The 455,514-nt window shown below is 60.8% G+C and carries 434 protein-coding genes, 1 other RNA gene and 1 pseudogene (2 of these 436 only partly in view); 187 read left to right on the forward strand and 249 right to left on the reverse strand.

Annotated elements, in window-relative coordinates; all coding sequences use genetic code 11:
- The 5 genes in view from AC07VV_RS09105 to pilG are tightly spaced (at most 60 nt apart) and all read right to left on the reverse strand, a layout consistent with a single transcriptional unit that may run on beyond the window.
- Positions 1-3,956: the 5' portion of an Hpt domain-containing protein gene (locus tag AC07VV_RS09105; RefSeq protein WP_495036049.1), read on the reverse strand. Its footprint begins 1,960 nt before the window's first position; the window shows 3,956 of its 5,916 coding nt (coding positions 1-3,956); its start codon is at positions 3,954-3,956; the stop codon falls past the left edge of the window.
- Positions 3,957-3,978: 22 nt separating this feature from the next.
- Positions 3,979-6,039 (reverse strand): methyl-accepting chemotaxis protein, encoded by a 2,061-nt coding sequence (locus AC07VV_RS09110; protein WP_096817628.1) that lies wholly within the window; start codon positions 6,037-6,039, stop codon positions 3,979-3,981.
- Between the two features lie 13 nt (positions 6,040-6,052).
- Positions 6,053-6,592 carry a chemotaxis protein CheW gene (locus AC07VV_RS09115; RefSeq protein WP_085731577.1) on the reverse strand — a complete coding sequence of 180 codons (540 nt, stop codon included), beginning with the start codon at positions 6,590-6,592 and terminating at the stop codon, positions 6,053-6,055.
- A gap of 10 nt (positions 6,593-6,602) precedes the next feature.
- Entirely contained in the window at positions 6,603-6,968 is a 366-nt protein-coding gene (gene pilH / locus AC07VV_RS09120; protein WP_007953328.1) for a twitching motility response regulator PilH, read from the reverse strand.
- Positions 6,969-7,028: 60 nt separating this feature from the next.
- Positions 7,029-7,433 (reverse strand): twitching motility response regulator PilG, encoded by a 405-nt coding sequence (pilG, locus tag AC07VV_RS09125; protein WP_096817626.1) that lies wholly within the window; start codon positions 7,431-7,433, stop codon positions 7,029-7,031.
- Between the two features lie 225 nt (positions 7,434-7,658).
- Between pilG and gshB the strand changes: the two genes are divergently transcribed.
- From gshB to AC07VV_RS09160, 7 genes are all read left to right on the forward strand, one after another.
- Positions 7,659-8,609, forward strand: coding sequence for a glutathione synthase (gene gshB, locus AC07VV_RS09130; protein WP_495036050.1), 951 nt, complete (start codon positions 7,659-7,661; stop codon positions 8,607-8,609).
- A gap of 107 nt (positions 8,610-8,716) precedes the next feature.
- Positions 8,717-9,616, forward strand: a complete 900-nt coding sequence (locus AC07VV_RS09135; RefSeq protein WP_273539168.1) for an energy transducer TonB — start codon at positions 8,717-8,719, stop codon at positions 9,614-9,616.
- 59 nt (positions 9,617-9,675) lie between these two features.
- Positions 9,676-10,248, forward strand: a complete 573-nt coding sequence (locus AC07VV_RS09140) for a YqgE/AlgH family protein (RefSeq protein WP_096817620.1) — start codon at positions 9,676-9,678, stop codon at positions 10,246-10,248.
- The gene (gene ruvX, locus AC07VV_RS09145; protein WP_096817618.1) at positions 10,248-10,685 is read left to right on the forward strand and encodes a Holliday junction resolvase RuvX; all 438 of its coding nucleotides are present in this window, start codon (positions 10,248-10,250) and stop codon (positions 10,683-10,685) included. Before AC07VV_RS09140 ends, ruvX begins: the two co-directional genes overlap by 1 nt.
- An 81-nt stretch (positions 10,686-10,766) precedes the next feature.
- Entirely contained in the window at positions 10,767-11,270 is a 504-nt protein-coding gene (pyrR, locus tag AC07VV_RS09150) for a bifunctional pyr operon transcriptional regulator/uracil phosphoribosyltransferase PyrR (RefSeq protein WP_096817616.1), read from the forward strand.
- Positions 11,271-11,297: 27 nt separating this feature from the next.
- Positions 11,298-12,302: an aspartate carbamoyltransferase catalytic subunit gene (locus AC07VV_RS09155; protein WP_095164512.1), complete on the forward strand. Its 1,005-nt coding sequence runs from the start codon at positions 11,298-11,300 to the stop codon at positions 12,300-12,302.
- Positions 12,299-13,570, forward strand: a complete 1,272-nt coding sequence (locus tag AC07VV_RS09160) for a dihydroorotase (protein ID WP_495036051.1) — start codon at positions 12,299-12,301, stop codon at positions 13,568-13,570. Before AC07VV_RS09155 ends, AC07VV_RS09160 begins: the two co-directional genes overlap by 4 nt.
- Positions 13,571-13,607: 37 nt before the next feature.
- Here the strand turns inward: AC07VV_RS09160 and AC07VV_RS09165 are convergent, their stop codons facing one another.
- A complete protein-coding gene (locus AC07VV_RS09165) occupies positions 13,608-14,042 on the reverse strand; it encodes an NINE protein (protein WP_493070119.1) in 435 nt (144 codons plus the stop codon).
- A gap of 248 nt (positions 14,043-14,290) precedes the next feature.
- On the opposite strand from AC07VV_RS09165, the gene AC07VV_RS09170 reads away from it, so the two are divergent.
- A complete protein-coding gene (locus tag AC07VV_RS09170; protein WP_096817610.1) occupies positions 14,291-14,914 on the forward strand; it encodes a C40 family peptidase in 624 nt (207 codons plus the stop codon).
- Between the two features lie 51 nt (positions 14,915-14,965).
- On the opposite strand, the gene AC07VV_RS09175 is transcribed toward AC07VV_RS09170, so the two are convergent.
- Complete coding sequence (locus AC07VV_RS09175; RefSeq protein WP_114886090.1) at positions 14,966-16,000, reverse strand: type IV pilus twitching motility protein PilT; 1,035 nt, start codon at positions 15,998-16,000, stop codon at positions 14,966-14,968.
- A gap of 56 nt (positions 16,001-16,056) precedes the next feature.
- Here AC07VV_RS09175 and AC07VV_RS09180 point away from each other — a divergent pair, with 56 nt between their 5' ends.
- From AC07VV_RS09180 to AC07VV_RS09230, 11 genes are all read left to right on the forward strand, one after another.
- On the forward strand, positions 16,057-16,743 hold the full coding sequence (locus tag AC07VV_RS09180) for a YggS family pyridoxal phosphate-dependent enzyme (protein WP_495036052.1): 687 nt from the start codon (positions 16,057-16,059) through the stop codon (positions 16,741-16,743).
- Positions 16,744-16,766: 23 nt separating this feature from the next.
- Positions 16,767-17,585: a pyrroline-5-carboxylate reductase gene (proC, locus tag AC07VV_RS09185; RefSeq protein ID WP_495036053.1), complete on the forward strand. Its 819-nt coding sequence runs from the start codon at positions 16,767-16,769 to the stop codon at positions 17,583-17,585.
- Between the two features lie 10 nt (positions 17,586-17,595).
- A complete protein-coding gene (locus AC07VV_RS09190) occupies positions 17,596-18,186 on the forward strand; it encodes a YggT family protein (protein ID WP_096817605.1) in 591 nt (196 codons plus the stop codon).
- Positions 18,183-18,473, forward strand: coding sequence for a DUF167 domain-containing protein (locus tag AC07VV_RS09195; RefSeq protein WP_495036054.1), 291 nt, complete (start codon positions 18,183-18,185; stop codon positions 18,471-18,473). Before AC07VV_RS09190 ends, AC07VV_RS09195 begins: the two co-directional genes overlap by 4 nt.
- 193 nt (positions 18,474-18,666) lie before the next feature.
- Positions 18,667-19,806 carry a homoserine O-succinyltransferase MetX gene (metX, locus tag AC07VV_RS09200; protein ID WP_249483537.1) on the forward strand — a complete coding sequence of 380 codons (1,140 nt, stop codon included), beginning with the start codon at positions 18,667-18,669 and terminating at the stop codon, positions 19,804-19,806.
- Between the two features lie 7 nt (positions 19,807-19,813).
- Positions 19,814-20,434, forward strand: coding sequence for a methionine biosynthesis protein MetW (metW, locus tag AC07VV_RS09205; RefSeq protein ID WP_096817600.1), 621 nt, complete (start codon positions 19,814-19,816; stop codon positions 20,432-20,434).
- Positions 20,435-20,460: 26 nt separating this feature from the next.
- On the forward strand, positions 20,461-20,895 hold the full coding sequence (locus tag AC07VV_RS09210) for a DUF4426 domain-containing protein (RefSeq protein WP_249483539.1): 435 nt from the start codon (positions 20,461-20,463) through the stop codon (positions 20,893-20,895).
- Positions 20,892-21,488 (forward strand): RdgB/HAM1 family non-canonical purine NTP pyrophosphatase, encoded by a 597-nt coding sequence (rdgB, locus tag AC07VV_RS09215; protein WP_495036055.1) that lies wholly within the window; start codon positions 20,892-20,894, stop codon positions 21,486-21,488. The genes AC07VV_RS09210 and rdgB overlap by 4 nt, the downstream gene beginning before the upstream one ends.
- Positions 21,485-22,690, forward strand: coding sequence for a radical SAM family heme chaperone HemW (gene hemW / locus AC07VV_RS09220; protein ID WP_495036056.1), 1,206 nt, complete (start codon positions 21,485-21,487; stop codon positions 22,688-22,690). Before rdgB ends, hemW begins: the two co-directional genes overlap by 4 nt.
- A gap of 20 nt (positions 22,691-22,710) precedes the next feature.
- Positions 22,711-23,034: a DUF3392 domain-containing protein gene (locus AC07VV_RS09225; RefSeq protein ID WP_102619691.1), complete on the forward strand. Its 324-nt coding sequence runs from the start codon at positions 22,711-22,713 to the stop codon at positions 23,032-23,034.
- An 18-nt stretch (positions 23,035-23,052) separates the two neighbouring features.
- Positions 23,053-23,601: an RNA 2'-phosphotransferase gene (locus AC07VV_RS09230; RefSeq protein WP_495036057.1), complete on the forward strand. Its 549-nt coding sequence runs from the start codon at positions 23,053-23,055 to the stop codon at positions 23,599-23,601.
- Positions 23,602-23,664: 63 nt separating this feature from the next.
- Here the strand turns inward: AC07VV_RS09230 and trmB are convergent, their stop codons facing one another.
- The 4 genes from trmB to AC07VV_RS09250 all read right to left on the reverse strand — a co-directional run bounded on the left by trmB (position 23,665) and on the right by AC07VV_RS09250 (position 25,907).
- Positions 23,665-24,390 (reverse strand): tRNA (guanosine(46)-N7)-methyltransferase TrmB, encoded by a 726-nt coding sequence (gene trmB / locus AC07VV_RS09235; protein WP_085646976.1) that lies wholly within the window; start codon positions 24,388-24,390, stop codon positions 23,665-23,667.
- A gap of 9 nt (positions 24,391-24,399) precedes the next feature.
- Complete coding sequence (locus AC07VV_RS09240; RefSeq protein WP_085731561.1) at positions 24,400-25,194, reverse strand: thiazole synthase; 795 nt, start codon at positions 25,192-25,194, stop codon at positions 24,400-24,402.
- Between the two features lie 60 nt (positions 25,195-25,254).
- Complete coding sequence (gene thiS, locus AC07VV_RS09245) at positions 25,255-25,455, reverse strand: sulfur carrier protein ThiS (RefSeq protein ID WP_167394879.1); 201 nt, start codon at positions 25,453-25,455, stop codon at positions 25,255-25,257.
- A gap of 71 nt (positions 25,456-25,526) precedes the next feature.
- Positions 25,527-25,907 (reverse strand): DUF423 domain-containing protein, encoded by a 381-nt coding sequence (locus AC07VV_RS09250; protein ID WP_495036058.1) that lies wholly within the window; start codon positions 25,905-25,907, stop codon positions 25,527-25,529.
- A 74-nt stretch (positions 25,908-25,981) separates the two neighbouring features.
- Here AC07VV_RS09250 and mtgA point away from each other — a divergent pair, with 74 nt between their 5' ends.
- Positions 25,982-26,704 carry a monofunctional biosynthetic peptidoglycan transglycosylase gene (mtgA, locus tag AC07VV_RS09255; protein WP_495036059.1) on the forward strand — a complete coding sequence of 241 codons (723 nt, stop codon included), beginning with the start codon at positions 25,982-25,984 and terminating at the stop codon, positions 26,702-26,704.
- Between the two features lie 70 nt (positions 26,705-26,774).
- Here mtgA and rpoH read toward each other — a convergent pair whose 3' ends face one another.
- The 4 genes from rpoH to ftsY all read right to left on the reverse strand — a co-directional run bounded on the left by rpoH (position 26,775) and on the right by ftsY (position 31,021).
- Positions 26,775-27,629: an RNA polymerase sigma factor RpoH gene (rpoH, locus tag AC07VV_RS09260; protein ID WP_003229146.1), complete on the reverse strand. Its 855-nt coding sequence runs from the start codon at positions 27,627-27,629 to the stop codon at positions 26,775-26,777.
- A 115-nt stretch (positions 27,630-27,744) separates the two neighbouring features.
- Positions 27,745-28,770, reverse strand: a complete 1,026-nt coding sequence (gene ftsX / locus AC07VV_RS09265; RefSeq protein ID WP_096817585.1) for a permease-like cell division protein FtsX — start codon at positions 28,768-28,770, stop codon at positions 27,745-27,747.
- The gene (gene ftsE, locus AC07VV_RS09270; protein ID WP_008065082.1) at positions 28,767-29,438 is read right to left on the reverse strand and encodes a cell division ATP-binding protein FtsE; all 672 of its coding nucleotides are present in this window, start codon (positions 29,436-29,438) and stop codon (positions 28,767-28,769) included. The genes ftsX and ftsE overlap by 4 nt, the downstream gene beginning before the upstream one ends.
- On the reverse strand, positions 29,435-31,021 hold the full coding sequence (gene ftsY, locus AC07VV_RS09275; protein WP_495036060.1) for a signal recognition particle-docking protein FtsY: 1,587 nt from the start codon (positions 31,019-31,021) through the stop codon (positions 29,435-29,437). Before ftsY ends, ftsE begins: the two co-directional genes overlap by 4 nt.
- Here ftsY and AC07VV_RS09280 point away from each other — a divergent pair.
- From AC07VV_RS09280 to AC07VV_RS09305, 6 genes are all read left to right on the forward strand, one after another.
- Entirely contained in the window at positions 31,020-31,214 is a 195-nt protein-coding gene (locus AC07VV_RS09280; RefSeq protein WP_096817581.1) for a hypothetical protein, read from the forward strand. The two genes, ftsY and AC07VV_RS09280, sit on opposite strands and share 2 nt — an antisense overlap.
- 151 nt (positions 31,215-31,365) lie before the next feature.
- Positions 31,366-32,721 (forward strand): M16 family metallopeptidase, encoded by a 1,356-nt coding sequence (locus tag AC07VV_RS09285; protein WP_495036061.1) that lies wholly within the window; start codon positions 31,366-31,368, stop codon positions 32,719-32,721.
- Positions 32,714-34,204 (forward strand): M16 family metallopeptidase, encoded by a 1,491-nt coding sequence (locus AC07VV_RS09290; protein ID WP_495036062.1) that lies wholly within the window; start codon positions 32,714-32,716, stop codon positions 34,202-34,204. Before AC07VV_RS09285 ends, AC07VV_RS09290 begins: the two co-directional genes overlap by 8 nt.
- Positions 34,204-34,812 (forward strand): 16S rRNA (guanine(966)-N(2))-methyltransferase RsmD, encoded by a 609-nt coding sequence (gene rsmD / locus AC07VV_RS09295; RefSeq protein ID WP_096817575.1) that lies wholly within the window; start codon positions 34,204-34,206, stop codon positions 34,810-34,812. Before AC07VV_RS09290 ends, rsmD begins: the two co-directional genes overlap by 1 nt.
- 63 nt (positions 34,813-34,875) lie before the next feature.
- Positions 34,876-35,874: a hydrolase gene (locus tag AC07VV_RS09300; protein ID WP_495036063.1), complete on the forward strand. Its 999-nt coding sequence runs from the start codon at positions 34,876-34,878 to the stop codon at positions 35,872-35,874.
- 4 nt (positions 35,875-35,878) lie between these two features.
- Positions 35,879-36,709 carry an AraC family ligand binding domain-containing protein gene (locus AC07VV_RS09305; RefSeq protein WP_495036064.1) on the forward strand — a complete coding sequence of 277 codons (831 nt, stop codon included), beginning with the start codon at positions 35,879-35,881 and terminating at the stop codon, positions 36,707-36,709.
- A 6-nt stretch (positions 36,710-36,715) separates the two neighbouring features.
- Here AC07VV_RS09305 and AC07VV_RS09310 read toward each other — a convergent pair whose 3' ends face one another.
- Positions 36,716-37,570: a sulfurtransferase gene (locus AC07VV_RS09310; RefSeq protein WP_495036065.1), complete on the reverse strand. Its 855-nt coding sequence runs from the start codon at positions 37,568-37,570 to the stop codon at positions 36,716-36,718.
- Positions 37,571-37,597: 27 nt separating this feature from the next.
- On the reverse strand, positions 37,598-38,269 hold the full coding sequence (locus AC07VV_RS09315; RefSeq protein ID WP_495036066.1) for a TetR/AcrR family transcriptional regulator: 672 nt from the start codon (positions 38,267-38,269) through the stop codon (positions 37,598-37,600).
- Between the two features lie 146 nt (positions 38,270-38,415).
- Between AC07VV_RS09315 and AC07VV_RS09320 the strand changes: the two genes are divergently transcribed.
- From AC07VV_RS09320 to AC07VV_RS09340, 5 genes are all read left to right on the forward strand, one after another.
- Complete coding sequence (locus AC07VV_RS09320; RefSeq protein ID WP_495036067.1) at positions 38,416-39,846, forward strand: coniferyl aldehyde dehydrogenase; 1,431 nt, start codon at positions 38,416-38,418, stop codon at positions 39,844-39,846.
- Between the two features lie 24 nt (positions 39,847-39,870).
- Positions 39,871-40,416: a twin-arginine translocation pathway signal protein gene (locus tag AC07VV_RS09325; protein WP_495036068.1), complete on the forward strand. Its 546-nt coding sequence runs from the start codon at positions 39,871-39,873 to the stop codon at positions 40,414-40,416.
- A 41-nt stretch (positions 40,417-40,457) separates the two neighbouring features.
- Positions 40,458-42,053, forward strand: a complete 1,596-nt coding sequence (locus AC07VV_RS09330) for a GMC family oxidoreductase (RefSeq protein ID WP_493065681.1) — start codon at positions 40,458-40,460, stop codon at positions 42,051-42,053.
- A 115-nt stretch (positions 42,054-42,168) separates the two neighbouring features.
- Entirely contained in the window at positions 42,169-42,648 is a 480-nt protein-coding gene (gene coaD / locus AC07VV_RS09335) for a pantetheine-phosphate adenylyltransferase (protein WP_003229157.1), read from the forward strand.
- Positions 42,649-42,750: 102 nt separating this feature from the next.
- Positions 42,751-43,002: a YfhL family 4Fe-4S dicluster ferredoxin gene (locus tag AC07VV_RS09340; RefSeq protein WP_003195146.1), complete on the forward strand. Its 252-nt coding sequence runs from the start codon at positions 42,751-42,753 to the stop codon at positions 43,000-43,002.
- Positions 43,003-43,040: 38 nt separating this feature from the next.
- Here the strand turns inward: AC07VV_RS09340 and AC07VV_RS09345 are convergent, their stop codons facing one another.
- The 3 genes from AC07VV_RS09345 to AC07VV_RS09355 form a co-directional block, all read right to left on the reverse strand.
- Entirely contained in the window at positions 43,041-43,364 is a 324-nt protein-coding gene (locus AC07VV_RS09345; RefSeq protein ID WP_102619681.1) for a multidrug transporter, read from the reverse strand.
- Between the two features lie 69 nt (positions 43,365-43,433).
- Positions 43,434-44,246, reverse strand: a complete 813-nt coding sequence (gene mutM, locus AC07VV_RS09350) for a bifunctional DNA-formamidopyrimidine glycosylase/DNA-(apurinic or apyrimidinic site) lyase (protein WP_192559222.1) — start codon at positions 44,244-44,246, stop codon at positions 43,434-43,436.
- 25 nt (positions 44,247-44,271) lie between these two features.
- A complete protein-coding gene (locus tag AC07VV_RS09355) occupies positions 44,272-45,084 on the reverse strand; it encodes an HDOD domain-containing protein (protein WP_173861305.1) in 813 nt (270 codons plus the stop codon).
- Positions 45,085-45,350: 266 nt separating this feature from the next.
- On the opposite strand from AC07VV_RS09355, the gene AC07VV_RS09360 reads away from it, so the two are divergent.
- The 5 genes from AC07VV_RS09360 to ilvD all read left to right on the forward strand — a co-directional run bounded on the left by AC07VV_RS09360 (position 45,351) and on the right by ilvD (position 52,335).
- On the forward strand, positions 45,351-46,547 hold the full coding sequence (locus AC07VV_RS09360) for a class I SAM-dependent rRNA methyltransferase (protein ID WP_096817544.1): 1,197 nt from the start codon (positions 45,351-45,353) through the stop codon (positions 46,545-46,547).
- Positions 46,548-46,986: 439 nt separating this feature from the next.
- Entirely contained in the window at positions 46,987-48,060 is a 1,074-nt protein-coding gene (locus tag AC07VV_RS09365; RefSeq protein WP_495036069.1) for a SagB family peptide dehydrogenase, read from the forward strand.
- On the forward strand, positions 48,057-49,013 hold the full coding sequence (locus tag AC07VV_RS09370; RefSeq protein ID WP_495036070.1) for a diiron oxygenase: 957 nt from the start codon (positions 48,057-48,059) through the stop codon (positions 49,011-49,013). Before AC07VV_RS09365 ends, AC07VV_RS09370 begins: the two co-directional genes overlap by 4 nt.
- Complete coding sequence (locus AC07VV_RS09375; RefSeq protein WP_495036071.1) at positions 49,006-50,238, forward strand: multidrug effflux MFS transporter; 1,233 nt, start codon at positions 49,006-49,008, stop codon at positions 50,236-50,238. Before AC07VV_RS09370 ends, AC07VV_RS09375 begins: the two co-directional genes overlap by 8 nt.
- A gap of 255 nt (positions 50,239-50,493) precedes the next feature.
- The gene (ilvD, locus tag AC07VV_RS09380; protein WP_096817537.1) at positions 50,494-52,335 is read left to right on the forward strand and encodes a dihydroxy-acid dehydratase; all 1,842 of its coding nucleotides are present in this window, start codon (positions 50,494-50,496) and stop codon (positions 52,333-52,335) included.
- Between the two features lie 61 nt (positions 52,336-52,396).
- Here the strand turns inward: ilvD and AC07VV_RS09385 are convergent, their stop codons facing one another.
- Entirely contained in the window at positions 52,397-53,458 is a 1,062-nt protein-coding gene (locus AC07VV_RS09385) for an HAD family hydrolase (protein WP_096817534.1), read from the reverse strand.
- Positions 53,459-53,698: 240 nt separating this feature from the next.
- On the opposite strand from AC07VV_RS09385, the gene AC07VV_RS09390 reads away from it, so the two are divergent.
- Positions 53,699-55,090: an L-cystine transporter gene (locus tag AC07VV_RS09390; protein WP_085689555.1), complete on the forward strand. Its 1,392-nt coding sequence runs from the start codon at positions 53,699-53,701 to the stop codon at positions 55,088-55,090.
- A gap of 40 nt (positions 55,091-55,130) precedes the next feature.
- Here the strand turns inward: AC07VV_RS09390 and AC07VV_RS09395 are convergent, their stop codons facing one another.
- Positions 55,131-55,643, reverse strand: coding sequence for a dihydrofolate reductase (locus tag AC07VV_RS09395; protein ID WP_007953436.1), 513 nt, complete (start codon positions 55,641-55,643; stop codon positions 55,131-55,133).
- A gap of 85 nt (positions 55,644-55,728) precedes the next feature.
- On the opposite strand from AC07VV_RS09395, the gene AC07VV_RS09400 reads away from it, so the two are divergent.
- On the forward strand, positions 55,729-57,108 hold the full coding sequence (locus tag AC07VV_RS09400; RefSeq protein WP_495036072.1) for a DUF2868 domain-containing protein: 1,380 nt from the start codon (positions 55,729-55,731) through the stop codon (positions 57,106-57,108).
- Positions 57,101-58,477 carry a GTPase/DUF3482 domain-containing protein gene (locus AC07VV_RS09405; protein WP_495036073.1) on the forward strand — a complete coding sequence of 459 codons (1,377 nt, stop codon included), beginning with the start codon at positions 57,101-57,103 and terminating at the stop codon, positions 58,475-58,477. The genes AC07VV_RS09400 and AC07VV_RS09405 overlap by 8 nt, the downstream gene beginning before the upstream one ends.
- Before the next feature lie 9 nt (positions 58,478-58,486).
- Here the strand turns inward: AC07VV_RS09405 and AC07VV_RS09410 are convergent, their stop codons facing one another.
- From AC07VV_RS09410 to AC07VV_RS09440, 7 genes are all read right to left on the reverse strand, one after another.
- Positions 58,487-59,044 carry a phosphonate degradation HD-domain oxygenase gene (locus AC07VV_RS09410; protein WP_495036074.1) on the reverse strand — a complete coding sequence of 186 codons (558 nt, stop codon included), beginning with the start codon at positions 59,042-59,044 and terminating at the stop codon, positions 58,487-58,489.
- Positions 59,044-60,177 (reverse strand): TIGR03364 family FAD-dependent oxidoreductase, encoded by a 1,134-nt coding sequence (locus AC07VV_RS09415; protein WP_495036075.1) that lies wholly within the window; start codon positions 60,175-60,177, stop codon positions 59,044-59,046. The genes AC07VV_RS09410 and AC07VV_RS09415 overlap by 1 nt, the downstream gene beginning before the upstream one ends.
- A gap of 189 nt (positions 60,178-60,366) precedes the next feature.
- Positions 60,367-61,392: a putative 2-aminoethylphosphonate ABC transporter substrate-binding protein gene (locus tag AC07VV_RS09420; protein ID WP_134828424.1), complete on the reverse strand. Its 1,026-nt coding sequence runs from the start codon at positions 61,390-61,392 to the stop codon at positions 60,367-60,369.
- 35 nt (positions 61,393-61,427) lie between these two features.
- A complete protein-coding gene (locus AC07VV_RS09425; protein WP_495036076.1) occupies positions 61,428-63,152 on the reverse strand; it encodes a putative 2-aminoethylphosphonate ABC transporter permease subunit in 1,725 nt (574 codons plus the stop codon).
- Complete coding sequence (locus AC07VV_RS09430; protein ID WP_007953451.1) at positions 63,152-64,228, reverse strand: putative 2-aminoethylphosphonate ABC transporter ATP-binding protein; 1,077 nt, start codon at positions 64,226-64,228, stop codon at positions 63,152-63,154. The genes AC07VV_RS09425 and AC07VV_RS09430 overlap by 1 nt, the downstream gene beginning before the upstream one ends.
- Before the next feature lie 107 nt (positions 64,229-64,335).
- Positions 64,336-65,199, reverse strand: a complete 864-nt coding sequence (locus AC07VV_RS09435) for a LysR family transcriptional regulator (RefSeq protein WP_102619666.1) — start codon at positions 65,197-65,199, stop codon at positions 64,336-64,338.
- 16 nt (positions 65,200-65,215) lie between these two features.
- Complete coding sequence (locus AC07VV_RS09440) at positions 65,216-67,483, reverse strand: heavy metal translocating P-type ATPase (protein WP_495036077.1); 2,268 nt, start codon at positions 67,481-67,483, stop codon at positions 65,216-65,218.
- An 84-nt stretch (positions 67,484-67,567) separates the two neighbouring features.
- Here AC07VV_RS09440 and cadR point away from each other — a divergent pair, with 84 nt between their 5' ends.
- A complete protein-coding gene (gene cadR, locus AC07VV_RS09445; RefSeq protein WP_064600182.1) occupies positions 67,568-68,017 on the forward strand; it encodes a Cd(II)/Pb(II)-responsive transcriptional regulator in 450 nt (149 codons plus the stop codon).
- A gap of 59 nt (positions 68,018-68,076) precedes the next feature.
- Here the strand turns inward: cadR and AC07VV_RS09450 are convergent, their stop codons facing one another.
- The 3 genes from AC07VV_RS09450 to AC07VV_RS09460 all read right to left on the reverse strand — a co-directional run bounded on the left by AC07VV_RS09450 (position 68,077) and on the right by AC07VV_RS09460 (position 70,793).
- Entirely contained in the window at positions 68,077-69,048 is a 972-nt protein-coding gene (locus AC07VV_RS09450) for a thymidylate synthase (RefSeq protein ID WP_011336420.1), read from the reverse strand.
- A gap of 50 nt (positions 69,049-69,098) precedes the next feature.
- A complete protein-coding gene (lgt, locus tag AC07VV_RS09455; protein WP_096817506.1) occupies positions 69,099-69,914 on the reverse strand; it encodes a prolipoprotein diacylglyceryl transferase in 816 nt (271 codons plus the stop codon).
- Positions 69,915-70,010: 96 nt separating this feature from the next.
- A complete protein-coding gene (locus AC07VV_RS09460) occupies positions 70,011-70,793 on the reverse strand; it encodes a sulfite exporter TauE/SafE family protein (RefSeq protein ID WP_495036078.1) in 783 nt (260 codons plus the stop codon).
- Positions 70,794-70,923: 130 nt separating this feature from the next.
- Between AC07VV_RS09460 and AC07VV_RS09465 the strand changes: the two genes are divergently transcribed.
- On the forward strand, positions 70,924-71,670 hold the full coding sequence (locus AC07VV_RS09465) for an NRDE family protein (RefSeq protein ID WP_495036079.1): 747 nt from the start codon (positions 70,924-70,926) through the stop codon (positions 71,668-71,670).
- Positions 71,671-71,701: 31 nt separating this feature from the next.
- Here AC07VV_RS09465 and ptsP read toward each other — a convergent pair whose 3' ends face one another.
- Together ptsP and AC07VV_RS09475 are read right to left on the reverse strand one after the other, a co-directional pair.
- Positions 71,702-73,981, reverse strand: coding sequence for a phosphoenolpyruvate--protein phosphotransferase (gene ptsP, locus AC07VV_RS09470; RefSeq protein WP_192559231.1), 2,280 nt, complete (start codon positions 73,979-73,981; stop codon positions 71,702-71,704).
- A gap of 22 nt (positions 73,982-74,003) precedes the next feature.
- Entirely contained in the window at positions 74,004-74,483 is a 480-nt protein-coding gene (locus AC07VV_RS09475) for an RNA pyrophosphohydrolase (protein ID WP_003229203.1), read from the reverse strand.
- Positions 74,484-74,626: 143 nt separating this feature from the next.
- Here AC07VV_RS09475 and AC07VV_RS09480 point away from each other — a divergent pair, with 143 nt between their 5' ends.
- Positions 74,627-75,283: a histidinol-phosphatase gene (locus AC07VV_RS09480; RefSeq protein WP_495036080.1), complete on the forward strand. Its 657-nt coding sequence runs from the start codon at positions 74,627-74,629 to the stop codon at positions 75,281-75,283.
- A 22-nt stretch (positions 75,284-75,305) separates the two neighbouring features.
- On the opposite strand, the gene AC07VV_RS09485 is transcribed toward AC07VV_RS09480, so the two are convergent.
- Positions 75,306-75,731, reverse strand: coding sequence for a DUF2269 domain-containing protein (locus AC07VV_RS09485; RefSeq protein ID WP_085709022.1), 426 nt, complete (start codon positions 75,729-75,731; stop codon positions 75,306-75,308).
- A gap of 39 nt (positions 75,732-75,770) precedes the next feature.
- Positions 75,771-77,285 carry a threonine ammonia-lyase, biosynthetic gene (gene ilvA / locus AC07VV_RS09490; protein WP_249483631.1) on the reverse strand — a complete coding sequence of 505 codons (1,515 nt, stop codon included), beginning with the start codon at positions 77,283-77,285 and terminating at the stop codon, positions 75,771-75,773.
- Positions 77,286-77,433: 148 nt separating this feature from the next.
- Here ilvA and rpiA point away from each other — a divergent pair, with 148 nt between their 5' ends.
- The gene (gene rpiA / locus AC07VV_RS09495; protein ID WP_096817491.1) at positions 77,434-78,108 is read left to right on the forward strand and encodes a ribose-5-phosphate isomerase RpiA; all 675 of its coding nucleotides are present in this window, start codon (positions 77,434-77,436) and stop codon (positions 78,106-78,108) included.
- A gap of 54 nt (positions 78,109-78,162) precedes the next feature.
- On the opposite strand, the gene AC07VV_RS09500 is transcribed toward rpiA, so the two are convergent.
- The 4 genes from AC07VV_RS09500 to AC07VV_RS09515 all read right to left on the reverse strand — a co-directional run bounded on the left by AC07VV_RS09500 (position 78,163) and on the right by AC07VV_RS09515 (position 82,435).
- Positions 78,163-79,080 (reverse strand): SdiA-regulated domain-containing protein, encoded by a 918-nt coding sequence (locus AC07VV_RS09500; RefSeq protein ID WP_495036081.1) that lies wholly within the window; start codon positions 79,078-79,080, stop codon positions 78,163-78,165.
- 106 nt (positions 79,081-79,186) lie between these two features.
- Positions 79,187-80,110 carry an SdiA-regulated domain-containing protein gene (locus AC07VV_RS09505; RefSeq protein ID WP_495036082.1) on the reverse strand — a complete coding sequence of 308 codons (924 nt, stop codon included), beginning with the start codon at positions 80,108-80,110 and terminating at the stop codon, positions 79,187-79,189.
- Between the two features lie 224 nt (positions 80,111-80,334).
- Entirely contained in the window at positions 80,335-81,000 is a 666-nt protein-coding gene (locus AC07VV_RS09510) for a fumarylacetoacetate hydrolase family protein (protein ID WP_495036083.1), read from the reverse strand.
- Positions 81,001-81,040: 40 nt separating this feature from the next.
- Complete coding sequence (locus AC07VV_RS09515; RefSeq protein ID WP_096817482.1) at positions 81,041-82,435, reverse strand: FAD-binding oxidoreductase; 1,395 nt, start codon at positions 82,433-82,435, stop codon at positions 81,041-81,043.
- Between the two features lie 204 nt (positions 82,436-82,639).
- Between AC07VV_RS09515 and serA the strand changes: the two genes are divergently transcribed.
- Positions 82,640-83,869, forward strand: a complete 1,230-nt coding sequence (gene serA, locus AC07VV_RS09520; protein WP_007953487.1) for a phosphoglycerate dehydrogenase — start codon at positions 82,640-82,642, stop codon at positions 83,867-83,869.
- Positions 83,870-83,932: 63 nt separating this feature from the next.
- Here the strand turns inward: serA and AC07VV_RS09525 are convergent, their stop codons facing one another.
- The gene (locus AC07VV_RS09525) at positions 83,933-84,358 is read right to left on the reverse strand and encodes a DUF4399 domain-containing protein (RefSeq protein WP_102619659.1); all 426 of its coding nucleotides are present in this window, start codon (positions 84,356-84,358) and stop codon (positions 83,933-83,935) included.
- Positions 84,359-84,492: 134 nt separating this feature from the next.
- Here AC07VV_RS09525 and AC07VV_RS09530 point away from each other — a divergent pair, with 134 nt between their 5' ends.
- Positions 84,493-85,077, forward strand: coding sequence for a transporter substrate-binding domain-containing protein (locus AC07VV_RS09530; RefSeq protein ID WP_493070173.1), 585 nt, complete (start codon positions 84,493-84,495; stop codon positions 85,075-85,077).
- Positions 85,078-85,083: 6 nt separating this feature from the next.
- On the opposite strand, the gene AC07VV_RS09535 is transcribed toward AC07VV_RS09530, so the two are convergent.
- Both AC07VV_RS09535 and AC07VV_RS09540 read right to left on the reverse strand, forming a co-directional pair.
- Complete coding sequence (locus AC07VV_RS09535; protein WP_495036084.1) at positions 85,084-85,569, reverse strand: 2-thiouracil desulfurase family protein; 486 nt, start codon at positions 85,567-85,569, stop codon at positions 85,084-85,086.
- Between the two features lies 1 nt (position 85,570).
- Positions 85,571-86,203: a 2OG-Fe(II) oxygenase gene (locus tag AC07VV_RS09540; protein ID WP_096817474.1), complete on the reverse strand. Its 633-nt coding sequence runs from the start codon at positions 86,201-86,203 to the stop codon at positions 85,571-85,573.
- Between the two features lie 108 nt (positions 86,204-86,311).
- Here AC07VV_RS09540 and AC07VV_RS09545 point away from each other — a divergent pair, with 108 nt between their 5' ends.
- Complete coding sequence (locus AC07VV_RS09545; protein WP_495036085.1) at positions 86,312-87,064, forward strand: DUF2059 domain-containing protein; 753 nt, start codon at positions 86,312-86,314, stop codon at positions 87,062-87,064.
- Between the two features lies 1 nt (position 87,065).
- Here AC07VV_RS09545 and bipL read toward each other — a convergent pair whose 3' ends face one another.
- Positions 87,066-88,016 carry a phospholipase BipL gene (gene bipL / locus AC07VV_RS09550; protein WP_096817472.1) on the reverse strand — a complete coding sequence of 317 codons (951 nt, stop codon included), beginning with the start codon at positions 88,014-88,016 and terminating at the stop codon, positions 87,066-87,068.
- 97 nt (positions 88,017-88,113) lie between these two features.
- Between bipL and AC07VV_RS09555 the strand changes: the two genes are divergently transcribed.
- Entirely contained in the window at positions 88,114-88,692 is a 579-nt protein-coding gene (locus tag AC07VV_RS09555; RefSeq protein WP_495036086.1) for a DUF6436 domain-containing protein, read from the forward strand.
- Positions 88,693-88,795: 103 nt separating this feature from the next.
- A complete protein-coding gene (locus AC07VV_RS09560; protein WP_495036087.1) occupies positions 88,796-91,207 on the forward strand; it encodes a penicillin acylase family protein in 2,412 nt (803 codons plus the stop codon).
- 7 nt (positions 91,208-91,214) lie between these two features.
- On the opposite strand, the gene AC07VV_RS09565 is transcribed toward AC07VV_RS09560, so the two are convergent.
- Positions 91,215-92,180, reverse strand: a complete 966-nt coding sequence (locus AC07VV_RS09565) for a GlxA family transcriptional regulator (RefSeq protein ID WP_495036323.1) — start codon at positions 92,178-92,180, stop codon at positions 91,215-91,217.
- Positions 92,181-92,370: 190 nt separating this feature from the next.
- On the opposite strand from AC07VV_RS09565, the gene AC07VV_RS09570 reads away from it, so the two are divergent.
- Positions 92,371-93,012, forward strand: a complete 642-nt coding sequence (locus AC07VV_RS09570) for an HD domain-containing protein (RefSeq protein ID WP_085605974.1) — start codon at positions 92,371-92,373, stop codon at positions 93,010-93,012.
- Positions 93,013-93,071: 59 nt separating this feature from the next.
- On the opposite strand, the gene AC07VV_RS09575 is transcribed toward AC07VV_RS09570, so the two are convergent.
- The 8 genes from AC07VV_RS09575 to AC07VV_RS09610 all read right to left on the reverse strand — a co-directional run bounded on the left by AC07VV_RS09575 (position 93,072) and on the right by AC07VV_RS09610 (position 101,887).
- On the reverse strand, positions 93,072-93,962 hold the full coding sequence (locus tag AC07VV_RS09575) for an ABC transporter permease subunit (RefSeq protein WP_169432362.1): 891 nt from the start codon (positions 93,960-93,962) through the stop codon (positions 93,072-93,074).
- Positions 93,959-94,840, reverse strand: a complete 882-nt coding sequence (locus AC07VV_RS09580) for an ABC transporter permease subunit (protein ID WP_244142489.1) — start codon at positions 94,838-94,840, stop codon at positions 93,959-93,961. Before AC07VV_RS09580 ends, AC07VV_RS09575 begins: the two co-directional genes overlap by 4 nt.
- Positions 94,841-94,875: 35 nt before the next feature.
- Positions 94,876-96,018 (reverse strand): ABC transporter ATP-binding protein, encoded by a 1,143-nt coding sequence (locus tag AC07VV_RS09585; protein WP_249482979.1) that lies wholly within the window; start codon positions 96,016-96,018, stop codon positions 94,876-94,878.
- Positions 96,019-96,091: 73 nt separating this feature from the next.
- A complete protein-coding gene (locus tag AC07VV_RS09590) occupies positions 96,092-97,189 on the reverse strand; it encodes a polyamine ABC transporter substrate-binding protein (RefSeq protein ID WP_096817460.1) in 1,098 nt (365 codons plus the stop codon).
- Positions 97,190-97,376: 187 nt separating this feature from the next.
- On the reverse strand, positions 97,377-98,486 hold the full coding sequence (locus AC07VV_RS09595) for a polyamine ABC transporter substrate-binding protein (protein ID WP_495036088.1): 1,110 nt from the start codon (positions 98,484-98,486) through the stop codon (positions 97,377-97,379).
- Positions 98,487-98,657: 171 nt separating this feature from the next.
- Positions 98,658-100,022, reverse strand: a complete 1,365-nt coding sequence (locus AC07VV_RS09600) for an aspartate aminotransferase family protein (RefSeq protein WP_011336447.1) — start codon at positions 100,020-100,022, stop codon at positions 98,658-98,660.
- Between the two features lie 56 nt (positions 100,023-100,078).
- Complete coding sequence (locus AC07VV_RS09605; RefSeq protein WP_096817456.1) at positions 100,079-101,437, reverse strand: glutamine synthetase family protein; 1,359 nt, start codon at positions 101,435-101,437, stop codon at positions 100,079-100,081.
- A 93-nt stretch (positions 101,438-101,530) separates the two neighbouring features.
- Positions 101,531-101,887 carry a gamma-glutamyl-gamma-aminobutyrate hydrolase family protein gene (locus tag AC07VV_RS09610; protein ID WP_495036089.1) on the reverse strand — a complete coding sequence of 119 codons (357 nt, stop codon included), beginning with the start codon at positions 101,885-101,887 and terminating at the stop codon, positions 101,531-101,533.
- Between the two features lie 278 nt (positions 101,888-102,165).
- Between AC07VV_RS09610 and AC07VV_RS09615 the strand changes: the two genes are divergently transcribed.
- Both AC07VV_RS09615 and AC07VV_RS09620 read left to right on the forward strand, forming a co-directional pair.
- Positions 102,166-103,542, forward strand: a complete 1,377-nt coding sequence (locus tag AC07VV_RS09615; protein WP_096817455.1) for a glutamine synthetase family protein — start codon at positions 102,166-102,168, stop codon at positions 103,540-103,542.
- Positions 103,543-103,659: 117 nt separating this feature from the next.
- Positions 103,660-104,292, forward strand: a complete 633-nt coding sequence (locus AC07VV_RS09620) for a TetR/AcrR family transcriptional regulator (RefSeq protein ID WP_102619652.1) — start codon at positions 103,660-103,662, stop codon at positions 104,290-104,292.
- 70 nt (positions 104,293-104,362) lie between these two features.
- Here the strand turns inward: AC07VV_RS09620 and AC07VV_RS09625 are convergent, their stop codons facing one another.
- The 8 genes from AC07VV_RS09625 to AC07VV_RS09660 form a co-directional block, all read right to left on the reverse strand.
- A complete protein-coding gene (locus tag AC07VV_RS09625) occupies positions 104,363-104,578 on the reverse strand; it encodes a TOBE domain-containing protein (protein WP_007953520.1) in 216 nt (71 codons plus the stop codon).
- A 27-nt stretch (positions 104,579-104,605) separates the two neighbouring features.
- Positions 104,606-105,412 (reverse strand): aliphatic sulfonates ABC transporter ATP-binding protein, encoded by an 807-nt coding sequence (ssuB, locus tag AC07VV_RS09630; protein ID WP_249482986.1) that lies wholly within the window; start codon positions 105,410-105,412, stop codon positions 104,606-104,608.
- Positions 105,409-106,191, reverse strand: a complete 783-nt coding sequence (ssuC, locus tag AC07VV_RS09635) for an aliphatic sulfonate ABC transporter permease SsuC (protein ID WP_011336451.1) — start codon at positions 106,189-106,191, stop codon at positions 105,409-105,411. The genes ssuB and ssuC overlap by 4 nt, the downstream gene beginning before the upstream one ends.
- 9 nt (positions 106,192-106,200) lie before the next feature.
- The gene (ssuD, locus tag AC07VV_RS09640; protein WP_102619651.1) at positions 106,201-107,349 is read right to left on the reverse strand and encodes an FMNH2-dependent alkanesulfonate monooxygenase; all 1,149 of its coding nucleotides are present in this window, start codon (positions 107,347-107,349) and stop codon (positions 106,201-106,203) included.
- Between the two features lie 25 nt (positions 107,350-107,374).
- Entirely contained in the window at positions 107,375-108,355 is a 981-nt protein-coding gene (locus AC07VV_RS09645) for a sulfonate ABC transporter substrate-binding protein (RefSeq protein WP_495036090.1), read from the reverse strand.
- Between the two features lie 89 nt (positions 108,356-108,444).
- Positions 108,445-109,038, reverse strand: coding sequence for an NADPH-dependent FMN reductase (gene ssuE, locus AC07VV_RS09650; protein WP_495036091.1), 594 nt, complete (start codon positions 109,036-109,038; stop codon positions 108,445-108,447).
- A 242-nt stretch (positions 109,039-109,280) separates the two neighbouring features.
- Entirely contained in the window at positions 109,281-109,919 is a 639-nt protein-coding gene (locus tag AC07VV_RS09655) for a peroxiredoxin (RefSeq protein WP_457380131.1), read from the reverse strand.
- Between the two features lie 305 nt (positions 109,920-110,224).
- Positions 110,225-111,550, reverse strand: coding sequence for an OprD family porin (locus AC07VV_RS09660; RefSeq protein WP_102619649.1), 1,326 nt, complete (start codon positions 111,548-111,550; stop codon positions 110,225-110,227).
- A 365-nt stretch (positions 111,551-111,915) separates the two neighbouring features.
- On the opposite strand from AC07VV_RS09660, the gene tauA reads away from it, so the two are divergent.
- Positions 111,916-112,905: a taurine ABC transporter substrate-binding protein gene (gene tauA, locus AC07VV_RS09665; RefSeq protein ID WP_495036324.1), complete on the forward strand. Its 990-nt coding sequence runs from the start codon at positions 111,916-111,918 to the stop codon at positions 112,903-112,905.
- A 39-nt stretch (positions 112,906-112,944) separates the two neighbouring features.
- Here tauA and argA read toward each other — a convergent pair whose 3' ends face one another.
- Together argA and argE are read right to left on the reverse strand one after the other, a co-directional pair.
- A complete protein-coding gene (argA, locus tag AC07VV_RS09670) occupies positions 112,945-114,243 on the reverse strand; it encodes an amino-acid N-acetyltransferase (RefSeq protein WP_102619648.1) in 1,299 nt (432 codons plus the stop codon).
- A 135-nt stretch (positions 114,244-114,378) separates the two neighbouring features.
- Complete coding sequence (gene argE, locus AC07VV_RS09675) at positions 114,379-115,527, reverse strand: acetylornithine deacetylase (RefSeq protein ID WP_096817444.1); 1,149 nt, start codon at positions 115,525-115,527, stop codon at positions 114,379-114,381.
- Positions 115,528-115,683: 156 nt separating this feature from the next.
- On the opposite strand from argE, the gene AC07VV_RS09680 reads away from it, so the two are divergent.
- A complete protein-coding gene (locus tag AC07VV_RS09680) occupies positions 115,684-117,054 on the forward strand; it encodes a CYTH domain-containing protein (RefSeq protein WP_096817442.1) in 1,371 nt (456 codons plus the stop codon).
- Positions 117,055-117,093: 39 nt separating this feature from the next.
- Here AC07VV_RS09680 and AC07VV_RS09685 read toward each other — a convergent pair whose 3' ends face one another.
- Complete coding sequence (locus AC07VV_RS09685) at positions 117,094-117,564, reverse strand: Lrp/AsnC family transcriptional regulator (RefSeq protein ID WP_007951785.1); 471 nt, start codon at positions 117,562-117,564, stop codon at positions 117,094-117,096.
- Positions 117,565-117,690: 126 nt separating this feature from the next.
- Between AC07VV_RS09685 and AC07VV_RS09690 the strand changes: the two genes are divergently transcribed.
- Both AC07VV_RS09690 and tfpB read left to right on the forward strand, forming a co-directional pair.
- Positions 117,691-118,029 carry an ACT-like domain-containing protein gene (locus tag AC07VV_RS09690; RefSeq protein WP_493065661.1) on the forward strand — a complete coding sequence of 113 codons (339 nt, stop codon included), beginning with the start codon at positions 117,691-117,693 and terminating at the stop codon, positions 118,027-118,029.
- 90 nt (positions 118,030-118,119) lie between these two features.
- Positions 118,120-119,904: a type IV pilus assembly ATPase TfpB gene (gene tfpB / locus AC07VV_RS09695; RefSeq protein WP_495036092.1), complete on the forward strand. Its 1,785-nt coding sequence runs from the start codon at positions 118,120-118,122 to the stop codon at positions 119,902-119,904.
- A gap of 5 nt (positions 119,905-119,909) precedes the next feature.
- Here tfpB and AC07VV_RS09700 read toward each other — a convergent pair whose 3' ends face one another.
- Positions 119,910-120,875, reverse strand: coding sequence for a hypothetical protein (locus AC07VV_RS09700; RefSeq protein WP_495036093.1), 966 nt, complete (start codon positions 120,873-120,875; stop codon positions 119,910-119,912).
- Between the two features lie 137 nt (positions 120,876-121,012).
- Here AC07VV_RS09700 and AC07VV_RS09705 point away from each other — a divergent pair, with 137 nt between their 5' ends.
- Entirely contained in the window at positions 121,013-121,333 is a 321-nt protein-coding gene (locus AC07VV_RS09705) for a DUF2388 domain-containing protein (RefSeq protein WP_169843014.1), read from the forward strand.
- Between the two features lie 55 nt (positions 121,334-121,388).
- On the opposite strand, the gene gcvP is transcribed toward AC07VV_RS09705, so the two are convergent.
- On the reverse strand, positions 121,389-124,262 hold the full coding sequence (gene gcvP / locus AC07VV_RS09710; protein ID WP_495036094.1) for an aminomethyl-transferring glycine dehydrogenase: 2,874 nt from the start codon (positions 124,260-124,262) through the stop codon (positions 121,389-121,391).
- A gap of 157 nt (positions 124,263-124,419) precedes the next feature.
- On the opposite strand from gcvP, the gene AC07VV_RS09715 reads away from it, so the two are divergent.
- Positions 124,420-125,562: a DegT/DnrJ/EryC1/StrS family aminotransferase gene (locus AC07VV_RS09715; RefSeq protein WP_495036095.1), complete on the forward strand. Its 1,143-nt coding sequence runs from the start codon at positions 124,420-124,422 to the stop codon at positions 125,560-125,562.
- 72 nt (positions 125,563-125,634) lie between these two features.
- On the opposite strand, the gene gcvH is transcribed toward AC07VV_RS09715, so the two are convergent.
- The 9 genes from gcvH to AC07VV_RS09760 all read right to left on the reverse strand — a co-directional run bounded on the left by gcvH (position 125,635) and on the right by AC07VV_RS09760 (position 134,942).
- Complete coding sequence (gcvH, locus tag AC07VV_RS09720) at positions 125,635-126,018, reverse strand: glycine cleavage system protein GcvH (RefSeq protein WP_192562778.1); 384 nt, start codon at positions 126,016-126,018, stop codon at positions 125,635-125,637.
- Between the two features lie 48 nt (positions 126,019-126,066).
- Positions 126,067-127,149 (reverse strand): glycine cleavage system aminomethyltransferase GcvT, encoded by a 1,083-nt coding sequence (gene gcvT, locus AC07VV_RS09725; protein ID WP_495036096.1) that lies wholly within the window; start codon positions 127,147-127,149, stop codon positions 126,067-126,069.
- A gap of 156 nt (positions 127,150-127,305) precedes the next feature.
- Positions 127,306-128,922 (reverse strand): ABC transporter permease, encoded by a 1,617-nt coding sequence (locus AC07VV_RS09730; protein WP_495036097.1) that lies wholly within the window; start codon positions 128,920-128,922, stop codon positions 127,306-127,308.
- 95 nt (positions 128,923-129,017) lie between these two features.
- A complete protein-coding gene (locus tag AC07VV_RS09735) occupies positions 129,018-130,022 on the reverse strand; it encodes an extracellular solute-binding protein (protein ID WP_096817428.1) in 1,005 nt (334 codons plus the stop codon).
- A 108-nt stretch (positions 130,023-130,130) separates the two neighbouring features.
- Positions 130,131-131,348 (reverse strand): 2-octaprenyl-3-methyl-6-methoxy-1,4-benzoquinol hydroxylase, encoded by a 1,218-nt coding sequence (locus AC07VV_RS09740; RefSeq protein ID WP_495036325.1) that lies wholly within the window; start codon positions 131,346-131,348, stop codon positions 130,131-130,133.
- A 9-nt stretch (positions 131,349-131,357) separates the two neighbouring features.
- A complete protein-coding gene (locus tag AC07VV_RS09745; protein ID WP_495036098.1) occupies positions 131,358-131,843 on the reverse strand; it encodes a DUF4442 domain-containing protein in 486 nt (161 codons plus the stop codon).
- Positions 131,836-133,023, reverse strand: a complete 1,188-nt coding sequence (ubiH, locus tag AC07VV_RS09750; RefSeq protein WP_495036099.1) for a 2-octaprenyl-6-methoxyphenyl hydroxylase — start codon at positions 133,021-133,023, stop codon at positions 131,836-131,838. The genes AC07VV_RS09745 and ubiH overlap by 8 nt, the downstream gene beginning before the upstream one ends.
- Positions 133,020-134,354: a Xaa-Pro aminopeptidase gene (gene pepP / locus AC07VV_RS09755; RefSeq protein ID WP_192559255.1), complete on the reverse strand. Its 1,335-nt coding sequence runs from the start codon at positions 134,352-134,354 to the stop codon at positions 133,020-133,022. Before pepP ends, ubiH begins: the two co-directional genes overlap by 4 nt.
- A 27-nt stretch (positions 134,355-134,381) precedes the next feature.
- On the reverse strand, positions 134,382-134,942 hold the full coding sequence (locus AC07VV_RS09760) for a YecA/YgfB family protein (protein ID WP_495036100.1): 561 nt from the start codon (positions 134,940-134,942) through the stop codon (positions 134,382-134,384).
- Between the two features lie 125 nt (positions 134,943-135,067).
- On the opposite strand from AC07VV_RS09760, the gene AC07VV_RS09765 reads away from it, so the two are divergent.
- The 4 genes from AC07VV_RS09765 to AC07VV_RS09780 all read left to right on the forward strand — a co-directional run bounded on the left by AC07VV_RS09765 (position 135,068) and on the right by AC07VV_RS09780 (position 136,487).
- Positions 135,068-135,277, forward strand: a complete 210-nt coding sequence (locus AC07VV_RS09765; RefSeq protein WP_096817418.1) for a TIGR02449 family protein — start codon at positions 135,068-135,070, stop codon at positions 135,275-135,277.
- Positions 135,274-135,591, forward strand: coding sequence for a cell division protein ZapA (locus AC07VV_RS09770; RefSeq protein ID WP_096817416.1), 318 nt, complete (start codon positions 135,274-135,276; stop codon positions 135,589-135,591). Before AC07VV_RS09765 ends, AC07VV_RS09770 begins: the two co-directional genes overlap by 4 nt.
- Positions 135,592-135,621: 30 nt before the next feature.
- Positions 135,622-135,800, forward strand: a non-coding RNA gene (gene ssrS / locus AC07VV_RS09775) — 6S RNA.
- An 81-nt stretch (positions 135,801-135,881) separates the two neighbouring features.
- Positions 135,882-136,487 carry a 5-formyltetrahydrofolate cyclo-ligase gene (locus AC07VV_RS09780; RefSeq protein WP_096817414.1) on the forward strand — a complete coding sequence of 202 codons (606 nt, stop codon included), beginning with the start codon at positions 135,882-135,884 and terminating at the stop codon, positions 136,485-136,487.
- A gap of 37 nt (positions 136,488-136,524) precedes the next feature.
- Here AC07VV_RS09780 and AC07VV_RS09785 read toward each other — a convergent pair whose 3' ends face one another.
- Positions 136,525-136,680 (reverse strand): hypothetical protein, encoded by a 156-nt coding sequence (locus tag AC07VV_RS09785; protein ID WP_007911192.1) that lies wholly within the window; start codon positions 136,678-136,680, stop codon positions 136,525-136,527.
- Positions 136,681-136,877: 197 nt separating this feature from the next.
- On the opposite strand from AC07VV_RS09785, the gene AC07VV_RS09790 reads away from it, so the two are divergent.
- On the forward strand, positions 136,878-137,327 hold the full coding sequence (locus tag AC07VV_RS09790) for an EVE domain-containing protein (protein ID WP_096817412.1): 450 nt from the start codon (positions 136,878-136,880) through the stop codon (positions 137,325-137,327).
- A 46-nt stretch (positions 137,328-137,373) separates the two neighbouring features.
- Here AC07VV_RS09790 and AC07VV_RS09795 read toward each other — a convergent pair whose 3' ends face one another.
- Complete coding sequence (locus AC07VV_RS09795; protein ID WP_065259922.1) at positions 137,374-137,781, reverse strand: flagellar basal body-associated protein FliL; 408 nt, start codon at positions 137,779-137,781, stop codon at positions 137,374-137,376.
- 150 nt (positions 137,782-137,931) lie between these two features.
- Between AC07VV_RS09795 and AC07VV_RS09800 the strand changes: the two genes are divergently transcribed.
- On the forward strand, positions 137,932-138,909 hold the full coding sequence (locus AC07VV_RS09800) for an NADPH:quinone oxidoreductase family protein (RefSeq protein WP_495036101.1): 978 nt from the start codon (positions 137,932-137,934) through the stop codon (positions 138,907-138,909).
- Between the two features lie 15 nt (positions 138,910-138,924).
- Here AC07VV_RS09800 and AC07VV_RS09805 read toward each other — a convergent pair whose 3' ends face one another.
- Entirely contained in the window at positions 138,925-139,557 is a 633-nt protein-coding gene (locus AC07VV_RS09805; protein ID WP_495036102.1) for a flagellar basal body-associated protein FliL, read from the reverse strand.
- Positions 139,558-139,782: 225 nt separating this feature from the next.
- Between AC07VV_RS09805 and glpT the strand changes: the two genes are divergently transcribed.
- Positions 139,783-141,132, forward strand: a complete 1,350-nt coding sequence (gene glpT, locus AC07VV_RS09810) for a glycerol-3-phosphate transporter (RefSeq protein WP_495036103.1) — start codon at positions 139,783-139,785, stop codon at positions 141,130-141,132.
- Here glpT and AC07VV_RS09815 read toward each other — a convergent pair.
- A complete protein-coding gene (locus AC07VV_RS09815) occupies positions 141,108-141,776 on the reverse strand; it encodes a gamma-glutamylcyclotransferase (protein ID WP_085708964.1) in 669 nt (222 codons plus the stop codon). The two genes, glpT and AC07VV_RS09815, sit on opposite strands and share 25 nt — an antisense overlap.
- A 355-nt stretch (positions 141,777-142,131) precedes the next feature.
- On the opposite strand from AC07VV_RS09815, the gene AC07VV_RS09820 reads away from it, so the two are divergent.
- A complete protein-coding gene (locus AC07VV_RS09820; RefSeq protein ID WP_096817400.1) occupies positions 142,132-142,608 on the forward strand; it encodes a sn-glycerol-3-phosphate transporter in 477 nt (158 codons plus the stop codon).
- 57 nt (positions 142,609-142,665) lie between these two features.
- On the opposite strand, the gene AC07VV_RS09825 is transcribed toward AC07VV_RS09820, so the two are convergent.
- From AC07VV_RS09825 to AC07VV_RS09850, 6 genes are all read right to left on the reverse strand, one after another.
- Positions 142,666-143,634, reverse strand: a complete 969-nt coding sequence (locus tag AC07VV_RS09825) for a CDP-6-deoxy-delta-3,4-glucoseen reductase (protein WP_192559260.1) — start codon at positions 143,632-143,634, stop codon at positions 142,666-142,668.
- Entirely contained in the window at positions 143,634-145,100 is a 1,467-nt protein-coding gene (gene ubiD, locus AC07VV_RS09830; protein ID WP_495036104.1) for a 4-hydroxy-3-polyprenylbenzoate decarboxylase, read from the reverse strand. Before ubiD ends, AC07VV_RS09825 begins: the two co-directional genes overlap by 1 nt.
- Before the next feature lie 69 nt (positions 145,101-145,169).
- Positions 145,170-147,167 (reverse strand): acyltransferase family protein, encoded by a 1,998-nt coding sequence (locus tag AC07VV_RS09835; RefSeq protein ID WP_495036105.1) that lies wholly within the window; start codon positions 147,165-147,167, stop codon positions 145,170-145,172.
- Positions 147,168-147,339: 172 nt separating this feature from the next.
- The gene (rho, locus tag AC07VV_RS09840; protein WP_003229334.1) at positions 147,340-148,599 is read right to left on the reverse strand and encodes a transcription termination factor Rho; all 1,260 of its coding nucleotides are present in this window, start codon (positions 148,597-148,599) and stop codon (positions 147,340-147,342) included.
- A gap of 250 nt (positions 148,600-148,849) precedes the next feature.
- On the reverse strand, positions 148,850-149,179 hold the full coding sequence (trxA, locus tag AC07VV_RS09845; RefSeq protein WP_003206727.1) for a thioredoxin TrxA: 330 nt from the start codon (positions 149,177-149,179) through the stop codon (positions 148,850-148,852).
- Positions 149,180-149,299: 120 nt separating this feature from the next.
- Positions 149,300-150,007 (reverse strand): FadR/GntR family transcriptional regulator, encoded by a 708-nt coding sequence (locus AC07VV_RS09850; RefSeq protein WP_495036106.1) that lies wholly within the window; start codon positions 150,005-150,007, stop codon positions 149,300-149,302.
- A gap of 256 nt (positions 150,008-150,263) precedes the next feature.
- Between AC07VV_RS09850 and AC07VV_RS09855 the strand changes: the two genes are divergently transcribed.
- The 5 genes from AC07VV_RS09855 to ppx all read left to right on the forward strand — a co-directional run bounded on the left by AC07VV_RS09855 (position 150,264) and on the right by ppx (position 154,729).
- Entirely contained in the window at positions 150,264-151,049 is a 786-nt protein-coding gene (locus AC07VV_RS09855) for a transporter substrate-binding domain-containing protein (protein ID WP_495036107.1), read from the forward strand.
- A 21-nt stretch (positions 151,050-151,070) separates the two neighbouring features.
- Positions 151,071-151,751 (forward strand): amino acid ABC transporter permease, encoded by a 681-nt coding sequence (locus AC07VV_RS09860; RefSeq protein WP_495036108.1) that lies wholly within the window; start codon positions 151,071-151,073, stop codon positions 151,749-151,751.
- Positions 151,748-152,398, forward strand: a complete 651-nt coding sequence (locus AC07VV_RS09865; RefSeq protein ID WP_495036109.1) for an amino acid ABC transporter permease — start codon at positions 151,748-151,750, stop codon at positions 152,396-152,398. The genes AC07VV_RS09860 and AC07VV_RS09865 overlap by 4 nt, the downstream gene beginning before the upstream one ends.
- Complete coding sequence (locus AC07VV_RS09870) at positions 152,385-153,122, forward strand: amino acid ABC transporter ATP-binding protein (protein WP_495036110.1); 738 nt, start codon at positions 152,385-152,387, stop codon at positions 153,120-153,122. The genes AC07VV_RS09865 and AC07VV_RS09870 overlap by 14 nt, the downstream gene beginning before the upstream one ends.
- A 104-nt stretch (positions 153,123-153,226) precedes the next feature.
- Positions 153,227-154,729: an exopolyphosphatase gene (ppx, locus tag AC07VV_RS09875; protein WP_495036111.1), complete on the forward strand. Its 1,503-nt coding sequence runs from the start codon at positions 153,227-153,229 to the stop codon at positions 154,727-154,729.
- 66 nt (positions 154,730-154,795) lie between these two features.
- On the opposite strand, the gene ppk1 is transcribed toward ppx, so the two are convergent.
- Positions 154,796-157,021: a polyphosphate kinase 1 gene (gene ppk1 / locus AC07VV_RS09880; RefSeq protein WP_096817387.1), complete on the reverse strand. Its 2,226-nt coding sequence runs from the start codon at positions 157,019-157,021 to the stop codon at positions 154,796-154,798.
- 18 nt (positions 157,022-157,039) lie between these two features.
- Positions 157,040-158,053, reverse strand: coding sequence for a porphobilinogen synthase (hemB, locus tag AC07VV_RS09885; protein WP_007951836.1), 1,014 nt, complete (start codon positions 158,051-158,053; stop codon positions 157,040-157,042).
- A 207-nt stretch (positions 158,054-158,260) separates the two neighbouring features.
- Between hemB and AC07VV_RS09890 the strand changes: the two genes are divergently transcribed.
- The gene (locus AC07VV_RS09890; protein WP_495036112.1) at positions 158,261-158,917 is read left to right on the forward strand and encodes a DedA family protein; all 657 of its coding nucleotides are present in this window, start codon (positions 158,261-158,263) and stop codon (positions 158,915-158,917) included.
- Here the strand turns inward: AC07VV_RS09890 and AC07VV_RS09895 are convergent.
- Positions 158,898-160,133, reverse strand: a complete 1,236-nt coding sequence (locus AC07VV_RS09895; protein ID WP_495036113.1) for a sterol desaturase family protein — start codon at positions 160,131-160,133, stop codon at positions 158,898-158,900. The genes AC07VV_RS09890 and AC07VV_RS09895 overlap by 20 nt on opposite strands.
- A 116-nt stretch (positions 160,134-160,249) precedes the next feature.
- Here AC07VV_RS09895 and elbB point away from each other — a divergent pair, with 116 nt between their 5' ends.
- Positions 160,250-160,918, forward strand: a complete 669-nt coding sequence (elbB, locus tag AC07VV_RS09900; RefSeq protein ID WP_495036114.1) for an isoprenoid biosynthesis glyoxalase ElbB — start codon at positions 160,250-160,252, stop codon at positions 160,916-160,918.
- Positions 160,919-160,966: 48 nt separating this feature from the next.
- Here the strand turns inward: elbB and AC07VV_RS09905 are convergent, their stop codons facing one another.
- Entirely contained in the window at positions 160,967-161,422 is a 456-nt protein-coding gene (locus AC07VV_RS09905; RefSeq protein ID WP_495036326.1) for a YaiI/YqxD family protein, read from the reverse strand.
- Between the two features lie 4 nt (positions 161,423-161,426).
- Positions 161,427-163,322 carry an FTR1 family protein gene (locus AC07VV_RS09910; protein WP_495036115.1) on the reverse strand — a complete coding sequence of 632 codons (1,896 nt, stop codon included), beginning with the start codon at positions 163,320-163,322 and terminating at the stop codon, positions 161,427-161,429.
- A 151-nt stretch (positions 163,323-163,473) separates the two neighbouring features.
- Here AC07VV_RS09910 and AC07VV_RS09915 point away from each other — a divergent pair, with 151 nt between their 5' ends.
- The 5 genes from AC07VV_RS09915 to AC07VV_RS09935 all read left to right on the forward strand — a co-directional run bounded on the left by AC07VV_RS09915 (position 163,474) and on the right by AC07VV_RS09935 (position 168,205).
- Positions 163,474-164,847, forward strand: coding sequence for a COG3014 family protein (locus AC07VV_RS09915; protein WP_495036116.1), 1,374 nt, complete (start codon positions 163,474-163,476; stop codon positions 164,845-164,847).
- A gap of 202 nt (positions 164,848-165,049) precedes the next feature.
- On the forward strand, positions 165,050-166,444 hold the full coding sequence (locus AC07VV_RS09920) for a COG3014 family protein (protein WP_495036117.1): 1,395 nt from the start codon (positions 165,050-165,052) through the stop codon (positions 166,442-166,444).
- Positions 166,445-166,459: 15 nt separating this feature from the next.
- Positions 166,460-166,834, forward strand: coding sequence for a YcfL family putative periplasmic lipoprotein (locus tag AC07VV_RS09925; protein ID WP_192559270.1), 375 nt, complete (start codon positions 166,460-166,462; stop codon positions 166,832-166,834).
- Positions 166,835-166,870: 36 nt separating this feature from the next.
- Positions 166,871-167,458, forward strand: a complete 588-nt coding sequence (gene lpoB, locus AC07VV_RS09930; RefSeq protein WP_096817372.1) for a penicillin-binding protein activator LpoB — start codon at positions 166,871-166,873, stop codon at positions 167,456-167,458.
- A 3-nt stretch (positions 167,459-167,461) separates the two neighbouring features.
- Positions 167,462-168,205 carry a penicillin-binding protein activator LpoB gene (locus tag AC07VV_RS09935; RefSeq protein ID WP_495036118.1) on the forward strand — a complete coding sequence of 248 codons (744 nt, stop codon included), beginning with the start codon at positions 167,462-167,464 and terminating at the stop codon, positions 168,203-168,205.
- A gap of 60 nt (positions 168,206-168,265) precedes the next feature.
- Here AC07VV_RS09935 and AC07VV_RS09940 read toward each other — a convergent pair whose 3' ends face one another.
- From AC07VV_RS09940 to abc-f, 3 genes are all read right to left on the reverse strand, one after another.
- Positions 168,266-168,898, reverse strand: a complete 633-nt coding sequence (locus AC07VV_RS09940; RefSeq protein ID WP_495036119.1) for a LysE family transporter — start codon at positions 168,896-168,898, stop codon at positions 168,266-168,268.
- 113 nt (positions 168,899-169,011) lie between these two features.
- On the reverse strand, positions 169,012-169,593 hold the full coding sequence (locus AC07VV_RS09945; protein WP_096817368.1) for a mechanosensitive ion channel family protein: 582 nt from the start codon (positions 169,591-169,593) through the stop codon (positions 169,012-169,014).
- Positions 169,593-171,503, reverse strand: a complete 1,911-nt coding sequence (abc-f, locus tag AC07VV_RS09950; protein ID WP_495036120.1) for a ribosomal protection-like ABC-F family protein — start codon at positions 171,501-171,503, stop codon at positions 169,593-169,595. The genes AC07VV_RS09945 and abc-f overlap by 1 nt, the downstream gene beginning before the upstream one ends.
- Positions 171,504-171,553: 50 nt before the next feature.
- Between abc-f and AC07VV_RS09955 the strand changes: the two genes are divergently transcribed.
- Positions 171,554-172,015 (forward strand): TIGR02444 family protein, encoded by a 462-nt coding sequence (locus tag AC07VV_RS09955; RefSeq protein ID WP_495036121.1) that lies wholly within the window; start codon positions 171,554-171,556, stop codon positions 172,013-172,015.
- Here the strand turns inward: AC07VV_RS09955 and AC07VV_RS09960 are convergent.
- A complete protein-coding gene (locus AC07VV_RS09960) occupies positions 172,012-173,181 on the reverse strand; it encodes an AlgP family protein (RefSeq protein WP_495036122.1) in 1,170 nt (389 codons plus the stop codon). The two genes, AC07VV_RS09955 and AC07VV_RS09960, sit on opposite strands and share 4 nt — an antisense overlap.
- A 192-nt stretch (positions 173,182-173,373) precedes the next feature.
- Between AC07VV_RS09960 and AC07VV_RS09965 the strand changes: the two genes are divergently transcribed.
- Positions 173,374-174,039, forward strand: a complete 666-nt coding sequence (locus tag AC07VV_RS09965; RefSeq protein WP_096817361.1) for an FKBP-type peptidyl-prolyl cis-trans isomerase — start codon at positions 173,374-173,376, stop codon at positions 174,037-174,039.
- 59 nt (positions 174,040-174,098) lie between these two features.
- Here AC07VV_RS09965 and rsd read toward each other — a convergent pair whose 3' ends face one another.
- From rsd to AC07VV_RS10000, 7 genes are all read right to left on the reverse strand, one after another.
- The gene (gene rsd, locus AC07VV_RS09970) at positions 174,099-174,557 is read right to left on the reverse strand and encodes a sigma D regulator (protein WP_085731442.1); all 459 of its coding nucleotides are present in this window, start codon (positions 174,555-174,557) and stop codon (positions 174,099-174,101) included.
- Between the two features lie 185 nt (positions 174,558-174,742).
- Positions 174,743-175,294, reverse strand: a complete 552-nt coding sequence (locus AC07VV_RS09975) for a disulfide bond formation protein B (protein ID WP_495036123.1) — start codon at positions 175,292-175,294, stop codon at positions 174,743-174,745.
- Positions 175,295-175,511: 217 nt separating this feature from the next.
- On the reverse strand, positions 175,512-176,750 hold the full coding sequence (locus AC07VV_RS09980; protein WP_495036124.1) for a heme biosynthesis protein HemY: 1,239 nt from the start codon (positions 176,748-176,750) through the stop codon (positions 175,512-175,514).
- The gene (locus tag AC07VV_RS09985; RefSeq protein ID WP_495036125.1) at positions 176,747-177,889 is read right to left on the reverse strand and encodes a uroporphyrinogen-III C-methyltransferase; all 1,143 of its coding nucleotides are present in this window, start codon (positions 177,887-177,889) and stop codon (positions 176,747-176,749) included. The genes AC07VV_RS09980 and AC07VV_RS09985 overlap by 4 nt, the downstream gene beginning before the upstream one ends.
- 16 nt (positions 177,890-177,905) lie before the next feature.
- A complete protein-coding gene (locus tag AC07VV_RS09990; RefSeq protein ID WP_495036126.1) occupies positions 177,906-178,673 on the reverse strand; it encodes a uroporphyrinogen-III synthase in 768 nt (255 codons plus the stop codon).
- A complete protein-coding gene (gene hemC, locus AC07VV_RS09995; RefSeq protein ID WP_495036127.1) occupies positions 178,670-179,611 on the reverse strand; it encodes a hydroxymethylbilane synthase in 942 nt (313 codons plus the stop codon). The genes AC07VV_RS09990 and hemC overlap by 4 nt, the downstream gene beginning before the upstream one ends.
- A gap of 138 nt (positions 179,612-179,749) precedes the next feature.
- On the reverse strand, positions 179,750-180,496 hold the full coding sequence (locus AC07VV_RS10000; protein WP_096817349.1) for a LytR/AlgR family response regulator transcription factor: 747 nt from the start codon (positions 180,494-180,496) through the stop codon (positions 179,750-179,752).
- A gap of 471 nt (positions 180,497-180,967) precedes the next feature.
- Here AC07VV_RS10000 and argH point away from each other — a divergent pair, with 471 nt between their 5' ends.
- On the forward strand, positions 180,968-182,362 hold the full coding sequence (gene argH / locus AC07VV_RS10005; protein ID WP_249483039.1) for an argininosuccinate lyase: 1,395 nt from the start codon (positions 180,968-180,970) through the stop codon (positions 182,360-182,362).
- 60 nt (positions 182,363-182,422) lie between these two features.
- Here argH and AC07VV_RS10010 read toward each other — a convergent pair whose 3' ends face one another.
- Entirely contained in the window at positions 182,423-183,082 is a 660-nt protein-coding gene (locus AC07VV_RS10010; protein ID WP_495036128.1) for a glutathione S-transferase family protein, read from the reverse strand.
- A 123-nt stretch (positions 183,083-183,205) separates the two neighbouring features.
- Between AC07VV_RS10010 and AC07VV_RS10015 the strand changes: the two genes are divergently transcribed.
- The 3 genes from AC07VV_RS10015 to AC07VV_RS10025 all read left to right on the forward strand — a co-directional run bounded on the left by AC07VV_RS10015 (position 183,206) and on the right by AC07VV_RS10025 (position 186,965).
- Positions 183,206-183,490 (forward strand): hypothetical protein, encoded by a 285-nt coding sequence (locus tag AC07VV_RS10015; protein WP_102620727.1) that lies wholly within the window; start codon positions 183,206-183,208, stop codon positions 183,488-183,490.
- A 191-nt stretch (positions 183,491-183,681) separates the two neighbouring features.
- Entirely contained in the window at positions 183,682-183,927 is a 246-nt protein-coding gene (locus AC07VV_RS10020; RefSeq protein ID WP_007951883.1) for a TIGR02647 family protein, read from the forward strand.
- 194 nt (positions 183,928-184,121) lie between these two features.
- Entirely contained in the window at positions 184,122-186,965 is a 2,844-nt protein-coding gene (locus AC07VV_RS10025; protein WP_495036129.1) for a class I adenylate cyclase, read from the forward strand.
- Positions 186,966-186,972: 7 nt separating this feature from the next.
- Here the strand turns inward: AC07VV_RS10025 and rnk are convergent, their stop codons facing one another.
- From rnk to cyaY, 3 genes are all read right to left on the reverse strand, one after another.
- Positions 186,973-187,383: a nucleoside diphosphate kinase regulator gene (rnk, locus tag AC07VV_RS10030; RefSeq protein ID WP_065258140.1), complete on the reverse strand. Its 411-nt coding sequence runs from the start codon at positions 187,381-187,383 to the stop codon at positions 186,973-186,975.
- A gap of 128 nt (positions 187,384-187,511) precedes the next feature.
- The gene (locus tag AC07VV_RS10035; RefSeq protein WP_096817341.1) at positions 187,512-187,736 is read right to left on the reverse strand and encodes a DUF1289 domain-containing protein; all 225 of its coding nucleotides are present in this window, start codon (positions 187,734-187,736) and stop codon (positions 187,512-187,514) included.
- A 4-nt stretch (positions 187,737-187,740) separates the two neighbouring features.
- A complete protein-coding gene (cyaY, locus tag AC07VV_RS10040) occupies positions 187,741-188,073 on the reverse strand; it encodes an iron donor protein CyaY (RefSeq protein ID WP_007951887.1) in 333 nt (110 codons plus the stop codon).
- A 239-nt stretch (positions 188,074-188,312) separates the two neighbouring features.
- Here cyaY and lptM point away from each other — a divergent pair, with 239 nt between their 5' ends.
- The 6 genes from lptM to AC07VV_RS10070 are packed head-to-tail and all read left to right on the forward strand — an operon-like array spanning position 188,313 to position 192,920.
- Positions 188,313-188,486, forward strand: a complete 174-nt coding sequence (gene lptM / locus AC07VV_RS10045; protein WP_085731736.1) for an LPS translocon maturation chaperone LptM — start codon at positions 188,313-188,315, stop codon at positions 188,484-188,486.
- Between the two features lie 9 nt (positions 188,487-188,495).
- Complete coding sequence (gene lysA / locus AC07VV_RS10050) at positions 188,496-189,743, forward strand: diaminopimelate decarboxylase (protein WP_495036130.1); 1,248 nt, start codon at positions 188,496-188,498, stop codon at positions 189,741-189,743.
- A gap of 4 nt (positions 189,744-189,747) precedes the next feature.
- Positions 189,748-190,578, forward strand: a complete 831-nt coding sequence (gene dapF, locus AC07VV_RS10055; RefSeq protein ID WP_096817338.1) for a diaminopimelate epimerase — start codon at positions 189,748-189,750, stop codon at positions 190,576-190,578.
- 13 nt (positions 190,579-190,591) lie between these two features.
- Complete coding sequence (locus tag AC07VV_RS10060; RefSeq protein ID WP_114886291.1) at positions 190,592-191,317, forward strand: DUF484 family protein; 726 nt, start codon at positions 190,592-190,594, stop codon at positions 191,315-191,317.
- 2 nt (positions 191,318-191,319) lie between these two features.
- The gene (xerC, locus tag AC07VV_RS10065; protein WP_495036131.1) at positions 191,320-192,219 is read left to right on the forward strand and encodes a tyrosine recombinase XerC; all 900 of its coding nucleotides are present in this window, start codon (positions 191,320-191,322) and stop codon (positions 192,217-192,219) included.
- Positions 192,216-192,920, forward strand: a complete 705-nt coding sequence (locus AC07VV_RS10070; RefSeq protein WP_495036132.1) for an HAD family hydrolase — start codon at positions 192,216-192,218, stop codon at positions 192,918-192,920. The genes xerC and AC07VV_RS10070 overlap by 4 nt, the downstream gene beginning before the upstream one ends.
- A 65-nt stretch (positions 192,921-192,985) precedes the next feature.
- On the opposite strand, the gene sutA is transcribed toward AC07VV_RS10070, so the two are convergent.
- The 4 genes from sutA to glnK form a co-directional block, all read right to left on the reverse strand.
- Positions 192,986-193,312 (reverse strand): dormancy-specific transcriptional regulator SutA, encoded by a 327-nt coding sequence (sutA, locus tag AC07VV_RS10075; RefSeq protein ID WP_007951900.1) that lies wholly within the window; start codon positions 193,310-193,312, stop codon positions 192,986-192,988.
- Positions 193,313-193,414: 102 nt separating this feature from the next.
- Positions 193,415-193,840, reverse strand: coding sequence for a secondary thiamine-phosphate synthase enzyme YjbQ (locus AC07VV_RS10080; RefSeq protein WP_085731425.1), 426 nt, complete (start codon positions 193,838-193,840; stop codon positions 193,415-193,417).
- Between the two features lie 216 nt (positions 193,841-194,056).
- On the reverse strand, positions 194,057-195,394 hold the full coding sequence (locus AC07VV_RS10085; protein WP_495036133.1) for an ammonium transporter: 1,338 nt from the start codon (positions 195,392-195,394) through the stop codon (positions 194,057-194,059).
- Positions 195,395-195,431: 37 nt separating this feature from the next.
- The gene (glnK, locus tag AC07VV_RS10090) at positions 195,432-195,770 is read right to left on the reverse strand and encodes a P-II family nitrogen regulator (protein WP_002555808.1); all 339 of its coding nucleotides are present in this window, start codon (positions 195,768-195,770) and stop codon (positions 195,432-195,434) included.
- A 413-nt stretch (positions 195,771-196,183) separates the two neighbouring features.
- On the opposite strand from glnK, the gene AC07VV_RS10095 reads away from it, so the two are divergent.
- From AC07VV_RS10095 to AC07VV_RS10135, 9 genes are all read left to right on the forward strand, one after another.
- Complete coding sequence (locus AC07VV_RS10095; protein WP_011336527.1) at positions 196,184-196,444, forward strand: accessory factor UbiK family protein; 261 nt, start codon at positions 196,184-196,186, stop codon at positions 196,442-196,444.
- 832 nt (positions 196,445-197,276) lie between these two features.
- The gene (locus AC07VV_RS10100) at positions 197,277-197,447 is read left to right on the forward strand and encodes a hypothetical protein (RefSeq protein WP_495036134.1); all 171 of its coding nucleotides are present in this window, start codon (positions 197,277-197,279) and stop codon (positions 197,445-197,447) included.
- Between the two features lie 178 nt (positions 197,448-197,625).
- A complete protein-coding gene (locus AC07VV_RS10105) occupies positions 197,626-199,119 on the forward strand; it encodes a YifB family Mg chelatase-like AAA ATPase (protein WP_495036135.1) in 1,494 nt (497 codons plus the stop codon).
- Between the two features lie 269 nt (positions 199,120-199,388).
- Positions 199,389-200,657: a hypothetical protein gene (locus tag AC07VV_RS10110; RefSeq protein WP_495036136.1), complete on the forward strand. Its 1,269-nt coding sequence runs from the start codon at positions 199,389-199,391 to the stop codon at positions 200,655-200,657.
- Positions 200,658-200,731: 74 nt separating this feature from the next.
- Positions 200,732-201,280: an adenylyl-sulfate kinase gene (locus tag AC07VV_RS10115; protein WP_495036137.1), complete on the forward strand. Its 549-nt coding sequence runs from the start codon at positions 200,732-200,734 to the stop codon at positions 201,278-201,280.
- Complete coding sequence (locus tag AC07VV_RS10120; protein WP_495036138.1) at positions 201,277-202,026, forward strand: class I SAM-dependent methyltransferase; 750 nt, start codon at positions 201,277-201,279, stop codon at positions 202,024-202,026. The genes AC07VV_RS10115 and AC07VV_RS10120 overlap by 4 nt, the downstream gene beginning before the upstream one ends.
- A 6-nt stretch (positions 202,027-202,032) precedes the next feature.
- On the forward strand, positions 202,033-204,348 hold the full coding sequence (locus AC07VV_RS10125; RefSeq protein ID WP_495036139.1) for a PEP-utilizing enzyme: 2,316 nt from the start codon (positions 202,033-202,035) through the stop codon (positions 204,346-204,348).
- Positions 204,345-204,941, forward strand: coding sequence for a gamma-glutamyl-gamma-aminobutyrate hydrolase family protein (locus tag AC07VV_RS10130; protein WP_495036140.1), 597 nt, complete (start codon positions 204,345-204,347; stop codon positions 204,939-204,941). Before AC07VV_RS10125 ends, AC07VV_RS10130 begins: the two co-directional genes overlap by 4 nt.
- Positions 204,942-204,960: 19 nt before the next feature.
- Positions 204,961-205,674 carry a phosphocholine cytidylyltransferase family protein gene (locus AC07VV_RS10135; protein ID WP_495036141.1) on the forward strand — a complete coding sequence of 238 codons (714 nt, stop codon included), beginning with the start codon at positions 204,961-204,963 and terminating at the stop codon, positions 205,672-205,674.
- Positions 205,675-205,688: 14 nt separating this feature from the next.
- Here AC07VV_RS10135 and AC07VV_RS10140 read toward each other — a convergent pair whose 3' ends face one another.
- Positions 205,689-207,665 (reverse strand): methyl-accepting chemotaxis protein, encoded by a 1,977-nt coding sequence (locus AC07VV_RS10140; RefSeq protein WP_495036142.1) that lies wholly within the window; start codon positions 207,663-207,665, stop codon positions 205,689-205,691.
- A 181-nt stretch (positions 207,666-207,846) separates the two neighbouring features.
- On the reverse strand, positions 207,847-208,767 hold the full coding sequence (locus tag AC07VV_RS10145; RefSeq protein ID WP_273538012.1) for a LysR substrate-binding domain-containing protein: 921 nt from the start codon (positions 208,765-208,767) through the stop codon (positions 207,847-207,849).
- Positions 208,768-208,924: 157 nt separating this feature from the next.
- Here AC07VV_RS10145 and AC07VV_RS10150 point away from each other — a divergent pair, with 157 nt between their 5' ends.
- A complete protein-coding gene (locus AC07VV_RS10150) occupies positions 208,925-210,322 on the forward strand; it encodes a NorM family multidrug efflux MATE transporter (RefSeq protein ID WP_495036143.1) in 1,398 nt (465 codons plus the stop codon).
- A gap of 44 nt (positions 210,323-210,366) precedes the next feature.
- Here the strand turns inward: AC07VV_RS10150 and AC07VV_RS10155 are convergent, their stop codons facing one another.
- Entirely contained in the window at positions 210,367-212,040 is a 1,674-nt protein-coding gene (locus tag AC07VV_RS10155) for a putative bifunctional diguanylate cyclase/phosphodiesterase (protein WP_192559286.1), read from the reverse strand.
- A gap of 264 nt (positions 212,041-212,304) precedes the next feature.
- Between AC07VV_RS10155 and rep the strand changes: the two genes are divergently transcribed.
- Both rep and AC07VV_RS10165 read left to right on the forward strand, forming a co-directional pair.
- Positions 212,305-214,314 carry a DNA helicase Rep gene (rep, locus tag AC07VV_RS10160; protein WP_085731399.1) on the forward strand — a complete coding sequence of 670 codons (2,010 nt, stop codon included), beginning with the start codon at positions 212,305-212,307 and terminating at the stop codon, positions 214,312-214,314.
- A gap of 57 nt (positions 214,315-214,371) precedes the next feature.
- Positions 214,372-214,944: a xanthine phosphoribosyltransferase gene (locus AC07VV_RS10165; RefSeq protein WP_007920398.1), complete on the forward strand. Its 573-nt coding sequence runs from the start codon at positions 214,372-214,374 to the stop codon at positions 214,942-214,944.
- A 68-nt stretch (positions 214,945-215,012) separates the two neighbouring features.
- Here the strand turns inward: AC07VV_RS10165 and AC07VV_RS10170 are convergent, their stop codons facing one another.
- From AC07VV_RS10170 to dadA, 6 genes are all read right to left on the reverse strand, one after another.
- Positions 215,013-216,935: an acetyl-CoA hydrolase/transferase C-terminal domain-containing protein gene (locus AC07VV_RS10170; RefSeq protein WP_495036144.1), complete on the reverse strand. Its 1,923-nt coding sequence runs from the start codon at positions 216,933-216,935 to the stop codon at positions 215,013-215,015.
- 136 nt (positions 216,936-217,071) lie between these two features.
- Entirely contained in the window at positions 217,072-217,488 is a 417-nt protein-coding gene (locus AC07VV_RS10175; RefSeq protein ID WP_025112727.1) for a c-type cytochrome, read from the reverse strand.
- Between the two features lie 182 nt (positions 217,489-217,670).
- The gene (locus AC07VV_RS10180; protein WP_166221791.1) at positions 217,671-218,219 is read right to left on the reverse strand and encodes a cupin domain-containing protein; all 549 of its coding nucleotides are present in this window, start codon (positions 218,217-218,219) and stop codon (positions 217,671-217,673) included.
- A gap of 89 nt (positions 218,220-218,308) precedes the next feature.
- On the reverse strand, positions 218,309-219,382 hold the full coding sequence (alr, locus tag AC07VV_RS10185) for an alanine racemase (protein WP_495036327.1): 1,074 nt from the start codon (positions 219,380-219,382) through the stop codon (positions 218,309-218,311).
- A 95-nt stretch (positions 219,383-219,477) separates the two neighbouring features.
- Positions 219,478-219,831 carry a RidA family protein gene (locus tag AC07VV_RS10190; RefSeq protein WP_039765240.1) on the reverse strand — a complete coding sequence of 118 codons (354 nt, stop codon included), beginning with the start codon at positions 219,829-219,831 and terminating at the stop codon, positions 219,478-219,480.
- On the reverse strand, positions 219,803-221,107 hold the full coding sequence (gene dadA, locus AC07VV_RS10195; protein ID WP_085731396.1) for a D-amino acid dehydrogenase: 1,305 nt from the start codon (positions 221,105-221,107) through the stop codon (positions 219,803-219,805). The genes AC07VV_RS10190 and dadA overlap by 29 nt, the downstream gene beginning before the upstream one ends.
- Positions 221,108-221,262: 155 nt before the next feature.
- On the opposite strand from dadA, the gene AC07VV_RS10200 reads away from it, so the two are divergent.
- Positions 221,263-221,751: an Lrp/AsnC ligand binding domain-containing protein gene (locus AC07VV_RS10200; RefSeq protein WP_003177284.1), complete on the forward strand. Its 489-nt coding sequence runs from the start codon at positions 221,263-221,265 to the stop codon at positions 221,749-221,751.
- Between the two features lie 4 nt (positions 221,752-221,755).
- Here the strand turns inward: AC07VV_RS10200 and AC07VV_RS10205 are convergent, their stop codons facing one another.
- On the reverse strand, positions 221,756-222,109 hold the full coding sequence (locus AC07VV_RS10205; RefSeq protein ID WP_007954485.1) for a YkgJ family cysteine cluster protein: 354 nt from the start codon (positions 222,107-222,109) through the stop codon (positions 221,756-221,758).
- 145 nt (positions 222,110-222,254) lie between these two features.
- Between AC07VV_RS10205 and AC07VV_RS10210 the strand changes: the two genes are divergently transcribed.
- Positions 222,255-223,565, forward strand: a complete 1,311-nt coding sequence (locus tag AC07VV_RS10210; protein WP_495036145.1) for an NAD(P)/FAD-dependent oxidoreductase — start codon at positions 222,255-222,257, stop codon at positions 223,563-223,565.
- Positions 223,566-223,599: 34 nt separating this feature from the next.
- On the opposite strand, the gene AC07VV_RS10215 is transcribed toward AC07VV_RS10210, so the two are convergent.
- Positions 223,600-223,845, reverse strand: coding sequence for a DUF1127 domain-containing protein (locus AC07VV_RS10215; protein WP_192559289.1), 246 nt, complete (start codon positions 223,843-223,845; stop codon positions 223,600-223,602).
- Positions 223,846-224,024: 179 nt separating this feature from the next.
- Here AC07VV_RS10215 and AC07VV_RS10220 point away from each other — a divergent pair, with 179 nt between their 5' ends.
- Entirely contained in the window at positions 224,025-225,446 is a 1,422-nt protein-coding gene (locus AC07VV_RS10220; RefSeq protein ID WP_102620713.1) for an aminotransferase-like domain-containing protein, read from the forward strand.
- A 60-nt stretch (positions 225,447-225,506) separates the two neighbouring features.
- Complete coding sequence (locus AC07VV_RS10225; protein ID WP_495036146.1) at positions 225,507-227,075, forward strand: phospholipase D family protein; 1,569 nt, start codon at positions 225,507-225,509, stop codon at positions 227,073-227,075.
- Positions 227,076-227,096: 21 nt separating this feature from the next.
- Here AC07VV_RS10225 and AC07VV_RS10230 read toward each other — a convergent pair whose 3' ends face one another.
- Both AC07VV_RS10230 and AC07VV_RS10235 read right to left on the reverse strand, forming a co-directional pair.
- Positions 227,097-228,242 carry an MFS transporter gene (locus AC07VV_RS10230; RefSeq protein ID WP_096817292.1) on the reverse strand — a complete coding sequence of 382 codons (1,146 nt, stop codon included), beginning with the start codon at positions 228,240-228,242 and terminating at the stop codon, positions 227,097-227,099.
- Positions 228,243-228,426: 184 nt separating this feature from the next.
- Positions 228,427-229,920, reverse strand: coding sequence for an aldehyde dehydrogenase (locus AC07VV_RS10235; RefSeq protein ID WP_085708877.1), 1,494 nt, complete (start codon positions 229,918-229,920; stop codon positions 228,427-228,429).
- A gap of 236 nt (positions 229,921-230,156) precedes the next feature.
- Between AC07VV_RS10235 and AC07VV_RS10240 the strand changes: the two genes are divergently transcribed.
- Complete coding sequence (locus AC07VV_RS10240; RefSeq protein WP_085708876.1) at positions 230,157-230,519, forward strand: cupin domain-containing protein; 363 nt, start codon at positions 230,157-230,159, stop codon at positions 230,517-230,519.
- A gap of 73 nt (positions 230,520-230,592) precedes the next feature.
- On the opposite strand, the gene rpmG is transcribed toward AC07VV_RS10240, so the two are convergent.
- Both rpmG and rpmB read right to left on the reverse strand, forming a co-directional pair.
- On the reverse strand, positions 230,593-230,748 hold the full coding sequence (gene rpmG / locus AC07VV_RS10245) for a 50S ribosomal protein L33 (protein WP_003177274.1): 156 nt from the start codon (positions 230,746-230,748) through the stop codon (positions 230,593-230,595).
- Positions 230,749-230,759: 11 nt separating this feature from the next.
- A complete protein-coding gene (rpmB, locus tag AC07VV_RS10250; RefSeq protein ID WP_003177273.1) occupies positions 230,760-230,993 on the reverse strand; it encodes a 50S ribosomal protein L28 in 234 nt (77 codons plus the stop codon).
- Between the two features lie 446 nt (positions 230,994-231,439).
- On the opposite strand from rpmB, the gene AC07VV_RS10255 reads away from it, so the two are divergent.
- Positions 231,440-233,026: an ABC transporter substrate-binding protein gene (locus AC07VV_RS10255; protein ID WP_495036147.1), complete on the forward strand. Its 1,587-nt coding sequence runs from the start codon at positions 231,440-231,442 to the stop codon at positions 233,024-233,026.
- A 36-nt stretch (positions 233,027-233,062) separates the two neighbouring features.
- Here AC07VV_RS10255 and radC read toward each other — a convergent pair whose 3' ends face one another.
- Positions 233,063-233,737 carry a RadC family protein gene (radC, locus tag AC07VV_RS10260; RefSeq protein ID WP_495036148.1) on the reverse strand — a complete coding sequence of 225 codons (675 nt, stop codon included), beginning with the start codon at positions 233,735-233,737 and terminating at the stop codon, positions 233,063-233,065.
- 135 nt (positions 233,738-233,872) lie between these two features.
- Between radC and coaBC the strand changes: the two genes are divergently transcribed.
- The 4 genes and pseudogenes from coaBC to argB all read left to right on the forward strand — a co-directional run bounded on the left by coaBC (position 233,873) and on the right by argB (position 238,112).
- Positions 233,873-235,081 carry a bifunctional phosphopantothenoylcysteine decarboxylase/phosphopantothenate--cysteine ligase CoaBC gene (gene coaBC, locus AC07VV_RS10265; RefSeq protein WP_085606127.1) on the forward strand — a complete coding sequence of 403 codons (1,209 nt, stop codon included), beginning with the start codon at positions 233,873-233,875 and terminating at the stop codon, positions 235,079-235,081.
- 5 nt (positions 235,082-235,086) lie between these two features.
- On the forward strand, positions 235,087-235,542 hold the full coding sequence (gene dut, locus AC07VV_RS10270; protein WP_007954445.1) for a dUTP diphosphatase: 456 nt from the start codon (positions 235,087-235,089) through the stop codon (positions 235,540-235,542).
- 263 nt (positions 235,543-235,805) lie between these two features.
- Positions 235,806-237,182: pseudogene (locus tag AC07VV_RS10275) on the forward strand (phosphomannomutase/phosphoglucomutase); the annotation flags it as partial.
- Between the two features lie 24 nt (positions 237,183-237,206).
- Positions 237,207-238,112, forward strand: coding sequence for an acetylglutamate kinase (argB, locus tag AC07VV_RS10280; protein WP_003229488.1), 906 nt, complete (start codon positions 237,207-237,209; stop codon positions 238,110-238,112).
- A gap of 70 nt (positions 238,113-238,182) precedes the next feature.
- Here the strand turns inward: argB and pyrE are convergent, their stop codons facing one another.
- Positions 238,183-238,827, reverse strand: a complete 645-nt coding sequence (gene pyrE / locus AC07VV_RS10285) for an orotate phosphoribosyltransferase (RefSeq protein WP_007954442.1) — start codon at positions 238,825-238,827, stop codon at positions 238,183-238,185.
- Positions 238,828-238,909: 82 nt separating this feature from the next.
- Here pyrE and crc point away from each other — a divergent pair, with 82 nt between their 5' ends.
- Positions 238,910-239,689: a catabolite repression control protein Crc gene (gene crc, locus AC07VV_RS10290; RefSeq protein WP_007920349.1), complete on the forward strand. Its 780-nt coding sequence runs from the start codon at positions 238,910-238,912 to the stop codon at positions 239,687-239,689.
- A 93-nt stretch (positions 239,690-239,782) separates the two neighbouring features.
- Here crc and AC07VV_RS10295 read toward each other — a convergent pair whose 3' ends face one another.
- The gene (locus AC07VV_RS10295; RefSeq protein WP_096817279.1) at positions 239,783-240,151 is read right to left on the reverse strand and encodes a DUF4870 domain-containing protein; all 369 of its coding nucleotides are present in this window, start codon (positions 240,149-240,151) and stop codon (positions 239,783-239,785) included.
- A gap of 28 nt (positions 240,152-240,179) precedes the next feature.
- Entirely contained in the window at positions 240,180-240,902 is a 723-nt protein-coding gene (gene rph / locus AC07VV_RS10300; protein WP_085731379.1) for a ribonuclease PH, read from the reverse strand.
- A 268-nt stretch (positions 240,903-241,170) separates the two neighbouring features.
- Here rph and AC07VV_RS10305 point away from each other — a divergent pair, with 268 nt between their 5' ends.
- The 6 genes from AC07VV_RS10305 to AC07VV_RS10330 all read left to right on the forward strand — a co-directional run bounded on the left by AC07VV_RS10305 (position 241,171) and on the right by AC07VV_RS10330 (position 246,481).
- Positions 241,171-242,034 carry a YicC/YloC family endoribonuclease gene (locus tag AC07VV_RS10305; protein WP_007954440.1) on the forward strand — a complete coding sequence of 288 codons (864 nt, stop codon included), beginning with the start codon at positions 241,171-241,173 and terminating at the stop codon, positions 242,032-242,034.
- 12 nt (positions 242,035-242,046) lie between these two features.
- Positions 242,047-242,667, forward strand: coding sequence for a guanylate kinase (gene gmk / locus AC07VV_RS10310; protein WP_003229498.1), 621 nt, complete (start codon positions 242,047-242,049; stop codon positions 242,665-242,667).
- 168 nt (positions 242,668-242,835) lie between these two features.
- Entirely contained in the window at positions 242,836-243,099 is a 264-nt protein-coding gene (rpoZ, locus tag AC07VV_RS10315; protein ID WP_003229503.1) for a DNA-directed RNA polymerase subunit omega, read from the forward strand.
- 57 nt (positions 243,100-243,156) lie between these two features.
- A complete protein-coding gene (gene spoT, locus AC07VV_RS10320; protein WP_007954439.1) occupies positions 243,157-245,262 on the forward strand; it encodes a bifunctional GTP diphosphokinase/guanosine-3',5'-bis pyrophosphate 3'-pyrophosphohydrolase in 2,106 nt (701 codons plus the stop codon).
- Between the two features lie 24 nt (positions 245,263-245,286).
- Positions 245,287-245,667 carry a RidA family protein gene (locus tag AC07VV_RS10325; RefSeq protein WP_003229509.1) on the forward strand — a complete coding sequence of 127 codons (381 nt, stop codon included), beginning with the start codon at positions 245,287-245,289 and terminating at the stop codon, positions 245,665-245,667.
- Between the two features lie 73 nt (positions 245,668-245,740).
- Positions 245,741-246,481 carry a putative periplasmic lipoprotein gene (locus AC07VV_RS10330; protein ID WP_495036149.1) on the forward strand — a complete coding sequence of 247 codons (741 nt, stop codon included), beginning with the start codon at positions 245,741-245,743 and terminating at the stop codon, positions 246,479-246,481.
- Between the two features lie 63 nt (positions 246,482-246,544).
- Here the strand turns inward: AC07VV_RS10330 and AC07VV_RS10335 are convergent, their stop codons facing one another.
- Positions 246,545-247,402, reverse strand: coding sequence for an SDR family oxidoreductase (locus AC07VV_RS10335; protein WP_495036150.1), 858 nt, complete (start codon positions 247,400-247,402; stop codon positions 246,545-246,547).
- 188 nt (positions 247,403-247,590) lie between these two features.
- Between AC07VV_RS10335 and exbB the strand changes: the two genes are divergently transcribed.
- The 8 genes from exbB to AC07VV_RS10375 all read left to right on the forward strand — a co-directional run bounded on the left by exbB (position 247,591) and on the right by AC07VV_RS10375 (position 255,554).
- Positions 247,591-248,553 (forward strand): tonB-system energizer ExbB, encoded by a 963-nt coding sequence (exbB, locus tag AC07VV_RS10340; RefSeq protein ID WP_495036151.1) that lies wholly within the window; start codon positions 247,591-247,593, stop codon positions 248,551-248,553.
- A 6-nt stretch (positions 248,554-248,559) separates the two neighbouring features.
- Positions 248,560-248,988, forward strand: a complete 429-nt coding sequence (gene exbD, locus AC07VV_RS10345) for a TonB system transport protein ExbD (protein ID WP_096817269.1) — start codon at positions 248,560-248,562, stop codon at positions 248,986-248,988.
- The gene (locus AC07VV_RS10350; RefSeq protein WP_096817268.1) at positions 248,985-249,731 is read left to right on the forward strand and encodes an energy transducer TonB family protein; all 747 of its coding nucleotides are present in this window, start codon (positions 248,985-248,987) and stop codon (positions 249,729-249,731) included. Before exbD ends, AC07VV_RS10350 begins: the two co-directional genes overlap by 4 nt.
- A gap of 175 nt (positions 249,732-249,906) precedes the next feature.
- Positions 249,907-250,836, forward strand: coding sequence for a hydrogen peroxide-inducible genes activator (locus AC07VV_RS10355; protein WP_007954418.1), 930 nt, complete (start codon positions 249,907-249,909; stop codon positions 250,834-250,836).
- Between the two features lie 9 nt (positions 250,837-250,845).
- Positions 250,846-252,921, forward strand: coding sequence for an ATP-dependent DNA helicase RecG (gene recG, locus AC07VV_RS10360; protein ID WP_495036152.1), 2,076 nt, complete (start codon positions 250,846-250,848; stop codon positions 252,919-252,921).
- Positions 252,922-253,000: 79 nt separating this feature from the next.
- A complete protein-coding gene (locus AC07VV_RS10365; RefSeq protein ID WP_085708861.1) occupies positions 253,001-254,401 on the forward strand; it encodes an aminoacyl-tRNA deacylase and HDOD domain-containing protein in 1,401 nt (466 codons plus the stop codon).
- 137 nt (positions 254,402-254,538) lie between these two features.
- Positions 254,539-254,796: a hypothetical protein gene (locus tag AC07VV_RS10370; RefSeq protein ID WP_495036153.1), complete on the forward strand. Its 258-nt coding sequence runs from the start codon at positions 254,539-254,541 to the stop codon at positions 254,794-254,796.
- Positions 254,793-255,554 (forward strand): Fic/DOC family protein, encoded by a 762-nt coding sequence (locus tag AC07VV_RS10375; protein WP_495036154.1) that lies wholly within the window; start codon positions 254,793-254,795, stop codon positions 255,552-255,554. The genes AC07VV_RS10370 and AC07VV_RS10375 overlap by 4 nt, the downstream gene beginning before the upstream one ends.
- 36 nt (positions 255,555-255,590) lie before the next feature.
- Here AC07VV_RS10375 and AC07VV_RS10380 read toward each other — a convergent pair whose 3' ends face one another.
- Positions 255,591-255,974, reverse strand: a complete 384-nt coding sequence (locus AC07VV_RS10380; RefSeq protein WP_039765176.1) for an SCP2 sterol-binding domain-containing protein — start codon at positions 255,972-255,974, stop codon at positions 255,591-255,593.
- Positions 255,975-256,562: 588 nt separating this feature from the next.
- Between AC07VV_RS10380 and AC07VV_RS10385 the strand changes: the two genes are divergently transcribed.
- Entirely contained in the window at positions 256,563-256,931 is a 369-nt protein-coding gene (locus AC07VV_RS10385) for a DUF6124 family protein (RefSeq protein WP_495036155.1), read from the forward strand.
- 56 nt (positions 256,932-256,987) lie between these two features.
- Here the strand turns inward: AC07VV_RS10385 and AC07VV_RS10390 are convergent, their stop codons facing one another.
- From AC07VV_RS10390 to tssA, 47 genes are all read right to left on the reverse strand, one after another.
- Positions 256,988-257,428 (reverse strand): hypothetical protein, encoded by a 441-nt coding sequence (locus AC07VV_RS10390; protein ID WP_495036156.1) that lies wholly within the window; start codon positions 257,426-257,428, stop codon positions 256,988-256,990.
- A gap of 4 nt (positions 257,429-257,432) precedes the next feature.
- A complete protein-coding gene (locus AC07VV_RS10395) occupies positions 257,433-258,038 on the reverse strand; it encodes a lysozyme inhibitor LprI family protein (protein WP_495036157.1) in 606 nt (201 codons plus the stop codon).
- Positions 258,035-259,144 (reverse strand): tetratricopeptide repeat protein, encoded by a 1,110-nt coding sequence (locus AC07VV_RS10400; protein WP_495036158.1) that lies wholly within the window; start codon positions 259,142-259,144, stop codon positions 258,035-258,037. The genes AC07VV_RS10395 and AC07VV_RS10400 overlap by 4 nt, the downstream gene beginning before the upstream one ends.
- A gap of 40 nt (positions 259,145-259,184) precedes the next feature.
- Positions 259,185-259,943: a lysozyme inhibitor LprI family protein gene (locus tag AC07VV_RS10405; protein ID WP_495036328.1), complete on the reverse strand. Its 759-nt coding sequence runs from the start codon at positions 259,941-259,943 to the stop codon at positions 259,185-259,187.
- 2 nt (positions 259,944-259,945) lie between these two features.
- On the reverse strand, positions 259,946-260,791 hold the full coding sequence (locus AC07VV_RS10410) for a tetratricopeptide repeat protein (RefSeq protein WP_495036159.1): 846 nt from the start codon (positions 260,789-260,791) through the stop codon (positions 259,946-259,948).
- Complete coding sequence (locus AC07VV_RS10415) at positions 260,778-261,326, reverse strand: hypothetical protein (RefSeq protein ID WP_495036160.1); 549 nt, start codon at positions 261,324-261,326, stop codon at positions 260,778-260,780. Before AC07VV_RS10415 ends, AC07VV_RS10410 begins: the two co-directional genes overlap by 14 nt.
- Before the next feature lie 19 nt (positions 261,327-261,345).
- Positions 261,346-261,723 carry a hypothetical protein gene (locus AC07VV_RS10420; RefSeq protein WP_495036161.1) on the reverse strand — a complete coding sequence of 126 codons (378 nt, stop codon included), beginning with the start codon at positions 261,721-261,723 and terminating at the stop codon, positions 261,346-261,348.
- 28 nt (positions 261,724-261,751) lie between these two features.
- On the reverse strand, positions 261,752-262,234 hold the full coding sequence (locus AC07VV_RS10425; RefSeq protein WP_495036162.1) for a hypothetical protein: 483 nt from the start codon (positions 262,232-262,234) through the stop codon (positions 261,752-261,754).
- Positions 262,235-262,256: 22 nt separating this feature from the next.
- On the reverse strand, positions 262,257-262,766 hold the full coding sequence (locus AC07VV_RS10430; protein ID WP_495036163.1) for a hypothetical protein: 510 nt from the start codon (positions 262,764-262,766) through the stop codon (positions 262,257-262,259).
- 116 nt (positions 262,767-262,882) lie between these two features.
- Positions 262,883-263,389: a hypothetical protein gene (locus AC07VV_RS10435; RefSeq protein WP_495036164.1), complete on the reverse strand. Its 507-nt coding sequence runs from the start codon at positions 263,387-263,389 to the stop codon at positions 262,883-262,885.
- A 28-nt stretch (positions 263,390-263,417) separates the two neighbouring features.
- Complete coding sequence (locus AC07VV_RS10440) at positions 263,418-264,140, reverse strand: hypothetical protein (RefSeq protein ID WP_495036165.1); 723 nt, start codon at positions 264,138-264,140, stop codon at positions 263,418-263,420.
- A complete protein-coding gene (locus AC07VV_RS10445) occupies positions 264,137-266,587 on the reverse strand; it encodes a PEP-utilizing enzyme (RefSeq protein ID WP_495036166.1) in 2,451 nt (816 codons plus the stop codon). The genes AC07VV_RS10440 and AC07VV_RS10445 overlap by 4 nt, the downstream gene beginning before the upstream one ends.
- Before the next feature lie 9 nt (positions 266,588-266,596).
- A complete protein-coding gene (locus AC07VV_RS10450; RefSeq protein ID WP_495036167.1) occupies positions 266,597-267,991 on the reverse strand; it encodes a TIGR01777 family oxidoreductase in 1,395 nt (464 codons plus the stop codon).
- 138 nt (positions 267,992-268,129) lie between these two features.
- Positions 268,130-269,494: a lysozyme inhibitor LprI family protein gene (locus AC07VV_RS10455; protein ID WP_495036168.1), complete on the reverse strand. Its 1,365-nt coding sequence runs from the start codon at positions 269,492-269,494 to the stop codon at positions 268,130-268,132.
- 20 nt (positions 269,495-269,514) lie between these two features.
- Positions 269,515-269,976, reverse strand: a complete 462-nt coding sequence (locus AC07VV_RS10460; RefSeq protein ID WP_495036169.1) for an XAC2610-related protein — start codon at positions 269,974-269,976, stop codon at positions 269,515-269,517.
- 9 nt (positions 269,977-269,985) lie between these two features.
- Positions 269,986-270,417, reverse strand: coding sequence for a hypothetical protein (locus tag AC07VV_RS10465; protein ID WP_495036329.1), 432 nt, complete (start codon positions 270,415-270,417; stop codon positions 269,986-269,988).
- Between the two features lie 28 nt (positions 270,418-270,445).
- Positions 270,446-270,844, reverse strand: a complete 399-nt coding sequence (locus AC07VV_RS10470; protein WP_495036170.1) for a hypothetical protein — start codon at positions 270,842-270,844, stop codon at positions 270,446-270,448.
- Between the two features lie 175 nt (positions 270,845-271,019).
- Positions 271,020-271,424, reverse strand: coding sequence for a hypothetical protein (locus AC07VV_RS10475; RefSeq protein WP_495036171.1), 405 nt, complete (start codon positions 271,422-271,424; stop codon positions 271,020-271,022).
- Between the two features lie 179 nt (positions 271,425-271,603).
- A complete protein-coding gene (locus AC07VV_RS10480; protein WP_495036172.1) occupies positions 271,604-272,110 on the reverse strand; it encodes a hypothetical protein in 507 nt (168 codons plus the stop codon).
- 283 nt (positions 272,111-272,393) lie between these two features.
- Positions 272,394-272,825 (reverse strand): hypothetical protein, encoded by a 432-nt coding sequence (locus tag AC07VV_RS10485; RefSeq protein WP_495036173.1) that lies wholly within the window; start codon positions 272,823-272,825, stop codon positions 272,394-272,396.
- 229 nt (positions 272,826-273,054) lie between these two features.
- Complete coding sequence (locus AC07VV_RS10490; protein ID WP_495036174.1) at positions 273,055-273,684, reverse strand: hypothetical protein; 630 nt, start codon at positions 273,682-273,684, stop codon at positions 273,055-273,057.
- Positions 273,685-273,845: 161 nt separating this feature from the next.
- Positions 273,846-276,962, reverse strand: a complete 3,117-nt coding sequence (locus AC07VV_RS10495) for a glycoside hydrolase family 19 protein (RefSeq protein ID WP_495036175.1) — start codon at positions 276,960-276,962, stop codon at positions 273,846-273,848.
- Between the two features lie 18 nt (positions 276,963-276,980).
- The gene (locus AC07VV_RS10500; protein ID WP_495036176.1) at positions 276,981-277,997 is read right to left on the reverse strand and encodes a tetratricopeptide repeat protein; all 1,017 of its coding nucleotides are present in this window, start codon (positions 277,995-277,997) and stop codon (positions 276,981-276,983) included.
- A 5-nt stretch (positions 277,998-278,002) separates the two neighbouring features.
- On the reverse strand, positions 278,003-280,039 hold the full coding sequence (locus tag AC07VV_RS10505) for a type VI secretion system Vgr family protein (protein ID WP_495036177.1): 2,037 nt from the start codon (positions 280,037-280,039) through the stop codon (positions 278,003-278,005).
- Positions 280,040-280,067: 28 nt separating this feature from the next.
- Positions 280,068-281,069 (reverse strand): serine/threonine-protein kinase, encoded by a 1,002-nt coding sequence (locus AC07VV_RS10510; protein ID WP_495036178.1) that lies wholly within the window; start codon positions 281,067-281,069, stop codon positions 280,068-280,070.
- Positions 281,066-281,794 carry a PP2C family protein-serine/threonine phosphatase gene (locus AC07VV_RS10515; protein WP_011336583.1) on the reverse strand — a complete coding sequence of 243 codons (729 nt, stop codon included), beginning with the start codon at positions 281,792-281,794 and terminating at the stop codon, positions 281,066-281,068. The genes AC07VV_RS10510 and AC07VV_RS10515 overlap by 4 nt, the downstream gene beginning before the upstream one ends.
- On the reverse strand, positions 281,794-285,333 hold the full coding sequence (tssM, locus tag AC07VV_RS10520; RefSeq protein ID WP_273535747.1) for a type VI secretion system membrane subunit TssM: 3,540 nt from the start codon (positions 285,331-285,333) through the stop codon (positions 281,794-281,796). Before tssM ends, AC07VV_RS10515 begins: the two co-directional genes overlap by 1 nt.
- Positions 285,334-285,346: 13 nt before the next feature.
- Positions 285,347-286,222 carry a type IVB secretion system protein IcmH/DotU gene (gene icmH, locus AC07VV_RS10525; RefSeq protein WP_007954389.1) on the reverse strand — a complete coding sequence of 292 codons (876 nt, stop codon included), beginning with the start codon at positions 286,220-286,222 and terminating at the stop codon, positions 285,347-285,349.
- A gap of 5 nt (positions 286,223-286,227) precedes the next feature.
- A complete protein-coding gene (tssK, locus tag AC07VV_RS10530; RefSeq protein WP_096817226.1) occupies positions 286,228-287,559 on the reverse strand; it encodes a type VI secretion system baseplate subunit TssK in 1,332 nt (443 codons plus the stop codon).
- 2 nt (positions 287,560-287,561) lie between these two features.
- Positions 287,562-288,062 (reverse strand): type VI secretion system lipoprotein TssJ, encoded by a 501-nt coding sequence (gene tssJ, locus AC07VV_RS10535; RefSeq protein ID WP_273535738.1) that lies wholly within the window; start codon positions 288,060-288,062, stop codon positions 287,562-287,564.
- Positions 288,063-288,067: 5 nt separating this feature from the next.
- Positions 288,068-289,261, reverse strand: coding sequence for a type VI secretion system-associated FHA domain protein TagH (tagH, locus tag AC07VV_RS10540; protein ID WP_096817222.1), 1,194 nt, complete (start codon positions 289,259-289,261; stop codon positions 288,068-288,070).
- A gap of 18 nt (positions 289,262-289,279) precedes the next feature.
- Positions 289,280-289,420, reverse strand: a complete 141-nt coding sequence (locus AC07VV_RS10545; RefSeq protein WP_003229566.1) for a hypothetical protein — start codon at positions 289,418-289,420, stop codon at positions 289,280-289,282.
- A 93-nt stretch (positions 289,421-289,513) separates the two neighbouring features.
- A complete protein-coding gene (locus tag AC07VV_RS10550) occupies positions 289,514-291,040 on the reverse strand; it encodes a sigma-54 interaction domain-containing protein (protein ID WP_495036179.1) in 1,527 nt (508 codons plus the stop codon).
- Positions 291,041-291,050: 10 nt separating this feature from the next.
- Positions 291,051-293,708, reverse strand: a complete 2,658-nt coding sequence (gene tssH / locus AC07VV_RS10555) for a type VI secretion system ATPase TssH (protein WP_192559318.1) — start codon at positions 293,706-293,708, stop codon at positions 291,051-291,053.
- Positions 293,709-293,719: 11 nt separating this feature from the next.
- On the reverse strand, positions 293,720-294,727 hold the full coding sequence (gene tssG / locus AC07VV_RS10560) for a type VI secretion system baseplate subunit TssG (protein WP_495036180.1): 1,008 nt from the start codon (positions 294,725-294,727) through the stop codon (positions 293,720-293,722).
- Complete coding sequence (gene tssF / locus AC07VV_RS10565) at positions 294,691-296,478, reverse strand: type VI secretion system baseplate subunit TssF (protein ID WP_096817214.1); 1,788 nt, start codon at positions 296,476-296,478, stop codon at positions 294,691-294,693. Before tssF ends, tssG begins: the two co-directional genes overlap by 37 nt.
- A gap of 27 nt (positions 296,479-296,505) precedes the next feature.
- Positions 296,506-296,931 carry a hypothetical protein gene (locus tag AC07VV_RS10570; protein ID WP_192559320.1) on the reverse strand — a complete coding sequence of 142 codons (426 nt, stop codon included), beginning with the start codon at positions 296,929-296,931 and terminating at the stop codon, positions 296,506-296,508.
- Positions 296,924-297,373 (reverse strand): hypothetical protein, encoded by a 450-nt coding sequence (locus AC07VV_RS10575; protein WP_192559321.1) that lies wholly within the window; start codon positions 297,371-297,373, stop codon positions 296,924-296,926. Before AC07VV_RS10575 ends, AC07VV_RS10570 begins: the two co-directional genes overlap by 8 nt.
- Positions 297,370-297,765, reverse strand: coding sequence for a hypothetical protein (locus AC07VV_RS10580; RefSeq protein WP_495036181.1), 396 nt, complete (start codon positions 297,763-297,765; stop codon positions 297,370-297,372). The genes AC07VV_RS10575 and AC07VV_RS10580 overlap by 4 nt, the downstream gene beginning before the upstream one ends.
- Complete coding sequence (locus AC07VV_RS10585) at positions 297,762-298,145, reverse strand: hypothetical protein (protein ID WP_495036182.1); 384 nt, start codon at positions 298,143-298,145, stop codon at positions 297,762-297,764. Before AC07VV_RS10585 ends, AC07VV_RS10580 begins: the two co-directional genes overlap by 4 nt.
- A gap of 52 nt (positions 298,146-298,197) precedes the next feature.
- Positions 298,198-298,569 (reverse strand): hypothetical protein, encoded by a 372-nt coding sequence (locus AC07VV_RS10590; RefSeq protein WP_495036183.1) that lies wholly within the window; start codon positions 298,567-298,569, stop codon positions 298,198-298,200.
- On the reverse strand, positions 298,569-298,979 hold the full coding sequence (locus AC07VV_RS10595; RefSeq protein ID WP_495036184.1) for a hypothetical protein: 411 nt from the start codon (positions 298,977-298,979) through the stop codon (positions 298,569-298,571). The genes AC07VV_RS10590 and AC07VV_RS10595 overlap by 1 nt, the downstream gene beginning before the upstream one ends.
- Positions 298,976-299,380, reverse strand: coding sequence for a hypothetical protein (locus AC07VV_RS10600; protein WP_495036185.1), 405 nt, complete (start codon positions 299,378-299,380; stop codon positions 298,976-298,978). Before AC07VV_RS10600 ends, AC07VV_RS10595 begins: the two co-directional genes overlap by 4 nt.
- 19 nt (positions 299,381-299,399) lie before the next feature.
- A complete protein-coding gene (gene tssE / locus AC07VV_RS10605; RefSeq protein WP_007954373.1) occupies positions 299,400-299,807 on the reverse strand; it encodes a type VI secretion system baseplate subunit TssE in 408 nt (135 codons plus the stop codon).
- Between the two features lie 9 nt (positions 299,808-299,816).
- Positions 299,817-301,292, reverse strand: coding sequence for a type VI secretion system contractile sheath large subunit (gene tssC, locus AC07VV_RS10610; protein ID WP_096817193.1), 1,476 nt, complete (start codon positions 301,290-301,292; stop codon positions 299,817-299,819).
- 28 nt (positions 301,293-301,320) lie between these two features.
- Positions 301,321-301,824: a type VI secretion system contractile sheath small subunit gene (gene tssB, locus AC07VV_RS10615; protein ID WP_096817191.1), complete on the reverse strand. Its 504-nt coding sequence runs from the start codon at positions 301,822-301,824 to the stop codon at positions 301,321-301,323.
- Positions 301,825-301,856: 32 nt separating this feature from the next.
- On the reverse strand, positions 301,857-303,419 hold the full coding sequence (gene tssA / locus AC07VV_RS10620; protein ID WP_102620672.1) for a type VI secretion system protein TssA: 1,563 nt from the start codon (positions 303,417-303,419) through the stop codon (positions 301,857-301,859).
- 717 nt (positions 303,420-304,136) lie between these two features.
- Here tssA and tssI point away from each other — a divergent pair.
- From tssI to AC07VV_RS10645, 5 genes are all read left to right on the forward strand, one after another.
- The gene (gene tssI, locus AC07VV_RS10625; protein WP_495036186.1) at positions 304,137-307,478 is read left to right on the forward strand and encodes a type VI secretion system tip protein TssI/VgrG; all 3,342 of its coding nucleotides are present in this window, start codon (positions 304,137-304,139) and stop codon (positions 307,476-307,478) included.
- A 10-nt stretch (positions 307,479-307,488) separates the two neighbouring features.
- On the forward strand, positions 307,489-308,160 hold the full coding sequence (locus tag AC07VV_RS10630) for a DUF2931 family protein (protein WP_495036187.1): 672 nt from the start codon (positions 307,489-307,491) through the stop codon (positions 308,158-308,160).
- 81 nt (positions 308,161-308,241) lie between these two features.
- Positions 308,242-308,874 carry a CDP-alcohol phosphatidyltransferase family protein gene (locus AC07VV_RS10635; protein WP_495036188.1) on the forward strand — a complete coding sequence of 211 codons (633 nt, stop codon included), beginning with the start codon at positions 308,242-308,244 and terminating at the stop codon, positions 308,872-308,874.
- Positions 308,861-309,460 (forward strand): lysophospholipid acyltransferase family protein, encoded by a 600-nt coding sequence (locus AC07VV_RS10640; RefSeq protein ID WP_495036189.1) that lies wholly within the window; start codon positions 308,861-308,863, stop codon positions 309,458-309,460. Before AC07VV_RS10635 ends, AC07VV_RS10640 begins: the two co-directional genes overlap by 14 nt.
- Positions 309,457-310,401: a phosphatidate cytidylyltransferase gene (locus AC07VV_RS10645; protein ID WP_495036190.1), complete on the forward strand. Its 945-nt coding sequence runs from the start codon at positions 309,457-309,459 to the stop codon at positions 310,399-310,401. Before AC07VV_RS10640 ends, AC07VV_RS10645 begins: the two co-directional genes overlap by 4 nt.
- On the opposite strand, the gene AC07VV_RS10650 is transcribed toward AC07VV_RS10645, so the two are convergent.
- The 5 genes from AC07VV_RS10650 to AC07VV_RS10670 all read right to left on the reverse strand — a co-directional run bounded on the left by AC07VV_RS10650 (position 310,402) and on the right by AC07VV_RS10670 (position 314,297).
- Positions 310,402-311,715, reverse strand: coding sequence for a type II toxin-antitoxin system HipA family toxin (locus AC07VV_RS10650; RefSeq protein WP_495036191.1), 1,314 nt, complete (start codon positions 311,713-311,715; stop codon positions 310,402-310,404). It lies immediately after the preceding gene.
- Positions 311,709-312,083, reverse strand: a complete 375-nt coding sequence (locus AC07VV_RS10655; protein WP_495036192.1) for a helix-turn-helix transcriptional regulator — start codon at positions 312,081-312,083, stop codon at positions 311,709-311,711. The genes AC07VV_RS10650 and AC07VV_RS10655 overlap by 7 nt, the downstream gene beginning before the upstream one ends.
- A gap of 409 nt (positions 312,084-312,492) precedes the next feature.
- Entirely contained in the window at positions 312,493-312,768 is a 276-nt protein-coding gene (locus AC07VV_RS10660) for an HU family DNA-binding protein (protein ID WP_003213368.1), read from the reverse strand.
- 192 nt (positions 312,769-312,960) lie between these two features.
- Positions 312,961-314,109: an NAD(P)/FAD-dependent oxidoreductase gene (locus AC07VV_RS10665; RefSeq protein WP_495036193.1), complete on the reverse strand. Its 1,149-nt coding sequence runs from the start codon at positions 314,107-314,109 to the stop codon at positions 312,961-312,963.
- A gap of 20 nt (positions 314,110-314,129) precedes the next feature.
- On the reverse strand, positions 314,130-314,297 hold the full coding sequence (locus tag AC07VV_RS10670; RefSeq protein ID WP_007954349.1) for a rubredoxin: 168 nt from the start codon (positions 314,295-314,297) through the stop codon (positions 314,130-314,132).
- A 199-nt stretch (positions 314,298-314,496) separates the two neighbouring features.
- Between AC07VV_RS10670 and AC07VV_RS10675 the strand changes: the two genes are divergently transcribed.
- A complete protein-coding gene (locus AC07VV_RS10675) occupies positions 314,497-315,048 on the forward strand; it encodes a chorismate--pyruvate lyase family protein (protein ID WP_495036194.1) in 552 nt (183 codons plus the stop codon).
- On the forward strand, positions 315,048-315,938 hold the full coding sequence (gene ubiA, locus AC07VV_RS10680) for a 4-hydroxybenzoate octaprenyltransferase (protein ID WP_495036195.1): 891 nt from the start codon (positions 315,048-315,050) through the stop codon (positions 315,936-315,938). Before AC07VV_RS10675 ends, ubiA begins: the two co-directional genes overlap by 1 nt.
- A 61-nt stretch (positions 315,939-315,999) precedes the next feature.
- Here the strand turns inward: ubiA and AC07VV_RS10685 are convergent, their stop codons facing one another.
- Positions 316,000-316,383 (reverse strand): COG4315 family predicted lipoprotein, encoded by a 384-nt coding sequence (locus AC07VV_RS10685; RefSeq protein WP_096817176.1) that lies wholly within the window; start codon positions 316,381-316,383, stop codon positions 316,000-316,002.
- A gap of 151 nt (positions 316,384-316,534) precedes the next feature.
- On the opposite strand from AC07VV_RS10685, the gene phoB reads away from it, so the two are divergent.
- From phoB to AC07VV_RS10700, 3 genes are all read left to right on the forward strand, one after another.
- Entirely contained in the window at positions 316,535-317,224 is a 690-nt protein-coding gene (gene phoB, locus AC07VV_RS10690) for a phosphate regulon transcriptional regulator PhoB (RefSeq protein ID WP_007896474.1), read from the forward strand.
- Positions 317,225-317,298: 74 nt separating this feature from the next.
- A complete protein-coding gene (phoR, locus tag AC07VV_RS10695) occupies positions 317,299-318,585 on the forward strand; it encodes a phosphate regulon sensor histidine kinase PhoR (RefSeq protein WP_236187695.1) in 1,287 nt (428 codons plus the stop codon).
- 111 nt (positions 318,586-318,696) lie between these two features.
- Complete coding sequence (locus tag AC07VV_RS10700) at positions 318,697-320,037, forward strand: hemolysin family protein (protein ID WP_096817174.1); 1,341 nt, start codon at positions 318,697-318,699, stop codon at positions 320,035-320,037.
- A gap of 6 nt (positions 320,038-320,043) precedes the next feature.
- Here the strand turns inward: AC07VV_RS10700 and AC07VV_RS10705 are convergent, their stop codons facing one another.
- The 8 genes from AC07VV_RS10705 to AC07VV_RS10740 form a co-directional block, all read right to left on the reverse strand.
- Positions 320,044-320,940 carry a peptidoglycan DD-metalloendopeptidase family protein gene (locus AC07VV_RS10705; RefSeq protein ID WP_495036196.1) on the reverse strand — a complete coding sequence of 299 codons (897 nt, stop codon included), beginning with the start codon at positions 320,938-320,940 and terminating at the stop codon, positions 320,044-320,046.
- 186 nt (positions 320,941-321,126) lie between these two features.
- Entirely contained in the window at positions 321,127-322,083 is a 957-nt protein-coding gene (locus AC07VV_RS10710) for a response regulator (RefSeq protein WP_495036197.1), read from the reverse strand.
- A gap of 190 nt (positions 322,084-322,273) precedes the next feature.
- Positions 322,274-323,035, reverse strand: a complete 762-nt coding sequence (gene phoU / locus AC07VV_RS10715; protein WP_007954334.1) for a phosphate signaling complex protein PhoU — start codon at positions 323,033-323,035, stop codon at positions 322,274-322,276.
- Between the two features lie 74 nt (positions 323,036-323,109).
- The gene (gene pstB, locus AC07VV_RS10720; protein WP_065258233.1) at positions 323,110-323,943 is read right to left on the reverse strand and encodes a phosphate ABC transporter ATP-binding protein PstB; all 834 of its coding nucleotides are present in this window, start codon (positions 323,941-323,943) and stop codon (positions 323,110-323,112) included.
- An 82-nt stretch (positions 323,944-324,025) separates the two neighbouring features.
- Positions 324,026-325,696 carry a phosphate ABC transporter permease PstA gene (gene pstA / locus AC07VV_RS10725; protein ID WP_495036198.1) on the reverse strand — a complete coding sequence of 557 codons (1,671 nt, stop codon included), beginning with the start codon at positions 325,694-325,696 and terminating at the stop codon, positions 324,026-324,028.
- A 15-nt stretch (positions 325,697-325,711) separates the two neighbouring features.
- Positions 325,712-327,745 (reverse strand): ABC transporter permease subunit, encoded by a 2,034-nt coding sequence (locus AC07VV_RS10730; RefSeq protein ID WP_495036330.1) that lies wholly within the window; start codon positions 327,743-327,745, stop codon positions 325,712-325,714.
- Between the two features lie 424 nt (positions 327,746-328,169).
- On the reverse strand, positions 328,170-329,171 hold the full coding sequence (locus AC07VV_RS10735) for a phosphate ABC transporter substrate-binding protein PstS (RefSeq protein ID WP_085731336.1): 1,002 nt from the start codon (positions 329,169-329,171) through the stop codon (positions 328,170-328,172).
- A gap of 168 nt (positions 329,172-329,339) precedes the next feature.
- Positions 329,340-330,638: an MFS transporter gene (locus AC07VV_RS10740; protein ID WP_096817164.1), complete on the reverse strand. Its 1,299-nt coding sequence runs from the start codon at positions 330,636-330,638 to the stop codon at positions 329,340-329,342.
- Positions 330,639-331,016: 378 nt separating this feature from the next.
- Between AC07VV_RS10740 and AC07VV_RS10745 the strand changes: the two genes are divergently transcribed.
- Both AC07VV_RS10745 and AC07VV_RS10750 read left to right on the forward strand, forming a co-directional pair.
- The gene (locus AC07VV_RS10745; protein WP_003229628.1) at positions 331,017-331,421 is read left to right on the forward strand and encodes an acyl-CoA thioesterase; all 405 of its coding nucleotides are present in this window, start codon (positions 331,017-331,019) and stop codon (positions 331,419-331,421) included.
- Between the two features lie 59 nt (positions 331,422-331,480).
- The gene (locus tag AC07VV_RS10750) at positions 331,481-332,380 is read left to right on the forward strand and encodes a D-hexose-6-phosphate mutarotase (RefSeq protein ID WP_495036199.1); all 900 of its coding nucleotides are present in this window, start codon (positions 331,481-331,483) and stop codon (positions 332,378-332,380) included.
- A gap of 47 nt (positions 332,381-332,427) precedes the next feature.
- Here the strand turns inward: AC07VV_RS10750 and AC07VV_RS10755 are convergent, their stop codons facing one another.
- The 4 genes from AC07VV_RS10755 to purE form a co-directional block, all read right to left on the reverse strand.
- Positions 332,428-332,964, reverse strand: a complete 537-nt coding sequence (locus tag AC07VV_RS10755; RefSeq protein WP_096817160.1) for a DUF3299 domain-containing protein — start codon at positions 332,962-332,964, stop codon at positions 332,428-332,430.
- A 90-nt stretch (positions 332,965-333,054) separates the two neighbouring features.
- Complete coding sequence (locus AC07VV_RS10760) at positions 333,055-333,300, reverse strand: GlsB/YeaQ/YmgE family stress response membrane protein (RefSeq protein ID WP_096817158.1); 246 nt, start codon at positions 333,298-333,300, stop codon at positions 333,055-333,057.
- 106 nt (positions 333,301-333,406) lie between these two features.
- Positions 333,407-334,489, reverse strand: coding sequence for a 5-(carboxyamino)imidazole ribonucleotide synthase (locus AC07VV_RS10765; RefSeq protein WP_096817156.1), 1,083 nt, complete (start codon positions 334,487-334,489; stop codon positions 333,407-333,409).
- Positions 334,490-334,499: 10 nt separating this feature from the next.
- Entirely contained in the window at positions 334,500-334,991 is a 492-nt protein-coding gene (gene purE / locus AC07VV_RS10770; protein WP_007954291.1) for a 5-(carboxyamino)imidazole ribonucleotide mutase, read from the reverse strand.
- Between the two features lie 513 nt (positions 334,992-335,504).
- Here purE and AC07VV_RS10775 point away from each other — a divergent pair.
- Positions 335,505-336,113 carry a zinc metalloprotease gene (locus AC07VV_RS10775; RefSeq protein WP_495036200.1) on the forward strand — a complete coding sequence of 203 codons (609 nt, stop codon included), beginning with the start codon at positions 335,505-335,507 and terminating at the stop codon, positions 336,111-336,113.
- Between the two features lie 208 nt (positions 336,114-336,321).
- On the opposite strand, the gene AC07VV_RS10780 is transcribed toward AC07VV_RS10775, so the two are convergent.
- Positions 336,322-337,233 (reverse strand): LysR substrate-binding domain-containing protein, encoded by a 912-nt coding sequence (locus tag AC07VV_RS10780; RefSeq protein ID WP_495036201.1) that lies wholly within the window; start codon positions 337,231-337,233, stop codon positions 336,322-336,324.
- Between the two features lie 180 nt (positions 337,234-337,413).
- Between AC07VV_RS10780 and aspA the strand changes: the two genes are divergently transcribed.
- The 8 genes from aspA to AC07VV_RS10820 all read left to right on the forward strand — a co-directional run bounded on the left by aspA (position 337,414) and on the right by AC07VV_RS10820 (position 351,858).
- The gene (aspA, locus tag AC07VV_RS10785) at positions 337,414-338,838 is read left to right on the forward strand and encodes an aspartate ammonia-lyase (protein WP_096817152.1); all 1,425 of its coding nucleotides are present in this window, start codon (positions 337,414-337,416) and stop codon (positions 338,836-338,838) included.
- A 429-nt stretch (positions 338,839-339,267) separates the two neighbouring features.
- Positions 339,268-340,713 (forward strand): alanine/glycine:cation symporter family protein, encoded by a 1,446-nt coding sequence (locus tag AC07VV_RS10790; RefSeq protein ID WP_495036202.1) that lies wholly within the window; start codon positions 339,268-339,270, stop codon positions 340,711-340,713.
- A gap of 99 nt (positions 340,714-340,812) precedes the next feature.
- Positions 340,813-341,817 (forward strand): asparaginase, encoded by a 1,005-nt coding sequence (locus AC07VV_RS10795; RefSeq protein WP_495036203.1) that lies wholly within the window; start codon positions 340,813-340,815, stop codon positions 341,815-341,817.
- 88 nt (positions 341,818-341,905) lie between these two features.
- Positions 341,906-342,898, forward strand: coding sequence for an AraC family transcriptional regulator (locus AC07VV_RS10800; protein ID WP_495036204.1), 993 nt, complete (start codon positions 341,906-341,908; stop codon positions 342,896-342,898).
- A gap of 72 nt (positions 342,899-342,970) precedes the next feature.
- Entirely contained in the window at positions 342,971-344,860 is a 1,890-nt protein-coding gene (locus tag AC07VV_RS10805; RefSeq protein ID WP_495036205.1) for an ankyrin repeat domain-containing protein, read from the forward strand.
- 164 nt (positions 344,861-345,024) lie between these two features.
- Positions 345,025-346,050: a histone deacetylase family protein gene (locus AC07VV_RS10810; protein WP_495036206.1), complete on the forward strand. Its 1,026-nt coding sequence runs from the start codon at positions 345,025-345,027 to the stop codon at positions 346,048-346,050.
- Positions 346,047-347,147 (forward strand): polyamine ABC transporter substrate-binding protein, encoded by a 1,101-nt coding sequence (locus AC07VV_RS10815; RefSeq protein WP_495036207.1) that lies wholly within the window; start codon positions 346,047-346,049, stop codon positions 347,145-347,147. Before AC07VV_RS10810 ends, AC07VV_RS10815 begins: the two co-directional genes overlap by 4 nt.
- A 118-nt stretch (positions 347,148-347,265) precedes the next feature.
- The gene (locus tag AC07VV_RS10820) at positions 347,266-351,858 is read left to right on the forward strand and encodes a dermonecrotic toxin domain-containing protein (protein ID WP_495036208.1); all 4,593 of its coding nucleotides are present in this window, start codon (positions 347,266-347,268) and stop codon (positions 351,856-351,858) included.
- Positions 351,859-351,861: 3 nt separating this feature from the next.
- Here the strand turns inward: AC07VV_RS10820 and pdxR are convergent, their stop codons facing one another.
- Positions 351,862-353,412, reverse strand: coding sequence for a MocR-like pyridoxine biosynthesis transcription factor PdxR (pdxR, locus tag AC07VV_RS10825; RefSeq protein WP_495036209.1), 1,551 nt, complete (start codon positions 353,410-353,412; stop codon positions 351,862-351,864).
- A gap of 92 nt (positions 353,413-353,504) precedes the next feature.
- Between pdxR and AC07VV_RS10830 the strand changes: the two genes are divergently transcribed.
- The 3 genes from AC07VV_RS10830 to AC07VV_RS10840 are packed head-to-tail and all read left to right on the forward strand — an operon-like array spanning position 353,505 to position 355,269.
- Positions 353,505-354,128 carry an FMN-binding negative transcriptional regulator gene (locus AC07VV_RS10830; RefSeq protein ID WP_096817136.1) on the forward strand — a complete coding sequence of 208 codons (624 nt, stop codon included), beginning with the start codon at positions 353,505-353,507 and terminating at the stop codon, positions 354,126-354,128.
- Positions 354,129-354,138: 10 nt separating this feature from the next.
- On the forward strand, positions 354,139-354,585 hold the full coding sequence (locus AC07VV_RS10835; protein WP_011336633.1) for a GNAT family N-acetyltransferase: 447 nt from the start codon (positions 354,139-354,141) through the stop codon (positions 354,583-354,585).
- Positions 354,586-354,597: 12 nt separating this feature from the next.
- On the forward strand, positions 354,598-355,269 hold the full coding sequence (locus AC07VV_RS10840) for a GNAT family N-acetyltransferase (RefSeq protein ID WP_495036210.1): 672 nt from the start codon (positions 354,598-354,600) through the stop codon (positions 355,267-355,269).
- A 35-nt stretch (positions 355,270-355,304) separates the two neighbouring features.
- Here AC07VV_RS10840 and AC07VV_RS10845 read toward each other — a convergent pair whose 3' ends face one another.
- Positions 355,305-355,583: a helix-turn-helix domain-containing protein gene (locus AC07VV_RS10845; protein ID WP_096817132.1), complete on the reverse strand. Its 279-nt coding sequence runs from the start codon at positions 355,581-355,583 to the stop codon at positions 355,305-355,307.
- On the reverse strand, positions 355,580-356,932 hold the full coding sequence (locus AC07VV_RS10850) for a HipA domain-containing protein (RefSeq protein ID WP_495036211.1): 1,353 nt from the start codon (positions 356,930-356,932) through the stop codon (positions 355,580-355,582). Before AC07VV_RS10850 ends, AC07VV_RS10845 begins: the two co-directional genes overlap by 4 nt.
- 241 nt (positions 356,933-357,173) lie before the next feature.
- Here AC07VV_RS10850 and AC07VV_RS10855 point away from each other — a divergent pair, with 241 nt between their 5' ends.
- Positions 357,174-360,131, forward strand: coding sequence for an autotransporter outer membrane beta-barrel domain-containing protein (locus AC07VV_RS10855; protein ID WP_495036212.1), 2,958 nt, complete (start codon positions 357,174-357,176; stop codon positions 360,129-360,131).
- Positions 360,132-360,724: 593 nt separating this feature from the next.
- Positions 360,725-361,798: an autotransporter outer membrane beta-barrel domain-containing protein gene (locus AC07VV_RS10860; protein WP_495036213.1), complete on the forward strand. Its 1,074-nt coding sequence runs from the start codon at positions 360,725-360,727 to the stop codon at positions 361,796-361,798.
- A 104-nt stretch (positions 361,799-361,902) separates the two neighbouring features.
- On the opposite strand, the gene oadA is transcribed toward AC07VV_RS10860, so the two are convergent.
- Both oadA and AC07VV_RS10870 read right to left on the reverse strand, forming a co-directional pair.
- Positions 361,903-363,711, reverse strand: a complete 1,809-nt coding sequence (oadA, locus tag AC07VV_RS10865) for a sodium-extruding oxaloacetate decarboxylase subunit alpha (RefSeq protein ID WP_096817122.1) — start codon at positions 363,709-363,711, stop codon at positions 361,903-361,905.
- A gap of 11 nt (positions 363,712-363,722) precedes the next feature.
- Complete coding sequence (locus tag AC07VV_RS10870; RefSeq protein WP_249483185.1) at positions 363,723-365,138, reverse strand: acetyl-CoA carboxylase biotin carboxylase subunit; 1,416 nt, start codon at positions 365,136-365,138, stop codon at positions 363,723-363,725.
- Positions 365,139-365,329: 191 nt separating this feature from the next.
- Between AC07VV_RS10870 and AC07VV_RS10875 the strand changes: the two genes are divergently transcribed.
- Positions 365,330-366,292: a LysR family transcriptional regulator gene (locus AC07VV_RS10875; protein ID WP_495036214.1), complete on the forward strand. Its 963-nt coding sequence runs from the start codon at positions 365,330-365,332 to the stop codon at positions 366,290-366,292.
- Here the strand turns inward: AC07VV_RS10875 and AC07VV_RS10880 are convergent.
- The 3 genes from AC07VV_RS10880 to AC07VV_RS10890 form a co-directional block, all read right to left on the reverse strand.
- Complete coding sequence (locus AC07VV_RS10880) at positions 366,234-366,440, reverse strand: PA3496 family putative envelope integrity protein (RefSeq protein ID WP_096817116.1); 207 nt, start codon at positions 366,438-366,440, stop codon at positions 366,234-366,236. The genes AC07VV_RS10875 and AC07VV_RS10880 overlap by 59 nt on opposite strands.
- A gap of 108 nt (positions 366,441-366,548) precedes the next feature.
- Positions 366,549-367,415, reverse strand: coding sequence for a transcriptional regulator HexR (hexR, locus tag AC07VV_RS10885; protein ID WP_007954250.1), 867 nt, complete (start codon positions 367,413-367,415; stop codon positions 366,549-366,551).
- A gap of 150 nt (positions 367,416-367,565) precedes the next feature.
- Positions 367,566-370,439 (reverse strand): putative bifunctional diguanylate cyclase/phosphodiesterase, encoded by a 2,874-nt coding sequence (locus tag AC07VV_RS10890; protein WP_495036215.1) that lies wholly within the window; start codon positions 370,437-370,439, stop codon positions 367,566-367,568.
- Between the two features lie 259 nt (positions 370,440-370,698).
- On the opposite strand from AC07VV_RS10890, the gene uvrD reads away from it, so the two are divergent.
- The 4 genes from uvrD to AC07VV_RS10910 all read left to right on the forward strand — a co-directional run bounded on the left by uvrD (position 370,699) and on the right by AC07VV_RS10910 (position 375,008).
- The gene (gene uvrD, locus AC07VV_RS10895) at positions 370,699-372,882 is read left to right on the forward strand and encodes a DNA helicase II (protein WP_495036216.1); all 2,184 of its coding nucleotides are present in this window, start codon (positions 370,699-370,701) and stop codon (positions 372,880-372,882) included.
- Between the two features lie 88 nt (positions 372,883-372,970).
- Positions 372,971-373,411, forward strand: coding sequence for an EamA family transporter (locus AC07VV_RS10900; protein WP_016984014.1), 441 nt, complete (start codon positions 372,971-372,973; stop codon positions 373,409-373,411).
- Positions 373,412-373,586: 175 nt separating this feature from the next.
- Positions 373,587-374,462, forward strand: coding sequence for a Tim44 domain-containing protein (locus AC07VV_RS10905; RefSeq protein WP_096817109.1), 876 nt, complete (start codon positions 373,587-373,589; stop codon positions 374,460-374,462).
- Between the two features lie 138 nt (positions 374,463-374,600).
- Positions 374,601-375,008, forward strand: coding sequence for an SMI1/KNR4 family protein (locus tag AC07VV_RS10910; RefSeq protein WP_007995855.1), 408 nt, complete (start codon positions 374,601-374,603; stop codon positions 375,006-375,008).
- A gap of 21 nt (positions 375,009-375,029) precedes the next feature.
- Here the strand turns inward: AC07VV_RS10910 and AC07VV_RS10915 are convergent, their stop codons facing one another.
- Complete coding sequence (locus tag AC07VV_RS10915) at positions 375,030-376,793, reverse strand: cation:proton antiporter (protein WP_495036217.1); 1,764 nt, start codon at positions 376,791-376,793, stop codon at positions 375,030-375,032.
- A gap of 283 nt (positions 376,794-377,076) precedes the next feature.
- Between AC07VV_RS10915 and AC07VV_RS10920 the strand changes: the two genes are divergently transcribed.
- Positions 377,077-377,559, forward strand: a complete 483-nt coding sequence (locus AC07VV_RS10920) for an acyl-CoA thioesterase (protein ID WP_003229693.1) — start codon at positions 377,077-377,079, stop codon at positions 377,557-377,559.
- A gap of 43 nt (positions 377,560-377,602) precedes the next feature.
- Here the strand turns inward: AC07VV_RS10920 and pdxY are convergent, their stop codons facing one another.
- Positions 377,603-378,475 carry a pyridoxal kinase PdxY gene (gene pdxY / locus AC07VV_RS10925; protein ID WP_085708787.1) on the reverse strand — a complete coding sequence of 291 codons (873 nt, stop codon included), beginning with the start codon at positions 378,473-378,475 and terminating at the stop codon, positions 377,603-377,605.
- A gap of 117 nt (positions 378,476-378,592) precedes the next feature.
- On the opposite strand from pdxY, the gene AC07VV_RS10930 reads away from it, so the two are divergent.
- The gene (locus tag AC07VV_RS10930) at positions 378,593-379,006 is read left to right on the forward strand and encodes a DUF3301 domain-containing protein (RefSeq protein WP_495036218.1); all 414 of its coding nucleotides are present in this window, start codon (positions 378,593-378,595) and stop codon (positions 379,004-379,006) included.
- Position 379,007: 1 nt separating this feature from the next.
- Here AC07VV_RS10930 and AC07VV_RS10935 read toward each other — a convergent pair whose 3' ends face one another.
- A complete protein-coding gene (locus AC07VV_RS10935) occupies positions 379,008-379,979 on the reverse strand; it encodes a CobW family GTP-binding protein (RefSeq protein ID WP_495036219.1) in 972 nt (323 codons plus the stop codon).
- Between the two features lie 25 nt (positions 379,980-380,004).
- Here AC07VV_RS10935 and AC07VV_RS10940 point away from each other — a divergent pair, with 25 nt between their 5' ends.
- Positions 380,005-380,361: an NADH:ubiquinone oxidoreductase gene (locus AC07VV_RS10940; RefSeq protein ID WP_102620641.1), complete on the forward strand. Its 357-nt coding sequence runs from the start codon at positions 380,005-380,007 to the stop codon at positions 380,359-380,361.
- A 4-nt stretch (positions 380,362-380,365) separates the two neighbouring features.
- Here AC07VV_RS10940 and AC07VV_RS10945 read toward each other — a convergent pair whose 3' ends face one another.
- Together AC07VV_RS10945 and zigA are read right to left on the reverse strand one after the other, a co-directional pair.
- Entirely contained in the window at positions 380,366-381,016 is a 651-nt protein-coding gene (locus tag AC07VV_RS10945) for a DUF1826 domain-containing protein (protein ID WP_495036220.1), read from the reverse strand.
- Positions 381,016-382,221, reverse strand: coding sequence for a zinc metallochaperone GTPase ZigA (gene zigA / locus AC07VV_RS10950; protein WP_495036221.1), 1,206 nt, complete (start codon positions 382,219-382,221; stop codon positions 381,016-381,018). Before zigA ends, AC07VV_RS10945 begins: the two co-directional genes overlap by 1 nt.
- A gap of 224 nt (positions 382,222-382,445) precedes the next feature.
- Between zigA and AC07VV_RS10955 the strand changes: the two genes are divergently transcribed.
- Positions 382,446-382,820, forward strand: coding sequence for a glutamine synthetase (locus tag AC07VV_RS10955; RefSeq protein WP_096817097.1), 375 nt, complete (start codon positions 382,446-382,448; stop codon positions 382,818-382,820).
- On the opposite strand, the gene AC07VV_RS10960 is transcribed toward AC07VV_RS10955, so the two are convergent.
- Entirely contained in the window at positions 382,817-384,016 is a 1,200-nt protein-coding gene (locus AC07VV_RS10960; RefSeq protein WP_495036222.1) for an N-acetylmuramoyl-L-alanine amidase, read from the reverse strand. The two genes, AC07VV_RS10955 and AC07VV_RS10960, sit on opposite strands and share 4 nt — an antisense overlap.
- A gap of 84 nt (positions 384,017-384,100) precedes the next feature.
- On the opposite strand from AC07VV_RS10960, the gene folE2 reads away from it, so the two are divergent.
- The 6 genes from folE2 to AC07VV_RS10990 are packed head-to-tail and all read left to right on the forward strand — an operon-like array spanning position 384,101 to position 389,314.
- Positions 384,101-384,997, forward strand: coding sequence for a GTP cyclohydrolase FolE2 (gene folE2 / locus AC07VV_RS10965; protein WP_495036223.1), 897 nt, complete (start codon positions 384,101-384,103; stop codon positions 384,995-384,997).
- The gene (locus AC07VV_RS10970; protein ID WP_495036224.1) at positions 384,994-385,662 is read left to right on the forward strand and encodes a metal ABC transporter ATP-binding protein; all 669 of its coding nucleotides are present in this window, start codon (positions 384,994-384,996) and stop codon (positions 385,660-385,662) included. The genes folE2 and AC07VV_RS10970 overlap by 4 nt, the downstream gene beginning before the upstream one ends.
- Positions 385,662-386,528, forward strand: coding sequence for a metal ABC transporter permease (locus AC07VV_RS10975; protein ID WP_495036225.1), 867 nt, complete (start codon positions 385,662-385,664; stop codon positions 386,526-386,528). The genes AC07VV_RS10970 and AC07VV_RS10975 overlap by 1 nt, the downstream gene beginning before the upstream one ends.
- An 11-nt stretch (positions 386,529-386,539) precedes the next feature.
- On the forward strand, positions 386,540-387,415 hold the full coding sequence (locus AC07VV_RS10980) for a metal ABC transporter substrate-binding protein (protein ID WP_495036226.1): 876 nt from the start codon (positions 386,540-386,542) through the stop codon (positions 387,413-387,415).
- Positions 387,412-387,972 (forward strand): gamma carbonic anhydrase family protein, encoded by a 561-nt coding sequence (locus AC07VV_RS10985; protein ID WP_085731299.1) that lies wholly within the window; start codon positions 387,412-387,414, stop codon positions 387,970-387,972. Before AC07VV_RS10980 ends, AC07VV_RS10985 begins: the two co-directional genes overlap by 4 nt.
- A 4-nt stretch (positions 387,973-387,976) precedes the next feature.
- Complete coding sequence (locus AC07VV_RS10990) at positions 387,977-389,314, forward strand: dihydroorotase (protein ID WP_495036227.1); 1,338 nt, start codon at positions 387,977-387,979, stop codon at positions 389,312-389,314.
- A gap of 40 nt (positions 389,315-389,354) precedes the next feature.
- Here AC07VV_RS10990 and AC07VV_RS10995 read toward each other — a convergent pair whose 3' ends face one another.
- The gene (locus AC07VV_RS10995; RefSeq protein WP_096817084.1) at positions 389,355-389,873 is read right to left on the reverse strand and encodes a DUF3617 domain-containing protein; all 519 of its coding nucleotides are present in this window, start codon (positions 389,871-389,873) and stop codon (positions 389,355-389,357) included.
- Between the two features lie 146 nt (positions 389,874-390,019).
- Here AC07VV_RS10995 and cls point away from each other — a divergent pair, with 146 nt between their 5' ends.
- Positions 390,020-391,459, forward strand: a complete 1,440-nt coding sequence (cls, locus tag AC07VV_RS11000) for a cardiolipin synthase (RefSeq protein ID WP_495036228.1) — start codon at positions 390,020-390,022, stop codon at positions 391,457-391,459.
- 1 nt (position 391,460) lies between these two features.
- Here cls and cfaB read toward each other — a convergent pair whose 3' ends face one another.
- The 5 genes from cfaB to hflK (AC07VV_RS11025) form a co-directional block, all read right to left on the reverse strand.
- Positions 391,461-392,648, reverse strand: a complete 1,188-nt coding sequence (gene cfaB, locus AC07VV_RS11005) for a C17 cyclopropane fatty acid synthase CfaB (protein WP_495036229.1) — start codon at positions 392,646-392,648, stop codon at positions 391,461-391,463.
- Positions 392,649-392,825: 177 nt separating this feature from the next.
- Positions 392,826-394,733 (reverse strand): heavy metal translocating P-type ATPase, encoded by a 1,908-nt coding sequence (locus AC07VV_RS11010; protein ID WP_495036230.1) that lies wholly within the window; start codon positions 394,731-394,733, stop codon positions 392,826-392,828.
- Positions 394,730-395,788, reverse strand: a complete 1,059-nt coding sequence (gene hflK / locus AC07VV_RS11015; RefSeq protein WP_495036231.1) for a protease modulator HflK — start codon at positions 395,786-395,788, stop codon at positions 394,730-394,732. The genes AC07VV_RS11010 and hflK (AC07VV_RS11015) overlap by 4 nt, the downstream gene beginning before the upstream one ends.
- Positions 395,785-396,828, reverse strand: a complete 1,044-nt coding sequence (gene hflC / locus AC07VV_RS11020; RefSeq protein ID WP_096817078.1) for a protease modulator HflC — start codon at positions 396,826-396,828, stop codon at positions 395,785-395,787. The genes hflK (AC07VV_RS11015) and hflC overlap by 4 nt, the downstream gene beginning before the upstream one ends.
- Positions 396,825-398,783, reverse strand: coding sequence for a protease modulator HflK (hflK, locus tag AC07VV_RS11025; protein WP_495036232.1), 1,959 nt, complete (start codon positions 398,781-398,783; stop codon positions 396,825-396,827). The genes hflC and hflK (AC07VV_RS11025) overlap by 4 nt, the downstream gene beginning before the upstream one ends.
- Before the next feature lie 193 nt (positions 398,784-398,976).
- Between hflK (AC07VV_RS11025) and lpdA the strand changes: the two genes are divergently transcribed.
- Positions 398,977-400,377 carry a dihydrolipoyl dehydrogenase gene (gene lpdA / locus AC07VV_RS11030; protein WP_495036233.1) on the forward strand — a complete coding sequence of 467 codons (1,401 nt, stop codon included), beginning with the start codon at positions 398,977-398,979 and terminating at the stop codon, positions 400,375-400,377.
- 37 nt (positions 400,378-400,414) lie between these two features.
- Here lpdA and AC07VV_RS11035 read toward each other — a convergent pair whose 3' ends face one another.
- Positions 400,415-400,888 carry an Lrp/AsnC family transcriptional regulator gene (locus AC07VV_RS11035; RefSeq protein WP_007954205.1) on the reverse strand — a complete coding sequence of 158 codons (474 nt, stop codon included), beginning with the start codon at positions 400,886-400,888 and terminating at the stop codon, positions 400,415-400,417.
- 144 nt (positions 400,889-401,032) lie between these two features.
- Here AC07VV_RS11035 and AC07VV_RS11040 point away from each other — a divergent pair, with 144 nt between their 5' ends.
- Positions 401,033-401,662, forward strand: a complete 630-nt coding sequence (locus AC07VV_RS11040; protein ID WP_495036234.1) for a LysE family translocator — start codon at positions 401,033-401,035, stop codon at positions 401,660-401,662.
- On the opposite strand, the gene AC07VV_RS11045 is transcribed toward AC07VV_RS11040, so the two are convergent.
- From AC07VV_RS11045 to AC07VV_RS11065, 5 genes are all read right to left on the reverse strand, one after another.
- The gene (locus AC07VV_RS11045; RefSeq protein ID WP_495036235.1) at positions 401,659-403,797 is read right to left on the reverse strand and encodes a hypothetical protein; all 2,139 of its coding nucleotides are present in this window, start codon (positions 403,795-403,797) and stop codon (positions 401,659-401,661) included. The two genes, AC07VV_RS11040 and AC07VV_RS11045, sit on opposite strands and share 4 nt — an antisense overlap.
- Entirely contained in the window at positions 403,784-404,980 is a 1,197-nt protein-coding gene (locus AC07VV_RS11050) for a DUF3142 domain-containing protein (RefSeq protein ID WP_495036236.1), read from the reverse strand. The genes AC07VV_RS11045 and AC07VV_RS11050 overlap by 14 nt, the downstream gene beginning before the upstream one ends.
- A gap of 80 nt (positions 404,981-405,060) precedes the next feature.
- The gene (locus tag AC07VV_RS11055; RefSeq protein ID WP_495036237.1) at positions 405,061-405,876 is read right to left on the reverse strand and encodes a class I SAM-dependent methyltransferase; all 816 of its coding nucleotides are present in this window, start codon (positions 405,874-405,876) and stop codon (positions 405,061-405,063) included.
- Positions 405,877-405,979: 103 nt separating this feature from the next.
- The gene (locus AC07VV_RS11060; RefSeq protein WP_495036238.1) at positions 405,980-407,284 is read right to left on the reverse strand and encodes a glycosyltransferase; all 1,305 of its coding nucleotides are present in this window, start codon (positions 407,282-407,284) and stop codon (positions 405,980-405,982) included.
- Complete coding sequence (locus AC07VV_RS11065; RefSeq protein ID WP_495036239.1) at positions 407,278-408,840, reverse strand: glycosyltransferase; 1,563 nt, start codon at positions 408,838-408,840, stop codon at positions 407,278-407,280. The genes AC07VV_RS11060 and AC07VV_RS11065 overlap by 7 nt, the downstream gene beginning before the upstream one ends.
- 424 nt (positions 408,841-409,264) lie before the next feature.
- Between AC07VV_RS11065 and AC07VV_RS11070 the strand changes: the two genes are divergently transcribed.
- Genes AC07VV_RS11070 through AC07VV_RS11105 form a run of 8 tightly spaced genes read left to right on the forward strand, consistent with a single transcriptional unit; the run spans position 409,265 to position 418,253 of the window.
- On the forward strand, positions 409,265-410,179 hold the full coding sequence (locus AC07VV_RS11070; protein ID WP_495036240.1) for a GDP-mannose 4,6-dehydratase: 915 nt from the start codon (positions 409,265-409,267) through the stop codon (positions 410,177-410,179).
- Positions 410,176-411,147 (forward strand): GDP-mannose 4,6-dehydratase, encoded by a 972-nt coding sequence (gmd, locus tag AC07VV_RS11075; RefSeq protein WP_007954189.1) that lies wholly within the window; start codon positions 410,176-410,178, stop codon positions 411,145-411,147. Before AC07VV_RS11070 ends, gmd begins: the two co-directional genes overlap by 4 nt.
- 3 nt (positions 411,148-411,150) lie before the next feature.
- Positions 411,151-412,593, forward strand: coding sequence for a mannose-1-phosphate guanylyltransferase/mannose-6-phosphate isomerase (locus AC07VV_RS11080; protein ID WP_096817061.1), 1,443 nt, complete (start codon positions 411,151-411,153; stop codon positions 412,591-412,593).
- Positions 412,594-413,391 carry an ABC transporter permease gene (locus AC07VV_RS11085; RefSeq protein WP_495036241.1) on the forward strand — a complete coding sequence of 266 codons (798 nt, stop codon included), beginning with the start codon at positions 412,594-412,596 and terminating at the stop codon, positions 413,389-413,391.
- Positions 413,391-414,644 carry an ABC transporter ATP-binding protein gene (locus tag AC07VV_RS11090; RefSeq protein ID WP_495036242.1) on the forward strand — a complete coding sequence of 418 codons (1,254 nt, stop codon included), beginning with the start codon at positions 413,391-413,393 and terminating at the stop codon, positions 414,642-414,644. Before AC07VV_RS11085 ends, AC07VV_RS11090 begins: the two co-directional genes overlap by 1 nt.
- Positions 414,641-416,008 (forward strand): glycosyltransferase family 4 protein, encoded by a 1,368-nt coding sequence (locus AC07VV_RS11095; RefSeq protein WP_495036243.1) that lies wholly within the window; start codon positions 414,641-414,643, stop codon positions 416,006-416,008. Before AC07VV_RS11090 ends, AC07VV_RS11095 begins: the two co-directional genes overlap by 4 nt.
- The gene (locus AC07VV_RS11100) at positions 415,992-417,122 is read left to right on the forward strand and encodes a glycosyltransferase family 4 protein (protein WP_495036244.1); all 1,131 of its coding nucleotides are present in this window, start codon (positions 415,992-415,994) and stop codon (positions 417,120-417,122) included. The genes AC07VV_RS11095 and AC07VV_RS11100 overlap by 17 nt, the downstream gene beginning before the upstream one ends.
- Positions 417,123-418,253 carry a glycosyltransferase family 4 protein gene (locus AC07VV_RS11105; protein ID WP_495036245.1) on the forward strand — a complete coding sequence of 377 codons (1,131 nt, stop codon included), beginning with the start codon at positions 417,123-417,125 and terminating at the stop codon, positions 418,251-418,253.
- 4 nt (positions 418,254-418,257) lie between these two features.
- Here the strand turns inward: AC07VV_RS11105 and AC07VV_RS11110 are convergent, their stop codons facing one another.
- The 3 genes from AC07VV_RS11110 to AC07VV_RS11120 all read right to left on the reverse strand — a co-directional run bounded on the left by AC07VV_RS11110 (position 418,258) and on the right by AC07VV_RS11120 (position 421,991).
- Positions 418,258-420,288 carry a 2Fe-2S iron-sulfur cluster-binding protein gene (locus AC07VV_RS11110; protein WP_495036246.1) on the reverse strand — a complete coding sequence of 677 codons (2,031 nt, stop codon included), beginning with the start codon at positions 420,286-420,288 and terminating at the stop codon, positions 418,258-418,260.
- A 45-nt stretch (positions 420,289-420,333) separates the two neighbouring features.
- A complete protein-coding gene (locus AC07VV_RS11115) occupies positions 420,334-420,960 on the reverse strand; it encodes a glutathione S-transferase family protein (RefSeq protein ID WP_495036247.1) in 627 nt (208 codons plus the stop codon).
- 104 nt (positions 420,961-421,064) lie between these two features.
- On the reverse strand, positions 421,065-421,991 hold the full coding sequence (locus AC07VV_RS11120; protein ID WP_495036248.1) for a LysR family transcriptional regulator: 927 nt from the start codon (positions 421,989-421,991) through the stop codon (positions 421,065-421,067).
- 228 nt (positions 421,992-422,219) lie between these two features.
- Here AC07VV_RS11120 and AC07VV_RS11125 point away from each other — a divergent pair, with 228 nt between their 5' ends.
- The 6 genes from AC07VV_RS11125 to AC07VV_RS11150 all read left to right on the forward strand — a co-directional run bounded on the left by AC07VV_RS11125 (position 422,220) and on the right by AC07VV_RS11150 (position 427,411).
- Positions 422,220-422,996, forward strand: a complete 777-nt coding sequence (locus AC07VV_RS11125; protein ID WP_495036249.1) for an ABC transporter substrate-binding protein — start codon at positions 422,220-422,222, stop codon at positions 422,994-422,996.
- Between the two features lie 89 nt (positions 422,997-423,085).
- Positions 423,086-423,775: an ABC transporter permease gene (locus AC07VV_RS11130; protein WP_096817045.1), complete on the forward strand. Its 690-nt coding sequence runs from the start codon at positions 423,086-423,088 to the stop codon at positions 423,773-423,775.
- A 13-nt stretch (positions 423,776-423,788) separates the two neighbouring features.
- On the forward strand, positions 423,789-424,487 hold the full coding sequence (locus AC07VV_RS11135) for an ABC transporter permease (RefSeq protein ID WP_495036250.1): 699 nt from the start codon (positions 423,789-423,791) through the stop codon (positions 424,485-424,487).
- A 9-nt stretch (positions 424,488-424,496) separates the two neighbouring features.
- On the forward strand, positions 424,497-425,609 hold the full coding sequence (locus AC07VV_RS11140; RefSeq protein ID WP_495036251.1) for a succinylglutamate desuccinylase/aspartoacylase family protein: 1,113 nt from the start codon (positions 424,497-424,499) through the stop codon (positions 425,607-425,609).
- Positions 425,610-425,627: 18 nt separating this feature from the next.
- Positions 425,628-426,392 carry an ABC transporter ATP-binding protein gene (locus tag AC07VV_RS11145; RefSeq protein WP_495036252.1) on the forward strand — a complete coding sequence of 255 codons (765 nt, stop codon included), beginning with the start codon at positions 425,628-425,630 and terminating at the stop codon, positions 426,390-426,392.
- Positions 426,393-426,502: 110 nt separating this feature from the next.
- Entirely contained in the window at positions 426,503-427,411 is a 909-nt protein-coding gene (locus AC07VV_RS11150) for a MurR/RpiR family transcriptional regulator (protein ID WP_495036253.1), read from the forward strand.
- 46 nt (positions 427,412-427,457) lie between these two features.
- On the opposite strand, the gene AC07VV_RS11155 is transcribed toward AC07VV_RS11150, so the two are convergent.
- From AC07VV_RS11155 to rpmH, 24 genes are all read right to left on the reverse strand, one after another.
- Positions 427,458-428,864 (reverse strand): amino acid permease, encoded by a 1,407-nt coding sequence (locus tag AC07VV_RS11155; protein WP_495036254.1) that lies wholly within the window; start codon positions 428,862-428,864, stop codon positions 427,458-427,460.
- A gap of 97 nt (positions 428,865-428,961) precedes the next feature.
- A complete protein-coding gene (gene hutH / locus AC07VV_RS11160) occupies positions 428,962-430,494 on the reverse strand; it encodes a histidine ammonia-lyase (RefSeq protein WP_495036255.1) in 1,533 nt (510 codons plus the stop codon).
- 2 nt (positions 430,495-430,496) lie between these two features.
- Positions 430,497-432,194: a urocanate hydratase gene (hutU, locus tag AC07VV_RS11165; protein ID WP_495036256.1), complete on the reverse strand. Its 1,698-nt coding sequence runs from the start codon at positions 432,192-432,194 to the stop codon at positions 430,497-430,499.
- Positions 432,195-432,604: 410 nt separating this feature from the next.
- The gene (gene glmS / locus AC07VV_RS11170; protein WP_096822374.1) at positions 432,605-434,437 is read right to left on the reverse strand and encodes a glutamine--fructose-6-phosphate transaminase (isomerizing); all 1,833 of its coding nucleotides are present in this window, start codon (positions 434,435-434,437) and stop codon (positions 432,605-432,607) included.
- Positions 434,438-434,439: 2 nt separating this feature from the next.
- Complete coding sequence (locus AC07VV_RS11175) at positions 434,440-435,216, reverse strand: DeoR/GlpR family DNA-binding transcription regulator (RefSeq protein ID WP_192559380.1); 777 nt, start codon at positions 435,214-435,216, stop codon at positions 434,440-434,442.
- Between the two features lie 132 nt (positions 435,217-435,348).
- Complete coding sequence (gene glmU, locus AC07VV_RS11180) at positions 435,349-436,716, reverse strand: bifunctional UDP-N-acetylglucosamine diphosphorylase/glucosamine-1-phosphate N-acetyltransferase GlmU (RefSeq protein WP_495036257.1); 1,368 nt, start codon at positions 436,714-436,716, stop codon at positions 435,349-435,351.
- 118 nt (positions 436,717-436,834) lie between these two features.
- Complete coding sequence (locus AC07VV_RS11185) at positions 436,835-437,260, reverse strand: F0F1 ATP synthase subunit epsilon (RefSeq protein ID WP_007954164.1); 426 nt, start codon at positions 437,258-437,260, stop codon at positions 436,835-436,837.
- 45 nt (positions 437,261-437,305) lie between these two features.
- Positions 437,306-438,685 (reverse strand): F0F1 ATP synthase subunit beta, encoded by a 1,380-nt coding sequence (atpD, locus tag AC07VV_RS11190; protein ID WP_249484326.1) that lies wholly within the window; start codon positions 438,683-438,685, stop codon positions 437,306-437,308.
- Positions 438,686-438,712: 27 nt separating this feature from the next.
- A complete protein-coding gene (gene atpG, locus AC07VV_RS11195; protein ID WP_008084419.1) occupies positions 438,713-439,573 on the reverse strand; it encodes a F0F1 ATP synthase subunit gamma in 861 nt (286 codons plus the stop codon).
- 50 nt (positions 439,574-439,623) lie between these two features.
- Positions 439,624-441,168 carry a F0F1 ATP synthase subunit alpha gene (gene atpA, locus AC07VV_RS11200; RefSeq protein WP_495036258.1) on the reverse strand — a complete coding sequence of 515 codons (1,545 nt, stop codon included), beginning with the start codon at positions 441,166-441,168 and terminating at the stop codon, positions 439,624-439,626.
- A 21-nt stretch (positions 441,169-441,189) separates the two neighbouring features.
- Positions 441,190-441,726: a F0F1 ATP synthase subunit delta gene (locus AC07VV_RS11205; RefSeq protein ID WP_495036259.1), complete on the reverse strand. Its 537-nt coding sequence runs from the start codon at positions 441,724-441,726 to the stop codon at positions 441,190-441,192.
- Between the two features lie 12 nt (positions 441,727-441,738).
- On the reverse strand, positions 441,739-442,209 hold the full coding sequence (locus AC07VV_RS11210) for a F0F1 ATP synthase subunit B (protein ID WP_495036260.1): 471 nt from the start codon (positions 442,207-442,209) through the stop codon (positions 441,739-441,741).
- 58 nt (positions 442,210-442,267) lie between these two features.
- Positions 442,268-442,525, reverse strand: a complete 258-nt coding sequence (atpE, locus tag AC07VV_RS11215; protein WP_003097235.1) for a F0F1 ATP synthase subunit C — start codon at positions 442,523-442,525, stop codon at positions 442,268-442,270.
- A gap of 134 nt (positions 442,526-442,659) precedes the next feature.
- Positions 442,660-443,529, reverse strand: a complete 870-nt coding sequence (gene atpB, locus AC07VV_RS11220) for a F0F1 ATP synthase subunit A (protein ID WP_034152183.1) — start codon at positions 443,527-443,529, stop codon at positions 442,660-442,662.
- Positions 443,530-443,545: 16 nt separating this feature from the next.
- Positions 443,546-443,953, reverse strand: a complete 408-nt coding sequence (locus AC07VV_RS11225; RefSeq protein WP_003229783.1) for a F0F1 ATP synthase subunit I — start codon at positions 443,951-443,953, stop codon at positions 443,546-443,548.
- 148 nt (positions 443,954-444,101) lie between these two features.
- A complete protein-coding gene (locus tag AC07VV_RS11230) occupies positions 444,102-444,974 on the reverse strand; it encodes a ParB/RepB/Spo0J family partition protein (RefSeq protein WP_064600630.1) in 873 nt (290 codons plus the stop codon).
- 9 nt (positions 444,975-444,983) lie between these two features.
- On the reverse strand, positions 444,984-445,781 hold the full coding sequence (locus tag AC07VV_RS11235; RefSeq protein ID WP_007954142.1) for a ParA family protein: 798 nt from the start codon (positions 445,779-445,781) through the stop codon (positions 444,984-444,986).
- A gap of 18 nt (positions 445,782-445,799) precedes the next feature.
- The gene (gene rsmG / locus AC07VV_RS11240) at positions 445,800-446,444 is read right to left on the reverse strand and encodes a 16S rRNA (guanine(527)-N(7))-methyltransferase RsmG (RefSeq protein ID WP_007911906.1); all 645 of its coding nucleotides are present in this window, start codon (positions 446,442-446,444) and stop codon (positions 445,800-445,802) included.
- Positions 446,441-448,339 carry a tRNA uridine-5-carboxymethylaminomethyl(34) synthesis enzyme MnmG gene (gene mnmG / locus AC07VV_RS11245; protein ID WP_102621187.1) on the reverse strand — a complete coding sequence of 633 codons (1,899 nt, stop codon included), beginning with the start codon at positions 448,337-448,339 and terminating at the stop codon, positions 446,441-446,443. Before mnmG ends, rsmG begins: the two co-directional genes overlap by 4 nt.
- Before the next feature lie 552 nt (positions 448,340-448,891).
- Positions 448,892-450,262 (reverse strand): tRNA uridine-5-carboxymethylaminomethyl(34) synthesis GTPase MnmE, encoded by a 1,371-nt coding sequence (gene mnmE, locus AC07VV_RS11250; RefSeq protein ID WP_305834536.1) that lies wholly within the window; start codon positions 450,260-450,262, stop codon positions 448,892-448,894.
- 81 nt (positions 450,263-450,343) lie between these two features.
- Positions 450,344-452,026, reverse strand: coding sequence for a membrane protein insertase YidC (yidC, locus tag AC07VV_RS11255; protein WP_495036261.1), 1,683 nt, complete (start codon positions 452,024-452,026; stop codon positions 450,344-450,346).
- A 2-nt stretch (positions 452,027-452,028) separates the two neighbouring features.
- A complete protein-coding gene (yidD, locus tag AC07VV_RS11260) occupies positions 452,029-452,274 on the reverse strand; it encodes a membrane protein insertion efficiency factor YidD (protein ID WP_010465488.1) in 246 nt (81 codons plus the stop codon).
- Positions 452,267-452,668 (reverse strand): ribonuclease P protein component, encoded by a 402-nt coding sequence (rnpA, locus tag AC07VV_RS11265; RefSeq protein WP_011336726.1) that lies wholly within the window; start codon positions 452,666-452,668, stop codon positions 452,267-452,269. The genes yidD and rnpA overlap by 8 nt, the downstream gene beginning before the upstream one ends.
- Positions 452,669-452,684: 16 nt before the next feature.
- Positions 452,685-452,819, reverse strand: a complete 135-nt coding sequence (gene rpmH, locus AC07VV_RS11270) for a 50S ribosomal protein L34 (protein WP_003213577.1) — start codon at positions 452,817-452,819, stop codon at positions 452,685-452,687.
- Between the two features lie 567 nt (positions 452,820-453,386).
- On the opposite strand from rpmH, the gene dnaA reads away from it, so the two are divergent.
- Together dnaA and dnaN are read left to right on the forward strand one after the other, a co-directional pair.
- Positions 453,387-454,910 (forward strand): chromosomal replication initiator protein DnaA, encoded by a 1,524-nt coding sequence (dnaA, locus tag AC07VV_RS11275; protein ID WP_249484331.1) that lies wholly within the window; start codon positions 453,387-453,389, stop codon positions 454,908-454,910.
- A gap of 39 nt (positions 454,911-454,949) precedes the next feature.
- On the forward strand, positions 454,950-455,514 hold the 5' portion of the coding sequence (gene dnaN, locus AC07VV_RS11280; protein WP_096822384.1) for a DNA polymerase III subunit beta. Its footprint extends 539 nt past the window's final position; the window shows 565 of its 1,104 coding nt (coding positions 1-565); it begins with the start codon at positions 454,950-454,952; its stop codon lies beyond the right edge, outside the window.

Here is a 455,514-nt window from a genome sequence, read left to right on the forward strand (position 1 = left end):
CCGGCACGCACGGCGTCGAGCATCTGCGCCAACCGGTCATGGCCGCGCTGCAACAGGGCAAACAGTTCGGCGCTGCCCTGCAGGGTGCCGGAGGACAGGCTTTCGTAAAGGTATTCCAGCTCATGGGCAAGGTCGCCGATGGGGCCGATTTCCACCATCCGCGCGCCGCCCTTGAGGGTGTGCAGGTCGCGCAGCAGGGTTTCCACTTCCTGGCGGTTGCCGGGTTCGGCCTGCCAGCGCAGCAGCGCGGCACCGGAGTTTTCGATGATGTCGAAACCTTCTTCGAGGAAGATTTCCAGCAGCTCCGGATCGTGTCCTGCACCGTCATGGCTGGCAGCGGGTGTCGGTGTTTCGGGACTGCCGGCCTGGCCCTGACGGAACTGGCGGATCGCGTCGATCAGTTCCTGCGCCGGTTTCAGCGGCTGATGGTCATGCAGTTGATCGAGGAACAACGCCAGGCGGTCATGGCTTTGCAGCAACAGCCGGCCCAAGGTGTCGCTGTGGTTGTAGCGACGATCCACCAGACCTTCGTAAAGGCTCTCCAGCTCCTGGGCCAGATCACCGACCGCCTCGACCTCGGCCATTCGCGCGCCACCCTTGAGGGTATGCAGATCCCGTTGCAGCGACGACAGCGGCGCGCCATTTTCCGGGTCGTTCAACCAGCGCTGCAAGGCTTGCCCGGCGCTGTCGAGAATGTCTACCGCCTCTTCGAGGAAGATCTCGACGATCTCGTCATCCGGGGCGATCCCGGTGGCGCTTTTTTGCAGTTCGGCAGTGGCGCTGCCCAGCTCCGAAATGCTCAGGGTACGACTGCCGTCGCTGCGAATCAGGCCCATGGCCGACGGGTCGAGGCTTTCGTCGAGCAGTTCGTGCAGCGCACGAATGCGCTGCGGTTGCGGGGTGATTTCCTGGCCGGCGGCCAGTTCGTCGAGCATGTTGATCAGCGCTTCGTGGGCCTGCTGCGCCTCATGGAAAAACCGCTCGCTGACCGCCAGGCTGCTTTCTTCCACCGCGCCATACAGGTCGAGCAAGGCTTCGCACAACACATCCACCGGCAGCAGATCTGCCAGGTGCGCGCCCTCGCCGAGGGTCGTCAGTTCATCCAGCAACGCGCTGAGTTCCTGGCGTTCGCCGGGGTGCTGCTGCCAGCGTTGCAGGAGGTTTTCGGCGTCGAGCAGGATGTCCATGCCCTGGGCCAGGAAGTTGTTGATCAGTTGCGGATCACGCTTGACCCGCAAGCTGCTGCTCGGCGCATTGAGGATCGATTCCAGCCGCTCACTCAGCAGGGTTTCGGTGCGTTTGATCAGCGACTGTGCACCGACAATCGGCGCCAGCGGATCGTGCTTGAGCTGGCGCAGACCGACGCGGAACAGGCCTTCGGCCTCCAGCAGCAATTCCACTTCGTCCAGGTCCAGCGCCAGTTGGTGGGCCTTGAACTCCCGGGCCAGCTTGTCCAGCGGCGCCGCCAGTTCGGCGATCGGCAATACGCCGGCCATCGAGGCGCTGCCCTTGAGGGTGTGCAACGCTCGCTGCAATTCATCGCTGGCCTGCAACGGTACGTGTTCGGCGGCCTGATCGAGGAAGCGGTTGAGGCTGGCGAGGTGGGTTTCGGCTTCGTTGCGGAAAATCTCCAGCAACAGCGGATCGAGCGCGGCGACGTCTTCCACGTCTTCCGCCGGCAGCGGCGTGTCGCCCTTGGCCAATGCATGGGCGCGGGCCGCCAGCTGATCGACATCCTGACGCTGGCGTTGGTGGTTGATGGCGAATTCGGCAATCAGGTCCGGCAGCAACAGCAACGTATCGGCGAGCAATTGTTGCACCGCCGGGCCCGGTTCAACGCTGTGTTCCAGCACGCGATTGAGCAGGTTTTCCACCGCCCACGCCAGTTCGCCGAGAACCAGCGCACGGACCATTCGTCCGCTGCCTTTCAGGGTGTGAAAGGCCCGGCGCAGTTCGCTCAGGGCTGCGCGATCCTGCGGATCGGCGGTCCAGCGCGGCAGGTATTCGCGCAGCACATCGAGCACTTCCTCGGTCTCTTCGAGGAACACTTCGCGCAGCTCGTCATCCACCGGTTCTTCATCGGCCGGAGGCGGCAGCAGACTCCCGGGCGTGGTCAGCGCCGGCGGGTTGACCGCCGACACCGGGCTGGCCAGTACGTCGGCCAGCGACTGCACGATGTCCGGATCATCGAGTTCCTGCAGGTCCTGCATCACCAGCGCTTCGCTGGGGCTGAGCACGTCGTCGAGCAGCGGCACACATTGTTCGCTGGTCGGCTCGTCAGGAAAGTAGCCGAGGCTGGCCAGGCTTTTCTGCGCGACATCCAGCAGTTGCTCGCTCGGCGCCTGCGGGTCATCGGTCAGGCGTTCGAGGTAATACTCGAGGCTGGTGATGACGTCGGCGAGGTTATCCAGTTGCTGCCAGCCCGGCTCGTGGGGATCGAGCAGCAGATGCTCGCGAATGAAACCGTTACAGGCTTCCAGCAGGCTCGCCGCACGGGTCAACGGAATCATCGCCAGCGCGCCACGCACCTGGGTCAGCAGCGCTGGCAACGGTTGCAGTTGCTGGCGATCCCAGTCGGCGTCGATGTAGTCGACGATCATGTCCTTGGCCTGTTGCAGGCAGATGCGCGCTTCCTTGATCACGATCTGATGGATCTGCGTCAGGTCGGTGGTTGGCAGGCGCGAGTCTTCCGGGCTCTCCGGTTCCACCGTGCCGACCATCCCGGCCAGCGTCGCTTCGACGTAAAGTAAGGCACCGGCGACGTCCATCAGCGTGGCGTCGTTCGGTTCGCGCTGACCCTGAGCGAGGCTGAGCACCACCGCCAGTTGATCGATGATGACCTTGCGCGGCTGGCCGAAACCGAGCACCGCCAGGGTGTCGGCGATCTGCCGCAGCGGCGCCAGCAGGCTGTCCAGATCCGAGGTGTGCTGGCGGTCGCTGCGCACGAACAGGTCGAGGCGCTCCTTGACCCGCACCAGCTCTTCGCACAACGCCGCGAGTACCGAGCGCATGGCATCGCGGTCGGGGCCGGCCAGGCGCGCGCGTTCTTCGTCGACCATCGCGCTGTCGGGCAACGCGTCGTCCAGGGAGTAGCGATCTTTCATGGTCAGCATCTGCCCGGTGGGATGTTCGGCTTTGGCAATATAGAACAGCAGGCTCTTGAACAGCTCGGGCGGCGGTGGCTGGTTGAGGCCGGCCATGCCTTGTTCGAGCAGGCGCTTGAGCTCCTTGTCGGCGTCCTTGAACAGGCTGCGCAGGGCCGGACTGTTGGCGATCCGCCCTTCGCGCATGCCTTCGACCAAGGCCGAAGCGACCTGCCACAACGGGCTCAGCGGCGCCTCGCCGCTCAAGGCTTCGAGGCGGGTGAAGACTTTGCTCAGGTAACCGAGGTGGGTCTGGTCGTCCTGTTCGCGGAGCAATCCCACCAGTGCCATCTGCAACATCTGCCGCAACTTGCGCAGCACATTGGGCAGATCCGCCGGTTCCAGCAGGGCCAACGCTTCCGGGCTCAGCGGCGGCAGCTCGGGCAATTGCGGGCTGAACAGGCTGGTCTCGGACAACAGGCTTTCGCCCCGGGCGCTGCGCAGATCATTGATCAGCGGCAGGACAACCAGCGGCAAATCACGGCGGGCGCCTTGCACGCGGTCGAGGTAAATCGGCAATTGACCGAAGGCCTGCAACAGCAGGTGCAAGGCTTCGTCGCGGTGGCTGACGCGATCGTTCTGCAAGGCTTCGACCAGATGTTCCATCTCTTCGGCGAGCAATGCCGCGCCGTAGAACTCGACCATCTGCAGACTGCCGTGGACCTGATGGATGCACGCCAGGCACTCGTCGAGGCCGGGCAGCGACTGCGGATCGTCGAGCACGGCTTCGATGGCCTGATGCGCCTGCCTCAGCGTTTCAGCAATTTCGCCTTTGACCCATTCGAGGGCCACGTAGTCGTGCCGGTCACCCATAACCACTCCGCTCGACATGAACTCACGCCTTGTCCGTGGCGGGCGCTGCCGCCGCGGGCAAGGTGAACCCGGACACCGAACGCCGCAACTGGCTGGCCATTTTCGCCAGGTTGCCGATGCTTTCGGCGGTGGCCGTTGAGCCGGACGAGGTCTGCGAGGTGATCTGCTGGATCACGTTCATCGTCAGGGAAATCTGCCCGGCCGAAGACGTCTGCTGCTGCGCTGCGTTGGAAATGCTCTGGATCAGCGCCGCGAGGGTCTTGGACACGCCTTCGATTTCTTCCAGGGCCACACCGGCATCCTGCGCCAGCCGTGCGCCGCGCACCACTTCGGTGGTGGTCTGTTCCATGGAAATCACGGCTTCGTTGGTGTCGGTCTGGATCGCCCGTACCAGCGTCTCGATCTGCCGGGTCGCGGCGGACGAACGTTCGGCCAGCCGTTGCACTTCGTCGGCAACCACCGCAAAACCGCGCCCGGCGTCACCGGCCATCGACGCCTGAATCGCCGCGTTGAGCGCGAGGATGTTGGTCTGGTCGGCAATGTCGTCGATCAGGCTGACGATGTCGCCGATTTCCTGGGACGACTCGCCCAGACGCTTGATGCGTTTGGCGGTGTCCTGGATCTGTTCGCGGATGTTGTCCATGCCGTGGATAGTGTTGTGCACCACCTCGTTGCCCTTGTTGGCGATTTCTACCGAGCGCTCAGCCACCGCCGAGGATTCGGCGGCGTTGGCCGACACCTGATCGATGGACTGGGCCATATCGTTGATTGCAGTCGAGGCTTCGGAAATCTGCTGGGCCTGATGCTCCGACGCCTGGGCCAGGTGCATGGCGGTGGCCTGGGTTTCCTGCACCGCGGCGGCGACCTGGCCGGCAGTGAGGTTGATGGTGGCGACCAGATCGCGCAACTGGTCGACGGAATAGTTGATCGAGTCGGCGATGGTCCCGGTGAAGTCTTCGGTCACCGAGGCGGTCACCGTCAGGTCGCCGTCGGCGAGGTCTTCGATTTCATCCAGCAGACGCATGATCGCGTTCTGGTTGCGCTCGTTCTTCTCGGCGGTTTCCTGCAACTGCCGGTTGGTTTCCCGGACCATGACCATACCGATCAGGATGATCGACGCCAGCGCCAACAGGCCCAGCACGTAACCGCCGATGGTGTCGGTGTTGCGCCCGCCGGCGAGGTTCTCGAAACCGGTGGCCAGGTGCGAAGCTTCGTCGAGCAGGGTCTGCGACAGGCTGAAGATATTGGTGGCGGACTCGCGGACCTTGAACAGCTCCGGCGAGGTTTCGAGGATTTCATCCACCGAGCCGGAGACGAACTGGAACAGTTCGGAAATCTCGCTCAAGCGAGCCCGGGCGTCGCGGTCTTCGACCTGGCTGATCTTCAGTGTCGGGTTGCCTTGCAGCATGCCGTTCAACACCTGACCAAAACGCGCGGCATCACGACCGAAGGCATCGGCAGCCTGTTGCGAGTTTTCATCGCCGGAGAGCACGGTATTCACCGCGCCGAGAATCCGCTCGGCCAGCAGCGACTGACGCTGGGCCATCGCCACCTGCGCCGCCGGGGCGCCGCGTTGCAGGAGGATCTCGACGACTTTTTCGTATTCGATCTGCAACTGCGGCACGGTTTCGGCGAGGGTTGCGGCGACCTGATGCAGCGACAGCACGGTCTGTTCGCTGGACAGGATGGCGTCGGTGTTTTTCAGCAGGCGTTCCCAGTCCAGCTGCACGGCGCGCATTTCCGGGCGCACGGTGGACGGTGCCGGCGGCAGGCCGGTGGCCGGGTCGCCCTTCTTCAGGTAACCCCAGCGCTGGGCGAAGTCGTTGCGCGCATCGCTGAGCAGCTTGAACGCGGCCGACTTGCCGGCCGCCGCTTCGGTGGCGTTCTTGGCGATCCGCTGCGACAGCACCCGTAGCTCACCGGCATGGCCGATGTACTGCTTGTCGTAATTGGCCTGGGTGTTGAGGTAAGCGAAGTTGGCGAACAGCAGCATGATGAACACGATCAGCGCGATGAACAGCACGATGATCTGCGAGCGGCTGCGCGAGCCTTCTGCGGGCTTGCTGGTTTTTGCTTTGATCATCGGTCCTCGCCTGTTAAACCGCGACGTGCATGAAACTCGGTGACTGCGCCAGCGCAAACAGGCTGAACACTCGCCAGTTCTGCTCGCGTCGGAAATACCCTTTGACGAACTCGCCCTTGGAGCCTTGCCGCTTACGGATCGAGACGGGTTCGAAGCTGTCTTGCTCGAAGTGCTGCAAGCCGAAAACCTCATCGACCAGCACACCGGCAAAAACGTCCTGATGCTCCACTACCAATACCCGCCGCTGCTTGCGCATGGGTGACAACTCATGGCCGAAGAATCCGCACAGGTCCATGATCGGCAACAACCGTCCGCGCAGATTGGCGACGCCCTTGACCCAGGGCTTTACCCCCGGCAATTGGGTGAAACGCGGTTCGGGCAGCACTTCGCTGACTTCGCCCATGGGCGCGACGTACCAGTGCTCGCCCAGACGAAAGCCGATGCCGCTCCAGCGATCCTGGCGCGCCGGTTGCGACGGCAGGTCCGCCGCCAGCAGGCGACAGCGCTGGTCGATCTGCCACAACAGTTCGAACGCGGTCAGCGACTCGCTCATGGCGGCGCGATCAACCGGCCAGCACGTTGTTCAGGGTCTTGATCAGCGTGTCTTCGTCGACCGGTTTGGTCAGGTAATCCTTGGCGCCCTGGCGAGTGCCCCAGACCTTGTCGGTTTCCTGATCCTTGGTGGTAATGATGATGACCGGGATGTGGCTGGTTTCAGCGTCCTTGGTCAATTGGCGGGTCGCCTGGAAACCGTTGAGGCCGGGCATGACGATGTCCATCAGCACCGCGTCGGGTTTTTCCTGACGGGCCAGGGCCACGCCGTCGGCGCCGTTTTCGGCTTTCAACACTTCGTGGCCGTGCTTTTCCAGCATGCCGGTCAGTTTGTACATTTCGGTCGGCGAATCATCGACGATCAGAATACGTGCCATGGTCTTCCCCATTTTTCTTGTCGACACCGGGCCCGCTGGCCGAGCGTCACTGTGCGTGTCTTACTGCGGCAAATCAGCGGTAAAGCCCGGAACATGGGCCGCAATCGCGTCGAGCAGTTCTTCCTTGCTGAAAGGCTTGGTCAAAAATTGATCGGAACCGACAATCCGCCCCTTGGCCTTGTCGAACAGCCCGTCGCGGGACGACAGCATGATCACCGGCGTTGCCTTGAAAGCACTGTTGTTCTTGATTAAAGCGCAGGTCTGATAACCATCCAGACGCGGCATCATGATGTCGACAAAAATGATCCCGGGGTGGTTGTCGGCGATCTTCGCCAGGGCGTCGAAACCGTCGATCGCCGTGATGACTTCGCACCCTGCATTTTTCAACAGGGTCTCGGCGGTGCGACGAATCGTTTTCGAGTCGTCGATCACCATGACCTTCAAGGCGCTGGACTGCTGTTCCATAAGGGGGCTCTACCGTCGCCTTTGCGAATCAATTTGTCCGTTTTGCGATGCGTAATGGCCGGAAACCCTTGATGCTTAAGGGCCAGCACGATATGGCAGCCTTTTTAGCACAGTCTCCTGATCCAATCTATCGACGGGTTTTTCCTTGACCGAAAACCCGCCCGGAGCCACTCTGGCGGCACTTTTTTCATACCGATCCGGTAGCCAATTTTCGAGGAAAACCCAATGAGCGTTCGCGTCGGGATAGTCATGGACCCAATCGCCAGCATTTCCTATAAAAAGGATAGCTCGCTGGCCATGCTGCTGGCGGCGCAGAAGCGCGGCTGGGAACTGTTCTATATGGAACAGCAGGACCTTTATCAGGGCGAAGGTCAGGCACGAGCGCGGATGAAGCCGCTGAAAGTCTTCGCCAACCCGGAAAAATGGTTCGAACTGGGCGCCGAACAGGATCTGCCGCTGAGCGACCTGAACGTGATCCTGATGCGCAAGGATCCGCCGTTCGACATGGAGTTCGTCTACTCCACCTACCTGCTCGAACAGGCCGAAGCCGCCGGCGTACTGGTGGTCAACAAGCCGCAGAGCCTGCGCGACTGCAATGAAAAACTGTTCGCCACGCTGTTCCCGCAGTGCACGCCGCCAACCGTGGTCAGCCGCCGCGCCGACGTGCTGCGCGAATTCGCGGCCAAACACGGCGACGTGATCCTCAAGCCGCTGGACGGCATGGGCGGTACTTCGATCTTCCGTCACCGCGTCGGCGACCCGAACCTGTCGGTGATTCTGGAAACCCTGACCGCCCTCGGCACCCAGCAGATCATGGGCCAGGCCTACCTGCCGGCGATCAAGGACGGCGACAAACGCATTCTGATGATCGACGGCGAGCCGGTGGATTACTGCCTGGCGCGGATTCCGGCCCAGGGCGAAACACGCGGCAACCTCGCCGCCGGCGGCCGTGGCGAAGCCCGTCCGTTGACCGACAAGGATCGCTGGATCGCCGCTCAGGTCGGCCCGACCTTGCGCGAGAAGGGCCTGCTGTTCGTCGGCCTGGATGTGATCGGTGAGCACCTGACCGAAATCAACGTCACCAGCCCGACCTGCATCCGCGAGATCGACAATGCGTTCGGCACCGACATCGGCGGCCTGCTGATGGATGCCATCGAGAAAAAGCTGCAAGCTTGATGTGTGTCACATGCAGCCTGTCGCTTGATGCTTGAAGCCCAAGGCGAGAAACCAACATTGCGTTATCATGCGCGGCCTGTGAAAAACGCGATGTTGGTTTTCTTGTCATGACACTTCCGTCCGATCTGCCCGCTGAACTCGCCCATAAAGGCGTGCGCCCGGTCGATCGCCTCGGATTTACCCTGTTTCTCGCGGCGCTGATCCATTTGGCGCTGCTGCTCGGCGTGGGTTTCACCATGGTCGAGCCCAAGCAGATCAGCAAAACCCTGGAAATCACCCTCGCCACCTTCAAGAGCGAAACCAAGCCCAAGAAGGCCGATTTCCTCGCCCAGGAAAACCAGGAAGGCAGCGGCACCCTCGACAAGAAGGCGATCCCCAAGACCACCGAGGTCGCGCCGTTCCAGGACAATCAGGTCAAGAAAGTCACTCCGCCGCCGGCCGCCAAGCCGGAAGTGCAGGAAGCGGCGCCCAAGGCGGCCGTGACCACCGTCGCGCCGAAACCGAAAAAGGCGCCGACCAAGAAAGAAGAAGCCAAGACCGAGACCAAACCGACGGTCGACGCCCCGACTTTCGACAGCTCGCAGCTCTCCAGCGATATCGCCAGCCTCGAAGCCGAACTGGCCAACGAACAACAGCTGTACGCCAAGCGCCCGCGCATCCACCGCCTGAGCGCGGCTTCGACCATGCGCGACAAGGGCGCCTGGTACAAGGACGAATGGCGCAAGAAGGTCGAGCGCATCGGCAACCTCAATTACCCCGACGAAGCCCGTCGCCAACAGATCTACGGCAATCTGCGCCTGATGGTGTCGATCAACCGCGACGGCTCGCTGTATGAAGTGCTGGTGCTGGAATCCTCCGGCCAGCCGCTGCTGGATCAGGCAGCGCAGCGCATCGTGCGTCTGGCGGCACCGTTTGCACCGTTTACCGGGGATCTGTCGGACATCGACCGACTGGAAATCATCCGCACCTGGAAATTCGCCCGGGGCGACCGGTTGTCCAGCAACTGAGCCGATCTTTTGACCGCTCCAGCTTGTCAGTTCGCCCCCCGAACGCCACACTACCGCACATGAAAAACGTCAGCCCCAGCTACCTCAAGCATCACTTCCTGATCGCCATGCCACACATGGCCGACCCGAACTTTGCCCACACCTTGACCTACATCGTCGAGCACACGGCCAATGGGGCCATGGGGCTGGTGGTCAACCGACCGCAAGAGCTGAATCTGGCCGACATCCTCGAGCAGTTGCGCCCGGACATCGATCCGCCAGCGCTGTGCCAGCATGTGCCGATCTTCATCGGCGGCCCGGTGCAGACCGATCGCGGTTTCGTGCTGCACCCGGCAGGCAAGACCTTCCAGGCCACCGTCGAACTGGAAGGCGAGCTGGCACTGTCCACTTCGCAAGACGTGCTGTTCGCCATCGCTGACGGCGTCGGCCCGGCGAAAAGCCTGATCGCCCTCGGTTACGCCGGCTGGGAAGCCGGGCAACTGGAAGCTGAAATGGCCGACAACGCCTGGCTGACCTGCCCGTACGACGCCGACATCCTGTTCAACACCAGCAGCGAGCTGCGTCTGGAAGCGGCGGCCAAGCACTTGGGGATCAACCTCAATCTGCTGACCAGCCAGGCAGGGCACGCCTGATGGCCCTGCGCCTGATCCTCGGCTTCGACTACGGCACCAAACAGATCGGCGTGGCGGTTGGCCAGGTGATTACCGGCCAGGCCCGCGAACTGTGCACCTTGAAGGCGCAAAACGGTGTGCCGGACTGGAATCAGGTCGAAGCGCTTATAAAGGAATGGAAACCCGACGCCGTGGTGGTCGGCCTGCCGCTGAACATGGACGGCACGCCCAGCGAGATGTGCCTGCGCGCCGAGAAGTTCGCCCGTCGCCTCAACGGCCGCTACAACCTGCCCTTCTATACCCACGACGAACGCCTGACGACCTTTGAAGCCAAAGGCGAACGACTGGTGCGCGGCGGGCAGAAAGGCAGTTACCGCGACAACCCGGTGGACGCCATCGCCGCCGCCCTGCTGCTGCAAGGCTGGCTCGACGAAAACACCGCACTATTTGAATCCTGACAAGCGCTACGGCGCTTTTCTTTTGGTTACAACCCGAGCCTCGGTTCGCGAGAACCGGCTCGACCCCAAGAAGGAGCAACCATGAGCCTGCCCAATCCCGCCGATCTGATCAGCCAGATGGCGACCCGCCTCAAGGCGCACCTTGCCCAGCGTGATATCAGCGAACCGCGTTACATCGGCATCCGCACCGGCGGCGTCTGGGTCGCCCAGGCCCTGCTCGAAGAGCTGGGCAGCGATGCGCCATTGGGCACGCTGGATGTTTCCTTCTATCGCGACGACTTCAGCCAGAACGGCCTGCACCCGCAAGTGCGCCCGTCCGCCCTGCCCTTCGAAATCGAAGGCCAGCATCTGGTGCTGATCGACGACGTACTGATGAGCGGCCGCACCATCCGCGCCGCCATGAACGAACTGTTCGACTACGGCCGCCCGGCCAGCGTGACGCTGGTCTGCCTGCTGGACCTGGACGCCGGCGAACTGCCGATCCGCCCGAACGTGGTCGGCGCAACGCTGTCGCTCGCCCCCCACGAACGCGTGAAGCTGTCCGGCCCGGAACTGGCCCTCGAACTGCAAGACCTCGCCCTTTAATCCGCCCTATTGAGAGTCCCCTTCGCGATGACGCCTCTAGATACCAAGCGCCCGCTGCAGCTCAATGATCAGGGCCAGCTGCGCCACTTCCTCTCGCTCGACGGCCTGCGCCGTGAGTTGCTGACGGAAATCCTCGACACCGCCGACTCGTTCCTCGAAGTCGGTGCCCGGGCCGTGAAGAAGGTCCCGTTGCTGCGCGGCAAGACCGTGTGCAACGTGTTCTTCGAAAACTCCACCCGCACCCGCACCACCTTCGAACTGGCGGCCCAGCGGCTGTCTGCGGACGTGATCACCCTGAACGTATCGACTTCGTCGGCCAGCAAGGGCGAAACTCTGCTCGACACCCTGCGCAACCTCGAAGCCATGGCCGCCGACATGTTCGTCGTGCGCCACGGTGACTCGGGCGCCGCGCACTTCATTGCCGAACATGTCTGCCCGCAAGTGGCGATCATCAACGGCGGCGACGGCCGTCACGCCCACCCGACCCAGGGCATGCTCGACATGCTGACCATCCGTCGGCACAAGGGCAGCTTCGAAAACCTCTCGGTGGCCATCGTCGGCGACATCCTGCACTCGCGGGTGGCGCGCTCGAACATGCTCGCCCTGAAGACCCTCGGCTGCCCGGACATCCGCGTGATCGCGCCGAAGACCCTGCTGCCGATCGGCATCGAGCAATACGGCGTGAAGGTCTACACCGACATGACCGAAGGCCTGAAAGATGTCGACGTGGTGATCATGCTGCGCCTGCAGCGTGAGCGCATGACCGGCGGCCTGCTGCCGAGTGAGGGTGAGTTCTACCGCCTGTTCGGCCTGACCACCGCGCGCCTGGCCGGCGCCAAGCCCGATTGCATCGTCATGCACCCGGGGCCGATCAACCGCGGCGTGGAGATCGAGTCGGCGGTGGCCGACGGCCCGCACTCGGTGATCCTCAATCAAGTCACCTACGGCATCGCGATCCGTATGGCCGTGCTGTCGATGGCCATGAGCGGACAAACAGCGCAGCGCCAATTCGAGCAGGAGAACGCCCAGTGAAGCTCAGCATTCTCAGCGCCCGCGTCATCGATCCAAGCAGCGGCCTGGATCAAATCACCGATATTCACGTTGAAGCCTGCAAGATCGTCGCCCTCGGCGCCGCACCGGCCGGTTTCACCGCCCTCGAAACCATCGACGCCCAAGGCCTTGTCGCCGCTCCAGGCCTCGTAGACCTGAACGTCGCCCTGCGCGAGCCGGGCTACAGCCGCAAAGGCACCATCGCCAGCGAAACCCGCGCGGCTGCGGCCGGTGGCGTGACCAGCCTGTGCTGCCCGCCGAAAACCAAACCGGTGCTCGACACCTCCGCCGTGGCCGAGCTGATCCTCGACCGCGCCCGCGAGGCCGGCAACACCAAGGTGTTCCCGATCGGCGCCCTGAGCAAAGGTCTGGACGGCGAGCAGTTGGCCGAGCTGGTGGCCCTGCGCGACGCCGGTTGCGTGGCGTTCGGCAACGGCCTGGAAAGTTTCCGCAACACCCGCACCCTGTGCCGGGCGCTGGATTACGCGGCGACCTTCGACCTGACGGTGATTTTCAACTCGCAGGATCACGACCTGGCCGACGGCGGCCTGGCCCACGAAGGCGCCACCGCCAGTTTCCTCGGTCTGCCGGGCATTCCGGAAACCGCTGAAACCGTGGCCCTGGCCCGTGACCTGCTGCTGGTCGAGCAGACCGGCGTGCGTGCGCACTTCAGCCAGCTCACCAGCGCTCGCGGTGTGGCCCTGATCGCTCAGGCCCAGGCCCGTGGCCTGAAAGTCACGGCGGATGTCGCCCTGTATCAGCTGATCCTGACGGATGAAGCGCTGATCGATTTCAGCAGCCTGTATCACGTACAACCGCCGCTGCGCACCCGCGCCGACCGTGATGGTTTGCGTGAGGCAGTGAAGTCCGGCGTGGTCTCGGCGATTTCCAGCCATCACCAGCCCCATGAGCGCGACGCCAAACTGGCGCCATTCGGCGCGACCGAACCGGGCATCAGCAGCGTCGAGCTGTTGCTGCCGCTGGCGATGACGCTGGTAGAGGATGGTCTGCTGGACCTGCCGACCCTGCTCTCACGCCTGAGCGCCGGCCCGGCCGAGGCCCTGCGCCTGCCGGCGGGCAAACTGGCGGTGGGTGGCGCGGCGGATATCGTGCTGTTCGATCCGAAGGCCTCGACCGTGGCCGGTGAGACCTGGCTGTCGAAGGGCGAGAACTGCCCGTTCCTCGGTCATAGTCTGCCAGGCGTGGTGCGTTACACGTTGGTGGATGGCCGGATCAGCTACCAGGCATAAAAAATGGCGAGGGAGCTTGCTCCCTCGCCACACTTTATTACTGGAATGCGCCGCGATTCTGCGCGTTACGCACCGACACCTGATCGTTCAGCGTCCAGAAGTCATACAGCACGCCAATAAAGAACAATCCGCCGGTCAGCAGGTACAGCAAGCCTGTGATCCACTTGCCCTGGTACATCCGGTGCACGCCGAACACCCCGAGGAACGTCAGCAGGATCCACGCCACGTTGTATTCGATCGGCCCCGCAGCAAATCGCAGGTCCGCTTCCCGATCCATCGCCGGGATCAGGAACACGTCGATCAGCCAGCCGATCCCCAGCAGCCCGAAGGTGAAAAACCAGATCGTTCCGGTCACGGGCTTGCCGTAATAGAAGCGGTGAGAACCGGTAAAACCGAAGATCCACAGCAGGTAACCGATCACTTTGCTATGGGTGTCTTTTTCCTTCACACGGGGTAGCTGATAGCTGTTCATGAAGACCTCGATTCACACGATAGATAAATATTCTTTAATTCTTTGTGACTTTTTTACAGGTAGCCGACGTACGGCAAATGCTACCGTGTGTTCCGTCAAAGCCTTATAGCACCTGACTTCTGTCCGACAATTGCGTCTATTTGCCGCTTGTTTGGTTCCGTTGCCCGCCTTTTGAATCGACCAACGGCCTCGGAAGGGACAAAAAAGCTGTTATAAAGTTGCGCGCTAACACATAAGAGCCCTGCCTAATGCGTCCATTTTTCAAGACATGGCTAACCATTTGCCTATTAATGCCACTGGCCGCCCACGCCACCAATCGTGAGCAACGTCTTCCCAACGTCAACGGCTTCACCCCTAAATCCCATGCCTCTGCTCCTTCGAACAAAGGCAAGCAAACGAAACACACCACGCTCGCCAGCAAGAGTCACGGCAAGCTGGTCCCACCGATGGCGAACAAGGAAAGCAGCAACGTCCTCAGTCGCGCGGTGAACGTCCTCGGTACACCTTACCGTTGGGGCGGCAGCAGCCCAAGTAAAGGCTTCGATTGCAGCGGCCTGGTGAAATACGCGTTCAACGACGCGACTTTCGACCTGCCCCGCACCTCGAATGCCATGGCCAGCGGCCACGGCGAGAAAGTCGAGCGCAAGGATCTCAAGCCTGGCGACCTGATTTTCTTCAACATCAAGAGCCGTCGGGTCAATCACGTTGCCATCTACCTGGGCAACGACCGCTTCATCCACGCGCCGCGTCGTGGTAAAGCGGTGAGTATCGATACGCTGAACAAGCCGTATTGGGAACAGCATTACGTGGTAGCCAAGCGCGTGCTGCCGAAAGAACCGGGTGGCAAGCAGATGCGCGTGGTTCAGCGCTGATCTGTACAGATCATAAAAAACGCAGCCCTCGGGCTGCGTTTTTTTTCGTCCTTAGAAATTATCCGGTGTCCGCGCCTTCTCCCGCGCATGTTCGCGACTGATCAGGCCCTTGGTCACCAGATCCTTCAGGCACATGTCGAGCGTCTGCATCCCCAGCGACCCGCCGGTCTGGATCGCCGAATACATCTGCGCCACCTTGTCCTCGCGGATCAGGTTACGGATCGCCGACGTGCCGAGCATGATCTCGTGCGCCGCCACCCGGCCGCCGCCGATCTTCTTGATCAGCGTCTGCGACACCACGGCCAGCAGCGACTCGGACAACATCGAACGCACCATCGACTTCTCATCCCCCGGGAACACGTCCACCACCCGGTCGATGGTCTTGGCCGCCGACGTGGTGTGCAGCGTTCCGAACACCAGGTGCCCGGTCTCGGCGGCGGTCAGTGCCAGGCGGATGGTTTCCAGATCGCGCATCTCGCCCACCAGGATCACGTCCGGATCCTCGCGCAATGCCGAACGCAGGGCCGTGGCGAAACTGCGGGTATCGCGGTGAACCTCACGCTGATTGATCAGGCATTTGCGCGATTCGTGAACGAATTCAATGGGGTCTTCGATGGTCAGGATGTGGTGATGGCGATGGGTGTTGAGGTAATCGATCATCGCCGCGAGGGTGGTGGATTTGCCGGAACCGGTCGGCCCCGTCACCAGCACCAGCCCGCGCGGGGCGTCGGTGATCTTGCGAAAGACATCGCCCATGGCGAGGTCTTCCATGCTCAGCACTTTCGACGGAATGGTGCGGAACACCGCGCCGGCGCCACGGTTCTGGTTGAAGGCGTTGACCCGAAAACGCGCCACGCCGGGCACTTCGAAGGAAAAGTCGGTTTCCAGATGTTTCTCGAACTCCACCCGCTGGGTGTCGTTCATGATGTCGTAGATCAGCTCATGCACCTGCTTGTGATCCAGCGCCGGCAGATTGATCCGTCGCACATCGCCATCCACGCGGATCATCGGCGGCAGTCCGGCCGACAGGTGCAGGTCGGAAGCGCCCTGTTTGGCGCTGAAGGCCAGCAGTTCAGTGATATCCATAGCGTTCCTCAATTCCAGTAGAATGCCGCGAACCTACAGACCGCTGGCGCCTCTTGATGTCCACGATAGCAGACAACATCTCACTGGTTAGTTCGCGCATTCAGGCAGCCGTCAAAGCCGCAGGCCGCGATGAAAACAGCGTCCAGCTGCTGGCCGTGAGCAAGACCAAACCGGCCGAAGCCCTGCGCGAAGCGTACGCCGCCGGCCTGCGCGACTTTGGCGAGAACTACCTGCAGGAAGCCCTGGGCAAACAGCTCGAACTGGCCGACCTGCCCTTGATCTGGCACTTCATCGGCCCCATTCAGTCGAACAAGACCCGCTCGATTGCCGAGCACTTCGCCTGGGTGCACTCCGTGGATCGCCTGAAAATCGCCCAACGCCTGTCCGAGCAACGCCCGGCGGATCTGCCGCCACTGAACATCTGCATTCAGGTCAACGTCAGCGGTGAAGCCAGCAAGTCCGGCTGCACCCCGCAAGACCTGCCGGCCCTCGCCCAGGCCATCAGCGCGCTGCCGCGTCTGAAACTGCGCGGGTTGATGGCGATTCCCGAGCCGACCGACGATCGCGCCGAGCAAGACGCCGCATTCGCCGCTGTTCAGAAGCTGCAGGCCAGCCTCGATCTGCCGCTCGACACACTTTCCATGGGCATGAGCCACGACCTCGAGTCGGCCATTGCCCAGGGCGCCACCTGGGTCCGTATCGGTACGGCCCTGTTTGGCGCTCGCGACTACTCCCAATCTTGATGATTTCCAGATAAGGACCTGACATGAGCAACACGCGTATTGCCTTTATCGGTGCCGGCAACATGGCCGCCAGCCTGATCGGCGGCCTGCGGGCCAAGGGTCTGGAAGCCGCATCGATCCGCGCCAGCGATCCGGGCGAAGAGACCCGCAACCGGGTCAGCGCCGAGCACGGCATCGAAACCTTCGCCGACAACGCCCAGGCCATCGACGGTGCCGACGTTGTCGTGCTGGCGGTCAAGCCACAGGCCATGAAAGCCGTGTGCGAAGCGATCCGCCCGAGCCTGAAACCGAATCAACTGGTGGTGTCCATCGCAGCCGGCATCACCTGCGCCAGCATGACCGCGTGGCTCGGCGAGCAGCCAATCGTGCGCTGCATGCCCAACACTCCGGCTCTGCTGCGTCAGGGCGTGAGCGGTCTGTACGCCACCAGTGAAGTGAGCGCCGAACAGCGCCAGCAGGCTGAAGAGCTGCTGTCCGCCGTGGGCATCGCCCTGTGGCTGAACGAAGAGCAACAACTGGACGCGGTCACCGCCGTCTCCGGTTCCGGCCCGGCGTATTTCTTCCTGCTGATCGAAGCCATGACCGCTGCCGGCGTCAAACTCGGTCTTCCGAAGGAAACTGCCGAGCGACTGACCCTGCAAACCGCGCTGGGCGCCGCGCACATGGCCGTGTCCAGCGACGCCGACGCCGCCGAACTGCGCCGCCGCGTGACCTCGCCAGCGGGCACCACGGAAGCGGCGATCAAATCGTTCCAGGCCGGCGGCTTCGAAGCCCTGGTGGAAAAAGCACTCGGCGCCGCCGCGCACCGCTCGGCCGAGATGGCCGAACAACTGGGCAAATAAGGAGCCTTACATGATTGGATTGAACACTGCAGCGGTCTACGTGCTGCAAACCCTCGGCAGCCTGTACCTGCTGATCGTGCTGCTGCGCTTCGTCCTGCAACTGGTGCGGGCGAACTTCTACAACCCGCTGTGCCAGTTCGTGGTCAAGGCCACCCAGCCGCTGCTCAAGCCGCTGCGCCGGATCATCCCGAGCGTCTTCGGCCTCGACATGTCGTCGCTGGTGCTGGCAATTCTCGTGCAACTGGCACTGATGGCGCTGACCCTGCTGCTGACCTACGGCACCACCGGCAATCCGCTGCAACTGTTCATCTGGTCGATCATCGGCGTGACCGCGCTGTTCCTGAAGATTTTCTTCTTCGCCCTGATCATCAGCGTGATCCTGTCGTGGGTCGCTCCGGGCAGCCATAACCCGGGCGCCGAACTGGTGAACCAGATCTGCGAACCGGCCCTGGCGCCGTTCCGCCGCTTCCTGCCGAGCATGGGCGGTCTGGACCTGTCGCCGATCTTCGCCTTCCTCGCGCTGAAGCTGATCGACATGCTGGTGATCAACAACCTCGCGGCGATGACGATGATGCCGGAAATCCTGCGCCTGTTGATGTGAGCTGGTTCCGTTGGGACGGTGACGACTTGATCCTCGAGTGTCACCTGCAACCGGCAGCCCGCAGCGATGACTTCGCCGGGTTGCACGGCGACCGCCTGAAGATCCGCCTGACCGCCCCGCCGGTCGAGGGCAAGGCCAATGCGTACCTGATGGGGTTTCTGGCCAAGGCTTTTGGGGTTTCCAAGAGCCAGGTCAGCCTGATCAGCGGTGAGTTGAACCGGCAGAAACGTGTGCGCATCCACGCCCCCAAAAAACTGCCGGATTTGCCGGGTTTGGTTTTACCTTGATCGTTCCCACGTCGAGGCGTCGAACCGTCTGCGTGGGAATGCATCCCGGGACGCTCCGCGTCCCCGCCGAAGCGGACGCGGAGCGTCCAATGAGGCGTTCCCACGCAGAGCGTGGGAACGAGCGCAGGTAGTTGCTTGCCGCTAACCCCACCGGTCTTTAGACTTACGCCTCATTTCAACGAGAGCAGGGTCGATGCCAGCTGCCTTTCCCCCCGATTCTGTTGGTCTGGTGACGCCGCAAACGGCGCACTTCAGCGAACCGCTGGCCCTGGCCTGCGGCCGGTCGCTGGCCGCTTATGACCTGATCTACGAAACCTACGGCACGCTGAACGCGCAAGCGAGCAACGCCGTGTTGATCTGCCACGCCTTGTCCGGCCACCACCATGCCGCTGGTTATCACAGCGTCGACGACCGCAAGCCCGGTTGGTGGGACAGCTGCATCGGCCCCGGCAAACCGATCGACACCAACAAGTTCTTCGTGGTCAGCCTGAACAACCTCGGCGGCTGCAACGGTTCCACCGGTCCGAGCAGCCTCAACCCGGAAACCGGCAAGCCGTTCGGTGCCGACTTCCCGGTGCTGACCGTGGAAGACTGGGTGCACAGCCAGGCACGCCTCGCCGACCTGCTCGGCATCGGCCAGTGGGCCGCGGTGATCGGCGGCAGCCTCGGCGGCATGCAGGCGCTGCAATGGACCATCACGTATCCGGATCGCGTGCGCCACTGCCTGGCCATCGCCTCGGCCCCCAAGCTGTCGGCGCAGAACATCGCCTTCAACGAAGTGGCGCGCCAGGCGATTCTCACCGACCCGGAATTCCACGGCGGCTCGTTCCAGGAACAGGGCGTGATTCCCAAGCGCGGCCTGATGCTGGCCCGGATGGTCGGGCACATCACCTACCTGTCCGACGACTCCATGGGCGAGAAATTCGGCCGTGGCCTGAAGAGCGAAAAACTCAACTACGACTTCCACAGCGTCGAGTTCCAGGTCGAAAGCTACCTGCGCTATCAGGGCGAAGAGTTCTCCGGGCGCTTCGATGCCAACACCTATCTGTTGATGACCAAGGCGCTCGATTACTTCGATCCGGCGGCCAACTTCGACGATAACCTGGCAAAAACCTTCGAAGGTGCCAAAGCCAAATTCTGCGTGATGTCGTTCACCACCGACTGGCGCTTCTCCCCGGCCCGCTCGCGGGAGCTGGTGGACGCGCTGATGGCCGCGCGCAAGGACGTCAGCTACCTGGAAATCGACGCGCCGCAGGGCCACGACGCCTTCCTGATTCCGATCCCTCGCTACTTGCAGGCGTTCGGCAATTACATGAACCGCATTTCGTTGTGAGAAAGCCATGAGAGCTGATCTGGAAATCATCCAGGAATGGATCCCCGCCGGCAGCCGCGTGCTCGACCTCGGTTGCGGTGACGGCGAGTTGCTGACCTGGCTGCGTGACCACAAGCAGGTCACCGGCTATGGCCTGGAAAACGACCCGGACAACATCGCCGAGTGCGTGGCCAAGGGCATCAACGTCATCGAGCAGGACCTGGACAAGGGCCTGGGCAACTTCGCCAGCAACAGCTTCGACGTGGTCGTGATGACCCAGGCCCTGCAAGCCGTGCACTACCCGGACAAGATCCTCGACGAAATGCTGCGGGTCGGTCGCCAGTGCATCATCACCTTCCCCAACTTCGGCCACTGGCGCTGCCGCTGGTACTTGGCGAGCAAGGGCCGGATGCCGGTGTCCGAGTTCCTGCCGTACACCTGGTACAACACGCCGAACATTCACTTCTGCACCTTCGAAGACTTTGAAGAACTTTGCCGCGAACGTGAGGCGAAGGTCATTGATCGGCTTGCCGTGGATCAACAGCACCGCCACGGGTGGGCCAGTAAGCTATGGCCTAATCTGTTAGGTGAGATCGGTATCTACCGCGTCAGCAGCCCAGGGCTGCAGGATCACAGAATCGCGGTCTGAACCACGACATTGCGAGGAGAACGAACATGGGACGCTTGATTACCGCGCTATTGGCCGCCTGCCTGAGCCTCTCGGCCATGGCTGCCGACGTCATCAAGGGCGAGCGCCAGGAAACCTTCGGCGACGTGACGGTGCACTACAACACCTTTAACTCGACCTACCTGCAACCGGACATCGCCAAGGCTGCCGAGCTGATCCGCAGCAAGAATCAGGGCGTGATCAATGTCTCGGTGATCAAGGACGGCAAGCCGTTGATCGCCAATGTCACCGGCACGGTCAAAGACCTGACCAGCCAGAGCGTGACGCTCAACTTCCGCCAGGTCACCGAACAGGGCGCGATCTATTACATCGCCCAGTACCCGGTGGAACAGCAGGAAACCCGCACCTTTGAAATCAAGGTGCAGAACGGTGACAAGATCAACACCATCAATTTCAACCAAGAGCTTTTCCCCGGCGAATGATGAACCTCAAGCAACTCGTACTGGCCAGCCATAACGCCGGCAAACTCAAGGAACTCCAGGCCATGCTCGGCGAATCGGTGCAACTGCGCTCGATCGGCGAATTCAGCAGCGTGGAGCCGGAAGAGACCGGCCTGTCGTTCGTCGAGAACGCGATCCTCAAGGCCCGAAATGCCGCGCGCATTTCCGGGCTACCGGCACTGGCCGACGATTCGGGTCTGGCGGTGGATTTCCTCGGCGGTGCGCCGGGTATCTACTCGGCCCGCTATGCCGACGGCAAGGGCGACGCAGCGAACAACGCCAAACTGCTCGACGCCTTGAAAGATGTGCCTGAAGCCGAGCGCGGGGCGCAGTTCGTCTGCGTACTGGCTTTGGTGCGTCACGCTGACGATCCGCTGCCGATCCTGTGCGAAGGCCTGTGGCACGGGCGCATCCTGACCGCCGCCAGCGGTGAACACGGTTTCGGCTATGACCCGCTGTTCTGGGTGCCCGAACGTAACGTGTCCAGCGCCGAGCTGAGCCCGATCGACAAGAACCAGATCAGCCACCGCGCCCGTGCAATGGATCTGCTGCGCCTGCGTCTGGGCTTGAAATGACCGATAGCTCCTCCGCGTCGTCGCTGATCATCGGCGGCGCCGCCTCCTCGCCTCGGGCGCCGTTGCCGACGCTGCCGCCCCTGGCGCTGTACATCCACATCCCGTGGTGTGTGCGCAAATGTCCGTATTGCGACTTCAACTCCCACACCGCCAGCCCGGTGCTGCCGGAGCAGGAATACGTCGACGCGATGCTCGCCGACCTCGATCAGGATCTGCACGCGGTGTACGGCCGTGAGTTGAGTTCGATCTTCTTTGGCGGCGGCACGCCGAGCCTGTTCAGTGCCGAAGCACTGGGCCGCTTGCTCGAAGGTGTGAAACAACGCATTCCGTTTGCCGATGACATCGAAATCACCCTGGAAGCCAACCCCGGGACCTTCGAACAAGAGAAGTTCGTCGCCTACCGCAAACTGGGGATCAATCGTCTGTCGATCGGTATCCAGAGCTTCCAGCAGGAAAAGCTCAAGGCCCTCGGCCGCATCCACAACGGCGACGAAGCCATCCGCGCCGCCGGTATGGCGCGCCAGGCCGGGTTCGATAACTTCAACCTCGACTTGATGCACGGCTTGCCGGATCAGTCGCTGGACGATGCCCTGAGCGATCTGCGCCAGGCGATCGAGCTGAAGCCGACGCACATTTCCTGGTATCAACTGACACTGGAGCCGAACACCGTGTTCTGGAACCAGCCGCCAGTGCTGCCGGAAGACGACACGCTGTGGGACATTCAGGAGGCCGGACAGGCGCTCCTGGCCGAACACGGTTACGCGCAGTACGAAGTCTCCGCTTACGCCCAACCGGGTCGCCCGGCGCGGCATAACCTCAATTACTGGAGCTTCGGCGACTTCATCGGCATCGGCGCCGGCGCCCACGGCAAGCTCAGCCATCCGGACGGGCGCATCGTGCGCACCTGGAAGACGCGCTTGCCGAAGGATTACCTCAACCCGGCCAAAAGCTTCCAGGCCGGCGAGAAAACCCTGACCAACGACGAGATGCCGTTCGAGTTCCTGATGAACGCCCTGCGTCTGACCGCCGGCGTCGAATCGCGCCTGTATCCCGAGCGCACCGGCCTGCCGCTGGAAAGCCTCGACGAACACCGGCGCGAGGCCGAACAAAGCGGTCTGTTGCAGGTCGAACCGTCACGTCTGGCGGCCACCGAGCGCGGACAACTGTTCCTCAATGACTTGCTGCAGAAATTTCTGAGCTGACCCGCTCTTAAGGAAACCGCATGGATTTGATACTCGACCTGCTCGCCACCGTGTCCCGCTGGAGCCGCAGCAACCTCTCGGAAATCGCGCTGGCCCTGGTGGGCTGCCTGCTGGTGCTGTTCGGCGCTGACTTCAAGGCCTGGGTCGACCAACGCCTGGGCAGCATCGCCGGCGCCCTGCGCGTCCCACTGATGGCCCTGCTCTGCCTGATCGGCAGCGGCGCGGCACTGATCTACGCCACGCCGTGGGTAGTGAAAGGTCTGAGCCAGTTCAACAACTACAGCCTGGCGCCGGTTTTGTTGGTGGTGCTCGTTTTGATCGGCGTGGTCGCCGACCGACGCTGAATACAGACAGGGAAGTTCATGAGCAAGAAACTGCTGGACGAAACAAGCAAATTTCTCAGCTTCGTGCTGCGTCATGAGCCACAGGCGATCGGCCTGACGCTGGACTCTGAAGGCTGGGCGAACATCGACGCCTTGATCGGTGGCGCGACGCGGGACGGTAGAACGCTGGATCGCGCGCTAATCGAAAACGTCGTGGCGAGCAGCGACAAGAAGCGCTTTTCGATCTCCGCCGACGGTCAGTCGATTCGTGCGGTTCAGGGACACTCGACGAAAAGCGTGGAGCTGCAGTTCGAAGAAAAGCAGCCTCCAGAAACGCTGTATCACGGCACCGCGACGCGCTTCATGGACTCGATCAACGAGCAGGGATTGATCCCGGGATCACGCCATCACGTGCACCTTTCTCAGGAAACCGCTACCGCCTCGGCGGTTGGGCAACGTTACGGAACGGTCGTGATTCTGAAGGTGGCAGCGCGGCAGATGCAGGAACAGGGTTTCAAGTTCTATCAGGCCGAGAATGGTGTCTGGCTGACTGAGCGGGTTCCGGCAGAGTTTCTTTCTACGGTGTAATTTCCAAGTACTGCTAAAACAACTGTGGGAGCCAATGGCTCCCACAGTTTTATTGCGTGATGCTTAAGCGAGCTTTTCGAACTTCAGATCCCACACGCCATGCCCAAGACGTTCGCCGCGGCGTTCGAACTTGGTGATCGGGCGTTCGGCCGGGCGTGGCACGCACTTGCCGTCTTCGGCGAGGTTGCGATAGCCCGGGGCGACGTTCATCACTTCCAGCATGTATTCGGCGTACGGTTCCCAGTCGGTGGCCATGTGCAGAATGCCGCCAACCTTCAGCTTGCTGCGCACCAGCTCAGCGAAGGACGCCTGAACGATGCGGCGCTTGTGGTGACGGCTCTTGTGCCACGGATCCGGAAAGAACAGCATCAGGCGATCGAGGCTGTTGTCGGCGATGCAGCGATTGAGCACTTCGATCGCGTCGCAATCGTAGACCCGCAGGTTGGTCAAACCCTGAGTCAGCACGCCATTGAGCAGCGCGCCAACACCCGGACGGTGAACTTCGACACCGATGAAATCCTGTTCCGGCGCAGCGGCTGCCATTTCCAGCAGCGAGTGGCCCATGCCGAAACCGATCTCCAGCGAACGCGGCGCGGAACGGCCGAACACCTGGTCGTAATCCACCGGCGCATCGGCCAGCGGCAGGACGAACTTCGGCGCGCCCTGATCCAGGCCGCGTTGCTGGCCTTCGGTCATGCGCCCGGCGCGCATCACAAAACTCTTGATGCGGCGGTGTTGGCGCTCGTCGCCTTCTTCCGTCTGGATTGGCGTGTCGTTCGATTCAGTCATCAATAGCTCTTACTTGATCAGACCATCCAGCGGCGAAGAGGCGCTGGCATAGAGTTTTTTCGGCATGCGGCCGGCGAGGTAGGCCAGGCGGCCCGCGACGATCGCGTGTTTCATGGCTTCAGCCATCATGATCGGCTGCTGGGCGTGGGCGATGGCCGAGTTCATCAGCACCGCATCACAGCCCAGCTCCATGGAGATGGTGGCGTCGGAAGCGGTGCCGACACCGGCATCCACCAGCACCGGGATCTTGGCCTCTTCCAGAATGATCTGCAGGTTGTACGGGTTGCAGATCCCCAGGCCCGAACCGATCAGACCGGCCAGCGGCATCACTGCGATGCAGCCGATTTCAGCCAGTTGACGGGCGATGATCGGGTCATCACTGGTGTAAACCATCACGTCGAAACCTTCCTTGACCAGCACTTCGGCGGCTTTGAGGGTTTCGATCACGTTGGGGAACAGGGTTTTCTGGTCGGCCAGCACTTCCAGCTTCACCAGATTGTGGCCATCGAGCAGCTCACGGGCCAGGCGGCAGGTGCGCACAGCCTCGACAGCGTCGTAGCAGCCAGCGGTGTTCGGCAGGAAGGTGTAGCGATCCGGCGACAGCACGTCGAGCAGGTTCGGCTCGCCTTCGATCTGGCCCAGGTTGGTGCGGCGCACGGCGAAGGTGACGATCTCGGCACCCGAGGCTTCGATGGCCAGACGGGTTTCTTCCATGTCACGGTACTTGCCGGTACCGACCAGCAAACGCGACTGGTAAGTACGACCGGCCAGAACGAAAGGCTTGTCGCTACGAACGATGCTCATGGGAAATCCTCTGTTGGGGTGAGGGTCTTGCAGAATTCTCGGCCCATACAGGCCTGGCGACTAGCCGCCGCCGATGGCGTGCACCACTTCGACGTTGTCGCCGTCGTTCAAAGTCGTGTCGGCATGCTGGCTGCGCGGGACGATATCCAGATTGAGTTCGACCGCCACCCGGCGTCCGGTCAGGTCCAGACGGGTCAGCAGGGCCGCAACGGTTTCACCGTCGGGCAGTTCAAGGGATTCGCCGTTCAACTGAATGCGCATGCCGGATGCCGCCATCATTTTTAGGGGGTGGCATTCTAGCCCGATCATGACCTAAAGGTCAGCACCAAGCGTCAAGCGGTTGGCTGCAGGCGCCAGGCGGCGAGTCCGAGGCACAACCAGCCGATCAGGAACGCCAGGCCACCGAACGGGGTGATGATACCGAGCTTACCGATGCCGATAGTGGTCAGCAGGTACAGGCTGCCGGAAAACAGCAGGATGCCGACGCTGAACGAGATGCCGGCCCAGGCGATCAGTCGCCCCTGAAGCTGCGTGGCCAGCAGCGCCACGCCGAACAGCGCCAGCGCATGCACCAGTTGATAGGTGACGCCGGTGTGGAAGATCGCGAGGTACTCGGGGGTCAGGCGGTTTTTCAGGCCATGGGCGGCGAATGCGCCGAGGCCGACACCGGTAAAACCAAAGAAGGCAGCCAGCATCAGAAAGCTACGCAGCATGTAGAACTCCAGTCAGACTCGATCGGCAGGGTCTGTATAATGGCCCGCTCAACCGGTTCGGCCAAGCCATCTCTATGCTGCGTTTATTTCTCCGTCGTTTCACGAAGGCTCTGCTCTGGTTCGCGGGCGGCAGCGTATTGCTGGTGTTGTTGTTTCGCTTCGTGCCACCACCGGGCACGGCGCTGATGGTCGAGCGCAAGATCGAATCCTGGGTCGACGGCGAGCCGATCGATCTGCAGCGCACCTGGAAGCCGTGGGACGAGATCTCCGATGACCTGAAGGTCGCGGTGATTGCCGGCGAAGACCAGAAATTCCCCGAGCACTGGGGTTTTGACCTGAGTGCAATCAAGGCCGCACTGGCCCACAACGAACTCGGCGGTTCGATTCGCGGCGCCAGCACCTTGAGCCAGCAAGTGTCGAAGAACCTGTTCTTGTGGTCGGGCCGCAGCTATCTGCGCAAAGGCCTGGAAGCGTGGTTTACCGCGCTGATCGAAGTGTTCTGGCCCAAGCAGCGGATTCTCGAGGTGTACCTGAACAGTGTCGAGTGGGATGACGGCGTGTTTGGTGCCGAAGCGGCAGCAAGGCATCACTTTGGCGTTAGCGCCAAGTCTTTGTCCCGGCAGCAGGCGAGTTATCTGGCGGCCGTATTGCCCAATCCCCGGGTCTGGAGCGCCAGCCACCCGACATCCTATGTTTCACGCAGGGCCGGATGGATTCGCCAACAGATGAGCCAGTTGGGTGGCGACAGCTATCTGCTGACACTCAATGATTCACGCCGCGCGCCCTGGGCCCAATGAGTTTCTGACACGCAAACACAAACGCCCCGATCATCACTGATCGGGGCGTTTTTTGTTTCTGATAGACCGCTTACGCGGCAATCGACAACTTGAGCTTGTTCATCGCGCTCTTCTCGAGCTGACGGATCCGCTCGGCCGATACGTTGTACTTCTGCGCCAGGTCGTGCAACGTGGCTTTCTCTTCTGCCAGCCAGCGCTGGTAGAGGATGTCGCGGCTGCGTTCGTCCAGCACTTCCAGCGCTTCGTGCAGGTTGTGATTGGAGTTGTCGCTCCAGTCGGCATCTTCCAGCTGACGCGCCGGGTCATACCGGTGGTCTTCCAGGTAGTTGGCCGGCGACTGGAAAGCACTGTCGTCGTCGGCTTCGGCAGCCGGGTCGAAGGCCATGTCATGGCCGGTCAGGCGACTTTCCATCTCACGCACTTCACGCGGCTCGACGCCGAGGCTTTCCGCCACACGGTGGACTTCCTCGTTGTTCAGCCAGGCCAGACGTTTCTTCTGACTGCGCAGGTTGAAGAACAGCTTGCGCTGGGCCTTGGTGGTCGCGACTTTCACGATCCGCCAGTTGCGCAGGATGAACTCGTGAATCTCGGCCTTGATCCAGTGCACCGCGAAGGACACCAGACGCACGCCCATTTCCGGGTTGAAACGCTTCACGGCCTTCATCAGGCCGACGTTGCCTTCCTGGATCAGGTCAGCCTGAGCCAGACCGTAGCCGGAATAGCTACGGGCAATGTGTACAACAAAACGCAGGTGGGCGAGCACCATCTGCCGAGCCGCCCCCAAATCCTGCTCATAGTAGAGACTCTCGGCCAGTTCACGCTCCTGCTCCGGCGTCAGCAATGGAATGCTGTTGACGGTGTGTACATAGGCTTCCAGGTTTGCGCCCGGAACCAATGCATACGCAGGTTGCAAAGAATTGGTCATACGAAAAAACCTCCGACTTACATACTCGCGCCTTTCGGCACTGCGAAAAATTGACCGGGAACTCAGGTACAAGTTCCCTAAAAACCGTAAGGTCAATCACGCGCAAAAAAAGATTCTACTTCGGCGCCAGCTCCCTGAGATGACGTGCGACTGCAATCCATGCACCGATATAACCCAACAGCACCGCGCCAAGCAAGAGCGACAGACCGTCGGCAACTGGCACTCCGGCCAGCGCAAAATCACTGCCGTACAAGCCGGCCAGCCCAACCACCGCGTCGTTCAGCCAGTTCAGGCCGAACGCCAGCACACCCCAGGACAGCAGCCCCGCACCGAAGCCATACAACGCGCCCATATAAAGGAAGGGACGACGCACATAGCTGTCGGTGCCGCCGACGAGTTTAATCACTTCTATCTCGGTGCGGCGGTTTTCAATATGAAGACGAATGGTATTGCCTATCACCAAAAGTAATGCGGAAACCAGCAACACCGTCAGACCGAAGACAAAGCGGTCGCCGAGCTTGAGGATGGCAGCCAGACGCTCGACCCAGACTAGATCAAGTTGCGCCTGTTGTACCTTGGGCAGCTCGGAAAGTTTTTGTCTTAATGCTTCCAGCGTCGACTTGTCGACCTCGTTCGGCGTGACCAGCACCACACCCGGCAGCGGGTTTTCCGGCAGCTCGCGCAGGGCTTCGCCCAGTCCCGACTGCTGCTGGAACTCTTCCAGTGCCTGATCGCGGCCGACATATTCAGCATCAGCTACACCGGGCATGCCCTTGATCTGATCCCGCAGCTTCTCGCCCTGAGCCGGACTGGCTTCGAGCTCCAGGTACAGCGAGATCTGCGCCGCACGCTGCCAGGAACCACCCAGGCGTTCGACGTTGTTCAGCAACAACGAAAGCCCCATCGGCAGGCTCAGTGCAACCGCCATCACCATACAGGTAAAGAAACTGCCGATCGGCTGCTTGCCGAGGCGGCGCAGGCTGTCGAGCAGGCTGGCACGGTGGTTTTCTACCCAGGCACGGAACAGCGTGGCGAAATCCGGACCATCGTCATCGTCGTGCTTTTTCTTCTTTGGCGGCTGCGGATCGGCGGCTTTCGGGGCCACACGCTCGGAAACCTTCGGACTACGTGTTGCACTCATTCGCCAGCCTCCCCGTCACCGATCAATCGGCCGCGTTGCAGGGTCAGCATGCGATGGCGCATGCGCGCAATCAGGGCCAGGTCGTGACTGGCGATCAACACGCTGGTGCCCAGACGGTTGATGTCTTCGAACACCCCCATGATCTCGGCCGCCAGACGCGGGTCGAGGTTACCGGTCGGTTCGTCCGCCAGCAGCAGGGCCGGACGGTGAACGATGGCGCGGGCAATGCCGACGCGCTGCTGCTGACCGGTGGACAGGTCGCCGGGGTACAGATCGGTCTTGTCCGACAGCGCCACGCGCTCCAGCGCCGAATCGACGCGCTTGGCGATTTCCGCCTTGGACAGCCCGAGGATCTGCAACGGCAGCGCGACGTTGTTGAACACCGTGCGATCGAACAACAGCTGATGATTCTGGAACACCACGCCGATCTGCCGGCGCAGAAACGGAATCTGCGCATTGCTGATGGTGCTCAGGTCTTGCCCGGCCAACAGCAGTTTGCCGCTGGTCGGACGCTCCATCGCCAGCAGCAGGCGCAACAACGTGGATTTACCGGCACCGGAATGGCCGGTGACAAACAGGAACTCACCGCGACGGACTCGAAAGCTCAGCTCATGCAAGCCGACGTGACCGTTCGGGTAGCGTTTACCGACCTGTTCGAAACGAATCATGAACGCTCCCGCTCGGCAAAGAGTGCCTGGACAAAGGGTTCGGCTTCAAAGGTACGCAGATCGTCGATGCCTTCACCGACGCCGATGTAGCGGATCGGCAGGCCGAATTGCTTGGCCAGGGCGAAAATCACCCCGCCCTTGGCGGTGCCGTCGAGCTTGGTCAGCGCCAGGCCGGTCAGTTCGACGGTCTGGTTGAATTGCTTGGCCTGGTTGATGGCGTTCTGACCGGTGCCGGCGTCGAGCACCAGCAGCACTTCGTGCGGCGCATCGGCGTCGAGCTTGCCGATCACCCGGCGAACCTTTTTCAGCTCTTCCATCAGGTTGTCTTTGGTGTGCAGGCGACCGGCGGTGTCGGCGATCAGCACGTCAACGCCACGGGCCTTGGCGGCCTGCACGGCGTCGAAGATCACCGAGGCCGAGTCCGCGCCAGTGTGCTGGGCGATCACCGGAATCTTGTTGCGCTCACCCCAGACCTGCAACTGCTCGACCGCCGCGGCACGGAAGGTGTCACCGGCAGCGAGCATGACTTTCTTGCCTTCCAGTTGCAGCTTCTTCGCCAGTTTGCCGATGGTGGTGGTCTTGCCGGCACCGTTGACGCCGACCACGAGGATCACGAACGGCTTGTTCTGCGAAACGATCTTCAGCGGCTGCTCGACCGGCTTGAGCATCGCAGACAGCTCGGCTTGCAGGGATTTGTACAGTGCGTCGGAATCGGCCAGCTCTTTACGTGCGACCTTCTGAGTCAGGCGCTGGATGATCACCGACGTCGCTTCGACGCCGACGTCAGCGGTCAGCAGACGGGTTTCAAGGTCGTCGAGCAACTCGTCATCGATGGCTTTCTTGCCGAGGAACAGGCTGGCCATGCCCTCGCCGATGCTGGCGCTGGTCTTCGACAGGCCTTGCTTGAGACGGGCGAAGAAGCCGGCCTTGGTTTCTTCGGTGCGCGGCGCCTCGACCGGAGTTTCGACGACCGCGACAGGCGCAGCGACGACCGGTGCAGGTGCAGGTGCAGGTGCAGGTGCAGGTGCAGGTGCAGGTGCAGGTGCAGGCTCGGGGATTTCGATAACCGGAGCAACCGGAGCAACCGGAGCAACCGGAGCAACCGGAGCAACCGGAGCAACCGGAGCAACCGGAGCAACTGCGACAGGCTCGGCGGGAACTGGCGCGGCTTCAATCGCAGGCTCAGGTTCAGTCACAGAAACTGGAACCGGCTCAGGCACCCAAGCAACCGGCGCAGGAATCACCGGGGTCACATGCGGCACAGCCTCTTCAACCAGTGCCACCGGTTCCTCGGCCACCGGCAAGGTCAGCCATGGCTGGGCTACCGGAGTCAGCGGCAGCTCGGTGGCCGTCGGCGCTTCTGGCTCGGCTTCGGCCACCGGTTGCAACACCGGCTCGGCGATCGGCAGTACAACCGGTGCCGGCGCTTCCTCTATTACAGGCGCTGGAGCCGGCGCCGGCTCAGGAATGGCAGTCGGCTGTTCGACGACGGGTTCCTGCGGTTTCTTGCGCAGCCATCCGAACAGGCTTTTCTTCTCGCCAGCCGCAGCTGGGGTCTTCTTGTCGTCGTTGGAACCAAACATGGAGGACGGCTATCTCACGGTAGCGACGCGCCACAGGGGCGCCCCGGCAAATAAATATTCGATGCAGAACAGACTGCGTTTCACCCAGCTTGTTCACGCGCAACATTTTGTCGAAGCGCCAACGGCACCTCAAAGGAATCGTTTTAATGAAGGACTAGCCGGCAAAATCGGCGAAAAAGCGAAGTTTAGCTGATAAACCAAGGCCTTCTGCCGCAAACCCATACAACCTGATCAAGTTTCAAAACCGGATAGGCGTGGTCGCCGGTAAAACGGATCAGTATCCTAGCACCTCCTCGCCCGCCTAGGCTAAGACCAAGCGGGCAGCCCAACAGGTTTAAAAACGAATGAATGCTCTAGCCCGCCGCGCCGCAGGCCTGCTGCTCAGCACAGTCTGCCTGCCCCTTTCGGCCCTGGCAGCCGACCCGCAACCGACCCACGAATTCACCCTCGACAACGGCTTGAAGGTCGTCGTGCGCGAAGACCATCGCGCGCCGGTGGTGGTGTCGCAGGTCTGGTACAAGGTCGGTTCCAGCTACGAAACCCCGGGCCAGACCGGTTTGTCCCACGCCCTTGAGCACATGATGTTCAAGGGCAGCGAGAAAGTCGGCCCCGGTGAAGCCTCGCTGATCCTGCGCGACCTCGGCGCCGAAGAGAACGCGTTCACCAGCGATGACTTCACCGCCTACTACCAGGTGCTGGCCCGCGACCGTCTGGGCGTGGCCTTCGAACTGGAAGCCGACCGCATGGCCAATCTGCGCCTGCCGGCCGACGAGTTCGCCAAGGAAATCGAAGTCATCAAGGAAGAGCGCCGCCTGCGCACCGACGACAAACCGATGTCCAAGGCTTACGAGCGCTACAAGGCCATGGCCTACCCGGCCAGCGGCTATCACACGCCGACCATCGGCTGGATGGCCGATCTCGACCGGATGAAGGTCGAAGAGCTGCGCCACTGGTACCAGTCCTGGTATGTGCCGAACAACGCCACGCTGGTGGTGGTCGGTGACGTGACCCCGGACGAGGTGAAAACCCTCGCCCAGCGCTATTTCGGGCCGATCCCGAAACGCGATGTGCCACCGGCGAAAAAACCGCTGGAACTGGCCGAACCCGGCGAACGCCAGATCACTCTGCATGTGCAGACCCAACTGCCCAGCCTGATGCTCGGTTTCAACGTGCCAAGCCTGGCCACCGTCGAGGACAAGCGCTCCATCAATGCCTTGCGCCTGATTTCGGCGCTGCTGGACGGCGGCTACAGCGGTCGTATCCCGACCCAACTGGAGCGCGGCGAAGAGCTGGTGTCCGGCGGTTCGTCGAGTTATGACGCCTACACGCGCGGTGACAGCCTGTTCACTCTGTCCGCTACACCGAACACCCAGAAGAAAAAGACCATGGGCCAGGCTGAAGCCGGTCTGTGGAAACTGCTGGAACAGTTGAAAACCACCGCACCGTCCGCCGAAGAACTGGAGCGCGTGCGTGCGCAAGTCATCGCCGGCCTGGTCTTCGAGCGTGACTCGATCACTGCCCAGGCCACCGCCATCGGCCAACTGGAGACGGTCGGCCTGTCGTGGAAATTGATGGACACCGAACTGGCTGATCTGGAAAGCGTCACCCCGCAAGACATCCAGAACGCCGCCAAGCTGTATTTCACCCGCGAACGTCTCAGCGTCGCCCACGTCCTGCCACTGGAGACGACTCATGAGTGAGCGCAAAACCCCACGCCTGTTGCTGCTCGGCCTGATCACCGTGGCGGTGATCGGCTCCGCCGCGTTCTACCTGGCGCCGAGCGACAACACCAAGGCCAGCGAAGCACTGGATAACGCCAAGACCAGCCAGAAGCTGCAATCGCTGGCCGAACTCGACGGCAAGGCCCCCGCCAGCCGCAAGCTCGACGTGCAGACCTGGAACACCGCCGAAGGCGCCAAGGTGCTGTTCGTCGAAGCTCGCGAACTGCCGATGTTCGACATGCGCCTGATCTTCTCCGCCGGCAGCAGCCAGGACGGCAACGCGCCAGGTTTGGCTCTGCTGACCAACGCCATGCTCAACGAAGGCGTCGCGGGCAAGGATGTCGGTGCCATCGCTCAGGGCTTTGAAGGCCTGGGCGCGGATTTCGGCAACGGCGCCTACAAGGACATGGCCATCGCTTCGCTGCGCAGCCTGAGTGCCGTCGACAAACGCGAACCGGCGCTGAAGCTGTTCTCCGAAGTAATCGGCAAACCGACCTTCCCTGCCGACTCCTTCGCACGTATCAAGAACCAGATGCTCGCCGGTTTCGAGTATCAGAAACAGAGCCCCGGCAAGCTCGCCAGCCTGGAATTGATGAAGCGCCTGTACGGCGATCACCCGTACGCGCACTCCAGCGATGGCAGCGCGCAAAGCGTACCCAAGATCACCCTGGCGCAACTGCGTGAGTTCCACGCCAAGGCGTATGCCGCCGGCAACGTGGTGATTGCACTGGTCGGCGACTTGTCCCGTGCCGAGGCCGAGGCAATTGCCAATCAGGTTTCTGCCGCCCTGCCAAAAGGCCCGGCGCTGGCGAAGATCGCCCAACCGCTGGAGCCGAAGGCCAGCGTCGGACATATCGAGTTCCCGTCCAAGCAGACCAACCTGATGCTTGCGCAACTGGGCATCGACCGTGACGACCCGGACTACGCCGCACTGTCGATGGGCAACCAGATCCTCGGCGGCGGTGGTTTCGGCACTCGTTTGATGAGTGAGGTCCGCGAGAAACGTGGTCTGGCCTACACCGTGTATTCGGCGTTCAGCCCGATGCAGGCTCGCGGCCCGTTCATGATCAATCTGCAGACCCGCGCGGAAATGAGCGAAGGCACCCTGAAACTGGTGCAGGATGTGCTCGCCGATTACCTGAAGACCGGTCCGACCCAGAAAGAACTTGATGACGCCAAGCGCGAACTGGCCGGCAGCTTCCCGCTGTCCACTGCGAGCAACGCCGATATCGTCGGCCAACTCGGCGCCATGGGTTTCTACAACCTGCCGCTGAATTATCTGGACGACTTCATGCGTCAGTCCCAGAGCCTGACCGTCGAACAAGTTCGCGACGCCCTGAATAAACACTTGAGCACGGATAAACTGGTCATCGTCAGCGCTGGCCCGACCGTGCCGCAAAAGCCGTTACCGGCCCCATCTGATAAACCTGCCGAGCAGCCGCTCGGGGTTCCGGAGCATTAATGGCCAGTCCAAAGAAACCTGTACAGAAACTGCACAACGGTGTGAACCAGCTGCGCATCATCGGCGGCGAATGGCGCAGCCGCAAACTGAGCTTCCCCGATGCGCCGGGCCTGCGTCCGACGCCGGACCGTGTGCGCGAAACCCTGTTCAACTGGCTCGCGCCGTACGTTGCCGGGGCCAAGGTGCTCGATCCGTTCGCCGGCAGCGGCGCGCTGTTTCTGGAAGCGCTGTCCCGTGGCGCGTCCATGGGTCAGGCGCTGGATGCCAGCCATGTCGCAGTCTCCAGCCTGAAAGAACACCTCGGCACGCTGCGCTGCACCAACGGCCACGTGCAGACCGCCGATGCCTTGCGCTATCTGGAAACCCAGACCGCGACCGCGTTCGATCTGGTGTTCCTCGACCCGCCGTTCAACCAGAACCTGCTGCCAGCCGTCTGCACGCTGCTGGAAGAGCGCCAATGGCTGGCCGATGATTCGTGGATCTACACTGAAAGCGAAACCGCGCCATCGACCCTCGGCCTGCCAGGCAACTGGCGCCTGCACCGCGAGCAGAAATCCGGGCGGGTGTACTACGCGTTGTGGCAACGTATGGCAGTGATCGCCGGTTAACCGACCGGCCTGAAAAAGCGGCGAGCTTCAGCCGAGGCTCGCTGCGCTGCTTCGAGAGCAATCGTGTCCCCTTCGTCAAAATCGTTCATCCCCGCCTTCGGCCTAGGCAATCCGCACCTGCAAACCTTATGGGGGCCGCTGTGGCGCAAAACCGTACACCTTGATCGCCAGCGTGAACGGCTGTGGCTGGACGACGGCGATTTCCTCGACCTTGACTGGCACGGCCCCCACAGTGCGGAAGCGCCGTTGGTATTGGTGCTGCACGGGCTGACTGGCTCTTCCAATTCGCCTTACGTCGCCGGAATCCAGGCAGCGCTCTCCGCCCAAGGCTGGGCGAGTGTTGCGCTGAACTGGCGTGGCTGCTCGGGCGAACCGAACCTGTTGCCGCGCAGCTACCATTCCGGCGCCAGCGAAGACCTCGCCGAAACCATCCGCCATCTGAAGGCCAAGCGGCCACTGGCGCCGCTGTATGCGGTCGGCTACTCCCTCGGTGGCAACGTGCTGCTCAAGCATCTGGGGGAAACCGGCAGCGCCAGCGGTGTGCTCGGCGCGGTGGCGGTATCGGTGCCGTTTCGTCTGGATCAGTGCGCCGATCGTATTGGCCAAGGGTTTTCGAAGGTCTATCAGGCGCACTTCATGCGCGAGATGGTGGCCTACATCAAGAACAAGCAGCGCCAGTTCCAGCACGACGGTCGCGAGGATGGTCTTGCCGCACTGGCCGCCCTTGGCTCGCTGGAAAACATGCGCACCTTCTGGGATTTCGACGGCCGGGTGACGGCGCCACTGAATGGCTTTGCCGATGCCGAGGATTACTATCGCCGTGCGTCGAGCCGCTACTTTCTTGGCGAGATCCGTACACCGACCCTGATCATTCAAGCGGCGGACGATCCGTTCGTGTTCCCCCACAGCCTGCCTTCGGCCAGTGAGCTGTCGAGCTCGACCGCGTTCGAATTGCAGGCCCGGGGCGGGCATGTCGGTTTCGTCGACGGCTCATTCCGCCAACCGGGTTATTACCTGGAACGACGCATTCCCCAGTGGCTGGCCGACTCGGGGCGCGAGTGACGTCATGAGCGATCAGGGCGAGTCGATCCGCTTCTGGCAAACCGCACCACTGGCCGGGGTCGAATTGCTGTCGGCGCGCTACATCGAGCATCGCTTCGCCCCGCACGTCCACGACGGCTACGTGATCGGCATGATCATGGCCGGCGCCCAGCGCTACCGTTATCGCGGTGCCGAACACCTGGCCGGCAGCGGCACGCTGGTGCTGATCAACCCGGACGAATTGCACACCGGCCACAAAGGCACCGAGGACGGCTGGCTGTACCGGGCGTTTTATCCGGACACCGGCAAGATTGTGTCGCTGCTCGAAGAGCTGGAACTGCCGACTGCGCCGATGCCCGCCTTTGGCGCGACGCTGTACCGCGATCCGGATCTGGTCAACGGCTTCAGCCAGTTGCACCGCTTGTTGGAAAGCCCCGCCACCGCGCTGCAGCAGCAAACGGTGTGGCGCGAAATGATGCTGTTGCTGTTGCAACGTCACGCGGCGGTGCAGATCAACGGCAAACCCGGCAAGGAACATCGTGCGGTGGTGATGGCGAAGGAATTACTGCACGCACAACTGGCGGCACCACCCTCGCTGGAAGAACTGGCGGCGGCCGTGAACCTGTCGCCCTTCCACTTCGCCCGGGTATTCCGCCGCGCCACCGGCATGCCGCCGCACACCTGGCTGATGCAACAACGGATTGCCTGCGCGCGGGGCTTGTTGCAGAGCGGCTGCCTGCCGGTGGAAGTCGCCACACAGTTGGGCTTTGCCGACCAGAGCCATCTGAGCCGGCAGTTCAAACAGGTTTATGGCGTGGGCCCGGCGGCCTACCGCAGCGCGCGGCTGGACCGCTGAACGCGCTTACTCGCCGGTGGCGATACCGCGCGAAGGCTCATTGATCCACTCGCTCCACGACCCGGCATACAGCGAACCCAACGGATAACCCGCCAGGCACAGGGCGAACAGGTTGTGACACGCCGTCACCCCCGAGCCGCAATACGCCACCAGATCGGTCGGTGAACGCGCGCCGAGTTTCGCGGCGAAGCGCTGCTTGAGTTGATCGGCCGGCAGGAAACGTCCGTCGCTGCCCAGATTCTCGGTGAACGCCGCGCATTGCGCGCCGGGGATGTGCCCGGCGATCGGGTCGATCGGCTCCACTTCGCCCTTGAAACGCGGCAAGGCACGGGCGTCGAGCAGGGTCAGGGCCGGTTGGCCGAGGCGTTGCTGCAATTGCTCGGCGCTGAGCAGCAGATGTTTGTCCGCCTGCCCGCTGAACGTCCCGCGAGCCACCGAAGGCGCGTCCAGACTCAACGGCAGACCCGCCGCGTGCCAGGCCTTGAGCCCGCCATCGAGAATAAATACGCCATCGCGCTTGCCCAGCCACGCCAGCAACCACCAGGCCCGCGCCGCGTAGGCACCGGGACCGTCGTCATACAGAACCACGTCGCTGTCGTTGTTGATGCCGAAGGTTTGCAGGCGCTCGATCAACGCTGCAGGTTCCGGCAGCGGATGGCGGCCGGTCACGCCTTTGATCACCGGACCGCTGAGGTCACGCTCAAGATCGGCAAAACTCGCCCCGGCAATGTGCCCTTCGGCATAGCTGCGCTGGCCGTAGTCCGGGTCTTCGAGGGCAAAACGGCAATCGAGAATCACCAGCCCCGGTTGCTCCTTGCGGGCATCCAGCGTGGTCGGGCTGATCAGTTGCGCAATCGGCATAGCGAACGACTCCTGTGAGCGGATGGGTCAGGACCTTTCTTCGAGGGCCTGGGCCAACGGTACGTAGAATTCTTCGAACAGTGCGTTGACCTCATCGCGGGCCTGATCGGTGACAAACCCCGCTTCCAGCACCAGCACCTGATACACGCCACGTTTAATGGCCTGCTCGCTGAGGTGATTGGAATTTTCCCGGGTGGTGCACAGAAAGCGCACCCAGGACGTGAGGATGATCCACGCGTTGAGGGTCAGGGATTCGATCTGCACCCGGTCCATCTTCAGGATGCCGGCGGCGACGAAGCCTTCATAGATCGCCGCGCCCTGAATCACACAGCGCTGGGAAAAGCGCCGGTAACGCCCGGCCAGGTCCGGGTCGCTGTCGAGCAGGTGCTCGAGATCGCGATGCAGGAAACGGTAGCGCCACATCGCCGACAGCAGTTCCTTGAGATAGAAACGCTTGTCTTCGACCGTCGCCGCCCGCCCCTGAGGCGGGCGCAGGAAGCTGTCCACCAGGCTTTCGTACTCACTGAACAGCACGGAGATGATCGCCTGCTTGTTGGGGAAGTGGTAGTACAGATTGCCCGGAGAAATCTCCATGTGAGCGGCGATGTGGTTGGTGCTGATGCTGCGCTCGCCCTGCTGATTGAACAGCTCAAGGCTGTTCTGCACGATGCGCTCGCTGGTTTTGATCCGTGGGGCCATGGCTTGAGCTTTAATTCAGAGTGCGTTGGGGGGCATCTTACGACCTAACCGGAATGGGATAAAACCATGACGCACAAGGAAGTCATTTGACTTTCTAGAGCATAGACTCTAGAAAGTTCCTCACGACAACAAATCCGGAGCCGACAATGACCGCCGATATTGCCTACCTGCAATCGTTGCAACAGCCGCTGGAAGAGCTCAACCGGTTGTTCAACGCGCAGCGCGCCGCCTACGCCGCCAACCCGATGCCGCCGGCCGCCCAGCGCCAGCAATGGCTCAAGGCGTTGCGCGATCTGCTGAGCAGCGAACGGCAGGCGCTGGTCGAGGCGATCAGTTCGGATTTCAGCCACCGCAGCGCCGATGAAACCCTGCTCGCCGAGTTGATGCCAAGCCTGCACGGCATTCATTACGCCAGCCGCCATATCAGCCAGTGGATGAAGCCATCGCGGCGCAAAGTGGGTGTCGCCTTCCAGCCGGCATCGGCAAAAGTGGTGTATCAGCCGCTGGGCGTGGTCGGCGTGATCGTGCCGTGGAACTACCCGCTGTTTCTGGCCATGGGCCCGTTGACCGGCGCGCTCGCAGCGGGCAACCGGGTGATGCTCAAGCTCAGTGAGTCGACCCCGGCCACCGGCCTGTTGCTCAAGGAATTGCTGGCACGGATCTTCCCCGAAGACCTGGTCTGCGTGGTGCTCGGCGAGGCCGATGTCGGCGTGGCGTTCTCGAAACTGCGCTTCGATCACCTTCTGTTCACCGGCGCCACCAGCATCGGCAAGCACGTGATGCGCGCAGCGGCGGAAAACCTCACGCCAGTGACTCTCGAACTGGGCGGCAAATCCCCGGCCATCGTCTCCCGCGACGTACCGCTCAAGGACGCCGCCGAACGCATCGCCTTCGGCAAGACCCTCAACGCCGGCCAGACCTGCGTGGCCCCGGACTACGTGCTGGTGCCGGAAGAGCGGGTCGGCGGTTTCGTCGAAGCCTATCGCCAGGCCGTGCGCGGGTTTTATCCGACACTCACCGACAACCCGGACTACACCGCCATCATCAACGAGCGCCAATTGGCGCGGCTGAACAGCTACCTCAGCGACGCCACCAGCAAGGGCGCGCTGCTGATTCCGCTGTTCGATCAGGGCCAGGGCCGACGCATGCCTCACAGCCTGCTGCTGAATGTCAGTGACGAGATGACGGTGATGCAGGACGAAATCTTCGGCCCGCTGCTGCCGATCGTGCCGTATCAGGATCTGGATCAGGCATTTGCTTACATCAATCAGCGGCCACGTCCTCTGGCTCTTTACTACTTCGGCTACGACAAGCGCGAACAGAAGCGCGTGCTCCACGAAACCCATTCCGGTGGTGTCTGCCTCAACGATACGTTGCTGCATGTGGCCCAGGACGATATGCCCTTCGGCGGTATCGGCCCATCGGGCATGGGCCATTACCACGGACACGAAGGTTTTCTGACCTTCAGCAAAGCCAAGGGTGTGCTGGTTAAACAGCGCTTCAACGCGGCGAAGCTGATTTACCCGCCGTACGGGAAATCCATTCAGAAACTGATCCAGAAACTGTTCATTCGCTAACGTCACCGCCGGGTAATAACAACAATGCACCCAAGCCTGACCGAAACACCTGCACTGTCGCGCCGTGGCCTGCTGAAATTCAGCCTGGGCGCCACGGCTTTCCTCGCCACCGCCGGCCTAGGCGCCAGCCTCAGCGGCTGTTCGTCGAGCGTATCGGCCAACGGATTCGCCGCGTTGCGTAGCGGCGACCTGCTGTTTCTGCGCGCGCTGATTCCGGTGATGCTCGATGGCGCCGTCGCGGTGGAGAAGATGCCCGCCGCTGTCGACGGAGCGCTGAAGTCCCTGGACTACAGCCTCGATCACCTGTCGCCGGAAATGCTCAAACTCACCCGGCAATTGTTCGACGTGCTGGGCATGGCCGTGACCCGTGGGCCGCTGACCGGGATCTGGGGCAGCTGGGAAAACGCCAGTCCCGAGGCGATCCGGCACTTCCTCGATCGCTGGGAAAACAGCTCGTTGAGCCTGCTGCGCATGGGCCACAGTTCCCTGCAGCAAATGGTGATGATGGCCTGGTACACCCGCGCCGAATCCTGGGCGCACTGCGGTTATCCCGGCCCGCCCACCGTCTGAGACACGCGCCTCCCCCGAACAATAATAAGAGAGCCTGATTGATGCCCGTACCTGACCCGTTTCGCGAAGGCCTTGCCCGTGGCTGGAAAACCTACAACGGCGCACAACTGACCGATGACCTGACCCTGGAAGCCGACGTGGCCATCATCGGCAGCGGTGCCGGCGGCGGCACCACGGCGGAAATCCTCAGTGCCGCCGGCTACAAGGTGTTGCTGATTGAAGAAGGTCCGCTCAAGACCAGCAGCGACTTCAAGATGCTGGAAGACAAGGCCTACAGCAGCCTCTATCAGGAAGGCATCGGCCGCATGAGCAAGGACGGCGCGATCACCATCCTTCAGGGCCGCGCGGTCGGCGGCACCACCCTGATCAACTGGACATCGAGCTTCCGAACCCCCGAGCCGACCCTCGAACACTGGGCCAAAGAACACAACGTCAAAGGCCACAGCCCCGTCGACATGGCGCCGTGGTTCGAAAAAATGGAACAGCGCCTCGGCGTCGCCCCGTGGATGATTCCACCCAACGCCAACAACGACGTGATCCGCAAAGGCTGCGAACAACTGGGCTACAGCTGGCACGTGATCCCGCGCAACGTGCGCGGCTGCTGGAATCTGGGTTATTGCGGCATGGGCTGCCCGACCAACGCCAAACAATCGATGATGGTCACGACCATTCCGGCGACCCTGGAAAAGGGCGGTGAACTGCTTTATCTGGCCCGCGCCGAAAAGCTCTTGATCAGCGGCGACAAAGTGACCGGGCTGCAATGCGTGGCGATGGACGAACGCTGCGTCGAACCGACCGGACGCAAGATCACGGTCAAGGCCCGCCATTACGTGCTGGCCGGCGGCGGGATCAACAGCCCTGCCCTGCTGCTGCGCTCGGATGCGCCGGATCCCCATCAGCGCCTCGGCAAACGCACCTTTCTGCATCCGGTGAACATGTCCGCCGGGCGCTTCGACGAGGTCATCAACCCGTTTTATGGGGCGCCGCAGTCGATCTACTCCGACCACTTCCAGTGGAAGGACGGCACCACCGGGCCGATGGCCTTCAAACTCGAAGTGCCGCCGCTGCACCCGGCGCTGGCCGCCACCCTGCTCGGCGGCTTCGGCCAGGAAAACGCGCAGCACATGGCCGACCTGCCCCATACCCACGCCATGCTGGCGTTGCTGCGTGACGGCTTTCATCAGGACAGCCAGGGCGGCAGTGTCGAATTGCGTGGCGACGGCTCGCCGGTGCTCGATTATCAGGTGTCGTCCTACGCCTGGGACGGTTTGCGCCGGGCCTTCCACGTCATGGCCGAAATCCAGTTCGCCGGTGGCGCCAAAGCGGTGATGCCGATGCACGCCGATGCGCGCTACGTGAACAGTCTGGCCGAGGCACGCAAAATGATCGACGGCTTGAGCCTTGAGCTGTACCGCACCCGCCTGGGCAGCGCCCACGTCATGGGCGGTTGTGCGATGGGCGAAGACCCGAAAACCGCCGTCACCGATAGCCTTGGCCGGCATCATCAACTGCGCAATCTGTCGATTCATGACGGCTCGCTGTTCCCCACCAGCATCGGCGCCAACCCGCAGCTGTCGGTATATGGTCTGACGGCGCAACTGGCGACATCCCTCGGCGAACGGTTGAGAAACCCGTGAAAAAGCCGAAAATTCGTACCGTCTATAGTGCTTTCTTACCCAAAAGGCGACTTGGCCGACCGGGACGGCTGCGATACCATCCGACTCCCCAACGGATTCCCGCCAGGACGACGCGATGAACCGAGTGTTGTACCCAGGTACCTTCGACCCTATTACCAAGGGCCATGGCGATCTGGTCGAACGCGCCTCGCGCCTGTTCGACCATGTGATCATCGCCGTCGCCGCCAGCCCCAAGAAGAATCCGCTGTTCCCGCTGGAACAACGGGTCGAGCTGGCCCGCGAGGTCACCAAACACCTGCCGAACGTAGAAGTGGTCGGCTTCTCGACGCTGCTGGCGCATTTCGCCAAAGAGCAGAACGCCAATGTGTTCCTGCGTGGTTTGCGCGCGGTGTCGGACTTCGAATACGAATTCCAGCTGGCCAACATGAACCGCCAACTGGCACCGGATGTGGAGAGCCTGTTTCTCACCCCGTCCGAGCGTTATTCGTTCATTTCCTCGACGCTGGTGCGGGAAATTGCAGCCCTGGGCGGCGATATCAGCAAGTTCGTCCACCCGGCAGTGGCTGACGCCCTGACCCTGCGCTTCAAGAAGTAACGACCGTTCAAACGGCGCCCGCGTGCACTGCGGGCGCCAATGCGGCACAATTGCGCGCATTGATTTATTGCGCCCGGGCCCGCCGCCCCGGCTGGAGTTAGCATGTCCCTGATCATCACCGACGATTGCATCAACTGCGACGTCTGCGAACCTGAGTGCCCGAACGCCGCCATTTCCCAGGGCGAAGAGATCTACGTGATCGACCCGAACCTGTGCACCCAGTGCGTCGGCCACTACGACGAGCCGCAGTGCCAACAGGTCTGCCCGGTGGATTGCATTCCACTGGACGAGGCCCATCCGGAGACTGAAGAACAGTTGATGGAGAAATACCGCAAGATTACCGGCAAGGCTTGAGTCTCTGACCCCGATCGCAGCGCCAGGCTGCGATCGCGTCATTCACGCTGCTCGAATCCTTCCCCGGTACAGCCCAGGCAACGCACGAACGCCGCTTTTGCCGGTGCCACCACCAGCGCCTCCCCCGCATCGCCGACACCGCCACCCAGCGCGGTAAACGGCAACGACACCACAAACGCCCCCGCACCGATCACCGTCGCCGCCACCAGCAAGGGGCGGGCAATCAGCAGATCGCCGATCATGGCGTAGGCTGGTGGGTTCTGGATGGCGTATCGCGGGTCACCGCTGCCGCCTTCCGTGGCATGAACGGTCAGGCCGGAACACAGCAGCAGTGCGAGAAACAGGGCTTGCGAGGATTTCATGGCACGATCCTTCGGGCTGAACAGTGAGACAACTCACTATAGACCGTAGGACTTTTTCAGCTTTTGCGCTCAGCTTTGGCAGCGCGGACAGAAGACGCTGGCACGCTGACCCAGTTTCACTTCCCGCAGACCGGTGCCGCAGACTTTGCAGTGCTCGTTACCACGCCCGTAGACAAACAGTTCCTGCTGGAAATACCCCGGCTGCCCATCACCACCGATGAAGTCGCGCAACGTAGTGCCGCCACGTTCGATGGCGGCGGCGAGGATGCGCTTGATCTCGATTGCCAGCTTCAGATAGCGCGCCCGGGAAATGCCCTTGGCTTCGCGACGCGGATCGATACCGGCGGCGAACAACGCTTCAGTCGCGTAAATATTGCCGACGCCCACCACCACTGCGTTATCCATGATGAACGGCTTGACCGCCATCGACCGCCCGCGTGACAACTGATAGAGACGCTCGCCATCAAACAGATCGGTCAACGGCTCCGGGCCCAGGCGAATCAGCAATTCGTGATTGAGCGGGTCGGTACTCCAGAGCATCGCCCCGAAGCGCCGAGGATCGGTGTAGCGCAGGGCCAGGCCGGATTCCAGCTCGATGTCGACATGCTCGTGTTTGGCCGCCGGCAGCCCGACTTCAACCAGCCGCAGATTGCCCGACATGCCCAAGTGGCTGATCAGTGTGCCGACCTCGGCGTTGATCAGCAGATACTTGGCGCGCCGCTCGACCAGCACGATGCGCTGCCCGGACAGGCGCACATCGAGGTCTTCGGGAATCGGCCAGCGCAGCCGCCGGTCACGCACGATCACCCGGCTGACGCGCTGGCCTTCCAGGTGCGGGGCGATGCCGCGACGGGTGGTTTCGACTTCCGGCAATTCAGGCATGGGGGTCTCGAATCAGTTTGCTAAATCAATGTGCGCCAAGTTCGCGGATCGTCTGCTTCAACGTTTCGAAGTCGTAATCCGAGAGGCCGATGTATTCGAGCACCAGCGGCCCGACGGCCTGCCATTCGAAGTCTTCGGTCTGGTTGCCCAGCACCCGATACGACGCGCAGATGTGCTCGGCCATTTTCAGGATCGCCAGCAGGTTTTTCATCTGGCTGTTGCGTGAAGTCTCGTCGCTGAAGATCGCCATCGCATTGTGGTGGTTGGCGATGGCCGCACTGACGTGTTCCGGCAGGCGCCAGGACTTGGCGGTGTAGTAACCGACCACCGAGTGATTGGTGTTGTAGACATCGTTCTCGGTGTCCACAACCCGGCGTTCGGCACCCGCGTTGGCATAGGCCTCTTCGAGCGTCTTCATGTAATCCGGGAAACGCTGGAGCATCAGCGGCACACCGCAGTCATGGAACAGGCCCAACGCATAGGCCTCGTCGCTCGCTTCGGTGCCGACGCGCTTGGCCAGGGTCAGGCAGGTCATGGCCACGTCCTGGGCGGTGTCCCAGAAGCGGTTCAGGGTGACGATGGTGTCATCGTTCATCTCGCCCTTGATCGACATCGCGTTGATCAGGTTGATGATCGAACGACTGCCCAGCAGGTTCACCGCGCGCTTGATCGAAGTGATCTTGTTGCTCAGGCCGTAATACGGCGAGTTGACGATTTTCAGCAGAGAGCCGGACAGGCCGGGGTCCTGGGAGATCAGCTTGGCGATCGTCTCCAGATCCGGGTCGGGCATGTACTGCTCCATTTGCAGATCCACCATGATCTGCGGTTGCGCAGGCACGCTGATGCCTTGCAGGGACTGTTGAATCTGTTCGGTGGTCAGCTCTTGGGACATAAGTACACACTCTGGGACAGGCGGCGATTCTAACCCCTAAAAACCGACGAACGACACTTTGGGGGCAGATCGGCGGAAACTTTCATTCAAGACCATCTGGCGAATTCTGCCTTCAGCCGCTGACCGGCCGGGCTTGCGCGCCACATGTCCAGCACCGAACCCGCGTGCAGCGCAACACGGTATACTCCCGCTCTTTTTTCCGGAGCGACGTCATGTCCCTGCCTAGCTTGCGCCTCAAAGCCAACGCCGACCGTCGCCTGCGCGCCGGTCACCTGTGGATCTACAGCAACGAAATCGACGTGGCCGCGACCCCGTTGCACGGCTTCAAGGCCGGTGACCAGGCGATCCTCGAAGCCGCCGGCGGCAAGCCGCTGGGCATCGTCGCCATGAGCCCGAACAACCTGATCTGCGCCCGCCTGCTGTCGCGCGACATCAAGCTGCCGCTGGACAAGTCGCTGCTGGTGCATCGCCTGAACGTGGCCCTGTCGCTGCGCGATCGCCTGTTCGACAAGCCGTTCTATCGTCTGGTCTACGGCGACTCCGATCTGCTGCCGGGCCTGGTGGTCGACCGTTTCGGCGACATCCTCGTGGTGCAGATCGCTTCGGCGACCATGGAAGCCCATAAAGATGACGTGATCGCGGCGCTGACCCAAGTGCTCAAGCCAAGCGGCATCCTGTTCAAGAACGACTCCGCCGCCCGTGATGCCGAAGGCCTCGAGCGTTACACCGAAACCGTGTTCGGCCTGGTGCCGGAGTGGGTGGCGCTGGAAGAGAACGGCGTGAAATTCGAAGCCCCGGTGATTCAGGGCCAGAAAACCGGCTGGTTCTACGACCACCGCATGAACCGCGCGCGCCTGGCCCCTTACGCCAAAGGCAAACGCGTGCTGGACCTCTACAGCTACATCGGTGGCTGGGGTGTGCAGGCTGCCGCATTCGGCGCCAGCGAAGTGTTCTGCGTCGATGCCTCGGGCTTCGCTCTCGACGGCGTCGAGCGCAACGCCGCGCTGAACGGTTTTGCCGACAAGATGACCTGCATCGAAGGCGACGTCTTCGAAGCCCTGAAGGAACTCAAGGCCAGCGAAGAGCGCTTCGACGTGATCGTTGCCGATCCGCCTGCGTTCATCAAACGCAAGAAGGACATGAAAAACGGTGAAGGCGCCTACCGTCGCCTGAACGAGCAAGCCATGCGCCTGCTCAACAAGGACGGCATCCTGTTCAGCGCTTCGTGCTCGATGCACCTGCCGGAAGACGATCTGCAGAACATCCTGCTGACCAGCGCCCGCCACCTGGACCGCAACATCCAGTTGCTGGAGCGCGGTGGTCAGGGCCCGGATCACCCGGTGCACCCGGCCATTCCGGAAACCCGCTACATCAAGAGCATCACCTGCCGTCTGCTGCCCAACAGCTAACGGTATCGATGCTTATTAAGAAGGGGAGCCAACGGGCTCCCCTTCTTTTTGCCTTTCATTATTGGCTTTCCTACATTTACCGTCCGGTCACCGTGCAGGACATTTCCTTACATCCAACATTTACCAACACCTAACTTACAAGACCTTTTCAAGCGGAAGATCACTCCGACAAAATTACTGGAATATTCCTACTTAATATCCGCTTGCGATTAATCCATTACAAACTATTATTAAGTCGTCACCACGAGGTGACACTCAACAAACAACGAAGCATCAATGAACAAGGAGTTCAAACATGAAAGCAATTACTCTGGAATCCCGCAAAATCGCAAACCTGGCTTTTCTGGTTGCACCTAAAACCCGATAAGTAGGGCTGCCGCTGGGTATTGCCGGCTACCCAGCGTCTTTTGATGACCTATCCAGAGAGCCTTGCCTGAACATGCAGATAAATCCCTATCTATTCATATTGCCGCGCACGCCCGGCCAAATAGTCTGGAACTATAAAAATCACACGCAACATGAACTTGACCTGGACTATTCATCTCGCCTCGCACAACTAATCCACAATCCCGAGCTGTACGATAACGACAACATCATAGATACACAGCTACTCAATGCCGGAATACTGACAACATCGACAATAAACAACCCAGTCTGGGGCTGGGATGAACTGTCGAAGATTTATCACATCGGCACCCGCAACATTCCCCGCGAATATATTCCGGGAAATATTCATGAATGGGCCAGACAATACCTGGAACATTGCAACGAAGTGCTCGCCTCCTCGCCCCCCGCCGATGACACGGCTGAGCGCGCTTCAGGCAGACGCATCGCTCTCCCCGCGTCGTCGACACTGCATGACGACAGTCTGTCGAACGCCCTGACCCGGCGAAAAACCTGCCGGTCCTTCACCGGTTCAGCCGTTCGGCTGAGTGATGTCGGCTCCTTGCTGTACCTGACTCTCGGCTATCTGCGCGAGCGCGAAGGCGATTGCGACGACAGCATCGCCGAAGGACTCGCCGCCCGCCGCAGCAGCCCTTCCGGTGGCGGGCTCAATGCCTGCGAAGGTTACCTGCTGATCCAGAACGTCGAAGGCCTGGCACCTGGCGTATATGCCTATCACCCGGCCGAACACGCCTTGAGCCTGATCAACCCGTCGCCCGACACAGCGCTGGGCAATCTGCTGGGAGGCCAGCACTTCATCAACAACCTGCCACTGGGCCTGTTCATCACCGCCCGCTTCGACAGGCTCTGGTGGAAATATCCCCACTCACGCGCCTATCGAATGGCGTTCGTCGAGGCCGGGCATCTCTCACAGACGTTTCAACTGGCCGCCACCGCGCTAGGCATGAACACCTGGCTGACAGGCGCATTTACCGACGATCAGGTCGACACATTGCTGCAACTCGAAAACGGTACCGAGCAACCGCTGTTCTTTGTCGGTTGCGGCGAAAGCGACGGTCAGGCGATGTGCCAGGAAATGCGCGACCTGTTGCACGAGACGCAAACATGAGCCTGCTCTCCCAAGCACCGGTCTTCGAGTTTTCACTGAGCGACTGGAACACCCGCGCTTCGGTACGTACCAGCGCCCACGATTACCGCTTGCCGCCTGATATCGCGCAACAACTGGAAACCCGTCATTGGTTCCCGCCGGCATTTCTGCCCTATCTCGCCCACCCGGCCATCGAAGCGGCGGGACGATCGATAGTGCATCGGCTCACGGCCAGTCATCTGGTGCACTTTCTCGACTACACCACGTTGCTTGAACACTGCATCGTCAATCGCGCCGTGGAAGTCATCGTCCACGGCGAACTGCCGGTCGATGTTCCGCCCTCCATGAAAACCGCCGCGCTGCAGCTCTACACCGATGAGGGCTATCACGCCCTGTTCTCCCATCAGGTCGCGGAACAGATCGCCGGGTTCTACGCCATCACCGGGCGTCCGGTGATGCCCAGGCGCATCACGCGGATGAACGGGCTGATCGCCAGAACCCCTCAAGAGCAGCGACCGCTGACAGGGTTCCTGCTCGGCTTCGTCTCGGAAACCATCATTGCCCGGGAGCTGCTCGACGTCTGCCGGGACAGCCTGGTGTCCGGGGTCAACGACATGCTGCGCGATCACCTCACGGACGAAGCGCGCCACAGTCGCTATTTCACTGAAGTGTTCCACTACCTCTGGCTGCACCTGGGCGCACAACAACGAACCTTCACCGCAGCCACCCTGCTTGAGATCCTCGGAATCTTCTTCGAAATCGATGAACCGTGGCTGCAACAAAGCCTGTGCAACGCCGGGATTGCCGACAGCGTCGTGACGGAGATACTCGGCAAGCTGGTAACGGTACAAGCCGCCCGGTTGCGCACACGGGCAGGCAGCATCGCCACGTTGAATGCACTGAAGAAAGCCGGATTTTTCGCCGACCCACAAAACCAGATACTTTTCGCCAAGGCAGGATTGATCGATGGATAAAGGAAAATCCGGGGTGACGACCCGACAACGTCACGGGGCCGTCAGCCTGTTGCTGGCGATGGTGTTGCTGGGGGTCTTTCCGCTGGATGTCCTGCTGCCTTCGTTCCCGGCACTGGCCGAACACTTTCGCAGTACTCCGGCAGACATCGCGCTGTCCATCAGCCTGTTCGCCGTCGGTATCGCCTTCGCCCAGTTGCTGATCGGGCCGCTGTCGGATGTGATCGGTCGCAAGGGCCTGCTGCTCGCCGGCATGAGCGTTTCAATGCTCGGCGCCCTCGGGTGTGTGATGACCTCGGACTATTCGCTGTTCCTGATATTCCGGGTCGTTCAGGCGCTGGGATGTGGTTGTTTCGTGCTGTCCCAGGCACTGGTCCAGGATCTGTTCGAAGGCGAGGAACGCGATCGTCTGCGAATCCTGATGGTCACTGCCGGCGGGATTTTCATCTCGGTATCACCACTGGCAGGCACGTTTTTGCAGGCAACACTGGGCTGGCGTGGCAGCTTCTGGGTGTTCATCGCATTATCCGTCGTGGTGCTGCTCAAGGCCTGGTTGTTTCTGGAAAACACCCGACCGAGCGCCAGTGGCACACGTACGAACTTCCTCACGGCTTACCGACGGGTCCTGGGGGATTTCGACTTCGTCGGCTACTGGCTGATTTCGGCATTTGCGTTCGCCTGCCACTTTTCATTCATCGTGATCTCGCCGCTGATCTTCATGGACCGGCTGCAACTGTCCGCCTACGAATTTTCCTTGATCCTGCTGATCTACGGTGCGGCATACGTCACGGGGGGCATCCTCGCCAGCGTGCTGAGCAGGCGCATCACCAGCGGCCAGCAGATGGTCGTCGGCCTGAGCCTGATCCTGTTCGCCGGGGTGAGCATGCTGTACCTGTCATCGAGCTTTGCACTGGCTCCGGCGACAGTGCTGATCCCGATGCTGATCTGCACCGCCGGCACCACCATTGCCCGACCGGCCGCCACCTCCCGGGCCATGAGCCTGTTTCCGGACAACGCCGGCACCTCGGCCTCGGCCGGCAGCACAATCACTTTCATCTGCGGCGGTTTGATCAGTGCCTTGATCAGTCTGAGCCCGACCAACCTGCAATCCACCCTGGGTTACAGCTTTGTCTTGCTCAGTGGTGTGGCGCTCGCCTTGAACAACCGGATCAGCCGCCGCGCCAGAATCCTGCAAACCGGTGCCATCGCACAGCCGGGTGGCGATTAAACCTGCCAGTCGTCATTCCGCACGGGGCGTCAGCGCTGGAACAACGTTTTGCGCCATTCCCTCCTGACGCCAGCGGTGTAGAATCGCGAGATTCATCGCCATTCATCCCCGGCGGGTTTATGAGCTCAGGCTGAGACCAGCGGCGATCCCGCAACGTCATCGGCAACTTCAGGACACACGGCCATTTCTGAGTGTTCCAGACGTCAATAGAAGCTCACTCCCTTTTGATACCTGATTAGCCGCCCGGAGTGCTCCATGCCAGATTACCGTTCGAAAACATCCACCCACGGCCGCAACATGGCCGGCGCCCGCGCACTGTGGCGCGCCACCGGGATGAAAGATGACGACTTCAAGAAGCCGATCATCGCGATTGCCAACTCCTTCACCCAGTTCGTACCGGGCCACGTTCACCTGAAGGATCTGGGCCAACTGGTTGCCCGTGAAATCGAACGCGCCGGTGGCGTGGCGAAAGAATTCAACACCATCGCCGTGGACGACGGCATCGCCATGGGCCACGACGGCATGCTGTATTCGCTGCCGAGCCGCGAGATCATCGCTGACTCCGTCGAGTACATGGTCAATGCCCACTGCGCCGACGCCATCGTCTGCATCTCGAACTGCGACAAGATCACCCCGGGCATGCTGATGGCCGCCCTGCGCCTGAACATTCCGGTGATCTTCGTCTCCGGCGGCCCGATGGAAGCCGGCAAGACCAAACTGGCCAGCCACGGTCTCGACCTCGTCGACGCCATGGTCATCGCCGCCGACTCCAGCGCTTCTGACGAGAAGGTTGCCGAGTACGAGCGCAGCGCCTGCCCGACCTGCGGTTCGTGCTCCGGCATGTTCACCGCCAACTCGATGAACTGCCTGACCGAAGCCCTGGGCCTCGCATTGCCGGGCAACGGTTCGACCCTCGCCACCCACAGTGACCGCGAACAGCTGTTCCTGCAGGCCGGCCGCACCATCGTCGAACTGTGCAAACGCTATTACGGTGAGAACGACGAGTCGGTACTGCCGCGCAACATCGCCAACTTCAAGGCGTTCGAAAACGCCATGATGCTCGACATCGCCATGGGCGGTTCGACCAACACCATCCTGCACTTGCTCGCCGCTGCCCAGGAAGCCGAGATCGCGTTCGACCTGCGCGACATCGATCGCCTGTCGCGCGTAGTGCCGCAACTGTGCAAAGTCGCGCCGAACATCCAGAAGTACCACATGGAAGACGTGCACCGCGCCGGCGGCATCTTCAGCATCCTCGGTTCGCTGGCCCGTGGCGGCCTGCTGCACACCGACCTGCCGACCGTGCACAGCCGCAGCATGGAAGAAGCCATCGCCAAGTGGGACATCACCCAGACCGACGATGAAGCCGTGCACCATTTCTTCAAGGCAGGCCCGGCCGGCATTCCGACGCAGACCGCGTTCAGCCAGTCGACCCGTTGGGAAACCCTGGACGACGACCGTGAAAACGGCTGCATCCGCAGTTTCGAACACGCCTACTCGAAAGAAGGCGGCCTGGCCGTGCTGTACGGCAACATCGCCCTCGACGGCTGCGTGGTGAAAACCGCCGGCGTCGATGAATCGATCCACGTCTTCGAAGGCAACGCGAAGATCTTCGAAAGCCAAGACAGCGCCGTGCGTGGCATCCTCGCCGACGAAGTGAAGGAAGGCGACATCGTCATCATTCGCTACGAAGGCCCGAAAGGCGGCCCGGGCATGCAGGAAATGCTCTACCCGACGTCGTACCTGAAATCCAAAGGACTGGGCAAAGCCTGCGCCCTGCTGACCGATGGCCGTTTCTCCGGCGGCACCTCCGGCCTGTCCATCGGCCACGCTTCGCCAGAAGCTGCAGCCGGCGGCGCGATCGGTCTGGTACAGGACGGTGACAAGGTGCTGATCGACATTCCGAACCGCTCGATCAACCTGTTGATCAGCGACGAAGAACTGGCGGCACGCCGGGTCGAGCAGGACAAGAAGGGCTGGAAACCGGTGGAAATACGTCCACGCAAAGTGACCACCGCCCTCAAGGCCTACGCCCTGCTGGCCACCAGCGCCGACAAGGGTGCGGTGCGTAACAAGGCGATGCTCGACGGGCTGTGATACTTAACCGTCGCGCATAAAAATGCCCCGCCAAGTGCGGGGCATTTTTTTGCCTTGAGGATTACTGAATCTCTTCCGGCTTCACGATCACCCAGTTCTTGTCCGCCGTCACCGGCAAACCTTCCTTCGCCTGCGCCGCTGCGTGTTTGGCCATCATGCCGTTGAGCTGAGTCATGTACTTGTCCTTGCGGTTGACCCACAAGTGAATGCCGCCCTTGGCCACGTCGACACTGTGGAACAGCATGTAGCCGTCGCTGCTCGGGGTGTCGCCGCCCACCAGCACCGGTTTTTTCCATTCGTCGATGTAGGTCAGGATCGCCGCGTGCTTGCCGGCCATCCAGGTCGCCGGGGTCCACAGGTAAGGCGTCAGTTCCAGGCCGAGGTTGGCCTTCTCGTCATACTTGCCGGCGGTGATCTGCTTGCGCGCGGTGGTCAGTTCGCCGGTCTTCGGGTCCTTGAGCAGCAGCGATACACCGATCACGTTCTGCGGTTTGACGTTGTAGCCATACTTCGGATCGGCCGCGACCATCCGTACCAGTTCTTCGGAGGCGGCGGTCATCACGTAGACCTCGATGCCGTTCTCCATCAACTTGTTGTACAGCTCGGCCTGACCGGCGAAGACTTTCGGCGGCTGGACGTCGAGGTTCTTCACCACATCGCCATCGTAATAAGTCGCCGGTACCGGTTTGCCCGACGCCATCAGCTCATCGACGTAGCCTTTGAGTTCCTTGAGGGTGAAACCGGAGAACACCTGCGCGACCCATGGATAACAGACCATGTCGTCGACTTCGCAGAGGCGGTAGTAGTAGCTGAACAGGCTTTCCTTGTGGTCGGCGGTGTCCTTGAACGGCATCAGTTTCAGGGAGGGATCGAGCTTGTCGCGGGTGATCAGGCCCTTGTTTTCCATGAACGGCAGCAACGACTCTTCGAGGTCGTAGCGGTAACTGGTGTTGTCCATGTCGAACACCGCGTAGTTACCCTTGTTGGCGTTGGCGGCGATCATCGCATCCAGCGCCTTGGCCTGATCCGCCGGCCAGTGTTTCAGGTCGGTGGCGAACGCCTGAGTGGCCAGGCCCATCCCCACAGTCAGCGCGACAGCCAGAAATTTCGGTGCAAACTTCATGGACACTTCTCCCTGAGTCAAAGAAATCGACGCTAACAAATAAATGTGACAGTCCTCGTCTGTCAGCGACCGTCCGCGTCCCTTCCGCGCCAGTTGCATCCCCGAGAGCGACACCCGCTTATTCCAAAAACGACGGACGACCTTCGATTTCGGTATTAATTCATTGGAAATCAAACTGTTAGGCTTGCCGGTTCGCAACAGCCCCGGAAGGTTGTTGGCACAGTCTTTTCTGGAGTCCTCATGAATCTGCCCCTGATTCTCAACTTGCTGGTGTTCCTCGCCCTGCTCTTCGGTCTGGCACAAACCCGTCACACCTCGTGGAGCCTGGCGAAAAAAGTCCTGCTCGCGCTGGTGCTGGGCGTGGCATTCGGCGTCGCGCTGCACACGATTTACGGTGCCGGCAACCCGGTACTGAAAGCCTCGATCGGCTGGTTCGATCTGGTCGGCAACGGTTACGTGCAACTGCTGCAAATGATTGTGATCCCGCTGGTGTTCGCTTCGATCCTCAGCGCCGTGGCCCGTCTGCACAACGCTTCGTCGCTGGGCAAGATCAGCTTCCTGACCATCGGCACGTTGCTGTTCACCACCGCAATTGCGGCGCTGATCGGCATCGGCCTGACCAACCTGTTCGGCCTGACCGCCGAAGGCCTGGTCGCCGGCACTCAGGAAATGGCCCGTCTGCAAACCATTCAGACCGACTATGCCGGCAAGGTCGCCGACCTGAATGTGCCGCAACTGCTGCTGTCGTTCATCCCGCAGAACCCGTTCGCCGATCTGGCCCGGGCCAAGCCGACGTCGATCATCAGCGTGGTGATCTTCGCCGCATTCCTGGGGGTTGCCGCGCTGCAACTGCTCAAGGATGACGTCGAGAAAGGTCAGAAAGTGATCAACGCCATCGACACCCTGCAAGCCTGGGTGATGCGTCTGGTGCGCCTGGTGATGAAGCTGACCCCGTACGGCGTGCTGGCGCTGATGACCAAAGTGGTGGCGGGTTCCAACCTGCAAGACATCATCAAGCTCGGCAGTTTTGTGGTGGTGTCGTACCTCGGTCTGGGCCTGATGTTCGTGGTGCATGGCCTGCTGGTGTCGGCGGCCGGGATCAACCCGCTGCGTTTCTTCCGCAAGATCTGGCCGGTGCTGACGTTCGCGTTCACCAGCCGTTCCAGCGCCGCGAGCATCCCGCTGAGCATCGAAGCGCAGACCCGTCGTCTGGGCATTCCGCAATCGGTTGCAAGCTTCGCAGCCTCGTTCGGCGCGACCATCGGCCAGAACGGCTGCGCCGGTCTGTACCCGGCAATGTTGGCGGTGATGGTTGCACCAACGGTCGGCATCAACCCGCTGGATCCGCTGTGGATCGCGACGCTGGTGGCGATTGTGACCTTGAGTTCAGCCGGTGTGGCGGGCGTGGGTGGCGGTGCGACCTTCGCGGCACTGATCGTGCTGCCGGCCATGGGCTTGCCGGTTTCGCTGGTGGCGTTGCTGATTTCGGTCGAGCCGCTGATCGACATGGGTCGTACGGCGCTGAACGTGAGTGGTTCGATCACCGCTGGCGCGATTACCAGCCAGGTGATGCAGCAGACCGACAAGGCCCTGCTGGATGCCGATGAGCATGCGGAGCTTGCTCAGGCTTGATTGACGTTGTAGCGAGGGAGCGTGCTCCCTCGCTACAGATTCAGGCTTTTTCCCAGACTTCGAAGTTGTAAGCCGGTTTGTCGCCTTCAGCCGGATTCGGCACGTTCGACACCAGTTTCCACTGGTTGAGATCGAACTCCGGAAACCACGCATCGCCTTCCGGGCTCAGCGCCACACGGGTCAGATACAGACGATCCGCCTGCGCCAGCCCCTGCGCATACAGTTGCGCCCCGCCAATCAGCATCAATTCATCGACGCCCTGCTCTTTCGCCCACTCTTCGGCGCGAACCACGGCGGCTTCCAGCGACGGATAGACTTCCGCCCCTTCCAGCACCAGACCGGCCTGACGGCTGACCACGATATTCAGACGGCCCGGCAGCGGACGCCCGAGCGAATCCCAGGTCTTGCGGCCCATGATGATCGGCTTGCCGAGCGTCGTGGCCTTGAAGTATTTGAAGTCCCCCGGCAGGTGCCAGGGCATGCTGTTGTCGACGCCGATCACACGGTTTTCACCGAGGGCTGCGATCAGGCTGAGGGGGAGTGATTTAGTCATGCCGGCGAGGATACCAGAGCCGCCCTTACCCCGATAAGCGCCACAGCGGTTATGCTCACGGCTCAATCAAGCAACGGGATGCCGCGTGACTGAACTGACTCCACTGCAAAACCTATGGCTCACCGAAACCGTGCGCCTGCGCGAAGAACACGCAGGCCCGCTGGACGATCTGGAAGCCAATCGCCTGGCCCGCGCGGCCGGCGGCGATCTGCCGAGCCGCATTCAGCGCCGGGCCTTGTGGCTGGCCGAGCGCGATGGGCTGACCTCTGCGCTCAAGCACTGGCTGCAAGGCGCGCGCCTGGCGCTGCTGTTGATGGTGCTGCTGGCCTGCGTGACCGGTGCCGGGATGGCCTTCTCCACACTTGGCGACGGCACGCGAGCGGTGAATATTTTCTGGGCGCTGGGCACATTGCTCGGGGTGAATCTGATCCTGCTGCTGAGCTGGCTGTTCGGCCTGCTGTTCGCCGGCGAACACGGCGCAGCACTCGGCCGGCTGTGGCTATGGCTCAGCGAAAAATTTGCCCGGGATGCCAAAGCCGCGCAACTACCACCCGCGCTGCTGGTATTGCTGCAACGGCACAAACTCAACCGCTGGGCGCTCGGTACGCTGGTCAATGGCCTGTGGCTGCTGATTATGCTCAGTGCCTTGAGCATGCTGGTACTGATGATGGCCGCCCGACGCTATGACTTCATCTGGGAAAGCACGTTATTCGGCGCCGACTTCTTCACCGCCCTGACGGATGCATTGGCGGTCATTCCCAATACGTTGGGTTGGTCTGCACCACGTGTGGACATGATTCGCGTAACGCTGGATACCGATTACAACCGCGAACTGGTTCGTCAGTCCTGGGCGATCTGGCTGGTCGGTGCGGTGTTGATCTATGGGGTTCTGCCACGGCTGGCCTTGATGCTGTTCTGCCGCTGGCGCTGGAAACGCGGGCGCGATCGCTTGCGTCTGGACCTGAACCTGCCCGGTTACGCCCAACTGCGCGAACGCCTGATGCCGACCAGCGAACGCCTCGGCATCACCGACCCTGAGCCTGCGCAACTGCACCGCGTTGAAAGCTCAGTCGGCGAACACGCCAGCGATGGCGCATTACTCGTAGCAATCGAACTCGACGATCAGCACCCATGGCCACCGACACTGCCGAAAAACGTCAGCAACGCCGGCATCCTCGATAGTCGTGAATCACGCAACAAACTGCTCGAACAGCTCAGCCGCTTCCCGCCAGCGCGCCTCGCAATTGCCTGCGATCCACGGCGCTCGCCGGATCGCGGCAGTCTTGCGCTGATCGCCGAGCTGGCGCGCAATGCCGCCGCGACCCGCGTCTGGCTGTTGCAGGCACCATCGGGACAGGCGCTGGACGCCGAGCGTTTGGGCGACTGGCACGTGGCGTTGCAACAACTCGAACTGCCATTTGCCGATTGCGCCCCGTTGAACTGGCTGGAGCACGGACATGACTGACGCCTGGAAAGCACCGCTGAAACTGGCGGTGGTCGGCCACACCAACGTCGGCAAGACTTCGCTGCTGCGCACCCTGACTCGCGACGTCGGCTTCGGCGAAGTCTCCCATCGCCCGAGCACCACGCGACATGTCGAAGGCGCGCGATTGTCGGTGGATGGCGAACCGTTGCTCGACCTCTACGATACACCCGGTCTGGAAGATGCCATCGCCCTGCTGGATTTTCTCGAACGACTGGAACGCCCCGGCGAACGCCTCGATGGCCCGGCGCGACTGGCGCGTTTTCTCGACGGCAGCGAAGCGCGCCAGCGTTTCGAACAGGAAGCCAAGGTGCTGCGGCAACTGCTCGATTCCGATGCCGGCCTGTACGTGATCGACGCCCGCGAACCAGTGCTGGCCAAGTACCGCGACGAACTGGAAGTGCTGGCCAGTTGCGGCAAACCGTTGCTGCCGGTACTGAATTTCGTCAGCAGCGCCAACCACCGCGAACCGGACTGGCGCGAAGCACTGGCGCGTCTCGGCCTGCATGCGCTGGTGCGTTTCGACAGCGTCGCCCCGCCCGAAGACGGCGAGCGACGACTGTATGAAAGCCTTGCGTTGCTACTGGAAAATGCCCGCCCACAACTTGAACGCCTGATCGCCGATCAACAGGCCCAACGCCTCGCCCGCGAACAAAGTGCCGCACGCCTGATCGCCGAATTGCTGATTGACTGTGCTGCCTGCCGGCGCAGTGTGGCGAGCAACGCTGAACAGGAACAACAGGCCATCAGCGAACTGCGCAAGGCCGTGCGCCAACGCGAGCAGAAATGCGTCGAAGCGCTGCTCAAGCTGTACGCTTTCCGTCCGCAAGACGCTGCCGCCAGCGATCTGCCGCTGCTCGACGGGCGTTGGGGCGATGACCTGTTCAATCCGGAAACCCTCAAGCAACTGGGCGTGCGGGTCGGCGGCGGGATTGCGGCCGGTGCAGCCGCCGGAGCGGGTGTGGATTTGCTGGTGGGCGGCATCACCCTCGGCGCCGCCGCCCTGGCCGGCGCAATTGCCGGCGGCGCCCTGCAAACCGCCCGCAGTTATGGCAATCGCCTGCTCGGAAAGATCAAAGGGCAGCGAGAGTTGACGGTAGACGACAACGTGTTGCGCCTCTTGGCATTACGTCAACGGCAACTGCTGCAAGCGCTGAATGCCCGCGGGCATGCAGCGATGGACGCCGTTCAGGTGGCGACGCCGCTAGACAAGACCTGGCGCGAGGGTAAGTTGCCGGAAGCGCTGAACAAGGCGCGGGCGCATCCGCAATGGTCTTCGCTCAATCCGCATCCCAAGCTGAATCAGGCGGAACGGCAGGAGCAGATCGAGTTGCTGGCTGTAGATTTATAGTGGCTGACCTTAGGCCGCCAGAACCCGCGCCGCTTTGTCTTTCAGCACACCCAGATCCATCACCGGCACGGCCATTTCCTTCGCCAGCTCATCCCACTGGCGCATCCTCAGACTGACGGCGCACAGCGGATCCTGCTCGAACGCATCCGCTTCGGCCTCCGTCATCACCCCGCCCTGATATTCCAGGGTGCGGCGGCTGGCTTCGCTCAAGCGTTCGTAATAACCCGTCTCCCTGAGCGTCAGATAACGCTTGGCCTGAACGTGATACTCCACCAACCGCGCCATGCGTTCACTGAAGCCGGCCTCACGCAAATAGTCCGCGCCAAGGCGCTCGTGGCTGACCACGCCATAACCGCCCATGTTCTCCGCGCCCTCGGCACACAAATGACCGATGTCGTGGAAGAACGCGGCGAGCACCACTTCATCGTCAAAGCCTTCGGCGATGGCCAGTTGCGCAGCCTGGGACATGTGCTCGATCTGTGACACCGGTTCGCCGATGTAGTCGCTGGCGCCGAACCGCTCATAGAGCCCGAACACCCGGTCGATGACTTGCTCGTGACTCAACATCAATTATCTCCAAACAGCTGTGCAACATTGCCCTCGGCCATGGCCGGGGCGACGCTCATGCCGACGCCGCTGTGCATCAGCGCCACACTCAGCCCCGGCGCCGGACGCAGGAAGGAAAACGGCCCCGGTCCACGGGAACCATAGACACCCTGCCAGCGCTCGACCACTTGCACCTTGCAGCCGAGGGTCTGTTCGGCCAGTTCGAGCATCCAGTTGTCGACCTGCTCGGCGTTGAACGGCGACGGATCGCTGCCGTAGTGGTGCGAGTCGCCGATGATCAGCTCGCCATACGGCGTCGGGCTGATCAGCAGGTGAATACCGTTTTCCTGCAGATGCGGTTGTTCGCGCAGGATCTGCGCCTGCACCGCTGCGGCTTCCGGCAAGTCGGCGAAGGCGCCGTAGTGCACGCAGCTGAGGCCAGTGAGCAAGGCATGTTGCAGGTTCAGGTCGATCTGCGGCCGGGCGCGGAGCATTTGCAGGCGGCAGATCTGTGGGTCGAGGGCGGCAATCGGCTCGGCCAGCAAGGTCTGATAATCATGACCGGAACAGACGATGATCTGCTCGGCGGTGAAGATCCCGGCGGTGCTGTGCAGACGCCCCGGCTCGACATCGCGCACCAGCGTCGAGAAGTGGAACTCGACGTTGAGTTCGCGACGCAGGTAATCGATCAGCGCCGGAATCGCTTCCCGGGAATACAGTTGTTGATCGTCCATCCCGTGCAGCGCGGCGCGGTGATGGCTGAACTGGCCGCCATACAGATCGCGCAATTCGGTACCGCGCAGCAGCTCGACGCGATAGTCATGCTCCACGGCGCGCCCGGCGCAGAAGGCTTCGAGCAAGTGCTCTTCGGCCTCGGTGCGGGCGAACAGGTACGAGCCGTTGCGCTTGAGTTGCAGGCCGGCGAGCTGTGCCCACTGGCCCCAGATCTCGCGGCTGGCCTTGGCCAGTTCGAGCATCGGGCCCGGTGGCTGTCCGGTGACCAGTGCCTGGCCGAAGTTGCGTACCGACGCGCCGAGTGGCGTAGCGGTGCGCTCGAAAACCGTGACCTTGAGACCACGCCGGGCGGCGGCGTAGGCGTGGGACAGGCCGAGGATGCCGGCGCCGACGATCAGCAAGTCTTTGTGTTGTGTCATGAAGCCCCCAATGATCGTTCCCGCGTCCAGGCGCTTGATCGTTCCCACGTCGAGGCGTCGAACCGTCTGCGTGGGAATGAATACCGTGACGCTCTGCGTCACAGAGGACGCGGAGCGTCCTTGGCTGCATTCCCACGCGGAGCGTGGGAACGATCAACGCTCCGTCAGGGAACGATCGGGTAAGAAGATTTACTTGGCGACCACTTTCTCGGACTTGCCGTCATAGCGCTTGCGCCATTCGGTCAGGATCTCGTCGCGGTTCTTCGAGGCCCAGGCAAAGTCGTTCTTGATCAGGCGCTGCTCATAATCAGCCGGCAGTTCGGTCTGCGGCTTGGCGATGCCAGGCTGTGCGAGGACGGCGAAGTTTTCCTTGTACAGATCCATCGCCGGAGCGCTGGCGGAGAAGTCAGCCAGTTTCTTCGCAGCCTCTTCGTGCGGCGTGCCTTTGATCACGGCAGTCGCTTCGATCTCCCAGCCCAGGCCTTCCTTCGGCAGGATGATGTCCAGCGGCGCACCCTGGCGTTTCAACTGTACGGCCGGGTATTCGAAGGAAATCCCGATCGGGAACTCACCGGCAGCCGCCAGTTTGCAAGGCTTGGAACCGGAGTGAACGTACTGGCCGATGTTCTGGTGCAGACCGTCCATGTAAGCCCAGCCCTGCTTCTCGCCGAAGGTTTGCAGCCAGGCGCTGACGTCGAGGAAACCGGTGCCGGACGAGGCCGGGTTCGGCATCACGATCTTGCCTTTGTACTCAGGCTTGGTCAGGTCCTGCCAGCTCACCGGTTTGGTCAGGCCTTGTTTCTCGGCCTCGACGGTGTTGAAGCAGATGGTCGCAGCCCAGACGTCCATACCGACCCAGGCTGGCGGGTTGGCGGCGTCGCGGTAGTTCGCGCCGATCTTGCCCAGATCCTTCGGCGCATAGCTTTGCAGCATGCCTTGCTGATCGAGGATCGCCAGGCTCGATGCCGCCAGACCCCACACCGCATCAGCCTGTGGACGCTCTTTCTCGGCCAACAGCTTGGCGGTGATGATCCCGGTGGAATCGCGCACCCACTTGATCTCGACGTCCGGGTTGGCCTTTTCGAACGCAGCCTTGTAGGCGGTCAGTTGTTCGGCTTCGAGGGCGGTGTACACCGTCAACTCGGTTTTTGCCGCGAAGGCATTCAGGCTGAAAGTAGCGAGCACAGCAGCGGCCAGGGCCATAGGCTTGAACATGATCGTTTTCCTGTCTTGAGTTGAGGTTGGGAAAATCAGTGGCCGGGCGCCGTTTGCCGCCAGGCCTGGGAACGGCGCAGCAAGCCGCGCGAAGCCCACGCCAGCAGCAAGGACACGCCCGCCGAGGTGAACAGAATCAGGGTCGACATCGCCGCCGCGCCGCCGACGTTGCCGGCGTCATCCATGTTCAGCACCGCCACCGCCGCGAGGATGGTGTCGGGGCTGTAGAGGAAGATCGCGGCGGACACGGTGGTCATGGCCGAGACGAACAGGTAGCGCACGATGTCCAGCAGCGCCGGCAGGCAGATCGGCACGGTGACCTTCAGGTAATGCCGGTACAGCGGCGCCTTGAGCGACAGCGCGGCGGCTTCGAACTCGGCGTCGAGCTGGCGCAGCGCGGTGGTGGCGGTCATCTGCGCAGTGGTCAAATAGTGAGCAATGGTGCAGACGATCAGCAGGGTCATGGTCCCGTACAGCACGTGCAGCGGGTTGCCGGTGAGGTTGAAGAAGAAGACGTAACCCAGCCCCAGCACCAGCCCCGGCACCGCCATCGGTACGAAACTGAGCATGCGCAGCGTCAAATTCAGCCCGCGCTGGCTGCGGGTCTTTTCCATCAGGTAGGCGCCGGTGAAGATCAGCACGCTGCCGATCAACGCCGTGCCCAGCGCCATCTTCAGGCTGTTGCCGTAGGCCAGCCAGCCACCGCCGGCTGTCTCGTTGAACTGATAGTGGTTGAGCGACAGCGACAGGTTGTACGGCCAGAACTTCACCAGCGACGAGAACACCGCCATGCCGAACACCAGCAGCAACGCCGCACTGATCAGCAGGACGATGGCCAGATAACAGGCGTCGCGCTTCTTCAACGGCGCCGGTTTGAACACCTGGGCACGGCCGCTCATGGAGTCGCCGTGACGACGACGCAGCCAGGCATCGACGCCGAAGCTGAACAGCGCCGGCAGCAGCAGAACCATGCCGATCAAGGCGCCGCGACCGAATTGCTGTTGGCCGACCACCGCTTTGTAGGCTTCCAGCGCCAGCACCTGATAGTCGCCACCGACCACCACCGGCACACCGAAATCGGTGATGGTCAGGGTGAACACCAGGCAGAACGCGGCGAACACAGCCTGGCGGGTCGCCGGCCAGGTAATGCTGCGGAAGGCTTTCGCAGGACTGGCGCCCATGCTCGACGCGGCGTCGAACAGTCGCGCATCCGCCAGCGACAGGGCTGACAGCAAAATCATCAAGGCGTGTGGGAAGGTGTAGATCACCTCACCCAGAACAATGCCCCAGAAACCGTAGATGTTGTCCGACAGCAACCCGCGCAACATGCCCTGATTGCCGAACAGATAGACCAGCGCAATCCCCGGCAGCATCGACGGCGCCATCAGTGGCAGCAGGGAAATCCCGCGCCAGATACCTTTTGCCGGAATCAACGTGCGTTGCAAGGCGTAGGCAAACAGGTAGGCCAGCGGTACGACGATCGCCGCGACGCTGAGGGAAACTTTCAGGCTGTTACCGAGCAACCAGTGAAAATTGTCGCTGGTCACCAGTTCCTTCGCCGCCAGCCAGCCACCGCCCTGCCCGGCTTCGCTGCTGAAGCCGCGCCAGAAGATCGCCAGCAATGGCAACAACACCGCCACACCGAGCAACACCAGCAGCAGGAGTTTGCCGCCGAGGACGAAGATCCGGTCGCCGACCTCGGCCCCGGACACCTGCCGCGCCTGCTTATGCGGTAGCGGCAGTGCGAGGTTGCTGTTCATCAGGCAAACACCTGCAGGCTGCGTGGCGGCAAGGCGACCATGATCTGCTGGGCGCCGAGGCGTGGCATGGCTTCCGGTGCCAGTTCGGCGAGCAAGGCGTGACCGGGTAACTGATCGAGTTCGAAGCTCATGCGGCAGCGGTTGCCGAGGAAAGTGATCTCACGGACCTTGGCCGGGAACAGGTTTTCTTCGTGCACCAGCGGATTGACGTTGATCGCTTCCGGACGGCAGAACAGTCGGCCCGATGGACTATGAACGCTGCCATCGGCCAGACGCAGGTTCATCCCGCCGACCTTGGCGTGGCTGTCGCTGCTGCGCTGGAACGGCAGCCAGTTGCCCTGGCCGACAAACTCGGCCACGAATGGCGTGGCCGGGCGGTTGTAGATTTCCTGCGGGGTGGCGTACTGCTCGACCTTGCCGTTGTTCATCACGGCAATGCGGTCGGCCATCAGCATGGCTTCGTCCTGATTGTGGGTGACCATCAGGGTGGTGATGCCGAGGTTGCGTTGCAGCTGGCGCAACTCGGTGCACAGATGCTCGCGAACCCGGGCGTCGAGGGCCGACATCGGTTCGTCGAGCAGCAGCAACGACGGCGCGGGGGCCAGGGCTCGGGCCAGTGCAACTCGTTGCTGCTGGCCGCCGGACAACTGGCCCGGGTACTTTTTCTCACTGCCAGTGAGGCCGACCAGTTCCAGCATCTGACCGACGCGACGGCGTACTTCATCACGGCCGCTGCCGGCGAGGCCGTAGGCAATGTTCGCTTCGACGGTCAGATTGGGGAACAGCGCGTAGGACTGGAACAGGATGCCGTAGTCCCGAGCCTGCGGCGCGAGGTGGGAAACGTCGCGCTCGCCGAGGTACAACTCGCCGCTGTCCTGCTTCTCCAGACCGGCGATGCAGCGCAACAGCGTGGTCTTGCCACAGCCCGACGGGCCCAGCAGGCACACCAGCTCACCGGCCGCGACATCGAGGGAGACGTTATCCAGCGCGGTGAAGGCGCCGAAGCGCTTCTGTACGCCGCGCACTTTCATCGGGGCGCCGGGGTTGGTCAGGGCAGTTGCGATTGCAGGGTTCATGGACAGACCTCATCAAGCAGATGAGGCAAATCCTAGAGTTGTAATGCGTCGGTCATATGGCAGTAAGGCAAAATCGACCGATAGTGGTATTCAGGGATTTGGGTTGATCAGGCCGGGGACATTTCCTGCGCCAGCCCGAGAAACGCCGCCGGCAACCGGGCGTTCTTGCGTTCCTTGAGGCAGTAGAGGTATTCGGGAATCTGCGGCGCATTCTCCAGGGTCAGCACCCGCAACTGCGGATCATGCGGCACTTCCTGGCGGGCAATGATGCTGATGCCGATATTGCGCAGCACCGCTTCGCGGATCGATTCTCGGCTGCCGATCTCCAGCAACGGGCCGAAACTGACCCCGGCGCCGGCCAGCAATTCTTCGGTCAGGCGACGGGTGGTCGAGCCCGGCTCGCGCATCAACAGGGTATGCCCGGCCAGTGCGCTCAGCGTCACATGGTCGTGCGCTGCCAGCGGATGATTGCGATGCACCGCCAGCACCAGCGGATCGCTTCCAAGCACCCGGCGGATCAGCCGTGCATCGTCGAGCAATTGCGACGATGCCGCGACATCCACCCGGTAATCCTCCAGCGCTTCGAGCACTTGCTGCGAGTTGCCGATTTCCACCGACACTTCCACCTGCGGCAGCCGTTCGCGGAAGGTCTTCACCAGATCAAGGATGTAATACGGCGCGGTGGCGGCGATACGCAGCGTGCCCTGAACCTGACCGCTGTTGCGCAGGAAGAACTCGATATCGGCCTCCTGCTGCAACAGCGCCTTGACCATCGGCAACAGCCGCGCACCTTCGTCGCTGACACTCAGGCGCCGGCCGCCACGGTAGAACAGCTCCACCGAATACTGGCTTTCCAGGTTGCGGATCTGGGTGGTCACGGTCGGTTGACTGAGGCCGAGCTTTTTCGCCGCCAGCGTGATGCTGCCCAGGCGGGCCACCATGTAAAACGCTTTCAGCTCGGCACTCAGCACAACCGCCCCTCTTCCTCTATTTGCGCAACAGGCGCAAACCGTTGAACACCACCAGCAGGCTCACGCCCATGTCGGCAAACACCGCCATCCACATGGTGGCGAGCCCGGCGAAGGTTACCCCAAGAAAGATAGCCTTGATCACCAATGCCAACGCAATGTTCTGTTTCAGGATGCTGGCCGTGTTGCGGGACAGGCTGATGAACGCCGGAATCTTGCGCAGATCGTCGTCCATCAGGGCGACATCGGCGGTTTCAATCGCCGTATCGGTACCGGCCGCTGCCATGGCGAAACCGATCTCGGCCCGAGCCAGCGCCGGTGCATCGTTGATGCCGTCGCCGACCATGCCGACCCGACGGCCCTGCGCGTACAGGTCTTCGATGGCTTGCAGCTTGTCGGTGGGCAGCAAGTCACCCTTGGCCTGATCGATCCCGACTTGCGCCGCAATCGCCTGCGCGGTGTGGACGTTGTCGCCGGTCAGCATCAGGGTTTTCACGCCCAATTCGTGCAGTTGGCGGATCGCCTCGCGGCTGGTTTCCTTGACCGTGTCGGCTACGGCGAACAGTGCCAGCGGACCGGAGCTGTCGAGCAGCAACACCACGGACTTGCCCTGTTTTTCCAGCGCAAACAGTTTTTCTTCCAGTTGCGGCGAGCACAGGCCCAGCTCTTCGACCAGACGGTGGTTGCCCAGGTGGTAGGCCTGACCGTTGACCTCACCTTTCACACCGCGCCCGGCCAGCGCTTCGAAGTTATCCACAACCAGCGTCGCGAAACCTTTATCCACAGCCGCATTGGCGATGGCCAGCGACACCGGGTGATCGGAGCGCCCGGCCAGCGCCGCGGCAATGGCCGGGGCCGTGGCGTCGGCGGTCGGGTCGAGGGACAGGTAGTCGGTCTGCACCGGTTTGCCGTGAGTGATGGTGCCGGTCTTGTCGAGGGCCAGATAGTCGAGTTTGAAACCGCCCTCCAGATACACGCCGCCCTTGACCAGAATGCCTTTGCGCGCCGCCGCCGCGAGGCCGCTGACGATGGTCACCGGGGTGGAAATCACCAGTGCACACGGGCACGCGACCACCAGCAGCACCAACGCGCGGTAGATCCAGTCGAACCACGCGGCGCCCATGAACAGCGGCGGGATGATCGCCACGGCCAGGGCCAGGACGAAGACCACCGGGGTGTAGATTTTCGAGAATTGATCAACAAAGCGCTGGGTTGGCGCCCGCGCACCTTGCGCCTGTTCCACGGCGTGGATGATCCGTGCCAGGGTGGAATTGTTCGCGGCTGCGGTCACTGCGTACTCCAGCGAGCCGGCCTGGTTGATGGTGCCGGCGAATACTTTGTCGCCAACGGTTTTTTCCACCGGCAGGCTTTCGCCGGTGATCGGCGCCTGATCGATAGTCGAACTGCCGCTGACGACTTCACCGTCCAGCGCAATGCGCTCGCCGGGTTTCACTCGCACCCGGGCGCCCAGATCGATGCTTTTCACATCCAGTTCGACCCAGTTGCCGTCAGCCTGCAACACTGTCGCCTGCTCTGGCGTCATCTGCATTAAACCGCTGATGGCGTTGCGCGCGCGGTCCAGCGAGCGCGCTTCGATCAGCTCGGCCACGGTGAACAGGAACATCACCATCGCCGCTTCCGGCCATTGGCCGATCAACACGGCGCCGGTCACGGCGATGCTCATCAGGGCGTTGATGTTGAGGTTGCGGTTCTTCAGGGCGATCCAGCCCTTCTTGTAGGTGGTGAGGCCGCCGCTGAGGATCGAGATCAGCGCGATGATCGCCACCACCCAGGTCGGCGCGGCGCTGGTGAAGTGGATCACTTCGGCAGCGAGCGCACCGACGCCGGACAGCGCCAGCGGCCACCAGTGTTTTTTCACCGGGGCGGCGGCCGGGGAATCAACGCCCGCCTCCAGCGGCTCGGCCTGCATGCCGAGGGATTTGATCGCGTCGATGATCGGCGCGGTGTCCGGCAGATTGTGGGTCACGCCGAGCACGCGGTTGATCAGGTTGAATTCCAGCTGCTGGATCCCGGCGAGTTTGCCGAGCTTGTTCTGGATCAGCGTCTGCTCGGTCGGGCAGTCCATCGCCTCGATGCGGAAGCTGCTCAGCCGGGCGTCAGCGCTTTTCGCCTCGCTCAGTTGTACCAGCGCCGGCGCAGCGGCTTTCGACGAACAGCAGGAATCGCCGCCGTGGGAATGCTTATGCACAGGCTGCAATTTATGACTGTGATCGTGCCCGTCGCCCGGTTTGTGGGTGTGAGGGTAGGTGTGCTGGGAATCGCTCATTGGTCGCGTCCATGAAGGTGCCTGTTGCCAAGTAAAGACCCTGTAGCCACTATAGGGTCAAGCACCCTTTTGGAGATCGCTGTCATGAAGATCGGAGAACTGGCGAAACAGACCGATTGCGCCGTGGAAACCATCCGCTACTACGAGCGCGAAAACCTGCTGCCGGAACCGGCCCGCAGTGACGGCAACTACCGCGTCTACACCCAGGCCCACGCCGAGCGCCTGACCTTCATCCGCAACTGCCGCACCCTCGACATGACCCTTGAAGAAATCCGCAGCCTGCTCGCCTTGCGCGACAGCCCGCAGGATCAGTGCGAAAGCGTGAATGCCTTGATCGACGAGCATATCCAGCATGTGAAAGCGCGGATCGATGGGTTATTGGCATTGCAGACGCAACTGCTCGACCTGCGCCAGCGTTGTGGCGAAGGGCCGGAGGCGGATCAGTGCGGGATCCTGCAGCGGCTGGAAGTCAGTGGCGGGGTTGTGGCGACGGAGGTCGAGCATTCGCATGTGGGCCGTAGTCACGGCCATTAAGAACGCCAGAAACAACTGAGGGAGCCATTTGGCTCCCTCAGTGTTTGGTCACTCGTGCTTCAGACCGCCATCGGCGCGGTCATCGGCGCATGGTGCTCGTAGCCTTCCAGCGAGAAGTCGCTCGGCTCCACCAGCTCCAGCCATTCCGGCTGGTACACGCCCGTCTTGGCGAATTCCGGCACACGATCCGAAATCTTCAGCTTCGGCATGGCGAACGGCTCGCGCTTGAGCTGTTCGTTGAGCATGTCGAGGTGGTTCTCGTAGACGTGGGCGTCACCGATGAAATAGGTGAACCAGCGCGGCGTATAACCGGTCAGGCGACCGATCAGGCTCAGCAGCGCGGCGCCTTCGGTGAGGTTGAACGGCGTGCCCAGACCCAGGTCGTTGGAGCGGATGTAGAGGGTCAGAGAAATCTCTTTGGTCTCGACATTCGGGTGGAACTGGTACAGCAGATGGCACGGCGGCAAAGCCATTTCATCGAGCTGGGCGCAGTTCCAGCCGTGGAACAGGATGCGGCGGCTGCCCGGGTCCTTGATGATCGTGTCGACGCACTGGCGCACCTGATCGATGGCTTTGTACAGCACCACGTAGGCCTGGCCGTCTTCTTCGCCCTGGGCAATCTGCTTGTAGCCGTTGCTCAGGGTTTGTTCGATGGCGGCGGTGTTGCTCAGCGGGATCTGCTTGTACGCCGGCCATTTGCGCCATTGCACGCCGTAGATTTCGCCGAGGTCGTCTTCGCCCTGGCGGAACGGGTTGGCCAGCCACTGGGCGTTTTCGTTGGCGTTCTGATCCCAGACCTTGCAGCCCAGCGCACGGAATTCCGCAGCGTTGTTCACGCCACGCAGAAAGCCGCACATCTCGCCGATGGCCGATTTGAAGGCCATCTTGCGGGTGGTGATCGCCGGGAAACCTTCCTGCAGATCGAAGCGCAGCATCGCGCCCGGAAAGCTGATGGTGTTCACGCCGGTACGGTTGGCCTGTTTGGTGCCGTTGTTGATGACGTGCGACACCAGATCGAGATATTGCTTCATGAGTTACCTGTGTCCTTGAGCCCCGGCCAACCGCGCCGGGGTTCGAATATTTAAGCCGTCGGTGCAACCGGTGCCGCCGGGGCACGACGGTAGGCCAGCCAGATCAGGAACAGCCCGCCGATGATCATCGGTACACACAGTACCTGACCCATGGTCAGCCAGTTCCAGGCGAGGTAGCCCAGTTGCGCGTCCGGAACGCGGACGAATTCGACGATGAAACGGAAGATGCCATAGAACAGCGCGAACATGCCCGAGACCGCCATGGTTGGACGCGGCTTGCGCGAGAACAGCCAGAGGATCAGGAACAATGCCACGCCTTCGAGCGCGAACTGATACAGCTGCGACGGGTGACGCGGCAGTTGCGCCGGGTCGCTGAACGGCGGGAACACCATGGCCCACGGCACGTCGGTGGCCTTGCCCCACAGCTCGGCGTTGATGAAGTTGCCGATGCGTCCGGCACCCAGGCCGATCGGCACCATCGGCGCGACGAAGTCCATCAGTTGGAAGAACGACTTGCCGTTACGCTTGCCGAACCACAACGCCGCCAGCATCACGCCGATGAAGCCGCCGTGGAACGACATGCCGCCCTTCCACACTTCGAAAATCAGCGTCGGGTTGGCGATGTAGGCGCTCAGATCGTAGAACAGCACATAGCCCAGTCGCCCGCCGACAATCACGCCCATCGACAGCCAGAACACCAGATCGGAGAGTTTCTCCTTGGTCCAGGTCGGGTCGAAACGGTTGAGCCGGCGCGACGCCAGCAGCCACGCACCGCCAATGCCGACCAGATACATCAGGCCGTACCAGTGGATTTTCAGCGGACCGATGGCCAGGGCCACCGGGTCGATCTGCGGGTAAGGCAGCATTGCGACTCCTCGTTAGAGTTCAAATCTTCAAAATTCCCGGGCGACGCTGCCACCTCAGGATTAAGCCAGGATTGTGGCCTGCTCGGAACAACCGCCTCAGAACAGAAAGCTCAGCCCCACGCAGAACAGCAAAGCGGCGAACAGCCGTTTCAGCAACTTCGGCGACAACTTGTGCGCCAGCCGCGCGCCGAGACGGGCGAACACCATGCTGGTCAACGCAATGCCCAGCAGCGCCGGCAGATACACAAACCCGAGACTATGGGCCGGCAGCAACGGATCATGCCAGCCCAGAATCATGAAACTTATTGCACTTGCCACGGCGATCGGCAGGCCACAGGCCGACGAGGTCGCCACCGCCTGCTGCATCGGCACGCTGCGCCAGGTCAGGAACGGCACGGTCAGCGAGCCGCCGCCAATCCCGAAAATCGCCGACGCCCAGCCGATCACACTGCCGGCCACGGTCAGACCGAGTTTGCCTGGCACCGTTCGGCTGGCCTTGGGTTTGACGTCCAGCGCCAGCTGCGCCGCGATCACCAGGGCGAACACACCGATGATCTTTTGCAGGTTGGGCCCGGAGATCGCTTCGGCCGTCAGTGCCCCGAAACCGGCGCCAAGCAGAATCCCGACGGTCATCCACTTGAAGATCGACCAGCGCACCGCCCCACGCCGATGATGTTCACGCACGGCGTTGACCGAAGTGAAGATGATCGTCGCCAGCGACGTGCCGACCGCCAGGTGTGTCAGGATCGACTGATCGAAGCCCTGCAAGGTGAAACTGAACACCAGCACCGGAACGATGATGATCCCGCCGCCAACCCCGAACAGCCCGGCCAGCACGCCTGCACAGGCACCCAGCGCCAGATAGAGCAGAAATTCCATGACTGCCTCCAAGGCGCATCCCCAAAACCGGAGCGGCATGGTAACGGATGCATGGCCTTCGGCTCCACTGGCGATGGATGCACGGACGATGTCTGCGTAGAGTGGGCAGAAAACACACAAGGACTACCTTATGTGCCTGATCGTTTTCGCCTGGCGGCCGGGGCATGCCCAGCCGCTGATCGTCGCGGCCAACCGCGACGAGTTCTACGCCCGGCCCAGCCTGCCGCTGGCCCAGTGGCCCGAGTCACCGCACGTTCACGCCGGTCGGGATCTGGAAGCCGGAGGCACCTGGCTCGGCCTCGGCGCCAACGGACGCTTTGCCGCGCTGACCAACATCCGCGATCCGCATCAGCCACCGGCCCGACGTTCTCGGGGCGAGTTGGTGGCGGGGTTTCTGACCGGAAACCTTTCGATCGATGACTATTTGTCCGACGTTGTCGCCCGTTCACCGGAATATGCCGGGTTCAATCTGCTGCTGGGCAATGCGCATGAGTTGTGGCATTTCAACGCCCGGTCTTCGGAACCGGTGATGTTGCAGCCGGGTATTTATGGACTTTCAAACGCCGGACTGGATACGCCGTGGCCGAAACTGCTCAAGGCCAAGGCTGCATTGAATGCGGTGCTGGATGATCCACAACCCGAGCAGTTGCTCGCGCTGCTGGGCGATGCGCAGACCGCGCCGTTTGCCGAACTGCCGGACACTGGCGTGGGCCTGGCGACCGAGTCGTTGCTGTCGAGTGTGTTTATTGCCAGCCAGAGCTATGGGACGCGGGCGAGTACGGCGCTGATTGTGCAGGCCGACGGGACGCGGCGGATGGTGGAGCGCAGTTTCGGGCCGTATGGCGGGCACTTGGGGGAAGTGGAAATCAACCTCTGAAGATCGCAGCCCGAAGGCTGCGATCCTGTGCTCAGAGAGGTTTGGCCGCCGCTGGACTGACCATCTTCGCCAATCCGAGGTTCTTCAGCGCCAACTGCAGCGAGCTGTGGATAACTTGCGGGTTATCGATGGTCATCAGTTCTGCCAGCAGATCCTTGGCCTTGCTCAGGTTGATCTGACGCAGCATCCATTTCACCTTCGGCAGGTTGGTGGCGTTCATCGACAGGCTGTCGAAACCCATCGCCATCAACAGCACCGCGGCCGCCGGGTCACCGGCCATCTCGCCGCAAATGCTCACCGGTTTGCCTTCGGCATGGGCGTCGCGCACCACGGTTTGCAGGGCTTGCAGCACCGCCGGGTGCAGGTAGTCGTAGAGATCGGCCACCCGCGGGTTGTTGCGGTCCACCGCCAGCAGGTACTGGGTCAGGTCGTTGGAGCCGACCGACAGGAAGTCCACCATCCGCGCCAGCTCTTTGGTCTGGTAAACCGCCGCAGGAATTTCGATCATCACGCCCACCGGCGGCATCGGCACGTCGGTGCCTTCGTCGCGCACTTCGCCCCAGGCACGGTGGATCAGGTGCAGCGCCTCTTCGAGCTCGTGGATGCCGGAGATCATCGGCAGCAGGATCCGCAGGTTGTTCAGGCCTTCGCTGGCCTTGAGCATCGCGCGGGTCTGCACCAGGAAGATTTCCGGGTGGTCGAGGGTGACGCGGATCCCGCGCCAGCCGAGGAACGGGTTGTCTTCCTTGATCGGGAAGTACGACAGCGATTTGTCACCGCCAATGTCCAGGCTGCGCATGGTCACCGGTTGCGGGTGGAACGCGGCAAGCTGCTCGCGGTAGATCGCCAGTTGTTCCTTCTCGCTCGGGAAACGCTGGTTGATCATGAACGGCACTTCGGTGCGGTACAGACCGACGCCTTCGGCGCCACGCTTCTGCGCCCGCGCCACGTCCGCCAGCAGGCCGGTGTTGACCCACAGCGGCATGCGGTGGCCATCGAGGGTCACGCATGGCAGGTCGCGCAGGGTATCGAGACCCAGCGCCAGTTGCTTCTCTTCTTCCACCACGTCGGCGAATTGCTTGCGCAACACTTCGCTGGGGTTGGTGTAGACATCGCCCTTGGTGCCATCGACGATCATGTCGATGCCGTCGACCTTGGCATACGGCAGGTCGACCAGACCCATGACCGTCGGAATGCCCATGGCCCGGGCCAGGATCGCCACGTGGGAGTTGCCCGAACCGAGTACCGAGACCAGACCGACCAGCGTGCCTTCCGGCACCTCGCCGAGCATTGCCGGCGTCAGTTCTTCACTGACCAGAATGGTTTTTTCCGGGTAGACCAGGTTCTGCTGACGCTCTTCCTGCAAATAGGCGAGCAAGCGACGACCCAGGTCCTTGACGTCCGACGCCCGCTCACGCAGGTATTCATCGTCCATCAATTCGAAACGGTTGACGTGATCGGTGACCACCTGACGCAGCGCGCCCTGGGCCCACTGGCCGGTCTTGATCACGGTGGTGATTTCGCTGCCCAGCGAGGCATCGTCGAGCATCATCAGGTAGACGTCGAACAGCGCGCGCTCTTCCGGACGCAACTGGGTCGCCAGTTTGGCCGACAAGGCACGCATGTCGGCGCGCACGCCTTCGATGGCGGTCTTGAACAGCTCCAGCTCGGCATCGATGTCGTCGATGTGCTTGTCCGGTACCACGTCCAGATCCGCCGGCGGCAACATGACCACCGCCGTACCGACCGCTGCGCCCGGCGAACCCGGCACGCCGACGAACTTGGCTTCCTGGATGCCCTTGCCCTGACGGCCCAGACCTCGGATCGACCCGGTGGCCTCGGCGTGAGCGATTACGCCAGCGAGCTGCGCGCTCATGGTCACGAGGAAGGCTTCTTCACCTTCATCGAACTGGCGACGTTCTTTCTGCTGGATGACCAACACGCCGACGACGCGGCGGTGGTGAATGATCGGCGCCCCGAGGAACGAGGCGTAGCGCTCCTCGCCCGTTTCGGCGAAGTAGCGGTAGCGCGGGTGATCCGCGGCGTTTTCGAGGTTCAGGGGTTCTTCACGCGTGCCGACCAGGCCGACCAGACCTTCGTTGGGTGCCATGCTGACCTTGCCGATCGAGCGCTTGTTCAAGCCCTCGGTGGCCATCAGGACGAAGCGGTTGGTCTCGGGATCAAGCAAGTAGACCGAGCAGACCTGGCTGCCCATGGCCTCTTTGACGCGCAACACAATAATCCCCAACGCCGCCTTGAGATCCTTGGCGGAGTTAACTTCCTGGACGATCTTGCGCAGCGTATTGAGCATGGCTCGGGGTCGAACTCCGTCGTCAGTCGCGCGCTAAAAGGCGCGGGGCAAGCTCTTTGAGAGCGCGGCGATACACCTCGCGCTTGAATGTCACCACCTGGCCCAACGGATACCAATAGCTGACCCACCGCCAGCCATCGAACTCCGGTTTACCGGTCAAATCCATCCGCACCCGCTGCTCGTTGGAGATCAGGCGCAGGAGAAACCACTTCTGTTTCTGGCCGATGCACAGCGGTTGGCTGTGGGTTCGCACCAGACGTTGCGGCAAACGATAGCGCAACCAGCCCCGGGTACAGGCGAGAATTTCAACATCCTCGCGTTCCAGGCCCACTTCTTCGTTCAACTCGCGGTACAAGGCGTCTTCCGGCGTCTCCTCGGGATTGATCCCTCCTTGCGGAAACTGCCAGGCATCTTGATTGATACGGCGAGCCCATAGCACCTGTCCGGCGTCATTCGTCAGAATGATCCCGACATTAGGACGGAAACCATCGGGGTCGATCACGGCAACAACCTCGCAAACGCATGTCGCCGCATTGTTCCACAAAGATTGTGAAGGCAGCAATGAAGCTTCCTACCTTATGTGCACTCTTGTGAAAAGACCGTATTCTTGTGGCCTTTTTACTGACTTTTCAGCGGGTAACTGCAATGCGCCTGGCTTTATTCGATTTGGACAACACCCTTCTGGGCGGCGACAGCGATCACGCTTGGGGCGATTATCTGTGTGAACGCGGCTTCCTCGACCCGATCGCTTACAAGGCACGCAACGACGAGTTCTATCAGGACTACCTGGCAGGCAAACTGGATAACGCCGCGTACCTGAACTTCTGCCTGGAAATTCTCGGCCGCACCGACATGGCCGTGCTCGAGCAATGGCACAGCGACTTCATGCGCGACTGCATCGAGCCGCTGATGTTGCCAAAAGCGGTCGAGCTGCTGAAAAAGCACCGCGACGCCGGCGACAAACTGGTGATCATCACCGCCACCAACCGCTTCGTCACCGCACCGATTGCCGAGCGCCTGGGCGTTGAAACCCTGATCGCCACCGAGTGCGAGATGCAGGACGGCCGCTACACCGGTCGCAGCACCGACGTGCCGTGCTTCCGTGAAGGCAAGGTGACGCGCCTGAACCGCTGGCTGGAAGAGACTGGGCATTCGCTGGAAGACAGCTATTTCTACAGCGACTCGATGAACGACTTGCCGCTGCTGGAGCAGGTGGTGAACCCGGTCGCTGTTGATCCGGACCCGAATCTGCGGGCCGAAGCCGAGAAACGCGGCTGGTCGGTCATCTCGCTGCGCGATTGATCTCGAGGTCGGGTGCCGTGCCTTAAACCGGCTTGGCGCCCATCAACCCGGCAATCGCGACAAAGCAGACAAAACTGAACAGCGCCAGGGCAAAGCTGAACCTGCCGACGCCGCCCGGCGCCTTGCGCAACCGGTTCAAGCGCACCAGCAGCCAGAACCACGCCAGCGCCGCCACGGTGTACAGCACGCTGGAGGCCAGAATCCACGTCTGCCCCAACGGCCAGCCCACCAGATGCACCATCCACCACCCCGTAAACGGCATGCTCAGCAGCGCCAGGCCCATCAGCAGCCAGACAAACACCCGTGGCCGCTGCAACGTGCGGCTGCCCGCCGTCGCATCACCTTTGCGCCGGGCGAGCAAAACCCAGACGCCCAGTCCCAGCGCACTCGCCAGCAGAACCACGGTGGCGACCATGTGCGCCGTTTTCAGGGCAGTTAACGTTTCCATTGTCCGATTTCCTTATGGCCTGCCCATCAGCGTAGCCGTTCAGCCAAGAAACAGCTGATAGGCCGGGTTGTCGCTTTCGTCCCAGTACGGGTAGCCGATTTCCGCCAGCGCTGCGGGAACCAGGTGACGTTCTTCATGAGGCACTTGTAGCCCGGCGACCACACGGCCATCGGCCGCGCCGTGGTTGCGGTAGTGGAACATCGAAATGTTCCAGCGCCCGCCGAGTTTGTTGAGAAAGTTGAACAGTGCGCCCGGACGCTCCGGGAACTCGAAGCGCAACACCACTTCATCGACCACCTGCGCCGCACGCCCGCCGACCATGTGGCGGATATGCAGCTTGGCCAGTTCGTTGTCGGTGAGGTCGAGTACCGGGAAACCCTGTTCGGTCAGGCTCGCCAGCAAGGCGCTGCGCGGGTCGTTTTCCGGGTGGGTCTGCACGCCGACGAAGATGTGCGCTTCGCTGCCGGTGTTGTAGCGGTAGTTGAATTCGGTGATCTGGCGTTTGCCGATGGCTTCGCAGAACGCCTTGAAGCTGCCGGCCTTCTCCGGGATGGTCACGGCGATGATCGCTTCGCGACCCTCGCCCAGCTCGGCGCGCTCGGCAACGTGGCGCAGGCGGTCGAAGTTGACGTTGGCGCCGGAGTCGATGGCGACGAAGGTCTGGCCGCTGACGCCGCGCTGCTCGACATACTTCTTGATCCCGGCCACACCCAGGGCGCCGGCCGGTTCGGTGATCGAACGAGTGTCGTCGTAGATATCCTTGATCGCCGCACAGATTTCGTCGGTGCTGACGGTGATCACTTCATCGACGTAATCCTTGCAGATGTCGAACGTATGCTGGCCGATCTGCGCCACCGCCACGCCGTCGGCGAAGATGCCCACGGTCGGCAGCACGACGCGCTCACCCGCCGCCATCGCCGCTTGTAGGCAGTTGGAGTCGTCGGGCTCGACACCGATGACCTTGATGTCCGGCCGCAGGTATTTCACGTACGCCGCGATGCCGGCGATCAGACCGCCACCGCCCACCGGCACGAAAATCGCGTCCAGTGGCTGCGGGTGCTGGCGCAGAATTTCCATCGCCACGGTGCCCTGCCCGGCAATGGTGTGCGGATCGTCGTACGGGTGGATGTAGACGTAGCCTTTCTCATCGACCAGTTTCAGCGAGTAGGCCAGGGCTTCCGGGAACGAATCACCGTGCAGCACCACTTTGCCGCCACGGGAGCGCACGCCTTCGACCTTGATCTCTGGGGTGGTCTTGGGCATCACGATGGTTGCCTTCACGCCCAGCACTTTCGCCGCCAGGGCCAGGCCCTGCGCATGGTTGCCCGCCGACGCGGTGACCACGCCGCGAGCGCGTTCTTCGTCGCTCAGTTGGGTCAGCTTGTTGTAGGCGCCGCGAATCTTGAACGAGAACACCGGCTGCAAGTCTTCGCGCTTGAGCCAGATGTCGTTGCCCAGCCGCTCGGAGAGCTGGCGAGCGTTCTGCAGCGGGGTTTCTACGGCAACGTCATAAACGCGCGAGGTGAGGATCTTCTTGACGTACTGTTCGAGCATCGGAAAGCATCACTGAGCGGGTTGGGCAGGGCCAACGAGTCTAACCCGGCTTTCGGGCGCACGACCACACGAATCCAGAGGTTTTAGCCCGGCTTGAGGCTATAATGCCGGCCTTTCCGTTCTTACCTTGCCCGCTTCCGGAGCCCGCATGACCCAGGATCAACTCAAACAGGCCGTGGCCCAGGCCGCCGTCGACTTCATCCTTCCGAAACTCGACGACAAAAGCATCGTCGGGGTCGGCACCGGCTCCACCGCCAACTGCTTCATCGACGCCCTGGCCCAGCACAAGGGCGCGTTCGATGGCGCGGTCGCCAGTTCCGAAGCCACTGCCGCGCGCCTCAAGGGCCACGGGATTCCGGTGTACGAACTGAACACGGTCAGCGACCTGGAGTTCTACATCGACGGCGCCGACGAAAGCGACGAGCACCTGAACCTGATCAAGGGCGGCGGCGCAGCCCTGACCCGCGAGAAGATCGTCGCGGCCGTGGCCAAGACCTTCATCTGCATCGCCGACGGCAGCAAACTGGTGCCAGTACTCGGCGCGTTCCCGCTGCCGGTGGAAGTGATCCCGATGGCTCGCAGCCACGTTGCCCGCCAACTGGTGAAACTGGGCGGCGACCCGGTCTACCGCGAAGGCGTGCTGACCGACAACGGCAACATCATCCTCGACGTGCACAACCTGCAGATCACCAATCCGGTGGAACTGGAAGCACAGATCAACGCGATCGTCGGCGTGGTCACCAACGGCCTGTTCGCGGCGCGTCCGGCGGATCTGCTGTTGCTGGGCACCAGCGAAGGCGTGAAGACTCTGAAGGCCGAGTAAGCCTGAAGAACCTGTGGGAGCCTGTCCGCTCCCACAGGGGTTCATTGAAGAATGTCAGTTCTGGTCTGACTTTCTGAAGACATAAAACAGATTCGGCTCGCTCACCAGATACAACGTCCCGTCGTCATCCATCGCAATGCCTTCCGCCTGCGGCACGGTTTTCTTCAGCCCTTGCCGACCACCGTTCAACGACATCGTGCTCAATGGACGCCCGTCCACATCCAGCTCCAGAATCAGCCGCGACTCGTCCGACAGCGCCAGTAGATGGCCGCTGCGCTCGTCGTATTGCAGGCTCGACAGGTCACGCACGAACATCCCGGCGTCGCGCTTGGGATTGTTGATGACATGCACCGCGTAGGACTTTTCCGGGTTGAAGTGGGGAAAGCCGTGCACTTCGTAGATCAGCATCGGATCACGCTCCTTGGCCACGAACAGGCGCTTGCCCACCGAGTCGTAAGCCAGACCTTCGAAACCCTTGTTGCCGCTCATGTGCACGCCGAGTGTCATCTGCTCGGCATCCGCTGCGTCGAGGAACGTGGTGTCGTGCTCCAGGTGGATCTTGATCAGGCGCTGCTGGCGCTCGTCGGTGATCACGTAAGTGTCGGCACTGATGAACTCGACCGCCTCCGGATCGCCGAAACCGATCAGCGCGACACGGCGCAGAATCCGGCCCTCCAGCGACAATTCGATCAGCTCGGCATTTTTGTTGGTGACGGTGAACAGGCTTTTGCGCACCGGATCGTAGGTCAGCGCGGAGACGTCATCGTTCAGCCCCTCGATGACCCGAGCCTCGATGCCCACGCGGTACTGATCCAGATTGATCGCCTCAATGCTGTGGGGCTGCCAGTGACTTTGCAGGTTGAACCAGGCGCGCTCGAACAGACGCAGGTATTGGCCGATCGCAATCAATGCGATCAGGGCAATCACCGAGAGGATGATCAGAAGTGGCTTGGGACGGGCAAATCGACGCATGCGGGCTGGGCTCGGGATCAAAACAGGCGGATGAAATATCACGCCTGTCTGAATCGAAGCTTAAAGGCCACTTGCCCCGGACGACAACCTTGCGGCGGCAGGCGGGTTATTTCTGTTTTTCGAAGCGGTAGAACAGGTTCGGCTCGCTGACCATGTACAGCGTGCCCGCCTCGTCCATGGTCACGCCTTCGGCGCGGGGGATGGTCTGCTTCAGACCGTTGAAGCCGCCCAGCAGAGTCATGAAACTGACCTGCTCGCCCTTCTCGTCCAGCTCCAGCAGCAGGTGCGAATCGGCAGACAGCACCAGGGTGTGACCGGTGCGCGGATCGATAGCCAGGGCCGAGAGGTTGCGGATGTCCAGTTCGTCATTCGGCAGTTTCTGTTTGTCGCCGGTGAGGGTCTGGCTGCCGTCGCTTTTCCAGGTGAACAGCGCTGGCGGACGTTCTTCGCCCAGCAACAGTCGCTGGTTGCGGGCATCCCAGGTGATGGCCTCGAAGGCCTTGTTCTGGTTTTTCGACGGGCCGAGGTCGTATTTCGGGAAATCATCACGCTTCAGCTCGCGGGTATTGGCGTCGACCTTGACGATCGACAGCATGTGTTCACGCTCATCGACGATGGCCAGCAAGCCATTGCCCATGACGGTCACGCCTTCCGGATTGATCCAGCCCACCAGCGGCATCTTGCGCAGCACGTCGCCCTGCAAGGTCAGCTCGACCAGGAACGGGTTCTTGCCCATCACCGAAAACAGGGTCTTGCTCTGCGGGTCATAGGACAGGTCCGAGGCCTCGTCCTTTTCCATCCCCGGCAACAGCTTGGCGTCGATCACCACCCGATAGTCCGGCAACCAGACACTCGCCGTGCGTTCAGCCGGGCTTTCGAAGCGCTCGCGCAGCCACAACAGGCCCCGGTCATCCCAATGCATGGCATACGCCAGACCGTAACCGGCCGCGACCACCAGCAACAGCCAGTAATACCAGCGCAGGGCGAAACGTGAACGGCGAGCAGTGTTGAGCTGTGTTTGAGATGACATCAGAGGACGCGTTCCGAAAATTCAGGCTATGGGTAATAGCACAAAGAGGCCGGCTCAGACGCCAGAATGACCGGAATTATCCGGACAGGATGTGAAAAAAACGGCAAATGGCCGGATTGCCCTGCGCCTTTGCAGGCGGGATCACAAAACAAAAAATGGGAGATTGCCAGCCTGAGGGCACACCTCAAACCCGCAATCCCCCTTTCGGTAACGCGTTGCCCGGATCAGCGAACGCTGCTGGTGAAGCGACTGGCACCCGGCAGTTCCAGCACGATGTCATCGCCAACGTTCAGCGGACCGACACCCACCGGCGTACCGGTCAGGATCACGTCACCAGCCTGCAGCGAGAAGCAGCCGGCCATGTGCTGGATCATCGGCACGATCGGGTTGAGCATCGCGCTGCTGTTGCCGTCCTGGCGCACTTCGCCATTGATGGTCAGGCGGATGCCGATGTCGGTCAGGTCGGCAAAAGTACTGCCGACCACGAACGGTGCAATCACTGCCGCGCCGTCAAACGACTTGGCGATTTCCCATGGCAGGCCCTTGGACTTGAGCTCGGCCTGCTTGTCGCGCAGGGTCAGGTCCAGCGCCGGGGCGAAACCGGAGATCGCGTCCAGCACTTCCTCACGGCTTGGCTTGGTCGACAAAGGCTTGCCGATCAACACGGCGATTTCCGCTTCGTAATGCACGGAACCACGGTCGGTCGGAATGCTGAAACCGCCTTCCAGCGGCACCACGCAACTGCCCGGCTTGATGAACAGCAACGGCTCGGTAGGGACCGGGTTGTCCAGTTCCTTGGCGTGTTCGGCATAGTTGCGGCCGATGCACACCACTTTCCCCAGCGGAAAATGAATCCGCGTACCGTCGACATACTGGTGCTGATAGCTCATTACCGACTCCTGCCTTCATTGATTCATCAGGGATTGCAGATCAAACCGCGAAGATCTTGCCCGGGTTCATGATGCCGTTCGGGTCGAACACCGCCTTGACCGCTTTCATGTATTCGATTTCGACCGGCGAGCGGCTGTAGGTCAAGTAGTCGCGCTTGGTCATGCCCACGCCGTGTTCGGCGGAGATCGAACCGTTGTACTTCTCGACGGTTTCGAACACCCACTTGTTGACGGTGGCGCACTTGGCGAAAAACTCGTCCTTGCTCAGGTTGTCCGGCTTGAGGATGTTCAGGTGCAGGTTGCCGTCGCCGATGTGGCCGAACCAGACGATTTCGAAGTCTGGATAATGCTTGCCGACGATCGCGTCGATTTCCCGCAGGAACGCCGGGACTTTCGAGACGGTGACCGAGATGTCGTTCTTGTACGGCGTCCAGTGGGAGATGGTTTCGGAGATGTACTCGCGCAACTTCCACAGGTTCTGCAACTGGGTTTCGCTCTGGCTCATCACGCCGTCCAGCACCCAGCCCTGCTCCACGCAATGCTCGAAGGTTTCCAGGGCGCTGTTGGCCACTTCTTCGGTGGTCGCCTCGAATTCCAGCAACGCATAGAACGGGCAGTCGGTTTCGAACGGTGCCGGGACATCGCCACGGCCCATGACCTTGGCCAGAGCCTTGTCGGAGAAGAATTCGAACGCGGTCAGGTCGAGCTTGCCCTGAAAGGCGTGCAGCACCGGCATGATCGAGTCGAAATCGGCGGTGCCGAGAACCATCGCAGTCAGGTTTTTCGGTGCACGATCCAGGCGCATGGTGGCTTCAACCACAAAGCCGAGGGTGCCTTCGGCGCCGATGAACAGCTGGCGCAGGTCGTAACCGGTGGCGTTCTTGATCAGGTCCCGGTTCAGTTCCAGCACATCGCCCTTGCCGGTGACGACTTTCATGCCCGCCACCCAGTTGCGGGTCATGCCGTAGCGAATGACCTTGATCCCGCCGGCATTGGTGCCGATATTGCCGCCAATCTGGCTGGAGCCGGCCGACGCGAAGTCCACCGGGTAGTACAAATCATGTTCTTCGGCCGCGTTCTGCAATTGCTCGGTGACCACGCCCGGCTGACAGACGGCGGTGCGGTCGGTGAGGTTGATGTCGAGAATCTGGTTCATGTAGTCGAACGACACCACCACTTCGCCATTGGCGGCCACGGCAGCGGCGGAAAGGCCGGTGCGGCCGCCCGAGGGCACCAGCGCCACTTTATGTTCGTTGGCCCAGCGGACGATGGCCTGCACCTGCTCGATGGTCTTGGGGAACACGATGGCGCTGGGCGCCGGAGCGAAGTGCTTGGTCCAGTCCTTGCCGTACGCGTTCAGGGAGTCGGCATCGGTCAGGACCTTGCCAGGCTCGACCAGGGTCTTCAGTTCATCAATCAGGGCAGGATTGGTCATCGACGGAACTCTCGAACAATTCATGGTCATCCTGAGAACGCTTCACGTCGCAGGAATGAGTGATTAGCGGGGCGGCTATGCTAGCATACCGACCCCGCAGGCCAGTGCCCAACGGCGGTTCTGCGGTGACGGCTTTCTTGTCGTCAAGGTCAATGTCTGTTGACCATTTCCTGCCATTTTTCTCCGGGATACAGGTTTACGCAGATGAGCAAGACTTCTCTCGATAAGAGCAAGATCAAGTTCCTTCTTCTCGAAGGCGTCCACCAATCGGCTGTCGACGTCCTCAAGGCGGCGGGCTACACCAGCATCGAATACCTGACAGGCTCCCTGCCGGAAGCCCAGCTCAAGGAAAAGATCGCTGACGCTCACTTCATCGGCATTCGTTCGCGCACCCAACTGACCGAAGAGATCTTCGATCACGCGAAGAAGCTGGTGGCAGTCGGCTGTTTCTGCATCGGCACCAACCAGGTTGACCTGGAAGCGGCCCGCGAGCGCGGCATCGCCGTGTTCAACGCGCCGTACTCCAACACCCGCTCCGTTGCCGAGCTGGTGCTGGCCGAAGCGATCCTGCTGCTGCGCGGCATCCCTGAGAAAAACGCTTCCTGCCACCGTGGCGGCTGGATCAAGTCGGCGGCCAACTCCTTCGAGATCCGCGGCAAGAAACTGGGCATCGTCGGCTACGGCTCGATCGGCACTCAGCTGTCGGTCCTGGCTGAAGGTCTGGGCATGCAGGTGTTCTTCTACGACACCGTGACCAAGCTGCCACTGGGCAACGCGACCCAGGTCGGCAACCTGCACGAGCTGCTGGGCATGTCCGACATCGTCACCCTGCACGTTCCGGAAACCGCTGCGACCCAGTGGATGATCGGCGAGAAGGAAATCCGCGCCATCAAGAAGGGCGGCATCCTGATCAACGCGGCACGCGGCACCGTGGTCGAGCTGGACCACCTGGCCGCTGCGATCAAGGACAAGCACCTGATCGGCGCCGCCATCGACGTGTTCCCGGTCGAGCCGCGCTCCAACGATGAAGAGTTCGAAAGCCCGCTGCGTGGCCTGGACAACGTGATCCTGACCCCGCACATCGGTGGTTCCACCGCTGAAGCGCAGGCCAACATCGGTCTGGAAGTGGCAGAGAAACTGGTCAAGTACAGCGACAACGGTACTTCGGTATCGTCCGTGAACTTCCCGGAAGTGGCCCTGCCGGCTCACCCTGGCAAGCACCGCCTGCTGCACATCCACGAGAACATCCCGGGCGTGATGAGCGAGATCAACAAGGTCTTCGCCGAAAACGGCATCAACATCTCCGGTCAGTTCCTGCAGACCAACGAGAAGGTCGGCTACGTGGTGATCGACGTCGACGCCGAGTACTCGGAGCTGGCGCAAGAGAAGCTGCAACACGTCAACGGCACCATCCGTAGCCGCGTGTTGTTCTGATTCCGCGCTGAGCCACAAAAAAGGGAGCCCCTCGGGGCTCCCTTTTTCATGCCGGTGGAAAAGTCATTTCACCGTCACGGTGATCTTTTCCGAAACGATTGGCGGATCGAAGGCCATGTGGCCCTTGTCGCCCAGCTCCAGCTGCAAGGTGTGCTTGCCCGGCGCCAGGGTCAGTTCGGTTTCGGTCTGGGCCTTGCCGAAGTGGAGGTGGTTGGCATCGGTCGGGATCACGCTGCCCGCCGGGACGATTTCCTTGGCATCGACCAGCAGGTGATGGTGCCCGGTGTTCGCGGTCGGGTCGCCGGCCGGTGCCAGGGCAATGCCTTTGACTTCAAACTTGACCTTGAATGTCTTGTCCACAACGGCACCGCTGCTCGGCTCGACAATACTCACTGAAGCACCGGCCGGTGCCGGTGTAGCGGCGCTGGCCATCATCGAAGCACTTAACAGAAGCCCTGCCAAAGCGGCGCGTGACATGAATGTTTTCATTCTCTTCTCCAGTTTTTCCGTAAAATCCGCGCGGTCATGACAACTTCATGACCATTCGTTGTCGAAGGCACTCGACAACCATAGCAAAGCGAGCCTGAACAGCAGGCCGCGACAATGATTTCAAAGGAGTGACCATGCGTTTTCTGCCTGGCCTGATCTGCCTGCTTCCCCTTCTGAGCCCGCTGGCTCATGCCGAACTGATTGATGACATCAACGACCGTGGCGAGTTGCGCATTGCCCTTGAGGCTAATACACCGCCCTTCAATTTCAAGGACGGCGACACACTCACGGGGTTCGAGGTCGAGCTTGGGCAACTGCTGGCCAACGAGCTGGATGTGCGCGCCGACTTCATCGTCACCGACGAAGCCGACCTGCTCCAGGGCGTCGAAAGCGGCAAGTACGACGTCGCGCTCAACCACATAGCACTGACCCCGGAACTCAAGGATCGTTTCGACTTCAGCGAACCTTACACACAGGTCAATGCGCAGTTATTGGCGAAAAAGGATGAGCAGCCCCGCCCATTGGTGCTGGTACAGACGCTGACTGAGGAAAAACCGAAGGTCGGGCCGCCAGTAGATCTGGCGATTCCGTTTCAGAAGGGCAACCCGGCGTTTCACGCGAGTCTTGAGAATGCGTTGCAGCGGATCAGGACGGATGGGCGGCTGGAGGCGTTGTCGCAGAAGTGGTTGAACGCGCAGGCCACTGAAAACCTGAAGTGACGGTGTCTAGTCGAGTGCCTTGAGCGCCTGTGCGGCCTGCGGCAGTTCCAGTTCGCTGAAGACCTGCACGCCATGGCGCTTGAGCAAGGCTGCCGTGACACCTTCGCCACTCACCTTAACGCCGCTGAACGTCCCGTCATAGGTCAGCAGATTCCCGCAGGAAGGACTGTTGGCCTTGAGCACCGCTACACGAATTCCGTGTTTCTGCACCAGCACCAATGCCTGTCGCGCACCGTCGAGAAATTGCGCACTGACGTCCTCGCCCTCGGTGGTGATCACCGCCGCGAGACCATCGAGTACTTCACTGCCCTGTCCGCCTGGAATCTCTGCCGCCGCCCGAGGTGTCGGCAATCCGCCGGCCACTTCCGGGCACAGCGGCACGACACGCCCTTCGGCAATCCACTGTTCCAGCAGATCGAACGGCCCGCTGGCCCCGCCGTCATAACGCACGCGGTGGCCCAACAGGCAGCGACTCACAAGAATCTTGTGCATCTCAGAACGGCTCGTTGCCACGGCGGCGGAACCAGCCTGTCAGCGACAGGCGCTCGCGATGGGCCGGCAACACTTCGTGGGGCACTTCACCGGAGAGAAACACCACCAGACAACCGCCGGTAGGTTGCACGTCATGGACGCGATCATTTTCCAGGTACATGCGCAACTGCCCGCCATCCTCCGGCAGCCAGCCGTCATTGAGGTAGATCACCGCCGAGACCATGCGCCGGTCATCGTCGCGAAAACGGTCGACATGCCTGCGGTAAAACGCTCCCGGTGGGTACAGGGCGAAATGGCACTCGAAATCTTCCAGGCCCAGGAACAAGCCGCGATTGAGCGCCTCGCGCAAACTGTCCATCAGGTTCAGGTAGCGGTCGCTGGCCTCGGCCTGGCCGGGATCGATCCATTGGATATGGTCACCACGAATACCCTCGCGGACCTCCGACAACGGGCCACGCCCGACCCCCGCCGGCGCCAGTTCGCCTTCGGCATCACGTTTGCGGCACTCGGCGGCCAGCGCGCGGGTCAGATCCGCAGGCAGGAAAATGTTCTGCTGCGACCAGCCACGCTCGGCCAGGTCGTCGACGATACGTAACAGCAGCGGGTGTTCAGAGGATATTTGCATGGCGCGCATAGTATGCCTGCGCCGGGAATTCCGACAGAGCCACGCGGCGGCTTGATACGAATTCTCGACAAGTACTGGCACCGCACGGAGAATAGTCCGCTGCTGACAGGAGTCCCTATGCGCCGTTTGCTTTTTTCACTGTTGATGTTCTGCGTTTTGCCCGCCTGGGCAGACGGCCACGACCAGTTGTACAAGGTCGCCGGCTGGCCGGACCAACGCGCGCATTTCAATGACGCCCTGAGTGCCGCGCAACAGCGTTACCAGAACAGCCTGCCGCCGGCGGTGTTTCAGGCGCTGGTGAACAACAGCAATCAGCGCTTCGCCCCTCAGGCCGTGGATCAACGGGCCGAAGCGCAATTGCGCAAGAACCTCGCCGACCCGAAACCGGCCCTGTCGTTCTTTCAGTCACCGCTGGGCAAGAAGATCGTTGCCGCCGAATTGCTGGCGACCCGCCGCGATCAATTGGCGAAAAACGCCAAGGGCCTGCCGAAGATGCCGGCCAGCGACAGCCGCCTGCTGATCATCGGCCACCTCGCCCAGGCCCTGCCCGCCCGTGAAGCCGGTGCCGAAGTCAGCCTGGCGATTGCCGGCGTGGCGGCGGACAGCCTGAGTTCGATGATTCCCGGCCTGCTCGGCGGCGGTCAGGCCCAGGGCATGTTGAACGGTCAACGCCAGCGACTGATGGATCAGATCGGTGCCGACCTGAACAACACGCTGCTGTACGTCTATCGCGATTTGTCGGATGAAGAACTGGAAGAATTCGCGACCTTTGCCGAATCCACCGAAGGCAAGGCCTACTATCAGGCAGCGCTGGCGGCGATTCGCGCCGGGTTGGCCGTAGGGCAAAGCACCTCGAACCTCAATCAGTGATCTAGGGATTGCGGCCCTTGATCCGCTTGTTCAAGAACTCGAAATATTCCTCGCGCATCTCTGCCGTCTCATTGGCCAGGTGATGCCGCGCCTCCGCCAGCAACAGAATCTGCGGCCGGTCGAACTTCCACTTCAGCACTTGCAGGTTGTGCGGCCAATCCACCGTCATGTCCGCCTGGCCCTGAATGATCAGCGGCCGACGCGGACTTTTCTTCGCGTACTCGACCCGGTTGATCCAGCGTGACAACGCCCCGACCCATGCGGTCGGCAAGCGTTTTGGCTGAAGCGGGTCGGCCTGCAGGAACGGCAGGAAATCCGGGTCGTTGGAGTTCTCGCTGAAACGCCGGGCGATGCCCCGGACGAAGGGTCTGAGCAGGTAATAACTGAACTGTGACCAGCCCCAGGCCCGCGGCCGCACTAATGGAGCCAGCAGAATCAGTTGGCCTTGAGCCGGGCTGTTTTCACCATGGTTGAGCACGTGATCGACAATGATCGCCCCACCGGTACTTTGCCCGCACAAGTGCCACGGCTGCGGCAGCGCAATCGAGTGCGCCTCGGCGAACAGGCCTTGCAGCGCATCCTGATATTCCGAGAAGTCGCGGATGCTCGCCCGCTCGCCGCTGGACAGACCATGCCCCGGCAGATCGCAGGCAATCACCGCGAACCCCTGATCCAGCGCCCACTCGATCACATGCCGGTAAAGACCGGTGTGATCATAAAAGCCGTGCACCAGAAACAGCGTGGCCTTGGCCGTTTCCGCCGGCCACCAGCAATGACTGACCAACTCATAACCATCGACGTCAAACCGGCCCATGCCGCGCCAGACATCGCGCTCCGGGAAGTCGGTCTTGTAGAACCGCTGATACGCCTTCGCCTCCTCGGACAACGGCTGCCACTCGGCCAACGGCTTGAGGCTCGCACGCAGATGATCGGGATTGAAGGCAGCAGACATGGGCAATTCCAAAACGGTAAACGGACTTTATCGGCCTGCGATATTCATCTGTAGAAGCAAGCATGGCAAGCTAGCGCGCTCTCGAGGAACCAAATCCATGCGCTCGCCCTACCGCACCGCACTGTTTGCCAGCCTGCTCGCCATCGTGTGTGCCGGCGTGCTGTGGGCCGCGTACGACTGGTTTCAGGGCCGCTACCTGCGGGCCTTCAGCGAACACACGGCGGTGTTTTCCGGCGATCCGCTGCGACTGCCCGACGACCTCGCCGGCCCCGGCAATATCCGCCTGGTGCATTTCTGGGACCCGGCCTGCCCGTGCAACGTCGGCAATCAGCAGCACCTGACCGAAATGGTCGAACAGTTCGGCCCCAAAGGTGTGGAGTTCTATGCCGTGCAGAAGTCCGGCAGCCACGGCCAGTTGCCCGCCACGCTCAGCAATCTCAAGACCATCGCGGTGCTGCCCGGCTCCGAACAGATCCCCGCCAGCCCGGCCGTGGCGATCTGGGATCGCAGCGGCAAACTGGCGTACTTCGGCCCTTACAGCGAAGGCCTGACGTGCAACTCCAGCAACAGTTTTATCGAACCGATCCTGCAGGCGTTGAGTGATGATCGTCCGGTAAATGCCACCCACACGCTGGCGGTCGGTTGCTACTGCCCGTGGCCGGTGGAGCCGAAGTAAGGCATTCCGGACATTTCAAGGACAGCGATGCGCGGCACACGAGGCGTGTGCTAATTGTTTGCAGCCCGCACGGGCGGCAACCCCGAATGCACAAGGAGTCACCATGAAACGCGTCTTTACCGTTCTTGCCTTGCTCATCGTTGTACTGCTCGTCGCTGCGGGCGGGTACGTGTACAGCAAGCAACCGACGCGTCAGGGCCAGGTGGAGTTGCGCAACCTGCAAGGCTCGGTGACCGTGCGTTACGACGAACGCGGCGTGCCGCACATCCGTGCTGAAAACGAAACTGACCTCTATCGTGCCCTCGGCTACGTGCACGCCCAGGACCGACTGTTCCAGATGGAAGCCATGCGCCGCCTGGCCCGGGGCGAACTGGCCGAAGTGCTCGGGCCGAAACTGCTCGACACCGACAAACTGTTCCGCAGTCTGCGCATCCGCGAACGCGCCGCCACTTACGTAGCCAGCCTCGACAAGCAGTCGCCGGCCTGGAAGGCCCTGCAAGCCTATCTGGACGGCATCAACCAGTATCAGGACTCGCACGCCGCCCCCGTCGAGTTTGACGTGCTGGGCATCCCCAAGCGGCCGTTCACCGCCGAAGACACCATCAGCGTCGCCGGCTACATGGCCTACAGCTTCGCCGCCGCGTTTCGCACCGAACCGTTGCTGACCTACGTGCGCGATCAGCTCGGCGCCGATTACCTCAACGTCTTCGACCTCGACTGGCAGCCCAAGGGCGTGCTCGCCAAGGGCCACGCCGGCAAAGCACCGGCACTCGCCGCCGAAGACTGGAAAGACCTGAACGCCCTCGCCCGCCTCAGCGAACAGGCGCTGATCGACAACGGCCTGCCGCAGTACGAAGGCAGCAACGCCTGGGTGATTGCCGGCAGCCGCAGCAAGGGCGGCAAGGCATTACTGGCCGGCGACCCGCACATCCGTTTCTCGGTGCCGTCGGTGTGGTACGAAGCGCAGCTGTCGGCGCCAGGTTTTGAACTCTACGGCCATCATCAGGCGCTGGTGCCATTTGCGTTCCTGGGGCACAACCTGGATTTCGGCTGGAGCCTGACCATGTTCCAGAACGATGACCTGGACCTGATCGCCGAGAAGGTCAATCCGGACAACCCGAATCAGGTCTGGTATCACGGCCAGTGGACCGACATGGTCAGCACCGAGCAGCAGATTGCGGTGAAAGGCCAGGCGCCGGTGACCATCACCCTGCGCCAGTCGCCCCACGGGCCGATCGTCAACGATGCCCTCGGCAGCGCCGCCGGGAAAACCCCGATTGCCATGTGGTGGGCGTTCCTCGAAACGCCGAACCCGATCCTCGAAGGTTTCTACCAGCTCAACCGCGCCGACACCCTGGCCAAGGCCCGTGCCGCAGCGGCCAAGGTGCAGGCACCGGGGCTGAACATTGTCTATGCCAACGCCAAGGGCGATATCGCCTGGTGGGCCTCGGCGCTGTTGCCCAAGCGTCCGGCCGGGGTCAAACCGGAGTTCATCCTCGATGGCAGCGGCAATCAGGCGGACAAGGACGGCTACTTCCCGTTCAGCGCAAACCCGCAGGAGGAGAACCCGGCGCGGGGCTATATCGTCTCGGCCAACTTCCAGCCCGTGTCGCCGACCGGCATGGAGATTCCCGGTTACTACAACCTCGCTGACCGTGGCCAGCAGCTCAACCGCCAGCTCGCCGACAAGAACGTGAAGTGGGACAACGAAGCCAATCAGAAGCTGCAACTGGGCACCACCACCGGTTACGGCCCGCGCCTGCTGGCGCCATTGCTGCCGGTATTGCGTGAAGTGGTGAGCGACCCGGCACAGCTGAAACTGGTCGAGCAACTGGCCCAGTGGCAGGGCGACTATCCGCTGGATTCGGTCAGCGCGACGGTGTTCAACCAGTTCCTCTATGACCTGGCCGACGCGGCGATGCGCGATGAGCTGGGCAATGACATGTTCGAGACCTTGCTGTCGACCCGCGTGCTCGACGCAGCACTGCCACGACTGGCCGCGAATGCCGACTCACCGTGGTGGGACAACCGCAACACGCCGGGCAAGGAGACCCGTGCCGACACCGTGCGCACCGCGTGGCAGGCGAGCATGGCGCATCTGAAACAGACTCTCGGCGACGATGCTTCCGGCTGGCAATGGGGCAAGGCGCACACGCTGACCCATGGTCATCCGTTGGGTCAGCAGAAACCGCTGGATCGCATCTTCAATGTCGGCCCTTTCGCCGCACCGGGCACCCATGAAGTGCCGAACAACCTCTCGGCGAAGATCGGACCGGCGCCGTGGCCGGTGACCTACGGCCCGTCGACTCGGCGGCTGGTGGACTTCGCGGATCCTGCTCACAGCCTGACCATCAACCCGGTCGGCCAGAGCGGTGTGCCGTTCGACAGCCACTACGACGATCAGGCGGAGGCGTATGTGGACGGGATGTATGTGCAGGCGCACTTCAGTGATGAAGAGGTGACGGCGAATACACGCAGTACCTTGAAGCTGTTGCCGGCGCGGGCGGCGCAATAAGCGCCGTTCAAACCATCGCCGCAAAGTTCAACCGAAACTGCTGCGGCGTCACCCCCAGCCGCCGGTTGAACACGCTGCGCATGTGTTGCGCATCGCGAAACCCGCATTGATACGCCACCGTCTTCAGCGGCGCCGTGGTGCTTTCGAGCATCACCCGCGCCGCATCCACCCGCGCCCGTTCGACGAATTCCGCCGGGGTGACCTTGGCTTCCCGGGCAAACACCCGGGAGAAATTCCGTGCGCTCATGTTGGCGGCATTCGCCAGGTCGGCGATGGTCAGGTCGCCGGTGAGATTGGCCAGCACGTACAGTTGCACCATCGCCACCGCCGACGTCGGTTCGGCGTGGGGCGTGAGAAACGGGCTGAACTGCGACTGCCCGCCCGAGCGCTGGGTAAACACCACCAGCCGCTTGGCCACGCTCAGCGCCACTTCGGCACCGTAATCACGCGCCAGCAGGTACAGCGACAGATCGATCCCCGCCGTCACTCCGGCAGAGGTGTAGAGCTGACCGTCCTCGACGTACAGCCGATCGGGCTCGACCCGGCTCGACGGACACAACTGCGCCAACGCCTCGGCGTCATTCCAGTGCGTGGTGACCGTGCGCCCTTCCAGCAACCCCGCGCGGGCCAGCATGAACGCACCGTTGCAGATCGAGCCGAACCGCCGCGCCCGCCCACTGGCCTCACGCAACCAGGCATCGAACGTGCTGCCAAAATCCAGGAACGGCAACTGCGGCCCACCGGCCACCAGCAGTAAATCGTAAGCCTGCGACACTTCGCTGAAATGCCGGTGAGCACTCAGGGTCAGCCCGTTGGAACACGCCATTGGCCCGCGCTCGACGCCGATCACCTCGAGCCGGTAATGATCCTCCGGCGCCAGGAAGCGGTTGGCCTCGGCGAACACATCCATGGGCCCGCTGACGTCCAGCGCCTGCACGCCGGGGAACACCACGATGGCGACGGTTTTGTTCATGGTGATGTCGGCTCCCGGGGAATGGCGGATCAGCGCCAACCCTAGCCAATCCACGCCGCAGAAGCGAGCTGGCACGATTTGCAGGTGGAATGGCAAGGATCGCAGCCATGGATCGATTGTCCGGTTTTGCCCCCGGGAACAGACTTTCTCCATCGGCGCCGTGACGGCGTTTTCGACGAGGAAGCTCAACATGACCACGACCATCGCCGGTATCCAGATCCCCGACAGCGCCCTCGCCCGGGCCACCACCGAGTACATCCGCGACATCGAATCCGACCTGCTCTACCACCATTCGCGCCGGGTGTTTCTGTTCGGTGCCTTGAGCGGTGAGCGCCAGCAACTGGCCTACGATCCGGAGCTGCTGTACGTCGGCGCAATGTTCCACGACCTGGGTCTGGTCGAAGGTCACCGCAGCGACGACGAACGCTTCGAAGTCGATGGCGCCAACGCGGCAGCGGCGTTTCTCAAACCTTACGGGCTGAGCGACGACGACATCGAACAGGTCTGGCTGTCGATCGCCCTGCACACCACACCGGGCGTACCGAAACATCTGCGTCCGACCGTGGCGCTGGTGACGGCAGGCGTCGAGATGGATGTGCTGGGCATGGATTACGCTGCGTTCACCACCGTGCAGCGCGAGGCAGTTGTACATGCGCATCCACGGGGCGAGGGTTTCAAGGAGTGCATCATCTGCGCGTTCGCCGATGGCTTGCGTCATCGCCCGCAGACGACGTTCGGCAATGTGAAGACCGATGTGCTGAAAGATCAGGCGCCGGGGTTCAAGCCGATGAACTTTGTCGAGGTGATTCGCCAGTCGCCCTGGGTTTCCTGACGGACATAAAAAAACCTCGCGACCGGTAACGGTCGCGAGGTTTTTTTGTACCGGGAGGCTTACGCCGCTTCCGGCGTCGGCGCCCGGCGCACGTCCGGTTGCTTCCACGAATCGGCAGCGCTTTCTTCGATGGCTTGCTGGATCGCCTTGCGGCGCGCTTCTTCGGCACGACGGCTGAAGAACCAGACCATGAAGGTCACCAGCGACACCGCCAGCAGAATCAGGCTGGCCACGGCGTTGATCTCAGGCTTCACCCCCAGACGCACCGCCGAGAACACTTCCATCGGCAGGGTCGTCGAACCCGGGCCGGAGACGAAGCTCGCCAGCACCAGGTCGTCCAGCGACAGGGCGAACGACATCATGCCGCCCGCCGCCAGCGACGGCGCGATCATCGGGATGGTGATCAGGAAGAACACCTTCCACGGCCGTGCGCCGAGGTCCATCGCGGCCTCTTCGATCGACAGGTCCAGCTCGCGCAAGCGGGCGGAGACTACCACCGCCACATAAGCGGCACAGAACGTGGTGTGGGCAATCCAGATGGTGACGATGCCGCGCTCCTGCGGCCAGCCGATCATTTGCGCCATGGCCACGAACAGCAGCAACAGCGACAGACCGGTAATCACCTCAGGCATGACCAGCGGCGCAGTGACCAGGCCGCCGAACAGCGTACGGCCCTTGAAGCGCGTGATACGGGTCAGGACGAACGCCGCCAGCGTACCCAGCGCCACTGCCGCGACGGCGGTGTAGCAGGCGATTTCCAGCGAGCGCACCACCGAGCCCATCAGTTGGGTGTTGTCGAGCAGGCCGACGTACCACTTGATCGACCAGCCGCCCCACACCGTCACCAGTTTCGAGGCGTTGAACGAGTAGATCACCAGGATCAGCATCGGCAGGTAGATGAACAACAGGCCGAGCACCAGCATCAGGCTGGAGAAACGGAAGCGCTTCATTCTTTACCCTCCATTTCCTTGGCCTGACTGCGGTTGAACAGGATGATCGGCACGATCAGGATCGCCAGCATCACCACCGCCAGGGCGGACGCCACCGGCCAGTCACGGTTGTTGAAGAACTCTTGCCAGAGCACTTTACCGATCATCAGGGTTTCCGGACCGCCGAGCAGTTCCGGGATCACGAACTCGCCCACCACCGGGATGAACACCAGCATGCAGCCGGCGATGATCCCGTTCTTGGACAGCGGAATAGTGATTTTCCAGAAGCTGTTGAACGTGCTCGAACCCAGATCGGACGCCGCTTCCAGCAAGCTGTTGTCGTGCTTCACCAGGTTGGCGTACAGCGGCAGGATCATGAACGGCAGGTACGAGTAGACGACGCCGATGTACACCGCGAGGTTGGTGTTGAGGATCTGCAGCGGCTCGTCAATGAAGCCCATGCTCATCAGGAAACCGTTGAGCAGGCCGTTGTTGCTGAGGATGCCCATCCACGCATAGACGCGGATCAGGATCGCGGTCCAGGTCGGCATCATGATCAGCAGCACCAGCACCGTCTGCACTTCCTTGCGGGCACTGGCGATGGCATAGGCCATCGGGTAGCCGATCAGCAGGCACAACAGCGTGCTGAAGAACGCCATCTTCAGCGAACCGAGGTACGCCGAGATGTAGAGTTCGTCGTCGCCGAGCATCGCGTAGTTGCCCAGGTTCAGCAGCACTTGCAGCTTCTGGTCAACGAAGCTGTAGATCTCGGTGTACGGCGGGATGGCCACGTCTGCTTCGGCAAAGCTGATCTTCAGAACGATGAAGAACGGCAGCATGAAGAACAGGAACAGCCAGATGAACGGAACCCCGATGACCAGTTGGCGGCCACCGGGAATTATTCGATTGAGCCGGCGTTTGAATTTGCGCATGTTCATGAGCGAAGTACCACGCCGCTGTCATCTTCCCAGTACACGTACACCTGATCACCCCAGGTCGGACGTGCGCCACGACGCTCGGCGTTGGCCACGAAGGACTGCACCAGTTTGCCGCTCGGCAACTCGACGTAGAACACCGAGTGCCCGCCGAGGTAGGCGATGTCGTGCACCTTGCCGCTGGACCAGTTGTACTCGCAGGTCGGCATTTCGGCGGTGACCAGCAGTTTTTCCGGACGGATCGCGTAGGTCACGGACTTGTCCTGCACCGAAGTGCTGATGCCGTGGCCGACGTAGATCTGCCGGTCGAGGTCCTTGCAGACGATGGTCGCGTGGCCTTCGGCGTCGTCGATCACTTCGCCTTCGAAGATGTTCACGTTGCCGATGAATTCGCAGACCAGGCGGCTGGTCGGGGTCTCGTAGATGTCGATCGGGCTGCCGATCTGGGCGATCCAGCCCAGGTGCATGATCGCGATGCGCTCGGCCATGGTCATGGCCTCTTCCTGGTCGTGGGTCACCATCACGCAGGTCACACCCACGCGCTCGATGATTTCCACCAGTTCCAGCTGCATCTGCGAACGCAGTTTCTTGTCCAGTGCGCCCATCGGTTCGTCGAGCAGCAACAGCTTCGGCCGCTTGGCCAGCGAACGCGCCAGCGCCACACGCTGACGCTGGCCGCCGGACAACTGGTGTGGCTTGCGCTTGGCGTACTGGCTCATCTGCACCAGTTTGAGCATCTCGGCCACGCGGGCGTCGATCTCGGCCTTGGGGATCTTGTCCTGTTGCAGGCCGAACGCGATGTTCTGCGCCACGGTCATGTGCGGGAACAGAGCGTACGACTGGAACATCATGTTGATCGGTCGCTCGTACGGCGGCATGTCGGTGATGTCGACGCCGTCGAGGAAAATGCGCCCCTCCGTGGGCCGTTCAAACCCTGCCAGCATCCGCAGCAGAGTGGATTTGCCCGATCCCGAACCGCCGAGCAGGGCGAAGATCTCGCCCTTCTTGATTTCCAGGGACACATCGTCCACGGCAACCGTCTCGTCGAACTTCTTCGTGACCCGGTCGATTTTAACCAGCACCTGCTTAGGTGTCTGGTCGCCCTCGAGGGCTTTCTTATAGGCGCCGGAGGCAACTGCCATTTACGAAACTCCCAGAAAAAAAGAGTGCAGTTCGCCCACGCAAGACGAACCCAGGATAGTTTGTACGTTGAAGCTATTTACCCGACTTGACCTTGGTCCAGCTGCGGGTCATCAAACGCTGAATATTCGGCGGCAACTCGATCGACACGTAAGTCTTGTCGAGAACGGCCTGCGGTGGATAAACCGCTTCGTCGGTGCGAATGGACTGCTCCATCAGCTTGTCCGAACCCGGGTTGGGGTTGGCGTAACCGACGTAGTCACTGACCTGGGCGATCACCTCAGGTTTCAGCAAATAGTTGATGAAAGCGTGGGCCTCTTTGACGTTGGACGAGTCCTTCGGGATCGCCAGCATGTCGAACCAGAGCGCGCCGCCCTCTTTCGGGATGGCGTAGGCGATGTTCACGCCTTTCTTGGCTTCTTCGGCGCGGTGCTTGGCCTGGAAGATGTCGCCGGAGAAACCGATGGCCACGCAGATGTCGCCGTTGGCCAGATCGCCGATGTATTTCGAGGAGTGGAAGTAGGTCACGTAAGGACGCACCGCCAGCAACTTGGCCGTGGCCTTCTCGTAATCCTTGGGATCGGTGCTGTTGGCGTTCAGGCCCATGTAGTTGAGCACGGTCGGCATCATTTCATCGGCCGAATCGAGGAACGCCACGCCGCAGCTGTGCAGCTTCTTGATGTTCTCGGGCTCGAACAGCACGCTCCAGGAGTCGATCTTGTCGACGCCGAGCACGGCTTTCACTTTATCGACGTTGTAGCCGATGCCGTTGGTGCCCCACAGGTACGGCACGGCGTACAGGTTGCCCGGATCATTCTGTTCCAGGCGCTTGAGCAGCACCGGGTCGAGGTTGGAATAGTTCGGCAACTGCGCCTTGTCGAGCTTCTGGAACGCGCCCGCCTTGATCTGCTTGCCAAGGAAGTGGTTCGACGGCACGACCACGTCGTAACCGGTACGCCCGGCAAGCAGTTTGCCTTCCAGGGTCTCGTTGGAGTCGAACACGTCGTAGACCGGCTTGATCCCGGTTTCTTTCTGGAAATCGGCCAGGGTGGTCTCGCCGATGTAATCCGACCAGTTATAAATATGCACAGTACCGGCGGCTTGGGCACCGACAGCGAACGTCAGGCCGGCAGCGGCCAGCAGGGCATTGCGCAAAGAAGAAAAAATAGGCAAGTGGAGGTCCTCTAATTTAGTTGGGCCCAAGTTGCCCCGCGCTGCATGACAGTCACGGTTGCCCGGCAACAAAACCGGCGCGCAACTTACCCTCGAAAAACCGTTCCAGCAAAACTTTCTGTCATTTAATTGCACCGCTGGCCGTCCTTGCGAACGCGACGGCCAGCGGTTGCTGCGTCAAACCGGCTTATTTACCGGATTTGATCTTGGTCCAGCTGCGAGTCATTTCACGCTGGGTCGCCGCCGGCAGATCGGCGATGGCATACAGCTTGGCCTGCACGTCGGCTGGCGGGTAGATGCCTGGATCGCTGGTGATGTCTTTTTCCACCAGTGCCGTTGCAGCGGCGTTACCGTTCGGGAAACGTACGGCGTTGGTGATGCCGGCCATGACTTCAGGCTTCTGCAGGAAGGTCATGAACTTGTAGGCGCCTTCAACGTTTTCGGCATCCTTCGGAATGGCGACCATGTCGAAGAAGCTGCCAGCACCTTCCTTCGGAATCGCGTAGCTGACTTTCACCTTGTCACCGGCCTCGGCGGCACGGGACTTGGCCTGCTGCACGTCACCCGAGTAGCCGACCGCTACGCAGATGTTGCCGTTGGCCAGGTCCGAGATGTACTTGGAGGAGTGGAAGTAGGTGATCGAAGGACGAATCTTGAGGAACAGATCCTCGGCTTTCTTGATGTCTTCTTTCTTCTGGGTGTCGGTTGGCAGGCCCAGGTAGTGCAGCGCGACCGGGAGCATTTCGGTCGGCGAATCGAGGAAGCTCACGCCGCAGCCCTTGAGCTTGGCGATGTTTTCCGGCTTCAGCAGAACGTCCCAGGAATCGATGGTGTCGACGCCCAGTGCAGCCTTGACCTTCTCCGGGTTGTAGCCGATGCCGATCGAGCCCCACATGTACGGGAAGGCGTGCTTGTTGCCCGGGTCGCTGACCGACACGGCCTTGAGCAGGTCCTGGTTCAGGTTCTTCCAGTTAGGCAGCTTGGAGGTGTCCAACTCCTGGTAAACGCCGGCCTTGATCTGCTTGGCCAGGAAGTTGTTCGACGGCACGACCACGTCGTAGCCGGACTTGCCCGCCAGCAGCTTGGCTTCCAGGGTTTCGTTGGAGTCGAACACGTCGTAGACGACCTTGATCCCCGACTCTTTCTCGAAGTTCGCGATGGTGTCCGGAGCAATGTAGTCGGACCAGTTGTAGACGTGCAGCACTTTGTCGTCCGCGTGAACCGCGCCCGCCATCATGCCCGCGACGGACAGGGCCAGAAGAGTCTTGCCAGCAAGCTTTTTACCTAATGCCTTCATGCGTCATGCTCCAAATTTTTCTTTTTTGAACCACTTTGTTCAGCGGCCGAACCCGGACAACTGGAACCGCGGCTAGTCTGGCAAGATACGAGGCGGTCTTTCAAGAAAAGACCAGCCTTTCTGACAGCTCCGAGCGACAGCGCAACAGCTCCATCGCTCAGAGCCTAGCACTTAGCCCTGCAATGCACTGAGGGTCAGGTCCAGGCATTTGCGTGCCTTGGTCACCAGCTCATCGATCTCCGCCTTGCTGATCACCAGCGGCGGCGCGATGATCATGGTGTCGCCCACGGCGCGCATGATCAGCCCGTTGTCGAAGCAGAACTGGCGGCAGATCATGCCCACACCCTTGCCTTCGTAACGCTTGCGAGTGGCCTTGTCCTGCACCAGCTCGATGGCCCCCAGCAGACCGACTCCGCGCACTTCCCCCACCAACGGGTGATCGTTCAGCTCGCGCAGACGTTTCTGCAAATACGGTGCCGTTTCTTCATGGGCGCGTTCGATGATTTTCTCTTCGCGCAGAATCCGGATGTTTTCCAGACCCACCGCCGCCGCCACCGGGTGACCGGAGTAGGTGAAGCCGTGGTTGAAATCGCCGCCCTCGTTGAGCACCGCCACCACTTCGTCGCGCACGATCAGGCCACCCATCGGGATGTAGCCGGACGTCAGGCCTTTGGCGATGGTCATCATGTGGGGCTTGAGGTCGTAGAAATCGCTGCCGAACCATTGGCCGGTACGGCCGAAACCGCAGATCACTTCGTCCGCCACGAACAGGATGTCGTACTTGGCGAGGATTTCCTTGATGCGCGGCCAGTAGGTGTCTGGCGGAATGATCACGCCGCCGGCGCCCTGGATCGGCTCGGCAATGAAGGCACCGACGTTGTCGACGCCGACTTCGAGAATCTTCTCTTCCAGCTGATTGGCCGCCCAGATCCCGAATTCTTCCGGGGTCATGTCGCCGCCTTCGGCGAACCAGTACGGCTGGGCGATATGGACGATGCCCGGAATCGGCAAGTCGCCCTGCTCGTGCATGTACGTCATGCCGCCCAGGCTGGCGCCGGCCACGGTGGAGCCGTGATAGCCGTTCTTGCGGCTGATGATGACTTTCTTGTTCGGCTGGCCCTTGATCGCCCAGTAGTGGCGAACCATGCGCAGCATGGTGTCGTTGCCTTCAGAGCCGGAACCGGTGAAGAACACGTGGTTCATGCCTTCCGGCGCTACGTCGGCGATGGCCTTGGCCAGTTCCAGTGCCGGCGGGTGGGCGGTCTGGAAGAACAGGTTGTAGTAAGGCAGTTCGCGCATTTGCTTGGCGGCCGCATCGGCCAGCTCATCGCGTCCATAACCGATCGCCACACACCACAGACCCGCCATGCCATCGAGGATCTTGTTGCCCTCGCTGTCCCACAGGTACACGCCCTTGGCGTTGGTGATGATCCGTGGACCCTTTTCTTTCAGCTGTTTGAAGTCGCTGAACGGGGCCAGGTGGTGATCGCTGCTGAGGGCTTGCCACTCACGGGTTTGCGGGTTGTTGCTGGTCATGCCAATTCTCCTTGTTATCGGTGAAGGCGCGGCAGCTGGCCACCGCGCCCGGCGTATCAGACGGCGAAGAGCAGGTACTCACGCTCCCAGGAACTGATCACGCGCTTGAAGTTTTCATGCTCGGCCCGCTTGACCGCGACGTAGCCGGTGATGAAGGTCTTGCCCAGGTATTTCTCGATGGTTGCGCTGTTTTCCATACGCTCCAGCGCGTCTTCGATGGTCAGCGGCAGGCGCAGGTTGCGACGCTCGTAACCACGGCCCACGACCGGCGCGCTAGGGTTGAGGCCCTCGACCATGCCGATGTAGCCGCAGAGCAGGCTCGCGGCAATCGCCAGGTACGGGTTGGCGTCGGCGCCCGGCAGGCGGTTTTCCACCCGACGGTTCTGCGGGCCGGCATCCGGTACGCGCAGGCCCACGGTGCGGTTTTCTTCGCCCCACTCCACGTTTACCGGTGCCGAGGTGTCCGGCAGGAAGCGGCGGAACGAGTTGACGTTCGGTGCGAACAGCGGCAGCAATTCCGGGATCAGTTTCTGCAGGCCACCGATGTGGTGCAGGAACAACTGGCTCATGGTCCCGTCTTCATTGGAGAACACGTTCTTGCCGGTCTCGATGTCGATGATGCTCTGGTGCAGGTGCATCGCACTGCCCGGCTCGCCGGTCATCGGCTTGGCCATGAAGGTCGCGGCTACGTTGTGCTTGAGGGCGGCCTCACGCATGGTGCGTTTGAACACCAGAATCTGGTCGGCCAGGGACAGTGCATCGCCGTGACGGAAGTTGATTTCCATCTGCGCGGTGCCGTCCTCGTGGATCAGCGTGTCGAGGTCCAGCTCCTGCAATTCGCACCAGTCGTAGACGTCTTCGAACAGCGGGTCGAATTCGTTCGCCGCTTCGATGGAGAACGACTGACGACCGATTTCCGGACGCCCGGAACGGCCGACTGGCGGCTGCAACGGATAGTCAGGGTCGTCGCTGCGCTTGGTCAGGTAGAACTCCATTTCCGGCGCCACGATCGGCTGCCAGCCCTTGTCGGCATAGAGTTTCAGGACTTTCTTGAGGACGTTGCGCGGCGACAGCTCGATCGGGTTGCCTTGCTTGTCGTAGGTGTCGTGGATCACCTGGGCGGTCGGCTCGATGGCCCATGGCACCAGGTACACGGCGTTCTGGTCGGGGCGGCAGATCATGTCGATGTCGGCCGGGTCGAGCAGTTCGTAATAGATGTCGTCTTCGACGTAGTCGCCGGTCACGGTCTGCAACAGAACGCTCTCTGGCAGGCGCATGCCTTTTTCGGCGATGAACTTGTTGGTCGGCGAGATCTTGCCCCGGGTGATACCGGTCAAGTCGCCGATCATGCATTCGACTTCTGTGATCTTGTGGTCTTTCAACCAATCGGTGAGCTGGTCGAGGTTGTTACTCATAAATGCCTCTGGGCTGAGTCTCCTGACGCGTGTCAGGCAAGTTTGACGCACGGGGCGTCGCGTTAAGGGGGCTTGCTTGCGCGCAGTACCGGCTTACGCCTGGCACCGCGCATAGACAATGAAGGAGGAGCTTACCTGCCCTTTACGCTGGCGTTGCATTTCCTGTGCACATCCGGGGCGTGCAGAATCACGGGCACGGCGACGGGCGCGGTGCAGGCCGGAAGAAGGAAAGAGATCTATATTGAAAGGAGAACCGCTAAAGAGGATGCCTTCGCGCACGTCCAGAATATCGGACGCTGCCGCCTGATCTGCCGTGGACAGAGACAACGCTGGCAGGCTGCGAGCCTTGCTGGCTGCGCTGCGGACGGACGTGTCGCCACTGATGTGATAAGCATGCAGACCGGACTGCAAGGAGCAGTCGGTGACGCCGATTAACGGCAGGCGAGACATGAAGCACCCCGGTATTATTGCTGTTATGGGTTTGACCCGAGCTTAGCCTTGTTCATTTTTTTACACAACACCCCCGTAAAAAATACAACACGGCCTGCTCAAGCCTGCGGGTGGCGCGTCCTCCATGGATAAAAAAATGCCCCAAAGTGCCCCATAAATGCCCTCATGGCGCTTTTTCAGGGCAAAAAAGGCCTCGCTTGACTTCGGCAGGCCGTTCGGGTTGACTGAAACCAGAAAAGATCAATGATTGATATTTTTAACAACAAAGGTGTTGCATCATGTCGGTACCCCCGCGTGCCGTTCAGCTTAACGAAGCGAACGCGTTCCTTAAGGAACATCCTGAGGTTCTGTACGTTGACCTTCTGATTGCGGATATGAATGGTGTGGTGCGCGGCAAGCGCATCGAACGCACCAGCCTCCACAAGGTTTACGAGAAAGGCATCAACCTGCCGGCCTCTCTATTTGCTCTGGATATCAATGGTTCGACGGTGGAAAGCACCGGTCTGGGCCTGGACATCGGCGACGCCGACCGTATCTGCTATCCAATCCCCGACACCCTGTGCAACGAGCCATGGCAGAAGCGCCCTACCGCGCAACTGTTGATGACCATGCACGAACTCGAAGGTGACCCTTTCTTCGCCGATCCGCGCGAAGTGCTCCGTCAAGTTGTTGCAAAGTTTGACGAGCTGGGCTTGACCATCTGCGCCGCATTCGAACTCGAGTTCTACCTGATCGACCAGGAAAACGTGAACGGCCGCCCTCAGCCGCCACGCTCGCCGATCTCCGGCAAACGCCCGCATTCGACCCAGGTCTACCTGATCGACGATCTCGACGAATACGTCGACTGCCTCCAGGACATTCTGGAAGGTGCAAAAGAGCAAGGCATCCCGGCTGACGCCATCGTCAAGGAAAGTGCCCCGGCGCAGTTCGAAGTGAACCTGCACCACGTCGCTGACCCGATCAAGGCGTGCGACTACGCGGTCCTGCTCAAGCGTCTGATCAAGAACATCGCCTACGACCATGAAATGGACACCACCTTCATGGCCAAGCCGTACCCGGGCCAGGCAGGTAACGGTCTGCACGTACACATTTCGATTCTGGATAAACAAGGCAAAAACATTTTTGCCAGCGAGGATCCCGAGCAGAACGCCGCGCTGCGTCACGCGATCGGCGGTGTGCTCGAGACCCTGCCCGCGCAGATGGCTTTCCTCTGCCCGAACGTCAACTCCTACCGTCGTTTCGGCGCACAGTTCTACGTGCCGAACTCGCCGAGCTGGGGCCTGGACAACCGCACCGTGGCCCTGCGCGTACCGACCGGCTCCGCCGACGCGGTTCGCCTGGAGCACCGCGTTGCCGGCGCCGACGCCAACCCGTACCTGCTGATGGCTTCGGTCCTGGCGGGCGTGCACCACGGTCTGGTCAACAAGATCGAACCGGGCGCTCCGGTCGAAGGCAACAGCTACGAGCAGAACGAGCAGAGCCTGCCGAACAACTTGCGCGATGCCCTGCGCGAGCTGGACGACAGCGAAGTGATGGCCAAGTACATCGATCCTAAGTACATCGATATCTTCGTCGCCTGTAAGGAAAGCGAGCTGGAGGAGTTCGAACACTCCATCTCCGACCTTGAGTACAACTGGTACCTGCATACCGTTTAAGCGGATTGCAGCAAAAGAAAACGCCGTTGGCTTCTCAGCCCGCGGCGTTTTTTATTGGCCCCTGTGGCACATGGCCAAGCTCTGCGTACAATGCCCGATGCCCCGCAGGAGACTTTCATGACGCGTCCCGCCCCCGTCCGCAAACCCCGTGCCCGCAGCCAGGCGCGGATCGATTCGATACTCGACGCCGCGCGCACGCTGCTGGCCGCCGAGGGCGTGGCGAGCCTGTCGGTCTACAGCGTCGCCGAGCGCGCGCAGATCCCGCCCTCCTCGGTCTACCATTTCTTCGCCAGCGTCCCGGCGTTGCTCGAGGGCCTGACGGCGGATGTCCACGCGGCCTTCCGCGCCTGCCTGCAAGCGCCGATCGATCACGACGCCCTGCGCGACTGGCGCGACCTGTCACGACTGGTCGAGCAACGGATGCTGGAGATCTACGACGAAGACGCCGCCGCCCGCCAACTGATCCTTGCGCAACACGGCCTCACCGAAGTCACCCAGGCCGATCGTCAGCACGACCTCGAATTGGGCGACCTGATGCACAAGCTGTTCGACCATCACTTCGAACTGCCGAAGCTGCCGGATGACGTCGACGTGTTCGCGCTGGCGATGGAACTGGGCGACCGCGTCTACGCCCGCTCGGTGCAGCAGCACGGGCAGATCACCCCGCGCATGGCCGAGGAAGGAATGCGTGTGTTCGATGCCTACATCGGGCTGTATCTGCCGCCGTACCTGCCCAAGCGGGTTCTCTAGCGCGGCACGCGACAGACACAAAAAACCCCGAAGGGCTCACACCCTTCGGGGTTGTTTTTTACTCACAGGCTTACAACTTGGCGATGGACACCTCGGTGGATTTCACGAAGGCGATCACTTCGCTGCCGACCTCCAGTTCCAGCTCCTTGACCGAACGGGTGGTGATCACCGAAGTGACGATGCCGGAAGCGGTCTGCACGTCGATTTCCGACAGTACGTCGCCGAGAACGATCTCCTTGATCGCGCCTTTGAACTGGTTGCGTACGTTGATGGCTTTGATAGTCATGGCATTGATTCCTGTCGTTTGCTTGAGTTATTGAGCCCAACGCAGTTGCGTAGGCAAGGGTGAAACGGGCTCCGGCGCCGGCGGCTCGCCGGGCAGGGACAACACACGGTTGAGTACTTCGGTTTCCAGCGCTGCCAGTCGATGGGAGCCACGCACCCGAGGGCGCGGCAGCTCCACCTGCAGATCGAGACCGACTTCGCCGTCCTCGATCAGAATCACCCGGTCGGCAATCGCCACCGCTTCGCTGACATCGTGGGTCACCAGCAACACGGTGAAACCATGCTGTTGCCAGAGACGTTCGATCAGTTGCTGCATCTCGATCCGGGTCAGCGCGTCCAGTGCGCCCAGCGGCTCGTCGAGCAACAGCAGGCGCGGTTGATGGATCAGCGCTCGAGCCAGCGCTACACGCTGCTTCTGCCCGCCGGACAGCGCCGCCGGCCATTCATTGGCGCGATCCGCCAGGCCGACTGCATCCAGCGCTTCCAGGGCTTGCGGGCGCCAGTTGCCTTTAAGGCCGAGACCGACGTTGTCGATGATCTTTTTCCACGGCAACAACCGTGCTTCCTGAAACATCAATCGGGTGTCTTCCCGCGCATCGCTGAGCGGTGCAGCCCCGGCCAGCAGATCGCCGCCGGTGGGTTGATCGAGGCCAGCGAGCAAGCGCAGCAACGTGCTTTTGCCGCATCCGCTGCGCCCGACCACCGCGACGAACTGCCCCGCCGGAATGTGCAGGTCGATGCCCCGCAGCACCTGCCGCGAACCGAAGGTCTTTTGCAGATTGCGCACCGCCAGCGGAATGCCGCGCAGCAGGCGTGGAGGTTGTTGAGCGGTCATGCCGCACCTCCTTTCGCCACTTGATACGCTGGGTGCCAGCGCAGCCACACACGCTCAAGTCCACGGGCCGCGAGGTCGGCCAGTTTGCCGAGCACCGCGTACAGCAGAATCGCCAGCACCACCACGTCGGTTTGCAAGAACTCGCGGGCGTTCATCGCCAGGTAACCGATGCCCGAGCTGGCAGAGATGGTTTCCGCCACGATCAGCGTCAGCCACATGAAGCCCAGGGCGAAGCGCACGCCGACCAGAATCGAAGGCAGCGCCCCCGGCAGAATCACCTGCCAGAACAGGCTGAAACCGGACAGGCCATAACTGCGGGCCATCTCCACCAGCGCCGGGTCGACGTTGCGGATGCCGTGATAGGTGTTGAGGTAGATCGGGAACAACGTGCCCAACGCCACCAGGAAAATCTTCGCCGACTCGTCGATGCCGAACCACAGGATCACCAACGGAATCAGCGCCAGGTGCGGCACGTTGCGGATCATCTGCACCGAGCTGTCGAGCAGGCGCTCCCCCCACTTCGACAGGCCGGTGATAAAGCCCAGCACCAGACCGATGCTGCCACCGATGGTGAAGCCCAGCGCGGCGCGCCAGCCGCTGATTGCCAGGTGCGTCCAGATTTCACCGCTGCGCACCAGGCTCACGCCAGCTTCGATCACCGCCACCGGCGCCGGCAGAATCCGCGTCGACAGCCAACCCGCCGACACCGACAACTGCCACACCGCCAGCAACAACACCGGCAACGCCCAGGGCGCGAGGCTGTGGATAAATTTCTTCATGGCGGCGCCTCAGCTCTGGGACGCGGCTTTGGGAAGAATGTCGTTGGCCACCATCTCGCCGAACGGGCTGACATAACCGGCGCTTTTCGGCAGTTCCGGACGCTCGACGTCGAGGTGCGGGAACAGCAGCTCGGCCACCCGATACGATTCTTCGAGGTGTGGATAACCGGAGAAAATGAAGGTATCGATGCCCAGCGCCGCGTATTCCTTCACGCGAGCGGCCACAGTCGGACCGTCGCCAACCAGTGCCGTACCGGCACCGCCGCGCACCAGGCCGACACCGGCCCACAGGTTCGGGCTGACTTCGAGGTTGTCACGGCTGCCGCCGTGCAGCGCGGCCATGCGTTGCTGACCGACCGAATCGAACCGCGCCAGCGAAGCCTGGGCACGTTTGATGGTGTCGTCGTCCAGATGCGAGATCAGGCGATCCGCTGCCTGCCAGGCTTCGGCGTTGGTTTCCCGCACGATCACATGCAGACGGATGCCGAAGCGCACGGTGCGGCCGAGTTTGGCGGCTTTGGCGCGAACCTGTTCGATCTTCTCGGCCACCGCCGCTGGCGGCTCGCCCCAGGTCAGGACCATTTCCACTTGTTCGGCGGCCAGATCCTGCGCCGCTTCCGAAGAACCGCCGAAGTACAGCGGCGGGCGCGGTTGCTGGATCGGCGGATAGAGCAATTTGGCGCCCTTCACGCTGATGTGCTCGCCGTCGTAATCCACGGTTTCGCCTTCCAGCACACGACGCCAGATCCGGGTAAATTCCACCGAGGCCTGATAGCGCGCTTCGTGGTCAAGGAACAGACCGTCGCCGGCCAACTCTTCCGGATCGCCACCGGTTACCAGGTTGAACAGCGCACGACCACCAGACAACCGATCCAGGGTCGCGGCCTGACGCGCTGCCACCGTCGGGGAAATGATCCCGGGGCGCAGGGCGACCAGAAACTTCAGGCGCTGGGTCACTGGAATCAACGATGCCGCCACCAGCCATGAATCCTCGCAGGAGCGGCCGGTAGGAATCAGCACGCCGCCGAAACCCAGTCGATCCGCCGCTTGCGCGACCTGTTGCAGATAGCCGTGGTCGACGGCGCGGGCGCCTTCGGCGGTGCCAAGGTAATGGCCGTCACCGTGGGTAGGCAGGAACCAGAAGATGTTGAGGCTCATGGAGTGGTCTCCTTGGAAATTCGATTTACTGGGCTTGGGTGGCCGAGCTTTGGGCCACAGCGGCCGGTGGCGTCCAGATCACGTCCTTGATGCTCAACGGCTTGGGAATCAGCTTGAGCTGGTAGAAGGTGTCGGCGATTTTCTGTTGCGCGGCGACCACTTCCGGGGTCAGGAACAGCGCGCCGTAGCCCTGGCGTTTCACCGAGGTCAGGGTGATGTCTGCCGGCAGACCGAGCAGCGGCGACACCTGTTGAGTCACGTCTTCCGGATTGGCCTTGGACCATTCGCCCACTGCGCGCACTTCTTCCACCAGGGTCTTGATCACCTCGGGATTTTTCTGTGCGTAGGGTTTGGTCGCCAGGTAGAACTGGTGGTTGTCGACGATGCCTTTGCCGTCACGCAGGGTGTGCGCTTGCAGTTGTTTCTCGGCGGCGGCCTGGTACGGATCCCAGATGACCCAGGCGTCGACGCTGCCACGTTCGAACGCGGCGCGGGCATCGGCCGGCGGCAGGAATACGGTTTGAATGTCGGTGTACTTGAGGCCGGCGTCTTCCAGCGCACGCACCAGCAGGTAGTGGACGTTGGAGCCCTTGTTCAGCGCGACTTTCTTGCCCTTGAGATCCGCCACCGATTTGATCGGCGAATCTTTCGGCACAAGGATCGCTTCGCTGTTCGGCGCTGGAGGCTCGTAGGCCACGTAGAGCAGATCGGCACCGGCCGCCTGAGCGAAGACTGGCGGAGTTTCGCCGGTGACGCCGAAGTCGATCGAGCCGACGTTCAGGCCTTCCAGCAGTTGCGGGCCGCCGGGGAATTCAGTCCATTGCACGTCGACGCCTTGGGCGGCGAGGCGTTTCTCCAGGGTGCCTTTGGCCTTGAGCAGCACCAGCGTGCCGTACTTCTGATAACCGATCCGAAGTGTCTCGGCTTGAGCTTGAGTGATGGCGCCGAAGGTGACAGCCGCAGCAAACAGAGCGACCAGACCACGACGCAAAAATACAGTGCGCATAGCGCTCTCCTTTTTGCTGTTGGGTTTTGGCTGCACCTGCTTGCCCGTTGGCGGGCGAGTAAGGCCAGTACTTCAAGTTTCGATGTGGCTCAAATGCTCCAGCGAGCACTCAACAAACGCTCGTTCAACAGGCCCGGCTCCAGCGGCTTCGGTCGGCGGGCCATGGCGCTGACAAACTGGTCCAGCGCTTCGTGCAGGCGCTGCTCCAGAGCTGGCGCCAACTGCGCCGCAGCACTGCCTTCGCCGTAGGCGATCTGGCTGTCCTCGGCAAAAATCCCTTGCAGCATTTCCTGGGCCTTCAACGCCGACAACACCGGTTTGAGTGCGTAATCGACGACCAGCATGTGGGCGATGCTGCCGCCCGTGGCCATCGGCAAGACAATCTTGTGGCTCAGGGCGCGCTCGGGCAGCAGATCCAGTACGGTCTTCAGTGCGCCGGAGAACGACGCCTTGTAGACCGGAGTCGCGATCAGCAGGCCATCGGCGTTTTCAATCTGTTGCAGCAGGTCGAGCACCTTCGGGCTGTCGAAGCGGGCGTGGAGCAGGTCTTCAGCCGGGAAGTCCCGCACCTGATAACTCACCACTTCCACCCCTTGCTGCTGCAACCAGCGTTGCGAGCGCTCCAGCAACACCCCGGAACGGGAGCGTTGACTGGGACTGCCACCGAGTGAGACGACCAGCATTCAGACAATTCCTTGAGCGTTACCGGCGATTCGCGGGTTGCGATCTCGCTTCAATGACACTGACCTTACCAGCTGATTCATATATCCATAAATCATATTTATTCATTTGGTTATTCCTTATGGAGATATACGTTTCACGTTCTTCCGGGCAAAAAAACAGGCCGTGAAAACGGCCTGAAACCCTGCATCGTGGTTCGAACTGATCGCTCCCCATGCAGAGTGTGGGAGCGATCCGAGGACGGTTATTTGTTCGGCTGTGGCGTCAGGCGCAGGTACGGCTTCACCGCGCGGTAGCCCTTTGGAAAGCGTTTCTTGATTTCGTCTTCATCCTTGAGCGACGGCACGATTACCACTTCGTCACCGTCCTGCCAGTTGGCCGGAGTGGCCACCTTGTAGTTGTCGGTGAGTTGCAGCGAATCGATCACCCGCAGGATCTCGTGGAAGTTGCGCCCGGTGCTCGCCGGGTAGGTGATGGTCAGGCGGATCTTCTTGTTCGGATCGATCACGAACAGCGAACGCACGGTCAGCGTGTCGCTGGCGTTCGGATGGATCAGGTCGTAGAGATCCGACACCTTGCGATCGGCATCGGCCAGGATCGGGAAGTTGACAATAGTGTGCTGGGTTTCGTTGATGTCTTCGATCCACTTGTGGTGCGAATCCACCGGATCGACCGACAGGGCGATGGCCTTCACGCCGCGTTTGGTGAACTCATCCTTGAGCTTGGCGGTGAAGCCCAGCTCGGTGGTGCACACCGGGGTGAAGTCCGCCGGGTGGGAGAACAGCACGCCCCAGCTATCGCCCAGCCACTCGTGGAAACGAATCTTGCCAGCGCTGGAATCCTGTTCGAAATCGGGGGCGATATCGCCGAGTCTGAGGCTCATGGTGCTGCTCCTGATGAGTTGTTGGAGACCTCAACTGTAGCTCGGGATTTGCCTATATGAAAAAGAATAAATAACGAGATATTTATATCGTTTAAGAATATTAAACATCTGTTCACTGGACGCCTGTCGGCAACGCGCCGAACATCGGCCCCAAGGTTCGAGAAGGCCTTGAGTTGCTGCAAAGAGGGAAATGTCGGGAAAGGTCTACGGGGGTGGGCCTGACCCGAAAACACAAAAGCCCCGTCCGGCGCGATGCCGGACGGGGCTTTTTTACATCGGTTTTTTACATCAGTGCAGGAGCGCTATTACAGCAGCGGGATCGAGTAGCTGACGATCAGGCGGTTTTCGTCCTGGGAGCGAGTGCTCGCCAGATCGGTACGCCACATGGCGTTCTTCCAGGCAACGCCGAGGTTCTTCAGCGGGCCTTCCGGAATCACGTAGCCAACGGTGATGTCACGTTCCCACTCGGTTTTTTCGCCGACCGGAGTGTCGATGTTATCGCCACGCAGGTAGATCACACCGGCGGTCAGGCCAGGCACGCCGACTTTGGCGAAGTCATAAGCGTAGCGAGCTTGCCAGGTACGTTCGCCAGCACGGGCAAACTTCTGGATCTGCATGTCGGTGATGGTGCTGTTGGACGAGCCGTCACCCTGGTTCAGCCAAGGGAAGTCGCTGTCACCCTTGGTGTACTGATAGCCAGCACCGAAAGTGTGACCTTGAACCGAGTACAGAGCCAGGTAGCTGTACAGATCGTTGTCGACCTTGCCCTTGACGGTTTTGCCGCCGTAGAAACCGCTGGTGTAGTAGGCAGGAGTGTCGCCGTTGTTGCCGTTGTCACGGCTGCGGTAGTAACGCAGGTCGCTTTTCAGTACGCCTGGACCGATTGCCCAGTTGTGTACCAGACCCAGGAAGTTCTGCGAGTAGAACTCTTTCAGTTCGCCGTAGTAGTACGAGGCGGTCAGGTCTTTGGTCAGCTTGTAGTCAGCACCGGCGTAGTAGAACTTGTTGCTGAACACGCCTTTGTCGTAGTTCGAACCAGCGTTCGCACCAGCAATCGACATGTTTTCGTTGTTGCTGGAGTTACGACCCTTCACGGCCTCAACCTGACCGGCAGTCAGAGTCAGGTCCTTGATCTCGTTCGAAGTGATCGCTTCGCCCTGGAAGGTTTGTGGCAGCAGACGACCATCGTTGTACTTGATGACCGGGTTGTTCGGCAGCAGAGTACCGACCTTCAGTTCGGTCTGGGAGATTTTGACCTTGCCGGTCACGCCCAGGCTGGCGAAGTCATGCACAGCACGGTTGCCGTCGCTTGGGAAAACAGTGCCACCCGAAGCGGTACCTGCGGAGTTGCCGCTGGTAGCCGGGCTGGAGTCCAGACGCACGCCGTACAGGCCGATAGCGTCAACGCCGAACTGAACGGTACCTTGGGTGTAACCCGAGGTGAAACGCAGATCGAAGCCTTGGCCCCACTCTTCGTTCTTGTTCGGACCAGTGCCATCGCGGTTATCGGTGTTGATGTAGAAGTTACGCAGCCCCAAGGTGGCCTTGCTGTCTTCGATGAAACCGGCTGCGCCTGCCTGCTGCGCAATAACCCCTACGGCCACGGCCAGGGCCAAGGTGGACTTGTTCATGTATCGCTCCTCTCGTTTCTAATTCTTGTGTTCCTGGTCCGGGGTCTGATGCCCCTGGATCCTAAGATGCGCGATTAGCGCCAGACCGTGACTGACAAGTCAATCGTAACCTTGTGTGTCTACGACCAAGGTCTAATCGCAGTTATTTGGTCCTTGCAGGGTAAAGACTTCCTGATAAACCCAAAAAGAATTTATTGATTCCTTTTAATACCATTCAGACATATGGCCCTGTAGTGGCCATCTGCACCGGGATACAGCGTATCGGCGACTAAGCTCATTCCTAAATGGTATTTATTAGCCTTTTTTTAGATCGTTTAGCTTTGGCGAAACCCCGATTCGTCAAACCCTATCGAAAAGGCGACGCCATCATGGCCAAACGCGCACTATCTAGTCAATTTGTTACAGTTTTTGTATCAGCACTGATTTCTTTCTCTGCCCACGCCGCTAACCTCACTGTCGGCTACCAGACCGGCATCGACCCAAGCAAAGTCCCTCAGGCCGATGGCGTTTACGAGAAGACCATAGGCGAGAAAATCGACTGGCGCCGTTTCAATAGCGGCCCGGAAGTTGTGACAGCCATCGCCTCCGGTGACGTACAGATCGGCAACCTCGGCTCCAGCCCGCTGGCGGCCGCCGCTTCGCGCAACCTGCCGATTGTCGCGTTCATCGTCTCGGCGCAGATCAATGCCGCCGAAGCCCTGGTCGTTCGCAACGGCAGCGGTATCAACAAGCCCGAGGATCTGATCGGCAAGACCATCGCCACCCCGTTCGTCTCCACCTCCCACTACAGCCTGCTCGGCGCGCTTAAGCACTGGGGCCTGGACACCTCGAAAGTCAAAGTGGTGAACCTGCAACCTGCGGAAATCGCGGCGGCCTGGAAACGCGGTGACATCGACGGCGCCTTTGTCTGGTCACCGGCGCTGGGCGAGATCCGCAAAACCGGCAAGACCCTGACCGATGCCGCGCAGGTCGGCCAGTGGGGCGCGCCGACCTTCGAAGTCTGGGTAGCGCGCAAGGACTTTGCCGAGAAGCACCCGGAAGTCTTGGCCAAATTCGCCAAGGTGACTCTGGACTCGTTCGCCGACTATGCCGCCCATAAAGACAGCTGGACGGCCGACTCGGTACCGGTGCAGAAAATCGCCAAACTGACTGGTGCCAATGCCGCCGATGTCCCGGAATTGCTCGCAGGTTCGGCGTTCCCCGATGCCAAGGCGCAACAGACCACTGCGCTGCTGGATGGCGGCACGGCGAAGGCGATTGGTGAAACGGCGAAATTCCTGAAGGAACAGGGCAAGGTCGAAAGCGTACTGCCCGACTACTCGCCGTATGTCAGTGCGAAGTTTGTTGCTGAATAAAGGATATGCCCCCACGTGTCACGTGGGGGCAATCGCCGATCACAGGGCTTTTTCGAAGATCTTCGAGTTGCGCTGATAGTTATAGAGAGAAGCCCGCGCCGCCGGCAGGCGCTCGACGCTGCTCGGCTCGAAGCCGCGCTCGCGGAACCAGTGGGCGGTGCGGGTGGTGAGGACGAACAGCGTCTTCAGGCCCTGCGCCCGGGCACGGGTCTCGATGCGTTCGAGCAATTCGTCGCCGCGACCGCCATGGCGGTATTCCGGGTTCACCGCCAGGCACGCCAGCTCACCGGCATCCGAATCGGCAATCTGATACAGCGCCGCACAGGCGATGATCATCCCTTCACGCTCGACCACGCTGAACTGCTCGATCTCACGCTCCAGCACTTCGCGCGAGCGGCGTACCAGAATCCCCTGCTCTTCCAGCGGACTGATCAGGTCAAGCAAGCCGCCGACGTCTTCAATCGCCGCCTCGCGCACCCGCTCGAATTGCTCCTGGGCCACCAACGTACCGCCACCGTCACGGGTGAACAGTTCGGTCAGCAGCGCGCCGTCCTCGGCATAACTGACGATGTGACTGCGCGCCACACCGCCACGGCAGGCTTCGGCGGCGGCATCCAGCAGTTCTGCCTGATAGTTGCTGCCCAGGCGCTGCAAATGCGCCGGAACCTGTTGTGGACGCAGTTCGCGTACCAGTTTGCCGTTTTCGTCGATCAGACCGAGGTCCGCGCCGAACAGCAGCAGCTTGTCAGCGCCCAGATCGATGGCGGCGCGAGTGGCGACGTCTTCGCAGGCCAGGTTGAAGATTTCACCGGTCGGCGAATAACCCAGCGGCGACAGCAGCACGATGGAGCGCTCGTCGAGCAGACGGTTGATGCCCTTGCGGTCGACCCGGCGCACTTCGCCGGTGTGGTGATAGTCGACACCTTCCAGCACGCCGATTGGGCGTGCGGTCACCAGATTGCCGCTGGCCACTCGCAGGCGCGAACCCTGCATCGGCGACGAAGCCATGTCCATGGACAACCGTGCTTCGATGGCGATGCGCAACTGACCGACCGCGTCGATCACACACTCCAGCGTCGCGGCATCGGTGATGCGCATGCCGTGGTGGTAATGCGGGGTCAGGCCGCGAGCAGCGAGACGGGTTTCGATCTGTGGACGGGAACCATGGACCAGTACCAGCCGCACGCCGAGACTGTGCAGCAGCACGATGTCATGGACGATGTTGCCGAAATTCGGATGCTCCACGCCGTCGCCGGGCAGCATGACGACGAAGGTGCAGTCGCGGTGGGCATTGATATAAGGGGACGCGTGACGAAGCCAATTGACGTATTCGGGCATGAACCTGGGCCTGTAATAAATAGCAGCCGGAAAAAGGGCGAAACGGAAAACGCACAGCGGGCTGATGGTTATCGTCGGAACAGGCTTGGCGACACGCGCGCTCTCCTCATGAATACGGGTTGGCCGGACGGCAATTTATACAGCTTTGAGACAGTAATGTTCGATCAACTGCCGCAATAGATGCACGGTAGGCTGCAAACGTGACATTTCAAGGTACTCGTCCGGCTGGTGGGCGCAGGCGATGTCGCCGGGGCCGAGCACGATGGTTTCGCAGCCAAGGCGCTGAAGATAAGGCGCTTCGGTGCCGAACGCTACCGCTTCGGCCGTGTGGCCGGTGAGTTTTTCGGCAATTCGCACCAGTTCGGCGTCCTCGGCCTGCTCGAACGGCGGCACTTCGGGGAACAACGGTGCGTAGTCGATCTTCACCTGATGCCGTTCAGCGACCGGGTTGAGCTTGCGCAGGATCTCGGCTCGCAGGACCTTCGGGTCCATTCCCGGCAGTGGCCGCAGATCAAACTCCAGCGAACACTGACCGCAGATACGGTTGGGGTTGTCACCGCCATGGATGCAGCCGAAGTTCATGGTCGGCTGCGGCACGCTGAACTGCGGGTTGTTGAATTCGCGCTGCCACAGCAGGCGCAGGCCACGCAGTTCGCCGATGGCGTCGTGCATCGCTTCGAGGGCGCTGTGCCCCAGGCGTGGATCCGACGAATGGCCACTCTGCCCGAGGATGTCGATGCGCTCCATCATGATGCCCTTGTGCATGCGGATCGGCTTGAGCCCGGTCGGCTCGCCGATCACCGCCGCCCGGCCCAGCGGCCGCCCCGCTTCGGCCAGCGCCCGGGCGCCGGACATCGAGCTTTCTTCATCGCAGGTGGCGAGGATCAGCAGCGGTTGCCTGAACGGCTGGTCGAGCAGCGGTTGCACGGCTTCGATGATCAGGGCGAAGAAGCCCTTCATGTCGCAACTGCCGAGGCCGACCCAGCGGCCATCGACTTCAGTGAGTTTCAGCGGATCGGTTTTCCACAACGCATCGTCGTAGGGCACCGTGTCGCTGTGCCCGGCCAGCACCAGCCCGCCGGGGCCGCTACCGAAACTGGCGAGCAGGTTGAACTTGCCGGGGCTGACCTGCTGGATATCGCAGCTGAAGCCCAGATCACCGAGCCAACCCGCGAGCAAGTCAATCACTGCCCGGTTGGACTGATCGAGGCTCGGCTGGGTGCAACTGACCGACGGCACGGCGATCAGTGCAGCGAACTGGTCTTGCATGGACGGCAAAGGCATCGCTGACTCCAACTCCCGGATTGAAGTCCATCATAGAACCATCCGGCGCCGAGAATAAACCGCCGCAAGGCGTAGGAAGTTTGAGTCCTGTACACTGCACGGCCTTGGCAGCCACACATTCCCCCGGCTGCGCTCCCGATCCTGGATTTTCCGGCCATGCAGAAAGAAACCGAAATCAAACTCCGCGTCAGCCGCGAAACCCTCGCCGCCCTGCGCGAGCACCCTCTTCTGAAAAAACGCAACAAAAGTGGCTGGGAACGCCGTGAGTTGATGAATCAGTATTTCGACACGCCCGAGCGTGACCTGGCCCGGGCCAAGGTTGCCCTGCGCCTGCGCAAGGACGGCGAAGAAGTGATTCAGACCCTCAAGACCCGCGGCCAGAGCGTTGCCGGTCTGTCCGAGCGTAACGAATACGACTGGAACCTGCCCAAAGCCAAGCTCGACGTGAAGAAACTCGACGGCGAATGCTGGCCCGAGTCCCTCGCCGAGCTGGACAAGAAAACCCTGAAGCCGATCTTCACCACCGATTTCGTCCGCGAGCGCGCCGAAATCGCCTGGGGCCGTGGCAAGACCAAAGTAGTCATCGAAGCCGCGCTGGACCTGGGCCACGTGGTAGTCGGCAAACAGAAAGAAGAAATCTGCGAGCTGGAACTGGAACTGCGCGAAGGCGAGCCTGCCGCGTTGCTGGAACTGGCCGCCGAACTGGCCGAAACCCTGGCCCTGATGCCGTGCGACATCAGCAAGGCCGAGCGAGGCTATCGCCTGTACGACGCCAACAGCTACTCGCTGAGCCTGCCGGCACCGGCCATCACCGCTGAAACCCCGCTGGACGATGCCTTCGCTGCCCTGAGCTGGCACTTGCTCGGCAGCAGCCAGCGTCTGGCCGAACAGTATCGCTTCAACGGCCACTGGCGCCTGCTGCAGGACTGGGTCGAGAACCTCGCGGAAATGCGCGCCCTGCTCAGCAGCCTCGGCCAGGCCGCCCCGCGTCAGTCGACCCACGACCTGCGCGTTGCGCTGGACGCCCTGCTGGAAGACTGGCGCCCGCTGGTGCAAGTCGGCATTGAAGACGAAGACGTGCGCAAAGCCGCGCCGGAGCAGTTCCTCGAAGAACTGGAAGACCCGCGCTGGGGCCTGTTCTCGCTGAACACGTCGCGCTGGCTGCTGGCCCGCACCTGGGCGGCCGACCGCAACACCCGTGGCAATCGCCAGGGCGCTGCGCAATTGGGCAGTTGGTTGCCGCGTCTGCTGGGCGAAGAAGCCACTTCGCTGCAATTGCAGCGTTATCAGCAGCAGCCGGAAGATCTGGCCGAGCAACTGCCGCGCATCGAGCGCATCCAGGTCTGGCTGCACCACGCGCGCAACGTGCTGGAAATCCCGGAAATGGATCGTCTGTACGGCGAGCTGAACAAACTGGCACAACTGGCCAACGAGCCGACCATCACGGATGAACTGCTCGATGCACGCAAGCATCAGGCGATTGCGGTTTACCAGAACCGCGCCTGGAAAATGCTGCTGCGCATGTAATCCCCGGATGATGATCGTTCCCACGCGTGGGAACGATCATCAGCGCAGTACCGGCAGGCTCGTCGTCGACTTGATCTCCGACAGCGCCACGATCGAGTTCACCTCCTGAATCCCCGGCACCAGCGACAGCTTCTCGAAGAAGAATCGCTCATACGCCTCGATGTCCGCCGCGACAATCCGCAACAAGAAATCCACCGCCCCCATCAGCACGTAACACTCCAGCACCTCGGGAAAGCCGCGAATCGCCTCGGTGAATTCGGTGAAGTTCGAACGGCCGTGGGCGTTGAGTTTGATTTCGGCGAAGATCTGCGTGTTCAGGCCGATTTTCTTGCGATCGAGCAAAGTCACCTGGCCGCGAATGATCCCCTCCTCCTTCATCCGCTGAATCCGCCGCCAGCAAGGCGACTGCGACAGGCCCACCTGTTCGGCGATCTGTGCGCTGGACAAGGAAGCGTCCTCTTGCAGCAGGGCGAGAATGCGCCGGTCGTAGCTGTCCAGCTCACTGTGCATAAAAAATCCTCAAAACAAGCCAATGGCGAATTGATCAAACCGATCAATCACGTAATCAGCTCATCTTAGATAAGAAATGCCCGGCATCGAATGTAAAAATTCCTCCACTGATTCCGGAGACCAGCCATGCCACACCTCGAAGCCGTCAACACCCCAGCGCCCCGTGCCGATGTGTGGAACGCCAGCAACGCCCATTGCCACGCGCAATACCAGATCCTGGCCGAGGCCGAGCCGGATTTGCTGGTGCGTGTGTTGAACCTGTTCGCCTTGCAGTTCCTCACCCCGGAACAGGTCAATGTCCAGCGCCTGGACGACCTGCTGTCCATCGACATCGTCATGAGTGGCCTGAGCTGGCATCGCGCCCAGGTGATCGCGGAAAAACTTCGTAACCTGATCAGCGTCTGCTCGGTGAACCTGCAAAACCCCGACGCGGCGTGGGATGCGCCCACTCAGGCGGCAGGCTGACAAAAGCGGAAACGCCTTTGTCGGGTAGTGGCCCAACGGTCTGCGGGGCCACGACTATCCTTGGCGAACTGTCGTTCAAAAGGAGCCCGCATGTCCGTTCAACTCGCCACTCAGGACCGCTGGCTGGATCTCAATGATGTATTGCGTGAACTGGTCGCCCAGGGCTTCATCAGCCAGGACTCCGCCGAGCACGCACTGAATGCGCGCCGCCGGCATGCCACCCACGGGCAGGTGCACCCGCTGGAATTCATCGCCGGCCAGCAACTGGATGACCTCAGCCGGCCGGGCAAACACCTGGACCTGGAAAGCCTGACCCTGTGGCTGGCGCAGCAGGCCGGCCAGCCGTATTTGCGGATCGATCCGCTGAAGATCAACGTCGCCGCCATCACCCCGCTGATGTCCTACGCCTTCGCCCAGCGCCACAAGATTCTTGCGGTGTCGGTCGACCGCGATGCAGTGACCGTGGCCAGCGCCCAGCCCTACGTCAATGGCTGGGAAGCCGACCTGACCCACGTGCTGAAACTGCCGATCAAACGGGTCGTCGCCAACCCGGTGGACATCCAGCGCTTCAGCGTCGAGTTCTTTCGACTCGCCAAATCGGTCAGCGGCGCCAGCAACGCCGACCAGCCAGGCAGCAACCTCGGCAACTTCGAACAGTTGCTCAACCTCGGCGCCAGCGATCAGGAGCCGGACGCCAACGACGCGCACATCGTCAACATCGTCGACTGGCTGTTCCAGTACGCCTTTCAGCAGCGGGCCAGCGATATCCACATCGAACCACGCCGCGAGCAAGGCACGGTGCGCTTTCGCATCGACGGCGTGCTGCACAACGTCTATCAGTTCCCGCCGCAGGTGACGATGGCCATCGTCAGTCGCCTGAAAAGCCTTGGGCGAATGAATGTCGCCGAGAAGCGCAAACCACAGGACGGCCGGGTCAAGACCAAGACCCCGGACGGTGGCGAGGTCGAGTTGCGCCTGTCGACGCTGCCCACCGCGTTCGGCGAGAAAATGGTGATGCGGATCTTTGACCCGGAGGTGCTGCTCAAGGATTTCGATCAGCTCGGGTTTTCCGCCGACGACCTGCGCCGCTGGCAGGACATGACCCGCCAGCCCAACGGCATCATTCTGGTGACCGGGCCGACCGGTTCGGGCAAGACCACCACGCTCTATACCACCCTGAAAAAACTGGCGACCCCGGAAATCAACCTCTGCACCATCGAAGACCCGATCGAGATGGTCGAGCCGGCCTTCAACCAGATGCAGGTGCAGCACAACATCGACCTGACCTTCGCCGCCGGGGTGCGGGCGCTGATGCGGCAGGACCCGGACATCATCATGATCGGCGAGATCCGTGATCTGGAGACCGCTGAAATGGCGATCCAGGCCGCATTGACCGGGCACCTGGTGCTGTCGACCCTGCACACCAACGATGCACCGAGCGCCATCAGCCGCCTGCTGGAACTCGGCGTGCCGCATTACCTGATCAAGGCCACGGTGCTCGGGGTCATGGCCCAGCGCCTGGTTCGTACGCTGTGCCCGCACTGCAAGGCGCCATTGCCCATTGGCGAGGAAGACTGGCAAACCCTGACCCGACCGTGGCAGGCGCCGCTGCCGGGCAACGCACAACGGGCCATCGGTTGCCTCGAATGCCGCGACACCGGTTATCACGGTCGCGCCGGGGTCTACGAAATCATGCAACTGACCGACAGCCTCAAGGCGTTGATCAGCCCGGATACCGATCTGACGGCGCTCCGGCGCCAGGCCTTCAAGGAGGGCATGCGCAGCCTGAGATTGTCCGGCGCGCAGAAAGTCGCGGCGGGGCTGACGACTATCGAGGAGGTGTTGCGGGTCACCCCGCAAAGCGAACAGAAATAGCCCGGTTACCGGTCAAACCCCTCAACCTCGGTGCTGGGTTTGATCCATAGCTCAGAGCCGTCCAGCCTATGCTGCTCAATCGACTGGCCGGGCCCCAGCTTCTTGCCGGAGTGCAGGTTTCGTCCGGTGTAGTATTCGTCCGCACTGAATATCAATGTGTGCGGCGCGTTCTGTTGCACTCTCATTCCTTGGGGGTACGTCCACTCGCCAAGGGTCAGCGGGCTCTTCAGGTTCCCATCCCAACGCACGAGCGTGCGCTGCGGATCCAGACGGACGCTCACGTTCGCCAGTTCTATGCCGTCGATGAAAACCGTGGATGTCGAACGAAAATGGGTAACAGCGTAGCCGGTGTCCAGCTTGTAGAGCTGGCTGGAATCCGGCCAGTTCAGCCCGGCGATTTTCGTACCAGCCACCAACTGACAATCGCTGAACTGCCAATGCTCCGGCTGAAACCGGGTATGCTCGCCGAAGCCCAGATGGACCCAACTCCCTCCGCGACAGGGCCAGCCCTCCACCTCTTGATCCCCGACGAGCTTCAAATCTACTGCCAACGGGAGAGTCATCTGCAGGGTAGAAACTCGCATTCCCTTGATGGTATGCGGTACAGCAAACTCGGCACCCCGCAGGTTGGCCAGTCCATAGACCTGAGGCTGGCCGCTCCCGTCCAGCGGTTCGGCTGATCTCAGGTGCAACCGGGTGCCGGCAGGAAAATTCAGACCCTGAACTTGAACGGCATCCTCCAGTTTCGGATTAAGGAGCTTGTTTTCCCGATAACTGACCATCACCTGAAACAAGGTAAAGCCAACCACGCAGACACAGACCAGCATCAGGACAGCAAATTTGCGCGGATGGCGCAGCAGCGCCCTGCGCCACGGCGGAACACAGAGCATGATCAAAAGGCCAGGAAGACCGATGAACGCGCCCATCAGCACCGTCCACATCACCACGTAAATCAGCGCGATAACACCCACAATTGCATCCCTGCGAAAAAATCAGGGGGCATGGTGTCAAACTACCCATCGCGTCTCCAGCGCTACTTCAGCCGTCATGGAACTCGTTTGGGGAAATGACGATCCAACGCACCAGTCAACCCCTGTGGAGTCACCTCATCATGCGTCTCAAACTTGCTGTCGCCACCCTCGCCCTGCTGTCCCTTCCCGTTGGTTCAGCGATGGCCGACAGCTTTTGGCGTAACGTCATTTCGTCCGGCGCCACCACTGGCTCGACGTACCTGACTTTCAAGGATCACAAGCTGATCGTCGCTGCCCAGGATGATGCCGGCAGCTTCGTTGCCAGCGATGGCGGTATCCGTGGCCCTTATCTGGAAGCCGCCATGCAGAAAGTCCGCGCCGACAACCCGGGCCTGCAGGCGACGGACATGGAACTGGCGAACGCGATCCTGGCGAAGAACGCCGTGGCATCGGAATAAACCTTCCGCCCACAAAAAATGCCGCTCATTTGAGCGGCATTTTTTTGCCCGCCAATCAGCGGTAATCGTCTACCGGCACACACGCGCAGAACAGGTTGCGGTCGCCGTAGACGTTGTCCACCCGGTTCACCGCCGGCCAGTACTTGTGCGCCTTGGTGTGTGCATCCGGGGTAATGCCCTGTTCGATACTGTAAGGCCGTTCCCAGACGCCAGTGACATCGGCCAGCGTATGGGGTGCACGCTTGAGCGGGTTGTCCTCGGCCGGCCAGTTGCCGTTCTGCACTTCGGTGATTTCCGCACGGATGCTCAACATGGCGCCGATGAAGCGGTCCAGTTCAGCCTTGGATTCACTCTCGGTCGGCTCGACCATCAATGTACCCGGCACCGGGAACGACATGGTCGGTGCATGGAAGCCGTAATCCATCAGGCGCTTGGCGATGTCTTCCTCACTGATGCCGGTCTGCGCTTTCAGCGGCCGCAGATCCAGAATGCACTCGTGGGCGACCCGATCATTGCGCCCGGTGTAGAGCACGGGAAACGCGCCGGACAAATGCTGCGCCAGGTAATTCGCCGCAAGAATCGCCACTTCGCTGGCGTCCGCCAGTTGCGGCCCCATCATGGCGATGTACATCCAGCTGATCGGCAAAATGCTCGCACTGCCCCAAGGCGCTGCGCTCACCGCGCCGTTCTGCGGTTGCGGCCCGTCGATCGGCACCACCGGGTGGTTGGCGACGAACGGCGCCAGATGCGCACGAATACCGATCGGGCCCATACCCGGCCCGCCTCCGCCGTGGGGAATGCAGAAGGTCTTGTGCAGGTTCATGTGCGACACATCGGCGCCGATGTCCGCCGGCCGCGCCAGCCCGACCTGGGCATTGAGGTTGGCACCGTCCATGTACACCTGACCGCCGTGCTTGTGGATAACTTCGCAGATTTCGCTGATGCCCTCCTCGTACACGCCATGGGTCGACGGATACGTCGCCATCAGGCACGACAATTTGTCCCCGGCCTCGGACGCCTTGGCTTTCAAGTCCTCCAGATCGACGTTGCCGGCGTCGTCGCACTCGACGATCACCACCCGCATCCCGGCCATCTGCGCCGAGGCCGGGTTGGTGCCGTGGGCCGAGGACGGGATCAGGCAGATGTCGCGCCCGCCCTGGTGACGACTTTCGTGATATTTGCGGATCGCCAGCAACCCGGCATATTCGCCCTGGGCACCGGAGTTGGGCTGCATGCAGATCGCATCGAACCCGGTGATCGCGCACAACCAGCGCTCCAGCTCTTCGATCATCAGTGTGTAACCGACAGCCTGCTCCCGAGGCACGAACGGGTGCAGGTTGGCGAACTGCGGCCAGGTGATCGGGATCATTTCGCTGGTGGCGTTGAGTTTCATGGTGCAGGAGCCGAGCGGAATCATCGACTGGTTGAGCGCCAGATCCTTGTTCTCCAGCTGCTTGAGGTAGCGCAGCATCTCGGTTTCGCTGTGATGGGCGTTGAACACCGGGTGGCGCAGGTACGGCGAGTTGCGTTGCAGGTTGTCAGGAATCCCGGATACCAACGCTTCGGCATCGAGCTCCTCGACGTTCAGCCCATGATCGACACCCAGCAACACGTCGAACAGTTTGCCGACGGTGCTCTCATCACAGGTTTCATCGAGGCTCAGGCCCAAATGACCGCGACCGAGAATCCGCAGGTTGATTTGCGCCGCCTGAGCGCTTTCGATGATCGCGGTCTGCGCGCCGCCGACGTCCAGGGTCAGCGTGTCGAAAAAGTGCTCGTTGATGCGCTTGATGCCATGCCGCTCAAGGCCGGCCGCGAGGATGCAGGTCAGCCGGTGCACGCGCTGGGCGATCCGCTTCAGCCCTTGCGGCCCGTGATAGACCGCGTAAAAACTGGCGATGTTGGCCAACAGCACCTGGGCGGTGCAGATGTTCGAATTGGCCTTCTCCCGGCGAATGTGCTGCTCGCGGGTTTGCAGGGCCATGCGCAGCGCAACGTTGCCGCGCGCGTCTTTCGACACGCCGATGATCCGCCCGGGAATCGCCCGTTTGTATTCTTCACGACTGGCGAAAAACGCCGCGTGCGGCCCGCCGTAACCCATCGGCACACCGAAACGCTGGGACGAGCCGAACACCACATCGGCGCCCAGTTCGCCCGGCGGCGTCAGCAGCAACAGACTGAGCAAATCGGCTGCCACACAGGCTAGCGCCTGTTGCGCGTGCAGGTGATCGATCAACGGACGCAGGTCGCGGACCTCGCCGTGGGTGTCGGGGTATTGCAGCAGCGCGCCGAATACCTGGTGCTGCTTCAAGTTATTCACAGCGTCGATGATCAGCTCGAAGCCGAAGCCTTCGGCGCGGGTCTGCACCACGGAAATGGTTTGCGGATGACAGTTTTCGTCGACGAAAAACAGATTGCTCTTCGATTTCGCCACGCGTTTGGCCAGCGCCATGGCCTCGGCGGCCGCCGTCGCCTCATCGAGCAACGAGGCGTTGGCCAGTTCCAGACCGGTGAGATCGATGGTCAGTTGTTGGAAGTTGAGCAACGCTTCGAGCCGGCCTTGGGCGATCTCCGGTTGATACGGCGTGTACGCGGTGTACCAACCGGGATTTTCCAGCACGTTACGCAAAATGACCGTCGGCGTGAGGGTGCCGTGGTAGCCCATGCCGATCAGGCTGGTCCAGACCTGGTTCTGTTCGGCGTACCCGCGCAGTTTCGCCAGCGCAGCCTGCTCGTCCAGCGCGGGCGGCAGGTCCAGTTCGCGGTTGAGGCGGATGGCGGGCGGGACAGTCTGCTCGATCAGTTCGATCCGGCTGCCGAGGCCCAGGCTGTCGAGCATCGCCTGCTGCTCGGCGGCATCGGGGCCGAGGTGACGGCGCAGGAAGGCATGGGGGTCGCGTAACTGGCTCAGGGATGGCAACTGGGACATGACGGGCTCTCTCTTGGCTGGCGGCTCGGCGTCAATGCAACACGGTCAAACCAGCATAGCAGTCGATACCGTCGCGGACGGCTTGGCGGCGGGTGGCCGAACGGGGCATGCTGTGGCACCTGTAACACGCGCCCAACCCTCGGATGATTGAATCCTCATGAGCCAACTGCCGTTTCTGCCGTTTTCCAAACCTGTCATCGATGAAGCCACCATTGCTGCCGTCGGCGATGTCCTGCGTTCCGGCTGGATCACCAGCGGGCCGAAGGTCCAGGCCTTCGAAGCGCAACTGTCGGAATATTTCGGCGGGCGCCCGGTACGCACATTCAACTCCGGCACCTGCACCATGGAAATCGCCCTGCGCATCGCCGGCATCGGGCCGGGGGATGAAGTGATCACCACACCGATTTCCTGGGTGGCCACGGCCAACGTGATTCTTGAGGTGGGGGCCACACCGGTGTTCGCCGACATCGACCCGGTCACCCGCAACATTGACCTGGATCGACTGGAAGCGGCCATCACCCCACGCACCAAAGCCGTCATCCCGGTCTATCTCGCCGGGCTGCCGGTGGACATGGAGCGCCTGTACGCCATCGCCAAAAAGCACAACCTGCGCATCGTCGAAGACGCCGCGCAGGCACTCGGTTCGAGCTGGAACGGCCAGCGCATCGGTGCCACCGGAGACTTCGTGTCGTTCAGCTTCCAGGCCAACAAGAACGTGACCTGCTCCGAGGGTGGATGCCTGGTGCTGAATACGCCGGAAGAAGTGCGTCTGGCGGAGAAATATCGCCTGCAGGGCGTCACCCGTAACGGTTTCGACGGTCTGGATGTCGATGTGCTGGGCGGCAAGTTCAACATGACCGACGTCGCGGCCGTCATCGGCCTCGGGCAGTTCGCCCACATCGAAGCGCTGACCGCCCATCGTCAGGAACTGGCTCGCCATTACTTCAATTGCTTTGGCGACGACTTCGAAGCCACGTACGGCGCGCAACTGCCGCCAGCCGACTTCACCAACAGCAACTGGCACCTGTTCCAGCTGGTGTTGCCGGAGCGCAAGGACGGCTTGCCGGCGCGGGCCACGTTCATGGAACAGATGCAGGCGCTGGGCGTCGGCATCGGCTATCACTACCCACCGATCCACCTGCTGAGCCTGTACCGCGAGCGCGGTTTCAAGGAAGGCATGTTGCCGGTGGCCGAGCGCGTCGGGCGGCTGATTGTGTCGTTGCCGATGTTCACTACCATGACCAAGGCAGATGTCGAGCGCTCTGTGGCGGCGGTCAAAGCGGTGTTGGGCAACGCTTGAGTCATCCCCGATAAACAGCTGCGCGCACAAAAAAGCCCCGACGGATCGGGGCTTTGCGGTATTGCCTGAAGCTTATTCGCCGATGGCAGCCTTGTAGGCGGCAGCGTCGAGCAGCTTGTCCAGCTCGGCCTTGTCGCTTGGCTTGAGCTTGAAGATCCACGCGGCGTACGGATCGTTGTTCAGTTCTTCCGGCGCGCTGGCCAACTCTTCGTTGACCGCGATCACTTCACCGCCGACCGGGGAGTAGATGTCGGAAGCGGCCTTCACCGACTCGACAACACCAGCAGCATCACCGGCAGCAAACACTTTGCCGACTTCGGCCAGTTCAACGAACACCACGTCACCCAGCGCTTCCTGCGCGTGATCGCTGATGCCCACGGTGACGGTGCCATCGGCTTCCAGGCGCGCCCATTCATGACTTTCGGCAAAACGCAGTTCGGCTGGGATGTTGCTCATGCTCGGTGTCCTCAAGAAATTGTCAGCGGTCGTGCCCGCCGGAAAAGGTTAGATCAAGGTTTTGCCGTGACGGACGAAGGTCGGTTTGACCACTCGTACCGGATACCACTTGCCACGGATTTCCACTTCGGCGCGGTCGGCAGTCGCCATCGGTACACGCGCCAGGGCAATCGACTTGCTAAGCGTAGGAGAGAAACTACCACTGGTGATCTCCCCTTCGCCAACATCAGCGATACGAACCACCTGATGCGCACGCAAAACCCCGCGTTCCTCGAGCACCAGACCCACCAGTTTGTGCTGCACGCCGGCGGTTTTTTCCGCTTCCAGCGCATCGCGACCGATGAACCGACGCGTGGCCGGTTCCCAGGCGATGCTCCAGGCCATGTTCGAAGCCAGTGGCGAAACGTCTTGATGGATGTCTTGACCGTAGAGGTTCATCCCGGCCTCCACCCGCAACGTGTCGCGGGCACCAAGGCCAATGGGGGAAATGCCGGCGCCCACCAGATCGTTGAAGAATCCGGGGGCCTGATCGGCCGGCAGCGCGATTTCCAGACCGTCCTCACCGGTGTAGCCGGTCCGCGCAATGAACCAGTCGCCGTCAACGTGGCCTTCGAAAGGCTTGAGCATCTGGATCAGATTGGCGCGGGACTGGGTCACCAGTTCGGCAATCTTGTGCCGGGCATGAGGGCCTTGAATGGCGAGCATCGCCAGATCTGTGCGCTCGTGCAGTTGCACGTCGAAGCCGGCGAGTTGCGCCTGCATCCACGCCAGGTCCTGATCACGGGTTGAAGCGTTGACCACCAGTCGGTAACCGTCCTCAAGACGATAGACGATCATGTCGTCGACGATGCCGCCGCGCTCGTTGAGCATGGTGCTGTACAACGCACGGCCGGGGCTGTGCAGGCGTTCGACGTCATTGGCCAGCAAATGCTGGAGCCAGGCCTTGGCCTGGTGGCCGGCGACATCGATCACGGTCATGTGGGATACATCGAACACCCCGCAATCGCGGCGCACCTCGTGGTGCTCCTCGACCTGCGAGCCGTAATGCAGTGGCATGTCCCAACCGCCAAAATCGACCATCTTCGCGCCGAGGGCGAGATGCAGGTCATACAGAGGCGTACGCTGTCCCATGGGTTTCTCCTTCCGGGCGTGGCGAAGGTGCGGAGCGCTGCTGCACGGTTTGAAAGCCCTGTAGAAGAAGGCTTTCAGCCGATTTCAGCGACAGGGTCTGTCAGACGGACCGCACCGAATGCCGCGCATTGTAGCCGCATGATTCAGGACTGACGACTAAGTGTTTCTGTGCGCCGAGCGTCGGATCAGGCCGATCACCGGCAACAACCCGACAAGCACCAGCGTCAGCGCCGGCAAAGACGCCCTCGCCCATTCGCCTTCGCTGGTCATTTCGAAGATCCGCACCGCCAGCGTGTCCCAGCCAAACGGGCGCATCAGCAGGGTTGCAGGCATTTCCTTGAGTACATCGACGAACACCAGCAGTGCGGCGCTGAGTGTGCCGGGCAGCAACAGCGGCAGATACACTTTGAAAAACAGTCGCGGCCCACTGACACCCAGGCTACGTGCCGCTTCAGGCAAAGAGGGCCGTATACGCGCCAAGCTGTTTTCCAGCGGCCCGTAGGCCACCGCCACGAACCGCACCAGATAAGCCATCAGCAACGCCGCCAGACTGCCCAGCAGCAGTGGTTTGCCCGCACCGCCGAGCCAGCCGGAGAATGGAATCACCAGCTCACGATCCAGATAACTGAATGCCAGCATGATCGACACCGCCAGCACCGAGCCCGGCAACGCGTAGCCGAGATTGGCCAGACTGACGCCGGAACGGATCACCCGGGTCGGTGCCAGACGTCGGGCGAACGCCAGCAACATCGCCACGCTGACCGTAATCAACGCCGCCATGCCACCCAGATACAGGGTGTGCAGAATCAGCCCGGCGTAACGCTCATCCAGATCGAAACGCCCGCGCTGCCAGAACCACACCAGCAGTTGCAGCACCGGGATGACAAACGCACAGGCGAACACCAGACCGCACCAGCCGGTCGCCGCCCAGGCCTTGGGCCCGCGCAGGTGATACAGCGCTTTGACCCGTGGCCGTTCATTACTTGCCCGGTTCGCGCCACGGGCGCGCCGCTCGCCGTACAGCACCAGCATCACCACCAGCAACAACAGGCTGGCCAGTTGCGCGGCGCTCGACAGGCTGAAGAAGCCATACCAGGTCTTGTAGATCGCCGTGGTGAACGTGTCGAAGTTGAACACCGACACTGCGCCGAAATCCGCCAGGGTTTCCATCAACGCCAGCGCCACACCGGCGCCGATGGCTGGCCGCGCCATCGGCAATGCCACCCGCCAGAACGCCTGCCACGGCGACTGCCCTAGCACCCGCGCTGCTTCCATCAGGCCTTTGCCTTGGGCGAGAAACGCGGTGCGCGCCAGCAGATAAACGTAGGGGTAGAACACCAGCACCAACACCAGAATCACCCCACCGGTGGAGCGTACTCGCGGCAGACGCAGGCCGGTTCCGAACCATTCGCGCAACAGGCTTTGCACGGGACCGGCGAAGTCCAGCAGGCCGACGAACACGAACGCCAGCACATAGGCCGGGATCGCAAAGGGCAGCATCAACGCCCAGTCGAGCCAGCGCCGACCGGGGAATTCGCAGAGGCTGGTGAGCCACGCAAGGCTTACGCCCAGCAGGGTCACGCCGATGCCGACACCGAGCACCAGCGTCAGGGTGTTGCCCAGCAGACGCGGCATCTGGGTTTCCCACAGGTGCGACCAGATCTGGTGATCGATGGTTTGCCATGAGAGCAGGAGGACGCTGAGAGGGAGCAGCACCAATGCGGCGATGGCGAAGACGATGGGGTACCAGCGACGCTGGGCGGGGTGGGCCAAGGAAAGACTCTCGTTAAATGATTGTGCCCACGCTCTGCGTGGGCACACATCCTGTGACGCTGCGCATCACGCTTGCGGCGATTCGACTCGCAGCGTCAGTTCCAACCCGCCCGATCCATCATCCGGATCGCTTCAGCCTGACGCTTGCCCGCCACTTCAACCGGCAACGTATCGGCCACAAACTGCCCCCACGCCGCCACTTCTTCCGAAGGTTTCACCGCCGGATTCGCCGGGAACTCCTGGTTCACATCGGCAAAGATCTTCTGCGCCTCAGGCGTGGTCATCCACTCCACCAGCGCCTTGGCCGCTTCCGGGTGCGGCGCATGTTTGGTCAGGCCGATGCCCGACAGGTTGACGTGCACACCGCGATCCGCCTGGTTCGGCCAGAACAGTTTCACCGGCAGATCCGGCTTCTGCTTGTGCAGGCGACCGTAGTAGTAAGTGTTGACGATGCCGACGTCGCACTGGCCGGCGTTGATCGCTTCCAGCACCGCGACGTCGTCGGAGAACACGTCGGTGGACAGGTTGTTGACCCAGCCTTTGAGGATCTTCTCGGTTTTTTCGGCGCCGTGGACTTCGATCATGGTGGCGGTCAGCGACTGGTTGTAGACCTTCTTCGCCGTACGCAGGCACAGGCGGCCTTCCCAGTTCTTGTCGGCCAGCGCTTCGTAGGTGGTCAGCTCGCCCGGCTTAACCCGTGCGGTGGAATAGGCGATGGTCCGCGCACGCAGGCTCAGACCTGTCCAGGCGTGGGTGGACGAGCGATATTGCAGGGGAATGTTGGCGTCGATGGTTTTCGAGGTGAACGGCTGGAGAATGCCCATCTGCTCGGCCTGCCAGAGGTTGCCGGCATCGACGGTCAGCAGCAGGTCGGCGGTGGCGTTCTCGCCTTCGGCCTTGATCCGCTGCATCAGCGGCGCTTCCTTGTCGGTGATGAACTTGATCTTCACCCCGGTCTTGGCGGTGTAGGCATCGAACACCGGCTTGATCAGTTCATCGATACGCGACGAGTAGACCACCACCTCATCGGCGGCCTGGGCGGCGGTGCTGCCAATCAGGGTCAGGGCCAGTGCGGTCAGAAGACGCTGGGGTGCCAACATGGGAGTGATCTCTCGGTCGGGGAAAAGTGGCCCAAATGATAAGGACTCACATTTACCAGCTCAATCGAACACTTTCCCAAGGAGTTACCAGATGTTGCACGACATTCGTCAGGCCTTGGCGAGGGCCGGCAAGTCCCCGGTCAGCCCCAACGCTTCACGTACAAACAGCGCTTTGGCCTCTGGCATCTGCTCGACGATTTTCAGCCCGGTGTTGCGTAACCAGCGCAGCGGCAGCGGATCGGCCTGGAACAGCCGCTCGAAACCTTCCATCGCCGCCATCAGCGCCAGGTTATGCGGCATGCGCCGGCGCTCATAGCGGCTCAGGACTTTCACGTCCGCCAGGCGTTCGCCGCGCTCGTGCGCTTGCAACAGCACTTCAGCCAGCACCGCGGCGTCGAGGAAGCCAAGGTTCACGCCCTGCCCCGCCAGCGGGTGAATGGTGTGCGCGGCATCGCCGATCAGTGCCAGACCTTCGGCCACGTAGCGCTTGGCGTGGCGTTGACGCAGCGGTACGCACAGCCGCGGATCGGCGCTGATGACGTCGCCGAGGCAACCTTCAAATGCGCGCTCCAACTCACGACAGAAATCCGCTTCATCCAGCGCCATCAACCGTTCGGCTTCGCTTGGCGTGGTCGACCAGACGATCGAGCACCAATCCTGCCGGCCGTCACGCTCCAGCGGCAGAAACGCCAGCGGTCCGTGATCGGTGAAACGCTGCCACGCGGTCATGCGGTGCGGTTTGCTGCTGCGCACGCTGGTGACGATGGCGTGATGCAGGTAATCCCATTCGCGGGTCGCGACGCCGGTCAGACGGCGCACGGCAGAGTTGGCACCGTCCGCCGCGATCACCAGCGGCGCGCGCAGGGTGCGGCCGTCGGCCAGGGTCAGCAGCCAGTCGTCGCCGGAGCGGCGCATCTGCTCCAGTCGCGCATTGGGCAGCAGCCCCAGATCGCAATCGTGCAAACGGTCGAGCAACGCATCCTGCACCACGCGGTTTTCGACAATGTGGCCGAGCACCTCGGCGTGCACGCTGCTGGCCGAGAAGTGAATCTGCCCGGTTCCGCTGCCATCCCAAACGTGCATGTCGGTGTAGGGGCTGCTGCGTCGGTTGACGATGCCGTCCCACACGCCGAGGCGATCGAGGATCCGCTGGCTGGCTGCCGACAACGCACTGACTCGCGGCTCGAACGGCGCATCGCCATTGAAGGGTGTGACGCTCAGCGGGCTGCCGTCGAGCAGCAGGACTTCCAGCCCGCTGTTCTGCAACGCCAGCGCCAGGGCGCTGCCGACCATTCCGGCTCCGACAATCAGCAGATCTGCGCGCATTTCCATGCTTTAAGCCTGTCTCGCTTGCGGCTTGAGCCGCACGTAAAGGGTTTTACCGACCCGCGCCACCAGGTTGCCGGCGCCGTCATGAATGTCGACCTGCAACTGCGGCAGGTATTTCTCGCCACTGGCGGTCTGCCGACGGATCTCGTCGAGCAGGGTGTCGTCGATGTTGAACCGGGCGAACACCGGGCCTTTGCCCGGCGCAATGAAATCAATGTCGGCGGCCTTGTCCCAGACGATGTACTTCGAGCCGAGGTTTTCCATGAGCATCAACATGAAGAACGGGTCGACCATCGAATACAGACTGCCGCCGAACTGGGTGCCGACGTAATTGCGGTTGTACCAGCCCAGGCCCATCGAAACCTGAATGTCACGAAAGTCATCGCTGATGTGCGTCACCCGGACACCGGCGCCGAAGTACGGCGGGTAGAACGTCATGATCCAGCGCATCAGCCGCGCCTTGCCAAACTGTTTGATCAGCCACTCACGCATCCGGCCGCGTCCCCAGCCCCATGGCCTGACGGGCGAACCAGCGTTTGGCCGGCGGCAGCAGATCGAGGCCGAGCAGACCGATGTTGCGCCCCAGCGATACCAGTGGCTGAGTGCTGCCGAACAGGCGCGTGACCTGATCAGAGAATCCTACGGTGAGGTCCTGATCGAGGCGCTGACGCTCGCGATAGGCCTGCAGCGTGGCGAAATCCCCCAGCGGTTTGTCGCTGGCCAGCAGCGCGGCGGCCAACGCATCGGCATCGCGCAGGGACAGGTTGAAACCTTGCCCGGCAATCGGGTGCAGGCTATGGGCGGCGTTGCCGAGCACGGCCAGATGCGAGCGCACCTGCTCTTCGGCTTCCACCAGCGACAGCGGATACAGATGCCGCGCGCCGACCTGTTTCAGAGTGCCGAGGCGATAACCGAACACACCTTGCAGTTCGCTGAGGAAATCACGCTCACTCAGGTCTGCCAGACGTTGCGCGTCCATGCCCAGACGGGTCCAGACCAGCGCGCAGCGGTTTTCCGGTAACGGCAGCAGCGCCATCGGTCCTTCGTCGGTGAAACGCTCGAACGCCATGCCGTTGTGCGCTTCGCTCGGGGTGATGTTGGCGATCAGCGCGCTCTGGTTGTACGGACGCTTGCGCACGTTGATGCCCAACTGTTCGCGCAGACCGGAGCGGCCGCCATCGGCGAGCACCGCCAGATCGCATTCGATAGTCGTTTCATCGTTGAGGGTCAGGCGATAGCCGTCTGGCAGCGGTTTCATGCAAGTGACTTCCGCCGGGCAGCGCCAACTGATCACTTCTTTATCGAGGTGCTGCCACAGGCACTGTCCGAGCCAGGCATTTTCAACGACATAACCGAGCGCCGGTACGCCTTCTTCCATCGCCGACAGACGGGCGGTGGAAAAACGTCCACGGTCGGATACGTGAATCTGTTTGATCGGCTCGGCGCGGCGGGAGATTTCCTGCCACACGCCCAACCGCTGATAAATCTGCCGCGAGCCAAAAGACAGCGCCGACGAACGCGCGTCGTAACTTGGCTGCCATGTGTCACCGGGAGCGAACGGTTCGATCAGCACGATCTTCCAGCCACGGGCCTTGGCCCCGGCCTGCAAGGCCAACGCCAGACTGGCGCCGACCAGACCGCCACCGATGATTGCCAGATTGACCCGACTCATGCCGCGCAAGTCCGTGCTTGCGCCATCAGGGCTTCGATCTCGGCGACGGTTTTCGGCACGCCGTGGGTCAAAATTTCACAACCGCTCTTGGTCACTACCACGTCGTCCTCGATGCGCACGCCAATGCCGCGCCATTTCTTCGCTACGTTCTGATTGTCCGGGGCGATGTAGATGCCCGGCTCCACGGTCAGCGCCATGCCGACTTCCAGCACTCGCCATTCGCCGCCGACCTTGTACTCGCCGACGTCATGCACATCCATCCCGAGCCAGTGGCCGGCGCGATGCATGTAAAACGCCTTGTAGGCCTCGGAAGCGATCAACTCGTCCACTTCGCCCTGCAACAACCCCAGCTTCACCAACCCGGTGGTGATGACCCGAACCGTGGCTTCGTGTGCCTGGTTCCAGTGCTTGTTCGGGGCGATTTCGGCGAACGCCGCTTCCTGCGAGGCCAACACCAATTCGTAGATCGCTTTCTGCTCAGCCGAAAACTTGCCGTTGACCGGCCAGGTGCGGGTGATGTCGCTGGCGTAACAGTCGATCTCGCAACCGGCGTCGATCAACACCAGGTCACCGTCCTTGAGCAACGCGTCATTCTGTTGGTAATGCAGGATGCAGCTGTTGCGCCCGGCAGCGACGATCGAACCATAGGCAGGCATCTTCGCCCCGCCCTTGCGGAACTCGTAATCCAGTTCGGCTTCGAGGCTGTACTCATACAGCCCAGCGCGGCTGGCCTGCATCGCCCGGATGTGGGCCTGGGCGGAAATCCGCGCGGCTTCGCGCATCACCTTCACTTCTGCCGCCGATTTATACAGGCGCATGTCGTGCAGCAGGTGATCCAGGGCAACGAATTCGTTCGGCGGCTGGGCACCGAGGTGCGCCTTGGAGCGGATCACGTTGATCCAGTCCATCAGATGACGGTCGAATTCCGGGTTGCTGCCCATGGCCGAATACACCCGGTCGCGGCCTTCGATCAGGCCCGGCAGGATGTCGTCGATGTCAGTAATGGGGAAGGCATCGTCGGCGCCAAAATCGCGAATCGCGCCTTCCTGGCCGGCGCGCAGGCCATCCCAGAGTTCCCGTTCGGCATTGCGCTCACGGCAGAACAGCACGTATTCGCCATGTTCGCGACCGGGCATCAAGACGATGACTGCCTGTGGCTCGGGGAAACCGCTCAGGTACTGGAAGTCGCTGTCCTGACGGTAGACGTGCTCGACGTCACGGTTGCGAATGGCAACCGCAGCGGCGGGCAGGATGGCGATGCTGTTGGGTTCCATCTGCGCCATCAACGCCTTGCGGCGACGGCTGTATTCCGCTTTCGGGATATGGATCATGGGCAGATGGCTTTCCCTGGCACGCGATCAGTGCAGCGACGGCTTGGCGGCTGGCGGCACGTCGGCTTTCTTGGTTTCGGAGAACAGCAGCAGCGGCGCTACACGCAGGTACTCCATGACTTCCATGTAGTCGCTTTCGCCGTCTTCGGACTCTTCCAGGGCGTCTTGCACCTGGGAGATCGCCGCCAGATCCTGCAACACTTCGGTGGCCTCGGTGCTCAGCATGCTGCTGTCGCGGCAGTTCAGGCCGAAACCGGTGAGGAAGCCCTGGCACCATTCGCCCAGCGCGGCAGCGCGCTCGGCCAGTGGTGCGTCATCGTTCGGCAACAGCAGAACCACGGTGACGTCGTCGCCGGTGAGTTCGCTCTTGACCATTTCCTGCAGGCCGATCAGCGCGTTGCGGACGTTGTCCTGCGGCTCGCTTTCGAGCAACTCGGCGGCATCGATCAGCCATTCGTCTGCATTGAAGCCGGCGCCGGCGCAACTGCGGCCAAGCAACAGGCCGTGCAGTTCAGCAGGCGAGACAGTGTGACCGCTGGAATTCAGCAGGGTGGCAAAGCCTTGGTACGGGGAATTCTGAATGGGCATGGGCAGCTAGGCGCCAGACGGCGCTATGTCTAGAATGAAGGCCTTGTATCCTACATCGACAGACTCGCCAAGACCATTAAAGGCTGTCCGCCAGCCAAACCCATCAGACCGAATCAGTGGACACAATGGAAGACACCGACCTGCAAGCGCTGATGGCCAGACTCGAACTGCTGATTACTCGGGTCGAGCAACTAAAGAGTCAAAACGCACTCTTACAAGCTCAGGAAAAGACCTGGCGCGAGGAACGCGCGCACCTCATTGAAAAAAACGAAATCGCCCGGCGTAAGGTCGAATCGATGATTTCGCGCCTCAAGGCCCTGGAGCAAGACTCATGAGTTCAAGCAATAGCGTTACCGTGCAGATCCTCGACAAAGAATATTCGATCATCTGCCCGCAGGAAGAACGCAGCAATCTGGTCAGTGCCGCGCGTTACCTGGACGGCAAGATGCGCGAGATCCGCAGCAGCGGCAAAGTCATCGGCGCCGACCGCATCGCCGTGATGGCCGCGCTGAACATCACCCACGATCTCTTGCACAAAGAAGAGCGCCCGGACATCCAGGCCAGCGGTTCGACCCGTGAACAGGTGCGAGACTTGCTCGATCGTGTCGATCTGGCGCTGGCCGACGATCCGGACATCAGCAAGGGCTGATTCGCCAGACGGCTTGAGGTATACTCGCCGCACTCCCTGGGGTGCTTGCCAGTTGACGATGTCCCTGAGCCGATTTGCACTACCCTGGGGGTTGCACGTTGGGCTGGTGTGCATGTCCGCCAGACGGAAAGCCTTAAAGCCTACTGCATCCTCCACCTTGAACTCTCGGGTTCAAGGGCTAAGTCGACAGCGGCTCATCCGGGGAGCCTGATTCGAATCCGATGCCGGTGCATGCCGGCATCGGATTTTTTATGCGTACGTTTTCGTCCCCATCCTGCCGAAGCCGAACCATGACCGAACCCGCGCTGCTGCCCCGCCCCCAACTGCGCCGCCTGCTGCGCAAGGCCCGCCGCTCTCTGACGCCGAGCCAGCAACGCCAGGCTGCCGAAGGCCTGTATAAACAGCTCGCGCAGGACCCGCAATTTCGCCGGGCCAGACACATATCCCTGTACCTGCCCACCGACGGTGAAATCGACCCGCGCCTGCTGCTGCGCGCCGCCCAGCGTCGGGGCAAGAAAACCTACCTGCCGGTGCTGAGTGCCTGGCCGCGGACCAAAATGGTCTTTCAGCAGATTCGGCCCGGCGAAAAGCTGCGGCCCAACCGTTTCCGTATTCTTGAGCCTCGGGTCAATGTCGCCCGTCAGCGCAAGATCTGGGCACTGGATCTGGTGTTGTTGCCATTGGTGGGGTTTGACGATGTCGGCGGACGCCTGGGGATGGGCGGCGGATTCTATGATCGCAGCCTGGCGTACCTGGCCCGACGCCAGAACTGGCGCAAGCCGACGTTGTTGGGCCTGGCCCATGAATGTCAGAAAGTCGAACGACTGGCGCAGGCCAGCTGGGATGTACCGTTACAGGGAACGGTGACCGACAAGGCGTGGTATTTCGCAGGGTAGACGCCGCGAGGGATTCAGCGGCGTCGGGAAGACGGTGTCAGCGTTTGAACGCTGTCGACTGCTGTACTTGTTGCGCCACTTCAATCGGAGCATCGGCCTTGTTGGCCCACAGACTTTGCGCATAACCGGTGGTCACGACGCCCAGGCCGAACAAAATCACCAAAGTCCACAGCAAATCCGGTTTGCGTTTCATCGATTGCCCCCCTCAAGGCACATCATCACGATGACAGCAGCGGTTTCCATTCGTAGGCCGTGCAGCAGCGTCAAGCTTTAAAGGCCGGCATTTTGCGACAACGTGAACCTCTGCGCAAATGCTGGCGTCAACCGACTGTCGGTTTGTCATAAAATTGCCCGACAACCTGCCCAATGACCGTTTCAGGAGCACACACCATGGCCTATTGGCTGATGAAATCCGAGCCCGACGAACTTTCGATCAAGGGTCTGGAAAAACTCGGCAAAGCGCGCTGGGACGGAGTGCGCAACTATCAGGCACGCAATTTTCTGCGGGCCATGGCGGTAGGAGATGAGTTCTTTTTCTATCACTCCAGCTGCCCCGAGCCGGGCATTGCCGGAATCGGCAAGATTATCGAGGCAGCCTACCCCGACCCGACGGCACTCGAGCCCGAGAGCCACTACTACGATCCGAAAGCCACGCCGGAGAAAAACGCCTGGAGTGCGATCGATGTCGCCCATGTCGAGACGTTTGCCCGGGTGTTGAAACTGGATTACCTGAAGCAGCAGACCGCCCTGGCCGAGATGCCACTGGTGCAGAAGGGTTCGCGGCTGTCGGTGATGCCGGTGACGGCCGAGCAGTGGGCGGCGGTTATCGCGTTGCGCTGATGCGTCTGTGCAGGAGCCGGCAAACCGACTCCTGCAGGATCCAGCCTTACTGAATGATCAGGTTGTTGAACAACAGATCCTCGACCACCGGTTTGCCGGTCTCGTCATTCATCACTTGCTGGGTCTGCTTCAAGGCTTCCTGACGCAGTTTTTCCTTGCCTTCGATGCTGCCCATCGCATCGGTGGTCTGCTGGGTGAACAGTGCCACCAGCTGATTGCGGATCAGCGGCTCGTTGGCCTTGACCAGTTTGGTCGCCTCGTCACCGGTCACCCGCAATGCCACGTCGGCCTTGTATACCTTGAGCTTCGGCGTACCGTCGAGCCCATAGTTGCCCACGAATGGCGGGCTCAGGGTGATGTAGTTGACCTTCGGCGCCTCGCCTTCTTTGGCTTCTTCGGCCAGCGCTGCCACAGGCAGAGACAGGGCCAGCAACAACATGATCCACGCTTTCACAATTCGCTCCTTATCCGGTTTGCGGCCTAGCATAACGACCCGCCGCGCAAGCACAAGCTTATGGCGGACTATCAGGGCCGGGCATGCTCGTTGACCCGTTGACTGCCACACCTACACTTATCGGCCATCACTCCCAAAGGAATAGCCCTGATGAAAGCCGTGCTGTGCAAAGCCTTCGGCCCTGCCGAATCGCTGGTGCTGGAAGACGTCGCCAGTCCTGTCGCCAAGAAGAATGAAATCCTGCTGGACGTGCACGCCGCCGGGGTCAACTTCCCGGACACGCTGATCATCGAGGGCAAGTACCAGTTCAAGCCGCCCTTCCCGTTTTCCCCGGGTGGCGAAGCAGCCGGTGTGGTCAGCGCGGTAGGTGAAAAAGTCAGCCATTTGAAAGTCGGCGACCGGGTCATGGCCCTGACCGGCTGGGGCAGCTTCGCCGAGCAGGTCGCAGTGCCGGGCTATAACGTGCTGCCGATTCCACCCTCGATGGATTTCAACACCGCCGCCGCGTTCAGCATGACCTACGGCACTTCGATGCACGCGCTCAAGCAGCGCGGCAACCTGCAACCGGGCGAAACCCTTTTGGTGCTCGGCGCCTCCGGCGGCGTTGGCCTGGCCGCCGTGGAGATCGGCAAAGCCCTGGGCGCCCGGGTGATCGCCGCCGCCAGCAGTGCCGAAAAGCTCGCCGTGGCCAAGGCTGCCGGCGCCGATGAACTGATCAACTACAGCGAAACCAGCCTCAAGGACGAAATCAAGCGCCTGACCGACGGCCAGGGCGCCGACGTGATCTACGACCCGGTCGGCGGCGACCTGTTCGACCAGGCCATCCGCGCCATCGCCTGGAACGGCCGCCTGCTGGTGGTCGGCTTCGCCAGCGGTCGCATTCCCGAACTGCCGGTCAACCTTGCGCTACTCAAGGGCGCGGCCGTGCTCGGCGTGTTCTGGGGCTCCTTTGCCCAGCGCCAGCCACAGGACAACGCAGCGAACTTCCAGCAACTGTTCGGCTGGTTTGCCGAGGGCAAGCTGAAGCCGCTGGTGTCGCAGGTGTATCCGCTGAGCGAGGCGGCGCAGGCGATCAATGATCTTGGGCAGCGCAAGGCTGTGGGTAAGGTTGTGGTGCAGGTGCGCTGAAGCACCTCAGAGCCATCATCTGTTGCCGGGAGAATCCTCAGCATCACCCGGCAACAGATGTTCCTGAACCTTCCGGCTGCGGGCCTTGATGAGGTGGCCCGCTTCATCAAAGCGCAAAACGATCAGCCAGTCGTAGACTTCGTCCGGCCACTTTTTCTGGCCCATCAATACCGTGCTGTCGCCGCCGAACGCTTGAATCAAGTGGTTGATATGGCCGTGATGCCAGGCGATCAGGATCGTCGGCGCCTGATTGCTCTTGCGCAGCAGCTTGACCAGTTCGTGGGCATCGTTATTGATGTAAGGCTGTTCGACAGACAGGCCCAGGCGTTCGGCCAGCGGGGTCAACGTCAGGCGTGACCGGGAACTCACCGGGCTGTCGCCAGCGGCAATCAGTCGCTCCGGGGTCAGTGCCTGGCCATCCAGCTTCAACGGATTGAAATAGTCCACATAGGCTTGAGCCCGTTGCTCGCCCCGGGCATTGAGTACCGTCCCCTCAGTCGGCTTTTCCGCATGGCGAATGATCAGCACCGTGGCATTGCGCAAACCGGACTGGGCAGGATGATCGGCGTAAATCAATGTCAGCACCGCAACGACAATGACCGTCGCCGCCAATAATCGGCGCATCAGCATGCGAACCTTCAAAGCCATCATTCATCTCTGTTGATCAGTCGGTCGACGGATCGCGAGTCTAAGCCACCCCATGTTCACAAGTGGTGAAAACGCCCTGTTCTTACAGCAGAGCGACAGGTTCGTAAAAGAACGTGCGACTTCCAACATTTTCCGCTGTTTTGCCGATGCGAACCGGTGCTATTTTCGGTAACGAAACTGTAACATTCGCATCCGCAGTCAAAACAAGAAATTTGGAGCTCTTGAATGTTTGCTTTCTTTCGACCTGCCGCACATCAGGCTCCATTGCCTGAAGAAAAAATAGACAGTACTTACCGACGCCTGCGTTGGCAGATCTTCGCCGGTATCTTCTTTGGCTACGCGGGTTATTACCTGCTGCGCAAAAACTTCTCCCTGGCCATGCCGTACCTGATCGACGAGGGTTACACCCGTGGCGAGCTGGGTCTGGCGATGTCGGCCATCGCAATCGCCTACGGTCTTTCCAAGTTCCTGATGGGCCTGGTCTCCGACCGCTCCAACCCGCGCTACTTCCTGCCATTCGGCCTGCTGGTTTCGGCGGGGGTGATGTTCATTTTCGGTTTCGCGCCATGGGCAACGTCCAGCGTGACCATGATGTTCATCCTGCTGTTCATCAACGGCTGGGCCCAGGGCATGGGCTGGCCGCCGAGCGGACGGACCATGGTGCACTGGTGGTCGCAGAAGGAACGCGGTGGCGTGGTGTCCGTGTGGAACGTGGCGCACAACGTCGGCGGCGGCCTGATCGGCCCGCTGTTCCTGCTCGGCATGGGCCTGTTCAACGACTGGCACGCGGCATTCTATGTGCCGGCGGCAGTCGCACTGGCAGTGGCGGCGTTTGCCTTCATCACCATGCGCGACACCCCGCAATCGGTCGGCCTGCCGCCGATCGAGCAGTACAAGAACGATTACCCGGAAGGCTACGATGCCAGCCACGAAGACGAATTCAGCGCCAAGGAAATCTTCGTAAAATACGTGCTGCGCAACAAAATGCTCTGGTACATCGCCCTGGCCAACGTCTTCGTCTACCTGCTGCGCTACGGCGTGCTGGACTGGGCTCCGACCTACCTCAAGGAAGCCAAGCACTTCGACGTCGACAAGACTTCGTGGGCCTACTTCTTCTACGAGTGGGCGGGTATCCCGGGCACGCTGCTGTGCGGCTGGATGTCGGACAAGATCTTCCGTGGCAACCGTGGCCTGACCGGCATGGTGTTCATGGCTCTGGTGACCGTGGCGACCCTGGTTTACTGGCTGAACCCGGCCGGCAACCCGACCGTCGACATGATCGCGCTGTTCTCGATCGGTTTCCTGATCTACGGCCCGGTAATGCTGATCGGCCTGCAGGCGCTGGAGCTGGCACCGAAGAAAGCCGCCGGTACTGCGGCGGGCTTCACCGGCCTGTTCGGCTATCTGGGTGGCTCGGTCGCGGCCAGTGCAGCGATGGGCTACACCGTGGACCATTTCGGTTGGGATGGTGGTTTCGTGCTGCTGGTGGGAGCTTGCCTGCTGTCGATGGCCTTCCTGGCCCCGACCCTGTGGCACAAGCAAGTCGCCAGTCAGAGCCGCGAAGCAGTCGCCTGATCGGCTTTTGACTTACAGCGCTTGAGCCGCGCCTCCAGATTCCGGTCTGGCATGGCGTGGCTGCGCAGGGCGTGAGCGGTCTGCTCGACATAATCGCGAGTCGTGCCGTAACGCCCGCAAGCGCTTTCGAACACCTGGCTCAGCACATGATCCGGCAGATTGCCGGCATAGCTGGGCAGGTGTCGTTCCAAGACAAATCCCAACGCCTGTACCTGGCTGCCATCTTCAAGACGGCAGTTGAGCCAGTGTGGGCGATAGGACGGGAATGGCATCTCGCGTTTCCACAGCGCATACAGCGCACTGTCGAGGTTGTCTTCCGGCAACCGATAGGCAAAGCCGCTGCACGAACCGCCGCGATCCAGACCGAACACCAGCCCCGGCATTTCCGGCGTGCCGCGATGTTCGTGGGACCACAGGTACAAACCGCGATGGTAGCCATGCACCCGCCCGCGGACCCGCTCCACTGCCGAACATTCCGGCCGCCAGATCAACGAACCATACGCGAACAACCACACCGGCCCGCCCTTGTGGCGTGCCATGGTCGATTGCATGGAAGCGAGAAGTTGTTCGTGAGTCAGCTGCGGCCCCAGGTCGAGCCGCGGAGGGTAAGCCAGATTCAGAAAAGCAGATTCAATGGCTGTCATGACGGAAGTATTCGGCCCCGCAAGTATTACAAGATGTAAGCACAATTCGCTTGATAGAACATATAGCAGTAACTGTAAAACGAAAAGTGCTAAAGGATGTATGACACCTTTGATAGCGCTAATTCGGGGTTATCCGCGAGGGCTATCTTGTTTGATATAGCCTAATACCATTGCGCAGATATCTTAAATACCCGAATGAAATATCGATAAGCCTTCGCTTCGTTCAGGTTTCGTTCATGAAGACCCGGGATTTTTCCTACTAAAATTTCGGACTTTCCATATTTACCGTCGCTGAACGCCTACGTACAACGGCTTTCCTCTGGCGCAAGCCAACCCGTTCAACCGAGGCTGCACGATGAACACACCAAGGCTTTTGGCCGCACTTTTATTGATTCAGACCGGCCAGGCACTGGCCGCCGATGATTCGCAAGAGGACAAGGGTTTCTGGTACGCACAGACCAGTGTCTATACCAAACATTACTCACCCGACCCCGAACACAATAATCATCAGGACTTGATCGGCATTGAACGCAATCAGGCTTCCGGCTGGGTATTTGGCGGGGCAACTTTCCGTAACTCGTTCCGCCAGCGCTCCAATTACGCCTATGCCGGCAAACGCTTCGACAGTGCCGATTATCCGGTGTACGTGAAACTCACGGGTGGATTGCTGCAGGGTTATCGGGGGGACTACAAGGACAAGATCCCGCTCAATCACTTCGGCGTTGCACCGGTGATCATCCCGTCCGTCGGCACCCATTACGGCCCGCTGGCCGCCGAGCTGGTTTTTCTCGGCGCCAACGCGGCCATGGTGACGACGGGCGTGCGGTTCTAGGAAAGCTCAGCCGAGGGTCCAATCGCGCGGCTCAGTTGCAAAGCTCAGTCGCGCGGCTCAAGAGCGAGGCGCGTACGCAAACACATCGGCGCGCATCTGGTGGGCATCCATCCCGGCTTCCACCAGCGCATCCAGCGTGCCGTAGACCATCGCCGGCGAACCACTGGCATAGACGTGCAAGGGTTTCAGATCCGGAAAGTCCTCGCACACCGCCTCATGCAACATCCCGCAGCGCCCTTCCCAGCCGCACTGGTCGCTGACGACTTTGTGCAGGAACAGGTTGGGCAGCTTCAGCCATTCGTCCCAATGCTCGATTTCATAGAAATCTTCCGGACGACGCACGCCCCAATACAAATGCACCGGATGTTTGAAGCCGTTGGCCCGGCAATGTTCGATCAGGCTGTGGATCTGCCCCATGCCAGTGCCGGCGGCGATCAGCACCAGCGGCCCGTCTGGCAATTCCGCGAGGTGGGTGTCGCCGAACGGCAGCTCGACCCGCACCATCGAATTGCGCTGCAGTTGCTCGATCAGGCTCAGGGCACTGGCTTCGCGCGCCAGTACGTGGATTTCCAGGTCTCGCCCGCCGTGGGGCGCCGAGGCCATGGAAAAGGCTGACTTCTCGCCGCTCTCGCGCTCGATCATCAGGTACTGGCCCGCGTGATAACGCGGCGGCTTGCCGGCCGGCGCCCGCAGGCGCACGCGCCAGGTATCGCCACCGACGTCCCGGCATTCGATGACCTGACACGACAGGCTGCGCACCGGCAGTTCTCCCAGCGCGAGCACGCCATCCCACAGCAGGATGCAGTCTTCCAGCGGCTCCGCTATGCAAGTGTAGAACTCGCCGTGGTCATGCACCTTGCCGGCCTGTTCGACCCGGCCTTCCACCAGCAGCGCTGCGCACACGTGACAATTGCCGTTGCGGCAGCTTTGCGGGCATTCATAGCCCAGGCGCCGCGCACCATCGAGAATCCGCTCTCCGGGCCGTATCTCGAGCACCGCTCCGGAGGGCTGCAGGGTTACACGCATCAATCTATTCCTAACTGATTCCAGATGGCATCGATCCGTTGGGTGACGGCATCATCCTTGACGATGACGCGGCCCCACTCGCGAGTGGTTTCACCCGGCCACTTGTGGGTGGCATCCAGGCCCATTTTCGAGCCAAGTCCCGACACCGGCGAGGCGAAGTCGAGGTAGTCGATCGGCGTGTTGTCGATCATCACCGTGTCGCGCTTGGGGTCCATGCGCGTGGTGATGGCCCAGATCACGTCGTTCCAGTCCCGCGCGTTGATATCGTCGTCGGTGACGATAACGAACTTGGTGTACATGAACTGTCGCAAAAACGACCAGACACCCAGCATCACGCGCTTGGCGTGGCCCGGATACGACTTCTTCATCGTCACCACGGCCATGCGGTACGAGCAGCCTTCCGGCGGCAGGTAGAAGTCGGTGATCTCCGGGAACTGCTTCTGCAGGATCGGCACGAACACTTCGTTCAGCGCCACGCCGAGGATCGCCGGCTCATCCGGCGGACGGCCGGTGTAGGTGCTGTGGTAGATCGGCTTGATCCGGTGGGTGATGCGCTCGACGGTGAACACCGGGAAGCTGTCGACTTCGTTGTAATAACCGGTGTGGTCGCCGTACGGGCCTTCGTCGGCCATCTCGCCCGGATGGATTACGCCTTCAAGGATGATTTCGGCCGTGGCCGGCACTTGCAGGTCGTTGCCGCGGCACTTCACCAGCTCCGTGCGGCTGTCGCGCAACAGACCGGCGAAGGCGTATTCGGAGAGGCTGTCCGGCACCGGGGTGACGGCGCCAAGAATGGTCGCAGGATCCGCGCCAAGAGCCACGGACACCGGGAACGGCTGGCCCGGATGCTTCTCGCACCACTCACGGAAATCCAGCGCGCCGCCACGGTGGCTGAGCCAGCGCATGATGACCTTGTTGCGGCCGATCACTTGCTGACGGTAGATACCGAGGTTCTGCCGATCCTTGTTCGGACCTTTGGTGACCGTCAGGCCCCAGGTGATCAGCGGGGCAACGTCGCCCGGCCAGCAGGTCTGCACCGGCAGCATGGCCAGATCAACGTCATCGCCTTCGATGACCACTTCCTGGCACGCCGCGTCTTTGACGACTTTCGGCGCCATCGCAATGATCTTGCGGAAGATCGGCAGCTTCGACCACGCGTCTTTCAAGCCCTTCGGCGGCTCGGGCTCCTTGAGGAACGCCAGCAGCTTGCCGATTTCGCGCAGTTCGCTGACCGACTCGGCGCCCATGCCCATGGCGACCCGCTCGGGGGTGCCGAACAGGTTGCCGAGCACCGGAATGTCATAGCCGGTCGGTTTCTCGAACAGCAGCGCCGGGCCCTTGGCCCGCAGTGTGCGGTCGCACACCTCGGTCATCTCCAGCACCGGCGAGACGGGAATCTGGATGCGTTTCAACTCTCCGCGCTGCTCAAGCTGCTGCACGAAATCCCGAAGATCCTTGAATTTCATTGACGATGGCACCCTCAAAATAGGCGTACATCCTACCTGCTATGCCGGTCGCTGGCAGCCCGTCACTGCTTACTTGGCTGCATTCACCTGGCCGTTACCCGGATTTTTACCGGCCTGCAGACTGACAAACAGCGGTTCGAGGATCGGCGCCACGAATCGCGCACCGACTTCCGACAGGTGATTGTCATCCTTGTACAGCGAATAGCCGTCGAGTTCGGCGCGACACAGACCGTTTTCATCGCACAGCCGTGGCGCCGGATCGATCACCCGCACCATCGGATCCTGCGCCAGTTGGGCGAACAACCGGCTGATGAATGCCTGGCGCTTGTCATGCTCGCCGATGGCCAGGCCGACCTCATCCACCGAATGGCCAAGCATTGCAAGGCGTGTCAGACGATACGGTGGGTTGAACGCCTGCAACGGCGCCTCTTTCACCAGCCAGACCCGATACCCGCCCTCACGCAATTGAGCAAGCCGTGCGCGCAGCCCATCGGCCAGGCGTTGTTCAGCAACGGCACGGTCGTACTTACCGTCCGGCTTGCTGAGCGCATGGTCGAGATCCCCTTTGGCGTCGCCATACAGATAGAGGCTCCAACGCGCGACCAGCACCACATCGCTGATACGTTGCGCGCTCAACCCCTGCTCGACACGCCGATTGAAACGCGTACAGGCTGCGTCATGCTCCAGCCCTTCAACCGGAATACAACCGGCAGAGCTGGCGAGGATCACGTTGACGCCATGGGCTTGCGCAGCGTCCTCCAGCACCGGAATCAGTGCCGTCGCGTGGCTGTCACCCCAGACCATCGCCTGGGCTGGCAGGTTGTCCACACCGTAATGGCAGAACAACTTGTCGTCAGGGGCCTTGTCGTCTGTCAGGCACGCCATCAGCTCCGGCCGCCACTCGTGGCCCCTGGCATATTGCAGCGCCTGTTCGGACAGACGCGACGGCAAGCCATCGGTCCAGCGCAGGGCTTGCCCGGCCAGGCCGAGCACCAGGATGCCGCAAAAACCGGCCAGCAGAACCTGCCGGCGTCCGGCGAGCAGGCGACGTTCGCGGAACGGTGTTTCGACGAACTTCCATGACAGGTAACCCAGCACCAGCGTCAGCAGGATCAATCCTGCGATATCCAGCGCACCCGGTTCCTCGACGCTGGCATAGCTGGAAAACACGAATACCGGCCAGTGCCACAAGTACCAGGAATAGGAAACCAGGCCGAGGCCGACCATCACCCGACTGCTCAGGAATCGACCAACCAGGGTATCTCGATGACCGTTGGCCAGGATCAGCGCCACCACGCCCAGCACCGGCAACAACGCCGCGGCGCCGGGGAATGGCGTGCTTTTGTCGTACCCGAAGACGGCCAGCAGGATCAGCGCCATGCCGAGCAGGCTCAGCCCTTGCGCCGCCAACGGTTTGAGCCGCCACGAATGCCGGGGCGCCACGGCGAGCATCGCACCGGCCAGCAGCTCCCACGCCCGCATCGGCAACAGGAAGAATGCCTTCTCCGGATAATGCTGGACCGCCCACACGCTCAGCCCGAAGGACAGCAGCAACACGCCGAACAGCGCCAGCCGCCAGTGTTTCAGACGGCTCGACAGCAAGGTCAGCAACAGTGGGAAGAGAATGTAGAACTGTTCCTCCACCGCCAGCGACCAGGTGTGCAGCAGCGGCTTGAGATCCGAAGCGACGTCAAAATAGCCATCCTGACGCATGAACAGAATGTTCGAGACGAAGGTCACCTGGTAGCGCACCGAGCGCCCGAGTTCTTCGTAGTCCTTGGGTGCCAGCAGGAACCAGCCGACCGCCAGCACCGCGATGATCATCGCAAACAGCGCCGGCAGGATCCGCCGGGCGCGGCGGGCCCAGAACTCGACGAAGCTGAAACGCCCGGCCTGGCGCTGGTTCCAGATGATCGAGGTGATCAGGTAGCCGGAAATCACGAAAAACACGTCCACGCCGACAAATCCACCGGTGAACCCCGGGACGCCAAAGTGGAACAGCACCACGGCAATCACAGCGACTGCGCGCAAGCCGTCGATATCCCTTCGATAAGCGAGTGTGCTCATAAATCTTTAATGCCAATCAGGTGGTTATTTTTTGTACAGCTCAAGGCGCTGCTTCTTGTTTTGCCGGCTCACGGACCTTAACAGATCGCACATCTGCGATCGCCCAGAGTAAAAACAGGCAAAAAAAATGGCGCCCCTGAAGGGCGCCATCTTTCGGACTCAACCGACGATGTTACTTGCGCTTCATCGACAGGAAGAACTCGTCGTTGGTCTTGGTCGTTTTCAGCTTGTCGACCAGGAACTCGATGGCAGCCACTTCGTCCATCGGGTGCAGCAGCTTGCGCAGAATCCACATGCGCTGCAGCTCGTCGTCGGCGGTCAGCAACTCTTCGCGGCGGGTGCCGGAGCGGTTGATGTTGATGGCCGGGAACACACGCTTCTCGGCGATCTTGCGATCCAGAGGCAGTTCCATGTTGCCGGTACCCTTGAACTCTTCGTAGATCACTTCGTCCATCTTCGAGCCGGTTTCAACCAGCGCGGTGGCGATAATGGTCAGCGAGCCGCCTTCTTCGATGTTACGCGCAGCACCGAAGAAACGCTTCGGCTTCTCCAGGGCGTGAGCATCGACACCACCGGTCAGTACCTTGCCGGAGCTCGGGATCACGGTGTTGTAGGCACGGGCCAGACGGGTGATGGAGTCGAGCAGGATCACCACGTCCTTCTTGTGTTCGACCAGGCGCTTGGCCTTCTCGATCACCATTTCAGCCACTTGTACGTGACGGGTCGGCGGCTCGTCGAAGGTCGAGGCAACCACTTCGCCGCGCACGGTGCGCTGCATTTCGGTCACTTCTTCCGGACGCTCGTCGATCAACAGCACGATCAGGTGAACTTCAGGGTTGTTACGGGCGATGTTGGCCGCGATGTTCTGCAGCATGATCGTCTTGCCGGCTTTCGGCGGTGCAACGATCAGACCGCGCTGGCCTTTGCCGATCGGGGCGCACAGGTCGATCACACGACCGGTCAGGTCTTCGGTGGAACCGTTGCCGGCTTCCATCTTCATGCGCACGGTCGGGAACAGCGGGGTCAGGTTCTCGAAGAGAATCTTGTTTTTCGCGTTCTCTGGACGATCGAAGTTGATCGTGTCGACTTTGAGCAGGGCGAAGTAACGCTCGCCTTCCTTTGGCGGCCGGATCTTGCCAACGATGGTGTCACCGGTGCGCAGGTTGAAACGGCGGATCTGGCTCGGCGAGACGTAAATGTCGTCAGGGCCGGCGAGGTAGGAAGCGTCAGCGGAGCGCAGGAAGCCGAAGCCGTCCTGGAGAATCTCCAGCACGCCATCACCGGAGATTTCCTCACCGCTTTTCGCGTGCTTTTTCAGCAGGGAGAAAATCACGTCCTGCTTGCGCGAACGGGCCATATTTTCTATGCCCATCTGTTCGGCCAATTCGAGCAGTTCGGTAATCGGCTTTTGCTTGAGTTCAGTCAGATTCATATAGGAATGACGTAATCATTTATGGAGGGGGGGAAATTAAGCTTTTGGCTTAATGAGGCCGCGCCGCGGAGAAGGCGACAGGATCGCGTACTTGTTCGAAAAGGAGTGCGTCGGCGACGGCTAGCAGGGGGCAGTGGAGAAACCAGTGCGGGGCCGAATGTACCACCTGAGTTTCGGAGCGTCTAGCCCTGAATACGCAAAAAGCCCCGCGATTTGCGGGGCTTTTTGAGGACAATCTTTACCGCGACGCTTAGATGTTGGCGTCGAGGAAAGCAGCCAGTTGCGACTTCGACAGAGCGCCGACCTTGGTCGCTTCCACGTTGCCGTTCTTGAACAGCATCAGGGTCGGAATACCACGTACGCCGTGCTTGGCAGGGGTTTCCTGGTTTTCGTCGATGTTCAGCTTGGCAACGGTCAGCTTGCCTTTGTAAGTCTCTGCAATCTCGTCCAGAACCGGAGCGATCATTTTGCAAGGGCCGCACCATTCAGCCCAGTAGTCGACCAGGACAGCGCCTTCGGCCTTGAGTACGTCGGCTTCGAAGCTAGCGTCGCTAACGTGTTTGATCAGATCGCTGCTCATGGAATTCTCCAGGTTGTAAGCAAAAAAACGTGGCCCATCATAGCCGCCCTTCCCTTGTTCAGGAAGCCGCAGATGATTGAGTCTTGCTATGGCACTCGATGAGTTTGGGTATAGCTCAAGTCACGCGCTGGCGGGGGCGATGAAGGCAATTCCGGTGCGCAGTGCCGCGTTGCGCACGTGCTCCTGCATGGCTTTCTGGGCGGCAGCGGACGCCCGGCGCGCCAGGGCGCGGAGGATCTTGCGGTGCTCCTGCCAGGTTTCCATGGCCCGTTCGGCACGGATGAACGGTAACTTCTGGCTCTCCAGAAAGATGTCGGCGCTGGCGGTGAGGATGCTCAGCATCGCCTGATTGCCGCTGGCCCGCAGGATCCGCCGGTGGAATTCGAAATCCAGTTTCGCCGCGGCCTCGAAGTCGCCGGCACGCAGTTGCTCGCGCATGGCGGCCACGTTGTCTTCCAGCTCATCCAGATCAAACGTGCTCAGCGTCACTGCCGCCAGCCCGGCCGCGAACCCTTCCAGCGCATAGCGCAACTGAAAGATTTCCAACGGTGAAGCCTGGGCTGCAAACGGCCAGGCCGGCGCACCTTCCCCGCGCGGCAGCTCCACCGGCGCCTGCACAAACACGCCTTTGCCCGGCTGAATGCTGACCACCCCCAGCGCACTCAAGGACGACAACGCTTCGCGCAACGATGCCCGGCTGACCCCCAACTGCACCGCCAGATCCCGTTGCGAAGGCAGCGCATCGCCGGGGCCGAAACCCTGCTCGGTAATCAGTTTGCGGATCGCTTGCAGCGCCACTTCGGGTACGGCGCGGGAGATCGAGTTCATGGTTTTCCAGTCGGACCAGGCCAAGGTGCGGCCAGTTGTAAAGCTATTCGAGGCGTCAGGCAAGTCATGCCCCAGTGGGGTTCGACGGCGCACGCCGATGCGCTATCGCAGTGCGAAATCCAACCTGACTGTTCAGACCAGTAAGACCGAACAAACCCGCTAAACCCGTGGCTTTGCGCAGCCAAACCGCTGTCTTGGCACGGCCCATGCTCTGTCCGATCGCAGAATTCACTTCCCGCCGATCCGGAGATTGTCCATGACGAAGCGTTACAGCGCCCTCCTCGCCGCCCTGTTTGCCGGTCTGATGCTGAGCCAGGCCCCCGCCCATGCCGACGGTCTGGACGACGTGGTCAAACGCGGCACCCTGAAAGTTGCCGTGCCTCAGGACTTCCCGCCGTTCGGCTCGGTCGGCCCGGACATGAAGCCGCGCGGCCTGGACATCGACACCGCCAAACTGCTGGCCGACCAGCTCAAGGTCAAACTCGAACTGACCCCGGTCAACAGCACTAACCGCATTCCTTTCCTCACCACCGGCAAGGTCGACTTGGTGATTTCCAGCCTCGGCAAGAACCCCGAACGCGAGAAAGTCATCGATTTCTCCCACGCGTATGCGCCGTTCTACCTCGCGGTATTCGGCCCGCCAGACGCAGCCGTCAGCACCCTGGACGACCTCAAGGGCAAGACCATCAGCGTCACCCGTGGCGCCATCGAAGACATCGAATTGACCAAGGTCGCCCCCGAAGGCGTGACCATCAAGCGCTTCGAGGACAACAACTCGACCATCGCCGCCTACCTCGCAGGCCAGGTCGACCTGATCGCCAGCGGCAACGTGGTGATGGTGGCGATCAGCGAAAAGAGCCCGAAACGCGTACCGGCGCTGAAAGTGAAGCTCAAGGATTCGCCGGTCTACGTCGGCGTAAACAAGAACGAGCCGGCGCTGCTGGGCAAGGTCAACGAGATCCTGGCCACCGCCAAGGCTGACGGCGCACTGGAAAAGAACGCACAGACCTGGCTCAAAGAGCCGCTGCCGGCCGACCTCTGACCGGCGGCGCGGGAGACTTTCATGGCTTATCAGTTCGATTTCTTGCCGGTGGTGGAAAACACCGACCTGCTGCTGCGCGGGGCGCTGTTCACCCTTGAGCTGACAGCCATCGGCGCGCTGTTCGGGGTTGGTGTGGGCATCGTCGGGGCGCTGGTGCGGGCGTGGAACATCCGCCCGTTCTCGACAATCTTCGGCGTATACGTCGAGTTGATCCGCAACACGCCGTTTCTGGTGCAGCTGTTCTTCATCTTCTTCGGTCTGCCGCCCCTCGGCGTGCAGATTTCCGAGTGGCAGGCCGCGGTGCTGGCGATGGTGATCAACCTCGGTGCGTACTCGACCGAGATCATCCGTGCCGGCATCCAGGCGATTCCGCGCGGGCAACTGGAGGCCGCTGCTGCGCTGGCGATGAGCCGGTTCGAAGCATTCCGCCACGTGGTGCTGCTGCCGGCGCTGGGCAAGGTCTGGCCGGCGCTGAGCAGCCAGATCATCATCGTCATGCTCGGTTCGGCGGTGTGTTCGCAGATCGCCACCGAGGAGTTGAGCTTCGCCGCCAACTTCATTCAGTCGCGCAACTTCCGCGCCTTTGAAACCTATGCCCTGACCACCCTCATTTATCTGTGCATGGCGCTGCTGATCCGTCAGTTACTGAACTGGCTCGGTCGGCGCTACCTGTCGAAAAGCAGCGCAAGGAGCAGCCAATGAGCGACTTCACGTTCTGGGACATCCTGCGCAACCTGCTCACCGGCCTGCAATGGACGCTGGCGTTGTCGCTAGTGGCGTTCATTGGCGGCGGGATCGTCGGGTTGCTGATCCTGGTGATGCGCATCTCGAAAAACACCCTGCCCAGCAGCATTGCCCGCACCTGGATCGAACTGTTCCAGGGCACGCCGTTGCTGATGCAACTGTTTCTGGTGTTCTTCGGCGTGGCACTGGCCGGGGTGGAGATTTCTCCGTGGATGGCGGCGGCGATTGCCCTGACGCTGTTCACCAGCGCCTATCTGGCAGAGATCTGGCGCGGTTGCGTCGAGGCGATTCCCAATGGTCAGTGGGAGGCCTCGTCGAGCCTGGCGCTGAATCCGCTGGAGCAATTGCGCTACGTGATCCTGCCGCAAGCGCTGCGCATCGCCGTGGCGCCGACCGTGGGCTTCTCGGTGCAGGTGGTCAAAGGCACCGCCGTGACCTCGATCATCGGCTTCACCGAACTGACCAAGACCGGCGGCATGCTCGCCAACGCCACCTTCGAACCGTTCATGGTCTACGGCCTCGTCGCCGCTGGCTACTTCCTGCTCTGCTACCCCTTGTCCCTCAGTGCGCGCTACCTGGAAAGGAGACTGTATGCCTCTGCTTAGAATTTCCGCCCTGCATAAATACTACGGCGATCACCACGTGCTAAAAGGCATCGACCTGAGCGTCGAGGAAGGCCAGGTCGTGGCGATCATCGGCCGCAGCGGTTCGGGCAAATCCACCCTGTTGCGCACCCTCAACGGCCTGGAATCGATCAACGACGGCGTGATCGAAGTCGACGGCGAATACCTCGACGCGGCCCGCGCCGACCTGCGCAGCCTGCGGCAGAAAGTCGGGATGGTGTTCCAGCAATTCAATCTGTTCCCGCACCTGACGGTGGGCGAAAACGTGATGCTCGCGCCGCAAGTGGTGCAGAAAGTGCCCAAGGCCAAGGCTGCGGAGCTGGCACGGCAGATGCTGGAGCGCGTCGGCCTCGGCGAGAAATTCGATGCGTTCCCCGAGCGTCTTTCCGGCGGCCAGCAACAACGCGTGGCGATTGCCCGGGCGCTGGCGATGTCGCCCAAGGTGCTGCTGTGCGACGAGATCACCTCGGCGCTGGACCCGGAACTGGTCAACGAAGTGCTCAGCGTGGTCCGCCAGCTCGCGAAGGAAGGCATGACGCTGATCATGGTCACCCACGAAATGCGCTTCGCCCGGGAAGTCGGGGACAAACTGGTGTTCATGCACCAGGGCAAGGTGCATGAGGTAGGCGACCCGAAGCTGTTGTTTGCCGATCCGCAGACGCCGGAACTGGCGAATTTCATCGGAACCGTGGAAGTCGCAGGCTGAAAGCAGGCCGTCAGTGCGCTAAATCAAGGGTTTGTACCATGCGCGTTGGCGGCAGCGTTTGATCGTGGCACGATGTCGAGGTTATCGACCGAGACCCCCAGACCATGCCGCAATCCCAAGCCAAGAATCTGTCCCTGATCGCCGCGATCGACCTGGGCTCCAACAGCTTCCACATGGTCGTGGCCAAGGCCCAGAACGGCGAAATCCGTATTCTCGAACGTCTCGGGGAGAAGGTTCAGCTGGCCGCCGGCATCGACGATGAGCGCCATCTCAACGAAGAATCCATGCAGCGCGGGCTCGATTGCCTGAAGCGTTTTGCCCAACTGATCAACGGTATGCCGCTGGGCGCCGTGCGGATCGTCGGCACCAACGCCCTGCGCGAGGCGCGCAACCGTGGCGAATTCATCCGCCGCGCCGAAGAAATCCTCGGCCACCCGGTGGAAGTCATCTCCGGTCGTGAAGAGGCGCGCCTGATCTACCTCGGCGTCTCTCACACCCTTGCCGACACCCCGGGCAAACGCCTGGTCGCCGACATCGGCGGCGGCAGTACCGAGTTCATCATCGGGCAACGGTTCGAGCCGTTGTTGCGCGAAAGCCTGCAAATGGGCTGCGTGAGTTTCACCCAGCGCTACTTCAAGGACGGCAAGATCACCCCGGCCCGCTACGCCCAGGCCTACACGGCGGCGCGGCTGGAAATCATGAGCATCGAACACGCCCTGCACCGCCTGACCTGGGATGAAGCCATCGGCTCCTCGGGCACCATCCGCGCCATCGGCCTGGCGCTGAAGGCTGGCGGACATGGCACCGGTGAAGTGAATGCCGAAGGTCTGGCGTGGCTCAAGCGTCGCCTGTTCAAGCTCGGCGATGTCGACAAGATCGATTTCGAAGGGATCAAGCCTGACCGCCGCGCGATCTTCCCGGCCGGCCTGGCGATTCTCGAAGCGATCTTCGACGCCCTCGAACTGCAACGCATGGATCACTGCGAAGGCGCGCTGCGCGAAGGCGTGCTGTATGACCTGCTCGGCCGCCATCATCACGAAGACGTGCGCGAACGCACCCTGACCTCGCTGATGGAGCGTTACCACGTCGATCTGGAACAGGCCGCACGGGTCGAGCGCAAAGCCCTGCATGCCTTCGACCAAGTTGCCGTGGACTGGGAGCTGGACGACGGCATCTGGCGCGAACTGCTGGGCTGGGCGGCGAAAGTGCACGAAGTCGGGCTCGACATCGCCCACTACCAATACCACAAGCACGGCGCCTACCTGATCGAGCACTCGGACCTGGCCGGTTTCTCCCGCGAAGACCAGCAAATGCTCGCCCTGCTGGTGCGCGGGCACCGCCGCAACATCCCCAAGGACAAGTTTGCCGAGTTCGGCGACGACGGCGACAAGCTGATCCGCCTGTGCGTGCTGCTGCGCTTTGCGATCCTGTTCCATCACATTCGCGGCACCCAGACCATGCCGCAGGTGGCGCTGCATGCCAACGGCGACAACCTCGATGTGGAATTCCCGGAGAACTGGCTGGATGAAAACCAGCTGACTCAGGCGGATTTCGCACTTGAGGCCGAGTGGCTGACGCGTGTCGGAATTGTTCTGACCGTGCACTGAGTAGCCGGCAGGCACAAAAAAGGCGATCCGGATGGATCGCCTTTTTTATTGCGCCGAAATCTTCAGTCAGCTGCTGACCGGCAGAATCGGGCTGCCCAGGCGCTCCAGCAACGTCGCCTGCGCACTGCGCGGGTTCTGGTTGCCGGTCGGCGTGTTGCGGATGTAGCGGCCGTCCGACTGCAGGCTCCAGCTGTGGGTGTTGTCGGTCAGGTACAGCTCCAGCTCTTTCTTGACCCGGGTCAGCAGCTTCTTGCCTTCCACCGGGAAGCAAGTCTCGACGCGCTTGTCGAGGTTGCGCTCCATCCAGTCGGCGCTGGACAGGAACATCTGCTCCTCGCCACCGTTGAGGAAGTAGAACACCCGGGTGTGTTCAAGGAAGCGACCGATGATCGAGCGCACGTGAATGTTGTGCGAAACCCCGGCGATGCCCGGCCGCAGGCAGCACATGCCGCGCACCACCAGATCGATGCGCACGCCGGACTGGCTGGCCTTGTACAGCGCGCGGATGATCTTCGGATCGGTCAGCGAGTTGAACTTGGCGATGATGTGCGCCGGTTTGCCGTCGAGCGCGAATTGCGTCTCGCGCAGGATCATGTCGAGCATGCCCTTCTTCAGGGTGAACGGCGCGTGCAGCAGCTTCTTCATGCGCAGCGTCTTACCCATGCCGATCAACTGGCTGAACAGTTTGCCGACGTCTTCGCACAAGGCGTCGTCGGAGGTCAGCAGGCTGTAGTCGGTGTACAGACGGGCGTTGCCGGCGTGGTAGTTACCGGTGCCGAGGTGCGCGTAACGCACGATCTCGCCGGCTTCGCGACGCAGGATCAGCATCATCTTGGCGTGGGTCTTGAAGCCGACCACGCCATAGATCACCACCGCACCCGCCGCTTGCAGACGGCTGGCCAGTTGCAGGTTGGATTCTTCGTCGAAGCGCGCACGCAGCTCGATGACCGCCGTCACTTCCTTGCCGTTACGCGCGGCGTCCACCAGCGCATCGACGATTTCCGAGTTGGCGCCGGAGCGGTACAGGGTCTGGCGTACGGCCAGAACGTGCGGGTCTTTCGCGGCCTGGCGCAGCAGGTCGACCACCGGGGTGAACGACTCGAACGGGTGCAGTAGCAGGATGTCCTGTTTGCTGACAACGCTGAAAATGTTCTCGCTGTTTTGCAGCAGTTTCGGGATCTGCGGCGTGAACGGCGTGTATTGCAGCTCTGGATGACTGTCCAGACCGGTGATGCTGAACAGACGCGTCAGGTTGACCGGACCGTTGACCTGATACAGCTCGGTCTCGCTCAGGTTGAACTGCTTGAGCAGGTAGTCCGACAGGTGTTTCGGGCAGGTGTCGGCGACTTCCAGGCGCACGGCATCACCGTAACGACGGGAGAACAACTCACCACGCAGGGCGCGGGCCAGGTCTTCGACGTCTTCGGAGTCGAGCGCCAGGTCAGCGTTTCGGGTCAGACGGAACTGGTAGCAGCCTTTTACCTTCATGCCCTGGAACAGGTCATCGGCGTGAGCATGGATCATCGACGACAGGAACACATAGTTGTCGCCAGGACCGCCGACTTCTTCCGGCACCTTGATGATCCGCGGCAGCAAGCGTGGCGCCGGGATGATTGCCAGACCGGAATCGCGACCGAAGGCATCGATGCCTTCGAGCTCGACGATGAAGTTCAGGCTCTTGTTCACCAGCAACGGGAACGGGTGCGTCGGGTCGAGGCCGATCGGGGTGATGATCGGCGCGATCTCGTCGCGGAAGTAACGGCGCACCCAGGTCTTGAGCTTGGTCGTCCAGTAGCGGCGACGGATGAAGCGCACCTGATGCTTTTCCAGCTCCGGCAGCAGGATGTCGTTGAGGATCGCGTACTGACGGTCTACATGACCGTGCACCAGCTCGCTGATCCGCGCCAATGCCTGATGCGGTTGCAGGCCGTCGGCGCCGGCCTGTTCACGGGCAAAGGTGATCTGCTTCTTGAGGCCGGCGACGCGGATCTCGAAAAACTCGTCGAGGTTGCTGGAGAAGATCAGCAGGAACTTCAGCCGCTCCAGCAACGGGTAGGACTCGTCCAGCGCCTGTTCCAGCACGCGGATGTTGAACTGCAGTTGCGACAATTCCCGGTGGATATACAGGCTGCTGTCATCCAGGCCGGGAATCGCGATCGCCGGGGCCGCCGGAGCGGGTTCAGTTGCCGGCGCGGGTGGCGCGGGCTCCAGTTCCGGCGGGGTTTCGGTAATCTGCTCGACCACGGGTTGAGCTTCTTTTACGGCAACTTCAGTGAGTCCTTCGGTATTCATCGAATGTTCCTGGGAGGGCTATTTCTGCTCTCGTAACAATTGAGCGGCACGGACAGCAAAGTAAGTCAGGATGCCATCAGCGCCGGCACGTTTAAAGGCGGTCAGGGATTCGAGGATCACGCCTTCGCTCAACCAGCCATTCTGGATCGCCGCCATGTGCATGGCGTATTCGCCGCTAACCTGATAGACGAAGGTCGGCACTTTGAAGGCATCTTTTACCCGGAACAAAATGTCCAGGTACGGCATGCCGGGTTTGACCATGACCATGTCCGCGCCTTCAGACAAGTCCGCGCCCACTTCGTGCAGCGCTTCGTCGCTGTTGGCCGGGTCCATCTGATAGGAAGCCTTGTTCGCCTTGCCCAGGTTCGCGGCCGAACCCACGGCATCGCGGAACGGGCCGTAATAGGCGCTGGCGTACTTGGCCGAGTAGGCCATGATCCGCACGTTGACGTGACCGGCCAGCTCCAGCGCTTCGCGGATCGCCTGAATGCGGCCGTCCATCATGTCCGACGGGGCAACCACCTGAGCGCCAGCGGCGGCGTGGGACAACGCTTGTTTGACCAGTGCATCGACGGTGATGTCGTTCTGCACATAGCCTTCTTCATCGAGAATGCCGTCCTGACCGTGAGTGGTGAACGGGTCGAGGGCGACGTCAGTGATTACGCCCAGCTCCGGGAATCGGTCACGCAGGGCGCGGGTGGCGCGCTGGGCGATACCTTCGGGATTCCAGGCTTCGGCGGCATCGAGGGATTTGAGTTCCGGTGGCGTGACCGGGAACAGCGCCAGCGCCGGAATTCCCAGTTCGACCCATTTGGCGGCTTCTTCAAGCAGCAGGTCGATGGTCAGGCGCTCGACACCTGGCATCGAGGCCACGGCTTCGCGGCGGTTTTCACCGTCGAGCACGAACACCGGCAGGATCAGGTCATCGACCGTCAACACGTTCTCACGCACCAGTCGCCGGGAAAAATCATCACGGCGATTGCGACGCAGGCGGGTGGCAGGGAACAGACGGTTGGCTGGGGTAAAGCTCACGGCAGACTCCTGAGCCCGCGCTGACGGGCGAGTGTGGCAGTTATAAGCGGCCATTATGACGAACAGATGACAGTTATGTGTGTCCTGCGGCAGGTAGTCGCATTCCATTGTCGTTGTAGGAATTGTTCACGTCGAGACACATTTCGACACTTTCCTGAATGTGTCCGAAGGGTTAGGCTGCGCGTTCATTTCGCCAGCACCCAGACAATGCTCCAACAATTTCTGCATGACTTCGGCTACTTTGCCCTGTTTCTCGGCACGTTCTTCGAAGGCGAAACCATCCTGGTGCTCGCGGGCTTCCTCGCGTTCCGTGGATACATGGACATCAACCTGGTGGTGGTCGTGGCGTTCTTCGGCAGCTATGCCGGCGATCAGCTGTGGTACTTCCTGGGTCGCAAGCACGGGCGCAAATTGCTGGCGCGCAAACCGCGCTGGCAAATGATGGGCGACCGCGCGCTGGAGCACATCCGCAAGCACCCGGACATCTGGGTCCTGAGCTTCCGCTTCGTGTACGGCCTGCGCACGGTGATGCCGGTGGCGATCGGCCTGTCGGGCTACCCGCCGGGACGCTATCTGCTGCTGAACGGGATTGGCGCTGCGATCTGGGCCGCCGCCCTCGCTGCGGCCGCGTACCACTTCGGTGCGGTACTCGAAGGTATGCTGGGCAGCATCAAGAAGTATGAACTGTGGGTACTCGGCGCACTGCTGGTGCTAGGCGTCGGCCTGTGGCTGCGCCGCCGGTTCAAGAATGCCCGGCTGGCGAAAAAGGTCTACGAAGACGAGCAGGCCGAACAACTGGCCAAAGCCGAACGGCACAAGGCCGAACTGGCCAAGGCTGCCGACCCTAAGACGCCAGCCGAGTAAACCGCTGACGGCAGCAATACAGCCCGATGCCGCTGAGCAGGCTGTAACCGAGCAGACCGACCCAAATCTGTGGGCCGGCCGGCCAGAGTCCCACCAGCGGCGCCAGCCACACCAGCGGCAGGTTCGCCGCCAGCCGCAGCAGTTCCAGCCTCAGCGCCCACGGGCGATTCTCAAGGGCCACGCCCAACACAAACAAACCAAACGCCACCGCGCCCCAGCCCAGTACCAGGGCGCCGGTCGACAGGCTGTGCTCCAGATTCATCAGATAACTGCCCAGCGCCACATAAACGGCGAATTGCAGCATCACGTACCACTGCTGCCGGGTGCCCAACGGTACTTCGAATTTGCGGAACCGGCTCAGGTCCGGCTTGCTCATCGGGTACTTCGCCGCCACGTCCGCCGGACGCCACCCCGTGCGCATGAACCAGATCCGCAGCATGTCCCACTTGCTCCCGGCACGGCGCGCGTCGTCCCACAGCTGCGCGTAGAACTGCACGTTGGCCCACAGTGGATTCCAACTCGCCAGCGGCGTGGTCACACCGAAAATCACCGGTTCGTTGTCGTCCTCTTCCTGGAACGAGCCGAACAGACGATCCCAAATAATGAACACCCCGCCGTAGTTGCGATCCATGTAGAGAGCGTTCTGTGCATGGTGGGCCCGATGATTCGACGGTGTGACGAAGCACCATTCAAACCAGCCAAGCTTGGGAATGTGTCGGGTGTGAACCCAGAACTGATACAGCAGATTCAGCGCCGCAACACTGACGAACACCAGCAACGGCACGCCGAGCACAGCCATCGGCAGATAGAAGATCCAGCCCAGCAGAAACCCGGTGCTGGTCTGGCGCAAGGCGGTGGAAAGGTTGTAGTCCTCGCTCTGGTGATGCACCGAATGAGCGGCCCAGAGAATGTTCCGCTCGTGCCCCATGCGGTGCAGCCAGTAATAGCAGAAGTCGTAGAGGACAAAAGCGAAGACCCACACCCAGACACTGTCCACCGGCAACCTGAGCAGCGCCAGATGCTCCAGGGCAAAGCCGTAGGTCACCAGCCCAACGCCTTTGGTCAGCAGGCCGGTGGTGGTCGACAACACCCCGGTGCTGATGCTGTTCACCGCATCGGCCAGGCGATAGTTGCTCACCCCGCGCCAACGGTCGGCGATGAGCTCTGCCACGATCAATACGAAGAAAAACGGCACCGCATACAGAATGAAGTTCATGACGTGCCCTGATCGAGATCCGTGTGCACAGATCCTAGGTGTAGCCGCGGCTCGACCCTATGGCAACGAACGACAAATTAGTGGACATTTAGCGCCATGAATCTGGAGAGAAGCCCATGAGCAAAAAAGTTGCAGTGATCCTGTCCGGTTGCGGCGTGTACGACGGCGCCGAGATCCACGAAAGCGTCATCACCCTGCTGCGCCTCGACCAGCGCGGCGCCCAGGTGCAGTGCTTCGCCCCGGACATCGCGCAATTGCATGTGATCAACCACCTCACCGGCAAGGAGATGCCCGAGTCGCGCAACGTGCTGGTGGAATCGGCACGCATCGCCCGCGGCAACGTCAAGGATGTCCGTGAAGCCGATGTCGATGACTTTGATGCGCTGATCGTGCCCGGCGGTTTTGGCGCAGCGAAGAACCTGTCGAACTTCGCCGTCGAAGGCGCGGGCTGCTGCGTTCAGCCAGACGTACTGGCGCTGACCGAAGCCTTTGCCGAAGCGGGTAAACCGGTGGGCCTGATGTGCATTTCGCCGGCGCTGGCCGCCAAGATCTACGGCCCGGGCGTGACCTGCACCATCGGCAATGATGCCGACACCGCCACGGCGATCGGCAAGATGGGCGCCACCCACGAAGACTGCGCGGTGACCGACATCATCGAAGACAAGGCGCGCAAACTGGTGACCACCCCGGCCTACATGCTGGCGCAGTCGATCAGTGAAGCGGCTTCGGGGATCAACAAGTTGGTGGATCGCGTGCTTGAGCTGACCCACGAAAACGACGCCTGAACCCGTCTTCATGTAGCGATCGTTCCCACGCCCTGTGGGAACGATCAATCAGGATTGACGGGACAGCCGCGTCAGGATCCGGTCCAGCGCATTGGCGAACGCCTGCTTCTCCCGGTCGCCGAACGGCGCCGGGCCGCCGCTGACCTGGCCCTGCTCGCGCAGATCGGTGAACAGGTTGCGTGTCGCCAGCCGTTCACCCATGTTCTGCGCATCGAACTCCTTGCCTCGCGGGTCCAGCGCTGCCACGCCCTTCTTCACCAGCCGGTCGGCCAGCGGGATGTCGCTGCAGATCACCAGCTCGCCCGGCACCGCGTGTTCCACCAGATAATCATCCGCCGCATCCGGGCCACTCGGCACCACGATCAGCTTGACGATCGTCAGCGCCGGTTTGCTTTGCGGCTGCCCCGCCACCAGCACCACTTCGAAGCGGCGCTTGAGGGCGAACTTCACCACCAGTTCCTTGGCCATCTTCGGGCAGGCGTCGGCATCGATCCATACGCGCATCATCTCAAGCCGCCACTCGGCGCTTTTCAGCCACCCAACTGCGGCCGTACAGCACGATGATCGCCGCAATCGCCACAGCCTGCGCCGTCAGCGAATAGGCATCGGCGTGAATCCCCAGCCAGTCGAAATCGAAGAACGCCACCGGGCGAGTGCCGAAGATCCCGGCTTCCTGCAACGCCTTCACACCATGACCGGCAAACACCACCGACAGCGCGCAGAGCAGCGCCGCGTTGATGCTGAAAAACAGTGCCAGCGGCAGTTTCGCCGAGCCGCGCAGGATCACCCACGCCAGACCGAACAGCAGCACCAGCGCCGTCGCCCCACCCGCCAACACCGCGTTGTGTCCGGCAGGCCCCGCCTGCAACCACAGGGTTTCGTAGAACAGGATCACCTCGAACAGCTCGCGGTACACCGAGAAGAACGCGAGGATGGCGAAGCCGAATCGGCCACCGCCACCGACCAGGCTCTGCTTGATGTAGTCCTGCCAGGCCGCTGCGTGGCGACGGTCGTGCATCCACACCCCGAGCCACAGCACCATGACGCTGGCGAACAGCGCGGTGGCGCCTTCCAGTAGTTCGCGCTGGGAGCCGCTGACATCGATCACGTACGCCGCCAGCGCCCAGGTGCCGAGACCGGCCAGCAACGCCAGACCCCAGCCGACGTTGACGCTGCGCACCGCCGATTGCTGGCCGGTATTGCGCAGGAACGCGAGGATCGCCGCCAGCACCAGAATCGCTTCCAGCCCTTCACGCAGCAGAATCAGCAGCCCGGAGATATAACTCAGCGACCAGCTCAGTCCGTCGCTGCCCAGCAGGCCGGCGGATTCCTTGAGTTTGGCCTTGGCCGCGTCGAGACGCTGCTCGGCCTGCTCGACCGACAAGCCATCCTGCAGCGATTGCCGGTAGGCCATCAGGGATTTTTCGGTGTCCTTGCGCACGTTGGCGTCGACGTTATCCAGCGAGCTTTCGACCAGTTCGAAGCCTTCCAGATACGCGGCAACGGACAAGTCATAAGCCTGATCACGCTCGCCGGCGCGGTAAGCGGCAAGGCTCTTGTCCAGCGTCGCGGCGGTGTAGTCGAGCAACTGCGCCGGGCCTCGCTTGACCTGCGGCGGTTGCGCCCGCTGAGCACGGAAGGTCGCGGCGGCGGCCGGGCCTTCGGCGGCCTGCACTTCGGCCGGCGTCTGACGGGCGAGGTCGGCGATGTTGTAGGTCTTGTCGGATTTGGCCGTGGCCGGATCGGCGCTGAACTGAGCGATATAGGTCGCCAGATCCCAGCGCTGACGATCGTCCAGTTGATCGGCGAAGGCCGGCATGTCGGTGCCTTCGACGCCCTGGCCGAGGGTGTTGTAGATCGCGTACAGGCTCAGGTGATCCAGGCGCGCCGCATCACGCAGGTTGGCCGGCGCGGGCTCCATGCCGACACCCGCAGGGCCATCGCCGGCACCGTTGGTGCCATGACACACCGAGCAGTGCTGGGTATAGAGCGGCGCGCCACGGGTCGGATCCGGGGTGATGATCGGGGCCTGGCTGACTTCATAGGCCACCGCCAGTTTCGCCCCCAGTTGCCGGGCCTGACGGGCGACGTCCGCGCCGTCTTGCTTGGCGGTGATGGCGGCGAGCAGAGCGTCGATGCCTTGCTCCAGGCCGGCCTTCTCCGGTTTGGCCGGCATGCCGGCAATCAAGCCTTGCAGCGCGCGGGTGAACTCCAGTTGTTCGCGGTATTCGGCATCGTCGATGACCTTGCCCGCCTCTACCGTTGGCGGGTAATCGGCGCTGATGTAATCGAGCAGGTGCAGCGCTTGCGGCGCGCCTTCCACGGTATCGGCCAGCAGATTGAAGCTGCTCAGGGCAAACAACGGGAACACCAGCCAGGCCAGGAATCGGGACGAGGCAGTCATGAAGGGGTCTCAATTGGAAATGCGAAGTAACACATTGTTCACGTCGGGGAAGCCTGACTCAAGCTTTCTCTCCAATCCCCGGCACATAGCTATCGCCCGCCCCTATAATCCGACACCTCCCGCCTCACTGTTCAAGGAAGAGCTGCACTCCATGCGCCAATGCCTGCTGTTCCCGGTGTTAATCGGCACGATCCTGCTACTGAGCGGATGCGCCGCCTACCGCAATTACGATCTGGAGATGCAGCAGACCAATGACCGGTTGATGCTCGGCGACTATCAGGGCGCCCTGGATGTGCTGGAATGGCACAACCCCTGGGAAGACAAGGACCTGCTCTATTACTTCGAGAAGGGCTCGATTCTCAGCTTCGCCAACGCACGCCCCCAGAGCCAGAAGGCCTGGCGCAGCGCCGACCGCATGGTGTTTCAACGTGAAGAGGCCGTGCCTTCTGCGCCCATGAAGCTGCTCAATCGGTTCTCCTATGAAATGGGCACCATGCTGGTCAACGATAAGTTGAGCCGCTACGACGGCTACGACTACGAGAAGGTCATGCTGACCACACAGATGGCCCTCAACCAATTGGGCGAAAGTGATTTCGACGGCGCCCGTGCCGACATCAAGAAGACCCACGAACGTGAAGCACTGATCGCCCGCCAGCGAGAGCGTCAGTACGAAGAGCTCGAGGAACAGGCCAAGGCTCAAGGCATCGTCGTGAAATACAAGGATCTGCAGGGCTATCCTGTCACCACCCTGGATGCGCCGGCAGTGATCGAACTGAAGAATGGCTACCAGAGTGCTTTCAGCCATTACCTGGCCGGCTTCACCTACGAAGCGCTGGGTGAGCGGGATTTGGCCGCACCGGGTTATCGCCAGGCAATCGAGTTGCGCCCGAACATCCCCTTCCTCGAACAGGCGTTGCGCAATCTCGACAAACCGCCGGCCAAAGATGATGAAAGCGATGTTCTGATCGTCGTCCAGAGCGGTCTGGCACCGGCCCGCAGCTCGGTAACGGTGCCGATCCCGGTGCGGCTCAATGAAAACCTGGTCATTACCGCGCCGATCTCGTTTCCCATCCTGGTGCCGGATACCGTCACACCGGCTTTCGACCACATCATGGTGGATGGCCGCAAACGCCCGCTGACCGCGATTAACAGTGTCACCGACATGGCGTTTCGTACGTTGCGCGATGACATGCCGGCGATCATTTCCCGGGCGATGTTCCGCGCCAACATGGCCGCCATTTCTCAGGCCCAGGAAAACGAACGCAATCCGGCCAAGGCTTCGCTGGTCGTCACCGAGCACGATCCCTTTGAAGAGGCCGACACCCGAACCTGGCGCACGCTGCCCGACAAGACACTGGTGGCACGTATACGGCTGAAGAAAGGCAATCATCAGTTCAATGCGCCGAATGCACCCGGAGCGCCAGCGGTCACCCTGAAAATCGACCGCGATCACCAGTTGGTCAATCTGCGGGTTCTGAGCGATATCGCCAACGTAATCGGTAATGCCAGGCTGCCGGATAAGTAATGGCATCTAACTAACCAGTGCAATTAAAAAGCTATTACATAGCCAGCATCGCCCGCTTATAATGCCGCGCCCTCGTTATCGCGATGCGGCATTAAAGCTCCTCTGTTTATGAGGAATTGGCAGGAGGCCAACGCCACTGCCGATCGGTCCCAGCAGCCCGACCCGCACCCGAGGCTGTCGCTACTCATGGAAGAAGTACCCCATGGCATTCCGCGCTCCCACTCTGATCGCGCTTGGCGCAGTCACTCTGCTGTCCGGCTGTTCGGCGTTTCGCAACTACGACTCCGAGCTGGCCCAGACCAACCAGCAACTGGCCACCGGCAACGTTGACGCCGCCCTGACCCTGCTGGAAAAGAACAACACCGGCCCGGACAAAGACCTGCTCTATTACTTCGAGAAAGGTGAACTGCTGCGCGCCAAGGGCGACCTGTCCGGCAGCCAGAACGCCTGGACCAGCGCCGACCAGGTGGTCGGCAAGTGGGAAGACTCGGTCAAGCTCGACACCGACAAATACCTGGCCCAGTTCGGCAGTTTCCTGGTCAATGACAAGGTTCGTCGCTACGAAGGCTACGACTACGAAAAAGTCATGCTGACCACGCAGATGGCCCTGAACCTGCTGGCGGTCAACGATTTCGACGGCGCCCGCACCGCGATCAAGAAGACGCACGAACGTGAAGCGGTGATCGCCGACCTGCGCGACAAGGAATACCTCAAGAGCGAAGAGGAAGCCGAGAAAGAAGGCATCAAGACCCAGTACAAAGACCTGCAAGGCTACCCGGTCGCCAGCCTCGACGCCCCGGAAGTGGTCGGTCTGAAGAACAGCTACCAGAGCGCGTTCAGCCATTACCTGGCCGGTTTCGTCTACGAAGCCCTGGACGAAAAAGACCTGGCCGCACCGGGTTATCGCAAGGCCGCCGAGCTGCGCCCGAACACGCCGCTGCTGGAGCAGGCGCTGGTCAACCTGGACAAACCGGTCAAGAGCGATGACAGCGACATCCTGATCGTGGTGCAAAGCGGTCTGGCACCGGCCCGCGACTCGATCCGCGTCCCGCTGCCGCTGCCGATCTCCAACAGCGTGGTGATCACCCCGTTGTCGTTCCCGATCATCAAGCCTGACACCTCGACCGCGCCGTTCGCGCAGATCGGTGTCGACGGCCAGCAACTGAACCTGACCGCCCTCAACAGCACCACTGCCATGTCCCGCCGCGCCCTGCGCGATGACATGCCGGGGATCATCCTGCGCACCATGGTGCGCGCGATCACCAAAGGCGTGGCGCAGAAGAAGATCAATGAAACCAACCCGCTGGCGGGCCTGGCGGTCGGTATCTCTTCAGCTGTGCTCGAAGGTGCCGATACCCGTACGTGGCGTACCTTGCCGGACACCACCCAGGTGGTGCGTCTGCGCCTGAAAAAGGGTGAGCATCAGGTTACCCTGCCGAGCGCCGTGGGTGGTTCGGTGGTCAAGATCACCGTCGATCAGCGTTATCAGGTGATCACCCTGCGCGCCGTGGGCAACCAGGTGTTTGCCGCCGGGCTCGCCGCCCACGTGATCCCGAGCGCCAACGCCACTGCTGTGGCCAGCCTCAAACAACCTTAAGAACGGAGTCTTTGCATGCGTTTCAAACTCTTCGCCGTCGCCGCCCTCGCCTTGCTGGCCAGCGGCTGCGCCACCCCGCCACCACCGGAGCCGGGCAGCGCCGCGAGCAAGGTCGTGGCCATGGGCCCGCAGAAACACATCGCGGTCGGCGCCATGCGCGTCGCCCGCGAAAACGGCTTCATGACCGTCAATGTGCAGTTGACCAACACCCTCAACAGCAACAAGACGTTCTACTACCGCTTCGCCTGGCTCGGCCCGGAAGGTTTCCCGATTGCCGAAGAAGAAGTCTGGAAGAGCCAGATGATGTACGGCGCCCAGACCAGCTTCATTCAGGGCATCGCCCCGACACCGAAAGCTGTGGATTTCCGTCTGGAACTCAAGACGCCTTAAGCCCGACACCCTATTCCCGATTCAGAGAGCATTCCCATGTTTGCACGCTTTTCCTTCATCGCTGTCATCGCCCTGCTGGCCAGCGGTTGCGCCAACACTTCGCCGACCCTGGGCAGCAAGAACATCAGCTACGGCGACACCAAGGCCGTTGAAACCGTAACCAACGAGTTCGGTTCGACCGACCTGCAGATGATCGCCGAGTCGATGACCCGTTCCCTCGCCCAGTCCGGCATTCTGCAGGGCCGCCCTGTGGTGCAGGTCTACGACGTGAAGAACAAGACCAGCGAATACATCGACACCCGTGAAATCACCACCAGCATCAAGACTCAGCTGATGAAGTCCGGCGCCGCCCGTTTCGCCAGCGACAACACCGCGATGCAGAGCCAGGTCGACCAGCTCAAGCTGCAGAACCAGAGCGGCCTGTACAAGAAGAACACCGTGGCCAAGACCGGCAACATGATCGCCGCCAAATACCGTCTTGAAGGTTCGATCAGCTCGATCGTCAAGCGCAGCAGCGACTACAAGGACGTCTTCTACAAATTCAGCCTGCAACTGATCGACGTTGAAAGCGGTCTGGCCGAGTGGATGGACGAGAAAGAGATCCGCAAAACCACGGAGCGTTAATTGATGCGCGCATGGATTGGCATGATGGCCCTGGCTTGCGCGTTCAGCGCGCAAGCGGCCCCGAAAGTCGCGGTAACGGATCTGGCGTACCAGGAACGTGTGGAGCAATACATCCACATCGTTTCGTCGAAGAACAATTACCGCGAGGGTTACTACAGCTCCAGCGGTTCTTCGAGCTACAACGAATTCGAAGCCAACACCAGTTACATCGAGCAGGCCGAGCTGCGCAAATTCACCGGCGACATCAAGGGTGAAATCCTGCGCACCGGCATGTTCCAGTTGATCCAGGGCACGCCGTACACCGCTTCGTCCAAGGGTGACATCTACGATGTGATCAAGCGGATCAAGGCCGGCAACTTCAAGGGCGCCGACTACGTGCTGTTCGGCACGGTTTCGGACATCGACTTCACCCAGGACATGAACGAGCTGGCGAACACCGACAGCTATTCAGCCGTACTGGGCCTGACGCTGGTGGCGGATTTCAGCCTGATCAACACCAAGACCTACGAAATCACCTCGGCCTTCACGGCGATGGGTGAAGCGCAGGACACCAAACTGGTGAATCACCGCGACATCAAGATCTCGCTGAACCGCCCACGAGTGGTGCGCGATGTCTCGAAGGCGCTGGGCGAAGACGTCGCCGGACAACTGAGCATGCAGCTCGGCGGCAATGGTTACGAGCAGCCGCGTGAACCGCAGCAGCGCAACAACCTGCCGCGTGACACAGCGCCAGTGATTCTTCACTGACCGGCTGCCGAAAACGAAAAAGGCGACCTGAAAAGGTCGCCTTTTTTATGCCTGCCCGCTTTACGTGGCGGCTTTGCGCAACGTCGCCATGAACGCCGCCGCACCGATGAACAGCCCGGCAAACGTGCGGTTCATGCGTTTCTGCTGGGTCGGTGTGCGCAGCAGACGCAGCACCTTCGACGCCAGACCGGTGTAGCCGGCCATGACGATCAGGTCGACGCAGATCATGGTCACGCCGATTACCACGTACTGGATCAGCAGCGGTGCGTGAGGGTTGATGAACTGCGGCAGCACCGCCAGCATGAACACCAGGGCCTTGGGGTTGCTGATGTTCACCAGGAAGCCACGGAACACCAGCGCCATCGGCCGACCGATCGGGCGTACCGCTGCGTCATCGCTCATGTCCATCGGCAGTGCGCGCCATTGCTTGATCGCCAGATAAACCAGGTACGCGACACCGAACCATTTGATCGCATGGAACGCGGTGGCCGAAGCGGTGAGGATGGCGCCGACACCGGCACCGACGATGGCAATCTGCAGGGCCAGGCCCAGTTGCAGGCCCAGGGCGTTCCAGTAACCGCGCCAGAAACCGTATTGCAGACCGCTGGACATCGACGCAATCGCGCCGGCACCAGGAGAAAGGCTGATCACCCAGCAGGCGGCAAAAAACGCCAGCCATGTTTGAAGCTCCATCGCACACCTCGACTCAGACTCGTGACAAACGTCCAAGCTAATGCGATTCAGGCTGGATGACTACCGATTTTTTCAGGATGTTGCGGCTGCCGACCAATGTGGCCGGCGCCCGATCACTTTTCGAAACCACTGGAAGGGAACACATCCGACCCGCGCCAGCGTCGCACGGAGCGTTGGAAGAACAAACTGTTGGGCACCTGCACCATGGCGCTGCCGGTGCCGAGTTCTTCGGCTTCGATCAGCGTGGTGTAGAGCAGATTGATCGCCACCACCCGGCCTTTGACGCCGGGCTTGTCGGTGGTGTCCACCAGCTCCACCACATCGCCCAGGCGAAACGGACCGACGGTGAAGATCAGAATCGCGCAGAGCAGGTTCGACAGCACACTCCACATGGCGAAGAACGCCACCGCCGCGACGGCGACGAAGCCGGACAACGCCGTCCACAGCACCGTGGCGGAGACTCCGAGGCGCTCCAGCACGAAGATCAGCGCGCTGCCCATGATCAGCCAGCGCAAACCACCGCGCAGCGGCATCAGCAACTGCGGCGGGAATGGATACTTCTCGCCCAGGCGGGTCAGGAATCGGGCGACGACGCGCTGGGCGAAGTAGCCGGCCAGCAGGATCAGCAGAATCTGCACACCGAGCCAGATCGGCTCGATCCACACCGCCGGCAGCGGCAGCTTGAACGCGTCCATCAGGACAGCGCCTCCAGCTCCGACTGCATGCTTTCCAGGGTTTCCAGCGCTTGCATCCACGCCTCTTCAAGTTCGCCTTCGCGCACCTTCAGTTTGGCCTGTTCGGCCAGCAGGTCTCGCAATTCGTTCTTGCGCGCCGGCTCGTAGATGTCGCTGTCGCCAAGACTGGCATCGACCTTGGCAAGCTTCTCGTGCAGCTTGCCCAACTCGGCTTCGAGCTTGTCGGCTTCACGCTTGTGCGGCGCCAGTTGCTGACGCAACGCGGCAGCAGCCTGACGCTGGGCCTTCTTGTCGGTCTTGTCCGGGTTGACCGGCGTGTTGCTGACCGGGGCATTGCGCTGACGATATTCCACCAGCCAGCGGGCGTAGTCTTCGAGGTCGCCGTCGAACTCTTCGACCTTGCCGTCCGCGACCAGGTAGAAGTTGTCGGTGGTGCTCTTGAGCAGATGCCGATCGTGGGAAACCACCAGTACCGCGCCGCTGAATTCCTGCAACGCCATGGTCAGCGCCAGGCGCATTTCCAGATCGAGGTGGTTGGTCGGTTCGTCGAGCAGCAACAGGTTCGGCCGTTCCCAGGCGATCAACGCCAGGGCCAGGCGCGCTTTCTCACCACCGGAGAAATTCAGTACCGGCTCATCGAGTCGCGCACCACGGAAGTCGAAACCACCGAGGAAGTCGCGCAACGTCTGCTCACGCTCGGTTGGCGCCAGGCGCTGCAAGTGCAGCAACGGGCTGGCCTTGGCGTCCAGCGAGTCGAGCTGATGCTGGGCGAAGTAGCCGACGACGGTGTTTTCGCCACGGGTCAGGCGCCCGGCCAGTGGTTCGAGTTCGCCGGCGAGGTTCTTGATCAGGGTCGACTTGCCCGCGCCGTTGGGGCCCAGCAAGCCGATCCGCGCGCCGGGGGTCAGTTGCAGCTTGACCTTCTCCAGCACGGTTCTGTCGCCGTAGCCCAGGTTCGCATCGGACAGGTCGATCAGCGTGCTGGAAATCTTGGTCGATTCACGGAACACGAAGTCGAACGGCGAATCGACGTGAGCCGCCGACAGCTCTTCCATTCGCTCCAGGGCCTTGATCCGGCTCTGGGCCTGACGGGCCTTGGTGGCCTGAGCCTTGAAGCGGGCGATGTAGCTTTCCATGTGCGCACGCTGCGCCTGCTGCTTCTCGTAGGCCTGTTGCTGCTGGGCCAGACGTTCGGCACGGGCGCGTTCGAACGCGGTGTAGCCGCCACGGTAGAGGGTCAGCTTGCGCTGATCGACGTGGGCCACGTGATCGACGACTTCATCGAGGAAATCCCGGTCGTGGGAAATCAGCAACAAAGTGCCGGGGTAACTTTTCAGCCACTCTTCGAGCCAGATGATGGCATCGAGGTCCAAGTGGTTGGTCGGTTCGTCGAGCAGCAGCAGGTCCGATGGGCACATCAAAGCCTGCGCAAGGTTCAGACGCATCCGCCAGCCACCGGAGAAATCTCCTACCTGACGATCCATCTGCTCATTGGTGAAACCGAGACCGGCCAGCAACTTGCGCGCACGCGCATCGGCGGTGTAGCCGTCGGCGCTGTCGAGTTCGATGTGCAGACGAGCCAGTGCGGTGCCGTCGTGAGCCTCTTCGGCTACCGCGAGCTCACGCTGCACTTTGCGCAGACGCAAGTCGCCGTCGAGCACATAGTCGACCGCCAGGCGCTCGAGGGTGTCGACCTCCTGGCGCATGTGGGCGATACGCCAGTCGGCCGGCAACAGGCAATCGCCCGAATCCGGGTGCAACTCACCGCGCAGCAAGGCGAACAGGCTGGATTTGCCGGCGCCGTTGGCACCGATGAGGCCGGCTTTGTGGCCGGCGTGCAGGGTCAGCTCGGCGTCTTCTAGCAGACGTTGCGGGCCACGCTGTAAAGTCAGGTTCTGAAGTCGGATCATAATGGCGGCGGAGTCTACCAGCTTCGCTCACAACTGGCGCGAGTAGCACGATGTCCTCTGACCTGTGGAGCTTTGCCCTTGCCGTCTACGCCCGTCCCGGCGTGGAAGATGCCTGCCTGCGCCTGCAATCGGCGGGGGCCAATGTGTGCCTGATGCTGTGCGGTTTGTGGCTGGAACAGCGCGATGCGACCTGCGACGAGGTGCGCGTGAAACAGCTTCAAGAGCTGACCGCCCCCTGGGACAAAGACGTGATTCAACCGCTGCGCGCGATGCGCATGCAGTGGAAAACGTTGGCCGAAACGGATCCAGTGCTCAAGGGTATGCGCGAGCAGATCAAGGGATTGGAGCTGGAGGCGGAGCGCGCTTTGCTGTCGCGACTCGAAGGCATGTCGCAGGGCTGGAAGCGCAACTCGAAGGAATCGAGTGACTGGCTGGAGGTTCTGGCCGGCAGTGCGGCCAACCTGAACCGCGACGCGCTGCAAGTGCTGCGCGTCGCGGCGACCGGTGCTTAGGAAGCGCTGGTCGGGTTGCTGGCGACGCTCGACACCGGTGCCGACGATGGCGCGGTGGTGGTCGAGGTAGTGGCGGCGGATGCAGGTGCTGCGGTCGATGCCGGGGTTGCCGGCGCGGCTGGCTTGGCAGCAGGTGCAGTAGCCGGTTTCGCTGCAGCAGGCTTGGCAGCGGCTGGTTTTTTCACGGCTGGTTTTGCGGCAGGTTTCGCTGCTGGCTTGGCGGCAGCCGCTGCTGCTGGTTTTGCGGTAGCTGCTGGCTTGGCCGCAGTAGTTGCAGGCTTGGCGGCGGTGGCCGGTTTTGCAGCAGGTTTAGCCGCGGCTTTTACCGCAGGCTTGACGGCTGGTTTCGCTGCAGGTTTAGCGGCAACCGGTTTGGCCGCGGTTTTGGTTGCTGGCTTGGCAGCAGCCGTTCTGGCCGCAGGTTTTGCTGCCGGTTTAGCGGCGGTTTTGGCGGCTGGTTTTGCAGCCGGTTTGGCAACTGCGGTTTTCGCCGGAGCAGCTTTTGCAGCAGCAGTTCTCGCGGCAGGCTTGGCAGCTGGTTTGGCAGCGGCTGGTTTTGCAGCAGCCGGCTTGGCGGCAGCTGGTTTTGCCGCGACGGTTTTAGCCGCAGGTTTTGCAGCGCTGGCGGCTGCGGGTTTCTTCGCTGCAGGTTTTGCGGCGGCTTTCACTGGCGCTTTTGCCGGGGCTTTGGCAGGCGCCTTGGCCGGTGCTTTTGCAGCAGGTTTGGCGGCCGCTTTTTTCGCAGGCGCTGCTGCCGGTTTGGCCGAACGCAGGGACAACGCCTTGCCGACGGCTTCTTGAACACGACCGACACCCTGGGCCAGTTTCAGGCTTTCCTGGGCATCGCGCTTGAGTTGCAGAATGTAGCTGCGGGTGTCGGACTGACGATCCTTCAGCGCATCCAGCAGGTCTTCGAGTTCCTTCACGGCACCCTTGGCCTTGGTCTGCGCCTTGGCTTTACCGGCTGCGGCTGCGTCCTGCAATTTGGTGCGGGATTTGTGCAGTTTTTCTTGCGCCTTGCCGCGTTGCTTTTCCAGTTTGGCGAGCAGTTTTTCAGCATCAGCCAAGGCTTGGGAGCAAGCGTTTTCCAAATGTTCGAGCAGGCTGCCCGAGAGCTGTTGGAGTAAGTGCAACGGAGTATTTACAGGCTTCTTGGTGGCCGACATGGTTTACCTCCTGGCTGACGTGAGTGCGGCTCATACTAGACCTCTGCTGCTACCGCCGCTAGGGCATGTTGACAGTATCGAATGCACTCGGTTGCAGGCTTGCGAAAAACTTCTGCACATTGCTCAAAGCAGTTCACCGATGCAGACGTTCGCGCTGGCATAATCCACCGCAATTCAGGACGGAGAGTGCCCATGTCGCGCTACTTTTTTTTATCCCTCTGCATGATCTTTTCGGCGGTCCAGGCCGACGAAAAAAACACCGCGAACGATGCTCATGATCTGGCCTACAGTCTCGGCGCCAGCCTCGGTGAACGACTGCGTCAAGAAGTGCCGCAGCTACAGATCCAGGCATTGATCGAAGGTCTGCAACAGGCCTATCAAGGCAAGCCGCTGGCCCTGAGCGAGGCACGCATCGAACAGATCCTGGCCGATCACGAATCGCAGACGGCCGAGCATGCAGCCATGCCGTCAACTGAAGCTGCGATGGAAAACGAGCGACGTTTTCTCACCGCCGAAAAAGCCAAACCGGGAGTGAAAGAGTTGGCCGACGGCATCCTGCTGACCGAGCTGGCGCCGGGGAATGGCACCAAGGCCGGCCCGGATGGAAAAGTACAGGTGCTGTATGTCGGTCGATTGCCGGACGGTACCGTGTTCGATCAGAACACTCAGCCGCAGTGGTTCAATCTCGACAGCGTGATCGCCGGATGGCGCACCGCGCTGCAGAACATGCCGGTGGGGGCGAAGTGGCGATTGGTGATTCCATCGGATCAGGCTTACGGCGCCGACGGTGCCGGCGACTTGATCGCGCCGTTCACACCGCTGGTGTTCGAAGTCGAATTGCGCGGCGCGACCAGTTGATCGCCCAATAAAAAACGGTGCGCTGTTGGCGCACCGTTTTTGTGTCTTGCAGGGTCGGTTCAAGCCTGAACCGAATCCTCTTCCTTATGAGCGGTGTGCAGCACTTCGATCAGGCAGTCTTCCAGTTCGAAGCGCTCGTGGAGCAGCCCACCCAGCTCCTTGAATTTTTCGGCAACGCATTTGCCTTCATCGCAAAGGTCATTGAAGGCCAGCAGTTTTTCCGTAATGACATCGATGCGCGGATAAATCGTCTCGGCCAGTTCCAGGCCGCGCTTGTCGTTGAAGGCCTTGGCCTCCCCCGTCAGCTGTTCGTAGATTTCGAAATGCCCGGCCGACACGTAATCGACCAGTACGCCGCAGAATTCCTGCAAGGGCTTTCGATCCACGGAGAGTGACTGAGGCTCTGCGCCCAGCTTGTCGTAAGCAGCGATCAGCTCCTCACGCTCCTGGAGCCAGCGGTCGATCAGCAGATGAACTCCACCCCAACGTTCCTGAGCATTCTGACAACTTTCGAGCATGGCGATCTCTCTTCCCTTGTGGGTCATGCTGCCCTACTCCCGCGCCCCTTCTTGTGGGTATTGCTTTGAGAGGCGGCCAGGCAGAGCGTCATCGAGCAACACAAATCCAATGACACGTGCGGGCCAGATTATGCCCGCACGCCTATGGCTTCAAGGTACGCAGGAGAGAAAGTTCATACAAGTGTTTAATCCCTGACCAGCGCCCGGTGCGACGGTTCGCCGCTGAGCGGTCGTTGCAGAGCGCTCCAGGCCAGCCGCAGCAACTGGTAAACCGCCAGGATCGACAGCGCGACGAAGAACAGCAGGCTCCACTCCGGAATGCTCAGGTCAAACAATGTCCAGGACAATTGCGCGCAATCCTCGCTATCGTTGAACATCCGCGCCAGGGCGCAGAGCCAGGGCAGAGAACTGAAAAGCTCTTCCGGGTTGGGTGCGCATTGCGCCAGATGATGCATCGAATCACTCTGCAGCAGCACCTGCCGCCAGGCCGCCATCGTTCCACCCAGAGCGGCTGACAACGCGCCAGACCAGTAGAGCGACAGACCGAAACGACCGGGCCCATGCACAGCCGCCACGCCACAGCAGGCGGTAAGAATACTCAGGAAAAGCCGTTGCACCAGGCACAGGCTGCAAGGCACCAGGCCGACCGCGTACTCGAGGTAATAGGAAGCTCCCAGCGCCAGTGTTCCCGCCGTGAAAGCCATAAAAAACAGGGAGCGTGAGCAGGTCAACGACATGGGTCATCCGTAACAATAAAGACAGGCAGTTACGGTAGAGGAAAGGGGCGCGGCCTTTCAAGGCGGGCCGCTGACGACACTTCACCAGAAGTGTAGGGAAATCCCGACAGGCTTGAGAGGAAAGGAAGTAGGCCTCTGTAGGACTTTGCCTCAGAAGCGAATTAGCGGTAACTATTCAGTCGAGAATATGAGCGAGGGAGCGCACTCCCTCGTCCATTCAGGCGTGAGCCTGTACCGGCAAAGGCGCCGCCAGCAGACGCTCATCCAACAACCCCAGACCTTCCTGGAACAGCTGGTTGCTGCGTTCGGTATCGCCGAGTCGGGCCAGCAATCGAGCCAGTTCCGCACAGGCTTCCGGGTTGCGCTGCGTGCGCAGGCTGCTTTCCAGGTAGTCCCTCGCCTTGCCCCACAGACTGGCTTGCAGGCACAGTCGACCGAGCGTCAGCAGCAGGCTCGGGTCGGCGGGATGATCCTTGAGCCAGCCCTCGGCCGCTTGCAATTGACGCGTCGGATCACTGCCGCGCACCAAACCATAGAGGCGCGCCAGGTGACTGTCGTACTTGCGCTTGAGGGCGTTGCGCAGCACCTCTTCCGCTTCGACCTGAGCGCCGAGCTGGCGCAGTTGCTCAGCGTACGCCAGGACCAGCGGAGGCTCCTGACGCTGCGACGAGGTCAGTTGCTGCCAGGCACGATTGAGCGACTGCAGCCCCACCGCGCCATCCTCCTCGCGATGCGCGGCCAGCGACAGGTTCTCACCCCAGGCACGACGCTCCAGCTCGGCCAGTTCGGCAGGCGGCAGGACCTTGTCCTTGCGCAGCTCGGGCAGCATGCGGATCACCGCCGACCAGTCACCACGCTGTTGATGCAGGCGCTGCAACTGACGCAGGGTCTGAACGTTATGCGGATGACGCTCGCGCATCGCCTGCAAGGTCACCAGCGCACCTTCGGTATCGCCACGGTCGTTTTGCAGTTGCGCATGACTCAAGGCAATCGCCAGCTCTGCCTGAGGCTGGCGCTCGAGGGCGCGCTCCAGTAGACGATCGCTCTCCTCGTAATTGCCTTGCTCATTGGCGGCACGGGCAGCGCCGAGGTAATACAGCAACGGTTGGCGCTCGGCCTCGGCGGCCCGGTAAAGATGGCGCTGGGCACTGGCCCAGCGACCTTCGGCCAGATCCAGTTGACCGTGCTCGATCGCCACTTGTACGCGACGACTGCGGTTGCGGCGCGACCAGGGATTGACTACGCCCCCCGAAGTCAGCACCAGCTCGACCAGCGCCTTGATGCCCCAGATCAACAGCCACAACACCGCCACCAGCGCCAGCGTTGCCCACAGGCTCGACTCATAGCGGAAGCTTTTGTAGGCCACCAGCACGTAACCGGAATGCTCGGCGATCGCCAGACCGAGGGCTGCCGTCGCAGCAATCACCAGAAACACGATGACATACAGGCGCTTCATGGCGTGGCCTCCTGCGCGGTACTGGCTGCAGGTTTGACGAAGGGTTTCACCGAATCTTCAGCGTTGACGTTACGTCGCTCAAGATAGGCCTGCACGGCGCTGAGGGTGCCCGCCAGATCCGGGGTGACGACCGTGACCGGTTGCTTGCTCAGCTCCGCCACTTGCTCGAGCATGATTTTGCTCTGCGGATTGTCCGGGTTGAAATTGCCCTTGAGCACATCCCGCGCCTCAGCCAATGCCTGGGTGTACACCGGCGCCTGGCCGTTGAGGGCGGCCCATTGCGCCTGCTCGAGCGAAAGGCTCAAGGCCAGACGCACCTGGCTCAGGCTCTGACCGGCGAGCAGTGGCCGGACTTTTTTGTCCGCGTTGAAATCGATACGGATGTAACGCGAGATCTGATCCCACCACTGCGACCAACGACTGGCACCGTCACCATCGGCGGTCAGGCCGAGCAGGGAATCACCGCGATCCTTGTATTCAGGTGCCAGCTCGGTGAGCTCGATGACCTGATCGCGCAACGCACCCAGTCTCAGAAACAGACCGGTACGATCAGGCTGCGCGGTGCTGCGCAGCGCCACCAGGGTTTTCGCCACTTGCTCGCGCGCGGCAAACGAACCCGGGTCGTTCTGCTCGCGCAGGATTTCATCGGCGCCCTGCACCAGCGCCTGAGCGCTGCTGATGTCCTGCAAGGCAGAAAGACGCAGACTGGCCAGACGCAACAAGTGCTCGGCCTCGGCCAGGCGCCAGTCCTTGCGGCTGGCACCGAGAACCGTTTCCAGACGTTGATTGAGGCGCTGCTGATCGCCCTGGAGTTGCGTCACCAGACGCTGGCGATCGGCGAGTTCGTCGGCACCCGGCAACTGCCCGAGGCGCTCGGTCAGACGCTGATCGTTGAGTTTCAGGGTCTGGGCCTGGTCACTCAACGCCTGTACCTGACTCAATTGCTCCTGAGTGTTGGCTTGCAGGTGTCGCACCTGCCAGACACCCCAGCCACCCACCGCGATACCGGCGGCGCCGAGCAACAGCGCGACAATGGCCAATCCGTTGCCTCGGCGCGATTCAGCGGCCGGTGGCGGTGCTTCAACCGGTGCATCGATCACAGGTCGAACGTCATCTTTAGGCAAGGCTGTTTCGCTCACGTATCCATCCTTTGCATTAGAGAACGGGCACGGGATGCTCCCGTAACGCCGTCAGCAAGGCCGCGGCACTGGCGCCGCGACAATCCACAACTGTTCGGGCCCCGACGGCATGTGCCTGCTCGGCGACCCTTGGGCTTGGAACAAACAACGGCATCTGCGCAAGCACCGGCCAAGTGTCGCCGGCCAATTGGCGCAGGTGCTCAAAACCCTGTCCACTGCTGACCACCAGCCCGTTCAGGCGTTCCGCCTCAATCCGTCGGGGCAGTTCCCGCGGCGGATAGTCCGGCAGGTCACGGCGGTACAGTTCCAGATACTCGACACTAGCACCAAGCGCGCGCAGGCGCTCGGCCAGCAGCTCGCGACCGCCCTCTCCGCGCAGGATCAATACCTGCGCGCCGGGCTGTGCGACGGCGTCGAGCAGACGCGGCAATTGCAGCAAGGCTTCGCTGTCATCACCCTCGTCCGGGCAATGCGCATCCAGGCCCCGATCCCGAAGAATCTGCGCCGTCGCCGCGCCAACGCTGAACCAGGGCATGGCCGGCTGAGGCGCCCCATCAGCATCCATCAATTGCACAGCGAGGCGCGCCGCCGGTTTGCTGACCACGATCACCGCGCGGTAACGCGACAGCTGCGCAAACGTCTGGCGCATTGTGTCAGAGACCGGCAGCGGCGCGATTTCCAAAAGCGGCAGGCAACTGCTGAAAATCCCCTGCCCGGCCAGCACCTCGGCCAGCGCCTCGCAATCGTCGGCGGGGCGCGTCAGCAGCAGGCGCCAGGCCGTCACTCGTGACCTGCCTCGCCGTAGACAGCCTTGAGAATGTCGTCGGCACCCTGACTGAGCAAATCTTCAGCGACCTGCACGCCCAGCGTTTCAGCGGCAGCGCGCGGTGCGCGGGCTTCAGCGCTGAGCAGCTTGCCGCCGCTCGGCTCACCGACCAGACCACGCAGCCACAATTGCTCGCCTTCAAGCACGGCGTAGCAGGCGATCGGCACCTGGCAGCCGCCATTCAAGTGTTTGTTGAGGGCACGTTCGGCGCTCACACGGTCAGCTGTATCGGCGTGATGCAAAGGCGCGAGCAAGGCATGGATTTCGGTATCGGCACTGCGGCATTCGATACCGACGGCGCCTTGGCCACCGGCCGGCAGGCTGTCATCGACGCTGATCGCCGAGGTGATGCGATCTTCGAAACCGAGACGAATCAGGCCGGCCGCCGCGAGAATGATCGCGTCGTACTCGCCGGCATCGAGCTTGGCCAGACGGGTATTGACGTTACCGCGCAGGAAACGGATTTCCAGGTCGGGACGGCGGGTCAGCAACTGCGCCTGGCGACGCAGGCTGGAGGTGCCCACGATGCTGCCGGCAGGCAATGCATCGAGGCTGGAATAGTTATTGGAGACAAAGGCGTCGCGCGGGTCTTCGCGCTCGCAGATGCAGAACAGACCGAGGCCTTCGGGGAAGTCCATCGGTACGTCTTTCATCGAATGGACGGCGATGTCGGCTTCGTTTTCCAGCAGCGCGGTTTCCAGTTCCTTGACGAACAGACCCTTGCCGCCGATTTTCGACAGGGGGGAATCGAGCAGCTTGTCGCCACGACTGACCATGGGCACCAGCGTCACCAGCAGTCCCGGGTGGGCTGCTTCCAGACGGGCTTTGACGTATTCGGCCTGCCAGAGGGCCAGTGCACTTTTGCGGGTGGCGATGCGGATTTCGCGAGAGGACATGGATCAATCCGTACTGAATAGATACGGCGGATAATAACAGCTCAGCCAAATCCACTTTGACTTGAATCAGAAACGGCGTGGCCTCCCTGGCCGGCAATGCCTGGTGAAAAGAGTTGAGAGCCGCCCGACGCCTGCGGACTAAAGCCCTTGCATCATCTTGCGTACGCCCGCCACATGCCGGCGACTGACGATCAGCGCGTCACCGTTCAGACCCTTGAGGAATAACTGGAAGTGGCCCAGCGGCGTACGTTGCAGTCGCTCGATACGGTCGCGAGCCACCAGCGCGTTGCGATGGATCCGCACGAAGCGCTCGCCGAATTCGTCTTCCAGGGCCTTGAGTGGCTCGTCCAGCAGGACTTCACCGGTTTCATGGCGCAAGGTTACGTATTTGTGGTCGGCAATGAAGTACACCACCTGATCCAGCGGGATCAGCTCGATGCCTTTGCGGGTCCGGGCGCTGATGTGGCTACGCGGGCCGGTGCCGCTTTCGGCGGCGGGACGAGTCAGGGCCGAAAGCTGAGCCCGATTCGGACGTTCAGCCCTTTTCAGGGCTTCCTGCAGATGTTCGGTTCGCACGGGTTTCACCACATGGCCCACGGCACTGGCCTGCAGGGCCTCCAAGGCAAATTCATCGATACCGGAGCAAAACACCACGGCGGGCGGGGTTTCGCGTTCGCACAGGCGGGCAGCCACTTGCAGGCCATCGAGGCCTGGCATGCGGATATCGAGCAGCACGATATCCGGCTTGTGGCTGTCGATCAGTGCCAACGCCTCTTCGCCATTGGTGGCGCTGGGCTCCAGGACTGTGTAGCCCTCGAGCTCGCTCACCATTCGGGCGAGGCGCTCGCGGGCCAGTGGTTCGTCATCAACGATCAGGACATTCATATTGCGCTGGATTCCTGCGTGAGTCTCGCACAAGGATAGCGTAGACAAGTGGAGTGACGTCCGTCACCGCGATCCACGCTAAGACTAGCGCGAGCGCCAAAAAGTGCCGTACGTCGGCCGGCAATATTTGCCGACACCCGGGACGCACCGCCCAAAGCTCGCTGCTGTCTGCGTTTTACGCAGGGTATGCCGATGGTCAATACACCCACCCCTCTCTTCTTATAGTCGGCGGCCAGACCTTTGCGCGATCCACAGTCGCGCCGACCCTTAGTCCTACTGTAGACGCTCGCCGGGCCGATATTGCTCAATCGGAAAATATCCTTGAGCAAATCCCCCGGAACCGGCGGCGACTATGAACCCCGACATGAGAAAAAAACGTATCGACCAGTGTCAGCGACAGGATTGGCAACCCTGTTATTATCCGCGCCAGCGTTTCACGCCTTCTTTCTTCAAGCCGATACGAGCGAATTCATGAGCACTGACAAGACCAATCAGTCCTGGGGCGGCCGCTTCAGTGAACCCGTCGACGCCTTCGTCGCCCGCTTCACCGCCTCCGTCACTTTCGACCAGCGCCTGTATCGCCACGACATCATGGGCTCGATCGCCCACGCCACCATGCTGGCCAAGGTCGGCGTGCTGACGGATGCCGAGCGCGACAGCATCATCGATGGCCTGAAGACCATCCAGGGTGAAATCGAGGCCGGGCAGTTCGACTGGCGTGTCGACCTCGAAGACGTGCACATGAACATCGAGGCACGCCTGACCGACCGCATCGGCGTCACCGGCAAAAAGCTGCACACCGGCCGCAGCCGCAACGACCAGGTCGCCACCGACATCCGCCTGTGGCTGCGCGACGAGATCGACCTGATCCTGGCCGAGATCACCCGCCTGCAAAAAGGTCTGCTGGAGCAAGCCGAGCGCGAAGCCGGCAGCATCATGCCGGGCTTCACTCACCTGCAGACCGCCCAGCCCGTGACCTTCGGGCACCACATGCTGGCCTGGTTTGAAATGCTCAGCCGCGACTACGAGCGTCTGGTCGACTGCCGCAAGCGCACCAACCGCATGCCGCTGGGCAGCGCCGCGCTGGCCGGCACCACCTACCCGATCGACCGCGAATACACCGCGCAGTTGCTGGGCTTTGACGCCGTCGGCGGCAACTCGCTGGACAACGTGTCCGATCGCGACTTCGCCATCGAATTCTGCTCGGCCGCGAGCATCGCGATGATGCACCTGTCGCGCTTCTCCGAGGAGTTGGTGCTGTGGACCAGCGCGCAGTTCCAGTTCATCGATCTGCCGGACCGCTTCTGCACCGGCAGCTCGATCATGCCGCAAAAGAAAAACCCCGACGTGCCAGAGCTGGTACGTGGCAAGACCGGTCGAGTGTTCGGTGCCTTGATGGGCCTGCTGACCCTGATGAAAGGCCAGCCGCTGGCCTACAACAAGGACAATCAGGAAGACAAGGAGCCGCTGTTCGACGCCGCCGACACCCTGCGCGACTCGCTGCGTGCCTTTGCCGACATGATCCCGGCGATCAAACCGAAGCACGCGATCATGCGTGAAGCGGCGTTGCGCGGTTTCTCCACCGCCACCGATCTGGCCGACTATCTGGTTCGCCGTGGCCTGCCGTTCCGTGACTGCCACGAGATCGTCGGCCACGCCGTGAAATACGGCGTCGACACCGGCAAGGATCTGGCGGAAATGAGCCTGGAAGAACTGCGTCAGTTCAGCGACCAGATCGAGCAGGACGTGTTTGCCGTGCTGACCCTGGAAGGCTCGGTGAATGCCCGTAACCACATCGGCGGCACTGCGCCGGCGCAGGTCAAGGCTGCCGTGGTTCGCGGTCAGGCGCTGATCGCCAGCCGCTAAAAGCATCGCGGGCAAGTCGAACTATCGACTTGCCCGCGAACTTGCTTCAGAACAAAACTTCTACTTTTTGGCCGCGATCATCGCCAAAAACGTCGGCATCGCCGCTTCCTTGTCGGCTGCGATCTTCTGCACATGCGGATTCTGCTCAAGTCGCTCCAGCAGCGCCTTGGCCTTCGGCATGTCCGCCAGCAAATCCAGACCGAACAGCTTGTGCCCCACCGCAGCCGCCAGCGGCACGCTGTAGAGGAAGTACAAATCCGCAATACTCAGGCTGTCGCCCGCCACATACGGGGCGAACTTGCCGTGACGGCCCAGCGCCGCGAACCCCAGCAGCAATTCAGCCTTGGTTTTCTCCTTGATCGCCTCCGGCAGTGCCGCGCCGAAAAACGCTTCTCCGTAACAGGCACGGGCCGGCAACTCGATGTACAGCTCGATTTCCTTGGCCACCGCCAGCACTTGAGCGCGCGCAAACGGATCGCTCGGCAGCAGCGAGACACCCGTCCGGGTGCTTTCGAGGTATTCGAGCATCACCATCGTTTCGTTGATGTAGCCACCTTCGGCGCCCAGCACCGGCACCTTGCCGCGCGGGCTGATGGCCAGAGACTCAGGCGTAGGCGTCGGGTAGAACGTGACTTCCTCGAACGGCAGGCCTTTTTCCAGCAGCGCCAGTTTGACCATGTTGTAGTAGTTGCTGACTGAGAATCCGTAGAGCTTGAACATCACATAGCCTCCAGGCCGTGCGGGGTGGGCAGTGCCTGTTTATAGATCGCTCCGGGGAATCCTGCCAGCAGCATCACGCCGCTGAATGCGGGTAAACTGGCGCCTTTCCTTGAGGAGCCTGCCATGAGCGAGCCGACAGACATCGATAACGACGAAGAAGAGTTCACCGAGAGCACTTTGATCGAAGCCATCGAAAACCAGATTGAAAGCGACAACCCGCCAGCGGCCAAGGCGACTTTCAACAAGCTGACGCTGGTCGGTTATGAGCGCGAAGACATCCTGAATCTGATGGCCCACGTGCTGGCTTACGAGATCGACGCCATGCTCGATGACGACCGCGCGTTTAATACCGAATGGTACGAAGCGGCCCTTCGTGCACTGCCCGAGTTGCCACCGGAAAAGGCTTAACCGGGCAACCCGATGTGGGAGCAGCTCTGCTCCCACACAATTTGTCACCCATCTCTGCGGCCTTCTCCCGGCCCCTGACTACACTGGAATCCACCCCCGAGACAAAAACCCCGACGCACACTGGACAGGTCGCGCCGGCAGGTTCACCTTAGGGGCGCTGTCGTCCAATTCCTAGAAAGTCTGGAGTCCTTATGTCGCTTACCCCTGAGTTGGTTGCCGAACTGGAAGTCCTCGCACTCTTCAACCTGGACAGTTCCCAGGAAGGCCTGAAAATTCATCAGACCGCTGCCCCGAAGCACATCGCTGCTGCCCAACGCCTCTTTGAAAAAGAACTGACAGACCAGCCTGATGGCGGTTACCTGACCAGCCTCGGTCGCGATGCCGCACAAAACGTGCAAACCGTACTGACGATTCTGAAAGAGCAACAAACCGCCTGATCCTCCCGACTTCGCCCACGGAAACCTCTGCCACGGGATTTCCGCGGGCCAGCCCGGCTGCAAGCCATCGCCGCGCGGTGGAAATCTGACGTCAAAAAACAAATTCAGCTTAATGCTCGCACTGCACAGGCGCTAAACTCCCCCGCATTCCGTGACCTTCTGCCTCCGAGCCCTGCGAGCCGGTTTGAGTCGACATGACCCGCACCCATGAAATCCGCCCCGACCTGGACGAGGGAATCGACCGCAAGGTACTCAGCCAGCTGCGCGCACGCTTTCTCAAACTCAACGAAGGCCGCCTGAGCCGGGCGCTGGAAGGCCTGTCGACGCGCCAGCAAAGTGTGCTGACCTTGCTGCCGTTGTTTTTCCACGTCAATCATCCGCTGTTGCCCGGCTATGTTTCGGGCAGCACGCCGGCCGGACTGTCGAATTACGAGCCGGACACCGACGCCCTCACCGAAGCCCAGCGCCTGACGCGTTCGTTTTCCTACAAGCCGCGCCACGGCAGCAATCCGCCACGGCCGATTCATGGCCTGTTCCTGATGGGCAGCCTCGGCACCCTGGCCCAGGCCGACCAGAGCGACATGGACGTGTGGGTGTGCCACGCCCCCGACCTGAGCGACAGCGAACTCGCCGAGCTGCGTAAAAAGTGCCAGTTGCTCGAAGTCTGGGCCGCGAGCCAGGGCGCAGAGGCGCATTTCTTCCTGATCGACCCGGCACGCTTCGTCAAAGGCGAGCGCGATACCCAGCTCAGTTCCGAGGATTGCGGCACCACCCAGCATTACCTGCTGCTGGACGAGTTCTACCGCACCGCGATCTGGCTGGCGGGGCGTACGCCGATCTGGTGGCTGGTGCCGGTCTACGAAGAACGGGCCTACGATCAGTACACCCACACGCTGCTGTCCAAACGCTTTATCCGCAACGATGAAACCCTCGACCTGGGGCCGCTGGCGCACATTCCACCGGGCGAATTCGTGGGCGCCGGACTGTGGCAGCTGTTCAAGGGCATCGAATCGCCTTACAAGTCGGTGCTCAAGCTGCTGCTGATCGAGGTCTACGCCAGCGAGCACCCGCAAGTGCAGTGCCTGAGCCTGCGCTTCAAGCAGGCGGTATTCGCCAACCGGCTGGACCTCGACGAGCTGGATCCGTACATGGTGGTTTACCGCCGGATCGAGGAATACCTCACCGCACGCAACGAACCGGAACGGCTTGAACTGGTGCGTCGCGCGCTGTACCTCAAGGTCAACCGCAAGCTTACCGGCAACAGTCGCACCCAGAGCTGGCAGCGTTCGTTGCTGGAAAGGCTGGCCAGCGAATGGCACTGGGACCAGCGTCAGCTTGCGCTGCTCGACAGTCGCAGTCAGTGGAAAGTCCGTCAGGTCAGCGCCGAGCGCCGGGCCCTGGTCAACGAGCTGAACTACAGCTATCGCTTTCTCACCCAGTTCGCCCGCACCGAGCAGACTGTCAGCCTGATCAACAAACGTGATCTCAACGTTCTCGGCCGACGCCTGTACGCCGCGTTCGAACGCAAGGCCGACAAGGTCGAGTTCATCAACCCCGGCATCGCCCCGGATCTGGCCGAAGACACCCTGACCCTGGTGCAGTCGCCGAACAAAAAGGAACCGGGTCAAACCCAGTGGGGCCTGTACAACGGCAGCCTGACGGCGCTGGAGTGGGAACACTTCGCACCGATCAAGCGCAGCCGCCAGTTGCTGGAACTGCTGACCTGGTGTCACCGCAACGGCGTGATCGACAGCAGCACCCGACTGGCCCTGCATCCCGGCACCAGCGACCTGAGCGAGTTCGAGCTGTTCAACCTGCTCGGCAGCCTGCAACAGAGCATCGCCCTGCCCTTGCCCACCGTCGCCGAAGAACCGCTGCTGCACGCCAGCGTGCCGAGCGAAGTGCTGATACTGGTGAATGTCGGGGTCGACCCGCTCAAGCATCACCGCGACCTGAACATCCTGATGACCACCGAGCGCACGGACTCCCTGAGCTATGCCGGCGTGCGCGAAAACCTGGTGCTGACCCTCGATCAGGTCACGCTCAACAGCTGGAACGAAGTCCTGGTCAACCGCTTCGACGGGCCGCATGCGCTGCTCGACTGCCTGCGCGACTACCTCAACAACCTGCCGCGCGGGCCGCAACAGCCATCGCTGCGGGTGCGTTGCTTCTGCCACAACCGCGCGCAGTTCATCGCCCGCCGGGTGGAAGAGATCGTCGACACTGCTCAGAACCTGCTGCTCAGCGACCTGAATCACCGCTACCTGATTCAGGTGCAACAGCACTATCACGTACTGGAACTGGTGCCGGGCCAGGTCAGCCATGTCGCTCTCGCCACCCTGCCGGCGCTGCTCGACTACCTGGGCGAGGAGCAACCGCGCTACAGCCCACTGCACCTGGATCCGATGGCGCTGGAAGACCACGACCTCGCGCTGATCCTGCCGATGGGTCAGCCCGAATGCATTCAGGTGTTCTACCGGATCACCGAACAAACGGCCGATTTGTACGTGCTCGACGAATTCAATGCGCTGTGGCAACAACACTTGCCCTATCACGACGAGCAAAGCCTGCTGGTGCCGTTGCAACGGTTCCTGCAATCGATCCAGTTCCGTCGCGAAGCACTGCTGCCGATGGACTCGAACCACGCCGCCAGCCTTGAAATCTTGTATTACCAGTTATTGCCTTCAGGGCCGGGACGCGCGCGACGCGTCGAAATGCGCCCGGCACCGCAGACACCGGTCAACAAGCCGTTCTACGACGTGCAGGCGATCATTGGCAAAGCCGCACCGGGCGAAGTGCAGGTCACGTTGTATTGCAATCAGCGGGAATTCAGCGAGCTGGAACATGGCGACCAGCTGTTCAGCGTGGTCGCCCGGGAGATCGTCGGGCAGCGTCGGGAAACCGAGCGCTACCGCTGCTACATCACCGACCTCGATCTCTCGGGTGTGATCGGTGACGGGCAGAGTTCGAGCAATCTGTATCTGCGCTACAAGGCCGACCTGGAACGCTCTCTGAACGAGGCGCTCGAGCAGGTCTGAGGCGGGGTTACTCCGGGAAGTCGCCGCCGTTGGCCGGCTGCGATTCGACTTCCAGCAACGTCAGTTTCAGGGTCTTGCCGCCCGGTGCCGGCCAGTCGATGTGCTGGCCAACCTTCAGGCCCAGCAGCGCACTGCCGACCGGGGCGAGGATCGAGATTTTGCCTTCATCGGCGTTGGCGTGCTTCGGATAAACCAGAGTCAGGTGATAGTCCTTGCCACTGCCCTCTTCACGACAGTGCACACGGGAATTCATCGTCACGACATCGGCGGGCACTTCATCGTGGCCGACCAGTGTATCGGCGCGGTCCAGTTCGGTTTGCAGCGCGATCACGCCCGGCAGCGTGTCATCCAGGCTGTCGATCAGGCGCTCCAGACGTTGCACGTCCAGACGGGTAAGGGTGATGGAAGGTGCGGTCATGATCCGGGCAGACTCCTTTCTTCTGCACACAAAAAAAGCAAAACCCCGCCAAAAAAGACGGGGTTTTCACCAGGCCTCGATGGGTTGAGGCGTTTCCGGACACTATCACAGCTCAAAAAATATACAAGCTACGCTCCGGCGAGCTGCCGGCGTTGCATCGCCTGCGCACAGATTACCCGGCGGCGCTCGTCATCGGCCGAACGCCACTCGCGGATATCTTCGACATGCCGCATGCAACCGAGACAGACCTTCTGCTCATCCAGCCGACACACGCCGGTGCACGGCGAAGGCACGGCCGGGCTGACGTTGCTGTAGAGCGGCTTCGGCGGACGAGCGGGAGCGGTGTCAGTCACGAAATCACAGGCCTTCGAAATCGAATTCGGTACCGGCCTGCTGCTTGACGATGCGCTCGAGCATCTCGCCCAACTGCTCTTCGCTCTTGTCGCACATCCAGCGTTCGCTTTCTTCGTCGTAGTCGAAGTGGAAACCACCGGAGACAGCGGCCAGCCACAGCTGACGCAGCGGTTCCTGACGACTGAAGATCAGCTGGGTGCCGTTCTCGAACTTGACGGTCAGCACACCGGCCGAGTTCTCCATGTCGATGTCCAGGTCGCTGTCGTCGAAGATGTCTTCCAGTTTTTCCTGGGTTTCATCGACCAGATCGTGGAAACGGGCTTCGGACAAACTCATTGCGGCAACCTCAAAAAATGTCTGATCAGGCTCAAGCGCCGCAAGATACGGTCGCTGCCAGCCGATTGCAAAGGATAACGACCAAGCGCCCTGCCCGGCGACGAAATATCCACCCGTCACGCGGGAAAAGTTTCTTCGTCGCAGCCCGAGCCCCGCCGGACGGGAGTTCCGTCGCATAGGCAAGCTGCCGGGTGGCCGGTATACTCCGGCGCAATTAACGCATATTCAAGGATTTCGCCATGAAGCGCCTGATCTCTTCCCTTGCTGCGCTCGTCGCGGTTGCCTGTCTCGTTTCGGCCTGTGGTCAAAAAGGCCCGCTGTACCTGCCCGATGAAGATCAGGACCCGGCCGCACAAGCCCAGTCTTCGCAAAAGCAGCCTGCCTCCAAGGCACACAAGCACGACGTTTACTAAGGGATCGCCATGGACGCTTTTAACTACCGTGGCGGGGAGCTGTTCGCGGAAGGTGTGGCGCTGTCCGCCATCGCCGATCGCTTCGGCACACCGACCTACGTCTACTCCCGCGCCCACATCGAGGCCCAGTACCTGGCCTACGCCGATGCGCTGGCCGGCATGCCGCACCTGGTGTGCTACGCGGTCAAGGCCAACTCCAACCTCGGCGTACTGAATGTCCTGGCCCGTATCGGCGCCGGTTTCGACATCGTGTCCCGTGGCGAGCTGGAGCGCGTCCTGGCCGCCGGTGGCAGCCCCGACAAGATCGTGTTCTCCGGTGTCGGCAAGACCCGTGACGACATGCGTCGCGCGCTGGAAGTCGGCGTGCATTGCTTCAACGTCGAATCCACCGACGAGCTGGAGCGCCTGCAAGTGGTCGCCGCCGAGCTGGGCGTTGTCGCGCCGATCTCGCTGCGCGTGAACCCGGATGTCGATGCCGGCACTCACCCGTACATTTCCACCGGTCTCAAAGAGAACAAGTTCGGCATCGCCATCGCCGACGCCGAAGACGTGTATGTGCGTGCCGCGCACCTGCCGAACCTGGAAGTGGTTGGCGTCGATTGCCACATCGGCTCGCAACTGACCACCCTGCCGCCGTTCCTCGACGCCCTCGATCGCTTGCTGGATCTGGTGGATCGTCTGGGCGATTGCGGCATCCATCTGCGCCACATCGATCTCGGTGGTGGCCTGGGTGTGCGTTATCGCGATGAAGAGCCGCCGCTGGCCGCCGACTACATCAAGGCTGTGCGCGAGCGTCTCGACGGGCGTGATCTGGCCCTGGTGTTCGAGCCAGGCCGCTTCATCGTCGCCAACGCCGGCGTGCTGCTGACTCAGGTCGAGTACCTCAAGCACACCGAGCACAAAGACTTCGCCATCGTCGATGCCGCCATGAACGACCTGATCCGCCCGGCCCTGTACCAGGCGTGGATGGACGTGACTGCGGTCAAACCGCGCGACACCGCCGCTCGCAAGTACGATGTAGTCGGCCCTATCTGCGAAACCGGCGACTTCCTCGCCAAGGATCGCGAGCTGGCGCTGGAAGAAGGCGACCTGCTGGCCGTGCATTCGGCCGGTGCCTACGGTTTTGTGATGAGCTCCAACTACAACACTCGCGGCCGTGCCGCCGAAGTGCTGGTAGATGGCGATCAGGCATTTGAAGTGCGTCGCCGCGAGACCGTGGCCGAGCTGTTTGCCGGCGAAAGCCTGCTGCCGGAGTAACCCCATGCTGCTGCGTTTTACCAAGATGCACGGCCTGGGCAACGACTTCATGGTCCTCGACCTGGTCAGCCAGCACGCGCACATTCAGCCCAAGCACGCAAAAATGTGGGGCGACCGGCACACCGGCATCGGCTTCGACCAGTTGCTGATCGTCGAGGCGCCGAGCAATCCGGATGTGGATTTCCGTTACCGGATCTTCAACTCCGACGGCTCCGAAGTGGAACAGTGCGGCAACGGTGCGCGCTGCTTTGCACGCTTCGTGCTCGACAAGCGTCTGACTGCCAAGCGTCTGATTCGCGTCGAGACCAAGGGCGGCATCATCGAACTGGACGTGCGTAACGACGGCCAGATCGGCGTGAACATGGGTGCCCCGCGTCAGGTGCCGGCGGATATTCCGTTCCAGGCGACCGAGCAGGCCCTGAGCTACCAGGTCGACGTCGACGGTACATCGGTCGAGCTCGCAGCGGTGTCGATGGGCAACCCCCACGCCGTGCTGCGCGTGCAGGACATCAACACCGCACCGGTGCATGAACTGGGGCCGAAAATCGAACATCACCCGCGCTTTCCGGCGCGGGTCAATGTCGGTTTTATCCAGGTCATCGACCGTAATCGCGCACAACTGCGCGTCTGGGAACGCGGTGCCGGGGAAACCCAGGCCTGCGGCACCGGCGCCTGCGCTGCTGCTGTAGCTGCGATCAGCCAGGGGTGGATGGATTCGCCACTGTTGATCGACCTGCCGGGCGGGCGCCTGTCCATCGAATGGGCAGGCCCTGGCCAACCGGTGCTGATGACCGGTCCGGCAGTGCGTGTATACGAAGGACAAGTCCGTCTTTGAGTGAGCAGAAGCCATGACCGATAAGCCTCAGGTACCCGCCCGACAGTCCGGTGAAACAGCGTCCGAGAGCCTGGAGGCGGCAGCGGTTGCCGCGTACCTGGAGGCTCATCCGGACTTCTTCGTCGAACATGAAGAACTGCTGCCGTCCCTGCGCATCCCCCATCGTCGCGGCGACACCGTGTCGCTGGTCGAGCGCCAGATGTCCATCCTGCGCGACCGCAACATCGAGATGCGTCACCGCCTCTCGCACTTGATGGACGTGGCCCGTGACAACGATCGCCTGTTCGACAAGACCCGTCGCCTGATCCTCGCCCTGATGGACGCCGCCACCCTGGAAGACGTGGTGATCAGCGTCGAAGACAGTCTGCGCCAGGATTTCCAGGTGCCCTTCGTCAGCCTGATCCTGCTCGGTGACAACCCGGCTCCGGTCGGCCGCTGGGTGACCCACGCCGACGCGCAAACCGCCATCGGCGGCCTGCTCACCGAAGGCAAGAGCGTCAGCGGCAGCCTGCGCGAACACGAACTGGACTTCCTGTTCGGCGAAGAACAGCGCAAACAGATCGGTTCCACCGCCGTGGTCGCTGTCAGCCACCAGGGCATCCACGGGATTCTGGCCATCGCCAGCCGTGATCCGCAGCACTACAAGAGCTCGGTCGGCACGCTATTCCTCAGCTACATCGCCGAAGTCATGGGCCGCGTGCTGCCACGGGTCAACAGCTCCCTGCGCTCGGTACGCTGAGCATGGAACGACAACTGGACGCTTACTGCGAACACCTGCGCAGTGAGCGGCAGGTGTCGCCGCACACGCTGACAGCCTACCGGCGCGACCTCGATAAAGTCCTCGGCTGGTGCAACAAACAGAACGTCGACAGCTGGCAGGCCCTGGACATCCAGCGTCTGCGCAGCCTGATTGCCCGCCTGCATGCCCAGGGCCAGTCCTCGCGCAGTCTGGCGCGCCTGCTCTCGGCGGTGCGCGGTCTCTATCACTATCTGAATCGCGAAGGCCTTTGCGATCACGACCCGGCGACCGGTCTTGCGCCGCCAAAAGGCGAACGTCGGCTGCCGAAAACCCTCGACACCGACCGCGCCCTGCAACTGCTCGAAGGCGCCGTGGAAGACGATTTTCTCGCTCGACGTGATCAGGCGATTCTGGAGTTGTTCTATTCCTCCGGCCTGCGCCTGTCGGAGCTGACCGGGCTCAATCTCGATCAGCTGGACCTCGCCGACGGCATGGTTCAAGTGCTCGGCAAGGGCAGCAAGACGCGCCTGTTGCCCGTGGGTAAAAAGGCTCGGGAAGCGCTGGAGCAATGGCTGCCACTGCGAGCGCTGACCAACCCGGCGGACGATGCGGTATTCGTCAGTCAGCAAGGCCGACGCCTGGGCCCGCGCGCGATTCAGGTGCGGGTCAAACTGGCCGGCGAGCGCGAACTGGGGCAGAACCTGCACCCGCACATGCTGCGGCACTCGTTTGCCAGCCATTTGCTGGAGTCCTCCCAGGACCTGCGCGCCGTGCAGGAACTGCTCGGCCACTCGGACATCAAGACCACCCAGATCTACACCCACCTGGACTTCCAGCACCTGGCGGCGGTCTACGACAGCGCCCATCCACGGGCCAAACGCATGAAAGGCGACGATTCATGAGCATCCAGTTGATCACCTTCGACCTCGACGACACCCTGTGGGACACCGCCCCGGTGATCGTCAGCGCCGAAGCGGTTTTGCGCGAATGGCTGAGCGAACATGCGCCGAATCTGGGCGCGGTGCCGGTGGAACATCTGTGGTCGATCCGCGAACGGGTGCTGGCCAGCGAGCCGGGACTCAAGCACCGCATCAGTGCGTTGCGTCGGCGGGTGCTGTTCCACGCCCTTGAAGAAGCCGGTTATGCCCACGGTGAAGCCTCGGAGCTGGCGGACAAGAGTTTCGAAGTGTTTCTGCATGCCCGGCATCAGATCGAGGTGTTTCCGGAGGTCGAGCCGATCCTGGAAACCCTCGCCAAGCATTACGCCCTCGGCGTGGTCACCAACGGCAACGCCGATGTACGCCGCCTCGGGCTGGCGGATTACTTCAAGTTTGCGCTGTGCGCCGAAGACATCGGCATCGCCAAGCCGGATGCGCGGCTGTTTCAAGAAGCGTTGCAGCGCGGTGGCGTGAGCGCCGAAGCGGCGGTGCATATTGGCGATCATCCGGGAGATGACATCGCCGGGGCACAGCAGGCCGGCTTGCGTGCGATCTGGTTCAACCCGGCGGGCAAGCTCTGGGAGGCGGAGCGTTTGCCGGATGCCGAAATTCGCAGCCTGACCGATCTGCCCGCCGTGCTCGCCCGCTGGAACAGCCGCGGCTAGATTTCTTTCGCCCATGAAAAAGCCCGCAGCGACGGCGGGCTTTTTCAGCAAGCAAGCGACACGCCTCAGATAGGGCGGCTGCCGTACTTGTTGTCCGGCTTCTTGGGCGGATCGGCGACCACGTTGGCCTCCACTTCCTGCACCTTGCCGCCGCGCGCAAGGAACTCTTCCATGGCCTTGGCCAGGGCATCGCGCTCCTTGTTCTTGGCTTCGATGCTCGGCAACTCATCGACCGACACCGCAGCCTTGGCCTTGCCTTTGGCAGCCGGGGCCGGCGTATCGTCACCGCCATCGTCTTCAGCAACGTCTTCCGCTGCTGCTTCCAGACCGTCCTCGGCCTCGTCTTCGTCGCCTACTTCGAGGTCGTCGTTTTCCAGATCATCGTCGCTCATGTTCTACCTCATGACTTGCGAAAAGCAGATTAGTTATAGACCAGCTTTGGCGACTGTCGAAAGTCGCCGTAAAAAAATCGGTAACCATTGGTGACCAACGGCTTATGCCTCTTCACCGTGCAAGGTGGCGAGGACTTTACGGGCACCGCCATGATCGCGGTGCTCGCCCAGGTAAACGCCTTGCCAGGTGCCCAGTGCCAGCCGACCCGCCGAAACCGGCAAGCTGATCTGACAGCCCAGCACGCTGGCCTTGAAGTGCGCCGGGAGGTCGTCCAGGCCTTCGTCGTTATGCTCATAGCCGTCTGTTCCTTGTGGGATCAGACGATTGAAAAATCGTTCGAAGTCGCGACGTACCGCCGGATCGGCGTTCTCGTTGATGGTCAACGACGCCGAGGTATGCTGCAGCCACAAATGCAACAGACCGACCCGGCATGCCTTGAGTTCAGGCAGTCCGGCGAGCAACTCTTCCGTTACCAGATGAAAGCCCCGGGGCCGTGCCCGCAGGGTTATCAGAGTCTGTTGCCACATACAGTTCTCCGCACGTTCGGGGCGCATTCTAGCGCGCTCTGAAAAAAAACAAAGGCCCTAATATTCCTTCAATGATGTAAGCCATTGGCCGTAGAAAAACACCCGCCGTAAACACGACCAAAGCAGTACGAAAAATCCTTTCAGCCATCTCAAGGATGACAAATTCCGGACAAAAAAATGCCCGGCGAACCGGGCAAGTTTTTTTGAGGCGCGTACTTACAGGTTGTAGCCGCGCTCGTTGTGTTGTGCCAGGTCCAGGCCCACCGATTCTTCTTCCTCGGTAGCGCGCAGCCCCATCACGGCATCCAGCACCTTGAGGATGATGAAGGTGACGATCGCGGTGTAGATCACCGTGAAGCCGACGCCTTTGCACTGAATCCAGACTTGCGCGGCAATGTCGGTGACGGTGCCGAAGCCACCCAGCGCAGGCGCGGCGAACACACCGGTCAGGATCGCACCGAGAATACCGCCGATACCGTGCACGCCGAAGGCGTCCAAGGAGTCGTCATAGCCGAGTTTGCGTTTCAGGGTGGTGGCGCAGAAGAAGCACACCACGCCGGCGGCCAGACCAATGATCAGCGAACCCATCGGGCCCACGGTACCGGCCGCCGGAGTGATTGCCACCAGACCGGCAACCACGCCCGAAGCGATACCCAGTGCGCTCGGTTTGCCGTGGGTGATCCACTCGGCGAACATCCAGCCCAGTGCAGCGGCGGCGGTTGCGATCTGAGTAACCAGCATCGCCATGCCGGCCGTGCCGTTGGCGGCTGCGGCGGAACCGGCATTGAAGCCGAACCAGCCGACCCACAGCATGGCGGCGCCCATCAGGGTGTAACCGAGGTTGTGCGGCGCCATCGGGGTAGTCGGGAAGCCTTTGCGTTTGCCCAGCACCAGGCACGCCACCAGACCGGCGATACCGGCGTTGATGTGCACCACGGTGCCGCCGGCGAAGTCGAGCACGCCCCAGTCACCCAACAGCGAGCCCGGGCCACTCCAGACCATGTGCGCAATCGGCGCATACACCACGGTGAACCAGACGCCCATGAACACCAGCATCGCGGAGAACTTCATGCGCTCGGCGAAGGCACCGACGATCAGCGCCGGAGTGATGATGGCGAATGTCATCTGGTAAGTGACGAACACGGCTTCAGGGAACAGCGCCGCCGGGCCAGTAATGCTGGCAGGCGTGATGCCCGCGAGGAAGGCCTTGCCGAAGCTGCCGACGAAGGAGTTGAAGTTGACGACGTTGGCTTCCATCCCGGTGGTGTCGAACGCCATGCTGTAGCCATAAAGGAACCACAGGATGGTGACCAGGCCGGTAATGGCGAAGCACTGCATCATCACGGAAAGAATGTTTTTCGACCGAACCATGCCGCCGTAGAACAGCGCGAGGCCGGGAATGGTCATGAACAGCACGAGGGCCGTCGAGGTCAGCATCCAGGCGGTATCGCCGGAATTGAGGACTGGAGGCGCCACCGGATCTGCCGCCAAAGCCAGGCCGGGCATTACGATGGACAACAGGGCGCCTAGCCCTGCGAATTTACGCAGAGTCATATTGTTTTCTCCTGGGGCGTTGGGTTTGTGGCGGCGTTTAGATCGCGTCGGTATCGGTTTCGCCGGTACGGATGCGAATCGCCTGTTCCAGATTGACCACGAAGATCTTGCCGTCACCGATCTTGCCGGTGTTGGCAGCCTTGGTTATCGCCTCGATAACCCGATCCAGATCCTTGTCGTCGATGGCAACGTCGATTTTCACCTTGGGCAGAAAATCGACCACGTACTCCGCGCCGCGATACAGCTCGGTGTGACCCTTCTGCCGCCCGAAGCCTTTGACTTCAGTAACGGTAATGCCCTGCACGCCGATTTCGGACAGCGACTCGCGCACGTCGTCCAACTTGAACGGCTTGATGATGGCAGTGACTAGCTTCATGAAACTCTCTCCCGAATTGGTGGACTTGCCCCAGGAAAACAAACCCGACTCAAGTCTAAGCGCAGTGCCTGGCTTTGTAACGCATCGTCGGCCTTACCTGCCCGACTGACGCCAGCTAACCGCTGCTGACGAAACTCCCCGCTCCGCCTGCCGCACTGCATTCGTCACAGCGACTGCATCAGTGCATGGGTCACTACCGACTAAGCAGAAAGCTTGCCATCTCGCCAAAATCCCCTGATTTCAATCCCTTGGCCGCTGCCGAAGATGCCATCACCGAAATGGCACACGGGATACGCACAACAACGGTGCGCAGCCGTTCGTCCTTTTGCGCGAAAAGCGTGCATCCCGGCCAACGCAAATGACTATAGACACTGCGTGATACACTGCCGGCCATTGTTTCCAGGACATATCCCATGCTCGCGCCCAAAGACTTCCTCGACGCCCTGAGCGGCACCGCCTCCCGCCTGTTCAGCGGCGACACGCCCTTGCCAAAAGCCGAAATCGAAAGCCAGTTCAAGATGCTGCTGCAAAGCGCCTTCAGCAAACTGGACCTGGTGAGCCGCGAAGAGTTTGATAGTCAGATGGTGGTGCTGGCGCGCACTCGCGCTCGGCTTGAGAGCCTTGAGGCGAAGGTGGCTGAGCTGGAAGCGAAGCTGACGCCGCCGGCTGAGTGAATGTTACGAAAGCTAAAACCGCTCCTGCCGAGGCAGGAACGGTTTCCGTCGGTTCAATTCCTACAGCGAATTATTCCAACGGTCTCGCAGAATCTCGTACAGGCGAAAAGCCCATAGCGCGATCCTGACGAGGCGCCACATATGTTTAAGAAACTTAGACATATTTTGGCCCTCCTTGCGTGGGGCCAAACCTCCGATGCTCTTTCCGGCATACGAACACCTTCGGGACTACACGTGAGTGTGTCCACCAAGGCGGCCGGGTGTGGGTCCCCCAAAACAGCACCGGCACGGGTCTCACACCGTGTCGAGGAACATGAAATCTTTACGCTCCCGGCCACACTTTACGGACACTCCATGAGTGGGCATCGTCGTAGCGGATGGTATTGCAGTCCTTGAGAATGCATTTAAACAAGTTGTATCAAGCCATTAAGCATGTTTTCCCGGCATATCTGGCACGTCATGTCCTGATGAGCGCCAAGTGACTTTGACGCTTGCATCAAGGAGCAAACCTGCATACTCTCAGCGAACGTGAGTGTGTCCACTAAGGATGCGCAGGCCTTGGCCTCACTGAAGCCTGCAACTGAAAACCGTCTCCTCAAGGCGGTTTTTTTTCGCCTCGAGATAGCTGCGACAATCGGTTTTCTGAGGAATAGTCACAGCAACTGTTTAGCCCCCAAGCCGTGTCACACCTCAATCCGCCCACACCAACGTCCTTCGCTCACGTAAGTACCGTCCTACAAGGACTGTCCCCCACACCTGATTACGTGAGTATCCCTGCCTTCGCTACCTTCTGCGGCCTGATCCAAACAGAACACAGACACGAGAGGTGCCTATGAAACAGAAGAAGCAGAAAAAACAGCCATTACTCGCATCCTGGCTTCGTGCAGAAGCGCCCAGTTTGGCCGATACGATTTATGCCAGTCAGCGGCACTTTTTGAAGGTCGCCGCGACCTATGGCAAAGAATTGGAGCCTGATGGCTGGCTCGCCGGTGGCGGAACCTGAATCCCGCATTAAGAGACCGTCTAGTTGGCGGTTTTTTTACGCCTGAAGATTAGTCATTTCGATTCCGGCAACATCCAGTGAAGCTTTGCCCAGGCAATTGCCTCTTCAACACCGTCCTCCCCGGCTACCCTTAAAAAACCCGCAGGAAGCGGCCCCCGATTCAACCCAAGGAATGCCCATGTCCCTCGCCATCGTCCACAGTCGCGCCCAGATTGGCGTGGATGCTCCCGCCGTCACCGTCGAAGTCCACCTGGCCAATGGTTTGCCCTCGCTGACCATGGTCGGGTTGCCGGAGGCAGCAGTGAAGGAGAGCAAGGATCGGGTGCGCAGCGCGATCATCAATTCCGGGCTGCAGTTTCCGGCGCGGCGGATCACGTTGAATCTGGCCCCGGCGGATTTGCCCAAGGATGGCGGGCGGTTCGATCTGGCGATTGCGCTGGGGATTCTGTCGGCGAGCGTGCAAGTGCCGACATTGACGCTGGATGACGTGGAATGCCTGGGTGAACTGGCGTTGTCCGGTGCCGTGCGGCCGGTACGCGGTGTGTTGCCCGCAGCACTGGCGGCGCGCAAGGCCGGTCGGACGCTGATGGTTCCGCGGGCGAATGCCGAGGAAGCGTGCCTGGCATCAGGGCTGAAGGTGATCGCGGTGGATCATCTGCTGGAGGCGGTGGCGCATTTCAATGGGCATACGCCGATCGAACCTTATGTTTCGGACGGGTTGATCCATGCCGCCAGGCCCTATCCCGACCTGAATGAAGTTCAGGGTCAACTGGCCGCCAAGCGGGCGCTGCTGATAGCGGCGGCGGGCGCGCATAACCTGCTGCTCAGCGGGCCACCGGGAACGGGCAAGACGTTGCTGGCCAGTCGATTGCCGGGGTTGCTTCCGCCTCTGGCCGAGAGTGAGGCGCTGGAAGTGGCTGCGATTCAGTCGGTCGCCAGTGGCGCCCCGCTCACCCATTGGCCGCAACGGCCCTTTCGCCAACCGCACCATTCGGCCTCCGGGCCGGCACTGGTCGGTGGCAGCTCAAAACCTCAGCCTGGCGAAATCACCCTCGCCCACCACGGTGTGCTGTTTCTCGACGAACTGCCGGAGTTTGATCGCAAGGTGCTGGAGGTTCTGCGCGAACCCCTGGAGTCCGGGCATATCGTCATCGCACGCGCAAAGGATCGCGTGCGCTTCCCCGCACGTTTTCAACTGGTCGCGGCGATGAACCCGTGCCCCTGTGGATATCTTGGCGAGCCAACGGGGCGTTGCTCGTGCACCCCGGACATGGTGCAGCGTTATCGCAACAAGCTGTCGGGGCCGCTGCTCGACCGGATCGACCTGCACCTGACCGTTGCACGGGAAGCCACTGCATTGAACCCGGCAATCAAACCCGGCGAGGACAGCGCCAGTGCAGCAGTTCAGGTCGCCGAAGCTCGGGAGCGACAGCAAAAGCGTCAAGGCTGCGCCAATGCGTTTCTGGATCTGCCGGGGTTGCGCAGACACTGCAAGTTATCCACCACCGATGAACACTGGCTGGAGTCTGCATGCGAACGACTGACACTTTCACTGCGTTCGGCGCATCGGTTGCTCAAGGTTGCACGGACACTGGCCGATATAGAGAAGGTTGATGCCATCTCCCGCGAACATCTGGCCGAAGCGCTTCAGTATCGCCCAGCGACGCAATGACGGTATGGACAGGCTGTTTGCAAGTGGTCTGCGCCGGCTGAAAATAAAGTCCGCGCACGCTGATAGCCATTAGCCAAGATGTGATATAACGACGGCGCTCTTCATCAGGCACCAGAGCTTTTAGTTAAAGGTTCAAACTTTAAAGCAATATAAAATGGAGGCGGCACATCATGGAAAAGATCTCTTCAGCCCACCGGGCGCAATATACTTGATCAATTAAAATCGTCATGAGACGGCAGACTTAAAACAACTGCCGATGACAGATTTCAATGGCGAACGCGCCAAGACAATATCAATCAATCAATTGTCCACGCGCACCAGCTGATCCAACTTTGTTTTGCCACGGCAAATTTTATAAGTACCAGTCAATAATGAAAAACGTCTACCTGATCAGCAATGTCACCCGTGGCGGCAAAACATACCTCGAATACCTGATCCCTGCGCTCAATGCCCTGCGCAACACCTACAACTGCATCGTCCTGCAAACAGACAAGACGGGGCTGAGCCGGCAAGAGGCAGAAGAAATCCTCGACTACCCGGTTCAGCAGGTAGGCGTAGAAGAGATTTCGAACCTGGAATCACAAATCGTCATTTCAAACGACGCCTGGGTTGGCCGCCTGCTCGACGATTCGAACTTTGGCATCTTCATGACCCACGGCAATATCGGAATGCCGACCAAGGACAAGTATTACTACGCCGAACTGACGTCCTATTGGGACGTGGTCATTGCTTCATCCCGATCAGGTTTTGACCTGATCAAAACCGGCCTGCAACGCTACAGACCCGACAGAAAAGCCCTGAAATCCCTGATTGCCGATGGCATCGCATTGCGCACCGACATGCGCAAGACAAGTCCGGTCGCGACGTTGCCAATCAAGGTCCCCCGGTTCTTCGAGTCCGCTCCGGTGTCGAACAAGGCGTCGGGGGACTACGTTGTCGGGCTGCTGCCGACCCAATTGGGCATTTGCCCAAGTGGCGCGTCGCTGTACGAAAACCTGCAAACCGTGATCAATGCCGTCAGGTCACAGATTGCACATGCCCGGTTCATCCTGCGTCCGTACATGGCCGACCTCGAGCATCCAACCCTGAAGGACCTGTGCAAACAGCTCTCTGTGTATGACTGGATCACCATAGACGAGCCGGGCACCAGCAGCACGGTTTTCTACCAGCAGTGCGACACCATCATTACCGATGCCTCGACCGGTGGTGTTTCGTTCATGCTCAACTCGTGCAAGCTGCCAATCTATTACGTTCCGACGTCCGATGAATGCAATCCGATTGTCGACGCCTGGTTGCAACAGATGAATAACCTGCTGCCCATCGCCAAAAACGGCGACGAACTAAAAGAGCTGGCACTGGGTTTCAGTCTGATGTCCCCCGACGACAACTATTTTATATACAAGAAGTTCTACGAAACGCAGTACCGCAACTTGCCATTACCGCAGGATGTGTTTCATGACTTGATCGAAAACAAGCATGACTCGATGTTCTGCCAGTTAACCATCGACTCCTTTGGCAATATCAAAGAACGTGACTGAACACAGATAAAGCGCGTTGAACCTGCCGCAAGATTCAACGCCATTTACCCACACGGAACACTGGTCAGAACGCTATGAAATGTGACCCTCACGCGCAGGTGATATGGATTACGGGCCTCTCAGGCGCCGGCAAATCAACGCTGGCCGGTGAGCTCGTTGCCCGTCTGCGCAGCGATGGCCAATCGGTTGTGATGCTCGATGGCGATGAGCTGCGCGAGGTGTTCGGCGCCACCGCTGCCAACTCGCAGAACCATGGCCGTGAAGGTCGACTCGCGCTGGCCATGCAATACGCCCATCTCTGCAGGATGATCGCGGCGCAAGGCCACACCGTGGTGATCGCGACGATCTCGCTGTTTCGTGAAGTTCATGCGTGGAACCGCGCCCATCTGCCCGGTTATTTCGAGGTTTACCTGAAAGTACCGGTAGAGGAACTCAGCCGCCGGGATCCCAAGGGCATTTACCGTCGGTTTCATGCCGGTGAACTGAACAACGTTGCCGGACTTGATCTGCCCATTGATGAACCACAAGCGGCGGACTGGCTGGTTGAATTCGACCCCCTGCGCTCCGGGCAAAGCCTGGCAGACGATTTACTCAATAAAATTTATACAAGGAATCTGGTATGAAAACCGAATGGGATTACACCACCCTGGCCGACGCCTATCTGAAGCGTCCTGACTACGCCGATGCCGCCATCGACGCGATGCTCTCGATCGCAGGTGCCGAACAGGGTGACAAGTTCTGCGACGTGGGTGCTGGCGTTGCTCACCTGACGCTGATGCTGGCCGCTCGTGGCCTGGACGTCACCGCCGTGGAGCCCAACGATGCGATGCGCGCCAACGGCATCAAGCGCACCGCCGAGCTGACCAATGTCAAATGGCACGAAGGCACCGGCGAAGTGACCGGTCAGGCGACCCAGGCGTTCGACATGGTCACCTTCGGCAGCTCGTTCAACGTCTGCGACCGCCAGCAGGCCCTGAAAGAAACCGCGCGCATTCTCAAGCCTCGTGGCTGGTTCGCCTGCATGTGGAACCACCGCAATCTCGAAGACCCGATCCAGGCCCGGATCGAAGCCATCATCAAGGAGCGCGTACCGGGTTATGGCTACGGCACCCGTCGCGAAGACCAGACGGCTGTGATCGACGCCAGCGAACTGTTCGGCCCGGTCGTACACCTGGACGCCCGTGTCATTCACGAGCAGAGCATCGAAGAATGCCTGGAAGCCTGGCGCTCCCACGCCACGCTGGAGCGTCAGGCCGGTGCGAACTTCCATGAAGTGATCAGCGCCATCGACGACTACCTGAAAGGCCTGCAGACGCCTTCGATCCAGATTCCGTACTCGACGAACATTTGGGTCGCTCAGCTGAGATAACACCTGATGGCCCTGCATTTCTCTACCAAGGCCGGCACTCTGTCCCGCCTGCAAGGACGACTCGTGTCGGCCCGCATTGCGCCGCTGCTGGCATTCACCGTGGCGGACTGGCAACGGGATCGGCAAGCCTGTGTCCAGGCTGTCCAGGGACGGCTGCCTGCCGCGCCCTGGATCGTGCGTTCCAGCTGCGGACGTGAAGACAGCGCCCAGGCGTCCTTCGCGGGCGCCTTCCTGTCGATCCCGGATGTCGACGACACCGGGCTGGCCTCGGCGGTTGAACAGGTCATCGCCAGTTATGGCGAGGTGTATCCGTCGGACGAGATACTGGTCCAGCCCATGCTGGGGAATGTGCTGCGCTCCGGCGTGGCGTTTTCACATGACCCCAACACCTGCGCGCCGTATCGGGTGGTGAACTGGTCGGAAGGCAGCGACACGGCCTCGGTGACCGGTGGCATGGGCGGTCGGCTCTGGCAGCAGGCGGCCCACAGCAAGGTTTCAGCGCCAGCAGCGCTCGAGCCTGTGGTCGGCTTGCTCGAAGAGTTGCTGGAGCTGTTCGGCGGCGAGCCTGTCGACTGCGAGTTTGCAGTCACCCGTGAAACCGAAGGCGAAGTGCTCTGGCTGTTACAGGCCCGGCCGCTGATTCTGCCTTCCCGTCCGGAATCCGATGCAGAGCAATCGGCCCGTCTGGAAAGCATTCAGCGCAAAGTGGCGCGCGGCATGCGTCCACATCCATTCCTGATCGGCCAGCGCACGGTCTATGGCGTGATGCCTGACTGGAACCCGGCCGAGATCATCGGTATCCGGCCCAAGCCGTTGGCACTCTCGCTGTACCGGGACCTGGTGACCGACTCCATTTGGGCGTACCAGCGTCACAACTACGGCTACCGCAACTTGCGCAGCTTTCCGCTGATGCCGCATTTTTTCGGTCTGCCCTATATCGATGTGCGCTTGTCGTTCAACTCCTTCATTCCGGCAGACCTTGATGAAGATCTGGCCGGGCGGCTGGTCGACTACTACATCGATCGGTTGCTGGCGGAACCGACACTCCACGACAAGGTTGAGTTCGAGATCGTGTTCTCGTGCTACACCCTGGATCTGTCGCAACAACTGGAACGCCTCGCCGATGCAGGCTTCCAGCCCCACGAGCTGGACGCGATCAGCACCAGTCTGCGCAAGCTGACCAACCGTATCGTCCACCCCAAGGACGGTCTGTGGCGCAGCGATGCCAACAAACTCGATGTGCTCAATGCCCGCCGCGATGAGTTGCTGGCTTCCGATGCCGATCCGCTGGAGCGCATTTACTGGCTGCTGGAAGATGCGAAACGCTACGGCACCCTGCCCTTCGCCGGTCTGGCGCGCGCCGGCTTCGTCGCCGTGCAGATGCTCAGGTCGCTGGTGTCCGTGGGCGTGTTTTCGCAGGCAGACTACGATGCGTTCATGGCCGGTGTTTCCACCGTCAGCGGGCAATTGGCACGCGACCGGGCGACGCTCGACAAGACGACTTTCCTGGCGCGTTACGGGCATCTGCGACCGGGCACCTACGACATCCTTTCACCCCGCTACGATGAAGCGCCGGAGCTTTATTTCGACTGGACTCAACGTCCGGCCGCTCCGGAACCGCTTCAACCGTTTTCGCTGACACTGCCACAGATGCGCGAGATCGTGAAACTGCTCGAAGCCCATGGCTTGCAGCCCGATCCGGTCGGTTTGCTGGACTTCCTGCAGAACGGTATCGAACTGCGGGAACTGGCCAAGTTTCACTTCACCCGCAATCTCTCCGACGCGCTGGCGTTGATTGCGCAAGTCGGTGCCGAGCACGGTATCGGTCGCGAAGACCTGGCCTATTGCGATATCCGCGCCTTCACCGAACTGCACGTGGCGGCAGCGGATCCGAAAGAGGTGCTGCTGCGCAGCATCGAACAGGGCAAGGCGCGCTATGCCGAGACGCTCAAGGTCTCCCTGCCGCCGGTGATCACCCGACCGGAAGATGTCTGGAGTTTCGAGTGGCCGGAAACGGCGCCCAATTTCATCACCCAGAAACGCGTGACCGCGCCGGTTGTGCTGTGCGACGACCGGGACAAACTCGCCGGGGCGATCGTCTGCATTCCCAACGCGGATCCGGGGTTCGACTGGCTGTTCGCCTACCCGATTGCCGGATTGATCACAGCGTGGGGCGGTGCCAATTCGCACATGGCGATCCGTGCCGGCGAGCTGGGCTTGCCGGCCGTCATTGGTGCGGGGGAAGTGCTTTACCGGCGCTGGTCAACCGCAGATTTCCTGCACCTGGATTGCCCGGGCCGCCGGGTGGAGATGATGACATGAAGGTTGTCGCCGTCAGTCAGCGAGTGGACAGTCATCCGGAACGCGGAGAAACCCGTGATGCGCTGGATCAGCGACTGATCGGTTTCCTTCTGGCAGCCGGTTTTGTCCCGGTGCCGGTGCCCAACGGTTTGCCGCTCGATCACTGGCTGGCGGCTGTCGTGCCACACGCCATTGTGCTGTCGGGGGGCAATGACATCGGTCAGTGCCCGGCCCGCGACCGTACCGAAAGCGAGTTACTGGATCACGCGCGCGCGCGTCAGTTGCCAGTGCTGGGCATTTGTCGCGGCATGCAGATGCTGGCGCACTGGTCCGGCGGCGAGCTGAAACCGGTCACCGGTCATGTGCGAACCCGGCATCAGTTGTCCGGCCGGATCGTCGCCGAAGTGAACAGCTATCACGGCCTCGCTCTTGCCAGTTGCCCGCAGGGGTTTGAAGTCATGGCCCGTAGCGAAGACGGGGAAATCGAAGCCGTCCGCCACCTTCAGCTGCCGTGGGAAGGCTGGATGTGGCACCCGGAACGTGAAGCGGATTTTGCCTTCCACGATCTTCAGCGAATCCGGCAGTTGTTCGGCGAACCCCACTCCTCTCAATAACCCACGGGATAGACGTGTTGTGAAAGCCATTATTCTGGCTGCCGGACGTGGCAGTCGCATGAAAAGCCTCACGGATGAGCGCCCCAAGTGCCTGGTCGAATTGCGAGGCAAACCCTTGCTCGAATGGCAGTTGGAGTCCCTGCGCGCGGCCGGTATCAGTGAAATCGCCGTGGTCACCGGCTACAAGCGTGAGTTGCTGGCCAACCGTGGCCTGATCGAGTTTCACAACCCGCGCTGGGCGGACACCAACATGGTGTCGTCACTGGCCTGCGCCGAATCGTGGCTGCAGGGGCAGCCGTGCATCGTGAGTTATTCCGATATTTTCTACAGCCCGGCGGCCGTTCAGTCGTTGATGGCCAACACGGCGTCACTGGCGGTGACCTATGACCCCAACTGGCTGGAACTGTGGACGCAACGTTTCGGCGATCCGCTGCTGGATGCCGAAACCTTCCGCCTGACCGACGCCGGCACGCTGGCGGAAATCGGCAACAAGCCGCAATCGGTGGACGAAGTTCAGGGCCAATACATGGGACTGCTGCGCTTCACCCCCGAGGGCTGGGCAGAGGTCGTTCGGCTACGAGCCGAGCTGACCCCGGAACAACGCGACAAGATGCACATGACCAACACGCTGCAGCGCGTCATCGATGCTGGCCAGGTTCCCGTCGAAGCCGTTGCTTACACGGGAGAATGGGGAGAGGTCGACTCCAGCGAAGACCTCTCCGCGTACCAGTAAGCAGGTACGTCGCCTCAGCGGAAGCGGTCGACCTCTTGGCGCAGGTCGGCTGCCAGGCCTTCCAGCTCCTTGGCGGTGATTGCCAGGTTCGACACCACTTCACGCTGCTCGCTGTTGGCCATCGCAATGCTCTGCAGATTGCTGCTCAACAACGTCGCGGTGCTGCTCTGCTCCTGAGTCGCGGTGGTGATCGCCGCGAACTGCTGACCCGCCGAACGGCTCTGCTCATCGATCCGCGCCAGCGCCGACGCGACGTTGGCGTTACGCGACAGGCCTTCCTGCATCAGCACATTGCCCTGTTCCATGGTGCTGATGGCGTTGCCGGTTTCCTGCTGGATGCTGTGGATCATCCCGGAGATCTCGTCAGTCGCCTGACGAGTACGCGACGCCAGATTGCGCACTTCATCAGCCACCACGGCAAAGCCGCGACCTTGTTCACCGGCACGGGCGGCTTCGATGGCCGCGTTGAGCGCCAGCAGGTTGGTCTGTTCGGCAATCGAGGTGATCACGCTGACGATGCCGCCGATTTCCTGGGAGCGCTGACCGAGCGTGTTGATCACGGTTGCCGTGGTGTTCAGCGCGCCGGCAATCTGCTCCAGCGAGGACGACGCTTCTTCCATCGAGCTGCGACCGATCTGAGTCTGCTGCGCATTTTCCTGGGCCAGACGCTGGGTGTTGCCCATGTTGTCGGCAATGTTCAGCGAGGTGGCGGAGAACTCTTCAACCGCACCCGCCATGCTGGTGATCTCGCCGGACTGCTGCTCCATGCCTTCATACGCGCCGCCGGACAGACCGGACAGCGCCTGCGCACGGCTGTTGACCTCTTCCGAAGCGCGGCGGATGTGCTCGACCATGGTCGACAGCGCCTGGCTCATCTGGTTGAAGGCACGGGCCAACTGACCGATTTCATCGTTGCTCGACACGTTCAGGCGCACGCTCAGATCGCCGGCACCCAAGGCTTCGGCCTGACGCACCAGATCACCCAGCGGTTGCAGTTTGCTGCGCAGCAGCCACACCGCCGAACCGACCGCAATCAGCATCGCCAGCAGGCTGCCGATGGCCAACTGGATGCCAACGCTCCAGGTCACTTCGCGGATCTCGGATTTCGGCATGCTCGCCACCACCGACCACGGTCCACCGTCGAACGGTACGGCGATGCTGTAGAAGTCTTCGGACTTGTCGCTCCAGAACCGGCCCTTGCCAGGCGTCTTCGCCAGACCGTTGACCACCGGGACCGCTTGATCCGGCGCCTGCACGCCCGCTGGCGCAACCAGCCACTTGTTCTGCTCATCCAGCAGCGCCAGGGAACCGCTCTGGCCGATGCGGAAACGCTTGAGGTTGTCGAACTGGGCGTTTTGCGCGTCGGTGTAATCGAAGCCGACGAACAACACCGCGATCACCTTGCCGCTGCTGTCACGCACCGGGGTGTACTGAGTCATATAGGAACGATCAAACAGCAGCGCGCGGCCGACGTAGCCCTGGCCCGCCATCAACTTTGCGTAGGCCGGGTGAGCGTGATCCAGCAAGGTGCCGATGGCGCGAGTGCCGTCCTGTTTGGTCAGCGAGGTACTGACCCGCACGAAGTCTTCGCCGCTGCGCACGAACAGCGTGGCAACGCCCGCCGTCATCTGCTTGAATTCGTCCACTTCCTTGAAGTTGTTGTTCAACACTTCGCTGCCCAGGTGCAGGCCCGGGGTCTGGGTGCCCGCCACACTGACCGGCTCGCTCGGGTGAATGCTCAGGCCCGCGCTGAAGCGCTTCTCGAACAACCCGCTCAGGCGCTGGGTGCTTTCACGCAGCGTGCCGTGGAAAGTGCTCAACTGGTCGGCGAGCAGACGTGCCTCGCTGGCCAGGTGTTCTTCACGGGTGGCGAGGTTGGCGGTATCCAGCGAACGCAGGGCGAACACCGTACTGCCACTGATGACAACCGCCAGTATCACGGCGAGCGCGAGGCCCAGCTGCGAGGCGATCCGGGCGCGAGGTTGAGACATGGACAGCTCCTGGCCGAGTCTGCGGATCCTCCCTGATCGCGGCTCGGAAAATTCTAATAATGGGGGTGAAGCCTGGAACCGGCACGACGGTCCCACTTGCACGTATTCGGCGGTAAAACCGAATACTTGAGTACGCAGCGGGGTTATGGCCGAAGGCCGGCATTGTGGCGGCTCGAACGTTTCAGCTCAAGCGCGTGACCGGCGGCAGCACCATGGCGTGGACTTCGCCTTGCAGGAAGTCGCTGAGCCGGCGTAAACGTTCACCTCCCGGACGGGTCTTTGGCCACACCAGGTAATAATTCAGCCCGCTGGCAACCGCCGTCGGCCACGGCAGACTCAAACGCCCTTGCGCGACATCTTCGGCCACCATCAGCAAATCGCCCATCGACACGCCATACCCCCGGGCCGCCGCGATCATCCCCAGTTCCAGGGTATCGAACACTTGCCCACCCTTGAGCGATACCTGATCCGACAGTCCCATGTGCTCCAGCCAACTGCGCCAGTCGCGGCGATCCGGCGTCGGGTGCAGCAATTCGGCGCTGGCCAGTCGCGCCACATCCCAGGGCTGGTCGTGCAAAAGGCTCGGGGCGCCGACCGGAATCAGCTCTTCCGGGAACAGCAGGCTGGCCTCCCAGTCCGGCGGAAAATGCCCGTCGCTCAGCAGCACCGCGCAATCGAAGGGTTCGTTGTTGAAGTCCACCGAATCCACATCCATCCAGGCACTGGTCAGTTGCACTTCATTGCCCGGCTGCAAATGGCGGAAGCGACTGAGCCGCGCCAGCAGCCAGCGCATGGTCAGGGTCGACGGGGCCTTCATGCGCAGGATGTCATCTTCGGCGCGCAAGGTATTGCAGGCCCGCTCCAGCGCGGCGAACCCCTCGCGGATGCCCGGCAGCAGCAAGCGCGCCGATTCGGTCAGTTGCAAATTGCGTCCGCTGCGATGGAACAGCCGACAGGCGAAGTGCTCTTCGAGCGTGCGGATATGCCGGCTGACCGCACTTTGAGTGATCGACAGTTCTTCGGCAGCGCGGGTGAACGAACTGTGGCGTGCCGCCGCTTCGAATGCGCGCAGGGCATACAAGGGTGGAAGGCGACGGGACATGTACAGCGCTCCAATGGCGGGATTGCGCCAACTTAGCAGAATTGCTCCTGGATGAGTTTTAATCATGCCACCCATCCTTTTTATCCCTTTGTGCAAGCCGCGCCAAACCCTGAGAATCGACGGTCTCTTGCTCCCTCTTTATACGGATGTGAACACCATGCAGCGTCCTGTGCGTACCGAACTCTGGGCCATCCTGCGGCTGGCGGGGCCGTTGATTGCCTCGCAGTTGGCACACATGCTGATGGTGCTGACCGACACCCTGATGATGGCCCGCCTCAGCCCCGAAGCGCTGGCCGGTGGCGGTCTGGGCGCGGCGAGCTATTCGTTCGTGTCGATCTTCTGCATCGGCGTGATCGCGGCGGTCGGCACCTTGGTCGCGATCCGTCAGGGCGCCGGCGACATCATTGGCGCCGCCAAGCTGACCCAGGCCGGGTTGTGGCTGGCGTGGCTGATGGCGCTCGGTGCCGGGCTGCTGCTGTGGAATCTGAAACCGGTGCTGTTGCTGTTCGGCCAGACCGAGACCAACGTCAACGCGGCCGGGCAGTTTCTGATCGCGCTGCCGTTTGCCCTGCCCGGCTACCTGAGCTTCATGGCCCTGCGCGGCTTCACCAGCGCCATCGGCCGGGCGACACCGGTGATGGTCATCAGCCTCGCCGGCACCGTGGCCAACTTCCTGCTCAATTACGCGCTGATCACCGGCATGTTCGGCCTGCCGAAACTGGGGCTGACCGGTATCGGCCTGGTCACGGCGATTGTTGCCAACTGCATGGCACTGGCGCTGGCGTGGCATATCCGTCGACATCCGGCCTATAACGCTTACCCGCTACGCGAGGGCCTGTCGCGGCCAAACCGGCAGTACCTGAAAGAACTCTGGCGCCTGGGTCTGCCGATTGGCGGCACCTACGCGGTGGAAGTCGGGTTGTTCGCCTTCGCGGCGCTGTGCATGGGCACCATGGGCAGTACGCAACTGGCAGCGCACCAGATTGCCCTGCAAATCGTCTCGGTGGCGTTCATGGTGCCAGCGGGGATGTCGTATGCGATCACCATGCGCGTCGGCCAGCATTACGGCGCCGGGCAATTGAACGATGCGCGGATGTCCGGGCGGGTCGGCATCGTCTTCGGTGCGGTGGTGATGCTGGGGTTTGCGATGGTGTTCTGGTTGCTGCCGAATCAGCTGGTCGGGTTGTTCCTCGATCACAACGATCCGGCGTTTGCCGAGGTCATCCGCCTGGCCGTGAGCCTGCTGGCAGTCGCAGCGTGGTTCGAACTGTTTGACGGCACCCAGACGATTGCGATGGGCTGTATTCGTGGGCTGAAGGATGCCAAAACCACGTTTCTGGTCGGGCTCGGTTGCTACTGGCTGATCGGCGCGCCGGCGGCGTGGCTGATGGCGTTCCATCTGCACTGGGGACCGACCGGCGTTTGGTGGGGGCTGGCGCTGGGCCTGGCCTGCGCGGCGATCAGCCTGACGCTGGCGTTCGAATGGAAAATGAAGCGGATGATTCGCCTGGAGCCTGCACCCTCGAAGCCGTTCGCAGTCGCCCAGCCTGAATAGGTGTTTCCCTGTGGGGGCAGGCTTGGTCCCACAGGGTTCTGTGGTTAAACCACGATTTCCAGCGGCGGCTGCTGACTCGCATCGAAGGTCAGGTATTCAACCAGCTCCGCCAACGGCAACGGCTTGCTGATCAGATACCCCTGCACCTGATCGCAGCCGAACCCGCGCAGCAACTCCATCTGCTCCGGGGTTTCCACCCCTTCGGCCACCACTTCCAGGTGCAGGTTGTGCGCGAGGTTGATCATCGCGTGCACTAGTTTGCGGTTCTCTTCGCGCTGCTCCATGCCGCCGACAAAGCTCTTGTCGATCTTCAGCAAGGTGATCGGCAGGCTGTTGAGGTGCACGAACGACGAGAACCCGGTGCCGAAATCATCCAGCGAGAAGCGCACGCCGAGGCGGCCGAGGGCGTCCATGGTCTGTTTGACCAAGTCGCTGCGGCGCATCACGGCGGTTTCGGTGAGTTCGAATTCCAGCCACTGCGCCTCGACACCGCGCTCGGCGATCAGACGACTGAGCGTCGGCAGCAACTGGCTGTCCTGGAACTGGCGGAACGACAGGTTGATCGCCATGTGCAGCGCCGGCAATCCGCGTTCGCGCAAGGCCTGCATGTCACGCAGAGCCCGGGAAATCACCCAGTAACCCAGCGGCACGATCAGACCGCTCTGCTCGGCCAGCGGCACGAATTCGCTCGGTGGCAGCAAGCCGCGCTCACTGTGACGCCAGCGCACCAGCGCTTCGAGGCCGACAATCTGGCCGTCCTGCATGTTCAGACGCGGCTGGTAATGCAGCTCCAGTTCATCGCGACGCAAGGCCCGGCGCAGCTCGCTTTCGAGGTCGGCCATGCTTCGCGCATTGCGGTTGATCCGCTCGTTGAAGATGTGAAAAGTGCAGCCTTGCGTGCTCTTGGCCTGTTGCATGGCGATGTGTGCGTGCCACATCAACGGATCGGCGCCGCCCTGGGCGCGGGCATGGGCGATACCGAGGCTGGAACCGATCAGCAGGCTTTCGCCATCGACCCAGTAAGGTTCGGCCAAGGCTTCGGTGATGCGTTCGGCCATCCATTCGGCCCGTTGCGGGGCGCGGCGGGTGTCGATCAGCAGGGCGAATTCGTCGCTGCCCAGGCGCGCCAGTTGATCGCCGGCCTCCAGCTGGCTTTTCAGCCGTGCGACGACTTGCAGGATCAGGCGGTCGCCGGCCTGATGGCCGAGGGCGTCGTTGGCGTGACGAAAGTTGTCGAGATCGAGGTGCCCGAGGGCCAGGCCGCGACCGTCGTTTTCGGCCAGCCGAGCCGTGAGCAGGGTCTGGAAACCCTGACGGTTGGCGATGCCGGTCAAGGGATCCTGTTCGGCCAGGCGTTGCAGGGTGTTTTCCAGCACGCCGCGTTCGCGCACATGGCGCAGGCAACGGCGAAGCATGCCGGCATCGAGGGCATCGAACACCAGCCAGTCACTGACGCCGTCGGGCGCGGTCGCCGGTTCGTGCTCCAGCAGCAGCACCGTCGGCAGATTGCACCGGCCGGGCACCGGCTGCAAAGCAGGAACGGTCAACAACACCGCATGGCGGTTGTCTTCGAACAGACTGCTGACCGACTCCCAGCTCGGCGCGCTGATCAGCACCGCCGCACTCCCCAACGGAGCCAGACACTCGCGCAATAACGCTGTCCACGCTGGCTCTTCGGCCAGTAGCAGCAAACGCAAGGGTTCGACAGGCGTAGTCAAGCTGACTCCCTAGACTCTGCAATGATGTGGGCGGCGGGCATTATGCCGTTCTGCCAACCAATGACCAAATGACAACGGTTATCAAAACGTTATTTTGTGTCACGAATGAGAACATTAGCCGCAAAATCACCGCGCATCCTGCGTGAAAGTAACAAAACCGGCAAATTTGAATCGCGTGCTGCGTCACAAGTCGGAGAGAGCAGCACAAATCGCTGAGCCTGTTAAAATGCCGGCCCATTTCGTCAACGACTCCCGAATTTTCGTATGTCCCGACTCAATCCCCGGCAGCAAGAAGCCGTGAACTACGTCGGCGGCCCTCTATTGGTGCTCGCCGGTGCTGGCTCCGGCAAGACCAGCGTGATCACGCGCAAGATTGCGCACCTGATCCAGAACTGCGGCATCCGTGCCCAGTACATCGTCGCCATGACCTTCACCAACAAGGCCGCGCGCGAGATGAAGGAACGGGTCGGCACCCTGCTGCGTGCCGGCGAAGGTCGTGGCCTGACGGTCTGCACCTTCCACAACCTGGGCCTGAACATCATCCGCAAGGAACATGAACGGCTGGGCTACAAACCCGGTTTCTCGATCTTCGACGAAACCGACGTCAAGTCGCTGATGACCGACATCATGCAGAAGGAATACGCGGGCGACGACGGCGTCGACGAGATCAAGAACATGATCGGCGCCTGGAAAAACGACCTGATCCTGCCGGCCGAAGCCCTGGAAAACGCCCGCAACCCCAAGGAACAGACCGCTGCCATCGTCTACACCCACTACCAGCGCACGCTCAAGGCGTTCAACGCAGTGGACTTCGACGACCTGATCCTGCTGCCGGTGAAGCTCTTTGAAGAGCACGCCGACATCCTCGAAAAGTGGCAGAACAAGGTGCGTTACCTGCTGGTCGACGAATACCAGGACACCAACGCCAGCCAGTACCTGCTGGTGAAAATGCTTATCGGCAAACGCAACCAGTTCACCGTGGTGGGCGACGACGACCAGTCGATCTACGCCTGGCGCGGCGCGCGGCCGGAAAACCTGATGCTGCTCAAGGACGACTATCCGTCCCTGAAAGTGGTGATGCTGGAGCAGAACTACCGCTCCACCAGCCGCATCCTGCGCTGCGCCAACGTACTGATCTCGAACAACCCCCACGAATTCGAAAAGCAGCTGTGGAGTGAGATGGGCCACGGCGACGAGATCCGCGTGATCCGCTGCCGCAACGAGGACGCCGAGGCCGAGCGCGTGGCGATGGAGATCCTCAGCCTGCACTTGCGCACCGATCGCCCGTACAGTGATTTCGCGATCCTCTATCGCGGCAACTACCAGGCCAAGCTGATCGAGCTGAAACTGCAGCACCATCAGGTGCCGTACCGCTTGAGCGGCGGCAACAGCTTCTTCGGTCGCCAGGAAGTAAAAGACCTGATGGCCTACTTCCGCCTGATCGTGAACCCGGACGACGACAACGCCTTCCTGCGCGTGATCAACGTGCCGCGCCGGGAAATCGGCTCGACGACCCTGGAAAAACTCGGCAACTACGCCACCGAACGCAAGATCTCGATGTACGCCGCCACCGACGAACTCGGTCTGGGCGAGCATCTGGACAGCCGCTTCACCGATCGCCTGTCGCGCTTCAAGCGCTTCATGGACAAGGTGCGCGAGCAGTGCGCCGGCGAAGACCCGATCTCGGCGCTGCGCAGCATGGTCATGGACATCGACTACGAGAACTGGCTGCGCACCAACAGCTCCAGCGACAAGGCTGCGGACTACCGGATGAGCAACGTCTGGTTCCTGATCGAAGCCTTGAAGAACACCCTGGAAAAAGACGAAGACGGCGAAATGACCGTCGAGGACGCCATCGGCAAACTCGTCCTGCGTGACATGCTGGAACGTCAGCAGGAAGAGGAAGACGGCGCCGAAGGCGTGCAGATGATGACCCTGCATGCGTCCAAGGGCCTGGAATTCCCTTACGTGTTCATCATGGGCATGGAAGAGGAAATCCTCCCGCACCGCTCCAGCATCGAAGCCGACACCATCGAAGAAGAGCGCCGCCTGGCCTACGTGGGCATCACCCGCGCACGCCAGACCCTGGCGTTCACCTTCGCCGCCAAGCGTAAACAGTACGGCGAGATCATCGATTGCGCGCCAAGCCGCTTCCTCGATGAGCTGCCGCCGGACGACCTGGCCTGGGAAGGCAACGACGACACACCGACCGAAGTCAAAGCCGTGCGGGGCAATAGCGCATTGGCTGATATACGCGCGATGTTAAAGCGCTAGAATTGACCACTTTTTACTAGACCTTCGGCGCACAAAGCGCCAAATGAGGACAGCTTCATGGAAGCATTGCACCAGAAAATCCGCGAACAAGGCATCGTGCTTTCCGACCAGGTCCTGAAGGTCGACGCCTTCCTGAACCACCAGATCGACCCGGCCCTGATGAAGCTGATCGGCGACGAATTCGCCTCGCTGTTCAAGGATTCCGGCATCACCAAGATCGTCACCATCGAAGCGTCGGGCATCGCCCCGGCGATCATGACCGGTCTGAACCTCGGCGTGCCGGTGATCTTCGCCCGCAAGCAACAGTCCCTGACCCTGACTGAAAACCTGCTGTCGGCGACCGTTTACTCGTTCACCAAGAAGACCGAAAGCACCGTGGCCATCTCCCCGCGCCACCTGACCAGCAGCGACCGCGTGCTGATCATCGACGACTTCCTGGCCAACGGTAAGGCGTCCCAGGCGCTGATCTCGATCATCAAGCAGGCCGGCGCAACGGTCGCGGGTCTGGGCATCGTGATCGAGAAGTCGTTCCAGGGCGGCCGTGCGGAGCTGGATTCGCAGGGTTACCGCGTCGAGTCGCTGGCTCGCGTGAAATCGCTGAAGGATGGCGTGGTGACTTTCATCGAGTAACCCGCAACACCGCAGGACTTCTGTGGGAGCCAGTTTGCTGGCTCCCACAGTTATTTTGGGGTGGACAGTTATTGCGCGGTGGCCTTCAGGCCAGTGAGCAACAACCGCTGAAACAGATCTTCCTTCAGGCCTTCCGGGTCGGTGAGCTGCATGCGCGCCAGATGCTCCGGATACAGCGAAGCCTCCGGCGCGTCCAGCGCTGCCTTGCCCAGTTCCAGAATCTCGGTCAGCTTGAACTTGCTCTTCAGCCAGTTCAGCGCCCGCAGCAAATCCTTCTCGACCTCATTGAAATCGCACCCCAGCGGATACTCCGGAAACAGGTTCGGATGCCGCGCGGCAATCGCCTGCAAGCGTTGCGGGGTGTTGTCGGTAAAGCGTGGATCGAGGCGGAAATCCTTCGGCAGTTTGCCGACCTTCTGTGCCTGCTCGATCAGACCCTGCTGAAAACGCGAGTCACTGATATTGAGCAGCGCTTCGATCACCACCGCATCCGACTTGCCGCGCAGATCGGCGATGCCGTACTCGGTGACCACGATATCCCGAAGGTGCCGTGGAATCGTGCAGTGGCCATATTCCCAGACAATGTTCGAACTGACGTCACCACCGGACTCGCGCCAGCTGCGCAGCAGCAGAACCGAACGCGCATCGTGCAGCGCATGGCCCTGGGCAACGAAATTGTATTGACCGCCGACGCCGCTGAGCACCCGGCCATCCTGTAGCTGATCGGACACCCCGGCACCGAGCAAAGTCATGGTGAACGCGGTGTTGATGAATCGTGCATCAAGGCGCTGCAAGCGTTTGAGTTCTTCCTGACCGTACAGCTCGTTGATGTAGCTGATGCGGGTCATGTTGAATTCAAGACGTTTGCTGTGGGGCAGCTCACGCAAGCGCTCATAGAAACTGCGCGGCCCGAGGAAGAAGCCGCCGTGCACTGAAATGCCGTCGGTTTGCGCCGCCTCGTCGAGGGTGCCTGCGTTGGCCTGCTCCTGGGTCTGCACGTCCGGGTAGACCTTGCGCCGGATGATCCCGGCGTCCGCCAGCACCAGCAGGCCGTTGACGAACATTTCGCTGCAACCGTACAGGCCTTTGGCGAACGGCTCGATGCCGCCCTCGCGTTCGATCAACTGCGCCCACTGGCTGAGATTCACATCGGCCAGCAACTCCCGATAGCCGACATTGTCGGCCTGACGCGCCAGCAGTGCGGCGGTCAGCGCATCGCCCATCGAGCCGATGCCGATCTGCAAGGTGCCGCCGTCGCGTACCAATGTACTGGCATGCAAACCGATGAAGTGGTCCTGAAAGCCGACGGGCATGTTCGGCGTCGAAAACAGCGTGCTGCTGTCCTTCTCGTCGATCAGCAGGTCGAAGGTGTCGATATCGACTTCGGCGTCGCCCGGCATGTACGGCAACTCGGTGTGCACCTGGCCGACCAGCAGAACGGTCTCCCCCGCCGCCCGGCGTTTGGCGATCATCGGGAACAGGTCGAGGGTGATGTCCGGGTTGCAGCTCAGGCTCAGGCGATCAGGATGTTCGCTGCTGCTGGCGAGCAACTGCGCCACCAGGTTCAGGCCGGCGGCGTTGATGTCGCGGGCGGCGTGGCTGTAGTTGCTGCTGACGTAATCCTGCTGGGCCGGCGCGCTGTTGAGCAGGCTGCCGGGCTGCATGAAGAATTGCTCGATGCGGATGTTGGACGGCAGGCTGTCGCGGTGTAGCTCGGCGAGGAAATCCAGCTCCGGATAGTCGCCGAAGACCCGTTCGACGAAGGGCTCGATGAAGCGCTTCTGCAAACCATCGCCCAACGCCGGGCGGCCGAGACACAAGGCGGTGTAGATCGTCAGCTGCCGTTCGGGTAATCCGGCAATACGCCGGTACAGCGCATTGACGAAGAGATTGGGTTTGCCCAACCCCAGCGGCAGGCCCATGTGGATGTGCGCCGGCAACCGTGCCAGTACGTCGTCCACTGCCTGTTCGATCGAACACAGCTGCACCATCTGAAGCCTCCTGCCCGTTCCGTGAATAGGGGTACGACCGAGATTGCCGGTTGTTTGCTGCAATGAACAGCCTCGGGCCTGAATCTCAGGCACAAAAAAACCGTCCGAAGACGGTTTTTTTCGTCAGAAGCGCGGCTTATTTCAGGCCGGACATCTTCTGGATAGCGCCCTTCAGCTCGTCATCCGAGCAGTCGGCGCAGGTGCCTTTCGGAGGCATCGAGTTCAGGCCGGTGATGGCTTTGGCCAGCAGGCCGTCGAGGCCGCCCTGGTGATCCGCCCGGTCTTTCCAGGCTGCCGCGTCACCGATTTTCGGTGCGCCCAGCAGGCCGGTGCCGTGGCAAGCGTTGCAATGTTTGGCAATCACTTCGTCCGGCGTCTTGGCGCCGCCACCGCCGCCTGCCGAAGCAGCGACTTCCATCCCCTTGCACTCTTGCCCTTGAACACACACCTGGCCGACAGGCTCGAGGCGTTTGGCAATGTCGTCATTCGTCGCAGCTTGAGCGCTGACAGCCCAGAGGGCCAGTACGGTTGCTGGTGCAGCCAGCATTTTCATAATTAGGTTCACGCGTTCACCCTCAATGGTGGCTATTCACGCCTGCGGCCACGGTTCGCAGGCGGGCGCAAGTATAGCGGTTAGCCCGCCACACTGAAACAACCCCAAAGTTAAAGGGGTCTTGTTGCGCATCGGTCAAACAGTTCGGACACCTTTGCCGCACTGGCCTGGCGTCTCTCGATTTAAAAATTCGCCGGCGTGGCTGCGCTGATTAGTCGCGCAGGCAAGTCGAACGGATTACGGAAACGATGCGGCTTGGTACTTTCAAAGTAGTAGCTGTCGCCGGCTTCGAGGATAAAAGTTTCAAGGCCCACCACCAGCTCCAGACGCCCTTCCACCAGAATCCCGGTTTCCTCGCCTTCGTGGGTGAGCATTTCTTCGCCGGTGTCGGCGCCCGGCGGGTAGATTTCATTGAGGAACGCGATGGCACGACTCGGGTGCGCGCGGCCGACCAGTTTCATGGTCACGGCGCCGTCGGAAATGTCGATCAGCTCGTTGGCCTTGTAGACGATCTGGGTCGGTTTTTCCTGGAGGATTTCTTCGGAAAAGAACTCGACCATGGACATGGGAATCCCGCCCAGCACCTTCCTCAGCGAACTGATCGAAGGGCTGACGCTGTTCTTTTCGATCATCGAAATGGTGCTGTTGGTGACGCCCGCGCGCTTGGCGAGTTCACGCTGGGAAAGCCCTTTGAGCTTGCGGATCGATTGCAGTCGTTCACCGACGTCCAAGGCTTGGGCCTCCTGAGTGTTGTAGAAATATTGAGCGTTATCATGGCGACAGCGTTCAGTATTTACAACACTTGGGCCCAGCCTGGGCTTCAACCCTCGGAATAGAGCCTTGGCACCCGACGCAGGTTGCAGAAGATCTGGTATGGAATGGTGTCCGCCCACTTCGCCACGTCGCTGGCGAGGATGTTCTTGCCCCACAGCTCGACGGTCGAACCGAGGCCGGCTTCCGGCACGTCGGTCAGGTCGATGCAGAGCATGTCCATCGACACCCGGCCAAGAATGCGGCTGCGCTGGCCGGCCACCAGTACCGGCGTGCCGGTCGGCGCCTGACGCGGATAACCGTCGGCGTAACCCATGGCAACCACGCCGATACGCATCGGTTTGTCGGTGATGAATTTCGCGCCATAGCCTACCGGTTCGCCGGCCGGCAGCTCGCGCACGTTGATGACTTTCGATTCCAGCGTCATCACCGGTTGCAGACGATCGGCCACAGCGTTGGCTTCTTCGAACGGGGTGGCGCCGTAAAGCATGATGCCCGGACGCACCCAATCGCTGTGAATCTGTGGCCAGCCCAGCACCGCCGGCGAGTTGCGCAGGCTGACTTCGGCCGCCAGGCCCTGACGTGCGGCTTCAAATACCGCGACCTGATCGGCGCTGCTCTGCTCGTGCAGTTCATCGGCGCGGGCGAAGTGGCTCATCAGCACGACTTTCGCCACGTTGCCGCTGGCCAGCAGACGCTGGTAAGCCGCCGGGTAATCCTTTGGATGCAGACCCACGCGGTGCATGCCCGAATCGAGCTTCAGCCATACGGTGATCGGTTTGCTCAACACCGCCTGCTCGATCGCTTCGAGCTGCCACAGCGAATGCACCACGCACCAGAAGTCGTGCTCGACGATCAGCGCCAGCTCATCGGCCTCGAAAAAACCTTCAAGCAACAGCACCGGCGCGCGAATCCCGGCGGCACGCAGCTCCAGGGCTTCTTCGATGCACGCCACCGCGAAGCCGTCCGCTTCAGCCTCCAGCGCCTGGGCGCAACGCACTGCGCCGTGGCCGTAGGCATCGGCCTTGATCACCGCGAGTGCCTTGGCACCGGTGACTTCACGGGCGATACGGTAGTTGTGACGCAGGGCTTGAAGGTCGATCAGGGCACGGGCAGGACGCATGGCAGCAGACTTCTTGGCGGTCATGGGAATAAAAACCGGCGCTGGCTGGCGGCGTGAACCGCCAACAGCACCGGGAGAGGGATCTTTAAAACAGGTTACGGCAACGCGGCGACGATGGAGATCTCGACCAGGATGCTCGGCTTGGCCATCTTCGCTTCGACGGTGGCACGGGCTGGCGCGGCGCCTTTGGGCAGCCACTGATCCCACACCGAATTCATCCCGGCAAAGTGCGCCTCGATGTCGTTCAGGTAGATCGTCGCCGACAGCAGATGCTGCTTGTCAGTCCCGGCCAGATCCAGCAGACGCTCGATATTGGCGAGCACGTCGCGGGTCTGCTGTTCCACCCCGGCGTTGAAGTCGTCGCCGACCTGCCCGGACAGATACACCGTACCGTTGTGGCTGACGATCTGACTCATGCGCTCATTGGTGAGCTGGCGCTGGATTGCCATGCTTTGCGGACTCCTGGGTCTTGTTGCCATAACGGGAAATATCGAGGCCTTCGGCGCTGATCTGCGGCTTTTTCTTCGCCATCAGGTCAGCCAGCAAACGACCGGAGCCGCACGCCATGGTCCAGCCGAGCGTGCCGTGACCGGTGTTCAGGAACAGGTTCTTGAACGGGGTGGCGCCGACGATCGGGGTGCCATCCGGCGTGGTTGGACGCAGGCCGGTCCAGAAACTCGCTTCGGCCAGGTTGCCGCCCTGAGGATAAAGGTCGTTGACGATCATCTCCAGGGTTTCGCGCCGACGCGGGTTCAGCGACAGGTCAAAACCGGCGATCTCCGCCATGCCGCCGACGCGGATGCGGTTGTCGAAACGGGTGATTGCGACCTTGTAGGTCTCGTCGAGAATGGTCGAGGTCGGGGCCATCGCCGGGTTGGTGATCGGCACGGTCAGCGAGTAACCCTTCAACGGATAAACCGGGGCCTTGATGCCCAGCGGCTTGAGCAGTTGCGGCGAGTAGCTGCCGAGGGCCAGCACGTAACGGTCGGCGGTTTCCAGCTTACCGTCGATCCACACGCCGTTGATGCGGTCACCCGCGAAGTCGAGGCGCTGGATGTCCTGACCAAAACGGAATTCCACACCCAGGTTCACAGCCATTTCGGCAAGGCGGGTGGTGAAGATCTGGCAGTCGCCGGTCTGGTCGTTCGGCAGGCGCAAGGCACCGGCAAGGATGTCGGTAACGCTGGCCAGCGCCGGCTCGACGCGGGCAATGCCGGCACGGTCGAGGACTTCGAACGGTACGCCGGACTCTTTCAGGACGGCGATGTCCTTGGCGGCGCCATCAAGCTGCGCCTGAGTGCGGAACAGCTGAGTGGTGCCCAGGCTGCGGCCTTCGTAGGCGATGCCGGTCTCGGCGCGCAATTCGTCGAGGCAGTCGCGGCTGTACTCGGACAGACGCACCATGCGCTCCTTGTTCACCGCGTAACGGTTGGCGGTGCAGTTGCGCAGCATCTGCGCCATCCACAGGTATTGGTCGATGTCGGCGGTGGCCTTGATCGCCAGCGGCGCGTGGCGTTGCAGCAGCCACTTGATGGCCTTGAGGGGAACACCCGGCGCGGCCCACGGCGAGGCATAGCCCGGCGAGACCTGGCCTGCGTTGGCGAAACTGGTCTCCATGGCCGCGGCTGGCTGCCGGTCGACCACCACCACTTCAAACCCGGCACGGGCCAGATAGTAAGCACTGGCGGTACCGATGACGCCGCTACCCAAGACCATAACGCGCATTTTTGTATCCCTCATCGCGGCGTGCCGCGTACGTCTGTTGTTAGAGCAATGATGCGCGCAGTGTAAAAAAGATTCGCCAGTGCTTTTCACTGTATAAGCGCCTATATTTGGCGACAATTCTCGGCAAAAACCCTTTTCACGGAGGCGCATCCCCTATGCGTACCAACACTCAGACCAAACGTGAGCTGGACAAGATCGACCGCAACATCTTGCGGATCCTGCAGGCGGACGGGCGGATTTCATTCACTGAACTGGGCGAGAAGGTCGGGCTTTCCACCACGCCGTGCACGGAGCGGGTGCGGCGCCTGGAGCGCGAGGGGATCATCATGGGCTACAACGCCCGCCTGAATCCGCAGCACTTGAAGGGTAGCCTCCTGGTGTTCGTCGAGATCAGCCTCGACTATAAATCCGGCGATACTTTCGAAGAGTTCCGACGCGCGGTGCTGAAATTGCCCCACGTGCTGGAGTGCCACCTGGTGTCAGGGGATTTCGACTATCTGGTGAAGGCGCGGATTTCCGAGATGGCCTCGTACCGCAAGCTGCTGGGCGACATCCTGCTCAAGCTGCCGCACGTGCGCGAATCCAAGAGCTACATCGTGATGGAAGAAGTGAAAGAGAGCCTGAGCCTGCCGATTCCGGATTGAGTGCTCAGACCAATACCTGCCGGTTCTCGGCCATGTACTCGAACACCTGCTTCTCGACCCGTGGGTGAATCAGCTCCACCGGCCGCCGGCCGTTGGGGCACGGCAAAGTCTGAGTGGTGCCGAACAACCGGCAGATCAGTGGCCGCTCGTCATACACCGTGCAGCCGTTCGGCCCCAGGTGCACACAATTGAGCTCTTCCATGGCCGCGTCCTGCTCGGCGCGGGTCTTGCGCGGCAGGCGGGACATTTCCTCGGGCGAGGTGGTCACCGGCCCACAGCAGTCATGACAGCCCGGCACGCACTCGAACGTGGGAATCTGCTGACGCAGGGTGCGGATTTTCTGACTGTTGCAGCTCATTGCAGCGGTAACCGGAGCGAAATAGGCGGCAATTGTGCCGCAAAAGCCGTGATCCAGACACCATGAACCGACCAATGTTGCCCGGCCTCGGGCCTGCGGCTTATGCTCCGTCAAATTTTCTCGACACCCGTTCAGGATGACGCCCATGAATGCCCGCGCCCACGCCTCCGCGAGCCAACCCCACGTTGCCTCTTATTACGCCGCCAGCAGCCTGCCGCAGCCCGACCATCCGGTGCTGCAAGGCGAACTGATTGCCGACGTGTGCGTGGTCGGTGGCGGTTTCTCCGGGCTGAACACCGCGCTGGAGCTGGCCGAGCGCGGCTTGAACGTCGTGCTGCTGGAAGCGCACCGGGTTGGCTGGGGCGCCAGCGGGCGCAACGGCGGGCAGCTGATTCGCGGGGTCGGTCACGGTCTCGACCAGTTCGCCAACGTGATCGGCACCGACGGCGTGCGTCAGATGAAGCTCATGGGCCTGGAAGCGGTAGAAATCGTCCGACAGCGCGTCGAAAAATTTCAGATCCCCTGCGACCTGACCTGGGGTTATTGCGACCTCGCCAACAAACCTTCCGACCTGGAAGGATTCGCCGAAGACGCCGAAGAACTGCGAGGCCTTGGTTACCGCTACGAAACCCGCCTGCTGCAAGCGAACGAAATGCACACCGTGGTCGGTTCCAAGCGCTATGTCGGCGGCTTGATCGACATGGGTTCCGGTCACCTGCACCCGCTGAACCTGGCATTGGGTGAAGCCGCGGCGGCGCAGCAATTGGGCGTCAAACTCTTCGAACAATCGGCGGTCACCCGCATCGATTACGGTACTGAAGTCCGGGTGCACACGGCGCAAGGATCGGTGCGGGCGAAGACCCTGGTGCTCGGCTGCAACGCGTATCTCAACAATCTGAATCCGCAACTCAGCGGCAAGGTGTTGCCCGCCGGTAGCTACATCATCGCCACCGAACCACTGAGCGAAGAACAGGCCCACGCCCTGCTGCCGCAGAACATGGCGGTCTGCGACCAGCGGGTGGCACTGGATTACTACCGGCTCTCGGCGGATCGTCGCCTGTTGTTCGGCGGCGCTTGCCATTACTCGGGGCGCGATCCGAAGGACATCGCCGCGTATATGCAGCCGAAGATGCTGGAAGTGTTCCCGCAGCTCGCATCAGTGAAGATCGATTATCAGTGGGGCGGGATGATCGGTATCGGCGCCAACCGTCTGCCGCAGATTGGCCGGCTCGCCGATCAGCCGAACGTGTATTACGCCCAGGCCTATTCCGGCCATGGCGTGAACGCCACGCACCTGGCGGGCAAGTTGCTGGCCGAGGCCATCAACGGCCAGCACAGCGGCGGCTTCGACCTGTTCGCCAAAGTGCCCCACATCACCTTCCCCGGCGGCAAGCATCTGCGCTCGCCGTTGCTGGCGTTGGGGATGTTGTGGCATCGACTCAAAGAGCTGGTCTGAGCTCGTTCCCACGCTCTGCGTGGGAACGATCCTTCTAGATCCGCCAGAACGGCTTCAACCCCTCCTCCAGCGCCTGTTCCCGGGTCAGCCCGACATCCTTGAGCTGCTCCGGCGTCAGGCCCAGCAACGCTTTGCGCGTGTGCAGACGATGCCAGAACAGACCCCAGCGACTCAGGCCGGACGGTGCGTTGCGCATGATCTCGTTGCGCGCATTGTCCTGTTGCCCTGCCTCCAGTTCCTGACTGTGTAACGTCAGCCGCACATCGCTCAAACCGTTCATTTTCATTGCTCCTGTTTACTTGGGTAGCCAGAGATTCCATGATGCGCGGGTCAACAAAAGCATTACAGATTCAACACATCTGTATTATTTCCATACAGATTTGCTGTCTCCGGGACTGAATTGTCGATTTACGCCGCATCTGTACTGGTTTTTCGAATCACCTGCATCGAGGCAGTGCCATGACCCTGTATGTGAACCTCGCCGAGCTGCTCGGCACCCGCATCGAACAAGGCTTCTACCGTCCTGGTGATCGCCTGCCGTCGGTGCGCGCCTTGAGCGTAGAACATGGGGTCAGCCTGAGCACGGTGCAGCAGGCCTATCGGATGCTGGAAGACAGCGGCCTGGCCACGCCAAAACCCAAATCCGGGTACTTCGTGCCGGCCGGACGGGAGCTTCCGGAATTGCCGGCGGTCGGGCGCCCGGCCCAACGGCCGGTAGAGATTTCCCAGTGGGATCAGGTGCTTGAGCTGATTCGCGCCGTACCGCGCAAGGACGTAGTGCAACTCGGTCGCGGCATGCCGGACATCTCGTCGCCGACGATGAAACCGCTGCTGCGCGGGCTGGCCCGTATCAGCCGCCGCCAGGACATGCCCGGTCTGTATTACGACAACATCCACGGCACCCTCGAACTGCGCGAACAGATCGCCCGGCTGATGCTCGACTCCGGCTGCCAGTTGAGCGCCAGTGATCTGGTGGTCACCACCGGTTGCCACGAAGCGCTGTCCACCAGCATCCACGCGATCTGCGAGCCCGGCGACATCGTCGCAGTGGATTCGCCGAGCTTTCACGGCGCCATGCAGACCCTCAAGGGGCTGGGCATGAAAGCCCTGGAAATCCCCACCGACCCGCTCACCGGCATCAGCCTCGAAGCCCTGGAACTGGCGCTGGAACAATGGCCGATCAAGGTCATCCAGCTCACGCCCAACTGCAACAACCCGCTCGGCTACATCATGCCGGAGTCGCGCAAGCGCGCCCTGCTCAACCTGGCCCAGCGCTTCGACGTGGCGATTATCGAGGACGATGTGTATGGCGAACTCGCCTACACCTACCCGCGTCCGCGCACGATCAAATCCTTCGACGAAGACGGTCGCGTATTGCTGTGCAGTTCGTTTTCCAAGACCCTCGCGCCGGGGCTGCGTATCGGCTGGGTCGCGCCCGGTCGCTATCTCGAACGCGTACTGCACATGAAATACATCAGCACCGGCTCCACCGCGACACAACCGCAGATCGCCATCGCCGAATTTATCAAGGCCGGGCACTTCGAACCGCATTTGCGGCGGATGCGCACGCAATACCAGCGCAATCGCGACGTGATGATCGATTGGGTGACCCGCTATTTCCCGGCCGGCACCCGCGCCAGCCGCCCGCAAGGCAGCTTCATGCTCTGGGTGGAACTGCCGGAAGGTTTCGATACGCTGAAACTGAATCGCGCGCTGCACGATCAGGGCGTACAGATTGCCGTCGGCAGTATCTTTTCCGCCTCGGGCAAGTACCGCAATTGCCTGCGCATGAACTACGCTGCCAAACCGACAGCGCTGGTCGAAGAAGCAGTGCGCAAGGTTGGCGCGGCAGCGATCAAATTGCTGGCGGAAGCCGACTGACCTTTTTCGAGAGACCCGCGTCCATATGCCGACCCTTGCCGCCAATCGGAACGATCCTACGTGAGCTTCAGACAGCCCCTACTCGCTCTGCTGTTACTCGCCTCGTTCCTTGGCGGTTGCGCGACCCTCGACGTACCGCGCGAGCCGAGCCAGGCATTGCCGGCGTCCGCCTCCAGTTTCGGTCGCTCGATCCAGGCTCAGGCAGCGCCGTACAAAGGCCAGTCCGGTTTTCGCCTGCTGTCCAACAGCACCGAAGCCTTCACCGCTCGCGCCGAGTTGATCCGCAACGCCCAGAGCAGCCTCGACCTGCAGTACTACATCGTCCACGACGGCATCAGTACGCGAATGCTGGTGGAAGAAGTGCTCAAGGCTGCCGACCGTGGTGTGCGGGTGCGCATTCTGCTGGACGACACCACCAGCGACGGCCTCGACCTGATCATCGCCACGCTGGCGGCGCATCCGAACATCCAGATCCGTCTGTTCAACCCCCTGAACCTGGGGCGCAGCACCGGCGTGACCCGTGCGGCCGGGCGGCTGTTCAACTTGTCACTGCAGCATCGGCGGATGCACAACAAACTGTGGCTGGCGGACAACAGCGCCGCCATCGTCGGCGGACGCAATCTGGGCGATGAATACTTCGATGCCGAGCCCAACCTGAACTTCACCGACATCGATATGCTCAGCGTCGGGCCGGTCGCCGAGCAGCTCGGGCACAGTTTCGACCAGTACTGGAACAGCGCCCTGAGCAAACCGATCGACGAGTTCCTCTCCAGCAAACCCTCGGCCAAGGACCTGCAGAACACCCGCACGCGCCTGGAAGAATCCCTCGAAGAAACCCGCAAACAGAACCACGCGCTGTACCAACAGTTGATGACCTTCACCACCCACCCGCGCATGGACATCTGGCGCCGAGAGCTGATCTGGGCCTGGAACCAGGCGTTGTGGGACGCGCCGAGCAAGGTGCTGGCTGACGGCAAGCCTGATCCACAACTGCTGCTGACCACGCAACTCGCGCCAGAGCTGCGGGGCGTCAGCAAGGAATTGATGATGATTTCCGCCTACTTCGTGCCGGGCCAACCGGGGCTGGTCTACCTGACCGGCCGCGCCGATGCGGGCGTGTCGGTGAGCCTGCTGACCAACTCGCTGGAAGCCACCGACGTGCCGGCGGTGCACGGCGGTTATGCACCCTATCGCAAGGCGTTACTGGAACACGGCGTGAAGCTGTTCGAACTGCGGCGCCAGCCTGGGGATAACTTCGGCAGCGGCCCGCACCTGTTTTACAGCAAGTCGTTTCGCGGCTCGGATTCCAGCCTGCACAGCAAGGCGATGATCTTCGACGGGAAAAAAGCGTTCATCGGCTCGTTCAATTTCGACCCGCGCTCGGTGCTGTGGAACACCGAAGTCGGGGTGCTGGTGGACAGTCCCGAACTGGCTGCCCACGTTCGGGATCTGGCCTTGCAGGGCATGGCGCCGGCGCTGAGTTACGAGGCAAAACTTCAGGACGGGAAAGTCGTCTGGGTCACCGAGGACAACGGCCAGATGCACACGTTGACCAAGGAGCCCGGCAGCTGGTGGCGGCGCTTCAATGCGTGGTTCAGCACCACGGTGGGCCTGGAGCGGATGCTGTAGGCATCCGCCCCGGCCGAGTCGTCAGGCAGGTTCCGGCACCTTGCCGAACGCCCCTTGTCGCGACAGCAGAATCACCAGCCCGAACGCGCCGGCTGCCATGAACCACGGCAACGCGTGCCCGCTGATCCATTGACTGCCCGCTCCCGCTGCCAACGGCCCGATCAGACAACCAACGCCCCACAGCTGCGCGACATGCGCATTGGCCCGCACCAGCGCGTCATCGCGGTAGCGCTCGCCGATCAGGATCAGCGACAAGGTAAACAAGCCGCCGGCACTGGCGCCGAACAGCACCCACAGCGGCCAGATCAGCAAGGTGTCGATCAGCATCGGGATCGCCAGACTCGACAACATCAGCACCACCGCGCAACCGGTGAACAAGGTCCGCCGCGACAGGTAGTCGGCCAGCGCACCGATGGGCAATTGCAGCAGCGCATCGCCGACCACCACGGTGCTGACCATCGCCAGCGCGATTTCCGCCGTGAAGCCCTGTTGCAGGCAGTACACCGGCAACAGCGTCAGAATCATCGCCTCGAATGCAGCGAACAGCGACACCGCCCAGGCGATTGCCGGCAGCTCGCGGCTGAAGCCCCACAGATCGCCGAAGGTCACGCTGCTCGCCTCGCTGCTCGGCGCCCCGCTGCGGCCCAGCAGCAGAAGCGGCGCAGCGATCAATAGGCCGACACCCGCCCAGAAGCCGTAATCATGCTCGGTGCCGAGCGCACCCAGCAGTAACGGGCCAGACAGTTGGCTCAATGCATAACTGCTGCCATACAGCGCCACCAATCGCCCGCGCCACTGCTCGACCACCAGTTGATTGATCCAGCTCTCGCCGAGGATGAACACGATCGTCAGGATTACCCCGATCATCAGCCGCAGTACCAGCCAGATCGGATAACTCGGCAACAATGCCAGCAGGCCGATGGACAATGCCCCGCCCCACAGGCACAGGCGCATCAGGTTCGCCGTACCGAAGCGCGCCGCCAGATGACTGGACACCTTCGCCCCCAGCAACACGCCAATGGCCGGCATCGCCGCCATCACACCAATGGCGAACGAGCCATAGCCCCAGCCCTCCAGGCGCAACGACACCAGCGGCATGCTGACACCCAGGGCCAAGCCAACACTCAAGACAGACGCCAACACGGCGAAATACGTCGCCCAACGCATGGTCCACGCTCCTGTGGATAATTTTTATATGCACCACAAAACACTGTGGGAGCGAGCTTGCTCGCGATAACGGTTTCACCTTCAGCCGATTTGCTGACGGATACACCGCTTTCGCGAGCAAGCTCGCTCCCACAGGGATCTTTGTATCGTTCGGGAGCCCGCCTCGACAGGCTCCTTCAACGGTTTACAGCTTGATCCAGGTCGCCTTCAGCTCGGTGTATTTGTCGAACGCATGCAGCGACTTGTCACGGCCGTTGCCCGACTGTTTGAAGCCGCCGAACGGTGCGGTCATGTCGCCGCCATCGTACTGGTTGACCCACACGCTGCCGGCACGCAGTGCCTTGGCGGTCAGGTGCGCCTTGGAGATGTCCTGAGTCCACACCGCTGCCGCCAGGCCGTAAGGCGTGTCGTTGGCGATGTTGATCGCTTCCTCGGCCGTGTCGAAGGCGATGACCGACAGCACCGGGCCGAAGATCTCTTCCTGAGCGATCTTCATCGCATTGCTCACGCCGTCGAAAATCGTTGGCTCGACGTAAGTGCCACCGGTTTCCTGAAGGATGCGCTTGCCGCCGGCCACCAGTTTGGCACCGTCGGTGTGGCCGGACTCGATGTAGGACAGCACGGTGTTCATTTGTTGGGTATCGACCAGTGCGCCAACGTTGGTGGCCGGGTCCAGCGGGTTGCCTGGCTTCCAGGCTTTAAGCGCCTCGATCACCATCGGCAGGAATTTGTCCTTGATCGAACGCTCGACCAGCAGGCGGGAACCGGCGGTGCAGACTTCGCCCTGGTTGAAAGCGATGGCGCTGGCGGCGGATTCGGCGGCAGCCTGCAGATCCGGCGCATCGGCAAACACGATGTTCGGGCTCTTGCCGCCAGCCTCCAGCCAGACGCGCTTCATGTTCGATTCACCGGAATAGATCATCAGTTGCTTGGCGATCTTGGTCGAGCCGGTGAACACCAGGGTGTCGACGTCATTGTGCAGAGCCAAGGCTTTGCCGACGGTGTGGCCATAACCCGGCAACACGTTCAGCACGCCTTTCGGAATGCCGGCTTCAACCGCCAGTTCGGCGATGCGGATGGCGGTCAGCGGGGATTTTTCCGACGGCTTGAGGATCACCGAGTTACCCGTCGACAGGGCCGGGCCGAGTTTCCAGCAGGCCATCATCAGCGGGAAGTTCCACGGCACAATGGCGCCAACCACACCCACTGGTTCGCGGGTTACCAGACCCAGTTGGTCGTGCGGGGTGGCGGCGACTTCGTCGTAGATCTTGTCGATCGCCTCACCGCTCCAGCTCAGCGCTTGCGCGGCACCCGGCACGTCGATGTACAGCGAATCGCTGATCGGCTTGCCCATGTCGAGGGTTTCGAGCAGGGCCAGCTCTTCGGCGTGCTGTTTCAGCAGGCCGGCGAAACGGATCATGGTGGCTTTGCGTTTGGTCGGCGCCAGGCGCGACCAGACACCGGAATTGAAGGTGGCGCGGGCATTTTCCACGGCGCGCTGGGCATCGGCGGCGTCACAGCTGGCAATCTTGCCCAGCAGACGGCCATCGACCGGGCTGATGCACTCGAAGGTCTCGCCGGAGACGGCATCGGTGTACTCGCCATTAAGGTAGGCGCGGCCTTCGATCTTCAGGTCGCGGGCGCGTTGTTCCCAGTCGGCACGAGTCAGGGTGGTCATTCGAGTGTCCTCCTCTTGTTGAATACGAGCGCCGCGCGATCTTCGCCGGCGTCCTCAGGAATTCTGCCCGGCCAGCCTGTTTTCGGCCCAAGGCACCCGCCACCCTAAACCAGCGGCCGGGGTTGTTTCAATATATTTGACATAAGGCGGTTATACAGCCTTGCGGCGTTCAATTTAATCAACATAGACTTTGGCCCTTTCAAGCCACCGCGCCGTCATTACGGGAGAAAACAACAATGAACATCCAGAACGTCGTCGACATCAGCCTGACCATGGACCAGGCCGAACGCTACCGCCCTGACCCGGCCAAAGTGCTCAAGGGCGATCCTGAGCAAGCGGTGTTCAACCAGTACGACAGCCCTTGCGGGCAAATGGGCGTCGGCGTGTGGGAAGGTGCGGTGGGTCAGTGGACGGTGAATTACACCGAACATGAATACTGCGAAATCCTGCAAGGCGTTTCGGTGCTGCGTGACGGCGAAGGCAATGCCAAGACCCTGCGTGTCGGCGACCGCTTCGTGATTCCGGCGGGCTTCCGTGGCACCTGGGAAGTGCTGGAAGCCTGCCGCAAGGTCTATGTGATCTTCGAACAGAAGGCCTGAGGCATTTCGCCAGGCAACAAAAAAGGCCCGTATCGTGAGATACGGGCCTTTTTCGTAAGTCGGGAAAAATCAATTACTTGATTTTGCCTTCCTTGTAGATCACGTGCTTGCGAACAACCGGATCATATTTCTTGATCTCGATTTTGTCCGGGGTAGTACGCTTGTTCTTGTCGGTAGTGTAGAAGTGACCAGTACCGGCGCTCGAGATCAAACGAATCAATTCACGCATGATTAGCTCCCTTAAACCTTGCCGTCGCGACGCAGCTCGGCCAGCACAACGCTGATGCCACGCTTGTCGATGATACGCATGCCTTTGGCGGAAACGCGCAGGCGTACGAAACGTTTCTCTTCTTCAACCCAGAAGCGGTGATGCTGCAGGTTCGGCAGGAAACGACGACGGGTTTTGTTGTTTGCGTGGGAAATGTTGTTCCCAGTCACCGGACCCTTACCGGTAACTTGACATACTCTAGACATGCCTCAGCCCTCTAAAACCACATGCCCAACCCGGCATGGGTTGGCCGCTTAATCTCTAGTCATTGTGGCGCCAGGCGCCGCGATTCTTTAGAGGTCTTACCGGCTACACCTACAAGCGAAGGAACCGGGCCCCTAGAAAAGAGCGCTGCTTTATACCAGAAAGACCACGGAGCAACAACTTTCCGTGTGCAAAGAATGGCTAAAAAGCCGCTTTTCCTGCCCGCAAGCGGCTTGGGCAAAGGCTGGCGGCAATTTTTACCATTCGTCGAAGAAAACCGATCATACCTGCATTCGAGACTTTTCCTGCCGCTACTTCCGACAAATCCTCAGCCGCGCAGCCCCGAAAATGCAAAAAGGGGATAGTCATTTGCAATCGCGACCACTAGGGTAGGCCTTTTCCAGACTGCACTTGCAGATGGGCCTTCGATCTGTAAAGGAAGCCGACCATGCGCCTCGCTGCCCTCCCCCTGCTGCTCGCCCCGCTATTGCTGAGCCCCCTGGCCCATGCCGCCGCCCTGAGCGTGTGCACCGAGGCCAGCCCCGAAGGGTTCGACGTGGTGCAATACAACTCGCTGACCACCACCAACGCCTCGGCTGACGTGCTGATGAATCGCCTGGTGGACTTCGACACCGCCAGCGGCAAGGTGGTCCCGAGCCTGGCCGATAGCTGGGAAGTCAGCACCGATGGCCTGAGCTATGTGTTCAGGCTGCACCCGCAGGTGAAGTTTCACACGACTGATTACTTCAAACCGACCCGCGAGCTGACCGCCGAAGACGTCAAATTCAGCTTCGACCGCATGCTCGACCCGGCCAACCCGTGGCACAAGGTCGCCCAGAGCGGCTTCCCGCACGCCCAGTCGATGCAGCTGCCGAGCCTGATCAAGAAGATCGACGCACTGGATCCACTGACCGTGCGCTTCACTCTTGATCATCCGGATTCGACGTTCCTCGCGACCCTGAGCATGGGCTTTGCCTCGATCTATTCCGCAGAATACGCCGACAAGCTGCTCAAGGCCGGCGCAACTGACAAGCTCAACAGCCAACCGATCGGCACCGGCCCGTTCGTCTTCACCCGGTTCCAGAAAGACGCGTCGATCCGCTACAAGGCCAACCCGGATTACTTCGGGGGCAAGCCTGCGGTTGACCCTTTGATCTTCGCCATCACCCCGGACGCCAACGTTCGCCTGCAAAAGCTGCGGCGTAACGAGTGCCAGATCGCCCTGTCGCCGAAGCCATTGGATGTACAGGCCGCGAAAGAAGAACCGACGCTGAAAGTCGAAAAGACTGACGCGTTCATGACCGCATTCGTCGGCATCAACAGCCAGCATCCGCCACTGGACAAGCCGGAAGTGCGTCAGGCGATCAACCTCGCCTTCGACAAGGCCAACTACCTCAAGGCTGTATTCGAAGACACCGCCGAAGCCGCCAACGGCCCGTATCCGCCGAACACCTGGAGCTACGCCAAGAACCTGCCGGGCTATGCCCACGACGTGGACAAGGCCAAGGCATTGCTGGCCAAGGCCGGATTGAAGGACGGCTTCCAGACCACCATCTGGACACGTCCGTCCGGCAGCCTGCTCAACCCGAACCCGAGCCTCGGCGCACAACTGCTGCAGTCGGATCTGGCGGAAATCGGCATTCAGGCGGAAATCCGCGTGATCGAATGGGGCGAACTGATCCGTCGCGCCAAGGCCGGCGAGCATGACCTGCTGTTCATGGGCTGGGCCGGCGACAACGGCGACCCGGACAACTTCCTCACCCCGCAGTTTTCCTGTGCGGCAGTGAAGTCCGGCACCAACTTCGCCCGCTACTGCAACGCCGACCTGGACAAACTGATCAGCGCCGGCAAGACCACCAGCGAACAAGGTGTGCGCACCAAGCTCTACGAGCAGGCGCAGGCACAGATCCAGCAACAGGCATTGTGGCTGCCGCTGGCGCATCCGACGGCGTATGCGCTGACGCGTAAAGACGTGCAGGGTTACTCGGTGAGCCCGTTCGGGCGTCAGGATTACTCCAAGGTCACCCTCAAGTAATCCGCCCCGGCTTGCAGCGACTGCAGTCGCTGCAAGCTACATCCAGCCACACTCCGCCATCGACAACGGCTCACCATCTCCGACGATGAAGTGATCGAGCACCCGCACATCGATCAACTCCAAAGCCTTTTGCAAGCGCTTGGTCAATAATCGATCAGCCTGACTGGGATCAGAGTTACCCGACGGATGGTTATGGCACAGGATCACCGCTGCCGCGTTGTTGGCCAGGGAACGCTTCACGACTTCTCGGGGATGCACGGCGGTGTTGTCAATCGAGCCACGAAACAGCGTCTCGAAGGTCAGCACCTGATGTTTGGAATCCAGAAACAGGCAACCAAACACCTCGTGCGGTTCGTGGCGCAGCATGGCTTTGAGGTAATCACGGACCACTTGTGGGTTTTCCAGCGCCGTTTTTTGCCGTGAACGTTCGGCCAGATGCCTTTTGCTCATTTCTTGAGCAGCTTGCAGTTGGGCAAACTTTGCAGGGCCGAGACCCAATTGCTTGCTGAATGCTTCCTGATCGGCCTCAAGCAATAATCTCAAGCTGCCAAACTGATTCAACAAGTGCCGCGCCAGATCGACTGCACTTTTCCCCGGCACACCGGTTCGCAGGAAAATCGCCAGCAGTTCAGCATCCGAAAGGCTCGCAGAGCCCTGTTCCAACAACCTTTCCCGCGGCCTTTCCGCCGCCGGCCAATCGCGAATACTCATACACCTTCCTTGTCTGTGGGCGCCGCTGTTCCGTAGCGGTCGCTGTGATATCGTAGCCCATCTTTTTTGCGGGCGAATTCACCCTGGGGAGGGGGTTTCGCCACGTATGTCACCAACGAAATGAAAGGCAGACCTATGCAGCGGCTGTATCGGAAACGCATCGTTCTGGGCGTCGGCGGCGGTATTGCTGCCTACAAGAGCGCCGACCTTGTGCGCCGCCTGATCGATCAGGGCGCCGAAGTGCGCGTGGTCATGACCCGTGGCGGCAGCGAATTCATCACCCCACTGACCATGCAGGCCCTGTCCGGCCACCCGGTCCACCTGGATTTGCTCGACCCGGCCGCCGAAGCGGCGATGGGCCACATCGAACTGGCCAAATGGGCCGATCTGGTGCTGATCGCCCCGGCCACCGCCGACCTGCTCGCCCGCCTGGCCCAAGGCATCGCCAACGATTTGCTAACGACATTGGTGCTGGCCACCGACGCCATCGTCGCTGTCGCGCCGGCCATGAACCAGGCCATGTGGCGCGATCCGGCAACCCAGGCCAACCTGCAACTCCTTGAAAGCCGTGGCCTGAAGACCTTCGGCCCGGCCTCGGGCAGCCAGGCCTGCGGCGACGTCGGCATGGGCCGCATGATGGAAGCCACCGATCTGGCCCAGCTCGCGGCGGACTGCTTCCAGCGTCAGGCACTGACCGGCAAGCACGTGGTGATTACCGCTGGCCCGACCCAAGAAAACATCGATCCGGTGCGCTACATCACCAACCACAGCTCCGGCAAAATGGGCTTCGCCCTGGCTGAAGCGGCAGTGGAAGCCGGCGCCCGCGTGACCCTGATCAGCGGCCCGGTGCACCTGCCGACGCCGGATCGCGTCACCCGGATCGACGTGGTCAGCGCCCGGGACATGCTCGCCGCGTGTGAAGCGGCGATCCCTTGCGACATCTTTATCGCCTCGGCGGCGGTGGCGGACTACCGTCCGGAAGTCGTCGCCCCGCAAAAATTGAAGAAAGACCCTACGAGCGGCGACGGCTTCGTCCTGCAAATGGTGCGTAACCCGGACATCCTGGCCACCATCGCGACCCGTCCCGACCGTCCGTTCAGTGTCGGCTTCGCCGCCGAGACCGAACACCTGCTCGACTACGCTGCACGCAAGCTGAAGGACAAGAATCTCGATCTGATCGTCGCCAACGACGTCGCCAACCCGAGCATCGGTTTCAACAGCGAAGAAAACGCCTGCAGCGTCATCGACCGTGCGCTGCACGCCACGGTTTTCGCCCAGACCAGCAAGAGCAAGATCGCTCGCCAACTGGTCACTTTTATCGCCGAACGTCTGAACCAGGTTTAATTTACATGCACGCTTTGCAAGCCAAGATCCTCGACCCACGCATCGGTACCGAATTCCCGCTGCCGCAATACGCTACACCAGGCTCCGCCGGTCTCGACCTGCGCGCCATGCTGCAAGAGGACATCGTGATCAAGCCGGGTGAAACCGTGCTGATCCCTACCGGTCTGTCGGTGTACATCGGCGACCCGAACCTCGCCGCGCTGATCCTGCCGCGCTCGGGCATGGGCCATAAGCACGGCATCGTGCTGGGCAATCTGGTCGGTCTGATCGACTCCGATTACCAGGGCCCGCTGATGGTGTCCTGCTGGAACCGTGGCCAGACCGAATTCACCATGCCGGTCGGCGAGCGTCTGGCGCAACTGGTGCTGGTGCCAGTGGTGCAGGCGCACTTCGAAATGGTTGAAGAGTTCGTCGAAACCGAGCGCGGCGCTGGCGGCTTCGGCCACTCCGGCACCAAGTGATCGGCTAGAAACCTGTCGTGGCGAGGGCGTGTTTCTCGCCACGAATTTCAAAATGTCATCTGCAAGGTTTAGCACCGAAAATCAAGGCATTGGCAGGCCAAAGCCACGCCGGACAAGGCGTCATGGCCCTTTCATACCACGAACTCTGCGTGGAAAACGCCGTCATACCCTTCAGTTTGAGCCTGCCGTCGAGATGAATCGCCGGCCTGTCCCGCCACTTTCGAGATGGAGCATTTCCGCAGATGAGCCCCCCCGCCCAAGTCGCCCCGAAGCTTCCCGACAGCATCTTCCGCGCCTATGACATTCGCGGCACCGTGCCGGAATTCCTCAATGCCGAAACCGCCTACTGGATCGGCCGCGCCATCGGCTCCCAGAGCCTGGCCCAGGGTGAACCGAACGTATCCGTTGGTCGTGACGGCCGCTTGTCCGGTCCTGAACTGGTTGCCGCGCTGATTCGTGGCATCGCCGAAAGCGGCTGCCACGTCAGCGACGTCGGCCTGGTGCCGACCCCGGCGCTGTATTACGCCGCCAACGTACTGGCCGGCAAATCCGGCGTGATGCTCACCGGCAGCCACAACCCGTCGAACTACAACGGCTTCAAGATCGTGATCGCCGGCGACACCCTCGCCAACGAACAGATCCAGGTTCTGCACGAGCGTATCAAGACCGGCAACCTGAGCAGCGGCCAGGGCAGCGTGACCCAGGTCGAGATCCTCGACCGCTACACCACCGAAATCGTCCAGGACATCAAACTGGCCCGGCGCCTGAAAGTCGTGGTCGACTGCGGCAACGGCGCGGCCGGCGTGATCGCCCCGCAACTGATCGAAGCGCTGAACTGCGAAGTCATCCCGCTGTTCTGTGAAGTCGACGGCAACTTCCCGAACCATCACCCGGACCCGGGCAAGCCTGAAAACCTTGTCGACCTGATCGCCAAGGTCAAGGAAACCAAGGCTGACATCGGCCTGGCCTTCGACGGTGACGGCGACCGCGTCGGCGTGGTGACCAACACCGGCACCATCGTGTTCCCGGACCGCCTGCTGATGCTGTTTGCCCGCGACGTGCTGGCCCGCAACCCGGGCGCGGAAATCATCTTCGACGTCAAATGCACCCGTCGCCTGATCCCGCTGATCAAGGAATATGGCGGCCAGTCGCTAATGTGGAAGACCGGTCACTCGTTGATCAAAAAGAAAATGAAACAGACCGGCGCGTTGTTGGCCGGTGAAATGAGCGGGCATATCTTCTTCAAGGAACGCTGGTTCGGTTTCGACGATGGCATTTACAGCGCCGCACGGCTGCTGGAAATCCTCAGCAAGGAAAAATCCGACGCGGAAACGCTGTTCGCGACCTTCCCGAACGATATTTCCACGCCGGAAATCAATATCCATGTGACCGAAGAGAGCAAATTCAGCATCATTGATGCACTGCACGATGCGCAGTGGGGTCCAGGCGCCGACCTGACCACCATTGACGGCGTGCGGGTCGATTACGCCAAAGGCTGGGGCCTGGTGCGCGCCTCCAACACCACACCGGTGCTGGTGCTGCGTTTCGAGGCCGATGACGAGGCTGAATTGCAGCGCATCAAGGCTGTGTTCCATGCCCAACTGAAACGCGTTGCACCTGATCTCCAACTACCGTTCTGATTTCTGATTCACCCGGAGCCCTGAATGACCCTCGAACGCGAAGCCGCCGCCCACACCGCCCAGGTCCTGTCCGAAGCGCTGCCTTACATCCGACGTTATGTCGGCAAGACCCTGGTGATCAAATACGGCGGCAACGCGATGGAAAGCGAGGAGCTGAAAACCGGCTTCGCCCGCGACATCGTCTTGATGAAAGCCGTGGGCATCAACCCGGTCGTGGTTCACGGCGGCGGCCCGCAGATCGGTGATCTGCTCAAGCGTTTGTCGATCGAGAGCCACTTCGTCGACGGCATGCGCGTGACCGACGCGGCGACCATGGACGTGGTGGAAATGGTCCTCGGCGGCCAGGTCAACAAAAGCATCGTCAACCTGATCAACCGTCACGGCGGCAGCGCCATCGGCCTGACCGGTAAAGATGCCGGGCTGATTCGTGCGAAGAAGCTCACCGTCACCCGCCAGACCCCGGAGATGACCCAGCCGGAAATCATCGACATCGGTCAGGTGGGCGAAGTGGTCGGGATCAACACCGAACTGCTGAACCTGCTGGTCAAAGGCAACTTCATCCCGGTGATCGCGCCGATCGGCGTGGGTGAGAACGGCGAGTCGTACAACATCAACGCTGACCTGGTGGCCGGTAAAGTCGCCGAAGCGCTGAAAGCCGAGAAGCTGATGCTGCTGACCAACATCGCCGGCCTGATGGACAAGTCGGGCACCGTGCTGACCGGCCTGAGCACCCAGCAGGTCGACGACCTGATCGCCGACGGCACCATCTACGGCGGCATGCTGCCGAAGATCCGCTGTGCACTGGAAGCGGTTCAGGGTGGTGTGGGCAGCTCGCTGATCATCGACGGTCGCGTGCCGAACGCGATCCTGCTGGAAATCTTCACCGACACCGGTGTGGGCACGCTGATCAGCAATCGCAAGCGTCCGTAAGCCGTAGCGCAAACAAAAAGACCCCGCTCAGCCTGACTGAGCGGGGTCTTTTTTTGCCCTGAAGAAGCGATCAGACGCCGAACTGGGCGCGATAGGCTTCAACGGCTGGCAGGTGCTGCTTGAGCTGCGGATCGTCAGCCAGGAATTCCAGCACCTGGTTCAGCGACACGATGCTGATGACCGGGATGCCGAAATCACGCTCGACTTCCTGGATTGCCGACAGCTCGCCGTTGCCGCGCTCCTGACGGTTCAGGGCGATCAGCACGCCGGCAGCCTTGGCGCCGTCCTGGGAAGCGATGATCTGCATCACTTCACGGATCGCGGTGCCGGCGGTGATCACGTCGTCGATGATCAGCACTTCACCGGTCAGCGGTGCGCCGACCAGGCTGCCGCCCTCGCCGTGGGCCTTGGCTTCCTTGCGGTTGAAGCACCATGGCAGGTCACGGTTGTGGTGCTCGGCCAGCGCCACGGCAGTGGTCGCCGCCAGCGGGATGCCTTTGTAGGCCGGACCGAACAGCACGTCGAACGGAATACCGCTCTCAGCGATGGCTGCAGCGTAGAAACGACCCAGCTGCGCCAGCGCGGAACCCGAGTTGAACAGGCCGGCATTGAAGAAGTAAGGACTGGTGCGCCCGGACTTCAGGGTGAACTCACCGAAGCGCAAAACGCCGCGATCGATGGCAAAACGAATGAAATCGCGCTGATACGCTTGCATGAAAAAAACCCCAAATACCACGGATTTAGCTAATTAGCTTGACGCCGTGTATCATACACGCACGCGATTTTTGGGGCCATTTATGCGGATCATCAGTGTGAACGTCAATGGTATTCAGGCTGCAGTCGAGCGAGGTTTGCTCAGTTGGCTGCAGGCACAGAATGCCGACGTCATCTGCCTGCAGGACACCCGTGCCTCCGCCTTTGAACTGGACGACCCAGCCTTCCAACTGGATGGCTACTTCCTTTATGCCTGCGACGCAGAAGTTCCCGCCCAAGGTGGCGTGGCTTTGTACTCGCGGTTGCAACCGAAGGCTGTCATCAGCGGTCTCGGTTTCGAGACGGCCGACCGCTACGGGCGCTACCTGCAAGCAGATTTCGACAAAGTCAGTATTGCCACCTTGCTGCTTCCTTCGGGGATGAACGGCGATGAGGACTTGAACCAGAAGTTCAAGCTCATGGACGACTTCGGCAAGTACCTGGACAAACAGCGGCGCAAACGTCGCGAGTACATTTATTGTGGCTCGCTGTACGTCGCGCAGCAGAAGCTCGACATCAAGAACTGGCGCGACAGCCAGCAATCCCCGGGCTTCCTGGCGCCAGAACGCGCCTGGATGGACGAGATTGTCGGCAACATGGGTTACGTAGACGCCCTGCGCGAAGTCAGCCGCGAAGGCGACCAGTACAGCTGGTGGCCGGACAACGAACAGGCCGAGATGCTGAATCTGGGCTGGCGCTTCGACTACCAGATCCTGACTCCGGGCCTGCGGCGCTTCGTGCGCAGTGCACGCCTTCCGCGTCAGCCACGGTTCTCGCAGCACGCGCCGCTGATCGTCGACTACGACTGGACGCTGACCATCTAAGCGTCGATTCGTGGATGCAAAAAAGCCGACATCGCTGTCGGCTTTTTTGTGGGCGCTGATTTTTGCTTTTATGCAGGGGACTCGAGTTGATCATTATTTGAGCAATCGCCAAGTGAACGGATAGCGGTAAGGGAATCCGTTGTTAGCCTTCACCCCAGCAATAATCGGCAGCACAAACGAGCAAATGACCACCGGGATAATCAGCAGATACCCAATAAGCACTACCGTCAGCCCCACGCCAATGAGCGTAGCAATGGTCATCGTGATCTGAAAATTCAGCGCTTCCTTACCCTGCGCATCAATAAACGAGTCCTTCTCACGCTTCATCTGCCAGAGGATCAGCGGCCCGATCAAACTGCCAAATGGAAACCAGATCCCCAGCAAGCCGGACAAGTGACAGAACATCGCCCATTGGCGAACCTCCTGGCTCGGCTTGGGCAGTAACTCTTGCTCATCACTCATCGCGTCTTCCTTGTGGGTACGAACCGTCTCAGTCGGCCAGTGCGGCCGTTTGCAGTTCGAAGATCTCGTTCATGCCTTTCTTGGCCAGCTCCAGCATCGCGTTCAGCTCTTCAGGCTGGAACGGCGCGCCTTCGGCGGTGCCCTGCACTTCGATGAAACCACCGGTGCTGGTCATTACCACGTTGAGGTCGGTCTCGGCGGCGGAATCTTCAAGATAGTCCAGGTCCAGCACCGGCTCGCCCTGGTACATGCCCACGGAGACCGCACCGATCATTTGCTTGAGCGGGTCGCCGCCCTTCAGGCCGCCGCGCTTCTTGATCACTTTCAAGGCATCGACCAGTGCAACCATCGCGCCGGTGATCGACGCGGTACGAGTGCCGCCGTCAGCCTGGATCACGTCACAATCGACGTACAGAGTGACATCGCCCAGCTTGGACATGTCCAGCGCGGCGCGCAGGGAACGGCCGATCAGGCGCTGGATTTCCAGGGTGCGGCCGCCCTGCTTCCCACGGCTCGCTTCACGCTGGTTACGCTCGCCGGTGGCGCGCGGCAGCATGCCGTACTCGGCGGTCAGCCAGCCCTGGCCCTGACCTTTCAGGAAACGCGGCACGCCGTTTTCGACGCTGACGGTGCAGATGACTTTGGTATCACCGAATTCGACCAGTACCGATCCTTCGGCGTGCTTGGTGTAGTTGCGGGTAATGCGGATCGAGCGGAGCTGATCGGCAGCGCGACCACTTGGACGTTTCATAGGAGATACCTGTACTGGGGACGGAAAACTGCGGAGCATTATAGAGCTGCGCACCGCGCCTGGGCACTGCTTAAAAATTCCGGCCGTCGATCAAGGGCCCTGAAACGTGCTTCGCCGACGGCCTGCAGCCCTTTGTCACACCGTGTGTTTGGGCGCATCTGCCGCACTGCGCTACAATCCTGCGCCTTTGCTGCCAGTCGGCTTAAATTCATTGATATCGAGCTGCGGAGCTTCAATCCGCGCCGATCTGTATCGCGAGGTCACCGCCATGGTGCACAGCATGACCGCCTTCGCCCGCGTCGAGAAAGCCGGCGTTCAGGGCACCCTGAGCTGGGAGCTGCGCTCGGTCAACAGCCGCTACCTGGAACCCCACCTGCGCCTGCCGGAGTCGTTTCGCGACCTCGAAGGCGCCGTCCGCGAAGCCCTGCGCCAGGGTCTGTCGCGCGGCAAACTGGAATGCACCCTGCGCTTCACCGAGGAAAGCACCGGCAAGCCGCTGCAAGTGGATCGCGAGCGCGCGGCGCAACTGGTCGCCGCTGCCGAAACCGTCGCCGGACTGATCAAGAACCCGGCCGCGCTGAACCCACTGGAAGTGCTGGCCTGGCCGGGCGTACTGGTCGCCGATGCCACTGACCCGCAGGCGTTGAACGCCGAGGCGCTGGCCCTGTTCAATCAAGGCCTGAAAGATCTCAAGGCCGGCCGCGAGCGCGAAGGCGCGGAGCTGGCACGCCTGATCAACGATCGCCTGACCTCTATCGAGGAAGACGTGGTGACCCTGCGCGAACTGGTTCCGCAGATGCTCGCCACCCAGCGCCAGAAAGTCCTCGACCGCTTCGCCGACATGAAGGCCGAGATGGACCCGCAGCGCCTGGAACAGGAAATGGTCATGCTCGCGCAAAAGAGCGACGTGGCCGAAGAACTGGATCGCCTGAGCACCCACATCATCGAAGTTCGCCGGGTGCTGAAATCCGGCGGCGCCGCCGGCCGGCGTCTGGACTTCCTGATGCAGGAACTCAACCGCGAAGCCAACACACTGGGCTCCAAGGCCTTCGACCCGCGCAGCACCCAGGCGGCGGTCAACCTCAAGGTGTTGATCGAGCAGATGCGCGAACAAGTGCAGAATATTGAGTAAGGCTACCCCGACATGACCCACAGCACCGGCACCCTGTACATCATTTCCGCCCCTTCGGGCGCGGGCAAGAGCAGCCTGGTCAAGGCCCTGACCGACGCCAACCCGGAAATCCGCGTTTCGATTTCCCACACCACCCGCGCCATGCGCCCGGGCGAAGTGGACGGCGTGAACTATCACTTCGTGACCCGCGAAGAGTTCGTGAAGATGGGCGAGCACGGCGACTTCCTGGAACGCGCCGAAGTCTTCGGCAACTTCTACGGCACCTCGCAAAGCCGCCTGCAGCAGACCCTGGACGAAGGCCACGACCTGATTCTGGAAATCGACTGGCAAGGCGCCGAGCAAGTGCGCAAGCTGATGCCGCAGGCTCGCTCGATCTTCATTCTGCCGCCATCGCTGCAGGCCCTGCACCAGCGCCTGACCAACCGTGGCCAGGACAGCGACGAGATCATCGACGGCCGGATGCGCGAAGCCGTCAGCGAGATGAGCCACTACGTCGAGTACGACTACCTGATCATCAACGACGATTTCGCCCACGCACTGGACGATCTGAAAGCGATTTTCCGCGCCAATCAGCTGCAACAGAAACGCCAACAGGTGCGTTTCGGCAAATTGCTGGCTGAATTGCTGGGCTGAAACAGCACTTCCCAAAACCGCTGAAAGGGCTTTACATTGGTGCTTGCAGCGCGTTGAAGAGTCTGGTCAAAAAATCAGCGCTTCCCTAATCGCTGGTGATTTTTTAAACTGTTGAGTCCGCTCGCCCAACCGGGCAGCGCGCATATTGCATTCGCTCCGAGGAATACCATGGCCCGCGTAACCGTTGAAGACTGCCTAGAACACGTGGAAAACCGCTTTGAGCTGGTCATGCTCTCTACCAAGCGTGCCCGTCAACTGGCCACCGGCGGCAAAGAGCCCCTGGTACAGTGGGAAAACGACAAACCGACCGTAGTTGCGCTGCGTGAAATCGCTGAAGGCCTGATGAGCTACGAGTTCATCGCCGAGCAGGAAATCGTCCACGAAGACCCGGTCTTCGCTGCGTTCGAGGACGAGTCCAACGAGGCCGTCTAAGCCTATGCCTGGTCGACGTAGCACGGCGCGGGATCACAGCCTACGGCAGGAGTTATCATGCCGAGCATAGACGCCCTCGCCGATCGCTTATCGACCTACCTCGGCAACGACCAGGTCAACCTGGTCCGCCGAGCGTATTTCTACGCCGAACAAGCCCACGACGGCCAACGCCGCCGCAGCGGCGAGGCGTACGTCACGCATCCCCTTGCCGTGGCAAATATTCTTGCCGACATGCACATGGACCATCAGAGCCTGATGGCTGCGATGCTGCATGACGTGATCGAAGACACCGGTATCGCCAAAGAGGCGCTGCAAGCGCAGTTCGGTGAAACCGTGGCCGAACTGGTCGACGGGGTCAGCAAACTGACCCAGATGAACTTCGAGACCAAGGCCGAAGCTCAGGCGGAAAACTTCCAGAAAATGGCCATGGCCATGGCGCGCGACATTCGCGTGATCCTGGTCAAGCTCGCCGACCGCCTGCACAACATGCGCACGCTGGAAGTGCTGTCCGGTGAAAAACGCCGGCGCATCGCCAAGGAAACCCTCGAGATCTACGCACCCATCGCCAACCGCCTGGGCATGCACGCGATCCGCATCGAGTTCGAAGACCTCGGCTTCAAGGCGATGCACCCGATGCGTTCCGCGCGGATCTACCAGGCGGTCAAACGCGCCCGGGGCAACCGCAAGGAAATCGTCAACAAGATCGAAGAATCCCTTGGCCACTGCCTCGCCATCGACGGCATCCAGGGCGAAGTCAGCGGTCGCCAGAAACACCTCTACGGCATCTACAAGAAAATGCGCGGCAAGCGTCGGGCCTTCAACGAGATCATGGACGTCTACGCGTTCCGGATCATCGTCGACAAGGTCGATACCTGCTACCGCGTGCTGGGTGCTGTACATAATTTGTACAAACCGTTGCCGGGACGCTTCAAGGATTACATCGCGATTCCCAAGGCCAACGGCTATCAGTCGCTGCACACCACGCTGTTCGGCATGCACGGTGTACCGATCGAGATTCAGATCCGTACCCGTGAAATGGAAGAGATGGCCAACAACGGCATCGCCGCCCACTGGCTGTACAAATCCAGCGGCGACGAGCAGCCGAAAGGCACTCATGCCCGCGCCCGTCAGTGGGTCAAGGGCGTGCTGGAAATGCAGCAACGTGCCGGCAACTCGCTGGAATTCATCGAGAGCGTGAAGATCGACCTGTTCCCGGACGAGGTCTACGTGTTCACGCCCAAAGGCCGGATCATGGAGCTGCCGAAAGGCTCCACGGCGGTCGACTTTGCCTACGCGGTGCACACCGACGTCGGCAACAGCTGCATCGCCTGCCGGATCAACCGGCGTCTCGCACCGCTGTCCGAACCGCTGCAAAGCGGCTCCACGGTCGAGATCGTCAGCGCCCCCGGCGCACGGCCGAACCCGGCGTGGCTCAACTTCGTGGTCACTGGCAAGGCGCGGACCCACATCCGCCATGCACTGAAACTGCAACGCCGCTCCGAATCCATCAGCCTCGGCGAACGCCTGCTGAACAAGGTGCTCAACGGTTTCGACAGCGCGCTGGAACAGATTCCGGCCGAACGCGTGAAGGCGATGCTCACCGAGTACCGCCTCGAACTGATCGAAGATTTGCTTGAAGACATCGGCCTGGGCAACCGCATGGCCTACGTCGTGGCGCGCCGGCTGCTCGGCGAAGGCGAACAACTGCCAAGCCCGGAAGGTCCGCTGGCGATTCGCGGCACCGAAGGTCTGGTCCTCAGCTACGCCAAATGCTGCACGCCGATCCCGGGCGACCCGATTGTCGGTCACCTGTCGGCGGGCAAAGGCATGGTCGTGCACCTGGACAACTGCCGCAACATCAGCGAAATCCGCCACAACCCGGAAAAATGCATCCAGCTCTCGTGGGCCAAGGATGTCACCGGCGAATTCAACGTCGAACTGCGCGTCGAGCTGGAGCACCAGCGCGGCCTGATCGCCCTGCTGGCCAGCAGCGTCAACGCGGCCGATGGCAATATCGAGAAAATCAGCATGGACGAACGCGATGGCCGCATCAGCGTCGTCCAACTGGTGGTCAGCGTCCACGACCGTGTGCACCTGGCCCGCGTGATCAAGAAACTGCGCGCACTGACCGGGGTGATCCGCATCACCCGCATGCGTGCCTGAGCCCACCATTACAAGGAGTCATACATGACCAAGACCGTTATCACCAGCGACAAGGCCCCGGCCGCCATCGGCACTTACTCCCAGGCGATCAAGGCTGGCAACACTGTCTACATGTCGGGCCAGATCCCGCTGGACCCGAAAACCATGGAACTGGTCGAAGGCTTCGAAGCCCAGACCGTCCAGGTGTTCGAGAACCTGAAAGCCGTGGCCGAAGCTGCCGGCGGTTCGTTCAAGGACATCGTCAAGCTGAACATCTTCCTCACCGACCTGAGCCACTTCGCCAAGGTCAACGAGATCATGGGCAAGTACTTCGACCAGCCGTACCCAGCACGCGCCGCCATCGGCGTTGCTGCCCTGCCAAAGGGTTCGCAGGTTGAAATGGATGCCATTCTGGTCATCGAGTAATGCGCACGGCGCGGCCATTCAAGGTCGCGCCGACTGCTCTGCGGTAAAGAAAAGGTTTTGAAAGGATTCCACCATGCGCAAAGCGCTTGCTCTCTCGCTGCTCGCCATTTTCCTCGGCGGTTGCGCCAGCAACCCTGCCGACCGTGACATCAGCGGCACCTGGATCAATCAGGTCGCCATCGATGCCGCCGCCAAGGGCGGCCCCCTGCGCGAAGCGCTTCAGGCCTACGGCCCGAACCTGGAATGGGACATCAACACCAAGGCCAGTCAGGCCCGCTTCACCAACGGTTTCGAGAACGTCGAAGGACGGCTGCTGGGCGAACAGTCCGGCGCCTGGAAAGTCGACTTCTACGGCAGCTCCGGCAGCGAGTTGAAGCGCGACGGTAGCCAGTTGCACCAGGCCGCCAGCGAAAACGAACCACAGCAGCTCTTCGACCGCGCCCAGATCCCCGTGCCGGAAGGCGCACCGATCGGTGCCAGCTTCGAACGCGCGCTGTACGCAGCCTACCTGGGTGGCAACTGGAAGATCGCCAGCGGCCAGGGCGAAGGCGCCACCGTGCAATTCCAGGCCGACGGACAAGTCTCCGGCCTGCCCGGCGCCGACCGCTATGCCTTGTGCCTGGCAGGCGACTGCGCGTCGATGAGCAGCGGCAACGACAGCATGTGGCTGCAACAGAACGGTCAGGGCAACAACTGGATCTTCGTTCGCAAGGGCAAGGAACTGGAAATCCTGCAGGCCGTGAACACGGCACTGGCGGACGAACAACCGCAGTTCAGCCCCGGCGAACGCAAGTGGTTGCTCGAGAAGCAGTGATCTGCGCTTGAAACAAAAAAGGCGGAAGCAAGCCATTGCTCCCGCCTTTTTTACGTCCGGAAGTCAGCAGCGACCTTCAAGAATCGCGGCATACCCCTCGCGATAACTCGGATACGTCGGCACCCAGCCCAACGCCTTCGCCCGTGCATTGCTGCAACGCTTGCTGCCGGTTCGACGCACGCTCTCGTCTTCCGACCATTCGGTGACACCCAGATACTCACGCAACCAGGCAACGACCTCGGCCAGCGGTGCCGGCGCATCGTCCACGCCGATGTAGATGTCATCCAGCACCACACCTTTGCGATCCGCCTCCAGCAGAAACGCCATCAAACCCGCTGCGTCATCGGCATGGATGCGATTGCCATACAGCGGCGGATCGACCGCCACGCGATAGCCACGACGCACCTGGGTCAGCAGCCATTCACGGCCCGGGCCGTAAATGCCGGTCAGACGCACGATACTCGCTGGAATGCCGCTGCTGAGCGCAACCTGCTCGGCTTCCAGCATCAACCGACCGGAATAACCGGCAGCGACGGTCGCAGAGGTTTCATCCACCCACTCACCGTCCTGCTGCCCATAAACACTGCTGCTGGAGACAAACAGCAGACGGTCTGGCACCTGGCCGTAGTCGTTCAACCACTCCAGCACATGCTGCAAACCCTGCACATAAGCCGCGCGATAACCGGCTTCATCGTGCTCGGTCGCGGCCGCGCAATACACCAGGTAATCCACGGCGCCGACCGGCCAGGTCTCGGGGCAATCTTCATTGAACAAGTCACCGGCCACACCGATAACGCCTTCCGGCAAACGTGAAACATCCCGGCGCAGGCCATACACCTGAAAACCGGCAGCCAGTAATTGCTTTGCCAGACGGCTGCCGACATCACCGCAACCGGCGATCAAAACAGAGGGCGCGGACATCAAAAATCTCCCATCGGAAAGCGACAGACTAGCCTTGGCAGGGGACGAGCGGCTAGCAATGAAGGAAAAAAAGCAACTCTATTACTTTTGTTAACAAGAATTACTTGCAATAATGCACGCCACTTTTGTTCTCGGCCTCACGAGGCCTGGAAGAGCATCACCGTTTTTCTATCTCAGGTCCGGCCAGCATGACACGCAATCAAATCCCCGCTTCGCCAACCAAACGACCTCGCGCCTGGAGCGCGGTGGCTGCCCTGCTCCTCAGCCTGATGCTGGCGCCAACCGCCGCTTTCGCTGACGCCCAGACGCCGGCCACTCCAGCCGCTCACGAGCAGACTGCACCGGCCGCACCTGCTGCCGCACCAGCCGCGACCGACCCGGTTCAAGCCGTGGATGCCAGCGCCGAAGACGCACCTGAAGTCCTCGAAGCCGACAACACCCTGGGCATGGCCCACGACCTGTCGCCATGGGGCATGTACCAGAACGCCGACATCATCGTGAAAATCGTGATGATCGGCCTGGCCATCGCGTCGATCATCACCTGGACCATCTGGATCGCCAAGGGTCTTGAGCTGATGGGCGCCAAGCGTCGTCTGCGTGGCGAAATCGCTGCCCTGAAAAAAGCTGCCACCCTTAAAGAAGCCAGCGCCACTGCGGCGAAGGAAGGCACCCTCGCCAACCTGCTGGTTCACGACGCCCTCGAAGAGATGCGCCTGTCGGTCAACTCCCGCGAGAAAGAAGGCATCAAGGAACGCGTGAGCTTCCGCCTTGAGCGCTTGGTGGCTGCCTGTGGCCGCAACATGAGCAGCGGCACCGGCGTACTCGCCACCATCGGTTCCACCGCACCGTTCGTCGGCCTGTTCGGCACCGTGTGGGGCATCATGAACAGCTTCATCGGCATCGCCAAAACCCAGACCACCAACCTCGCCGTCGTGGCACCGGGTATCGCTGAAGCGCTGCTGGCTACCGCACTGGGTCTGGTTGCCGCGATTCCTGCCGTGGTCATCTACAACGTGTTCGCCCGCTCCATCGCCGGTTACAAGGCTCAGGTGTCCGATGCGTCGGCTCAGGTGCTGCTGCTGGTCAGCCGCGACCTCGACCACCAGCCTGAGCGCAACAGCTCGCAACCGCACATGGTGAAAGTGGGGTAATCGGCCATGGGCCTGCATTTGAAAGAAGGCGCAGACGACGATCTGGCCGAGAACCACGAAATCAACGTCACGCCGTTCATCGACGTGATGCTGGTGCTGTTGATCATCTTCATGGTGGCCGCTCCATTGGCCACCGTGGACATCAAGGTTGACCTGCCTGCCTCGACCGCCAAACCGGCGCCGCGGCCGGAGAAACCGGTGTTCCTCAGCGTGAAGGCTGACCAGCGCCTGTTCCTTGGCGAAGACGAAGTGAAGGCCGAAGCCCTCGGCGCCACCCTCGACGCCCGGACCAAAGGCAAGAAAGACACGACGATCTTCTTCCAGGCCGACAAAGGCGTCGACTACGGCGACCTGATGAGCGTGATGGACAACCTGCGCGCCGCCGGTTACCTGAAGGTCGGTCTGGTCGGACTCGAGAGCGCAGTCAAGAAATGATCACGACGCGCCATAAGCTGACGCGTTACAGCGGTAGCCTGGCCGTGGTGCTGGGCGTTCATGCGCTGGCCATCGCGCTGGCGCTGAACTGGACCGCCCGCCCGCCCATCGAATTGCCGCCCCAGGCAATGATGGTCGAGCTGGCACCGGTTCCGGCCCCGCCACCGCCTGCACCGCCGAAAGTCGTCACGCCACCGCAGCCACCGGCTCCGGTCGAAGAACTGCCGATCCCGAAACTGGCCGAAGCCCCCAAGGCAGAAATTGCCGTGCCCAAGCCAGTGAAGCCCAAGCCGAAGCCGCAACCGCCAAAACCGGTTGAGAAGAAACCGGAGCCTGTGAAGGAAAAACCTTCCGAGGAAAAACCGGCAGAAACTCAGCAGACCCAGGCGCCGACGGAGAAATCCGCCCAGCCGGCACCGGGCCCGTCGCCAGCACAACTGGCGGCCAAGGCCAGTTGGCAAGGCACCCTGCTCGCGCATTTGCAGAAGTACAAGAAGTACCCGCAAAGCGCACAGGCACGGGGCAAGGAAGGCTTGAACCGGCTGCGTTTCGTGGTCGATGCCGAAGGCAACGTGCTGTCATTCGAACTGGTAGGCCGCTCCGGCAACGCCGATCTGGACCGGGCCACCCTGGACATGATCCGCCGCGCTCAACCGCTGCCCAAGCCACCGGCCGACATGTTGACCAATGGCTCGATCGAAATTGTTGCGCCGTTTGTTTACTCGCTGGAACGTCGCCGCTGATCTGCACTGGCAGAACACGGCTCGATCCCGCCAAAAAGGCACCGAAAGGTGCCTTTCTCATATCTGCAAACGGCAAACCGGCATTGCCCGGTGTCGCATTCATCACTCAGTCTGATAACGTGCGTCTATCGATTGCAGCCGGTATGCTTGGCCCGCATCTTCATGGACGCTTGCTATGACCCTCACAGAATTACGCTACATCGTTACCCTCGCCCAAGAGCAGCATTTCGGCCACGCGGCCGAGCGTTGCCACGTCAGCCAGCCGACCCTGTCGGTGGGCGTGAAAAAGCTTGAAGACGAACTCGGTGTGCTGATTTTCGAGCGCAGCAAAAGCGCCGTGCGCCTGACCCCGGTCGGCGAAGGCATCGTCGCCCAGGCGCAGAAAGTGCTGGAGCAGGCCCAAGGCATCCGCGAACTGGCCCAGGCCGGCAAGAACCAGCTGACCGCCCCGCTGAAAGTCGGCGCGATCTACACCGTCGGCCCGTACCTGTTCCCGCACCTGATTCCACAACTGCACCGGGTCGCCCCGCAGATGCCGTTGTACATCGAAGAAAACTTCACCCACGTGCTGCGCGACAAACTGCGCAACGGCGAACTGGACGCGATCATCATCGCCCTGCCGTTCAACGAAGCCGACGTGCTGACCCTGCAACTCTACGACGAGCCGTTCTACGTCCTGATGCCGGCCCAGCACCCGTGGACCCAGAAAGAATCCATCGACGCCGCGCTGCTCAACGACAAGAGCCTGCTGCTGCTCGGCGAGGGTCACTGCTTCCGCGATCAGGTTCTGGAAGCCTGCCCGACCCTGACCAAGGGCAACGACGGCGCCAAACACACCACAGTGGAATCCAGCTCGCTGGAAACCATTCGCCACATGGTCGCGTCCGGCCTGGGCATCTCGATCCTGCCGCTGTCGGCGGTGGACAGCCATCACTACGCCCCGGGCGTCATCGAAGTGCGCCCACTGTCGGCACCAGTGCCGTTCCGCACAGTGGCCATTGCCTGGCGCGCCAGTTTCCCTCGGCCGAAAGCCATCGAGATCCTCGCCGACTCCATTCGCCTGTGCTCGGTCGCCAAACCCGCCGCGCCGGTCACGGCCGGTTAAGCCAGCGTCATGACTGAGCTGTCGCAGGTGTCGGTCACCGCACTCAAGGGTGTCGGTGAAGCCATGGCCGAGAAACTGGCCAAGGTCGGTCTGGAAAACCTCCAGGACGTACTGTTCCACCTGCCGCTGCGCTATCAGGATCGCACCCGCGTGGTGCCGATCGGCGCATTGCGGCCGGGGCAGGACGCCGTGGTCGAAGGCACCGTCAGTGGCGCCGACGTGGTCATGGGCCGGCGGCGCAGCCTCGTCGTGCGCTTGCAGGACGGCACCGGCGGCTTGAGCCTGCGCTTCTACCACTTCAGCAACGCGCAGAAAGAAGGCCTCAAGCGTGGCACGCGGATTCGCTGCTACGGCGAAGCCCGGCCCGGTGCCTCGGGGCTGGAGATCTACCACCCGGAATACCGCGCCATCAACGGCGACGAACCGCCGCCAGTGGATGAAACCCTGACCCCGGTCTACCCGCTGACCGAAGGCCTGACCCAGGCGCGTCTGCGCCAGTTGTGCCTGCAGACGCTGACCCTGCTCAAGCCGGCCACCCTGCCCGACTGGCTGCCGACCGAACTGGCCCGCGATTACCAACTGGCGCCGCTGGCCGATGCGATCCGCTATCTGCACAACCCGCCCGCCGATGCCGACGTCGACGAACTCGCCCTCGGTCATCACTGGGCCCAGCATCGCCTGGCCTTCGAAGAGCTGCTGACCCATCAACTGTCCCAGCAGCGCCTGCGCGAAAGCATGCGTTCCCTGCGCGCACCGGCCATGCCGAAAGCCACGAAGCTGCCACCGAAATACCTGGCCAACCTCGGCTTCAACCCGACCGGCGCGCAACAACGAGTCGGCAACGAAATCGCCTACGACCTCAGTCAGCACGAACCGATGCTGCGGTTGATTCAGGGTGACGTCGGCGCGGGTAAAACCGTGGTCGCCGCCCTCGCCGCGCTGCAAGCGCTGGAGGCTGGCTACCAAGTCGCATTGATGGCGCCGACCGAGATCCTCGCCGAGCAGCACTTCATCACCTTCAAGCGCTGGCTCGAGCCGCTGGGCATCGACGTGGCGTGGCTGGCCGGCAAGCTCAAGGGCAAGAACCGCGTGGCCGCGCTGGAGCAGATCGCCAGCGGTACACCGATGGTGGTCGGCACCCACGCGCTGTTCCAGGACGAAGTGCAGTTCAAGAACCTCGCGCTGGTGATCATCGACGAACAACACCGCTTCGGCGTGCAGCAGCGTCTGGCGTTGCGGCAGAAAGGCGTCGGCGGCCGCATGTGTCCGCACCAATTGATCATGACCGCCACGCCGATTCCCCGGACGCTGGCGATGAGCGCCTACGCCGACCTCGACACCTCGATCCTCGATGAACTGCCACCCGGTCGAACCCCGGTCAACACCGTGCTGGTCACCGACACCCGCCGTGTCGAAGTCATCGAACGGGTGCGCAGCGCCTGCGCCGAGGGCCGTCAGGCCTATTGGGTGTGCACGCTGATCGAAGAGTCCGAAGAGCTGACCTGCCAGGCCGCCGAAACCACCTTCGAAGACCTGACCGCCGCCCTCGGCGAGTTGAAGGTCGGGCTGATCCACGGCCGCATGAAACCCGCCGAGAAAGCGGCCGTCATGGCCGAATTCAAGGCCGGCAACCTGCAACTGCTGGTTGCCACCACCGTGATCGAAGTCGGCGTGGACGTGCCCAACGCCAGCCTGATGATCATCGAAAACCCCGAGCGTCTGGGCCTTGCGCAACTGCACCAGTTGCGCGGCCGCGTCGGTCGGGGCAGCGCCGTCAGCCATTGCGTGCTGCTCTACCATCCGCCGCTGTCGCAGATCGGCCGCCAGCGCCTGGGCATCATGCGCGAGACCAACGACGGTTTCGTCATCGCCGAAAAAGACCTCGAACTGCGCGGCCCCGGCGAAATGCTCGGTACCCGCCAGACCGGCCTGCTGCAATTCAAGGTCGCGGACCTGATGCGCGACGCCGATCTGTTGCCAGCCGTGCGCGATGCCGCCCAGGCCTTGCTCGAACGCTGGCCCACTCACGTCAGCCCGCTGCTCGACCGATGGCTGCGACACGGGCAGCAATACGGCCAAGTGTGAGCACCGTCGCAGTTTCTCAAAGCTCGTTCCAACCAAGCTGGTTATACTCCAGCAATTGTTTCAAAAACGGATACAGACCATGACCGAAGCTGCTCTCGCCCCCGAATCCCCGCACGCTCCGTCTGTTATTCGGCTGCTGCTCAACAAGCTGGGCGTCGCCTACGAAGAAGTGCTCGACCACCACGGCCTCAATGCCTCGCGCAAAGTGCAGGCCGTGTTGCTGGACGACGCGGTCGGTGCGCTGATGGTGCTGTTTCCACAGAGCCAGTTGCTGGATCTCAACCGCCTCGCCGAGCTGACGGGCCGTCGCCTGACTGCCGTGTCCACCGAGCGGCTGGAAAAGATGCTCGGCAAACACAGCCTGAGCCTGTTGCCGGGCCTGCCGGCGCTGACCAGCTCGCCGTGCCTCTACGAAGAAAGCCTGCTGCGCGAGCCGAAGTTGCTGATCAACTCCGGCGAGCCGGGCCTGCTGCTGGAAATCGCCAGCGAAGACTTCAAGACCATGCTGACCAAGGCCAGCGCCGCCAACTTCGGCGAAGCCCTGAGCAGCATCCGCCCGAACCTCGACCGCCCGGACGATGACCGCGAGGAAATCACCCAGGCCGTGCAGGCGTTCACCGCGCGGCGCATCCAGCAACGTCTGGAAGCGACCATCGAGATTCCGCCGCTGGCCGAAACCGCACAAAAAATCATCAAGCTGCGCGTAGACCCGAACGCCACCATTGACGACATCACCGGCGTGGTCGAAACCGACCCGGCGCTGGCCGCGCAAGTGGTGAGCTGGGCGGCGTCGCCGTACTACGCTTCGCCGGGCAAGATCCGTTCGGTGGAAGACGCGATCGTCCGCGTGCTGGGCTTCGATCTGGTGATCAACCTGGCGCTGGGCCTGGCCCTCGGCAAGACCCTGAGCCTGCCCAAGGATCACCCGCAACACACCACGCCGTACTGGCAGCAGTCGATCTACACCGCCGCCGTCATCGAAGGCCTGACCCGCGCCATGCCGCGCGCCCAGCGCCCGGAAGCCGGCCTGACCTACCTCGCCGGCCTGCTGCACAACTTCGGCTATCTGCTGCTGGCCCACGTGTTCCCGCCGCACTTCTCGCTGATCTGCCGCCACCTGGAGGTCAACCCGCACCTGTGCCACAGCTATGTCGAGCAACACCTGTTGGGCATCAGCCGCGAACAGATCGGCTCCTGGCTGATGCGCTACTGGGACATGCCGGACGAACTGGCCACCGCCCTGCGCTTCCAGCACGACCCGAACTACGACGGCGCCTACGCCGAATACCCGAACCTCGTCTGCCTGGCCGTGCGCCTGCTGCGCGGTCGCGGGATCGGCTCCGGCCCGGATGAAGACATTCCGGATGCGCTGCTGGAACGCGTTGGCCTGACTCGTGACAAGGCCAATGACGTCGTCAGCAAAGTGCTTGAGGCTGAAGTGTTGCTGCGTGAACTGGCTTCGCAGTTCAGCCAGGCTTAAAGCAATCTTCGGAACTCCACCCAGGGCCTTTTTTGATTGCAAATATGGCCCTGGTTCCACAGATTTCGGTCACTTTGCCAGCAACGACAGCAAACAAGCGCCCTGCTATGATTTGACGGCAAACAGAGGGATTTCCGATGACCCAAACAGATGCTGTCAGCGTTGCTAGCGAAGTCCGCAAGCTTGCCAAAGACAACAAGGTTACGGCCAGACGTGACGGCATGAGTCGTATGGCCGTGGGGATTACCCGCTTGGCTGGCGATGTCGTCGAACTGGATGGCATCGAACAGTTGCTCGTCAATCTCAAGAGAAAAGGCGTTCTGAGCAAATCTGAAATCCTGGCGCTCCAAGGGCGCTATCTTCAGGAAAGGCGTGCACAGAAACATAGCGCATGACTTTTGATCCGTTCGGCGACTTCGAAACGGCTGGATATCTTCAAAACTCGCTGCAACTGAAAGATCCCGTTGAAGTAAAAGAGTCAGAGCATCTTTCGTTCGAATTGAGTATCGAAGAGGCGCTTGCCTATCTGGCCAAGAAAAAGCCAATCGATTACCAGACTGTACTCAACGTTCACGAGATCCTGTTCTCAGGCTTCTATCACTGGGCAGGAAAAGACCGGAACGAGCTTGTCCCCCACCTGGCAGTCTTCAAGGGCTCTCTCGACGACCCTCGCAGCACCGTCTTCGAGCGCCCGGACTCCATCAAAATGTCTGTCGACTATGCGCTCAAGCTCGCAGCAGACAAGAAGCGCTTCAGAGACCATCCCGGTGGAGTGATGGGCCAACTCGCTTTCGCACACCCCTTCCTGGACGGCAATGGCCGCGCGATTCTATTGGTCTTCATGGAACTCTGTTATCGAGCCGGGTTCGCCATCGACTGGTCAAGAACAAACAAAGACGACTACCTGCGGGCACTCAGCGACGAGATCCGAGAGCCGCGCGAAAGGCATCTCGATAACTACCTCAACCCGTTCGTAGTCGATATATCCAGTCGTGACGAATGGCCAGAGACCATCAGTGGCATCAGAGGCCTGGATGGCCTGGACAAGGAAGACATCACTTACGAGAAGCTGGACAACCCGAAAGTCCAGCAGATCTACAAGACATACCGGGGCCAGCCACTGGACGCCGAGCCCCCTGAACCGGACAGCTGAAAACGCTGAACTGTCCCGGCAAGCTACCTGAAAGCCCTATGACTTCGGCTTGGCCTTCCTCGGCTTCAAATACTTCATCAACCCCTGAAACCACATGACCAGCGCCGGATTGCCCTTGAGCTGGATCGACTTGTCCTGAATCCCCTGCATGAACGCCAGCTGCTTGTTCTTCGCCTGCATCGTCGCAAACCCGAACGCCGCATCCTTGAACGCAATCGCAAACGCCGGCTCCGCCACCACCCCGGACTTGCTGGTAATGCGCTGATCCTTCACCACGAAATGCCGCGCCACCTTCCCGTCCAGAGTCTGTAGCTGAAATACCAGATCCTTGTCACCCAACTGCTGCTGGAACGCAGGATTTGTCCGACTGGCCTTACCCATCAACAGACCCAGCATCCACAGAAGAAAACGAAATTTCATGCGCACAGCCTCAAAAGGAAAATGAACGGCTGGGGGAGTGTAAGGGATTCGGATGGATTCGCCACTATCTTGGACTGATAGAAGACGATGCTGGACTTTTCCTGCCAGATGACTACCAAGTCACGATTTCCAGCCCCTAGCCTTGATCGTTCCCACGCTCCGCGTGGGAATGCATCCCGTGACGCTCCGCGTCACACCATCCCCCCGTCCTACACCTGAAGAAACACATTCCTGTAGGAGCTGCCGGAGGCTGCGATCTTTTGATCTTCTCCCCCGCAAACCTATGGGAAATTTCCCGCAAAACGCGGGGATACCCATGAACTAGGCGAACTTGGACATCACCGATAGCCTCTGTGTGTCGCCGCAAAATCGGTGACTCGGACGTGCAAGTCCGGTTCAGGTGCACAATCGCAATGGCATTTCGCCGAGCCTTTTCCTATGCTCGCGGATCGTTATGGCGGCTGTGCGTCGGAGACCTTCGGGTCTGCCGGGCACCTGGACCGGTCTTGCACACCAACGCACAGCTGCCACCTATTTCGAAGTGCAAAGCGAAACGGTGTCAGCGTCTTAACTCCAGGGATGACATCCATGATCAAACCAACACCCAACCCTCCTGAAATCCCAGAAACCTCCCCCTACGAATCTCCCGATTCAAAGAAACTCCACGAAGCCGCCGAACGCGCCCTCGACCACCATTTCAAGCCCACCACCCCACGCCCCAAACGCCTCGGCGGCCTGTTCGCGCTCTGCCCCAACGCCGACGCCGAAGCGCTCATGGCCAACGCCTCCGAAGACCTCCTGTCCATCAGCGCCTTCGCCGCCAACCTGGCCGACGACCTCGACGGCCCCCGCCGCTCGATGGCACTGGGCCTGAGCAGAATGGCGGACGGCGTGCGGTTGATGGTGGAAGGAACGCTCGATCACATTGAGTTTCGAGATTACCAAGCCAAGCCGTAGCTGAATCGCGGGCGGAAAAAAGGGGACGCTAAGTCCCCTTTTTCAGTGATTGCGGCTCACCACTGACAGCCGGTTTCAGGCAAAGCGCTCATATTGCTATCGTGCTCGAAGATGTATTTCTTTCCGGACTTGCGGTTTGTGTAAACGATTCCGTAAATGAAGGGATCCTGACTCGCCATTACATAATCCCCAGTCACCAGACCTCCAGACACCTCCACCCACTTCGTCGTGATTTCGGGGGGACGGTCAGGGTTGGGAAATTCTTCTTCCGAGCCTCCATAGACGAGAGCAATTACCTCTTTCGACTTGCTGTACTTGACGCTCGCACCTTCCCATTTGGCGGTCGAGTCGTAATAGGTCCGCAATTCAAAATTGATGCTCTTGCCCTCTTGCGAGCGGAAGCAATAGACCTCCGTTTTGACCTCGCTGTGAGCCATCAGAGGAAAGAGGAACAACAGCGCAACAAACAATGCCCGGATTGATTTCAAACCGATCATCCCTTCAACGGTTCAGAGGTAACTGAAAGCGCATTCGCGCCGTGCAATAGACTAAATCTTCCCGGAGCACACGTTCGCTCATTTCGCAGTGCCCACTAGCGTATTGCTTAAATAGCGGATCATCGAGCTCAGCCCCTCCCAATCGCTCGATTGAAGCCACCATTCCCCTCTCCCGGCTCTCACCGGACCCAGCCATTACGGATGCCGCTTTGTAGAAACCATCAATCATCATGCCAGTCTGTAGAGCAACCAACTCCCCCAACCGGGCATTGGTTGTTTGCACAAGGCACCCAAGCTTTTCGATGGGCGCCTCTGCACCGGGCAAAGCCGACTGATAGATATCCTCGCAATACGCCTCTTTGAAGCGCACCCACTTCTTTTGTACATCAGTGAGTTGTTTCTTGTCGGCAGGTGCCAAACTGACCAGCGCTTTCTTGTATTGTTCATTCAACAACGCATCGACTTTCTCGAAAGTCTGCTGACCGCAAATAATCATATCGGGATTGGAAAAGCTGTCGGGATTGCAGGTTTCCTGGGCATGCGCAGGAACCAGCAATGCAGCCAAAGAAGCACCCGCGACCAGTTCAAATAACGCCTTGAGTTTGATCATGATCCGGATACTCCGGCGCTGCGCTCAGCTACACGCGCAGGAATCTTCGAAGCCTTTCCCGCGTCCGACATACGCGACGCGTATTGCTTGTACGCCGCCGATGCCCGCTCTTTATCGTTCGCCCCCCAATAGCTATCAGCGAGATTCAGATAAGCAACTGTCCGGCCCGGGTTGTTGGCAATCACAGCATTCAGCAGCTTAATCGACTCGGCGTAATACCCCGCTTCGCCGAGTAGAAAACCGAAGTCGTTGGACCAGCCGGGATGCTGCGGGTAGTAGTACTTTTCGACGATGTAGCTGTCGGGCGGGCACGTGTCATGCGAGCCACCGTCCATCAACGCGTAACTCATCGTATCCTTGAAGGAAAAGTCATCACCCTTTCGGTAGGCTGCCAGCGCCATATCCAACAGATCAGCAGAATCGACCGTCATCAGTTTTTTATAACCGCCCTGAGAGCCGCCAACGCTTGCAGCCCGCAACTTTTTAAGCGCTTCAAGGCCGTTGAATGAAGCCAGAGTGGTTGGGCCCAACGTCTCAATCGGAAACTCCGCTACGCTCACAAGCGAGCGATCGCAGGAGTTGTTATTGACCACTAGCAGCACTTTCTTCAGCTCAAACTGCTTTGAGCCGTTATTGAAGGTGAACAAAAGATTGAAGTTATAAACCGGATTGTCTTCTTCGTTGGTCACCAGCGTAATGTAGTCCCCCGCGTCTACGAACCGCTGCTTGACCAGGGCCTCTTCCTCTAGTGGACTCACAACCGTCATGGCACCGGGCCGACCCTTGAAAACCCGAACGCTGAAACTATCCAGAAGAACAGACGAGTACTGACTCTTCGTCAGAGGCAACGCCTTGGACGTATCGAGCAATATGTCCTCATTGCGCGCTTGAGCCGGCGCGATCAACAACCGGTTGGATGCCTCGTCCGCATCCCCCGCCAGAATGAACACGTTTTGCCGTGACCCATCACCCAGCAGGCTCGCCGGGATTTCCTTGAGGACTTGGGGCGCAGCGAGTGCGGGAAAACCCGAGACGGTGACATAACAAGTAAGTGCGCAGAGAACACTCCGCAAAACGCGTTTCACTTTCTTCAATCCTTGATTCATTCAGATGATGTCCAGATACGCCACGGGAGAACCTGCCCGACTAGGCACCGGACTCGGGTGCACCGCATTTCAGCTCTTTGATCTGCTCGTTCTGAATCGGAATTACACAGGCGAGGCGCTTTTCGCCGGTAGGACGAAGCTCTGTCAGGCTAAGCGTCACATGCAAACCATCGTCCGCAAATACGTGATCCTCAAACCCGGCATAGCTATAACCCGACCTGAACGACTTCCCGTCGAAACTGCAAAAGCGCCTGGACGACAACACCCTCCAATTGCCGTCCGGCGCAAGGATTTGCACATCGAGGCACGGACTACCAAATGTGGTGACATAACGAGCAACAACATCACCAAAGCGTTGAGAGGCCGAGTTGGAAACCTTGGCGACATCGACCACTTCACTCGGATCATCCGGCGCGACAGTGTCCAGATAAGCGGCTCGCTCCAGACTCATTCTGGCGATGCAGTTATTGGTCAGCGTGGCATATGCCTTGGATCCGGTTTCAGTCTCTATGGCTTCGAGAGGGCATGTGGTGTCGCGTAACTTGATCCACGCGCGTTGCGAGTCTCTGACCATGGCCATGTATGCCTTCGCTTGTTCAGGCTGACGCTTCCATTGAGACTCGAATCGAGTCATCAATAGTTTGTAGCTGGCATTGAGTTTTGCATCGGCACTCTTGCGGTCGGCTTCCACGCATTGGTCGTATTGCCAGCTCACCGTGATGACTTTGCAGTTGTCCTCAGCGAGCGCGATTGAAGCGGACAGCAGGCCTAAGGACAACGCGATAAAGCGCACAAACATGTTCAATGTTTCATTCCCTGAATGACGGATCGCTCAACTACGCGTTGAGGTATTTTCTGCGCCTTGCCGTCGGCGCTCATCGCGTCGCGGTACTGGCTGTAATAACGCTGCGCTTCGTCTTTGCGATCAAGGCGCCAGAGTGAATCGGCGATGTTCAACATCAGCACTGTGCGCTTACCGACGGCCTCAACGCCGCGATAGAACTTCAGTGCAAGCTCATCGTTACCGCCCTCGGCCAGGTAGAAACCCCAGTCGTTGAAAGCCTGAACATTACGTGCCGGTGGATGGCACGCCATGTAGGAATCCGGACTTAGAAAGTTCAGGTTCGATTCGATCGATTGTGCGCGGGACTGCGCTGACTTGATGCCCACGACATACTTCAACAAGTTCTTTGGAGACTCGGTCTCCAGGGCGGGGTTGAACACTTCGCCGTCTTCGGAAACCCACTGATTGCCCAACCACTTGCCGAGACAAAAGCGGGGAGAACGCTCAGCCAGCACGCAACCTGTTTCCATTGAAATCACATCGCAATGCTGTTGCGAATGCAGCGTCTCTTTACCGTCCTCCTCCGTCAACATCCCGAAGACCACCGGGTCGAGCAATAGAGTTTTCTTGTCAGGACTGAGCAACTCCGGGTGTGAATCGGCGCCAATATCGACGCCGAAGAGCGGGAAGGTTTTCCCATTAGCCGTAAACCATGCGGTCGCCGAATCCACACCGGGCATCGTCCACTCTGTCGCCCGAAACGACACTGTATTCCCGTTGATCCCGACTATTGGCAGGTCTTCGGCAAAGGCACTGGCTGCAAACAGGCTACCGAGCATCAACATCCATTTAAGGCTGGCCATAAACGATCCTTTTCACTGTCGGGCTTGTTTGCTGTAACTGTCTTTCAGTGACGCCATAAGCCTCGATGAGCCCTTCCCAGGAACCCTTCGAACCAAACGACCGATAACTATTGCTGTAGCTGTAATGCTCCAACCTTCCAGCGGTGGAGTAATACCCGCGCCACTCCGGGCAGGATCCACACCCGCCATAACCGCCGATGAAAACCAGGCTGCCCTTGCTTCCTTTTACACAATCCATCTCCACTGCCACGTTACTCAGCATCTTCGTCTTCTTACCGTCCGACGTAAGCTGTGAAACCTTGTCGATGTTGCGGCGCAACACTTTGCCGCCAATGTTGATCGTCTGGTCGGAGCAGACCGCGATGAGGTGGGTTTCTGCGTCATCCACCGTCACGGATCGGCAGGACGACACCATCACCACTTCAACGCCGCCACATTGCATGACATCGCGCTGGGTGTAGGCATCCTTGGGAGCGGCGAAAGCTGGAAGCGAGAGCAGCAGCGAAAGGCTGCCCGCGAGAAGATGCTGATTCATGGAAAATTCCCTTTTGCCGTTAACCGGCCTGTTGTCCAGCCAGGCACTTTGCGTAGCCATCGGCGAATTTGGCATCGAATGACAATTCCACCGGCTCTTCCAGTTCAGCCGAGGTGTTGAGCAACACCCGAGTGGCCGGGGTGTATTTGATCCAGCCGATGGTGCCGGTGCCGTCCGTATCAAAGAGCAACTGGGCTTGCACGGTTTCACCGTCGTCATCGTCAATCAGCAGGTTGACCTTGTCCTTGCCGACATAGCGGAACGGGAAGTTGCTGCTCCTGACCATTTCGGTGAGATAGCCGTAGCAACTCCCGGCTTCGGCAGTTGCCGGAATGGCGTAGGTGAGGGGCAACAGTAGAAGTGCACTCAGCATGGGCCGAATGGAAAAGCGGTTCATCCAATCATCCTTAATCAAACAACGGCGATCACAAATCCTTGAACGTCAGCAGCCGGAACTCGTTGTTCACAAATTCGAAGTAGCGGGTCCTGTAGCGGCTTTCCAGCTCATTACCCTGCGCGTCCTCTTCGGTATCGGCCGCAATGCCGGAAACAATGAGCAGACGACTATCGGGCTTGTTCGACAGGCTGAAGGTATTGCCGTCGTATGCATTCGGCAGTCCGCCGACAACCTCCCCCGTACGCGCATCCAGCACTTCGCCGCAAATGGTGCTGCCGCCACAACCGAATTGGTACAGGATGTAGTGGCCGGCAAAGTTGACCTTGCGTTTGAGTGCCTGTGCACGATCCTTATCCATCCTCGGGTTGCTGTGTTCTTGCGGCACCGGTTCATGATTAGTGCCGGCGAACACTGGGGAGACGGTGTAATCCTTGAAGGCCGGGTTGGCGGCGTAAGCCAAGGACGTGGCAATGGCCAAGAGACTGCCGAGCAGAACTGAACATCCTTTCACGCTGTAACTCCGTAACTGAAATCTATTCGGACTGACCTTCATAACGCTGTGTCTGTGGGTTGAATTGCCACAGATGTGGCCGGGTCAGGGCCTCTTCGCCCTTGTATCGAATCTGGCCACGCTTATCCCGGATGTAGGAGTAGATCTTGATGTCTTTAAAGTCGCCGCCGTTCTTGGGCGGACTGTCCAACACCTTGAACCCGGCGAAGTAACTGCCCCCGGCATAGTTCAGGTAACCACGGCACTGGATCAGGAACGCGAATGTACTGTCCATGGATGACCCAATACCCACACGGGAGTTGAAGATGAAATCTTCGATGCCATCGCCATTGAGATCGCCGATGTAGACCACATGGCCGGGCTCAGTAGAAAACTCTTTACCATCGATTCTGGAAAGCATGTCTTCCAGCTCTTCACCTCTCTCTGACCATTTCGTGAGGAAATATCTGGCGTCGGTTTCCTCATTGCAGACATCCGTCGCCATCGCCACTAACGGAAGCCAGCTCATACATAACAACAGCAGTCTTTTCACTTCATTTCCTTTGAACTAACCCGTCTCAATTCAGCGGGAGTGTTTTTCCATTCGCAGCAAAGGGCGCGCTCGCCGTAGCGCGGATCTGAATGCCCGCGATCAACCGGTTCATCCCATCACTCTTCATCAAGCGTCGGCGGCTCTGCGTCCACCCTCTTCACCAACCGAAACTCGTTGTTCACAAACTCGTAGTAACGATCCCGGTAACGGTTTTTCAACCGATTGCCTCGCTCGTCCTTTTCGCCATTGGCCGTGACGCCGGAAATGATGATCAATCGGCTGTCAGGCACGAAGGACGTATCGAACGTGTTGCCTTCGTAGGCGTTCGGTAACCCGCCGACAACCTCCCCCGTGCGCGCATCCAGCACGTGGCCGCAAATGGAACTGCCGCCACAAGCGAACATGTAAAGGATGTAATGACCGGCGAAATTGACTTTGCCTTTCAGCGCCTGCTCGCGTGCCTTATCCATCATCGGGTTGCTGTGTTCTTGCGGCACCGGTTCGTGATTGATGCCGGTGAACACTGGGGTGACGGTGTAATCCTTGAAGTCCGGGTCAGCGGCGAAAGCCACGGACGTGACAATGGCCAGGAAGCCACCGAGTAGAACTGAACATCCTTTCACGTTGTAACTCCGTTCGGTCATTGCAGCCTTACTCAAAAGCCATGCTGCGCACCGCTGTTTTGATTTGTTCAAATCCTTCGGTGCTGATCGCCAACGGTTTGGCCGAGCCTGATTCCGCCGAGCCGATCAGCACGTCTTTACCCCGCAGCAGACAAAAAGCGACGCGGGTAATGTGCCGTCGTGACTTGTCGTGGAAGCCGAAGATGAACCCTGAGGACGCCTCCCCAGCCCATTGCTCGAAGGTGTAGGTGCTCCCGCGACCCGCCAGCTCGTTGGGCACCCAACCGTGATCAGTGAGGGTCGCCGGGCACCTTCGGTCGTTGTCATCACGCAGGACTTGCACCGCAAACGCATCGTCTTCCGGAGGTTTCCAGGCGGTGAGGCGGGAAAAGAATTCCGTACTTTCACACATCAAACCAAACCACGGCTGGCTCAGGCTGGAGGGTTTCTCGAAGTGCCACTCGGAGCCACTCGACGTTGGCGCTTGCCACAAGCGAGGCGCGCTGGACGATTTGGGCAACTGTTTGGCTGCCACAAAGACCGGATAGAAATCATCGAACGTCAACCATTGGTCTTGCAGCAGCGGCATGGAGAACCGACACGACCCCATGTCTACAACTGCCGCCGCCGGGCCGTGAAGGACCTGTGACTGACCCATTGAATTGCCGACTATCACGGCATCGGCGGCATGGCCCACCTGAGCAAGCACGAGCAAACCAGACATCAACCCATGGAAGTATCGGGCGTTCACTTCACATCCTTCGAATTCATCAATTCCAGTTCACCATCCCGATACAACACTTCGCACCCGATCCACGCCAGATCCACCTGCGGCATCACCGCCGAAGGCTTGCGCAGTTCCCGCAACAACGTCGATCCATGCGACAACCGTCCACCCATCCGCGCAATCACCGCCCGCGCTGCCTGATAGTGCGCGTGACGCCCGGGATCGAGAGTGTCTTCCAGCAAGATGTCTTCGCCAAGAATGCCCCGTACCTGCCCCGGGTAAATCATGAATCCGGTGGCCTGTTCGGCACCTTCGCGGCCGTCCTGCCAGAAGCTGCCGTCGCGCGTGCGGATGTCCGGGTGCGGCGCAAACCAGTGTTCGCGATCCGCCAGAGGCATGGCGTGATGCAGGCGGAAGAAGATGCGCATCAGGTTGTCGCGATACCACTCTCGCACTTGCAGGTAGTAACCACGCAGGCCCGGCAGGCCGGTTGAATGCGCGAGGCGAATCAGCCCTGACCATTGCGGGAAGGCCTGGAGTGGCAGCGCGTTCGACGCAGGTCGAGGTGTGGCGGGATCGGTCTCCCACGGCAGCCGATGAGGGCTGTTTTCCAGGTTGTCGTAAGCGGTGGGAGGTCGGCCCAGCCAGTCCCCGCCGCTGCTGGCCAGCGCCGTGGCGATGCACAGATTGCCCTGCACCACGAACACATAAAACCGGGTGAACCAGTCGGCGAGTTGTTGCCCGTCAGCACCCTGGGCGACGAGGTCGGTCAGCTCTTTGTCGAAGCGCTGCAAGCCGTGCTCAAGACTCAGCAAATGTCCGCGAGCGATACGTTGCATGCGCAGAAACAACGGCAGCGAACGCAACATCTGCAGCGGTCGCCACGGCAGATGCGGGGTCGCGCCGCCGACTTCACCGGCATAGTTGCTGGCGCTGATGCCCCAGTCGGCCAACCGTGCGAGAAACAGGTCGTTGTTGATGTAGGACGCGCCGCCAAATACAGCCGTGAACGGCTCGTTGTCCTGCAACACTCGCGCATCCCAACGGGCCATGATCGCCGGAATGCTCGCGGCGGCCCGGCGCTGGGCGTACTCCACCAGCACGCTGGGTTGCGGCGGCAGGATCTCGGCGATGTTGGCGGCCGTCAGGTGGCGGCGCCAGCCGTAGTCGCTGATCGGCCGGTATTGCAGCAGCCACAGTTGCGTACCGTCCCAGGCCCATTCGACATCGCCCGGCACATAGTGGAACACCCGCAAGACATCCTGGAGAAAGCGCCACAGCACGTCTTCGGTCAAACCGTGGGCGGCCGTGAACGTGCCACTGCGCCAGGCATCGCCGAGCCGCGAAAGCGTCGCTCGTTCCGGGCTGATCTGGCCATCGGCAAGGGACTCAAGATGACCTTCAACCCATTCGAGTTCCACCGACAGATGACGCACAAACGCGATGCCCGACACCTGCGGCGTGATGAAGCGCTGCACCACCACTTCCTCGACACCTTCGGCTGTCAGCTCGGCGATGCGCGCCGGCACGTTCGCGGCCGGCTCGCGCAGGTAAGTCGTGCTCAAACCGGCATTCGCCGAGTCGGCCTGATCCTCGCCATAACTGGAGGAACGCACCGCCCAGATCGCCTGTGGTTGACTTGCGAGGAAGGCCGGCAGACGAAGATCGTCGCAATCGTTGAGGGTCAGCGCCGCCGGAACCGCTTGCCGGGCCAGCTCAGCCAGACGCAAACGCCCGCCCTTGGTGTGCGCGACAAACCCGCGTTCGCCCGACTCCAGCCACTGCGCAAACTGCGCGGGCGCGTCGATCCATGGGTAATGGCCCCAACCGGGTTTGAGGCTGATGGTCAGATCCGCGCGCGCAAGAATCGCCGACCATGCGGCCGCTTGCTCGATGCCCAGTACCTTGTCCTGATCGCCCCAGACCAACTCGACCGGGTCGGTGATCCACTCCAGCAATGGCAGCGCGGTGTCGGCACGGATCAGATCCCAGTGCGGCACAAACGCACGGCAGCGCGCATAACCGGCGCCCATGCGCTGGTACTGCGCGGGCGTCCAAGTCTGGTTGGAAAACTTGCGCGCGAACAGCGTGGGTTTGTTCGACAGCAACCAATGAATGCTCTTGCGGATCGGCAGCGGTGACATCAGCGCCGGCAATCGGCGCTGCCACAAAAAGGCGCCCACCGGCGCCAGCAACACACTGCGAGAAAAGTGCCCGGGCCGACGTTGCAGCGCATGCAGCACCAGCAACGCGTTGACCCCGACGGCCATGATCGCACTGCCCTTTTGCGTCATCGCCAACAAGGTCTGGGCGTAAGCCGCCAGATCCTCGCAGGGCGGCTGCGGGTTGGCGCCGAAGCCCGGCAGCTCCAGCGGCACCACGTCGTAACGCTGAAAATGCGGCAGCGCGTCATCCCACCAATCGGCGGCGCTGCCGTTGCCGGCCAGCAGGTACATCAGGGGCTTGCTCATGGGCGATCCTCAGGCCAGATCGCGCAGCGCGGCGTCGAGGGTCGGATAGCGGAACGTGTAGTCCGCCTCGCTCAAACGCTGCGGCACCACACGCTGACCGTCGAAGAACAGCTGAGCCATTTCCCCGGCCAGCACACGCACTGGCGCGGCTGGAATGTGGAACCACACCGGGCGCTTGAGGACCTTGCCGACGTTCTCGGCGAACGCTGCCTGACTGACGGTTTCAGGCGCGACCATGTTGTAGGTGCCGCGCAAGTTTTCATCGTGGAAGGATCGAGCGATCACCTGAATCACATCGTCGCGGTGCACCCAGCTCATGATCTGCTGACCATCGCCCATGCGCCCGCCGAAACCCAGACGGAACGGAATCAGCAATGGCAACAACGCACCGCCCGGCCCGAACACCACACCGAGGCGTAGCACCACCTGACGCACACCAAACTGCGTGGCGGGTTGCGCCGAAGCCTCCCAACGCGCACAGAGCTCGGCCATGAAACCGTCGCCCTTACTGGCGCTTTCATCAAGGTTTTCGCTGGCATCGCGCACGCCGTAGAAACCGATGGCCGAGGCTTGAATCCAAAGCGCGGGTTTATGGCTTGTGTGCTTCAGCCAGGACATCAAGGCTTCGGTGGTATCGACCCGACTGGCGAGCAGTTGCGCCTGCCGCTCGGGGCTCCAACGCAGACCAGCGACCGGCGCGCCCGCGAGGTTGATCACCACGTCGAAGGGTTCGTCGCACCCCAGTTCGCTCAACGACCGCACACAGCGAACGCGACCGTCGAACAGGTTCGCCGCTTTCAACGGATCCCGCGCCAACACGCTGACCGTGTGGCCGGCGTCGAGTAATTGATTGACCACGGCTTCACCAATAAACCCGGTGCCACCGGTGATCAGCACGCGCTTGTAGGCGCCGCCGACAAAGGGGTTGGACTTGCTCACGGTTCTTTCTGGTGGGGATTTCCGACGATCATGGCGCAGCAACCAGATCAGCGGCGGCAACAGCACCAGCAGCGCGAAACCGTCGAGCCACAGATGCGACCAGACCTGTTTTTGCGCTGAAAGCCACATGTCCTGCGGCGCCCATAACAGCACGCCAGCCATCAACCAGCCCCACACACTTGGTGATTTCAGGCGATTGCCCAAATGCACCAGCGCGAGCATGTACAGCGAATAACTTTGCAGCGTCGCGCCGAACAGTGCGAGCCACCAGACCTGCTGTTCGCGGCCAGCAGCAGGGATCGCATCGGCGCCCCAGAATGCGAGTTCGAGGGTGTGAAGATAGCCGTCGAGTAATCCGGAATGACCGGCCCAGGTCAGCGTGAGACCGGCGAGCACATGCACGATTGCCGCGGCATACAGCCACAACACCATCGCGGGGCGAAGAGAGAAAGAGGGGGCTGGCATTCCGTGTCCTGAGCGTATTCCTTGAGGGCGGGGAGTTTAAAGGAAAATCGCGGTTGTCAGATGCACAAGCGCTAAACGTTTACCGTGACGGGCTCACGCCCAACAAGTGCGGAAGCGCATCAAGCATGACCCCGAAATTCAAATGCAGTGGCTCGCCTTGATCGGCTCTGGACCTTGCGACTTCAATCGCGCCACGTTGTCGATGCTCAGCCGGTGACCTTTATCAGCCGCCATTTGATAACAGGCTAACGCTCGGGACATATCCTTTGTTCCTAACTCGCCACCCTCAAAGGTAGAAGCCAGATAACTCATCGCCTCTATGGAGCCCATGTTGATTGCTCGAATGACCTGCTCTTCTGCCTGCTTGGGGTGGAGGCAAGGACCATCGTAATCGGTGGAGTTCCCCATACAAAAAAACGAGGCATAACCCAACGCACCACTCGGCGTCTTTGAAGCGGCTTTGAACAATGCCTCAACCTTGCTGGTTTCCAGCTGGGACGCCATCTGCGAAAGGCTCAGTCTTGCCGCTGACTCGCTCGCCTCTGGATCACCCGACTCTGCTGCGCAGACATAATTTTCCAGGGACGCTTCAATCAATTCCACAGTCAGAGGGTATTGCTCAAGAAAACCTAACCCTCCTAAAGCTTCCGCACGCTGATCACAGAAGTTCTCGGCACGGCTCATTGCGGGGTTACGTGTTGCGACAAGATCCTTCTCGCTGATCGACCAGTCTTCAACGCCTTCAAGCACCCAGCACGCCTGACGAGAGAAGTTGAAGATTTTTACATTGCTGTTGCCCGCACGCTTATCGACCACGTTGACGTGACTGTCATCGACCTCTTCAATCTCGACTCCAGGTGTCTTGCCGGGTGTGATGGCAGCCATCAGCGGGTAGGTGAAGGAAGCTCCGCTGACGCCCGAGGTCGAAGGCTCAAAGGTACTACGGTCCTTTCCTGCTACTGGCTTCAACACAAGCGACTTGACCGTCATCGCAGTGAGACGGCGCTGTGATTCACCGCTGGCGGAAAACGCTGTCAGGAAAGCAGGGAATTCCTCCGAAGGACAAGCGCCGCTGGCCGGGGCCGTTGAAGTGCTCTTATCGGATGCAAGAGCAGGGACGATCTTGTCCAGATACGCCGAGCGCTCTCGACTCATTCTGGCGATGCACGAGTTAACCGCGTACACATGCGCCGGCATCCCCGTCTCGATCTCGAATGCCTCCAACGGACAATTCGCATCGCGCAATTTCAGCCACGCACGTTGCGACTCTTTGACCTTCGCCGCGTACTCCGCGCCCAATGCCGGATCCGCTCGATAATCAGACTCAAGCCGCGCCATCAATTGCTTGTAGCTGAGGTTCAACTGCGTATCAGCAGCCTTCTTCGCCGCCTCCGAGCAGGGCACCATTTCCAGGCTTGAGGTGACATGGCTGCAGTCATCCTGCGCGCACACCGCTGTAACAGGCAGCAGCATTGCCAGCAGGGTAAAAACAAAACGTTTCACTGTGTTCTTCCTTGAGTCATTCAAGCTTTGCGTTTGGCGAACCGAGTGACGCATTGCTTGGCTATGTTCATTTCCCAATAGGTGCTGAGCAACGCTTTACGCTTTTTGTCGACGCGCAAATTAACGAAACCATCGCCACAGTCCGGCTGCAATTCTTCGAAGGTGCCGGTTTTGACTTGGTAAATGAACACCCGGTAGTAGTCGTAAGTGCCCATTCCGTCATCAAGCTGCCAGATCGCGAAATCCTTTACTCCGTCAAAATTGAAATCATCGACCTGCGCATGGAGTTCGTTTTCAGCTTGAAAATCGATTGTCCGCGACTTGTTATTCGTTTCGCCTTTAACCGCGACGTTCAGCGTGGAGCCTTCGAGAAGCAGTGTTGCTTCGACGCCTTTGGTTGGGCTGAACGTAGTGGTTTCGGCTAACACCGGCATCGTCCACAGCAGGCCGAGCAGTGATACTGCTAGAGTTTTTGATCTCATGTGTTCGCCCTACTCCCAGTTGCATCCGGACTCCAAAGAGGAATCGATGCTGGTGTTATTTCCAAAGTAGTAAACCTTGCCGTTGGACTTCTTCGTGTACGTCATCGAGACGATCTGCGTCCCTTGAGTCACGAACTTGTAGGCTCCCGCGACCTTGCCGTTGATGACTTCAGACCACGTTGTGGCGCTCTGCCAAGGGGCGTCGGCGCCGAGCATTTCGCTCTGGGTATCCGTCAACACAATGGAAATTGGCTCGCTGGACTTGGCGTACTTGACGAAGCCGCCAGACCATTTGCTGGACGCATCGTAAAAAGTACGGAACTCAAACTTTACCGGACTGGATTCAGAGAGTTCGAAGCAAAAGGATTCGCTGGTGACTGCGCTGTGGGCTACCAGCGGGAAGAGGCTGACCAGCAGAAGAAGTGCTTTTTTCACGTTCATTTCCTTATGAGAGATCAGGGGCACGAGCCTATTCCGATCCCGCTACACACTGACCGTCCCGAAGATTAGGAGCCAGCGCCCGATTTCCCAACAGATACCAACTCGCAAGCGACTGACTCTCGCAATAAGCGTTCTTCTCGGCATCGTAATAAAACGCGACCTTGTGATTGGCCATCCCGCCCCGGTTGGGGACAAACAACTCGACGGCGAACACGACATCGGGCAAAGCAGTTTTTCTGTCCGACATCAGCGTGGGTGGCCCCAGAAACTTACAGGGCACGCCGTCAAAAGGCAGATCCAACCGGCCGTCTTGATACCTGTAAATCGCGCAAATGCCATTCGGATCTTCAATCACCACGGCAGCCATCGTTCCACCGCTCCAGCTCACGACGCCATCTGCGATGGCGCGAAAACTCTCGGCAGGCATTTGGTCTTCCTTCGTGAGTGCAGCGACCATCGCGGTGGGCATAGTATGGCTTGTACTGACACCGGCTGGCGCTGCGTTTGCGGACAACACCCACGTCAACGCCAGGAACAACAGGGGAACGACTTTCACTCTAAATCTCCGATGGCATGGCTGACCGATATGCAATGCACGACCCTTACTGCGCCGCACATTCAGGTTCTGCGAGATGTTCACCATCAACGCGGAATTTGCATAATTCGGTATTTTCATTCACTCCAACCAGCGACATCAGCTTGAAGGTCAACTGCAATTCGGTGTCGAAAAACGTGGCCTTATCCAATGAGACATCGGAGAAGCCGTTGTTAAAGTTCTTCCCCTCAATGTCGCAGAACTCTATCGAGTCGCTCGCTGCTCCTTGTCCCCCAGGCTTGAGAATCTGAATATTGACGCAGGGGCTATCGAACGTTTGGTAATAACGGACCAGCTTTCCGGAAACGTAAGCGACATCGGCTTTGTATATATCGACGACCGGCCCTCGTACGTTGCCTGCAAATGCACAACATGAAAAACACAAAACTGAAAACAGCGACAATCCTTTCAAGACTCACCCACTCCATAAACCTGTTGATCAAATGCTTTAGTTCACTGTTTGCTCTTGTCCGGAGCCATAGCCAATTAACGGGGTCGCACTATCGTCGCGCGGATCAAGCAGGAATTTGACCACTCCCCGGAAACCGATTTAGATGATTTTGACTCCACAAATAAATCTGTCACCTTTTTTTATTTATCACCATAGTCAACATGATAGGTTTTTGAGCCTTTGAACAACAAAAGCATACGCTTTCTCAATACCTTAATGTCTTGTTCGTCACCACATGTATCCACCATGAACACGTGATCACTGCCGGCTTCAAACACTGCCATAAAACAGTATGAATTTGAATAATATACGCCTTCCCAACCGGACCAATTCTCCCCAGAAACTCGATTGGCCTTTGATAGCGGGTGCATCCCTGTGCCAATTTTTAAACCGTCCGCCTCTTGCACAAAACCACTAGCTACAGCATCTGCAAAGCTCATAGCCGTGCAACTCATTTGAATATTTTTTGCTCTACCATCTTTATACTTGTACTTAATAAATGAAACATCATCATCAGTTTTAAAAAATGAAACGCCAGAAGCTTTTTTCACTTCCATTACACAACCTTTGCTTTGCACAACTAGGTTCTCACTAGCATGTACAAGAGAAAACGAGCTCAACAAATACAAAAAAATCCACTTATTCATTTTTTCTGCCTTTGTACAAATGATGGCATTGGCAATAGCTCTTTTCCAGAATTTAAGTTCTCACAGAGTAGGCTCATAACAACAGCCTGAACATTACTAAAAAAGAAATAAGTGGGACCAAATAAGCGGGACAGATCTATTTAAACGCCGTACCAAAGCCAAAGAGCGCAACAAATAAATCTGTCCCTTTTAATTGCAGTCCCTTTTAATTGGCAGCGTGAAATTTTACAATTTTTTAACAAATAGATCTAACAAATAGATCCGTCCCCTTTTTACTTGCGACTCATTTATCGCCCTGCTCCCACTTGCAACCACCGTCTAGAGAAACATCGACATTGGGGTCAAGCAGGAAACTGTATTCCTTGCCGTTGGACTTCTTGGTGTAAACCATCGAAACGCTCATCGCTGCCTGGATGACCCACTCATAGGTTCCCGTGACCTTACCGTCGACAATCTCGGACCAGGTACGGGTATTTTGCGTGGGTGCGTCCGGGGCAAGTATTTCTTCCTGATGATCCGTCAGTACGATGGAAACCGGCGTTTTCGACTTGGCGTATTTGACGAAACCACCCGACCAATTGCTTTCGTGATCGTAGAAGGTTCTGAGTTCGAACTTGATCGAGTGGGCGTCATCGAAGCAGTAGTTTTCGGAGGTGACCTCGCTGTGGGCAGTCAGGGGGAGGAAAACCATGAGTAACGGGAGTAGCTTTCTCATCTTGAATCCGCTCAGAAGAAATGACGCGCCTTGGCACTAGTCACAGCGACTGGAAAAAAGAAGCGGGGCAGATCTATTTATCGAGCTCCGCTAGGGCTGAAACCACCAAACTCGAAAAATTCGGCCTGCTCATTTTTTATAAAGAAGCGAGACAGATTTATTTAATCGTCCTACTAAGACCAAAGCCACTGAGCACAACAAATAAATCCGCCGCTTTTATCGCCAACTCTCATTCATTAATCCGAATAGCATTCGCTGGCAACCAGCCAGTCACCGTCCTCTTCCCAATGAAAGTTACTTGATAGAACAGCCCATCATCGCCACGATAATAATCGTTCAAAATTATTTGATCCCCCTTAATCAGATAAGATTTTTTCTGATCAAACCCCTCATTAGATTTCTTTTCAAAGAAATGAGCCTTCTCCACTGACACTGTGGCTTTTACCGGAACAATTTCACCAAGCCTAACAATAACCGGCGTAGCACAAGAGCCTTCATTGCACGTTTCTACTCGCTCTAATTCCTCTGAAAACTGCTCTCTTTTCTCACAGAAAAAGTAATCTTTTGCACGAACCGAATAACAGGCCGTATCTTTCCTATTCTTCGGCCCATCCATATAATCACTTAAGATCTTATCATGTAAAAACTCTGGATTATTTACCATTCCTATCAGAGACGGCTTGAATCTGCCAGAAGCCTCATCAAATACAAATAGAGAAAAACTTTCATTCACATCGCTTTCAGAATATTTAACCGCAATCACACACACATCAGAATCTGTAACCGAACCAACAAAAACTGAAAGATCTTCATCCTGCTCATCGAGATTTAAACTGTAATGCTCACCGGCAGTAGTCACTATACCAATCCGCCCGTTCTGCAGTTGAATACTTGAATCATTCCCTACACATCGAGCACCAACACTCCTCTCACTTTGCTGCATTACCGTGATATGTTTAAAATCGGCAAAGCAGGATGTGGCAGTGAATAGAGAGCAGAATATAAGCAGCCGTAAATATTTCACTTCATAGCCTCATTTATTTTCTTAAACAACTCTTGCCTTTCCGCAAGATGCGTATCACCGCCGTTAACTTTTTTAGTAACTAGCCGGACCACTTCAGCGTCGATCTCTTCTTTCGTTTTGCCGCTATCCTTCAACTTTTCGTAATATTCATCAATCTTGGTATTAAGATTTTTATATTTCACCCAGAACCAAACTGAAGCATTGACAGCATGTTCAATTTCCTCAGATAAAATTTCCGGATTCGCAACACAATCAACACCGCTAAAATCCTTATACTTTTGATAGGTACCCTTCCACGTAACCTGCATGATACCTCTACCCTTGTACTTGGGCCCATCACCTATCGTGGTATTTCCCTCAGCAAGAATTTGCCTGTGCCGCTTGCATTTCTTGTGATCCTCATCATAGAGAGTACACATTGATGCAGGATAAGTTGCCAGGTCATAGTCATTCCCCGTCGCATACTCTCTAGTAGTTGCAAACTTATCACTCTCATGATAGCACTGAGATAGAAAATGTATCTTATATATGCAATTAGTGAAATTAAACTTCTTGAATGCAGCATTCAACAAGTCTACAAATTTTTGGTGATCAACACTATAGGATGAACATGTCGTCGACATATTATTCGCAGTAAATAGAGGCCGACTACCAAAAATAGTCTTGAAGCTGTCAAGTGTTAACTCGCAGCACCCTCCGCCAATTAAATTCTTGAGCATTGCTATTGGATGAAAGTGCCAAACCAAACCGTCGCCTAGCCCTTTAGATTGTACAACCGGGTCATCCCAAAATATTAAGCTATCTATCCGTTCCTTCTCATGCTTTAGAACAGACGGATAGTCTTCAAGCAGTGTATCCAATCGCGCCCATTTGGCAGAATCCGACTTGGACTTCCATTCTGTTGGGTGATGCGCAATAAGTTTTGACCAATGCTCCCTAAACTCCACATTCTTGAGTGCGATGGGAAAGTCTTCGGGAGTAATTTTTTCATCTTTATTACCAAGCCTGTCCAAATCCTTATATAAGGCTTTGAAAAAATCCGGCATATCATCAGGATCTAGAAACCCATCAGCATTTGAATTCGATTCCTTAACCACACGAAAACCTAGCTTTTCCCAATCATGTTGACTGAGGAGCATCGCGCCTTCTTTTTTGAGCAAGCCAGTTTTACTTTCCGCATTATCAACGATGGTAACTTCGTACCACTCTTCAGTGTCCTTATATAGAACGGCCTTTCCAAGCTCTACAAAGCTTTCATTAGAAATCGTCACCACTCCGGTTTGCGGTGGTTTGCTTCTTAAGTTCGTATTCGCTGGCAAATGCAGGTATTGTTTCCCCTGTTTCACATTTGCTTTATTTTTTAGAAAATCCTCAATCTTAGGATCAGCCGAAAAAATCTCCACGTGAACTTGATAACTTCTCGAAACCCCACCATCTGGATCTGCCAATGTTTCATTTAAACCAAGAAAACCAATTGTGTCGCCTGCCTTAATTGCCGTATCCATCGGCACAATCTTATCAAACTCAGTCGGAACCAAGCCTTGCAATTGAACATAAGGTTTTTCAACACAAGCCCAAAAAGTGGCGGGCACAGGAGTGGAATGGCTTTTCAAACCGGTTGCAGCACCGGAAGTACTCGGTACAAAGGAGCATTCCGCCATTTTGAAAAGCTTAGAGCCAATCTTCAGGCTATAAACTTTCCCGCTATCAAATTCTATTATGCTATTTGTACAAAGAACTAAGTCTGCGTTCTGTCCTAGACTATTTACCTGTCTAATTGCAGCCCCAGCTAAAGCACCGTGACTTTGCGTTGAGGGAGCCGCTCGCAAAGTAAGCCCCGTTCCGGAAACTACAGCTCTGACTTTGCCCTTCCAGTAGTCTGGTTTCTTTCGCTCTGGTGCAGTTACTGCTTTCCAGCTCGCGCTTCCATCACCTCTTGGATAGGCGATGCCGTTTTGCTTATAGGCGAACCAAAAATCTTGCCCTGGAGTGCGCCCTCCAATAGTACCTTTAATCAGCTTACCTTTGGCGTGGACGTGGTCAGCATGCTCTTCTAGTATTTCAATTTCAGTTCCAGCAGAAATTGAACCATATTCGACGCAGCCGATTGCGCCAAGAATATCGCTTCGCGCTTTAAACCCACTTGCAATCATCTTTATTTTTGGAGTGCCTGGCTGCTCTGGGTCATCCGCATACCCTTCATATGGTAGCAGATGCATATACAGGCTATAAAATACAAGCTCATTCTTAGTGTTAGGTGTCACCTCCTTATTCGGAGGTGACTTATAGTCGTGTCTAACAAGACAAAATGAATTTGAGTATCTCAATGCTTCTGTAGAATTTAATGCCTCAAACGCAGTCGCTAGATAATTCTCATTCAAACGGTAGGCTACGACGACACCGTCTCCAATACAACGAATAGGCTCATCTCGCATACATTGCGGAGCAGTTGTATGCGTGATATGAATGCCGCCATGCCAAAACCCATAATTCCCAAGTAAAAAGTTACCTGAACTTTCACTCTCAAGAGCATTAAATATCTCTTCAGCATCCTTAAATTGCGATCCATCCGCTTTTCTAAACGGGTACTGAAAGTTCATTAATGGCGTAGATTCTACCGGTGCGGGCGCGGGCGGCGCTGCGGATCCTTCTCCCGTCCGAGTCGACTCCTTAACCCTTAGGAATTTTGTAGGGACTGGCCAAAAATGGGCATTATCATAGGAGCCGAACTTCGCAGTACCTGGACCAGAACTTTGCGCTCCAAAAAACTTACCAAACTCAGAATTCAATGTACTATCATAGGACTCTACAATACCCGTATGATTTAACGTCTTGTTTTCTCTATTAGACGTCTTGTTAATCCAAAGTACAATATCGCCGCGCTTTACATTAGCAGGGCTAATTACATCATAATACTGAAGCGCCGCCGCACTATTTAGACCCGCCGTGTTCTGATAAGGAACTTCATAGCCAGCGCCAGTAAGCAACAAGTTAACCATATGAGAACAGTCAACAATTTTTTTACCGTCCTCAACGGTATAACCGTCCCCAGTCTCCTTATATCTATAATTAGCACTTGTATAATTGACTGATAAATCGAGTGGCTCTGTCATTCCTGCTTCCTGCAATAATCAATAGCAAAAACTGGCTTTAATACCTGTTGGCTGTTTATTCAAACGTTCTAAATGTGCGACCGCCCCTTCACTGCCATGTTTGGCAGCCAGTTGGTAGCAAGCAACAGCCCTGGATATGTCCTTTGTAGCAAACTTTCCAGTTTCGAAGGCGCGACCGAGCGCATTTGTTGCGAAGGCACTTCCCATACGGGCAGCTTGCGTCAGCGCTTCTTCAGCTTGTTCTGGGTGCTGGCACGGGCCGTCAGAGGAAATGTTGTTACCGTCGCAATAAAACAACGATAGGCTCATAGCGCCCTCCGGCAAAGTGATGGCTGCTGCCTTGAACAGCTGCTCAACCTTCTCCGTTTCCAACTGCGGAGCCATGCCAGAAAGACTTAAACTCGCAGCACTCAGACTGGACTGAGGATCACCGGAAGCTGCTGCGCATAAATAGTTCTCCAGAGACGCTTCGAACAACTCGCCTGTGAGTCGGTACTCCTCTAGCCCCCCTAGGCCTCTGAAGGCTTCTGCACGCTGAAAGCAAAAATTTTCTGTCTTGCCCATGCGGGGGTTGTTCCCCTCTACGAGATCTTTCTCTCTGATCGACCAATCTTCAATTCCCTCAAGCACCCAACACGCCTGGCGAGAAAAGTTAAAGATCTTGATGTTGCTGTTACCTGCACGCTTATCAACAACGTTGAAATGACTGTCGTCAACCGCTTCGACTTCGACACCTTCTGTCTTGCCTGTGGCTACGGGTGCCATCAGTGGAAAGGCCAATGTCGAGCTCTTGACTCCCGTCGTTTGCGGCTCAAAAACACCATGTTCTCCCACCGGTTTCAAAACCAGTGACTTCACCGTCATCGCGGTCAACCGCTGCTGAGTTTCAGCATTCGCAGAGAACGCCGGCAGGAACTGGGAAAAGTCCTCAGACGGACACTCATCCGCATAAGCGCTGCCATGAAACAGGCTCAGCAGCGAGGCGGTGAAAGCAGCTACCGCAAAGCCATTCCTCTTCTTCAAAAAACCATTCATGTCGATCACTCAGAAAACACAAAAAAAGCCTTCGGCTTAACCTTCTCAGGCGGCGCATTCAACAACGCCTGATCCATCAAACTCCCCGCCTTATCCTTATCCGCCGCCCCCGGCAGCACCGGCGGTTTAATCCCGATCCCGGTCCCCGACCCAGCCGACCCGCCAGCATTAATCTTCACCACCGGCCCAACCACCGTCACACCACCACCATCGAGCTTGATGAAACTGCCGCCGCCGAGAATCGTCAGCTCAGTCCCCGCCTCAATGACAATCTTGTCCCCAGCCTTGATGTGTATCTCTTTCCCGGCATTGGTCAGTTGCGCCGTACCAAGCTTCACATGCTGGCTCTCACCAATAGTCAGGTGGTCGTCCATCCGCGCTTCGATCTTGCGGTCGGAAATCGTGGTGCGGTGTTCTTCGGCCTTGAGTTCGGTGTAGGTGTTCTTCTCGACGGTGTCGTGGCGTTCGTTGCCGACCCGAATCTTCTGGTCGTGCTCGACGTTTTCATCCCAGTCCCGCTGGGCGTGGATGAAGATTTGTTCGGCGCCTTTTTTGTCTTCGATGCGCAGTTCGTTGTAGCCACCACCACCCGGGGAGCTGAGGGTTTTGAAGACGCTGCGGGTTTTGTTCGCCGGGAGGGCGTACGGCACCGGGTTTTCCTTGTGGTACAGGCAACCGGTGACCAGTGGCTGGTCGGGGTCGCCTTCGAGGAAGGTGACGAGGACTTCCATGCCGATGCGCGGGATGGAGATGGCGCCGTAGCGGTCGCCGGCCCAACTGCTGGAGACGCGCAGCCAGCAGCTGGTCTTGTCGTCGGCCAGGCCTTCGCGGTCCCAGTGAAATTGCACCTTGATGCGGCCGTATTGGTCGCAGTGGATTTCTTCGCCTTTGGGGCCGGTGACCATGGCGGTCTGGCTGCCGAGCACGCGGGGTTTCGGGTGTTCGAGGGCCTGGCGATAGAACACGTCCCACGGGGTGGCGAGGAAGGTGTTGCGGTAGCCTTGGTGGAAGTCGTCCTTGTTGTCGGTGGTGTCACTGGTCACCGATTCCTCGAGGACTTGCGGCTGTTTGCCTTCGTGGAAGATTTCGGTGAGCAGCCACAGGTCGTTCCACTCGCTGCGCGGGTGGTCGGACATTTCCATGAAGTGGCCGCTGACGAGTCGGGTCTGGTCGCCGCGACCTTCGGCCTGACGGTAGTCGGCGCGGTGGCGTTCGAGGGCGCGCTGGCTGAGGAACTTGCCGCGCGCGCGGTCGATGAAGCGGCCGGGGTAGTCGTAGTCTTCGAGATCCGGTTCAGTGCTCTCGCCGTCCGGTTTGTAGGCCGCTTCCATTTGCAGGCGCGGTTTTTCGAAGTCGTAGTCGCGGCGGGTGGTGCGACTGGTACGGGTTTCCAGACGCAGCCGGAAGCCTTTGATTACCGGCTCTTCGGCGACCATGCCGCTGCCCTGCACATACGCGGTCGGCTGGCCAAGATTCGGGAACACGGTCTGGTCGTCACCGAACACCAGCAGATGCCCTTTCGGGTTGTGCTGGAAGTGGTAGTGAATCCCTTCCTCTTCGCACAAGCGCTGGACGAAGTGCAGGTCGGTTTCGTCGTACTGCACGCAGTAGTCGCGATCCGGGCATGGCTGGCTGAGCTGGAAGCTGTAGGCGTTGCCCTTGATGCCGTGCTCGTCGAGGATCAGCGCGATGATTTTCGGCGCCGACATCTGCTGGTAGATGCGCTGGTTGGTGCGGTGATGCAGGTATTGCAGCTGCGGCACCATGGAGACTTTGTAGCGGGTCAGGCGCTTGCCGGCATCGCCCTGGGCGACGCGGTAGATCTGGCCGTGGATGCCCGAACCTTGTGGGTCGAGCGCGAGGAACGCCTGTTTGTGCAGGAGCTTTTCCAGGTCCAGATCCGGGTTTTCGCTGACCAGTTCCAGGTCGAAACGGAACGGCTGGCTGATGCCTTCGGTGCCGGTGAACGACAGGACTTGCAGGTCGCCTACGTAGTCTTCAACGGTCAGGCTGAAGTGCGTTTCGTTAGCTGGGTTGAACATAAAGTGCTCCCTGTTCGAATGTCATCCGTTACGCCCGCAGTCGCAAACGCTGCAGCCAGGACGAAGTGGCGCCCAAGGCGTCACGCAATTGGTCGGCAGAAATCGTGCGCTCTGCCGCGTTGAAGCTCAGCGCCGTGCGCAGCGCTGGCCAACAGTGTTTGGGTAGGTGCTGCGGGGCTTGCAGTTCACGATCCAGGTGTTCGTCACGGGCCTGGGTCGAGGACAAGCGGCGGAACGGGTGTTTGCCGCCCGCCAGTTCATAGATCACGCAGGCCACGCCGTACACGTCCGCGCTGGCCGACAGCGGTTGGCCCTCAAGCAGTTCGGGGGCGGCGTAGCCCGGGGTCCAGGCGTTGAAGCGCTCGCGACTCAAGTGCGGCAGGCCGGGCAGGATGCCCTCCTCGGCTTGCCCGAGACCGAAGTCGAACAGGCGCACGCCGTCTTCGCAGAGCATGACGTTGCTCGGTTTCATGTCACCGTGCAGCACGCCGCGACGGTGGGCGTAGGCCAGCGCGTCGAGCAGCGGCAGCGCGATGTCGCGCAGTTCTTTCCACGGCAGGCCCAGTGGCCGCTCGCAGAGCAGTTTGTCCAGGGTCAGGCCACGCATGAGTTCCATGGTGATGAAGGCCCGCTGGCAATCGGTGTCCACTTCAAACGTGTGCGGTCGCAGCACGTTGTCGTGGCGCAGGCGTCGGGTCAGGGCGAACTCGCTGTAGAGCAAGGCACTGGCGTCCGGCGATTCGGCAAATTCTTCGCTGAGGATTTTCAGCGCAATGTAAGGATCGGGATCGCCGAACTGTTCGTGCAGCAGATCCCGGGCCCGGTAAACCGCACCCATGCCACCGGCCCCGAGCAGGCGCTCGAGGTGGTAGCGGCCTGCCAGAACGTCTGGCAGTTCACCGACGCTGGCCCGTGTAGGCGCCAGCGCGGGTTCGGCGTTGTGCTGCTTTGCAAAAGCGAAATAGGTCAGGTTGTTGGCCTGTTCTTCGCTCATCAGCAAGTCGTCGACTGAGGATTCGATTTCAGTCATTGGCGGATCACCACGGCAGTCAGGTTGTCGCGAGCGGCACCCCGCAGGGCACCGTCGAACAGACGTTCCAGCGCCACGTGTGGCGCCGCCAGGCTGAGGGCGTTGCCGAGGGCATCGCTGCTCAGGCCTTGATACAAACCATCGCTGCACAGCAGGAACACATCGCCCGGATAGACCTCGAGTTCCAGCACATCCAGGGTCAGTTGTTCCGCCGCGCCGACCGCCCGGGTCAAGGCCTGGGCGGCCGGGTGCGCCGCTGCCTGTTCGACGCTCATCTGTTGCTCGTCGATCAGTTGCTGCTGCAGCGAATGATCCTTCGACAGCTGATACAGGCGCTGCCCGCGCCACATGTAGCAACGGCTGTCGCCGGCCCAGATGCAGGCCGCGCGATTGCCGTCCACCAGCAGCGCCACGACGGTGCTGCCCATGATGCTGTCGTGACGCCCGGCGGTGACGGTCAACTCTTGCCCCAGTCGCCGGTTCAGCCAGTGCAGGCACTGGCGGATGGCTTTGAGGCGTTCGTCGAAGTCTTCGTGCTGCGGCAGTTCAGCCAGGCTGGCGACGATCAACTGGCTGGCGATGTCGCCACCCTGATGACCGCCCATGCCGTCCGCGACCACCCACAGCCCATGCTGCGGGGTGTCGAGGAAGGCATCTTCGTTGCGCGACCGCACCTTGCCCGGGTCGGTTCGCGCCGCGCTGCGCCAGGGACTGGCCACCAGCATCAGAGCTGCACCGGCATACGGAAGGTGCGCATCACGCCCATGTCGAACGGGTTCGGCGTGCGCTGGCTGGTCAGCAGGTAGTTGGCGCGCAGGCCACCCACATCGGCTTTCAGCACCAGCACGTCGCGACCGGTCAGGTACTCGGTCTGCATCAGGTCGAACAGACGGAACAGCGACCATGGGCCGGAGTTCTTCTCGATGCCGATCGGGCGGCCGGCCATCTTGTCCATGACCAGGCTGGTGCGACCGTCTTCAGCATCGGTCGGCCACTTGAAGTTCATCGGCAGGATCGGACCGTGGCGGTATTCCATGGTCTTGTCGCCGAACTTGAACTCGGAACGGCTGACGGCCGGATCGAGGGTGTACGGCTCCAGCTTGAACTGCACGGTCGGCTCGGCCGGGTTGATAGAGAAGAAGCTCTGGCGAATGTTCAGTGCCGCAGCCATCTGATCGAGGAAGACCTTGGACACCGGCAGGCTGCGACCGTCGATGCTGCGCATCCGGTAGCTGCCCGGATCACCGCTGACGAATGGACGCATGTAGCTGTCGAAGAAGCGGTCGATGGTGCCTTGAGCCCGGAAGAACTCGCGGAAATCGCTGATCGCCACGTCGCTGGTGCTCGATGCACTGAACGGATAACGCTGGTTGATGGTCTTGCCATACACGCTGTACAGCTCGCTCTGATAACGACCGTTCAGGTATTGGTAGGCATCATTGAGCACCAGACGCCACGAGTCTTCGGCCAGCACGTTGAACCACACGCTCAGCGGACGCGGCAGACGACCGGACGCATTGCGCAGGTTGGTCAGCGCATCACGCTGGCCGCTCATGCGGGTCTTGGCCAGTTCGAACGCGGCTTGCTCCGGCGTGCTGGAACGGGCGAGGCCCGCCAGTTGCAGTTGCAGGTCGTTGAGCGCGGCAAATGCCGGGGTCAGGTCAGCGGCCGGGCCGTTGTTGTCGTCGAGCAGCTTGTGCAGCGGTTCGAAGCGACGTTGCAGCGACTTCTTGGCGGTGTCCGGCAGATTCTTCGCCACGTTCATGGCCGCAGCCTTGTCCGTCAACGCAGAAGCGAGTTTACCGACCTTGCCCAGTTTGCCCTTCTGCCCCGCCAGCGCATCGGCGGCGTCACCGGCTTCGTCCACCGGCTCAGGAGCAGCCGGGAAGCGAGTGTTTTCGCGTACTTCGGTCAGCAGCGCCAGCACCGGCGAGTTGGCCGACGTCAAGCCCGCCAGTTGCTCGGCGCCTTCACCGGCATCGCTGATCGGCGGCAGCGCCACCTGGCCAACGGCCTCGCTCCAGTAGTTGGCGTAGTCACGGAAGTACAGCTGTTCCAGCTCGACCATCAGGCGACGCAGATCCATGTCGCTGATGCCCGCGCCTTCGCCCAGTACCCAGTTATCACGCAGGATGTCGGTAACCAGCGCGGAGCCCTGTACCGAGAAATACTGCTGATAACCGGTCTGGGTGTAGAAGCCCGGGATCACGTATTCGGTGCCGATGAACAGCGAGCCCTGCGGGCCGAGGTGTTGGCTGAAGCGATAGTCCGGCAGGTTGCGCGCCTGCTCACGGAGCATGCGGTAGACCACGTTTGCCAGCGATTCACTGCGCAGAACCTGACGCGCCTGAGTCACCAACTGCTCGTTGAGCGGGTAGATAAACGGCAGCTTCAGCAGACGCTCCAGGTGCGCGTTCAAACCGTTCTGCACGGCGGTGTTGCCGGTGTAGCGCTGCGACCAATCGGTGGCGACCCAATCCTTGAGCCAAGCCGCGTCGCGACGATCCTTCATGTTCAGCATCAGGTACGCGCGCAGGCTGTTGATCAGCTTTTCGCGGTCCTTCATGTTGGCGCGGATCTGGCCTTCGAGCATGGTGGCAACGCGCGGCAGCAGTTGCTTCTCAAGCTCGCGCTCGTATGCCTCCTTGACCACCGGATTGACGTCCTGGCCCTGATACAGACCGACGCGCTCGTGGTACGCAGCGTCGCCCTTCTTCGGGAACACCTGGGTCGCGGCGTAGCTGGTGTCGAGGGTTTTCAGCGTGCCCATGGCGTCATCGCGCGGCGACAGTGCCGTGCGTTGCTGCGTCCAGTTCTGCGCCAGATTGCGCAGGTTTTCCAGACGCTCGTAGTTGGCCGAGAAACCGCCCGCCCAGAGCATGCCGAACAGCGCCAGCGCGCCCAGTGCACCGACGTACAACGCACGCTGGCCCCAATGGATACGGCTGCGTTCGCGCTTGTCCAGACCGGCCAGATCGGCCTCTGGGAAAATCACCCGGCTGAGCAAGTGGTGAATGAAACGCGAACGACCGCTGCGCAGCGTCGGCAGTACGCCGGCGCTCATGCCCAGACTTGCGCCGATGCCGGCGGTGGTCGAATCCATTTCGTGGGTCAGGTGCGGTGCGCTGGTCAGGTAGAAACCACGCAGTTGCGTCGCACGCTGGTAGCGGTTGCCGGTGAACGCCATGTCGACGAACAGGCACAGGCGCTCGCCGATCTGGCCCATCTGGTGCGGGAAGTCGAGGATGCGGCCACGGCGCTGGGTGTCGCGCTCGGAGTGCATGCGCATGATCACCTGGCTGTTGAGGCGACGCAGCAGCTCTTCAAATTCGCTGCGCAGCACAGCCACGTCGGTGCCGACCTGATCCTTGCGGAAACTGGTACCCAGCACCTGATCGCTTTCTTCGCGGGTCAGTTGGTCGAAGAACTCGTCGAAGCCCAGCAGCTTGTCAGCCTTGCTCAGCACCAGATACACCGGCACATCGACGTGCAGCTTCTGATAGACGTCTTGCAGACGCGCACGCACCTGGCGAGCCAGGGTGTCGATGTCCTGCTCGCTGCCACTGGTGAGGGTTTCCACCGGAATGGTCACCAGCACGCCGTTCAGCGGACGACCGCGACGACGCTTGCGCAGCAGTTCCAGCAGAGTGGTCCAGGCGCTGCCGTCGACTTCCGAATCCGGCTGGGTCAGGTAGCGGCCGGCGGTGTCGATCAGCACACCGTGGTCGGCGAAGTACCAGTCGCAATGACGGGTGCCGTGAGTGTCGCGGGTCAGCTTGCGGTCGATCTTGTTGATCGGGAATTCCAGCCCGGAGAAATCCAGCAGGCTGGTCTTGCCGCTGGCCTGCGGGCCGATCAGCAAGTACCACGGCAAGTCACTGCGCCAGCGCTCGCTGCGGCCGCGATACAGGCTCGAAGTCTTGAGGGTTTTCAGGGCGTCTTTGAAACGCTCCTTCAACTCTTTCTGCTCTTCTTCGATCAGGTCGTCGCGACGGATACGGTCCTGGCCGTCTTCGGTTTCTTCGACGGCTTTCTTGCGAATACCGGCGCGCCAGCTGACGAAGACCATGGTCAGGCCCCAGATCAGGAACAGCACGCTGATGGTCAGCAACCGGGAGGTCGAACCTTCCCAGAACTTGTAGTCATCCACCGCCAACAGCGGGCCGACAAACCACACCAGCAGGGCCACGAACAGCACCAGCAGCAAGGTCCAGACCCAGGTCTGGCGCAGGAAGGCGCCGACTTTCTTGAAAAACTTTTTCATCACACGTCCCTGTTTACGGCTGCGACTGCGGCTGGACCGCGGCCGGATCAAGCGGCTGATAAGGTTGCAGCACGGTGTCGCGCTGCTCGCCCAAGACCCAGGCGAAGCCCGAATACATCATCACCAGGCAGACGAAGGTGAACAGCACCACCATCCACGCCGGCACGATGCGCACCAGGTTGCGGCGCTGATCGTTGAGGCCTTCCCACTGCGGCGACAATTCGCGCGGCACGTCGCCACGCAACTGACGGATCTGCCGGTACAGGGCGTCGCGGATGCCTTCGAGTTCCAGCATGCCGCGCGCCTGCACGCGGTACTTGCCCTCGAAACCGAGGGACAGGCACAGGTACATCAGCTCCAGCATCGGCAGGTGCTTGACCGGGTTTTTCGACAACCGATCGAGCAGCTGGAAGAACTTCTCGCCACCGAAGGTTTCGTTGTGGAAGCTGCTGAGCAGGCTCATCTGCGACCACTCGCTTTCGTTGCCCCACGGCGTGGTCACGACGGCTTCGTCGACCACGGTGCAGAGCACGTAACGAGCGGCCATCACCTGGCTGCTTTCGGCGCCGTTGTGCAGGGCGCGTACTTCAAACAGCTTGAGCCCGGCGGTCAGGCGCTCGTTGAGCGCGTAGAGGTCTTCGCGGGTTTCGCTGTGCTTGAGGCGCACCACTTCCGACAGCAGTTCGGAAGAGGCGGCCACCAGCGAATTGAGGCTGATGTTGAAGGCTTCCGCCGGGCGCAGGCGCGCGGCGTAGATCATCCGTTCTTCCAGTTGTTCGAAGCGCGGCGGCGCAGCGAAGTCGGTCAGCGGACTCGCCGCCGGGCCATGGCCCTGACGGTCGAGCAGGACGGTTTTGTCGTCCTGGTTGTGTTCCATGTCCTTGATCATGTCGGTCAGTTCCTGATGGCCCAGAATTTCAGTTCAAGCTCGGCGAATTCGCCGGACACGTGGAACGCGAAGCCGCCGGAGCGCTCGAGTTGTGCCAGGTCTTCGGAACTGAGTTCGAGGATGAAATAGGTTTTGTTCGAGTGGAACGCGATCTGCCGCGGGGCCACCGGCAACGGTTTGACCTTGATCCCCGGCAGGTGCAGGTTGACCAGTTGGCGGATGCGCTCCACCGGGCCGACCTTGAGGTGCGCAGGCAAGCGGTTGCGCAGTTCTTCGGAGTCGCAGTTGGCACTGGCTGCCAGCACGAACGACGCCGAGCCCAGCAGTTTGTGGTCGTGCAGCGGCGACACGATGATCCCGTACTGACGCGCTTGCAGGATCAGTTCGATGGCGTGTTGTTCCAGCACCATCGACAACACCTGACGGATCGACTCCATCAGTTTGCGGAAGCTCGCACCCTGGTCGGCGTGGGAGTAACGGCTGTCCAGACGCGGGCGTTTGCTGTCGCTGGAGAACGTCGCCAGATCACCGAGCATGGTCAGCAGCGTGCGGTACAACTCTTCCGGGTGAACCTGCTCCAGGCCCAGATAGTGGCGCAGCAGCAGTTCGGTGCGGTTGATCAGTTGCAGCATCATGAAGTCGCCGATTTCCGCGCCGCCGACCTTGCCGTTCGAACGAATCCGCTCGGCAATGGTGTCGCCCCGGTGACCGAGCATGCTGATCACTTCTTTCAGACAGGACAGCAGGTAGCTGGAGGCGTGGGCCTGAATGTAGGTCGGCACGAAGTCCGGATCGAGGCTGATCACGCCGTCCGGCGTGGTGTCGAGCACGTCGCAGATCTTCAGCTTCACGTAAGCCTGGTCACTCTGCTGCTCGCCGAGCAACAGCTTGAAATCCGGGCGACCGCATTTGACCTGGCTCGCCGAATCGTCGCCGGCGTTGGAGTCGGCCACTTCGGTTTCATAGGCGGTGTAGCGCGCCAGCACGTCGGACTGCTCCGGGCGGCGGGCCTCGATGTGGTTACCGGTAACCAGCGGCAGCGCCAGGTAGATCGGCATGTTGCCGGTGTTCGGCGGCACGTCCAGCGCCAGCGGTTCGGTGTTGCCACCGAGTTCGAACAGGCTGCCGTCCGGCAGGATCCCCGAGGCTTCACTGATCACCAGTTTGCCCATGTTGAGGAACTGCAAGTCGATCTCAAGGTTCAGGAAACCCCAGGTGTAGCCGCCCAGCAACTGGGTGCGGGTCTTCATCTGGTGATCGTAGTAGCGGTCGTTGTGCTGGAAGTGCTGCGGACGCAGCAGCATGCCTTCCTGCCAGATGACTTTATGGGTATTCATGATCAGTCATCCGCCTTGGCGAGCACTTCGTTGGTCTTGCGGATACCGGCCTGATCCAGGGTCAGATCGGCTTCGGTGACTTCCAGCGGCGTGATCGGGAACGTGTGGCGCCACTTGGTTTCCGGCAGGTCACGGTACGCGGCGAGGATGCCGATGTAGCGGCTGCCCTCCTCCACGCTGAGTTTCAGTTCCACGGTTTCACCCGGGCGCAGTTCGAGTTCTTCGCTGGCCACCAGATCCGGGTTGAGGGATTCCTTGGCGCGCTCGTAGAGGCTGAAGAAATCGGCGTTCTCGAAGGTCACCGGGTGCTTGAGTTCGAACAGGCGCACCACGATCGGCGACGGACGACCGTTGAGGTCCGGGTTCAGCTGATCGCTGCCGGTGATCTTGAGGTTGACCTTGGTCACTTTCGAATACGGCGACATCGACGAGCAACCGGCGAGCAGCACCAACAGGGTGAGCGCGGTCAGCGTCTGGAAAAAAGCGGTCGAGCGGCGAGACATGCGCATCATCCTTGGTGGTCGGTGTGGAGGGTGGAGATCAGGCGGATCTGTTCTTCGTAAGCCTGGGCGAAGTCGCGGGCCAGCAGGCGCTCGCTCCACTCATCGTCCTGACGCAGCGCGTGGTGGTAGCGGTTGAACGCTCTCCAGCGGCCACCGGAAGTGGCGAGCAACGGCTTGTTGTCGCGCTCGAAACGCAGGGTCAACTGCTCCGGCGAGAAGTGTTCCAGCGTGCCGCGCACCGCCGCGCGGCTGGCGGTCAGCAGCGCCACCTGATGCGCCTGCAAGTCGCGGAACGCACGGGAGATCGCCTGCTCGGCCGGCAAGTGGCCCGGCTTGTGCGGCTGCAACAGGATGTCCAGCGCTTCGCTCGGATCGACGGCGAATTTCAGCGGATTCTTGTTGGTGCCTTGCACGGTGGTCTGGGCCAGACGCAGTTCGTTTTTCAGCTCGGAGCGGGTGCGCAGGCTCTGTTGCAGACCGCCGATGCTTTGGCGCAGCAGACGTGCTGCATTGACCGCCAGCGCTTCGCGCTCGTCATGGCTCAGGCCTTTCAGATCGACACCCAGCGCTGCACCGAAGTGATCCCAGAAACCCTGTGGCTGACGCTCGACCTCTTTCGGTGCCGGCGCAGGTTCAGGCTTGGGCTCGACGATCAGCTCCGGCACCATCAGGCTTTCCATGTCGATGCGCGCATAGTCGGCGCGCTGACGGGAGTCTTCCGGGTCGGTGACCGGCGCGAGCATTTCCTCGAATTCCGAGTATACGCGCTCTTGTTGCTCCAGCGACTTCAGCGGGTCGAGGTCGAGGAACGCGTCGTCCGGAATGATGGTGCCGGCGGCACGTGGCAGGCCCGCTTCACCGTCGAAGGTCGCCGGGTCACGCACCAGCCGTGCGCGGATCTCGAAGTCGCCCAGCACGTAGGTGCTGCCGTGCTCGATGCGCACCGGTTCGCCCTTGTGCAGACGTGCGCCGCTGTCGCCGTCCTGGACACCGTTGCTGCTGGTGTCGGTCAGGAAGAACGTGCCCTCGCGATAACTGACGATCGCGTGGTGGTTGGACAAGTGGCGCTTGCGGTCAGGGATGATCCAGTCGCAGTCCTCGCCCCGCCCGATCACGCCGCCGGCCTGTTTGAAGGTCCGCTGGCACAGCTCGGTGGGCACGAACTGCTTGGTGTTCAGCATTTCGAAAACCAATTCCATGTTTGATGCTCCTTGCGGTCACTTGCCGCGATTGACCGCCTGCGGATCACCCAATGGGCGGTAATCGTTATCGTTGAATTTGTAATTGCCGCTACAGCCGCCAAGGCCGCATAGAACGACGAGGGTCAGCAGGACAGCGTGCCAGTGACGAACAGACATCAGAGGGTCTCCAGGTGTAGACAAAGCACAAAGCGCCGACCCTTTCGGGCGGCGCTGATATAAGCGGACGAGGTGAAACCGACGGACTTTTGCCTACCCATCGAAGTCACCCAGATTGATGTTCAAACGGCCGAGCCGGTAAAGCAGCGTGCGCCGGGGCAAACCCAGTTCGCGGGCGGCGAGCGTCTGGTTGCCGTCGTTCTTGCGCAGGCAATCGAGCAGCAGATTGCGTTCGACCGCTTCCAGTCGTTCGCGCAGATTGAGGCCGCAGTGGTCTTCCGGCGCCGGTGCCGGTTCCAGGCGCAGCGAGAAATGCTCGGCCAGCAACTCGCCGCCCTCGCACAACAGCACCGCCCGCTCGACCAGGCCTTTGAGTTCGCGCACGTTGCCGGGGAAGGTGTAACCGGACAGATGATCCAGCGCCGCTTCGGACCAGCGCACCGGATCGCGTTGCAGAAATGCGCAGGCCTTGTCGGCGAAGTGCTTGGCCAGATCGAGAATGTCGCCTTCGCGCTGACGCAGGGCCGGCAACTCGATCGGGAACTGCGCGAGGCGGTAGTACAAGTCCTCACGGAACTTGCCCTCGCTGACCAGTACCGACAAATCGCGGTGCGTTGCGGCGATGATGCGCACGTCGATCTTGTGGGTGTCGTTGGAACCCAGCGGACGGATCTCGCCTTCCTGCAACACGCGCAGCAACTTGGCCTGCAACGCCAGCGGCATGTCGCCGATTTCGTCGAGCAACAGCGTCCCGCCATTGGCCGCGTCGAACAACCCGGCGCGGTCGCGATCGGCACCGGTGAACGCGCCTTTGCGGTAGCCGAACAACTCGCTTTCCAGCAGGTTTTCCGGGAACGCCGCGCAGTTCTGCACGATGAATGCCTGGGACCGACGCGGGCCGCAATCATGGATCGCCCGCGCCACCACTTCCTTGCCGGTGCCGGTCTCGCCGCGCAACAGCACGGTGTACGGGCTGTGCAGGACTTTGCTGATCAGCGAGTAGGTCTGGCGCATCGCCGCGCTCTTGCCGATCAGGCCGTAGCCGCTGGCACTCGGCAGGCTGCGCACAATCGGCGCCGCTGCATCCTGCGGTTGCCGCAGACGTTGCAGCAAATGCAACTGACCGAGCACGAACGAGCCGAGCTGACCGAGGGAATCGGCAAACCCTTGCAGGTTGATGTGGCGACGGCTGGCGCACAGCAACAGGCCTTCGACGGCCTTCTGCTGATTGACCAGCGGCACGCACAACAGCGACTGCCACGGCGTGGACGACGCCGGCAGAAAACTGGTTTCTTGCAGGCTGCCGCCCAGGTCGTCGAAGCTCACCACGCGGTTCTGGCACAGGGCAAACTGCAACAGTTGCTCGCCGTTGTAGTCCGCCGGCAGGCTCGCCGCGCTGCGCGGTTGCAGCACGCCGTCGAGGCATTCGGCGTTCATCCCCAGCGACGTGTGCGTGGCGTCGAGCAGATACAGCTGCGTCAGTTCGCAACCGCTCAGCCCGGCCAGACCGCGCACGAAGTCACCCAGCAGCGCAGCACCGTCCGCCGAGCGCGACAGGCTGGCGAACTGCGCCAGCAAGGCTTCGGCATAGAGCAGTGGCTGCGGCACTTGAGTGAACATCACACTCACCTCAGGCGAACTCGCAGGTCACGCTGGCGTCGCCGTCGAGCGTCGCATGCACGCGCTTGAGGCTTTCACCGGTGGCCATGGCGTCGAGCAAGCGGTCGGCCACCAGCGGCAGCACGTGCTGGTCAAGCAAGTGGTCGATCAGGCGCGCACCGCTTTCGCTCTGGGTGCAGCGCTCGGACAGGTGATCGACGAGGTTCTGGCACCAGCTGAAATCCAGCTGACGACGGTTCAGGCGCTCGCCCAGACGACCGAGTTTGATCTCGATCAGCTCGCGCAGCACCGGGCCACCGACCGGGTAGTACGGCACTACTTTCATCCGCGCCAGCAGCGCCGGTTTGAAGTGCTTGCTGAGCACCGGGCGAATGGTTTCTTCCAGCACTTCGGCGGTCGGACGCGCGCCGTCTTCGCAGAGGTCGCTGATCTTGTCGCTGCCCAGGTTCGAGGTCATCAGGATCAACGTATTGCGGAAGTCGATCTCGCGCCCTTCGCCGTCGTTGGCCACGCCCTTGTCGAAGATTTGGTAGAACAGGTTGAGCACGTCCGGGTCGGCCTTCTCGACTTCATCGAGCAACACCACCGAATACGGCTTTTGACGCACAGCTTCGGTGAGCATGCCGCCCTCGCCGTAACCGACGTAGCCTGGCGGTGCACCGATCAGGCGGGAAACGGTGTGCTTCTCCTGGAACTCGGACATGTTGATGGTGGTGATGAAGCGGTCGCCGCCGTACAGCAGATCGGCAAGTGCCAGTGCGGTTTCGGTCTTGCCGACGCCGCTCGGGCCCACCAGCAGGAACACGCCGACCGGTGCGTCAGGCTTGTTCAGGCCGGCAGCGGTGGCGCGCATCGAGCGATCCAGTGCGTGGACGGCTTGTTCCTGACCACGGATGCGGGTGCGCAGGTCGGTGGCGAAGCTTGCGACCTTGGCGTTGTGTTCACGGGCCAGTTGCGCCAGTGGCACGCCGGTCCAGGCGCTGATCACTTCAGCCACCAGACGCGGGCAGACTTCAAAGCTGACCAGACGCTCCTTGACCTGAGCGGCGGTCAGGGCGCTGTGGGTTTCGTTGAGTTGTGCTTCCAGCGCTTCGACGCTGAGGGCTTCGTCGACTTCGGCGGCGTGAGTTTCGATCACGGTGCCTTCGGCGTCTTCTTCAACAGTCACTGTCGGCTCGACTGCGGCGGCTTCACGGGCCTTGGCCAGTTGCTGACGCAGTTCCAGCAGGCGCTCGGCCAGTTGTTTCTGCTCGGTCCACAGGGTTTCCAGTGCGACCATTTCGTCTTCGGCTTCGTCCAGGCGCGCTTCCAGTGCATCCAGCGCTTCGTGGTCGATCAACAGACCGGCTTCAGCGTCGCGGCGCAGCGCTTGACGCTGACGGCCACCTTCAGCCAGTTCACCACGCAGGCGCTCCAGGCTTTCCGGGGCGGCGGCGAGGCTGATGCGAACGCGGGCGCACGCGGTGTCGAGGACGTCGACAGCCTTGTCCGGCAGTTGGCGACCGGCCAGGTAACGGGCGGACAACTCCGCTGCCGAGACCACCGCGTCGTCGCGCAGGTAAATGCCGTGGCTCTTCTCGTAGACCTGAGCCAGGCCACGCAGGATGGTCACCGCTTCATTCACCGTCGGTTCGTGCAGTTGAACCGGCTGGAAACGACGGGCCAAAGCCGGGTCTTTCTCGAAGTATTTCTTGTACTCGGCCCAGGTGGTCGCAGCGATGGTGCGCAGTTCGCCACGGGCCAACGCCGGTTTCAGCAGGTTGGCCGCATCGGAACCGCCGGCATTGCCGCCCGCGCCGATCAGGGTGTGGGCTTCGTCGATGAACAGGATGATCGGCTTCGGTGAGGCTTTGACCTCGTCGATCACGCCTTTCAGACGACGTTCGAATTCACCTTTGACGCTGGCGCCGGCCTGCAACAGGCCCATGTCCAGCGACAGTAGCTCGACGCCCTTGAGCACTTGCGGCACTTCACCGGCAGCGATGCGCGAGGCCAGGCCTTCGACGATGGCGGTTTTACCGACACCGGCTTCACCGACCACGATCGGGTTGTTCTTGCGGCGACGGGCGAGGATGTCGACCATCTGGCGGATCGCGCCATCGCGGCACAGCACCGGGTCGAGTTTGCCGTCGCGGGCCTGTTGGGTCAGGTTGTGGGTGAAGCGCTCCAGTAGCGATTCGCCCTGGGCGGCCGGTTTGCCGTTGGCCGCCGCCTGAGGCTGTTGCGACAGGGCAAATTCTTTCAGGCGATCGATGTTCAGTTTGGCGAGCAATGGCTGGTAGCGGCTGCCGGCGTAACGCATCGGGTTGCGCAGCAGCGCGAGGATCAGCGCCGCGTCTTCGACCGAGGTCTGGCCCAGTTCAAGGTTGGCCACCAGCAGCGCGTCTTGCAGCCACTGCACCAGTTCCGGAGCGAACACCGGGTTGCGCGAAGCGCTGTGCTCGACTCGAGATTGCAGCGCGGCGCTCAGTTCGCCAGCGTCAACGTCGGCATCTTGCAGCGCGCGGGAGAGCAGACCGTTCGGGCGCTCCAGCAGGCCGAGCATCAGGTCTTCGACCAGAATCTTGCTGCCGCCACGGGCGACGCAGCGCTCGGCCGAACGCTCCAGATCGCGACGGGTTTCGGCGTCCAGCGCCTGGATGAGTTGTTGCAGGTCTACGTTGATCATGGCTCACGTCCTTAATGAATTTTGCTGCCGAGGGTCACCACGCCGTCTGCTTTTTCGCAGCCCAGCCAACTGGTCCACCCAAGGCGACAGTCGTTCTTCTCGCCAATGCGCAGTTCACGGATTTCTTCCGGGCGCAGCACCAGGCGAATGTCGTAATCGAGCGGGTCACGCAAGGTGAACCGCACCAGCGCGCAGAGCGGCTGGTAACCGAAACCGATGGGCAGGAATTCGTGGAAGCGTTCCCAGTCGAGTTCGGTGATGTGAATGCGGAACTTGCCGCTGCGGTCGCGCACGTGTTCACCCAGCACCAGGTCTTCACCCAGCACGCTGTTGGCAAAGCCGAGGCGGTTGCGTTGCTCTTCGAGGATTTCCACGCGGCGCTCGATGCACTGCTCGATGACCAGGTCTTCGTGCTTGAAGTAGTAACGCAGCACTGCTTCGATCAGCGCCGCCGAGTGCGCCCGCAGGCTGAGCAGGCCGAGGTACGGCAGCAGGCGTTTCCAGTTCAGCTCCTTGGCGCGGCGGATCTCGTCACCACCGAGGCCGATCAGGGCGAACAGCTGCGACGAGAACGGGTCGACCGCGCCGCTCTGGAAGCTCGCGCGATAGCGATACTTGCGCCAGATCGGCAGCAGCAGGCGTTGCAGACGATGGTGGAACAGGTCGAGGAAGTTGCGCGTCGGGTTGCCGTCTTCGCTGTCGCCCAGGGCTTGTTCGCCGTAGAACGCCGGCAGCGGCGAACCGGAACCGACCAGGCCGATCAGGTTGAACCGCAGGCGCGCACGCATCTGCCCGTGCTCTTCGAAAAACTCCACGCGATCGACGTCGCTGCCGGGGAACCCCAGGCTCGGGTTGGCCTGGAATTCCAGCTGGTCGTACAGGTCGTCTTCGCTCAGGTACGGGTGCGCGTCGCGCAGCCGGTCGATCACCAGCAGCACGGCCTGAAACAGCGAGTACTCGCGTATTACCCGGGTCAGCCCGCTTAAAGCAGGGGTTGCAGACCCATACGTGGTGTCCATTGGTACACCTCTCCCTGTGTGCTTTTTACCCGCAGCTCGTGGAACGAATTGAGACTGGCGTAAAGCGCGAAAAACTCGTTGAGAACCGAGGCGAAGACGAACAGGTCGCCTTCACCGATATACCCTTCCGGGTCAATGGTCAGTTCGGTGCGCAAGCCACGCACCGGCAGGCCACGGTGCAACCGGTCCACGTGGTGATGCTTGATCAGTTTCAGACCGCCGAGCAGGCGTTTGCTGACCTTCTCCGCGTGCTGGTCGTAGTAGCGCGGCAGGTCGTAGGTTTCGAGAATCACCTTCAGTGCATTGACGTCGGCCAGCGACAGATAGTTAAGCGACATGTTGCTGATCAGCTTCCACAGGAAGTCACGGTTCAGCGGCGGCGCGAAACTGGAAGTGGCCGGGGTGATGTTGCGGAAACTCAGGAACTCCGGGGTCTCTTCGCAGGCCATGCAGATCTGCCCGAGCTTGAGTTTGCGCGGCAGGTTCTGGTTGGTGCAGACCAGCTCGATCGACAGGGTTTCGTGGGCTTCGGTGTGGCGGATGCCGAAGCTCAGATAGGTGTCTAGGCCGTCGTGCAACAGCGACGAACGCTGGCGGATGCTGTAATGCGGACGGCTGTTGGGCACGTCGAAACTCGGGTCGTGCTCGAAGGATTCGAACGGCACGTACTCCTGATAACCGAGGCCGCCGGGCTTCCAGCCGGTCACGGTTTCCACCGAGAACACGCCGCAGTTTTCCAGATCGAATTCCGCCGGCAGCAGCAGGTATTCGTCCTGCTTGCCGTCGAGGCGGATCGGCAGCGCGTCGTGCTTGAACAGGTTGACGATCGGCGTGCAGAACAGCTTCACGTTATCCAGGGTCGGACGCATGCGCATGATGCCGCTCTTGCGGATGTCGAAGCGCAATTCCAGGCCGCGCATCTGCTTGAGGGTGTCTTCCGGCAGCGCCTTGAGAATGTCCAGACCGTGGACATCGACGAACAGGAACTTGTCCTGGAAGGCGAAGTATTCCTGCAGGTAGCGATAGCCCCGGAAGGTGTTCAGCGGATACGGGATCAACGCTTCTTCTTCGGCAAAACCCACTGGCTTGACGCGGTCGCCCGGAATCTTGAACGCCATCGGTTTGCCGCTCACGCCATCGATCGGCTTGCCGGCGCCGTCAAGCGGGATTAGTTCGATACCGTCGAGGTTGCGCAGCAGGCTCAGGTAGAGCATCTGGCTGATGTAGCGTTCGCCGGCAAAGTGCAGGCGCAGCTTGCTCAGTTCCAGCTCGCCGAGGTGGCCGTCGGCACTCATCTCCAGGCGCAGGCTGAGCAACGAACCGTCGCCCTTCACCGAGTAGTTCAGCGCGGCCAGATCCAGCGCCATGACTTCGGTCGGGTAGCAGGTGCGGAAGCGGCAACGCACGTCTTCGATCGGCACGCTTTCAATCGGCGTATCACGCTCGACCTTCAGCGCCGGCCCCGAACGCTTGAGTGGATCGAACTGCAGAATGCTGAACGCCGGCAGCGGGCGCATGTAGTTCGGCCACAGCAACTGCATCAGCGAATGGCTGAGCTCCGGCAACTCGTCATCGAGCTTCTGGCGCAGCCGCCCGGTCAGAAACGCAAAGCCTTCCAGCAACCGCTCCACGTCCGGATCCCGCCCGGCCTGCCCCAGGAACGGCGCCAGCGCCGGACTACGCTCGGCGAAACGGCGGCCCAGTTGGCGCAGTGCGGTGAGTTCGCTTTGGTAGTAGTGGTTAAAGGACACGGGTTACCTGCCTGGTAGTGGAACTCATCAAAAAAATATCCTGTAGAGCGCGACCGTCACGCCGGCACACACGTAACCGCCGATCAGGAGGTACGGCACGAGCAGGATCCAGCTGTAGGCCATGAAAGCACTGTAGAACGGCCCGGCAACCAGACTGCACAAGCCATAAAGCATCCATGGCACCGCGTAGAAAGGGATGAACTTCAACGGCGCCAGCCAGACCATCCGCAGCGCCTGCTGCTCATTGCGGCTCTTCGCGGCCCGCGAGCCCCATAGCGCAAACAACAGCAACCCGGGCATGCCGAACCACAACAGATACACCCAGTGGGTCTCGGACGAATCGAATGTCGAATAATCGCCAATCCACAGGCCATAGGATGAAAACGCCAACATGACCAGGAATGGCGCCCACAAGGCACCCATGAAGAAACTCAGCTGCGCGCGACTAAGCATGGCCAGCCTCCGACGCGCGTTTCGAGGCTTTTGCGCCGGAAAATTTGCGCATGTACCACGCTTCCAGGCCGACGCAAACGACGATCGCCGCCAAGGTGAACGCCCCCTGACCAATGCCATACAACAGCGCCCGCAGCGGGTGATGCGGCAGCATCCAGAACAGCACCAGCGCCACCCAGATCGCCCACATCACCAACTTCACGCGCAGCACGGGAATCAGCGCCAGCACCCAGTTGAAAACGAGAAAAAACTCGTAAAGGAATTTGCTGGTCAGGCGAATGTTCACACCACGGGATGTCAAGCTGCCGTAGGTCGAGATGTACCAGTCGGCCGCGAAGTTATTCAGCAACGTGTAACCGACACAGAAAAGACTGTGGATCAACAGGCAGCAGACGATGCGGGCCGGCATGTTCATGCGCATCTCGTCAGGTCCGGCTGTCATGGGCAAAACACTCCGTCCTTGAGGGTCCAGCTGCGCTGTAGTCCATCGCGCTCGCGTTTGGCGTCGGACAAGGCGTAGCGCATCTCGTCTGCGCTGACGAGGCGCGTCCGCTCCGGCCCTTTCATCGTGAGCGAATAGCGACTGCTGATTTGCTCTTCGATGTCTTCACCGTAGGACTTGTAGCTGGCAACACTGACTCGCTCGCCCGGCGCAACCGGACGCGGCGTGATCGACGGCAACCAGTTGGTCGAATGCTGCGGTTGCACTTCAAGCGGTACGCCACAGGTGTTGACGAGGTAAATGTCGTTTATATAAACCAGCTGCGTCGTGCAGCCCGCCAACAACAGGCCAGCCACCACTGACAGCGATGTCATGCAGGCGCTGAATGTCACTGAACACGCCCTCCCTTGCTCGTCGTGACCCGCACGTACGAGTCAACGAAGAGGTATTCACCGTCGAAAGCGCTGACCCGGTTCATCGTCAACGGTTTTCCATCCTGAGTGGCGAAGCGCACCCAGCCTTCCTTGACGAGACTGCCGCCCTCTGAGCGCACCTGAATGAAGTAGTCCGGTGGCATCGACCGAGTAATCTCGATGAAGTCGCCACCATCCTCGGCACCCCGCCACACCGCGTCGGGATAACCGGGCAATACCGGCTTTTTCGAGTGACTCCAGCTCAATTTGATCGCGACCATCACGACGGCGATGATGGCCAACGCTCCGATCAGGCTCAGCAGATGATTGAGCCATTTCCACGCGCGCAGCCACGTCATCGCGTGCACCCGGTACACACATCGCGCTTCTCAGTAGTGTTCGAGCCGGCGATCAGGCGCATTCGGGCACCGTCCATGTTTCCCAGCCCTGCATGCCAGGGAAAAAAAACGTTTGGCCGTGGAATTCGGGGGCGACGCCTTCAGCCTCTTTCAACCACAGCTTCCATTCGGACGATTCGAGCAAGGTGCCGTCTTTTGTGAACACACGGAAAAAGTACGGACTGCTGAACAGCTCAAGCACCCGTCCGACCATACCCAGTGCGCCATAGCCGGGGGCGTACATGACGACATAACACTGACCCGATTCGCTCCAGTCTTTAGTCAACGGATGAGCCATCCTGCCCGCGAACATCTTCAGCCCCAACAAGACCAGGAGCACGCAGGCCAGCGCAGCCAGGACTAATCCGATGAGTCGGCTACCCATCAGTTTTCTATCACTTCATAGGGGGTATTACTGATCACGCGGTTGGCCCAATGCTCTTTCCAGCCCGGGAGCGACCACGTGAATGTTCGATCAGCCTTGTTGAAATCGATCCATGTAATACCGACGACTTTTTCGTCTTCGTAGTCGCGCATATACAGCGACTCACGAACCATCAGAGGCGTGCGGTAGATGTGATCGGGGTCCTTCAGGTCAACAAATCTGAGGTAAAGCATGTTGGATGCACCGATCATCCAACTGGCCGGAACCACCTCGAATCTGTAATCGCCTGAAGGGCTGACGGTCACCAGGGATGGGGTACGCGTCAGCTCGCCAATGACGACGAAAAGTGCCAGCACAAACACCGTGATCATGAAGACGCCAGCCGCCCTCGCGCTCTTTCGCAGGTTCATTGCTCGCCACACGCCGGAATATTCCAGCCCTCGTAGCCCGTCGCTGTCGGATAGATCGCATGACCATAAATCCACTGCGAGCGTTCATCGGTGGTGAACTCGTTCTGCCAGAGCAACCATTCGGACGACTTCAGCAGCGTGCCGTCTTTTGCGTAAACCCGGAAAAAGGCTTCACTGGCAAACAGCTTGAAAATCATTCCCGGTATGCCGAGGGCCGAATACTGCGGAATGTAGGAGCGGATGAAACAGGTACCCGCATCGTTCCAGTCGGTGGAGTACTCGTGAGCCAGCCGTGCCGCCGTCGTTTTCACGTAACAGGCAGCTGAAACCAGGGCAGCAGCCGTCAGGGCGAGAAATAGCAACACGCCACGCCCCCACTTCGCCAATGTACCCGGATTCACGGCGTTCCCTCGCATGGTCCTAATTCACCTTCACTTGACCGCTGCCATCCAGGCGCGCGGCGAAACTGACCTGACGCTTGAAACCCTCGACTTCCAGCAGGCCTTCGATGCTGAAGGCCAGGCGGAGCTGGTCGTGGTCACGCGGCAGGGAAATGACACGCACGTTGCTCAGGCGCGGTTCGTAGGCTTCGATGAAGCTTTCGATGGCCAGGCGGGCCTGACTCAGGGAGTCGTGCAGGCTCAGGCGCATGTCATTGAGATCGGGCAACCCGTAGTCGGACAGCGTTTGCACGCTGCCGGCCCGGGTGCTGAGCATTTTGGCCAGATGGGCAGCCACCGACGCCATGGCAGAAGCCTCGAGGCTCCTGCCCTTGCGTAGTTCCGCGTCGCCGTTGAGGCGTTCGAAAAGGCTGCCGTATCCGTCCATGAGTCGCTCTTACTCTTTGTCCAGCTTGCCAACCAGCGACAGGGTGAAATCGGCACCCATGTACTTGAAGTGCGGGCGCACGTTCAGGCTGACGCGGTACCAGCCCGGCTCGCCTTCAACGTCGCTGACGATCACTTGCGCAGCGCGCAGCGGACGACGGCCACGCACTTCGGCGCTCGGGTTTTCCTGGTCGGCCACGTACTGGCGGATCCACTTGTTCAGTTCCAGCTCGAGGTCGGTACGCTCTTTCCACGAACCGAGTTGCTCGCGCTGCAGCACTTTCAGGTAGTGAGCCAGGCGGTTGACGATCATCATGTACGGCAGTTGGGTGCCGAGCTTGTAGTTCAGCTCTGCAGCCTTGCCTTCTGCGCTGATGCCGAAGAACTTCGGCTTCTGCACCGAGCTTGCGGAGAAGAACGCCGCGTTGTCGGAGCCTTTACGCATGGTCAGGGAGATGAAGCCTTCCTCGGCCAGTTCGTATTCACGACGGTCGGAAACCAGAACTTCGGTAGGAATCTTGGTCTCGATTTCGCCCATGCTTTCGAAGTGGTGCAGAGGCAGGTCTTCAACCGCGCCGCCGCTCTGTGGACCGATGATGTTCGGGCACCAGCGGAACTTGGCGAAGCTGTCGGTCAGCTTGGTGCCGAACGCGTAAGCGGTGTTGCCCCACAGGTAGTGCTCGTGGCTGTTGGCAACGTTTTCCTTGTACACGAACGATTTGACCGGGTTCTCTTCCGGGTCGTACGGGTTACGCAGCAGGAAACGCGGAACGGTCAGGCCAACGTAGCGGGAGTCTTCCGAGGTACGGAAGCTCTGCCATTTGGTGAATTGCGGGCCTTCGAAGTGATCTTTCAGATCTTTCAGGTCCGGCAGACCGGTGAAGCTTTCCAGGCCGAAGAATTTCGGGCCGGCAGCGGCGATGAACGGCGCGTGGGACATGCAGGATACGCTGGCCACGTACTGCATCAGTTTCACGTCCGGCGAGCTTGGGGACAGGTAGTAGTTGGCGATGATCGCGCCAACCGGCTGACCACCGAACTGGCCGTATTCAGCGGTGTAGATGTGCTTGTACAGGCCCGACTGCATCACTTCCGGCGAATCTTCGAAGTCGTCCAGCAGATCGTCCTTGGAGACGTTGAGGATTTCGATCTTGATGTTTTCGCGGAAGTTGGTGCGGTCGACCAGCAGTTGCAGGCCACGCCACGACGACTCCAGCGACTGGAAGTCCGGGTGGTGCAGGATTTCGTCCATCTGACGGCTGAGCTTGGCATCGATCTCGGCGATCATGCGGTCAACCATGGCTTTCTTGACCGGCTCACCGTTGTTCTGCGGCTTGAGCAGCTCTTCGATGAACGCCGACACACCGCGCTTGGCGATGTCGTAGGCTTCGTCGTCCGGCGTCAGGCGGGTTTCGGCGATGATGCTGTCGAGAATGCTGTACTCGCCGTTTTCAGCGGCGTTCTGTTGTGCTGCGCTAGTGCTCATTGTGTTGGCTTCCTTGGCTGCTGGAGTCTCAAGCGTCCGGGGCTGCGGCGTTCAGGCCCAGCTCACCGAGTACGCGACCGCGGGATTCATCGTCGGCGAGCACGCCTTCGATGGCTTTACGGAACGCAGGTGCGTTACCCAGCGGGCCTTTGAGGGCCACCAGCGCGTCGCGCAGTTCCATCAGCTTTTTCAGCTCAGGCACTTGCTCGACCAAGCTGGCCGGGTTGAAGTCCTTCATCGAATTGACGCGCAGTTGCACGGCCAGTTCGTCAGCTTCGCCATCTTCCTGCAGACGGTTCGGTACGCTCAGTGTCAGCTGCAGCTCTTGCTTGGCCAGCACTTCGTCGAAGGTCATCTTGTCGATGCTGATCGGCTTGCGATCCTCGATCTTGCGATCGTCCTTGCGGTGGGTGTAGTCACCGATTGCCAGCAGCTTCAGCGGCAGTTCAATCTCTTCCTGAGCACCGCCGGTGGCGGGTTTGAAGGTGACGTTGATGCGTTCCTTGGGGGCTACCGAGCCTTCTTTGGCCATGGCTTTTCTCCTTGCGGTTGTGGCCCTGGGGCCTATTCGAGTACCACTTCGAGATCGAGGTGGCACAGCCTGCGATAAATCTCTTCCTTGCGTTCACGCACTGCATGGTTCTGCGGTAACAACTCGCAGCAACTGTGCAGCAGGTGCAGCACTTCCAATGCAAGATCGGGCTCCCAGGCGTGCAGGCCTGAGTCCTGTAATGTCTGATCGAGGGTTTCGAGCTGGTTCTTGGCGAGTTCGTATTTCTTGGCCAGGAAGCACAGCCGCGCGAGGGCGAACTGCCAGAAGAAGCGTTCGCGGCCGCCGTGAGCCGATTGCAGGCCCTGCTTGAGGATCTGCACCGCCGGTTTTAGACCTTCCTTGCGCAGGATCGGCTGGACTTCTTCCAGCGCCTTTTCCCAGGCCGGCTGGGTCTGGACGTCATCGGACTCGACCTTGCGCGGCGCGCTGGCGCTTTGCAGGTGCGGCATGACGTTGCCGGCGATCCACGCCCGGGTGGACGGATCGGCGAACGGCGCGCCGTCATGGAATCGCAACTCGATGATGCCGGGCAGGCGCTGAACCAAAAGCGCGAAGTGGATTTCCACTTCGCGCATGGCGAGCTCGGCGTTGAGGTTCTGGAGGCATTCCCAGACCATTCGTTGCCCATCGAACCAGAACGGCGCCTTCGCCAGGCTCGCCTCCAGTTCCACCAGCAGGTCGGCGTATTTGCCCTGGTCGAAACGGTCCTGATACTGCTTGAGCTTGTCGACCGGCAACCCGCGCAGCATCGTGATCTGCTCGGCGTTGCGCTCGGGCACCGCGTCAATCGTCATCCACAGCAAGGTGCGGTTGAGGCGCAGGGCGCGCAGGTCGGTGGCTTTCTGCTTGAGCCACCAGGCGCACAACGGGCGGGCGCTTTCCTGCTGGGCGCGCAGGGCCTTGTGGGCTTCTTTCTCGTTATCGATCGGCGCGCCGGGCGCCAGCAACTGGCTGGCGGCCTGTTTGACCTGCGCCACCGCCGCGCCCACAACGCCGGGTGCCGGCTGGTTGTCGGCAGCGCGCTGGATCATGGTTTTCAGGCGGCGGGAGAGCGGCAGCAGCAGCGGCGCATCATCGCCCAGATGCTCGGTGCAGGCCGCGTCGAGACCGGACAGATGCTCGGACAACTGCCGGAACATCGGCAGCTGTTCCTTGATCGCGATGTTCTCGGTGATCACCTGCTCCAGACGCGGCACCAGCCAGCCGATGGCAGCGGCCCGGGTGCGGGGTTTGAGCGGATGGACCTCGGCCCAGTTGTTTTCCGACAAATGGTGCAGCAAACCGAGGCCGGCGAGCAGCCCGGGGAAAGATTCACGCTGGTACAACGACCAGGCGAGCCAGGCGCCAACACGCAAATCCTTGGATTGGGTACGAAGCAGGTTTTCGCTGTTTTCGCGGATTTTCAGCCAGTCGATCTGCCCGCTTTCGTGCATCGACGAGGCTTTGGCCAGCTCGCTTTCCAGGGCCTCGAATTCGCTCGAAAAACGAACGTCTTCGCCCGCGAAATTCTCTTTGGAAACAGAGACTTTAGCGAGTTCGAGGTAATGGGCGGAAAGTTTGCTTGAGTAGGACATCCATGGCCTTTATTTGGATTACGGTCGTGCGCCTATTGGAGTTGCAGCGGCGCGGGGACAGTATCGAAGAGCAGTGAGAAGACTCATCCAATTGAGTGTGTGCTCTTTCAAGTGCGCGCATCGTAATCACAATGATGGCCACTAGCAAGCATCCGATTAAACAACAAGACGAACTGTTCATTGGGGTGTGTAGGAGATCGCCCTATATGTGACAGGGGTTTCCCCGATATCGGTTTATATTTCACATTTTCGGCAAAAACCCCCAGAAGCATTGATTTAGAGCACCCAGTGAAAACAAACGACAGCACTAGCACGCCCGTTCCATAAATACCGAGGGAAGCATGACAAATCCGGAAAAAATTTGAAGTAGGACGCTTCCGAAAATACACCCTCATCTATTAACAAATGACTGGCGACAACTGCGAACAATAAAAGTGCCATCAAATTGATGGCAATTCATATGTTGAATACTGTTGGAATACCTGCACACACAGGATTATCGCTTGGGCGCTTTATCGTCCTGAATCACTTTCCCACAGGCATTTCCCACAATCGGAACGTTGTTTTACAACGCGGAACGCTCCGACTTAAACCAGAGATTCTTCTTACATAAATTTGTTTCACACCTTGTTAGCGTGCCGGGCAATGTTCGCGTGCGCTGACCAGGGAGGGTTTCGACATCACGCCAAATCCCCTTCCCTGCTTAAGGACAAGCGCATGTCTGGAGCTGTCAGTTCTGCGCGATTTACGCTGCAGATCCCCGCCGTTCGCAACGACTTCAAGGTGTTGGCTTTCGAGGGTTCCGAGGCCGTCAGCACGCTTTATGCCATCAAGGTTGAACTCGTCAGTGAGGTCCCTGACTTCGACGTGGAAAGTTTGCTGGGTCAGCCGGCGTTCCTTCGATTCGGGCTGGACGGCGAAGGTATTCATGGGCGCATCGAGAATGTGCAGGCCGGTGAGTCGAAAAAGCGCCTGTCGCACTATGGCCTGACACTGGTTCCAGAGCTTCACTATTTGCAGTTCAGTCACGACCAACGGATTTTTCAGAACCAGACTGTCCCGCAGATCATCACGCAAGTGCTCAAACGGCACGGCATCCTTGCCGATGCGTTCAGGTTCCATGTCCAGACCTTGCCACCACGTGGGTATTGCACCCAGTACGGTGAAACCGATTTCGAGTTCATCCAGCGGTTGTGCGCCGAAGAAGGTATGGCGTGGCATCACCAACACTCGGCCGAGGGGCATCTGCTGCTGTTCACCGATGACACGGTGTTCCTGCCAACTCTGCGTGCGACTCCCTATCGGCAGGATTGTGGGATGGTGCCCGAGCACCCGGTGGTCAGCCGGTTTTCGCTGCACGCCCGAACACGCACCAGTCATGTCACACGCCGCGACTACGACCTGAAACGCCCGCATCTCTTGCTGGAAAGCCGCTTCAGCGCCGGGTTCACGCCGCGACTTGAAGACTATCGCTACCCATTAGCGATGGAGAACGAAAAACGCGGCAAACAACTTGCCCGTCAGGCCCTGGAGCGCCATCGCGCCGACTATGAAATGGCCGAGGGCCAGAGCAACCAGCCGACCCTGCGCTGCGGTTATCTGTTCGAGCTGACCGAACACACCCGCAAGAAATGCAACGGCCTTTGGCAGTTGCTTGAAGTCACCCACACCGGGCGACAACCTCAAGTGCTGGAGGAATCGGCCACCAACGAACTCAAGCCCACCGACGGTTTCACCCAGGGATACCGCAACAGCTTCCGCGCCATTCCTGCCGATGTGGTTTTCCGCCCTCCACTGCCTGCGCGTCGGCCACCGCTGGTGAGCCAGACCGCTCGGGTGACAGGACCAAAAGGTGAAGAGATCTACTGCGATGAATTCGGTCGCGTGAAGATCGAATTCCCCTGGGACCGGGCCGAGTTCAACAGCGAACGCAGCAGTTGCTGGGTACGAGTGTCATCGAGCTGGGCCGGAAACGGCTTCGGTGCCGTCACCCTCCCCCGTGTCGGGATGGAAGTGGTGGTGACCTTTCTGGAGGGCGACCCCGACCATCCGCTGATTACCGGCTGCGTGATCAACAGGGTCACGCCCGCTCCTTACAAGCTGCCCGAGCACAAGACCCGAACCGTTTTGCGCAGCCGCAGCTCGCCCGACTCCGGCGGTTACAGCGAACTGACGATTGAAGATCGCGCCGGGCTGGAACTGATCTACCTGCGTGCCCAACGCGACATGGAGCGGCAGATTCTCCATGACAGTCGGCTGGAAGTCGGGCGTGATCGATGGGAAAGCATCCAGGGCAGCAGCCAGACGACTGCCGGAAAGGTCATTGCCGTCGAGGCGGGACAACAGGTGCAGATCAAGGCCGGCGCCAGCGTGGTACTGGATGCGGGCGCCTGCATCACGCTGAACGCGGGCGGTCATCACATCGTGATCGACGAAGGCGGGATCTTCAGCAGTACCGAGATTGTGACGGGTGGAAAGTTATCCGCAGGTGAAGCAACTGAAGTTCCAGCGACCGAAATGGCGGCGGCCCTGGCCGCTGGACAGGCGACTGCCTCTACTCAAGTTCCGGAGAACGGCGAACTCGAAGAAGAGGAAGAAGAAGTCGAGTTGGAGGATGAAAAGCCTGCCGGGATTACGTTGCGGATCGGCGTGTTTTTCGATGGGACGGGGAACAATCTGTTCAACAGCGAACAGGTGAAAGGTTGCTATGCGCGGGATGTGAATCTTGAAGAGGAAGCCGAGGACATTCAACAGTTCTGCCAGATGCATGGGTATGACGGACAGGGCAATGTGCCGGATAGCAGTTATGGGAATGACACTAGCAATGTGGCGAAGTTGTATAGGTTGTATCGCGATGACCAAGGACGGCGACTGGCAGAAGAAGAAACCATCTGGCACCTACCGATTTACTTTGATGGCATAGGTACGAGTGCGAATGAAGACGACTCGGTGTTTTCGCAAATGACCGGCACAGGTGCACAAGGTGTAGTGGCGAGAGTCAAGCAAAGCCCGGCGAGCTTCATTGCCGGGATTCGCGTTTTTGAGCTGGCAAACCCGACCTTGAAAGTGGAATCCGTTCAGTTCGACATCTTCGGCTTCAGCCGCGGTGCCGCTGCTGCTAGACACTTCGCCAATGAAGTGATGAAAGGCGAGCAAAGCCCGCTGGCGCAATTACTTCCCGCGGACTCGTCACTGTTCCTTGAGAGCTTCTCCTGGCGGGCCAACATCGATGTCAGCATCAACTTCATCGGCATCTTCGACACCGCTGCCGCCATAGGCAGCATGGCTGACGGCGATTTCAGCGTCCATGACGCCAACAACCCCGGCGTCAATCTGTATCTGGCGCCGGACATTGCAAAGAAAGTTGTGCACCTGGTTGCCCGGGACGAACGCCGCCACAACTTTTCGCTCAACAGCGCCGGAAACGCCGACATTGTATTGCCGGGCGTCCACTCCGACCTGGGCGGCGGATACTTACCGAATCTTGTTGAACGGGTACTGCTTAGCAAGCCGCGCTGCAGTCGCGACGTGGATTTTGATACCCCCTCGTCGTCGACCAATGCTTATCGATTGGCCGAGCAAGAACTCGGCAGGCTTCAGGACCAACTGCATCTCTATGGGCTGACGCTTCAAGTCAAAACCTGGGCGGTGGAAACGGTCAGCAACGTCAAGGGCGATCGGCGCAAATCAAAGAATGTGTATGCGGCGATCTACAGCGAACGAGTCGTGCGCAATGACCTGTCCCTGATTTACCTGCGAATCATGCGGGAGCTGGCGAGCCGGCACGGGGTCGAGTTCGAAACGATTAGCCAAGAATCTCAGAGTTACCCGTTACCGGAAGAGCTCATAGGTATCGCTCGAAAAATGATGACGTTTGCGCTGGGTGAATCCCGCAGTCTCGATCTGAGCCTGAACGAGCATGCGCTACTCGCTCAACGCTACATTCATCTGTCATCCAACTGGAATGCTGCGAAGGGACTCAACGAAACCGGGCTGAGCATTCTGTTTATCAATCGCCCCGCCGATCAGTCTGTTCGTGTGGTGCACCCCAATGCGTGAGAACTCGTACATGTTCAAGATTGGTTTTGCATTGATATTCATTGTATTGCTGGGCGGCTGCACATCAGGTGGAACAAGATCACTGCCTTATGACGGCTGGATGCTCAGGTTTTTCACACCTGACTACATGGAGGCCTGGATCGAAACTGCAGACGTCGTGGACGTCAACAAACGCGTGTTTCTGGACGCAGCCGGGGGAGTTCCAGCCTTTGCCTATCCTCGACCGTACAGTAAAGGCGTACCCGCCACTTTCCGTGGGCAGGCACCAGGATGGCCAGATCATCCGGTAGGCAAAGGTCGACGTGTCACCGGGGCCGCGCTGCCCTATCTGGTCTTCGTCCGCTGGCAGTCTATGGCCGAACCGCAGACTTACAAAGCCTTCATAAAAATCCCGGACTCAGTGCGCCAGATCATGCTCAAGGGTGAGAGAGTTTTCTGTCGGGCTGACGGCAAGTGGATCACGGATTACCGAAATATGATGGTCATCGGCCTCGCGCCAGGCGGCATCGCCAAAGTCTGGCTGGGCGGCCAGTGTCTCTTGTCGACCGAAGTCATGCGGGTCCAGGGCAAGATCGATCCCAAAGGTCCCTACGGTGGCAAGACCAACGGAAGACACAGGCAGCTCTATGAAGAATCCAAGGCCTACATCGAAAAATTCGGCATCCCCTACGATTCCTGGTGACCACCCGATTGTCAGGCACCGTCTACCGCCAGCGACCACAATAAACTCACTGCAACTCATCACTGATACGGACATTGGCAAATGGATGAAAACAGAAGGCCCATCAAGACCCGCTCGGCGGGTTGGGCGCGACACTTCACGGACGTGCTGGTCAAGCGGGATATTTCCCCCAACCAGATTTCCGTCGTCAGCATGGTTTTCGCGCTGTTCGGTGCCGTGACGCTGAACATCGATAACGGCGTGGCCGGTTCGATCCTGTGCATCGTCGGCATTCAGTTGCGGCTGTTGTGCAATCTGTTCGACGGGATGGTGGCGATCGAAGGCGGCAAGCAGTCGGCCATTGGCAGCCTGTACAACGAGTTTCCGGACCGGGTGGCGGACAGCCTGCTGATCGTCGGGCTGGGTTTTGCCATCGGACAGTCCGATCTTGGCTGGTTTGCCGCGCTGGCCGCCGCGTTGACGGCGTATGTCCGGGTCTTCGGCGGTTCACTCGGGCTCACGCAAAGCTTCATGGGGCCGATGGCCAAGCAGCACCGGATGGCCGTGATGACGGTGGCCTTGGTGTTGAACGTGTTCGAAACCAGTTACTACGCGACGCACTACGCTTTGCTGATCGCGCTGGTGATCATCGCCCTTGGCTCCGTCGCCACCTGCGTGACGCGAACCCTGGCCATCGCCAGACAACTGAAGGGGAACGCCCATGTGGATCAGTAATGCACTGATTTCGGTGTTGCGCTTCTTGATCGGCGTGACCGCCCGCTGGGAAAGCCCGCCGGATCTCACGCGCCAGCGCATCTACTTCGCCAACCACACCAGCCACATGGACACCCTGGCGATCATCGCCGCGCTGCCTCCGGAAGCCCGGGTGAACGTGAAACCGGTGGCCGCCGCCGACTACTGGGGCAAGAACCGCTTCCTGTCGTACATCTCGCAGAAAGGCTTGAATGCGGTGCTGATCGAGCGCAATCCGGCGCCGGGCGCCAACGTGCTGGAGCCAATCTTCGACGTGGTGCGGGCCGGTCATTCGATCATCATCTTCCCCGAGGGCACCCGCTCGACGCAGGCGTTGCCCGGTGAATTCAAATCCGGAATCTTCCGTTTGGCCGAGACCTTCCCCGAGGTCGATCTGGTGCCGATCTACCTGGAAAACCTGCATCGCTCGATGCCAAAGGGCAAGCACGTGCCACTGCCGATCATTTGCACGATCCGCATCGGCGATCCTTTGCAAAGGATTGAAGGCGAGGAGAAACAGGTGTTCCTGGAGCGGGCGCGTGACGCCATCGTGAGGTTGTCGAAATGAGTCTGGAAACCAAGTTCCTGTGGTTCTTCGCGGCAATCGCCGGGCTGCTGGCGGTGGCTTCGCTGATTGGCGGCGTACTGGCCAGACGCGCAAAGAGCGAAAGCTCGATCGCAACCATCGAAAACCTCAACCAGCGTGTAAATGCCTGGTGGGGGATGGTCATTATTTTCTTCGTGTCCTGGCTCCTGGGCCCCAATGCGACGGTGGTGTTGTTCGGTTTCATTTCGCTGTTCGCACTGCGCGAGTTCATCACCCTGACGCCCACGGCGCGTGGTGATCATAACGCGCTGTTTTCGGCGTTTTTCATTCTGATCCCGCTGCAATATCTGCTGATCGGCACTCATTGGTATTCGATGTTCACCCTGCTGGTGCCGGTGTACGCCTTCCTGCTGCTGCCGGCGATTGCCGTGCTGAGCCAGGACACCGAGGGTTTTCTGGAGCGCACGGCGAAGATTCAGTGGGGTGTGATGATCTGCATCTACTGCATCAGCCATGCGCCCGCGCTGTTGTTGCTGGATCTGCGGGGTTTCCAGGGCCAGAACGCACTGCTGCTGTTCTACCTGGTGTTCGTGGTGCAGATGAGTGACGTGCTGCAGTACGTGTTCGGCAAGCTTTTCGGTAAACGCAAGGTTGCACCGCTGGTGAGTCCGTCGAAAACCGTAGAGGGACTGGTCGGTGGTGGGCTGTCCGCCACGCTGATCGGTGGCTGCATGTTCTGGATGACGCCGTTCAGCTTCTGGCAATCGCTGCTGATGTCGCTGGTCATTGTGGTGATGGGTTTCCTCGGTGGCCTGGTCATGTCCGCGATCAAGCGCAGCCTGAGCGCGAAAGATTGGGGCACGATGATCAAGGGCCACGGCGGGATGCTCGACCGGATGGACTCGATCTGCTTCGCCGCACCGATTTTCTTTCATCTGACCCGGTATTTTTTCTCCGCTTGATCAGGCGAGGGTTTCACCGAGATAGAGACGGTGTGTCTTCTCGATTTCGTCGATCAATCGCGGTGCAACGCCTACCGATCCGGCAATCTCGCGCCAACGCTTAACGGCAGCGCAAACCTCTTTGATGATGGCCGGGGCGTCGATGCCCCGGATCTGTCTGGCGACGGCCTCGAGGTCCGCGAGTTCAAACTTGTCGCGCTTGCCATTGATCGTCATCTGGTGGGTCGCGACCCAGAAACTGCCAGGCTGGTACGACCACGAAACGTCATAGGCCGGGGAAAGAGACCAGGTGCCAGCCCGATCCATCAGGAAGCTGGTGTTCTTGGTGTGGTCATCCTGATTACGCCCGATCACATTGAAAACCATGCGCCGAAAGTACTCCACTGCATCGCTGCGCGAGAGCCTGAGCATTCGCATCACCCCGAATGCCTGCTCATAGGAGTAGCCACCCGGCTGCTTGTAGTCGGCATGATCCATGGCACACAGGGTCGCCATGTGGATCTTTTCCCCGTCATCGGTCCGGTCAAAGCGCCTGGTCAGAAAGTGAGCACGCCCACCCTCTTCCAGCAATTCACACGGGCTCATGGTGATGCCGGCGGCTTTGGCCATGAGCGAATAGGCGTACTCCACACGTCCGAAACCTTGCGAGTCGGCCAGGACATCGGTGTTTTTGGCAACGTCGAACTTCAGCAGCCAGTAGGTGAACCCCTTTGGCGCCTTGACTTGCCCTGAACGGATCTCGCCAGCCGCGTTCATCGCAATAACGGCCTTGGCCCGCGCACCGCCGGCGCTGGTACCCACCTGAATCAAGCGCTGAAGTGCCTCGTCATCGACATCGGAATCGTGTTTTGCGAGGCGATCAGCCAGGCTTTCGCGTTGCGAGAGTACTTCGCTGGCGAGCTCTACCAGCGCGTCAATCTGGACACTTTCACTGGCGTTAACCGAGCCTGTGAGGGCGGGCCGATATTCGAGCCCACCCATCCCGCGCGAACCCTGATACAGGATTCGCTCAACGGGAGTGAATGTCGCTTTGTCACGGCCCTCTTTAGCGAGCCAGGCGTCGATCAGTGCGTTACCGAAATCATCGGGCAGAGAGTCAGCGAGGATAGCCGGAAGGCCTTTGTAGGTTTCCCGATTCAGGCCGGGAAAGGCGTAAGTCTGATTGGCTGCCAAGGGCATATGGATGGGCGAGATTTCGATGCCGGTTTTGACGAATTCAGGATCGTATTCGAACAATCCGAGTTCGGTGCCCTCATCCCAGAGCAGCCCCCCGACAAACCGGTCGAACAGATACACCTTTGCAGTAATCACCAATCAACCTCCTTTTTGACTTCGCTGCCGGACACTGGATCGCCTGCGCTCCCTGCCGATGCCTTGCCCACCGCCCGCGTGCCGGTTGCCCGCATACGCCGGGTTCCGGCCATCTTGATCACTTGCAACGGGCTCGGCCGAACAGGCTCTACAAGTGAAGCCGCTCTTTCCAGCTCGCCAATGACACGCAGGACGGCCAGCAGATTCACCAGGGTGCCTTTGCCATGGAGAAGGTTGATCAAGGTCTGGCGGCTGATGCCGGCTTCCCTGGCGACATGGTCCTGGCTGAGATTTTTCTTCAGGCGCAGTTCCTGGAGCCGGGCACCAATGGCGCTGGCAATCGCATCGTCGGTCATGGCTTGGAGGCGCATAGTGTCTAAATTCCTGGAGCGAATGTGCAAATCACGATGTGTGTGTATTCAATACTAGACATTGCAGAAGGATCGATCTGCATCACACCCAATGGCATCCCTGCGTACTGAAATCTGGGCACTAATGAATAAAATGGCCCTTATGTCTCAATTTAAAGGCATTGGATCTCAGCAATATTCACAATATACGCAACACCAACAATGTCTACATAACTAGACAATACACGGGATACTGGCTGATAACGTATGAATATCAAGACAACATACACTCAACCAAAACAGGAATGACGGCCAGATGAGAATCGGCGGTCTCTGGAATCCTCCAGACACAAAAAATGGGCACCCGATTTGATCGGTGTGCCCATTTTTTCATTACGGTTCTCCCCGCTATTCAGGGAGTGCGCCGCAATTATGGATTGACGCTGTCTTTCAACGACTTGCCCGGCTTGAACGCAACAGTGTTGCTGGCCTTGATCTTCACCGGCTCACCGGTTTGCGGGTTTTTGCCGGTGCGGGCACCGCGATGGCGTTGCAGGAAGGTGCCGAAGCCCACCAGCGTGACGCTGTCCTTGCGATGCAGGGCGCCGGTGATTTCTTCGAGGACGGCGTTGAGAACGCGGTTGGCCTGCTCTTTGGTCAGATCCGCTTTTTCAGCGATTGCAGCGGCGAGTTCTGGTTTACGCATTAGTGAAGCCCCTTTGAGTCGGTTTTTTGTTGTTATGTCCGTGCTGTTCTCGTTGGAACAGCGCCCAAGGCGCCGCAGGCTCTACTCTGCGGCAGACGGGAGTGAGGATGGCACGCGGTTAAGGGCGGCGCCAGTCTCCCCGCGACCTTTGTGGGGGCAAAAGCGGGGTGATTCCGACAGAACGACCGGTATTTACGCCAGCAAGGCCGGAAGCTGTTTGTTCAGTGCGAGTTTTTCCATCACCGCCGCGCCCGTCAGGGCATAACCGAGCAATTGCCCCTCGGCGTCGTGGCACAGCGCCTTGACGTCGGCACCCTGCCCTTCGACCGTCCAGACGCCTTCGCGGCCCCGTGGCGGCGGCGAAACCACCAGCGGGCAGACCGGGGTTTTCACGGTAATCGGCATCGGCCCGTAGTTAACCGCCGTCGGGTTGCCGGCCAGGGTTTGTGCCAGCGCTCGCGCACAACTCATAAGGGGCATCACGTACAAAAGATTCAGCCCGTCGACCTCGGCGCAATCACCCAGGGCGTAAATGTTGGCGTGAGAGGTTTGCAGATGGCGGTCGACCATCACGCCGCGATTGGTCTGGATACCGGCTGCCGCCGCCAGATCGATCCGTGGGCGCAGGCCGATAGCCGACACCACCACATCGCAAGGGACAACCTGGCCGTCGGACAGGTGGGCTTCCAGTCCATCGGTGACTTTTTGCAGTCGGGTCAGCACCGGGCCGAGGTGGAAACGCGCACCGAGGCTTTCCAGCCCGGCCTGCACCGCTGCCGCAGCGGCCGGGTGCAGCAGGGTTGGCATCACTTGCTCGCACGGCGCAACCAGTTGCACTTCATAGCCGCCGAGGATCAGGTCGTTGGCGAACTCACAGCCAATCAGGCCGGCACCTAGCAGCAACACTCGACGCTTGCCTGCCGCCGCGGCGCGAAAACGTGCGTAATCTTCGAGATCGTTGATCGGGAATACCAGATCCCCGCCATCGCCTTCGATCGGCACACGCACTGTTTCGGCGCCCCAGGCGAGGATCAGGTCGCGATAGCTCACCGCTTCCTCACCAATCCACAACCGTTTGTGGCCCGCGTCGATGCCACTGATGCGGGTGTGCGTGCGAATCTCGGCCTTCAATTGCTCGGCCATGGCGCCGGGTTCGGCCATGCTCAGGCCGTCGGCGTCCTTGTTCTTGCCGAAGCCGGTGGAAAGCATCGGTTTGGAGTAGGAACGACCGTCATCGGCGGTAATCAACAGCAGCGGGGTTTCGCCATCGAGTTTGCGAAACTCGCGGGCCAGGTTGTAACCCGCCAGCCCGGTGCCGACGATTACGACAGGTGCGCTCATGCCTTACTCCTTGTGAGTTCTCAGTTGATTTCGATCATTTCGAAGTCCATCTTGCCGACGCCGCAGTCAGGGCACAGCCAGTCTTCCGGCACGTCCTGCCACAGGGTGCCCGGCGCGATGCCGTCGTCCGGCCAGCCATCGGCTTCGTTATAGATCAGGCCGCAGACCACACATTGCCACTTCTTCATTCAGGTACTTCCTCAGGATTCAGGCTTTAGCCGGCGCGGACGGTCGATGGTGCAGCGCTGCCGTCCGGCTCAGGGCGTTTTGTACTGATGGTACCGGCCAGATGCAAGCCTGTTCGGCGCAATGGCGGCCCGGATCAATCAAACTCGCGGTTCGCCATGGTAAGCTCGCCGCCTCATTTGCTGCCAATAATGACTCATTGTGCAACTCAAAAACGCCCCGCTGTGGCGCCTGCAAAGCCACCTGAATCCCCTCCCCGACACATCCACGCTTGACTGGCTGTTCGACGAAGGCTCCCTGACCCGCCGCCTGACGCGTCTGTCCGATGACGGCTTCAGCGTCACGCCGCTGTTCGAAGGCTGGCAGACCCTGCGCGACGACGAATGCGCGGCGCTGAACCTGGCCGAAGGCAGCGAAGGCTGGGTGCGTGAGGTGTATTTGCGCGGGCATGGCGAGGCATGGGTGTTCGCCCGCAGCGTGGCGTCGCGCAGTGCCTTGCAGGGCGACGGGTTGCATATGGATGAGTTGGGCAGCCGCTCGCTGGGCGAACTGCTGTTCTGCGATCACGCGTTCCAGCGCCGCGCCATCGAAGTCTGCCATTACCCGGAACATTGGCTGCCCGAGGATTCCCGGGCCGCCGGACTGTGGGGGCGTCGTTCGCGTTTCGACCGTGGTGCATTGAGCGTACTGGTGGCGGAGATTTTCCTGCCTACGCTGTGGGAAGCCGTCCGCGCCCGTCCGGAGAACTGCTGATGTACCAAAGCCTGCTCAAATCCCTGAATCGCCTGAACCCACGCGCCTGGGACTTCATCCAACTGACCCGGATGGACAAGCCAATCGGCATTTATCTGCTGCTGTGGCCGACGCTTTGGGCGCTGTGGATTGCCGGTAAAGGTTCGCCTTCGCTGGCCAACGTCGTGATTTTCGTTCTCGGCGTGGTGCTGACCCGTGCCGGCGGCTGCGTCATCAATGACTGGGCCGACCGCAAGGTCGACGGCCATGTGAAGCGCACCGCCGAACGCCCGCTGGCCGCCGGGCGGATCAGCTCGAAAGAGGCGCTGGTGTTCTTCGCCCTGCTGATGGGCGTGAGTTTCCTGCTGGTGCTGTGCACCAACGCCGCGACCATCTGGCTGTCGCTGGGCGGCCTGGCGCTGGCGTTTACCTATCCGTTCATGAAGCGCTACACCTATTACCCGCAGGTGGTGCTGGGCGCGGCGTTTTCCTGGGGCATGCCGATGGCGTTCACCGCCGAAACCGGTGAGCTGCCGGCGACCGCCTGGCTGCTGTGGATCGCCAACCTGCTGTGGACGGTGGGCTACGACACTTATTACGCGATGACCGACCGCGACGATGACTTGAAGATCGGCGTGAAATCCACGGCCATCCTGTTCGGCGAAGCGGACCGGGTGATCATCCTGACCTTGCAGGCCCTGTCGCTGGGATGCCTGTTGCTGGCCGGATCGAAGTTCGAGTTGGGAATGTGGTTCCACCTCGGCCTGCTGGTGGCGGCCGGGTGCTACGCCTGGGAGTTCTGGTACACCCGCGATCGCGACCGGATGCGCTGCTTCAAGGCGTTTTTGCACAACCACTGGGCCGGACTGGCGATTTTCGTCGGGATCGTGCTGGATTACGCGTTCCGCTGACCTCAAAGCATCGCGGCCCGGGGCAATGCCTGCGGGCCGCGATCCGGTTTCACTGAATGGCTTACTTGTGTTCGTGAACCACGTGCCACACGTCTTTCATTCCATCGCCCTTCATTTCTCCAGGCTTCTCGTCCTTCATGAACGTATACAGCGGCTTGCCGTCGTAGGCGTACTGCATCATGCCGTCATCACGTTTGATGACCGTCCATTTGCCTTCGGCCTTGGCGCCCGCCGGAGCCATCATCGGCGGCCAGTTCTTGGCGCAATCGCCGTTGCACATCGACTTGCCGCCAGCGTCCTTGTCGAACGTATAAACGGTCATGCCTTTGTGATCGACCATCATGCCGTCTTTCATCATGGCCGGCTCGGCCGCCATCGCCAGTCCAGGCAGAGTCAGGGCGGCAGCCATCAGCAAAGCCTTAAAGGAAGCAGTCATTTGAGTCATGGAAACCTTCTTTTGTGGTTGTCAGGATTCGGACTTAGAGCTTAGTTCAGGATCTGCACAATCGCCGCCGGACTAAAATACTGTCACACGACTGCAATAATTCCGTTATCTAATGCGGCGCAAGACAGTTAAATGACAAGAGGATTAAGGCATGGTTGGCAGGAGCATTCTGATCGTCGACGACGAAGCGCCCATTCGCGAAATGATCGCCGTTGCGTTGGAAATGGCCGGCTATGACTGCCTCGAGGCAGAGAACTCGCAGCAGGCGCACGCCATTATCGTCGACCGTAAACCGGACCTGATCCTGCTCGACTGGATGCTGCCCGGCACCTCCGGCATCGAGCTGGCCCGCCGCCTCAAGCGTGACGAGCTGACCGGGGACATCCCGATCATCATGCTCACCGCGAAGGGCGAAGAGGACAACAAGATCCAGGGTCTGGAAGTCGGCGCCGACGACTACATCACCAAACCGTTTTCCCCACGCGAACTGGTAGCACGCCTCAAGGCCGTGCTGCGTCGCGCCGGTCCGACCGATGGCGAAGCGCCGATCGAAGTCGGCGGCCTGCTGCTCGACCCGATCAGCCACCGCGTGACCATCGACGGCAAACCTGCCGAGATGGGCCCGACCGAATACCGTCTGCTGCAATTCTTCATGACCCACCAGGAACGCGCCTACACCCGTGGCCAGTTGCTGGACCAGGTCTGGGGCGGCAACGTCTATGTTGAAGAGCGCACGGTCGACGTGCACATCCGACGCCTGCGCAAGGCGCTCGGCGACGCCTACGAAAATCTGGTACAAACCGTGCGCGGCACTGGCTATCGGTTCTCCACCAAGGCCTGAGCCGAGCGCCCTCCCCGCAGACAAGGACCGCATTTTCCGTGAACCAAAACTGGCATGGCACCCTGATTCGCCACATGCTGTTGCTGGTCACCGGCTGCCTGGTGATCGGCCTGATCACCGGCTACTACGGCTGGAGTCTGGCGGCGGGACTGGGCCTGTACCTGGCCTGGACGCTCAAGCAACTGCTGCGCCTGCACGAATGGCTGCGCCTGCACCAACCCGATGAAGCACCGCCCGACGGCTATGGCCTGTGGGGCGAAGTGTTCGACAGCATCTACCACCTGCAACGCCGCGACCAACGGGTACGCGGACGCCTGCAAGCGGTGATCGACCGCGTTCAAGAGTCCACCGCCGCGCTGAAAGACGCAGTGATCATGCTCGACAGCGACGGCAACCTGGAATGGTGGAACCGCGCCGCCGAAACCCTGCTCGGTCTGAAAACCCCACAGGACAGCGGCCAACCGGTGACCAACCTGGTCCGCCATCCGCGCTTCAAGGAATACTTCGAGCAGGAAAGCTACGCCGAACCGCTGGAAATCCCCTCGCCGACCAACGATCGCGTACGCATCCAGCTGTACCTCACGCGCTACGGCAACAACGAACACTTGATGCTGGTGCGCGACGTCACGCGCATCCATCAGCTGGAACAAATGCGCAAAGACTTCATCGCCAACGTCTCCCATGAGCTGCGTACCCCGCTAACGGTGATCTGTGGCTACCTGGAAACCCTGCTCGACAACGTCGAGGAAGTGAACCCGCGCTGGAGCCGCGCCCTGCAGCAGATGCAGCAACAGGGCGGGCGTATGCAAACCCTGCTCAACGACTTGCTGCTGCTGGCCAAACTGGAAGCCACCGATTACCCGTCGGACAACCAGCCCGTGCATATCGACACCCTGCTGCAGTCGATCAAGAGCGATGCGCAGCAGTTGTCAGGCTCGAAGAATCAGCGCATCACCCTGGAAGCCGACACCCGCATCCTGCTCAAGGGCAGCGAGGCGGAACTGCGCAGTGCGTTTTCCAACCTGGTGTTCAACGCCGTCAAATACACCCCGGCCGAAGGCAATATCCGCATCCGCTGGTGGGGCGACGATCAGGGCGCGCACCTGAGCGTGCAGGATTCCGGGATCGGCATCGACAGCAAACACCTGCCGCGCCTGACCGAACGCTTCTACCGCGTCGACTCCAGCCGCAACTCCAATACCGGCGGCACGGGCCTGGGTCTGGCCATCGTCAAACACGTATTGCTGCGCCACCGCGCGCGGATGGAGATCAGCAGCGTGCCCGGCCACGGCAGCACATTCACCTGCCATTTCGCCCCGGCGCAGGTCGCTCAGGCACGGGTCATCAGCGCCGCTGAGTAATGCCGGACTAGGCAATCGCCAGGTCAGCCGCTACATTGGCTGACTTGCGCCTGCCTTTCAGGCGCGATTTCTTCTCTCTTACGAATCACACGGAACCCGCAAAACTCCATCATGGACCCTTCCCCTGGCTTGTCCCTCGCTACCATTTTCGCCGATTTCGGCATGATTCTTTTCGCTCTGATCCTGGTTCTGCTCAACGGCTTCTTCGTTGCGGCGGAGTTCGCCATGGTCAAACTGCGCTCGACCCGGGTCGAAGCCATCGCTGAACAGCACGGCTGGCGCGGGCACATCCTGCGCACGGTGCACAGTCAGCTCGATGCTTACCTCTCGGCGTGCCAGCTCGGTATCACCCTCGCCTCCCTCGGTCTGGGCTGGGTCGGTGAGCCGGCGTTTGCGCACATTCTCGAGCCGCTGCTGAGCGCGGTCGGCGTGCAGTCGGCCGAAGTCGTCAAAGGCATCTCGTTCTTCACAGCGTTCTTCATCATTTCCTACCTGCACATCGTGGTCGGCGAGCTCGCACCCAAATCCTGGGCGATCCGCAAACCCGAACTGCTGTCGCTGTGGACGGCGGTGCCGCTGTACCTGTTCTACTGGGCCATGTACCCGGCGATCTATCTGCTCAACGCCAGCGCCAACACCATCCTGCGCATCGCAGGGCAAGGTGAACCCGGCCCGCATCACGAGCACCACTACAGCCGTGAAGAACTGAAACTGATCCTGCACTCCAGCCGTGGCCAGGACCCGAGCGACCAAGGCATGCGCGTGCTGGCCTCGGCGGTGGAAATGGGCGAGCTGGAAGTGGTCGACTGGGCCAACTCCCGGGAAGACCTGATCACCCTCGAGTTCAACGCCCCGCTGAAAGAAATCCTGGCGATGTTCCGTCGCCACAAGTTCAGCCGCTATCCGGTGTACGACAGCGAGCGCCAGGAGTTCGTCGGCCTGCTGCACATCAAGGATCTGCTGCTGGAACTGGCGGCGCTGGATCACATCCCCGAGTCGTTCAACCTCGCCGAACTGACCCGTCCGCTGGAGCGCGTATCGCGGCACATGCCGCTGTCGCAGTTGCTGGAGCAGTTCCGCAAGGGCGGCTCGCACTTCGCCGTGGTCGAAGAGGCCGACGGCAACATCATCGGCTACCTGACCATGGAAGACGTGCTGGAAGTGCTGGTCGGCGATATCCAGGACGAACACCGCAAGGCCGAGCGCGGCATCCTCGCCTATCAGCCGGGCAAGTTGCTGGTGCGGGGTGATACGCCGCTGTTCAAGGTCGAGCGCCTGCTGGGTATCGACCTGGATCACATCGAAGCCGAAACCCTCGCCGGGCTGATCTACGAAACCCTGAAACGGGTGCCGGAAGAGGAAGAAGTGCTGGAAGTCGAAGGCCTGCGGATCATCATCAAGAAGATGAAGGGCCCGAAAATCATTCTGGCCAAGGTACTGATGCTCGACTGACGGGGATTACCGCTTGCCCAACGCAAAGTTGGGCAACGCCCCCAGCGGCTGGTTGAACTGATACGGAATCGATACCAGCCCCCCTCCTGTATTGCGCTGCACTACGAAGTGCAGGTGCGGGCCGCTGCTGTTGCCGGTATTGCCGGACAGCGCCAGCGGACTGCCCACCGCCACTCGCTGACCTTCCCGCACACCCACCGACCCTTGCTTGAGGTGCAGGTACACGCCCATCGTGCCGTCGTCGTGCAGCACCCGCACGAAATTGCCGGAAGGATCGGTGCCGCGCCCGCTCTGGGAATTCTCGGTCTTCACCACCACCCCGGCCCGCGCCGCGATGATCGGTGTGCCGACCGGCATGGCGATGTCCATCGCGTATTTGTTCTTCGGCCCGTAATGGCTGTAGTCGCCATTGGCACCCTGACTCAGACGGAATGGCCCGCCACGCCACGGAAACGGATAGCGATAGCTCTGAGCGGCGCCAGCGGGGTCGCCGAGGGAATACTGGAACATCGGCGTGTACACCAGCGGCTTGCCACCGGACACCGCCGTCAGCAACGCCAGCCGCGTATTGCTGCGCGCCGGCAGCACCCGGCGGATTGTTTCAGCCGGTGCGCCACGCACGTTGCTCATCCCGGTAAACGCCAGTGCAACCTCGACCGGCGCATACAGGTCGTTGCGCACGAACACCACGTCCGTGCCCTTCTGCTTCTTGATGTCGAGATAGACCTGGCGTTCGAGGCGCTCGACCATCCGGTCCTGAAATACGAACACCTGGGAACCTTTGCTCGGACGGTCGCTGTACGAAACCACTCCGTTGGCATCGGTGGATTTGTAGATCGTCATGGCCACGGTCGAGGTGGAGGCCATGAACAGACCACAGAAAAACAGCAGGCGCAGGGGCATGGGCAAAAGTTCTGTCGAGTGAGGCCTGGGATTGAGCCTAGCAGCTGAAGCAGACCAGGCTAGTCGACAGATGTTTCAAATTTGGCACAGCACAAAACAAAAGGTCGCAGCCCAAGGCATCCCCCGCATCGGAATACCATCCGTTGCGGGGGATGCCACAGGCTGCGACCTTTTTGGCCGCGACGCTTACGCGCCCGGAACGAAGTGCTTCTGCGCCGTGCCGCGTGCGATCAGGCGGGAGATGTAGTCGAGCTTCTGCGCGTCCTGGTCGACGAAACGGAAGGTCAGTTGCAGCCAGTCGCTGTCGGCTTTCTGCTCATGCGCCACGATGGCGTGCAGGTAGCCGTTGAGGCGGGCGATTTCGGCGTTGTCGCCCTGCTCCAGATCGAGCACGGCGCTGTCGAGGATCTGCGGCAGGGTGTCGGTGCGTTTCACTACCAACAGCGCTTCCTTGATGCTCAGGGCCTTGATCACGCACTGCTGGGTGCCGCTTGGCAGGCGCAGTTGGCCCTGGCCACGACCGCTGGCCGGAGCGGCGGAGGCTGTCGGTGCTTTCACGGGCGGGCTGTTGAGCAGGCCACGCTGTGGCGCGGCGGCTGGTGCCGGGGCCGCAGCGGCAGGCTTGGCAAACGGATTCACGGGAGCTGCCGCCGGTGCGGAACCGATGACTGCTGCCTTGCCGCCCGTCAACGCGCTCAGGGAGTCGTTGCCGAACGCCGAGTTCATCTTGGTCGGGGCGCTGTTCATCAGGGTGTCGAGCTTGCCGACCTTGTTCAGGGCCTGCTTGACCTTGGTCAGCAGTTGCTCGTTGGTGAACGGCTTGCTGACGTAGCCGGAAACGCCGGCCTGAATCGCCTGTACTACGTTTTCCTTGTCGCCACGGCTGGTGACCATGACGAACGGCATGGTCTTGAGATTGTCCTGCTCACGGCACCAGGTCAGCAGTTCAAGACCGGACATTTCCGGCATTTCCCAGTCGCACAGGACCAGGTCGAACGCTTCCTTGGCCAGCATGGCCTGAGCCTTTTTACCGTTGACGGCGTCCTCGGTGCGGATCCCCGGGAAGTAATTACGCAGGCACTTTTTCACCAGGTCACGAATGAACGATGCATCGTCCACGACCAACACACTGATCTTGCTCATCCAACACCCCTATTAAAATCCCGGCAAGCATAACGCTGGCTGATGGCACATTGCCAAAACTCTTCAGTCACGCCGGGACTTTTCGTTCGCGGGTGCTGCTTTTTAATTCGCTTTTTAACTCGGTTCTGCCTTCTGAAAAGCAGAAACAAAAACGCCCGGCCAAAGGGCCGGGCGCTTTTCTCAGGCAATCTTACTTATCGTCAGCATCGCCCGGAACATTAGCGGTTTCACCACTTGTTCCTTCAACTTCTTCCTTCATGCGCTTGAGGCCCATGTGGCGCACGTCGGTGCCGCGTACCAGGTAAATCACCAGTTCCGAGATATTGCGCGCGTGATCGCCGATCCGCTCCAGCGAACGCAGCACCCAGATAATGCTCAAGACCCGCGAGATAGAGCGTGGGTCTTCCATCATGTAGGTCGCCAGCTCACGCAGGGCAGTCTTGTATTCGCGGTCGATGATCTTGTCGTACTGCGCCACCGACAACGCCAGATCGGCGTCGAAGCGGGCAAACGCGTCCAGCGCATCACGGACCATGTTGCGCACCTGGTCGCCGATGTGACGCACTTCGACGTAACCGCGCGGCGCTTCACCTTCTTCGCACAGCTGGATTGCACGACGGGCAATCTTGGTCGCTTCGTCACCGATGCGTTCCAGGTCGATCACCGACTTGGAGATGCTGATGATCAGACGCAGGTCGGACGCCGCCGGTTGACGACGGGCCAGAATGCGCAGGCATTCTTCGTCGATGTTGCGTTCCATCTGGTTGATCTGGTCGTCGATCTCGCGCACTTGCTGGGCCAGACCCGAGTCGGCTTCGATCAGCGCGGTGACCGCGTCATTGACCTGCTTCTCGACCAGCCCGCCCATGGCCAGGAGGTGGCTGCGCACTTCTTCCAGTTCGGCGTTGAACTGCGCGGAAATGTGGTGGGTAAGGCCTTCTTTACTAATCATGTTGGCGTCCTTGGAGCGTCCGGTAAGGTGCGGCGGGCCGCAGCGTCAATTCAGTGAGCAACAACCAGTGTCTGCTAGCCGTAACGACCGGTGATGTAGTCTTCGGTCTGCTTCTTGGCCGGATTGGTGAACAGGGTATCGGTGTCGCCGAATTCCACCAGTTTGCCCATGTACATGAACGCCGTGTAGTCGGACACCCGCGCCGCCTGCTGCATGTTGTGGGTCACGATGACGATGGTGAACTTGGACTTGAGCTCGTAGATCAGCTCTTCGACTTTCAGGGTCGAGATCGGGTCGAGGGCCGAGCACGGTTCGTCGAGCAGCAGCACTTCCGGCTCCACGGCGATGGTACGGGCGATCACCAGACGCTGCTGCTGACCACCGGACAGGCCGAGAGCCGAGTCATGCAGACGGTCTTTCACTTCGTCCCACAGGGCCGCGCCTTTCAACGCCCACTCGACGGCTTCGTCGAGGATGCGCTTCTTGTTGATGCCCTGGATGCGCAGGCCGTAGACCACGTTCTCGTAGATAGTCTTCGGGAACGGGTTAGGCTTCTGGAACACCATGCCGACCCGGCGACGCAGCTCGGCCACGTCTTCGCCCTTGCGGTAGATGTTGTTGCCGTACAGGTTGATCGCGCCTTCAACGCGGCAGCCGTCCACCAGGTCGTTCATGCGGTTGAAGGTACGCAGCAGCGTGGACTTGCCGCAGCCGGACGGGCCGATGAAGGCAGTCACGCGCTGTTTCGGAATGTTCATGCTGACGTCGTACAGCGCTTGTTTCTCGCCGTAGAACAGGCTCAGGCCCGGCACTTCGATGGCTACGGTTTCCTGCTCGAGGTTCAGGCTCTGCTTGTCGCGGCCCAGGGCAGACATGTTGATGCCGTGGGTATGTGTTTCGTGCTGCATGGGAGGCTCCCTGTGCTAACAAATTCGGTTCGGTTGGCTGCCGGGAATCAGGCCGGCAGCCCTTCAATTCTTGTAACGGCGATCAGCTGTCCAGTGCCTTGTACTTCTCGCGCAGGTGGTTACGAATCCACACCGCCGACAGGTTGAGCACCGCAATCACCAGCACCAGCAGCAACGCGGTGGCGTACACCAGCGGTCGTGCGGCTTCGACGTTCGGGCTCTGGAAGCCGACATCATAAATATGGAAGCCCAGGTGCATGATCTTCTGGTCCAGGTGCAGGTACGGGTAGTTGCCATCCACCGGCAGCGACGGCGCCAGTTTCACCACACCCACCAGCATCAGCGGCGCCACTTCACCGGCGGCGCGGGCCACCGCGAGGATCATGCCGGTCATCATGGCCGGGCTGGCCATCGGGATCACGATCTTCCACAGGGTTTCAGCCTTGGTCGCGCCGAGTGCCAGCGAACCCTCACGCACGGTGCGAGGAATCCGCGCCAGGCCTTCTTCGGTGGCCACGATCACCACCGGCACCGCCAGCAGCGCCAGGGTCAACGAAGCCCAGAGCAGACCCGGCGTACCGAAGGTCGGCGCCGGCAGCGCTTCCGGGAAGAACAAGCGGTCGACCGAACCACCGAGTACGTAGACGAAGAAGCCCAGGCCGAACACGCCGTAGACAATCGCCGGAACGCCAGCAAGGTTGTTCACCGCGATCCGGATGATCCGGGTCAGGGCGTTCTGCTTGGCGTATTCGCGCAGGTACACCGCCGCCAGCACGCCGAACGGGGTCACGATCATCGCCATGATCAGGGTCATCATCACGGTGCCGAAGATCGCCGGGAAGATCCCGCCTTCGGTGTTCGCTTCACGCGGGTCGTCGGACAGGAACTCCCAGATCTTGCTGAAGTAGAAACCGACCTTGGTCAAGGTGCTCATGGCGTTCGGCTGGTAGGCGTGAACCACCTTGCCCAAACCGATTTCGATTTCCTTGCCGTTGGCATCACGAGCGGTCAAAGCGTCACGGTTGAACTGCGCGTGCAGGTCGGCCAGGCGTGCTTCTACGTCTTGATAGCGGGCGTTCAGCTCGGCGCGCTCGGCATCCATGTCCGCTTGCGCGGTGGCGTCGAGTTTGCCTTCCAGCTCCAGTTTGCGACCGTGCAGACGGATGCGCTCGAGACCGGCGTTGATCGCGCCGATGTCGGTTTTTTCCAGCGACTTCAGCTGCGCGGCGAGGCCGTTCACGCGGTTGATCCGCGCTTGCAGCTCAGGCCAGGCCGCTTCGCCTTCGGTGATCACCTTGCCGTCCTGTTTGACGTTGACCAGGTAGCCGTAGAAGTTGCCCCACTCGCGACGCTCGATCGCCATCAGTTCTGGTGGCGTGGTCTGGTTGGTCAGCCACTCGCCGACGATCCAGGTGAAGTCGTTGCCGTTCAGGTCACGGTTGCCGACCTTGATCAGCTCGCGGGTCATGAATTCCGGGCCGGCGTCCGGCACCGGCAGACCGGCGCTTTTCAGACGTGCACGCGGCACTTCTTCTTTCTGCACCACTTCGCCGACGACCAGGTGATTGGCCTGGCCCGGCACGTCGTAGCTGGCATGCACCAGATCCGCCGGCCAGAAGTGACCCAGACCGCGCACGGCAATCACCGCCAGCAGGCCAATGGTCATGATGACCGCGATGGACACCGCGCCACCGCTGATCCAGACGCCCGGGGCGCCGCTCTTGAACCATCCATTCAGGGAGTTCTGTTTCACAGACTTCTACCTTTCTTAAAGCGACGAGTATTTCTTGCGCAGACGCTGACGAATCAGTTCCGCGAGGGTGTTCATGACGAAGGTGAACAACAGCAGCACCAGCGCCGAGAGGAACAGCACGCGGTAGTGGCTGCCGCCGACTTCCGACTCCGGCATTTCCACCGCGACGTTGGCGGCCAGGGTGCGCAGGCCTTCGAACAGGTTCATTTCCATGACCGGGGTGTTGCCGGTGGCCATCAGCACGATCATGGTTTCACCGACCGCACGGCCCATGCCGATCATCAGCGCCGAGAAAATGCCCGGGCTGGCGGTCAGGATCACCACGCGAGTCATGGTCTGCCACGGCGTGGCACCGAGGGCCAGCGAGCCCAGGGTCAGGCCGCGCGGCACGCTGAACACGGCGTCTTCGGCGATGGAGTAGATGTTCGGGATTACCGCGAAGCCCATGGCCAGACCGACCACCAGTGCGTTGCGCTGGTCGTAGGTGATGCCCAGGTCGTGGGAGATCCACATGCGCATGTCACCGCCGAAGAACCAGTTCTCCATGAACGGGCTCATGTACAGCGACAGCCAGCCCACGAACAGGATCACCGGGATCAGCAGTGCACTTTCCCAGCCGTCCGGGACTTTCAGGCGGATCGACTCAGGCAGGCGGCTGAAGGTGAAACCGGCGACCAGGATGCCGATCGGCAACAGCATCAGCAGGCTGAAAATGCCCGGCAGATGCCCTTCCACATACGGTGCGAGGAACAGGCCGGCGAAGAAGCCGAGGATCACCGTCGGCATCGCTTCCATCAGCTCGATCACCGGCTTGACCTTGCGGCGCATGCCCGGGGCCATGAAGTACGCGGTGTAGATCGCAGCGGCGACGGCCAGTGGCGCAGCCAGCAGCATCGCGTAGAACGCGGCTTTCAGGGTGCCGAAAGTCAGTGGCGACAGGCTCAGTTTCGGTTCGAAATCGGTGTTGGCGGCGGTCGATTGCCAGACGTATTTAGGCTCGTCGTAGTTCTCGTACCAGACCTTGCTCCACAGCGCGCTCCACGAGACTTCCGGGTGCGGGTTGTCGAGCAGCAGCGGTTGCAGCTTGCCGCCGGCCTCGACGATCACACGGTTGGCGCGTGGCGACAGACCGAACAGGCCCTCGCCTTCGACCACCTGATCGACCAGCAAGGTGCGGTGCGCGGTGCTGTGGAACACGCCGAGCTTGCCGCTGGCATCCAGTGCCAGGAAGCCTTTGCGACGTTCTTCAGCGGTGATTTCAACGATCGGCGTCTTGCCCATCTGGAAGGTACGGATCTGCTTCAGGCGCAGTTCGCCATCGGTGTCGCGAGCCATGAACCACTGGGCCAGGCCACCGGTGGAGTCGCCGACGATCAGCGAGATACCGCCCACCAGTTGGGTAGAAGCGGTAACTTGCGCATCGGCGTTTTCCAGTAGTTTGTAGCGACCGTTGAGGCTCTTGTCGCGCAGGCTGAACACATCGGCCTGGGCACGACCGTTGATCACGTAGAGCCATTGCTGACGCGGATCGACGAAGATGTTTTTCACAGGCTCGGTCATCTGCGGCAGATCGATACGCTTCTGCTCGTTGGTGACTTCACCGGTCATCATGTTTTCTTCGCTGGTCAGCGACAGCACATTGAGTTGCGAACCGGTGGAGCCGACCAGCATCAGGGTCGAGTCGGTGGCGTTGAGGCTGACGTGCTCCAGCGCACCGCCGCTCTCGTTGAGCGCAATCGGCGTCTCGCCGTACGGGAACTCGACCGCCGGAGTGATGGTTTTCTTGCCATCCGGGTAGCTGACTTTATAGGTGTGACGGAACACCAGCGCCTGACCGTTGGACAGGCCCACGGCCACCAGCGGATGACCCGGCTGGTCTTCACCGATGGAGGTCACACTGGCGCCGGCCGGAACCGGCAGATCGACGCGCTTCAATTCAGCGCCACTGTCGATGTCGAAGAACAGCGCCTGGCCCTTGTCGGAAACGCGCATGGCCACCTGATTCTGCTCTTCGAGCGAAATCATCAGCGGCTTGCCAGCGTCCTGCATCCAGGCCGGGGTGATTGCATCTTTCGCAGTCAGGTCAGCACCTTTGAACAGCGGCGCGACCACGTAGGCGAGGAAGAAGAAGATCAGGGTGATGGCTGCCAGCACCGCCAGACCGCCAACGAGGACGTACCAGCGGGTGAAGCGATCCTTGAGCGCGCGAATGCGGCGCTTGCGTTGCAACTCAGGCGTATTGAAGTCAATGCGCTTGGGAGGGTTCGTAGTCATTTTGGAATTGGCCAGATCATTCATGCGCACACCCTAGCGATCCTGTATGACAGAAAGATGACAATGCAGTGACGCACCAAATCCGCCGCCAGCAGGGCACTGGCAGTGGATAAAAGAATTCGGGGAGTGTGGGAGCCGGGCCGCTTGCGGGCCGGGCCCCACACGTGAGTCAGGCGGGGTTCACCCCTGACTCAGTTTGTTACTTTTTTGCGACTTCAGCGCCGCCTTCCTGCAGGCCCAGGTCAGCCAGTGCTTTTGCAGCAACCTTGGCTGGCAGTGGGATGTAGCCGTCTTTCACTACCACTTCCTGGCCCTGTTTCGACAGAACCAGTTTCACGAACTCGGCTTCCAGCGGGGCCAGAGGCTTGTTCGGGGCTTTGTTGACGTATACGTACAGGAAACGGGACAGCGGGTACTTGCCGTTCAGGGCGTTTTCTTCGGTGTCTTCGATGAAATCGGTGCTGCCTTTCTTCGACAGAGCAACGGTTTTCACGCTGGCGGTCTTGTAGCCGATGCCCGAGTAACCGATGCCGTTCAGCGAGGAGCTGATCGACTGCACGACCGAAGCCGAGCCTGGTTGTTCGTTGACGTTAGGCTTGTAGTCACCTTTGCACAGGGCTTCTTCCTTGAAGTAGCCGTAGGTGCCGGATACCGAGTTGCGACCGAACAGCTGAACCGGCTTGTTGGCCAGGTCGCCGGTCACGCCCAGGTCACCCCAGGTTTTCACTTCGGCTTTGGCGCCGCACAGACGGGTGGACGAGAAGATCGCGTCAACCTGTTCCATGGTCAGGTGCTGGATCGGGTTGTCCTTGTGCACGAATACAGCCAGGGCGTCCACGGCAACCGGGATAGCGGTTGGCTTGTAGCCGTACTTCTGTTCGAAGGCCGCCAGTTCGGTGTCCTTCATCTTGCGGCTCATCGGGCCCAGGTTGGAGGTGCCTTCGGTCAGCGCAGGTGGCGCGGTGGCGGAGCCAGCGGCCTGAATCTGGATGTTTACGTTCGGGTATTCTTTTTTGTAGTTCTCGGCCCACAAGGTCATGAGGTTGGCCAGGGTATCGGAGCCGACGCTGGACAGGTTGCCCGACACACCAGTGGTCTTGGTGTAGCTCGGGATCGACGGGTCAACAGCGGCGAACGCGTTGGCGGTCGCAACGCCAGCAGCGACAAAAGTCATTGCCGCCATCAAACGCTTCAGTTTCATGCCTTACTCCTAGCAGATAGGGGGTGTTAAGTCGGGGCCAAGTATCAGCAGGCCGTGTGAACACTCTATGGCTGAAATATGACAATTGGATGAAAGGCCAGCATCCCCTGTCGGAAGGCTGGCCTTTCAGTTGTAACCGAACGTGTGAGGCTGATTCAGCGGCGTGATTCAGCGGCCCTTGCTCCACAACCAGGCGCCGACCAGGATCCCCATCCCGCACAGCACCGCCACGTAATAGGCAGGCCCCATCGCGCTTTCCTTCAGCAGCAGGCTGACCACCATCGGGGTCAGGCCGCCGAAGATGGCGTAAGCGACGTTATAAGAGAAGGACAGACCGCTGAAGCGCACCACCGGCGGGAACGCCTTGACCATCACATACGGCACCGCGCCGATGGTGCCGACCAGAAAACCGGTCAGCGCATACAGCGGGAACAGCCAGTTCGGGTGATCGGCGAGGCTGTGATAGAAGGTCCAGGAGCTGATCAGCAGCCCCAGGCAACCGAACACGAATACTCGACCGGCACCAAAGCGATCCGCCAGTGCACCGGAAATGATGCAGCCCAGGCTCAGGAATACGATCGCCAGGCTGTTGGATTGCAGCGCGGTGGTCGGCGAGAAGTGATAGACCGTCTGCAGCACGGTCGGGGTCATCAGGATCACCACGACGATGCCGGCGGACAGCAGCCAGGTCAGCAGCATCGAGATGGCGATGGCCCCGCGATGGTCACGCAGCACCGCGCGCAGCGGCACTTCTTCGGCCAGGGCCTTGCGCTGTTGCAGTTCGGCGAACACCGGGGTTTCGTGCAGCCAGCGGCGCAGGTAGACCGAGAACAGGCCGAACACGCCACCGAGCAGGAATGGAATCCGCCAGGCGTAATCCGAGACTTCCACTGGCGTATAGATGCTGTTGATCGCGGTGGCGACCAGCGAGCCCAGCAGAATGCCGGCGGTCAGGCCGCTGGTCAGGGTCCCGCAGGCGTAACCAATGTGCTTCCCGGGTACGTGTTCGGAAACGAAGACCCACGCCCCCGGCACTTCTCCGCCAATCGCCGCACCCTGGATGACGCGCATCAACAGCAGCAGGATCGGCGCCCACATGCCGATCTGTGCATAAGTCGGTAGCAGGCCCATGATCAGGGTCGGCACCGCCATCATGAAGATGCTCAGGGTGAACATCTTCTTGCGCCCCAGCAGGTCGCCGAAGTGCGCCATGACAATCCCGCCCAACGGCCGCGCGAGGTAACCGGCAGCAAAGATGCCGAAGGTCTGCATCAGGCGCAGCCACTCAGGCATGTCGGCCGGGAAGAACAACTTGCCGACCACGGTGGCAAAGAACACGAAAATGATGAAATCGTAAAACTCCAGCGCGCCCCCCAGGGCCGATAGCGACAGAGTCTTGTAGTCATTGCGGGTCAACGGTCGTGCGGGTTGGTCGGGCTGCGCGAGGCTCGAGGGCGCTGTGGTCATGGCAAGGTCTTCTCTTATAGTCGGATCTGCCGCCACAACAACGCTGGCTGTGGCTTGGGCAGGTTCGGCACCATAGCAAATTGTTCGAAAAAGCACATAGAGGCGCGTTTTTGACGGTCGAAATGAGAACCGGACGGTCGTCGCGGAGTCTACCGACCGATATACTCGCAATCCTGCTCCTGCTTGTAAGGGGTTGCTGTGCGAAAACGTCGTTGGTCGCCTTGGCGCGTGGATCCAGCCGGTTTCGCAGAGTTTCCCTTTAGGCGCCTTATGGAAAACGTGACGAACGTAGTATGTTCGGTGCTGAATCGTTTTTCCTGAAGACGGCTACCACCAGCAATACCCAACGAAGAGTCACGGGTCAGAGGCACCCCCGGCATGATAGAGCTCGAACAAGAAGATCCGATCCCGCAAGGCGACCTGGCCCTGCAAATCACCGCGCTTCCTCGCGAAACCAACGGCTTTGGCGATATTTTCGGCGGCTGGCTGGTAGCACAGATGGACCTGGCCGGCACTGCAATGGCCAGCCGCGTCGCCGGTGGCCGTGTCGCGACCGTTGCCATTGATCGCATGGCGTTTCTGGTGCCGGTAGCTGTCGGCGCGCAATTGTCCTTTTATACCCAGACCCTGGAAATCGGTCGCAGCTCGATCCAGATGATGGTCGAGGTGTGGAGCGACGACCCGCTGTCCAGCGAGTGGCGTAAAGTGACCGAAGCGGTGTTCGTGTTCGTGGCCATCGATGGCAGCGGTCGCACCCGTTCGGTTCCGCCACGCGCACGTTAAACCTCGCGGCCGTTTGAAGGTCGATAGTCGTCCCAAGTTGCTGATTCGAGAGTTGTCCCATGAACACGCCCAACGTTGAAGCCGTGAAACTGGATGAACTGAACTGCTGGCGCATCCGCCACGGTCAGGCCGAAGTGCTGGTCGCCCAGCAAGGCGCGCACATCCTCAGTTATCAGGTGGACGGCCAGCCGCCGCTGATCTGGCTGAACGACAAGGCCGTGTTCAAGACCGGCAAGAGCATCCGCGCCGGCGTGCCGGTGTGCTGGCCGTGGTTCGGCGTCTTCGCCCGCAACCCGCAGAGCGTTCAGGCGATGCGTGTGAGCGAAGAGCCGGCCGCCGCTCACGGTTTTGTCCGGGCGATGGATTGGGAGCTGGGCGGTATCGAAACCGAGGGCGAAAGCCTGAAAGTGGAGTTCAAGCTGCCCTACCCCGAAGGTGGTTTCCCGGGTTGGCCGCATCAGGTCGATCTGACCCTGACCCTGCGCCTCGATGATCAACTGCACATCAACCTGACCAGCCACAACCGTGGCACCGACACCGTCAGCATCAGTCAGGCGTTGCACAGCTACTTCGCCGTCAGCGATGTGCGCAACGTGCGCGTCGAAGGCTTGGACGGCCTGGATTACATCGAGACCCTGGATGACTGGAAGACGCACAACCAGCACGGTGACTTGCGCTTTGCCGGGGAAACCGACCGCATCTACCTCGACGCTCCGCCGCACCTGAGCATCGTCGATCCGGCCTGGGAACGGCGTATTGTGCTGACCGCTACCGGTTCACGCACGGCGGTGATCTGGAACCCGTGGATCGACCGCGCCGCCGCGTTCAGCGACATGGACAACGATGGCTGGCAGCGCATGCTGTGCATCGAGACGGCGAACGTGATGGACGATGTGGTGACCTTGGCACCGGACGCCAGCCACACCATGGGTGTCAGCGTCGGCAGCCAGCCACTCTGAAAACAAAAATCGCAGCCCTTGGGTTGCGATTTTTTTGCTGCTCGGGATTACAGATCCTTTTCCTGCACCACCCGCACCTTGTCCGCTTCCAGCGCATAGGCCGCATCGGCCAGGTCATTGCTGACCTTTTCGATCTTCAACGTGCCGGTCACCCACAGCGGTGTGTAGATGTCATCCAGCTTCAAACCCTTTGGATAACGCACCAGCACCAGTTGGTTCGGCGGCGGTGGCGGCACGTGGATGCAAGCGCCAGGGTACGGCACCAGGAAGAACAACGTGCTGCGGCCCTTGGCGTCGGACTCCAGCGGCACCGGATAACCGCCGATGCGGATGTGCTTGTCGTTCATCGACGCCACGGTCTTGGTCGAATACATCACTGCCGGCAGGCCCTTGGCCTGTTTCATCCCGCCCTTCTCGGTGAAGGTGCCGGTGGCTTCCGGGGAGTTGTGGTCGATTTCAGGCATGGCCTCGAGGGCTTTCTGATCCGACTTGGGCATCAGTTCCAGCCAGTCGGTTTCCGGCAGATCGCCGGCGTGGGCCAGACCGCTACCCAGCAAAAGGAGAGTCAACAGAAGACGGCGCATGAAGATGCTCGTAGGAAGGAGGAAACAGTAAATCGCCGAGCATTCTAGCCCTCTCCACCGGTTTGGCAGAGAGGGCTTTGTCGCTTTGGATCAGTTCTTTTTGATCAGGCCGTAGATCACCAGCAGGATGATCGCGCCCACCAGCGCACCGATGAAGCCTGCACCCTGGCCCGCGTGATAAATGCCCAGGGCCTGGCCGCCGTAAGTGGCTGCCAGCGAACCGCCGATGCCCAGCAGGATGGTCATGATCCAGCCCATGCTGTCATCGCCCGGTTTCAGGAACCGTGCCAGCAGGCCAACGATCAGGCCGATAAAAATGGTTCCGATAATTCCCATGGCATTTCCCTCTGATTGATTGGCTATAGCCTAGCCAGACTTTGGCATCCTGCCATCAGAGAACGGCGGCCCCTAATGGTTCCGCCGCTGCCACATGAAACTGTTGTTACTCGGCGATCAGCGCTTCGACCTTGAGGATCTGCTGCTCGAGCGTCGCCTTGTCCTTGCAACGCAGGTTGGCGTGACCGACCTTGCGCCCGGCCTTGAAAGCCTTGCCGTAGTGATGCAGGTGGCAATCGTCGATGGCGATGACTTTTTCAACCGGCGGAACGACGCCGATGAAGTTGAGCATCGCGCTCTCGCCGACCTTGGCGGTCGAACCCAGCGGCAGACCGGCTACGGCCCGCAGGTGGTTTTCGAACTGGCTGCACTCGGCGCCTTCGGTGGTCCAGTGCCCGGAGTTGTGCACGCGCGGGGCGATTTCGTTGGCCTTGAGGCCACCGTCGACTTCAAAGAACTCGAACGCCATCACGCCAACGTAGTCCAGCTGCTTGAGGACGCGGCTGGAGTAGTCTTCGGCCAGGGCCTGCAACGGGTGATCGGTACTGGCGATGGACAGCTTGAGAATGCCGCTGTCGTGGGTGTTGTGCACCAATGGATAGAACTTCGTCTCGCCATCACGGGCGCGCACGGCGATCAGCGACACTTCGCCGGTGAACGGCACGAAGCCTTCCAGCAGGCAGGCCACGCTGCCCAGCTCGGCGAATGTGCCGACCACGTCTTCAGGCTTGCGCAGGACTTTCTGGCCCTTGCCGTCGTAACCCAGGGTGCGGGTTTTCAGCACGGCAGGCAGGCCGATCGAAGCGACGGCGGCGTCCAGATCGGCTTGCGACTGGATGTCGGCGAACGCCGGGGTCGGGATCCCCAGGTCCTTGAACATGCTCTTCTCGAACCAGCGGTCGCGAGCGATGCGCAGGGCTTCAGCGCTCGGGTAGACCGGCACGAATTGCGAAAGGAACGCCACGGTTTCAGCCGGGACGCTTTCGAACTCGAAGGTCACCAGATCGACTTCATCGGCCAGCTGACGCAGGTGATCCTGATCGCCGTAATCGGCCCGCAGGTGTTCGCCCAGTGCAGCGGCGCAAGCGTCCGGCGCAGGGTCGAGGAAAGCGAAGTTCATGCCCAGCGGGGTGCCCGCCAGGGCCAACATGCGACCCAACTGGCCGCCACCGATTACACCGATCTTCATCTCAACAACCTCAGGCAATACGTGGGTCTGGATTGTCCAGGACGCTGTCTGTCTGCTCGGCACGGAAGGTCTTCAGCACCGCGTGGAATTGTGGATGCTTGGCGCCCAGGATGCTCGCCGACAGCAAGGCTGCGTTGATCGCGCCCGCCTTGCCGATAGCCAGGGTGGCAACCGGGATGCCGGCCGGCATCTGCACGATCGACAGCAACGAATCGACGCCCGAAAGCATCGCCGACTGCACCGGTACGCCCAGCACCGGCAGATGGGTCTTGGCCGCACACATGCCAGGCAGGTGAGCCGCGCCACCGGCACCGGCGATGATCACCTCGATGCCGCGGCCTTCAGCCTCTTCAGCGTACTGGAACAGCAGATCCGGGGTGCGGTGGGCGGAAACCACCTTGACCTCGTACGGGATGCCGAGCTTTTCCAGCATATCGGCGGTGTGGCTAAGGGTGGACCAATCGGACTTGGAGCCCATGATCACGCCAACCAGTGCACTCATCGTCGCGCCTCTTCTCTCTGGGCGCCCGCAGGCGCGTCAAAAACAACAAGCCACGCAGAGTGCGTGGCTTGTTGTAGGAAAAATGGCCGGACGAACCGGCCGAAGGCCGCGCAGTATACCGCAAAGAAAGCAATAAACAGCCCCCGTTGCGACCATCTGTCATCTGCCCGGAACCCCACATTTTGCTGACTCGAGGTTCAAGAATATTTCTTCGATGTTTCATGTGCGAAAGAATGGTCAACGGGTTGAATGGAAAGCTTACTTAAACTCCCGTATGGCTTCATGCAATAAAATTCAAAACATCCGTCAGATCCACACAAAAATTAAATGCTATATAAGCAACCACACAACTAAAACACAGGAAAATCAAAAAACCAAAAACAAAACCACGAACAACTGACAGCAACAAACTTATATTTCAATCACTTTCAAAATCGTTGCGGTCTAATAGTCGGAACCCTCACACCTGCTTACAACCACCAAGTCAATTGAAACCATCAAAAGGATTTGAACATGACCAACCAGTCTTTAACACTGAATGTCTTCATCCATGAGGACTTATCGAACTACAGCAGATACAAATTGTACGAAACCCATTTCTCCTGGTTTTCCGATGAAATCCAGAGCCTCTCCGGCCGTAAAATTTCAGTCAATATGTTCAGCCCGTCAGAAGCAAAGTCCTTGAGTGACTTTTATTATAAAAACATCTCTGCCGCTGTTTCTTTGAACGCCTGGGGAGAAAAGCTGAAAAACCATTTTGGCTCCCAACTCCTGGATGACTCGCACGCACGATTCAACAAGTACTTATTGCTGACCCGCACTGATATAAACCCCAGCATATTGGGTATTGCTCAATTCAAGGGCTCTGCGGGTATAGCTTCGATAACAAGTGACATGACCCCTGCTCACGAAGCGGGCCACATGTTCGGCGCAACTCATGAAGACAGCGAGGTTCTGTACAACGGTTGGTGGAGCGAAACGATCATGAGTGCTGAATCTTCCGCACTTCGTAGCGATGCCAACCGTTTTAGCGATAAAAACCGAGAGAACATTCGTAACTATCTGAACGCGCCAATCATCAGAAAAAGTACGCCACGTCCCGATTATGATGATGACGACTGAAACTGACTCATCCCCCTGGCAATTCTGATCATCCAATCCACATCACAAATATCCTGACAACCTGTACCCCTCCGGGTTAACCACAGGAAAAGTCAGTAAGGCTGTCGGGGGTATCTGGAAACACAGTCCTTTTGGTCAACAGCGACTGAGCGCTCTCCTGGCGGCCAGGCAGAGGCGAGAAACAACTTGCGCCTCTGCTTTCTTTCACTCAGTTATTGCCGCTCGCCGCGCCACCCTCCAATTTACGCCACAACAACCTCACATTGGCCTTGCGCACCAGTGCGCAGCGATACAGGCGAATTTCCAGCGGCACATGCCATTGCGGGCCGCCGCAGACCACCAGTTCGCCACGGGCGAGCTCGTTGCGCACGCTCAGTTGCGGCACCCAGGCAATGCCGAGGCCTTCGAGGGCCATGCTTTTCAGGCTGTCGGCCATGGCGGTTTCATAAATAGTGGTGAAGCGCAGCGCACGCTGGCGCAACAAGCCGTTCACCGAGCGCCCGAGAAACGCCCCGGCGCTGTAGGCCAGCAGCGGCACACTGGCCTCGCCTTCAAGATCGAACAGCGGTTTGCCATTGGCGTCCGCCGCGCACACTGGAAGCATTTCGGTCTGCCCCAGGTGCAGCGACGGGAAAATTTCCGGGTCCATCTGCATCGCCGCGTCCGGGTCGTAGAAAGCCAGCATCAGATCGCACCCACCTTCACGCAGCGCGTGCACCGCATCGCCGACGTTAGTCGCGACCAGCCGCGTGGCGATGTTCAGGCCTTCGTTGCGCAGTTGCGCGATCCAGCGCGGGAAGAAACCGAGCGCCAGCGAGTGCGCCGCCGCCACCTGAATCACTTCACCCTGCCCGCCCTCCAGATGATGGAGGTGACGCAGCACTTCGCCGAGCTGTTCGACCACCGTGCGCGCGGTCACCAGAAACAGTTGCCCCGCCGCCGTCAGTTCGACCGGCGTGCGCGAGCGGTTGACCAGCGTCAGCCCGAGCGCCGCTTCCAGACTGCGGATCCGCCGACTGAAGGCCGGCTGCGTCACGAAGCGCCGTTCGGCCGCCTGCGAGAAGCTGCGGGTGGCGGCCAGAGCACTGAAGTCCTCGAGCCATTTGCTTTCCAGATTCATCACGTCCTCCCGGACACGCACCAAAACAGGTCACACGTCTGCCGCGCACGCGGCGTCACACGGGCATTATGCCGAATGTGCATAGGGCAGTGTTTAACAGCATTGGCCCAAAATTTCCCACAAGCCTAGCATTCGCAGCGTTCCGGCACAGACCGGGTCCATATCGAGATGATTTCTATCATGTCCTCCGCTGCATCATTCCGCACAGAAAACGACCTGCTTGGCGCCCTCGAAGTCCCTGCTCAAGCGTATTACGGCATCCAGACCCTGCGAGCGGTGAACAACTTCCGCCTCTCGGGCGTTCCGATTTCGCACTACCCGAAGCTGGTTGTCGGTCTGGCCATGGTCAAACAGGCCGCCGCTGACGCCAACCGCGAGCTGGGTCACCTGAGCGAAGCCAAGCACGCTGCCATCAGCGAAGCCTGTGCACGTCTGATCCGCGGCGACTTCCACGAAGAGTTCGTGGTCGACATGATTCAAGGTGGCGCCGGTACCTCCACCAACATGAACGCCAACGAAGTGATCGCCAACATTGCTCTGGAAGCGATGGGTCACCAGAAAGGCGAGTACCAGTACCTGCACCCGAACGACGACGTCAACATGGCGCAGTCGACCAACGACGCCTACCCGACCGCGATCCGCCTGGGTCTGCTGCTGGGTCACGACGCGCTGCTGGCCAGCCTCGACAGCCTGATTCAGGCATTCGCGGCCAAGGGTCAAGAATTCAACCACGTCCTGAAGATGGGTCGTACCCAGCTGCAAGACGCCGTGCCGATGACCCTGGGTCAAGAGTTCCGCGCTTTCGCCACCACCATGGGCGAAGACCTGGCCCGTCTGAAGACGCTGGCCCCGGAACTGCTGACTGAAGTGAACCTGGGCGGCACTGCGATCGGCACCGGCATCAACGCCGACCCGCGCTATCAGGCCCTGGCCGTACAGCGCCTGGCGCTGATCAGCGGTCAACCGCTGGTTCCAGCCGCCGACCTGATCGAAGCCACCTCCGACATGGGCGCCTTCGTGCTGTTCTCCGGCATGCTCAAGCGCACCGCGGTCAAGCTGTCGAAGATCTGCAACGACCTGCGCCTGCTGTCCAGCGGCCCGCGTACCGGCATCAACGAAATCAACCTGCCGGCGCGTCAGCCAGGCAGCTCGATCATGCCAGGCAAGGTCAACCCGGTTATTCCGGAAGCCGTGAACCAGGTGGCATTCCAGGTCATCGGTAACGATCTGGCACTGACCATGGCAGCCGAAGGCGGCCAACTGCAACTGAACGTGATGGAGCCGCTGATCGCTTTCAAGATCCTCGACTCGATCCGTCTGCTGCAACGCGCCATGGACATGCTGCGCGAGCACTGCATCGTCGGCATCACCGCCAACGAAGCGCGCTGCCGTGAACTGGTCGAACACTCGATCGGTCTGGTCACCGCACTGAACCCGTACATCGGCTACAAAAACGCCACCCGCATCGCCCGTATCGCCCTTGAAAGCGGCCGCGGCGTGCTGGAACTGGTGCGCGAAGAAGGTCTGCTCGACGAAGCCATGCTCGCCGACATCCTGCGCCCGGAAAACATGATTGCTCCGCGTCTGGTGCCTCTGAAAGGCTGATCCGACGCGTTACTTGTAGCACCGCTCACCAGGTCGAGGGACTAGACACCTCTCACCTTTTGAGGGCTTGGAGATCATTCTCCAAGCCCTTTTTTTTAACTATTTGAAAGGACAAACGTCTTCTGTGGGAGCCATCCCGCAAAAGCCCGACGCCGGTAACGTCGGGTGTTTCAAAGCCTCGTTTCGTCGCTTGCACCACAACCGTGCAGACGGGCGCCGCACTGATCGGTATAGTGCCGCCCCTCTTCGCGTGAGCGGTCGTCGGTAACGAGGCCATAACCCATGCGAAACCCGAACTAATAACAAACCCGCGAAATGGAACCGGGACGAAACCCTCGCCTCGCCTGTCGTGCCGAACGCACACCGGTGTAACGCGATGTTTCCGACCATCCAGTATTTGCTTACACAAAAAACAGCGAGGAAAAATCCATGCTCGAAGTCATCAACGACTTCCTCTCAGGGAAAGTACTGATCGTGCTCATTGTCGGGCTCGGTAGCTACTTCACGATTCGCTCGCGTTTCGTTCAATTGCGTCACTTCTTCCACATGTTCGCGGTGTTCCGCGACAGCCTCAAAGGCAGCGCCGGGCAACTCAGCTCGTTCCAGGCCCTGATGCTCAGCCTCGCCGGCCGCGTCGGTGCAGGCAACATCGCCGGTGTCGGCATCGCCGTGACCCTCGGTGGTCCGGGTGCGGTGTTCTGGATGTGGGTGACTGCACTGGTCGGAATGTCCAGCAGCTTCTTCGAATGCACCCTGGCCCAGGTCTACAAGCGCGCCGATGGCGACGGTCTGTACCGTGGTGGCCCGGCCTACTACATCCAGCACGGCCTGAAACTCAAAGGCATGGCGGTGGTGTTCTCGATCCTGCTGCTGGTCACCTACGGCTTCGCCTTCATCGGCCTGCAGTCCTACACCGTGACCCACTCGCTGCAAAACGCCTTTGCCTTTGACCCGCAACACACCGGCATCGTCCTGGCAGTGCTGCTGGCCATCACCTTCATCGGTGGTATCAAGCGCATCGCTTCGGTGTCCGACCTGCTGGTACCGATCAAGACCCTGGCCTATATCGGCGTGACCCTGTACGTGATCGGCACCCAGATCGAACACGTGCCAGCCATGCTGGAAACCATCTTCAAGAGCGCCTTCGGTCTCGACCCGGCTTTCGGCGGCCTGCTCGGCAGCGCCATCGTCATGGGCGTGAAGCGTGGCGTGTTCGCCAACGAAGCGGGCCTGGGCAGTGCGCCGAACGTCGCCGCCGTGGCCGCCGTGAAGCACCCGGGCGCTCAGGGCGTGGTTCAGGCTTTCAGTGTGTTCCTCGACACCTTCGTGATCTGCACCTGCACCGCGCTGCTGATCCTGCTGTCGGGCTTCTACACCCCGGGGTTCGAAGGTGACGGCATCGTCCTGACCCAGAACTCGCTGGCCGCCGTAGTCGGTGACTGGGGCCGCATGTTCGTCAGCGTTGCGCTGTCGTTGTTCGTCTTCACTTGCATCCTCTACAACTACTACCTGGGCGAGAACAGCCTGCAGTTCCTCACCCGCAACCGCGCTGCGCTGATGACGTTCCGTGGCCTGGTGCTGGCGTTGGTGGTCTGGGGTTCGATGCAGGACCTGTCGACCGTGTTCGCCTTTGCCGACATCACCATGACCTGCCTGGCCTTCGTCAACCTGATGGCCCTGGCCTTGCTGTTCAAGGTCGGCATGCGTGTGATGCGCGACTACGACGAGCAGCGCCGCGCCGGCGTCAAACAACCAGTGTTCGATTCCAGCAAATTTGCCGATCTGGACCTGGACCTGAAGGCCTGGCCGACCAATCCGTCGACCGACACTCAGGCAAACGCTCAGCCGCAAGGCATCCCTGCAGCGCAACGCTGATCGGGTAAAAACCGGGCGCAGGTCTTGCGCCCGGCGTGACACAAGCAGCGGTCGGCGTCATGCTCGACCGCATGCTGTCTTCGTTCAGGAGAACTCCCCATGAATTCCTCGACCTACCCTGCCGCCCAGCACGTCATGGTGCTGTACACCGGTGGCACCATCGGCATGCAGGCCAGCGCGAACGGCCTGGCCCCGGCCTCCGGTTTCGAAGCGCGGATGCGCGATTACCTGCACAGTCAGCCTGAGCTGGTGGTGCCGCAGTGGCGTTTTCGCGAGATGTCGCCGCTGATCGACAGCGCCAACATGACCCCGACCTACTGGCAGCAACTGCGTGAAGCGGTGGTCGACGCCGTTGATGTACAGGGCTGCGACAGCGTGCTGATCCTGCACGGCACCGACACCCTGGCCTACAGCGCCGCCGCCATGAGCTTCCAGTTGCTCGGCCTGCATGCCCGCGTGTGCTTCACCGGTTCGATGCTGCCGGCCGGCGTCACCGACAGCGATGCCTGGGAAAACCTCAGCGGTGCGCTGGTCGCCCTCGGCCAGGGCCTGGCGCCGGGCGTGCATCTGTATTTCCACGGCGAACTGCTGGCGCCGACCCGTTGCGCGAAAGTGCGCAGCTTCGGCCGTCATCCGTTCAAACGTCTGGAGCGTCAGGGCGGCGGCGTGAAAGTCACCTCGCTGCCAGTCGCGCTGAACTACAACCAGCCCAAGCAACTGGCCAGGGTGGCGGTGTTGCCGCTGTTCCCGGGCATCGGCGCCGAGATCATCGACGGCCTGCTCGACAGCGGCATTCAGGGTCTGGTGCTGGAGTGCTACGGCAGCGGCACCGGGCCGAGCGACAACCCGCAATTCCTCGCCAGCCTCGGCCGGGCGCGGGATAAAGGTGTCGTCGTGGTTGCGGTCACGCAGTGCCATGAAGGTGGTGTGGAACTGGATATCTACGAAGCGGGCAGCCGCTTGCGTGGCGTTGGTGTGTTGTCCGGTGGCGGCATGACCCGTGAGGCGGCGTTCGGCAAGTTGAATGCTTTGCTGGGCTCAGGCCTTGAAACGGCCGAAGTGCGGCGCCTGATCGAACTCGATCTGTGCGGCGAACTCATCTGATCGCAACAGAGTGTGGGAGCAGCTCTGCTCCCACAGCCCGGCATGCAACTTGCTGCCGTTTCCAGCATCCCAAGGCTGGAAGTCCCCGATGCTCCACTCCCACCTCACCACCCTCAACGCCGTCTCCCTGGTACTCAACACCTTCAGGGATCAAGGTCTGTCCAGCGACGCATTGCTGGCCGGCAGCGGCATCAGCGCGGCGGATCTGAGCCGGGCCGACACCCGCATCACCACCAATCAGGAGATGCAGGTCTGCGCCAACGCAGTCGCGCTCAAGCACGACATCGGCCTGGAGCTGGGCCGGCGCATGCACGTTTCCTGCTACGGCATCCTCGGTTACGCGCTGCTGACTTGTGCCACCTTCGGTGACGCTTTGCGTCTGGCGATCCGTTATCCGGCGCTGCTGGGAACACTTTTCGAACTGAGCCTGGAGGACGACGGCGAACGCATCTGGTTCGTCGCTGCCGATTACCGCGAGAGTCCGGGGATGGCGGTGTTCAACGCGGAGTTCTGTCTGGTGTCGCTGAAAGTCATCTGCGACGACCTGCTCGGCCATCCACTGCCACTACTCGCCACCCGTTTCGAACACGCCGCGCCGGATTACCGCGACAGCTACGCCGAACACTTCAACGCACCCCTGCACTTCGGTGCCAAGGACAACGCCTTTGCCTTCGACCGGCGCTGGCTCGATCAACCGCTGCCGCTGGCCGACATCATCACCCACCAGGCCATGGCCGAACGCTGCCGCAAACAGAACACCGAGTTCACCGGCCGACAGGCGTGGCTCGGGCGGATTCGTCAGTTGCTCACTGCACAACTCAACGCCGCACCGGGGCTGGAAGGTCTGGCGCAACAGATGAACTGCTCGCCGCGCACCCTGCGTCGGCATCTGAAGGACATGGGTTGCAGCTATCAGGAACTGCTCGACGAACTGCGCTTCGAGCGGGCCAAGCAGATGCTTTGCGAGGATCAGTTACCGATCTACCGCATTGCCGAAACCCTCGGCTTCAGCGAGACTGCGAGCTTCCGCCATGCGTTCGTGCGCTGGAGCGGCGTGGCGCCGAGTCAGTTCCGCGCTTGAGATAAATCAGGCAACGCGCCACTGACTGCACTACATTACGCGGCCCGCCCCCATTGCCGGTGTTTTTGCTTGATGCTTCTTTTCCGTCGCTATTCACGCCTTGCCTTGCTCGCTGCACTGCTCAACCTGCCATTGGCCGCGCAGGCCATCGAACTGAACTGGTGGGGGCTCCCGCCACACTCGGTGGTCGACGCACCCGAATATGGCAAAACCATCATGCCGATCCCCGCCGCGGCTGAAACGCCCGGAGTTGCGAAGCCTTTGACAGGCTTGCTCAGCAGCTTTCGCGGCCTGTTCTACCTGAACGTTTACAGCGATGAAAACTACCGCGAACGTGTGCACAAACTGGGACCGATCCCATTGCTCACTGCCGACGAGTTTCACAGCTGCATCACCGAGTTTCAGTACATGAATCTGAGCTCGTCGGCCATGCGCACCGACATCGCGCCGGGTATCGTGGTCGATACCCTGAGTTTCGACTGTGTCAAAACCAGTGGCTGGGAAACCAAGCGCTACCTGCTGATCGACTGGCGCACGCCCGGTGAGCCGTTGATGGCGTTGGGGCGGGTGCGCAACGATCACCTGCTGTCCTTCCAGCCACTGCAGGAAACCTCTGCACCGGTGCTCGACACCTGGCTCAAAGGCATCGAAGGAGCCCGGGACGCCATGCGTTACAGCGTACCCGACGCCCCTCTGAGTATCGAAGTCGATCCACAGCCCTACCAGGCTGGCGACGGCGCCCTGCAACTGTGGGAGCTGCACCAGCAACTGAGCAAGGCCAGCGACAAAGGCCCTGGACTGAAGAAAGTCGATGAGCTGTTTTTGAACCAGGACTTCCGCCGAATCGGTGCCGATCAGAAAGACTTCCCCGGCCAGCTCAACGACATTGCTTACTGGAAAAGTGAACTGGCGCCAGACGAAGGTTCCCGGCAATGGCTGCTGGAAGTAGCACGTCGCGCACCACAACGCATTCCGGTCTATCTCAACCTCGCGGATCAGGCCTGGAAAGGCTATGAAAAAGCACCTGCCTACACGACCCAATACGCATTGGCGCAGGAGTATTACCGGATTTACTGCGGTCTGCGCCTGCAGCGAAATCTGAGCGTTCCGGAGCGCGTGGTTCAGAAGCTGGGACTAGCCCAGGCCGAACCTCAGGCCTGCCAGGCACAATGGCCATTGATCGAGGCCGTGGACCAGCAGGACGAGCCGCGCGTACGACAGTTGCTCGACAGTGGCCTCCAGGCCAAAACCCTGGGCGAGGACGGCCGAAGTGCCTTGTTGCACGCACTGGATTCGCCGAACTTCGCCATCGCCCGCCTGCTGCTCGACCGTGGGGCTGAAACCAGCGGCATCAACGGCAGCGAACCGCTGGTGATGCAAGCATTCAACAAAGACCTCAAAGCCGACAAGGATCCGCAACAGGGCCAGCGAACCGAGTTTCTGCTCAATGCCGGCGCCGCCATCGACGAGCCCGATGCGCGGGGTGAGACCCTGCTGATGCAACGTACATCGCGTAAAGATGACGAGCTGTTCAACTGGCTGTTCAAGCATCCGCAAAACCTTGATCGCCGACAAAGCAAAGAACAGCGAACCGCGTTGTACGAAGCGATCTACCGCAACAACTATTCGGCAGCAAAACGTCTGGTTGAAGCCGGTGCGCAACTGAATTTTGTCTACCCTGCCGGACGTTGCCATGAACGAGACCGCCTGGATTCGGTTCTGTACCTCCTCGCCAGCCAGGCCCCCAGAGGCGACATGGATCGAGAGATCGACCACCAGCAGGTCCTTGAGCTGTTCACGCTGATGCTGGAAAAAGGGGCCGACCCAACGCTGGGTGAGCCCTGTACGGGCGATGCCTACAGCGCATTGCGCAAGATGCTGGAACAACGACAGCGTCCGGATTGGCTTGAGGTACTTGATCGCCATCAAGCCGCCATTGGCAAAACCGCGACTCGCCTCTGAATCCGAACGGCGCCCCTTCCTGGGGCGCTTTATCCGTCCAAGGGGCGAATTTCGGTCAGTTCTTTTGGCCATATCGATCCCCTTTTGGCCGCTCCTGACGTTCTCCGATTCGCCCCGCGCCGCAACACTGGGGTCAACCGAATCAGCCCTGCGGAGAACAACAAATGCTGACGATCTACTCTGACGATCACCACCTGCACCATGGCCGCTGCGAATTGATCGACGGCCAGCTCAAGCCTTGTTTCGAGATGCCGTCGCGCGCCGACCACGTGCTGCAACGGGTGAAAAACCAAAACCTCGGCCCGGTCGAAGCACCGAAGGATTTCGGCCTCGGGCCGATCGAGCGCATCCACAGCCGCGACTACCTCGACTTCTTCAAAGGCGCCTGGGCGCGCTGGACCGAATTCAACACCGACGGCGACTTGCTGCCCTACACCTGGCCGGCGCGCACCTTGCGTCAGGTCAAACCGACCAGCCTGCACGGCCAACTCGGTTATTACAGCTTCGACGGCGGCGCGCCGATCACCGCCGGCACCTGGCAAGCGGCGTACAGCGCGGCGCAAGTAGCGCTGACCGCTCAAGCGGAAATCCAGCGCGGCGCGCGCGGGGCCTTCGCCCTGTGCCGTCCGCCGGGACACCACGCTGCCGGCGATTTGATGGGTGGTTATTGCTACCTCAACAACGCCGCCATCGCAGCGCAAGCGTTCCTCGATCAGGGACACAAGAAGGTCGCGATCCTCGACGTCGACTACCACCACGGCAACGGCACCCAATCGATTTTCTACGAGCGCAGCGATGTGCTTTTCACCTCGATCCACGGCCACCCGGAAGCGGAATTCCCGTTCTTTCTCGGCTACGAAGATGAACGCGGCGAAGGCGCCGGTGAAGGCTTCAACTTCAACTATCCGCTGCCGGCGGGTTCCGGCTGGGATGTCTGGAGTGCGGCGCTGGATCAGGCCTGCCAGGAGATCGACAACTACGGCGCCGACATCATCGTCGTGTCGCTGGGCGTCGACACCTTCAAGGACGATCCGATCTCGCAGTTCAAGCTCAACAGCCCGGATTACCTGGCCATGGGCAAGCGCATCGCCGCCCTCGGCAAACCGACGCTGTTCGTCATGGAAGGTGGCTACGCGGTGGAAGAAATCGGCATCAACGCGGTGAACGTGCTCGAAGGTTTCGAACAATGAACAGACTCAAGCACTTCGTCGCGCCTGCGCTTTGTGCGGCGCTGCTGAGCGGCGCGGCCCACTCGGAAGAACGCACCCTGCGCGTCTACAACTGGTTCGACTACATCACCCCCAAGGCACTGGAAGATTTCAAGGCGCAGAACAACCAGACCAAACTGGTCTACGACATCTTCGACACCAACGAAGCACTGGAGGCCAAGTTGCTGACCGGCAACTCCGGCTATGACGTGGTGGTGCCGTCCAACGTGTTCCTGGCCAAGCAGATCGAAGCCGGGGTGTTCCAGCCGCTGGATCGCAGCCAGTTGCCGAACTGGAACCACCTCGATCCGAAACTGATGAAGCTGATCGAGGCCAACGACCCGGGCAACAAGTTCGCCGTGCCGTACATGTACGGCACTATTCTGATCGGCTTCAACCCGGCCAAGGTCAAGGCTGCACTGGGTGACAACGCGCCGGTGGACAGCTGGGACCTGATCTTCAAGGAAGAGAACATCAGCAAGCTCAAGCAGTGCGGCGTCGCCCTGCTCGACTCGCCATCGGAGATCCTGCCGTTGGCCCTGCAACACCTTGGTCTGGACCCCAACAGCAAGAACCCGGCGGACTACGCCAAGGCCGAAGCGTTGCTGATGAAGATTCGTCCATACGTGACCTACTTCCATTCGTCCAAGTACATGGCCGATATCGCCAACGGTGACATCTGTGTCGCGGTCGGTTATTCGGGCAGTTTCTCGCAAGCCGCCAACCGCGCCAAAGAGGCGAAGAACGGCGTGGTGGTCGACATGCGTCTGCCGAAGGAAGGCGCGCCAATCTGGTTCGACATGCTCGCGATCCCGAAAGGCGCGAAGAACCCGCAGGATGCCTACACCTTCATCAACTACCTGCTGCAACCGCAGGTGATCGCGCCGGTCAGCGATTTTGTCGGTTACCCGAACCCGAACAAGGACGCCACCGAACATGTTGACCCGGCGATCCGCAACAACCCCAACCTGTACCCGACGGATGCGGCGATGAATACGCTGTACACCTTGCAACCGTTGCCGCGTGATGCGGAACGCGCACGCACCCGGGCGTGGACCAAGATCAAGTCCGGCACCTGAAACCTCCTGCCCCCAAAAGACCCGCCTCCGCGGGTCTTTTTTTGCCTGCAAGATCTATGTACCGCCGCGTGCCGTGGCCGGAATTTTAATGTGCCGGTTTTCTCCCATGGACACGACCATGACTGAACCTGCTGCCGCCACTACGCCCAGCGTTTCCCCTCCTTTGCTGAAACAGAGCCGGCTGGTCGAACTGACCGGCCGGGGCTACTCGCTGCATCAAGTCGCCTCGGCGCTGTTGCGCGAAGCACTGATGAAAAGCCATCCCGACCAACGCATCGATCCGGATCGCACGATGCTCGCGACGCCTCTGCGCGAAACCGATGCCACACAGAACGCCACCGGGGTCTTCGCCTTCGAATCCCTGACCCATGCCTTTATCCAGCACTGCTTGAACAGAACCACGGCCGACTACATCGAAGGCGAACACTTCCTGACCCGCACACCCGACGCCACTCCGCCCATCCTCTTGCCGGTGAGCATGGATGACATCACCTCGCTGGTGAACGACCACGCACCCTTTCTGTTTCTCGAATACCAGCAGCGCCAGCTCGATTACTGGAATGAGTCTGCCAGCTCCCAACCACGCTGGCAGGAACTGTCCGATCTGTTGTGTTCGGCCGCCAATGTGCAATCGGCCAGTGGCTGGGATGCCGACGAGTGCGCGCTGGCGCGATTTGTTGCGCAGCATCCGGAGCGGGCAGAACGCTCGACAGTGAACAGCGATTTCAGCGGGCTGAAAGCCTGCCTGATGGACATCGACCTGGTTGACGGCAAGGACAGCACGCACCTGCTCATTGCCGGCGCACTGGTGCTGACCGCCACCGTCAAACAGCGGCAACGGATCCTGATGTACACCGTTGCCGATGGCTATGAGTCCTTCGAGTCGCTGGTCGCGCTGGGCGAAACATTGCCACAGCGACTCGATCCCGAGCGGTCCGAGCGCTCCCTGAAATGGCGCCTGATCGAACCCGAGGGGCATATCTTCGACGCCGTTGCACAGGCGCTGATCAGCAATCAGCTCGGCGCGATCGAGGCACTGGACCCCGCCAACCAGTCGATCAGTGCCCAGGCCTCCCCCTCAAGACAGAGCCGCGGTCGTTTCAATCCGCTTGAACGAGCCCGGCTCGACCAGTTGGAAGAGGCCATTCCCGATTGGCTGCAGGCCGGCTCCCTCCATGATCTGCAGGACTACAGTCGCTACATTGCCGAGCTCGGCACCTTGCGTGACGACGTCGAGAAGGGTGTTTTCAGAGATGACGACATTCCCCTGATCAAGCCCTACGCCGAACGCCGGATGCGCGAAGCAATCATCGCCGACAAAAGTGCCGTGGATGCCACCGACCTACCTTTGGACCACCTGCGAATCACGGTGACCAACAGCTTCGAAACCGGTGGTTTCACCCTGCCCAACCCATTTGACCGAATACACGAAACCCTGGGTGAGTTCGCCCTGCAAAACGCCCCGCCTTATCAGGCCACGATTGCTTTCGACGATGGCCGAACCGTACCAGCCTGGCTGACTGTGGACTTTCTCACCACAACCGCGGAAAAAGTCGACATAGGCGGTCATTACCCGCAACTGATCAAACGCGCACTGATCGATGACCCGATCCGGGCGGCCGAGCAAAAGACCCGCTACATGCGCCAGCTGCCGACACTTCTGCCGATGCTGGCGTTGGAGTGCAAGCTCAAGCACCAGGGCGACGTCGATCAGCGAGGTTATGCCTACGTCTGCCAATTGATGGATGCCATCACCCGCAAACTTCCAACAGCCGAACACTCGGTGACGATCCGTCCGTTGGCATTCGTCCCTCGTCGCCGCTTGAGCAGGCGTTCGGACGTTGTCGCCAACATGTTCATTATCTGTCCGCGAGACCATACCCAGGGTCCTTGCCTGTTGTACCGGCCGCTGCTGGACACCCCGTTGATGCAGTTCGCCTCTCTGCAAAACCTGATGTACGCGCTGTATCAGGATGGGGAACTGCGCAATTCGGTACTGGCCTGGCTGGGCAGTGCAGCACTGAGTTTCGAGTACTCGCAGTACGCCTTCCCGGTCGGTCTGCCCTCGCCGTGGATCGTCACTCAACTGGCCACCGAACCGTTCATGCACCTTGACCTGACCGGCCCGATCGAACTGGCGGACGCCCCCCTCGGCGGCGACATCCTTGCCTCGCTGTACACCGCCAACAGTCAGGCACTGGTCGACCTTGCGAACCGCCAGTCGCAATCCAACAGCGAACGACGCTGGGCGCTTCTGGCGGACAGCAGCTGGGCGATTTTCAGCGTCGCTGCGAATTTCATGAGCGGCGCGGCGGGTACAGCCGTGTGGGTCTGGCAGACCATCACACAGATCCAGCAGGCGATCGATGCCCATGAACGCGACGACACCCTGGTGGCCTGGCAATCCACCGCCGATGTTCTGCTGACGCTCGGCATCATCCTGACCCAACGCGTCGTGGCGCGACGCAACCGCTCATGGCTGCCACGCCTGAAGGAGGCCCGCGAAACGGCCCGACGGGCGCCGGAGAAAGAAGAACCCGCACCAGAAGTCACGCCGTCAGTCACGCTCGATCCGGTGTCCATCACTGGCGAGGTGCCTGCCACGCATCTCACCCAACTCGAGCAGGGGACACTGGTGCGACCCGACACCAGCGCACGTTTCATCGCGATGCTCGACCGCTTCAAGATCGCCACACCTGACTTGAGCGGGAAACAAGCCTCACCAGTCACTCACCTGTACACCCTCGACGGCAAGACCTGCGCCCGGGTCGGTACGCGCTGGTTCCAGGTGATCGCCCGGGCAGACGAACCGGTGCATATCGTCGATCCGACCGATCCAATGCGTATCGGCATGGCGCTGACATACGACGAGACCGCCGGGCAATGGTACTGGGACCCGAAACTGCGCTTGCGCGGCGGCATGCCGAAAAGCCGGATCGAGGCGTTCCGCCGCTCCAAAAGACAGGCAATGGAGGCTGCCTGGACTGAGCTGGAGCAATTTGAAGCACGCGAAACCGAGGCGAAAACACAACTGCTGCGAGCGCTGGTGGCCCTTCCACGGGACACCAGCGAAGCCGGATTCGGGCACTCCGCATCCATCTATCTGGACAGGGCCACGAAGCTGGGCAATGAGTACACCCAAGCGCTGGACCAGCTCGAAAGCTGGCGTCTGGCGGGTGGCGGTGGCTCGGTACACCAGGCCAGACTGATGAGCCTGACCCTGGGCCAGCACCGCTGTTTCGGCTCGTGGCTGCGGGTGAAAATGCGGATGTACGCCAAGACCACACAGATCTTTGTCGACAGCGCGAACCAACACACACTGGTACCACGCAAGCAACAGATCGAAATCGCCACCGTCGCCACCGCGTTGAGCAACGAAATGATTGGCACCCTGCAGACCCTGGATCGCTCGCTCCAGATATTGAACAGCCATTCGGCCAAGGCCAGAGAAGTGGCCACGAGGCTGGAATTGCTGCTGCCGGACTTCAACACTCTCGACCTCAAGGCCAATGAAATCGGCATGTCCTACGAGCGCTGTGTGGAGGAGAAGCCGGGAGCCGCCATGGACGCCGCCCGCGTCGCTATCGGGATCATTACGGCCGCGGCTGCCGACGCCAGTCATGAGCTGACCCTGCTGAGCAAAACCGCGGTGATCGCAGACGGGCAACCGGCGCGGATCGAACGTTTATCGCAGTGGAACGACCTCTTCACCAGCCTCGGTGAACGCGTGGAGCATTTGCCTGCGGCCCATCCCGGCCAGTTCGTTCAGGCCAGACTCGACAGGGTTCGCGAGTTGATCGGCGAGTTTCATGCAGTGGCTCGCGAACGCCTGACCACGGAATTGCCCGAACCGGAAGAACGACCGGCGCCCGTCAAATCCCGGCCGCAGCCTTCAACGTTGCAGCCGAAAGTGAAGGTGAGCAAAAGTCGTCCACGACCCGAAACAGGCGAATCGGCCCCCGTGGCCCAGAGCGGCGAGTCGGAGGCCGAGACAACGTTCGTCAAACTCACCGCGCCAAGACCTGAACCGATGGCGCCCGCCGATGACGAGGATATTCTTTCAGCGGCAATGGCGCTTGAAGCGAACATCGACAGCTTCAACAGGAAAACCCGTGAGGATGCCAAGCGACCCGGGCGTATTCCTGCTGATATCCGCGACATGTTCGAACAGCAAGTCGAACGCCTCAAACAAATGGCCATCGACGTCGACAGCACGATCACCCGAAGAAAAAATGCCAGGAAGGACCCTTGGCCCATTGCCTCCCTCATCCCGAACCTGCGCGAAGGCGCAACCCGCACCCAAGCCGACGGCATTGCGACCTACGCGGCCATGCTCAAACAACGCAAACCTCGGGAAACCTATTTCCACTGGCTGCACGACAACGGGCAGGTCAATGTGATCAAGGACCCACGCGGACGCATCCACACCCGACATCGCGGGGACTATTTTCAGGAGTACCGGATTCTCGACAAGACCAACGCAGACAAACCGCTGTGGGTGGCGCACTTTCATTACGACCAGCTCGGGGATGCGGAAGACCTGTACACCATCGCCCACCTGAAATTCGCCGATGCCTATCTGCAGACGCTGGATGACAAAACCCGCCAGGCACTGAACACCTTTGATGCGGTCGACAATGCGTTGCGCAGGATCGTCGACCCGACAGTGCGCGACCTGTTCCTCAAGCCGGCACCCGTGGCCACCCGATAACGATTAGCGCCAGACTTCGCGCAAGCGGGCCAGAGCCGACTCGATCGCCTGCTCTGGCACTGCCGCAAAACCCAGCACCAGTCCGGCGCGCTGATCGATCGGCGTCGTCGAGTCCCGCAGCCAGTACTTGCTCAAGCCGTGGACTTCCACTTCTACACTGGCGGCCTGTTCGATCAATTGCTGTTCGCGGGCCACGCTGTCGACCGCCACCGTCAGATGCAGTCCGGCGGACACGGCCGGCAGTTCGCCGACACCCGCCAAACCCTGGGGCCAACCATTGATGAGCGCATTGCGCCGGCTGAGTGCAGCCCGGCGCATCCGCCGGATGTGCCGCTGAAAGTGCCCGGCCGCCATGAACTCGGCCATCACCGCCTGGGTGCTCACCTCGGAATGCCGGACATCCACCGCACGCCGCTGCGCAAAGGCTTCCACCAACCCCGGCGGCAACACCAGATAACCCAGACGCAGCGCCGGAAACGCGACTTTGCCGAAGGTGCCGACGTACAGCACGCGACCCTGGCGGTCGAGCGCAGCCAGCGGGGCCAATGGCGCCCCGGTGTAGCGATACTCGCCGTCGTAGTCGTCCTCGACGATCCAGCCCCCGGTGCGCTCGGCCCAGGCCAGCAGTTCCAGGCGTCGCGCCAGGCTCATCACCACCCCTGTCGGGTATTGATGAGACGGCGTGACATAAGCCACCCGGCAATCTTCGGCGGCGGACAGCGCTGCGCAATCGATGCCCTCTTCGTCCACCGCAATGCCGTGCAATCGACCGCCGGCCAGCGCGAAGGCATGACCCGCTGCGCGGTAGCCGGGATTCTCGATGCCCACCCCGGCGCCAGGCTCCACCAACAACTGTGCACAAAGGCTGATTCCCTGCTGTGCGCCACTGGTGATCACAATTTGCTCAGCGGAGCACTGCATGCCGCGCGAACTGCGCAAATAGGCAGCGATCAGACCGCGCAGCCGCGCATCGCCCGCCGGATCGCCGTAACACAGTTGCTGCAAATCAGGTTTACGCCAGAACGCCGCATTCAGCTTGGCCCAGACGTCGAACGGGAACAGATCGAACGCCGGTACACCCACCCTGAAAGCCCGTGGCGGACCGCTCGGCGGCGTTGGCAAATGGTTCTGTTCAAGCCGCTGCATCGCACCGCTGTGGATAACTTTGCTGGATAAATCCCCAGTGGAATCGACCGATTTTGTGGATAAGGCTGTGGGTAAGCCTGTTGAAAACCCTGTGGATAGTTTTGTGGATAAATTTTTCGTTGGTGTCGTCGATTGGGGCAACTGCGCCACATAAGTACCGTCCCCGACCCGCCCTTCGATGAAACCTTCGGCATATAGCTGATCGTAGGCGCGCACCACACTGTTGCGGGAAATCGTCAATGCCGCCGCCAGATCGCGACTGGCCGGCAGGCGTGTGCCGCTGGCCAGGCGTCCGTCGAGCACCCGCAGGCGCAAGGCCTGATAGAGCTGACGGCTCAGGCCTTTGCGGCGATCGAGTTCGATACCGGCAGGGTTGAACGGCAGCGACAGCGTGGTCGAATCGGGCATGGCAATGGACCTATGAAATTGGTCATCAATGGCTCTTACAACAGACCAATAGCCTGCCTACGATGCAGGCATTCGCCAAGGAAAATTTCTCCATGTACACGCCCCGCGCCTTTGCCATCGACGACTTGTCCCAACTGCACGAACTGATCCTCGCCACCCGCCTCGCCATTCTGGTGACTCACGGCGAACAGGGCTTGCAGGCCAGCCACGTGCCGGTGCTGCTGCATCGTGAACAAGGCCCGAACGGCACGCTGTACGGGCATCTGGCCAAGGCCAATCCACAGTGGAAAGACCTGCGCGACGGCGCCGAGGCCATGCTGATTTTTCCCGGTGCCGATGCCTATGTAAGCCCGGGCTTTTATCCGAGCAAGGCCGAGCACGGCAAAGTCGTGCCGACCTGGAACTACGTTGCCGTGCATGCCTATGGCCACGCCGAAACCTTCAGCGATGGCGGTCGTCTGCTGGACATCGTCAGCACCCTCACCAATCGCCATGAGGCCGGCCGCGCCCAGCCTTGGTCGGTCGACGATGCACCGGCCGATTACATCGACGGCATGCTCAAGGCCATCGTCGGGTTTGCCATTCCGATCGACCGCCTCGAAGGCAAGCGCAAGCTCAGCCAGAACCGCAGCCCCGAAGACATCGCCGGCGTGCGCGAAGGCCTGGCCGCCAGTCCAGACATCAACGATCAAACCCTCGCTCACTTGATGCGTTAAGGAAATCACCATGAGTCAGATCGACATCCGTCCGGTCAGCGCCGCCGATCACGCGGCCTGGCTGCCGCTGTGGCAGGCCTACCTGCGCTTCTACAACACTGAATTGCCGGACGCGGTCAGCCAAAGCACCTGGCAGCGTTTTCTCGACCCGAACGAACCGACCCACGCCGCCCTCGCCTGGGCGGACGGCAAAGCGGTGGGCATGGTGCATTTCATCTACCATCGTTCGAACTGGAGCATCGAAAACTCCTGCTACCTGCAAGACCTGCTGGTGGAGCCGCAAACCCGTGGCACCGGCGTCGGTCGCCTGCTGATCGAACACGTCTACGCCACCGCCAAGGCCGACGGTTGCTGCAAGGTGCACTGGCTGACCCACGAAACCAACGCCACCGCGATCCAGCTCTACGAGCGCATCGCCGAGCGTCCCGGTTTCATCCAGTTTCGCAAAGCCATTTAAGGAGCCACGCGCATGACGATTTCTCTTGCTGACTGGAAAGGCGTGCCGCCGCCCTCGACCACTCTGATCGAAGGCCGCTTCATCCGCCTGGAAAAACTCGACCCGGCGCGTCACGGCGACGACCTGTTCACCGCCCTGCAAGGCCCAGGCGCCGACCCGAAACTCTGGGACTATTTGCCTTACGGCCCGTTTCCGGAGCGCGCCGCTTTCAATGACTGGCTGAACAACCACGCCGCCCACAGCGATCCGTATTTCTTCAGCGTCATCGACCGCGCCAGCGGCCAGGTCCAAGGCATCCTCAGCCTGATGTCGATCGTCCCGGCCCAGGGCCGCATCGAAATCGGCCACGTCACCTTCGGCGCGCCGATGCAACGCTCGCCGAAAAGCACCGAGGCGGTCTACCTGCTGGCCAAGGAATCCTTCGCCCTCGGCTACCGCCGCCTCGAATGGAAATGCAACAACGGCAACGCCCGCTCCAAATACGCGGCCGAGCGGTTGGGTTTCAGCTTCGAAGGCGTGTTCCGCCAGCACATGGTGGTCAAGGGCCAGAACCGAGACACCGCGTGGTACTCGATTCTGGACTCGGAATGGCCCGCGATTGCGGCCGGGTTCGAGCGCTGGTTGAGCGACGAGAATCAGACGGCTGAGGGGCAGGAGAAAGGGTTGGTTGAGTGCCGCGCTTAAAGCTCAATCGAAATAAAGTATGTTGCGTTGCGGGTTCAGTTGTTATCGCGTCGAACCCGCACCACACCCATCTTCAGCCCGAACGGGCGAAACACGGCGTTCAGCGATTTAAGCGTCTGATTACCCTCTCCATGTTCGATGTGCACCAGCGTACGCACCGAAATCTTGCACATCCTCGCAAACTGGGTCTGATGTAACCCGGTCACCTCCACGCGCAAGCGGCGAACGGCTTCACCGATTTCTACGGTTCCTTGAGCCAGTGCTTCCTGAATGCTTTCGATGAGCACGGTGCGCTCGGCAACGGTCATGCTCATTTCAAATCCCACTCTTTCAATCGTTGCTCCAGGTTTTTCAGGTGAACGCCCGGATGATTCATGGTTCGGTCAGGCAAACCGCCGGCACTCAAAATGTCCGGCAACTCGGCCAGGCACTGCGCGTCTTCACGCAATCGCTCGAAAGATTCCGGCGCGTCGGACAACGCTGCCAATGGATCATCAGGATCGGAAATGTCCGCCAATGCGCGACAAACACCTCGCCAATCGACATCACCCGCCCTCTCCAGCTCTTTTGGCCATTTGGTCGTGCGAGTTACACCTTCGTCATCCATAACCATGGGAGCCAAGTCATAAATGGGGGCCAGACGATACGAGTCCACATCACGAATGATTGCAGTGTTGCGACCGTGATTATCCGAGTTGCCAAGAATTTTGTTGATCAGGTCCCGGCGTAAATAGTCCGCCACCAGCGCCGGAATCTGATCCGCTTGCCCCGCATTGCGCCAGAGCTTGGCGAGCATGCGAATGACATCCATATGATTCATGGCGCTTCCCGGCGTCGTCACCTCGGCCAGCGAGTAGATCGACTCCACGGCAAAACGCTCTACACCTTGCTCTGTCACCTGACGATCAAAACGCTGCATCCACAAGCTGGGCTTGTTCGCTTCCTCTAACGCCAGACCTTCCGCTGCGACGGTTTCGATACCAAGCGCCTGAAGCGCCTGGTAGTAGTGGAACTCGCTGCGAAGGATGTCTTGATCGGTTTGACCGCCTTTATTCCGGGCGAATTTCACAAACCAATGCTGGCGGACGTTTTCATCATCCAGCACTGCATCGGGGTACAAAAGACCGGCACGATCCTCAGCCAGAAGAATCTTGGGCGCTTCGCCTCCGGCCCCTGTCGCACCACCAATCGCAGCCCCCATTTCGTAGGCGTACTCAAGAAACCGGTGGTCACGGCTGACGACATCCTGGCGCTGAAACCCGATGGGTTTGCGCTCATCGACAGCCTCGGCTGATTCTTTTATTCGCATGTTGCCGATCGGAGCCGGAGTGCAGCGTCCGAGCAGATAAAGATCGGCACTGATGTCAGCAGGTTTCTCTTGTCCCAGACGCGCTAGAAGAAACCTTTTAGCGGCGCCTGCCGGTGCAATGTCATGCACGAAGGCAGGCGTGATGGCTCGCCGGCCTTCCCAATCCAGCGGGAACAACGCACTCACGGCCTTGGAAAACGGAGAGCCAATGGCCTCAATATTTTCAACCAGATATGCCGTCTCGTAACCAAAGCTGCAACGGCTTTCGAAGCCTTTTTCGGGCGAGTCGAAACTCAACACCATCGCGTCGTGCCATTTGCCGGCGTCGAATATCTGCAGTGTCAGGTTGTGCATGCGGTCATCACCTGCAATTAAATGCATTTCGACAAATAATTCGTCGGTCTAAACTGCAATATAGTGCATTCATGAAGAAAGATGAGGCATTCTATCTGCAGTAAAGTGCAGATAAAGCATCTGAACTTCGTGATAAACGCAAAATAATGCAGATGCAGCCGAGTTCGGCACGGACATCATTCTGTAAAAACCCTCCGCTATACAGAACGCCCTCGCTTATAACAAAAAGGACGTTCTCACCATGTCGTTCCCGCCTCAGCGCCTGTCACTCGCTACCGCCCTGTTGATCGCCACCAGCGCCGCCCACGGCAAGACCGTGCAGATCGACACCGCCACCACCGCGTCGCAGACATTGGGCGGCAACGACACGCTGACGATTTCGGCGCCGGGCAGCATTACCAACAGCGGCAAGGCCGTGAGCCTCAAGGATGGCACCAGCGGTGTCGGCGTGATCATCGACAACGCCGGCAAGATTATCTCCACCGGTGGCCGGGCCATCGACAGCAGTGGCGACCTGACCCAGGCGCGCAATTACGCCATCTACAACCGCAGCGGTGGACAGATTCTCGGCTCCAACGACGCGATTCGCATCGACAGCAACTTCGTCAGCGGCAGCCTGTTGATCGACAACAGCGGCACCATTCGCTCGACCACCGGCCAGGGGCTGGATCTGGATGCGTTGCGCAGCAACGGAGTGAAAACCACCATCATCAACCGCGCGGGCGGGCTGATTCGCGGCGACGCCAGCGACGGCATGAAGACCGGCGCCAACGCGACCATCAGCAACTATGGCGAGATCTCGACCGGTGATTCGCACAACGCCGACCAGAAGTTCGACGGCATCGATATCGACACCGCGACCGGTGTCAGCGTGACCAACTACGGCGTGATTTCCGGCGGCCGGCATGGCATCACCACCGACCTCGGGGCGACGCTGGTCAACTACGGGCAGATCACCGGGCGCAACGGCTCCGGTTTCGGTTCTGACGGCGACGGCACGGTGATCAACCACGGCACCATCACTGGTGCGTATTCCGGGTTGCAGCCCAACGGCGACGGTGACGGCGTGGACATCGACAAGATCGCCCACATCGAAAACTACGGCACCATTCAAGGCGTCGGCGCCGGCGGTGTGGACAAGGGTGGTTTCGCCAATGGCAGTGAAGGTATCGCCCTCGGCGGCGGTTACATTCTCAACGCCAAGAGTTCCCTGATCAGCGGTGCCAACAGCGCCATTCTGGTGGACGACGGCAGCGGCGGTTCGGGACTGGCGGCCACCACGCTGGAAAACTACGGCACCATTCAAGGGCTCGACGGTTTCGGCGTGAAGTTCGTCGGTGAGTTCATCGACAACGTGATCAACGGCGGCACGATCAGCGGCAGCAACGGCCTGGCGCTGGACCTGGGCGGTGGCAACGACAGCCTGACACTGCGCAACGGCAGTCGTTTTGTCGGCGTGGTCGATGGTGGCACCGGTTACGACCGGGTAGTGATGGACGACGCGGCGGGCGGCAGCTTCGATGCCAGCCGTAACTTTGAATGGCTGGAGGTCAAGCAAGGCGCCTGGACCCTCACCGGCAGCGGCGATTTCAGCGACGGCGGTGCCGTACGCAACGGCGCCACACTGATCAACCAGGGCGGTATCGCCGGCAACCTGACCGTCGATGCCGGCGGTGTGTATGCCGGCGGCGGCTCGGTGGGCAACCTCAACGTGAATGGCACGTTGCGCACTGACACCCGGCTCGGTACCGCAACCATCGTGCACGACTTGAACATGGGCAGCGCATCCACCCTCGCCTATGGCGTCAACGCCGATGGCAGCAGCGCGCCGGTCCAGGTCGGCGGCACGGCCAACCTCAACGGCGCGACGCTGGCGGTCAATCCCGGCAGCGGCACCTATCCATGGCAGAGCCATTACACGGTGCTGCAGGCTGCGCGGGTCAACGGCACGTTCGGCGCGGTCACCAGCGACTACGCGTTCCTCACGCCGACCCTCGCTTACACGCCTACGCAGGTCGACCTGACCTACACCCGCAATGACGTGGCGTTCAATGAGTTCGCCGCCACCGGCAACGGTAGCAACGCCGCCAATAGCTTGGCTTCGATCGGCAAGAACAATGCGCTGTACAACGCCTTGCTCAACACCACTCAAAGCAGTGCAGGCGCGGCCATCGAGCAACTGGCCGGCGCCAGCAATGCCAACCTGACCAGCGCCACCCTCGGCGCCAGCAGCCAGGTCGGTAGCAGCATGCTCTCGGCGATGCAACAGATGGGTGGCAGTCCCGGCTTGATGGTCGGCCTCGATCAGCGTGACACACCAATCCTCGCCGCCAACGGCGTACCAGCCGAAGCGCGAAACCTGAATGATCCCAATGCTCAGGGCCGGCTCTGGCTGCAAGCCATCGGCGGCTACGGCAAGCTCGATGGCGAACATGGCAATGGCAGTCTGGAACAACGTACCAAGGGCAGCGTACTCGGTGCCGACTGGGCGCTGAATCCGCAATGGCGACTGGGCGTGCTCGGTGGTTATTCGAAGACCGATCTGGACGCCACCGGCGTCGATGGCAATGTCGAAAGCTGGCACGCCGGGGTCTATGCCCAGCATCAAAACGGCCCGATAGCCTTGCGTCTGGGCGCGGCCTACAGCGGTCATCAGGGCGAGAGCAAACGCACGGTCGCGTTCAACGGTTTCAGTGACCGCCCCAAAGGCGATTACGACGCCAACAGCCAGCAAGCCTTCGCCGAACTCGGCTACGCCATGGGCAGCGGGCGGCTCAGCGCCGAACCGTTCGCCAGCCTCGGCTACCAGCGCTATCACCGCGACCGCTATCAGGAAAAGGGTGGCGCGGCGGCGTTGCAGGTCGACAGCCAGACCCAGGACAACTTCAGCAGTACCTTCGGCGTACGCCTGGCGCACCTCAGCTCGCTGGACAATGGCATGAGTCTGACCCCGCGGATGGCCGCTGGCTGGAAGCACACGTACGGCGATGTCAGCAGCTCGACCCGTCAGGCGTTTGTGGTCGGCGGCACGGCGTTCAGCGTCGATGGCAGCTCACTGGATCGTGACAGTCTGGTGCTGGAAGCGGGGCTGGATCTGGGCGTTTCTGCGCGGCATACGCTGGGGTTGGGTTACAGCGGCGAGATTGGCAGCAACAGCCGTAATCACGGGTTGATCGGGCAGTGGCAGATGAGCTTTTGAGATTTCGCCAATCCGGATTTCAGCGGGAGTTGTAGGTAAAAGCGTCTGGTCGATCGGGAAATCATGGCGGGTTCACAACCCGTCAGCGATGGGCTACAGAAACGGACGCAATTACCTGCATCCGGCTCGGAATTGCCCGGCATCGGCGCACCGGCATCAACTTTTAGAGTTTGGCCTCATCCTTCGATAGGTCGAACTGAATGCCCATTCAACACACATACAAGCTCAAACATCTTGTCCTGGCGGTTGCGCTGGCAATTGGTTGCGTAGAGTTTTCGTTGGCAGAACAGTCGGAGCCCGAGGCGCCCGTCGTGAAAGAGGTGAAACCCAAGAACTCGCGCAAGCCTAAGGAGAAACCTGCTCCGCTCGGTCTCACTGAAGAAACACCGCGTGAAGAAAGGACCGTTCCACCTCTAGAAACAAGCCCCGTCAGCACTGAGGTTCCGGCAGTACCCGCTCGTACATCCGATGACATTCAACCCAAGAAAGTCGCCACGACAAAAAGCGGCAGCGCGCTCGAAAAAAGCATCGGAAAACCAGCGCCCTCATCGGAACCGGTTCTGGCCGAAACGCCCGCAACTCAACAAACCCAAGTGGTTGACCAGCCACTGTCATCGGATTCCCCTCCACCTCCAGGCAATGCAGCCATCGCAGCCCTGCAAGCTACCGACGAGGCCACAGCCGCCCTCGCCTACGATCAACTCGCTGGCGGCAGCAACGCCAACCTCGCCAAGGCAACCCTGAGCAGCGTCACGCCGGTCAGCGCCAGCCTGCTGTCGGCCATGCATCAACTCGATAACATTCACGACACCCAACGAAACTCACCGCGCCATGCGGCCGGCAACGCAGACACCGGCAGGGTCTGGCTGCAAGCCCTCGGACATGGCGGGAAACTGGATCGCGATGTGGAACCCATGCAGCACTCCACCAAAGGACTGCTGCTCGGCGCGGACTGGCGCCTCGACGAAGAATGGCGTCTGGGCTTGATGGGCGGCACCTCCGACACGCGCATGGACAGCGAGGAGCTGGACGGCAATCTCGACAGTTGGCACCTGGGCGCTTATGCCTTGCGCCAAACGGGTCCGTTATCACTTCGGCTCGGCGCAACCTGGAGCAGCCATGAAGGCAGCACCCGCCGCGAAGTCGCGTTCGGTCGCTTCAATGACCGGCCCAAGGGCGACTACCACGCCAGCACCCAGCAAGCGTTCATCGAGTCGGGATACAATCTGGGTCGGGCCAACGTCAGCATCGAACCCTTCGCCAGCCTCGGCTATCAACGCTACCAGCGAGACGGCTACACCGAGAAAGGCGGCGCGGCGGCGCTCAGGGTGGATGATCAATCCCAAGGCAACTTCAACACCACCGTCGGCCTGCGAATGGCGAAAGTCAGCACGCTGAATAACGGCATGCGCCTAACACCACGATTCAGCGCCGGGTGGAAACACGTTTATGGCGAAACCTACACCAGCACCCGCCAACGTCTGGCCACCGGCGGCCATGACTACACCGTTTACGGCGCAGAGCTGGATCGCAACAGCCTGACGCTGGACACCGGGCTTGATCTGGCCGTCTCGTCCAGCCACACACTCGGTGTTGGGTTGTCGGGTGAGATCGGCACCGACAGTCGCAACCATGGCGTATCGGGCCAGTGGCGAATGGCGTTCTGAGCCCCGGTCGGGCGCTGCCGCTCACTGCGGCAGCGCCTGAAAGGCAAAAAAAAGGGGAGCACATGCCCCCCCGAGGTTTAAAGCGTTGTATCGAGGCCGTTATCTCAGCCTTCGATCTCGATCAGGATTTCGCCCGGGTTCACCCGGTCGCCCTTGGCAACGTGAATGGCGGTGACCTTGCCGGCAATCGCGGCCTGGACTTCGGTTTCCATTTTCATCGCTTCGGTGATCAGCACGGCCTGGCCCGCCTTCACGGTGTCGCCTTCCTTGACCAGCACATCGACGATGTTGCCCGGCATGGTGGTGCTGACGTGACCTGGTGCCGAAGCTTGCTTGCGCTTGCTGCTGCCGCCGCCGACGAATTCGTTGAGCGGCTCGAACACCACTTCTTCCGGCATGCCGTCGATGGACAGGTAGAAGTGACGCTTGCCTTCGGCCTTCACGCCGACACCGGTGATGTCCACGCGGTAGGTTTCGCCGTGAACGTCGATGACGAACTCGGTTGGCACGCCTTCGCCGCCGGCCGAGGCAACCTTGCCTGCTTCCGGGATCGGCAGCAGCACTTCCGGGGTGAGGGTGCCGGCGGCACGCTCTTCGAGGAATTTGCGGCCGATGTCCGGGAACATGGCGAAGGTCAGCACGTCTTCTTCGGACTTGGCCAGTGCGCCGATATCGGCACGCAGCTTGGTCATTTCCGGCTTGAGCAGATCGGCCGGACGAACGTCGATCACTTCTTCGCTGCCGATGGCCTGACGACGGAGTTTTTCGTTCACGGTGCCCGGCGCCTTGCCGTAGCCGCCTTGCAAGTAGAGCTTCACTTCGTTGGTGATGGTCTTGTAACGCTCGCCGGCCAGCACGTTGAAGAACGCCTGGGTGCCGACGATCTGCGAAGTCGGGGTCACCAGTGGAGGGAAACCGAGGTCTTCGCGCACACGCGGGATCTCTGCCAGCACTTCGTTCATGCGGTTCAGCGCGCCCTGCTCTTTCAACTGGTTGGCCAGGTTGGAAATCATCCCGCCCGGTACCTGGTTGACTTGAACACGGGTGTCGACGGCGGTGAATTCGCTTTCGAACTGGTGGTACTTCTTGCGCACGGCGTAGAAGTACAGGCCGATTTCCTGCAGCAGTTCCAGGTTCAGGCCCGTGTCGAACTCACTGCCCTTGAGGGCTGCGACCATCGACTCGGTGCCCGGGTGGCTGGTGCCCCAGGCGAAGCTGGAGATCGCGGTGTCGATGTGGTCGGCACCGTTTTCGATGGCCTTCAACTGGCACATCGCGGCCAGACCGGCGGTGTCGTGGGAGTGGATGAACACCGGCAGCGATTGCTCGGCCTTGAGGGCTTTGACCAGTTCACCGGTGGCGTACGGGGTCAGCAGGCCGGCCATGTCCTTGATCGCCACCGAGTCGCAACCCATGGCTTCCATTTGCTTGGCCTGGGCGACGAACGCGTCGATGGTGTGCACCGGGCTGGTGGTGTAGGCGATGGTGCCCTGGGCATGTTTGCCGGCGGCCTTCACCGCTTCAATCGCCACGCGCAGGTTACGCACGTCGTTCATCGCGTCGAAGATGCGGAACACGTCGATGCCGTTGACCGCGGCCTTGGCGACGAACGCCTTGACCACGTCATCGCTGTAATGACGGTAGCCCAGCAGGTTCTGCCCGCGCAGGAGCATTTGCAGACGAGTGTTGGGCAGCGCAGCGCGCAGTTGGCGCAGGCGCTCCCACGGGTCTTCTTTCAGGAAGCGCACACAGGCGTCGAAGGTCGCGCCGCCCCAGACTTCCAGCGACCAGTAGCCGACCTTGTCCAGCTTGTCGCAGATCGGCAGCATGTCTTCGGTGCGCATGCGGGTGGCGAGCAGCGATTGGTGGGCGTCGCGCAGGATGGTGTCGGTTACGAAAATCTTTTTAGTCATTGTTCTATTCCTCACAGGCCTGCGTGGGCGGCGATGGCGGCGGCGATGGCCAGGGCCAGCTCTTCGGGTTTGCGCTTGATCGAGTAGTTGGTCAGTTCAGGATGGCTTTCAACGAAGCTGGTATTGAACTGGCCGCTACGGAATTCCGGGTTGCGCAGGATTTCCTGGTAGTAAGCGGCGGTGGTCTTGACCCCTTGCAGACGCATGTCGTCGAGGGCGCGCAGACCACGATCCATCGCCTCTTCCCAGGTCAGTGCCCATACAACCAGTTTCAGGCACATCGAGTCGTAGAACGGCGGAATGGTATAGCCGGTGTAGATCGCCGTGTCGGTGCGAACGCCCGGACCGCCGGGGGCGTAGTAGCGCGTGATCTTGCCGAAGCTTGGCAGGAAGTTGTTCTTCGGATCTTCAGCGTTGATCCGGAATTGCAGGGCAAAACCGCGATGCTGGATGTCTTCCTGTTTCACCGACAACGGCAGGCCGGAAGCGATGCGGATCTGTTCGCGGACGATGTCGATCCCGGTGATTTCTTCGGTGATGGTGTGTTCCACCTGCACCCGGGTGTTCATCTCCATGAAGTACACCTCGCCCTCGGCGAGCAGGAACTCCACGGTGCCGGCGTTCTCGTAACCCACGGCCTTGGCCGCACGCACCGACAGGTCGCCGATGTAGGCGCGCTGCTCCGGGGTCAGTTGCGGGCTCGGGGCGATTTCGATCAGCTTCTGGTTGCGACGCTGGATCGAGCAGTCACGCTCGAACAGGTGCACCACGTTGCCGAAGCTGTCGCCAAGGATCTGCGCTTCGATGTGCTTCGGATTGACGATGCATTTTTCCAGGAACACTTCCGCCGAACCGAAGGCCTTGGTGGCTTCGGAAATGACCCGGGGGAAATTCTGTTCGAGTTCTTCGCGGCTGTTGCAGCGACGGATACCGCGACCGCCACCACCGGAGGTGGCCTTGAGCATGACCGGGTAACCGATGCGATCGCCTTCGGCCAAAGCCTCGGCAATGTCTGCTACGTTGCCTTCGGTGCCCGGTGTGACCGGTACGCCAGCCTTGATCATGCTGCGGCGCGCTTCGGTCTTGTCGCCCATGCGGCGGATGACTTCCGCCGACGGGCCAATGAATTTGATACCACGTTCGGCGCAGATGTCTGCCAGCTCGGCGTTTTCCGAAAGGAAACCGTAGCCGGGGTGCAACGCATCGCAGCCGGTTTCCACGGCCAGGTTCACCAGCTTGCGCGGGTTCAGGTAACCGGCCAGCGGCTCGGCACCAATGCTGTGGGCCTCGTCCGCACGCTTCACATGCAAGGCATGCCGGTCGGCGTCGGAAAAAATCGCAACCGAGCGAATGCCCATCTCGGCGCACGCACGCACGATTCGTACGGCAATCTCACCACGGTTGGCGATCAGGATCTTTGTTATCACTTGGAGGTTCCCTTGAGCCGGTGGTACCCACGACCTGCTAGACCCAGGTCGACGCGTGACCAAATGTTTCAATCTGGTCGCGCCTTCACACTAGCGCCCACAAGGGATTAACAAAAATGAATAAAAATTGGGTCAGGCATAAGTAAAGACTTATAGTCATTGCATCATCCACCGGCCAGAGCCTGTAGAAAATGCGTAAGTCCTTGATGCGTATGACATTGCGTCAATTGCAGATCTTCAACGAAGTGTGTGATTTGCGCTCCTACAGCCGGGCAGCCGAGGAAATGTCTCTCACACAACCGGCCGTCAGCCTACAGATTCGTCAGCTGGAAGAGCTGATCGGGCAGCCGTTGTTCGATTACGTCGGCAAAAAACTCTACATGACCGAGGCGGCCGAAGCACTCCAGCGCGCCAGTCGCGACATCTTCGGCCGGCTGGAAAACCTCGACATGCAGCTGTCGGACATGCAGGGCTCGCTGCAGGGCCAGTTGAAACTGGCGGTGGAATCCAGCGCCAAATACTTCGTGCCGCACCTGTTTGCGGCGTTCAAACACCAGCACCCGGAAGTGAACCTGCAACTGACAGTGGTCAACCGCGGCCAGGTGATCCGCCGTCTCTCCGACAACCGTGACGATCTGGTGATCATGTCAATGGTGCCGCAGGACATGGGCCTGGAGTTCCTCCCCTTCCTCAATAACCCGATCGTGGCGGCCGCGCGACCGGACCATCCGCTGGCACACATGGGGCCGCTGCGTTTGCAGGATCTGGAGCCTTACACGCTACTGATTCGTGAACCCGGCTCGGGAACGCGACTGGCTTGCGAGGAGTACTTCAAGGAGAAGCGCGTGCACTTCACCCAGACCCAGGAGGTGGCGTCGGCGGAAGCTCAGCGTGAGTGCGTATTGGCGGGTCTGGGCCTGGCACTGTTGACGCGCCACGCCCTGAACCTGGAGCTGGCGACCGGCGGCCTGGTGGAGCTGCCGGTCGAAGAGTTGCCGCTGTTGCGCAGTTGGTGCCTGGTGCAAGCCAAAGCCAAACGGTTGTCACCGGTGGCCCACGCCTTCCTGGCGTTTATCCGCAGCGAACGGGTGCAGATCAGCGCGCTGGTTGAGCGCTTCGACGGGAAGCTGAAGGCGCTGCCTGCCAGTGATTGATGTCCTCGGGAAAATCGCCGATTTCAGCCTGAAGCTGGCGGAGTTCGAAGCGATCTTCGATAGCGCGGCGAAATTCCATGCGGCGCTGGTCTTCCTGCTGACGACGGGTTTTCGCGGCGCTGTTGCGTTCTTCGTAAGGCTGAGCCATTTCGAGTCTCCCAAGGCGATTACGGGAGTTTCACGATAGGCGCGAGGGATGACGGTTTGGCTGCGTCGGGGTTACAGGCAGATGAAGATTGCCTTCACCCCATGACCATCAGTCATCCAGCGCTTTCACCGATTTTGGCGACAAGCGCAAGCTGCGCAGGCTGCGTTTGACGCTCTTGAGGTGATTGACCAGGCTCGGCCCCCGCGCCATGGCCACGCCCATCGCCAACACGTCGATCACCACCAGGTGGGCGATACGCGAGGTCAGCGGCGTATAGATTTCGGTGTCTTCATGAACATCGATCGCCAGGTTGACGGTCGACAGCTCGGCCAGCGGCGTCTGGCTCGGGCACAAGGTGATCAGCGATGCACCGCTCTCGCGCACGAGGTTGGCGGTGATCAGCAGGTCCTTGGAACGGCCGGACTGGGAAATGCAGATCGCCACGTCGGTCGGCTTCAGCGTCACCGCCGACATCGCCTGCATGTGCGGGTCGGAATACGCCGCAGCGGTCAACAGCAAACGGAAGAACTTGTGCTGCGCATCCGCCGCCACTGCGCCCGACGCACCAAAACCGTAGAACTCTACGCGCTGGGCCTGGGACATCAGCGTCACCGCTCGCTGCAATTCCAGCGGATCGAGTTTCTCGCGAACCTCCATCAGCGTGTGCAGGGTGGTGTCGAAGATCTTCAGGCTGTAGTCGGCGACAGAATCGTCTTCATGGATCGCGAACTGACCGAAACTGGCGCCGGCCGCGAGGCTTTGCGCGAGTTTGAGTTTCAGATCCTGGAAACCGGAGCAACCGATGGCGCGACAGAAGCGCACGATGGTCGGCTCACTGATGCCGACGCTGTGGGCCAGGTCGGCCATGGAACTGTGCATCACTGCCGCAGGGTCAAGCAGCACGTGGTCGGCGACCTTGAGCTCCGACTTGCGTAACAGGTGACGTGACTGGGCGATGTGTTGCAGCAGATTCAAGGGGCTGGACTCTTGTTATGGAAAGATGTGCTTTGGCCAGATGCCAAGGATGTAGCAAGCTTGTAGTTATACTACATGAATCCGCATTTTGCCTGCTCAATGCGTAACTGGATCGCCCCGGATCAGGCGACATGCGCTGCATGTAGCCCTTTACCGGGGAGTTTCCTGCTGGCGCAACAACCCGGCCAGACCGGCAGCCTCCACCGGACGGCTGATCAGATAGCCCTGCACCTCGTCGCAGCCTTCGGCCTTCAAGAACTCAAGCTGCTCCGGCCGTTCGACGCCTTCGGCCACCACTTTCAAAGACAAGCCATGGGCCATGGCGATGATCGCGCGAGTGATCGCCGCGTCCTCGCTGCCCTCGCCCAAGCCACGGATAAAGGCCTGATCGATCTTCACGTAATCCACCGGAATCCGTTTCAGATAGCTCAGCGACGAATAGCCGGTGCCGAAATCGTCGATCGCCAGCTTCACCCCCAGATCCCGCAATTGCTGGAACGTGGCGATGATGTGTTCGACGCTGTCGAGCAGTTGGCTTTCGGTCAGTTCCAGCTCGAGGTAGTGCGGCGCCAGCCCGGTTTCCTCCAGCACTTGTCGCACCAGGCTGACCAGTTTTCCCTGGCGCAGCTGATGCACCGACAGGTTCACTGAAACCCGGATCGGTGCCAGCCCCTGACGCTGCCATTCGCAGGCCTGCCAACAGGCCTGACGCAGCACGAACTCGCCAATCGGACCAATCAACCCCGTCTCTTCAGCCAGACCGATAAAGTCCCCCGGCGGCACTCGACCCATGGTCGGGTGATCCCAGCGCACCAGCGCTTCGGCCGCGTTTAGACGGCCAGTCGCCAGACACAGTTTCGGCTGGTAGAACACGTTCAGTTGCTGGTCTTCGATGGCTTTGCGCAACTGGTTTTCCAGCTGCAAACGCTCCAGCGTGCTGGCTTGCAGGCTGTCGGTGTAGAACTGGAAGTTGTTGCCGCCCAGATGCTTGGCATGTTGCATGGCCATGTTCGACTGGCTGACCAGCGCGGAAATCTCCCGGGCGTTGTCCGGCAACATGCTGATGCCCATCGAGGCGCTGACCACCAGTTCATGCCCCTCTACCGTCAGTGGCAGGCGCAGTTTGGCCGACAGCCGCGTGGCGACCCGCGCCAGGCTCGAAAGGTTGCCATAGGCATCGAACAACACCGCGAACTCGTCGCCGGACAACCGGGCAATCGTGTCGGCTTCGGGCAAGGCACTGACGAGGCGTCGGGACATCCTTTGCAGCAACTGGTCGGCAATTTCATGACCCAGGCTGTCGTTGAGCAGCTTGAAGCGATCCAGATTGATGTGCAGCAGCGCCAGACTCCGGCGCCCGCCCTGCCGTACGCGCTGATGCGCTTCGTGCAGGCGTTCGCGAAACAGCGAGCGATTCGCCAAGCCAGTGAGTTCGTCGTAGTGGGTCAGGTAACGCATGCGTTCTTCGGATTCGCGGCGCGCCGACAGATCGGCGAAGAAGCCGACGATATGACTCACATTTCCTCGACTGTCGCGCACCGCATTCAGTTGCAGCCATTGCGGATACAATTCGCCGTTCTTGCGGGTCTCCACCAGTTCGCCCTGCCAACTGCCGTGCTGCTCCAGCGCGTGGCGGATGGCGACGTAATGTCGGCGGGCATCGCGACTGCACGGCAGTTCAACGACGTTGCGCCCGAGCATGTCGTCGATGTCGTAACCGGTGACCCGGCTGAAGGCCTGATTGATGGCGATCAGCGAATAATTCGGGTCGAGGATCACAATACCTTCGCTGGCGGCCTCGAATACCGTGGCCGCCAATTGCTGCTGGGCTTCCAGACTTTTGCTGACACTGATGTCGCGCCGGGTGCCGACCATGCGGATCACCCGCCCGCTATCGTCGCGCTCCACCGCACGCCCCCGGTCTTCGATCCAGACCCAGTGCCCGTCGCCATGGCGCACGCGGTACTCGATCTGATAATCCTCGGTGCGCCCCTTCAGGTGCTCGATCAACGCTCGCTTGAGGGCCGGCACGTCTTCCGGGTGCAAGCGTGGCCGCAGGTGCCTGAGCAGCCCGGTGACGTATTCCGGGTCAATGCCGAACAGCTCCTGAATCTGCGTGTGGTGAACCTCATCGGTCTGCAGGTTCCAGTCCCATAGCCCCAGCTCACTGGCCTTCAACGCCAGCGCCAGGCGCGCTTCGCTTTTGCTCAGGGCCTGATTGGCGGCGTCCAGTTCACGGCTGCGCTGGGCCACGCGATCCTCGAGTTCGACCTGGGCTTCGCGCAATTTGCCCTCGGCGCAGCGGCGGTGCTCGATTTCTTTCGCCAACTCCTGATTGAGCTGTTCACTGCGCGATTGCGCCTGTTGCAGATGCTCGATCAGGTGCTGATTCTGGAAGCGGCGCAACAAGCCGCGATCGATCAGCCGGTTGACCTGCCACGCCACCACGCTCAGGGAGCCAAGCAGAATCAGTCCGAGCCAGCCCCAGCCCCGCGCCTGTTCGTCACCGCCCCAGAACAGATAGCCGATGGCCGGCAGCAGGCACGGCAAGGTAAAGGAAAGAAAGGCCGGGATGCTCACGGCGTAAGCCACGCTGGCCGACAGGGTCGCGGCGCCGATCAGGCCGAACACCCAGGCTTGCTGCATGAAGTTGTCGGCAGGGACCAACGCGATACCGGCGCCGGCCAGGGTCAGGCCGGTCATGGTCGAACCGAGCAGGAACATCCGCCCCCAGATCGGCTGGGCCTGGCGATCGGGAATCGCCGAATCGAAGGCCGCGACCTGAATCACCCGAAGCGCCACCAGCGACAGCAGCCACACCAGCCAGACGCTGACCACGAAGTAACGCTGCGGGCTCCAGAGCAGACCGGCGCAGACCAGACCATTGATCAACATGAACAGGGTGGGCAACAGCGAACCCTGATAAAGAAGGCGCGTGCGCTCGACCGCCATCTGGGTGGCGTAATGCTTGCGGATCACCCGGGGTTCCACAGAGGGGCCCGACAGGTCGAAGCTGAGGGTCATAGGCAACGTTCTTGTTCTTATAAGTGTGAGCATGCGCCCGGAAACGTGGACGGAGCATACACAAGCCCAACCACTTGCCAAACTGCTCCAGATCATAATTTCGCCGAAACTTTTCGACCTTCCGACACCCGCGAAAGCCCCGAAGCGAGGCGGGCCAACGCCTGTAGCCGGTGACCGACCGGTCGTCATTGGCAGCACTTTCATCGGCTAATGCAAAGCTCGGTTTGCCCGGGCCTGCGGCGCACCCTAGAATGCCCCGATGCGCGATGATCTCTCCCTTCTGCTGAACTCCCTCAACGATGCCCAACGCCAGGCCGTAGCGGCTCCCGTTGGTCGTCAATTGGTCCTGGCCGGTGCCGGCTCCGGCAAAACCCGAGTGCTGGTGCACCGTATCGCCTGGTTGATCCAGGTCGAAAACGCCTCGCCCCACTCGATCCTGTCGGTGACCTTCACCAACAAGGCCGCTGCCGAGATGCGTCACCGCATCGAGCAATTGCTGGGGATCAACCCGGCCGGCATGTGGGTCGGCACCTTCCACGGTCTGGCGCACCGCCTGCTGCGGGCGCACTGGCAGGAAGCCGGGCTGAGCCAGACCTTCCAGATCCTCGACAGTGATGACCAGCAACGCTTGGTCAAACGGGTGATCCGTGAGCTGGGGCTGGACGAACAGCGCTGGCCGGCCCGTCAGGCCCAGTGGTTCATCAACGGGCAGAAAGACGAAGGTCTGCGTCCGCAACACATTCAGGCCAGCGGTGATCTGTACCTGGCCACCATGCGCGGCATCTATGAAGCCTACGAGGCTGCCTGCCTGCGTGCCGGCGTCATCGATTTCTCCGAACTGTTGCTGCGCGCCCTCGACCTGTGGCGCGACCATCCGGGCCTGCTGGCGCATTACCAGAAGCGTTTCCGGCACATTCTGGTGGACGAGTTCCAGGACACCAACGCCGTGCAGTACGCCTGGTTGCGTCTGCTGGGCAAGGGCGGCGACAGCCTGATGGTGGTTGGCGACGACGACCAGTCGATCTACGGCTGGCGCGGCGCGAAAATCGAGAACATTCATCAGTACTCCTCCGACTTCCCGGACTCGGTGACCATCCGTCTGGAGCAGAACTACCGCTCCACCGCCGGCATCCTGAAAGCCGCCAACGCCTTGATCGCCAACAACACGGGGCGCCTGGGCAAAGAGCTGTGGACCGACGGCGGCGACGGCGAAGCGATCAACCTGTACGCCGCGTTCAACGAACACGATGAAGCACGCTACGTTGTCGAAACCATCGAAAGCGCGCTGAAAACCGGGCTGGCCCGCAGCGATATCGCGATTCTCTACCGCTCCAACGCCCAATCCCGCGTTCTGGAAGAAGCCTTGCTGCGCGAACGCATTCCGTACCGCATCTATGGCGGCCAGCGCTTCTTCGAGCGGGCGGAAATCAAGAACGCCATGGCTTACCTGCGTTTGCTGGAAGGTCGCGGCAACGATGCGGCGCTGGAACGGGTGATCAACGTCCCGGCCCGCGGCATCGGTGAGAAAACCGTCGAAGCCATTCGCGAGCATGCCCGTCACAGCGATGTGTCGATGTGGGAAGCCATGCGCCAGCTGGTGGCCAATAAAGGCCTGACCGGTCGTGCGGCCGGCGCCCTCGGCGCGTTTATCGAGCTGATCGAGAACCTCGCCGCCAAGTGCGCCGAGATGCCGTTGCACCTGATGACTCAGACTGTCATCGAGCAATCCGGGCTGATCGCTTACCACGAAGCGGAAAAAGGCGAGAAAGGCCAGGCCCGGGTGGAAAACCTTGAGGAACTGGTCAGCGCCGCGCGCAACTTCGAGAACACCGAAGAAGACGAAGACCTGACGCCACTGGCGGCATTCCTCGGCCACGCTTCGCTGGAGGCCGGCGACACCCAGGCCGACGAGCACGAAGACAGCATTCAGTTGATGACCCTGCACAGCGCCAAGGGCCTGGAATTCCCTTACGTGTTCCTGGTGGGCATGGAAGAAGGCCTGTTCCCGCACAAGATGAGCCTGGAAGAGCCGGGACGTCTTGAAGAAGAACGGCGCCTGGCCTACGTCGGCATCACCCGGGCGATGCAGAACCTGGTGATGACCTACGCTGAAACCCGACGCCTGTACGGCAGCGAAACCTACAACAAGGTGTCGCGCTTCGTACGGGAAGTACCGAAAGGCCTGATTCAGGAAGTGCGCTTGTCGAACAGCGTCAGCCGACCGTTCGGCGGCAACCAGTCGATGAGCGGCAGCAACCTGTTCAGCGGCGCCGAGATCCCGGACACCGGTCTCAGCCTCGGTCAGGCCGTACGTCACTCGATCTTTGGCGACGGCGTAATCCTCAACTTCGAGGGCGCCGGCGCCCAGGCGCGGGTTCAGGTGAACTTCAGCGAAGGCAGCAAGTGGCTGATGTTGGGTTACGCGAAGCTGGAAGCGATCTAAAGTTGCTCATCGTTCCCACGTCGAGGCGTCGCACCGTCTACGTGGGAACGATCAAACGGCAACGGTTCAATCCTGAAAGGTACGAGACATGGGCTCTGGCTTCTTTTCCTCCTGGACATTCTGGGCCCTGCTCTCGGCCACCTTCGCCGCACTGACGGCGATCTTCGCCAAGGTCGGCATCGAAAACGTCAACTCCGACTTCGCCACCCTCCTGCGCACCATCGTGGTACTCGTCAGTCTGGCCTTGATTTTGTACGCCACGGGCCAATATCAGTCCTTGGGATCGATCTCTGCCAAAAGCTATCTGTTCCTGCTGCTGTCGGGCCTGGGTACCGGGGCTTCGTGGCTGTGCTACTTCCGGGCATTGAAAGTCGGACCGGCCTCGCTGGTCGCCCCGGTGGACAAGCTCAGCGTGGTGCTCGTGGCGGTACTCGGTGTGATCCTGCTGGGCGAGAAACTCGACCTGCGCCAATGGGGCGGCATTGGCCTGATCACGGCTGGTGTGGTGATGTTGGCGTTTCGACGCTGATCAATTTCCCACTGAACCTACCTCCTTTTCCTACAGACAAAAGTACATGGCCTTATTGCCTCGACCGAGCTGAACGTAACCTGTCAGGCAAAAGCCCGAAACACTCTCTCGCTAGCCAGTGACATTTCAGCTGTGCAACATGGCGCGCGTGTCTCCACAAACGGGAATTCCCTTTATGAAACGTTTTCTTAGCATCGCCATGGCGTTGTGCATCGGCCTGACGATGAGCCTCGACGCCAACGCCAAGCGCTTTGGTGGTGGCAAAAGCGCCGGCGCTGCGCCGACGCACCAGACCAGCCAGATGGCTCCTTCTTCTCCAAGCGTCGGCGGCGCGGCAGCGACCGCGGGCGCTGCCGGTGCCGCTGGCGCCGCCGCCAAGGCCGGTGGCGCTTCCAAATGGCTCGGCCCTCTGGCCGGTATCGCCGCCGGTGGCTTGCTCGCTTCCATGTTCATGGGCGGCGGCTTCCAGGGCATGCAGATCTTCGACATCCTGATCATGGCCGTGATCGCGTTCGTGATCTTCCGCTTCATCGCCGCTCGTCGCCGCAAACAGCAGGAGCAGTTCGCTCCGGCCGGCGCGCCAATGCAGCGTGAAGTGTTCGAGCAGAAGCCGGCTGCCATGGGTTCGATCTTCGGTGGTTCGGCCGCTCCGGCTGCCGCCCGCCCGGTGATCAACGCGCCGGCCTGGTTCAACGAGCAGCGCTTCCTCGAAGCCGCCCGCAGCCACTTCCAGGCGTTGCAGCAGCACTGGGACGCCAACGAAATGGACAAGATCGCCGAGTTCGTGACCCCGCAAATGCTCGACTTCCTCAAGCGTGAGCGCGCGGATCTGGGTGATGGCTTCCAGTCCACCTACATCGACAACCTTCAGGTACAACTGGATGGCGTGGATGATCGTGCGGACAAGACCATTGCGACACTGACCTTCACCGGCGTGTCGAAAACCTCGCGTTTCGACCAGGGCGAAGTGTTCAACGAAAGCTGGAACATGGAACGTCCGCAAGGCGACAACCAGCCTTGGCTGGTCGCCGGTATCCGCCAGAACGGCTGATCACCTCCGACGTTTTACCCGCAGCAATAAAAACCCCGGCCTCGGCCGGGGTTTTCTATTTCGCGGTTGCATCTATAGCGAGCTACTGTATAAACCGCCCCATATAAACCGCGCCATTCAAGCAAGAGGATCCCGGACGTGGAAGAAATCATCGAACAACTGCGCGAAGCCAACGAACCCGTACCGGTTCCCCTGGAGTTGCCCGACGAAGACCAACTGGTGGAAGTCGAAGAAGAACTCTTCATCAATATTCCGTTTGTCTTCAAAGAATTTCTGCTGACCGTCAGCGATGTGGTTTACGGCAGCCTGGAGCCGGTGACCGTCACCGACCCGCAGTCCCACACCTACCTCCCGGATGTGGCCGCCAACGCCTGGGACGCCGGTGTGCCGCGCGATCTGATCCCGATCTGCCAGGACGGCGACAACTACTACTGCGTCGAAGAAGACGGCACCGTGGTGCTGTGGTCCGGCGAAGAAGAGCTGATCACCGAAGAGTCCTGGGAATCGGTCTGGCACTGGGCACGGGACGTCTGGCTGGAAAGCTGATCCCCCAGCCGCCCCGTTGGATCAATGCCCCGACGATTCCTTGTGGTTGTCGAGGGTTTCCAGCAGGGCCACCTGCATCCGCGTGTGTACCCGGATGAACCAGCGCCAGAGTAGTGCCGCCACGGCGGCCGCGACCACGGCGACCAGCACCAGCAGCTTGTTGGTCGGCAAGATACTGGCCGACAAGGCTGCCAGCAGCAGGAAAATCACCAGCAGCGAGAGGATCGGGATCACTTCGGCGATCACCCGACGCACTCGCTGTGTGTGACGCCCGGCCATCTCGGGCTTCACGCCCATCTCCGCCAGCAGCATCGACAGCGCCTTGAGCTTGCGATAGGCCGCAATCAGGAACGGCAGCGAGAGCAGCAATGCACAACCCCAGATCAACGCCTTCTGCCAGCTCGGGTCGCTGATCCAGTCCTCCAGCCATGTCGAGAGGCGCCCGGCAAAGAAGGCGCCGGAAAAGAAGATCGCAATCACCAACGCCAGATTGACCCCGACCTGCAACAGAATCCGCCGGATCATCGACGCCAGCATCGCGCCCTCGCCCTGCGGCTGGATACTGCGCAGCCATTCGCCATACATCCCGAACACCCGCCCCAGACGCTGCGGCATCGCAGCAGACAGCTTGATCGACAGCGGATCAGCCGCGCGGATCAGGTACGGCGTCAGCAACGTAGTGATGACCGAGACCGCCACCGCAACGGGGTAAAGAAAGTTACTGGTGACCTGCAGCGTCATGCCCAGCGCGGCGATGATGAAGGAGAATTCGCCAATCTGCGAAAGACCCATCCCGACCCGCAGTGAGGTGCGTCCGTCATTGCCGGCGATAAAGGCACCGAGGCCGCAGGACAACATTTTGCCCAGCACCACGGCTACGGTGATCACCGCAATCGGCCACGCGTATTGCAGAAGAATCATCGGATCGAGCATCAGGCCGATGGCGACAAAGAAGATCGCGCTGAACAGGTCGCGAACCGGTTCGATCAGGCGTTCGATCTTCAGCAATTGCCGCGACTCGGCCATGATCGCGCCGATCAGGAATGCGCCGAGCACCATGCTGTATTCAAGCTTGACCACCAGCAGGCAGAAGCCGAAGCACAGCCCGAGCACGGTAATCAGCAGCATCTCGTTGCTTTCGAACTTCGCGACATAGGCCAGCAAACGCGGGACCAGAAGAATACCGATGACCAGCGCGACGATCATGAATAGCGAGAGTTTGCCGACCGTGGAAAATACTTCGCCGGAACTCACCGTGCCGCTGACCGCAATACTCGACAGCAAGGCAATGATGCCGATACCGAGAATGTCCTCGACGATCAGCACACCGAAGATCAACTGGGCGAAGCGCTCGTTCTTCATCTTCAGGTCGTTGAGTGCCTTGACGATGATGGTGGTCGAGGAAATCGCCAGGATCGCGCCCAGGAAGAGCGAATCCATGGTGTTCCAGTCGAACCAGCGGCCGATTTCGTAGCCGATCCAGATCATCAGGATGATTTCCAGGAACGCCGCGATAAACGCCGTGGCACCCACCTTGAACAGCTTGCGCAGGCTGAACTCCAGACCCAGGCAGAACATCAGGAAGATCACCCCCAGCTCGGCGAGAGTCTTGATGGTTTCTTCGTCGTGGATCAGGCCGAACGGCGGGGTGTGCGGGCCGATGATGAAGCCGGCGACGATATAGCCGAGCACTACCGGCTGTTTGAAACGGTGGAACAGTACGGTCACCACGCCTGCGACCAGCATGATCACTGCCAGATCCTGAATAAAGCTGATGGCATGCATGGCGTGGGCTCCTTGAATGACGATGCTCGCGGCAGGCGTCTGAAAACGTCTGGGCGAGCTGAATAAAAATCCGCTTTAGGTGTAGGAATCGCCCTTGGGGTGGGCTTTTGCAGGGTAACACCGCGACTTCCGGCTGAAAGGCGGTGCAATATATGGAAACAGATCGATCCGGGCGTGACGGCGGCCAGTTGCCCGGCGTCCCGATAACGGTGGTTTTGAAAAGCGACCAGGCACCCGCAGAGGTGCTTCTTCCAGCAACCCTGCCTTGACCCGTGAGAACGTTATGGAACCCGGAAACGCCCAGCTGTCGATGACGGTACTGATGACCCCCGACATGGCCAACTTCTCTGGCAATGTCCACGGTGGCACCCTGCTCAAATACCTCGACGAAGTGGCCTACGCCTGCGCGAGCCGCTACGCCGGCCGCTACGTGGTGACCCTGTCGGTGGATCAGGTGATTTTCCGCGAGCCGATCCATGTCGGCGAACTGGTGACCTTCCTGGCGTCGGTCAACTACACCGGCAACACCTCGATGGAAGTCGGCATCAAAGTGGTGACCGAGAACATTCGCGAGCGCTCGGTGCGCCACACCAACAGCTGCTTCTTCACCATGGTTGCGGTGGACGATCAGCGCAAACCGGCCGCCGTACCGCCGCTGCAACCGCAGAACAGCGAAGACAAACGTCGCTACATGCAGGCCCAGCAGCGCCGGCAGATTCGCCAGGAGCTGGAAAAGCGCTATCAGGAAATCAAGGGCGACGCCTGAGTGACAGAGCGCTCGCGGGCCATGCCTGCGAGCGCTGCAATGATCAGAGGCTGATCGCTGTCGCCTCGAACTTCACCCGCGGATGAGCGATCCGGTCCTGCGCCCGCACCAGTTGCAGCTCATAGCTGGCGCAGGCCTGGGTTTCCAGCAGCACTTCATGCACCGCCGCTGCGGTGAATTCAAACGCCGCCACCAGGCTGTCGCCGAGCAGCACCCGCGCCAGGAACAGGCCGGACGTCAGATCGCCCACACCGACCGGCTGACGCGGAAACGCGAGCAGCGGACGTCGCAGATGCCAACTGCCCTCGGCCGTCACCAGCAGCATCTCGAAGCCATCCGCCGGTTTCCCCGGGTAATCCAGATGCTTGACCAGCACCGCTTTCGGCCCTCGCGCCAACAGCGCGCGCGCCATCGCCAGGCAATCGAACAGCGACTGCGGCTTGCGCCCGGAGAAGCTGTCCAGCTCGAGCTGGTTCGGGCACATGAAGTCCGCCACCGCTGCGGCTTCGTCGAGCAGGAAGTCGCTGACTTCGGCCGGCACGCTGCAACCTTTCTCCGGATGGCCCATCACCGGGTCGCACAGGTACAGGGCTTTGGGATTGACCGCTTTGATCCGCTCGATACCACTGAGAATCGCCCGGCCCTGCGCCGCACTGCCCAGATAACCGGACAGCACTGCGTCGCAATTGCCCAATTCACCGATGGCGGCGATACCTTCAACCAGTTCGGGGATCCGCTGCGGTGCCAGCACCTCCCCGGCCCACTGGCCGTACTGGGTGTGGTTGGAAAACTGCACGGTGTTGAGCGGCCAGACATTGACCCCGACCCGCTGCATCGGAAAAACCGCAGCGCTGTTGCCGGCGTGGCCGAACACCACATGGGACTGGATGGCGAGCAGATGAGGCGTACGTTTCATTCGGGTTTTTCCGTAAAACGATTGAAATTCAAGCCGCGCAGTATGCGACGAAACGGAGCCTGTACGACAGACCGGCGACGCAGTTAAGCTGATGCCAACTTTTGGAGTTTCTTGTTGATGCTGACCCTGGAAAACATTTTCGTGCTGATGCTGTTCGCCGTTGCCGGCGCGTGGCTGTGGCACAACCACGGCCTGCGTGAGCGGGCGCTGGAACGGGTCAAGCAGCATTGCGTGAATGTCGGCGTCGAACTGCTCGACGGCAACGTGGCGCTGAAGAAGATCGGATTCATCAAAGATGCCAGCGGGCGTCGGCGTCTGGCCCGGGTCTACAACTTCGAATTCACCGTGACCGGCGAAACCCGTCACAACGGCACCATTACTCAGTTCGGCCCCCACAGTGCGCAGATCGAACTGGCGCCCTACCCGGCACCGTTCGACGACACCCCACCCGTGGTGGAAGTGGCCAGGCCGACCGCACAAGTGATCGAGCTGAGCCAGTGGCGCCAGGAACACACCAAGTGGAAGCCTTGACTCAGGCCGCTTGAATCCGACAACCGGCCAATCCAGCCTGCAACTCATCGATCGCCTGCGGCTGGTCGAAAATCAGCTCGATCCGAGAGTCCTTGCGCCACTCGCTGGGCTGCCAGTCCAGTTTGGCGTTATCCAGGGCATTAGCTGATTTCCAGCCATCCTGGCTGTGGATAACCAATTTCGCCCGGAGCCAGTGCAGGGATTCCAGCCACTGAGTGATGCGAATCACGTCAAACGTCTGGCTTGGGTGCCAGCGCCAGCCGATGCTCCAGCCGCCCTCCTGCGCCTGACTCAGGCAAATCGGCAAAGCCGGATCGCTCCAGACGGCCGGCATCTGCCCCAGCCCCTTGGGCACGATCAACTTATCCACACCGGCTTGCGCTTGAGCCGCCACTCCTGGCAATTCGCTCAGGGGGAACGTCGCCTGCTGCGTCCAGATCAACCTGACGGACGGCAACTGGCGGGCGATCAGCTCACGCTCGGATTCATCGAGGCTTTCTGCCTTGTTCAACACCAGCAGGCCGGCATTCGGGATCGCCTCCTGTTGAGCCGGCGGCAGTGTTTTGCCCGCCGCCAGTGCCTGGGCGTCCAGCACCAGAACGCAGGGCTGAACGGCGAGAACGCCTTGCCATGGGGCCTCGCTCAGTTGTTGCAGCAACTGCGCCGGATGCCCCAGACCGGAGGGCTCGATGAACAGGCGATCCGGCTGAGACTTGCGCAATAAACGGCCCAGCCCGATCTGAAACGGCGCACCGTTCACGCAACACAAACAGCCTCCGGCCACTTCGCCCAGTGCGATACCATCGGCGTCCCGGGTCAACAGCGCAGCGTCGAGGCCGATCTGGCCGAACTCGTTGATCAGTACCGCCCAGCGCTCACCGGCCGGTCGCTGCGCCATGAGCTGGCGGATCAGGCTGGTCTTGCCGGTGCCCAAGGGACCTGCGATGACGTGGGTGGGAATGTTCTGCAACATGATCAAGGTTTTCTGGAGGTCGGGAATGCGGTGGATGGGATGGTCGTTGCTGTTGGCGTTGGTGTCGGGCGAAGCGCTGGCCCAGGCCTGTGTGGTGCACAGCCAGGCGGAACGCCTCGACGTGAAGGTCTGCCAGCAGAACCGCAACATCCCGGAGAAACTGTTCAATGACGGCTTCTGCAAACCCACTCTGGCGGGGCAGACAGTCGACGTGCAGTACGTCGATCAGTGCCCTACCGGGGCTTTTGGCGTGTGCAGCAACGCGCAAGTCGCCAATATGCCTTATCGCCAGGATATCCACTATTACGGCGTGCCCACCGATGCGGCCTATTTGAAGCCGTACTGTGAAAGCCAGAGCCAGGGCAACTGGCTCAAGCCTTGAGGCATCAGCCCAGCCAGTCGAGGGTCAGCATCAGACGCCGTTCACCCGAAGCCGGTTGCGGAGAACGATGGATCAGGCCGAAACCTTCGTTGCCGTGCCACTTTTCTCCTTTGAGCAGCGCCACTTCGCCGCTGACCAGTTGCTGAATCCGCGATTTTTCCTGCGGTTCGGCGAGTGGTTTTCCCAGTTGCCGGCGATCCATTTCCCCTTCCTTCAGCCACTCGCTGCCAATACCGGCGTAGGTGGTAATCAGCCGGACGGGCACATGATCGACGTGAAAACGCGGGCACATCGCCTTGTCCAGCACACGCAAGCGCAGGCCGATCCGCCGTGCCCCGAGCAGGCAGGCGAAGGCGCCGACCAGCCATTTCAGGTCGGCGATAAAACCTTCGTAGCCTTCCAGATCACGGAATCCACTGGCCAGGCCAGTGAGGTCCGGTTCGGTATCTTCGTCGTGTAATTCAAGGCTCAGCGCTTCGGCGTAGGGCTCATCCAATGACAGCAACAATCTCGCGAAATCGGCGACATGCAGCGGAAGCTGCCGCTGCCAGACGGCAAGGTTGATTTCATCTTCCAGGATGCTCGTCAGCGCTTGTGGGGTCGGGCCGAGGACTTGCTGACGCGTTCTGTTTTGCAACGGTTTGAGGGCAAGCATCACGCGGCCTCGTCATGCCAGGGGCCGAACGGATCGGCCAGCAATCGCCAGCCTTCGACACCGAGCGCCATCTCGGCATCGGTGAGCAGGCAGTCGTCCAGGGCTGACTTGAGTTGTGCGAAATCGATGTTCTGGCCGATAAACACCAGCTCCTGACGACAGTCTCCTACGCTGGCGGTCCAGTTCTCCATGATCGCAGCGGTGCTTTCCTGATCCTGTGGCCACTGATTCTTCGGCACGAAACGCCACCAGCGCCCGGCGAAACCGTGGCGCATCAAACCGCCCGCCTGCGACCAGCTACCGGCATCCGTGGGTTTGCTCGCGAGCCAGAAGAAACCTTTGGAGCGCAGCAGCTTGCCGTTCAGCCAGGGCCGATCGATGAAGTCGAAAAAACGCTGAGGGTGAAAGGGTCGGCGCGCGCGGTAAGCCGTGGACGCGATGCCGTATTCCTCGGTTTCCGGCACATGCTCGCCACGCAATTCCTGTAGCCAGCCCGGGGCGGTTGCGGCCCTGTCGAAGTCGAAGCGGTGGGTGTTGAGGATCTTCTCCAGCGGCACTTCACCCATCACCATCGGGATGATTTCGGCGTTAGCGTTGAGCCGCTTGAGGATCGCCATCAGCTCTTCCCGTTCGTTGCTGCTGATCAGATCGATCTTGCTGATCAACAGAACGTCGGCGAACTCGATCTGTTCGATCAACAGATCGGTGATCGAACGCTCATCTTCTTCTCCAAGAATTTCGCCACGGGAAGCCAGGCTTTCAGCGGCCTGGAAGTCAGGCAGGAAATTCAGGCCGTCGACTACAGTGACCATGGTGTCGAGGCGAGCGATGTCAGCGAGGCTTTGGCCCTGCTCGTCTCGGAAGGTGAAGGTCTCGGCTATCGGCAATGGCTCGGAAATGCCGGTGGATTCGATCAGCAGGTAATCGAATCGGCCTTCACGGGCCAGTTTGGCGACCTCCTCCAGAAGGTCTTCGCGTAACGTACAGCAGATACAGCCGTTGCTCATCTCAACGAGTTTTTCTTCTGCGCGGTTCAGGTCGACATCACGCTGAACTTCGCTGCCATCAATATTGATTTCGCTCATATCATTGACGATCACCGCCACACGCAGATCGTCTCTGTTACGTAGTACGTAATTCAAAAGTGTACTTTTTCCGGCGCCGAGAAAGCCGGATAAAACGGTCACGGGAAGCGGGGAAGACATGGGGTAAACCTCATCAAACGGTAGCTAAACGCAGGAAACGCTCTCGGCGGCAGGCGTTCTTGGGCTTCGACGAGACCGTCAGAGAAGCAGACGCTTGAAAACAGGAGCCACGGAAAGCCCGATTGAATTTATGTTATAGTATAACAATATTAAAGATCCACTTTCTTCTTGCCGGAAATGACAAAGGGCTGGAAGCTGGAAACACTTCGCTCCCGGGCTACCTCATGAAAACTGCGCTGAAATGCTCACTCCTCGGTCTCGCCTTGCTGGCCTTCGACGTATGGGCACAAGTCCCGGGGCTCGCTACCTGCACGCGCAGCGCTAACCTGCTGGCGTGTGTCGATGCCAATGGCAACGCCTATAGCGTCAACACCGCCGGCAAGACGATTTATTTGCGGGGTTTCGAGAAGATTGGCCAACGTTACTGGGCGCAAACCAACAGCATTTACGGGCAACTGACGTTCTTCACCGGGATCGCTTCCGACGGCGAAGCCTGGGTCGGCTACAACCGCCGGGTGGGCTGGACGACGATCAACCGCTTCTCCAGCTCCGGCGGAAGCACCGGGAAGTTCACCTGCAGCCGACTCACAGGCTGCTAGACACGCGCTTGTTGCTGCTCCTGCTGCCAGGCGATATAGCTGTCGGTCGGTGGGTTTTTCTGGAAATAGCGCTGCAACCCTTCAAACAATCCATCAGCCACCGCTTGCTGATGGCGTGCCGTGACCAGCCGCTGACTGTCCCGCGCGTTAGAAATGAACCCGGTTTCCACCAGAATCGACGGCACATCGGGTGACTTCAGCACCGCAAATCCTGCTTGTTCCACACGCTTTTGATGCAGCGTGGTGATGCCCGCCAGACTCCCCAGCACCGTGCTGCCCAGCTGCAAACTGGCGGCGATGGTGGCGTTCATCGACATATCGAGGATGACCCCGGCGAGCATCGGGTCCTTGTCCTTCAGATTCAGCAGGCTGGTTGCACCGAGCAGATCTGCGCCGTTTTCCCGCTGCGCCATGAAGCGCGCAGTGGCCGACGTCGCGCCACCTTCAGACAAGCAATACACAGATGCGCCAGAAGCGGTCAGGCGCGGCGCGGCATCCGCATGCACCGAAATGAACATGTCGGCCTTGTGCTGACGGGCAATATCAACGCGCTTGCGTAGCGGCACAAAGAAGTCGTCGTTGCGTACAAGCTTCACATCGAAGCCTTTTTCCCGCTTCAACCGTCGTGCCAGCAGCTGTGAAATCGAGAGCACAACGTCCTTTTCTCGCTCGCCTTTTGCACCGACTGCACCAGGATCTTTGCCGCCATGACCAGGGTCGACCACGACAATAATGTCTCGTTTTGGATGATTGGTTTTTCCGGGTGTTTCACGTGGAACGCTCGGCACTGCCACTTTTGAATCGCTCAAAAGATCCAGAACCAGGCGATGCCCCTGCCCATCCTGAGGTGCCAGCAGGAAGGTATTGAGCTGCACCGGACCACTCAAATCCAGGACGATTCGGGTATCGCCCTTACCAAAGTGCCCGGAGCGGATGCTGCGAATAACCGTTTCGCTGAGCGCCAATTGGCTGAAGTCGCCACTCAAACTGGCACCACTCAAGTCGATGATCAGACGATCCGGCGCACTCAGCGTGAACGTCTTGTAGCTCACTGGCCCGCTCAAATCGAAGACCAACCGAAGCTTGTCATCCGAACGCCAGAGGCGTGCATTGCGAATTTGTGTGGCGCTGACACTGAAAGGAAAAGCCAAAGCAGCGCTGGCCAACATCAGGTTAAGCAAATGGCGTCTGTGCATATGAAAGCCCGTTCATGAAAAAGGCATCGTGATTTGAATTGTTATAATGTAACATCAAATTCAATCAACACGATGGTACTGAACATGAATGCGCTGACGCTGCCGGATATCGCCGCGCAAGCCGCCCGCCAAGCTTTGCCGCTTGATTGGGTGGGGATGCGTGGCATCGCTCTACCTGTCTTTATCGAGGGCCAACGCCTGGCAGCAAAAGCCGATGCGGGTGTCAGCCTCGATGACGGCGAAGCCCGTGGCATTCACATGTCACGGTTGTATCTGGCGCTGGAAAGGCTGGAACAACAGAACCTCACTCCCGCACTTCTGCACCAGGTTTTGCAGCATTTTCTCGACAGCCATGAAGGTTTGGCCACCAACGCCTATCTGAATATCCATACGGATTTGCTGCTCAGAAGGCCCGCATTGGTCAGCCCATTGGCAGGATGGAAAACCTATCCGGTGACCATTGCAGCCACTCTGAAAAACACAGTGTTCCACGTGGAACTGAAAATCGAGGTGGCTTACTCCTCGACTTGCCCCTGCTCTGCCGCTCTGGCGAGGCAATTGATCCAGCAGCGATTCGTCGACGATTTCGCCAACAAGCCGTTGCAACATGCCGAGGTTCTGGCCTGGTTGGGCTCGACTCAGGGGATCGTCGCAACGCCCCACAGCCAACGCAGCACGGCACAACTGCATCTGCACCTGGATGAATTCGTCGATGGTTTGCCGCTGACCTCGACCATCAACGACGCCGAAGCAGCTCTCGGCACCGCCGTGCAAACCGCCGTTAAACGCGCCGACGAACAAGCCTTCGCCCTCGCCAATGGCCAGAACCTGATGTTCTGCGAAGACGCCGCTCGCCGCCTGAATCTGGCGCTGCGTCGCTCACCCGGCATCCGCGAATTCCACCTATGCGTGATTCACGCCGAAAGCCTCCACGCCCACGATGCAGTCGCTGAAAGTCACTGGCGCCGGGAGACCGAATGATTCGCTTCCAGTCCGTTAGTTGGGGATCACCCGGCCAACCCCTCACTCCACCGCTGAGCCTTCAATTGGAACGCGGCAGCCTGACCGCCATCATCGGCGTCAACGGCAGTGGTAAAAGCAGCCTGCTCAAAGTCATCGCCGGACTGCAGAGACCTTTGGCCGGCGCCGTCGCATTAGGTGTTCCCCGCCAAAGTGGTTTGTCATTCCTCCTCCAACAGCAGCACCTGGATCGACAATTCCCGATCAGCCTTCAGGAACTGGTTGCCGCTGGTTTCTGGGGACGTCGACTGTCAACGCAATTGCGAGCACAACGCCTCACCCAGGCACTTGAAGATTGGCACTTGAGTGGTCTGGAACAGCGCCCATTGATGGCCCTCTCCGGCGGTGAACTGCAACGCGCCCTGCTCGCTCGATTGAGTCTCGCCGACACGCCTTTGCTGCTGCTCGACGAACCCCATGCCGCTCTCGATGAACTGGGTCAGGCATTGCTCTGGCAACACCTGCACACCTGGCATGAGCAAGGCCGGACACTGGTCATGGTGGGCCACGACCTCGCCGCCGTCCGCCAACACATTCCACAAACGCTGCTGATCAAACACAGCGGCTGCGTGTTCGGTCCCAGTGTCGAACTGATCCAGCAAACACCCAACGTGCAGGTGGCCTGATGCACGCCGCCGCGCATTTCTGGCAACCGTTCCTTGAGTTCGTGTTCATGCGCCGGGCACTGCTCGGCGGTTTGCTGCTGGCGTGCAGCACTGCGCCATTGGGCGTGTTCCTGATCCTGCGACGCATGAGCCTGATCGGCGACGCCGTCGCCCACGGCATCCTTCCCGGTGCCGCGCTCGGCTTCTGGTTTGCCGGACTGAGTCTTCCCGCGCTGACCCTCGGTGGCCTCGGCGCCGGTCTGAGCATGGCCGGACTCGCCGCATGGATCACCCGCCGAACCGGCCTGCGCGAGGACGCCAGTCTCGCCGCGATTTACCCGATCTCTCTGGCCAGTGGCGTGCTGATTCTGGGCATCGCCGGCAAACGGCTCGACCTGCTGCACTTGCTGTTCGGCTCGGCACTGGCCGTCGACGGACCGACCCTCAACGGCATGTTGGGCGTTTCGCTGCTGAGTCTGATGGCCATGGCGCTGATCTACCGCCCGCTTCTGCTCGACACCCTCGATCCACTGTTTCTGCGCACCGTCAGCCGACTCGGCCCGATTGCCCACGGTGTGTTCCTGACGCTGGTGGTGCTCAACCTGGTCATCGGTTTCCAGGCCATCGGCGCGCTGATGGTGGTCGGACTGATGATGCTGCCCGCCGCCGCTTCTCGTTTCTGGAGCCGACGCCTGCCGATCCTGATCGCCATCGCCGCCGTGATCGGCTGCCTGTCGGTGTGGCTCGGTCTGTTGCTGTCGTTCTACTACTCGCTGCCCAGCGGTCCGGCCATCGTGCTGGTCGCGGGCATGGGTTACCTGTTGTCCGTGGTGCTCGGGCCGGTTCACGGCCTGCTGCGCCGCCCGCCCTTGCTCACATCCCAATGAGGTGTTTCCCGATGCGCGCTCTACTTGTGTTGTTCAGCCTGATGCTGTCGATGTCATTGTCGGCGGCGGAGAAACTGCCGGTGGTCACCAGTTTCAGCATCCTTGCCGACATGGTGCATCAGGTCGGCGGCGAGCATATCCAGATCACCAACATGGTCGGTCCCGACGCCGACGCCCACACCTACGAACCGACGCCCGACGATGCCAAGGCACTTCTGAAAGCGAAACTGATCGTGAAAAACGGACTGGGCTTCGAGCCATGGCTGGACCGACTGGTGACCAGCACTGACACCAAAGCCACCGTCATCAGTGCCAGCCATGGCGTGATCCCCCGCTCTCTGGATGAAGACGGAGAAACCGTTCCCGACCCTCACGCCTGGCACAACCTGGCCAATACCGAGCTGTATGTCGCCAACATCACCAAGGCACTGATCGCCGCCGACCCGGCGAACAGAGCCGACTACGAACGCAACAGCAAGGCTTACCTGAAACAAATCTACGCCCTCCTCGCCGAAGCCAAGGCCAAGCTCGGTTCGCTGCCGCCGGGCAATCGCAAGATCGTTACCAGCCACGACGCCTTCGGTTATCTCGGCCAAGCCTACGGGATCGACTTCATGGCGCCGCAAGGTCTGTCCACCGAGCGCGAACCTTCCGCTGCCGAAGTCGCTGCACTGATCACCCAGATCCGTCAGGCCAAGGTCAAAGCGGTGTTCATGGAAAACATCAAGGACGCCCGCCTGCTCAAACAGATTGCCGATGAAAGCGGCGCACACATCGGCGGCACGCTGTACTCCGACGCCCTCGCCGCGTCGGGTCCGGCCAGCACGTTCACCGGACTCTTCGAATACAACCTCAACACCCTTTACGACGCCCTGAGCCAACCATGATCCGCAAAAATCCTTCCGGCGATCTGCCGCAAATTGCCGAGTCTGCCTACGTCGATAAAACCGCGATCATCTGCGGCAAAGTGGTGATCGGCGAAAACGTGTTCGTCGGCCCCTATGCGGTCATTCGCGCCGATGAAGTGGACGCCTCGGGCGAGATGGAGCCGATCACCATCGGCGCCAATTCGAACATCCAGGATGGCGTGGTGATTCACTCCAAATCCGGCGCGGCGGTGACCATCGGTGAGTTCAGCTCCATCGCCCACCGCTCGATCGTGCATGGGCCATGCAAGGTCGGCGACCGAGTGTTCATCGGTTTCAACAGCGTGCTGTTCAACTGCGTGGTCGGCAACGGTTGCGTGGTGCGGCACAACTCGGTGGTCGATGGCCGGGATCTGCCGGATGCGTTTTACGTGCCCTCCACCACCCGCATCGGGCCGGGCACCGACCTCTCACAATTCCCGCCGGTGAGCGTCAGCGCTTCGGAGTTTTCCGAAGACGTGGCGCGCACCAATGTCGATCTGGTGCGCGGCTACAAAGCCCTGCAGAACGAGTTCTGATCCCATGAACAGTGTGCTGATTCGCAATGCGCGGCTGGTGAATGAAGGGCGTGAGTTCGACGCCGATCTGCTGGTCAGCCACGGTCGCATCGTCAAGATCGGCCGCAGCATCGAAGGTGAAAACGCCACGCTGGAAATCGACGCCAACGGCCAATGGCTGCTGCCGGGAATGATCGACGATCAGGTGCATTTCCGTGAACCGGGCTCGCCAACCAAAGGCAGCATCTACACCGAATCCCGCGCAGCCGTGGCCGGTGGCATCACCAGTTTCATGGACATGCCCAACACCAACCCGGCCACCCTCACCCTCGAAGCGCTGGCCGACAAAAAGCGTCGAGCGGCGATAAACTCGGTGGCCAACTACGGCTTTCACTTCGGCGTCAGTCACGACAACCTGGACACCGTCGCGGCGCTCAATCCAAGCGAAGTGGCCGGGGTCAAAGTGTTCATGGGGGCGTCGACCGGCAACATGCTGGTTGATGACCCCAAAACGCTGGAGCGATTGTTCGCCGAGGTGCCGACGATCCTGCTGGCCCATTGCGAACACACGCCGAGCATCGAGGCCAACACCGCCAGATTGCGCGAGCAGTTCGGCGAACATCTCCCTCCCGACGCCCATGCGCTGATCCGCAATGCCGACGTCTGTTATCGCTCCTCTTCGCTGGCGGTGGATCTCGCCAAACGCCATGGCACTCGCCTGCACGTGCTGCACCTGACCACCGCCCGCGAGCTGCAACTGTTCGAGGACAAACCTCTGGTGCATAAACGCATCACGGCGGAGGTTTGCCTGCATCATCTGCTGTTCGATGATCGCGACTATCCGGACTTCGGCAACCAGATCAAATGCAACCCGGCGATCAAAAGCCAGGCGGATCGCGATGCCCTGCGTCTGGCCTTGTTGAGCAATCGACTGGACGTGATCGGCAGCGATCACGCCCCGCATACCTGGGCGGAGAAACAGCTGTCGTATGCCCAGGCACCGTCCGGCCTGCCTCTGGTGCAACATGCGTTGCCGGCGTTGTTGGAACTGGTAGCGGATGGCGTGCTGCCGATCACCACGCTGGTGGCAAAGACCAGCCACCGGGTGGCCGACCTGTTTGCCATTCCGGATCGCGGTTATTTGAGGGAAGGTTATTGGGCGGATCTGGTATTGATTCAGCCAGAGCCCGAGGGTGTCGCGGTATCACGACAACCGATCCTGTCACAGTGCGGATGGACGCCGTTTGCTCGTCGAAGCTTTCGCCATCGGGTGAGTACGACGCTGGTGTCGGGACAGGTTGCGTGGCACGACAATCGGCTGCACGACGGGTGTCAGGGATTGCCGTTGCGGTTCATGCGCTAAAAAAGACCGCCCCCACACTGTTGTGGGGGCGGTTCGATTTTCAGGCTCTTGGTTTGACGGTGCCGCAATCCTGGCCCAACCACACGGCGCGGGTTTCCAGACTGCCCTTCTGGTTGATCCCGATGGCATTGAACGTGCCGTTGGCGATGGTGGTGAACTCACGATCGCTGACGAACGTCGCCACACCGGTGCCCGAGGCTCGCGGGCAACTGAAACGGAATTTCCATTGGTTGCCGTTGCGCTCAGTGATCTGCTGTTTGCAGCCCGACTGCGGGTCTGCCAGCGGAATATCATTGGTCGCCACTTGCTGCGGTGTCAGGCAGGCACGGATGCCTTTGCCACCGATGTTGATCCCTTGCTTCTCCAGCGCCGCCCGCTGTTGCGGGGATATCTGGCCCTGAATCTGGCCGAGGATCGATTGCACGTCCATGGCCTGATCATCGACTTTCACATTGCTCGACGTCATTTCCCACAACCCCGGCTGCAGCATTTGCGCCTGAGCAACCAACGGCAAGGCCAACCCCAGACCCAGCGCCAAACCCAGCAGACGAACGTTCATTGAAAAACTCCTGATCAGTAGTGGCCGTTAGACGCCGGCCGCTTGTTTCGGTTCATGGCCTGCTTTCATGGCTAAAAAGAAAATAGCGACAACCGCAAAGGAACATGGTCTGTTAAGCATTGAATCTTCAGGAGCAAGGTTGCCCCATGGATTATTTTGGACCGCACATCTTCGGTTATCTGATCGCGCTGATACATAGCCTGGGCACGATTGCCGCCATCCATGCGGTGTTGACCGTCCGTACCGCGCAAGGCTCGATCGCCTGGGCGCTGTCGCTGATCTTCATTCCCTATCTCACCCTCATTCCTTATCTGGTGTTCGGTCGCAGCACCTTCGACGGTTATATCAAGGCCCGGCGTCAGGCCAACGAACAAATGCGTCAGGCCGTTTCCGAACTGAACTGGCGGCCCTGGGTAGAAGAAGCCCTGACCGCCCGCGCCTCGAACGCCTACGACTCCCTGCGGGCGATGCCGAAGCTGGGACGCATGCCGTGCCTGGCCAACAATGAAGTGCAATTGCTGATCAACGGCACCGCCACCTTCGAAGCGATTTTCCATGCAATCGACCAGGCACGGGAAGCCGTGCTGATTCAGTTTTTCATCATTCACGACGATCACCTCGGCCAGCGCCTGCGCGAACTGCTGCTGAAGAAATCCGCAGAAGGCGTCGCGATTCATCTGCTGTACGACCGCATCGGCAGCCACGCCCTGCCCCACAGTTACGTGCAGGCCCTGCGCGATGGCGGGGTTGAAGTCAAAGCATTCGCCACCCGCAGCGGCTGGCTCAATCGCTTCCAGGTAAATTTCCGCAACCACCGCAAGATCGTCGTGGTGGACGGAATGACCGGTTTTGTTGGCGGACACAACGTCGGCGACGAATACATGGGTGAAAAACCGCCACTGGCGCCATGGCGCGACACCCACGTTCAGGTGCGCGGCCCGGTGGTCGCGTGCATGCAGGAGTCATTTGCCGAAGACTGGTTCTGGGCCGCGCGTACGCTGCCTCCGCTGATCCTGCCAGACGTTTACCCTGAGGATGGCGTCCTCTGCCAACTACTGGCCAGCGGCCCGGCGGATGCCTACGAAACCTGTTCGCTGTTCTTCGTCGAAGCCATCCATGCCGCGACTGAACGCGTGTGGATCACCAGCCCCTACTTCATTCCTGACGAAGCGGTGTTCGCTGCATTGCGACTCGCAGTCCTGCGCGGTGTCGATGTGCGACTGCTGCTGCCCTCACGCCCCGATCACCGCATCGTTTACGCCGCATCGAGTCTTTACGCATTCGAAGCGGTACGCGCCGGGGTGCGGGTATTCCGCTACGAACCGGGTTTCCTGCATCAGAAAGTGGTGTTGGTCGACAGCGAAATCAGCGCCATCGGCAGCGCCAATCTGGACAACCGTTCGTTCCGGTTGAATTTCGAAGTGATGTTGCTGACGGTCGACAGCGAATTTGCCGGCCACGTGGAACAGATGCTCAACGAAGACTTCGCCCAGGCCTACGAAATCGCCAAGGAAGAAGGCCGGGAGATCCACCGCCTGCAACAACTCGGCATGCGGATCGCCCGGCTGATTTCACCGATTCTCTAGCTCAAGGGTTATAGATGTCGTCGCGGGTCCACGGCAGTTCATGGCTGCCATCGGGGTGGGCCTTCACCGCGAGAATCTGGTGCAGATTGATCCAGCCCCGGGCAAACGCGTAGGCGCAACCGGCCAGGTACAGGCGCCAGATACGCAGGGCCTGATCCGGCACCAGTTTGCCGGCCGCTTCGAGGTTGTCCTCCAGCCGTTCGCTCCAGTGGTCCAGCGTGCGCGCGTAATGCAGACGCAGGCTTTCGACATCGACGACCTCCAGACCGGCCTCGCTGATCTCGGCCGAGATCATCGCCAGGTGCGGCAACTCGCCGTTGGGGAACACGTATTTTTCGATGAAGTCCCCGGCACCGCGTCCCACCGGACGGCCATCGGTGTGCTTGGCGGTGATGCCGTGGTTCATCACCAGACCGCCCTCTTTCACCGCGCCGAACAGGGTTTTGCAGTACTCGGCCAGGTTGGCGTGACCCACGTGCTCAAACATGCCGACGCTCACCACTTTGTCGAAACGACCGTCCTGCGGCAGATCACGGTAATCGAGCAGTTGCAGTTCGATCTGGTCTTCCAGGCCTTCGGCTTTGACGCGCTCCCGAGCCAGCGCCAGTTGTTCCTTGCTCAGGGTGATACCGAAGACTTTGGCACCGAACTCACGGGCGGCGTAACGCGCCAGACCACCCCAACCGCAACCCACATCCAGCAAGTAGTCACCCGGTTGCAGGCGCAGCTTGCGACACAGGTGCCGGAACTTGGCCTGCTGGGCCTGCTCCAGGGTTTCGCTGCCAGTTTCGAAATAGGCGCAGGAATACGCCATGTCGCTGTCCAGCCACAGCTGATAGAACGCGTTGGACAGGTCGTAGTGGTAGGAAATGGCTTTGGCGTCGGTTTCCTTGTCGTGCACGGTTCGCACCGGCTGACTGTCTTCGTCCTCGTCGAGCAACGCGTTGCTCAACTCATCGCAGACCCGGATGACCTCGCTGATCGAGCCCTCGAGTTCGAGCTTGCCCTCGACGAACGCCGCCCCCAGCGCATCAAGACTTGGATGGGTAAACTGGGTCACCATCGACGGGTCCTTGACCACAATGGTGACGCTGGGCGCCGGGCCCAGATTGAATTCATGGCCGTCCCAGAGTCGCAGGCGAAGCGGTAGCTGCAGATTCTGTAAGGCCGGTGGAAGTTGCGCGAGCATGGAATATCCCCCTGGTTTCAGACGTCTGATCTGAGGGTAGACCATCCTTGAAAATTAGCAGGCTATCGATTCGATAGTCGCCACCTATCAGCCAACGTGGCTGCAACGGCACCGATCTCCGTGCTTCAGTGCGCCTTCTCAGAAGACTTCAAGACCGACGCACAGTTCGAAAAATGATCAGTTCTGCTCGTCCAGCTTCAACAGCGGCTCCTGGAATCGCAACAAGCGACCGGCATTGCCCAGCACCAGCAATGTGCTGAGGTTGTGCAGCAGCGCAGCGATCATCGCCCCGGCGGCGCCCAGCCAGCCGAACGCAGCGAATACGACGATGGCCAGCGTCCAGCCCAGACCGATGATCACGTTCACCTGCAGCGTGCGCCGACATTGGCGGCTCAGGCGCACACAAGTGCCGAGACGACGCAAGTCGCTGCCGATCAGTACGATGTCGGCTGATGCCAACGCGATGTCCGCGCCGCCCGCCCCCATCGCAACCCCTACCACACCGGCCTTGAGTGCCAGCGAATCGTTGATGCCGTCGCCGACCACCATCGGCCGGAAACCGTTGTCGATTTCCTTCAGCACGCGATTGAGTTTGTCTTCGGGCAAGGCTTGAGCTTCGACTTCATGCAGGCCGACATCCCGTGCGAGGGTTTGCGCCACGCTCTGACGGTCACCGGTCAGCAACAGTTGCCGACCGAGGCCCAACTCGCGCAGTTCGCTCAAGGCGAAGCGTGCTTCCGGTTTGACGCTGTCAGCCAGTAACAGCCAGGCGAGAAATTCACCGTTCAACGCCAGACCGGCAATAGGTCCGTCGTGATCGGGAACCGATGTGGTCGGGATGCCAAGTTGCGCAAACAGCTCCGGGCGACCGAGTGCCGCTTCACCTTGCTCCGTCTTGGCGACCACACCCAAACCTTGTCGTTCGTGAATGTCGGTCAGTACCAGCACGTTGTCCGCATGAACCAGACCCGCCAGTGCACGACTGACCGGGTGACTGCTGGCAGCGCCAAGACTGGCAGCCAGCGCCATCACCGAATCGTGATCCGCCTGCGCGCTGTTGATCGACTGCAAACGCAACGTGCCGTAGGTGAGTGTGCCGGTCTTGTCGACCACCAGGGACGTGAGGTCAGCCAACTCTTCAAGGAAGGCCGAACTGCGGATCAGAATCCCGTGCCGCGCCGCGACCGCCACACCAGCAATCGCCGTGGCCGGTGCCGACAACACCAGCGCGCAAGGACAGGCTGCGACCAGCACCGCCAACATCGCTTGCGCATCGTTGGTGACAAACCAGGTCACCGCCGCCAGCAGCAACACCAGCACCATGTAACTGCCGGCGTAGCGTTCCAGCAGCCGGGTGATCGGCGGCTTGGAGCGCTCGGCGTTCTGCATCAGGGCGATGACTTTGCCCAAGGTCGATTCATCGCCGGTGCGGGTCACCTCGATACGCAGCAAACCATCGAGGTTGATCGCACCACCGAAAACCGTCATTCCGACGCCCGCCTCCACCGGCACCGACTCACCGGTGATCGACGCCGTATCGAGGCTGGCCTGGCCGGACAACACTCGACCGTCCGCCGGCACCCGATCGCCGGCCCGCACTTCAACAGTGTCACCGGCCTTGAGTGTGCCGTTATCGACTTCGATGACGGTGCCGTCCGCCTGGATTTTCCGTGCATGGCTGCGAGTAAGTTGACCCAACGCGTGAATCGCCTCCTGCGAGCCAATCACGCTGCGCTCCTCCAACACATGGCCGAAGATCATGATGATCGGCAGCAGCGCGGCGGTGAGCAGGTCACCGGTGGCCCAGGCGCCGAGCATCGCCAGTGCGATCAACTGATCGGTGATGCCGTGCAGGCTCGGGTAACGCAGGCTGAACCACGCCGAACGCATCACTGGCACTGCGACCAGCAAAGAAGCAACGCCCAGCAGCAACTGACTGACGCCGGTTTGCTCCGGCATCAACCAGCGCCAGATCAAACCAAGCCCCAGCAAGCCAAGGGCGAGCATCGCCAGGGTCAGTTGGCGCGCAGCGCGGCGTTGCTCGGCCGAGGACAACAGACTCGGTGCGGCAGTAGTGGCGGTCATTTACTGGCTCCCTGAATGATCAGGCGGGAATCGTCTTTCGGATCGACCGTGGTGACCGAACCGGCCTGGCCGAGAATCTTCGGTATCCGTTCGCGGTACAGGCGCAGCAGCATTTGCGGGTCGGTGCCCTGCTGTCGGGCCTGGGCCAGACTCATGACGGTCGCGGTATCGGCGGAGGCTTTTGCCAGGCGCTCACCGGCCTGAGCGTGGGCGACCTGCAAGGTGCGGTCGGCCAGTTCGTTGGCGGTCTGGGTGATTTTTTCAGCGTCAGTGCGGGCATTGGCCACCGCTTTGTCAGCCTGTTGGCTGGCGGTCAGCACGGCGTTGAAAGCACCGACCGCCGGTTCGGGCAGACTCGATTGCACATCGACCCGCGCCACTTCGATACCAATGCCCTGCCCGCTCGCTTTCAATTCGGCCAAGCGACGATTGATGCCCTGAACCAGATCGCCGCGCAGGCGTTCACGTCGTTCGGCGGCTTGATTGTCGGCGCCGATCAGTTCCGGGCGCGCCACCAGAATGGTGTCCAGATCCCGCGCCGCCGTCAGGGCCACCGCACTGCGGGTCACCAGTCGATCCAGTGCCGGCAGCACATGGTCGCCTTGCAGCACGAAGTCATAGGGATCGGTGACCTTGTAGAACACCCGCACATCCAGCTGTACAACACCGGCATCACCGGTGAGCAAATAGCCGGAACCGGCCAATGCATCGCTCAACGGTGTGGCGAATGTCGCAACGCGATCGGCCTGTATTGCAGCAGGACTGCGCAGCAGGTTTTCCACTCGACGCTCGATAACCCGATCCGCCGCCGGCAGCAAAACAACCTGTTCGAATGGCTGCGGCCAGGCCAATAACAACCCGGCATTCTGGATGCGATCCAGTGCACCGAAATGCATGACCACTGCGCGGTTCTGCGGATCAATCTGCCGCACATTGGAAAACGCCCAGGCCAACGCCGCCAGCACCGTCACCGCGTACAGGGCAAAAAACGCCAGACGTCCCGCCTGAATCCACGGACTGTTCAACGAATTTGTTCCACGTGGAACTTCACTCATGGCTGCGTTCCGGTCTTGCTGTCCATATTCGGAGGACCGTCCACCAACACACGGAATGGCGCGGCGTCAGTGCGCAGGATCAATTTGGTGTCCGGCGTGACGATAGTGCCGAGGGTGTCCAGCGAACGCAGCAGGTTGTACAGCTGCGGCGATCCAGCATAAGCGCGGCCATAAATCTGCGCCGCTTCGACCCGTGATTGCGCCTCGATTTCGGCCGCTTTCACGGTGGCGTCGGCCTGGACGATTCGCGCATCACGCTCGGCACCAGAACGAATTTGCGCTGCTTCACGCTTGCCGATTGCAGTACGTTCGGTGGCGATGGTTTCACGCTCGGCGCGCATCCGGTCAACCGTTGCGGTGAGCGTCACCGACGGCAAGGTCAATCGCTCGATGCCCACTTGCACCACGCGCACGCCGTAAGTGGCGAGCAACTGCTGATCGATCTGTTGACGCAACTGCGCTTCGAAATCGGCGATGTGCACCTGGTTGGCATCGGTGTTGACCAGATTAGCCAGGTCGAAACTGCTGGCGGTGGTCTCCAGTGCCGAGCCGACAAAGGTGCGAATCTGCCGCGCCGCTTCGTCCGGCTGATTCTGCACTGCGCGCATGAAACGCTGAACATTGTCCGCGTCGCCCTGCACCTGCCACGCGACGTACGCTTGCACGATGATGCGCAAACCGTCGCGAGTGCCGACATCCTGCAAACCACTCGATGTGGTGCGCAGACGCAGATCCACCGGGATCGCCGCTTCGAACGGCGCCGGCCAGCGCCAGCTCAGACCCGGATCGAGCAACACCCGGGACGGATTGCCGAAGCGGGTGATGACCGTGGCTTCACCGGAACGCACCTGCACCAGACTTGCCGCTGCGATGGCAAACGCCACCAGCAACACAGCCCAGCCCATGCGTCGCCACGGGAAAGGCCCCGCCTCTTCCGGTGCACCATGATGGTGGTGGTGATGCCCGTGATGGTGATGCCCGCCATGAGCATGGTCGTGACCGCTGTGGTCATGGTGATCGTGTGTATGCGACTGGCTCAATGGGTGGCTCCTGGTTGAGCGGTGGAGCGCGCCGGCGTCGGGTCAGCCGGCAGCGTGAACGTACGCAGGTCGATGGTCGGCGCATTGCTGCTACCGCCGAGACGATGGTCGAGCACCAACAGTTTGGCTTTGCCCAGTCCCTGACTGAGCTGGCTGAGGTATTGCTCCAGCACGAAGGCCTGGCCCGCGCTGGCGTAGGCTTTCTGCTCGGCGCTGAATTTCAGATCCGCCGCGCGGGCGGTCGAGCTGGTTTCGTGGGCATTGGCACTGGCCTGATCGCGCGCGAGGCTGGCCTGCAACTGCGCCTGATTGCTCGCTTCGGCAGCCGCGCCACGTTCCCGGGAGATCAACGCCTGAGCGCCAATCTGTGCCGCTTGTACGCTGTGGTACGCGTTGGCAGCACCGGCCGGTGGGTGAATCGCCTCGACCACCGTGGCGAGAATTTCTACGCCGCTGTCGAGCTTCTGAAGATCGTTTTGCACAGCGCGGCCAATTTCATCTGCCAGCCCTACCCTGTCTTGCCCCAGCAAACCGTCGAGGGTGCGTGACGCAAAATCGTGGACCAGAATCCGGCTCGCAGTGCTGCGGATCAGCGTCGGAACATCCGCGCTGTTATACGTCGCGGCCAACGCTGCCTGATCGCTGAGGCCGATGCGATAGACGAAACGCACGTCCATGTTGACGATCTGGAAGCTCTGTTGCTCGCCACGGCTGCTGGCGATGACCTGGGATTTGTCGTTGACGTGGCTGGCATCCCACAAGCGGTTGGCGGTGATCGGGGCCGGACCTTCCGCCGGATCCGGCTGAACCGGCGCCGGGTTCTCGCCGACGCTGGTCGCCAGTTCGTGCACCACGCCGTTCTCCACGTTCAACACCCGGCCCAGCGGCCATGGCAGGCCGGCATGCAATCCGGGGCCGAACACCTGCACCGGTTTGCCGAAGCGCTCGTAGATGCCACGGCTTTGCAGCGGGATTTCATGAATGCCGGTGAGCAACCAGCCGACGGCTGTCACTAGCACCAACACCGGCAAAAACGCGCGGCGCATGTAACTGAAGGCCCAGATCTGCCGCAGATCGATACCGAAACGGTTGTGCAATTCGTGCTGCAAGGCGAGCAACGGTTGCGGCGGCCAGCGCAGCAGATCGGCGACGAAACTGCGGGCCAGCAACACCGGTTCAAGTTGTTCGCGGCGCGGACTGAACAGCGACAGCACGGCACGCAGCAACAACTCCAGCGCGACCAGACCCGGCAAGATGCCGATCAACACCGCCAGTCGCACGGGCCAGATCGAGTTCTCACTGGCAAACAGCAAGCACAATGCACCCAACACCAGACTGATGATGACCACTCGAACCAGCTGCGCCAGCGCCCCCGCCTCAGGCCATTGCGCCGGATTTTCCTGAGCCAGTTGCCGCTCCAGCACCAGCAGACCGAACGCCAGCAGCAGCGCAATCGCCGCGCTGACGGAAGCGGACAAACCCACCGCAGCCGAAGGCAATGCCAGGTTCCACACCTGCTCGATGCCGAGCAACGCCAACAGCGCCAGACCGCCCAGCCACAAGGTTGCCGCGCCGATCTGTCCCAGCACATGCAGGCTGCGTCGGCTCAATCGATCCAGCAGTCGCTCGTACCAGCCGTCCGGCCCCGGCGTTTCTGCCTCGACAGTCACCGGCACCACCGGGTTGATCACCCGCGCCCGCCAATCGGCCACCCACCACGCCGATTGCAGCCCGGCGACCAACACCAGCAGCGCCGCGCTCAGATTGACCAACAGCGCCGGCCACAGCGATTGCGAGGCGAACAGGCCAACAAAAAACGCCAGCACCACCCCGGCCACGGCCAACCCGCCGAGACCGATGGCCAACCGGCGCAATCGGCGACCCTGAGCCGCCGCCTGCTGAAAGCGCGGCAAACCGGTCACTTGCGTGCCATCAACGTCCAGATCGACTTGCATAACCCCCCAAAACCCTTGGCTCACTGCACAACTCGTTACGATATAACGAAATGCGTGAAATATTTGTACTCAATTTCACATTCAAGGATGCCCAACCTGTCGCGTTCCTGAAGCCTTGACCGAAATGTCCGGAAACGCACATATTACGTACGTAATTTTTAGCGATCCGCATTCTTCAGTCAGGAGTAAGCGCATGAGCAACTATGACGTAGTGATTCTGGGCGGTGGGCCCGGCGGTTATAACGCGGCGATCCGCGCCGGCCAGTTGGGCCTCAAGGCCGCGTGCGTGGAAGGCCGAGCCACGCTGGGCGGCACCTGCCTCAACGTCGGTTGCATGCCGTCCAAGGCGCTGTTGCATGCATCCGAACTGTACGACGCGGCGATGGGAGCGGAATTTGCCAACCTCGGCATCGAGGTCAAACCGACGCTCAACCTCGCGCAAATGATGAAGCAGAAGGACGAAAGCGTCGCCGGCCTGACCAAAGGCATCGAGTTCCTGTTCCGTAAGAACAAGGTCGACTGGATCAAGGGCTGGGGCCACATCGACGGCCCCGGAAAAGTCAGCGTGACCAGCGATCAGGGCAGCCGGATCGAACTGACCGCCACCGACATCGTCATCGCTACGGGTTCCGAGCCCACTCCCCTGCCCGGCGTGGCAATCGACAACCAGCGCATCCTCGACTCGACCGGCGCGTTGTCCTTGAGCGAAGTGCCCAAACATCTGGTGGTGATCGGTGCCGGCGTGATCGGCCTCGAACTCGGTTCGGTCTGGCGCCGACTCGGCGCGCAGGTGACCGTGGTGGAATACCTCGATCGTATCTGCCCCGGCGTGGACGGCGAGGCCGGCAAGACACTGCAACGCTCGCTGAGCAAACAAGGCATCAACTTCAAACTGAGTTCGAAAGTCACCAACGCCACGTCCTCGGCCAACGGCGTACAACTGAGCATCGAACCGGCAGCCGGCGGCGCTGCCGAACTGCTGGAAGCCGATTACGTGCTGGTCGCCATCGGTCGCCGTCCTTACACCCAAGGCCTGGGCCTGGAGAACGTCGGCCTGAGCACCGACAAACGCGGCATGCTCGCCAATAAACACCATCGCACCGAAGCACCTGGCGTCTGGGTGATCGGCGATGTCACGTCAGGGCCGATGCTTGCGCACAAGGCCGAAGACGAAGCCATGGCCTGCATTGAGCAGATCGTCGGCAAGGCGGGCGAGGTCAACTACGACCTGATCCCCAACGTGATCTACACCAGACCGGAACTGGCCAGCGTCGGCAAGACCGAAGAGCAGCTCAAGGCTGAAGGCCGGGCCTACAAGGTCGGCAAGTTCCCGTTCACCGCCAACAGCCGGGCGAAGATCAATCACGAAACCGAAGGTTTTGCCAAAGTCCTCGCCGACGCGCACACCGACGAAGTCCTCGGCGTGCATCTGGTCGGCCCGAGCGTCAGTGAAATGATCGGTGAGTACTGCGTGGCCATGGAATTCAGCGCATCGGCCGAAGACATTGCGCTGACCTGCCACCCTCACCCGACCCGTTCCGAGGCGCTGCGCCAGGCGGCAATGAATGTCGAGGGCATGGCGACGCAGATGTAAGCAGTCCGTGGATACTTCCCGCGCGACGCGGGAAGTGTCAGGACGGCAAATGCCCCAGGGGCAACGCTCCCGGGGTCTTCACCGTGTGAATCGCGAAATTGCTGCGAATGTCGCTCACGCCCGGCAGCTTCAATAGGCAACCGGTGAGGAAACGGTCATAGGCGCGCAAGTCCGGCACCACCACTTGCAGCAGAAAGTCCGATTCCCCTGAGACCAGAAACGCTGAAATCACCTCCGGCAACGCCGTCACCGCCCGGTGAAACGCTTCGGCCTGTTCATCGTTGTGCCGTTCCACCTTCACCCCGACGAACACCGTCAGCCCCAGCCCCACCTCGTCACGGTCCAGGTTCGCCTGATAACCGCGAATCACCCCGGCCTCTTCGAGCATCCGCACCCGGCGCAGGCACGGCGACGCGGACAAACCGATCTCGTCCGCCAGTTGCACATTGCTCAGGCGCCCGTCCCGTTGCAGCGCGGCGAGAATCTTGCGATCGAAGGCGTCGAGTTTCATGGTTGGCAGATCCTGATGGTGTAACCGCAAAAAGAAAGCAGGTTATGCCAATCTCAACAGTTATAGAAGCGAACTACGCAAGCACCTGCCCTGCCCCTCAGTCATAGACTGATTGCACCGAATCGACAACGAAAGGGGTGCGACATGGCGAGTCTCTGGCTGTTTTTCCTGGCTTTGGCGGTGGTCTATCTGCTGCCCGGCCCGGACATGATCCTGCTGCTGCAGACCGGTGCCCGTCAGGGTCGCGGCGCAGCGCTCGCCACGGCGGTGGGTCTGGCGGTCGCCCGAGGCTGTCATGTCGCACTCGCGGCGCTGGGGCTGGCGGCGCTGTTCAAGGCTGCGCCGTGGACGTTCGATGCGGTGCGAATGGCCGGGGCGGCGTACTTGCTGTGGATCGGCATTCAATGCCTGCGCACCACGCTGCTGCCGGATCTGAACGCCGGCACCGTAACGGACGGCCATGGGCAGTGGCGCGCAGCGATCCGTCGTGGCCTGCTGACCAATCTGCTCAACCCGAAAGCCTTGCTGTTCTGCTCGGTGCTGCTGCCGCAGTTCATCGTGGCGGATGGCGCACCGGTGCTGACACAATTTGCGGTGCTCGGCGCGATGCTGGTGGCCGCTGGATTGTTGTTCGACAGTGCCTATGCCTTGCTCGGCACGGCGCTGGGCCGTTGGCTGAAAGACAGCCCGACGGCCCAACGGGTGCAGCAGTGGTTGTTCGGCAGCCTGTTGATCGGCTTTGCCGTGCGCCTGACGTTCGTGCAGCAGGCTTAGGCTTTGCGGGCCTTGCGCTGACGGCGGGTGATGATCACCAGCGCAATGACGGTCAACCCGACGATGGCGCCGATCTGCACCGCACGCTTGTAGGGTCGCAATACTCCGCGTACCGCGTCGACAACCTGGGTGACGTAGCGTTTGTCGGCGTTGGCGAAGTCCGGATAAGGGCATTGTTGGCCGAAATAACCGCCCCAGCCCATGTACGGACCTTCTTTCACATATCGCTGATACAGCGCGCTTTGCTCTTGCAGGCTGCTATTGAAACCGGCGGCCGAACACAACACGGCGGCGAACGCCTGGCTGGTGTGCGGCAAGTTATCCGCCGCACGGCTGGCCAGCGCTGTGGCAACAAACCGATAGTGATAGCGCTCATCCGGCTGCGCTTCACTGGCCTTCTGGCGTTGCACTTCAGCCTCGCTCACCAGCGGCCCGACTTTCAGCTCGGTGTTTTCCAGGCTGTAGTTACCGCCGAAGGTCGCGTAATCCGGGGCCATTTCGTAACCCAGGATGTCCATGCCCCACTCGCGGGCCGTCCACGCCGCATTGAACAGCGCACTGGCACGCTTGGTCGGCCACCACGCCGAATCAGCCTTCAGGCGTTGCTCGCCATAGAACCGAGCCTTGTGCTGCAAATCGGCATTGTCGAAATAGCCGACCGCCTCTTCGTAGTGCCCTTCACGCAACAAACGCCGGCCCAGCAAATTGCGCAGGCTCGCGGCCACCGGCAGCGGAACGTAATTGTCGCGATCCTGCTGGCTCAGCGCGGGCGGCGCCGGCACATTTTTATCGACATAATTTTTCAGTTCATCAACCGTCAGCACCCGCTCGGCCACGGTCGCGGCGTCGAACCAGTAAATGCTCTGGCTGCGATACAACTGATCGAAGGCCTGCAGGTACTCGCCACGTTGCAGCGCCAGAATCGCACTTTCACCCTCAACCCGGCATTTGGGCTGAAGGGATTCAAGATTCCAGTCGGCGGTACGCCGCTCGCCCCAGGATTCGCCCTGCGGGAAGGCCTGCGCAGCTTTCGCATAGGCCGCAGCCGCCGCGTCCTTGTCGCCATCGCGCACCGCCAGTTTCGCCCGCAGCCACCACGCCAGGCCGCTGTCACCGGCGTGTTCGAGGAACGCCTTGGCGCTGGCGTAATCGCCCTGTTGATAATTCATGGCCGCCAGACGATCAGCGTTGTCGAGGCTACCGCTCGTACTTTCCTGCAGCGCTTTGATCAGTTTTTTCTCGTTCGGCGGCTCATCGCCGAATGACCAGCCGATCCGGCTGATCAGCGACGCGGTCACCAGTTGCTGCACCGCTTTGCCGCGCAGCAACTTTTCCAGTCGATCCTCGGGTTCTTCGGCCAGATCGTTCATCAACAGCTTCAGCGAGGTGTAGCCGACGTTCGAGCCATGCAGGTTTTGCGTGGCATAGAGTTCGATGGCCTTGTCCCAACTGCCCGCTGTGCGCAGCGCTCGTGCTTCTTCGCCGAGGCTGGCCACGCCCAGCTCCAGCGGATCGCTGAAACCGTCGATACTCAGTTGCCGCGTCTGGCGGAAGGCTTCGATGGCGTTTTCCAACGCGTCGAGCGCATCGCCTGCTTCGCTGCTCATGGCAAAGAAAGCCCGGCCCAGCGAATAAGCGGCCCAGGTGCTGCGTAACGCGCGTTGATCGGCCGGCAGCGCCAGCAACTGACGGAAATACTCGACGGCCAGTTGATGATCACCGGCGCCGAACGCCACGGCGCCCGCCACATACAGACGCAGCTCCGCCGGCAGGCTCGCGCCCTGTACCTCGACCTGACGCGCATCGGTCAGGCTGCGCAGTTGCTTGACCAGCGCCTGCTGCTCCGCGCTCAGGCCCTGCTGCTCGGCCTTCTCACGCAGTTCAGCGGGTTCCTTCGGTTCGCCATAGATGTCGTCGGGATTGTAGGTGACCGCCGTGACGTTCTTCAGCCCGGCAATGGTCTTGCCGAGGCGATTGATCTCGAACTTGAAGTTGCCCTCCGGCAGTTCCGCCAGCGATTGCCCGCGATCATCGAGCAGACGCATCGGGAAATCCGGGCCGCAGGCCAGCGCCGATCCCAGCGGCAGGCTGAGGCTCAGGCAAAGCAGATGGCGGGGCCAGTTACGGGTCAACATGCGAACCTCCTTGATCAATATTTGCGCAACGTGCCCAACCGATCGCACGCTGCCCGCCCGCCGGCAATCGGCCGTCGCGCAGGCGGGTGAAGGTAAGCAGATCCGCGGACTGTTGCAATGCATAACCGGCGAGCGCATCGGCGCCTTCGCAGCCGCTGGCTTTTACCAGCAAGCGCGCAGGCCAGGGGCTATCAAGGTTGCCGGCGTTACCTAGCGTGATGTCGTAGAGGCCATCCTGCGCCTTGAAGCTCAAATCGAGTTTGCTGGACAGCGCATCGCCGCGGGCCACTGCACCCAACGTAGTCAGGCTCCAGGCCCGGCGATCATTGGCCAGCGGCAGGCGGAACCAGATCAGCCCGGTCAGGTGCGCCGGTCGATCCTCGCGCAGTGCTTTGGCGAGTCGGCTCAGTTGCTGCGGATCGGCCAGCAATTCGCGGCGCTCTCCGCCCCGCTCCAGCGTCACTTCGCTTTCCACCACCGGTGCGCCACCGCTGTCCGGCAACAACGCGACACCGTAAGCCGGCAGGGCCAGGTAGAACGGTTTGTCGCTGATCCGCCCCCAACGCTCCGCCCAGTCGCGCGCCAGCTCAGGGTCGAACAGACCGCGTCGCGGATCGCTGACCGCATGTACCTGCAGCACGCTGCTGTCGACCGTCGCCAACAGCGCCGGCAGTTGCGGGCTGTCCAGCCAGGCCGGCAATGCAGTGATGCTCAAGGGGAGTGAAGACGGCAACGCTGCGCGCAGATGAAGGAGGAAGTCGGCGTACGCGGGCAGCCGCGCATTGCCGGCATCGTGATCGATCTCGACCCCGGCCAGCGTGAGTCCCTGGGTTTGCCAGTCATCGATCACCTGAAGGATCTGCGCCGTGACCTGCTCCTGATCCAGTGCCTTGAGCTGGCCATCGAGGCGAATCACCGCGATCAGCGGCCGGCCATCACTCTTCAGCAACGGCGGATCGATCCGCGCCCGGCTCCAGCCTGCTTGTGGGAAAGCCTGCAATGCCAGAACGCGCAGGGTCGAGAAATCCGCACGGCTGTCGTTGATCGCCGCCACATGGCCCGGCGTCCACTGGCGTTGCCAGACGTAGAGTTGTTGATCGAGAGGTGCTGCTTCCTGACGCTCGCAGGCAGACAGCAACAGGGCTGCGGCAAGCAATGCTGACAGCCCGAAAAGAAACCGCATGACGTGCAAATCCCTGGCAACACAAGGCTGCAAGGTTACACAAAACCGACGGGAGCGCGGCCGCTCCCGGAAAAAACGCGCTACGGTTTACGGGCGATGATGACCTGACTTTTCGCCATGACGCTGTCCAGCGCATGCTTGATCTGCGTGCCACGTGGCGAGTTGAGCACGGCCTCCCAGGTCTTGGTCCATTGATTGAGCAACGGATGATCGGGACTGCCCAGGTCCACGTTGGCTTCCCAGAACAGCAGCATCCACAGTGACCGGTAGAAACCGTACTGACTGTGGCTGACGATCTCCAGACCCGCCTCGCTGACCATGGCCTTGAACTGCTCCTCGCTGATGATGCGAATGTGGTTGGGCTTTTCGAAGTACTCCGGTATGGCGATGCCTTTTTGCACATCTTCGGAACTGGGGTGCGGGACGCTCAGCAGATACAGGGCGCCCGGCTGGCCAATCCGCACCAGTTCGGCGAGGAATTGTGCCGGATCGTCGACATGTTCAAGCACCTCGGTGGACACCACGCGGGTCGCGGTGCCATCGGCGATCGGCAGCGGATTGCCATCAGTGACGTGGTACTCGACGCTGCGCGCAGAGGTTTCGCTGAGCCGCTGGCGGGCAGCTTCGATCTTCGCCGCGTCGATGTCGGCGACGATGATCCGCGCGCCGCGCATGCCGCAGAACTGCATGTTGCCGCCGTCGCCGCAACCGACGTCGACCAGCGTGTCCTCGGGGCCCACCGTGAAGCCTTTGTACAGCTCGCCGGTGTCATGGTTGAACCAGCCGCTGAGCATCGCATCGCGCAAGCCGAGCTGGAACGTGTCGACGTCCTCGACTACCGGCGCGGCAGGCTGTGCAGGCGTCGATGCCGTGAGTTTCTTCAAAAGTCTCAGCATGGGTTGGCTCCAGAAAAAGGGTCGGCGGTGGGCGAAAGGGTTTGCAGCGGTTGGCGGGCGATGATCACCTGACGAGGTCGCAAGCTTCGAGTCAGCACGCGGATCATGAGCCGGAGACCTCGACGGCTGTCATCGCACGATGCTCGAACAGCTGCGCCAGAAAGTCCTGCAAGCGCTGCTCGGCCACGGCCTGGCTGCAGAATCCTTGCAGGCTCAGGACGGCTTGAGACGACATTCGTGCATAACGTTGTGGCTGGTTTTTCGCCACGTCGTAACTGTCGCGGTAGGCGACGCAGACCGACGCCCAGTTGGTCACGTAACGCAGCGTGCGAAACGCCTTGCGCGGATCGTGGGGCCACGCGGTGAGTTCATCGGTGGCCTCGACCAGAAACGCATTGTCTTCGCTCAGGTAATCGATCATCGCCGTGGTGCGCGGCGCCACTGCCGGTTTGCCGCAGGACATGAACTCCATCAGCGGCAGGCACTGGCCCTCGCCGTAGGACGTGTTCACCACGTAACGGGTGGCCTGCACCAGTCGCTCGTAGTCCGCGTCCGCGAGGTAGCCGTAGATCAGCACGATGCGGCAGCGGTAGGAGCGATTTTTGTACAGGTGATGAAGGATGTCGCTGAGGGCCTCTTCGGCATCGTGGTGAGTAAGCTTGAGCACCAGCGTTGCGTCCTCGACCTCACGGAATGTCACGCAGAACGCACTGAGCATGTCTTCCCAGTTCTTGCGTCCGTCGCCGGGGTTGAACACCGAGGTGTACACCACGCCATCCAGCAACAACTCCTGCTCGCGGACCGGCGCCTCGAAGTCGATGCCTTTGCCACGGCGCAGATGCTTCGGGCCGAAGGCGTCGAGATTGAGTTGGCGACTGTCGGCCACCAGCCCTTTGATCTTCAAGCGCACCGGCCCCGTCGAGGGCTGGCCTTGCAGTTGGGCGCCCCGGGCGGCAAAGCGATCCCACACGGGAGCCGGCACCGCGACAATCGGGTAGTCGGCGCCCATGGCCTCGCGCACCGCGTTGACCGTGTAACCGGAGTGAGTGATTGCCGCCCCGCAGGCGCGCAACACCGTGCGCCAGTCATTGCGTGGCTCGCCGTCGAAAGGCTCGTTGGGGATAGTGCTGAACTCCCAGGCGAACACCGGCAACGTCGGGCAGGCCAGATGAATCGGCGTGCGATGGGGCGGCGAGAACGACAGGAACACGCACGGCTCGCCGCGGGCTACGCATTCCAGGTACAGCGCATCGACTTCGCGGGCCGGGTCCGTCACTTCCACCACCCGCCCAAGGCGCTCGAGCACCGGCCGGTACTCCTTGAGCACGAAGTAATAGCTGTACTCGGAACGACCGAGGTTCTGCGCGATGGTGTGCTGGTTGGTTTCCGAATGAATGATGATCAGCATGAGGCGTTGTCCGTCACGAGGGCGGCATCGGCAGCCGCTGGCACCAGGCCGAAGAAGTCCGCCAGGCGCTGCTGTACCGGGGCGAAGGCGCAGTAGTCGTGCATGCGCTCGACGGCGGCGACCGACATTCGGCGATAGTCCTGTGGTTGCGCCTTGGCCATCCGGTAACTGTTTTCGTAGGCGCTTTTTAGCGAGCCCCAGTCCGGCCGGTGACGCAGAGTGCGGTAGATGATGCGGGTATCCTGGGGCCAGATCGTCAGCTCTTCGCTGGACTTGACGACAAAGGCCACCGAGTCATCGATGTAGTCTTCCATCGCCGTGTGATCCGGAGCGATCACCGGTTTGCCGCTGGACATGAACTCCATCAGCGGCAGACACAGGCCTTCGCAACGTGACGCGTTGACGTAAAAACTGGCGGCCTGATAGAGCCGCGCATACTGCGGATCGTCCAGGTAGCCGTGCAGCACCAGCACCCGGCAGGCGAACGGCGTCAGTTGCGCGAGCAAGGTCATCAGTTCGCTGTAGTAGGACGCCAGATCGTTCTGGGTGATTTTCAGCACCAGCGTTGCGTCAGACGTTTCGCGAAAGGCCCAGCAGAACGCGGTGATCAAGTGATGCCAGTTCTTGCGGCCATCCTTGGGGTTGAACACGGTGACGTAAATCACGCCATCGACGGTGGTTTCGACCACCCCCGAGGTCTCCGGCAGGTCCAGTGGTGGTGGTTCGTCCACCGCCACTTCATGGGGACCGGCAATGTTCGGCAGACTTCGTTCGAGCCAGGCATGGGCCTTGTCCGAGAACAGATCGCGAAACCCTTCCCAGTAGCCGTGATGCAGATATTTCACGCGGGCCATGGGCTCGGGTTGATCGCTCGGATTCAACGCCCACAGACGCAGGTAATGACGGGCAATGACCAGTCGACGCTTGAGTGTCAGCGGTGGCGGACGGCGCGCCTCGATGTCCGCCAGTTGCTCGGCGGTCAGCGGTTTGGGCAGCAGATCATCGGCGGACAGCGCCAGCGTGCGGCTGTCGAAAATGCAGCCCTTGATCGCCAGCGTCGCCCCGGGATTGATCGGCGCGCTGACATGTTGCTCACGAATGGCCGCGAAGTTTTCCCACAGCGGGGTCGGCAATACCAGGACCGGAAAGTCTTCGCCCATGGCTCGGCGGATTGCCCGGGCAGTGTGGCTCGACAGCGTGATGACCCGTCCCTGTCGGGCCAGCATCTGCGTCCAGTCCTGACGTTGATCGCCGTCCCACGACTCATCGGGGATCGAATCGAATTCCCACGCAATCACGCAGATCGTCGGGCATTCCAGATCGGTCGGCGTATTTTGCGGCGGGGTGAAGGACAGGAAAACACTGCTTTCACCGGAGGCGAGCAGTTGTCGATACAGTGGGTCGACCTCGGTGCGAGTGGACACCACATGCACCCGCCCCAGACTTTCGAGCACCGGGCGATAGGCCTTGAGCACGAAGTAATAGCTGTATTCGGGACGCCCGAGACTCTGGCTGATGGAGCGGTCGTTGACGTCCGAGTAGAGAATGAAATTCATGGCATCCCACGGTGCGACCGCCATCCCGGCAGCCTCACGCTATGACGGCCAGGCATCGGATCGGGTCGGCATGGCCGACATTCGTCCTGTGTCCGAAGCACGTCGTCGTTCTTGTTTTAGTGGTCAGTTTCACCGTATTGCGCAACCACTTTGGCAACGCTCGGGAAACCGCGACGAGGGGCATTCTAAACACATCCGTTCAGGATTCGTGAACCGCCCGGCGAGAAAAACCGGGCTACGCTGACGAGAACTGACCGGTCACGGTTTGGTCGGTTGAAATTGCCGAGCAATTGGCACAGATTGGCAACCAAACAACTACAACAACGACTTCACCCGTCTTGCGACCGGAATTTCTCCCGGTCTGACAGACATCCCCTCAAAGCCTGTGGGAAGCGGTGAAAGTTAAAGACCAAGGGGTCGCTGTTTGAAAAAACGTCTGTTCATCACGGGCCTCAGTGGGTTCGTGGGACAACATATCCAGTCGCGTTTGGGGCGCAATGACTCGGCATGGGAACTGCTGCCTGCCGCTTCGCCCTTTGACCTGACGGACCCGCAAAACCTCATCGACCTCTGGCCGCAAATGCCTGACGCCGTGATTCACCTGGCCGGTCAGACATTCGTCCCCGAAGCGTTCCGCGATCCGGCCCGCACCTTCGACATCAATCTGCTCGGCACCCTGAACCTGTTGCAGGCGCTCAAGGCCAGAGGCTTCAAGGGCCCGTTCCTGTATGTCAGCTCCGGCGACGTGTACGGTCAGGTCGACGAGTCCGCACTGCCGATCACCGAACAGCAACCGCCCTGCCCGCGCAATCCCTACGCAGTGAGCAAACTGTCCGCCGAATTCCTCAGCCTGCAATGGGGCCTGAGCGAGGGCTGGCCAGTGCTGGTGGCGCGTCCGTTCAACCACATCGGCACCGGGCAGAAAGACAGCTTCGTCATCGCCAGCGCCGCGCGGCAGATCAACCGCATCAAGCAGGGGCTGCAAGCGCCGCAACTGGAAGTCGGCGACATCGATGTCACCCGGGACTTCCTCGATGTCGACGACGTGGTTTCGGCCTATTTCGCGTTGCTGGAAAAAGGCACGCCGGGACAGGTGTACAACATTTGCTCAGGCCATGAGCAAAGCATCCGCAGTCTCATCGAACAGATGGGCGACCTGGCCGAGGTCGAGCTGCAACTGGTTCAGGATCCCGCGCGCATGCGTCGCGCGGATCAGCGTCGTGTCTGCGGCAGCCATCAACGGCTCGCCCAGACCACAGGATGGACGCCGCAAATCTCTATACAACAATCCCTGCGGGCGATCCTGTCCGACTGGGAGAAGCGAGTACGACAAGAATGACAAAAAGTGCATTGATCACAGGGATCACCGGCCAGGACGGCGCGTATCTGGCCAGACTGCTGCTCGACAAGGGTTACAAGGTTCACGGCCTGGTGGCGCGGCGCAGCAGCGACTCGCGCTGGCGCCTGCGGGAAATGGGCGTTGAAGCCGACATCGTGTACCTGGACGGCGACATGGCCGATGCCTGCTCGGTGCAGCGCGCGGTGATCAAGTCGGCGCCGGACGAGGTCTATAACCTCGCGGCGCAAAGCTTCGTCGCTGCGTCCTGGGATCAACCGGTGACCACCGGCATCGTCGATGGCCTGGGCGTGACTCACCTGCTTGAAGCGATCCGCCAGTTCAGCCCGCACACGCGTTTCTACCAGGCGTCCACCAGCGAAATGTTCGGTCTGATCCAGGCCGAGCAACAGGACGAGAACACCCCCTTCTACCCGCGCAGCCCTTACGGCGTGGCCAAACTCTATGGCCACTGGATCACCGTCAACTACCGCGAAAGTTTCAACCTGCACGCCAGCAGCGGCATCCTGTTCAACCATGAATCGCCACTGCGCGGCATCGAGTTCGTGACCCGCAAGGTCACCGACGCGGCCGCCCGGATCAAGCAGGGCAAACAGCAGGAGCTGGCCCTGGGCAACATCGACGCCAAGCGCGACTGGGGCTTCGCCGGTGACTACGTCGAGGCCATGTGGCTGATGTTGCAGCAGGATAAGCCTGACGATTTCGTGGTCGCCACCGGTGTCACCACCACCGTGCGCGAAATGTGCCGCATCGCCTTCGATCACGTGGGTCTCAACTACCGCGACTACGTGAAGATCGACCCGGCGTTCTTCCGCCCGGCCGAAGTCGAAGTGCTGCTCGGCAACCCGGCCAAGGCCCAGCGCGTGCTGGGCTGGAAACCGAAAACCGATCTCGACACCCTGATCCGCATGATGATGGATGCGGACATGAAACGCGTCGCCAAGGAGTAGGCCATGCTGATCCCCGTGATTCTGTCCGGCGGTGCCGGTACCCGTTTGTGGCCGGTGTCCCGCGAGGGCCACCCGAAGCCGTTCATGACCCTGCCCGACGGCCAGTCGCTGCTGGGCAAGACCTATCGGCGCGCCGCCGGCCTGCTGGACGGCTGGGGCGACATCGTCACGGTGACCAACCGCGAGTACTACTTCCAGAGCAAGGATCACTATCAGGCCGCGCGCCTGTCCCGGCATCGCGGGCACTTCCTGCTCGAGCCCACCGGGCGCAACACCGCCCCGGCCATCGCGGCTGCGGCGCTGGCACTGCAAGCCCTGCACGGCGACGAGGCGATCATGGTGGTGATGCCCGCCGACCACTTGATCGTCAACGAAGACGCGCTCAAGAGTGCGGTCGAACACGCGGTCAACCTGGCAAAGGACGGTTATCTGGTGACCTTCGGCGTAGTGCCGACCGCCCCGGAAACCGGCTTCGGCTACATCGAGACCGGGGCGCCGCTGGATGCCAGGGGCGCGGCCAAAGTGCAGCGTTTCGTGGAGAAACCCGACCTGCAAACCGCCACCCATTACCTGGAAAGCGGCAATTTCCTGTGGAACTCGGGGATGTTCTGTTTCTCCATTGCAACGCTGATCGCCGAACTGCAACTGCACGCTCCCGAACTGCTCGAACAGACCCGCACCTGCATGGCGGCAAGCGAGCCGCTGGAAACCACCGGTTACCTGCAACAGGAACTGTCACCGGCGCTGTTCGCCGAGATCACTGACATCTCCATCGACTACGCGTTGATGGAGCGCTCGGAAAAAGTCGTGGTCGTGCCCGCCAGTTTCGACTGGAGCGACATCGGTTCCTGGGGCGCCGTCGCGGCGCTGGTGCCGGCCGATGCCGACAACAACCGCGCGAGCGGCGAAGCGATCTTCATCGACAGCCGCAACAATTTCGTTCAAAGCGAAGGCCGGCTGGTGGCCGCCGTGGGTGTGGAAGACCTGATCGTCATCGACACCGCAGACGCCGTACTGGTGGCCCACGCCGACCGTGCGCAGGATGTACGGCGGGTGGCCAAGCAGCTCAAGGACAAATCCCACGAAGCCTATCGCCTGCATCGCACGGTCAGCCGTCCGTGGGGCACCTACACCGTGCTCGAGGAAGGCCCGCGCTTCAAGATCAAGCGCATCGTGGTCAAGCCCGGTGGCAAGCTCTCGTTGCAGATGCACCATCACCGCAACGAACACTGGGTGGTGGTCGAAGGCATGGCCAAGGTCACCAACAACGGCAGTGGCACCACACTGGTGGCGAAGAACGAATCGACGTTCATCGCCGCCGGCCACAAGCATCGTCTGGAAAACCCGGGCGTGATCGACCTGGTGATCATCGAAGTGCAAAGTGGCGAATACCTGGGAGAGGACGACATCGTCCGCTTCGAAGACCAATACGGCAGGACGGTGTGAATGCTGCTTTCCCTGTACCGCTCGCTGCACGACTATCGGGGTTTCATCCTCGGTAGCGTCAAGCGAGAGTTTCAAGCGCGGTATCGCAATTCACTGCTGGGTGCCTTGTGGCCAGTGTTCAATCCGCTGTCGATGATCATCGTTTACACCGTGATCTTTTCCCACATCATGCGCGCTCGCCTGCCGGGCGTGGATGACAGCATGGCCTACAGCATTTACCTCTGCGCCGGTCTGCTGGCATGGGGGCTGTTTTCCGAAATCACCCTGCGCAGCCAGAACATGTTTCTGGATAACGCCAACCTGCTGAAGAAAATCAGCTTCCCCAGAATCTGCCTGCCGGTGATTGTGCTCTGCAACGCCGCAATCAACTTTGCCATCATCATCGGCCTGTTCCTCGGGTTTCTGCTGATCACCGGGCGCTGGCCGGGCATGGCACTGCTGGCGCTGATCCCCCTTATTGCGCTGCAGATGATGTTCTGCGCAGGGCTGGGTATGGTCCTCGGCGTATTGAACGTTTTCTTTCGCGATGTCGGCCAGCTCTTCGCCATCTGCCTGCAATTCTGGTTCTGGCTGACGCCGATCGTGTACCCGATGAGCATCCTCCCGGAGTGGGTCCAGCGCCTGCTGCAACTCAACCCGTTGACCAACCTGATCGGCAGCTATCAGAACCTGTTCCTGTACGGGCAGTGGCCCGTCTGGAGCTCCCTGCTGCCGGTGTTCATTGCCGCGCTGGTGATGTGCCTGATCGGCCTGCGCCTGTTTCGCAGGCGCGTCGGTGAAATGGTGGATGAACTCTGATGGGGCATATTCGCGTGACCGGCCTGGGCAAGGCCTATAAACAATATCCGACACGCTGGAGTCGCCTGGCGGAATGGCTGATCCCGTTTTCCCCTCAGCGCCACCACCCGCATTGGGTGCTGCAGGATGTCGCTTTCGAGATCGCCCCCGGTGAGGCGGTGGGCATCGTCGGCGCCAACGGTGCGGGTAAAAGCACGTTGCTGAAGATGATCACCGGCACCACCCAACCCACCTGCGGCAAGATCGAGACTGAAGGTCGCGTCGCCGCATTGCTGGAGTTGGGCATGGGGTTTCACCCGGATTTTACCGGTCGCCAGAACGCGATCATGGCCGGGCAGCTGCTGGGCATGCAGGTCGACGAAATCGAAGCGTTGATGCCCGACATCGAACATTTCGCAGAAATCGGCGAGGCCATCGACCATCCCGTCCGCACCTACTCCAGCGGCATGCAGATGCGCCTGGCCTTCAGCGTCGCCACCGCACGGCGACCGGATATTCTGATCGTCGACGAAGCCCTGTCGGTGGGTGACTCCTACTTCCAGCACAAGAGCTTCGACCGCATCCGCAGCTTCCGCAAGGCTGGCACCACGTTGTTGATCGTGTCCCATGACCGCTTTGCGATCCAGTCGATCTGCGACTCGGCCATCCTGCTCAAGGATGGCCACATGGCCATGTACGACAAGCCGGAAGTGGTACTCGATTATTACAACGCCCTGATGGCCGAGCGCGAAGGCCAGGTCGTTCGTCAGGAAAAACTCACCGGCGGCGAAGTGCGGACCGTGTCCGGCACCGGTGAAGCCGTCATTCTCGGGGTGCGCCTGCTGGATGAACAGGAGCGATCCATCGATGCTGTCGAGGTCGGTCAGCCGGTGGTGCTGGAAGTGCAGGTCGAAGTACGCAGCGACATTGAACGACTGGTGCTCGGCTTTCTGATCAAGGATCGCCTGGGCATGATGATGTATGGCATCAATACCCATCGCCTCGACAAGGCACTGACGGATCTGCACGCCGGAGAGCGTTTCACCTATCGCTTTGCTTTCGTGATGGGACTGGGCAAGGGCAACTACTCGGTATCGCTGAGTCTTTCGCGCCTGGACTCTCATCTGGATCGAAACTTCGAGTGGCGCGACTATGGCCTGGTGTTTCATGTGATCAACGGCCGCCAGGAGGACTTTGTCGGCGGCTCGTGGCTCAACGCCAAGGCCTCGATAACCCGCGATGCCGGTGTTGCGCTGACAGAGCACACGCCATGACTCGCCTGCTGGTCGAATGCACCCACGTGTTCCGCCACCCGAAAGTCAATTCGGGGATTCAGCGGGTGGTGCGCAACGTCATCAAGCAATTGCCGCCGAGCGCTGAAGGGGTCGAGTGCGTGCCGGTGGTCTTGCTCAAGGGCAAGCTGTACCGCGTGACGCGCCTGGCGCCACTGGATTCGCCGCTGCTCAACGCCGTCGTCACGTTTGGCGAGCGCCTGGAGCGGCTGGCCCATCGTTTCTGGCAACTGCATCAGCGCCTCGACAGTCGTTGCCGGAGCAAGCTGACGCGACGCGCGCTATACGTCACCTACCGCCTGACATCATTCGGCCTGTTCGGTATCCCGCTTCGGCTGGTCGAGCTGGTCAACCGCTATCAGTTGCCCCAACGCTGCGAACCTTTGCAACACCAGCCCGGCGATCAACTGGTGTTGCTGGATTCCTCCTGGCACTCGGACTTTTTCCTGCATGCCGAACGGCTCAAACGCGAAGGCGTGGGCATCGTTGCGGTGATCTACGATCTGATTCCCCTGACTCACCCGCAGTTTTACGACACGCGGCTGGTGCAGGTTTTCAGCGAATGGTTCGACTGGATCACCCGCACCGCCGACGGCTACCTGGCGATTTCCGCCACGGTGCGCGATCAGGTTCGCGAAGAAGTGCAGCGCCGCCTCGGTTCGGCACAGGTCGAGAAATGCTGGTTCGACTACTTCCACTTGGGATCGGAGCTGGATCTGCAGAGCGTCGAGGCCGCCGTCGAGCCGCGCCTGGAACGTCTGTTCGCCACACCGGAGCCGGTGTTCCTGATGGTCAGCACCATCGAGCCGCGCAAGAACCACGACTATCTGCTGGATGCTTTCGAACGTGCCTGGGCGGCCGGTTCGAATGCTCGGCTGTGCATTGCCGGGCGCATCGGCTGGAAGTGCGACGCCCTGCTCGCCCGGGTGCGCAACCACGGCGAACTGAACCGGCGCCTGTTCATGTTCAACGACCTGAGCGACACCAGCCTGGAACACGCGTATGCCCATTCCAGCGCATTGGTGTTCCCGTCGTTCGTCGAAGGCTTCGGCCTGCCGCTGGTGGAAGCCATGCAGCGCGGATTGCCGGCGATGGGCAGCGATATCGCGGTGTTCCGTGAGATCGGCGGCGAGTTCATGGCCTATTTCGATTTGCAGGACCCGCAATGCCTCGCCGACCTGGTGATCGCCTTCGAGCGCAGCGGCCAATTCCCCGTTGCCCGCAATGTGGCCGACTGGCAATGGATCGGCTGGCGCGAAGCCAGTCAGCAACTGGCCGAACGCACCGCACGCCACGTGCTGCAAGCGCCCGCGGCGCAAGCGAGGTCCCATGCGCATAGCCCTTAACGCGCGGATTCTCCAGGCACCGCGCACCGGAATCGGCCACTACGTCGCCGAACTGGTGAATGCCCTGCACACCGAGACCGATATCGACGTGGCGCTGTTCCACGGCTGGGGCTGGAGTTCGCAGTTGCCGGAAGCGGCAATGCCCGGTTACTCGCGCCTGACCCCAATGCTGCGCAAGATCCCCGGCGCCTATCAAGCCCGCCGCTGGCTGGAGCAGAAACGCTTCGATCAGGGCCGCACGCCCGACATCGACCTTTACCACGAACCGAGCCTGTGGCCGCTGGCCTTCGACGGCCCGACCGTGATCACCCTGCACGACCTGACGCACCTGCATTTCCCGGACACCCAGCCGCAGGCACGACTCAGGGAAATCGAACGTCGGCTAGCCGACGGCATCCGGCAGGCGCGGGTGATTCTGACCGACTCGCAAGCCATCGCCGACGAAGCCCAAGACTATTTCGGACTGCCCGCCGAACGCTTCGTGGTGGCGCCCCTGGGTGTCGCCGAGCGCTTTCATCCGCGCGAGCCGCAAGCCATCGACGCGGTGCTCAAGGCCCATGCCGTGGAGGCGCGGGAGTATTTCCTGTGTGTCGGCACCCTGGAGCCGCGCAAGAACCTGAACCTGGCCCTGCGCGCCCACGCGCTATTGCCCGAAGCCGTGCGCCAGCGCTTCCCGCTGTTGATCGTCGGCATGGCCGGCTGGCAGCGCGAACAATTCAGTGACGAATTGCGTCAGGCCCTGGCCAGCGGTCATGTGTGCCTGCTCGGCTACTTGCCGGATGAGCAGGTCGCGCAATTGCTGGCCGGCGCCCGGGCGCTGGTTTTCCCCTCGTTGTATGAAGGTTTTGGCCTGCCGGTGCTGGAAGCGATGGCCAGTGGCACGCCCGTGGTGGTCACCCGATCTTCGGCGATGCCGGAAGTCGCGGGTGCCGCCGGCAACTATATTGAAGCTGACGATGCAGAAGGCTTGCGCGATGCGCTGAGCCGCCTGATCGACGATCAAGTGCATTGGCAGGCATGCCGAGAAGCCGGATTGCAGCAGGCACGGCTTTTTTCCTGGAAGCGTTGCGCGCAGGCCACGGCCGGCGCCTACCGCCAGGCTTTGGGAGGTTGAATGCGAGTTCTTCATTTTTTCAAGACGTACCTGCCTGACTCGGTCGGCGGCATCGAGCAAGTGATCTTCCAGCTCTGCGAAAGCGGCGCCCAGCATGGTATCGAAGGCCAGGTGCTGACCCTCAGCGCCAATCCCGAGCCGGCGGTGCTGCAACTGGGCCAGCACGAAGTGCATCGCGCCAGGCTCGACATCCAATTCGCCTCCACCGGTTTTTCCTGGAGCGTGTTCAAACAGTTTCGTGAACTGGCCGCCGAAGCCGACGTGATCAACTATCACTTCCCGTGGCCGTTCATGGACCTGGTGCATTTCGCCAGCGGCATGAACAAACCGAGTGTGGTGACCTATCACTCGGACATCATTCGCCAGAAGAACCTGCTCAAACTCTATCGTCCGCTGATGAACCGTTTTCTCGCCAGCGCCGACCGTATTGTCGCGGCCTCGCCAAACTACCTGCACACCAGCGATGTGCTGCAGCAGTTCCAGGACAAGACCCGCGTCATCCCCTACGGCTTGAACAAGGCCGGTTATCCACAACCCGACGTCGAGCGCATGAACCGCTGGCGCCAGCAGCTTGGGGATAAGTTTTTCCTGTTCGTCGGGGTGATGCGCTATTACAAAGGCCTGCACATCCTGCTCGAAGCCTTGAAAGACGTGGACTACCCGGTGGTGATCGTCGGCGCCGGCCCGCTGGAGCAGGAACTGCACGCCCAGGCCGCTGCGCTGGGGCTGCGCAATATTCACTTCCTCGGACGCCTGAGCGATGAAGACAAGGTCGCCCTGCTGCAATTGAGCTACGCCATCGTCTTCCCGTCGCACCTGCGCTCGGAAGCGTTCGGCATTTCGCTGCTGGAAGGCGCGATGTACGGCAAGCCGATGATCTCCAGCGAGATCGGCACCGGCACCAGCTACATCAATATCCACAACGAAACCGGGCTGGTCGTGCCGCCAAGTCATCCACAGGCGTTTCGCGAAGCGATGCGCACCCTGTGGGAAAACCCGACTCGCGCCGCTGAAATGGGCGTCAAGGCTGAAGCCCGTTACCGGCAGTTATTCACAGCCGACGAAATGGGCCGCAAGTGGACGGCGCTGTATCAGGAACTGCTGGAGGAAAAGGCGCTGTCCTACGCCTGATCCTCTACAGATCCAGCACCAGCGGCTGGGCACTTTGCGCCGGCACCGCACAGCAGATCAGCACTTGTCCTTCCTCCGGCAATTCGGCCGGGGGCTGTGGATAATTCACCGCGCCGCTGATCAGCCGCGTCTTGCAGGTGCCGCACGAACCACCCCGACAGCTGAACTCGGGACGCAAGCCACGACTTTCCGCCAGCTCCAGCAGGCTGCCGCCATCGGGCTGCCACCGCGCTTCCTTGGCCGAACGCTCGAAGACCACCGGCACCGAGGTGGTGGCCGCCGGCAATTGTTCGATCACGATGGCGTCCGGATCGGCCTGGCGCTTGAGGGTCGAGGGGCCAAAGGTTTCGGCGTGGATCTGGTCGTCGCGCACGTCCAGTTCACGCAAGCTGTCGTAAAGGCCTTGGGTAAAACCGCCGGGGCCGCAGAGCACAAAGTCGATCTGATCAAAGTCCTCGACGTCCAGCAGGTTCCTCAGCAATGAGCCGTCGATGCGCCCGTGCAGGTCGTAATCCTCGCCTTCCACCAGATCGGGCTCCGGCTGGCTGAGCAGGCGCAACACCCGCACCGCATCGCCGGCGTCCTCCAACAAGCGGTCCAGCTCCGCGCGAAACGGTTGGTCGGCAAGACTGCGAGAACTCTGGATCAGCCAGGTCGGACGAATCCGCCGGGTGCGCAGGCCCTGATACACCACCTCACGCAACATCGACAGCAACGGCGTGATCCCGACCCCGGCCGCCAGCAGCACCAAGGGCCGACGCTCCAGCGGTGCCACGGTGAAATGCCCTTGAGGCGAGCGCGCCTCCAGTACATCACCGACGCGCACCTGATCGTGCAGATGCGTCGATATCCGCCCTTCACGTTTCACGCTGATCCGGAAGAAGTCGTCGGATGGCGCACCCGACAGACTGTAGGTGCGGATGTACACCTCGCCATCGAGGGTGAAACGCAACGGCAGATGCTGCCCGGCCTGGAACACCGGCAAACCGGCCCCATCCACGGGTTCGAGGTAGAACGAACGAATGTGCTGGCTCTGCGCTTCAATCCGCGTCACCCGCAACGGCCGCCAGCTGTCACCCAGAGCCTGGGCTTGCAAACGTGCATCAGCCTGAGCCCAGGTGCCGGTCAGCAGACTGGTCGGCGACATGCCGTCGAAGCGCCAGCGCAGGGCCAACGCACCCGGACGCCGCACCGCTTTTTCCACCTCGAACGTCCACAACCGCTCGGCGCCCTGAAAGGCTGCGATCTGCGGCCCGTCGAGAATGACCTCGGTGCGGCCGCTGAGCTGCAACAGATCGCCTGTGGAAAAGTCGATGAACAACAAGCCGGCCCGGGGATTGAGCAACAGGTTGCCGAGGGTGTTGAAGTGCAGGTTGCCGGCAAAATCCGGGATGGTCAGGCGATTGCCTTCCACCCGCACGAAACCGGCCTGGCCGCCACGGTGGGAAACATCCACCGAACGCTCGCCGTCGACATCGACGTAACTGGCGACGAAGAAGGTGTCGGCTGTTTCGATCAGCGCGACCGCCGCGTCATCCAGCCCATCGAAATGCTCGGCACGCCGGGTTTGCGGGTCTGCCAGCGGCACCCGCTGGAACTGGCGCAACTGAATGTACTGCGGGCAGTTGCCGAAGGACTGATCGACCGTCAAGTCGAAGCCGCTCGTACCCAGGTTGCCAATGTGGCCGTTGAGGCGATTGCGCCGACGGGTGTGCAACTCGATGCCGAGCAGGCCGATGGCCGCACCGGCCTGCAACTGCGCCGGGTCATCGGTGGCGGGCAGATTCTCGAAGTGCAATTGCGTCGGTTCGGGAGAGTGAGCGAAACCCGGCTCGCCCTCCAGCACACTGGCCCATGGGCGGCCATCGGCATCCACCGCGCCGAACAGCATGAAGGGTAATTGCTGATAGAACTGACGGTGCTGATCCGGCATCCAGGTGCGAATCACCTTACGACCGAATTCCTCCATGCGCTCGGCAACGCCGACCTGCGCTTGCAGTTGTCGCTCGCCGGCGTGCCAGGGTGAACGTTCCATGACGACCTCTCCCCCACGCCAGCGGCGCAGTCTGGATGGTGAACCTCAGGCGCTGGTTTGCAGACCGGCGACGGTACGTGGCATGCCGATGAAACCGGGCAATGCTTCAACCCGCGCCAGCCAGGCGCGCACGTTGGCATAGTCGTCCAGCGACACATTGCCTTCCGGCGCATGAGCGATGTAGCTGTAGGCCGAGACGTCAGCGATGGTCGGCTCGTTTCCGACCAGATACGGGGTCTTGCCCAGTTCCAGATCCATCACCTTCAGCAGGTTGTGCGCACGGGTGATCGCTTCATCGGCGTTGAGTTTCGCCCCGAACACCGTCACCAGCCGCGCCGCCGCCGGGCCAAAGGCAATCGGCCCGGCCGCTGCCGACAGCCAGCGCTGGACGAGCGCCGCGCCGACCGGGTCGCTCGGCAGCCAGCGACCGTTGCCGTACTTCTGCGCCAGATACACCAGAATCGCATTGGAATCGGCCAGCACCACGCCGTTGTCATCAATGGCCGGCACTTGCCCGAAGCTGTTGATCGCCAGGTAGTCGGGTTGTTTGTGCTCGCCCTTGGCCAGGTCGACGAAGATCAGTTCGGTCGGCAGTTGCAACAGGGACAGCATCAGCTCGACCCGGTGGGCGTGGCCGGAACGCGGGAAGTTGTAGAGTTTGATCGCTTGCATGGTCGACTCCGCAGGGCTTAGGTGCCGCTCAGGAGGGTCGGCGGCCGTGGCAGCCATCTTCCACCTATCGCGAAAACAACAGAATCACCAGCAAACGCAATCCATTATTTCTCTGGATGAAATAACGCCGCGTTTTTCAAGGCCGGATGCTCACGCAAGGCGCTCACGGTGTAATCGACAAAACTGCGCACCCGGGCCGGCGCCTTGCGCCCGCCCTGATACACCACGTGGATCGGCAAGGGCGGCAACTCGTACTCGGCGAGAACGATTTCCAGCTCACCGGAGGCGATCTTGCCGGCAACCTGATAAGACAGCACCCGGGTCAGCCCAAGTCCCAGGCAAGCGGCCGCAATCGCGGCCTGATTGGCGGTGACCACCAGCCGAGGCTCGGGCCTGACACTCAAGGGTTCACCGTCTTCCAGGAACGGCCAACTGCGCAGCTGGCCGATGGCTGAAGTCGCCACCACCGGCGCGCCCGCCAGCGCTTGTGGATGGGTTGGCCGACCGTGAACGGCAAAATACCCAGGCGAGCCGCAGATCACCCGGCGCACCTCACCGACCCGGATCGCATGCTGATTACTGTCCGGCAAATCACCGATGCGGATCGCCACATCGACCCCTTCCTCGACCATGCTCACCATGCGATCCAGCAGCAAGGCGTTGATGGAAACGTCCGGGTACTGCGTCAGATAACCCGCCATCACCGGTGTTACAAACAGCTCGCCGAACAATACCGGCGCGGTCACCGTCAATTGCCCACGGGGCTGGGTGTGGCTGCCGGCGGCGGAGTCTTCCGCTTCCTGCACCTCGGCAAGAATCCTCCGACAGTCTTCCAGGTAACGCTGGCCCGCCTCGCTCAGATGCACGCTGCGGGTGGTGCGAATCAGCAATTGCGTACCGATCCGCTGCTCCAGCGCCGCCACCGCCCGGGTGACGCTGGCCGCCGACAGACCCAAGCGCCGCGCCGCCGCGGAAAAACCCTGTTCCTGCGCAACGGCCGCGAAGACCTGCATTTCCTGGAAGCGATCCATGGTGTCCCCGAAGTGGATGAAAAACCGCCTCGCATTATAGGCAGCACCCGCTCATCAACGGGCGAGGCGAACGACCGTCGATCCAGAATTGATATTTTTATTTTCAGTTATCTTGATGAATGATTTATTTCGTGTCATTTATAGCCTCGCCGATCACAGGAATGATCCAGCGCGCCATTCAGGATGGCGGGCACCTGTTTTCCTAACGCCCTCCCAGGAGTCGACAAAATGAACAAGACAGAACTTCTAGGTGCTCTGGCGCTGTGCGCATTCAGCTTCATGGCCCATGCCGATGAAGACAGCCTGCGTATCGGTATCGAAGCCGCCTACCCACCCTTTTCCTACAAAACGCCGGAAGGCAATGTCAGCGGCTTCGACTACGACATCGGCAACGCCTTGTGCGAAGAGATGAAGGTCAAGTGCGAGTGGGTGATTCAGGAGTTCGACGGCATGATTCCGTCGCTCAAGGTGCGCAAGATCGACGCCGTGCTGTCGTCGATGTCGATCACCGAAGACCGGATGAAGTCGGTCGACTTCAGCAAAAAGTACTACCACACGCCGGGCAAGTTCGCGATGAAGGCCGGCAGCGTGATCAACGACCCGCTGGTGGACCTCAAAGGCAAGAAACTCGGCGTGCAACGCTCATCGACCTATGACCGGTTTGCCTCCGAGCAACTGGAAAAGGCCGGCGTCGTCGTGGTGCGCTACGGCTCGCAGAACGAAGCCTTCCTCGACCTCGCTTCGGGTCGCCTGGACGCCACCCTCGCCGACATCGTCAACACCGATGAAAGCTTCATCAAGACACCCGCCGGACAAGGTTTCGCCCTGACCGGGCCGGACATCAACGACCCGAAATACTTCGGTCGCGGCGCCGGGATCGCGGTGCGCAAGGGTGACGTCGCCAACACGGCGCGCCTGAACGCGGCGATCGACGCCATCCGCGCCAGCGGCAAATACCAGCAAGTGATGGCCAGGTATTTCGCCTTCGATATCTACGGCGAATAAACCGTCGCCTCCGCCCGGCGCCGGCCCGCTGCAGGCGCCCTTCGGGCTTGTCTTGCGCGCCTTCGGGCGCACGCTTGAGGAACTTCATCATGCTCCACGGCTACGGATCGAGCATTCTCGATGGTGCCTGGCTGACCATCAACCTGGCCCTGACCTCCATGTCCCTGGCCATTGCCCTGGGCCTGATCGGCGCGGCGTTTCGCCTGTCGCCGCTCAAATGGCTGGCCATGCTCGGGGAAGGCTATACCACCCTGATTCGCGGCATTCCCGATCTGGTGCTGATCCTGCTGATCTTCTATGGCGGCCAGGATCTGGTGAACCGCATCGCACTTGCGTGCGGTTACACCCGCTACATCGACATCAATCCCTTCATCGCCGGCGTCTGCACCATGGGCTTCATTTTTGGTGCCTATCTCTCGGAAACCTTTCGCGGTGCCTTCATGGCCATCCCCAAAGGTCAGGCAGAAGCCGGTGCGGCCTACGGCATGCGCGGCACGCAAGTGTTCTGGCGGATTCTGGTGCCGCAGATGATCCGTTTCGCCATTCCGGGATTCACCAACAACTGGCTGGTGCTGACCAAATCCACTGCGCTGATTTCGGTCATCGGCCTGCAGGACATGATGTTCAAGGCCAAGAACGCCGCCGACGCCACCCATGAGCCGTTCACGTTTTTCATCGCGGTGGCGGCGCTTTACCTGATGCTCACCAGCGTGTCGCTGCTGGTGCTGCGTGCTCTGGAAAAACACTATTCGGTCGGCATCAAAGCCGCCGAGTTGTGAGGAGAACCTGCCGATGATTCTCGACTACAACCTGATCTGGGAAAACCTGCCGCTGTATTTCGACGGCGCCTTGTTGACCCTCAAAGTCCTGCTCATTTCCCTGGGCCTGGGGCTGGTCCTGGCGGTTCCGCTGGCGCTGATGCGGGTGTCGCGTTCGCCGCTGCTCAGCTTCCCGGCGTGGCTCTACACCTACGTGATTCGCGGCACGCCGATGCTGGTGCAACTGTTCCTGATCTATTACGGCCTGGCGCAGTTCGAATCGGTACGTCAAAGCGTGCTCTGGCCTTACCTCTCCAGCGCCACGTTCTGTGCCTGCCTGGCGTTCGCCATCAATACCAGCGCCTACAGCGCGGAGTTGCTGGCGGGCAGCCTGAAGTCCACGTCTCACGGCGAAATCGAAGCCGCCCGGGCGATGGGCATGTCCCGCCTGACCCTGTACCGCCGCATCTTGCTGCCCTCAGCCTTGCGCCGGGCATTGCCGCAGTACAGCAACGAAGTGTTGATGATGCTGCAAACCACCAGCCTGGCCTCCATCGTCACGCTGGTGGATATCACCGGCGCGGCGCGCACGGTGAGCTCGCGGTTCTATATGCCGTTCGAAGCGTTCATCACCGCCGGCCTCGTCTACCTCGCCCTGACTTTCATTCTGGTGCGCCTGTTCAAGCTGGCCGAACGCCGCTGGCTGGCCTACCAGGCACCGCGCAAGCACTAAGGAGCTGACATGGAAAAGATTCAATACCTGTTGCCGTGGAGCGCTTCGGGCACCGAACGGACACTGTCGGTGTTCCGGTTTGGCGCCGGCCCGCGCAAGGCGTACATCCAGGCCTCCCTGCATGCCGACGAGCTGCCGGGGATGCGCGTGGCCGTCGAGCTCAAGCGCCGCCTGCTGGAACTGGAAGCACAAGGCCGCCTGAACGGTGTGATCGAGCTGGTGCCGATGGCCAACCCGATCGGCATCGCCCAGATGTTCCAGGCCACCCATCAAGGTCGCTTCGAGTTCGCCAGCGGCAAGAACTTCAATCGCGACTTCCCGGAGCTGGCCGAAGCCGTGGCGCCATTGCTCAAAGGTCGGTTGGGCGATGACGCCGACGCCAACGTCGCGCTGATCCGCCGCGCCTTGATCGACACCCTCGCCGACATGCCGCCACCGACCTCGGAACTCGATGGCCTGCGTCGCCTGTTGCTGCAACATGCCTGCGACGCCGATGTGGTGCTCGACCTGCACTGCGATTTCGAGTCGGTAATGTTGCTCTACACCATGCCGCAACACTGGGGACGCCTGCATTCACTGGCCGCACGCCTCGGTGCCGAGGTCACGTTGCTGGCCGAAGACGCTGGCGGCAGTGCTTTCGACGAGGCCTGTGCGGTGCCGTGGCTGCGTCTGACCGAGCTGTTCCCGGAAGCCAACATTCCCTTGGCCTGCGCGGCGACCACCATCGAATTGCGCGGCATGGCCGACACCGAACGCGAGCAATGCACCCACAGTGCGCAGGCGATTCTCGGCTACCTCGCCGAACAGGGATTGATCAACGGTGAATGGCCGCCAGCGCCGTCGAGTCGTTGCGAAGCGATGCCGTTCGCCGGCGCGCAGTACGCCTGTGCGCCGCATCCGGGCGTGGTCAGTTTCCTGCAACCGCTGGGGGCGCGGGTCAAGGTCGGCGATCCGCTGTTCGAAGTCCATGACCCGCTCAACGACCGCCACAGCATTGTCCGCGCCTGCACCGACGGCGTGCTCTATGCCCGCGAACGCCTGCGCTTTGCCCAGCCCGGCCTGTGGCTGGCCAAGGTCGCCGGTTTCACCCCTATTCGCCAAGGCCGCTTGCTCAGCGACTGATGCCAGAGAGTTCACACCATGTACAAACTTGAAATTCAGGACCTGCACAAAAGCTACGGCGCCCACCAGGTGCTCAAAGGCGTGTCCCTGCGGGCCCAGGCCGGTGACGTGATCAGCATCATTGGCTCCAGTGGTTCGGGCAAAAGCACCTTCCTGCGTTGCATCAACCTGCTGGAACAACCCAACGCCGGCAGCATCGTGCTCAATGGCGAACCGCTGAAACTGGTGGCCAACAAACTGGGCGGGCTCAAGGCTGCCGAACCTCGGCAGTTGCAACGCATGCGCTCACGGTTGTCGATGGTGTTTCAGCACTTCAACCTGTGGTCGCACATGAGCGCCCTGGAGAACGTCATGGAAGCCCCGGTGCATGTGCTGGGTGTGGGCAAGAAAGAGGCCCGGGAAAAGGCCGAGCACTATTTGAACAAAGTCGGCGTGGCGCATCGCAAGGATGCCTGGCCCGCCCACATGTCGGGTGGCGAACAGCAGCGTGTGGCGATTGCCCGCGCACTGGCCATGGAACCGGAAGTGATGCTGTTCGACGAGCCGACTTCGGCGCTCGATCCCGAACTGGTGGGTGAAGTGCTAAGGGTCATGCAGGATCTCGCTCTGGAGGGCCGCACCATGGTGGTCGTGACCCACGAAATGGGCTTCGCCCGCGAGGTGTCCAATCAATTGGTGTTCCTGCACAAAGGGCTGGTCGAGGAGCGCGGGGATCCACGTGAAGTTCTGGTCAATCCGCAGTCAGAACGCCTCCAGCAGTTTCTGGCCGGGAGCCTGAAGTAAGCCCGACCGCTTCGCTCGGCGTTGTCCTGCAACGGTTGGCTTCGGATACACTCCAGCCAACCTTGTCAGGCGCAGCCCTTCTCTCACTTTCAGGAACTGTTGATCCGGATATGCCCAGCCCATCGAAAGACACCACGGTCTACGCCGCACCGGTCATGCGCAAACTGGCGGAAATCGTTGCCGATTTGCCGCCGTCGCTGCGCAAGGTGGCTGACTTCATCCTGCGTCATCCACTGAAAGCCGCGACGCTGACGATCGAAGAAATGGCCCACGAAACATCGACCTCGCCCGCCGCCGTCAACCGACTGGCCAAGGCGATGGACCTCGGTGGTTATATGGGCATGAGGGCTGAACTGGTAGCGACGTTGCAGCAGATGGTGTCGCCGGTCGACAAGCTGCGCAATGAACTGGCTCATCGTCCGGGCGGAGCGTTCGGCCTGCATGAACAGATCGAGAGCGCCAGCAGCAACCTGGCCACGGCGGCGACCAACAACCATGCCGAAGCCTTCGAAGCGTTCGTCACCCGGCTGACCACTGCGCGCAAGATCTACATCCTCGGGTTCGGCAACAGCGTCTACTTCGCCGGCCTCGCCGCCTCGACCCTGATGCCGTTCTGCGCCGACGCCACCGCCATCAGCATGGAGGGCGGCAACGAAAACGCCGCGTACCGACTGGCCGCGATTACCGATCAGGATGTGTTGCTGGCGATTTCCCTGCCGCGCTATTCCCTCGACACCCTGCAACTGGCGCGATTCGCCAACCAACGCGGTGCGTCGGTACTGGCCATCACTGATTCACCGGCCTCGCCGCTCACCGGCATTGCCGAGCATGTGCTGTTTGCACCCTGCGATCATCCGGTGCTGACCAGCTCCAACGTGGCCATGCTGGCATTGATCGAGGGACTGGTCGCGGGCGTAATGGCGCGCAACAAGGAAGCGGTCAAACTGGCGACCGAGCTGACCGAAAGCGTGATGTCTTACCTGCACATCCCCAACGGCAGCAAATCGCCGAAGAAGTGATGCGTGAAGGGGACGCCGGCAAATCCCGGACGCCCCTTCGATCAGATCAAGGCTGAGAAACGGGCTGATCGCTGGTCACCCGCGCAGCCTCCCCGGCCGCCGGTTTGACCCACGTCAGATAAGCCAGCACCAGCAACACGATCCAGACCACGCCGACGATCAATGCAGCCTGAGTGTCCGGGAAGTAACCCAGCACGCCGAACACGAACAGCATGAAGGCGATCGCCGCGATCGGTGCATACGGCCAGAACGGTACCGGGAATTTCAGTTGCGCCACCTGCTCGGCCGTCATGGAACGACGCATGGCCACCTGGGTGAACAGAATCATCAGCCAGACCCACACCGTGGCGAAGGTCGCGATGGAAGCGATCAGCAGGAACACGTTTTCCGGGATCAGGTAGTTCAGCAACACGCCCAGCAGCAGCGCGCAGCTCATCACAATCACCGTCAGCCACGGCACGCCATTGCGTGACAGCTGAGCGAAGCCTTTCGGCGCATGCCCTTGTTGAGCCAGGCCGTACATCATGCGGCCCGCACCGAAAATGTCGCTGTTGATGGCCGACACCGCCGCCGAGATCACCACAATGTTCAGAATCGTGGCCGCCGAGCTGATGCCCAGGTGGTCAAAAATCTGCACGAACGGGCTGCCCTGGCTGCCAATCTGCTGCCACGGGAAGATCGACATCAGCACCAGCATCGTCAGCACATAGAACAGCAGGATGCGCAGCGGCACGGCGTTGATCGCCTTGGGCAGCACACGGTGCGGGTCCTTGGCTTCACCTGCAGTCACACCGATGATTTCGATACCACCGAAGGCAAACATCACCACCGCAAACGAGGCGATCAGGCCACCTATGCCATTGGGCATGAAACCGCCCTGGGTCCACAGGTTGCTGATATCGGTCGCCTGACCGGGAGCCGTGCTGATACCGAACAACATGATGCCGAAGCCGCCGAGGATCATCGCGACGATAGCCGCGACCTTGAGCAACGACAGCCAGAACTCCATTTCACCAAAGACTTTGACGTTGCACAGGTTCAGGCCGCCGACCACCGAAACGATGCCCAGCACCCAGATCCAGCGCGAGACTTCCGGAAACCAGAACCCCATGTAGATGCCGAACGCCGTCACATCGGCCATGCCGACGATGACCATTTCGAACGCGTAGGTCCAACCGAGGATGAAGCCCGCCATCGGGCCGAGATAGGTGCTCGCGTAATGCCCGAACGAGCCGGCGACCGGGTTGTGCACCGCCATCTCGCCCAGGGCGCGCATGACCATGAACACCGCCGCGCCACCGATCAGGTAAGCGAGCAGAACCGCAGGACCGGCCATCTGGATGGCCGAGGCAGAACCGTAGAACAACCCGGTACCGATTGCGGATCCCAGGGCCATGAAGCGAATGTGTCGGGCCGAAAGCCCGCGTTTCAAACCTTTTGCTGGCTGCTGCATTTTTCGTCCTTATTTATTGTTATTCGACGCAAAAATCGAAACGCCAACAGGCCGGCCTCCACGCAGAGTGGAAGACAGCCTGTTGGCGATGAGGCACTTACAGACTCGGCAACAAATTCGCTGGAACCAACTCATTCAGCGTGCGCGAAGCCAGCAGCTCGGTCGCTGCATTGATGTCCGGCGCGAAGAAGCGGTCCTTCTCGTAGAACGGCACTTCGCGACGCAGAATCGCCCGGGCCTGTTCCAGTTTGGTCGAGGTCTTCAGGCCGTTGCGCAGGTCCAGACCTTGCGCCGCCGCCAGCCATTCCACCGCGAGAATCCCGCGCGTGTTCTCGGCCATTTCCCACAGGCGCTTGCCGGCGGCCGGGGCCATCGACACGTGGTCTTCCTGGTTGGCGGAAGTCGGCAGGCTGTCCACCGAATGCGGATGGGCCAGTGCCTTGTTCTCGCTGGCCAGTGCGGCCGCAGTCACTTGGGCAATCATGAAACCGGAGTTCACGCCACCGTTGGCCACCAGGAACGGCGGCAGTTGCGACATGTGCTTGTCCATCATCAGCGAGATGCGGCGTTCGCTCAGGGAGCCGATTTCGGCGATGGCCAACGCCATGTTGTCAGCGGCCATGGCCACTGGCTCGGCGTGGAAGTTGCCGCCGGAAATCACGTCGCCTTCAGCCGCGAACACCAATGGGTTGTCGGACACGGCGTTGGCTTCGATGACCAGCACTTCAGCGGCCTGACGGAACTGGGTCAGGCAGGCGCCCATGACTTGCGGCTGGCAGCGCAGCGAGTACGGGTCCTGAACCTTTTCGCAGTTCTGGTGCGAATCGGAGACTTCGCTGCGCTCGCCGAGCAGATCGCGATAGGCAGCAGCGGTGTCGATCTGGCCTTTCTGGCCACGGGCAGCGTGGATACGCGCGTCGAACGGCGAACGCGAGCCCAATACCGCCTCAACTGTAAGACCACCCAGCGCCAGCGCGCCGGCAAACAGATCTTCACCTTCGAACAGACCACGCAGGGCAAATGCGGTGGACACCTGCGTGCCGTTGAGCAGCGCCAAACCTTCCTTCGCCGCCAGCGTCAGCGGGGTCAGACCGGCGACTTTCAGCGCCTCGGTCGCTTCCATCCACTCACCCTTGTAACGCGCCTTGCCCTCGCCCAACAGCACCAGCGACATGTGCGCCAGCGGTGCCAGGTCACCGGATGCACCGACCGAACCTTTCAATGGAATGTGCGGGTAAACCTCGGCGTTGATCAGCGCGATCAGCGCGTCGATCACCACGCGGCGGATGCCGGAGAAACCACGGCTCAGGCTGTTGACCTTGAGCACCATGACCAGACGCACCAGCTCATCGCTGATCGGCTGACCAACACCGGCAGCGTGGGACAGCACCAGCGAGCGCTGGAGGTTTTCCAGGTCTTCGCTGGCGATGCGCGTCGAGGCCAGCAGGCCGAAACCGGTGTTGATGCCGTAGGCCGTGCGGTTCTCGGCGAGGATCTGCTCGACGCACGCGACGCTGGCTTCGATCTGCGCAGCAGCGCTGTAATCGAGGCTCAGTTTGACCGGGTTCTGGTAGACGTCACGCAGTTGGGACAGGCTCAGTTGGCCAGGGATCAGGTTCAGTGCAGTCATGTTCAGGCTCCTTTAACCGAAGTAATCATTGGCAGGTTCAAGCCCTGCTCCTTGGCGCAGTCGATGGCGATCTGGTAACCGGCATCGGCGTGACGCATCACACCGGTGCCCGGGTCGTTGTGCAGCACGCGAGCGATACGCTCGGCCGCTTCATCCGTACCGTCGCAGACGATCACCATGCCCGAGTGCTGGGAGAAGCCCATGCCGACGCCGCCACCGTGGTGCAGCGACACCCAGGTCGCGCCGCTCGCGGTGTTCAGCAGCGCGTTGAGCAGTGGCCAGTCAGAGACTGCATCGGAACCGTCCTGCATCGATTCGGTTTCGCGGTTCGGGCTCGATACCGAGCCGGAATCGAGGTGGTCGCGACCGATCACGATCGGTGCCGACAGCTCGCCACGACGGACCATTTCGTTGAACGCCAGACCGAGCTTGGCGCGCTGGCCCAGGCCGACCCAGCAGATCCGCGCCGGCAGACCCTGGAAGCTGATGCGCTCGCGGGCCATGTCCAGCCAGTTGTGCAGGTGGGCGTCGTCCGGGATCAGCTCTTTGACCTTGGCGTCGGTCTTGTAGATGTCCTGTGGATCACCCGACAGCGCCGCCCAGCGGAACGGGCCGATGCCACGGCAGAACAGCGGACGGATGTAGGCCGGAACGAAACCCGGGAAGTCGAAGGCGTTTTCCACGCCCTCTTCCTGAGCCATCTGACGGATGTTGTTGCCGTAGTCGAAGGTCGGGATGCCTTGTTTCTGGAAGTCCAGCATGGCTTTGACGTGCATCGCCATCGACTGCTTGGCAGCCTTGATCACCGCAGCCGGTTCGGTCTTGGCGCGGGCGCGATATTCGTCCCAGGTCCAGCCGGCCGGCAGGTAGCCGTTGAGCGGGTCGTGGGCGCTGGTCTGGTCGGTGACCATGTCCGGGCGCACGCCGCGACGGACCAGTTCCGGGAGGATTTCCGCGGCGTTGCCCAGCAGGGCGATGGAGATCGCCTTGCCTTCTTTGGTGTACTTCTCGATGCGGGCCAGGGCGTCGTCGAGGTCTTTGGCCTGCTCGTCGACGTAACGGCTTTTCAGGCGGAAATCGATGCTCACTTGCTGGCATTCAATGTTCAGCGAGCAAGCACCGGCCAATGTTGCAGCCAGTGGCTGGGCGCCACCCATGCCGCCGAGGCCGGCGGTCAGGACCCAGCGGCCCTTGAGGTTCGAGTTGTAATGCTGGCGACCGGCCTCGACGAAGGTTTCATAGGTGCCCTGGACGATGCCCTGGCTGCCGATGTAGATCCAGCTGCCAGCGGTCATCTGGCCGTACATGGCCAGGCCCTTGGCGTCGAGTTCGTTGAAGTGTTCCCAGGTCGCCCAGTGCGGCACCAGGTTGGAGTTGGCGATCAGTACGCGCGGCGCATTGCTGTGGGTCTTGAACACGCCGACCGGCTTGCCGGATTGCACCAGCAGGGTCTCGTCGTCGTTCAGGTTGGTCAGGCTTTCGACGATCTTGTCGTAGCACTCCCAGTTACGCGCGGCGCGGCCGATGCCACCGTAAACCACCAGCTCTTTCGGGTTCTCGGCCACTTCCGGGTCGAGGTTGTTCATCAGCATGCGCAGCGGCGCTTCGGTCAGCCAGCTCTTGGCGGTCAGCTTGTTACCGCGCGATGCACGAATTTCAACGTCACGATACTTCGTAGGTTTCTGGGTATTGTCAGTCACGAAAAAGACTCCTCAGCGATCAATTCAAACCAACCCTGGTGATGGGCAAGCGGCTTGTGCGCTTCAATGCGCGACAAGCGAATCAGTGGACGTGATGCTCGGTTTCTTTCAACTCGTATGCATACGTCTTTACTTGTACATACAAGCATATGCAATTGAACGGCCAACTTGCTGAGAAGCTATCCAACAAGAACCGCAGACATGGCTGGAGAGCGCCAAAATCAAGGGTTTCGGCGTATTTCAGTTTTTTTACAGGGAGTGTTTTGAGCGGCGGGATACTGTTACAGAAGCGTGGCGTTGCGCCGCGCTGGGGTGTTCGGTAACAAAAAGTGGGGAACATGCCACAGCCTGGAGGCCTCAATGGGTCTCCAGGCTGTGACCGTTTATTACGGGTTACCCTTGTGGATAACTTATTCCACCGTCACCGACTTCGCCAGGTTGCGCGGCTGATCCACGTCGGTACCTTTGAGCACAGCGACGTAGTACGACAGCAGTTGCAACGGGATGGTGTAGAGGATCGGTGACAGGATGTCGTGGATGTGCGGCATCTGCACCACGTGGGTGCCTTCGCCGTTGGTCATCCCGGCCTTTTCGTCAGCGAACACGATCAGTTCGCCGCCACGTGCACGGACTTCCTGCAGGTTGGACTTGAGCTTCTCGAGCAGTTCGTTGTTCGGCGCCACGGTCACCACCGGCATGTCGTTATCCACAAGCGCCAGCGGGCCATGCTTCAGTTCGCCGGCCGGATAGGCTTCGGCGTGGATGTAAGAGATTTCCTTGAGCTTCAGCGCCCCTTCCATCGCTACCGGGTATTGCGCACCACGACCGAGGAACAGGGTGTGGTTCTTGTCGGCGAACAGTTCGGCGATTTTTTCTACGGTGCTGTCCATGGCCAGCGCTTCGCCCAGGCGAGTTGGCAGGCGACGCAATTCTTCGACCAGTCGGGCTTCAACGCCTTTTTCCAGAGTGCCGCGCACCTGGCCCAGGGACAGAGTCAATAGCAGCAGGCCGACCAGTTGCGTGGTGAACGCCTTGGTCGAGGCCACGCCGATTTCGCGGCCGGCCTGAGTCAGCAGGGTCAGGTCGGATTCGCGCACCAGCGAACTGATGCCGACGTTGCAGATTGCCAGGCTGCCCAAGAATCCCAGTTCCTTGGCGTTGCGCAGGGCGGCCAAGGTGTCGGCGGTTTCGCCGGACTGGGAGATGGTGACGAACAGTGTGTCCGGCTGCACCACCACCTTGCGGTAGCGGAACTCACTGGCGACTTCGACCTGGCACGGAATCCCGGCCAGCTCTTCGAGCCAGTAACGGGCAACCATGCCGGCGTGATAGCTGGTGCCGCACGCCACAATCTGCACATTGCGCACTTTGGCGAACAGCTCGGCGGCCTGCGGGCCGAACGCCTGCACCAGCACCTGATCCGAACTCAATCGACCTTCCAGCGTGCGTTGCACCACGGATGGCTGCTCGTGGATTTCCTTGAGCATGTAGTGGCGGAATTCACCTTTGTCAGCGGCTTCGGCACCGTCGGTGTACTGCACGGTCTGGCGCTCGACGGCTTTACCGGTCACGTCCCAGATCTGCACCTTGTCACGCTGGATTTCAGCGATATCGCCTTCTTCCAGGTACATGAAACGGTCGGTGACCTGACGCAGGGCCAGTTGGTCGGAAGCGAGGAAGTTCTCGCCCAGACCCAGGCCGATCACCAGCGGGCTGCCACTGCGAGCCGCGACCAGGCGATCCGGTTGCAGCGCGTGGATAACCGCCAGACCGTAGGCGCCATGCAGTTCCTTGACCGTTGCCTTCAGGGCGTCGGACAGGTCCGGCAGCGCCTTGAGTTTTTCGGTCAGCAGGTGGGCGATGACTTCGGTGTCAGTGTCGGAAGAGAACACGTAACCCTGCGCCTTGAGTTGCTCACGCAGCGCTTCATGATTTTCGATGATGCCGTTGTGCACCACGGCGACGTTGCCGGAGAAATGCGGGTGGGCATTGCGCTCGCTCGGCGCGCCATGGGTTGCCCAGCGGGTGTGGGCGATACCGAGACGGCCAATCAGCGGATGTTCCGCCAGGGCTGCGTCCAGTTCACTGACCTTGCCCACGCGACGGGTGCGTTCCAGAGTGCCGTCATTGGTGTACACCGCCACACCGGCACTGTCATAACCCCGGTATTCGAGGCGCTTGAGGCCTTCGACCAGGATGGCGGTGATATTACGTTCAGCTACCGCGCCGACAATTCCACACATGCTTATTTCTCCTGACTGACCGTCGCGCAAATCAAATTGATACCGCGAGCCTGAATCTGATCCCGTGCCTCCTGCGGCAGGCGATCATCGGTGATTAGGGTATGGACACTGCTCCATGGCAGCTCCAGGTTTGGAATCTTGCGGCCGATCTTGTCGGCCTCGACCATCACGATCACTTCCCGCGCCACTTCCGCCATCACCCGGCTCAGGCCGAGCAGTTCATTGAACGTGGTGGTGCCACGCACCAGATCGATGCCATCGGCACCGATAAACAACTGATCGAAGTCGTAAGAGCGTAGTACCTGCTCGGCGACCTGGCCCTGAAAGGATTCCGAATGGGGATCCCAGGTACCACCGGTCATCAGCAGGACAGGTTCGTGTTCGAGTTCGCTCAAGGCGTTGGCGACGTGCAGGGAGTTGGTCATCACCACCAGGCCCGGCTGCTGGCCGAGCTCGGGAATCATCGCGGCCGTGGTGCTGCCGCTGTCGATGATGATGCGGGCGTGTTCGCGAATGCGGCTGACCGCAGCGCGGGCAATCGCCTGCTTGTATTTGGAAACGTTCTGACTGACGTCGGCCACCAGTTCCTGGGGCATGGTGATCGCTCCGCCATAACGGCGCAGTAGCAGACCATGGCTTTCCAGTGCGGCCAGATCCTTGCGAATCGTAACTTCCGAGGTTTCGAAACGCTTGGCGAGCTCGTCGACACTGACTTCGCCCTGCTCATTGAGCAAGGCCAGAATGTTGTGGCGACGTTGGGGTGTATTGCGTTTCGACATGGCGCGCTAAGTTTCGATTCGAAAGATAATGAAAGCAATCAAAACCTATCGCAGCAAAACCGTCAAGACGGGGATGAAAAAAAATCGCTGCCCGTAGGCAGCGATCTTTCAGATTGAAGCGCTGTGGATAACTCAGCTCTTCTTGATCTTCTCCGGCCGCTTCCAGCCATCGATGTTCTTCTGCCGTGCACGACCTACAGCCAACTGAGCGTTATCCACATTCTGGGTGATGGTCGAACCGGCGGCCGTCGTCGCACCAGCGGAGATATCCACAGGTGCCACCAGCGAGTTGTTGGAGCCGATGAACACATCTTCGCCCAACACGGTTTTCCACTTGTTGGCGCCATCGTAGTTGCAGGTAATCGTGCCGGCGCCAATATTGGTGCGGGCACCGATTTCGGCATCGCCCAGATAGGTCAGGTGTCCGGCCTTGGCACCCTCGCCCATGCGGGCGTTTTTCAGTTCGACAAAGTTACCCACATGGGCGCGAGCCTCCAGCACGGTGCCCGGGCGCAAGCGTGCAAACGGGCCGGCATCGCTGCCTTCACCGAGCACTGCACCTTCGATATGACTGTTGGCCTTGATCACCACGCCTTTGCGCAGAGTACTGTCCTTGATCACGCAGTTCGGGCCGATCACCACGTCGTCTTCGATGACCACCTTGCCTTCGAGAATGACGTTGATGTCGATCAGCACGTCGCGACCGGCGGTCACTTCACCACGCACATCGAAGCGCGCAGGGTCGCGCAGGGTCACACCCTGAGCCATCAGGCGGCGGCCAGCGCGCAACTGATAGTGGCGCTCCAGTTCGGATAGTTGCTTGCGATCGTTGGCGCCCTGCACTTCCATCGGATCATGGGGCTGCTCGGTCGCAACCACCAGGCCATCACCGACCGCCATTTCAATCACGTCGGTCAGGTAATACTCGCCCTGGGCGTTGTTGTTCGACAGACGACCCATCCAGTCAGCCAGATGGCTGGCAGGCACCGCGAGAATGCCGGTATTGCCTTCGGTGATCGCGCGTTGTGCTTCGCTGGCGTCCTTGTGCTCGACAATCGCCGCGACCTTGCCGCTGGCATCACGCACGATGCGGCCATAACCGGTCGGATCGTCCAGTTCGACGGTCAGCAACCCCATCTGCCCTGGCACAACGTGCTTGAGCAGACGCTGAAGGGTTTCGACTTCGATCAGCGGCACGTCACCGTAAAGAATCAGAACGGTGTCGGCGGTGATGAACGGCACGGCTTGGGCAGTCGCGTGGCCTGTGCCCAATTGCTTGTCCTGCAACACGAAATTGAGATCATCGGCGGCCAGCCGCTCGCGCACCACATCGGCACCATGGCCGATGACCACGTGAATGCGCAGGGGATCAAGTTGACGGGCACTGTGGATAACATGGCCGAGCATCGAGTCACCGGCAATCGGGTGCAGCACTTTCGGCAGTGCCGAACGCATACGGGTGCCTTGACCGGCCGCGAGGATAACGATTTCAAGAGACATGACTGGCTACCAATCCTGGGTGGTCAGCAACTGCGACCGGGTTTTTGAAAGTCGGAAAAGAAAAAAGGGTAGCCGAGGCTACCCTTTTTTATCAATCGCACAACAAGTGGCTGACGGATTAACCGCCAAACTTCTTGCGGATCTGCTGGACGGTGCGCAGCTGAGCTGCAGCCTCGGCCAGACGTGCGGACGCAGCTCCGTAGTCGAAATCTGCGCTCTTCTCATGCAGAGCAGCTTCGGCAGCCTTGAGAGCTGCTTGAGCCTGAGCTTCATCCAGGTCGGCGGCACGTTGCACGGTATCGGCAAGCACCTTGACCATGTTCGGCTGAACCTCGAGGAAACCACCGGAGATGTAGAACACCTCGGCTTCCCCGCCTTGCTTGATCAGGCGGATCGGACCCGGCTTGAGATTCGTGATCAGCGGCGCGTGGCCCAGAGCGATACCAAGATCACCCAGAGCACCGTGCGCAATCACCATCTCGACCAGGCCGGAAAAGATTTCTCCTTCCGCGCTGACGATATCGCAATGGACTGTCATAGCCATCTGATTGCCTCAACCTAAATGAGCGCCCGTTGCCGGGCGCCGGGATTACAGTTTCTTGGCTTTCTCGATCGCTTCTTCGATGCCGCCGACCATGTAGAACGCTTGTTCTGGCAGGTGGTCGTAGTCACCGTTGAGGATGCCTTTGAAGCCAGCAATGGTGTCTTTCAGGGAAACGTATTTACCCGATGCACCGGTGAAGACTTCAGCCACGAAGAACGGCTGCGACAAGAAACGCTGGATCTTACGAGCACGGTTTACCAACTGCTTGTCGGCTTCCGACAGCTCGTCCATACCCAGGATCGCGATGATGTCCTTCAGTTCTTTGTAACGCTGCAGCACGTACTGAACACCACGAGCGGTCTCGTAGTGATCGTTGCCGATCACGTTCGGGTCCAGCTGACGCGAAGTCGAGTCCAGTGGGTCTACCGCTGGGTAGATACCCAGGGAAGCGATGTCACGGGACAGAACGACGGTGGCGTCCAAGTGAGCAAACGTGGTCGCTGGCGACGGGTCGGTCAAGTCGTCCGCAGGTACGTATACCGCTTGGATCGAAGTGATCGAACCTTCCTTGGTCGAAGTGATACGTTCTTGCAGAACGCCCATCTCTTCAGCCAGGGTCGGCTGGTAACCTACTGCCGAAGGCATACGGCCCAGCAGTGCGGATACTTCAGTACCGGCCAGGGTGTAACGATAGATGTTGTCGACGAACAGCAGAACGTCGTTACCTTCGTCACGGAACTTCTCGGCCATGGTCAGGCCGGTCAGTGCTACGCGCAGACGGTTTCCCGGCGGCTCGTTCATCTGACCGTAAACCAGTGCCACTTTGTCCAGAACGTTGGAGTCCTTCATCTCGTGGTAGAAGTCGTTACCCTCACGAGTACGCTCACCCACACCAGCGAACACGGAATAACCGCTGTGCTCGATGGCGATGTTACGGATCAGTTCCATCATGTTTACGGTTTTGCCTACACCGGCACCACCGAACAGACCGACTTTACCGCCTTTGGCAAACGGGCAAACCAGGTCGATAACCTTGATGCCGGTTTCCAGCAGGTCGTTGCCGCCTGCCTGTTCAGCGAACGAAGGCGCTGGACGGTGAATGCCCCAACGCTCGTCGGTGTCGATCGGACCAGCTTCGTCGATCGGGTTACCGAGGACGTCCATGATCCGGCCCAGGGTCGCTTTACCGACCGGTACGGAGATGGCTGCGCCAGAATCGGTAACTTCCAGACCGCGCTTCAAGCCCTCGGTGGAACCCATCGCAATGGTGCGAACCACGCCGTCGCCCAGCTGTTGCTGAACTTCCAGAGTGGTTTCAGCCGCGCTCACTACTTTCAGCGCGTTGTAGATGCTCGGTACGCTGTCGCGTGGAAATTCCACGTCGATAACGGCGCCGATGATTTGAACGATACGTCCGCTACTCATAGCTGGATCCTCTGAATATTTGAACCGTTAAACCGCGGCAGCGCCGCCGACGATTTCCGAGATCTCTTGGGTGATCGCAGCCTGACGCGCCTTGTTGTAGATCAGCTGCAAATCGCTGATCAAATCACCGGCGTTGTCGGTAGCGTTCTTCATCGCGATCATCCGCGCAGCTTGTTCAGCCGCGTTGTTCTCGACCACCGCCTGGTAGACCTGCGACTCCACGTAACGGACCATCAAGCCGTCCAGCAGCTCCTTGGCATCCGGTTCGTAGAGATAGTCCCAGTGGTGCTTGAGGTCTTGATCCGGGGTTGCCACCAGTGGAATCAACTGCTCCACGGTAGGCTGTTGCGTCATGGTGTTGATGAACTTGTTGGATACCACGGACAGGCGGTCAATACGGCCGTCCAGATAAGCATCCAGCATCACCTTGACGCTGCCGATCAGATCATTGATCGACGGCTCTTCACCCAGGTGGCTGATAGCTGCAACGACGTTACCGCCGAAGTTGCGGAAAAAGGCCGCACCCTTGCTACCAACGACACACAGATCAATCTCGACGCCGTTTTCGCGGTTTACCGCCATGTCCTTGACCAGGGCCTTGAACAGGTTGGTGTTCAAGCCGCCGCACAGACCACGGTCACTGCTCACTACGACATAACCAACGCGCTTGATGGCGCGGTCGATCATGAACGGGTGGCGGTATTCCGGGTTGGCGTTGGCCAGATGCCCAATTACCTGGCGGATACGCTCCGCATAAGGACGGCTAGCAGCCATGCGCATTTGTGCCTTGCGCATTTTGCTGACCGCCACTTTTTCCATGGCGCTGGTAATCTTTTGCGTGCTTTTGATGCTCGCAATCTTACTGCGAATCTCTTTTGCGCCTGCCATGTAACACCTATCAGGTTAGCAAGCGGGAGCCTTGCGGCTCCCGCTGCGGCTTACCAGGTTTGGGTGGCCTTGAACTTCTCGATACCGGCTTTCATGCCAGCGTCGATTTCGTCATTGAAGTCACCCTTCACGTTGATCTTCGCCATCAAATCGGCGTGATCGCGGTTGAAGAAAGCAATCAGCGCTTGTTCGAAGCTGCCGATCTTGGCGATTTCAACGTCAGTCAGGAACCCACGCTCAGCGGCATACAGCGACAGCGCCATGTCAGCGATCGACATTGGTGCGTATTGCTTCTGCTTCATCAGCTCGGTAACGCGCTGACCATGCTCAAGTTGCTTACGGGTCGCTTCGTCCAGGTCAGAAGCGAACTGGGCGAATGCCGCCAGTTCACGGTACTGAGCCAGAGCGGTACGGATACCACCGGACAGCTTCTTGATGATCTTGGTCTGAGCGGCACCACCCACACGGGATACCGAAACACCGGCGTTCACTGCAGGGCGGATGCCCGAGTTGAACATGGCCGATTCCAGGAAGATCTGACCGTCGGTGATGGAAATCACGTTGGTCGGAACGAACGCGGAAACGTCGCCAGCCTGGGTTTCGATGATCGGCAGTGCGGTCAGGGAACCGGTTTTGCCGGTCACTGCGCCGTTGGTGAACTTCTCTACGTATTCTTCCGAAACGCGGGATGCGCGCTCCAGCAGACGGGAGTGGAGATAGAACACGTCGCCTGGGTAAGCTTCACGGCCTGGTGGACGGCGCAGCAGCAGGGAAATCTGGCGGTAAGCCACTGCTTGCTTGGACAGATCGTCATAAACGATCAGCGCGTCTTCACCGCGGTCGCGGAAGAATTCACCCATGGTGCAACCGGAGTACGGTGCCAGGAATTGCAGCGCAGGAGATTCCGAAGCACTGGCAGCCACGATGATCGTGTTGGCCAGGGCGCCGTTTTCTTCCAGCTTGCGAACCACGTTGGCGATGGTCGATTGTTTCTGACCGATTGCAACGTAGACGCAGAAAATGCCGCTGTCTTTCTGGTTGATGATCGCGTCGATCGCCAGAGCGGTCTTACCGATCTGACGGTCACCGATGATCAGCTCACGCTGGCCACGGCCGACAGGGATCATGGCATCGACAGCCTTGTAGCCAGTCTGTACAGGCTGGTCTACCGACTTACGCCAGATCACGCCCGGAGCAACTTTCTCGACCGCGTCGGTCAAGGTGTTGCCCAGTGGACCTTTGCCGTCAACAGGGTTACCCAGTGCGTCGACAACGCGACCCAGCAGTTCCTTACCAACCGGAACTTCGAGGATGCGGCCGGTGCACTTGGCGCTCATGCCTTCAGCCAGAGTCTGGTATGCGCCCAATACAACGGCACCTACAGAGTCTTGCTCCAGGTTGAGGGCCATACCGTAGACGCCGCCCGGAAACTCGATCATCTCGCCGTACATGACGTCGGCCAGACCGTGAATCCGCACGATGCCGTCAGATACGCTGACGACAGTGCCTTCGTTACGGGCTTGGGAGGTCACATCGAGCTTGTCGATGCGGCCCTTGATAATTTCACTTATTTCGGAAGGATTGAGTTGCTGCATTGCTCTGCTGCCCCTTCAAACTCAAGATTTCAATGCTTCGGCAAGTTTCGCGATTTTGCCGCGAATCGAGCCATCGATAACCAGGTCGCCGGCGCGAATGAGAACACCCCCAATAAGGGATGAATCTTCCGCAACTTGCAGGCGCACTTCCCGGTTGAGTCGTGCACTGAGAACCTTGGCGAGTTTGTCTTGCTGTTCTTGGTTCAATGCAAAAGCACTGGTTACTTCCACGTCTACCGATTTCTCTTGCTCGGCCTTGTACAGGTCGAACAGAGCGGCGATCTCCGGCAGAAGCGGGAGACGGTCGTTTTCGGCAACGACGTGAATGAAATTCTGTGCCTTGGCATCGAACTTGTCGCCGCACACGTCAATGAACGTGGCGGCCTTTTCTGCGCTCGTCAGTCGCGGGGCCTTGAGCACGCGCTGCATGGTGTCGTCTTGCGACACCGCTGCTGCCAGGCCGAGCATGGCTGACCAATTGGCCAGTTGCTGGTGGGCCTGAGCGTGCTCGAAGGCCGCCTTAGCGTAAGGTCGGGCCAACGTGGTCAGTTCTGCCATGATCGCCCTCGCTTAGATTTCAGCAGCCAGTTGGTTAACCAGCTCTGCGTGCGCGTTTTGATCGATTGTGGCACCCAGGATCTTCGCAGCACCGCCAACGGCCAGGCTACCCACTTGGGCGCGCAGCGCGTCTTTGACGCTGTTCAGTTCCTGTTCGATCTCGGCCTGAGCCTGAGCCTTCACACGGTCAGCTTCGACGCGAGCCTGTTCACGGGCTTCGTCGACAATCTGGTTACCGCGTTTCTTGGCTTGCTCGATGATTTCAGCTGCCTGAGCTTTCGCTTCGCGCAGTTGCTGACCCGCTTTCTCTTGGGCCAACTCCAGGTCGCGAGCTGCTCGGCTGGCAGCGTCCAGACCATCAGCGATCTTCTTTTGACGTTCGTGCAGAGCTGCGATGACCGGAGGCCATACAAACTTCATGCAGAACAGTACAAAAATCAGGAACGCAACGGACTGGCCAATCAGGGTCGCATTAATGTTCACGCCAACACCTCGCAGTTACGTTGTCCATCACATCAAATCACTCGGAAGATCCGAATGATTAGCCAGCGATCTGACCAACGAACGGGTTCGCAAAGGTGAAGAACAGAGCGATACCAACACCGATCATGGTTACGGCGTCGAGCAGACCGGCAACGATGAACATTTTAACTTGCAGCATTGGGACCATTTCTGGCTGACGCGCTGCGCCTTCCAGGAACTTGCCGCCCAGCAGGCCGAAACCAATTGCGGTACCCAGTGCGCCCAGGCCGATCAACAGTGCAACAGCGATAGCGGTTAGACCAACTACAGTTTCCATCTTTCCTCCCGACTTTTACGTCGTATGGTTTAGGTTTTTTAGATTAAAGCGGTAAAACAAATCGTTTCATGGTGCCCCGTGAGGAGCCCCTTCCCGTTTTACCGGGAAGGACATCAGACTAGTCGAGACTGGTCTTAATGGTTTTCTTCGTGCGCCATCGACAGGTAGACGATGGTCAGCATCATGAAGATGAACGCCTGCAGGGTGATGATCAGGATGTGGAACACAGCCCACGCCCACTGCAGAACAACGCCCAGGCCGCTGAGCCAGAGCAGGCCGCTGCCGAACATCACAGCGATCAGGATGAACACCAGCTCGCCGGCATACATGTTGCCGAACAGACGCAGAGCCAGAGAGATCGGTTTGGCGATCAGGGTCACGAATTCCAGCAGGAAGTTCACCGGGATCAGCAACGCCTGAACGAAGATGTTCTTGCTGCCGAACGGGTGCAGGGTCAGCTCGCCGATGAAGCCGCCGAGGCCCTTGACCTTGATGCTATAGAAAATGATCAGTGCGAAAACCGAGAACGCCATGCCCAGGGTCGCGTTCGGGTCGGTAGTCGACACGGCGCGGAACGGGATGTGGTGGTCGCCGGTAATCAGGATGGCCAGCTGAGGAATCCAGTCGACCGGTACCAGGTCGACGGCGTTCATCAGAAACACCCAGACGAAGATGGTCAGTGCCAGCGGTGCAATCACCGGGCTACGGCCATGGAAGCTGTCTTTCACGCTGCCATCGACGAATTCGACCAGCACTTCAACGAAGTTCTGCAGTGCACCTGGCTGACCGGAGGTCGCCTTCTTGGCCGCCATGCGGAAAAGAAGAACGAAAATCAGACCCAGCGCGACCGACCAGCCGAGGGTATCGACGTGGAAAGCCCAGAAGCCCATTTCCTTGGCTTCTGCTGCGGTGTGGGCAAAGCCCCAGCCGCCGTTGGGTAGCTGACCGAAGGTCAGGTTCTGCAAGTGGTGCTGGATATAGCCCGAAGCGGTTGTTTCTGCCATGGTTGCCTCAAACGCCCTAAGGTCTCGAAAGTCTTGTTCTCATCAGCAGGGGAGCGAACCAGCTGACCGACTGAGTCAGCACGAAGGCGCCGAATACAGCAATCGGCGCCAGTGGCTTCACACCTGCAAACACCAGTGCAAACAGCACTGCCGTCAAAATCAGTTTGCCTGCCTCGCCGGCGTAGAACGACCGGACGATGGACTGGGCTGCTCGGGCGCCGGAAAACCGAAATGCCTTGTGAGCGAAATAAACATTGGGCAGCAAGGCTATCAGGCCTCCGCAAAGTCCCGAGTATCCGGCAACGACTCCGTGCCATTGCCAGAGCGCCAAAGCGGCAATGAGCAAAATGACAAATTGAGCCATTAACACCGGAAAAACCGCCAGGCGATGGAACGGCAGGCGGTTTGGCTTGCGGGTTTCCATCACGATTGCTCTCCAATGGTCGGCTGCCGAAATTCAATAACTTGGCATAATTTGTGCCGACAAAATGCGCGCAGAGTATAGGGGCGGTTCTGCCCCTATTCAACTGTCAGGTAGTGATTTCCGACTGCGCGCTACAAGAGGAATTGTTTCAGCGGATGTGTGCGAGCACACCCTGAAGCTCGTCGAGGGAGTTGTAACCGATCACCAACTGACCCTTCCCCTTCTTCCCGTGGCGGATCTGCACCGCAGAGCCTAGGCGCTCGGCCAGACGCTGCTCGAGGCGAGCGATATCCGGGTCGGGTTTGGAGGGTTCGACAGGCTCGGGTTTGCCACTCAACCACTGACGAACCAGTGCCTCAGTCTGGCGCACGGTAAGGCCGCGTGCGACAACATGTCGCGCCCCTTCAACCTGCTGATTGTCCGGCAGACCGAGCAATGCACGGGCATGGCCCATTTCCAGATCGCCGTGGGACAGCATGGTCTTGATGACTTCCGGCAGCGCAATCAGGCGCAACAGGTTGGCCACGGTGACGCGGGACTTACCCACAGCCTCGGCGACCTGTTGCTGGGTGAGCTGGAATTCCTGCTGCAGGCGCTGCAGGGCCACCGCTTCTTCGATCGGATTCAGGTCTTCGCGCTGGATGTTCTCGATCAGCGCAATGGCGATCGCGGTTTCATCCGGCACATCGCGGACCATGGCCGGGATGGTTTCCTGACCGGCCTGCTGGCTTGCACGCCAGCGACGTTCACCGGCGATGATTTCAAAGCGGCCACCACCAATCGGGCGAACCACAATCGGCTGCATCACGCCCTGGGCCTTGATCGACTGCGCCAGCTCTTCCAGCGCCTGCGGATCCATGTCCCGGCGTGGCTGATACTTGCCGCGCTGCAACAGGTCCAGTGGCAGATGCTGCAACTCACGGCTGTCAGCCTGCGCCGCTTGTTCTTCCAGCGAGCTGACAGTCGGACCGCTCAGCAGTGCATCCAGTCCTCGTCCGAGACCTCGTTTCTTGACGGCCATGGGGATTCCTTAAGTTGGCTGAGCAGCGGCGATGCGTGAATTTTTGCGCTGACGGCGAACCATCTCGCCCGCCAGGGCCAGATAGGCCAGCGCGCCACGCGATTGCTTGTCGTAAGCCAGCGCCGGCATGCCGTAGCTCGGGGCTTCGGCCAGGCGGATGTTGCGCGGGATCACCGTGTCGTAAAGCTGATCGCCGAAGTGTTCCTTGAGCTGCGCCGATACATCGTTCATCAGGCTCAGACGCGGGTCGTACATGGTCCGCAGCAGGCCTTCGACTTTCAGGTTCGGGTTCAGCAGTTCGGCGATACGCTTGATGTTATCCACAAGGTCGCTCAAACCTTCGAGCGCAAAGTACTCGCACTGCATGGGGATAATCACCCCGTCAGCGGCGACCAGTGCGTTCAGCGTGAGCATCGACAGCGACGGCGGGCAGTCGATCAGAATGTAATCGTAGTTTTCACGGATCGGCGCCAGCGCGCTGCGCAGACGGCTTTCCTTCATCTGCATTTCCAGCAGCACCACTTCGGCCGCCGTCAGGTCGCGGTTGGCCGGCAGCAGTTGATAACCGCCGTGTTCGGAGTAGTGCATGGCCTGGGCCAGGTCGCATTCGCCGATCAGCAGGTCGTAGACCGAGTTTTCCAGGCCATGTTTATCCACACCGCTACCCATGGTGGCGTTGCCCTGTGGATCGAGATCGATCAACAGCACCCGGCGCTTGGTCGCGACCAGGGATGCTGCGAGGTTGATGCAGGTGGTGGTCTTGCCCACACCACCCTTCTGGTTCGCTATCGCGAATACCTTAGCCATTCTTGCTTGTGTTCCCAATCATGCCGTGCGGCGCAGTATCAGCAGATGGCGTTGGCCTTGGCAACCGGGTACGGCCAGGGCGTGTTCGCTATCGAGTTTGAAGTCTGCCGGCAATGCTACCAGCTCATCGGCCGGATGGACGCCCTTCATTGCCAGCCAGCGTGTATCGGCGTCGCCGAGGTGGCGAGTCCAGTTGGTGAAGTTCTCCATACTGCTGAACGCTCGGGAAATGATCCCGTTGAACGGCTGTGCAGGCTGGAACGCTTCGACGCGACTGTGGATAACTTGCAGGTTATCCAGTTTGAGTTCGAGTTTGACCTGGGTCAGGAAGCGGGTTTTCTTGCCGTTGCTGTCCAGGCAGGTTACTTGCGAGTCCGGATACAGGATCGCCAAAGGGATCCCCGGCATGCCGCCGCCGCTGCCGACATCCAGCCAGCGGCCGTTTTCGATGAACGACATCACGCTGAGACTATCGAGCAAGTGACGGGAAACCATTTCGTCCGGATCGCGGACGGCGGTCAGGTTGTAGGCCTGGTTCCATTTGATCAACAGGGCCAGATAACCCAGCAGCAATTCGTGCTGGGTTTCAGTGAGATTGACACCGAGCTCGCGGGCTCCTGTGGATAACTCTTCGGCGTGTTGCGAAGTGACCTTAGAACTCAAGCGCTTTGCTCCAACTGACGGCCCGCGCCGCGTTTTTTCAAATGAATCATCAACAGCGAAATCGCTGCCGGGGTCACACCCGGGATCCGCGAAGCCTGGCCCAGCGTCTCGGGACGCGTCGCGCCAAGCTTGCTCTGGATCTCCTTGGAGAGACCGGAAATGTTGGTGTAATCGATATCCACAGGCAGTTTCGTGTCTTCGCTTGCGCGCAGACGGGCGATTTCGTCCTGTTGACGGTCGATGTAACCGGCGTATTTGGTCTTGATCTCGACCTGTTCGGCGACCTGTGGATCTTCGGCGCCCTGCCCGGTCACTTCGACCAGACCAGCGTAGTCGATTTCCGGACGACTCAAGAGGTTGAGCAAGTTGTATTCGTGAGTCAGCGGCGTACCGAATTTTTCCGCAATCGCATCGCCCTGCTGGGTACCCGGGCGAACCCAAGTGCTTTTCAGGCGCTGCTCTTCGAGTTCGATGCTTTCACGTTTCTTGCAGAACGCCGCCCAGCGCGCGTCATCGACCAGACCCAGTTCGCGACCTTTTTCCGTCAGACGCAGGTCGGCGTTGTCCTCACGCAGGATCAGGCGGTACTCGGCACGGGAAGTGAACATGCGGTACGGCTCTTGGGTGCCGAGTGTGATCAGGTCGTCGACCAACACCCCGATGTATGCCTCATCGCGACGCGGGCACCAGGCTTCTTTGCCTTTCGCACGCAGCGCGGCGTTCGCGCCGGCCAGCAAACCCTGGGCGCCGGCTTCTTCGTAACCGGTGGTGCCGTTGATCTGGCCAGCGAAGAACAGACCGCCGATGACTTTGGTTTCCAGGCTGTACTTCAGGTCGCGCGGATCGAAGTAGTCGTACTCGATCGCATAACCCGGACGCACGATGTGCGCGTTTTCCATGCCGCGGATCGATTGCACGATCTGCAATTGCACGTCGAACGGCAGGCTTGTGGATATCCCGTTCGGATACAGCTCATGGGTGGTCAGACCTTCCGGTTCGATGAACACCTGATGGCTTTCCTTGTCGGCAAAGCGGTGGATCTTGTCTTCAATCGAAGGGCAATAACGCGGACCAATGCCTTCAATCTCGCCGGCAGCGGAATACATCGGCGAACGATCGAGGTTCGCGGCGATGATTTCGTGGGTACGGGCGTTGGTGTGGGTAATCCAGCAACTGACTTGCCGTGGATGTTGTTCCTTGTTGCCCATGAACGACATCACCGGGATCGGCGTATCGCCTGGCTGCTCGGTCATCACCGAGAAATCCACAGACTTGCCGTCGATACGCGGTGGCGTACCGGTTTTCAGGCGACCGACACGCAGCGGCAGTTCACGCAGACGATGCGCCAGGGCAATCGAAGGCGGATCACCGGCGCGACCGCCGGAAAAATTCTGCAAACCGATGTGGATAAGTCCGCCCAGGAACGTACCGGTGGTCAACACCACGGAATCAGCGAAGAAACGCAGACCCATTTGCGTGACAACACCGCGTACTTGTTCCTGCTCGACGATCAGGTCGTCAGCGGCTTGTTGAAATATCCACAGGTTCGGCTGGTTTTCCAGAATTTCGCGGACAGCGGCTTTGTACAGAATCCGGTCGGCTTGCGCACGGGTCGCCCGTACAGCCGGGCCTTTGCGGCTGTTCAACACCCGAAACTGGATGCCGCCCTTATCGGTGGCCATGGCCATCGCGCCGCCGAGGGCATCGATTTCCTTGACCAGATGGCTTTTGCCGATGCCACCAATGGCCGGGTTGCAACTCATGGCACCGAGGGTTTCCACGTTATGCGTCAGCAGAAGGGTTTTTGCACCCATGCGTGCTGAGGCCAGTGCTGCCTCGGTACCGGCATGACCGCCGCCGATGACGATCACTTCAAAACGGGAAGGGAAATCCACCACGCACCTCGTGCCTGCTTAAGTAGGTAATTCAGGAATAGTTTGAGATCAGGTTTCTGGACCTGGTCGACAAGTATAGGGACTTCGCCCTTCCTAAAGAACCCTTTGCACAAAATTTAACCAGCTGTGGAGAACTCGCGGTTAAAAGAATAAAAAAGAGAGAAATTTATAAAACCTTTGTTTTAAAGCTTATTCTTACTGCTCCACATTTCTGTGGATAGATTGCTACAGGCCTTAATATTCAATATGTACAGCGATTCAAAACCCTGTGCCCATGTGGTCATGAGGCCCTTGGATAACCGGTGTAAGCCTGTGGATGAATGAGGTGGTTATCCACAGAGGCAGTTATGTTCAGTTTTCAGGCCCTGTTATCAACTGCCCTCAGCGGCAGTTATTCACAGGGCTTAATCCACAGAAATCGGACGAATGAAGGAATCGCGGACGCGGAAAATCCACTCAGGAACAGAAAATCTGTCCGGGACTGAAGGAAGGGAAGTCAAAGAGGAGGGACAGACAGGTCGCGAATGGACCTGTCTGTGGACAACGGAAGGGCTATTTACCGATACAGAAGCTGGAAAAGATCCGTCCCAGCAGATCATCGGAGCTGAACGCCCCGGTAATTTCCCCGAGGGAATGCTGAGCCTGGCGCAAATCTTCTGCCAACAGTTCGCCGGCACCCGCCAGGGTCAACTGCGCGCGACCGTGTTCAAGGGCCGCACTGGCATGACGCAACGCTTCCAGGTGGCGACGGCGTGCGCTGAAGCTGCTTTCCGAGGTCTGCTCGTAACCCATGCAGGCCTTCAGGTGATCACGCAGCAGGTCCAGACCTTCACCGGCAGACTTGGCGCTCAGGCTGATGGTCACGTGGCCATCATCACTGACTTCGAGGGCAATGGCTTCGCCGGTGAGATCGGCCTTGTTGCGAATCAAGGTGACCTTTGCCGGATCTGGTCGGGTTTCAAGGAATTCCGGCCACAACGCGAACGGATCAGCGGCTTCCGGAGCCGTTGCATCGACCACCAACAGCACTCGATCGGCTTCGCCGATGGCCTTCAATGCTCGCTCGACACCGATCTTTTCCACATGGTCGTCGGTATCACGCAGGCCGGCGGTGTCTACGACGTGCAGCGGCATGCCATCGATGTGGATATGTTCGCGCAGGATATCCCGGGTGGTACCGGCGATTTCCGTCACGATCGCGGCTTCTCGCCCGGCCAATGCGTTGAGCAGACTGGATTTGCCGGCATTCGGACGACCGGCGATCACCACGGTCATGCCGTCACGCAGCAATGCACCCTGTCCGGCTTCGCGCAAGACGGTGGATAACTCGTCACGAACCTTATCGAGCATGCTGAGCACGTGGCCATCGGCGAGGAAGTCGATTTCTTCTTCCGGGAAGTCGATTGCCGCTTCGACATAAATCCTCAAACCGATCAGTTGTTCGGTGAGGTTATGCACACGCTGGGAAAACGCACCCTGCAAAGAGCGCAAGGCATTGCGTGCCGCCTGTGCAGAACTGGCTTCGATCAGGTCGGCGATGGCCTCGGCCTGAGCCAGGTCGAGTTTGTCATTGAGGAACGCGCGTTCACTGAATTCGCCGGGACGGGCCAAACGGCAGCCCAGTTCCAGGCAACGCTTGAGCAACATGTCGAGGACGATCGGACCACCGTGGCCCTGCAGTTCCAGCACATCTTCACCGGTGAACGAGTTCGGCCCGGGGAAATACAGCGCCAGACCTTCATCCAGCACCTGTTGATCGTCACTGAAGAACGGGCCGTAGTGGGCAAACCGCGGTTTCAGTTCGCGGCCGCTGATGGCTTTGGCCGCAACGCTGGCCAGCGGCCCGGAAATTCGAACGATGCCCACGCCGCCACGGCCCTGGGCGGTAGCGACGGCTGCGATGGTTTCACGAGGTGCGCTCATAAACCGGTATCCAGACAAAAGTGGCAGATAGCAAAACGCCCCACTAGGGGGCGTTTTGAGTGGTGTTATCCACAGAGTAAGTTACGCCTCGGCTTTTTTCGTCGCCGCTTCGATCTTACGCGTGATGTACCACTGTTGAGCAATCGACAGGCAGTTGTTCACAACCCAGTACAGCACCAGACCAGCCGGGAACCACAGGAAGAAGAACGTGAAGATGATTGGCATCATTTTCATGACCTTGGCCTGCATCGGATCCGGAGGAGTCGGGTTCAGACGCTGCTGGATGAACATGGTCGCGCCCATGATGATCGGCAGGATGAAGAACGGATCCTTGATCGACAGGTCGGTAATCCACAGCATGAACGGCGCCTGGCGCATTTCCACGCTTTCCAGCAGAACCCAGTACAGCGAAAGGAAAACCGGCATCTGCACCAGGATCGGCAAGCAGCCACCCAGCGGATTGATCTTCTCTTTCTTGTACAGCTCCATCATGGCTTGCGACATTTTCTGCCGGTCATCGCCATGTTGCTCTTTCAGTGCAGCCAGTTTCGGAGCCACGGCACGCATGCGGGCCATCGACTTGTAGCTGGCGGCCGACAGAGGGAAGAAAATCCCTTTGATCAGCATGGTCAGGAAGATGATCGACCAGCCCCAGTTGCCGACGATGGCGTGGATATGTTGCAGCAGCCAGAAGATCGGCTGGGCAATGAACCACAGAATGCCGTAGTCGACGGTCAGTTCCAGACCTGGGGACAACTCTTTCAGCACAGCCTGGCTTTTCGGACCGGCGTACAGAACAGCGCTGGTCTCGACTTTCGCACCCGGTGCAGCGGTCAACGAAGGACCGGTGTAACCGATGATGTAGTTGCCTTTGCTGTCTTTACGGGTCTGAACGACGTTGTTTTCGCCCTTCGGAGCAACCCATGCAGTCACGAAGTAGTGTTGCAGCCAGGCTACCCAGCCACCGGTGACGGTTTCCTTGAGCTGACCTTTGTCCATGTCTTTCATGGACACTTTCTTGTACGGCTCGGAACTTGTCCACAGGGCGGCGCCCAGGTAAGTCGCGGTGCCGGTAGCAGTGGTCGACGAAGGATCGGCGCTTGCATCGCGTTTCAGCTGGGCAAACATCGAACCGGACCAAGGCTGAGCGCTCTGGTTGTCGATCAGATAAGTGACGGTCACGTCATACAGGCCACGTTTCAGGGTGAAACGCTTGATGTAGTTGATGCCGTCCTTGCTGAACTTCAGGTCGACGACCAATTGGTCCTGACCGTCAGCCAGTTGATAAGTCTTCTTCTCCGAGGAGTAGATCGGGCGACCGGCCGGGCTTGCGTCCGGACCGTTGGTGCCGATCAGACCGCTTTGCGCCAGATAAGTACGCTCGCCGCCGTTGTCGAACAGCTGGAACGGAACGTCCGGACGATCCTGACGACGTGGATACAGAGGCAAGGTCAGTTGAGCAACATCGCCACCCTGTGGATCGATCGACAGATCGAGCACGTCGGTTTTGATCTGGATCAGATCCTTGCTGGCGGCGACCGGCGTTTCGGCAGGTGCGCTGGTATCGCTTGCGGCGCGCGGAATATCGTCACTGGCGGCAGCGTTATTGCCAGTGGCGGTGTCCGGCAAACCGGATGTAGTCGTACTGGAAGCAACATTCTGAGTCGGCAGGGCAGCCTGACCATAGTCCTGGTTCCATTTAAGAACCATGACGTAGGACACGATTGCCAGGGCGACGATCAGGATCGTGCGTTTGATATCCATGATTACTCGGCCATCGAAGAAGAACGGGAGGTAGGGATAGGTGGAACCGGGTCATAACCACCGGGATTCCACGGATGACAGCGACCTAAACGACGAAAGGTCAGCCAGCCACCGCGCAGAAGGCCATGATTTTCGATGGCTTCATACGCGTAGCAAGAACAACTGGGGTAGAAACGACAGTGACTGGCCATCAAGGGACTAATGGCGTAGCGATAAAACTGGATCGGAACGAGTGCCAGTTTACGCATCTGGACTGTCTACCCCTACAGTTTCGGTTTTGACTGCTGGTACCGGCTTGTTGCGTGCCAGACGTTTCCAGAGTTTGCCGAAATGCTGAATCAATTCGGGGTTTTCTACGTCACCCAAACCTTTGCGCGCGACGATAACGATGTCCCAGCCGACCAGTGAATCCTGGTGCAGGCGAAACGATTCGCGCATCAGACGTTTGAGGCGATTGCGCTCGACGGAGAGCTTTACGCTCTTTTTCCCGATAACCAGCCCGAGACGGGGGTGATCGAGATCGTTGTTGCGCGCAAGGAGCAGGAGATTTTTCCCCGGAACCTTGCCGGTAGGGGAGTCAAAGACTGCCTTGAAATGCCGGGGAGTAAGCAGACGCTTTTCCCGACTGAAGTCCTGACTCACCTCCAGTGCCGGATTATCAAACTGCCAGACGTGCGCGGCCTTTGGCGCGACGACGCGACAGTACTGCACGACCGTTCTTGGTAGCCATGCGAGCACGGAAACCGTGGGTACGAGCGCGTTTGATAGTGCTTGGTTGGAAAGTACGTTTCATGTCGTGTTACCTGGTTCGTCCACAACGGGCCGGAATGGCCCCCGTTTTAAGAGACCGGGGATTCTAGAGAAAGCAAGCCAATAGGTCAATTTCCAACCAACGTTTCCTTATAAATAGATCTCCAGAGCTGTCAGCCCGTGAATTCCGTCCAGCCAGATATAAAAATAAAGAAGCGAATTATTTAAAGCTTTTCTGTAAAGCTTATAAAAGCTAGGCCCGGCATCATCTGTGGATAACTGACTCGAGGCCTTGTTTTCAGCACTGTACAGAGAATGACAACTACAGTGGAAAACCGTGTTCAGCCTGTGCTGCGCTATCGGATAACCTGTGGGTGGAAACGGTGTTTATCCACAGGCTGGTTATCCACCGGGTTCGACCCCCAGTTGTCCAGTGTGCTCAGATGGGGTTATCCACAGAGCTTATTCACACACCGTTGGTCGCTTTTTCACCGGTTAAGGCATTGATAAATCATGTCCACCGGACAACCTGCATGTGGATAAGTGGACGGCTGGCCGCTACAATGGCCGCTTGTTTTTGCCTCACCGGCTTTCAAATTAGGGGATTTCCGTGTCAGTGGAACTTTGGCAGCAGTGCGTGGAGCTTTTGCGCGAAGAGCTGCCAGCCCAACAATTCAACACCTGGATCCGTCCATTACAGGTCGAAGCCGAAGGCGACGAGTTGCGTGTCTACGCACCGAACCGTTTTGTTCTGGACTGGGTCAACGAAAAGTACCTGGGGCGCGTCCTTGAACTGCTGGATGAGCATGGCAACGGCCTGGCGCCGTCGCTCTCCTTATTAATAGGCAGCAAGCGCAGTTCTGCGCCGCGTGCTGCACCGAACGCGCCGCTGGCCGCTGCCGCTGCATCGCTGGCTCAAGCCAGTTCCGCGCCCGTCAGTGCTCCGGCACCCGCACCGGCTCCAACCCCGGCCAAGCGCGCGACGCAAAAATCCGAGGAAGTCAGCGAAGAGCCGTCCCGCGACAGCTTCGACCCGATGGCGGGCGCCGCCTCCCAGCAAGCGCCGGTACGTGCCGAACAGCGCACGGTGCAGGTCGAAGGCGCGCTCAAGCACACCAGCTACCTGAATCGCACCTTTACCTTCGAGAACTTCGTCGAAGGTAAATCCAACCAGCTCGCCCGTGCGGCGGCCTGGCAAGTGGCGGATAACCCCAAGCACGGCTACAACCCGCTCTTCCTTTATGGTGGCGTGGGTCTGGGTAAGACGCACTTGATGCACGCGGTGGGTAACCACCTGTTAAAGAAGAACCCGAATGCCAAGGTTGTGTACCTGCATTCCGAGCGTTTCGTGGCCGACATGGTCAAGGCGCTGCAACTGAACGCGATCAACGAGTTCAAGCGTTTCTACCGTTCGGTGGACGCCCTGCTGATCGACGACATTCAGTTCTTCGCCCGCAAGGAACGTTCCCAGGAAGAATTTTTCCACACCTTCAACGCCCTGCTCGAAGGTGGCCAGCAGGTCATTCTCACCAGTGACCGCTATCCGAAGGAAATTGAAGGCCTTGAAGAGCGCCTCAAATCCCGCTTCGGCTGGGGCCTGACCGTTGCCGTCGAGCCACCGGAGCTGGAAACCCGTGTAGCCATCTTGATGAAGAAGGCCGACCAGGCCAAAGTCGAGTTGCCACACGATGCGGCGTTCTTCATTGCCCAGCGCATTCGCTCCAACGTCCGTGAGCTGGAAGGCGCGCTGAAACGCGTGATCGCCCACTCGCACTTCATGGGGCGCGATATCACCATCGAGTTGATTCGCGAATCCCTGAAAGACCTGTTGGCGTTGCAGGACAAACTGGTCTCTGTGGATAACATTCAGCGCACCGTCGCCGAGTACTACAAGATCAAGATCTCCGACTTGCTGTCCAAGCGCCGTTCGCGCTCGGTCGCTCGCCCGCGTCAGGTCGCCATGGCACTGTCCAAGGAACTGACCAACCACAGCCTGCCGGAAATCGGCGATGTGTTTGGCGGTCGCGACCACACGACGGTGTTGCACGCCTGCCGCAAGATCAACGAACTTAAGGAATCCGACGCGGACATCCGCGAGGACTACAAGAACCTGCTGCGTACACTGACCACTTGATGAACACCAGCGCAGCTTATTAAGGCAAGGGACTAGACCATGCATTTCACCATTCAACGCGAAGCCCTGTTGAAACCCCTGCAACTGGTCGCAGGCGTCGTCGAGCGCCGACAGACCTTGCCGGTACTGTCCAACGTGCTGCTGGTCGTCGATGGCCAGCAACTGTCGCTGACCGGTACCGACCTGGAAGTCGAGCTGGTCGGTCGCGTGCAACTCGAAGAGCCGGCTGAAACGGGTTCCATCACTGTGCCTGCGCGCAAGCTGATGGATATCTGCAAAAGCCTGCCGAACGATGCGCTGATCGACATCAAGGTTGACGAGCAGAAGCTGGTGGTGAAAGCCGGCCGTAGCCGCTTCACCCTGTCGACCCTGCCGGCCAACGACTTCCCGACTGTGGAAGAAGGCCCGGGTTCGCTGACGACCAGCCTGGATCAAAGCAAGCTGCGTCGCCTGATCGAACGCACCAGTTTCGCCATGGCCCAGCAGGACGTGCGTTACTACCTCAACGGCATGTTGCTGGAAGTGTCGACCGGTGTGATCCGTGCCGTGGCCACCGATGGCCACCGTCTGGCAATGTGCTCGATGCAGGCCGACATCGGTCAGC

The organism is Pseudomonas sp. GW821-FHT02C04 (assembly GCF_059421845.1).

Bases quoted from the DNA above. Each gene is read 5' to 3' on its own strand.
- glpT (WP_495036103.1), top strand. From the start codon at position 139,783: ATGTTTGCTTTCTTTCGACCTGCCGCACATCAGGCTCCATTGCCTGAA.
- AC07VV_RS09850 (WP_495036106.1), bottom strand. From the start codon at position 150,007: ATGAACTCGATCTCCCGCGCCGTACCCGAAGTGGCGCTGCAAGCGATC.
- hemC (WP_495036127.1), bottom strand. From the start codon at position 179,611: ATGTCCTCTCGCGAAATCCGCATCGCCACCCGCAAAAGTGCACTGGCC.
- tssE (WP_007954373.1), bottom strand. From the start codon at position 299,807: ATGGACGGATACGGCAGCCTTTTCGAACGCCTCAACGGCGACGCGGAA.
- AC07VV_RS09365 (WP_495036069.1), top strand. From the start codon at position 46,987: ATGCAGATAAATCCCTATCTATTCATATTGCCGCGCACGCCCGGCCAA.
- AC07VV_RS10375 (WP_495036154.1), top strand. From the start codon at position 254,793: ATGACTTTTGATCCGTTCGGCGACTTCGAAACGGCTGGATATCTTCAA.
- AC07VV_RS09250 (WP_495036058.1), bottom strand. From the start codon at position 25,907: ATGCTGCGTAGCTTTCTGATGCTGGCTGCCTTCTTTGGTTTTACCGGT.
- AC07VV_RS10570 (WP_192559320.1), bottom strand. From the start codon at position 296,931: ATGCTTAGTCGCGCGCAGCTGAGTTTCTTCATGGGTGCCTTGTGGGCG.
- ssuC (WP_011336451.1), bottom strand. From the start codon at position 106,191: ATGAAGAAATTTATCCACAGCCTCGCGCCCTGGGCGTTGCCGGTGTTG.
- AC07VV_RS09425 (WP_495036076.1), bottom strand. From the start codon at position 63,152: ATGAACAGCAACCTCGCACTGCCGCTACCGCATAAGCAGGCGCGGCAG.
- AC07VV_RS09375 (WP_495036071.1), top strand. From the start codon at position 49,006: ATGGATAAAGGAAAATCCGGGGTGACGACCCGACAACGTCACGGGGCC.
- AC07VV_RS09395 (WP_007953436.1), bottom strand. From the start codon at position 55,643: ATGACTAAATCACTCCCCCTCAGCCTGATCGCAGCCCTCGGTGAAAAC.
- AC07VV_RS11185 (WP_007954164.1), bottom strand. From the start codon at position 437,260: ATGGCTATGACAGTCCATTGCGATATCGTCAGCGCGGAAGGAGAAATC.
- glnK (WP_002555808.1), bottom strand. From the start codon at position 195,770: ATGAAGCTAGTCACTGCCATCATCAAGCCGTTCAAGTTGGACGACGTG.
- cfaB (WP_495036229.1), bottom strand. From the start codon at position 392,648: ATGCTCGCGCAACTTCCACCGGCCTTACAGAATCTGCAGCTACCGCTT.
- AC07VV_RS09560 (WP_495036087.1), top strand. From the start codon at position 88,796: ATGAAACGCGTCTTTACCGTTCTTGCCTTGCTCATCGTTGTACTGCTC.
- ssuD (WP_102619651.1), bottom strand. From the start codon at position 107,349: ATGAGCCTCAACATCTTCTGGTTCCTGCCTACCCACGGTGACGGCCAT.
- lgt (WP_096817506.1), bottom strand. From the start codon at position 69,914: ATGCTGCCTTACCCGCAGATCGACCCGGTGGCCCTGGCCATCGGTCCG.
- AC07VV_RS10495 (WP_495036175.1), bottom strand. From the start codon at position 276,962: ATGACAGAGCCACTCGATTTATCAGTCAATTATACAAGTGCTAATTAT.
- crc (WP_007920349.1), top strand. From the start codon at position 238,910: ATGCGGATCATCAGTGTGAACGTCAATGGTATTCAGGCTGCAGTCGAG.
- AC07VV_RS10140 (WP_495036142.1), bottom strand. From the start codon at position 207,665: ATGTCTCAACCTCGCGCCCGGATCGCCTCGCAGCTGGGCCTCGCGCTC.
- AC07VV_RS09370 (WP_495036070.1), top strand. From the start codon at position 48,057: ATGAGCCTGCTCTCCCAAGCACCGGTCTTCGAGTTTTCACTGAGCGAC.
- AC07VV_RS09815 (WP_085708964.1), bottom strand. From the start codon at position 141,776: ATGACAGCCATTGAATCTGCTTTTCTGAATCTGGCTTACCCTCCGCGG.
- AC07VV_RS10515 (WP_011336583.1), bottom strand. From the start codon at position 281,794: ATGCTGGTGGCCAGTCCCTGGCGCAGCGCGGCGCGAACCGACCCGGGC.
- AC07VV_RS11055 (WP_495036237.1), bottom strand. From the start codon at position 405,876: ATGCTGAGACTTTTGAAGAAACTCACGGCATCGACGCCTGCACAGCCT.
- AC07VV_RS10510 (WP_495036178.1), bottom strand. From the start codon at position 281,069: ATGACTGAAATCGAATCCTCAGTCGACGACTTGCTGATGAGCGAAGAA.
- AC07VV_RS09525 (WP_102619659.1), bottom strand. From the start codon at position 84,358: ATGAAAACATTCATGTCACGCGCCGCTTTGGCAGGGCTTCTGTTAAGT.
- lpdA (WP_495036233.1), top strand. From the start codon at position 398,977: ATGAGCAACTATGACGTAGTGATTCTGGGCGGTGGGCCCGGCGGTTAT.
- AC07VV_RS11110 (WP_495036246.1), bottom strand. From the start codon at position 420,288: ATGGAACGTTCACCCTGGCACGCCGGCGAGCGACAACTGCAAGCGCAG.
- AC07VV_RS10995 (WP_096817084.1), bottom strand. From the start codon at position 389,873: ATGAACGTTCGTCTGCTGGGTTTGGCGCTGGGTCTGGGGTTGGCCTTG.
- AC07VV_RS10545 (WP_003229566.1), bottom strand. From the start codon at position 289,420: ATGTCTGTTCGTCACTGGCACGCTGTCCTGCTGACCCTCGTCGTTCTA.
- rdgB (WP_495036055.1), top strand. From the start codon at position 20,892: ATGATGAACCTCAAGCAACTCGTACTGGCCAGCCATAACGCCGGCAAA.
- gcvP (WP_495036094.1), bottom strand. From the start codon at position 124,262: ATGTCCCAGTTGCCATCCCTGAGCCAGTTACGCGACCCCCATGCCTTC.
- AC07VV_RS10755 (WP_096817160.1), bottom strand. From the start codon at position 332,964: ATGCGCCGTCTTCTGTTGACTCTCCTTTTGCTGGGTAGCGGTCTGGCC.
- AC07VV_RS09600 (WP_011336447.1), bottom strand. From the start codon at position 100,022: ATGACCAGCAACAACCCGCAAACCCGTGAGTGGCAAGCCCTCAGCAGC.
- AC07VV_RS10750 (WP_495036199.1), top strand. From the start codon at position 331,481: ATGAACACGCCCAACGTTGAAGCCGTGAAACTGGATGAACTGAACTGC.
- rpmB (WP_003177273.1), bottom strand. From the start codon at position 230,993: ATGTCTAGAGTATGTCAAGTTACCGGTAAGGGTCCGGTGACTGGGAAC.
- AC07VV_RS09980 (WP_495036124.1), bottom strand. From the start codon at position 176,750: ATGAAGCGCCTGTATGTCATCGTGTTTCTGGTGATTGCTGCGACGGCA.
- AC07VV_RS09785 (WP_007911192.1), bottom strand. From the start codon at position 136,680: ATGAAACGCAAACCGGATTTGCTGTGGACTTTGGTGATTTTGTTCGGC.
- elbB (WP_495036114.1), top strand. From the start codon at position 160,250: ATGAGCAAAAAAGTTGCAGTGATCCTGTCCGGTTGCGGCGTGTACGAC.
- dapF (WP_096817338.1), top strand. From the start codon at position 189,748: ATGCTGCTGCGTTTTACCAAGATGCACGGCCTGGGCAACGACTTCATG.
- AC07VV_RS10325 (WP_003229509.1), top strand. From the start codon at position 245,287: ATGACCAAGACCGTTATCACCAGCGACAAGGCCCCGGCCGCCATCGGC.
- AC07VV_RS09605 (WP_096817456.1), bottom strand. From the start codon at position 101,437: ATGAGTAACAACCTCGACCAGCTCACCGATTGGTTGAAAGACCACAAG.
- recG (WP_495036152.1), top strand. From the start codon at position 250,846: ATGACTGAGCTGTCGCAGGTGTCGGTCACCGCACTCAAGGGTGTCGGT.
- metX (WP_249483537.1), top strand. From the start codon at position 18,667: ATGCCAGCTGCCTTTCCCCCCGATTCTGTTGGTCTGGTGACGCCGCAA.
- alr (WP_495036327.1), bottom strand. From the start codon at position 219,382: ATGCGTCCTGCCCGTGCCCTGATCGACCTTCAAGCCCTGCGTCACAAC.
- AC07VV_RS11060 (WP_495036238.1), bottom strand. From the start codon at position 407,284: ATGCTGATCATCATTCATTCGGAAACCAACCAGCACACCATCGCGCAG.
- AC07VV_RS11175 (WP_192559380.1), bottom strand. From the start codon at position 435,216: ATGTCGAAACGCAATACACCCCAACGTCGCCACAACATTCTGGCCTTG.
- xerC (WP_495036131.1), top strand. From the start codon at position 191,320: ATGGAACGACAACTGGACGCTTACTGCGAACACCTGCGCAGTGAGCGG.
- AC07VV_RS10975 (WP_495036225.1), top strand. From the start codon at position 385,662: ATGCACGCCGCCGCGCATTTCTGGCAACCGTTCCTTGAGTTCGTGTTC.
- AC07VV_RS10200 (WP_003177284.1), top strand. From the start codon at position 221,263: ATGCGTACCAACACTCAGACCAAACGTGAGCTGGACAAGATCGACCGC.
- AC07VV_RS10215 (WP_192559289.1), bottom strand. From the start codon at position 223,845: ATGAACGGTTTGAGCGATGTGCGGCTGACGTTACACAGTCAGGAACTG.
- cyaY (WP_007951887.1), bottom strand. From the start codon at position 188,073: ATGAGTTTGTCCGAAGCCCGTTTCCACGATCTGGTCGATGAAACCCAG.
- atpB (WP_034152183.1), bottom strand. From the start codon at position 443,529: ATGGCAGAAACAACCGCTTCGGGCTATATCCAGCACCACTTGCAGAAC.
- gcvT (WP_495036096.1), bottom strand. From the start codon at position 127,149: ATGGGACAGCGTACGCCTCTGTATGACCTGCATCTCGCCCTCGGCGCG.
- pstB (WP_065258233.1), bottom strand. From the start codon at position 323,943: ATGCAGCACGAAACACATACCCACGGCATCAACATGTCTGCCCTGGGC.
- ubiD (WP_495036104.1), bottom strand. From the start codon at position 145,100: ATGAAATTCAAGGATCTTCGGGATTTCGTGCAGCAGCTTGAGCAGCGC.
- AC07VV_RS10240 (WP_085708876.1), top strand. From the start codon at position 230,157: ATGAACATCCAGAACGTCGTCGACATCAGCCTGACCATGGACCAGGCC.
- AC07VV_RS09835 (WP_495036105.1), bottom strand. From the start codon at position 147,167: ATGAGCACACTCGCTTATCGAAGGGATATCGACGGCTTGCGCGCAGTC.
- rpiA (WP_096817491.1), top strand. From the start codon at position 77,434: ATGACCCAGGATCAACTCAAACAGGCCGTGGCCCAGGCCGCCGTCGAC.
- tssI (WP_495036186.1), top strand. From the start codon at position 304,137: ATGTCTGGAGCTGTCAGTTCTGCGCGATTTACGCTGCAGATCCCCGCC.
- AC07VV_RS09360 (WP_096817544.1), top strand. From the start codon at position 45,351: ATGTCCCTGCCTAGCTTGCGCCTCAAAGCCAACGCCGACCGTCGCCTG.
- hflK (WP_495036231.1), bottom strand. From the start codon at position 395,788: ATGAGTGAAGTTCCACGTGGAACAAATTCGTTGAACAGTCCGTGGATT.
- ptsP (WP_192559231.1), bottom strand. From the start codon at position 73,981: ATGCTCAATACGCTGCGCAAGATCGTCCAGGAAGTTAACTCCGCCAAG.
- AC07VV_RS09955 (WP_495036121.1), top strand. From the start codon at position 171,554: ATGTCCTCTGACCTGTGGAGCTTTGCCCTTGCCGTCTACGCCCGTCCC.
- AC07VV_RS09390 (WP_085689555.1), top strand. From the start codon at position 53,699: ATGAATCTGCCCCTGATTCTCAACTTGCTGGTGTTCCTCGCCCTGCTC.
- AC07VV_RS09860 (WP_495036108.1), top strand. From the start codon at position 151,071: ATGGCTTATCAGTTCGATTTCTTGCCGGTGGTGGAAAACACCGACCTG.
- AC07VV_RS10670 (WP_007954349.1), bottom strand. From the start codon at position 314,297: ATGAAGAAGTGGCAATGTGTGGTCTGCGGCCTGATCTATAACGAAGCC.
- AC07VV_RS09535 (WP_495036084.1), bottom strand. From the start codon at position 85,569: ATGCACAAGATTCTTGTGAGTCGCTGCCTGTTGGGCCACCGCGTGCGT.
- exbD (WP_096817269.1), top strand. From the start codon at position 248,560: ATGGGCCTGCATTTGAAAGAAGGCGCAGACGACGATCTGGCCGAGAAC.
- AC07VV_RS09415 (WP_495036075.1), bottom strand. From the start codon at position 60,177: ATGACACAACACAAAGACTTGCTGATCGTCGGCGCCGGCATCCTCGGC.
- AC07VV_RS11035 (WP_007954205.1), bottom strand. From the start codon at position 400,888: ATGAAACTCGACGCCTTCGATCGCAAGATTCTCGCCGCGCTGCAACGG.
- AC07VV_RS10060 (WP_114886291.1), top strand. From the start codon at position 190,592: ATGACCGATAAGCCTCAGGTACCCGCCCGACAGTCCGGTGAAACAGCG.
- AC07VV_RS10235 (WP_085708877.1), bottom strand. From the start codon at position 229,920: ATGACCACCCTGACTCGTGCCGACTGGGAACAACGCGCCCGCGACCTG.
- AC07VV_RS10880 (WP_096817116.1), bottom strand. From the start codon at position 366,440: ATGGCTCAGCCTTACGAAGAACGCAACAGCGCCGCGAAAACCCGTCGT.
- AC07VV_RS09320 (WP_495036067.1), top strand. From the start codon at position 38,416: ATGACCGCCGATATTGCCTACCTGCAATCGTTGCAACAGCCGCTGGAA.
- sutA (WP_007951900.1), bottom strand. From the start codon at position 193,312: ATGAGCGACGATGATCTGGAAAACGACGACCTCGAAGTAGGCGACGAA.
- AC07VV_RS09115 (WP_085731577.1), bottom strand. From the start codon at position 6,592: ATGAGCGAGTCGCTGACCGCGTTCGAACTGTTGTGGCAGATCGACCAG.
- AC07VV_RS10305 (WP_007954440.1), top strand. From the start codon at position 241,171: ATGGTGCACAGCATGACCGCCTTCGCCCGCGTCGAGAAAGCCGGCGTT.
- AC07VV_RS09655 (WP_457380131.1), bottom strand. From the start codon at position 109,919: ATGAGCCTCAGACTCGGCGATATCGCCCCCGATTTCGAACAGGATTCC.
- AC07VV_RS10830 (WP_096817136.1), top strand. From the start codon at position 353,505: ATGTACACGCCCCGCGCCTTTGCCATCGACGACTTGTCCCAACTGCAC.
- AC07VV_RS10645 (WP_495036190.1), top strand. From the start codon at position 309,457: ATGAGTCTGGAAACCAAGTTCCTGTGGTTCTTCGCGGCAATCGCCGGG.
- AC07VV_RS09210 (WP_249483539.1), top strand. From the start codon at position 20,461: ATGGGACGCTTGATTACCGCGCTATTGGCCGCCTGCCTGAGCCTCTCG.
- AC07VV_RS09505 (WP_495036082.1), bottom strand. From the start codon at position 80,110: ATGTCATCTCAAACACAGCTCAACACTGCTCGCCGTTCACGTTTCGCC.
- AC07VV_RS10335 (WP_495036150.1), bottom strand. From the start codon at position 247,402: ATGTCCGCGCCCTCTGTTTTGATCGCCGGTTGCGGTGATGTCGGCAGC.
- AC07VV_RS10355 (WP_007954418.1), top strand. From the start codon at position 249,907: ATGACCCTCACAGAATTACGCTACATCGTTACCCTCGCCCAAGAGCAG.
- AC07VV_RS10480 (WP_495036172.1), bottom strand. From the start codon at position 272,110: ATGAATAAGTGGATTTTTTTGTATTTGTTGAGCTCGTTTTCTCTTGTA.
- AC07VV_RS09315 (WP_495036066.1), bottom strand. From the start codon at position 38,269: ATGGCCCCACGGATCAAAACCAGCGAGCGCATCGTGCAGAACAGCCTT.
- AC07VV_RS10010 (WP_495036128.1), bottom strand. From the start codon at position 183,082: ATGTTCAAGCTCTACGGATTCTCAGTCAGCAACTACTACAACATGGTC.
- AC07VV_RS10765 (WP_096817156.1), bottom strand. From the start codon at position 334,489: ATGAAGATCGGTGTAATCGGTGGCGGCCAGTTGGGTCGCATGTTGGCC.
- AC07VV_RS10905 (WP_096817109.1), top strand. From the start codon at position 373,587: ATGAAACGTTTTCTTAGCATCGCCATGGCGTTGTGCATCGGCCTGACG.
- AC07VV_RS10660 (WP_003213368.1), bottom strand. From the start codon at position 312,768: ATGCGTAAACCAGAACTCGCCGCTGCAATCGCTGAAAAAGCGGATCTG.
- phoB (WP_007896474.1), top strand. From the start codon at position 316,535: ATGGTTGGCAGGAGCATTCTGATCGTCGACGACGAAGCGCCCATTCGC.
- AC07VV_RS11120 (WP_495036248.1), bottom strand. From the start codon at position 421,991: ATGGATCGCTTCCAGGAAATGCAGGTCTTCGCGGCCGTTGCGCAGGAA.
- rsmD (WP_096817575.1), top strand. From the start codon at position 34,204: ATGGCCAGTCCAAAGAAACCTGTACAGAAACTGCACAACGGTGTGAAC.
- rsd (WP_085731442.1), bottom strand. From the start codon at position 174,557: ATGCTCGAAAGTTGTCAGAATGCTCAGGAACGTTGGGGTGGAGTTCAT.
- AC07VV_RS10550 (WP_495036179.1), bottom strand. From the start codon at position 291,040: ATGTTCACTCAAGTGCCGCAGCCACTGCTCTATGCCGAAGCCTTGCTG.
- AC07VV_RS10395 (WP_495036157.1), bottom strand. From the start codon at position 258,038: ATGATCAAACTCAAGGCGTTATTTGAACTGGTCGCGGGTGCTTCTTTG.
- lptM (WP_085731736.1), top strand. From the start codon at position 188,313: ATGAAGCGCCTGATCTCTTCCCTTGCTGCGCTCGTCGCGGTTGCCTGT.
- mnmE (WP_305834536.1), bottom strand. From the start codon at position 450,262: ATGAGCGCACCTCGTGAAACCATCGCAGCCGTCGCTACCGCCCAGGGC.
- atpD (WP_249484326.1), bottom strand. From the start codon at position 438,685: ATGAGTAGCGGACGTATCGTTCAAATCATCGGCGCCGTTATCGACGTG.
- ruvX (WP_096817618.1), top strand. From the start codon at position 10,248: ATGGCCCTGCGCCTGATCCTCGGCTTCGACTACGGCACCAAACAGATC.
- AC07VV_RS11080 (WP_096817061.1), top strand. From the start codon at position 411,151: ATGCTGATCCCCGTGATTCTGTCCGGCGGTGCCGGTACCCGTTTGTGG.
- AC07VV_RS11145 (WP_495036252.1), top strand. From the start codon at position 425,628: ATGTACAAACTTGAAATTCAGGACCTGCACAAAAGCTACGGCGCCCAC.
- AC07VV_RS10350 (WP_096817268.1), top strand. From the start codon at position 248,985: ATGATCACGACGCGCCATAAGCTGACGCGTTACAGCGGTAGCCTGGCC.
- AC07VV_RS09905 (WP_495036326.1), bottom strand. From the start codon at position 161,422: ATGCGCGTATGGATCGATGCCGACGCCTGCCCGAAGATGGCCAAGGAA.
- AC07VV_RS10635 (WP_495036188.1), top strand. From the start codon at position 308,242: ATGGATGAAAACAGAAGGCCCATCAAGACCCGCTCGGCGGGTTGGGCG.
- AC07VV_RS10465 (WP_495036329.1), bottom strand. From the start codon at position 270,417: ATGAACGTGAAAAAAGCACTTCTTCTGCTGGTCAGCCTCTTCCCGCTG.
- ubiH (WP_495036099.1), bottom strand. From the start codon at position 133,023: ATGAGTCGGGTCAATCTGGCAATCATCGGTGGCGGTCTGGTCGGCGCC.
- lpoB (WP_096817372.1), top strand. From the start codon at position 166,871: ATGTTTGCACGCTTTTCCTTCATCGCTGTCATCGCCCTGCTGGCCAGC.
- AC07VV_RS09965 (WP_096817361.1), top strand. From the start codon at position 173,374: ATGTCGCGCTACTTTTTTTTATCCCTCTGCATGATCTTTTCGGCGGTC.
- AC07VV_RS10655 (WP_495036192.1), bottom strand. From the start codon at position 312,083: ATGCGCCTCCAAGCCATGACCGACGATGCGATTGCCAGCGCCATTGGT.
- rnk (WP_065258140.1), bottom strand. From the start codon at position 187,383: ATGACCGCACCTTCCATCACCCTTACCCGTCTGGACGTGCAACGTCTG.
- AC07VV_RS09585 (WP_249482979.1), bottom strand. From the start codon at position 96,018: ATGGCAGTTGCCTCCGGCGCCTATAAGAAAGCCCTCGAGGGCGACCAG.
- AC07VV_RS10735 (WP_085731336.1), bottom strand. From the start codon at position 329,171: ATGAAACTGAAGCGTTTGATGGCGGCAATGACTTTTGTCGCTGCTGGC.
- AC07VV_RS10390 (WP_495036156.1), bottom strand. From the start codon at position 257,428: ATGATCGGTTTGAAATCAATCCGGGCATTGTTTGTTGCGCTGTTGTTC.
- AC07VV_RS09465 (WP_495036079.1), top strand. From the start codon at position 70,924: ATGTGCCTGATCGTTTTCGCCTGGCGGCCGGGGCATGCCCAGCCGCTG.
- AC07VV_RS10640 (WP_495036189.1), top strand. From the start codon at position 308,861: ATGTGGATCAGTAATGCACTGATTTCGGTGTTGCGCTTCTTGATCGGC.
- AC07VV_RS09450 (WP_011336420.1), bottom strand. From the start codon at position 69,048: ATGAAGCAATATCTCGATCTGGTGTCGCACGTCATCAACAACGGCACC.
- AC07VV_RS09975 (WP_495036123.1), bottom strand. From the start codon at position 175,294: ATGTCGTTGACCTGCTCACGCTCCCTGTTTTTTATGGCTTTCACGGCG.
- AC07VV_RS09610 (WP_495036089.1), bottom strand. From the start codon at position 101,887: ATGTCTCGCCTGCCGTTAATCGGCGTCACCGACTGCTCCTTGCAGTCC.
- AC07VV_RS10000 (WP_096817349.1), bottom strand. From the start codon at position 180,496: ATGAATGTCCTGATCGTTGATGACGAACCACTGGCCCGCGAGCGCCTC.
- tssK (WP_096817226.1), bottom strand. From the start codon at position 287,559: ATGAATACCCATAAAGTCATCTGGCAGGAAGGCATGCTGCTGCGTCCG.
- AC07VV_RS10385 (WP_495036155.1), top strand. From the start codon at position 256,563: ATGATCAAACCAACACCCAACCCTCCTGAAATCCCAGAAACCTCCCCC.
- AC07VV_RS09340 (WP_003195146.1), top strand. From the start codon at position 42,751: ATGTCCCTGATCATCACCGACGATTGCATCAACTGCGACGTCTGCGAA.
- AC07VV_RS09480 (WP_495036080.1), top strand. From the start codon at position 74,627: ATGCGCCTGGCTTTATTCGATTTGGACAACACCCTTCTGGGCGGCGAC.
- AC07VV_RS09735 (WP_096817428.1), bottom strand. From the start codon at position 130,022: ATGTTGGCACCCCAGCGTCTTCTGACCGCACTGGCCCTGACCCTGATT.
- AC07VV_RS09530 (WP_493070173.1), top strand. From the start codon at position 84,493: ATGCGTTTTCTGCCTGGCCTGATCTGCCTGCTTCCCCTTCTGAGCCCG.
- AC07VV_RS09310 (WP_495036065.1), bottom strand. From the start codon at position 37,570: ATGCCGATTGCGCAACTGATCAGCCCGACCACGCTGGATGCCCGCAAG.
- glmS (WP_096822374.1), bottom strand. From the start codon at position 434,437: ATGTGTGGAATTGTCGGCGCGGTAGCTGAACGTAATATCACCGCCATC.
- AC07VV_RS10485 (WP_495036173.1), bottom strand. From the start codon at position 272,825: ATGAGAAAGCTACTCCCGTTACTCATGGTTTTCCTCCCCCTGACTGCC.
- proC (WP_495036053.1), top strand. From the start codon at position 16,767: ATGAGCAACACGCGTATTGCCTTTATCGGTGCCGGCAACATGGCCGCC.
- dut (WP_007954445.1), top strand. From the start codon at position 235,087: ATGCACGCTTTGCAAGCCAAGATCCTCGACCCACGCATCGGTACCGAA.
- AC07VV_RS10105 (WP_495036135.1), top strand. From the start codon at position 197,626: ATGTCCCTCGCCATCGTCCACAGTCGCGCCCAGATTGGCGTGGATGCT.
- atpE (WP_003097235.1), bottom strand. From the start codon at position 442,525: ATGGAAACTGTAGTTGGTCTAACCGCTATCGCTGTTGCACTGTTGATC.
- AC07VV_RS10470 (WP_495036170.1), bottom strand. From the start codon at position 270,844: ATGCCTGCCGAGAGTTTTCGCGCCATCGCAGATGGCGTCGTGAGCTGG.
- AC07VV_RS10190 (WP_039765240.1), bottom strand. From the start codon at position 219,831: ATGGCAATCCAGCGCCAGCTCACCAATGAGCGCATGAGTCAGATCGTC.
- cadR (WP_064600182.1), top strand. From the start codon at position 67,568: ATGAAGATCGGAGAACTGGCGAAACAGACCGATTGCGCCGTGGAAACC.
- AC07VV_RS10705 (WP_495036196.1), bottom strand. From the start codon at position 320,940: ATGCCCCTGCGCCTGCTGTTTTTCTGTGGTCTGTTCATGGCCTCCACC.
- trxA (WP_003206727.1), bottom strand. From the start codon at position 149,179: ATGAGCAGCGATCTGATCAAACACGTTAGCGACGCTAGCTTCGAAGCC.
- AC07VV_RS10070 (WP_495036132.1), top strand. From the start codon at position 192,216: ATGAGCATCCAGTTGATCACCTTCGACCTCGACGACACCCTGTGGGAC.
- AC07VV_RS09615 (WP_096817455.1), top strand. From the start codon at position 102,166: ATGTCGGTACCCCCGCGTGCCGTTCAGCTTAACGAAGCGAACGCGTTC.
- ppx (WP_495036111.1), top strand. From the start codon at position 153,227: ATGCCGCAATCCCAAGCCAAGAATCTGTCCCTGATCGCCGCGATCGAC.
- AC07VV_RS10370 (WP_495036153.1), top strand. From the start codon at position 254,539: ATGACCCAAACAGATGCTGTCAGCGTTGCTAGCGAAGTCCGCAAGCTT.
- AC07VV_RS10685 (WP_096817176.1), bottom strand. From the start codon at position 316,383: ATGACTCAAATGACTGCTTCCTTTAAGGCTTTGCTGATGGCTGCCGCC.
- AC07VV_RS09515 (WP_096817482.1), bottom strand. From the start codon at position 82,435: ATGACCAATCCTGCCCTGATTGATGAACTGAAGACCCTGGTCGAGCCT.
- AC07VV_RS10775 (WP_495036200.1), top strand. From the start codon at position 335,505: ATGACCAACCAGTCTTTAACACTGAATGTCTTCATCCATGAGGACTTA.
- AC07VV_RS11085 (WP_495036241.1), top strand. From the start codon at position 412,594: ATGCTGCTTTCCCTGTACCGCTCGCTGCACGACTATCGGGGTTTCATC.
- AC07VV_RS10170 (WP_495036144.1), bottom strand. From the start codon at position 216,935: ATGGTGCAGCTGTGTTCGATCGAACAGGCAGTGGACGACGTACTGGCA.
- AC07VV_RS09240 (WP_085731561.1), bottom strand. From the start codon at position 25,194: ATGAGCATCGTTCGTAGCGACAAGCCTTTCGTTCTGGCCGGTCGTACT.
- atpA (WP_495036258.1), bottom strand. From the start codon at position 441,168: ATGCAGCAACTCAATCCTTCCGAAATAAGTGAAATTATCAAGGGCCGC.
- AC07VV_RS10730 (WP_495036330.1), bottom strand. From the start codon at position 327,745: ATGCAGGACGCTGGCAAGCCGCTGATGATTTCGCTCGAAGAGCAGAAT.
- AC07VV_RS11150 (WP_495036253.1), top strand. From the start codon at position 426,503: ATGCCCAGCCCATCGAAAGACACCACGGTCTACGCCGCACCGGTCATG.
- AC07VV_RS11235 (WP_007954142.1), bottom strand. From the start codon at position 445,781: ATGGCTAAGGTATTCGCGATAGCGAACCAGAAGGGTGGTGTGGGCAAG.
- AC07VV_RS10595 (WP_495036184.1), bottom strand. From the start codon at position 298,979: ATGAACCTGCGAAAGAGCGCGAGGGCGGCTGGCGTCTTCATGATCACG.
- gcvH (WP_192562778.1), bottom strand. From the start codon at position 126,018: ATGAGCAACATCCCAGCCGAACTGCGTTTTGCCGAAAGTCATGAATGG.
- hflK (WP_495036232.1), bottom strand. From the start codon at position 398,783: ATGCAAGTCGATCTGGACGTTGATGGCACGCAAGTGACCGGTTTGCCG.
- tssC (WP_096817193.1), bottom strand. From the start codon at position 301,292: ATGAGCACTAGCGCAGCACAACAGAACGCCGCTGAAAACGGCGAGTAC.
- folE2 (WP_495036223.1), top strand. From the start codon at position 384,101: ATGAATGCGCTGACGCTGCCGGATATCGCCGCGCAAGCCGCCCGCCAA.
- AC07VV_RS09305 (WP_495036064.1), top strand. From the start codon at position 35,879: ATGAGCGATCAGGGCGAGTCGATCCGCTTCTGGCAAACCGCACCACTG.
- AC07VV_RS09225 (WP_102619691.1), top strand. From the start codon at position 22,711: ATGGATTTGATACTCGACCTGCTCGCCACCGTGTCCCGCTGGAGCCGC.
- oadA (WP_096817122.1), bottom strand. From the start codon at position 363,711: ATGACTAAAAAGATTTTCGTAACCGACACCATCCTGCGCGACGCCCAC.
- phoU (WP_007954334.1), bottom strand. From the start codon at position 323,035: ATGATTAGTAAAGAAGGCCTTACCCACCACATTTCCGCGCAGTTCAAC.
- AC07VV_RS09420 (WP_134828424.1), bottom strand. From the start codon at position 61,392: ATGTTCAAGCCTATGGCCCTGGCCGCTGCTGTGCTCGCTACTTTCAGC.
- trmB (WP_085646976.1), bottom strand. From the start codon at position 24,390: ATGACTGAATCGAACGACACGCCAATCCAGACGGAAGAAGGCGACGAG.
- ftsY (WP_495036060.1), bottom strand. From the start codon at position 31,021: ATGTTTGGTTCCAACGACGACAAGAAGACCCCAGCTGCGGCTGGCGAG.
- AC07VV_RS09925 (WP_192559270.1), top strand. From the start codon at position 166,460: ATGCGTTTCAAACTCTTCGCCGTCGCCGCCCTCGCCTTGCTGGCCAGC.
- AC07VV_RS09460 (WP_495036078.1), bottom strand. From the start codon at position 70,793: ATGGAATTTCTGCTCTATCTGGCGCTGGGTGCCTGTGCAGGCGTGCTG.
- AC07VV_RS09175 (WP_114886090.1), bottom strand. From the start codon at position 16,000: ATGGATATCACTGAACTGCTGGCCTTCAGCGCCAAACAGGGCGCTTCC.
- radC (WP_495036148.1), bottom strand. From the start codon at position 233,737: ATGAGTATTCGCGATTGGCCGGCGGCGGAAAGGCCGCGGGAAAGGTTG.
- AC07VV_RS11040 (WP_495036234.1), top strand. From the start codon at position 401,033: ATGGCGAGTCTCTGGCTGTTTTTCCTGGCTTTGGCGGTGGTCTATCTG.
- AC07VV_RS09135 (WP_273539168.1), top strand. From the start codon at position 8,717: ATGACACTTCCGTCCGATCTGCCCGCTGAACTCGCCCATAAAGGCGTG.
- AC07VV_RS09910 (WP_495036115.1), bottom strand. From the start codon at position 163,322: ATGACTGCCTCGTCCCGATTCCTGGCCTGGCTGGTGTTCCCGTTGTTT.
- AC07VV_RS09430 (WP_007953451.1), bottom strand. From the start codon at position 64,228: ATGAACCCTGCAATCGCAACTGCCCTGACCAACCCCGGCGCCCCGATG.
- gmk (WP_003229498.1), top strand. From the start codon at position 242,047: ATGACCCACAGCACCGGCACCCTGTACATCATTTCCGCCCCTTCGGGC.
- AC07VV_RS10940 (WP_102620641.1), top strand. From the start codon at position 380,005: ATGCGGTGGATGGGATGGTCGTTGCTGTTGGCGTTGGTGTCGGGCGAA.
- tagH (WP_096817222.1), bottom strand. From the start codon at position 289,261: ATGGAATTGGTTTTCGAAATGCTGAACACCAAGCAGTTCGTGCCCACC.
- pepP (WP_192559255.1), bottom strand. From the start codon at position 134,354: ATGATCCATATCCCGAAAGCGGAATACAGCCGTCGCCGCAAGGCGTTG.
- AC07VV_RS09685 (WP_007951785.1), bottom strand. From the start codon at position 117,564: ATGCACAGTGAGCTGGACAGCTACGACCGGCGCATTCTCGCCCTGCTG.
- AC07VV_RS10125 (WP_495036139.1), top strand. From the start codon at position 202,033: ATGGCCCTGCATTTCTCTACCAAGGCCGGCACTCTGTCCCGCCTGCAA.
- AC07VV_RS11065 (WP_495036239.1), bottom strand. From the start codon at position 408,840: ATGAATTTCATTCTCTACTCGGACGTCAACGACCGCTCCATCAGCCAG.
- rpmH (WP_003213577.1), bottom strand. From the start codon at position 452,819: ATGAAACGTACTTTCCAACCAAGCACTATCAAACGCGCTCGTACCCAC.
- AC07VV_RS09825 (WP_192559260.1), bottom strand. From the start codon at position 143,634: ATGCGTGTAACCCTGCAGCCCTCCGGAGCGGTGCTCGAGATACGGCCC.
- AC07VV_RS09110 (WP_096817628.1), bottom strand. From the start codon at position 6,039: ATGATCAAAGCAAAAACCAGCAAGCCCGCAGAAGGCTCGCGCAGCCGC.
- AC07VV_RS09820 (WP_096817400.1), top strand. From the start codon at position 142,132: ATGAACACACCAAGGCTTTTGGCCGCACTTTTATTGATTCAGACCGGC.
- AC07VV_RS10295 (WP_096817279.1), bottom strand. From the start codon at position 240,151: ATGAGTGATGAGCAAGAGTTACTGCCCAAGCCGAGCCAGGAGGTTCGC.
- pdxY (WP_085708787.1), bottom strand. From the start codon at position 378,475: ATGAAACGTACGCCTCATCTGCTCGCCATCCAGTCCCATGTGGTGTTC.
- AC07VV_RS09800 (WP_495036101.1), top strand. From the start codon at position 137,932: ATGAAAGCCGTGCTGTGCAAAGCCTTCGGCCCTGCCGAATCGCTGGTG.
- argB (WP_003229488.1), top strand. From the start codon at position 237,207: ATGACCCTCGAACGCGAAGCCGCCGCCCACACCGCCCAGGTCCTGTCC.
- AC07VV_RS09760 (WP_495036100.1), bottom strand. From the start codon at position 134,942: ATGCCCATTCAGAATTCCCCGTACCAAGGCTTTGCCACCCTGCTGAAT.
- AC07VV_RS09440 (WP_495036077.1), bottom strand. From the start codon at position 67,483: ATGAGCGATTCCCAGCACACCTACCCTCACACCCACAAACCGGGCGAC.
- AC07VV_RS10915 (WP_495036217.1), bottom strand. From the start codon at position 376,793: ATGCATGCCATCAGCTTTATTCAGGATCTGGCAGTGATCATGCTGGTC.
- AC07VV_RS10085 (WP_495036133.1), bottom strand. From the start codon at position 195,394: ATGACTCTGCGTAAATTCGCAGGGCTAGGCGCCCTGTTGTCCATCGTA.
- AC07VV_RS10795 (WP_495036203.1), top strand. From the start codon at position 340,813: ATGAATTCCTCGACCTACCCTGCCGCCCAGCACGTCATGGTGCTGTAC.
- AC07VV_RS09865 (WP_495036109.1), top strand. From the start codon at position 151,748: ATGAGCGACTTCACGTTCTGGGACATCCTGCGCAACCTGCTCACCGGC.
- AC07VV_RS10710 (WP_495036197.1), bottom strand. From the start codon at position 322,083: ATGAGCAAGATCAGTGTGTTGGTCGTGGACGATGCATCGTTCATTCGT.
- AC07VV_RS10120 (WP_495036138.1), top strand. From the start codon at position 201,277: ATGAAAACCGAATGGGATTACACCACCCTGGCCGACGCCTATCTGAAG.
- AC07VV_RS10900 (WP_016984014.1), top strand. From the start codon at position 372,971: ATGGGCTCTGGCTTCTTTTCCTCCTGGACATTCTGGGCCCTGCTCTCG.
- AC07VV_RS10740 (WP_096817164.1), bottom strand. From the start codon at position 330,638: ATGACCACAGCGCCCTCGAGCCTCGCGCAGCCCGACCAACCCGCACGA.
- AC07VV_RS10330 (WP_495036149.1), top strand. From the start codon at position 245,741: ATGCGCAAAGCGCTTGCTCTCTCGCTGCTCGCCATTTTCCTCGGCGGT.
- AC07VV_RS10415 (WP_495036160.1), bottom strand. From the start codon at position 261,326: ATGAATCAGCATCTTCTCGCGGGCAGCCTTTCGCTGCTGCTCTCGCTT.
- AC07VV_RS09555 (WP_495036086.1), top strand. From the start codon at position 88,114: ATGCGCTCGCCCTACCGCACCGCACTGTTTGCCAGCCTGCTCGCCATC.
- AC07VV_RS10665 (WP_495036193.1), bottom strand. From the start codon at position 314,109: ATGAGCGCACCTGTCGTAATCGTCGGCACCGGGCTGGCGGGTTACAAC.
- metW (WP_096817600.1), top strand. From the start codon at position 19,814: ATGAGAGCTGATCTGGAAATCATCCAGGAATGGATCCCCGCCGGCAGC.
- AC07VV_RS11135 (WP_495036250.1), top strand. From the start codon at position 423,789: ATGATTCTCGACTACAACCTGATCTGGGAAAACCTGCCGCTGTATTTC.
- tssH (WP_192559318.1), bottom strand. From the start codon at position 293,708: ATGATCAACGTAGACCTGCAACAACTCATCCAGGCGCTGGACGCCGAA.
- AC07VV_RS10935 (WP_495036219.1), bottom strand. From the start codon at position 379,979: ATGTTGCAGAACATTCCCACCCACGTCATCGCAGGTCCCTTGGGCACC.
- pyrE (WP_007954442.1), bottom strand. From the start codon at position 238,827: ATGCAAGCGTATCAGCGCGATTTCATTCGTTTTGCCATCGATCGCGGC.
- AC07VV_RS09770 (WP_096817416.1), top strand. From the start codon at position 135,274: ATGAGTTCAAGCAATAGCGTTACCGTGCAGATCCTCGACAAAGAATAT.
- AC07VV_RS10095 (WP_011336527.1), top strand. From the start codon at position 196,184: ATGCTCGCGCCCAAAGACTTCCTCGACGCCCTGAGCGGCACCGCCTCC.
- purE (WP_007954291.1), bottom strand. From the start codon at position 334,991: ATGAGTGCACTGGTTGGCGTGATCATGGGCTCCAAGTCCGATTGGTCC.
- AC07VV_RS09190 (WP_096817605.1), top strand. From the start codon at position 17,596: ATGATTGGATTGAACACTGCAGCGGTCTACGTGCTGCAAACCCTCGGC.
- AC07VV_RS09920 (WP_495036117.1), top strand. From the start codon at position 165,050: ATGGCATTCCGCGCTCCCACTCTGATCGCGCTTGGCGCAGTCACTCTG.
- AC07VV_RS09870 (WP_495036110.1), top strand. From the start codon at position 152,385: ATGCCTCTGCTTAGAATTTCCGCCCTGCATAAATACTACGGCGATCAC.
- AC07VV_RS10855 (WP_495036212.1), top strand. From the start codon at position 357,174: ATGTCGTTCCCGCCTCAGCGCCTGTCACTCGCTACCGCCCTGTTGATC.
- AC07VV_RS09155 (WP_095164512.1), top strand. From the start codon at position 11,298: ATGACGCCTCTAGATACCAAGCGCCCGCTGCAGCTCAATGATCAGGGC.
- mutM (WP_192559222.1), bottom strand. From the start codon at position 44,246: ATGCCTGAATTGCCGGAAGTCGAAACCACCCGTCGCGGCATCGCCCCG.
- exbB (WP_495036151.1), top strand. From the start codon at position 247,591: ATGACACGCAATCAAATCCCCGCTTCGCCAACCAAACGACCTCGCGCC.
- ftsE (WP_008065082.1), bottom strand. From the start codon at position 29,438: ATGATTCGTTTCGAACAGGTCGGTAAACGCTACCCGAACGGTCACGTC.
- AC07VV_RS10380 (WP_039765176.1), bottom strand. From the start codon at position 255,974: ATGAAATTTCGTTTTCTTCTGTGGATGCTGGGTCTGTTGATGGGTAAG.
- AC07VV_RS10745 (WP_003229628.1), top strand. From the start codon at position 331,017: ATGATAGAGCTCGAACAAGAAGATCCGATCCCGCAAGGCGACCTGGCC.
- AC07VV_RS09285 (WP_495036061.1), top strand. From the start codon at position 31,366: ATGAATGCTCTAGCCCGCCGCGCCGCAGGCCTGCTGCTCAGCACAGTC.
- AC07VV_RS10205 (WP_007954485.1), bottom strand. From the start codon at position 222,109: ATGAGCTGCAACAGTCAGAAAATCCGCACCCTGCGTCAGCAGATTCCC.
- AC07VV_RS09595 (WP_495036088.1), bottom strand. From the start codon at position 98,486: ATGAAGGCATTAGGTAAAAAGCTTGCTGGCAAGACTCTTCTGGCCCTG.
- AC07VV_RS11140 (WP_495036251.1), top strand. From the start codon at position 424,497: ATGGAAAAGATTCAATACCTGTTGCCGTGGAGCGCTTCGGGCACCGAA.
- glmU (WP_495036257.1), bottom strand. From the start codon at position 436,716: ATGTCTCTTGAAATCGTTATCCTCGCGGCCGGTCAAGGCACCCGTATG.
- AC07VV_RS11230 (WP_064600630.1), bottom strand. From the start codon at position 444,974: ATGGCCGTCAAGAAACGAGGTCTCGGACGAGGACTGGATGCACTGCTG.
- AC07VV_RS09620 (WP_102619652.1), top strand. From the start codon at position 103,660: ATGACGCGTCCCGCCCCCGTCCGCAAACCCCGTGCCCGCAGCCAGGCG.
- AC07VV_RS09385 (WP_096817534.1), bottom strand. From the start codon at position 53,458: ATGAAGTTTGCACCGAAATTTCTGGCTGTCGCGCTGACTGTGGGGATG.
- AC07VV_RS10845 (WP_096817132.1), bottom strand. From the start codon at position 355,583: ATGAGCATGACCGTTGCCGAGCGCACCGTGCTCATCGAAAGCATTCAG.
- AC07VV_RS11095 (WP_495036243.1), top strand. From the start codon at position 414,641: ATGACTCGCCTGCTGGTCGAATGCACCCACGTGTTCCGCCACCCGAAA.
- ubiA (WP_495036195.1), top strand. From the start codon at position 315,048: ATGTACCAAAGCCTGCTCAAATCCCTGAATCGCCTGAACCCACGCGCC.
- AC07VV_RS10590 (WP_495036183.1), bottom strand. From the start codon at position 298,569: ATGGGTAGCCGACTCATCGGATTAGTCCTGGCTGCGCTGGCCTGCGTG.
- ftsX (WP_096817585.1), bottom strand. From the start codon at position 28,770: ATGAGTGCAACACGTAGTCCGAAGGTTTCCGAGCGTGTGGCCCCGAAA.
- ilvD (WP_096817537.1), top strand. From the start codon at position 50,494: ATGCCAGATTACCGTTCGAAAACATCCACCCACGGCCGCAACATGGCC.
- AC07VV_RS10960 (WP_495036222.1), bottom strand. From the start codon at position 384,016: ATGCACAGACGCCATTTGCTTAACCTGATGTTGGCCAGCGCTGCTTTG.
- tfpB (WP_495036092.1), top strand. From the start codon at position 118,120: ATGTCCGTTCAACTCGCCACTCAGGACCGCTGGCTGGATCTCAATGAT.
- rep (WP_085731399.1), top strand. From the start codon at position 212,305: ATGTCCCGACTCAATCCCCGGCAGCAAGAAGCCGTGAACTACGTCGGC.
- AC07VV_RS10790 (WP_495036202.1), top strand. From the start codon at position 339,268: ATGCTCGAAGTCATCAACGACTTCCTCTCAGGGAAAGTACTGATCGTG.
- AC07VV_RS09180 (WP_495036052.1), top strand. From the start codon at position 16,057: ATGTCCACGATAGCAGACAACATCTCACTGGTTAGTTCGCGCATTCAG.
- AC07VV_RS10575 (WP_192559321.1), bottom strand. From the start codon at position 297,373: ATGACAGCCGGACCTGACGAGATGCGCATGAACATGCCGGCCCGCATC.
- AC07VV_RS10410 (WP_495036159.1), bottom strand. From the start codon at position 260,791: ATGGCCAGCCTTAAATGGATGTTGATGCTCGGTAGCCTGTTTGCAGCC.
- AC07VV_RS10450 (WP_495036167.1), bottom strand. From the start codon at position 267,991: ATGCCAGCCCCCTCTTTCTCTCTTCGCCCCGCGATGGTGTTGTGGCTG.
- AC07VV_RS10110 (WP_495036136.1), top strand. From the start codon at position 199,389: ATGGCGAACGCGCCAAGACAATATCAATCAATCAATTGTCCACGCGCA.
- AC07VV_RS09660 (WP_102619649.1), bottom strand. From the start codon at position 111,550: ATGAACAAGTCCACCTTGGCCCTGGCCGTGGCCGTAGGGGTTATTGCG.
- AC07VV_RS09280 (WP_096817581.1), top strand. From the start codon at position 31,020: ATGGAGGACGGCTATCTCACGGTAGCGACGCGCCACAGGGGCGCCCCG.
- AC07VV_RS11090 (WP_495036242.1), top strand. From the start codon at position 413,391: ATGGGGCATATTCGCGTGACCGGCCTGGGCAAGGCCTATAAACAATAT.
- gmd (WP_007954189.1), top strand. From the start codon at position 410,176: ATGACAAAAAGTGCATTGATCACAGGGATCACCGGCCAGGACGGCGCG.
- yidD (WP_010465488.1), bottom strand. From the start codon at position 452,274: ATGCGTAAACTGGCACTCGTTCCGATCCAGTTTTATCGCTACGCCATT.
- AC07VV_RS10815 (WP_495036207.1), top strand. From the start codon at position 346,047: ATGAACAGACTCAAGCACTTCGTCGCGCCTGCGCTTTGTGCGGCGCTG.
- AC07VV_RS11205 (WP_495036259.1), bottom strand. From the start codon at position 441,726: ATGGCAGAACTGACCACGTTGGCCCGACCTTACGCTAAGGCGGCCTTC.
- pdxR (WP_495036209.1), bottom strand. From the start codon at position 353,412: ATGCCCGATTCGACCACGCTGTCGCTGCCGTTCAACCCTGCCGGTATC.
- AC07VV_RS10970 (WP_495036224.1), top strand. From the start codon at position 384,994: ATGATTCGCTTCCAGTCCGTTAGTTGGGGATCACCCGGCCAACCCCTC.
- tssA (WP_102620672.1), bottom strand. From the start codon at position 303,419: ATGTCCTACTCAAGCAAACTTTCCGCCCATTACCTCGAACTCGCTAAA.
- AC07VV_RS09945 (WP_096817368.1), bottom strand. From the start codon at position 169,593: ATGGACGCGTTCAAGCTGCCGCTGCCGGCGGTGTGGATCGAGCCGATC.
- pilH (WP_007953328.1), bottom strand. From the start codon at position 6,968: ATGGCACGTATTCTGATCGTCGATGATTCGCCGACCGAAATGTACAAA.
- ssuB (WP_249482986.1), bottom strand. From the start codon at position 105,412: ATGACCGCTCAACAACCTCCACGCCTGCTGCGCGGCATTCCGCTGGCG.
- ppk1 (WP_096817387.1), bottom strand. From the start codon at position 157,021: ATGAATACCGAAGGACTCACTGAAGTTGCCGTAAAAGAAGCTCAACCC.
- aspA (WP_096817152.1), top strand. From the start codon at position 337,414: ATGTCCTCCGCTGCATCATTCCGCACAGAAAACGACCTGCTTGGCGCC.
- AC07VV_RS10165 (WP_007920398.1), top strand. From the start codon at position 214,372: ATGGAAGCATTGCACCAGAAAATCCGCGAACAAGGCATCGTGCTTTCC.
- AC07VV_RS10955 (WP_096817097.1), top strand. From the start codon at position 382,446: ATGAAAACTGCGCTGAAATGCTCACTCCTCGGTCTCGCCTTGCTGGCC.
- AC07VV_RS10500 (WP_495036176.1), bottom strand. From the start codon at position 277,997: ATGAATGGTTTTTTGAAGAAGAGGAATGGCTTTGCGGTAGCTGCTTTC.
- AC07VV_RS09540 (WP_096817474.1), bottom strand. From the start codon at position 86,203: ATGCGCGCCATGCAAATATCCTCTGAACACCCGCTGCTGTTACGTATC.
- AC07VV_RS10015 (WP_102620727.1), top strand. From the start codon at position 183,206: ATGAGCGAGCCGACAGACATCGATAACGACGAAGAAGAGTTCACCGAG.
- coaD (WP_003229157.1), top strand. From the start codon at position 42,169: ATGAACCGAGTGTTGTACCCAGGTACCTTCGACCCTATTACCAAGGGC.
- AC07VV_RS10210 (WP_495036145.1), top strand. From the start codon at position 222,255: ATGAATGCCCGCGCCCACGCCTCCGCGAGCCAACCCCACGTTGCCTCT.
- AC07VV_RS09915 (WP_495036116.1), top strand. From the start codon at position 163,474: ATGCGCCAATGCCTGCTGTTCCCGGTGTTAATCGGCACGATCCTGCTA.
- rpoH (WP_003229146.1), bottom strand. From the start codon at position 27,629: ATGACCAATTCTTTGCAACCTGCGTATGCATTGGTTCCGGGCGCAAAC.
- AC07VV_RS11045 (WP_495036235.1), bottom strand. From the start codon at position 403,797: ATGTTGACCCGTAACTGGCCCCGCCATCTGCTTTGCCTGAGCCTCAGC.
- AC07VV_RS10920 (WP_003229693.1), top strand. From the start codon at position 377,077: ATGGAACCCGGAAACGCCCAGCTGTCGATGACGGTACTGATGACCCCC.
- tssJ (WP_273535738.1), bottom strand. From the start codon at position 288,062: ATGTCTCGCCGCTCGACCGCTTTTTTCCAGACGCTGACCGCGCTCACC.
- AC07VV_RS09230 (WP_495036057.1), top strand. From the start codon at position 23,053: ATGAGCAAGAAACTGCTGGACGAAACAAGCAAATTTCTCAGCTTCGTG.
- hutH (WP_495036255.1), bottom strand. From the start codon at position 430,494: ATGACTGCACTGAACCTGATCCCTGGCCAACTGAGCCTGTCCCAACTG.
- AC07VV_RS09780 (WP_096817414.1), top strand. From the start codon at position 135,882: ATGACCGAACCCGCGCTGCTGCCCCGCCCCCAACTGCGCCGCCTGCTG.
- thiS (WP_167394879.1), bottom strand. From the start codon at position 25,455: ATGCGCATTCAGTTGAACGGCGAATCCCTTGAACTGCCCGACGGTGAA.
- AC07VV_RS10930 (WP_495036218.1), top strand. From the start codon at position 378,593: ATGCTGACCCTGGAAAACATTTTCGTGCTGATGCTGTTCGCCGTTGCC.
- AC07VV_RS10980 (WP_495036226.1), top strand. From the start codon at position 386,540: ATGCGCGCTCTACTTGTGTTGTTCAGCCTGATGCTGTCGATGTCATTG.
- yidC (WP_495036261.1), bottom strand. From the start codon at position 452,026: ATGGATATCAAACGCACGATCCTGATCGTCGCCCTGGCAATCGTGTCC.
- serA (WP_007953487.1), top strand. From the start codon at position 82,640: ATGAGCAAGACTTCTCTCGATAAGAGCAAGATCAAGTTCCTTCTTCTC.
- AC07VV_RS09740 (WP_495036325.1), bottom strand. From the start codon at position 131,348: ATGCGCGCAGATCTGCTGATTGTCGGAGCCGGAATGGTCGGCAGCGCC.
- AC07VV_RS10505 (WP_495036177.1), bottom strand. From the start codon at position 280,039: ATGTTCAACCCAGCTAACGAAACGCACTTCAGCCTGACCGTTGAAGAC.
- AC07VV_RS09895 (WP_495036113.1), bottom strand. From the start codon at position 160,133: ATGAACTTCATTCTGTATGCGGTGCCGTTTTTCTTCGTATTGATCGTG.
- AC07VV_RS11225 (WP_003229783.1), bottom strand. From the start codon at position 443,953: ATGGAAACCCGCAAGCCAAACCGCCTGCCGTTCCATCGCCTGGCGGTT.
- AC07VV_RS11125 (WP_495036249.1), top strand. From the start codon at position 422,220: ATGAACAAGACAGAACTTCTAGGTGCTCTGGCGCTGTGCGCATTCAGC.
- AC07VV_RS09170 (WP_096817610.1), top strand. From the start codon at position 14,291: ATGCGTCCATTTTTCAAGACATGGCTAACCATTTGCCTATTAATGCCA.
- AC07VV_RS10985 (WP_085731299.1), top strand. From the start codon at position 387,412: ATGATCCGCAAAAATCCTTCCGGCGATCTGCCGCAAATTGCCGAGTCT.
- AC07VV_RS09570 (WP_085605974.1), top strand. From the start codon at position 92,371: ATGACCACGACCATCGCCGGTATCCAGATCCCCGACAGCGCCCTCGCC.
- AC07VV_RS10405 (WP_495036328.1), bottom strand. From the start codon at position 259,943: ATGTTTGTGCGCTTTATCGCGTTGTCCTTAGGCCTGCTGTCCGCTTCA.
- AC07VV_RS09625 (WP_007953520.1), bottom strand. From the start codon at position 104,578: ATGACTATCAAAGCCATCAACGTACGCAACCAGTTCAAAGGCGCGATC.
- AC07VV_RS09545 (WP_495036085.1), top strand. From the start codon at position 86,312: ATGCGCCGTTTGCTTTTTTCACTGTTGATGTTCTGCGTTTTGCCCGCC.
- AC07VV_RS09940 (WP_495036119.1), bottom strand. From the start codon at position 168,898: ATGGAGCTTCAAACATGGCTGGCGTTTTTTGCCGCCTGCTGGGTGATC.
- AC07VV_RS10945 (WP_495036220.1), bottom strand. From the start codon at position 381,016: ATGCTTGCCCTCAAACCGTTGCAAAACAGAACGCGTCAGCAAGTCCTC.
- AC07VV_RS10820 (WP_495036208.1), top strand. From the start codon at position 347,266: ATGACTGAACCTGCTGCCGCCACTACGCCCAGCGTTTCCCCTCCTTTG.
- AC07VV_RS11100 (WP_495036244.1), top strand. From the start codon at position 415,992: ATGCGCATAGCCCTTAACGCGCGGATTCTCCAGGCACCGCGCACCGGA.
- AC07VV_RS10990 (WP_495036227.1), top strand. From the start codon at position 387,977: ATGAACAGTGTGCTGATTCGCAATGCGCGGCTGGTGAATGAAGGGCGT.
- icmH (WP_007954389.1), bottom strand. From the start codon at position 286,222: ATGATCAAGGACATGGAACACAACCAGGACGACAAAACCGTCCTGCTC.
- AC07VV_RS10780 (WP_495036201.1), bottom strand. From the start codon at position 337,233: ATGAATCTGGAAAGCAAATGGCTCGAGGACTTCAGTGCTCTGGCCGCC.
- AC07VV_RS11010 (WP_495036230.1), bottom strand. From the start codon at position 394,733: ATGACCGCCACTACTGCCGCACCGAGTCTGTTGTCCTCGGCCGAGCAA.
- AC07VV_RS10020 (WP_007951883.1), top strand. From the start codon at position 183,682: ATGTCGCTTACCCCTGAGTTGGTTGCCGAACTGGAAGTCCTCGCACTC.
- ssuE (WP_495036091.1), bottom strand. From the start codon at position 109,038: ATGCTGGTCGTCTCACTCGGTGGCAGTCCCAGTCAACGCTCCCGTTCC.
- AC07VV_RS09690 (WP_493065661.1), top strand. From the start codon at position 117,691: ATGCCACACCTCGAAGCCGTCAACACCCCAGCGCCCCGTGCCGATGTG.
- pyrR (WP_096817616.1), top strand. From the start codon at position 10,767: ATGAGCCTGCCCAATCCCGCCGATCTGATCAGCCAGATGGCGACCCGC.
- AC07VV_RS09960 (WP_495036122.1), bottom strand. From the start codon at position 173,181: ATGTCGGCCACCAAGAAGCCTGTAAATACTCCGTTGCACTTACTCCAA.
- AC07VV_RS09765 (WP_096817418.1), top strand. From the start codon at position 135,068: ATGGAAGACACCGACCTGCAAGCGCTGATGGCCAGACTCGAACTGCTG.
- AC07VV_RS10890 (WP_495036215.1), bottom strand. From the start codon at position 370,439: ATGACCCTCAGCTTCGACCTGTCGGGCCCCTCTGTGGAACCCCGGGTG.
- tssM (WP_273535747.1), bottom strand. From the start codon at position 285,333: ATGAAAAAGTTTTTCAAGAAAGTCGGCGCCTTCCTGCGCCAGACCTGG.
- AC07VV_RS10840 (WP_495036210.1), top strand. From the start codon at position 354,598: ATGACGATTTCTCTTGCTGACTGGAAAGGCGTGCCGCCGCCCTCGACC.
- tssB (WP_096817191.1), bottom strand. From the start codon at position 301,824: ATGGCCAAAGAAGGCTCGGTAGCCCCCAAGGAACGCATCAACGTCACC.
- AC07VV_RS10810 (WP_495036206.1), top strand. From the start codon at position 345,025: ATGCTGACGATCTACTCTGACGATCACCACCTGCACCATGGCCGCTGC.
- AC07VV_RS09410 (WP_495036074.1), bottom strand. From the start codon at position 59,044: ATGTTGAGTCACGAGCAAGTCATCGACCGGGTGTTCGGGCTCTATGAG.
- AC07VV_RS09500 (WP_495036081.1), bottom strand. From the start codon at position 79,080: ATGCGTCGATTTGCCCGTCCCAAGCCACTTCTGATCATCCTCTCGGTG.
- AC07VV_RS10400 (WP_495036158.1), bottom strand. From the start codon at position 259,144: ATGAATCAAGGATTGAAGAAAGTGAAACGCGTTTTGCGGAGTGTTCTC.
- AC07VV_RS10230 (WP_096817292.1), bottom strand. From the start codon at position 228,242: ATGCGTTGGGCGACGTATTTCGCCGTGTTGGCGTCTGTCTTGAGTGTT.
- AC07VV_RS10130 (WP_495036140.1), top strand. From the start codon at position 204,345: ATGAAGGTTGTCGCCGTCAGTCAGCGAGTGGACAGTCATCCGGAACGC.
- phoR (WP_236187695.1), top strand. From the start codon at position 317,299: ATGCTGTTGCTGGTCACCGGCTGCCTGGTGATCGGCCTGATCACCGGC.
- AC07VV_RS10460 (WP_495036169.1), bottom strand. From the start codon at position 269,976: ATGAGATCAAAAACTCTAGCAGTATCACTGCTCGGCCTGCTGTGGACG.
- argH (WP_249483039.1), top strand. From the start codon at position 180,968: ATGAGCACTGACAAGACCAATCAGTCCTGGGGCGGCCGCTTCAGTGAA.
- spoT (WP_007954439.1), top strand. From the start codon at position 243,157: ATGCCGAGCATAGACGCCCTCGCCGATCGCTTATCGACCTACCTCGGC.
- tssG (WP_495036180.1), bottom strand. From the start codon at position 294,727: ATGGACACCACGTATGGGTCTGCAACCCCTGCTTTAAGCGGGCTGACC.
- uvrD (WP_495036216.1), top strand. From the start codon at position 370,699: ATGCGCGATGATCTCTCCCTTCTGCTGAACTCCCTCAACGATGCCCAA.
- AC07VV_RS09680 (WP_096817442.1), top strand. From the start codon at position 115,684: ATGCAGAAAGAAACCGAAATCAAACTCCGCGTCAGCCGCGAAACCCTC.
- AC07VV_RS10850 (WP_495036211.1), bottom strand. From the start codon at position 356,932: ATGCACAACCTGACACTGCAGATATTCGACGCCGGCAAATGGCACGAC.
- AC07VV_RS09290 (WP_495036062.1), top strand. From the start codon at position 32,714: ATGAGTGAGCGCAAAACCCCACGCCTGTTGCTGCTCGGCCTGATCACC.
- AC07VV_RS09935 (WP_495036118.1), top strand. From the start codon at position 167,462: ATGCGCGCATGGATTGGCATGATGGCCCTGGCTTGCGCGTTCAGCGCG.
- AC07VV_RS10365 (WP_085708861.1), top strand. From the start codon at position 253,001: ATGACCGAAGCTGCTCTCGCCCCCGAATCCCCGCACGCTCCGTCTGTT.
- AC07VV_RS10145 (WP_273538012.1), bottom strand. From the start codon at position 208,767: ATGTCCCGTCGCCTTCCACCCTTGTATGCCCTGCGCGCATTCGAAGCG.
- AC07VV_RS09510 (WP_495036083.1), bottom strand. From the start codon at position 81,000: ATGAGCTATCAGCACCAGTATGTCGACGGTACGCGGATTCATTTTCCG.
- gshB (WP_495036050.1), top strand. From the start codon at position 7,659: ATGAGCGTTCGCGTCGGGATAGTCATGGACCCAATCGCCAGCATTTCC.
- AC07VV_RS09890 (WP_495036112.1), top strand. From the start codon at position 158,261: ATGCTCCAACAATTTCTGCATGACTTCGGCTACTTTGCCCTGTTTCTC.
- cls (WP_495036228.1), top strand. From the start codon at position 390,020: ATGGATTATTTTGGACCGCACATCTTCGGTTATCTGATCGCGCTGATA.
- AC07VV_RS10420 (WP_495036161.1), bottom strand. From the start codon at position 261,723: ATGAACCGCTTTTCCATTCGGCCCATGCTGAGTGCACTTCTACTGTTG.
- AC07VV_RS11105 (WP_495036245.1), top strand. From the start codon at position 417,123: ATGCGAGTTCTTCATTTTTTCAAGACGTACCTGCCTGACTCGGTCGGC.
- rph (WP_085731379.1), bottom strand. From the start codon at position 240,902: ATGAAACGTCCAAGTGGTCGCGCTGCCGATCAGCTCCGCTCGATCCGC.
- AC07VV_RS10255 (WP_495036147.1), top strand. From the start codon at position 231,440: ATGCGCCTCGCTGCCCTCCCCCTGCTGCTCGCCCCGCTATTGCTGAGC.
- AC07VV_RS11155 (WP_495036254.1), bottom strand. From the start codon at position 428,864: ATGCAGCAGCCAGCAAAAGGTTTGAAACGCGGGCTTTCGGCCCGACAC.
- AC07VV_RS10585 (WP_495036182.1), bottom strand. From the start codon at position 298,145: ATGACGTGGCTGCGCGCGTGGAAATGGCTCAATCATCTGCTGAGCCTG.
- AC07VV_RS09345 (WP_102619681.1), bottom strand. From the start codon at position 43,364: ATGAAATCCTCGCAAGCCCTGTTTCTCGCACTGCTGCTGTGTTCCGGC.
- AC07VV_RS10025 (WP_495036129.1), top strand. From the start codon at position 184,122: ATGACCCGCACCCATGAAATCCGCCCCGACCTGGACGAGGGAATCGAC.
- AC07VV_RS09575 (WP_169432362.1), bottom strand. From the start codon at position 93,962: ATGAAGCGCTTCCGTTTCTCCAGCCTGATGCTGGTGCTCGGCCTGTTG.
- argA (WP_102619648.1), bottom strand. From the start codon at position 114,243: ATGCCCGAATACGTCAATTGGCTTCGTCACGCGTCCCCTTATATCAAT.
- rpmG (WP_003177274.1), bottom strand. From the start codon at position 230,748: ATGCGTGAATTGATTCGTTTGATCTCGAGCGCCGGTACTGGTCACTTC.
- AC07VV_RS10150 (WP_495036143.1), top strand. From the start codon at position 208,925: ATGCAGCGTCCTGTGCGTACCGAACTCTGGGCCATCCTGCGGCTGGCG.
- argE (WP_096817444.1), bottom strand. From the start codon at position 115,527: ATGCCTTTGCCGTCCATGCAAGACCAGTTCGCTGCACTGATCGCCGTG.
- AC07VV_RS11050 (WP_495036236.1), bottom strand. From the start codon at position 404,980: ATGCGGTTTCTTTTCGGGCTGTCAGCATTGCTTGCCGCAGCCCTGTTG.
- ilvA (WP_249483631.1), bottom strand. From the start codon at position 77,285: ATGCTCGAACAGTACGTCAAGAAGATCCTCACCTCGCGCGTTTATGAC.
- lysA (WP_495036130.1), top strand. From the start codon at position 188,496: ATGGACGCTTTTAACTACCGTGGCGGGGAGCTGTTCGCGGAAGGTGTG.
- rho (WP_003229334.1), bottom strand. From the start codon at position 148,599: ATGAATCTGACTGAACTCAAGCAAAAGCCGATTACCGAACTGCTCGAA.
- AC07VV_RS10875 (WP_495036214.1), top strand. From the start codon at position 365,330: ATGCGTAAGTCCTTGATGCGTATGACATTGCGTCAATTGCAGATCTTC.
- hemW (WP_495036056.1), top strand. From the start codon at position 21,485: ATGACCGATAGCTCCTCCGCGTCGTCGCTGATCATCGGCGGCGCCGCC.
- AC07VV_RS10760 (WP_096817158.1), bottom strand. From the start codon at position 333,300: ATGGGAATTATCGGAACCATTTTTATCGGCCTGATCGTTGGCCTGCTG.
- AC07VV_RS10220 (WP_102620713.1), top strand. From the start codon at position 224,025: ATGACCCTGTATGTGAACCTCGCCGAGCTGCTCGGCACCCGCATCGAA.
- AC07VV_RS10800 (WP_495036204.1), top strand. From the start codon at position 341,906: ATGCTCCACTCCCACCTCACCACCCTCAACGCCGTCTCCCTGGTACTC.
- mtgA (WP_495036059.1), top strand. From the start codon at position 25,982: ATGCTGCGTTTATTTCTCCGTCGTTTCACGAAGGCTCTGCTCTGGTTC.
- AC07VV_RS09645 (WP_495036090.1), bottom strand. From the start codon at position 108,355: ATGCGCACTGTATTTTTGCGTCGTGGTCTGGTCGCTCTGTTTGCTGCG.
- dadA (WP_085731396.1), bottom strand. From the start codon at position 221,107: ATGCGCGTTATGGTCTTGGGTAGCGGCGTCATCGGTACCGCCAGTGCT.
- AC07VV_RS09565 (WP_495036323.1), bottom strand. From the start codon at position 92,180: ATGAACAAAACCGTCGCCATCGTGGTGTTCCCCGGCGTGCAGGCGCTG.
- AC07VV_RS09330 (WP_493065681.1), top strand. From the start codon at position 40,458: ATGCCCGTACCTGACCCGTTTCGCGAAGGCCTTGCCCGTGGCTGGAAA.
- AC07VV_RS09485 (WP_085709022.1), bottom strand. From the start codon at position 75,731: ATGGAAACGTTAACTGCCCTGAAAACGGCGCACATGGTCGCCACCGTG.
- AC07VV_RS10175 (WP_025112727.1), bottom strand. From the start codon at position 217,488: ATGAAAATGCTGGCTGCACCAGCAACCGTACTGGCCCTCTGGGCTGTC.
- AC07VV_RS11130 (WP_096817045.1), top strand. From the start codon at position 423,086: ATGCTCCACGGCTACGGATCGAGCATTCTCGATGGTGCCTGGCTGACC.
- AC07VV_RS09165 (WP_493070119.1), bottom strand. From the start codon at position 14,042: ATGAACAGCTATCAGCTACCCCGTGTGAAGGAAAAAGACACCCATAGC.
- AC07VV_RS10445 (WP_495036166.1), bottom strand. From the start codon at position 266,587: ATGAGCAAGCCCCTGATGTACCTGCTGGCCGGCAACGGCAGCGCCGCC.
- AC07VV_RS10080 (WP_085731425.1), bottom strand. From the start codon at position 193,840: ATGTGGCAACAGACTCTGATAACCCTGCGGGCACGGCCCCGGGGCTTT.
- abc-f (WP_495036120.1), bottom strand. From the start codon at position 171,503: ATGATCCGACTTCAGAACCTGACTTTACAGCGTGGCCCGCAACGTCTG.
- AC07VV_RS10835 (WP_011336633.1), top strand. From the start codon at position 354,139: ATGAGTCAGATCGACATCCGTCCGGTCAGCGCCGCCGATCACGCGGCC.
- bipL (WP_096817472.1), bottom strand. From the start codon at position 88,016: ATGTCTGCTGCCTTCAATCCCGATCATCTGCGTGCGAGCCTCAAGCCG.
- AC07VV_RS09790 (WP_096817412.1), top strand. From the start codon at position 136,878: ATGGCCTATTGGCTGATGAAATCCGAGCCCGACGAACTTTCGATCAAG.
- AC07VV_RS09805 (WP_495036102.1), bottom strand. From the start codon at position 139,557: ATGGCTTTGAAGGTTCGCATGCTGATGCGCCGATTATTGGCGGCGACG.
- AC07VV_RS10115 (WP_495036137.1), top strand. From the start codon at position 200,732: ATGAAATGTGACCCTCACGCGCAGGTGATATGGATTACGGGCCTCTCA.
- atpG (WP_008084419.1), bottom strand. From the start codon at position 439,573: ATGGCAGGCGCAAAAGAGATTCGCAGTAAGATTGCGAGCATCAAAAGC.
- rpoZ (WP_003229503.1), top strand. From the start codon at position 242,836: ATGGCCCGCGTAACCGTTGAAGACTGCCTAGAACACGTGGAAAACCGC.
- pilG (WP_096817626.1), bottom strand. From the start codon at position 7,433: ATGGAACAGCAGTCCAGCGCCTTGAAGGTCATGGTGATCGACGACTCG.
- coaBC (WP_085606127.1), top strand. From the start codon at position 233,873: ATGCAGCGGCTGTATCGGAAACGCATCGTTCTGGGCGTCGGCGGCGGT.
- AC07VV_RS09715 (WP_495036095.1), top strand. From the start codon at position 124,420: ATGAGCCAACTGCCGTTTCTGCCGTTTTCCAAACCTGTCATCGATGAA.
- AC07VV_RS09140 (WP_096817620.1), top strand. From the start codon at position 9,676: ATGAAAAACGTCAGCCCCAGCTACCTCAAGCATCACTTCCTGATCGCC.
- AC07VV_RS10100 (WP_495036134.1), top strand. From the start codon at position 197,277: ATGAAACAGAAGAAGCAGAAAAAACAGCCATTACTCGCATCCTGGCTT.
- zigA (WP_495036221.1), bottom strand. From the start codon at position 382,221: ATGTCTTCCCCGCTTCCCGTGACCGTTTTATCCGGCTTTCTCGGCGCC.
- AC07VV_RS09325 (WP_495036068.1), top strand. From the start codon at position 39,871: ATGCACCCAAGCCTGACCGAAACACCTGCACTGTCGCGCCGTGGCCTG.
- AC07VV_RS09405 (WP_495036073.1), top strand. From the start codon at position 57,101: ATGACTGACGCCTGGAAAGCACCGCTGAAACTGGCGGTGGTCGGCCAC.
- AC07VV_RS09855 (WP_495036107.1), top strand. From the start codon at position 150,264: ATGACGAAGCGTTACAGCGCCCTCCTCGCCGCCCTGTTTGCCGGTCTG.
- AC07VV_RS10700 (WP_096817174.1), top strand. From the start codon at position 318,697: ATGGACCCTTCCCCTGGCTTGTCCCTCGCTACCATTTTCGCCGATTTC.
- AC07VV_RS09745 (WP_495036098.1), bottom strand. From the start codon at position 131,843: ATGCGTGAGTGGCTGATCAAACAGTTTGGCAAGGCGCGGCTGATGCGC.
- AC07VV_RS10805 (WP_495036205.1), top strand. From the start codon at position 342,971: ATGCTTCTTTTCCGTCGCTATTCACGCCTTGCCTTGCTCGCTGCACTG.
- AC07VV_RS10630 (WP_495036187.1), top strand. From the start codon at position 307,489: ATGTTCAAGATTGGTTTTGCATTGATATTCATTGTATTGCTGGGCGGC.
- AC07VV_RS11115 (WP_495036247.1), bottom strand. From the start codon at position 420,960: ATGCAAGCGATCAAACTCTACAACTTCCCGCGTTCCGGCCACGCCCAC.